We start from the raw sequence: 461,373 nt of genomic DNA on the forward strand, positions 1-461,373 counted from the left end.
GCGATATAAGCCATTTTTTGATGCATCGCTACAACTGGATTCGGCCTCATCAATTCAACGATGGGTTGGCACCAGCGCGGGCCGAGGAAAAACTTAACGTCGTGTCCGGGATTAGTTGACCACTACAGTGCTGGCGGTGGCCAGTTTTCTAGCTCTCGATTTATACAATTGATACCGAAGATGCGTCCGTTCCCTTGGCATTTGATCTCTTGCATTCCCTGTCCCCCTCAGTGGGCGATTTCCTTTCCCTCAGAGTAAGCAGCAGGTCTAAAGCTGTATCTACTGGCCCTTTGTCCAAGTCATTGCAATCCATGTCGAGCGCTGGTTATAGTCGGCGCTCGGTGATTTCCATTCACCGTCCATCCCATCAAAAAAGATCAGCCCATGCCTGCTTCCCTCATCAACGCGGTAGTCGATTCAGCGGTCCACGCTGGCGTCGTGCCGTGCGGGGATCAGCAGCCTGCGCAGATCAGTCATTACCCCCCACCTGTCCGTAGCACGCCGGTGTACGCAGTCGTATCACCGCCGGGCGTTGGCGTTTCGGGCTGATCAGCTTTCCCTGCTGTTCCCTTGCCCTTCTAAAAGCGTTCGCCTGAAAAACTACTGGATTTCAGCTTCGGCTGAGTTGGCTTTTTATGCCTGACTACAGGTGGTATTCATGTTTGTCCTTTCGAAAAAATCCGCGCTCGCGGCGGCGTCCACGAGCCTGTTCGTTTTGCTGTGGAGCAGCGGGGCGATCTTCTCCAAATGGGGCTTGGCCCACGCGTCCCCCTTTGCTTTTTTGCTGATTCGTTTCGCCATCGCGCTTTGTGGATTGGTGCTGCTGGTGCCATTGCTCAAGCTGAAACTGCCCAAGGGTGGCAAGCCGATGCTGTATGCGATGGCCACTGGTGTGGTGTTGCTGGGCGCTTATCAGATTTTCTATCTGCTGGCCCTGGACCTGAAGGTCACGCCGGGCGTGATGGCCACGATCATGGGTGTGCAGCCCATCCTCACGGTGGTGATCATGGAGCGCCAGCGCTCAGCGAACCGGGTGTTCGGTTTGATGCTGGGTTTGGCCGGATTGATCATGGTGGTGTATCAGGGCATTGGTCTGGCCGGCATGTCGCTGGCCGGGATGTTTTTCGGTTTGCTGGCGTTGGCGAGCATGACGTTCGGTTCGATCATGCAGAAACGCATCACCGATAATCCCCTCGGTACGCTGCCGGTGCAGTATCTGGCGGGGCTGTTGTTGTGCGGGATTTTCGTGCCGTTCCAGCCGTTTCACTTTGAACGCAGCAGCGGTTTTATCGTGCCGGTGTTGTGGATGGGGCTGGTGGTGTCGGTGTTGGCGACGTTGTTGCTGTATCGGCTGATCGCCCGGGGCAATCTGGTGAATGTCACCAGTCTGTTTTATCTGGTGCCGGCGGTGACGGCGGTGATGGATTATCTGTTTTTCGGCAACCAACTTGCGGTGTTGAGCATGGTGGGGATGGTGCTGATTATTGTTGGTCTGGGGGTTGTGTTTCGTCAGGCGCGGTAGAGCGGTTGGCGGGCATATCCGTTTTTTTTGTGATGGCGGCTATTGGTTTCGCCCTTACGGCGAGTTACTTGGAAAAGCGCCAAGTAACCAAGGGCTCTTGCCCCTTTCGTTCGGTGCCTCGCCTAGGCTCGGCATGCCCTCGCTCCGGTCCTGCTCCGTGGGCCCGCCGCCATCGGCCATCCCTGGCCGGGGGCGGCTAACCCGGCATCCATGCCGGGTTGCCCACTGCGCAGAACCTCCACTCGGCCTCTCGAGGGGGCGCTCAGATCAAAAGCGGAAGGCGAGCTAACGCTCGGCCTGATGAGTGGTGGAAATCAAAAGCAAACACAGACCCCTGTAGGAGCCGGCTTGCTGGCGATGGCGGTGGGTCGGTCAACCTATTTATTGGCTGGACGGACGCTATCGCCAGCAAGCTGGCTCCTACAAGGGAAATGCGTATGTGTTTGGATAAATACGATCAACTGTAGGAGCTGGCTTGCCGGCGATAGCGGTGGATCAGTCACGTATGTATTGGCTGGACAGACGCTATCGCTAGCAAGCCGGCTCCTACAGGGGAGCGGTGCCAATGTCCGGAATGAGTGAACGCATCAGAGAAGGACAACGCGGACATCAAAAGAGCCAGGCCGGCTTTCAGGCCGCCTCGGCGGCTGTGGCGGTAGTCGCCCCCTCGAGAGGCCGAGTGGAGGTTCTGCGCAGTGGGCAACCCGGCATGGATGCCGGGTTAGCCGCCCCCGGCCAGGGATGGCCGATGGCGGCGGGCCCACGGAGCAGGACCGGAGCGAGGGCATGGCGAGCATTAGCGAGCCACCGAACGAAAGGGGCAAGAGCCCTTGGTTACTTGGGGCTCTTCCAAGTGACTCGCCGTAAGGGCGAAACCAATAGCCGCCGTTACCGAAGCAACGGATATATACGCATACCCAAAGGCCTACTTACTCAAAGCATGCTCAGCCCGCACCGAATTCATAAACGCCTGCATCGCCGAAGACTGAATACGATGACGCCGGGTAATCAACCCATACGGCGGCAACCGCGCTTCAAACTTGATCGGCAACACCGCCAGCAAATCACGCCCCGGATAATCCTCGACCACCGACACCGGCGTGACGCCGAGCATGTCGGTCTGCTGGATCAACGACAGCAAGGTCATGATCGACGTGGTCTCGACGATGCTGCTGGGAATGTCGACCCGCGCATTGTGAAACACCTGATTGATGATCGCGCGCATCGGGCTCGGTTGCTGCTGCAACACCCAAGTCATGTTCTGCAATTCCGCCCAGCTCAGGTTCTTCTCCCGAGCCAATGGATTCTGCGCACCGGCAATCACGCACAGCTCCTCTTCACCCAAGCTATCGAACAGCAACTCTTCAGCCCGTGCACCCGCCGGAATCCGCCCCAGCACAATGTCGAGCTGATCCTGCAACAGTGCCTGCACCAGTACATCACTGGTGTCGACCTGAATGCTCATCGACAACCGAGGATGGCTTTTCTTCAAGGTGGCGATGGTGCGAGTCAGCAACCCCGAGGCCAACGCCGGAATCGCCCCGACGGCGACCCGCCCGAGGTTGCCGGATTCCAGGGCGACCAGTTCTTCACGCATGCCGCTGAGTTCGGCAAACACCATGCGCGCGTAGTAGATGACGGTCTCCCCGAACGGGGTAGAGCGCATGCCCCGAGGCAGACGTTCGAAGAGTTCGACGCCGAGCAAGTCCTCGGCCTCGTGCAACATCTTGGTCGCCGCCGGTTGGGTCATGCCGATGTGGTCGGCGGCGCGGCGCAGCGAGCCTAATTCCTGCAACGCCAGCATCAACCGCAATTGGCGCAGACGCAGTCGACTGTGGATCACATTGGCATCAGGAATTCGGGTCATGGGCCGCGCTCGCGAAAAAGACTGCGGCAAGCCTGACAACAAATGTCAGGCGTTGCCAGCATTGCTGTGTCACAGCACCGATTTGGTCTTGGCGACGTGGGGTTTGCGCAGGCCCATCAGGCTGCTCAACCCTTTGGAAATCAGCGGCCAGAACAGCATCAGCAGCGCCGCCGTGGTCAGGCTGCCCACCAGCGGGTTGGACCAGAAAATCCCCAAGTGGCCGTCAGAAAACAGCATCGATTGACGGAACGCATCCTCAGCCTTGTCCCCTAGAACAGCCGCCAACACCAGCGGCGCAATCGGGTAACCGAGTTTCTTGAACAGGTACCCCAGCGCGCCGAAGCCCAGCATCAGCACCACGTCGAAGAACGAGTTGTGCACCGAGTAGGCACCGATGGCGCAGACCATGATGATGATCGGCGCAATGATCGAGAACGGAATGCGCAGGATCGAAGCGAACAGCGGCACGGTAGCCAACACCACGATCAGGCTCACCACGTTGCCCAGGTACATGCTCGCGATAAGCCCCCAGACAAAATCGTGCTGCTCGACGAACAACGTCGGGCCAGGGTGCAAGCCCCAGATCATCAAGCCACCGAGCATCACCGCTGCCGTAGCGGAACCGGGAATGCCCAAGGTCAGCATCGGCAGCAGGGCGCTGGTGCCGGCGGCGTGGTCAGCGGTTTCCGGAGCGATCACGCCTTCGAGTTCACCCTTGCCGAAGTTCTCGCGATTCTTCGAGAAGCGCCGCGCCAGGCTGTAGCTCATGAACGAAGCCGCCGTAGGGCCGCCGGGCGTGATGCCCATCCAGCAACCAACCAGCGTGCTGCGCACAATCGTCCACCAGTAACGCGGCAACTTGGCCCAGGTACGCAGAATCACCATCGGTGTAATGCGCGCATGCTCGCCGCGAAACACCAGGCCTTCCTCGACCGTGCAAAGGATTTCGCCGATGCCGAACAGGCCGATCACCGCCACTTCGAAGCTGATGCCAGTCATCAGGATCGGCTGGTCGAAGGTCAGGCGCAGGTTGCCGGATACGGTGTCCATGCCGACCGCCGCCATGGCGAAACCGATCATCATCGCCACCACGGTTTTCAGCGGCGGGTTCTTGCTCATGCCGATGAAGGTGCAGAACGCCAACAGGTACACCGCGAAGAACTCCGGTGAACTGAACGACATGGCGAAGGCAGCAATCTTTGTCGATAGAAAGGTCAGCAACAACACCCCGGCCAATGCGCCGATAAGCGCCGAACTGAACGCGGCGGTGAGGGCTTCGGCGGCGCGGCCTTCACGGGCCATCGGGTAGCCGTCGAAGGTCGTCGCCACCGATGAGGGCTCGCCGGGGATGTTGAACAGGATCGAGGTGATCGAGCCGCCAAACAGCGCGCCCCAATACATGCACGACAGCAGAATGATCGCCGACACCGGCGACATGGTGAACGTCAGCGGCAGCAACAACGCCACGCCGTTGGGGGCACCGAGGCCGGGCAGTACGCCGACCAGAATGCCCAGCAGCACGCCGATCACCATCAGGCCGATGTGGCCCGGGGTCAGGATCAGGTTCATGCCTTGCAGCAGGGAATCGAACTCGCTCATTTGAAATTTCTCCCGGCCAGGGCAATCCAGTCGCCCATCGGGCCGGCATCCAGCGGGACCTTGAACCACAGCGCGAAAATCAGGTAGCTGGCCAGCACCGCGCCGAGGGACACGCTGCCGATCATCAGTTTGCCGTAAGGCTTGGCGCGGACCTTGTCACGCCACATGAACCAGGCGATGAAGCAGGCCGACGCCACGTAGATGCCGGTGAACGGCATGGCGCCAACGAACAGCGCAATCGGGATGAACACCGACAACACTTGCTTGAACGCACTGCGGCTGACGAATGCAATGCTCAGGGCGTGCCAGCGCACCAGGGTCAACACGCCGTTGGCCACGCTTGCGGCGCTGAGCATCAGGCCGATGTAGAAGGGGAAGTAACCCGGCTCGGGGCCGGAATCGCCCCAGCCGATACCTTGTTCGACACTGCCAAACATCACCACCACGCCAATCAGCGCAGTGAAGACGGTCAGGCCGAGTTCGACCCAGCGGGTACCGACCAGTGCCGGTGAATCCGAAGAATGGGACATGAAGACACCTCCAGAGGTGACGGCCGTGCGCAGGCGGACGGCCGTCGGCAACTCAGTTTTTCAGCCAGCCGGCTTCTTTGAACACCGGGGTGACGCGGGCGGTGTCTTTCTCAATGTAGGCGGTCAGCGGCTCGCCTTCGAGGAAGGTGGGCACCAGTGCGTTCTGTTTGACGTAGGCCTTGAACTCCGGGGTTTCGGTGACTTTGCGCATCAGCTCGACATAGAACGCCCGTTGCTCGGCGGTGACTTCGCCGGGCATGAATACGGTGCGCGGGAAGCGGTACTGATCGATGCCCAAGCCCTGCTCGTGGCAAGTCGGCACATCGGCCCAGGATTTGTCGCCGGCGACTTTCTCGGTGTAGCTCATGCGCTCTTTACTGAACACGCACAGTGGCTCGACCTGATCACCGCGCCATTGGCTGATGCTTTCGCTGGGGTTGTTGACGTTGGCGGCGATGTGTTTGCCGGCCAGTTGGGTCGCGGCTTCGCTGCCGCTCTTGAACGGGATGTACACCAGTTTGCTGTTAGTGGTCTGGTTCAACAGCAAGGTGAGGGTCTGGTCCACGTCCTTGGACTGGCTGCCGCCCATGCGCAGGTTCGACGGGTCAGCCTTGACCGCTTCGTAGAAGCCCTTGGCGTCCTTCCACGGTGCGTCTTTGTAGCTCCAGAGAATGAAGTCGTCCTCGGCCACGGCGGCGATGGGGGTCAGTTCCTGCCATTGGTAGCCGAGCTTGGACACCAGCGGCAACAAGTAGATGTTGTTGGTGCCGATCACCAGTTTTTCCGGATCGCCCTTGTTCATTTTCAGGTCGAGGAAAGCTTCGGCGCCATTGCCGCCGCCCTTGTTGAGGACGATGGTATTCACGTCGAGCAGCTTGTGGGTGGTGATGATCGACTGGATCAAACGGCCGAGCTGGTCAGTGCCGCCACCGGGACCGCCAGCGACGACGATTTCGACGTTCTTGTCTGGTTGCCAGGCTGCATGAGCGAGAGCGGGAAGGGCGCCGGTGGCGACCAGCGTGCAGCCAAGAAACAGACGGGATGTGCGACGGACGAATGCATTTCGCATGGAAGGGCCTCGTTTTTGTAGTTGTTATGAGTGACTTGTCTGAGCGGTAAAGCTGCAAGCCTGGCCCGAGTGTGGGAAGCCGCAGGCGTCGCGTCTAGTCAAAACAATACATACACCGATAGCCTGGGGTTATAGCTCGGGAGGGGAAAAATCGTGATGATCACCGCAGGCCTTGCGCCAGAGCAGTTTGAGTGGAAAGTGTGTGCAGGCCTTATTCATTGAAAGCCCCCTGAAAGCAGGGCATGACATAACCCGAGGCTATCGCCTTATTTCAAGTTTTGATTAGACGGTTATCAGTGAGCCTTCGATAGTGCTCACCAATGCCGTGAAAACGCGGCAAAACGCGAACCCTGTAGGAGCCGGCTTGCCGGCGATAGCGGAATGTCAGGCGCCATCAATATCGATTGATGCACCTCCATCACTGTAGGAGCCGGCTTGCTGGCGATAGCGGTGTATCAGTCAACATTGATAGCGCCTGACCCACCGCAATCGCCAGCAAGCCGGCTCCTACAAGGTCGGTGTTTGCAACTTCACAAAAATAATAAATTCGAGGTACGCACCATGGCTCGTCCCAGTGCTTCCCTGCAATTGCCCGGCGCAGTTGCCCAACCCGCCGCAGCGGCCGAACCGCAGACCGGCACCACCAAGGCCAGCAATGTGCGCTGGCGGATCTTCGCGATCATCTTCGCGCTGACCATGGTCAACCTCATCGACCGGGTGTCGCTGTCCATTGCGATGCCGACCATCGCCCATGAGTTTTCCCTGTCGCCGAGCATGCAAGGCCTGATCCTCAGCAGCTTCTTCTGGGCCTATGCGCTGTTGCAGATTCCCGGCGGCTGGATGATCGACCGCTTCGGCCCGCATCGGGTCATCAGTTGGTCCACCGGGTTGTGGGGGACGTTTCAAGTGTTGGCGGCATTTGCCACGGGCGGCTTGTCATTGTTGTTCGCCCGCGTTGCACTCGGTGCTGCCGAGGCTCCCTTGTTCCCGTCGGGTGGCAAGCTGATTTCGTTGTGGCTGGCGCCAAGCGAGCGCAGTCGCGGCGCGGTGCTGATGGACAGCGGCAGCCCGTTGGGCGTGGCGTTGGGCGGGCTAATCATTGCTTATCTGATCGCGTCGCTGGACTCATGGCGCCTGGCGTTCGTGATCGCCGGTATCGCGACGCTGGTACTGGCGTGGCTGGCGCGGCGGTATCTGCGCGATGACCCGGCCAGCCACCCGCAAGTGAATGCCGAAGAGCTCGAGAAGATCAACGCCGGACGCGCCACGCCAGCAGCCGAAGCGGCGCGGGTGCCAGTCAAAGGCCTGGGCATTGCGGCGCGTTCCCTGAGCGGTTTGCTGATCGGCCGCGCCAGTTGGGCGATGGTGTATTTCGGCTTGCTGACCTGGGGCCCGAGTTATCTGGCGCAGGCTCGCGGCTTCGATATCAAGGGCATTGGCGCGGCGACGTTCGTGATTTTTGTCTGCGGTGCGCTCGGCTCGTTGACCGGTGGTTTCCTCTGCGACGGGCTGATCCGCAAAGGCGTCAGTCGCGGTGTGGCGGTCAAGAGTCTGCTGGCGTTTTCCGGCCTGGTGGCCCTCGGCGCGTTCCTGTTATTGCCGACCCTGACTAACCCTTTTGCTGCCGTGGCGTTGTTGGCCATGACTGCGTTTTTCCTGATGTGGGGCAGCCTCTACTGGAGTTTCCCGGCATTGCTGGCGGCGCCGGCGCGGGTCGGCCTGATCGGCGGCGTGATGAACATGGCCGGCAGCACGGGCGGGATTGCGGTGCCGATCCTGGTCGGCGTGATCCTGCAAATGGCCGGTGGATTCGCGCCGGTGCTGGGGTTCTTTGCGGCGTGTTCGGCGGTCTTCGTTTTTGCCACGCTGTTCATCAGCCTCGACGAGGTGCGCCATGACTGAGTTGTATACGGGGCCGATCATCGACGCCCATCACCACTTCTGGGACCCGACGATCAATCACCATCCGTGGCTCGCGCCTGAAGCCAGGATCCCGTTTCGCTACGGCGACTACAGCGCGATCAAGCGGCGCTATTTTCCCGACGATTACTTCGCCGATGCCGGGCCGCATAACGTCGTGCAAACGGTGTACATCGAGACCGAATGGGACCCGCAAGATCCGATTGGCGAAACCCGATTCATTGAAGGTTTGGCGGCGCGTTACGGCGTACCGAATGCAATCGTCGCGCAGGCCTGGCTCGATCATCCGGACGCCATCGCGGTGCTCACCGAGCAGGCGAGTTTCAAGTGCGTACGCAGCGTGCGCCACAAACCCGGTGGCCCGACTTCGACGGCGCAGGTGGGCCATCTGCGCAGCCTGATGAGCGATGAACACTGGCGCCGTAGTTACGCCGCGCTGCAAGGGCTGGGGCTGCATTTCGATTTGCAGACACCCTGGTGGAACCTCTACGAAGCCGAACGGCTGGCCCGGGACTTTCCTGGCACCACGCTGATTCTCAACCACGCCGGGTTGCCCAATGACCGCAGCGCCGAAGGCCTGGCGGGATGGCGTCTGGCGATGGCACGACTGGCCGAGTGGCCGAACGTGCAGGTGAAGGTTTCCGGCCTGGGCCTGAAAGGGCAGGCGTGGCGCGCCAAAGACAATGCCTGGATCGTGCGCGAAGTGATCGCCATGTTCGGCACCGAGAGAGTGATGTTCGCCAGCAACTTTCCGGTAGACAGCCTGTGCGGCTCGTTCGACGACATCTACAGCGGTTTCAAATCCATCGTTGCTGACCTGCCATGGGCGGATCAGGAGCGCCTGTTCTACAGCAACGCGCAGCGGGTTTATCGCTGCGAGCCTAGCGCCATTGACCGTACATGGCCCGAACCCTTGAGGAGTGAAGCATGAGCAAGACAACCATCGCCATGGTCCTGGGCGACCCGGCGGGCATCGGCCCGGAACTGATCGCACGCCTGCTCGCGGAGCCTCAGGTTCGCAGCCAGGCCAACGTGATCCTGATTGCCGACGAGGCGGAAATGCGGCGCGGCATGCGCATCGCCGGGGTGGAATTTCCGTACCGTCGCGTCGAGTCGCTGGATCAGCTGTCATTTGTCGATGACACGCCGTTGTTCTATGACTTTCGCGGCGACACCATCGGCGAATTCCCGCGCAGTGAAGCCAGCGTCATTGGTGGCCGCTACAGCCTCGACACTCTGGAAAAAGCCCTGCGCCTCACCGAGGCCGGCACCACGGGTGCGGTGCTGTTCGGGCCGCTGAACAAGACCTCGCTGCACATGGCCGGCATGGCCCACAACGACGAGTTGCACTGGTTCGCCGAGCTGCTGGATTTCCACGGGCCGTTCTGCGAATTCAACGTGCTCGACAACCTCTGGACGTCGCGGGTGACCTCGCATGTGGCCTTGGCCGAGGTGCCGGGCATGCTGACGCAAGCGCGGGTGGTGGAAGCGATCCAGCTGATCGACACCGCGCTCAAGCGCAACGGCCTGGCGAAACCGCGCATCGGCGTGTGCGGTCTGAACCCGCACAACGGCGACAACGGCTCGTTCGGTCGCGAAGAACTGGACATCATCGGCCCGGCCGTACGTTCGGCGCAGGCGTTGGGGATTGCGGCGGAAGGGCCGTATCCGGGCGACACGATTTTCCTCAAGGTACAGGGCGATGCGAGCGCCTTTGACGCGGTGGTGACGATGTACCACGACCAGGGACAGATCGCGATCAAGTTGATGGGCTTCTCCCGTGGGGTGACGGTGCAGGGTGGCTTGCCTATCCCCATCACCACACCGGCCCATGGCACTGCGTTTGATATCGCCGGCCAGGGCAAAGCCAACCCCGGCGCGATCCGCCAGGCCTTCGAAATCGCCTGCCGCATGGGCACCAACCACTACTGACCCCCCACAAAATTCACTGACACACGCAATCCCACTGTAGGAGCCGGCTTGCTGGCGATGAGGGCCTGACAGACACAGATGAAGTGACTGTCAGACCGCTATCGTCGGAACGCCGCCCGCAGCAAGCCGGCTCCTACAGTAATGCGTAGTGCTGCCAGGTTGTTCAATCAACGCAAAACCCCATGTGGGAGCGAGCCTGCTCGCGATAGCGCTCTATCAGTCACTGCAATGTGCCTGTCAGATCGCCTTCGCGAGCAGGCTCGCTCCCACAGTTGTTTTAGGGGGCGCCTGATAACTCGATCTAGGCAATAACCGCACTTACCTATCACCCCAGGTTATCGATGGATGTGCATAAGTGATTATCCGTCGCCCTGTGCGCTGGCTAAAGTCGCTCCATCGAATGACCAGAGCCGGCCACCCGAGCTGCCTCGATCGCACGATTCAACAACTACAAAAAGCCCGCCTTGTCACTTCCGCAAGGCACATACCGGCAGCAAAGGAACCTTCACATGACTCGTCCAGATTTCGCCCTGGCTCTGTCCAGTGCCATCTCCAAAAGCCGGCTGCGTCTGCTGCCGTTTCTGATCCTGATGTACATCCTCGCCTTCATCGATCGCTCCAACGTCGGCTTCGCCAAAGCCGCGTTGCAGGCCGACACCGGTTTGGGCGATGCCGCGTTCGCGTTCGGCGCGAGCATCTTCTTCATCGGCTACGCGTTCTTCGAAGTGCCGAGCAACTACATGCTGCACCGCCTCGGCGCGAAGGTCTGGCTGTGCCGGATCATGGTCACCTGGGGCCTGGTGTCGGCGGCAATGATGTTCGCCCACAACGCCGAAACCTTTTACGTCCTGCGCTTCCTGCTGGGGGTCGCCGAAGCCGGCTTCTTCCCGGGGATCATCCTTTACCTCACCTACTGGTTCCCGGCGCAAAGCCGTGGCCAGGCGCTCGGTCTGTTCTACTTCGGCTTGCCCCTGGCGCTGGTGCTGGGCAGCCCGCTGTCGGGCTGGTTGCTGGACTTCCACGGCGTGTTCGGCCTGACCAACTGGCAATGGTTGTTCGTCGTCGAAGGGTTGATGGCGTCGGTGGTCGGCATCGCTGCGTACTTCTATCTGGTCAACCGCCCGGCCGATGCCACGTGGTTGAGCGTTGATGAAAAGCAGGCGCTGCAAACCGCGCTCAGCGAAGAAGACGCGAAGAAAAAAGACAGCAGCCCCCATGGTTTTCTCAGTGCGCTGCGCAACCCTCGGGTGCTGCAATTCTGCCTGGCGTATTTCACCATTCAGATGAGCGTGTACGGCGTGGTGTTTTACCTGCCGACGCGCATCGCCGGATTGCTTGACGGCCACGTCGGCCTCAACGTCGGCCTGATCACCGCGATTCCGTGGATCTGCGCCCTGGTCGTGACCCGTCTCGTCACTCGCTACGCCGACCGCACCGGGCAACATCGTCGCCTCGCCGTGTGCATGCTGACCATGGCCGCCCTCGGCATTGCCGCCTCGGCGCTGGGCACCAGCATGGTTCCGGTGGTCATCGCCTTCTGCTTCGCCGCTGCCGGTTTCGTCTCGGTGCAGCCACTGTTCTGGACCATTCCCACCAGCTACCTCAGCGGTGCCGCCGCAGCCGGCGGGATTGCCCTGATCAACTCCATCGGCAACCTCGGCGGCTTCGTCGCGCCGAACCTGAAAACCGTGATGGAAACCAGCTTCGCCGACCCCCGCGCCGGCATGTTCGCCCTGGCCCTGGTCGGCATTGTCGGCGCCGTCCTGTTGTCCCGACTTCGCAGCACCCACACCCCTAAATCCCCCTCGCAGCTCACACCGGCTCAGGTTGGCTGATCACTACCCAAGCGTTAGCAAGGAATTGAATTCATGAAAATCAAAGCAATCCGTACCCGCGTTTTCGAGTGGAAAGGCAAAGTCGTCCCACCACAAGCGCACTTCTGCACCAACGCCAGCGACATCCTGTTCGAACGTGGCGACGCCATGGGTTCGTTCCGTTTCCACGGCTGGCTGGTGGTGGAAGTCGAGACCGACACCGGTCTCGTCGGCATCGGTAACTGCGCCCTGGCGCCGCGTGTGGCCAAGGAAATCATCGACACCTACCTGGCGCCGATTGCGATTGGCGAAGACCCGTTCGACAACGAATACATCTGGCAGAAGATGTACCGCCAGAGCCACGCCTGGGGCCGTAAAGGCATCGGCATGGCGGCGATCTCGGCGATCGACATCGCGATCTGGGACATCATGGGCAAAGCGGTCAACAAACCGGTGTTCAAGTTGCTCGGTGGTCGCACCAAGGAAAAGATCTGGACCTACGCCTCCAAACTCTACGCCAACGACAACCTCGACCTGTTCCTCGAAGAAGCCCAGGGCTATCTGAACCAGGGTTTCACCGCGCTGAAAATGCGCTTCGGCTACGGCCCGAAAGATGGCCCGGCGGGCATGCGCAAAAATATCGAACAAGTGCGCGCACTGCGTGAACTCGCCGGCCCGGACATCGACATCATGCTCGAATGCTACATGGGCTGGACCCTGGAATACGCACGGCGCATGTTGCCGAAACTCGCCGAATTCGAACCGCGCTGGCTCGAAGAACCGGTGATCGCCGACGACATCGAAGGCTACATCGAGCTGAAAAAAATGGGGATCATGCCGATCTCCGGCGGCGAGCACGAATTCACCTCCTACGGCTTCAAAGACCTGCTGGAACGCCGCGCCGTCGACGTGATCCAGTACGACACCAACCGTGTGGGCGGCATCACCGCTGCGCGCAAGATCAACGCCATGGCCGAAGCCTGGTCGGTGCCGGTGATTCCGCACGCGGGGCAGATGCACAACTATCACCTGACCATGTCCACCACCGCTTCACCGATGGCCGAGTTCTTCCCGGTCTTCGACGTCGAGGTCGGCAACGAACTCTTCTACTACGTGTTCAAGGGCGAGCCGCAACCGGTCAACGGCTACATCCAGCTCGACGACAACAAGCCGGGCCTGGGCCTGGAAATCTCCGATGAATACCTGAGCGACTTCAACATCATCGAGTGACCTTGAGGCGCCGCTCGTGAGCGGCGCCATTCACGACTTTCTGGAGGGCCGACATGCGCCTGATTCAATTTGAAAACACTGCCGGCGAGCGCCAGGTCGGCGTCGTCGAGGGCTCGCAGGTCCAGGTGCTCAAAGGCACCCGCAGCACCCGTGAACTGGCTCTCGCGGCGATCCGCGCCCAACGCAGCCTGCAAGAAGAAGTGGCCCAACGCGGCACTGAGCCTGGCCCGGATTACGCGCAACTGTTGCAGCAGGGCAACGTCCTGCCGCCGCTGGATCACGAAGACCCGGCGCACTGCCTGATCAGCGGCACCGGCCTGACCCACCTCGGCAGCGCCTCGGCGCGGGACAAAATGCACCAGCAGGATGGCGCCGTTGAAGCCGGCATGACCGACACCATGCGCATTTTCAAGTGGGGCCTGGAGGGTGGCAAACCCGCAGCCGGACAGGTTGGCGCGCAGCCGGAATGGTTCTACAAAGGCGACGGCAGCATCGTTGTGCGCCCCGGCGCGGATTTCCCGGTGCCGCCGTTTGCCGAAGACGCCGGTGAAGAGCCGGAGCTGACCGGCCTCTATGTGATTGGCGATGACGGTCTGCCGTATCGTGTCGGTTATGCCTTGGGTAACGAGTTCTCCGACCATGTCATGGAGCGGCGCAATTACCTGTACCTCGCGCACTCGAAACTGCGTTTCTGCGCCTATGGTCCGGAGCTGCGTGTCGGTGAATTGCCCCGTCATCTGGCGGGCACCAGCCGCATCATCCGCAACGGCGAAACCCTCTGGGAAAAAGAGTTTCTCAGCGGCGAAGACAACATGTGCCACAGCCTCGCCAACCTCGAATTCCATCACTTCAAATACGCGCAGTTTTTGCGTCCGGGCGATGTCCACGTGCATTACTTCGGCACTGCGACGCTGTCGTTTGCCGATGGCGTGAAAACCCAGCCGGGTGATCGCTTCCAGATCAGCCTCGACGCGTTTGGCGCACCGTTGGAAAACGGCATCGGCGAAAGCGCCCAGCCGTTGGCCATTGGCCACGTGCGTTCGCTCTAAAACTGGCGGAACGCTTGATCCCTGTAGGAGCCGGCTTGCTGGCGATAGCGATTTGTCAGGCGAAATTTATGTTGGCTGACCCTACGCCATCGCCAGCAAGCCGGCTCCTACAGGTCCGTGCTAATTGATCAGGAATTACCTCATGACCACGTTACTTGGACACAACTACATCGGCGGACAGCGCAGCGCCAACGGCACGTTGCAACTGCAAAGCCTCGACGCCACAACCGGCGAGCCGCTGCCCGGCACCTTCTTCCAGGCGACTGAAGCCGAAGTGGATGCCGCCGCCAAAGCCGCCGCTGCGGCGTACCCGATCTACCGCAACCTGAGCGCGGAAAAACGCGCGGCGTTTCTTGACGCCATCGCCGATGAAATCGATGCGCTGGGCGATGATTTCGTCGCCACGGTCTGCCGGGAAACGGCACTGCCGGCCGGGCGTATCCAGGGCGAGCGCGGGCGCACCAGCGGCCAGATGCGCCTGTTCGCCAAGGTCCTGCGGCGCGGTGATTTCTACGGTGCGCGGATTGATCGGGCGTTGCCGGATCGCCAACCGTTGCCGCGTCCGGATCTGCGTCAGTACCGCATCGCCATCGGCCCGGTGGCGGTGTTCGGCGCCAGCAACTTTCCGCTCGCTTTTTCCACGGCGGGTGGCGATACCGCTTCGGCACTGGCCGCCGGTTGTCCGGTGGTATTCAAGGCGCACAGCGGACACATGGCAACCGCCGAACGGGTCGCGGACGCCATCATCCGCGCCGCTGAACGCACGGGCATGCCGGCCGGTGTGTTCAACATGATTTATGGCGGTGGCGTCGGTGAGTGGCTGGTCAAGCACCCGGCTATTCAGGCCGTGGGCTTCACCGGTTCGCTCAAGGGCGGCAATGCCCTGAGCCACATGGCCGCGACCCGGCCGCAACCGATCCCGGTGTTCGCCGAAATGTCGAGCATCAACCCGGTGTTCCTGTTGCCCGAAGCCCTCGCCGTGCGGGGCGAGCAGATCGCGGCGCAACTGGCCGGTTCGGTGACCTTGGGCTGCGGGCAGTTCTGCACCAATCCGGGTTTGGTCATCGGTTTGCGTTCGCAACAGTTCAGCGCATTCCTTCAACAGTTCTGCGCCAACATGAACGAGCAGCCGGCACAAACCATGCTCAATGCCGGCGCGCTGGTCAGCTACAGCCAAGGCCTTGGGGAATTGCACGAACATCCGGGGCTGACGCACCTGGCGGGCAAACCGCAGCAGGGCAATCAGGCGCAACCGCAGGTGTTCAAGGCCGATGTCAGCCTGCTGCTCAAGGGCGATGAGTTGCTTCAGGAAGAAGTGTTCGGGCCGACCACCATCGTCATCGAAGTCGAGGATCGGGCGCAGCTCGCGGCGGCGCTGCACGGCCTGCGCGGGCAATTGACGGCGACGCTGATCGGCGAGGCCGAAGAGCTGCTGGAATACCGCTGGCTGGCGCAATTGCTACAGGAAAAAGTCGGGCGGATCTTGCTCAACGGCTATCCGACCGGGGTCGAAGTCTGCGAGGCGATGGTGCATGGCGGGCCGTATCCGGCAACGTCGGATTCTCGCGGGACGTCGGTGGGGACGCTGGCGATTGATCGATTCCTACGGCCGGTGTGCTTCCAGAATTACCCGGATGCGTTGTTGCCCGAGGCGTTGCAGAACGCGAATCCGCTGGGGATTCGGCGGTTGGTGGATGGTGAAGTGAGTCAGTCAGCCTTGTAGTGCACTGGCGATCGCCTTCGCGGGCAAGCCTCGCTCCTACAGGTCCTGCACAAAACCCGTAGGAGCGAGCGGTGCGGCGATCCGACTTGCCCGCGAAGGCGTCATCAGCAGCACCACAACTCTATTTGGCGGTCACCTCGGCGACCTTCATCACCGAAGGCTTCAACACCAACCACAACGCCGCCGCAATCAACACCCCGCCATACACATGCGCCATCGACAACGGCTCATCCAGCAGCAACGCCCCCCACAACACCCCGAACGGCGGAATCAGGAACGTCGTTGTCATCGATTTCAAAGGCCCGATCGAGCTGAGCAGGCGGAAGTAAATAATGTACGCAAACGCCGTGCACCCTAGCCCCAATCCCAGCAACGACAGCCACACGCTCCAGCCGCCCCAGCTCGCCGGTGGCTGGCTGATCACGCTGTAGCCGAACAGCGGCAGCAGGAACAAGGTCGCCCCGAGCATGCTGCCCAGTGCCGAAAGACGACTGTCGAGCCCGCCGGCCTGATCGAGCCAGCGGCGGGCGAGGAACCCGGCAAAACCATAACAGGTGGTGGCGAGCAGGCAGGCGAGGGCGCCCATCAGCAGTTGCAGGTCGAAGGCCACCGGGCCAGCACGGGTCAGCACGCCAACACCGAACAAACCGAGAAACACCCCGCCGAGCTTGGCGGCAGTGAGCCGCTCACTGAAGAACAGGCCGCCGATCAACACGCCCATCAGTGGCGTGGTGGCGTTGAAGATTGCCGAGTAGCCGGCGGGCAGCACCTGGGCTGCCACTGAATAGAGGGTCGCCGGAATCCCGGAGTTGATCACCCCGAGCAGCATCACGGTTTTGAGCTTGCCCTTGAAATCCCAGCTGATGCGCATCAACCCGACAATCATCAGCAACCCGACCGCCGCAATCGACACGCGGAAAAACGCCGTGGGGATGCTGCCAATCACTGGGGCGATGATGCGCATGAACAGGAAACTCGCGCCCCAAATGGCCGCCAGCGACAGTAAACGAACGATATCGACAGGGCTCACGGTGCACTCCTTCCTTGATGGGGACGAGAGTGTTGCCGAGAGCCTTGCCTATGGCAACCGAAAAACCGGCATCAAATTATGAAACGTGTCACCAGACCGTTGAGGTCGATTGCCAGCCGCGACAATTCCTGACTGGCGGCCGAAGTCTGGGTGGCGCCGGCGGCGGTCTGGGTCGAGAGATCGCGAATGGTCACCAGGTTCTGATCGACTTCCCGGGCCACCAGCGCTTGCTGTTCGGCGGCGCTGGCGATGACCAGATTGCGTTCGTTGATCTGCGAGATCGATGCGGTGATTTTCTCCAGGGCGCTGCCGGCACTGTTGGCCCGACGCAAGGTCTGGCTGGCGTGTTCGGCACTGCTTTGCAGCGCGCTGACCGTGGCCCCGGTGCCGTGCTGGATGTTGTTGATCATCAGCTCGATTTCTTCGGTGGAGTTCTGGGTGCGTTGCGCCAGCGAGCGCACTTCATCGGCCACCACGGCAAACCCGCGCCCGGCTTCACCGGCGCGTGCGGCTTCGATGGCCGCATTGAGCGCCAACAGGTTGGTCTGCCCGGCGATGCCGCGAATCACTTCCAGCACTTTGCTGATGTCCTGCGCCTGAACCGCCAGGCCCTCGGCCCGTTCCGAGGCGCCGAGCACTTCGCTGACCAGCCCCTGAATCGCGGTGATGGTTTCAGTGACCTGCACGTGGCCGTGCTTGCTGTCCTCGTTCGACGCCTGGGAGGCCTCGGCGCTGGACACGGCATTCGCGGCGACTTCGTCCACTGCAGTGCTCATCTCGGTGACGGCGGTGGCGGCCATCTCGATCTGGTCGTTCTGCTGCTGCAGGCCGCGCGTGCTTTCCTCCATCACCGAACTCATCTCCTCGGCTGCCGACGCCAGTTGGCGCGCCGAGTCGCTGATGCCGCGAATGGTCGTGCGCAGGTTGCCTTGCATGTCGGCGAGGGCGTTGAGCAATTGCGCGGCTTCGTCCTTGCCGTGGCTGGCAATCTGTCCGCTGAGGTCGCCCGCGGCAATCCGGCGTGCGACCTGCAGCGCCTGATTGATCGGCGTGGTGATGCTGCGCGTCAGCAACCAGGCCAACAGCAGCGTGGCAAGCAACGCAATCACGATGATCGTGCCGACGATCCATTGCGCGCGCTGGTACATCAACGCGGCGGCGTCCGCAGCGGTATCGGCGCCTTGCTGATTGAAACTGATCATCGACTCCAGGGATTTATCCAGCACGATGCCCTGCGGGGCCAGTTCACTGTTGAGGCGGGCGTAGGCCTGCTCATCCTGGCCGGCATCGATCTGCGCGAGGATCTGGTCGAGGATGGCCAGGTACTTCGCGACGGCGGTATTCAGGCTGTCGAGCATGGCCCGTTCCTGGTCGCTGGACAGCAGCGTCTTGTGGTCGTTGAGGCGTTTTTGCAATTCCTGGCGTTGCACGTTGAGGATGCCTTTGCTCCTTTCCCGCACAGCGCTCTGGCTGTTGGCGATCAACCGCAACGATTCCAGGCGGATGGTGGCGATGTTGGACGCGCTGTCATGGATGCTCTCGATGCTCGGCATCCACGATTCCTCGATGACCGATGCACTTTCGCGCAGGGTCGCCATCTGACCCAGGCCGAACATCCCGACCAGCACCAGCAGGCTGGCCAGCACAGCAAAACTCAAGCTCGCGCGCAAACCTATGCGCATGTTCCTTATAGGCATCTTATGTGCTCCTTGGGCATTTTGAGAGGTAGTCCTCGTGGACCGAGGATCTTGTTTTTAGGCGGGTGAACGTGGGGTGTATATCAAAGTGCCATTATCTTGGTAAGACCAGTTCGAGAGCCCTTTTCAGGCGGGAAGGCTTTCAGGAAAAAGCAGAAAACCTGGCGGCTGACATTTGCCTGAGCGTGAATTGGATCCGAACGCCTGATGATCAGAGGGCTGTAGATGAATCGATTAATTGGATCGAGGGGGACTGGCGAGGTTGTTTACTGACCGAACGGTCGATTAAAAAAAGTCTGAAAAAACTGCGCCCATGAGCGATTCATTCGTTTTCGGACCGAAATTAGGCTTCTCCTGCACCCGGTTCACTGGCTAAGCTCAGGCCTTCCGAATTCCCGTAGAGGTCTCACCATGCCGCAGCAATGGCCAGCCGCCGACATCGCCCGAATGATCCTCGATGGCTTTGACGATTACCGCGAGCATTTCCGGCAGATCACCGACGGTGCCCGGGCGCGTTTCGAGCAAGCCCAATGGCAGGAAACGCAAATCGCCTCGGCGGCGCGGATCAACCTCTACGAAGAGAAAGTCAGCGAAACGGTGGACCGGCTGCGCATCGCGTTCGACGCCGACACGCTGGATGTCAGCTGCTGGCCACTGGTCAAAAGCGCCTACATCAGCCTGATCGACCTGCGCTTCGACGATGAACTGTCCGAGACCTGGTACAACTCGATCTTCTGCGGGCTGTTCAGCCACGACCTGATCAGCGACGGCTGCATGTTCATCCACACCACCCGGCCTAGCCTGCGCCGGGCGCGCGCCGCGCAAACCCGCACCTACAAACCTCAAGGCCAGTTGTCGGGCATGTTGGCGAGCATTTTTGCCGACTACCGTTTCAGCGAGGATTACGCCGACCTCGCGGGCGATCTGCGTCGCCTCGAAGCACAGCTGCGCGAGAACCTGCCGGACTGGGTGTGCAAGGATCCCGAGCTGAGCGTCGAGCTGTTTTCCTCGGTGTTGTACCGCAACAAGGGCGCTTATCTGGTCGGGCGCATCTACACCACCGATGAGCAATGGCCGCTGGCGATTCCGCTGCTGCACCTTGAGGGCCGCGGCATCCAGATCGATGCGTTGATTACCGACGAAGCCGACGTGTCGATCATCTTCTCGTTCACCCGTTCCTACTTCATGGTCGATGTGCCGGTGCCGGCGGAGTTCATCGGTTTCCTGCGGCGGATCTTGCCGGGCAAGCACATCGCCGAGCTGTACACCTCGATCGGGTTCTACAAGCACGGCAAGTCGGAGTTCTACCGGGCGCTGATCAACCACTTGGCCAGCACCGACGACCAGTTCATCATGGCCCCCGGCGTGCGCGGCATGGTGATGAGCGTGTTCACGCTGCCGGGTTTCAACACCGTGTTCAAAATCATCAAGGACCGTTTCTCGCCGTCGAAAAACGTCGACCGCGCGACGGTGATCGAGAAGTACCGGCTGGTGAAAAGCGTCGACCGCGTCGGGCGCATGGCCGATACCCAGGAATTCGCCGATTTCCGTTTTCCGTTGAGCAAGTTCGAGCCGGCGTGTCTGGAAGAATTGCTGGACGTGGCGGCGTCTACCGTATCGGTGGAAGGCGACACCGTATTGATCCGCCACTGCTGGACCGAGCGGCGGATGACGCCGTTGAACCTGTACCTGGAAAACGCCAACGAGGCGCAGGTTCACGATGCGCTGGAAGATTACGGCCTGGCGATCAAGCAACTGGCGGCGGCGAACATTTTTCCCGGCGACATGCTGCTGAAAAACTTCGGCGTCACCCGTCACGGTCGCGTGGTGTTTTATGACTACGACGAGATCTGCTTCCTGACCGAAGCCAACTTCCGCCACATCCCGCAACCGCGCACGCCGGAAGACGAAATGGCGTCCGAGCCGTGGTATTCGATCGGGCCGCTGGACGTATTCCCCGAGGAGTTCCCGCCGTTTCTGTTTGCCGATTCCGCGCAGCGGCGCTTGTTCGATCAGTTGCACGGCGAGTTGTACAACGCCGATTACTGGAAAAGTCTGCAAGAGGCGATTCGTGCCGGCAAGGTGATCGACGTGTTCCCGTATCGGCGCAAGGGCATGGATACCGAGTAGTTCTCTGCGATTGCTGCGCAATCGAATCGCGAGCAGGCTCGCTCCCACATTTGACCGCGGTGCCCCGATTTTGTGGTCGCTGCAGATCCAGTGTGGGAGCGAGCCTGCTCGCGATTCGGCCGCGCAGCGGTCGTAAAATCTGCGACAATCCGCCCCCTGCGCCACTAGACGACTTATTGCGTACCTGATGACTGACGAATCGCCTTCACTCGACAAACTGCTGAAAAACCTCGATCACGCCATGCTCGCCGACCGCCACCGGCTGCGTCGGCAGTTGCTTGAGCTGCGCAAGAAACCCGACGAAGCCAAGCTGGCCCAGTGGGTGGCGCGCATGCAGGCGTCCTGTGATCAGGTGTTGGCGCGACGCGCCAGCCTGCCGGTGATTCGTTACGACGACAGCCTGCCCATCGCCGCCAAGCGCGATGAAATCAAGGAAGCGCTGCTCAAGCATCAGGTGCTGATCATCGCCGGTGAAACCGGCTCGGGCAAAACCACCCAGTTGCCGAAGATCTGCCTGGAAATCGGTCGCGGCCAGCATGGCCTGATCGGCCACACCCAGCCGCGTCGAATCGCGGCGCGCAGCGTGGCGAGCCGGGTTGCCGAAGAACTGGCGACGCCATTGGGCGCGCTGGTCGGCTATCAGGTGCGGTTCGAGGATCAGAGCGATTCCAATACGCTGATCAAACTGATGACCGACGGCATCCTGCTGGCGGAAACCCAGAACGACCGCTACCTCGAACGCTACGACACGATCATCGTTGACGAAGCCCACGAACGCAGCCTCAACATCGACTTCCTGCTCGGTTACCTGAAAACCCTGCTGCCCCGTCGTCCGGACCTGAAGGTCATCATCACCTCGGCGACCATCGACCTGGAGCGTTTCTCCAAGCACTTTGACGATGCGCCCATCGTTGAGGTCTCCGGTCGTACCTTCCCGGTGGAAACCTGGTATCGCCCGCTGACCCTGGAACAGGATGAAGAGGGCAACCGCGTCGAGGATGACCTGACCGTGGATCAGGCGATCCTCGCCACCCTCGACGAAATCGCCGCGTTCGAACGCAGCGAGCGCAAGAGCCCCGGCGACGTGCTGGTGTTCTTGCCCGGCGAGCGCGAGATTCGCGACGCCGCGGACATGCTGCGCAAGGCGCAACTCAAACACACCGAAATCCTGCCGTTGTACGCACGCTTGTCGCCGGCCGAACAGCAGCGGATTTTCCAGTCGCACCCGGGGCGTCGCGTGGTGCTGGCGACCAACGTCGCCGAAACGTCGCTGACCGTGCCGGGCATTCGTTACGTGATCGACAGCGGCACCGCGCGCATCAGCCGCTACAGCTACCGCGCCAAGGTCCAGCGCCTGCCCATCGAAGCGATTTCCCAGGCCAGCGCCAACCAGCGTAAAGGTCGATGCGGTCGGGTTGAGCCAGGCATTTGCGTACGGCTGTTCAGCGAAGAAGACTTCATCGGTCGCCCGGAATTTACCGACCCGGAAATCCTGCGGACTAACCTCGCGGCGGTGATTTTGCAGATGCTGCATCTGCGCCTCGGCGAGATCACCGATTTCCCGTTTATCGAGCCACCCGATGGCAAGGCCATCAGCGACGGTTTCAACCTGCTGCAAGAGCTGTCGGCGGTGGACCGCAACAGCCAGCTGACCCCGCTGGGGCGTCAATTGGCGCGCCTGCCGGTGGACCCGCGCATGGGCCGCATGCTGCTCGAAGCGGCGAAACTCGGCAGCTTGCAGGAAGTGCTGATCGTCGCCAGTGCGATGTCGATTCAAGACCCGCGCGAGCGTCCGCCAGAGCGTCAGCAAGCGGCGGATCAGGCGCATGCGCAATGGAAGGACGTGGACTCGGACTTCGCCGGGCTGGTCAATCTGTGGCGTGGTTTTGAAGAACAGCGCCAGGCGCTGACGGCCAGTCCGCTGCGTAACTGGTGCCGCAAGAATTTCCTCAACTACCTGCGGCTGCGCGAGTGGCGCGACTCGCACCGTCAGTTGAGTTTGATCTGCCGCGACATGCAGTTGAGCCTGAACAAAGAGCCGGCGGATTACCCGAAGCTGCACAAAGCTGTGCTCTCGGGCCTGCTCAGCCAGATCGGGCAGAAAACCGATGAAGGCGATTACCTCGGTGCCCGGCAGCGGCGCTTCTGGATTCACCCGTCATCGGGCCTCGGCAAAAAGCGCCCGCAATGGCTGATGACCGCCGAACTGGTGGAAACCACCAAGCTCTACGCGCGCATGGTTGCCAAGATCGATGCCGACTGGATCGAGCCGCTCGCCGGGCACCTGATCAAGAAAAACCACTTCGAACCCCATTGGGAGAAGAAGCGCGGGCAGGTCGTGGCGTTCGAGCAGATCACCTTGTTCGGGCTGATCGTGGTCGGTCGTCGGCCGGTGCATTACGGGCCGATCGATCCGGTGGTGTCCCGTGAGTTTTTCATTCGCGAAGGCCTGGTACGCGGCGAGATTCAATCCAAAGCCAAGTGCCTGACCGCCAACCAGCAACTGCTGGAACAACTCGACGAGCTGGAAGCCAAGGCTCGCCGTCGCGACATTCTGGCCGACGAAGAAACCCTGTTCACCTTCTACGATGCGCGACTGCCGGCGGAGATTCACCAGACCGCGACCTTCGACAGCTGGTATCGGGTCAACAGCCAGAAAGACCCGCAACTGCTGATCATGCGCGAAGAAGACGTGTTGGCCCGCGAGGCCAGTGAAGTCACCGCGCTGCATTACCCGGACACCTTGCACATCGGCGATCTGGAACTGGCGCTCAGTTACCATTTCGAACCGAACCACCCGCGTGACGGCGTGACCCTGCGCGTGCCGGCGCCGCTGTTGCCGATGCTGCCGCCGGAACGTCTGGAGTGGCTGGTGCCCGGCGTGATCGAGGCCAAGTGCATTGCCTTGGTGCGCAACCTGCCCAAGGCGCTGCGCAAGAATTTCGTACCGGTGCCGGACTTCGTCAAAGCCGCGTTGCAGCGCATGACCTTTGCCGAGGGTTCGTTGCCTCAGGCATTGGGGCGCGAGTTGCTGCGCATGACCGGTGCGCGGGTCAGCGATGAAGCATGGGCCGAAGCGGCGCAGCAGGTCGAAAATCACCTGCGGATGAACCTGGAAATCGTCGATGGCCAGGGCAAGTTCCTCGGCGAAGGACGAAATCTGGCGGAACTCACCGCGCGATTCGCTGAAGCCAGCCAGGCGGCATTGGCCGTCCCGCAAACGGCAAAAAGCCAGCAACCGGTGGAGGCGAAAGTCTTCGCCGCCGTGGCGGAAAAGACCCAACAGAAGATTGCCGGGCTTTCGATGACGGTGTATCCGGCGCTGGTCGAAGAGGCCGGCACGGTCAAGGAAGGGCGGTTCTCGACACCGGCCGAAGCCGAGTTCCAACATCGCCGCGCGTTGCAGCGCCTGCTGATGCAACAACTGGCGGAACCGGCGAAGTTCCTGCGCGGCAAGTTGCCGGGCCTGACCGAGCTGGGCCTGATGTACCGCGACATGGGTCGCGTCGACAGTCTGGTGGAAGACATTCTGCTGGCCAGTCTCGACAGCTGCATCCTCGACGGCGAAGACCCGTTGCCGCGTGATGGCGCCGGATTGGCGGCGCTGGCCGAACGCAAACGCGGCGGCTGGACCGAGCATGCCGAGCGTCTGGCGAAGCTGACCCTGGAGATTCTCAAGCTCTGGCACGGCCTGCAAAAACGCTTCAAGGGCAAGATCGATCTGGCGCAGGCCGTGGCGTTGAATGACATCAAGCAGCAGCTCAGTCATCTGGTGTATCCGGGGTTCGTCCGCGAAACGCCGATGCAGTGGCTCAAGGAACTGCCGCGTTACCTGAAAGCCATCGAGCAGCGCTTCGAGAAGCTGGCTGCGCAGGTGCAGAAGGATCGGGTCTGGAGCGGTGAGTTGTCCGGCCTCTGGACTCAATACCAGACTCGCGCCAACAAACACGCCCAGGAAGGTAAACGCGATCCGCAGCTGGAGCTCTATCGCTGGTGGCTGGAGGAGTACCGGGTTTCGCTGTTCGCCCAACAGTTGGGGACCAAGGTGCCGATCTCCGACAAACGTCTGAACAAGCAATGGACCCAGGTCGAACCCTAAAACCTGTAGGAGCACGGCTTGCCGGCGAAGGCGTCTTTGAGTGCGATGCAAGGTTCAAGGCCGCCTTCGCCGGCAAGCCGTGCTCCTACAGGTTGGATATCTGCCGTTTGTCATTACTTGAACCGTAGTGCCGTTGCACTCGCAAAAGGGGCCAAAACCTAACGTTTATGGCAAACTTCGCGCCTATAAACGCCGGCCCCGCGGTTTTGAGCCTCCACAGGTTCGGGCGGTTCGGAATAAAGCGATGCCAGGTTTGCTTCCTGTGACGGGAACAGACCCTTTATGTATTGGTACGTCGGTGCCAATGCTTTCTGCCTGAACAGATTAGAGAAACGACCATGCATAACGTCGTCATCAGCGGCACCGGCCTGTACACCCCGGCCAACAGCATTTCCAACGAAGAGCTGGTGCAGTCTTTCAACGCTTACGTCGCGCAGTTCAACGCCGACAACGCCGACGCCATCGCCCGTGGCGAAGTCGAGGCATTGACCGAATCCAGCGCCGCGTTTATCGAAAAAGCCTCCGGTATCAAAAGCCGATTCGTCATGGACAAGGACGGCATTCTCGACCCGCAACGCATGACGCCACGTCTGCCGGAGCGCTCGAACGACGAGTGGTCGGTCCTCTGCCAGATGGCCATCGGCGCCGCCGAGCAAGCCTTGCAGCGTGCTGGCAAAACCGCGGCCGACATCGACGGCGTGATCGTTGCCTGCTCCAACCTGCAACGCGCCTACCCGGCCATCGCCATCGAAGTCCAGGAAGCCCTGGGCATCCAGGGTTTCGGTTTCGACATGAACGTGGCCTGCTCCTCGGCGACCTTCGGCATTCAAGCGGCGGCCAACAGCGTGCAACTGGGCCAGGCCCGGGCAGTGCTGATGGTCAACCCGGAAGTCTGCACCGGTCACCTGAACTTCCGTGACCGCGACAGCCACTTCATCTTCGGCGACGCGGCCACTGCAGTGATCATCGAACGAGCGGACCTGGCGACGTCCAAGTACCAGTTCGACGTGGTCAGCACCAAGCTGCTGACCAAGTTCTCCAACAACATCCGCAACAACTTCGGCTTCCTCAACCGCGCGGCGGAAGAGGGCATCGGTGCCAAGGACAAACTGTTCGTGCAGGAAGGCCGCAAGGTGTTCAAGGAAGTCTGCCCGATGGTGGCCGAGCTGATCGGTGCGCACCTGGAAGAGAACCAGCTCAACGTCGGCGACGTGAAGCGCTTCTGGCTGCACCAGGCCAACCTCAGCATGAACCACTTGATCGTGAGGAAACTGCTGGGCCGCGAAGCCACCGAAGCAGAAGCCCCGGTGATTCTCGACACCTACGCCAACACCAGCTCTGCGGGCTCGGTGATTGCGTTTCACAAGAACCAGGATGATCTGGCGGCGGGTTCGCTGGCGGTGCTCAGCTCGTTCGGCGCCGGTTATTCGATTGGTAGCGTGATTCTGCGCAAGCGTTGAGTTGTCGCGGTAAATGAAAAGATCGCAGCCTGCGAAGGCTGCGATCTTTTTTTTGCATAAAAAAACTCGCGCTGCGGTATCGGACGGATGATGGGGACCGATACAGCAGCGCGAGTTTGTAAAAGCAGTTTGGGCGTCCTTGCCCGAACCGTGTAGCAGGGATCAGAACTTGGCTTCGGCATCCAGTTGCAGGGTGTTGATTTTCGAGTCGCGCAGGGTGGCGTTGGTGTAGTCGGAATCAGCCATGAAGTACGTCGCGCCGAGGGCGAAGTTCTTGTCGATCTCGTAGCTCACTTTCAACTTGCTGCCGCGCGAACCGGTGAAACCGTTGGCGAAGTCAGAGTCGGTGAAGGCGCCGACCACGGCGTTACGCTGTACGTCACGATAGTTGTAGTCCACGCCGAAGCCGAAGACGTTGGTCTTGACACCGGCCAACCAGCCCATGTCCTGATCGTTGCTGGCATCGTCGTTGTTGACGACTTGACCGTAGATCGACAATGGCATTGGCAGGCCGCCGATGTCGAGCTGACCAAAGCCTTCGTACAGTTTGAACTGTTCGTTCGCCGTGTTGCCGTTAATGGCCAGTCGGCAGGTGTTCGCCGCACAGGTATTGTTGATGTCGTTGTCGTTGTCGTAAGCGTAGAGACTGCCACCCAAGGTCATTTTCAGGTTGTCAGTGATCGCGAAACGCGCGCCCAACTGGCCTGAGTACAGACGCAGGTCGTGGCGGAACTGCTTGCCTTCGCCGTCGACGTTGTCCTTGAGGGTGAAGTGGCCGGCGCTACCGAACAGCTCGGTGCTGCCGCCCAGCGGGTATTTGTAAGTCACTGCCAGACCTTCCGGGTTGATGTCGCTATCCCAGATGATGTCGCCCATGCTCACCCATGGTTGCGCCATCTTGCCGCCGATCAAGTGCAGATTCTTGATGGCGTCAGGGTGGTAGTCGACGTAACCCTGGTCCAGCCAGATATCCTTCTTGGTGAAGTTGCCATCCAGGCTCTGGTTGGTGGAACGAGAGTCGTTGTCGCTGCCAGTGGCAATACGGATGCCGGTGTCCACTTGCGGGTTGATTGCAGTGTAGGCACCCAGGCGGACGCGAATACGTTGACGATCCTGGTCGCCGGTGTTGGAAACACCGTCGTTCTTGACCGTTTCCTGGCGGAAACGCACGTCACCCTTGAACTGGGTCTTGGCAGCCCACGCCAGTTTCTGGTCGAAGGTGCTCAGTGCTTCGGTTTTCTTCGCGGTGGCCGCGATCTGCTCGTTAGTCTCTTGCTGAGCCTGACGGGCGATTTGCTGATCCTTCTGATCCCTGGCCAGCTCGGCTTGCAACTCGCTGTACTGCGCGTTGGTAATCGAACCGTTAGCCTTCAGCATGTCGAGCAGTTTGGCGTCGACTGCGGCGCTGGCCGGAACACTCATGGCCAGCAGCAGACCGCCACACAGGGCCGCCGCAGTTTTCGTGGAAGCAAGACGCATATCAATCTCCGAAGATGAGAGGGGATGACTTAGCCATCCAGGGCACAACCGACCGATGTCGGACGGAAAACAGTGATCGGGCTAAGAACCCGACGCTCTAAAAACTGGCGCCAGTATCGCGATGGTTTATGACAAGGCAGTGGCAAAGTGATGGCGGCTCGATGACGATACAAAGTGCGAAGGAACTTTCTATTCCGGGCCCTGTCGGCGGATCACGAGTGTGGATTGCGCCTCGATAGGCGATACTCGCGAGGCTTTTACGCCAAGAAGTGGAGAGGGAAGTGATGCCGCTGCAACGCCTGGAACGTCTGTCCGAAATAGCCCCGCACACCTGGGATGCCCTGGTGCCGCAAACCCAGCCGTTTCTGCGCCATGCCTTTCTCAGTGCACTGGAAGACAGTGGCAGCGTCGGCGCGCATTCCGGTTGGCAGCCCGAGCATCTGTTGCACATGGACGGGGACCGGTTGATCGCCGCGCTGCCCAGTTACCGCAAATGGCATTCCTATGGCGAGTACGTGTTCGATCACGCCTGGGCCGATGCCTGCGAGCGTGCCGGCATCGACTATTACCCCAAACTGTTGACCGCCGTGCCGTTCAGCCCGGTCAGCGGACCGCGCTTGCTGGCGGCCTCGGTCGAGGACGGTTTCGAACTGCTGAAGAGTTTGCCGGGCTACCTCGAGATCGAAGAACTCTCCAGTGCGCACATCAATTTCACCGATCCGTTCACCGACGCGGCGCTGGCCGAACAACCCGGCTGGCTGCAGCGCATCGGCTGTCAGTACCACTGGCAAAATCGCGGCTATCGGGATTTTCAGGACTTCCTCGACGTCCTCAGTTCGCGCAAGCGCAAGCAGATGCGCAAAGAGCGCGAGCAAGTGGCGGGGCAGGGGTTTGATTTCGAGTGGCTGGAAGGCAAGCAACTGGATCAGGCGCAGTGGGATTTCGTTTACGCCTGTTATGCCAACACCTACGCGGTGCGCCGGCAACGGCCCTATCTGACGCGGGAATTTTTCAGTCTGTTGGCCGAGCGCATGCCGGAATCGATTCGCGTGGTCCTGGCCAAACAGGGCTCACGGCCGGTGGCCATGGCCTTCAGCCTGGTGGGCGGCGACAGTTTTTACGGGCGATACTGGGGCTGTCTGGCGGAGTTCGATCGTCTGCATTTCGAGACGTGTTTCTATCAAGGGATGGACTACGCAATTGCCAACGGTTTTCAGCGTTTCGATGCCGGTGCTCAGGGTGAGCACAAACTGATTCGCGGGTTTGAACCAGTGATCACCCATTCCTGGCACTACTTGCGCCATCCCGGCTTGAAAGCCGCCGTCAAAGACTTCCTTCATCAGGAGCGTCTCGGCGTCCTGGCCTATGCCGAGGAAGCGAGGACCGCCTTGCCTTACCGACAGGACTGATCCTCTTCCATGGGGTCAAGTGCCTTCCTTGCCCAGCCACCGATACGTCACACCACCAACCACCGCACCCAGCAGCGGCGCGACCCAGAACATCCACAATTGCGCGATCGCCCAGCCGCCGACAATCAGGGCCGGGCCGGTACTGCGGGCCGGGTTGACCGAGGTGTTGGTGATGGGAATCGAGATCAGGTGGATCAGTGTCAGGGCCAGGCCGATGGCGATCGGTGCCAGCCCGGCCGGCGCACGTTTGTCGGTGGCGCCGAGGATGATCAGCACAAACATCGCCGTCATCACCAGCTCACAGACAAAGCCTGCAGCCATCGAGTATTTGCCGGGGGAGTGTTCGCCGTAGCCGTTGGAGGCCAGGCCGGCGGAGAGGTCGAAGCCTTCCTTGCCGCTGGCGATGTAGTAGATCAACGCGGCGGCGATGATCCCGCCGATGACCTGGGCGATGATGTAGGCGGGCAGTTCCTTGGCGGGGAATCGGCCACCGACTGACAAACCGACCGATACGGCGGGGTTGAGATGGCAACCGGAGATGTGGCCGATGGCGAAGGCCATGGTCAGTACGGTGAGACCAAACGCGATGGCCACACCGAGCACTCCGATTCCAAGCGGAGAAGACGCGGCCAGAACCGCACTGCCGCAACCCCCCAACACCAGCCAGAACGTACCTAACAACTCAGTGACTGAACGTTTGAACAGAGACATGAGAGTGTCCTTGATAGGTTTCCTATCGAGACTGTATCGAGTTATGCATCCTGCAGATTTACGACAGGCTCATCTCCAGAACCTTGGCTGAGTACAGCAGGGTTTTTCTGGAATTCCAGTGGGCTTAGAGCTGTTGGGGGCTGGGGTTGATGGGGGTTTGTGGGTTGGGGGCATATCCGTTACTGCGGTAATGGCGGCTATTGGTTTCGCTCTTACAGCGAGTCACTTTGGAAAAGCCCCAAAGTAACCAAAAGGCTCTTGCCCCTTTCGTTCGGTGCCTCGCTGTGGCTCGGCATGCCCTCGCTCCGGTCCTGCTCCGTGGGCCCGCCGCCATCGGCCATCCATGGCCGGGGGCGGCTAACCCGGCATCCATGCCGGGTTGCCCACTACGCAGAACCTGCGCTCGGCCTCTCGAGGGGGCGACTACCGCCACAGCCGCCGAGGCGGCCTGAAAGCCGACCTGGCTCTCAGCTGTCCGCGTTCTTCTTCTTCTTCTTCTTCTCTGCTGCGCTCACTCATTCTGGACATGAACACCGCTCCCCTGTAGGAGCCGGCTTGCTGGCGATGGCGTCCTTTCAGGCGATAGATGTGTCGACTGACCCACCGCTATCGCCAGCAAGCCGGCTCCTACAGGGGATCGTATTTCTCCAGACACCTATGCATTTCCCTTGTAGGAGCCAGCTTGCTGGCGATGGCGTCCTTTCAGGCGATAAATACGTCGACTGACCCACCGCTATCGCCGGCAAGCCGGCTCCTACAGGGGGCACGTACGCTTTTGATTTTCACCACTCATCAGGCCGAGCGTTAGCTCGCCTTCCGCTTTTGATCTTGAGGTACACGCCCCCTCGAGAGGCCGAGTGGAGGTTCTGCGCAGTGGGCAACCCGGCATGGATGCCGGGTTAGCCGCCCCCGGCCAGGGATGGCCGATGGCGGCGGGCCCACGGAGCAGGACCGGAGCGAGGGCATGCCGAGCCTTAGCGAGGCACCGAACGAAAGGGGCAAGAGCGCTTGGTTACTTGGCGCTTCTCCAAGTGACTCGCCGTAAGGGCGAAACCCATAGCGGCCGTTACCGCAGCAACGGATATGCCCCCAATCCCAACCCCAATCCCCAATCAATCGATCCCAACAAACCCCCCAGTCTGATGCTGCCACAACCGCGCATACAACCCGCCATGCGCCAGCAACTCAGCATGGGTCCCCGTCTCGGCAATCTTGCCTTTCTCAAGCACCACCAGCCGGTCCATCCGGGCGATGGTCGAGAGCCGGTGAGCAATGGCAATCACGGTTTTACCCTGCATCAGGGTTTCCAGGCTTTCCTGAATCGCCGCTTCGACCTCCGAATCCAGCGCCGAAGTCGCTTCGTCCATGATCAGAATCGGTGCGTCCTTGAGCAGCACGCGAGCGATGGCGATCCGCTGACGCTGACCACCGGAGAGCTTCACCCCACGCTCACCGACATGCGCATCGAAACCGGTGCGTCCCTCGGCGTCCGAGAGCAACGGGATAAACTCGTCGGCCCGGGCCTTGTGCACCGCTTCCCAGAGTTCGGCATCGGTGGCGTCCGGTTTGCCATAGAGCAAATTGTCGCGGATCGAACGGTGCAGCAGCGACGTGTCCTGGGTGATCATGCCGATGCGCTCGCGCAGGCTTTCCTGGCCGACTTCGGCGATGTTCTGGCCGTCGATCACGATCCGCCCGCCCTGCACGTCATAGAGGCGCAGCAGCAGGTTGACCAGAGTCGATTTACCGGCGCCGGACGGGCCGATCAATCCGATTTTTTCACCCGGTTTGATCGTCAGGTTGAGGTCGCCAATGATCCCGCTCTTCTTGCCATAGTGAAAATCCACGTGCTCGAAACGCACTTCGCCCCGGGCGACGGTCAGCGGTTTGGCCTCTGCGTGATCAGTGACGCTGACCGGTTGTGAAATGGTCTGCAAACCGTCCTGAACCATGCCGATGTTTTCGAAAATGCCGGTAACCACCCACATGATCCAGCCGGACATGTTGACGATCCGGATCACCAGGCCGGTGGCCAGCGCAATGGCGCCCACCGTGATCAGCGACTGCGTCCACAGCCACAGCGCCAGGCCCGTGGTGCTGACGATCAGCAAGCCGTTCATGCTGGTGATGACCACGTCCATGCTGGTGACCACGCGGCCAGCCAGTTGGGCTTTGACCGTCTGTTCTTCGATGGCTTCCTTGGCGTATTGCTGCTCGAAGTTGGTGTGGGCGAACAGCTTCAGCGTGGTGATGTTGGTGTAGCCGTCGACGATCCGGCCCATGAGCTTGGAACGCGCATCCGAAGACACCACGGAGCGCTCTTTCACCCGTGGCACGAAGTAGTAGAGGGCGCCGATGTAGGCGGCGATCCAGGTCAACAACGGGATCATCAGGCGCCAGTCGGCCTCGGCGAACAGCACCAGCGAACTGATCGCGTAGATCAGCACATGCCACAACGCATCCACCGCTTGCACGGCGGAATCGCGCAGCGAGTTGCCGGTCTGCATGATGCGTTGGGCGATGCGCCCGGCGAAGTCGTTCTGGAAAAAATTCAGGCTCTGTTTGAGCACGTAGCTGTGGTTTTGCCAGCGGATCATGCTGGTCATGCTCGGGCTCAGGGTCTGGTGCACCAGCAAGTCATGCAGGCCCACGAACACCGGGCGCAGGATCAGCGCCACGACGGCCATCCAGGCCAGTTCGATGCCGTGTTCCTTGAAGAAATTGACGTTCGGCGTGCCTTGGGCCAGGTCGATGATGCGGCTCAGGTAGCTGAACAGCGCCACTTCGATCAATGCACCGAACAGGCCGACGGTCAGCAGGGCGGCGAAACTCGGCCAGACCTGCTTCAGGTAATAGGTATAGAAGGGGAAAACACGGTCGGGCGGAGCCGCCGTCGGGGCGTCACGGAACACGTCAATCAATTGTTCAAAACGGCGATAAAGCATCAGTTCTCCGCCCGCGTGCGGGCTCTCCTTTAAACACTATGAGCGGCGCCGAATGCCGGCGGCCGCTCAACATCCCTGTGCCTGTGGATCTTAGTCGATGCGCTTGGCCGACTTGATCAGCACCGGGTCGATAGGCACGTTCTGCATGCCGCTTTTGGTGGTGGTCTGGGAGTTGACGATGATGTCCACCACGTCCATGCCCTTGACCACTTTGGCGAACACCGCGTAACCGGCGTCGCGACCCGGGTCGAGGAACGCATTGTCGGCGACGTTGATGAAGAACTGGCTGGTGGCCGAATCCGGGTTCGACGTACGTGCCATCGACAAGGTGCCGCGCACGTTATGCAGGCCGTTGCTGGCTTCGTTCTTGATCGGTGCCTTGGTGTCTTTTTGCGCCATCTGCGCAGTGAAACCGCCGCCCTGGGCCATGAAGCCCGGGATCACACGGTGGAAAATCGTGTTGTTGTAGAAGCCGCTGTCGACGTACTCAAGAAAGTTCTTGGTACTGATCGGCGCCTTGACCGGGTCCAGTTCGATTTCGATCTGGCCGTTGGTGGTCTCCAGCAAAACGTGCGGCGCCTTGGCGGGCGTAGCGGCCATCAGGTTGGCGGCAAACAGAACGGTGCCAGCGACGAGGGCGATTTTTTTCAGCATGGGTCAGTGATCCTGAGTGTGGTGGTGTCGACTGCGGTGAGAAACTCGAGCAGGGTTTGGTTGAAGCGTTCGGGTTGATCCAGCGGGGTGGCGTGACGCGAATCGGCGATCACCACCAGCCGCGCATCGGGCAGCAGTTTTACATAGTTCTCTTTCAGCGCGACCGGCGTGTAGTCGCGGTCGGCGCTGACAATGAGGGTTGGACAGGACACCCTGGAAAGTCGTTCCTGAACCCCCCAACCAACAATCGCGTCGAAGCTGGCGAGATAAGCATGTTTGTCGTTTTTTGCCCAGCGTTCGGCCATCTTTTGACGCAATTCAGCCTGTTCCGGCTTGGGGAACAGTTTGCCACCAAGGGCCTTGCCGATGGTGCCCAGGCTAAGCGCACGCATCAGGCTCCAGCGCTTGAACCATTGCCAGTAATCGTCGCGGCTGCGCAATTTGACCTCGGGCGCGCTGTTGACGATGCACAGGCTCTTGAGCAATTGCGGCTGATCCACCGCCAGTTGGAAGCCGATCATGCCGCCCATCGAAAGTCCCACGTAATGTGCGGGGCCGAGGTTCAGATGTTCGATCAGGGCAACCATGTCGGCGCTGAACCCGGCGATGCTGTAGCGCTCTCGGGGTTTGTCGGAGCGACCGTGGCCGCGCACATCCGGGACGATCACCCGGTAGCGGGTCGCCAATGCCGGGATCTGTTTTTCCCAGTCCAGGGTGCTGGAACCGAGCCCGTGAACCAGCAGCAACGGCGTGCCGTGACCATATTCCTCATAGTGCAGGTTGCAACCTTCGTGTTCGAAATAGGCCATGCGATCACTCCGTGTCAGGCTTGTTCTGGGGCAGCGAAGGGCGCATCCAGCGGCGCGGTGTCGAAGGTGCGCAGCAGTTCGATGAGGATTTGCGTGGCCGGGCCCAAGGGTTTTTCCTTGTTTGAATACAGGTAGAAACTCGGGTTCCGGCTACCGCCCTGATCCAACGGTAGCAGCTTGAGCGTACCTTCCTTCAGTTCGCGTTCGATCATGTGCCGCGGCAACCAGGCAAATCCCAGGCCGCTGCTGACAAACGTCGCGGCGGTGGCCAGGCTGCCGACGGTCCAGCGCTGTTCGGCGCCGAGCCAGCCGACGTCGCGTGGCTGTTGACGGCCGGAGTCGCGGATCACCACCTGCATCTGGCTTTCCAGGTCCTGGAAATTCAGTTCACGGTTCAATCGATGCAGGGCGTGCTCGGGGTGGGCGACGGCGACGAATTCAACGTCGCTCAACTCCGCGCCCAGATAGCCGGGAATACTAAAGCCGGTGATCGCCAGATCGGCCACGCCTTCGAGCAGGACTTCCTCCACGCCCGACAATACTTCTTCGCGCAGACGCACGCGGCAGCCACGGCTTTGTGGCATGAACGCGGTCAAGGCGCGGACAAGGCGGGCGCTGGGGTAGGCGGCGTCGACCACCAAACGCACTTCGGCTTCCCAGCCTTGTTCCATGTGATGCGCCAGGTCTTCCAGTTGGCTGGCCTGTTTCACCAGTTGCCGCGAGCGACGCAGCAAGACGCCGCCGGCCTCGGTCAGTACCGCCTTGCGGCCGTCGATGCGCAGCAATGGCACGCCGAGTTGATCCTGCATGCGCGCCACGGTGTAGCTGACCGACGATTGCGAGCGATGCAGCGCTTCGGCGGCCTGGGCGAAACCGCCGTGGTCGACCACGGCCTGTAACGTTCGCCATTGATCAAGGGTCACGCGGGGCGCTTTCATCTTGAGCTCCTCTTGTCCTAAGCTGGCGGTCCTTATTGGAGACTGCCGAATGAAAAAATTCTGTTGTGTGGTGCTGGCGATGTTGCCGTTGACTGCGTTTGCCTACCCGATCGACGTACAAAAACAGCTGAACGGCATGGACATCGACTACAACGCGTATGACACGGATACCGACATCGCCTCCATACAGGTCAACAACTTCGGCAGCACCGATGCAGTCTGTAAGGTGGTTTTCAATAACGGTCCGGAAGCGCCGCGCACCCGCAATATCGAAGTGGCTGCCGGCAAGCACAAAAATGCCACTGCCAAGTTCAACCGGACCATCATCAAGATGCGCATCAACCTGACCTGCACCCCCAAATAACACCGAGATCCTGTGGGAGCGGGCTTGCTCGCGAAAGCGGTGTATCAGTCGACATATTGGTTGAATGACACACCGCTTTCGCGAGCAAGCCCGCTCCCACAGGTCATGCTCAGCTTATAAACGAATTTATTGATGGGTTATAGCAGTTATTTGCGCTTTTTCATCGATATGACTCTGTTTAACCTTCACTCCATCGACTTACAGCATTCTCAGATGGAGGCTACATCCCATGTCCCGCGTTCTGATCATCGAAAGCAGCGCCCGTCAGCAAGACTCGGTTTCGCGTCAACTGACCCAGACCTTCATCAACCAGTGGAAAACCGCTCACCCGAACGACCAGATCACCGTACGTGACCTGGCTGTCAATCCGGTGCCGCACCTGGATATCAACCTGCTGGGCGGCTGGATGAAACCCGCCGAGCAGCGCAACGACATCGAACAGGCTTCCCTGGAGCGCTCCAACCAGTTGACTGATGAATTGCTGGCCGCCGACGTATTGGTCATGGCCGCACCGATGTACAACTTCGCGATCCCCAGCACGCTGAAAGCCTGGCTCGACCACGTGCTGCGAGCCGGTGTGACCTTCAAATACACCGACACCGGCCCGCAAGGCCTGCTCAGCGGCAAACGCGCTTACGTGCTGACCGCTCGCGGCGGGATCTACGCCGGCAGCACAGCGGATCATCAGGAACCGTACCTGCGTCAGGTCATGGGTTTCATCGGAATCCACGATGTGACCTTCATCCACGCAGAAGGCATGAACCTGGGCGGTGACTTCCATGAGAAGGGCCTGAACCAGGCCAACGCCAAGCTTTCCCAAGTGGCCTGAGGCTTTAATCGCCAGATAATCGCTGGATGGTCTAGTGACCTGGCGCAACCCTTCAAGCCTGTACGCGCATCGACCTCCCTTTGCACTTGTTGCTCCTGAGTGCTGTAGCCCGATTGAACGCTTTAGCGAGATCGGGCTTTTTTTTGCCTGCGATTTAGTGGTTTGCCACAAACCTGTAGGAGCGAAGCTTGCTCGCGAAGACGGTGTCACAGTCAACAGAGATAGCGGCTGACACACCGTCTTCGCGAGCAAGCTTCGCTCCTACAGGGATCTGTGTGTTCTCGCGATCGTCGGCAAAACCCGCTATCGTCGCCGCCATTCAAAACGAGGCGAGCATGGGCTATCTACTTTTTGTCACGCTGATCCAGGCGTTTTCCTTCAGTCTGATCGGCGAATACCTGGCCGGTCATGTCGACAGTTACTTCGCGGTGCTGGTGCGCGTGCTGCTGGCGGGGCTGGTGTTTATTCCGTTGACGCGCTGGCGCTCGGTGGAGCCTGCGTTCATGCGCGGCATGCTGCTGATCGGTGCGTTGCAGTTCGGCGTGACTTACGTCTGCCTGTACCTGAGCTTCCGGGTGCTGACGGTGCCAGAGGTGTTGCTGTTCACCATCCTTACGCCGCTGCATGTGACGCTGATCGAAGACGCGCTGAACCGGCGCTTCAACCCATGGGCCCTGGTCGCGGCGCTGGTGGCGGTGCTCGGCGCGGCGGTGATTCGCTACGACCGGATCAACCCGGATTTCTTCATGGGGTTCCTGCTGCTGCAACTGGCCAACTTCACCTACGCCGCCGGGCAGGTGCTTTATAAGCACCTGGTGGCGCGTCATCCAAGCGATCTGCCGCATTACCGGCGCTTCGGTTATTTCTATCTCGGCGCTCTGGCGGTGGCGTTGCCGGCGTTTCTGTTGTTTGGCAAACAGAACTTCCTGCCCGAAGCACCGCTGCAATGGGGCGTGCTGGTGTTCCTCGGCCTGGTCTCGACCGCGCTGGGGTTGTACTGGTGGAACAAGGGCGCGTGCCTGGTGAATGGCGGGACGCTGGCGGTGATGAACAATCTGCATGTGCCGGTGGGGTTGCTGATCAATCTGCTGATCTGGAATCAGCATGAAGAGCTGGGGCGGTTGTTCTTTGGCGGATCGGTGATTTTGATGGCGGTGTGGATCAGCCGGTTGGGTGTACGAAAGTCGTTGGCAATCACCTGACTCCTGTAGGAGCCGGCTTGCCGGCGATCGCGGTGTGACAGGCAACAGGTATGTTGACTGACACTCCGCCTTCGCGGGCAAGCCTCGCTCCTACAAGGGACGTGTTATTTCTCTGCCAGTTGCGCCACCAGAAATTCGATGAACGTCCGGGTCTTCTGCGGCACCCGGCGTGCCGATGGATAGACCGCGTTAATCGTGATCGCAGGCGCCTGCCATTCACACATCACCGGCACCAACCGGCCAGCCGCCAGCGCATCCTCGACGATGAAATTGGGCAACAGCGCGATGCCCATGCCGGCTTCGGCAGCCTGGGCGAGCAAGTCGCCATTGTTGGCGTGCAGCGGGCCCGTGACGTTGACCCGCTGGGTTTCCTTGCCATTGCACAGCTGCAAACTCACGCCGCTTTGCAAATACCCGTAGTTCAAACATTGATGGGCGCGCAGATCCTGCGGCGTCTGCGGAGTGCCTGCGCGTTCGAGATACGCAGGTGAGGCGACCATGATTCGCGGGGCCGGCGCCAGTTGCCGGGCAATCATTGTCGAGTCCGGCATGCTGGCGATGCGGATGGTCACGTCGAAACCACCGCGCACCGGGTCAACCTGCTGATCGCTGAGCACCAGTTGCAGCTCTATGTTCGGGTGTTGTTCATGAAACAGCGGAATCAGCGGCCCCAGCCGGCGCAACCCGAAGGACATCGGCGCATTGACCCGCAGCACCCCGCGTAACTCGCCGATGCCGTTACGGGCACGCTGTTCGGCCTCGTCCAGCGAGGCCAGTACTTCCCGCGCCGCGTCGAAATACTCCGCGCCTGCCTCGGTCAGGTGCAGGCTGCGCGTGGTGCGTTGCAACAGTTGCACGCCGATGGCTTCTTCCAGCGCCTGAATCTGTTTACTGACTTTTGATCGCGGCACATCCATTGCCCGTGCAGCGGCGGCAAAGCCGTTCTCGCCGACCGTGACGACGAACGCGCGCATGCATTCGATGCGATCCATGATTGTCCCTATTTTAGAATCAATGATTCTCTATTTTAGGTAATTGTCCCTTTCCTTGCTAGCCCCTAAAGTGACATCCAAGCCGACGACAAAGCCTCTGGAAGCCGCGTCGACTAACCCATTACTGATTTGAATTATCGACATCAAAAGGAACGCGCCATGTCTATTCGTGAACTGCTCAACCCAACCAACTCCGCTCTGATCCTGATTGACCACCAGCCGCAAATGGCTTTCGGCGTGCAGTCGATCGACCGTCAGACCCTGAAGAACAACACCGTCGGCCTGGCCAAGGCCGCCAAGATCTTCAACGTGCCGACGATCTACACCTCGGTGGAAACCGAAAGCTTCAGCGGTTTTATCTGGCCGGAGTTGCTGGCTGTTCACCCAGAGCAGAAGCCGATCGAGCGCACCTCGATGAACTCCTGGGAAGACAAGGCGCTGGTTGACGCGGTGAAAGCCACCGGCCGCAAGAAGCTGATCATTGCTGCGCTCTGGACTGAAGTCTGCCTGACCTTCCCGGCGCTGGAAGCCCTGGCTGAAGGCTACGAGGTGTACATCGTGACCGACGCGTCTGGCGGCACCACCAAAGAAGCTCACGACATGTCGGTGCAGCGGATGATTCAGGCAGGCGCGGTGCCGGTCACCTGGCAACAAGTGCTGCTGGAATACCAGCGTGACTGGGCACACAAAGACACTTACGAGGCGGTAATGGAACTGGTGCTGGAACACAGCGGCGCGTATGGCATGGGTGTGGATTACGCCTACACCATGGTGCACAAGGCGCCGCAGCGAAAAATCAACTGACACCACTACCCCTGTAGGAGCGAGCGATGCGGCGGTCCGACTTGCCCGCGAAGGCGGTGTGTCTGTCGACATTAATGTTGCCTGACACACCGCCTTCGCGGGCAAGCCTCGCTCCTACAAGGGTTTGGGGGTTACATGATGTGTTTTTCGGGTTCGGGGATGTGGCTTGCGCCTAGCATCGCCGGGAGCAACCCGGCCCGCAGATCCCCGCCACTCGGCTGCTGATAAAGGCTCAAGCCAAACTCCGGCAGCACCGCCAGCAGATAATCGAAAATATCCCCCTGAATCCGCTCGTAATCCGCCCACGCCGTGGTGCGGGTGAAGCAATAGATTTCCAGCGGAATCCCCTGCGCCGTGGTCTGCATCTGCCGCACCATGCAGGTCATGTTCGGCTGGACCTCCGGATGGCTTTTCAAATACGCCAGCGCGTAGGCGCGGAAGGTCCCGATGTTGGTCATCCGCCGACGGTTGGCCGACATTGCCGCGACGTTGCCCTGAGCCTCGTTCCAGGCCTTGAGTTCAGCCTGTTTGCGGCTGATGTAGTCAGTCAGCAGGTGCACCTGAGACAGTTTTTGCTCTTCGTCATCACGGATGAATCGCACGCCGCTGGCGTCGATGAACAGGCTGCGCTTGATCCGTCGTCCGCCGGACTGCTGCATGCCGCGCCAGTTCTTGAACGACTCGGACATCAGGCGCCAGGTCGGAATCGAAACGATGGTCTTGTCGAAGTTCTGCACCTTGACCGTGTGCAGCGTGATGTCCACCACATCGCCATCGGCGCCGACTTGCGGCATCTCGATCCAGTCGCCGACCCGCAGCATGTCGTTGCTGGTCAACTGCACGCTGGCGACAAACGACAACAATGTGTCCTTGTAGACCAACAGAATCACCGCCGACATGGCGCCCAGACCCGACAGCAGCAACAGTGGCGAACGGTCGATCAACGTGGCGACGATAATGATCGCGCCAAATACGTACAAAACCATTTTCGCCAGTTGCACGTAGCCTTTGATCGAGCGGGTGCGGGCGTGTTCGGTGCGGGCGTAGATGTCCAGCAACGCATTGAGCAGGGCGCTGATCGCCAGCACCAGGAACAGAATGGTGAAGGCCAGTGCGACGTTGCCGAGGAAAATCAGGCTGGTTTTGCCCAGCTCCGGCACCAGGTGCAAGCCGAACTGGATCACCAGCGACGGCGTCATCTGCGCCAGGCGATGAAACACCTTGTTCTGGCGAAAGTCGTTGACCCAGTGCAACGCCGGTTGGCGGCCGAGCATTTTGGTCGCGTGCAGGATCAGGTAACGCGCCACTCGTCCGAGGGTCAGCGCCACCACCAGCAACAGAAGCAGCCCGAGGCCGGAATGCAGGAGCGGATGCTGATCGAGAGCACCCCAGATGTCTTGGACGTTGAGCCAGAGCTGTTTGATATCCATGGGTAAAACCGTTTCTTCTATTGTCCGTGTCGGAGCGATTAGAGCATTTAAGACGCTTTGCATGACGTTTAAGGACAAAAGAGGCAACAAAAAAGCCACTGTTTACGGTCGATTGCATAAAGAAACTCGGCCTTCGCGCTCGAAACCGTTACCCTATGCAGCTGTTTTTTTGTATTTCTTCGAGGTAGCACCCGTGTTTTCCCAATTCGCCCTGCACGAACGCCTGCTCAAAGCCGTGGCCGAGCTTAAATTTGTCGAGCCAACGCCTGTGCAAGCAGCGGCTATTCCGCTGGCGCTCCAAGGGCGTGACCTGCGGGTGACAGCGCAAACCGGTAGCGGCAAAACCGCTGCTTTCGTTTTGCCGATCCTCAACCGTCTGATCGGCCCGGCGAAAATCCGCGTCAGCATCAAGACCCTGATCCTGCTGCCGACTCGCGAGCTGGCCCAGCAGACCATCAAGGAAGTCGAGCGCTTTGCGCAATTTACTTTCATCAAATCCGGCCTGATCACCGGCGGTGAAGACTTCAAGGTCCAGGCCGCCATGCTGCGCAAGGTGCCGGACATCCTGATCGGTACGCCGGGCCGGATGATCGAGCAACTGAACGCCGGCAACCTCGACCTGAAAGAAGTCGAAGTGCTGGTGCTCGACGAAGCCGACCGCATGCTCGACATGGGCTTTGCCGAAGACGTGCAGCGTCTGGTGGACGAGTGCACCAATCGCCAGCAGACCATGCTGTTCTCCGCCACCACTGGCGGTTCGGGCCTGCGCGAGATGGTTGCCAAGGTTCTGAACAACCCGGAACACCTGCAGCTGAACAACGTCAGCGACCTGAATGCGACCACTCGTCAGCAGATCATCACCGCTGACCACAACCAGCACAAAGAGCAGATCGTGAACTGGCTGCTGGCCAACGAGACCTATCAGAAGGCCATCGTGTTCACCAACACCCGGGCCATGGCCGACCGTATCTACGGCCGCCTGGTGGCGCAGGAATACAAAGCGTTCGTCCTGCACGGTGACAAGGACCAGAAAGACCGCAAGCTGGCGATCGATCGCCTGAAGCAAGGCGGCGTGAAAATCCTCGTGGCCACCGACGTTGCCGCTCGCGGCCTGGACGTTGACGGCCTGGACCTGGTGATCAACTTCGACATGCCGCGCAGCGGCGACGAATACGTTCACCGCATCGGTCGCACCGGTCGTGCCGGCAACGATGGCCTGGCCATCTCGCTGATCTGCCACGGCGACTGGAACCTGATGTCGAGCATCGAGCGCTACCTCAAGCAGAGCTTCGAGCGCCGCACCATCAAGGAAGTCAAAGGCACCTATGGCGGACCGAAGAAGGTCAAGGCCTCGGGCAAAGCGGTTGGCGTGAAGAAGAAAAAGGTCGACGCCAAGGGCGAGAAGAAGAAAACCGGCGCCAAGGCACCGACCAAGCGCAAAATCGCCAACCGCCCGAAGACCGACGCCTTGTCGCTGGTCAGCAAGGACGGCATGGCCCCGCTCAAGCGCCGCAAGCCGGAAGCCCCGGCTGCTGAATAAAGCGCCGTAGCGATCCCATAAAAAAACCGGACAAATGTCCGGTTTTTTTTCTCCCGCAAATTGGAATGCAATCCCTTGTAGGAGCCGGCTTGCTGGCGATTCTCCCTGACACACCGCGTTGAGGCGATCGCCAGCAAGCCGGCTCCTACAGGTCAGTTTTCGGCTTTTTTATCCGCTGTTTCCAGCTCCTTCATTCGCTGATCGATCAACTGGCACTTGTCCGGCAGATCGGCGCTGGCCGTGCCCAAATCCATTTTCTGCAATTCATCGTTGATCTCCTTGGCCTTCTTCGGATTCTGCTCGGTGAGCTTGGCCACTTCCTTGGCCAGTTGTTCGCGTTTGGCGGTGGCCTCCTCGGGTGTGCAAGCCCAGGCGGGGAGGGCGCAAGCGAGGGTGGCGGCGAGGGTGAGTTTCAGCAAGGTTTTCATGGAATGGGCCTCGGTTCCGTTTTGGGCGGTTAATCGGTTGAGGCCACTCGGGACCTTAAAGTTCCGCTTGCTGCACACGGTGGAAACAGCGCCTGGGAATCGTCCTGTTGCCCTTGGTTTTTCTTCCGGCATGCGCTCTGAGGTTTCCTGCCGTTTCCCGGATTGCTCTGCTTCAGGCGATAGCGCTCATCGGTTTGCGTTTCCTGGCAGGATGAATAATTGACGTCAGGATAGTGGCCATCTAACATCGCGCCACTATTTTGCTATTACGCCCTAATTCGAGGGATCGAACATGTCTCTGCCCGCCCTCGTGGCGAGGTTGTGCCTGGCTTTGCTGTGCCTTTCTCCACTGAATCTCGCTCATGCCGCGCCCACTCCCGGTGAAACCGACCTCATCCGTGAACGCCAGGATCGTCTGCTCGAAGAGCAGCGTCGGCGCCTCGAAGAGCTTAAAGAGTTGCCCGGCAAGGAAGTGAAACCGGTCCAGCCCTCGGCACCTGCCGACAGCCGTTGCTTCCCTATCCAGGACATCGAACTCAAAGGCACCGACAGCCTTTCTGCCGGTGAACGCGAACGCTTGCTCAAGCCCTACATCGGCCAATGCCTGGGCGTCTCTCAGCTCAACGAATTGCTCAAGGTCATCACCACTCGCTACATCGAAAAAGGCCTGGTGACCAGCCGCGCTTACTTGCCGCAGCAGGACTTGTCCGGTGGGCATTTAAAAGTCTTGGTCGTTGAAGGGCGGCTTGAAGGTCTGAAAGGTGCGCAGGGCAGCCAACTCTCGGACCGCGAACTGGCCATGGCTTTTCCGGGCCAGAGTGGCGGATTGGTCAATCTGCGTGAAATTGAACAGATGGTTGATCAGCTCAACCGCTTGCCGTCGAATCAGGCGCAGATGGAATTGACCCCGGGCCAGAACGTCGGCGGCAGCGAAATCCTGGTCAAGAACACACCGCAAAAGCCTTGGCGCGTCGGGTTGTCGCGCAGCAACGACGGTCAGCGCAGCACCGGCGAGCAGCAGTGGCGCACGACGCTGGACTGGGACAGTCCGCTGGGGCTGGCCGATCAGTTGATGCTGCGCGGCGGTGGCGATGTGATGACCGATCACCAGCACACATCCAACAACGCAACGCTGTATTACAGCCTGCCGTGGGGCTGGTGGGACTTCAGTTACACCTACACCCAGAACGAGTACCGCACGCAGCTTGTCGCCAACGATTACCCCTTCAAGCTGACCGGCGACACCGAAAACCATCAGCTGCGGGCCGAGCGGGTGATCCACCGCGATGCCATGAGCAAGACCTCACTCAGCGCCGGCCTCTCTTATTTGCGCACCAACAACTTCATTGAAGACAGCAAGCTCAAGTTCAGCAGCAACCGGATTACCGAGTCGCAGTTCGGCATCAATCACGGTCGGCGCGTCGGCAGCGCGTTCGTCAACCTCGACCTGGGTATGCAGGAAGGCATCGGCGCACTCGATGCTCAGGGCAATGACCATCCCGCCCCCGGCGAGCCGGATGCGCGTTACCGCAAATACATGGCCGTCGCGTCCTACCTGCAACCGTTCAAGGTGTGGGGCGAGTCGTTCAGTTTCACCAGCCTGATGACCGGCCAGCGCAGTGAAGACGTGTTGTTCAGTCCGCAACGCACCAGCCTCGGCGGGCAATCGTCGATTCGTGGCTACAAGGACCAATCCTTGTCGGGCGACAGTGGCGGTTACTGGCGCAACGATCTGCGCTGGACCCGTCCAGTGAGCGCCGAATGGCTGCGCCCGGTGTTCGCTGAATACGGCACTAGCCTCGGTTACGACCAGGGCGTGATCAGTTGTATCAGGTGGCCAAGCTCAATAGTGGTAAGGACCTGACGCTCGACAGTGGCGGCAGTATCACGTTTGAAGCGGTGAAGGACTTTCATGACGAAAGCCATATAAAGAGCAGCAACAACCTCGCATGGACGAGCGCCAAGGGTAAGGGCAATACCGACGAAACATTGCGCCAAAGCCAACTGGTAGCTCAGGGGCGGTTGGTGATCAAAGCGGTCGAAGGCCTGAAAATCGACATCAAACAGGTCGATCAACAATCGGTAAGTCAGACCATCGATGCGATGGTCAAGGCCGATCCGCAACTTGCGTGGCTTAAAGAGGCTGAGAAGCGTGGGGATGTGGATTGGCAACTGATCAAGGAGACACACGAGTCCTTTAAATACAGCAACTCCAGCCTGGGTCAGGGCGCGATGCTGGCGATCATTATCATTGTGACCGTACTGACGGCGGGGGCAGCCAGTGCTGCGGTGGCTTCTGCAAGTACAGCGATGGGAGCTACCGCCGGTGGGACCATGGCGGCAGCTTCGGCAGCCACCGCAGCCACCGCCACTGCTGCTGCCACCTCGGCTACAGCCGCAGGACTGGGTAACGTGATCGCGACGGGGATGTTGACCTCAATGGCTGGCACTGCGGCAGTCAGCACGATCAACAACAAAGGCAATTTGGGTGCTGCATTTAAAGAAACATTCAGCAGCGACAGTTTAAAGAATGCCGTCATCTCGGGTGCTACTGCGGGCTTTGCTAAAGGCGTTATCGATCCCATGCTCGGCGGCCATACGGTGCCGTTCAACAACCTCACAAAAGGTTTTGATCTAAGTACGCTTCAGGGAATTGGTGGCTTTGCCCTGCATGCCGGGGCTCAGGGTATTGCGGCGGGAGCGATCAAAACAGCCATTGATGGGGGAAGCCTCAGTCAGAACCTAAAAGAAGGACTGGTTTCTCAAGCCGGGAACGTCGCTGCTGCCACAGCGTTCAATTTTGTCGGCGGCTATGCTCAGGAACACTGGCAGACCGCGAAGAACGCGGGTGATACCGCAGGCATGGCCATGTGGGCCGAAGGCGGTATTGCTCGCACTGCCATGCACGCGTTAATGGGAGGCGCGGTTTCCAGCGCGACCGGTGGCGACTTCAAGAGCGGTGCCATCGCGGCAGGTGCCAGCCAGGCCTTGGCTGGAGTACTCAACACCACCTTCGATGCGCAACCTGAGCTACGGCAAGCGTTTTCTCAGATTGTCGGTTTGACGGCTGCCGGGCTGGCTGGTGGTGATGTCAACAAAGCCTCATGGGTGGCGTTGATGGCCGACGAATACAATCGTCAGCTACATCAAAAAGAAACCATTGCTCTTGAGAAGTTACAAAAAGAGTCGCCAGAGAAGGCCTATGAACTCAAAGCGGCTGCATGTGCTTTGGTTCATTGCGCTGCCTCGGTACCGGTGGATGACCCGAACTATCAGGCGATTAAAACGCTTGAAACCGATGGGAAAGGTTTCAAGGATGCTCAGAGTGCGTTGTTTGCTACCGGTGCCTTTGATGAATACTCAAAGTGGGATCAGGTCAATGACGACCTGCTGCTCAACGATAAGGATCTCAAACAGTCAGCACGGGCCAGCCGGGCGGTACTTGGAGCGATAGGAGCCGCTGCCGGGTTCGGTGGTGCGATACTCACCACGCCGGCTTGTGTGAGCGGAGTTGGGTGCGCTATACCTGCGTTTTCGGGGTTGGGTGGCGCGGCCTCCTTTGTTGATGGATGGCAGGCCACGGGGCAATTGTTTGCCCCCTACGATTACACCCAAGGAAGTAGGGTTCTCGCGTCTTTTGACAGTGCTACCTACCCTGGTGAGGTGAACCCGCTTCGCGACTATGGGACAGAGGCAGCTAAGGCCGCGCTGGAAATCGCGTTGCTCAAGGGGGCAGGGAAGTACCTGGAGGGGACCGGGGCTTCGGTTCTGGTTTCGGGGGTTAAGAAGGACGGTGCGGTTGTAGTTGATGGTGTAAAAGGCGCAAGCCAGACTTTACGAGAGGTCGAAGTAAGCTCTGGTGGCAAGGGAGCATGGTCCAAAGATCTCAATAAGCCTGAGCCAAATACGATTTATAAAGTGGATGGAAACAAGACCTATCAAACAGATGGTTTGGGACGTGTTGAGAAGGTCGAGTCAAGTCTTTCATTGACTAAAAATGATCGGAATACATATCAGCAATGTGTGGCAGGCAAGTGTGGCGTCAGTGGGGATGAAGGCGGACACTTAATTGCTAGTATATTCAATGGGCCAGGAGAGAGGTTGAACCTCCTTCCCATGAATGGTAATTTGAATAAAGGTACTTGGAAGTCTATGGAAAATACATGGGCGTCCGCACTTAAAGAAGGCAAACAAGTTAGTGTGAAAATTGAGCCCGTGTATTCTGGAATAAATGTTCGGCCAGATAGCTTTAATGTGGAGTATTCAATAGGTGGCGCTCGTCCAAAAGAGATTGTATTTAAAAACTCACCGGGTGGAAATTGATGCGTAGCGATGATGATATTTACAATGATATTGGGGTTATTTTGTTTGAGGTTGCTCCCGAAGGAGCCTGTAAAGTTATAATGCGTGCACAGTTATCCCAAGAGCTGGATAGCTGTGAGTATGAGTATGACTATGTTGATGAACAAGGTGATGTTGCCTGGTTTACGGCAGGTGGACGAGCAAATACAGATATTTTAGATCTTTTAACGGAGCTGCGCAGTTGGTATGTTGAGAATAAACTTACAGGGGGGCTGCCTGTTTGGAATGGCTGTGAGGTGGTCTTGGATTTGGTTAAGGTTAAAATAAGTATAGACTTTATTTATCCTTGAAAAATTTATAAGTAAGCTTGCAAAAGCATGCTTAATATGGCGCAGCTTTTGCGCTGGTGTTTTTGCACCCTCTAGGCGAGATAACTGGAAAACGTGGTCTGTCCCCATTTTTCCCATTACTGGGAGTCAGGTGTGAAGTCTATTAAGGAGAAAAAATAGATGATCATCGGAGGGTATACCCTTAGTCCTGAGCATGGCAGATCGCAAATCCCTCTCATTGATCAGCCGACCATGGAAGATGTAAGGTCCATTATATGTGAATATAGTAAAGTCGACGGCGTCGCTTCGTTGTCTATTTCCCCGGCACCTGAAGCCGGACCTTACGAAATCAATCTTTATGCTGATTCTGGAAATTATATTCTGATGCTGAACCAATACCTTGATGATGGTGAGCATGTTGTGCGTACTCTTAATAATACGTCGGCTGGAGCAAAATTGGTTGATGTTCTGGGCGATTACTATCCGGCGAGTTTCGTCACAAGAAATATAGATATCGTTATTTCTTGTTTTCAAGAATTTTTGAGGTCCGGTGATGTAAGCTTTGCAGTGTTGAATGCTTAAAGTAAAAAAGAATGTAGGGTGGGGGTAACAGGGACAGACCACATTTCCTGTATAGAAAACGTGGTTTTGCCAATGGAATGTCAAAAGACAATGCTGCTTTGAATACCTGGATAGGCCAAATATCCCAGATATACGGATGCACGAAGGTCGAAAAAATTGACACCATTGGTTAAATTACCTATGTCACTTTCGGAAAATAGATATGTGTTAGCGCAAATACTGGATGGGAAGTCGCCAAGCATCGTGTTGAATATGATGCTGGGATAACGGGGACAGACCACGTTTTTGTGATGCCATGGATAATTGGGATAGACCACATTTCTAAAGCATATTTTAATTGGCCGATATGGAATAAAATAGAAAGGAATTATATTTTTTCTTAGGTTGTCTACGCTTTCGGATTGCCTTGTATGAAAAGACTCACCAAATGCCTCGCAGAGCACGTATCTTTATGCTGGGAGACCGAGCAAACATTCAGTTTTTCAGGTGGAAAACGTGGTCTTTCCCCATTTTCCCCGTCCACATATATTAATCCCGTTAGAAAATAGAGGCTGATGATGGAACGTAAAATTTACGATCTGTTGAATAGCGTGCCGAATTATGCGGACTATGCGGTTGATGCCGGAGACCTTGATTTGGAAGATGTTCCCGAGGAAAGAATCAATGCTGTAAGGGACTTGTTGTCTCATACGGATGACGACACGGAACGCTTTTTGGCTGCCAAGTTGCTGACCAGTTGGGGAGTGCATGAAGGTCTGCTTGCACTGGAACAGTGCATGGATAATTACAAAAATATTGAAGACTCCTACCCTCACCGATTACGTGGGTATGATGATACTTATCATCAAGTACTGATGACCGTTATCAGGTATTTTTCGAACTCGGCTGACAGTGGTCGTGCGCAAGAGGCAAGAGCTCAAGTTTATGCTCTATTGTCCAAGATAATAATGTTGTCTGGTCACATGCCGTTTGAAATAGCCAATGTTTTTGACTTTGTTGAACGAGAACAGTTTTTTGAATACGTGCCTCTTATAAAACAGCATCTTGTTTCGATAATTGATAATCCTGCGATGCATAGCTGGAAAATTACTGATGCTATTGATTTTTTGCTGAAAGTGGATGAGCCGTTTGTGCTGTCACTCCTGAAGGAGAAAGGTAAAGCTGTCGATGACTTCAAAGGGAGGTTTGACTGATATATTAAGGGGTATTAAGGGGTAACGGGGACAGACCACATTTTTGTGATGCCATGGATAATTGGGATAGACGACATTTTCTAAAGCATATTTTGATTGGCCGAAATGATAGGAAATAGAAAGAAATTATGCTTTTTCTTAAGTTGACTAAGCTTTCAATTTGACTGGTATGAAAGGACTCACCATATGCCTCGCAGAGCACGTATCTTGATGCCGGGTGTACCCTTGCATCTAATTCAACGAGGAAATAATCGATCGGTTTGTTTCTTCTCTGAGGAGGACTATCTTTTTTATATAGAGCTGCTAGCTGAGCAAGCCAATAAAAATGGGTGTGAAGTTCATGCGTGGTGTTTGATGAGTAATCATGTCCATTTGTTGATTAGTCCTCAAGAGCAAAGTGGTGCCAGTTTGCTTATGAAGGGTGTAGGGCAACGATATGTGCAGTACGTGAATCGTACATATGGACGTAGTGGGACTTTATGGGAGGGGCGCTTTCGTTCAAGCCTTGTTCAAAGTGATAGCTATGTTTTGGCCTGCTATCGTTATATTGAAATGAATCCTGTTCGAGCAAAAATGGTAGCGCATCCTGGGGAATATCGTTGGTCGAGTTATCGCAATAACGCACAATCAGAGTTTTCGTATTTCATTACCCCGCATGCTCAGTACCTGTCGCTTGGTGGAGCGAATATATCGACCGCAAATGCCTATAGAGAGCTTTTTAGAAACGAGTTGGAGACAGGGTTGGTTAACCAGATTCGGGCTGCCACCAATGGTAACTATGCGCTTGGTGGCTCGCGATTTGCTGCTGAAATTGAAGCTATGATAGGACGGCGAGCCCAGCGAGGACGCCCGGGGAGACCGAGCAAACCTTCAATTTTTTAATGGAAAACGTGGTCTGTCCCCGTTTTTCCCAAAAGCATTCGGTGAAGAAGGACAAAGTATTTATTCACCAGCAGCTGTGTGGGGTAACGTGGTCTGTCCCCATTTCCCCTTTGCCAATGGAATGTTAAAAGACAATGCTGCTTTGAATACCTGGACAGGCCAAATATCCCAGAAATACGGATGCAGGAAGGTCGAAAAAATTGACACCATTGGTGAAATTACCTATGTCACTTTCGGAAAATAGAAATTTGTTAGCGAAAATACTGGATCGGAAGTCGCCAAGCATCGTGTTGAATATGATGCTGGAGGTCGGCCATGATTTAGATAAATACGCTTTAGCAGATATCTTTTTGGAAGAGTTTGATCGTCTGGATAGCAGAATTCTTCCTGTAATATGGAAGTGGAAGAGTGCCAAATCTATTAGAGGTATATCGGATCAAGAATTTGATGAGACGGTGCTGTTGCTGATGAGGTCTGCGGGTTACATGGTGTAAATAATAAGGGGGCTTAGGTTTTCCCTAAAATTCATTGTTGTAAAAGCAACAGGCGTAGTTGGCGAGACCGCAGGGTCGATAGTACGATGCTACAATCGGGGGGCTTTCAGGGTGTATTTAGATAAGGCTGCTGGGGCTGTGAGCAACCTCCACCCTAAATAAGGTAGTGTGTTTATATGAGAGAGTTGTTCGGTCAGCCATATAATGAGTCAGACCCTTATTGGGTTGTTAAAGGGTATTTCGACAGAATGTATGATGGTGGTTATTTCATTGAGGCGGTTGGCTATATTGTGAAAAGGTGGGGGTTCAGTACGGATGGTGCGTACTGTAACTTTCCTGATGAAAATAGCCCGTTCGATGAAGAACACTTCGAAGGGGTTGAGTTTGCTTATGGCTATCCCCCTAGGGATGAAGACACAGTTGTTGTGAACGAAACGGTTTGCTCTAAATGTATTCGGTTGGCTTGCGAAAAATATCTTCAATGTCATCCCGAAGATACCGCGAAAGTAAAAGAGCTTTTGAATAGCCTCGCTTTCTAATTCTGCATGAAAATATCCCCGGCACTGCCGGGGATTTTCATAAGTTTTACTCCGCCGCAATCACCAAACACTCTTTCATAGATAACGAGGACAGACCACTTTTTTTGTGATGCCATGGAAAATTGGGATAGACCATATTTTCTAAAGCATATTTTGATTGGCCGAAATGATAGGGGAAACGTGGTATGGCCCCTTTTTTCTATAATGGTTTAGGGATGTAGACGTATGAATGTTTCTGAGTCGTGCTCTGAGTCAAATCGGTTCATGTTTTTTGAGGGTTATGAGGAAGAGCGGTTTGAAGAGTTTGTTGATGTTGTACTTAGAGCTCTAAATTCTAAAGTGGAAAGTCGTGAGTCTGGCCCGTATTCAGTGTTGGTTATTGTTTGTTATGCGGGGCATAAGTTGGTTTTGACGAGCGGGTCATTTGAAGGATGTTTCATTTCCATGGAGAAAAATGTGGATGGGGGAGTGGTAAAGAAAATAACTGAGGCTTTTAAAGTCACAGGTTAGGTAAAAAGCCAACAGAAACAGCAACTGCAACTGCTTAGTATTGCTTATGAATCAAGGTTTATTATCTAAAGAGGTTTTAATGGGGGCTATGGTGGTGCGTGTTTAGGAGTATTTAGTCAGCGGTCGATCACGTTATATCTGGACGATGAACCCAGATAGGATGCCCGGGGAGATCGAGAAAACATTCAGTTTTTCAGGTGGTAAACGTGGTTTGTTCCCATTTTCTCCGATTAAACTAATTGAAGATGAAATTTCTGGGATTGGTATATGAAAAAGACATTTCGGTCAGTAGCGAAAGAAAATAATAGCTCGTGGCAACCCGAGGCTGAAATGTCATCCTTGACTCAATGGTATCTTTCCATTCGCGATATACCTCTTGAAGATCTTCCGATGGAGGACCTATGTCGTGCAGTGAGGCAAGAATTATTTATGTCTGACTTATTGCCAATAGTGGTTTCTACTCTAGAGCAAGATTTGCTGTCGGGCTTCATAGATGATGCTGAGTTGCTTGGGGCGGTATCGCGGCTATCGCCAAATTATTGGAGTGGGAATATTATTCTCGCCAAAAAAATGATGTCTCTATTGTTAGAGAGTGAAGATGATTTGGCGGTGGATCCTAATGCGGTTAAATCTGCAAGTGTCCTTAAGGGTAAGTTGCTGGATATTATTAATTAGTGGGGGTGACGGGGGCGGACTAGTTTGTCTGAGGTATATTTTGATTGGTCGAAATGATAGAAAATATAAAGGAGTTATATTTTTCTTGGGGTGACTAAGCATTCGGGTTGACTTGTATGAAAGGACTCGCTGTATGCCTCGCACAGCACGTATCTTGAGGCCGGGAGACCGAGTAAACTCTCAATTTTTAGGTAGAAAACGTGGTCTGGCCTCCTTTTCCTCCCATTTTTCCCTGCAAAATCTCCCCGCCGCGTTCAGTGGTTCAGCGTTTAGAACGTGCCACTTGGTGTAAGTCCTCTTATCAGTCAAAAGATACGCGTTTATAAGGAAATCTATACGTGAAGAAAATCACACTGCTACCACTGACCCTGGCTGTCGCATTGACCGGCTGCCATTCCAACGTCAGGGACTCTTCCCCCAGCCTGCTGAAAGACGGCATTCAACTGCGCCAGAACACGGTGGCAGTCGATGCACAGCACGCCAAGGTCATCATGAAAGCTACAGGCAGCACCCATCCTGTACAGTTTTCAGTCAAGCGTGCCGCCGATCCTGACCAGCGAATGGAGTTGCTTGGAACTGTAGTGGATTCGGGCCAGGGCAAGGTGTTCGGCTGGATCGCCAAACTCAACGAAGTAGCCAACAGTGCTACGGTCAAACGCTTCCCGCAGTTGGAAGCACAGGCCGATGCCGATAAGGCGTTTCAGGTGTCGGGATATTCGAATAGCAGGGTGGCAAGCGGCTTGTATAGCTGCGGTCCGCTGCAAAGTTCCTTCATCCCGGAAAGAGCCAAGGTTTACCTGGTTGAGTTCCAGTTTATTGGCACCGATTGCGAACAGCATGTTTACGATGTCACCCAGCCTGATCAACGTATTCCCGTGGCGAGCGTACCTGCGGTGTGAAGTGGATTCATCTATTGCTCACGCGATAAAAAAACGGGCGACCCAAAAGGTCGCCCGTTTTCATTGGCTGCGCAATTTTTGCTGAGAACAGTGCCGTTCTCGTGGGGCCTAAACGCGAGCTTCTTGCGATCTGCTCCGCGTCAAACGACGTAAATTGACCCCGAAATTCTGCTGATCTAGTATGCGGCATCATTGCGCCATCATTCTGGATTCAGGGACCGAATATGCTGTCCAGAGCCATCACGGCAAGCCTTCTACTGGTATTGGCCGGTTGTACCAACATCAAGGTCGAGCCGGTCGCACCTCAATATAAAATCTCCCAACTCTGCATCGAAGAGAACCCGAAAGTGGTGGTGGGCGATTTCGTCGATGGCCTGCAGACGCTGTTGCGCAAGCACAACATCGACAGTCGGCTTTACGCGACGCCCATTCCGGACAGTTGTGAGTATCGCCTGACTTACACCGCTATTCGTTCCTGGGACTTTTCCCCGTACTTGTCCGATGCCAATGTCCGGCTCTTCAAGGGCGATCAGCAGATCGGTTTCGGGCAATACCACCTGACGGGCGAGGGCGGTTTTGATCCGTCCAAAGTGGCGTCGGTCGAGGAAAAGATGGGGCCGGTGATCAACCAGTTACTGGGGCAAAACAAATGAGCGCAGTAATGAAAAGTATTCCGGCGTTGTTGCTCATGCTGTTGTTGGCCGGCTGCGGTCACACTAGCTCCAGCCAGCCTTATTTCGAGCCACCGGCGCCACCTCAGGGCAAGGCGTTGGTTTACATGATGCGGACCCAGGTCATTCAAGGCAGCTTTTATGACAGCGTGTTCAGCATCAATGACAGTGCGGTGGTGGGGCTTAATGACAAGACCTATTCCTGGGTGCTGGTAAGTCCGGGCCTGCACAAGGTATCGGCCGGGCCGCGTCCGCATCCCCGAAACGTATTTCTGACCCTCTCGGTCGAGCCGGGTAAAGAGTACTTCGTTGAATACACGCAGGAGTACGCGGCGGAGATGGTGCGGGTGCGGGATGCCAAGGACGGGAAAGCCATGGTGAAGGGGTATTCGTATATACCGGTGAAGTAGTCGCGCGCTGCAAATGGGTGATTCATTGCCACCCGAAACTCAATGTTTTTCTTATCCAGTAAGGGACTACTCAATGCGTTTTTTGGCTTTCTGGTTTCTCTTGGCTGCGTTTGTACTGCTCTCGGGGTGCAACACGACGCCCTATGACAAGGCGACGATCTATTACGATCGGGCTCAATTCCCTGCGCAGATTGTTCAGGATTTCCCTGCATTGACTGGTCCGATTCTTCAGCACGGGCGGTGCACGCTGATCGTCGCGACGCCTGGCTCAAATACTGGCAGTTACCATTTCTGTACCTATGCGCTGACTGCGAATGAGCTGTATGTGCAGGGTTGGGACGCCAAGACGCTGAAGTATGTGGAGATCGTGCACGTTGATTTGTCGACGCTTAAAACGATTTCGATTGCTTCATTCCTCCGCGCCAGTCAGGTCCAATTGACCGAGGCGCGTCGACAGTTGGCGCTGAGTGCTTCGATTGACGAAGGTGGTTATGGCGATAGTGCGGCGACCGAGCGATTGTTCGAATCGATCAAGAGCAAGGGTGTGCTTGTCGTGAAAAGCGAAGGGATGATGAACCCGCCGGCGGCGCCTTCGCCGATGATCATCCCCATTATCATTCCTAAGTAAGCGCTTTTTTTCAGCCGGGGCTTGCAGATACGCTATGTGTGACAAACAGATATACGACTTGACTGCACAGGATCTGCTTGCCCAAGGAGTTTGGTATTTCCCCATGGACGATACCGTGCAGAACGAACTGACGGTTCGCCCGGTGCCCTCAAGAGAAGTGATTGAGGCTGACTTTCAAATCATCGTCAGAACTGTTTTTGAAGGAAAAGATGGTTCGCGTTACGTGGGTTATGTGTATTGGCGCGCGAGTGACCATATCGGTGATCTGCAGCCGGTTGTGTTTGTCGGAACAGCTGGATGCGTGACGTTCTGGGGCGGGATGTTCCAACCGGCATGGTCTGCGTACCCTTCAGAGTTGCAGGCATTGCGCTTGGTGTTGCCTGTTTCATTCACCTCTGAAGTTCTTTTCGAATTGTCAGCTATTTCTGGTGTGCTGGAAGGGTTGTATTACTTCCAGAATGTTGAGGATGGAATTGTTGGCGTCGTCGCGTGATGTACGCAGTTTTTTGTACTCCATGAAAAGGGCGACCAATAGGTCGCCCTTTTCATTTGCTTCACAGCTTGCGCTTGTAAACGACTACCGATGACTTCCACTAGTCGCGGACGTTTCGACGCGAGGGGAAATCAGGCGTGCATCACGATGCGATTTATCCCCCGTGACAGCAGCTCGAAGAAGCTTTGTCTTCATACCTGTCGTGATGCCTTACCCATTCCATGATCTGCTCTTCGTTGCGCCCCTTGGGCGTCAGGTCGAGGTAGTTATAGGCGCCGACCAGCATGTCCAGGCCACGGGCATAAGTTGAATAGGTGTGAAAAATCTCGCCTGCTTCGTTGCGATAAAACACGCTGAGGCCTGGGAGTTCTTCTTCGGCGCCGTCAGTTTTTTCGTAGTTGTAGGTGGCTTTTCCGGCGGCAACATCTTCAGCTCGGGCCGAGACGCCAAAGTCGTAGTTAAAGTCGCAACCTTCTGACGACACCCAATCGAATGTCCATCCCATACGTCGCTTGAACGCCTGGAATTCGGCGAAGGGTGCGTGGGAGACCGCCACCACCGCCACGTCGTGATGCGCCAGGTGCTGGTTGGCGCCGTCGATGTGGTCGGACAGGAATGAGCAACCGGGGCAGCCTTCGTCCCAGCCGTCGGCAAACATGAAGTGGTAGATGACCAGTTGGCTGCGACCGCCGAACAGGTCGGCCAGCTTCAATTCACCATTGGGGCCCTGGAAGTGATAGTCCTTGTCGATTTTCACCCAGGGCAGGGCGCGGCGTTCGGCGCTGAGTTTGTCCCGTTCCCGGGTGAAGGCTTTTTCGTGGGCCAGGTGTTGTTTGCGGGCGGCGAGCCATTCTTCTCGCGACACGACCGGATGGTTCTGAACGTTCATCGGGTTTTCTCCTGCGCAATGCTGGGCGGTGACTGACACAACCTTGTCGTTTGACCTATGCCAAATTCGACATACCGCCGGTCAGCGCCGTTAAAGAACTGCGCTGAACGGCGGCGAGCACTGTCGGTCACAAGCTATGAAGGCCATCACACTCACGGGTTTTGGAGGTTGGACAGGATGACGACTTATAACTGGGATTTGATTGAACGCCTGCTGCACGAAGTGCAGAACGCAGCACCCAGCTTCACGCCACGGCCCTATGCCGAGCAGTACGCGGCGGAGAAAGCCATGGAGGGCGAAGAGACTGAGAACCTGGATCACCTGAAAGCGGTGGCCGGCGAGTATGAAAAGTTACTGTTGGCGCGTGGCTACATCGAGCCTCGACCTGAAGAGCAGGGTGGAACCGGTTCGAATTACAGGCTGACGATGCGGGGTTCGAGGTTGTTGAGCCTGATCGACAGCAGCATTCCGGGCAATGATCATCCGCGGCAGGTGCTGGATGAGCAGGACGATGCGCTGGATGAGGTGACGTTTGATGAGGTGGCGTCCCACGCGCAGATTGCCTGAAGAACTTCGATTACCAATGTGGGAGCGAGCCTGCTCGCGATGGCGGTGTGTCAGTCGACATCGATGTTGTCTGAAACACCGCCATCGCGAGCAGGCTCGCTCCCACATTGTTTTTGTGTTGTTCTTAGCTCTGTTGTGCTGCCTTAAGGCACTTCAAGTCGTTGAAGTCTTTGCGCACTCCTTCGATTTTTTTCAGCAGCCGCTGGCGTTGAGCCGGTGTGCTTTCGGCCATCAAATCCACAAACAGGCTTCGTGCCTGTGCTTCGGTGTTGGCGTAGGCCTTGCGGTAATCAGCTGTCCATAAGCTCTCGCGATTCACCAGAAGCGTCTCGATGCGCTGTGGGAATCCAGGACTCTGACGCTGCGCAACCGCCGCGCTGAACTGTTTCTGCCAATGCACGCGGTTGGCAATCCATTGCGTGTTCTGGTCGCCCAACGCATTTGACCAGGCAACGACCCGTTGTTGTTGGGGCGGGCTCAGCGGCCCGATCCAGCCGTCCAGACGTTTTTCCATGCGCTGACTACGTTCCTTGATCTGCTGAACGAGCGACGGTTTCACGTAGTCCTGCTGGCGTTTGCGCTGGTCCTTGGCGAAGGCTTCGTTCATTTCCGCGACTTGTTTGTCGTCCAGCCCCTGCAACAACTCGATGGCCGACGGGGTGATTTCCCGGGCAGTCTGGGCGATGGCTTGTTTGGCTTCCTGGGTGCGGGATTGCAGCGCGGCGTCGGTGACCTGATTGGTTTCGACCATCACCTGCAAACGGTCCAGCCAGTCGAGATAGCCTGGCAGTTGCGTGGTGCAGTGCCAGCTCAGGTGTTCCTTGAGGCGCTCGTTGAACCAGCCTTTCTGCTCGCCGTTCATGTCCAGGTAATCGCTGAGCGTCCACGGGATGATCACGTCGAGGTTGCGATAGGCCAGGCCCATGCGGCTGCAGGCACCGAGGGCAAGACTGAGGGTGATGACGACGGCGAGACACTTCAACCAGCGCGACATGGGCGAGTCCTTGCGAAAGCGTAGGTTCTCATGTGATCGCAGGATGAGCCTGCCAGTTCAGCCAATCAATAAAACGCGCGTTCAGCCTTGAGGGTGACCAGGCCATCGCACTGACGGTTGTGCCCGGAATAGGCGGAGCTACCGGCGAATGCTCGGCATCGAGGGCCGTTCGTCGATTTTTGAAATATTGATGGGGTTTGGCGGGGTGTTGCGGGGAGGGTTCCAGTCCAAGCGCTTCGAAGCTCAAAGCGCTTAGGGACCAGGTAACGCGGGTGTTATTTTTTGCCCAAGGTAATCTGCTTGGACGGGCCGAACGTCTGGCCGCTGACGCCTTTGGCAATTTGCTGGATCTCGCCGCCGGATTTGAGGAACGCAGCAATCTGATTGTTGATCGATTCGCTGGTTTCAACGGCTGGAGCTGGCTTTGCTTTGCTGGTGGATGCTTTTACGCGCATGGCGGCCATTAACCTGTAGAAAATTAACTTGGCCACGCATCGTACAGGAAATACTTGACAATTGCTTGGCAAATATCCCCCTGAAATACACATCACAAAAGCGCTATTAATCGCAAGTTATTATTCGAGTTATGTCCCTAAGCTGCTGTTTTAAATAAGAACATCGGTAGGGAAGAATGGATTTTTACCTGGCTGGAAGGGCGATGAATCGACAGGTCGGCCTGACGAGCGGCCAGACCCGCCTGTCAAACCCCAGGAAAATTAAGGCCCCCAGAGGATTTTCTCGCGCCACCGGGCCGGGCGCCGAACGCGGCCTGCAAAAACGGGTAGAATGCCGCCCACGCAATGAGGGTATTGGAAATGGCTTTAGTCGGGCGTTACAACAGTTTGCAAGTGGTTAAACACACTAACTTCGGTTTATATCTGGACGGTGGTGCGGACGGCGAAATCCTTCTGCCTAATCGTTATATTCCCAAAGATATTCCCAGCGAAGATGAAGACTGGCTCAACGTTTTTGTTTATCTGGACAGCGATGACAAACTCATCGCAACTACCGAAAAGCCGAAAGTTCAGGTCGGTGAATTCGCCAGTTTGAAAGTCGTTGAAGTCAACAGCATCGGCGTCTTCCTGGATTGGGGCTTGCCGAAGGATCTGTTGCTGCCGTTTTCCGAAGAAAAGCGTCAGATGACCGCGGGCGAGTACGTCGTGGTGCATGTCTACCTCGACAAGCACACCCGTCGTATCACCGCGACCGCGCGTCTGGACCGTTACCTGGACAAGACCCCGGCCAACTACACCCCTGGCCAGGAAGTTGATCTGCTGGTTGCCGAAGCCACCGATATGGGCTTCAAGGCAATCATCAACAACAAGCACTGGGGCTTGATCCACAAGAACGAAATCTTCAAGTTCATGCGCGCCGGTAAGGAAGAGAAGGGCTTCATCAAAGAAGTCCGTGCCGACGGCAAGATCAGCCTGAGTCTGCAACCAGTGGGCGAAGAAGCCGCCACCAGCCTGAACTCGAAGATCCTCGCCAAGTTGCGCGACAACAACGGCGCGCTGCCGGTGAGCGACAAGAGCGATCCGGCGGTGATCACCAGCATGTTCGGTGTCAGCAAGGGCAACTTCAAGAAGGCCATCGGCGCGTTGTACAAGAATGGCCAGATCGTCATTCATGCCGATCGCATTGAACTGAAGTGACGTCGCGCAAGATGGCGTCCGTGGTGACTTGAAGGTCTCCCACAGGCTACTTTTTCTGGCCATCTGGTTAATAATCGACAGCATAAATATTTGCCCCGACCTTGAGTCGGGGCTTTGCTTTCTACTGTGAGTCACTGCCATGGATTGTATTGTCGAGGTGTTCCGGTGAGCGCCACCCGGCGTAGCGCCGATGGGTTTGCCCTGCAAGTGATGGTCGGGTTGTGCCTGATCTGGGGCGTACAGCAAGTCATGATCAAGTGGGCGGCGCCGGACATCGCGCCAGTCATGCAGGCGGCCGGTCGGTCAGGCATTTCTGCGTTGCTTGTAGGATTGCTGATCTGCTGGAAGGGCGGTTGGGATCAGGTCAGCCATACGTGGCGCGGTGGACTACTGGCCGGCGCGCTGTTTGGACTGGAATTTTTCTTCATTTCCGAAGGCTTGCAGCTGACCACAGCCGCACACATGTCAGTGTTCCTTTACACGGCGCCGATCTTCACCGCGCTGGGCGTGCACTGGCTGTTGCCGAGTGAGCGTTTAAGGCCGGTGCAATGGTTGGGGATTTTTCTGGCGTTTGTCGGGATTGCCATCGCGTTTGCCGGCGGGGTGTCCTGGGACAACCTCGATCACCGCATGTTGATGGGCGATGCGCTGGGCGTATTGGCCGGTGCCTCCTGGGGGGCGACCACGGTCGTGGTGCGGGCCTCGCGCCTGTCGGAAGCGCCGGTGACGCTCACGTTGTTCTATCAGTTGATTGTCGGTTTCGTCGGCCTGCTGCTGATCGCGATGCTGAGTGGCCAGGTTACCCACGTCAGTCTGACCACCGTGGCCGTGGCCAGCGTGCTGTTCCAGGGGCTGGTGGTCTCGTTTTTCAGTTACCTGACGTGGTTTTGGCTGTTGCGCCGGTATCTGGCGGCGAACCTCGCAGTGTTTTCGTTCATGACGCCGTTGTTCGGCGTCACGTTCGGTGTGGTGTTGCTGGGTGAGGTGCTGAGTCTCAACTTTGTCATCGGTGCCGTGCTGGTGCTGCTCGGCATTACGTTTGTCAGCGCTGAGCAGTGGGTGCGCCGTCGTTTGCGCAAAGCCCTTGGCCAGCAGTGACCGGTCTACCCAGGGTGTCGATTCAGGCCCAGGCGATTGCCTGAGCTAATGGTCAGGTATTTTGATCAATTCAGTAACAGATCATTGCGGATTTTGCCGAGCATTTCGTAGGACTTCGGACTATTATCAGTGCGAAGGGGCTACAGAATTTCAGCCGCTCGGCACTACCCTGAAGGGGGCACCATGAAAGAGAAAATTCAAAACTGGCTGCATGACCTGGGTGTCGCACTCGGTTTGATCGAACCGCCTCTGCAACCTGTGCCTATTCGCACTGACGATGAACAGCGTCGACGCCAGCAGCGTCGTCGGTAACGTCAAGGTCTGGAACACCGCAGCCGTGTTGTAGCAGCTGTCGACGGCTGCATTCGGCTGCGTAGCAGGTGTAAATTCAAAAATCGGGCGAAATCAGTGTCGCCCGATCTCCATCAAAAACCGACTCAGATCATTCGCCGTCCTGGCGATTTTGAGCATCCGCTCTTCCTCTGCGCTAAATGCCTGTTGTTTTCCCTGGTGTCGAGTACAGCAGGCGTCAGCCATGCGAGCGCTGCCACTCATCAATCATCGTACGCAGATGTTCCCCGGAAAAACTGCCGAAATGCCCGCCATGCACGGTGCGGATCGGCAACTCACGCAAGCGCTGCAGACTGCGCGCGTAGTCGTCGAGGTTGGAATGGTAAGCGTCTTCGATCAGCGGCCCGTCGTAGATGATGTCGCCGCTGAACAGGGTTTCGGTCGCCGCTTCATACAGGCTGATGCCGCCCGGTGAATGTCCTGGCGTGTGCAGCACCTGCAATACGCGATTGCCCAGATCCAGCACGTCACCTTCCTCGATCATTCCCGTGGCCGGCGCGGCTTTGACCCGGTACTCGGCGTAACACAGCGGGCAATCAGGATGCGCCTCGAACATATCGTCGCCGACAAATGCCCGGCTCAAATCGTTTTCGCCGTCAGGTGCCGCCAGGATGTCGGCCTCGGCCGGATGCACCAGGCGTTCGGCAAATTCGTGATGGCCGGCGATGTGGTCGAAATGGCAATGACTGGCCACCGCCACCAATGGCCGTTCGGTGATCCACGGCAGTTGCTCGCGCAGGCTCACCAAACCGGAGCCGCTGTCCAGCAGCAGGTCCTTGTCGCGGCCCTGAATGTGCCAGAGGTTGCAGCGGTAGAAGGGACGGATGTAAGGCTCGTGAATCAGACGGATGCCGTCGCTGAGTTGCTTGACCTCGAACCACTGATCGCGAGAAACAATCTTCATCAAAGGTTTTCTCCAGGCGAAAAAAAACGGGTGTGGCAACCGACGCCACACCCGTCGAAGAAAGCATCAAGTCGTTATAGAAAGCTTAGATGGCGTTCGCCACCGCAGCCGGGCGGCGAGACATCAGGCTCACCACAATGAAGCTCACCAGACCTGCGAGCAGGCTGTAGTAGATCGGGGTGTTGGCATCCAGACCGTCCTTGACCATGAACAGCAGCGCAGTGGCGAAGCCCAGGCCCATGCTGGCGATGGCGCCGGCGGTAGTGGCGCGTTTCCAGAAAATCGCACCCATCAGCGGGATCAGCATGCCGCCGACCAACAGGTTGTAGGCCAGGGTCAGGGCGCTGATCACATCGTTCACCACCAGGGCGATACCCAGCACGACAATACCGGTCAGCAGCGTCACCAGGCGGTTCAGGCTCAGGCTCGACTGTTTACCGCCACGCAGTTTAGGTAGCAGGTCTTCGCTCAGAGTAGTGGCGGCAGCCAACAGGCCTGCGCTGGCGGTGGACATCATGGCGGCCAGTGCAGCGGCGATGACCAGGCCACGGATACCGTCCGGCAGCGACAGTTTGACGATGGCGGCGAAAGCGTTGTTGACGTTGTCCAGATCCGGGATCAGTACGTGAGCGGCCATGCCGATCAGGGCGCACGCCAGACCGTAGATGATGCAGTAGATGCCTGCGGCAGTACCGGCGTATTGCGCGACCTTGGCGGTCTTGACGGTGAACACCCGTTGCCAGATGTCCTGACCGATCAGGATGCCGAAGAAGTAGATCACGAAGTAGGTGATGATGGTGTCCCAGCCGATGGTGGTGAAGCTGAAGCTCGCCTCCGGCAGTTTGGCCACCAACTGATCCCAGCCGCCGACGCGGTACAGGCAGATCGGCAGCAGGATGAACATCAGGCCCACGGTCTTGATGACGAACTGGACGATGTCGGTCAGGGTCAGGGACCACATGCCGCCAATCGCCGAATAAATCACCACCACGCCACCGCCGACCAAAACCGACAGCCAGAACGGCAGGTCGAACAGCACTTGCAGCACGGTGCCGATGGCCAGGATCGAAACCACGCCAATCATCAGTGCATACGCCAGCATGATCACCGCGCTCGCGGAGCGGGCCATCGGGTTGTAGCGTTTTTCCAGCACCTGGGTAACGGTGTAGATTTTCAGTTTCAGCAGCGGTTTGGCGAGGAACAGGTTCAGCGCCACGATCCCGCAACCGAGAGCCGCGCAGAGCCAGAAACCGGAAATGCCATGGACGTAGCCCAGGCGTACGGTGCCGACGGTAGATGCGCCGCCCAGAACGGTAGCGGCCATGGTGCCCATGTACAGGCTCGGACCGAGGTTACGACCGGCGACCAAAAAGTCTTCGTTGGTCTTGGCCTTGCGCATGCCGTAGTAGCCGAGTATCAGCATCGCGGCGGCGTAGATGAGTACGACGAATAAATCCAATGCCATGATGGCGTGTCTCCGATTGTCTTTTTTATGGTGAGGCTGAAATCAATCCCTGTGGAAAAACCCATCCATGTAGGAGCGAGGCTTGCCCGCGAAGGCGGTGTGTCAGTCAACATTGATGTTGAATGTGCCGCCGCCTTCGCGGGCAAGCCTCGCTCCTACAGGTCATCCCTAACCACAGGTAATGCGTTTAATCAGGCGGCTTGTCGCAACGCCGGTTTACCGAGCGAATCCGTGCTCTTGCTGCGTGGATCATTCGGGCCGAACACCGCAGCCGATTCCGGGAACAGGCTCAGCAGCGCCAGGTACACCAGCGACGCCAGGCCGAGGGTTACCGGCAGGCTGATGTCGATGCCATCCGCCAGGTTCCCCAGTACACCCACGAATTGCCCCGGCAGGTTCACAAAGCACAAACCGACCAATGCACTCGGGATCCAGGCACCCAGCCCACGCCAGTTCCAGCCGTGGGTGAACCAGTAACGACCGCCTTTCTCGCCGCGGGTGAACACTTGCAGGTCATCCGGGCAATAGAAGCCGCGGCGCACCAGCAGGCCGATGATCATGATCACCATCCACGGAGTGGTGCAGGTGATGATCAGCACGGCGAAGGTCGACACGCTCTGCACCAGGTTCGCCGCAAAGCGTCCGATGAAGATGAAGGCAATCGACATCACACCGATCAACAGGGTGGCCTTGACCCGCGACAGCACACGCGGGAACACGCTGGACATGTCCAGCCCGGTGCCATACAGCGAGGTGGTGCCGGTGGACATGCCGCCGATCACCGCAATCAGGCACACCGGCAGGAAGAACCAGCTCGGCGAGACGGCCAGCAGGCCGCCGACGTAGTTGTTCGCGGCGATGTAGTCCGGCGCCTTGATCGCTACGATAGTGGCGGTGGCGAGGCCGAACAGGAACGGGATGAACGTTGCGATCTGCGAGATCACCACCGCGGCCATGATCCGGCGCTTGGAGGTTTCACGCGGGATGTAACGCGACCAGTCGCCGAGGAACGCGCCGAAGGAAATCGGGTTGCTCATCGCCACCAGCGCAGCGCCGATGAAGGCAGCCCAGAAACCCGGTTGGCCCATGCTCACGGTACCGGCGTAGTTCACATCGAAAGGACCGGCGAAAGCGAAGATGCCCAGCAGGAACAGCAGGCTGGCGCTCCACACCGCGATCTTGTTGACCCACAGCAGGAAACGGAAGCCGTAGATGCAAACTGTCAGCACCAGGATCGCGAACAGACCGTAGGCCAGGCCCAGGGTCAGGTCGGTTTCCGGCAGGCCGATCAGGCGTTTTGCGCCACCGATCAGCGCATCACCCGAACTCCACACCGAGAGCGAGAAGAAGGCGATGGCGGTCAACAGCGACAGGAACGAACCGACGATCCGCCCGTGCACGCCGAAGTGCGCACCGGAAGACACGGCGTTGTTGGTGCCATTGATCGGGCCGAACAGGCCCATCGGCGCGAGGATCAACGAACCCAGCAACACGCCCAGCACAATCGCCCAGACGCCCGCCTGGAATGACAGGCCGAACAGCACCGGGAAACTGCCGAGCACGGCGGTGGCAAAGGTATTGGAACCGCCGAAGATCATCCGGAACAAGTCCGTCGGGCCTGCGGTGCGTTCGTTGTCCGGGATCTGTTCGACCCCGTAGGTTTCAATGTGCGTAAGGCTTTGGTCGTTGTTGTTGTTATTCATGATCTGCTCCGATCATAAAGGCGCGCTCATCGTGTGTGAGCGTCACCTGTTTGGCTAAGGGGTTGGCAGCCCTTCCGGCATTGCGGACAAATGTTCGTGGCAGGCCAGCCATAGGCCTTGTTGTTCTTGGCCAGACGCTTGTTTCTTGAAAACAATCGTCTCGCGCTCCTGGCTGAAGTGTTGCTCCCCTTGCATGCGCAGCTCGGTGGCCACGTCATGGATGAAAATCGCGACGTCACCCTGCAGGCTGACGAAAGCGTTGCTCGAGGTGCACGACAGCACCTCGAAGCCATCCTCGGCACGCCAGGTGTCCCACAACGCCTGATAGGCATCGCGCGACAGCAGAGGCTGCTCGAGGGTGTAGAAGACGAAGCTGGCATCGGCGCTGAAGGCGCCGAAGTAGGCTTCGCGATCATTACGGGCAAAGGCTGCCACCAGATCGGCGGCAGCGTGCAGAACCTGATCACGTTCGTTCATGACCAATCCTCAGCGGTGGGCCACGCCAGGCAGTACGCAGAGCATTTCGTACAGCAGGTTGGCGCCCAGCAGCGAGGTGTTGCCGGTGGTGTCATAAGCGGGCGAGACTTCTACCAGGTCGCAACCGACCAGGTCGAGACCTTGGCAGCCACGAACGATCTCGATTGCCTGAATGGTGGTCAGGCCGCCGATTTCCGGAGTGCCGGTGCCAGGTGCCCAGGCCGGGTCGATACCGTCGATATCGAAGCTCAGGTACACCGGACCGCCGCCGACTTTCTCGCGAACTTCGGCCATCAGGGGGGCCAGGGATTTGTGCCAGCATTCTTCGGCCTGAACCACACGGAAGCCCTGATTGCGGCTCCAGTTGAAGTCATCGGCGGTGTAGCCCTGAGCGCGCAGGCCAATTTGCACTACACGGTCGCAATCCAGAAGACCTTCTTCGACGGCGCGACGGAAGGTGGTGCCGTGGGCGATTTTCTCGCCGAACATGTGATCGTTCACATCGGCGTGAGCGTCGATGTGCACCAGGCCGACCTTGCCGTGCTTTTTGTGGATGGCACGCAGGATCGGCAGGGTGATGGTGTGGTCGCCGCCGAGGGTCAGGGGGATCACATCGTGTTCAAGGATATTGTCGTAAGACTCTTCGATGATCCGCACGGCGTCGAGCAGGTTGAAGGTGTTGATCGCGATGTCGCCGATGTCGGCAACCGAGAGCGAGTCGAACGGTGCCGCACCGGTGGCCATGTTGTACGGGCGGATCATGACCGATTCGGCGCGGATTTCACGCGGCCCGAAACGGGTGCCAGGGCGCAGGGAAGTACCGATGTCCAGTGGGATGCCGATAAAGGCAGCGTCCAGGCCGGCAGCGGTAGGTACATGGGGGAGTCGGAGCATGGTGGCGATGCCGCCGAAGCGCGGCATTTCGTTGCCGCCCAGTGGTTGGTGAAGAATCTTGTCCACGGGTAAGGCCTCATCGTCGTTGTTTTATTTATGTCGGTTGCACCGCACCGGGGAGGCTCGGGCACCGTTAGGGGCCGATTCTGCGAAATGTAGTGGCCGGGAAGAATCGCTACGGACAAATACTTAGTTCAGATTTTTCTAAACTAATGGCGGGAGGGGGGATAGACTTCTCGTCTGTCCGGAGGTCCTCTTCGCGGACAAGCCTCGCTCCTACAGGATTTGTGTGTGTCTCGAAATCGGCGCCGACCTGTAGGAGCCGGCTTGCTGGCGATCGGTTGCGCAGCAACCGCCGTCAAACAACGCGGACTCACCGATACACGCTACGGAGCCCCCATGGCCAACGCTTTACCCGACCTGAAACTATTACGCATCTTCGTCAGCGTGGTCCGCCATCAGGGGTTTGCCAACGCCCAGCAAGAGCTCAACCTCTCGACCTCGGCGATCAGCACCTACATGAGCCAGCTCGAAGCGGCCCTCGGTCTGGTGCTGTGCCATCGCGGGCGCGGCGGTTTCAGCCTGACCAGCAAAGGCGAGCTGTTCCATCAGGAAACCCTGCGCCTGCTCGGCGAACTTGAAGGCTTCGAGCAATACGCGGCGGCGCTGAAGGGCGAATTGCGCGGTACGCTGAACCTCGGCGTCATCGACTCCACCGTCAGCGACAAGGCCTTGCCGTTCGCCGAAGCCATCGGCGCCTACAGCCAGGAACACCCGGCCGTGCATTTGCACCTGTCGGTGATGAGCCCGTACGAGCTGCAACTCGGCGTGCAGGACAACCGCCTCGACCTGGCCATCGGTGCGTTTTCCACGCGCATGAGCGGGCTGGTCTACATGCCGTTGTACCGCGAGCAACACTGGCTGTATTGCAGCAGCCGTCATCCGCTATTCACCGAGCGGCGCATTCCCGAACAGGTCATCACCCAGCAGCGCATGGTCGGTCGCGGCTATTGGAGCCAGGCCGAACTGGCGCGCCACGGCTTCAAGCACAGTGCCGCGACCGTGGAAAGTATGGAGGCGCAGTTGATTCTGGTGCTGTCCGGCGCCTACATCGGTTACCTGCCGGAGCATTACGCCCAGGCCTGGGCCGACAAGGGTGATTTGCGCGTGTTGCTGCCGGCGACCTTCGGTTACCAGGCGCCGTTTTCGATGATCATGCGCCGGGGCCGCAGCCGCGAACCGTTGATCCAGACCTTCCGCGACCTGCTCAAGGCGCAGCTCAATCAGGCTTGAAACCATGTCCAGAATCCAATGCCCGCGCTGCCTGCGCCCGCAAACCCACTGCCTGTGCCCATTGATCCCGAGCCTCGACAGCCGCACTCGGGTGTTGCTGTTGCAGCATCCGAGCGAAGTGAACCATGCACTGAACACCGCAAGGCTGGCGGCGTTGGGGTTGAAGAATGCCGAGTTGATTGTGGGTGAGGTGTTCGAGGATTTGCCGGCGCTATTGAATCAGCCGGGCTATCAGGCGCGATTATTGTTTCCGGCCGATGATGCGCAACCGATGCAGGCGTACGCCGCAAACGATGAGCCACTCTTGTTGGTCGTTCCGGATGGCACCTGGCGCAAGGCGCGCAAAATGCTGCACCTCAATCCGCTGCTGGCGGCATTGCCCCGAGTGACATTGGCGGATGGCGGTGTGTCGCGTTATCGGTTGCGCAAGGCGCCGGCACCGGGGGCGTTGTCGACGGTGGAGGCGATTGTGCAGGCGTTGCAGACGCTGGAAGCGCCTGTCAGTTTCGAGCCGTTGTTGAAACCGTTCGAGGCGTTGATCGAGGGGCAGATTGCGGCGATGGGGGAGGAGGTTTTTCAGCGCAACCACGGTCCGCAATAGTCGTCAGTGAGGGCCTCTTCGCGGGCAAGCCTCGCTCCTACAGGTATGCGTAATGTCGGAATCAACGCATAACCTGTAGGAGCGAGGCTTGCCCGCGAAGAGGCCGGGTCAAACACCAAATTTTTCGGAAAGTGATTACCGCTCCCGCATCGCCTCTGTCCGGGCCTTAAGCACCGGTTTCAGCAGATAATCCAGCACACTTTTCTCCCCGGTAATGATATCCACCGTCGCCACCATCCCCGGAATGATCAGCAGCGGTTTCACATCCCCGCCCAAATGGTTTTTATCGGTCCGCACCTGAATCAGATAGAAGCTGTTGCCCTTGTCGTCAGTAATCGTGTCCGCACCAATCAGTTCAAGCCTGGCACTCAACCCACCATAAATCGTGTAGTCGTACGCACTGAACTTGACCATCGCTTTCTGCCCCGGATGCAGGAACGCCACGTCTTGCGGGCGCACCTTGGCTTCGATCAGCAGGTTGTCTTCGATGGGCACGATTTCCACCATGTCGCTGCCCGGCTGGACCACGCCGCCGATGGTGTTGACCTTCAGCACTTTGATAATCCCGTGCACCGGCGATACCACCGTGGTGCGGCTCACGCGGTCGTCGATGGCGATGCTCGATGCGGTGATTTTCGACAGCTCGGTGCGTTTCTCATTCAGCTCTTTCGCCGCGTCCGAACGGAAGGTTTGTTCCGACTCGTCGATCTTGCTTTTGATCTCGTTGATCGCCGACTCGGCGCGAGGAATCGCCAAGGTCGTGGCATTCAGCGAACCACGGATTTCCACCGCGCTGCGTTTGAGCCGCAGGATTTCAACCGGCGACACCGCCCCGGTGCCCACCAGTGGCGCAGACATGTTCATTTCCTGTTGCAACAGCGCCAGGCTTGAACTGTATTGACCCTGTTTGGAGCGGAACTCCGCCAGTTCCTGGGTTTTCTGCCGCAGCTGTTCGGTCAGGGTGCGTTGCTCGCTGGCCAACCGGCGTTGCCGTTGTTCGTACAGCGAGCGCTCGTCCTCGGCCACTTGCGGGGCTTTGGCGATCACCTCCGGCGACAAACTGAACGGCCGTCCCTCGGCCTCGGCAGACAGGCGTTCGACCTGCGCGGTCAAGGCATAACGATCCGCTTCACTCTCGCCCTTGTTCGACAGAAACCGCGTGTCATCCAGGCGCAGCAGCGTGTCGCCCTTGTTCACCATTTGTCCTTCGCGCACGAAAATCTCGGTGACGATGCCGCCCTCCAGGTTCTGGATCACCTGAACCTTGCTCGACGGAATCGCCTTGCCTTCGCCCATGGTGACTTCCTGCAACACGGCGAATTTGGCCCAGACCACGGCGCTGATGATCAACGCAGCGGCGAGCCACACGGTGATCCGCGACCAGCGCGGTGAATCCTGCAACGAAGCGCCGGCCGTTTCCGGCATGAACTCGCTTTCGGCGCTTTTGCTGAAGCTGTCGAAGTAGCCGCGTGAGCTTTGTGACGATGACATGAGCGGACTCCTAGACGGCCGCAGAGCCGACACGGCCCTTGCGCAGTGCATCGATGACCGCTTCTTTCGGACCGTCGGCGACGATCCGCCCGTTGTCCAGCACCACCAGCCGATCCACCAGGCTGAGCATCGAGGTGCGGTGGGTCACCAGCAGCAAGGTTTTGCCCTGGACCCAACCGTGAAGTTTTTGCCGCAAAACATCTTCGCTGCTGTTGTCCATGGCGCTGGTGGGTTCGTCGAGCAGCATGATCGGCGGGTCGAGCAACAAGGCGCGGGCCAGCAATACCGCCTGGCGTTGCCCGCCCGACAGCAACTGCCCGCGTTCGCCGACGGGCCGGTCAAACCCTTGTGGGTGTTGACGCGCGAGCTCGGTGACGCCGGTCAGTTCGGCCACTTCCAGCATCCGCGCATCGCTGATGTAGCGTGCGCCGAGGGTCAGGTTGTCGCGCAGGCTGCCGGCCAGTAACGGCAGGTCATGGGCGACGTAACCGATCTGCTGGCGCAGGTCGGCGACGTCCAGTTGCCGCAGGTCCAGGCCATCGAGCAGCAACTGGCCTTCCTCCGGTTCGTAGAACCCCATGACCAGTCGCCCCAGGGTGCTTTTGCCCGAGCCGCTGCGACCGATGATGCCGACCCGCTCACCGGGTTTGAGGCTGAAACTGATGTTGGCCAGCGCTGGTGCATTCTGGCCGTTGTAGCGAAAGGTCACGCCGCTGACGTCGAGGGCGCCTTGCAGTTGTGTGCGCTCCAATGGCCGCTGTTTCGCATCGCGCTCCTGCGGCAGGCCCATCAGTGCGTCGGTGCTTTTCATGGTCAGTTGCGCTTGCTGATAGCGCGTGATCAACCCGGCGATCTGCCCCAGCGGCGCAAGTACGCGGCTGCCGAGCATGTAGGTCGCCACCAGCGCGCCGACGCTGAGGTTGCCGGCGATGATGCTGTAGACCCCGGCAATGATGGTCGCCATGCCGGAGAACTGCTGGATGAACAGCGTGCCGTTGGTGGCCAGCGCCGAGAGATTGCGCGCATGGCTGTCGAGGCGGGTGAGGGCGCCGTGGGTGCTTTCCCATTTGTGCTGGCGCTCGCTTTCGGCGCTGCAGGCCTTGAGGGTTTCCAGGCCGCCGAGGGTTTCGATCAGCAACGCCTGGCGTTCGGCGCCGAGGGTCAGGCTTTTTTGCACGGTGTCGCGCAGCCGCACCTGAATCACCATCGCGAACAGGATCGTGATCGGAAACGCCAGCAACGGAATGACTACCAGCCAGCCACCGAGCAGTCCGATCACCACCAGCATCAGTGCGGCGAAGGGCAGGTCGATCAGGCTGGTCAGCGTAACGGCGGTGAGGAATTCGCGCAGGCCCTGGAAGTCATGGATGCTCTGGGCGAAACCGCCGATGGTCGCTGGCCGCGCTTTCATCGACATGCCGGTGATGCGTTCGAACAAGGTCGCGGACAGGATCACGTCGGTCTTCTTGCCGGCGGTGTCCAGCAAATGCGCGCGGACCACCCGCAATGCCAGCTCGAAACCGGTGCCGATCAGCAAGCCGATGGACAGCACCCACAGGGTCGAAGTGGCCTGGTTCGGCACCACTCGGTCGTAGGTCTGCATCACGAACAGCGGCACCATCAACCCCAGCAGGTTGATCAGAAAACTCGCCAGGATCGCATCGCTGTACAGCCATTTCGACAGCTTCAAGGTGTCGCGAAACCACGCCTCCACACGCGGCACCAGAGGCGAACGCAGGTCTTCGAGTTCATGCCGTGGCCGGGCGAACAAGGCCTGGCCGCTGTAGCTTTCGGCCAGCTCTTCACGGCTGACCCATTGCTCGCCGCCGTCGGCTTCGCTCGGCAGAATCAGCAGGCGGCCATCATCGCCAAAGCGACGCAGCACGGCGGTGCGACCGTTGTCGAGGATCAGCAGCACCGGCAGGTTTAGCGCAGAAATGTCGTCCAGTTCACGGCGCAACAAACGCGCCTGCAAACTGGCCCGGGCCGCTGCGCGCGGCAGCAGGTCCAGGCTCAGGCGTTGGTGTGCCATTGGCAGCCCGGCACTCAGGCTGGCGCGACTGACCGTCGCGCCATGAAGTTTGCAGAGAATCAACAGACCGTCCAGGAGCGGGTCATCGAAGCTCAGCCGCGGATCGACACCAGTGTTGCCGGATTCCATGCTGGTCACATTGCTCGCTCCAGTACGCTACTTCAGTTCAGGCAAACGGGCTTCGTTTTTCACTTCGGTCCGGGCAATCGCGTCGGCGGGCAGTACCACGCGTTGTTTGCTCAGCAACTGGCCCATGTTTGCCAGCACGCGGTACATCGAGAATTCCTCGGTGTAGCGCACTTCGGTATAGCGACGGTTGGCGTTGTAGAGTTCGTTTTCGCTGTCGAGCACGTCAAGCAGGGTCCGTTGGCCGAGGCCGAACTGGTCCTGATACGCCGCCCGTACACGGGTGGTGGTTTCGGCGTATTCGCGGGCAGTCGGGGTTTGTTTTTTCGCGTTGACCATGGCGTTCCAGGCCAGGTGAATGTTCTCGTTGAGTTGGCGCAGGGCATTGTTGCGGATGTCCATGGCCTGGTTGATCTTGTGCGCGTCGGAGGCCAGTCGTGCCTTGTCGCTGCCGCCGCGGAACAGGTTGTAGTTCATCACGACGCCGACGCGCCATTCGTTGTCGTGGCCTTCTTCACCGGCGATGTTGTTATTCGCTCCCACCGCGGCTTCAGCGTCGAAGCGTGGGTAGAACGGCGACTTGGCGACTTCGTACTGGCTCTCGGCCGATTGCACATCCGCCTGGGCCGATTTCAGGTACGGGTTGTTGTCGACCATGCTCTGTTGGGCATCCCGGATCGTGGCCGGCAATTCGCCGCGAATCGATGGCAGCGTTTCCAGTTCATCGGGCATGCGCCCCGTGACGGCGTAGAAATTCGCTTCGGCATCGGCAAGATCGACTTCGGCGGTGTCGAGGTTGTTTTCCGCGAGGGCCCGACGCGCCACGGACTGGTCGGCGTCAGCGGTGCTGCCGATCCCGCGCTGGGTGCGCAGGCCGATCTGGTCGTTGACCCGCAGGTGGGCTTGCAGGTTGTTCTTGGCCAGCGTCACCAGTTCGCGGCGCTTGAGCACTTCGAGGTAAACCTCGATGGTACGCAGGGCCAGATCCTGAGCGGTGCCCTGTGCGTAATAGGCCCGTGAATTAACCACGCCTTTGGTGCGTTCGACTTCGTTGGACGTGTTGAAGCCATCGAACAGCATCTGCCGCAGACGCAGTTCCGATTGGGTGTAATTCAGGATTTCCGTGTGGTGATTGCCGAAGGCCCGGGTGTTGGTGTTATCGCTGTACCCGCGCCCGTACGAGGCATTCAGGTCCACGGAAGGATAAAAGCCCCCCTTGGCGACTTTCACGTCTTCATCGGCCGACAGACGGCTGTCCACCCGCGACGCCAGTTCCGGGTGGGTCGCAAGGGTGCTCTGGATCGCCTCGGTCAGTGACATGGCGTGAGCCTGAGAAGTACAGGCCATCGCCAATAGAATCGCACTGCAGATGGGGTTCAATCGGCGCATGGGTACATCTCCCTGAGTCCTAATGGTGCTTATTAGTCGCCAATTATTTGACGACATTTATAGGTGAAACCGTTTCATGCTCGTTACAACAGAGCTAAGAACATTCTGGGAAGAATCTAAGAAGGATTTCTCATAAGGTTTATGCCAAAAAAAACTTATGCGCTCTGCAAAATCCAGCACATTGTTCACGTCGAAAGCCCTTGATTTATGAGCGTTAGGGCGCTCGAAAGGGCAAAAGGAAAGTTCCACCCACATATCGACTAGGGCGTAGAAGTGCTGGAGGGGAGGGACGCGAAACGGTTTTCTTGGTGACGGTTTTTTGTCACTTGGTTGGTTCAGAACCGTTACGCATCGCTCACTGGACGAGGTGTTACCGAACAGGATCCCGATGCCTTTGATTGCAGAGGGTTTTATTCCGTAGCGGACACGTCGCCCGTGAGCGACACGCTTGGCGAGATAGTCGCCAGGGCAGTGGCTTGGTGTTGACGAGCTGCTCCCCGGAAGAGGCTCGCCGGCCACCGCTTGACCCATGAGCACGTTCTTCGCAAACAACAGGATGCCGACGGCAGTCGGCAGCGGAGGAAGTGCACATGGCTACGCTCATCGGTATCGTCAGTAAGGTCATTGGTCAGGTGTTCGCCCAGGGGAGCGACGGTACCCGGCGTGTGCTGATCGAGGGGGACCGGCTGTTTGCCGGCGATCAACTGATCACCGGGGCCGAAGGCGCGGTGGCGGTGCACCTGCAAAATGGCCAGGAACTGACGCTCGGGCGTGGCAGCAGCCTGCAAATGAACCCTCAGTTGCTGGTGGATCACGCCTCCCATGTGAACACACCTGAAGCGACCACGCCGACTCAGGCTCAACTGTCAGATGTCGAGCGAGTGCAAAAAGCCATCGCTGCGGGCGACGACCCGACCCAAACCGCTGAAGCGACCGCGGCGGGGCCGGGCACACCGGGTGCGCCCGGCGGTGCATTGGGTGGCGGCCATAGTTTTGTGCTGCTGGAGGAAGTGGCTGGGCGGGTCGATCCGACTGTCGGTTTTCCCACTGCGGGCTTCAATGGTGTTCCCGAATTTCCCCGGGAGCGTCTGGCCGGTGATCCGGACGCCGGTGATCCGGACAATGGCGGCAATGCGACCGCTGCACCGATTGTGGCGGATACCCCGGATCGTCCGGACATTCCGGATACTCCAGACAATCCCGTCACCCTGGATGGCCTCGACGTAGAGGGCGGCGAGCTGACCGTCTACGAAAAAAACCTCACCTACGGCACTGACCCGGACGCACCGGCGCTGACCCAATCCGGCACCTTCACCGTCACCGCGCTGGACGGTCTGCAAACCCTCACCGTGGGCGGCATCGCCGTGGTCACCGCAGGCGTGGCGGCAGGTTTCCCGCAATCGAGCGAGACCGACACCGGCGCGATCTTCACCATCACCGGTTACAACCCGGCGACCGGTGTGGTGAGTTACAGCTACACGCTGCGTTACGACAGCGACCACCCGAATCCCGGTGGTGCCGACAGCATCTCCGAGCACTTCGACGTGGTGGCCAAGGATGTCGACGGCAGCACCGCAACCGGGCAGATCAACGTCAACATCGTCGATGACACACCGAACGCCAACCCGGACGCGACCTCGGTGGTGGAGGGCGGCACCGTCAGCGGCAACGTGCTGTGGAACGACGTCGCCGGCGCCGACGGACCCTTGCTCGGCGGTGGGGTGGTCGGCGTGCGCGCCGGCTCGGACACCTCGACCCCGGTCAACGGCGGGCTCAACACTCACATCAACGGCACCTACGGTTACCTGACCCTGGACGCCCAGGGCAACGCGGAATATCACAGCTACCCGAACGGGGTGAACGGCCCCGGCGCGACCGACGTGTTCACCTACACCCTGCGCGATAACGACGGTGACGAAAGCACCACGACGATCACCATTGACGTCAGCAACGGCTGCATCACGGCAGCCACCGACAACGACGTCACCGTCTACGAAAAAGCCCTCGACCTGAGCAAGGATGGCCAGGACCTCGCGGCAGGCACCGTCACCGGTAGCGAGCCGGGCCATATCGGCGAAACTGCCAGCGGCACACTGGTCGGCTCGGTCAGCGGCGCGACGGGCGCGATCACCTACACCCTGGTCGGCAGCGCCACCGGAACCTATGGCCAGATCCTGCTCAACCCCAACGGCACTTACACCTACACCCTGACCTCACCGGCCAGCACCACGCCGCACGCGGACAACGGCGTCAACACCCTGAGCGAAAGCTTCACTTACCAGGCCACCGACTCCCTGGGCAACACCGTCACCAGCACGATCAAGGTCAACATCGTCGACGACGTGCCCAAAGCGATGGATGACAGCAACGACGGTGTCGCCACGCCAACGCACCTGCCCCTCGAAGGCAACGTCCTGAGCAACGACGTGCAAGGCGCGGACCGCGTGCCGACCGGGCCGGACAGCGGACCGATTACCGCGGGCACGTTCACCGGGACTTACGGCACCCTGGTACTGAATGCCAACGGCACCTACACCTACACGCTGAACATCAGCGATGCCGATTTCAAGGCGCTGCACAATGGCGGCGAGGGGAAGGAGAAATTCAACTACACCCTCACCGATGCCGACGGCGACATCAGCACTGCGACGCTGGAGCTGAACATCCATAACAGCCCGGTGACCCTCAACGGCCTCGACGTAGAGGGCGGCGAGCTGACCGTCTACGAGAAAAACCTCACCTACGGCACCGACCCGGACGCACCGGCCCTGACCCAGACCGGCACCTTCAACGTCAACGCGCCGGATGGCCTGCTAACCCTCACCGTCGGCGGCATCGCCGTGGTCACTGCGGGTGTGGCGGCAGGTTTCCCGCAATCGAGCGAGACCGACACCGGCGCCATCTTCACCATCACCGGTTACAACCCGGCGACCGGCGTGGTGAGCTACAGCTACACGTTGCGTTACGACAGCGACCACCCGAATGCCGGCGGTGCCGACAGCATTTCCGAACACTTCGACGTGGTGGCCAAGGATGTCGACGGCAGCACCGCAACCGGGCAGATCAACGTCAACATTGTCGATGACACGCCGAACGCCAGCCCTGACGCGACCTCGGTGGTGGAGGGCGGCACCGTCAGCGGCAACGTGTTGTGGAACGACGTCGCCGGTGCCGATGGCCCCTTGCTCGGCGGTGGCGTGGTCGGCGTGCGCGCCGGTTCGGACACCTCGACTCCGGTCAACGGCGGCCTCAATACCCATATCAACGGCACCTACGGTTACCTGACCCTGGACGCACAGGGCAACGCCGAATACCACAGCTACCCGAACGGGGTGAACGGCCCGGGCGCGACCGACGTGTTCACCTACACCCTGCGCGATAACGACGGTGACGAAAGCACCACGACGATCACCATTGACGTCAGCAACGGCTGCATCAGCCCGGTCACCCTCAGCGGCCTCGACGTGTGTGACGGTGAACTGACCGTCTACGAAAAAAACCTCACTTACGGCACCGACCCGGATGCCCCGGCGCTGACCCAGACCGGCACCTTCAACGTCAACGCGCCGGATGGCCTGCTGACCCTCACCGTGGGCGGTATCGCCGTGGTCACTGCCGGCGTGGCGGCAGGTTTCCCGCAATCGAGCGAGACCGATACCGGCGCGATCTTCACCATCACCGGTTACAACCCGGCCACCGGCGTGGTGAGCTACAGCTACACGTTGCGTTACGACAGCGACCACCCGAATCCCGGTGGTGCCGACAGCATCTCCGAGCACTTCGACGTGGCGGCCAAGGATGTGAATGGCAGCACCGCGACCGGGCAGATCAACGTCAACATCGTCGATGACACGCCGAATGCCAACCCTGAGGCAACGTCGGTGGTGGAGGGCGGCACCGTCAGTGGCAACGTGCTGTGGAATGACGTCGCCGGCGCCGACGGCCCCTTGCTCGGCGGTGGCGTGGTCGGCGTGCGCGCCGGCTCGGACACCTCGACGCCGGTCAACGGCGGCCTCAACACCCACATCAACGGAACCTACGGTTACCTGACCCTGGACGCCCAGGGCAACGCCGAATACCACAGCACCCCGAATGCCGTGAACGGCCCCGGTGCGACCGACGTGTTCACCTATACCCTGCGCGATGACGACGGTGACGAAAGCACCACGACCATCACCATCGACGTCAGCAACGGCTGCATCAGCCCGGTGACCCTCAGCGGCCTCGACGCGTATGGCGGTGAACTGACCGTCTACGAAAAAAACCTCACCTACGGCACCGACCCGGATGCCCCGGCGCTGACCCAGACCGGCACCTTCAACGTCAACGCGCCGGATGGCCTACTGACCCTCACCGTGGGCGGCATCGCCGTGGTTACGGCGGGCGTGGCGGCAGGTTTCCCGCAATCGAGCGAGACCGATACCGGTGCGATCTTCACCATCACCGGTTACAACCCGGCCACCGGTGTGGTGAGTTACAGCTACACGTTGCGTTACGACAGCGACCACCCGAATGCCGGTGGTGCCGACAGCATCTCCGAGCACTTCGACGTGGCGGCCAAAGATGTCAACGGCAGCACTGCGAACGGGCAGATCAACGTCAACATCGTCGATGACACGCCGAACGCCAACCCAGAGGCAACGTCGGTGGTGGAGGGCGGCACCGTCAGTGGCAACGTGCTGTGGAATGACGTCGCCGGCTCCGATGGACCCTTGCTCGGCGGTGGCGTGGTCGGCGTGCGCGCCGGCTCGGATACTTCGACCCCGGTCAACGGCGGGCTCAACACTCACATCAACGGCACCTACGGTTACCTGACCCTTGACGCCCAGGGCAACGTCGAATACCACAGCACCCCGAATGCCGTGAACGGCCCAGGTGCGACCGACGTGTTCACCTACACCCTGCGTGATAACGACGGCGACGAAAGCACCACGACCATCACCATCGACGTCAGCAACGGCTGCATCAACGCAGTCAGCGACAATGGCGTCGCCATCATCACCAACGTCCTGTCGGGCAACGTCACGGTGCCGGGCGACGTGCTGCTGGCCAACGACATCGATGCCAACTCCAACCCGCTGACCGTATCGCCAACCACCTTCAACACTGGCTGGATTGTCAAAGGTGCGGACTTTACCGGCAGCAACCAGAGCTACAGCTTCACCGGCAACAACGCTCAATCGGTGACCATCGCGCGCAGCGCATTCGTCGCCAACACCGCAGCCATGACCGCGGTGCTGGTGGTCAGCGGAGCGTTGGGCGAAGTCAAAAACAACAACAACAACAACAACAACAACAACAACGGCAACGGCAACGGCAACGGCAACACCAATGACGAGGACCACATCACCGTCACCCTCAAACAGGGTGAAACCCTGAACCTCGATCACAACCTGGCGGGCGGTCACGTCACCATGGAGTACTCGGTCAACGGCGGCTCGTTCATCGGCATCGGCGATGGCCAGACCATCACCGCCGCAGTAGACGGCACCTACCAGATCCATATCATCAACATCGATGACGGCGGGCATGGCAACGGCAAGGGCACGGAAAATTATCAACTGACCATGACCGTCGACTACTCCGGCGCCCACAACACCACCCCGGACTATCACGGCGCCTACGCCGTCGACGACAGCACAGCGGTGACCATCAGCTATCAGGACGGTCACACCCTCACCGGCACAACGGGTGACGACATGCTGGTGGCGGGCACCGGCAACAACGTGATCAACGCCGGCGACGGCAACGATGTGCTCACTGCCGGTGCAGGCAACAACGAGCTGCACGGTGGCGCCGGCAATGACTTGCTCTACAGCGGCGCGGGCAACGACCTGCTCGACGGCGGCACCGGTATCGACACCGCGAGCTACGCCCACGCCACCGCCGGGGTCAAAGTGGATCTGAGCCTGCTCGGCGCGCAAAACACCGTGGGTGCCGGCACCGATACCCTGACCGCCATCGAAAACCTCACCGGTTCCAGCTTCGATGACAAACTGACCGGCGACAGCCACAACAACATCATCACCGGCGGCCTCGGCAACGACGTGCTCAACGGTGGCGGCGGCGATGACGTGCTCATCGGCGGCCTCGGCAACAACACCCTCACCGGTGGTGCCGGTGCCGACTCCTTCCTGTGGCTCAAAGGCAACAGCGGCCACGACGTGGTCACCGACTTCACGCCAGGCACCGACAAACTCGACCTGTCGCAACTGTTGCAAGGGGAGAACGGCACGGCGGCGTCGCTGGATGACTACCTGCACTTCAAAGTCACCGGCAGCGGCGATTCACTGGTCACCAGCATCGACGTCAGCGGCATGGCGGGTGCTGCGCCAAACCAGACTATCGACTTGGCCGGTGTGGACCTGGCCAGCCATTACGGTGTGACACCGGGCGCGGGTGGGGTGATTGCCGGAGCGGATACGGCGACCATCATCAACGGCATGCTGAATGACCACTCGTTGAAGGTGGATACCGTGTGACCTGAAACCTTAAACAACAAAACCCGCCATCCCTGTGTAAGGGATGGCGGGTTTTTTGTTGTGCGTTGTTTAGGGAAATGTCCGACCGGCGGTAGCAAAACCTGTGATTTCTGACAGTAGCCAGCGCTAGCGGCCTGTCTTTAAATCCAACCATGAGGTTGCAGGTTTTTAGTTGTAGCGAATGTTTGCAAAGCAGGTTGTTTATCGGCGCCTTGCAGTCGTTGGTCAGGCGCTGGGTTGTTATACCTAAGGGCAGGTAAAGCCCAGGCACTGAAAGGAACGATAATATGTCGAACTACATCAAGCTGACTCGACTGACGAAGGAACAGGAAAACGCACTGGCTTACCGAAAGCTGCGATTTTCAGCAAACCCAGTACCGGCTGCTCCGCCAAGACTACACTCGGATAACGCCTTCATGAACCATGAAGTCGATGATGATGTGAATCAGCTTCATTTCCAGTTTCAGGGTTTGCCACTTAAGGTCCAGATAGACCAGTTTGAACAGTCGCAGCAAACTAATCCTCCCATCGACGGGATCATTCGGCTTATGTGGAACGGGACTGTGCTGAATGAGCCAAGTCAGCGTTATAGAACCCCCGTTAATCCTGCTGATTTCCCTTTTAATTTGACGTTGCCTGCCGGATTGACAGATAAAGCCGGTAAGCACGAGTTAAAGTACCGTATTAATCATGGGGGGAATACCGGAGCTGTAGTCACTCCATTGACTGTCAATGTCGACAGGGAAGCACCTCCGCCCATTAAGCCGACTGCCCCGGTTACTGAAATTACCAAGGAATACCTAGATCTTCACGGATATATAGAAGTGACAGCGCCGCTGACTCAAGCCAACAAAATTGGTGATGTCATCCGCTGTTGGTTTGGTTCACGCATAAACGATACCGTATTGGTCGGTTCAGAGACTCTCAAAAGCCCGATTACTGCGCCGGTGTTCCGTTTAACCAAAGAGATGGTAGGCACGGAGGAAATCCCTAAAGCGCTTTGGACTGATCATACTGACCGTAAAGGCAATCGATCGACGCAATCGGATCGTCTGCATCTTGACTTGGTTCTGACTGATCCTCCGGTGTTGGTACCAGCCTTTGTTCCACTGTTCGATGACGACGGGGTCATCAGCTTGATTGACGCGCAGACCGTTACCGGCGTGGGAGTTGGCATCAAAGAACAGTATGTGGGTTATGTGTCCGGTCGTGACTATATGCAAATTACCTGGGATGGCAAGGTACAACAGGAAAAGTTGATCACTGGTTTTCCAGTTTTTACTGACGTGCATTTTAGAGACGTCTATAACGGTGTTGCCTTTAAGGATGACGTCCCGGTAGGGCTGCGGGTTCGGCGTGGTAACAAGCTCTACCCTGATGCAGGCCCTCTCGTTACACTTGTCAACAAAGATTTGAGAAGGCCCGGCACCATAAACCCTGAAGAACCAGGGCCACCGGACGAAAGTTTGCCTAAGGTGACGGCGAAAGGCACCGTTACACCTGAGGACAATGTGATACGTAAAGTTGACTCGTCGGGGCCAGTGACAGTCACTGTACTTTTGTACGCTGGGTCTAAAGCAGGCGAAGAAGTGCAGCTTTACTGGAACGGCGTAGAAGTTCCGGTATCTGCCGCGCCGAATGAAGGCGGGCGTTACACCGTTCTTGGTACCGAAGCCACCGGTTTTGAAATTACTTTCACGGTCCCATGGGCGTTAGTTAATGAATCAGGCAATGATATCGATACGCTGGTTCACTACATCGCCTTTGATGCTGTTGCGGATGGCTATGCTGTTTCTCTGCCGACAGAAGTTGATGTTCAAATTCATGATGTTGATGTGTCTGATCCGGTATTCCAGCATCTTGATGAGGACTTTGGTTATCTTAACTGTAATTCCGTTCGCAGAGTTTCGGGCGGTGGATTGGCAATTATTGTCTTTATTCCACCGGATGCTCAACTGGCGGATCAAGATATCGAGCTTGTTTATCAGGCGTATTCAGATGCCGCTGGTATTACTCCAATCGTTGGTGTAACCGACAAGGTTAATTACAAAATCAGTGAGCGGGAGTCCATCGATGGCGCCTATATCAATTTCCCATTCGCTGTCTTCGATCAGACTGGCAGTGCCTACGGTGCAGTTGAATATACTGTGACGCTAGGGGGGGTTCCAACAAAATCCGATAGGCATTTGGTTCAGGTGCATATGAGGGAGGGTGAAGGCGGGTCATGTGTTGTCCCTCCGTTGGAGTAACTGAAGTGGAGGCGCTTTATGCGCCTCCTTTTTTTACGGCGTGTTTTTAGTTTTATTTTATTGAGCTCTCTGGTTTGACGCGGGGTGATTTCCTCATGCTCAGAGAGATTAATCCTACATTTTTCTGTAAGACGAGCCGGTATCGTGCGCACCTCTCGACGTCACCCGCAATTCGATGAGGTTGACGAACTGACGAACAGGACGCACGAACATGACTTTTAAAAATATCAGGCCGCGTACAGCCGCAGGCACAGGCTCATTCAAGAAACTGGCAATGCTGCCAGCATTTTTTTTCGTAAACTCGTCGCTATTTGCTGCTGATATTATCGATAACGGCAACATTAAGGATATCGATACGGGAACCCCCGTTACTGATTATCTGGTGCGCAACAACAGCACTTTGAATGTGGCAGGTAGTACCACCAAGAGTATCTTTGTCGAAACCGGATCTACGCTAAACATCGACGGCGGGACCATTAATGCCGACACTGGCATTGAAGGTATATCGATTACCAACAGCAGTGCGACCATCAAGTCCACCAAGGTTTTCAGCGATACAGACGGCCTGGTGGTCAATCGGGTCAACAACTCGCTACAAGGTTCGGTTGTTTCTGCCACAAACAGTGAGTTCCATGGCGGTGAACTCGGCGCCAGGGTGACAGGCTTCAGCACTCTTACCCTGTTCAATACGAGCTTGACGGGAACCGACGTCGGCAGTGTTGGCTTGAACGTGCGCGGCGGTGAAGTGCTCGCATCGGCCGGTTCTCGTATTAGCGGTGACAGGGCTGGCGTGATAATGGACAGGGACCCTGCCGGCGTCGGCGCTAACACATTGGTGCTGGATAACTCGACAGCTGAAGGGCGCAATGGAGCGGCCATTGTTGTGGAGCAGGGCATCAACGCCACCATCGAGGTGTTGAACAACTCCACGCTGATTGGCGGAAACGGCAATGTACTCGAAGTAGAAGGCGCCTCGACGGCGAACATGCGGGTTGCGAACAGCACCTTGCAAGACAATGTGTAAGTGACTGGCAATAGCACCGTCAATCTCACCTTCAATAGCGCTTCGATGGTAGGCGATATCCTGCGCGAGAACGGCTCGACGGCCAATGTCACCTTGAACAATCGCTCATCGTTCACCGGACGCCTGAACAACAGCAACCTCAGCCTTAACAGCGGTTCGAGCCTGACCATGGTTGGCGATGACCGCATCGGCACCCTGACGTTGAGCGACAGCACGGTTAATTTCGGTGCGCTTGGCGTGCCACGTGCGAATCGTCAACTTGAGGTGGGTACGCTCAATGGCAGCGGCATCATTGCCATGCAGGGCAACTTCCAGACCGGTGAAAGTGACTTGCTGAAAGCCGGTGCGGCCACTGGCAGCTATGAATTGGCCGTCAACGCTTCGGGCAAGGACGCGACGTCTCCTCGACAATTGACGCTGGTGCAGATCGGCAATAACCAGGCAGATTTCGCGCTGTTGGGTGGCCGGGTCGATGTGGGGACATGGCAATACGATTTAGCTGAAAGAACCAATGCCTCCGGCGAAGCGGAGTATTACCTGAACCCTACCACCCGGCTCAGTTCCGGTGCTCAATCGGTAGCGGCATTGTTTCAGACAGCCCTTACCGTGTCCTATGGCGAGTTGAAGTCGCTGGAAAACCGCATGGGCGAGTTGCAGGCGGATGACAAACGCCATGGCCTGTGGGTACGAGCTTATGGCAACAAGTGGAACGTTGACGACGGTTCGATGGGTGTGGGTTATCGTCAAGAGCAACAGGGTTTCACTCTGGGCGCCGATACCCGACTGGGCGACAGTCCCTGGACTGTCGGTATGCTGGCAGGTTACAGCCAGTCCGATCTGAATCTCAGCGGCGGCACTTCGGCCACGGTTGACAGCTACTACTTCGGTCCCTATTTCGGCTGGCTGAATCAGGACAATGGCTACTTCGTTGATGGCGCCCTGAAGTTCAACCATTTCCGTAACGAGTCCAAAGTCGGTATGAGCGATGGCAAACGTGCCGAAGGCGATTACAACAACTCGGCTGTGAGTGCGATGGTAGAAGGGGGGCGCCAAATTGATCTGGGGGATGGCTGGTTTGCCAAACCTTCTGTTCAGGTCTCCGCTGCAATCATCCAGGGAGAAAACTATTACTTGGACAATGGCATGAACGCTGAAGGTGACGACACGCATTCGTTGCGCACAAAGCTCGGCGTCATGGCGGGTCGAAGCATCAACCTGGGCGACACTCAGTTGCGTCCATACGGGCGAGTGGCGGTGGTCCATGAATTTGCATCGAACGATAACAACGTGCGGGTCAATGGAAACTCGATCAATACCAACCTTGCGGGTTCCGGTATTGAAGCCGGTATCGGGTTGACCGCTTCGTTTTCCGAGAAGTTGCGTTTTGATGTCGGCGTCGATTATGCCAAGGGTAAAAACATCGAACAGCCAATGGCCTTCACCGTTGGTGTGGACTATCGGTTTTAAAATGTGAGGGACAAAAAAACCGCTAATTAGCGGTTTTTTTTGCACTGCCGGCAACGGACTTTGCTAGCTGTCGGTAGAGCCGTTCGCCGAAACGCGCATGAACCTTACTTTATTCGATTCGGCGTTATGATCGTCGGAAGCAACGCCACTGACCACATAGGTTCTGCCTACTTCTAAACCGGTGAGAAGTGTCGCCCAATTTCCATCCTCGTTGGCCAACTCTGCTTTCGGGTCGACGGTCCCGTTGACCTTGAGGTTGACCGACGATAGCGGTTCGGTTTTGCCGCCGACTCTTACATAACTGGAGGTGGTGTGACCGTTATCGACGATTTCATCTTTGGCATCATGCACTTGGGTTTCGCGTGGTGCGATGGATTTTCTGACCTCAAACGAGTACGGGCCAGACTCACCGCCATCGGGGTATTTTGCCTTGGCAACAAGGCGATAATTATCGAGTGGCAGCGGGCCGATGGGGACTTCGTAGCCGTCAGCTCCGATTTGCCCCTCACCTAAAGAGTCGTCGCCGTTGAAGATCTCGACGTACTCGCCTGCTTCGCCTTCGCCTCTGACAATCAGGTTGCTCTCATAGGTGAAACCGCCGTCATCGACGGTTTTTCCATGGGGGTCAGTCACGGTGTCCAGCGTTACAAGATCCGCTCCTTTAACGGTAAAGGTTCTGGGCGTAGGGGTTACCTCCCCGTCACCGTATAGTTTTTGGACTTTCAGTTCGTAGTCGCCAGGGTCCAGTTTGATTTTGATTTCCCACTCTCCGTTACCCTTGGCGGTCGCCGGCGGAAATCCTTCTGGGTCGTCGTGGTCGAGGAGTTGAACATTCTTGCCTGGCCTGCACTTGCCCACGACGGTGAGGTTTTGGTCGGAGGTAGTGTCACCTTCGTTGACAGGATTGCCGTCCGAGTCACCGACAGCATCGAGAGACAAGCCGATGTCAGCTGCAACGGCGAAGCTTCGTGGTTCGGATGTTTTACCTTCGCCGTAGAGTGCCTTGACGGTGATGGTGTAGGAGGTGCCTACCAGCAGATTCTTGAGTTCAAGTGTGTAATCGCCACCTGGACTAACCGGCGCCTCTTCAAGTGGTGTGCTGCCATTGAACGCCTGAACTCTCTGATTCGGGAGGGCTTTACCTGTGACGTTCACCAATCGGTAGTAGGTCGTTGCGCCTTCATCAATCGTTCCCTCCTCATCTTTCAGGGACTCGATGATGGGGGCGTCGGCGACCACGGTGAAGTTTCGAGGGGGGGTAGAAACGGGCTTACTGCCGTAATCACCCAAGGCCGTCAGGCTGTAGCGTTTGACTTCCCTGACTTCGAACAACTCGGTCTTCCAAATGCCGTCCACGTCGCTTTGGGCGGGTGCCAATACACTGAAGCCGTCCCGTACCAGAATCGGCTTGTTCGGCTCAGCGGTTCCACCGACCTTGAAGAAGGTGTCGGAGGTCTCGCGGTTTTGACCTACAAGGACCCCTTCGGAGTCCCAGACGGCTGTGATACTCAATGTCAAATCTGTTTCCTCGGGCGCAGTGCCCGACGGGACGTTCGGTTGTCTGGCTGTCATGGTGATGGACTCCGGTCCTGGTGTGAGTGCCGGATTGATTTAATGCGTGAAGCATCAGCATTGACTACTGTCAGAAATAACAGTTGTGGGAGGGTTTCCGATAAGCGGTTGGAGTGACGGCCAGCATCACATCGCAATGGCCTGGATTTTCAGAGTGTTTTTTGCCGAAGAATATATACCGTCACCAGCACCGCACTGGTCAGCATGAACCCGCGTGCCCACGGCAGGGGCACCAGGTAGCAGGACAACAGAATACTCGCCCACATCAGGCCGATGGCGTAGACCTTGCCCTTGAGCGGAATGCCGTTGCCGTCGAGGTAGTCGCGAATCCACGGACCCAGCCGTGGATGCTCCACCAGCCAGTTGTAAAAACGCGGCGAACTGCGGGCGAAGCAGGCGGCCGCCAGCAGCAGGAAAGGCGTGGTGGGCAATACCGGAAGGAAAATCCCGATCACCCCCAGCGCTACGCTCAGCCAGCCGATGGCCAGCAGCCCGTAACGCAACATCAGGGAGCGGTTGCCTATGGGGTTGTCCATAGGCAAAACCTTAGTGGTGACGTGGCTTGAGGATCGCCGGTTTTTCGTCTGGCGCGTTGCACAGCAGGTACAGCGCGGTCAGTGCTTCCGGGATCTGCACGATCATATCGTCCATCAGGTTGGCGTCGGCTGCGATGTCGGAGAACTCGGGCTGCTCGTCGAACAGACCCGAACCGACCATGATCGGCAGCAGCATTTCGCTGACTTCGTCTTCGGCGGTTTCGAACCAGGCCGCTTCGCGCAGGAACACGCCTTCCATGAAACCGATGCACCAGCCGCGCAGATCGGAATCGTCCGGATCTTCGCCAAGGTCCAGTTCGCACGGCAGCTCGAACTCTTCATCGGACGCCAGTTGGCGGGCGATGTGAGCCTTGAGGGCCAGCAGGGTGGATTCGATGGCTTCACGCTCGGTGTCGTCGGCGTAATGCGGCTCTTCGGCGAAGAGGGCGTCGATCCATTCACGGTCGGGAACGCTTTCGGAACAGATCGACAGCGCGGTGAGGTAGCCGTGGGCGGCCACGTAGTCCAGCGCCTCGTCATGCAGTTCATCGGCGTCGAGGAAGACTTGCAGGCGGGTTAGTTGCTCAGCGAAGGACATTAAAGGGCTACCTTGGGAATTAACAGATGCGGGAATTCTAGGCCTTCTTGAGCACTCAGGCCAGCCGCGCGGCATATTTGCGCTCAGTGACCTCACGGAACACCGCAATCCTTGTGGGAGCGAGCCTGCTCGCGAATGCTGTGTGTCTGTCGGCGAGGATTTTGATGGTGTACATATCCGTTTCTGTGGTGATGGCTGCTATCGGTTTCGCCCTTACGGCGAGTCACTTGGAAGAGCCCCAAGTAACCAAGGGCTCTTGCCCCTTTCGTTCGGTGCCTCGCTAAGGCTCGGCATGCCCTCGCTCCGGTCCTGCTCCGTGGGCCCGCCGCCATCGGCCATCCCTGGCCGGGGGCGGCTAACCCGGCATCCATGCCGGGTTGCCCACTGCGCAGAACCTCCACTCGGCCTCTCGAGGGGGCGCTCAGATCAAAAGCGGAAGGCGAGCTAACGCTCGGCCTGATGAGTGGTGGAAATCAAAAGCACACGCGATTCCCTGTAGGAGCGAGGCTTGCCCGCGAAAAACGACCGGACAACGCGCTCATTCAGACAGCCCGCGTTATCGTTGACGTCCATCGCCAGCAAGCCGGCTCCTACAGGGAGGCGGTGTACAGATTCGGAATGAGTGAGCGCAGCCAAGAAGGACAACGCGGCCCACCAAAGAGCCAGGTCGGCTTTCAGGCCGCCTCGGCGGCTGTGGCGGTAGTCGCCCCCTCGAGAGGCCGAGTGGAGGTTCTGCGCAGTGGGCAACCCGGCATGGATGCCGGGTTAGCCGCCCCCGGCCAGGGATGGCCGATGGCGGCGGGCCCACGGAGCAGGACCGGAGCGAGGGCATGGCGAGCATTAGCGAGCCACCGAACGAAAGGGGCAAGAGCGCTTGGTTACTTGGCGCTTTTCCAAGTAACTCGCCGTAAGGGCGAAACCAATAGCAGCCGTTACCGCAGAAACGGATATGTACACAACATCCTCTTCTAAGCGGCGCCCTTTGCAAGGAAGCCCTCGGGTATACTCCCGCGCTTTGTGATGCCCTGCTGGCGTCGCGGCTGAAATGTGAAGCGTCATGCAATGCGCACTTACGATTTGTCAGTGCAGCCCGCGTGGTTCTGAACCAGCCTTGCAGGGATGTTTCGGTGATTTTTGGAGTTTTTATGCTCGAACAGGCTCAACGCGTCCTCAAGGACATCTTCGGCTACGACAGTTTCCGTGGCCGTCAGGGTGCAATCATTGAGCGCGTGGCCAGTGGCGGCGACGCCCTGGTGCTGATGCCTACCGGTGGCGGTAAATCCCTGTGCTTCCAGGTGCCGGCGCTGCTGCGCGAAGGACTGGCGGTGGTGGTGTCGCCGCTGATCGCGTTGATGGACGACCAGGTCGCGACCCTCGAAGAATTGGGCGTCGCTGCCGCTGCGTTGAACTCCACGCTGAGCGCCGAGCAGCAGCGCGATCTCGCTGCGCGGATCAAGCGCGGTGAAGTGAAGATGCTCTACCTCGCGCCGGAACGTCTGGTCCAGCCACGCATGCTGGCCTTCCTGCAAAGCCTTGAAATTGCCCTGTTCGCCATCGACGAAGCCCACTGCGTGTCCCAATGGGGCCACGACTTCCGCCGTGAGTATCTGCAACTGGGCCAGTTGGCGGAACTGTTTCCCAATGTTCCACGCATCGCCCTGACCGCGACGGCGGACAAGCGTACTCGCGAAGAAATCGTCGATCGTTTGCACCTGCAGGATGCCGAGCGCTTCCTTTCCAGTTTCGACCGCCCGAACATTTTTTACCGCATCGTGCCCAAGGAGCAGCCGCGCAAACAGTTGTTGGCGTTCCTCGCGGAGCGGCGCAGCGATGCTGGCATTGTCTATTGCCTGTCACGCAAGAAAGTCGACGAAGTGGCGGTGTTCCTCAGTGAACAGGGTTTCCCGGCGCTGCCGTACCACGCCGGCCTGCCTAACGAAACACGAGCGCTGCACCAGAAGCGCTTCCTCAACGAGGAAGGCCTGATCATGGTTGCCACCGTGGCGTTCGGCATGGGCATCGACAAACCCAACGTACGTTTTGTTGCTCACCTCGATTTGCCGAAATCCCTTGAGGCTTACTACCAGGAAACCGGTCGCGGCGGCCGTGACGGTCTGCCGGCGGATGCCTGGATGGCTTACGGCCTGCAAGACGTGGTGATGCTCAAGCAGATGTTGCAGAACTCCGAAGGTGACGAGCGCCACAAGCGTCTGGAGCATCACAAGCTTGATGCCATGCTCTCGCTCTGCGAAGAAACCCGCTGCCGTCGTCAAACCTTGCTGGCCTACTTCGACGAAGACATGCCCGAGCCCTGCGGTCACTGCGACAACTGCGTTGACGGCGTGCAGACCTGGGACGCTACCGAACCGGCCCGCCAGGCGCTCTCGGCGATTTATCGCACCGGCCAGCGTTACGGCGTTGGGCATCTGGTGGATGTGTTGCTGGGCAAGGACAACGAAAAGGTCCGCAGCTTTGGCCATCAGCACCTGTCGGTTTACGGTGTCGGCAAGGCGATGGGCGAGAGTGAGTGGCGCTCCCTGTTTCGCCAATTGGTGGCTCGCGGTCTGGCCGACATCGATCTCGAAGGCTATGGCGGCCTGCGCCTGAGTGACACCTGCCGACCGCTGCTCAAGGGTGAAGTGACCCTGGAACTGCGTCGCGACCTCAAGCCGCAAACCACGGCGAAAAGCAGCAAGAGCCAGGCGAGCCAACTGGTTCGCGGCGAAGAGCGCGAACAGTGGGAAGCCTTGCGCGCCTTGCGCCGCAAGCTCGCCGAGGAGCATGGGGTGCCGCCGTACGTCATCTTCCCCGACTCGACCTTGCTGGAAATGCTCCGCAGCCAGCCGACCTCGCTGTCGGAAATGGCCACGGTCAGCGGTGTCGGTGCGCGCAAACTGGAGCGTTACGGCGAGGCCTTCCTCGAAGTCCTCGGCGGTCAGGTCGAGGCACCAAAAGTGGTGGCCGACGTGCGCCACGAATTGATAACGCTCGCGCGGGCCGGCATGACGCCGCTGCAAATCGCCGGTCAGCTGCAATGTTCGGAAAAGAATGTCTACACCATGCTCGCCGAGGCCATTGGCAAGCAGCAGTTGTCGCTGGAACAGGCGCTTGATCTGCCCGAAGACTTGATGGGGGAAGTGCAGGACGCGTTCCTCGACGGCGAGGGTGAGTTGCCGCCGGTGGCGGAGATTGCTGCGCTGTTCGCCGGTCGTGTGCCGGAAGGTGTTTTGTACTGCGTACGTGCCGCACTGCAATCGGAATTCGAGATCTGACGCTCAAATCCTGAAACGGTTGTATTGATGTAACGATTCAGTACAGAGCAAACCTTGCCTCAAGCCAAGGGTCATGCTTAGCTGACTAATAATTAGTTTTTCTCTATTTCAGTCTAACCATGAGTGTTTTATGCCGTTAACCGATCAACACCGCTTTGGCATGCAACTGGCCCAGATGTCCCGCGGCTGGCGTGCCGAACTGGACCGCCGTCTGGCCGGCCTGGGTTTGTCTCAGGCGCGCTGGCTGGTGCTGCTGCACCTCGCGCGTTTTGACGACGCCCCGACCCAACGTGAATTGGCGCAAAGCGTCGGCGTCGAAGGGCCTACCCTGGCACGACTGCTCGACAGCCTGGAAAGCCAGGGCCTGGTTCAGCGCCAGGCAGTGCTCGAAGATCGCCGGGCAAAAAAAATCGTCCTCTGTGCACCGGCCCTTCCCCTGATCGAACAAATTGAAACCATTGCCACTCAACTGCGCCACGAGCTGTTCGACGGCGTCGATGAGGCGGATTTGAAGGTCTGTATGCGAGTCCACGGGCACATACTGGCCAACCTGGAAAAATCTTGAGGCATAAGCAAGCGCCGGCTTTTTGAGATACCCCGTTGGGCAGACTATAAAGAACTACCAGGCAATATCGTGTTCGTAACGGATGTGCGAACACGCACTGGTTGGTTCTGGTTATCTAAGGGATGCTCATGCTTGAGAGTTGGCACGTTGTATTGCGGTGTTGCGCCAGGCTGCTGCTGGCCGGTGGGTTTGTCAGCTACTCGGCATTGGCGCCTGCACTGGGCCTGGGTGAAATCACCCTGCATTCGGCGCTCAATCAACCGTTGCGTGCCGACATCGCCCTGGTGGATGCCGCCGGTCTGGAGGAGGGCGAGTTGTCGGTCAGCCTGGCGACGGCAGACGAGTTCAGCCGTGCCGGTGTCGAACGGCTTTTCTTTCTCAATGACCTGAAGTTCACACCGATCCTGCGGGGCAATCGCAGCCTGATCCGGGTGAGCTCCAACAAAGCGGTCAACGAACCCTTCCTGAATTTTCTTGTGCAACTGAACCAGCCGAACGGCCGTGTGCTGCGCGAGTACACCGTGCTGATCGATCCTCCGGGAACGCCGGGCATTACTCCGGTCACTGACGAACCCGCCGCCAGTTCACCGAACTCTCCATTCCCGAGCGTTACACCTGCCGTTGCGCCTCCACCCGTAGCGAAGAAAACCGCCCAGGCGAAGGTTGAGCCACCGGCCGCTGTACCGGTGATTGATCCTGTCGCAGAACAGCTGGCTGCCAGCGTGCAGCAAAATCAGCAACTGCAAAAAAACGTCGATGAGTTGAATGCGAAGCTGCAGGCTCAAGACGAACAGATCGCCGGCCAAAAAAAACAGATCACCGAATTGCAAACCCGCCTGGCGGAGGTCCAGCAAGCACCGCCGGTCACGCCGCAAGCAGTGGTGCCGGCCCCGGTCGTGGCACAAGAGCCCGAGGCGTTCAACTGGCCGCTGATTATCGGGTTGCTGGCGTTGCTGTTGCTGTTGATGGGGCTGATTGTTCGTCGGCAACGACAGCAGATTCAGGCATTGCCCGAAGATCTCCCGGTTTTACCGTCGCGGCATGAACCGGTGCTTGATCGAACCGTAGCGCCAACTGTGAGGGCCGTCCCTGTCCATCACGAAGAGACGCCGTCTGGCGATGTGCTGGAGGGTGTGGGCATTTACCTGACGTATGGGCGTTTTTCCGAAGCGGCGGCATTGTTGCGAGAAGCCCTGGTCAAGGAACCACAGCGCACGGATCTGGCGGTGCAACTGTTGGAAGTCCTCGGTAAACAAGGGGATGTGCCAGCCTATGATGTGCAGGAGAGCAGCTTGCGAGACACCGGGTTCGATTCCCGGCAACTTCAGGAAATCCGTGCCCGCTACCCGAAGGTGAACAGCGCGGTGCCCGAGGCGGTGACCAGCGTTATCACGACACCGGTAAAATCCGAAGCAGCGCCGGGCGATGAGTTCCAGTTGAACCTGGAGGACCTGTCGATGGATTCGAGTTGGGACCTGGTCAGTCCATTCGAAAACCCTAAACCCTCGGACGAATCGCCCAAACCCGAAGAACCGACCCTGGGCGAGCCCGAGCTGGAATGGATCGCCGAACCGGACTCACAGTCTCTGGACGACGATTTTCTCAACGAATTCGCCGATGCAAGTCAGTCGCTTGAGCTTGTACCGCTGGGACCGAAACCGGTGGAACCGACCAACGCAGGCAAACTGGAACAGGCTCAGACCTGCATCGATGACGGCGATCTGGACAGCGCCATCGAACTGCTGAACGAGTTGCTCAAGGACGGTGATGAGCCACTCAAACAGACTGCACGGACGTTGTTGGCCGGTATCCGCTGACGCTCTATCATGGCGGTGCCCCTTGGCTCAGGAGTTTCGCCCGTCATGACCGCGCATAAACCGGAAATCGTCATCACTTACTGCACGCAATGCCAATGGCTGTTGCGTGCGGCGTGGTTGGCGCAAGAACTGCTCAGTACCTTTGGCGACGATTTGGGCAAGGTGTCGCTGGTGCCGGGCACCGGTGGCGTGTTTCACATTTTCTGTAACGATGTGCAGATCTGGGAGCGCAAGGCTGACGGCGGTTTTCCGGAGGCCAAGGTGCTCAAGCAGCGGGTCCGCGATCAGATTGATCCGGACCGCGACCTGGGCCACAACGACCGCACTCAGTGAGACGCGGCTTCGGCAGCAACCGCTTTCTTGCTTGAACCGCCGGAGAGCCTGCTGGACACGACAATCGCGACGATGATCAACGCGCCGCCGATCAGCATGCGCAGCGTTGGGTTTTCATTGAACAGCAACCACGCCATGGTGATGCCGTACACCGGCTCCAGCGCAAACACCACGGCGGCGGTTCGTGCCTTGATCACCGCGAGGCTGGCGACGAACAGACTGTGAGCAACGCCGGTACAGAATATTCCCAGCAGGCCGATCCACAGCCAGTCAATGGTGCGTACTTCGCTCAGTTGCGGTGCCGCCACCGGCAGCAAACACAACGCGACCACTACGTTCTGACACAGCGCAGCCTGTACCGGCGGAATTCTCCCGGAACTGGCGCGGTTGGTCAGCGACAGCAACGCGAACAGCAGGCCAGAACCTACCGCCCACAACAGGCCGGTGGTGGCGCCGCTGGCCAGATCGAAGTCTGGCGTGACCAGCACCAGCCCGACACTCACCAGCACCACCAGCAGGATCTCGTTGGCGCGAATCCGCTCGCGGAAGATCAACCCTTCCAGGATCACGGTGAACGCCGGGAAACTGGCAAAACCGAGGGTCGCGATCGCCACGCCCGCCACCTTTACCGCAATGAAGAAACTCACCCAGTGTCCGGCCAGCAACAAACCGCTGAGCAGCAATCGGCGCCAGTCCACGGCGTCGAGTTTTTGCCAGCGGGTGTGGCTGGCGAACCGTGCGAAAAGGGCCAGGGCGAGCACGGCAAAGGCCGCACGACCGAAGACGATAACGGCGGGGGAGGCGGCGGCGAGTTTGCCGAACACGCCGGTCAGGCCAAACATCAATGCGCCGATATGCAGTGCGCCCAGGGCGGTACGGGGAGTCATTGCGATCCTTGATAAACATAACCAACAGAGGTGCAGTCTAGAGGGCTGTCGGTATGCCTGTCTGTCGTCAGGCTCGCATCATTTGTCGCCAGCCTCGCGCCGCAATTTGCCGGGTGAGACACCAAACTCCCGCAGCACCGCCGCTGAAAATGCACTTTGGGAGCTGTAGCCGACCCGACTCGCAATCTCGCCGATGGGCAATGCCGAATCGCGCAACATACTCACGGCCATGTGCAAGCGACGGCTGCGGATGTAGTCCATCGGCGTCTGCCCGCATTCAGCGACAAATCGCGCATGCAGCCGAGCACTGGACAGCCCGGCAATGCGCGCCAGATCGGCCACTTGCAACGGATAGGCCGCGTATTGATCGATGTGCGCATTCAATGCGGCGTACGGCAGACGCCGACCGCCCACCCCTTCGCTTTTGGCGTTGTTGAGGCTGGCCAGCAACAGTACCGCGCCTTGTTGCGCGATCAGCGGGTCGCTGACCTGACTGCCCGCCAACCAACTGACCAATTGGCTTTGCCCGGCATCCAGCGGCAGGCGCCCGGCGTTGTCGAGCAAGCGGCGGCTGGCATCGGCATGCTCGCCAAGGGACTGAACCACCCATTGATCGCTCGGCACGTCCAGCACCAGGCAGCGGCTGCCATTGGCGCTGCCGCACGCATGATGGAAGCCGGACGGGACGACCACGAAACTCTGCTGAACCACCTGGCTGCCATGCCCGTCGACCTCGAAATCCAGCGCACCCGACAACCCGAACACCAGTTGCGCGTGGTCGTGGCTGTGGACGATCAGGTCGTGAGTGTATTGGCGCAGCGTGAGGATCGGTCTCATCGCAGGTCTCCCGATTAAGGCTGCCAGTCTACACCGCGGGCACTCATGTGCGTTGTCACAGGACTGACTTGTCCCTGTCATGGGCAATTAACCCGACCGGCGCAAGCTTGCGCAAACAATCGCAGAGGGTTGCCCATGACCAGCGCCGAGCTCGCCAAACCCAGTCGTAAGCAACGTGTGCGGACCTTGTGGATTTCCGATGTGCATCTGGGCACCCGGGATTGCCAGGCCGAGCACTTGTCGCAGTTTCTCAAGGGCTACCACGCGGACAAGATCTACCTGGTCGGCGACATCATCGATGGCTGGAAGCTGCGCGGCGGCATGTACTGGCCCCAGGCGCACACCAATGTGATCCGCCGTCTGTTGACCATGAGCAAGCGCGGCACCGAGGTGATTTATGTCACCGGCAACCACGACGAATTCCTGCGCCGTTACTCGAAGCTGATTCTGGGCAACATCCAGTTGGTGGATGAAGCCGTGCACGTGACCGCCGACGGCCGTCATTTGCTGGTGATCCACGGCGACCAGTTTGACGTGATTACCCGCTATCACCGCTGGCTGGCGTTCCTCGGCGACTCGGCCTACGAGTTCACCCTGACCCTCAACCGCTGGCTCAACCATTGGCGCGCCCGGTATGGCTACGGCTACTGGTCGCTGTCGGCGTACCTCAAGCACAAAGTGAAAACCGCGGTCAGCTTCATCAGCGACTTCGAAGAAGCCATCGCCCACGAATGCGTCAAACGCGAATTGCACGGCGTGGTGTGCGGGCACATTCACCATGCCGAGATTCGCAAGGTGGGCGAGGTGGATTACCTCAATTGCGGGGATTGGGTGGAGTCGTGTACGGCGCTGATCGAGCATTGGGATGGCTCGATCGAGTTGTACCGGTTGGCGGATGCCCAGGCGCGGGAGGCGGAGTTGAAGGCCATCAAAGTCGCCGAACCGGCGTAGTCAGGTCAGACGCCTTCGCGGGCAAGCCTCGCTCCTACAGGGCCAGCGCAAGCCTGTAGGAGCGAGGCTTGCCCGCGATGAGGCCAGTCCTGACACCGCAAATCTGTCAGGCCGGCGCGTGTTCTTGCATCGCCGCCCTGTAAATCGAGTTCTTCGGATGAGCAAACAACCGCTCCATCATCGGCTCGAAGAAGCTCAGCGGTAACGTTTCATACTCGGGATCAAACGCCGCCGCATCATACTTCGCGCAAAACTCGATGGTCGCCTGATACTGCGGATGCCCGCTGAATTGCTCGCGTAAATGCCGGTCCATCCCCAAGTGATGGAAAAAGTAGTACCCCTGGAAAATCCCGTGTTTCTCCACCATCCACACATTCTCGGCGCTGACAAATGGCTTGAGGATCGCCGCCGCGATGTCCGGGTGGTTGTAGGAGCCCAACGTGTCACCGATGTCGTGAAGCAGGGCGCACACCACGTACTCTTCGTCGCGGCCATCGCGCCAGGCGCGGCTGGCGGTTTGCAGGGAGTGGGTCAGGCGATCCACCGGGAACCCGCCAAAATCACCCTCCAGCAGTTTCAGGTGCGCCATGATCCGTTGTGGTAATTGCCTCGCGTAGGCACTGAAGTCGGCGGCGATGATCGCCCAGTCTTCCTGCGTGCCGTCCTGCATGTGGGTGAAGCGGGCATTGGCATTCATCGGCTAGTCTCTCTTTGCTTTTCTATAGCGGCTGCGCCTAGAACGGTACGCGGCCCAGAATCATGTCGCGAAACATCACAAAATCGCCGAGCAAGCTGTAAAACGGATGTTGAAAGGTTGCAGGACGATTCTTTTCAAAGAAGAAATGCCCGACCCAGGCGAAGCTGTAGCCCGCCAGCGGAATGGCCAGCAGCATCGACCAGGCACCTTTGCCGATGGTCAGCGCCAGAATGCAAATAACCAGCGTCGTGCCAATAAAGTGCAATCGTCGGCAGGTACTGTTGCTGTGTTCGCTGAGGTAATACGGGTAAAACTCAGCGAAGCTGTTGAAACGTCTGATGTTTTCCACGACTGCGATCTCTGTGGTTATTGTTCTGACTGCAAGTTGTTCTGCGGGTAGCTTATTTGAGTCTAGAGTGATCATTGGCATCAGCCAGTGACAATGTGCGCCACTTTAGTATCCTTCGGAAATTGGCCGTAGCATGCGGCTCATCATGTAAGTAAACGCCATGAGCGAACGAACGACTTCTGCAAGCTGGGCGATGGGGATTGTCAAAGCACTGGAGATGGACGGCCTGGATTGCCGGGTTCTGTTCAAGCAGCTGGGGCTCGACTACGCGTCACTGGACGATCCGGATGCGCGCTTCCCGCAAGATTCCATGACACGTCTGTGGCAGCGCGCGGTCGAGCTGTCCGGTAACCCGGCGATTGGCCTGAACATGGGCAAGGTAGTACGACCGGCGTCATTCCACGTGGCTGGGTACGCCTTGATGTCCAGTCAGACCCTGGCCGAAGGCTTTCAGCGGCTGGTGCGTTATCAGCGGATCATCGCCGAAAGTGCCGACCTGAGTTTCCGTCTGCTAGATGAGGGGTATGCCCTGATTCTGACGGTCCACGGCGACCATCTGCCGCCGACCCGACAAAGTGCCGAAGCCTCGCTGGCCTGCGCGCTGGCGCTGTGCGGCTGGCTGACCGGGCGCACCCTGCAACCGCGCAAGGTGTTGGTGCAGGGCGAACAGCCCGTCGATCTCGAACCGTATAAACAAGCCTTCCATGCGCCGCTGGTGTTCAACGCGCCTTATGACGCGCTGATTTTCGAGCGCGCCGACATGGAAGCACCGCTGCCAACCGCCAATGAGGCCATGGCGCTGCTGCATGACCGCTTTGCCGGGGAATACCTGGCGCGCTTTTCCGAAAGCCGCGTGACCCACAAGGCGCGTCAGGTGTTGTGCCGTTTACTGCCCCAGGGCGAGCCCAAGCGCGATACCGTGGCGCAGACGCTGCACTTGTCGCAACGGACGTTGCAGCGACGCTTGCAGGAAGAGGGCACGAGTTTTCAGACGCTGCTCGATGACACCAGGCGCGAACTGGCCGAGCAGTATTTGGCGCAACCGAGCATGACCCTGCTGGAAATTGCCTACCTGTTGGGGTTCGCCGATCCGAGCAATTTCTTCCGCGCCTTCCGACGCTGGTTCGATGCCACCCCCGGCGAGTACCGGGTGCGGCTGATGGATGCGCCGAACCAGGTCAGTGACGCCAGAACGCCGGAATACACAGAACAAACACCGTAATGATCTCCAGTCGGCCGAGCAGCATGCCGAACGACAGAATCCACTTGGCGGCATCCGGAAGGGTGGCGAAGTTGCCCGCCGGGCCAATGGTTTCGCCCAGCCCCGGGCCGACCCCGGAAACGGTACTGGCGGCGCCGGTCAGCGCGGTCATCCAGTCGACGCCGAGCAGCGACAACAGCAGGGCGATCACACAGATGGTAATGGTGAAGAAGAACGAAAAGGTCAGGATCGAACGCACGATCTCTTCATCGAGGCGATGGCCGTTGTACTTCTGCTTGATCACCGCGCGCGGGTGAATCAACTGGTTAAGGTTGGCCTTGAGCAGAATGTAGGCGACCTGGAAACGGAAAATCTTGATCCCGCCTGCAGTCGATCCCGAGCAGCCGCCGACAAAGCCCAGATAAAAGAACAGCATCAGCGAGAAATTACCCCACAGGCTGTAGTCCCCGAGTGCGAAACCGGTGGTGGTCACCACCGACGTCACGTTCAGCGCCACATGCCGTAGCGCGTCCAGCCAATGCAACTGAGTGGTCCACCAGTACCAGGTGGTGAGCACCAGCCACGTCACCAGCAACATGCCGAGCAAACCTTGAACCTGTTCATCCTTGATCAGCGCCTTGCGGTTGCCGCGCAACGTTGCCACGTACAGGGTGAACGGCAAGCTGCCGAGAATCATGATGACGATCGCCACCCAGTGCACCGCCGGTTGCGTCCACTTGGCCAGTGACTGGTCGGACGTGGAGAAACCGCCAGTGGAAATGGCCGACATCGCGTGGTTGATCGCATCGAACGGACTCATCCCGGCCCACCAGAACGCCAGGCTGCCGAAAATGGTGATGCCGACGTAGGCCGCTACGATCAAACGCGCCACCATGTGCGAACGGGGCATGACTTTTTCGGAACGGTCCGACGACTCGGTCTGAAACAGCCGCATGCCACCGATACGCAGCAACGGCAGAATCGCGACGGCCATGCCGATAAAACCGATGCCACCGATCCAGTGCAGCAACGAGCGCCACATCAGGATGCCGGGGGACATGTCGTCGAGGTGATTGAGTACCGTTGAGCCGGTGGCCGTAATCCCGGACATGCTTTCGAAGAATGAGTCGGTGTAGCTGATGTGCTGGGTCAGCAGGAATGGCAGCGCCGCGAAGATGCACACCACCAGCCAACTGCTGACGGTCAGCAGGTACATGTCCCGCGGGCGCAAGTGCACGTGCTCGGGGCGGCCGGGGATCACCAGCGCCAGGCCGGCGACAAAGGTGATCATGCTGGCCCAGAGGAACGACGGCAGATCGCCGGTGCGATCGAAAATCAACAGGGTGGCCATGGGCACGACCATGGCGATTGCCAGCGTGATCAGGAAGAGGCCGATGATGAAACCAATGAGACGTAAGGTCGGCAACGCCATGAAGTCCGCTCGGGCTGAAAGTAGGAAGGGCGCCATTCTACCCGTGGGGCAGGGCATGTAAACCGGCATCCCCGTGGCACTTGCAGCTAGAATAGCCGGACATTTTTTTCAGGAGGTGGCCGATGCAGGCTCTCGACGCTTTGCTCAACCGTGTTTCCGTTCCACGACTGATCGACCCGGCCCCTACCGCCGAGCAGCGCGAAGTGCTGTTTAACGCCGCGATGCGTGCGCCGGATCACGGCCACTTGCAGCCTTGGCGCTTCCTGACAGTCGAAGGCACAGCGCGCGAGCAAATGGGCGAGTTGCTGGCCGAAACCGCGAAACTGCAGGACAGCGAAGCGTCCGAAGCGGTGCTGGACAAGGCCCGCAATGGTCCGCTGCGCGCACCGTTGGTGGTTGTGGTGATCGCGCGGTTGCAGGATCACGTCAAGTATCCGAAGTCCGAGCAGTTGCTGGCGGCCGGCTGTGCGGCCCACGGGATTCTGCTGGCAGCCTATGCGCAAGGTATTGGCGCGGTCTGGCGCACCGGTGAGCTGGCGTATTCGGCGCATGTGGCCAAAGGGTTGGGGTTGGCTGAAGGGGAAGAGGTGATTGCTTTCCTGTACCTGGGCACGCCGCTGAAAGAACCGCGCGTGGCGGAGAAAGTCGATCTGGCTGAATTCGTCAGCGCCTGGCCTTCCAAACCCTAAGATCAAATGCTTCGCGGGCAAGCCTCGCTCCTACAGTTTGCGTTGTGCCGCGATACCGTGAGCACCTATGACCTGTAGGAGCGAGGCTTGCCCGCGAAGCTTTTAGGGTTGGACGACAGCCCCGGGTACCAATGGCAATTCCAGGCTGGCAATGAACCCGCCATCCGGATGATTGGCCAACACCAGACTCCCGCCATGCCGCTCCGCCGCCCGGCGTGCAATGGCCAATCCCAAGCCATGTCCCGCTGCCGTCTGCCCCGGCGCCCGATAAAACGGCTCACCCAACTGGCTCAGATGCTCGGCGTCGACCCCTGGCCCATGGTCACGCACGCTCACCACAATCCGCTCACCCTGACGCACTGCCTGCATTTCAATCGATTGCCCCACCGGGTTGAAGCGCTGGGCGTTGCGCAGCAGATTGTCCACGGCGCGCTCGATCATCGTCGGCCAGCCTTTGAGATTCAGTTGCGGTTCCGCGTCGAGGCGAACGTTCTGCTCCGGCGAACCCAGTTGCGCATCCTTTTGCAGCGAGTTGAGCAGCGCATTCAGATCAACGTCTTCTGCGCTGGCGTTGTCGGCATCGACCCGTGCCAGTACCAGGATCTCGCTGATCAGCGCTTCGAGGCGGTCGCACTCGCGGGTCAGGCGTGGCCAGAGTTTTTCCCGTTCTTCTGGGTTGGCCCGTTCGGCCAGTGCCAGCGCTATGCGCAACCGGGCAAGCGGTGAGCGCAATTCGTGGGACACATCGCGCAGCAATTGGCGCTGACTGCCGATCAGGCTTTGCAGCCGTGAGCCCATGCGGTTGAAATCGTTGGCGAGCACGCCGAACTCATCGCGACGGTTGGCCAGTTTCACCAGGCTGTTCTGCTGATAGGTGGTTTGCCCCAGATCATGTACCGCGCCGCGCAAGCGGCTTAGCGGGCGGGTGATGGACAGGGTCACGAACAGGCTGAACAGGGTCAGCACCACGAGCGCGATGCCCAGCGCACTCAGTGGCCAGAGCAGGCTTTCGCGGTGCCATGAGTCCAGCTCCGGGTGCGGAATACGATAAATCAGCAGGTAGGTGTCGCCGGTTTTTTCACTGGTGTACTCGGCGGTCAGACGCCGCCACGGCAGGCGCCGGTCATCGTTGTTCTGCCGTGCTTCGAAGGCGGCGGCGCGGCGCGGAAAGGTGCCGCGAACGAGCGGGTCACCGCTTTCGTTGAGCACCTGAACGTCGATGTGATACTGGCGTTTGCGCTGTTCGAGAATGTCCTGGGCGGCTTCTTCGCCCTGGGCTTCGTAGGTTTGCGTCCATTCTTCGGGCAGGGTATTGAGGCCCGGGTGGCGACTGAGAATCCACGCGTCCTGGTTGAGCATGTGCCCGAGCAGAATGGACAACCCTGCCACCAGAGCGATGGCCAGCCAGAAGCTGGCCAGGATACGCCAGAACAATGAGCGCACAGAAAATCCTCAAGCTGACTGAATTCCATGTGGGAGCGAGACCGGCTTGCCGGCGATGGCGGCGTCACATTCAACAGTTGTGTTGACTGACACATCGCTATCGCCGGCAAGCCGGTCTCGCTCCCACATTGAACAGGGTGGTATCAGACCCAACGGGGTTAGCCGTTGGGTCCGGGGTCAGCGCATTATTGCGCTTTTTGCGGTTGTTGCGCTTTCCAGGCCTTGAACTCGGCCCATTCGGCACGGCGCTCAGCCTGTTTTTTCTGGATCTCGTCGAATTGCTTCTGTTGATCCGGTTTCAGCAGGGCGCGCACATCGGCCTCGGCTTTCTTGTGGTTGGCGGCCATTTCATCTTTCATGGCTTTCTGGTCGGCTGGCGAGAGTTTTTCCAGGTATTTGTCGACCACTTGCTTACGCTCGTGCATCTGCTCGCCCATGATCTTGCGGATCTGCTCGCGCTGTTCGCGGCTCAGGTCCAGTTGGCTGTACGGGCCTTTGCCGTGCATGCCGTGCATCTGACCGCCGTGGCGCGAGCCGTCCATCGAACCACCCATCGGGCCGGCGCCTTCAGGCATGGCCATGGCAACGGTTGGCAGGGCGGCAGCGAACATCAGAGCGATAAGAGTCTTGCGCATGGTGAATCTCCTTGTCTCGTTCCCGGTACGTTCCGGATGAGTAGAGATTACGCAGATCAAGGTCAGCGGCGGTCAACGGAGCGTAAAGCTTGGGTAAAGACGATTTGGCATCCACCTGACAAACCCCGGCGCCGTATTGACCTGACACCACACCGACCTTGTAGGAGCCGGCTTGCTGGCGATGGCGGTGGATCAGGCGGAGACTATGCTAACTGACACTCCGCTATCGTCGGAACGCCGCCCGCAGCAAGCCGGCTCCTACAGGGGGCTGTATTTACCTGACACAACACCGACCCTGTAGGAGCCGGCTTGCCGGCGATGCAGACGACGCGGTCATCGCTGGGGATCAGAGGCTGTAGTAATAGCCACGGCTGCGCAGGGCGACGATGCGCGGGCGGCCGTCGGGGTGGGGACCGATCTTTTTGCGCAGGTTGCTGACGTGCATGTCCAGGCTGCGGTCGTACAGGGTGAGCTTGCGACCGAGGGCGATCTGCGCCAGTTCCTGTTTGTCCAGCGGCTCGCCCGGCTGCTTGAGCAAGGCTTCGAGCAAGCGGCTTTCGGAGACGGTGAGAGTGAATTCCTGTTCATCGATGCTGACCACGCCGCGCACCGGGCTGAAACACAGATCGCCCAGTTCAAGCTGGCTGGACACCGCCGCAGGATGACTGCGGCGCAAGACGGCGCGCAGGCGGGCGGTCAGTTCCCGTGGGTCGCACGGTTTGGCCAGGTAATCGTCGGCGCCGAGTTCCAGGCCCAGGATGCGGTCCAGAGGTTCGCCGCGGGCCGAGAGCATCAGCACCGGCAATTCCGGATGGTCGCTGCGCAATTGCTTGAGCAGTTCCAGGCCGCTGCCGTCCGGCAGCATCACATCCAGCACCACCGCCGCCGGGGACGTTTCGGCCAGCGCGCGACGAGCACTCTGACCGTCGTGGCAAGCCCGGACATGAAAGCCTTCCTGGCTCAGCCAACTGACCAGAAGCTCACACAGCTCCTGATCGTCATCAATTAATAACAGCTCGCTCATGACTCACTCAATTTAGCCATTGTCGACGTTTTCGACTTGCACCACTGGCGAAGATACCGCAGAGCAGGGCCAATAGCGCAACTCCTGCGCCGATCACGAACCATTGCTGCTGGTCTGTCAAAAAGCGCGGCAGCGGACTGCTGGCCTGGGCTTCCTTGAGTTGCAGCTTCAGACGCTGATTCTCCTGGCGCAACCGGCTCAGCTGAGGGCTTTCGCGTTCGGCATCTGCACTTTGCAGTTGTTTGCTCAGTTCTTCTCGTTGCTGTTCGCTCACCTTCAAGCGTTGCTGCAACTCGCTGATCTGGCTCCCGGCGCTCAAGGACAGAGGCGTCGAACTACCACCGGCGGCACTTTCTTCACCGTGGGCGGGCGCCACGATCGACAACGTGACCAACATCAGACACAACGGACCTTTGCGCATCGGAGCTCCTGAATCCAATCGATTATTGGGCAGGTTGTCGGCAGGCAAACGAGAATAATGAGCGATTGAGAGCGCGATGAACCGGGAAGGTTCATCGCACGGGGGGATTTTACGGGAGGACTTGCTTGAACGGCTTGACCAAAACGTTGGCGTAGACGCCTGCAGCGATGTACGGGTCGGCGTCGGCCCAGGCCTGGGCGGCGCTCAGGGAATCGAATTCGGCGACGATCAGGCTGCCGGTGAAACCCGCAGCGCCCGGGTCATTGCTGTCGACCGCCGGGTTTGGGCCGGCCAGTACAATACGACCTTCGCCCTTGAGCACTTGCAGGCGCTCAAGGTGTGCAGGCCGTGCGGCCAGGCGGGCTTCCAGGGAGTTGGCGACGTCTGTGGCAATGATTGCGTAAAGCATGTCAGTCCTCGGTTTTTGGCGTAGTGGTATCGGCGTCGTGCAGGTGGCGGGACAGGTAAATACCCTGAGCGACCAGGAACAACAGCGTCATGCCCAGGCTGCCGAAGACTTTGAAGTCGACCCAGTATTCCTGAAACGTGAACGCGACAAACAGGTTGGCGGCACCGCAGAACAGGAAAAATGCGATCCAGGCGATGTTCAGGCGAGTCCAGACCTGGTCCGGCAGGGTCAGTGCGTGGCCCATGATGCGCTTGATCAGCAACTGGTCACCGATGAAGTGGCTGCCGATGAATGCCAGGGCAAACAGCCAGTTGACCACCGGGGCTTTCCATTTCAGGAAGGTCTCGCTGTGGAATGCCAGTGTCAGGCTACCGAAGACCAGGCACGCGATGAGCGTCAGCCATTGGCTTTTTTCCAGCTTGCGCTGCTTGATGAAGAGCGTGCCGTACACCACCAGGGAGCTGATGATCAGCATTGCCGTGGCGCTGTAAATACCGCCTACAGTCACTGGATGACCGGCGATGTCGACGACCCGTGGATCGATTTTGAATACGATGAAAAACAGCAGGAGCGGGATGAAATCGATGAATTGTTTCACAGTGGCAGCCAGAAGCAGGATGTGGCGGCATAATAACAAACATATGGGCGCGCGATAGCGCCGGCTGATTTGAGGTTACACATCCCTGTGAATGTTGATTTGCACTGCCATAGCACGGCCTCCGATGGCGCCCTGGCGCCTGCGGTTCTGGTTGCGCGTGCGTTCGAGAAAGGCGTGCGAGTCCTGGCCTTGACCGATCACGACACCCTTGAAGGCCTCGATGAGGCCCGTAGCGCCGCAACGGCGCTGGGGATGCAACTGGTCAACGGCGTCGAGTTGTCCTGCACCTGGGGCGGCGCAACCATTCATGTGCTGGGCTACGGATTTGATGTCAATGCCGCGCCGTTGGTCGATGCCATCGCCAAGTTGCACGATGGCCGTTGGCTACGTTCCGAAGAAATAAGCCGCAAACTGGCGTTGAAGGGCATGCCGGGCGCGCTGGAAGGCGCCCGGGCGATTCAACAGGAACTGGGCGACAGCGGCAACGCGCCGGCCCGCCCACACTTCGCTGACTGGATGGTGCGTGAAGGTTTCGTCAAGGATCGCGCCGAAGCGTTCCGCAAATGGCTGGGCGCCGGCAAGCTGGGGGACGTCAAGCAACACTGGCCGACCCTGGAAGAGACCGTCGAAACCCTGCGCGCCGCAAAAGCCTGGGTGAGCCTGGCGCATCCCTGGCATTACGATTTCACTCGCAGCAAGCGTCGCCGCCTGATTTCTGACTATATTCAAGCTGGGGGCCACGCTATCGAAGTGGTCAATGGCCATCAGCCCGCCGAGCAAGTGGGCAGCCTGGCTATTCTCGCCCGTGAGTTCGGTCTGCTGGTCAGCGCTGGCAGTGATTTTCATGGCCCTGGAGGCTGGTCCGAGATCGGTGAATACCGCCCGCTCCCGGAGGATCTGCCACCACTGTGGTGTCGATTCAAACATGACCCAATTATTGCCGCCGTCTGAACAGGTAGAGAATGTGAGTCAATTTTTCCAGATACATCCGGAAAACCCGCAAGCGCGCCTGATCAAACAGGCTGTCGAGATCATCCGCAACGGCGGGGTGGTGATTTATCCCACAGACTCTTCCTACGCCATTGGTTGCCAGATCGGCGACAAGAATGCCGTGGAGCGTGTGCGCCGGTTGCGTCAACTGGACGAGAAGCACAACTTCGCGCTGATTTGCTGCGACCTGTCGCAACTCGGGCTGTTCGCCAAGATCGACACCGGCACCTTCCGCGTGCTCAAGGCGCACCTGCCGGGGCCTTACACCTTCATTCTCAACGCCACCCGTGAAGTCCCGCGGCTGTTGTTGCACCCGAAAAAACGCACCATCGGCCTGCGTGTGCCAAGCCATCCGATTGCCCTGGCGCTGCTGGAAGAACTCGGCGAACCGCTGATGAGCGTGACGCTGATCATGCCGGGCGACACCGACCCGCTGAGCGATCCTTACGAAATGCGCCAATTGCTCGAGCATCAAGTGGACCTGATCATCGACGGCGGTTTCGGCGGCATCAAGGCATCCACGGTGATCAACCTCGCCGATGGCGAGCCGGAAGTGATCCGCGTCGGTTGCGGCGACCCGACGCCGTTCATGGCCGAGGCGTAAATGTCTGCAGTAGAACCCGTTATCGACAGTCAGGCCGGCGCCCAGCAAGAACTGCCGTTCGCCATGGTCTATGGCCAGGCGGTGCTGGAAATGCCGCTGGACCTGTACATTCCGCCGGATGCGCTCGAGGTTTTTCTCGAAGCCTTCGAAGGCCCCCTCGATCTGCTGCTGTACCTGATCCGCAAACAGAACATCAACATCCTCGACATCCCGGTGGCGGAAATCACCCGTCAGTACATGGGTTACGTCGAGTTGATGCAGTCGGTGCGCCTGGAGCTGGCCGCCGAGTACCTGGTGATGGCCGCGATGCTGGCCGAAATCAAATCGCGGATGCTGTTGCCGCGCGCCGAAACCATCGAAGACGAAGAAGACGACCCGCGCGCCGAACTGATCCGTCGCTTGCAGGAATACGAACGCTTCAAGGCAGCCGCCGAAGGCATCGATGGCCTGAGCCGCGTCGGTCGTGATGTGGTGGTGCCCAAGCTGGATGCCCCGGAAGCACGGGCGCGCAAGCTGTTGCCGGATGTGAGTCTGTCCGAGTTGTTGATGTCCATGGCCGAGGTGCTGCGCCGTGGCGACATGTTCGAAAGCCACCAGGTCAGCCGCGAGGCGCTGTCCACGCGCGAGCGCATGAGCGACGTGCTGGAGCGGCTCAAGGGTGGCGGTTTCGTGCCCTTTGTCGAGCTGTTCACCGCTGAAGAAGGGCGCCTGGGGGTGGTGGTGACCTTTATGGCGATCCTCGAACTGGTCAAGGAATCCTTGGTCGAGCTGGTGCAGAATGAGCCGTTCGCGGCGATCCACGTGCGAGCCCGAGCCGAATAACGAGTTGAATCATGAACCTGACTGAACCCCGCGAGCTGGCGCCATTGCTTGAAGCCTTTCTGTTGGCCTCGGGAAAACCGCAATCGCTTGAACGCCTGTTCGAACTCTTTGAGGAGGGCGAGCGGCCAGAGCCGCCGGTCTTCAAGAAAGCCTTGGCGATTCTGGCCAAGTCCTGTGACGGCCGTGCGTTCGAGCTGAAGGAAGTCGCCTCCGGCTATCGCCTGCAGATCCGCGAAAAATTCTCGCCATGGGTCGGGCGTTTGTGGGAAGAGCGCCCGCAGCGGTATTCCCGCGCCATGCTCGAAACCATGGCCCTGATTGCCTATCGCCAGCCGATCACCCGTGGCGAGATCGAAGACGTGCGGGGCGTGGCGGTCAACAGTCACATCGTCAAGACGTTGCTGGAACGGGAGTGGATTCGCATCGTCGGTTATCGCGACGTGCCCGGTAAGCCGGCGATGTTTGCGACGACGAAGGCGTTTCTCGATCATTTCAACCTGAAGAATCTTGACGATCTGCCGCCGCTCGCAGAACTGCGCGAGCTGGAGCCTGACCCGGTGCTCGACTTCGACGATGCGCCCGTGCCAGCCGGTTTGCAGGAACTGGCGGACGCCAGCGCCGAGCCGGAAGAGCCGAAGGAAGAAACCAGTTTCCATACGTTGTTGCTGGAGCTGGATACCATGGAGGAGGGGCTCAAGACCGACTTCGATGACATTTTGCGTGATGGCGAGATGAGCGTGACCGAAGAGGTTTTGGCGCAGCCGGAAGCGGTCATTGAGGCTGAACTTCAAGTCGAACCAGAAGCCACCGTCGAAGAAGAACGGGAAGATGATGTGCTCGGTGTGGCTGAGGCGCGCGAAAAGCTCCTGGCCGCCGTCGCCGCGCTCGAACAGCCGAAACCCGAGCCTGAACCCGAGTTGTCCGATGAAGAAGCCGAAGCCCGGGCCCTCGCCGAAGCCATCGAAGCCGAACGCCGCGAGTTCGAAGACTGACCCAAATCTCGTAGACGATGAGCCCCTTGTAGGAGCCGGCTTGCTGGCGATAGCGGTATATCAGCCGCTAAACATGTCGACTGACCCACCGCCATCGCCAGCAAGCCGGCTCCTACAAGGTTGCGTTGGAAAGCCCCCTGCATCAGCGTCTGCCCAGTCCTCACCGAAGCGGCGCTGCGTCTGATCAACCTCGGTACCACCGGTCGGCGGAAATCCGGGTAACTGGCCATTCATCAGCTAGTCTCTGATGCGCAAACGCCGACATGAGCGTATGATTCGCGACCCTTCGGCGATCCCTTCGCCCAAGTACAAGCTTTCAACTCTTCAGGCAAAGCCTGAACAGACCACACCGGGAGGTGCCCAGATGAGTATCAACGACCAGAAAGACGACCAGGAAATCGGCCCAGCAGGCGAGAAACTGCAGAAAGTCCTCGCCCGTATCGGCGTCGGCTCGCGCCGTGACGTAGAAGCCTGGATCAGCCACGGCCGCATCAAGGTCAACGGCAAAGACGCCACCCTCGGGCAGCGCGTCGACATGCACGACGCCATCACCATCGATGGCAAGGTGATCAAGCGCGAAGAAGCCGCCGAGTCGGTACGCCGCGTGATCATGTACAACAAGCCCGACGGTGAAATCTGCACCCGCCTTGACCCGGAAGGCCGTCCGACCGTGTTCGACAAGATGCCACGGCCCAAAGAAGGTCGCTGGATCAACATCGGTCGTCTGGACATCAACACCACCGGCCTGCTGATGTTCACCACCGACGGTGAACTGGCCAACCGCCTGATGCACCCTTCCTACGAAATGGACCGTGAATACGCGGTACGTGTTCGTGGCGAAGTCGATGACGAGATGATCGAGCGTCTGAAGGCAGGTGTCGTCCTTGAAGACGGCCCGGCCAAGTTCACCGACATCAAGCAAGCGCCAGGTGGCGAAGGTTTCAACCACTGGTACCACTGCGTGGTGATGGAAGGTCGCAACCGCGAAGTTCGTCGTCTGTGGGAATCCCAGGGCCTGGTGGTCAGCCGTCTGAAGCGCGTGCGTTTCGGTCCGGTGTTCCTCAACTCTGACCTGCCGATGGGTCGCTGGCGCGAAATGAGCCAGTACGAAGTCGACATTCTGAGTGCGGAAGTGGGTCTGACGCCTGTGGCCATGCCGCAGATGAACGCCAAGAGCAAAGACAAGCTCGACCGTATGCAGCGTAAATCGTCGCGTCCGATGGGTAAGACCGAGCGCGTGCGTTCGTTGCGTCCTGCCATCGGTAACCAGTCCGCTGCTACGCCGCGCGATACCCGTGAACCGCATATCGAAGGCGAGCGTCCAGCCCGCAAGCCAGCAGCGCCACGCGCCGACGGCGAGCGTGGTCCACGCACGCCGCGTCCGGCCAACGGTCGCACTGAGCGTGGCGAAGGCCGCGGTGCCCCTGCGGGTCGTGGTGAGTCAGGTCGCGGTACGCCAGTGGCGGATCGTCCATCGGACACCAAGCGCCCGGCCAAGCCAGCGCCAAAACGTCCGGGGATCAAGCTGGTCGAGGGTGACAAACCATCGGGCAAGCGCCGCGGCGCGCCAGCCGGTTCGGGCCAGCGTCCGGGCTTCGGTCGTCGCAAGCCTGAGTAAGGGCTGAGCGGCAGATGAAAAACGCCAACCTTCGGGTTGGCGTTTTTTTTGGCCCTGACTTAAGTGGTGAGTTGTCTGTGAATCCGTCTTCGCGGGCAAGCCTCGCTCCTACAGGTTCGGTGCCGTTTCCGCGAGCCGCGATACCTGTAGGAGCGAGGCTTGCCCGCGAAGGCGTCAGTGGGAGCACTGCCAAAGTCAGCGTGGAAAATAGGTGTTACGCCTCGTAAAGAAAACCTGACGATTTCTGCCGATTGGCCTCGCGAAACCACCCTCCGGCGATAACCGTAAGAAACTTCTTCCGCTCTATGAGCCTTTAGACCTTTTTCAGCTCTCTGGCCCGCTTGTTTCAGCGGCTCCAGAAGGGTGTCATGCGCCCCATGCCTGTCGTGCAGGTGCATAACAAAAAGGAGGCGCAATGTACGCCGTGACTCATCTCCATCTCTCCCCGTGGGGCGGTTTTCCTATCGCTCACGCCGACGACCCGCAAAGGTCTGACTCTCTTTTTGCAGCCGCCCGAAACCCTCGGGGCGGACACAGGCAATCCCGGCAACCGACGCGCTGATCCAGCGGTGTCTGGCAGCAGGGGGTTAGCGGTGTACAATGCGCCGCGTTTTACCTGTGACCTCCTGCGCACCTGCGCAAACCTCAAGGCTATCCGCCTTGTTCACTCCGCCGCGTCACGAGCGTGTCGGGTTCGATTTCGTCACAGATAAAAACAAACAGGTGACGCATGACCGTTGTAAATACGCTGAACTCCTGGTGCCTGCGCTGGGGTTTGATCGGCGCTGCTTAAAGTCGCAACCGAGCAGCAACGTCTAATGAACATCATCAAACCTTGCGTGAGACCCTTTTCATGAGTGGACAAAACTCGCATTCAGGCGAGCTGAAACGCGGCCTGAAGAATCGTCATATTCAACTGATCGCCCTCGGTGGCGCGATTGGTACCGGCCTGTTCCTCGGCTCGGCCGGTGTACTGAAATCCGCTGGCCCGTCGATGATCCTCGGCTACGCCATCTGCGGCTTCATTGCCTTCATGATCATGCGCCAGCTCGGCGAAATGATCGTCGAAGAGCCGGTGGCCGGTTCCTTCAGCCACTTCGCGCACAAATACTGGGGCGGTTTCGCCGGTTTCCTGTCGGGCTGGAACTGCTGGATCCTGTACATTCTGGTGGGCATGTCGGAGCTGACCGCCGTCGGCAAGTACATCCACTACTGGGCGCCGGACATCCCGACCTGGGTCTCGGCAGCCGGGTTCTTTGTGCTGATCAACCTCATTAACCTGGCCAACGTCAAAGTCTTTGGCGAGGCGGAGTTCTGGTTCGCGATCATCAAGGTCGTGGCGATCGTTGGCATGATTGCCCTGGGCAGCTATCTGCTGGTCAGCGGGCACGGTGGCCCGGAAGCGTCGGTGACCAACCTGTGGTCCCACGGTGGTTTCTTCCCGAATGGCGTCAGTGGTCTGGTGATGGCCATGGCGATCATCATGTTCAGCTTCGGCGGCCTGGAAATGCTCGGCTTCACCGCAGCAGAAGCGGACAAACCGAAAACCGTGATCCCGAAAGCGATCAACCAGGTGATCTACCGGATCCTGATTTTCTACATCGGCGCATTGGTCATCCTGCTGTCGCTGACGCCATGGGACAGCCTGCTGGCGACCCTGAACGCCTCCGGCGATTCCTACAGCGGCAGCCCGTTCGTGCAAGTGTTCTCGATGCTCGGCAGCAACACCGCCGCGCACATCCTCAACTTCGTGGTGCTGACCGCGGCGTTGTCGGTGTACAACAGCGGCACCTACTGCAACAGCCGCATGCTGCTGGGCATGGCCGAGCAGGGCGATGCGCCGAAAGCCCTGGCGAAGATCGACAAGCGCGGCGTGCCGGTGCGTTCGATCCTCGCTTCGGCGGCGGTGACGCTGATTGCGGTGCTGTTGAACTACCTGATCCCGCAAAACGCGCTGGAACTGTTGATGTCGCTGGTGGTGGCCACGTTGGTGATCAACTGGGCGATGATCAGCTATTCGCACTTCAAGTTCCGCCAGCACATGAACAAGACCAGGCAGACGCCGCTGTTCAAGGCCCTGTGGTATCCGTACGGAAACTACATCTGCCTGGCGTTCGTGGTGTTCATCCTTGGCGTGATGCTGTTGATCCCGGGCATTCAGGTTTCGGTGTACGCGATTCCGGTGTGGGTCGTGTTCATGTGGGTTTGCTACGGCATCAAGAACAAGCGCAGTGCTCAACAAACGTTGCAGGCTGCAGTGAAATAACGCAGCGCGCAGACACAACAAACCCGGCCATGTGCCGGGTTTTTTGTGAGCGACGCCAAACCCCGTAGGAGCGAGGCTTGCCCGCGAAGAACGATAACGCGGTTTATCAGATGAGTTGCGGCGTCTTCTTCGCGGGCAAGCCTCGCTCCCACAAGGTCCGCATTCCTTCAATCTATTCGCGGTATCCTGCGCACTCTGAATACGGACGTTTTTCCATGCTGGTGATTTCCAACAACGTGCATCTGCCGGATGCCGAGATCGAATTGACGGCCATCCGCGCCCAAGGCGCCGGTGGGCAGAACGTCAACAAGGTCTCCAGTGCCGTGCACCTGCGCTTCGACATTCCGGCCTCGTCCTTGCCCGAGTTCTACAAGGAGCGGCTGCTGGCGCTGCGTGACAGCCGCATCACTAGCGACGGCGTGTTGATCATCAAGGCCCAGCAATACCGCACGCAGGAGGCCAATCGCGCCGATGCGCTGGAGCGGCTGACCGAGTTGATCCTCAGCGCCACCAAGGTCGAAAAGAAACGCCGTCCGACCAAACCGACCCTCGGCTCGAAGAAGCGTCGGCTCGAATCCAAGACCAAGCGCGGCAGCATCAAGGCCGGGCGCGGCAAGGTCGATTTCTAGCGGGCGTCTCGCTCTTCACGATATTTGGGCGCTTGCCTGTACAGGTAAACGCTCAGTGCCAAACCGCTCAAAGCGGCGATTGCGGCGAACAGGAAGATCGAAGCAAAACCAAATCCGGCGGCAATCGCGCCCGCCAACGGTCCGGTAATCCCCAGCGACAAATCGATGAACAGCGAATACGCGCCAACCGCAGCGCCACGGCTGGACGCTGGCACCAGATTGACCGCTTCCACACCCAGCGCCGGGAACACCAGGGAAAAACCGAAACCGCTCAGCGCCGCGCCGGCCAAGGCCCAATGAGCATCCGGTGCCAGCCACAGCAGCAACAGCCCCAGGGTTTCCACCGACAGGCAGGCAATCGCCACACGAAAACCACCGAGTCGGTTGATCAAGTTGCCGAACAACAGCCGCGCGCCGATGAAGCTCGCGCCAAACAGGCTCAGGCACAACACCGCGTTGTCCCAGTGTTGCGTGGCGTAATACAAGGTGATGAAGGTGGCGATGGTGCCGAAGCCGATCGAACCCAGTGCCAGGCCGCAACCGTGCGGCAGCACTCGACCGAGCACATGCATGAACGGCAATCGTTCCCCGGCCACGATGGGCGCGGCGGTTTTCGGCCAGGCCAGCGCCAGGCCCAGCACGGCCAGCAACACGATGCTCACGCCCATGCTCCACAAGCCCAACTGACTGACCAGCAACACGCCAAGCGGTGCGCCGACGGCCAGTGCGCCATAACTGGCGATGCCGTTCCACGAGATCACTTTGGCGGTGTTCGCCGCGCCGACCCGGCCGATGCCCCAGCCGATCGAGCCCGAACCCACCAGACTTTCCGCGCTGCCGAGTACCAGGCGACCGATCAACAGGCTGATCAGGCTCAGCATCGGCAGGCTTTGGGTCCAGGCCGAAATCAGCATGAATACGCCGCTCAGACCGCAACCGGCGAGGCCATACATGACCGCCAGTTTGCTGCCCTTGTTATCAATGATTTTCCCGGCGTATGGACGGCTGAGCAGGGTGGCCAGGTATTGCACGCTGATCACCAGGCCGGCGACTACGGCACCGAAACCCAGATCGCTGTGGACGTAGCCGGGCAATACGGCCAGGGGAATGCCGATGTTGAGGTAGCCGATAAAAGTGAACAGGACGATGGAAACGACTTGCAGCGTGACCGCCAGGGGGCGCTGGTTTTCAGACATGGGTAAAGGTCCACGGGAAAGCAGGATAGATAGGCTGCTTATGATAGCGGCGCGAGAGGCCGCGGGGCGTGGAAAAGTAAAACTATTTGCCGGGTGGGGGGTGAATCAGGGTTTGGCGGGGGCGACCAGTTGCGTCGTGACCAGGGCGGCCAGGGCATTTTCTTCGCTGCCGAAACGGGCGAGCAATGCCGCTTGTTTCTCGGGGGAGAGGCGATTCCAGATCTCGATCATCTTCTCGGCGGTGCCGATCAGAACGCTGGCCTGGGTCTCGCTAAAGTCATCGGTCATGGTGTGCAGCTCAAGGGTTCAGGCGGTGTGGAAAGCGCATGTTAGCGCTTTCCACACGGTCTGGCATTGCGGGTGTTTCAGTCTTCGCTGTCGGCCTGGCGGCGTTCAGTGGCTTCTTTCGGCTCGGGCTGTTGGGCGCCGGCTTGCTGCGTGGGTGTCTGCTCAGTTTCGTGCAGGCTTGGGAAGGGGAGATTAGGGATCTCGTGCATGTTTCGCGCTCCTCGCAAAGTCTGTTGATAGATCTGGTAGATCCGCGCTTTTACAAAGCCTGGGCAGGATACAGCAGGAGAAATGACAATCAGACTTTTATATCCAATTGTTACGACGGATGGGCTTGTCTAGACAGGTGTGGAAGAGGGCACACCGCAAAACAAATGTGGGAGCGAGCCTGCTCGCGATAGCGGAGTGTCAGTCAACGTCTATGTCGACTGATACACCGCTATCGCGAGCAGGCTCGCTCCCACAAGGGAACTACAGAGTTCTTGAGATTACTTGCAGACTTTTGCGATGGCTTCGGCCAGCAGATCAAGACGCGTCGCATCAATCCCCGCCACGTTCGCCCGGCCGGTACCGACCATGTAAACGCTGTGATGATCACGCAACTGTTTAACCTGGTCAGGCGTCAATCCGGTGTAGGAAAACATGCCGCGTTGCACACCAATGTGCGCAAAGCGCTCGCGCAAACCATGAGGCTCCAGCGCCTCGACCAGGCCGCTGCGCAGTTGGGCGATACGCAAGCGCATGGCTTCCACTTCGTCGGCCCAGAGGCTTTTCAGCTCTGGATCGCCGAGGATCGTTGCCACGACGGCGGCGCCGTGATCCGGTGGCGTCGACCACAAGTTACGGGCGATATTGGCCAGTTGGCTGCGGATATCCACCAGTTTGTCAGCCGTCTTCGCGCAGACAATCAGCGCACCCGTACGGTCGCGGTACAGGCCGAAGTTCTTCGAGCAGGAGCTGGTGATCAACACTTCCGGCAGTTCAGCAGCGAACAACCGGGTCGACCACGCATCCTGCTCCAGTCCGTCGCCGAAACCCTGATAGGCGAAGTCGATCAGCGGCACCAGATTGCGACTGCGCACCACTTCCAGTACCCGGCGCCAGTCGTCATGGGACAGATCGAAACCGGTCGGGTTGTGGCAGCAAGCGTGCAGCAAAACCACATCGCCCTCAGGGGCTTCGTTGAGTGCTGCCAGCATCGCTTCAACATCGAGGCGGTTGTCGCTGCCGACATAAGGGTAGTGATTAACCTTGACCCCGGCCGTGGCGAAAATGGTTTCGTGAATCGGCCAGGTCGGGTTGCTCAACCACACGCCACGACCCGGCAGGCACTGGGCGATGAAGTCCGCGCTCAAGCGCAGCGCACCGGTGCCGCCCGGCGTCTGGGTGGCGCCGGCCCGTTGTTCGGCGATCAGCGCAGAATCGGCGCCGAGCACCAACTCGTTGATGGCTTTGCCGAACGCCGGTTCGCCGTGACCGCCGATGTAGGTCTTGGTGGTCTGGCGATCCACCAGGCGCTGCTCGGCAATCTTCACGGCCTGGGGAATCGGCGTCAGGCCAAAGGCGTCTTTATAGACGCCCACGCCAAGGTCGAATTTGCGCGGGTTGGGGTCCTGCGCATAGGCCTCCATCAGGCCGAGAATCGGGTCGCCGGGTACTCGACCTATGGCGTCGAAATGCATTATTTGCGGCCCTCGGCGTCCTTGGCCACTTCGTCAGTGCGCGCGGCCATGATGAAATCGTTGCGGTGCAGGCCTTTGATGGAGTGGCTCCACCAGGTCACGGTGACTTTGCCCCATTCGGTCAGCAGGCCCGGGTGGTGACCTTCAGCCTCGGAGATTTCACCGACGGCGTTGGTGAACGCCAGCGCGTGCTTGAAGTTCTTGAACAGGAAAACCTTCTCCAGCTGCATGACGCTGTCGCGGACTTCGATGTTCCAGTCCGGGATCTGCTTGATCAGTACCGGCAGCTCTTCGTCGCTGACCTGAGGGGCGTCGGCGCGGCAGGCTTCGCAATGGGCTTGGTTCAATGTGGACATGATGTGTTCCTGAATTCGAATGATTGGAAATCGGCCGTCAGTGCAACCACGCTAAACCAAAGCGTCGATTCCTGACAGGCTCACTTGATTCTAAAAGCTGCGGATCACGCGGCTTTCGGCGGAAATTTCGGTGCGTGCAAGCCCAGCTGCATGCCTTGCTTGACCATGCCCATGATGTCTTCGTGGGCGAGGTCGAACAGACGCTTGAGGTTCGGCAAGACGAAATACAGCGGTTGCAGGATGTCGATGCGGTAAGGCGTGCGCATGCATTCCAGCGGGTCGAAGGCTTGATGCTCAGGTTCGTTCGACAGGCTGTAAACGGTTTCTTTCGGTGAGGAAAGAATGCCGCCGCCGTAAATGCGCTGGCCTTCGGGGGTATCGACCAGGCCGAACTCGATGGTCATCCAGTACAGGCGCGCCAGGTACACGCGTTCTTCCTTGGAAGCCTTCAGGCCGAGTTTGCCGTAGGTGTGGGTGAATTCGGCGAACCAAGGGTTGGTCAGCAGCGGGCAGTGACCAAAGATCTCGTGGAAAATGTCCGGCTCTTGCAGGTAATCCAGCTCTTCGCGGGTACGAATAAACGTCGCCACCGGAAACTGCTTGTTGGCCAGTAATTCAAAGAAGGTCTGGAAAGGAATCAGTGCGGGTACTCGGGCAACCTGCCAGCCGGTGGTTTCACCGAGGACTTTGTTGATTTCACCGAGTTGCGGAATGCGGTCGTGGGGCAGGCCGAGTTTTTCGATACCGTCCAGGTATTCCTGGCACGCACGCCCTTCGATCACTTTCAGTTGGCGAGTGATCAGCGTGTTCCACACCGCGTGTTCTTCGGCGGGGTAGTCGATAAAACCTTGCGCATCGGGCTCGCGAGCCACGTACTGCGTCTGCTTCATGCTGCTCTCCTGCTAGGGGATTTCGTTCTTGTTATGTCCTGCTATGGACTTAGAAATACCTCAGGAATTGCGATGTTGCAGCACGTGTAAACCGTCGCATGTAGGAAATTTCGTTGGTTTTCGTAAACTTTTCGTTACGGATTGGCGACTGTGGCGCTGCGCATGAGTTTTTCGGGTTTGAAATGGCTTGCGGGTGTCACATAATCTTGACGACTATCTGAGCGCACCCAGAGAAATATTTCCCTTGTGGGCCTCGATTGATTGGTAAGCCGCTGTATGTAGGAGACGGCTTGCCGGCGATAGCGTTCTCAAGGACGCCATCGCCGGCAAGCCAGCTCCTACAGGGAGCGATCCATCGCCTTAATTTATCTTTGGGCCTTTTATGCGTATCAAAGTCCACTGCCAGAACCGCATCGGCATCCTGCGCGACATTCTCAATTTACTGGTCGAGTACGGGATCAACGTCGCTCGAGGTGAAGTGGGTGGCGAGCATGGCAACGCGATCTACCTGCATTGTCCGAACCTGATCAATATTCAGTTCCAGGCGTTGCGTCCGAAATTCGAGTCGATTGCCGGGGTCTTTGGCGTCAAGCGTGTAGGCCTCATGCCGAGCGAGCGTCGGCACATGGAGCTTAATGCTTTGCTCGGTGCCCTGGAATTTCCGGTGTTGTCGATCGACATGGGCGGCTCGATTGTTGCGGCTAACCGCGCGGCGGCGCAGTTGCTCGGCGTGCGTGTCGATGAGGTGCCGGGGATTCCCTTGTCGCGTTACGCCGAGGATTTCGATTTGCCGGAACTGGTGCGCGCCAACAAGTCGCGGATCAACGGGCTGCGGGTCAAGGTCAAGGGCGACGTGTTTCTGGCCGACATCGCGCCGCTGCAATCGGAGCATGACGACAGCGAGGCCATGGCCGGCGCGGTGCTGACGCTGCACCGTGCTGACCGGGTAGGGGAGCGCATTTACAACGTGCGCAAACAGGAACTGCGCGGGTTCGACAGCATCTTCCAAAGCTCGAAAGTGATGGCGGCGGTGGTGCGTGAAGCCCGGCGCATGGCACCGCTGGATGCGCCGCTATTGATAGAAGGCGAAACCGGCACCGGCAAGGAATTGCTGGCACGCGCCTGCCACCTGGCGAGCCCCCGGGGGCAGTCGCCGCTGATGGCGCTCAATTGCGCCGGCCTGCCGGAGTCCATGGCCGAGACTGAACTGTTCGGCTACGGCCCCGGTGCGTTTGAAGGCGCCCGTGCCGAAGGCAAGCTCGGGCTGTTGGAGCTGACGGCGGGCGGTACGCTGTTTCTCGATGGCGTGGGGGAAATGAGCCCACGCCTGCAGGTGAAATTACTCAGATTCCTGCAGGACGGATGCTTCCGTCGTGTAGGCAGTGATGAAGAGGTTTACCTCGATGTGCGAGTGATCTGTGCCACCCAGGTCGACCTGTCGGAATTGTGCGCTCGTGGCGAGTTTCGCCAGGATTTGTATCACCGTTTGAACGTGCTTTCGCTGCATATCCCGCCACTGCGCGAATGCCTGGATGGTTTGACGCCGTTGGTGGAGCACTTCCTTGATCAGGCCAGTCGGCAGATCGGTTGTGCGCTGCCGAAACTGGCGCCGGCGGCCATGGAGCGGCTCAGTCACTACCATTGGCCGGGCAACGTCCGGCAGTTGGAAAACGTGCTGTTCCAGGCGGTTTCGTTATGCGAGGGCGGGACGGTCAAGGCTGAACATATTCGCCTGCCGGATTATGGCGTGCGTCAGCCGCTTGGCGATTTTTCGCTTGAAGGCGGGCTGGATGAGATTGTCGGGCGTTTTGAAAAAGCGGTGCTGGAGCGTTTGTATTCGGAGCATCCGAGCAGTCGCCAACTGGGCAAGCGGTTGGGGGTTTCGCACACAACCATTGCCAACAAGTTGCGTGAGTATGAAGTCGGCAAGACTGAGTCCTAGCTGACGTTTGCTGTGTTTGTGCCGGCCTCTTCGCGAGCAAGCCCGCTCCCACACTCGTGCGAGTTTCTCCTGAAGAAACGCGGTCAAATGTGGGAGCGGGCTTGCTCGCGAAGGGGCCGGCACGGGCAACCTTTGGATCATGCGTTGCCACTTACCGGCATAACACCGCCGGTTTTTCGTCTTTGACACATTCCCCCATTTCCCCCTGAACGCCCCAAGTCCTTTGTTTGCCGGGCTCCGCGCCGCCAGAAAAAAGTTGGTCTGCAAATTGCTTATCGCTCAGCAGTACAGCGGTGGGCGGCAAACGTCCGGCATGCAGAGGAAAGAGTGTGGACAAGTACCTTTATGTGGCAATGACCGGCGCCAGCCAGAATGCACTGGCGCAGAAGGCTCATGCGAACAACCTGGCGAACATCTCCACCAACGGCTTCCAGAAAGACCTGGAGCAGGCGCGTTCGATGCCGGTGTTCGGTGACAGCTTTCCGGCGCGTGCGTTTGCGATGTCCGAACGTCCGGCCACCGACTTCTCCGCGGGCTCTCTGGTTCAAACCGGTCGCGACCTCGACGTCGCGGTGCAGGGCAACGGCTGGATCGCGGTTCAGAACCCCGACGGCGGTGAAAGCTACGTGCGCACCGGCAGCCTGAACGTTGACGCTCTGGGCGTGTTGCGGGCCGGCAACGGTATGCCGGTGATGGGCAACGGCGGGCCGATTTCCGTGCCGCCCGAGCAGCAAATCGAAGTGGGTGAAGACGGCACCGTCAGCATTCGTGCGATGGGCGAAGGCCCTCGCGTGATGGCTGAAGTCGACCGCATCAAGCTGGTCAATCCGGATTTCAAGAACATGACCAAAGGCCTGGACGGTTCGATCCACACCAAGGATGGCAAGCCGGCGCAAGCCGATGCCAGCGTCAAACTGGTGTCCGGGTTCCTGGAGTCGAGCAACGTCAATGCCGTGGAAGAGATGACTTCGGTACTGGCGCTGGCCAAGCAGTTCGAACTGCACATCAAGATGATGAACACCGCCAAAGACGATGACCAGGCCATGGCTCGGGTCTTGCAGATCAGCTAATTATCAGAACGTCGCGCCGTAAAACAGGCGCACGAGGAGAATCGAATGCTTCCGGCTCTATGGGTTGCCAAAACAGGTCTGTCCGCCCAGGACACTAACCTGACCACCATTTCCAACAACCTGGCGAACGTGTCGACCACGGGTTTCAAACGTGATCGCGCCGAGTTCCAGGACCTGCTGTACCAGATCAAACGCCAGCCAGGCGCCCAGTCGACCCAGGACAGCGAACTGCCGTCGGGTCTGCAATTGGGTACCGGTGTGCGCATTGTCGGCACCCAGAAAAACTTCAACGCCGGTAGCCTGCAAACTACCGAGCAGCCGTTGGACATGGCCATCGACGGTCGCGGTTTCTTCCAGATCCTGCAACCGGACGGCACCACGTCCTACACCCGTGACGGTACGTTCCACCTCGACTCCAACGGCCAGATCGTGAACGCCAACGGCTTCGCCCTCGAGCCGGCCATTGTCATTCCGAACGACGCGCAGACCTTCACGGTCGGTCGCGACGGCACCGTGTCCATCACCATTGCCGGCAACCCGGCATCCCAGGTGATCGGCAACCTGCAAACCGCCGACTTCATCAACCCGGCCGGCCTGCAAGCGGTGGGTAACAACCTGTTCCTGGAAACCGCCGCCAGCGGCGCGCCGCAAGTCGGCACGCCAGGCCTGGCCGGTTTCGGTACCACGCTGCAGAACACCCTGGAAACTTCCAACGTCAGCACCGTTGAAGAGATGGTCAACATGATCACCACTCAGCGCGCCTACGAGATGAACTCCAAGGTGATCTCCACCGCCGACCAGATGCTCTCGTTCGTAACGCAGAATCTGTAATCAAGTCTATGAGGCGGTCATGAGGCCGCCTGCAACACCGTGAGGTAGGGTCATGAATCGCTTTGTATCTGTCCTGGCACTGAGTGGCGTCGTCGCGCTGGCGGGTTGCGTCGGTCCGACGCCCAAGCCCAATGACCCTTACTACGCCCCGGTGTTGCCGCGTACGCCATTGCCGGCTGCCGCGAACAACGGCTCGATCTACCAGGCCGGTTTCGAACAGAACCTGTACAGCGACCGCAAGGCGTTCCGGGTCGGTGACATCATCACCATCACCCTGAACGAAAAAACCCAGGCCAGTAAAAACGCCAACTCGCAAGTGGCCAAGAACAGCAAGGCCGGCATTGGCCTGACGTCGTTGTTCGGTGTGGTGCCCAACACTAACAACCCATTCAATGAGAATGATCTGACACTGAATGCGAGTTACAGCGGCGACCGCGCGACCAAGGGCGACAGCAAGGCCGGGCAGGGCAACAGCCTGACCGGTTCGATCACCGTGACCGTCGCCGACGTCTTGCCCAACGGCATCATTGCCGTGCGCGGCGAGAAGTGGATGACCCTCAATACCGGTGATGAACTGGTACGGATCGCGGGCCTGGTCCGGGCCGATGACATCGCGACCGACAACACGGTTTCGTCAACGCGCATCGCCGATGCACGCATCACCTATTCGGGCACCGGTTCGTTTGCCGATGCGAGTCAGCCAGGCTGGTTCGACCGTTTCTTCCTCAGCCCGCTGTTCCCTTTCTAGGTGGTCACGTTGAATTTCAAACACCTGATGGTGGCTGCGTTCCTGATGTCCGCAGCCTTTGGTGCTCAGGCCGAGCGGCTGAAGGATATCGCCAGTATTTCCGGCGTACGTTCCAACCAATTGATCGGCTACGGCCTGGTGGTCGGGCTCAACGGTACCGGCGACCAGACGACGCAGACGCCGTTCACCCTGCAAACCTTCAACAACATGCTCTCGCAGTTCGGCATCAAGGTGCCGCCCGGTTCGGGCAACGTGCAGTTGAAAAACGTCGCGGCGGTATCGATCAGTGCCGACTTGCCGGCCTTCGCCAAACCGGGTCAGCAGGTGGACATTACCGTGTCCTCCATCGGTAACTCCAAGAGCCTGCGTGGCGGCACCTTGCTGCTGACGCCGCTCAAGGGTATCGACGGCAACGTTTACGCGGTCGCCCAGGGCAACCTGGTCGTCGGCGGTTTTGATGCTGAAGGTCGTGACGGTTCGAAGATCACCGTCAACGTTCCGTCGGCCGGTCGCATCCCCGGTGGTGCGTCGGTCGAGCGTTCGGTGCCGAGCGGTTTCAACCAGGGCAACAGTCTGACGTTGAACCTCAACCGTTCCGACTTCACCACCGCCAAGCGCATCGTCGACAAGATCAACGACATGCTCGGCCCTGGCGTTGCCCAGGCCATCGACGGCGGTTCGATTCGCGTCAGTGCGCCACTGGATCCGGGCCAGCGCGTCGACTATCTGTCGATCATCGAGAACCTTGAAGTCGATCCGGGTCAGGCGGTGGCGAAAGTCATCATCAACTCCCGCACCGGCACCATCGTGATCGGCCAGAACGTCAAGGTGTCCCCGGCCGCCGTGACTCACGGCAGCCTGACCGTGACCATCACCGAAGACCCGATCGTCAGCCAGCCCGGCCCTCTGTCCAATGGTCAGACCGCTGTTGTGCCGCGCTCGCGGGTCAACGCCCAGCAGGAAGCCAAGCCGATGTTCAAGTTCGGCCCGGGCACCACCCTCGACGAGATCGTGCGTGCGGTGAACCAGGTCGGCGCGGCGCCAGGTGACTTGATGGCAATCCTTGAAGCACTGAAACAGGCCGGCGCGTTGCAAGCCGACCTGATCGTGATCTGAGGCCGGCGACCATGGATATGCACAAGAGTGGTCTGGTCAGTAGCGCCGATTCGGGGTCCTATTCGGACCTCAATCGTCTGAATCAGCTCAAGGTCGGCGACAAGAACAGTGACGAAAACCTGCGCAAAGTGGCGCAGGAATTCGAGTCGCTGTTCCTCGGTGAAATGCTCAAGTCCATGCGCAAGGCGACCGACACGCTGGCCGAGGGCAACCCGCTCAACACGCCGGCGGCCAAGCAGTACCAGGAAATGTACGACCAGCAGTTGGCCGTTTCCATGTCCCGCGAGGGCGGTGGTATTGGTCTGGCGGACGTGCTGATGCGCCAGATGTCGAAGAACAAACCATTGGCGCCGGGCGAAGCTGCAACGCTGTCGGCGGCCAAGCAGGAAGCGGCAAAAGCGGCGGTGCAGACGCCGGTGGCGGCGGGCACGGTCGCGACCAATGGGCCGCTGTCGCGAGTCAATGGCCAGCGTCCGTTGTGGGCTTCGCGCTCGATCAGCGCTCCACAGGCGGCAGGCGAGGGCGCACATCGCAACGACATGGCGCTGATCAATCAGCGGCGCCTGGCGTTGCCACCGAAGCTGGCTGACCGCTTGCTGGCAGGCCTGGTGCCTTCGGCGACGACGGCCGCCGCGCCGCTCAATAACACTCGATTGGCAGAGCGCAACACGCCGACCGGTTCGGGGCCTTTGTTCAACGGTGACTGGCTGGCGACTGCGCAAGCATCAGCGAACGCCGGTTTGCAGATTCATGGTCGTGCCATCGCTCAGATACCGTTGGCACCGGCGAAAAAAGCCTTCAGTTCTGCCGATCAGTTCGTCAACACCATGTTGCCGATGGCCAAGGAAGCCGCCGAGCGCATCGGCGTCGATCCGCGTTACCTGGTGGCTCAAGCGGCGCTGGAAACCGGCTGGGGCAAATCGGTCATGCGCGCACAGGATGGCAGCAGCAGCCACAACCTGTTCGGCATCAAGGCCAGCAGCAGCTGGAAGGGCGATTCGGCGCGGGCGATCACCAGCGAATTCAGAAATGGCGCGATGGTCAAGGAGACGGCCGAGTTCCGTTCCTATGGCTCTTACAAGGACAGCTTCCATGACCTTGTGACTTTGTTGCAAACCAACAATCGCTATCAAGATGTCGTGAAGTCGGCCGATAACCCAGAACAGTTTGTACGCGAGTTGCAAAAGGCCGGTTACGCAACCGACCCGGACTACGCGAGCAAGATTTCGCAGATAGCCAAGCAGATGACGAGTTACCAGAACTACGCTGCGGCGGGCGTTTCCACCACGCCTTTATAGGCACAAGGATTAAGGTCGAACCATGAGTTTGCTCAATATCGGGATGTCGGGTCTGGCCGCTGGCCAATCCTCGTTGATGACCACCGGCAACAACATTGCCAACGTCGACACCGCCGGGTACTCGCGCCAGCAAACAGTGCAGGGCACCAAGGCCTCGCAGCAGTTCGGCAATGTCTACATCGGCACCGGCACGACCCTGGCCGATGTGCGTCGCGTGTACAACAGCTACCTCGATGCTCAGTTGCAGACCACCACCTCGCTCAACAGCGATTCGGCCGCCTACCTGAATCAGGTCACGCCGCTGGACAAATTGCTCTCCGACACCAGCACCGGCCTGAACGGCGCACTGACCAAGTTTTTTGCCTCGGTGCAGAACGTCAACGCCAAACCCGGTGACGACGCGTCCCGCCAGTTGCTGCTCAGCGATGCCCAGGCCTTGAGCAACCGTTTCAACTCGGTCTCCGCGCAGTTGACCCAGCAGAATGCCAATATCAACGGCAACCTGACGAACATGGCGGATCAGGTCAACAAGCTGGCCGCTACCGTGGCGCAGTTGAACCAGAAGATCTCCGAGGTTTCCAGTTCCGGCGGCATGCCGAACGAACTGCTCGACGCCCGTAACGAAACCGTGCGCCAGTTGGCGACCTTCACCGGTGCGCAGGTGGTGGAGCGTGAAGGCAATCTCGACATTTACCTGGGCAGCGGTCAGCCGCTGGTCATGGGTAACACGGTCAACAAACTTGAAGTGGTACCGGGCAAAGACGATCCGGGCCGCTTGTCGCTGCAACTCAATCGCGGTTCGAGCACCATTGATATCACCGCGATCATGACCGGCGGCGAAATCGGCGGGTTGTTGCGTTATCGCAGCACCGTGCTGGACCCGGCCATGAACGAATTGGGTCGTGTGGCCCTGGTCGTCGCCGACCAGATGAACAGCCTTCAGGCCCAGGGCATCGACAAGAACGGCGCCTTCGGTTCGAACCTGTTCAACAACATCAACTCGGCCAAGCTGGTCTCTGAACGCAGCGTCGCCAGCCTGAACAACGTGGGCACCGGTAACTTTGATGTGAGCATCAAGGACACCGGCAAGCTGACCATCAACGATTACAAGGTCACGTTCACCACCGCGACCGATTACACCGTTCAGCGCCTGCCGGACAACACGCCGATGGGCTCCTTCAGCACGGTAGCGCCGGTAACGGCACCGGTCATCGACGGCGTCGAGATGAAGTTCAACGCGGCTTCTGCCACGGCGGGCGACACCTTCAGGATCACCCCGACCCGCGATGCTGCGGCGAACATCAAGACCGAGATGACCGACTCCAAGCGTCTGGCCATCGCGGCACCGCTGGGCGCGGCGATTGCAGCGAGCGGCAGTGGCAGCGGCACCCTGACGATCCCGGCCAGCGGTCAACCGACCCTGACCACCAAGTTCGACATCTACGACGCGGCGACCACCACCGCGATGCAGAACGGCCTGAAAAACTCCACGCCGACCAAGGTGGTATTTGGTGCGGTGTCCGCCGATGGCACCAGCCAGACCTACCAGTTCCTGGATGCCAAGGGCGCGCTGATCAGCGGCGGTACCATCAAGCCAGGTGAGACCAATACCCTGAACCTGAGCATTCCGCTCACGGATGCCGCGGGTGCACCGATCCCGGCTCCGCCCGCGACTCAGTACGCCGCGGCCTTCAGCATGACCATCGCCGGTGCCCCAAGCAGCGGCGCGGCGATCAACGTCTCGCTCACTCAGCCGGGCAGCCTGGACAACCGTAACGGCACCGCACTGGCTGGCTTGCAGACCGCGAAGACCGTGGACACCGGTTCGGCCAGCAAAGGTATTTCCCTGAACGACGCTTACGGCAAACTGGTCGAGGGCGTGGGTTCCAAGGCTGCACAGGGCAAGCTCGACAGCGCGGCGACCGAAGCCATCCTGGCGAACGCCAAGGGTGCGCGCGACTCGCTCTCGGGTGTCGACCTCGATGAGGAAACCGGCAACCTGGTCAAGTATCAGCAGTACTACACCGCGTCTTCGCAGATCATCAAGGCTGCGCAGGAAATCTTCAGCACACTGATCAACAGTCTTTAAGGAGTCGTAGCCCATGCGCATTTCTACCGCCCAGTTTTACGAGTCCTCGGCTGCCAACTATTCGAAGAACTTCGCCAACGTGGTCAAGAGCAGCGAAGAGGCGAGCAGCCTGGTTCGCGTCAACACCGCCGCCGATGATCCGGTCGGCGCCTCGCGCCTGCTGCAACTAGGCCAGCAGGCTTCGATGCTCGATCAGTTCAACAACAACATGACGACGATCAAAGCCACGCTTGGCCAGACTGAAGCCGTCATGACCAGTATCGGCAACGTGCTGCAACGCGCCAAGGAACTGGCCCTGGGTGCCGGCAACGCCGGTTATACCGATTCCGATCGCCAGGCCAACGCTTCGGAGCTCAGCCAGATCGAAGAACAGCTGTTGAGCCTGATGAACACCAAGGACGAAAACGGCAAATACATTTTCTCCGGCTCCAAGGGCGATACCGTTCCGTTCTCGCGTAATACCGACGGCACCTACAGCTACAACGGTGATCAGGTCACGCTGGACCTGCCGATTGGCGATACCCAGTCGATGGCCACCAACAGCACCGGTTGGGCTGTGTTCCAGCAAGCCATCAACACCAGTCGCACACAGTCCACCATGACCACGCCGACGCCGGCCGTCGATGGCGGTCGTGTGGTGCTGTCCAATGGTCAGGTGAATTCGGACGTGACCTACAACGCCAAATTCCGTGGCGGCGAGCCCTACACCGTGAATTTCCTCAGCCCTACGCAGCTGGAAATCCGCGATTCGCTGGGTAATGACGTCACGGCCGAAGCTTCTGGCAATGGCGTGTTCAGCTCCTCCGGTGGTGCCGCCACACAGACAATCAACTTCCGTGGTGTTGATCTGAAGTTGAACATCAACATGAAGACTGGCGACGTTCCGGCGACCGTGTTCCCGGCGCCTCCGGCCCCCAATGCCTACAGCTTCACCCTGGCGGCCAAGCCAGACAGCTTCAATGCGACCCGTGCCCCAGGCAACCTGTCCAGCGATGTCGTCACCAATACGAGCATCTCCAACAGTGCCGCCTACCACGCCAGCTTTCCGGAAGGCGGGGCCGTTCTCAAGTTCACCAGCGCCACGGCTTTCGACTTGTATGCCGCGCCTCTGACCGCGAGCAGCAAGCCGGTTTCCAGCGGTGTTCTGGCGGGCAACGTCGCCACCGCGTCGGGTGTCGACTTTACGCTGAGCGGCGCACCTTCGATGCAGGCTGGTGACCAGTTCTCCGTTACGGTCAACACTCACCAGACGCAGAACGTTCTGGACACGGTCGCCCAGCTGAAAACCGCGCTGTCGACGCCGACCAACAACAATCCGCAGGCCATTCAAGCACTCAACGCGGCCATTGGTTCCGGTATCGGTAACCTGACCAGTGGCATTGATCAGTTGACCTCGGGTCTTAGCTCCGTGGGGGGTCGCGGTGCGTCGCTGACGACTCAGACCGATATCAACCAGAGCCTGGTGCTGGCCAACACGCAGACCCAGGGCGCGATCCGTGATTCGGACCCGGCCACGGTGATGACCCGCCTGACCTTGCAGCAAACCATGCTGCAAGCCTCGCAACTGGCGTTCAGCAAAATCGCTCAGTTGGGGTTGTTCAACAAAGTCTGAGTCAAGGCCTTCGCGCCATAGGCGCGAAGGTTCAATACACCCGAGTGCAAACCGTCATTTTTCAGCGGTTCAGGGCTGCTCCACTCGTTCCAGAGTGAGCGCCCACCGCTCGCGAGTTCCCCTGCCGTGAAACCAGCTCCTCTTGTCAGCATCGCCATTCCCGCCTACAACCCGCTGTACTTTAAGGCAGCGCTGCAAAGTGCGCTGAACCAGACCTACGCGTCGCTTGAAGTGATCGTGTGTGACGACAGCGACAGCGACGAAATCCATGAGCTGGTCCAGGCCTGCACAGTGCCGCCAACCGTGACATTGCGTTATGTGCGCAATGAACAACGCCTGGGGTTCAAGGGGAATCTGATGGCCTGCGCCGAGCAGGCAACCGGGGAGTACCTCAAGCTTCTCTGTGATGACGATCAACTGCTGCCTGAGAGCATTGCCCGCCAGGTGCAGGGTTTCATTGAGCATGACGACGTGAATCTGGTGATTGCCCTGCGTCAGTATTGCGACGGCGATTACCTTCTGCTTCCCGAGCGCCTGGAGAACTCCAGCTTTGTCTCGGGGGATACGCTGTTCAAGGGTGAAGATCTGCTGGATGTGCTGGAAAGCTCGGCCCTGAACTTTCTCAGCAATTTGAGTGGCGCGCTGATGCGCACTCATCAGGTGCTGGAGTATTTGCCCGCGTTGACCCAGGTCGGCGAAGGGTTTGTCGCCCGCCTCGATTTCGCCTTGTTTGTCTGCCTGTTGCGTCGTGGCAATCTGGCGGTTATCGCACAGGTGCTCAGCTTTGAACGCTTGCACCCGGCGCGCCTGAGCAATCAACTGGAGGTCGAGCAGGCCGTGGCGGTCGAGCTCGGTTGGCTGACCCAAATGCTGTCGGTGCGCAGCGGCGAGCCGGCACCTGCGCCGGGGCATGTTCGCTTTATCGATCTGGCCAGCGCCGCCCTCGGTGAGCCGTATGACTGGGAAGAAATGGCGCTGGGTCGTTCCCTGGGCTTTACCTCGACGTTGCTCCGTTCGCGGGTGGGTGAAAACTGTGACTGCTTTGCTGATGTGTACCAGCAATGGCTGGCGTGTCGCACCCTGAACCCGGCCCAGCAGCGCCTGTTACCTGCGCGCCTTGCCTCGTGGGCATGGCAGCCGCGAATTGTGCCGGTGCTGATGGATGCCGACGCTGACGATGCGGCACTGGGTGTCACACTGGAGAGCATCGAACGGCAGGTCTATGGCGCCGAAAGGGTGTTGGTGCTCTCGGGTGAAAATCGCACCAGTGCCCTTGCGGGCAACGTGATTCGTGTGGCCTTGCAAGGCGACGGGCTTGAGCAACTCAATGGCCTGATGCAGGCCGACAGTGCGGACTGGTTCTATCTGCTGCGGGCCGGTGATCGCCTGAATGAACTGGCCTTGCTGCTTTTGGCCGAACGGATGGTCGAGAGTGCCGACGCGCTGTGTATCTATACCGATGAAGGCGGCTTGCGCAATGACGTGTCGGTCGAGCCGATCCTCAAGCCCGATTTCAATCTGGACCTGCTTCGCAGTTATCCCTATGTCGGGCGGACACTGGCCATCCAGCGTCAAGGCTTTGTAGCCGCGGGTGGTTTCACCCCGGATTTCGCTGAGCTCAGCCCTCATGACCTGGTCTGGCGCCTCGTCGAAAACCACGGCCCGCATGTCGTGGAGCATGTCGCCCAAGTGCTGGTCGAATCCTCGTTCGGCCTGGCGCAATGGCTCGCTCTGCCGCAGGTTATCGAGCAGAACTCCCGCGTACTCTCTGCGCACCTTGATCGTATCGGTGCGGCACACGAGGTGCGGCCGGGCAACGTGCCGCTCATCAATCGAATTGACTACCGGCATGGCGTTCAGCCGCTGGTGTCCATTGTGGTAGTAGCCCAGGATCAGCTCGGTCGGCTTGAGCGTTGCATCGAAAGTGTGCTGGAGCGCACGGCTTATGCTCACTACGAATTGTTGATCGTCGACAACGCAAGCACCTCGATCGAGGCGCGTGACTGGCTGGCCGCCATGTCGCAAATGGGCGGCGAAAAACTGCGCGTGCTGCAGTGCGATTACCCTGATAACCCGGCAGCGGCGCAGAACTTCGCCGTTGCTCAGGCACGCGGCGAGTACGTGCTGTTGCTCAGCCCGGACAGCCTGATCGTCAATCGTGACTGGCTTGGGGAGCTGCTGAATCACGGCTTGCGTCCTGAGGTGGGCGTCGTCGGTGGCCGAATGGTCAGCCCTCAGGGGCGTATCGAAGGTTCGGCCCTGGTGCTGGGGATGCGCGGCCCTGTCGGCGTACCTTGGCGCGGGGAGGTGATGACCGCTCCAGGGTATATGCAGCGCCAGCAGGCGGTGCAGAATTTGAGTGCTGTGAGAACCGAGTGCCTGCTGGTCCGCAAGCAGGTGTTCGATGAGCTTCAGGGGTTTGACGAGCAGGCCTTTTCCCAAAGACTCGGCGGCCCTGATTTCTGTCTGCGTGTGAAGCAGAAGGGCTATCTGGTGGTCTGGACGCCGTATGCCGAATCGGTCCACGTGGCTGCCGAGGCGGAGAGCGGGCCGGTGGTGTCAGATCTGCTGGCTGAGCAGAAGCGGTTTTATCAGCGCTGGCTGCCGATCATCGCAAGAGATCCGGCGTACAACGTCAACCTGAGTCTGAGCACCAATAATTTCAGCCTTGAGCCGGGTTACAAGAGCGACTGGAATCCGTTCGCCCGTCACATGCTGCCACGGGTGCTGGCGATCCCGATCAACGAGACCGCCGTAGGCCATTACCGTGTCACCCAGCCGTTTCTGGAGCTGGAAGCCGCGGGTCAAGTGCTCGGTAATCTTTCTTACCATACGCCTTCGGACATTGAGCTGGAGCGCCAGTCGCCGGACGTCATCATCCTGCAAGGGCGCTACAGTGAGGGCGCGGTGAATGAAGTGGAGCGGGTCAAAAACAGCTCCAGGGCTTTCCGGATCTTCGAGCTCGATGACTATGTCATCGACGTTCCGAAGAAAAACGCTCACGTGCGCAAGGCCATGGTTGGCGTTGAGCAAATTGTGCGGCGTGCAGTAGGGTTGTGCGACCGGGTGGTGGTGTCGACCCAACCGCTGGCCGATACTCTCAAAGGCATGCATGACGATATTCGCGTGGTGCCGAACATGCTCGCTCCGTATCTGTGGACGGGTCTGAGCAGCCAGCGACGTACGTCGCGCAAGCCGAGGGTCGGTTGGGGCGGAGGCACCAGTCACGATGGGGATCTGGCGATCATTGCCGATGTCGTTCGACTGCTGGCGGATGAAGTGGAATGGGTGTTCTTCGGCATGTGCCCGCCGGCGCTCAAGCCTTTCGTGCATGAGTTCCATCCCGCCGTTGGCTTGCAGGCTTACCCTGCCAAACTGGCGAGCCTGAACCTTGATCTGGCTTTGGCGCCGTTGGAGTTTCATATCTTCAACGACTGCAAGAGCAACTTGCGACTGCTGGAATATGGCGCGTGCGGTTATCCGGTGATCTGCACGGACACTGAGGCTTATCGCGGTTATCTGCCGTGTACCAAGGTGGTGAGTAACAGTACCGAGGAATGGCTTGAGGCGATTCGTATGCACCTGGCTGACCCGGATGCGAGTTACCGCATGGGTGATGCGTTGCGCGAGGAAGTGCTGCGCGATTATATGCTGCAGGGTAGTAACCTGAATTATTGGGCTGAGGCTTGGTTGCCGGGCTGATCTCGGGGTTCTGTTGCGATTGGGGGGCATATCCGTTGCTGCGGTTATGGCGGCTATTGGTTTCGCCCTTACGGCGAGTCACTTGGAGAAGCGCCAAGTAACCAAGCGCTTTTGCCCCTTTCGTTCGGTGCCTCGCTAAGGCTCGCCATACCCTCGCTCCGGTCCTGCTCCGTGGGCCCGCCGCGATCGGCCATCCTTGGCCGTGCGCGGCTAACCCGGCATTCATGCCGGGTTGCGCACTGCGCAGAACCTCCACTCGGCCTCTCGAGGGGGCGACCACCGCCACAGCCGCCGAGGCGGCCTGAAAGCCGACCTGGCTCTTTGGTGCACGCGTTCCCTCATTCCGGATATGTACACCTATCCCCTGTAGGAGCCGGCTTGCTGGCGATGGCGTCCTTTCAGGCGATAGATGTGTCGACTGACCCACCGCTATCGTCGGAACGCCGCCCGCAGCAAGCCGGCTCCTACACGGTGATTGGGTTCGCACGATTCAAAATTGTAGGAGCCAGCTTGCTGGCGATGGACGCCAACGATAACGCGGGCTGTCTGAATGAACGTGTTGTCCAGACGATTTTCGCCGGCAAGCCGGCTCCTACAGGGAATCCCATACGCTTTTGATTTTCACCACTCATCAGGCCGAGCGTTAGCTCGCCTTGCTGCGTTCAGTCATTCCGGATATGTACACCGCTCCCCTGTAGGAGCCGGCTTGCTGGCGATAGCGTCCGTCCAGCCAATGCAAACGTCGACTGACCCACCGCCATCGTCGGAACGCCGCCCGCAGCAAGCCGGCTCCTACACGGTGATTGGGTTCGCACAATTCAAAATTGTAGGAGCCAGCTTGCTGGCGATGGACGCCAACGATAATGCGGGCTGTCTGAATGAACGCGGTGTCCAGACGATTTTCGCCGGCAAGCGGGCTCCTACAGGGGGGCACGTACGCTTTTGATTCCCACCACTCATCAGGCCGAGCGTTAGCTCGCCTTCCGCTTTTGATCTGAGCGCCCCCTCGAGAGGCCGAGCGCAGGTTCTGCGCAGTGGGCAACCCGGCATGGATGCCGGGTAAGCCGCCCCCGGCCATGGATGGCCGATGGCGGCGGGCCCACGGAGCAGGACCGGAGCGAGGGCATGCCGAGCCACAGCGAGGCACCGAACGAAAGGGGCAAGAGCCCTTTGGTTACTTTGGGGCTTTTCGAAAGTGACTCGCCGTAAGGGCGAAACCAATAGCCGCCACAACCGCAAAAACGGATATACACCCAAGGCCCAGAGCCCACCCACCCCAGCGAAAGAGCTGGCGCGTTTCCTGCAAGCCCCCCCGATATCGCCATAAAACGAGCACTTCCGGTGAATCCAGAAGCGCCCTGAGCGGCATTGAAGGTTTTATCCAGAAGGCCTGCAAAAGCTTGATACAGCTTGGCTGAGCCCTGTGACGAACAAGAGGGGAGACGATGAAGGCAGTTATTTTGGCGGGCGGCCTGGGCACGCGCATCAGTGAGGAGTCGCACCTCAAACCCAAGCCGATGATTGAAATCGGCGGCAAGCCAATTCTCTGGCACATCATGAAGCAGTACTCCGCTCACGGGATCCATGACTTCGTGATTTGCCTGGGCTACAAGGGCTACGCGATCAAGGACTTCTTCGCCAACTACTTCCTGCACACCTCTGACGTCACGTTCGACATGTGCAACAACCGCATGGACGTTCACCAGAACTACAGCGAGCCATGGCGCGTCACGCTCATCGATACCGGTGAAGACACCATGACTGGCGGGCGCTTGCGTCGGGCCAGCCGCTACCTGGAAAACGAAGACGCGTTCTGCTTCACCTACGGCGACGGCGTGTCCGATTTGAACATCGGTGCCCTGGTGGACTTCCACCTGTCCCACGGCAAGCTCGCCACGGTCACGGCGGTTCAGCCGCCCGGTCGTTACGGCGCACTGGAACGCGACGGTCACCTGGTCCGCGGTTTTACTGAAAAGCCGCGCGGTGACGGAGGCTGGATCAATGGTGGCTTCTTTGTGCTGTCGCCCAAGGTCCTGCCGCTGATTACCGCCGACGAGACGGTTTGGGAATCCGAGCCTTTGGTCGGCCTGGCCAGCAGCGGTCAACTGGCTGCCTACCAGCACGATGGTTTCTGGCACCCGATGGACACCCTGCGCGATAAAAACCATCTGGAGCATTTGTGGCAGAGCGGGGAGGCCCCATGGAAGCAATGGGACTGAGCCCGGAATTCTGGCGCGGCAAGCGGGTTCTGCTGACCGGCCACACCGGTTTCAAAGGCAGTTGGCTGACGTTGTGGCTGCAAAGCCTCGGCGCGAAAGTCAGCGGGTTTTCCCTCGATCCGTCCACCGAGCCGAGCCTGTTCGAACTGGCGCGTGTCCACGAAGGCATCAACGATCAGCGCGGCGACCTGCGTGATCTGGGAGCCCTGCTTGAACTGATCGCCGACACCCAACCGGAAATCGTCCTGCACCTGGCGGCCCAGCCGCTGGTGCGCGAGGGTTATCGCGATCCGCTGGGGACTTACTCCAGCAACGTCATGGGCACCCTGAACCTGCTTGAAGCGATCCGTCAGGTCGGCGGCGTGCGCGCCTGCGTGCTGGTGACCACCGACAAGGTCTACGCCAATCAGGAATGGTTGTGGCCATACCGTGAAAACGAAGCCCTCGGCGGCCACGATCCTTACAGCAGCAGCAAAGCTTGCTGCGAGTTGCTGGCGCAGTCGTATGCGGCATCGTTTTTCCCGGCCGAGAAGTATGCCGAACACGGTCTGGCCCTGGCCACGGCCCGAGCCGGCAACGTGTTGGGCGGCGGTGATTTTGCCCCTGAACGTTTGATTCCCGATGTCCTGAAAGCCTGGTCCGCCGACGAGCCGGTAACCCTGCGCTACCCGCAAGCCGTCCGCCCGTGGCAACACGCGCTGGAGCCGCTGGCCGGTTATCTGCAGCTGGCCGCCGCTCTTTACGAGCGAGGTCCCGAGTTCGCCGGTGCGTGGAACTTCGGCCCGAGCGAAGCGGACATGTGCAGCGTCGGCGAAGTGGTCGAGCTGCTCGCCAACCGCTGGCCACAAGCGCGCGGATTGCGTATCGAACCGAGTGAACTGCATGAAGCAGGCCTGTTGCGCCTGGACAGCAGCCGCGCCCGCCAACTGTTGGCCTGGCAGCCGCGCTGGTCGCTGCAACAATGCCTGACCCAGACCCTCGACTGGCATCTGGCCTGGCAAAACGGCGACGACATGCGTGGCATCACGTTGGGTCAGTTGAACCTGTACCGAGGCGCGCTGTGAGCGAGTTTTCGTTGAAGGCGCTGCCGCTGACGGGCTTGTTCAGCGTGCAGCACAAACGCTTCGAAGATGATCGCGGGCACTTCGCCCGGTTGTTCTGCGAGGGCAGCCTGAGCGCCTTCGGCCAAGCGTTTTCCATTCGCCAGATCAACCATTCCTGCACCCGCGCACGCGCGAGTGTGCGTGGCCTGCATTACCAGAATGCCAACGCGCCGGAAGCCAAGCTGATCACCTGCCTGCGCGGTGAAGTCTGGGATGTGGCGGTGGATTTGCGGCCCGACTCCGCAACGTTCCTGCACTGGCACGCCGAACACCTGCGGGCCGGTGACGGTCGCAGCCTGCTCATTCCTGCCGGTTTTGCCCATGGCTTCCAGACCCTGACCGACGACGCCGAATTGCTTTACCTGCACAGCGCCGACTACGCGCCGGAGCATGAAGGCGGCTTGTCGGTGAACGATCCACGGCTGGCGATTGCCTGGCCGTTGCCTGTCAATAATCTGTCAGCCAGGGACGCCAGCCATCCCTTGCTCGATGAACGTTTCGCTGGAGTGCGTCTATGAACTGCCGTGGTTGCGGTACTCCTTTGGCCCTGCCGCTGATCGACCTCGGCACCTCGCCGCCGTCGAACGCCTACGTTCGTGCCGATCAGCTGGAACAGGCTGAACAGTGGGTGCCACTCAAGGTTGCGGTGTGTCAGCAGTGCTGGTTGGTGCAAACCGAGGATTACACCAGCGCCGACAGTCTGTTCGACGCTGAGTATGCGTATTTCAGTTCGTTCTCCAGCACCTGGCTGGCGCATGCCGATCGCTACGTCGCCGAGATGGTCGAGCGCTTCGGCCTGACCGCTGACAGCCGTGTGGTGGAAATCGCTGCCAACGACGGTTACCTGTTGCAGTACGTCGCCGGTCGCGGCATTCCTTGCCTGGGCGTTGAGCCAACCCGCAGCACTGCGCAAGCGGCGCGGGAAAAAGGCCTGGAGATCCGCGAGTTGTTCTTCGGCCGTCACACCGCTGCGCAATTGGTCAGCGAAGGCTGGTCCGCGGACCTGATGGCTGCCAACAACGTGTTGGCCCACGTGCCGGACATCAATGACTTCCTCGGCGGCTTTGCGACCTTGCTCAAGCCGACCGGCGTGGCGACGTTCGAGTTTCCGCAACTGCTGACGCTGATGGCCGGGCAACAGTTCGACACGCTGTATCACGAGCACTATTCCTACCTGTCCCTGACCGCCGTGCAGACATTGTGCGAACGCAACGGCCTGGAAGTGTTCGACGTCAGTCAGCTGTCGACCCACGGCGGTTCGCTGCGGGTTTTCGTCCAGCGTGCCGATGGCGTTCGTCGTGACGTGCAGCCTGCGGTTGCTCAGCAACTGCAAGCCGAAATCACCGCCGGTGTGAAAACCCCCGAGTACTACGCGACCCTCGCGCCAGCCGCCGAGGGCATCAAGCACCAATTGCTGCGCTTCTTGTTGCAGGCGAAAGCCGATGGCAAACGTGTGGTCGGTTACGGCGCCGCCGCCAAGGGCAACACGTTGCTCAACTACGCCGGGGTCAAGCCTGATCTGTTGGCCTGGGTCGCCGACGCCAATCCGCACAAACAGGGCAAGTTCTTGCCTGGCAGCCGGATTCCGGTGGTGTCGCCCGAGCGTATCGCCCTCGAACAACCCGACTACATCCTGGTTCTGCCATGGAACCTGTTGCCTGAAATCACCCAGCAATTCGCCTCGGTCAAAGAGTGGGGCGCACAGTTTGTCGTTGCCGTTCCGGAGTTGAGTATTCAATGAGCAGAATTCACTACACCAAACCGAGTGTCGGCGAACTGGAAGCCCGGTATGCCCTGGATGCCGTGCAGAACGGTTGGGGCGCGCGTTGCTACGAATACCTGACGCGTTTCGAGCACGGGTTTGCCGAGCACCTTGGTGCGACCTATGCCATCGCGACGTCGAGCTGCACCGGCGCGCTGCACATGGGGATGGCTGCACTGGACATCGGCGCGGGTGATGAAGTGATCTTGGGCAACACCAACTGGATCGCTTCGGCGGCACCGATTACCTATCTGGGCGCTACGCCGGTGTTTGTCGATGTTCTGCCGGATAGCTGGTGCCTGGATCCGGAGCTCGTCAGGCAGGCAATTACCCCGAAGACCAAAGCTATTCTCGCGGTCCATCTTTACGGCAATCTGTGCGACATGGACGCATTGCTGGCGATCGGTCGCGAACACGGTATCCCGGTCATCGAAGACGCCGCCGAAGCCATCGGCTCGCAGTGGCGCGGCAAGGCTGCCGGCTCGATGGGGGCGTTCGGTGCGTTTTCATTCCATGGCACCAAAACCATGACCACCGGCGAGGGCGGCATTTTCGTCACCTTGGATAAAGCCCTGTATGAGCGCGTCCTGACGTTGTCCAACCATGGTCGTGTCGCGGGCAGCACCAAACAATTCTGGCCAGAGTTCATTGGCTTCAAATACAAGATGAGCAACTTGCAGGCGGCCGTCGGCTGCGCTCAGGTCGAGCGGATCGAAGAGCTGATCGAACGCAAGCGGACGATATTCGCCAATTACGCCCGCGCGCTGTCATCGCTGCCGGGGGTTTCGCTGAACCCAGAACCTGCCCATGCCCGCAACGGTTACTGGATGCCCACGGTGGTATTCGATGCCGGGACCGGGATCCATCGCGACGAGATGATCGCCGCGTTCCAGGCCGCCGATATCGACGCCCGCGTGTTCTTCTGGCCACTGTCTTCGTTGCCCATGTTCAGCGAACACGTGGTCGATACGCCGGTTTCGTTTGCCTTGCCGGAGCGTGCGTTCAACCTGCCGAGTTATCACGACATGACTGACGCCGATCAGGCACGGGTGGTGGATGTGGTGCGTACACTGCTGGCAAAAAGGCAATCACTGTGAAGATGTACTTGCTGGGCGCGGCCAACCCGGAAGCGGTGCGCATGCTGCACGCGGTGAAGCGCAGCACACCGAATGTCGAGTTTGCGTTTCTGGACAATGACCCGAACAAACACGGGACACCGTTTTTTGGTGTTCCGGTCATTGGCGGTTCGGCGTTGGTCAGTGAGCTCAAGGGGCCGGACGTACGTTTCGTCAACCTGATCACCGGCAGCACCCGACTGCGCTACGAGACCACTCGCCAACTGGTCGAGGCCGGTGCAACGCTGGGCCAGTTCATCCACCCCGGCATTGACCTGACCATGATTCGCATGGGGCAGGGCAGTTATCTGCAGGAAGGCGTAATCATGCAGGCCGAGGTGACGCTGGGCGACAACACCAGCATCAGCGCCGGCAGCGTGGTGGGGCATGAAGGGCAAATCGGCCACTCGGTGTTCATGGCGCCCGGCGTATGCATCGCTGGTTGCGTGGAGATCGGCGACGGCACGTTCATCGGCACCAACGCCACCATTCTTCCGCGCTTGCGTATCGGACGCTGGGTGACCATCGGCGCCGGCGCCGTCGTCACCAAAGATGTCCCGGATTATTCAGTCGTGGCGGGCAATCCCGCCAGGATCATCAAGACCAACGTGGTGCCTTACCCCGACGGTAAGGTCTTCAACTAACCCGTTTGCCTATTTTTTTTGGAGCGTTTCAATGAATCCCCATGAGCAGTTTCGCGAAGAAGTAAAAGACAACATCGAAGGCCTGAAGAAGGACAAGGCGCTGCAAGCCGAGTCGCTGGGCTGGGTCGGCACCACGGCCAAACACAAGTACACCTACAACTTCAGCTGGATGGGCCGGCCGATCATTCAGTTCCCGCAGGACATGGTCGCCATGCAGGAAATCATCTGGAACCTGCGTCCGGACGTGATCGTTGAAACCGGCATCGCCCACGGCGGTTCGCTGGTGTTTTACGCCTCGATCCTGGAACTGATGGGCCATGGCGAAGTGCTGGGTGTCGACATCGATATCCGCCAGCACAACCGCGAAGCGATCGAAGCTCACCCGATGAGCAAACGCATCCAGATGATCCAGGGTTCGAGCATCGACACGGCCATCGTCGACCAGGTGCGCGAGCGCATCCAGGGCAAGAAAGTGCTGGTGGTCCTGGACTCCAATCACACCCACGAACACGTGCTCGAAGAGCTGCGCCTGTATGCACCGATGGTCTCGGTGGGCAGCTATTGCGTGGTCATGGACACCGTGGTCGAAGACATGCCGGAAGATGCGTTCCCGGACCGTCCATGGGGCAAGGGTGACAACCCGAAAACTGCGGTCTGGGCCTACCTGGAAGAGAACCGCGATTTCGAGATCGACCAGGCCATTCACAGCAAGCTGCTGATCACTGTCGCGCCGGATGGCTACCTGCGCCGAGTACGTTAAGCGACACCTCTATTCAAGCGTTAATCAGGCAATCGGTCTGTGGTGGGGAAGGATATGCAAGGCATTTACGGTTCTGAAAACATGCAGCCCTTGAGTGAACTGTTCACTCTGGTGCTGATTACACACAATCGCCCGACGTTCCTGCGCAGGGCATTGCAGTACTACAGCACGTTGCCTTGCAAGATCCTGGTTCTCGATTCGTCGGCCATCGCGCTCGAGGGCGCGGCGACGGTTGCGGACACCATCGACTATCGGCATTTGCCGCAATTCGGCTACTGGGGAATCCAGGCCAAACTGGTGTACGGCGTCGAGCAGGTCACCACGCCTTACATGGTCTTCGCTTCCGACGATGATTTCCTGATGCATGGTGGCCTCACCGAGTCGGTGAACTTCCTCGAAGCCAACCCCGACTACGGTCTGTGCCATGGCTATTGCCTGATGTACCTGACCCACTCCAACTATGTGCAGTACTACCTTCGTGACAAGAAAGTAAACGAGGACTACAACGCCGAGCTCGGTCAGGATCGTGTACTCGATTACGTGAGCCAGTACATTCCGCCGTTCTATGCGGTCCATCGGACTTCGCTGCTGCGTGACTGGTATGCCGCGATGCCTGAAGGAACGATCTTCCAGTGGCAGGAGATCGGGCATGTCTACTACATGCTCGCCCGGGCCAAGGCGCGGATTCTTCCAATTCCTTACGTGGTGCGTGAGGTCAACTATGGCCGCTCGGATCACAACACCGAGATCATGACGACCCTGGCCCTCAAGGACGCCCGGTCTGTCGCCGACCGTGAGCGTTTTGCCGGCTTCCTGGCATCGCTGCCGACCGGCATCAAAGGTCTGGATGAACACCAGACCGCGCAGGTCGCGCTGCAAAGTTTTGCCGCCCTCGCCGAGAGCCTGACGAAACGCAACGCGCTGACCATCGAGCCGATTTTCGAGTCTTACTGGACGGATCCGACGATAGGGCCGAAGCGGGTCTTCGGCCCTCAGCAATACGTTGAAATGCCGTTCTATAACAGTGCCTTCTTCGACCAACTGACGCAGTGCGAATTCCTGCTTCATTCGATGCCGGCGGGGCGCTTGCAACTCGAAGAAATGGAAGGCGCGTTGCTCAAGCAGGAAGCGTTGCAGCGCACCTATTCCAATGACACTCCGGCGACCATCCAGACCCGTCTGATTGAAGCCGTTGGCCTGGGAGCGTTCAACCGTCGGGTGATGCAGAAACTGGCGCAGCAGCTGTTGGATATGGATGAAGCCGCTGATGCCCGGATACTGACCGACTGGGTTGAGCGTCTGGACAGCGTGCCAACCTTCGACAGCCGTCAGTTGCTCGACACAATGCCGTCGGGACGTTTGCAAAACTGGCTGCAGGCCCGGCAACCGAACGACACCGCGGTGCGCAAAATCAACCAGCACCTGGCGGCCAACGAAGGGGGCCCTCAGTTCGGCATTCTGTTGCTCGATCTGGACGCAGACATGGACAAGCTTCAGGTCACTCTGGACAGCCTCATGGAAAGTGCGTTCCGGGCGTTCAAGGTGGTGATCTTCACCACGGGCGACTTGCCGGCAGTCACCACGGCACAAAACACCCTGCATTTCGTCAAGGTCACGGCGGCCAATTACGTCGACAAGCTGAACCAGATCGCTCGTCAGTCGACTTCGGACTGGTTGCTGCTGGCCGAGGCGGGTGACGAGTTCACCACTGCCGGCTTCTTGCGTGCCAGCCTCGAGTTGCAAGACGCCGAGGGTTGCCGTGCGGTGGCGATGGACGAAATTCATCGCCAGGAGAATGGCACGCTGGTCGATGTGTTCCGGCCAGCCTTCAACCTCGACCTGTTGCAGAGCCTGCCGTCACTCATCGCACGGCACTGGCTGATTCGCCGCGAAGCGCTGGTGGAAGTCGGCGGTTTTGCCCGCGAGTTCGCCTCGGCGCTCGAGTTCGACCTGCTGCTGCGCCTGATCGAAACCGGTGGCCTGGCCGGCCTTGCCCATTTGGCCGAGCCGTTGCTGATCACCGCCGCTCCTGAGCCGACAGCCAACGAGCACGAGCGTCAGACGTTGGTCCGTCATCTGGTGACCCGCGGTTATCAAGCCCAGGTCAGTGCCGAAGCATCGGCTGGTTTGCGTATCGAATACCGCCATGCGGGGCGTCCGAAGGTATCGGTCATCATCCACAGCCAGGACAACCTGGAGCACTTGCAGCGCTGCCTGGTCAGTGTCTTGCAGCGCACGCGCTATCAAAACAACGAAGTTATCATTGCCGATAACCACAGCCAGTCCGCCGAGCTTCACACCTGGCTGGACAGCCTGGAACGAAACGGACGGGGCCGGATTCGTCTGGTCAAGGCTGAACAGCGTCTCAGCACGTCGGCCCTGATCAACCTCGCAGCCGGCGAGGCTCAAGGCGAATACCTGGTGCTGCTGGCGGCGGACGCCGAAGTGGTCAACGCCAACTGGATCGAGGCGCTACTCAATCAGGCCCAGCGTCCCGAAGTCGGCGTGGTCGGTGCCAAACTAGTGGACCGCGAAGGCAGCGTGACCGGTGCCGGGTTGATTCTGGGGCTCAACGGCGGGATTGCTTCGCCCTTCATCGGTGAGAAGAAGGACGCGTCGGGCTACATGCGCAGACTGCTCGTCGAGCAGAATTACGCGGCCGTCAGCGGTGCATGCCTGATGATTCGCAAGGAAGTATTCGACGCGCTCGGTGGTCTGGATCGGGAGCATTTCGATGACGTGTACGCCGATGTCGATCTGTGCCTGAAAGTCGCCGATGCCGGGTTGCTCACGGTGTGGACGCCGCAAGTGCAAGTTACCCAACCAGGCACCTTGCCGGACGCTCCCCAGGCAGTGGCGGCCCTGCGCGACAAGTGGCAGGCGCGTTTCGCGTACGACGAGGCTTACAACAACAACCTGGCCTTGACCGGCACGGGCTTTGCCCTGAGTGAACCGGCCCCGGTGAACTGGGCGCAGTTGCTCGCATAAGCCTGACTGACAGGTACAAGGACTCAAGGCATGTTCAACGGTAAATCGATTTTCATCTCTGGCGGCACCGGCTCGTTCGGGCGCAATTTCATCCGCCGGCTGCTGGAGCAATATCAGCCGAAGCGGGTGGTGGTGTTCTCGCGCGATGAGCTCAAACAGTACGAGATGCAGCAGACGTTCAACGCGCCGTGCATGCGTTACTTCCTCGGTGATGTGCGCGATGCTGATCGTCTGCGCCAGGCCATGCGTGGCATCGATTACGTGGTGCATGCCGCGGCACTCAAACAAGTGCCGGCGGCGGAGTACAACCCGACCGAATGCATCCGCACCAACGTCAACGGCGCGGAAAATATCATTGCCGCGGCCATCGACAACGGCGTGAAAAAAGTCGTCGCACTGTCCACCGACAAGGCTGCCAGCCCGATCAACCTGTACGGCGCGACCAAGCTGCTGTCGGACAAATTGTTCGTCGCCGCGAACAATATCGCCGGCGACCAGAACACCCGTTTTTCGGTGGTCCGTTACGGCAACGTTGCCGGTTCGCGTGGCTCGGTGGTGCCGTTTTTCAGCAAGCTGATCGCCGAGGGCGCCACGGAGCTGCCGATCACCGATGAGCGCATGACGCGTTTCTGGATCACCCTCGATCACGGTGTGCAGTTTGTGCTCGACAGCTTCGCCCGCATGCACGGTGGTGAAGTGTTTGTGCCCAAGATCCCGTCGATTCGTATCGTCGATCTGGCACTGGGCATGGCTGAACATTTACCGCACAAGAACGTCGGCATTCGTCCGGGAGAAAAACTCCATGAGTTGATGGTGCCGCTGGACGACGCGCGGATGACCCTGGAGTTTGCTGATCACTACACCATTCAACCCTCGATTCGTTTCACCAGCGTCGACGTGGATTTTGCCGTCGACAAACTGGGCGAGCAGGGCCGGCCTGTCAGAGAAGACTTCGAGTACCGGTCCGACACCAATCCGCACTACCTGTCGGTTGGCCAGATCGCTGAACTGCACGCGAAACTGCCGGCATGATTCCCTACGGTCGGCAGAGCCTCGATCAGGCAGATATCGATGCGGTGGTCGCCGTGCTGCAGTCGGACTGGCTCACTCAAGGGCCGACCATCGAACGCTTCGAACAGGCATTGGCGCAACGTTGCCAGGCTGATTTCGCCGTGGCGGTGTGCAATGCCACGGCGGCGTTGCACATTGCCTGCCTCGCGGCCGGACTCGGCCCGGGTGATCGGCTATGGACTACGCCGAATACGTTTCTGGCTTCGGCCAACTGTGGTCGCTATTGCGGCGCCGAGGTGGATTTTGTCGACATCGATCCACTGACGTGGAATCTCGACGCTTACGCACTGGCATCGAAGCTTGAGGCCGCCGAGCGCGCTGGCACGCTGCCGAAGGTGCTGGTGGCCGTAGCGTTTTCCGGGCAGAGCTGCGACATGCGCATGATCGCCGGGCTGGCCGAACGTTATGGTTTTACGGTGATCGAGGACGCGTCCCACGCGGTCGGTGCTTCCTATGCCGGACGCCCGGTGGGCTGCGGCGAATTTGCGGCGATGACGGTGTTCAGTTTTCACCCGGTGAAAATCATCACCAGCGCCGAAGGGGGCATGGTGTTGACCAACCGCCCTGAACTGGCCGAGCGCTTGCAGCGTCTGCGCAGCCACGGCATGACCCGCGATCCGCAACAGATGACCGAAGCCAGTCACGGCCCCTGGTACTACCAGCAGGTGGAGCTGGGCTTCAATTACCGGATCACCGATCTGCAGGCGGCACTCGGTCTGTCGCAGCTGGACAAGCTCGATGGCTTCATTGCGCGCCGCCGTGAACTGGCGGCGCGTTATGAGCGGTCGCTGGCGTACTTGCCGCTGACCTTGCCCGGCGCGCAGCCGGAGGCCGAATCGGCGTGGCATCTGTACGTGGTGCGGTTGCACACCGACCGGATCAACCTCAGTCATCGCCAGGTGTTCGAAGGCTTGCGAGCGGCCGGGGTCGGTGTGAACCTGCACTACATACCGGTGCATTTGCAGCCGTACTATCGCGACCTGGGGTTTGCCGAAGGTGACTTCCCGCAGGCCGAACGTTATTACGCCGAGGCCATCAGCCTGCCGATGTTTCCTTTGCTGAGCGATGAGCAGCAGGACTATGTGGTGGCGCAACTGCGGCGCCTGGTTCTTGAGGAGTAGTGTTGTGAGCAGCGTTGCGATCATTCCGGCCCGCGGCGGCAGCAAGCGAATCCCGCGCAAGAACCTCAAGCCGTTCGACGGCGTGCCGATGATCGTTCGTTCGATTCGCACGGCGCTGGAGTCGCAACTGTTCGACCAGGTGATCGTCAGCACCGACGATGAAGAAATCGCCGAGGTCGCGCGTGATCACGGGGCTCAGGTGCCGTTCTTGCGTCCTGCGTCGTTGGCCGACGACTTCACCGGCACCGCCGCGGTGATCGTTCATGCCTTGAATCAATTACCAGCGTTCGACTATGCCTGCTGCATCTACGCAACCGCACCGCTGTTGCAGGTAGGGTTTCTGCGTCAGGGACTTGAACTGCTGGAGCAGCATCCGGAAAAATCCTTCGCGTTTTCCGTGACCGATTTCGGCTTTCCCGTGCAGCGCGCCTTGACCCTCGACGAGCAGGGCGCGCTGACATCGTTGTACCCGGAATTCCGCAATACGCGGTCGCAGGATCTGCCCGCAGCCTTTCAGGACGCCGGCCAGTTCTACTGGGGGCGCAGCGAGGCCTGGTTGCGCGGCGACGTGTTGTTTTCCCCGGTAAGCCTGCCGGTGATCCTGCCGCGGCATCTGGTGCAGGACATCGACACCCTCGAAGACTGGACACGCGCCGAATACTTGTACGCTGCGCTGAAGGCTGGTGGTGAGTTGCAATGAGAGTGCTGATTCGCTCCGACGCGTCGCCCACCATTGGCAGCGGGCACATCGCTCGTTTGTTGCCGCTGGCCAGGGTTTTGCGCAAACAGGGCTCGCATGTTGCTTTTGCATGCCGCCAACTGCCGGGGCATCGGCTGGACATGCTGGCAGCCGAAGGTTTCGAAACCTTTGCGCTGCCCGATCGTTATCCCGACGAAGACCCGCAACAAGCCATCGAATCCATGCTGCCGTGGCAGGCGGACATCGACGCGCTGGCGTACGCCTTGGAAAACCATCCGGCATTCGACTGGATCATCGTCGACCACTATGGGCTCGACCATCACTGGCAGACGGCGGCCCGGCGCTGGGCGCCACGGATCGCCGCGGTGGACGACCTCGCCACTCGCCAGTACGCCGTCGACCTGCTGCTCAACCAGAACCTGTCGGGTACACCAGAGGCTTATGGTTCGCTGCTTGAGCCCGGTTGCCAGACGTTGTTCGGCCCGCGATTCGCGATGCTGCGCGATGAGTTCTGCTGCCCGGCAATTGCGATCAAGCCCCAGGTAAAACGGGTGCTGGTCAATTTCGGCGGTTTCGATGCAGCGATGCAGACTTATCACGCGATGTTGGCGATGGCCGATTTCCATGCGCTGGAAGTTGATTTCGTGGCCGGTGCCGATAACCCGGCATGGGACAAGATGATGGCCATGGCGGCGAGTCATCCCAACTGGCGCTTGCACAGTTTTGTCAGCGACTTCTTCCGCTTGATGATCGAGGCCGACCTGTTCGTCGGCGCCGGTGGGGGAACCAGTTGGGAGCGGGCGGCCCTGGGGTTGCCGACGATTTGCATTGCGGTCTCGAATAATCAGCAGGCCAACGGCGAGGTCATGGCGGCCTCGGGTGCCCATGTGTACCTGGGCGCCCGTGAGCAGGTGAGCGTCGAACAATTGCGGCAGGCCATCGGTTTTGTCGCGGGCAATCCTGGGATACGCCAGAGTCTGGCCGAGCATTCGCGACAGCTGGTGGATGGTCGGGGCGCACAGCGGGTGGCGGCCGCCCTGGCCGGCGCGGTGTTGCTGATCCGCCCGGCGACCACCGACGATGCGCAGCTTCTGTTCGACGGGCGTAATGCCGAAGCGGTACGTCGCTGGTCGCGGGAGACCGGGCTGATCGAATGGTCGTCGCATCAAAACTGGCTGGCCGCCAGTTTGAACAATACACAGCGTCTGCTGTTGATCGCCGAGGCGGATGACGGCCCGGTGGGCGTGTTGCGTTATGACTTGAGCGAATTTGAAGCTGAAGTCTCGATTTATCTGTTTGAAGATCGCATCGGCCTGGGCTGGGGCAGGGCGCTGCTGGCTCGGGGCGAGGCCTTCGTGACCACCCATTGGCCGCAACTGCGGACTATCACCGCTCAAGTGGTGCCAGAGAACCAGTCGTCGCTGAAGGTATTTCGCGAAGCCGGTTTCACTCAGAGTGCTTGCGTGTTCACGCGCGAATTGAAGGATCACTGCAATGACTAGCTTCAAAATTGGCGACCGCTTGATCGGGGCCGATGCGCCGCCGTTCATCATCGCCGAGATGAGTGGCAACCATAACCAGTCACTGGATATGGCCCTGCAAATCGTCGATGCCGCGGCCAAGGCGGGTGCGCATGCCTTGAAGCTGCAAACCTATACAGCCGACACCATGACCCTGGACCTGTCCGAGGGCGAGTTCTTCATCAAGGACCCGAACAGTCTGTGGGTCGGATCGTCCCTGTACGCGCTCTACGAAAAAGCGCATACGCCGTGGGAGTGGCACGCGCCGATTTTCGCCCGCGCCAAGGCGCTGGGGATGCTCGCGTTTTCCACGCCGTTTGATGACACCGCAGTGGACTTCCTCGAAAGTCTCGACGTGCCGGCCTACAAGATCGCCAGTTTCGAGAATACGGACCTGCCGTTGATTCGTCGGGTCGCTGCGACCGGCAAGCCATTGATTATTTCTACCGGCATGGCCAGCATCGCTGAACTCGACGAAACCGTACGTGCCGCCCGCGAAGCCGGTTGCAAGGATCTGGTGTTGCTCAAGTGCACCAGCACCTACCCGGCGACGCCCGCCAACAGCAACGTGCGGACGATTCCTCATTTGCGCGAATTGTTTGGCTGTGAAGTCGGGCTGTCTGACCACTCGATGGGCGTCGGTGTGTCTGTGGCCGCGGTGGCTCTCGGGGCGACGGTGGTGGAAAAGCACTTCACCCTCGACCGCAGTGCCGGTGGCGTGGACGCGAGTTTTTCGCTGGAGCCGGCGGAGCTCGCCAGCCTGGTGATAGAAACCGAACGCGCGTGGCAGGCCATGGGGCATGTGCATTACGGTGTGACGGACGCCGAGCGCAAGTCTCTGATGTACCGCCGCTCGCTCTACGTGACTCAGGACATGGCTGCCGGCGAGCCCTTTTCTGTCGCTAATCTGCGAGCCATTCGTCCGGGGCTGGGGTTGGCTCCAAAACACGCGGAAACCCTTCTGGGCCGCCGTGCCCGTAAGGCTATCCCGCGCGGAACGCCGCTGGACTGGTCGTTGGTCGAATAACCCCTTATGGTGCCGATTCGGCAAAATAGAGTGACCTGCGAGTCATAACGCGCATCTTCACTGTATTGTATTAATCGGGAAGGTGGCGCCTGGCCTGTTTTTGGCCCAGTGATAGCCTTTTATTCTTCCCGCTGTCGCCTCAATGAGGCGGCGTTTTTCTCCGTTTGTCGGCGCCCCTCGAATCATTACGAGCGGTGGTATTGGGCTGTTTATTATTGGGAAGCCGTAATGATTGGCATAAAAAGCATTGCGAGCTACGTTCCTGTAGCCGGCGTGGACAATTACGCACAAGGTGCAAAATTCGAAAAGGATGAAGAATTCATCCTGGGCAAGATCGGTTCGGCCTTCCTGCCGCGCAAAGACGCTGGTCAGGAAACCTCGGACCTGTGTGTCGAAGCAGCCAATGCGCTGTTCGCCAACAATCCGGACTTGAAACGTGAAGACATCGACGTACTGATCGTCGTCACGCAGAACGGCGACGAAGAAGGCCTGCCGCACACCGCCGCCATCGTTCAGGACAAACTGGGCCTGCCGACCACCGTCGCCGCGTTCGATATTTCCCTGGGCTGCTCGGGCTACGTCTACGGCATCTACGCCATCAAGGGCTTCATGGAAGCCGCAGGCTTGAAGAATGGCCTGCTGATCACCGCAGATCCGTACTCGAAGATCGTCGACCCGGAAGACCGCAACACCACCATGCTGTTTGGCGATGCCGCCACTGCAACCTGGATGGGCGAAAACGCACCATGGCAACTGGGCAAGGCCAAGTTCGGCACCGACGGTTCCGGTGCGCCGCACCTGAAGGTGACCGACGGGGTGTTCTTCATGAACGGCCGTCAGGTGTTCAACTTCGCGCTGCTGAAAGTCCCGGCGCACTTGCACGAACTGCTGACCGATTCGCAGCTGACCGCTGACGATATCGATGCGTTCTGCATTCACCAGGGCAGTGCCGCGATTGTCGACGCTGTGGCTCGACGCTTCGAAGGCGAGCCGGAGAAGTTCATCAAGGACATGGTCGAGACCGGCAACACCGTTTCGTCGAGCATCCCGCTGCTGCTGGAGAAACACGTACTGGACTCCACCTGGAAACGTGTGGCGTTGAGCGGTTTCGGCGTTGGTTTGTCATGGGGCTCGGCGATTATCTATCGCCCTTGATCCTTCAAAAGCCAGGCATAAAAATAGCGTTCAAGGTGTAACCTTGAGCGCTATTTTTTTTTTGCCCGAATGAAAAGCGAGGCTCCATGAGCGAGTTGTTTGAGCGCAACGGCGAGTTGATTCAGCGGCGTTGGCCCAAGGTCTGGCATCGACTGTCGGTGGAGAACAGCACCGAGTTGCGCGCTGATCTGGTGGACGGCCAGGGCTCGACATTGAGCATCAATGGCATTCAGTTGACCAGTCGCCATGACCGCACTCGCGAAGCGTTGATTCAGGCCGGCAGCCTGCCCGTCGACAGTCCGGTGGTGCATGTCTATGGCACCGGGCTGGGGGATTTGCAGCTGCAATTGCTGGAGCGAACCGGGCTTGAACGGTTGTACGTGCACATTCTGAACGGCGCGGTGTTTTCCCTGGTGCTGCAACTGCTCGATCAACAGTCGTGGCTCGCCGATTCACGAGTGGTGCTGCTGTACGCCGGCGATCTGGCGGAAATCCAGTTGCCGTACTTCGCGCTGCCTTCGGAGCTGGTGCTGGCGGACGACTACAACGCCAAGATCCGCGACCGGCTGATCAGCGAAACCCATTTGACCTTCAACAATCGCGAATTCAATGCCGACAATCCGGAGATTGCCGAGCGTTTGCAGGCGAGTGTCGAGCGTGTTCGCGCCGATGCCGATGCTGCGGAGCTGTTTGCCACCTGTTCCGGCAGGGAAGTGTTTGTCATTGCCACCGGACCCAGCCTGGAACAGCACTTCGACACGCTGCGCGCGGTACGCGAACAGGCGCAGCGGCCGTTGTTCATTTGCGTCGATACGGCCTACCGACCGCTTATCGAGCATGGGATCAAGCCGGATGTGGTGGTCACGATTGATCAGCGTATCTCGACGCGACATTTGCCGTGCGATGCCACGCGCGATATCACGCTGGTCTACATGCCCATGGTTGATCCAGAGGTCTTGGGAGGCTGGCAGGGCAAGCGTTACGTGGCCTATTCCGCCAGCCCTGTCTATAGGGACATACGCGAGCAGTTGCCCAAGGCCCAACTGTTTGTCGGTGGCAGTGTGATTCACCCGGCGGTGGACCTGGCGGTACACATGGGGGCCAGCCAGATCACGCTGTTCGGCGCCGATTTTGCTTTTCCGAACAATAAGACCCACGCCGGCTGGAATGACGGTGACCTTGGGCCGAACGTGGGCGCCGCCCGGCACTGGGTGCTCGATGGCCACGGTCAGCGAGTCAAGACGCAGCTCAATTTCCGCAGTTACTTGTGCGAGCTGGAACGGTACATCGCCGGGCATCCTCAGATGGCTTTCTATAACAGCAGTCGGGCAGGGGCGATGATCGTCGGCACGACGTTTCATCCGGAGCTCACGCGATGACTGAATCCTCCCTGATTGCCCAAGCGCTGCAGTGTTCTGTTTTGTTCCGTCTGGGGCGAGATGTCGAAGCGGCGCTGCTCATGGTCCAGATTTGCAGTGATGTGCAATCCGCAATGGGGCACGAGACTGTCGAGGTCCAATCCCGCTGGACGGCGTTGCTCACCGACATGCAGGCCTGTCAGGAGGCGCAGGACTGGTTGGCGCTGGCCGATTATCTTGATTATGAGTTGCCCCAATTGCTGGAAGCGACCACGGCCGGTCAAGGCTTTTGACAATGTGCCGGTACAGGCGAGTCCTCGCTGTCCCGTTACCGGCATTTCCCTGACGTCACTTTTTTGGATTGGCTTGCCGCCAAGCCCTTGTTTTATGGGGGGTGGCAGTGTGATGGCAAATTTTTTTCAAAATGGCCTAAAGCAACCTGCATTCGCGACGATAACTATTACGAAGGTTCTCTAGGCCATACCCGGCGGTTGCCAGGGCCGGAAGCCGCAGTACCCAACCAACGAGGAATTCGTCATGGCTTTGACAGTAAACACCAACACTACGTCGCTGAACGTTCAGAAGAACCTGAACCGTGCTTCCGACGCGCTTTCGACTTCGATGACTCGCCTGTCTTCCGGCCTGAAAATCAACAGCGCCAAAGACGACGCCGCCGGCCTGCAAATCGCTAACCGTATGACCTCGCAGATCCGTGGTCAGACCATGGCTATCAAAAACGCCAACGACGGTGTTTCGATCGCTCAGACCGCTGAAGGCGCTCTGCAAGAGTCGACCAACATTCTGCAACGTATGCGTGAAATTGCACTGCAATCGCGAAACGACTCCAACGGCACTGCTGACCGTACCGCTCTGGACAAAGAATACCAACAGTCGGTTGCAGAACTGACCCGTATTGCTCAGTCCACCAACCTGAACGGCAAAGCGCTGATCGACGGTACTGCTGGCGCAATGGAATTCCAGGTAGGTTCGAACACTACTTCCGACAACCAGATCACTCTGACCCTGTCGACCAGCTTCGACGCCAGCGCCCTGGGCATGACCGGTACTACCATCTCCGGTACTTCCAACTCGGGTAACCACAACTCTGTATTGTCCGCGATCTCGGCCATCAACATTGCCCTGGACAAAATCAACTCCACTCGTGCTGACCTCGGTGCTGCTCAGAACCGTTTCTCCACCACGATCTCCAACCTGCAGAACATCAACGAAAACGCCAGTGCTGCACTGAGCCGCGTACAAGATACCGACTTCGCTGCTGAAACTGCACAGCTGACCAAGCAAAACACCCTGCAACAAGCTTCCACTTCGGTTCTGGCCCAGGCCAACCAACTGCCATCCGCTGTACTGAAACTGCTTCAGTAATAGCTGGGTAAGTTTTGGCGGGGGAGTGCGCACGCGCGCTCTCTCGCTTTTTCAATTTAAGAGGTGATGGACATGGATATGAGCGTGAAGCTGAACTTGTCTTATCCTGCCGCGAAGCCGGCGACGACTGTTGCTGAACAATCGGTGGAAAAGCCTCGAGCCGATGCTGCCACCGTGGCAACGGTCAAGGATGAATCAAAAGACGCGCAAAGCGAGCAGGACAAACTGAAGATGGCCGTTCAGGAAATCGAAAAGTTCGTTCAATCGATCAAGCGCAATCTGGAGTTCTCGATCGATGAACCTTCAGGCAAGGTTATCGTTAAAGTGATCGCCAGTGAGTCGGGTGAAGTGGTTCGCCAGATCCCCAACGAAGAAGTGCTCAAACTGGCCAATAGTTTGAATGATGCAAGCAGCCTGTTGTTCAGCGCTAAAGTCTGACAGCTGGCACGAATTTTGTTGCTATGTTCTTTTGGGCGTTGTAATGGTCAAAAGGCCGGCGACACACTGAAGGGAGTCCTACATGGCAAGTCCAATTCTACCGGGTCTGGGGTTAGGCTCCGGCCTTGACACCACGGCTATCGTCAAAGCTTTGGTTGATGCTGATAAATCGGCCAAGCAAACCCAGATCAACCGGCAGACGAACACCAATACATCGCAGATTTCCGGTGTCGGGACCCTCAAGAGTGTGTTGGCGAATTTCCAGGCCGCGATCAAAAACCTTGGTGATACCAAGACCCCTCAGTTCCTGGGTTACAACGCCACGAGTTCCGATCCCAAAGTGCTGACCTCTGTCGCCAGCAACTCGGCGGTCAACGGCACGTATGTCATCAAGGTCAACAACCTTGCGACATCTTCGAAAGTGGCGACCGCTGCGTTTGCCCTTGGCCCTACCAGTGCCATTCAGGACGGTACGCTCAATATCACTCAAAATGGCATTGCCCGACCGGTCACCATTCCTCCTGGCGCTACGTTGCAGACGGTGCGGGATGCGATCAACACCCAGCAAGGCGCCAATGGCTTCAGTGCCAACATTGTCACTGACTCCTTCGGTTCGCGTCTGGTCCTGGGCTCTACCGCGACCGGTTTGAATTCCGATATCACGCTCAGTGGTATTCCGGGCCTGGAAATTACCGCGGGCCAGAAAATGGGTCCCACGCCTGATGGGACTTCGGCGGGTGCCATCGGCGAACTCGCTGCGAATGCCAGCTTTACGGTTGACGGGCTGGCTATCTCCAGCAAATCCAACACCGTGGATAGCGCCATTTCCGGTCTGACACTGAATCTGGTGACGACGGGTACTTCCACTGTGACGGTCGGGCCGAACAGTGACGGTTTGAAAAAATCGATCCAGGCCTTTGTCGACGCTTTCAACCAGGTGGTCAGCACCGTCAGTACGCTGAGCAAGCCTTCCCTGGATAAAGATGGCAAGCCAACCATTCCCGCGGCATTGACCGGTGACTCGCTGGGTCGCAGTGTTCTGGCGTCGATCCGTGAACCGTTGGCAAGTACCGGTGCTGGCGACAAACTGACCGTGCTTTCGCAGTTGGGTATTACCACTAACCAGAAAACCGGTGCGCTCGATTTTGACAGCACCAAGTTCTCTGCGGCGATGGATACGCAGAAACTGGGTGGTGAAATTCAGAAGCTGTTCCTGGGTGATCCTGCGGCGACCGGCGATGCGGCCAAGGGGCTGCTGGAGCGAATGAATTCGGCGATTACGCCTTATACCGTGACTGGCAACGAAGGCATCCTTGATGCGCGTTCGGCCAGCCTGGCGAAGGTTAAAACCAACCTGGCCAGCCAGCAGGAGGCATTGGATCGTCGAGTCGCGACTCTGACAACCGTGCTGACCAAGAAGTACAACGACATGGACACTCTTGTCGGCAAGCTCAAGGCAACGGCGAGCAACATTACCTCGATGTTTGAGGCGATGAACGCACAGAAAAAAGGCTGATAGCGCGTAGGCGCCAAAAGCCCGGCAGCGAATTCCGCTTGTCGGGCTTTTTTTGTTTCGATCTAAAGATTTTTGACGCGGTGTCGATACACTGGCTATACGAATCACAAAGTTTTGATGAGGTACAGCATGAACCCGATGTTAGCCCTTCGGCAGTACCAGAAGATTGGTGCTCAGGCCCAGACTTCCGAAGCCAGCCCCCATCGCCTGGTGCAAATGCTCATGGAAGGTGGGCTGGATCGCATCGCTCAGGCCAAGGGTGCCATGGAACGCAAGGATATTCCCAACAAAGGCATTTTCATCGGCAAGGCGATCGCGATCGTCGGTGGCTTGCGTGAAGGCCTGGACCTGGAAAATTCGATTGAGTCTGTGGGTGAGCTGGACAAGCTGTACACCTACATGATGAAGCGCCTGGCAGAAGCCAACGTCAAAACCGATCCAAAGATTCTCGACGAAGTCGCCGATTTGCTTCGCACAGTCAAAGAAGGCTGGGATGCTATCGCCGCGCCGGGTCCGCAGTTTTAAGGAGATCACCATGAGTCTTGTATTGCAGCGTATCGAACACACTCGTGATGCCCTCGTCGGTGCCTTGGCCGAGCGCAATTGGGAAGCCATCGGTGAGTTGGATCTGGCTTGTCGTTCCTGCATGGAAGACGTCTTGAGTGAAGCTTCGGTAGACGAGGCCGCCTTGCGCGACAATCTTGAGGAGTTGCTGGGGGTGTACAAGCAGCTTCTGGAGGCGGCGACAGGTGAGCGACAAGCAATAGTTGATGAGATGTCGCAGATCCATCAAGCACAGAACGCTGCAAAGGTTTACCATCTGTTTGGTTAATTAATCCTCAGTTAATCCAAACATAGTGCGCCATAAATTTGACTGTGCACGGTTTTTTGACTTAACTAGTGGCTGGTTCCAGATTTCAGGCGTCTACAGGCATAACGTGTCTGCAAGCGTCTAGCTTGCCCCATCATTTCGGGCATTGAGTTGACTAGGGAAGTTGCTATTGCATGTGGCGTGAAACCAAAATTCTGCTGATTGATGACGATAGCGTCCGCCGCCGCGACTTGGCGGTGATTTTAAATTTTCTTGGCGAAGAAAATTTACCCTGCGGTAGCCATGACTGGCAGCAGGCTGTCGGCTCTTTGTCATCAAGTCGTGAAGTGATCTGTGTCCTCATCGGGACGGTCAATGCTCCTGGTGCACTTCCGGGCTTGTTAAAGACACTCTCTACCTGGGATGAGTTCCTTCCGGTTTTGTTAATGGGCGATAATTCTTCCGTTGACTTGCCAGAAGACCAGCGTCGCCGAGTGCTTTCGACCCTCGAAATGCCACCCAGCTACAGCAAACTGCTCGATTCGCTGCACCGTGCCCAGGTCTATCGCGAGATGTACGACCAGGCCCGCGAGCGCGGTCGTCATCGCGAGCCCAACCTTTTCCGCAGTCTTGTCGGCACCAGCCGGGCGATTCAACACGTCCGTCAGATGATGCAGCAAGTTGCCGACACCGACGCCAGCGTGCTGATCCTTGGCGAGTCGGGGACTGGCAAGGAAGTGGTCGCGCGCAACCTGCACTACCATTCCAAGCGTCGTGACGCGCCGTTCGTTCCCGTCAACTGCGGGGCGATCCCGGCCGAGTTGCTGGAAAGCGAATTGTTCGGTCATGAGAAAGGCGCGTTCACCGGGGCGATCACCAGTCGCGCCGGGCGTTTTGAGCTGGCCAACGGCGGCACGCTGTTCCTCGACGAAATCGGCGACATGCCGCTGCCGATGCAGGTCAAGCTGCTGCGCGTGCTGCAGGAGCGTACTTTCGAACGCGTGGGCAGCAACAAGACCCAAAGCGTCGATGTGCGCATCATCGCGGCGACTCACAAGAATCTCGAAAGCATGATCGAGATCGGCACTTTCCGCGAAGACTTGTACTACCGCCTGAACGTGTTCCCGATCGAGATGGCACCGCTGCGCGAACGTGTCGAAGACATTCCGCTGCTGATGAACGAGTTGATCTCGCGCATGGAGCACGAGAAGCGCGGTTCGATCCGTTTCAACTCCGCAGCGATCATGTCGCTGTGCCGTCACGGCTGGCCGGGCAACGTTCGCGAACTGGCCAACCTGGTGGAGCGCATGGCGATCATGCACCCGTACGGGGTGATCGGTGTGGTCGAGTTGCCGAAGAAATTCCGCTACGTCGATGACGAAGACGAGCAACTGGTCGATAGCCTGCGCAGCGATCTTGAAGAGCGCGTGGCCATCAACGGTCACACTCCGGACTTCACCGCCAACGCCATGCTGCCGCCGGAAGGCCTGGACCTGAAAGACTACCTCGGTGGTCTGGAACAGGGCCTGATCCAGCAGGCGCTGGATGATGCCAATGGCATCGTGGCGCGCGCTGCCGAGCGGTTGCGGATCCGTCGTACCACGCTGGTAGAGAAAATGCGCAAGTACGGCATGAGCCGTCGCGATGGTGATGAACAGGCGGATGATTGACGCCTGTTTTTCAAGTCGTTCATTTGTAGGCGGTTTTTTTTAGGCACGGGTATTGCTACATCCCTCGCAACGTTCCGTTTAACTGACGGTCAGCCAAGCGAGAGAGCCCGATGCCCCAAGCCGCCCAGATGTCTCCTGTCCCTGATGCTTCGGGACAAACGTCGTCCGTAGAGCAGGCAAGCCGGCTTGGCCTTGAGCAGGCTTTCGCGTTGTTCAACCAGATGTCCAGCCAGTTGACCGACTCCTACAGCATGCTTGAAGCCCGGGTCACCGAGCTCAAGGGCGAGCTGGCGGTGGTCAGCGCTCAGCGCATGCAGGAACTGGCGGAAAAAGAACGCCTGGCCAACCGTCTGCAAAACCTCCTCGATCTATTGCCCGGCGGCGTTATCGTCATCGACGCTCAGGGCATCGTGCGTGAAGCCAACCCCGCTGCTTGTGAGTTGCTCGGCCTGCCTCTCGAAGGCGAGCTGTGGCGTCATGTCATTGCCCGATGCTTCGCGCCGCGCGAAGACGACGGCCACGAAATCTCGCTCAAGGACGGTCGGCGTCTGTCGATCGCCACCCGCTCGCTGGATGCCGAGCCCGGCCAGTTGGTGTTGCTCAACGACCTGACCGAAACCCGTCATCTGCAAGATCAACTGGCTCGCCACGAACGCCTGTCTTCCCTCGGTCGAATGGTCGCGTCGCTGGCTCACCAGATTCGTACGCCGTTGTCCGCCGCATTGCTTTACGCCAGTCATTTGACCGAGCAAGAACTGCCGGTTGCCACGCAGCAACGTTTTGCCGGGCGCCTTAAAGAGCGTTTGCATGAGCTGGAGCATCAAGTGCGCGACATGCTGGTGTTCGCTCGTGGCGAGCTGCCGCTGACCGATCGCGTTACGCCGAAAATGCTGATGCAATCCTTGCAGGCCGCGGCGCTGACCCATGTGCAGGATTTGCCGGTTCGCTGGCAGTGCGACAGTCATGCGGGTGAGTTGCTGTGCAATCGCGACACGTTGGTCGGGGCTATTCTCAATCTGATCGAGAACGCGATCCAGGCCAGTGCCGGCGACGTTCGCTTGAAAGTCCATCTCTACACCCGTGACAACAACCTGCGTGTCTGCGTCAGTGACAGCGGCAGCGGCATCGATACGAAAGTGTTGGCGCGTTTGGGTGAGCCATTTTTTACCACTAAAACCACCGGGACCGGCCTTGGCCTGACCGTGGTCAAGGCCGTGGCTCGTGCCCATCAGGGCGAATTGCAGCTGCACTCGCGGTTGGGTCGCGGCACCTGCGCGCAGGTGATTCTGCCGCTGTTTTCTGATGAAAAGCGCAGTGCTCAGGGAGTGGAGTGAACGACATGGGGATCAAGGTTTTACTGGTCGAGGATGACCGCGCATTACGCGAAGCACTGACCGATACGCTGTTGCTCGCAGGGCATGACTACACAGCCGTGGGGTCGGCCGAAGAAGCGCTGGACGCCGTCGGAGCCGAGGCGTTCAACCTGGTGCTCAGTGACGTCAACATGCCGGGCATGGACGGCCATCAACTGCTCGGATTGCTGCGCGCTCGCCAGCCGCAGTTGCCGGTGCTGCTGATGACGGCGCACGGCGCCGTAGAGCGCGCGGTCGATGCGATGCGTCAGGGCGCGGCGGATTATCTGGTCAAGCCGTTCGAGCCCAAGGCTTTGCTGGATCTGGTTGCGCGGCATGCGCTGGGCAGCCTCGGCGCTGCCGACAGCGAGGGGCCTGTAGCGTTCGAGCCGGCCAGTGCGCAGTTGCTGGAATTGGCCGCACGGGTGGCGCGCAGTGATTCGACGGTGTTGATCTCCGGTGAGTCCGGGACCGGTAAAGAAGTGCTGGCGCGTTACATCCATCAGCATTCTCATCGCGCCAGCCAGCCGTTCATTGCGATCAATTGCGCGGCGATTCCCGACAACATGCTCGAGGCAACGCTGTTCGGTCACGAAAAGGGTTCGTTCACTGGCGCCATCGCGGCGCAGGCCGGCAAGTTCGAGCAGGCCGACGGCGGAACCATTCTGCTCGACGAAATTTCCGAAATGCCCCTGGGTCTTCAAGCCAAGTTGCTGCGCGTGTTACAGGAGCGCGAAGTTGAGCGGGTCGGCGCGCGCAAACCGATCACGCTGGATATTCGGGTCGTCGCCACCACCAACCGCGACCTTGCCGGTGAAGTGGCGGCAGGGCGTTTCCGCGAAGACCTTTACTATCGCCTGTCCGTATTTCCGTTGGCCTGGCGTCCGTTGCGCGAACGCACCGCCGACATCCTGCCGCTGGCCGAGCGACTGCTGACCAAGCACGTCAATAAAATGAAGCATGCAGCGGCGCGACTGTCGCCCGAGGCGCAGGCGTGCCTGATCGGCTATCCGTGGCCGGGCAATGTGCGGGAGCTGGATAACGCGATTCAGCGTGCATTGATCCTGCAGCAGGGCGGTGTGATCCAGCCGCAGGATTTCTGCCTGGCCGGGCCGGTCGCCTGTGCGCCGTTGCCGGTATTGACCGCCGTGCCGGTGCGGGTTGCTGACGTGGAGTCCGAGTCTGCCGGTGCGTTGGGTGATGACCTGCGTCGCCGCGAATTCCAGATGATCATCGATACCTTGCGCTCTGAGCGGGGGCGTCGCAAGGAAGCGGCTGAGCGTCTGGGCATCAGCCCTCGCACCCTGCGCTACAAACTGGCGCAAATGCGTGATGCCGGAATGGATGTTGAAGCTTACCTGTTCGCCACCTGATTTTACTTTGTGGGAGCGAGCCTGCAGAAGATTGTGAGCTGATGAAGGGCTTTTGTTCTGGGCGGCCACGGAGATGGCACCCTTGTTGCTAACACCTCACTACCCGCCGAGTGAGTGTCAAAAAATTGCGGGTCGTCAATGAGAGTAGACCATGAGCCAAGGTATTGAATTCAATCGGTTGATGCTGGACATGCGTTCCATGCAAATGGATGCCATGTCTGCGCCGAAATCGACTGCCGCCGTCCCTGAATTGAGCGGCAGCAGCTTTTCCGACATGCTCGGTCAGGCCGTCAATAAAGTGAGCGACACCCAGCAGGCTTCCAGTCAGTTGGCCAGTGCCTTCGAGATCGGCAAGAGCGGTGTCGACCTGACGGACGTGATGATTTCCTCGCAGAAGGCCAGCGTGTCTTTTCAGGCGTTGACCCAAGTGCGTAACAAGCTGGTTCAGGCATACCAAGACATCATGCAGATGCCGGTTTAAGGACGAGATTGAGTCATGGCAGAAGCAGTCGCCGATAATGTTCCGGCCAAGGCCACACCGATAGACGGCAAACCGCCGCTGTTCGGCTTGTCCTTCCTGGAAAACCTCTCCGAGATGACCATGTTGCGTCAGGTGGGCCTGTTGGTCGGCCTGGCTGCGAGCGTGGCGATTGGCTTCGCCGTGGTGTTGTGGTCCCAGCAACCGGACTACCGGCCTCTGTACGGCAGCCTTGCCGGTATGGACGCCAAGCAAGTCATGGATACCCTGGCTGCCGCTGACATTCCCTATACCGTTGAACCGAACTCCGGTGCCTTGCTGGTCAAGGCCGATGACCTGTCCCGTGCGCGCCTGAAGCTCGCGGGCGCTGGTGTCACTCCCAGCGACGGCAACATCGGTTTCGAGATCCTCGACAAGGACCAGGGGCTCGGCACCAGCCAGTTCATGGAAGCGACCCGTTATCGTCGCGGCCTCGAAGGCGAACTGGCCCGGACCATCTCCAGCCTGAACAACGTCAAGGGTGCCCGCGTGCATCTGGCGATTCCGAAAAGCTCGGTGTTCGTGCGCGACGAGCGCAAGCCGAGTGCTTCGGTGCTGGTTGAGCTGTATTCCGGTCGTTCGCTGGAGCCGGGTCAGGTGGTGGCGATCATCAACCTGGTCGCGACCAGCGTTCCAGAACTCAGCAAATCGCAGATCACCGTCGTCGACCAGAAGGGCAATCTGCTCTCGGATCAGGCGGAGAACTCCGAGTTGACCATGGCCGGCAAGCAATTCGATTACAGCCGTCGCATGGAAAGCATGCTCACTCAGCGCGTGCACAACATCCTGCAACCGGTGCTGGGCAACGACCGCTATAAAGCCGAAGTCTCGGCGGACGTGGATTTCAGTGCTGTCGAGTCGACCTCCGAGCAATTCAACCCGGATCAGCCGGCGTTGCGCAGCGAGCAGTCGGTCAACGAGCAACGCACCGCCAGCAATGGCCCGCAAGGCGTACCGGGTGCTCTGAGCAACCAGCCGCCATCGCCTGCCTCGGCGCCGCAAACCACCGGTGGCGCTACCGCGTCGGCCGGCATGGTGCAGCCAGGCCAGCCACTGCTGGATGCCAACGGTCAGCAAATCATGGACCCGGCCACCGGCCAACCGATGCTGGCACCGTACCCGGCGGACAAGCGTCAACAATCCACCAAGAACTTCGAGCTCGACCGTTCCATCAGCCACACCAAACAACAGCAAGGGCGTTTGAACCGCCTGTCGGTGTCGGTAGTGGTGGACGATCAGGTCAAGATCAACGCAGCCAACGGCGAAACCACCCGTGCACCGTGGAGCGCCGACGAATTGGCGCGCTTCACCCGTCTGGTACAGGACGCCGTCGGTTTCGACGCCAGTCGTGGCGACAGCGTCAGCGTGATCAACATGCCGTTCTCCGCCGAGCGCGGTGAAGTGATTGCCGATATTCCGTTCTACTCCCAGCCGTGGTTCTGGGACATCGTCAAGCAAGTGCTGGGTGTCTTGTTCATCCTGATACTGGTGTTCGGTGTGCTGCGTCCGGTGCTCAACAACATCACCAATGGCGGCAAAGGCAAACAGCTGGCCGGTTTTGGCGGCGACGTGGAGCTCGGTGGCATGGGCGGCCTGGACGGCGAACTGGCCAACGATCGCGTCAGCCTCGGCGGCCCGACCAGCATCCTGCTGCCGAGCCCGAGCGAAGGCTATGACGCACAGTTGAATGCAATCAAGAGTCTGGTGGCAGAAGATCCGGGTCGCGTGGCCCAGGTCGTGAAAGAGTGGATTAACGCAGATGAGTGATAACCGAGCCGCCGTCGCCAAACTGTCCCGGGTCGATAAAGCCGCAATCCTGCTGCTGTCTCTCGGTTCTACCGATGCCGCCCAGGTGCTGCGCCACATGGGGCCCAAAGAGGTCCAGCGTGTGGGTGTGGCCATGGCGCAGATGGGTAACGTGCACCGCGAGCAGGTCGAGCAGGTGATGAGCGAGTTCGTCGACATTGTCGGCGATCAGACCAGCCTGGGCGTCGGCTCCGACGACTACGTGCGCAAAATGCTGACTCAGGCGCTGGGCGAGGACAAGGCCAACGGCCTGATCGACCGGATCCTGCTGGGCGGCAACACCAGTGGCCTCGACAGCCTGAAGTGGATGGAACCGCGCGCCGTCGCCGACGTGATCCGTTACGAGCACCCGCAGATCCAGGCGATCGTCGTGGCGTATCTCGACCCGGACCAGGCCGGCGAAGTGCTGGGCAACTTCGACCACAAGGTGCGACTGGACATCATTCTGCGGGTTTCCTCGCTGAATACCGTGCAGCCAGCCGCCCTGAAAGAACTCAACCAGATTCTCGAGAAGCAGTTCTCCGGCAACTCGAATGCCTCGCGCACCACCCTGGGTGGCATCAAGCGTGCGGCCGACATCATGAACTTCCTCGACAGCTCGATCGAAGGTCAGCTGATGGACTCGATCCGCGAAGTCGACGAAGACCTGTCCGGTCAGATCGAAGACCTCATGTTCGTGTTCAACAACCTGTCCGATGTCGACGACCGCGGGATTCAGGCGTTGCTGCGTGAAGTCTCCTCCGATGTACTGGTACTGGCCCTCAAGGGCTCGGACGAAGGCGTCAAGGAAAAGATCTTCAAGAACATGTCCAAACGGGCGGCCGAACTGTTGCGCGACGACCTCGAGGCCAAAGGCCCGGTGCGTGTCAGCGACGTGGAAACCGCACAGAAAGAAATCCTCACCATTGCTCGCCGTATGGCCGAAGCCGGAGAAATCGTTCTCGGCGGGAAGGGCGGCGAAGAGATGATCTAAGGTCACTATGTCGTCCAAACATGATGAGTCCCAGACCGACCTGATCCGCGCCAAGGACGTCGCGGGTTTCGACACCTGGTCACTGCCCAGTTTCGACCCGCCTGCACCGGAGCCCGAGCCGGAACCAGAGCCCGAGCCGCCGGAAATGGAGGAAGTGCCGCTGGAAGAAGTCCAGCCACTGACCCTCGAAGAACTCGAAAGCATTCGCCAGGAGGCCTACAACGAAGGCTTCGCCACGGGTGAAAAAGAAGGTTTTCACAGCACCACGCTCAAGGTCCGTCAGGAAGCAGAGGCGGTCCTGGCGCCGAAAGTCGCCGCGCTTGAGCAACTGATGGCCAACCTGTTCGAGCCTATCGCCGAGCAAGACACCCAGATCGAAAAGTCGCTGGTCGACCTCGTGCAGCACATCACTAAACAGGTGATTCAACGCGAACTGGCCATCGACTCGACGCAGATCGAACACGTCATGCGCGACGCCCTCAAGCTGTTGCCGCTGGGCGTGGGCAATGTGCGGCTGTACATCAATCCGCAGGATTTCGAACAGGTCAAAGCCCTGCGCGAGCGCCATGAAGAAACCTGGCGCATCGTCGAGGACGAAGCCTTGTTGCCTGGTGGTTGCCGGGTCGAGACGGAGCACAGTCGCATCGATGCCACCGTTGAAACGCGCATCGCCCGAGTCATGGACAAGCTGTTCGATCAGTTGCACGAGCAGGCCCTGCACCCGGCCGCGCCGGACCTGAGCCTGGAGCTGCCGATCGAGGCCAAACCTGCGGTCGAAGCCGAGCCGGACGTTCCCGATGCGCCTTGATCGCACCAGCTTCGCCAAGCGCCTGGGCAGTTACGCCGAGGCCACGGAACTGGCCGGCGCACCGATCCTCGAAGGCCGCTTGCTACGCATGGTCGGCCTGACCCTCGAAGCTGAAGGCCTGCGCGCCGCCATGGGCAGCCGCTGCATGGTCATCAACGACGACAGTTACCATCCGGTGCAGGTCGAAGCCGAAGTCATGGGCTTCTCCGGCAGCAAAGTCTTTCTGATGCCGGTTGGCAGTGTCGCCGGCATCGCGCCCGGCGCCCGTGTGGTGCCGTTGGCCGATACCGGTCGTCTGCCGATGGGCATGAGCATGCTCGGACGGGTGCTCGACGGCGCCGGTCGTGCGCTGGACGGCAAGGGCGGCATGAAGGCTGAAGACTGGGTGCCGATGGACGGCCCGACGATCAACCCGCTCAAGCGTCACCCGATCAGCGAGCCGCTGGACGTGGGCATTCGTTCCATCAACGGTTTGTTGACGGTCGGTCGCGGTCAGCGGCTCGGGCTGTTCGCCGGTACCGGCGTCGGCAAGAGTGTGCTGCTGGGCATGATGACCCGCTTCACCGAGGCCGACATTATCGTCGTCGGGCTGATCGGTGAACGGGGTCGAGAAGTTAAGGAATTCATCGAGCACATCCTCGGTGAAGAAGGGCTCAAGCGTTCGGTGGTCGTGGCGTCCCCGGCGGACGATGCGCCGCTGATGCGTCTGCGCGCCGCGATGTATTGCACGCGGATCGCCGAGTATTTCCGCGACAAGGGCAAGAATGTCCTGTTGCTGATGGACTCGCTGACTCGTTTCGCCCAGGCCCAGCGGGAAATCGCCCTGGCCATTGGCGAGCCGCCGGCGACCAAGGGTTATCCGCCATCGGTGTTCGCCAAGTTGCCGAAACTGGTGGAGCGGGCGGGTAACGCTGAAAAGGGCGGCGGTTCGATCACCGCGTTTTATACCGTGTTGTCCGAAGGCGATGACCAGCAGGATCCGATCGCCGACTCGGCGCGGGGTGTGCTTGACGGGCACATCGTCCTGTCTCGGCGCCTGGCTGAGGAAGGGCATTACCCGGCCATCGACATCGAAGCGTCGATCAGCCGGGTCATGCCGTCGGTGGTGTCGCCGGAACACATGGCCCGCGCCCAGTATTTCAAGCAGTTGTGGTCGCGCTATCAGCAGAGCCGCGATCTGATCAGTGTCGGCGCCTACGTCGCTGGCGGAGATCGCGAGACCGACCTGGCGATTTCCCTGCAGCCGCAGCTGGCCAAATACCTGCGCCAAGGGTTGAACGACAGCATCAGCCTGGGCGAAAGCGAATCCTATCTGGGCTCGATCTTCGCGCCTGCGGCTGGCGGTTAATCGATCATGGCCCAGAGTCGGGCAGGGCGTCTGGCGCCGGTGGTCGAAATGGCCGAAAAGGCCGAGAAAACCGCCGCTCAGCGGTTAGGCCATTTTCAGGGCCAGGTTCGAGTGGCAGAAAGCAAACTCGCCGACCTTGAAGCCTTTCGACTCGACTATCAGGAGCAATGGATCGTGCGCGGCAGCAGCGGCGTCTCGGGCCAGTGGCTGCTGGGTTATCAGGGCTTCCTCGCGCAACTGGGCACCGCCATCGATCAGCAGCGACAAAGCCTGGCGTGGCACCAGAACAATCTGAACAAGGCACGGGAAACCTGGCAGCAGGCATTTGCCCGGGTCGAAGGCTTGCGCAAACTGGTTCAGCGTTACGCAGACGAGGCGCGACAGCTGGAAGACAGGCGCGAGCAGAAGCTGATGGACGAGTTGTCCCAGCGGTTGCCGCGTGAGAGTCCGTACTGAATCAGTCAGGCCACGTTATCGTTTTTCGCGGGCAAGCCTCGCTCCTACAGGTTTCGCATCGTCCATGATTTCGTGAACGGCACAAATCCCGCAGGAGCGAGGCTTGCCCGCGAAGGCGTCCTCAAAAACTCCGCCCCTTTCCAGCCTTGCCCCCATCTCCGTCAAGTGCTAAACCTTGTACAAGTATGTTCACCAATGACAAGGATGCCGTTCAATGTCAGTCGTTACAGAAGTCTCTCCGGATGGGCAAAAACTGACGATATCGATCAGAGGACGATTCGACTTCGCCAAACATCAGGAATTTCGCGAGTCCTACGAGAACAAGGAACTCTCTGCAGTGGTCGTCGATTTGAAAGAAGCGACCTACCTCGACAGTTCCGCACTGGGCATGCTGCTTCTGCTGCGTGATCACGCCGGTGGCGACGATTCCGACATTCGCGTCGTCAACAGCAGTTCTGACGTGAAGAAGATTCTCGCCATCTCCAACTTCGACAAACTGTTCGACATCAGTTGACCAACGTGCAGCCGCTCGAGCCGCTGACGATCCTGATTGCCGAAGACAGCGCGGCCGACCGCATGCTGCTGTCGAGTATCGTCCGTCGCCAGGGCCATGAAGTGCTTACGGCCACCAATGGTGCCGAAGCGGTCGAAGCGTTTCGCTTACAACGACCGCAACTGGTCTTGATGGACGCCATGATGCCGGTGATGGACGGTTTCGAGGCGGCACGGCAGATCAAGACGCTGGCCGGGGAAACCCTGGTGCCGATCATCTTCCTGACGTCGCTGAGCGAAAGCGAAGCCTTGGCGCGATGTCTGGAGGCCGGCGGTGACGACTTTCTGGCAAAACCCTACAACCAGGTGATCCTCGCCGCCAAAATCAAGGCAATGGACCGCTTGCGCCGGTTGCAGGCCACCGTGCTGGAGCAGCGCGACCAAATTGCCAGGCACCACGATTACCTGCTCAACGAGCAGCGTGTGGCCAAGGCCGTGTTCGACAAGGTCGCCCATTCCGGCTGCCTGAACGCCCCCAACATCCGCTACCTGCAATCGCCTTATGCGCTGTTCAATGGTGATTTGCTGCTCGCGGCGTTCACTCCGGCCGGCGACATGCACGTGCTGCTCGGCGATTTTACCGGCCATGGCTTGCCGGCCGCCGTCGGGGCGATGCCGCTGGCCGAGGTCTTCTACGGCATGACCGCCAAGGGTTATGGCCTGTCGGAAACCCTGCGCGAGATGAACGCCAAGCTCAAGCGCATCCTGCCGGTGGACATGTTCTGTTGTGCGACGCTGTTGTGCCTGAGTTTTCAGCGGCGCTCGGTGGAGGTCTGGAACGGCGGGATGCCGGACGGTTACCTGCACAGTATTGCCAGCGGCGAGCGCACACAGCTGACCGCTCGGCATTTGCCGCTTGGCGTGCTGAGCCCGCAGACGTTCGATGACCGCACCGAAGTGTTTCCGATGGCGGTCGGGGACCGGGTGTTCCTGCTGTCTGACGGGGTGATCGATACGTGCGATGCCAATGAGCAGTTGTTCGGCGTCGAGCGATTGCAGCGGGTGTTTGCGGCCAATCGTCGGCCGGATCAGCTGTTCGAGGAGATCGAGCAGGCGCTGCGGGATTTTCGCGGTGAGGCCCGCGACGATGTCAGCATGGTCGAAGTCAGCCTGTTGGAGGCTGCGCAGCTGAGTCCGCCGGCCCTGGTGTATTCCGACAGCGGTCAGTCCTGCCCGCTGGACTGGTCGGTGAGTTTCGAGTTTCGTGCGGCCACCCTCAAGCGCTTCAATCCATTGCCGTATCTTTTGCAGTTGCTGCTGGAAGTGCATGGTTTGCGCGCCCAGAGCGGTGCGCTTTACAGTGTGCTCGCGGAGTTGTACTCCAATGCTCTGGAGCACGGCGTGCTGGGGCTGGACTCAAGCCTGAAACGCGATGCCTCGGGTTTTGCCCGCTATTATCAACAACGCAATGCACGTCTGGACGAGCTGCAGGACGGCTATGTGCGGCTGCATTTGCAGGTCGCGCCCAAAGGCGAGGGTGGTTGCCTGACGATTCGTGTCGAAGACAGTGGCAAGGGTTTTGATGTCGACAGGGTGATGGCGCGTCCCCTCGATGGTGCCCGTCTGTCGGGACGCGGGGTCAGTCTGATCCGCCAGTTGAGCCGTAACGCCAACTGGTCCGACGATGGTCGTAGTGCCCGCGTGGAATTTTTCTGGGAGGCTCTGGCATAATCCGCGCATTCTTGATCAAGGAGTGAGCAAGTGGCTGACACACATCTGGATCGCGACGTGCTGAGCGCGTTGCAAGAGGTCATGGAGGAAGACTATCCGACGTTGCTGGATACTTTCCTCGCCGATTCCGAAGAGCGCTTGAGTCTGTTGCACAAGGCTGGCGATGCGGAGACGCTCGGTGCCACGGCGCACAGTTTCAAGGGCAGTTGCAGCAACATGGGCGCCATGCGCCTCGCCGAGCTGTGCAATGAGCTCGAGCAACGCAGCAAGCAGAAGTCTCTGGAAGGCATCGAGAAACTGGTCGGAGAAATCGATGGCGAATTCGCCATTATCCGTCCCCTCTATGAAGCAGAACGCCAGCGCTCTCTCGCTGACAATGCGACCGTCCGGCGTTTTTAACGCCGCTTAAGCAAAACTGGCGCAACCCTTGCAGATATCACCGCAACTGTACCTACGATCCCAGTGCAGCGGAGACCGTTTCATGCCCGTTACCCCCAATATTCTTCTTCAGGCCGCCGCTCAGGCCAAGACTCAAGCCGCCTCCGCCAATCCACCGGCGCTGTCCGCTGAGCCCGGGGACAAAGCCTCCAGCTTCGCTCAGGTCTACGCCAATCAAGCCCAGAACAAGCCCTCGGCGACCACTGACGGATCGCCGAAGCCGGTGCGCGATAAAGCCCCGGACAGCCCCGATAAAAAGAGCGTCGGCAACGACAATGCTGCCGCCCCGGAACCGACGGTTGCCGATAGCGGCAAAACCTTGCCCGCCGATAAACCGGCGCCGGACGACGACAAGGCTGCCAGCGATGATGCCGCAGCTGCCGCGGATACCGCAGAAACCCCGGTAGTCGTCGACACGGCGCCGGTTGATCCGGCTCTCGATCCGTCATTGCTGCCAGCGTTGCAAGCCGTGGTGGCAGCTCCGGTTCCGCAAGCACCGCCAGTGGTGGTCACTGAGCAGCCGCAAGTGCAGGCGCCTCCTGTTGCTGCGCCAGTGGCGGCGGTACAGGTTGCCGCGCCGGCGGATGACGCGTTCGATCCTGAAGCCGATCCGCTGGATGCGCTGCCGGCCGTGCGTATGGCCATGGAACAGGGCGGTCATATTTCCGCTGCCAGTCAGGCGCAACCCAAGGCAGCGCCGACGGCTGCTCAGGCCCAGGCTGATGGCGAACCCACCTCGGCACAGAACTTTGCCGCCGGCATGGCGGGCATGCTCGATGTGCAGGCGGACAAGGACAGTACCAGCCAAGGCGGTGAGAAAACCTTCAGTGGGTTGATCGATGACGGCCTCAAGGATTTGAAGTCGGCGAGCAGCGATACCCGCGTCGACGACTTCGCCAACCGTCTGGCGGCACTGACTCAGGCAGCTACACCGAAAACCGCCAACGCGGTACCGGTGAATCAACCGATCACGATGAATCAAAGCGGCTGGACCGAAGAAATCGTGAACCGGGTCATGTACCTGTCCAGCGCCAATCTCAAGGCGGCCGATATCCAGTTGCAACCGGCCGAACTGGGGCGTCTTGATATTCGGGTGAACATGGTGCCGGACCAGCAGACCCAAGTGACCTTCATGAGCGCGCATCCAAGCGTTCGCGAAGCGCTCGATGGTCAGATGCACCGCTTGCGTGACATGTTCGCGCAGCAGGGCATGGGGCAGGTCGATGTCAACGTGTCAGACCAGTCGCGTGGCTGGCAGGGGCAGGGTCAGGAACAACAGGCTCAGCAGGGGCAGGGCGGGCGCAGCAACGCCAGCGGTGGTCGCCTCGATGGCGTGGATGAAGAGCTCGCGCCGACCGTTGCCGAAGTCGCGGCCAGCACCACCAGTGTCATCGGCTCCAGCGCCGTCGACTACTACGCCTGAATTAGTCAGGCACCAAACCCTGTGGGAGCGAGCCTGCTCGCGATGAGGCACTGACAGTCAATATCTTCATCGACTGTTGCACCGCAATCGCGAGCAGGCTCGCTCCCACATTTGTTTTGTGGTGAATCGTCATCCGCCGTCCCCTGTCTCCCGACACTTCTGGCATAACACTTGCTCTTGCCTTGCCGTGCGACTGTGAAAACCCGAATAGTGACGGATTATTGGCATGGCGAAGAGCGAAGCAGTAGTAAAAGACCCCGCAACCAAAGGCAAAATCAAGCTGATCATTGTGATCGTGGTGGCCCTGCTGCTGGCGATCGGCTTGTCCGTGGGAGCGACCTGGTTCTTCATGCACAGCGCTCAGAGCAAACCTGCCGCCGTGGTTGAAACTGCCCCGGCCGGCAAGCAACCAGCGGTTTTCGAGCAAATGGCGCCGGCCTTCGTGGCCAACTACAACCAGAACGGCCGCCAGCGCTTCATGCAGGTGAGCATCACCATGCAGGGCCGCAATCAGGCTGACCTGGAAGCCCTGAAAGTCCACATGCCGGTCATCCGCAACAACCTTGTCATGCTGTTCTCCGGGCAGGATTTCGCGACCCTGGCGTCGCCGGTCGGTCAGGAAATGCTGCGCCAGAAAGCCACGGCCAGCGTCCAGGAAGTGGCGCAGAAAGAGCTCGGCAAAGTGGTCATCGAACAGTTGCTTTTCACTAATTTCGTACTGCAGTAGGAACACGACATGGCCGTGCAGGACCTGCTGTCCCAGGATGAGATCGATGCGCTGTTGCATGGTGTCGACGATGGTCTGGTACAGACCGATACCGCTGCCGAACCCGGCAGTGTCAAAAGCTACGACCTGACCAGCCAGGATCGCATCGTCCGTGGACGCATGCCGACCCTGGAAATGATCAACGAGCGTTTCGCCCGCTACACCCGCATCAGCATGTTCAACATGCTGCGCCGCTCGGCGGACGTTGCCGTCGGTGGTGTGCAGGTGATGAAGTTTGGCGAATACGTGCACTCGCTGTACGTGCCGACCAGCCTCAACCTGGTCAAGATCAAGCCGTTGCGCGGCACGGCGCTGTTCATCCTCGACGCCAAACTGGTGTTCAAACTGGTGGACAACTTCTTCGGCGGCGACGGCCGTCACGCGAAGATCGAAGGGCGTGAATTCACCCCGACCGAACTGCGTGTGGTGCGCATGGTGCTGGAGCAGGCCTTCGTCGATCTGAAGGAAGCCTGGCAGGCGATCATGGAAGTGAACTTCGAGTACATCAACTCGGAAGTGAACCCGGCCATGGCCAACATCGTCGGCCCGAGCGAAGCCATTGTGGTGTCGACCTTCCACATCGAACTCGATGGCGGTGGCGGCGACCTGCACGTGACCATGCCGTACTCGATGATCGAGCCGGTGCGCGAAATGCTCGACGCCGGCTTCCAGTCGGACCTCGACGATCAGGACGAGCGTTGGGTCAATGCCCTGCGCCAGGACGTGCTCGACGTCGACGTGCCGATCGGTGCCACGGTTGCCCGTCGCCAGTTGCGCCTGCGCGACATTCTGCACATGCAGCCGGGGGACATTATCCCGGTCGAAATGCCGGAAGAAATGATCATGCGCGCCAACGGCGTGCCTGCGTTCAAGGTCAAGATGGGCTCGCACAAAGGCAACCTCGCGTTGCAAGTGATCGAGCCGATCGAGCGCCGTTGACCGGCGCCTCTACATATTCGCTTTTAACTGACGGCTGCCCTCTGATGGGTTGCCCGCCGAGGACACATGATGGCTGACGATATGAATACCCAGGACGACCAGGCGCTGGCTGACGAATGGGCTGCGGCCCTGGAAGAAACCGGCGATGCCGGGCAGGACGACATTGACGCCTTGCTGGCGGCTGACGCTGCTGGTTCGTCGTCGAACCGTCTGCCGATGGAAGAATTCGGCAGCGTGCCGAAAAACAACGATCCGGTAACCCTGGACGGTCCGAACCTGGACGTGATCCTCGACATCCCGGTGTCGATTTCCATGGAAGTCGGCAGCACCGACATCAACATCCGTAACCTGCTGCAGCTCAACCAGGGTTCGGTAATCGAGCTCGATCGCCTGGCCGGTGAGCCGCTGGACGTGCTGGTCAACGGTACGTTGATCGCTCACGGTGAAGTGGTGGTGGTCAACGAGAAGTTCGGCATCCGCCTGACCGACGTGATCAGCCCAAGCGAACGCATCAAGAAGCTGCGCTGAGTGAAAAAGCTTTTGGGGTTGTTACTGGCCTTGCCGTTCAGTGCGTTGGCGGCCGAACCGGTTGCTAATGCTGCCGTGGCTGCCGCACCTGCTGTCAGCAGCGGTGTGGCGGGCCAGTTGACGCAATTGGTGCTCGGTCTGCTGCTGGTGCTGGGGTTGATCTTCTTCCTCGCCTGGCTGCTGCGCCGGGTCCAGCAGGCCGGGCCTGCGGGCAAGGCGCAGGTGATCGAGTTGATCGGTTCCCGGGCGTTGGGTCCGCGTGACCGATTGATGCTGGTGCAGGTTGGCAACGAGCAGATTCTGCTCGGTTTGAGCCCCGGCACCATCACCGCGCTGCATGTGCTCAAGGAGCCGGTGCACGTACCGGTCACCGAGAAAGCGACCCCGGAATTTGCCCTGCGCCTGATGGAACTGATGGGCAAGGATCAGAAGGATAAGAAGTAATGGGTGCGCTACGCATCATCTTGACGCTGGCCCTGATGCTGGCCGCGCCGCTGGCCTTCGCCGCCGATCCGTTGTCGATCCCGGCGATCACCCTGGGCACCAACGCCCAGGGCGCTCAGGAATACTCGGTCAGCCTGCAAATCCTGCTGATCATGACCGCGCTGAGTTTCATTCCGGCGTTCGTCATGCTGATGACCAGCTTCACGCGGATCATCATCGTCTTCTCGATCCTGCGTCAGGCCCTGGGCCTGCAGCAGACGCCGTCGAACCAGATCCTCACGGGCATGGCGCTGTTTCTGACCCTGTTCATCATGGCGCCGGTGTTTGACCGGGTGAACCAGGATGCCTTGCAGCCGTATCTGGCGGAAAAACTCACCGCCCAGGATGCCGTGGCCAAGGCTCAGGTGCCGATCAAGGACTTCATGCTGGCGCAGACGCGCAGCAGCGATCTGGAGCTGTTCATGCGCCTGTCCAAACGCACGGACATTGCCACGCCGGATCAGGCGCCGCTGACCATTCTGGTACCGGCCTTCGTCACGTCCGAGCTGAAAACCGCGTTCCAGATCGGCTTCATGATCTTCATTCCGTTCCTGATCATCGACCTGGTCGTCGCCAGTGTGCTGATGGCCATGGGTATGATGATGCTCTCGCCGCTGATCATTTCCCTGCCGTTCAAGATCATGCTGTTCGTGCTGGTGGATGGCTGGGCGCTGATCATCGGGACATTGGCGAGTAGCTTCGGCGGTGTTTCGCCATGACGCCGGAAGTCGCGGTAGACATCTTTCGTGAAGCGCTCTGGCTGACCACCATGATGGTCGCCGTGCTGGTGATTCCGAGTCTGCTGGTGGGTCTGCTGGTCGCGATGTTCCAGGCGGCCACGCAGATCAACGAACAAACCCTGAGCTTCTTGCCGCGCCTGCTGGTCATGCTGGTGACGCTGATCGTTGCCGGTCCGTGGCTGGTGCAGACGTTCATGGAATACATCCTGCAGTTGTACGGCAATATTCCTCGGGTCATCGGCTAAGCCATGCAGTCACTGCTGCAACTGACCGATACCCAGATCAGCACCTGGGTGGCGACGTTCATGTTGCCCCTGTTTCGCATCGGTGGCTTGCTGATGGTCATGCCGGTTTTCGGTACGACCCTGGTGCCCCAGCGGGTGCGTCTGTATTTCGCCCTCGCGATCACGCTCGTGATTGCGCCCGGGTTGCCGCCGATGCCGCCGGTCAATGCGCTGGACTTGAGCGGGCTGCTGCTGATTGCCGAGCAGATTCTCATCGGCGCGGTGATGGGGTTCGCCCTGCAGCTGTTCTTCCAGGCCTTCGTGGTCGCCGGGCAGATCGTTTCGATTCAGATGGGCATGGGCTTCGCATCGATGGTCGACCCCACCAACGGCGTGTCGGTGGCGGTGATCGGGCAGTTCTTCACCATGCTGGTGACGCTGTTGTTCCTGGCCATGAATGGCCACTTGGTGGTCTTCGAAATTCTCACTGAAAGTTTCACCACCTTGCCGGTCGGTAGCGGCTTTATGGTTTCACAATTCTGGGACCTGGCCGGCAAGCTCGGTTGGGTGCTGGGTGCGGCATTGTTGCTGGTGCTGCCGGCGATCACCGCGCTACTGGTGGTCAACATCGCGTTTGGCGTGATGACCCGCGCCGCGCCGCAACTGAACATCTTTTCCATCGGCTTCCCGCTGACCCTGGTGCTCGGGCTGTTCATTGTCTGGGTCGGGCTGGCGGACATCATCAATCAGTACCAACCGCTGGCTACCGAGGCCTTGCAGTGGTTGCGCGAACTGGCACGGGCGCGCTGAGTCATGGCTGAGAGCGAAAGCGGTCAGGACAAAACAGAAGACCCCACGGAGAAACGTAAAAAGGACTCCAGGGACAAGGGCGAGATTGCGCGCTCCAAAGAGCTCAATACCTTGGCGATCATGCTTGCCGGTGCCGGTGCGCTGCTGATTTTCGGCGGGGCCTTGGCGCAGGACATGATGGAGCTGATGCGCATGAACTTCACGCTGTCGCGGGAAGTGATTCTGGATCAGCGCAGCATGGGCACCTTCCTCCTGCACTCGGGGCAGATTGCCCTGTTGGCGATTCAACCGGTGATGATCACCTTGCTGCTGGCGGCATTTCTCGGTCCGATTTCCCTCGGTGGCTGGTTGTTCGCAGCGGGCTCGATGGCGCCGAAATTCAGTCGCATGAACCCCGGCGCGGGGCTGAAGCGGATGTTCTCGGCCAAGGCGCTGGTGGAACTGCTCAAGGCCCTGGCGAAGTTTTTCATTGTGCTGTTCGTCGCGCTGGCGGTGTTGAACTCCGACATCGACGACCTGATGCGCATTGCGCACGAGCCGTTGGAAATGGCGATCATTCACAGCCTGCAAGTGGTCGGCTGGAGCACTCTGTGGATGGCGTGCGGCTTGATCATCATCGCCGCCGTCGACGTGCCGGTGCAGCTCTGGGAAAGCCACAAGAAGCTGCTGATGACCAAGCAGGAAGTGCGCGACGAGCACAAGGATCAGGAGGGGAGGCCGGAGGTCAAGCAGCGCATTCGCCAGTTGCAGCGCGAGATGTCCCAGCGCCGGATGATGGCGGCCATTCCCGAGGCCGATGTGGTCATTACCAACCCGACTCACTATGCCGTGGCGCTCAAATACGACCCGGACAAGGGCTCGGCGCCGATGCTGATTGCCAAGGGCAGTGATTTCCTGGCCCTGAAAATCCGTGAAATCGCCGTGGCCAACGAAGTGCTGCTGCTGGAGTCTCCGGCTCTGGCGCGTTCGATCTATTACTCCACGGAGCTGGAGCAGGAAATTCCTGGCGGGCTTTATCTGGCCGTCGCTCAGGTATTGGCCTACGTCTACCAGATCCGACAGCACCGCGCGGGCAAGGGCAAGCGGCCGGATCCGCTCAAGGATGATCTGCCGATTCCACCGGATCTGCGCCGCGATTCCTGAGGTTTGCGCTAGTCGTGCCGACGCCTTCGCGGGCAAGCCTCGCTCCTACAGGTTTTGCGTCGACCACAAAAACATCTGTGCCATCCGTCCTGTAGGAGCGTGGCTTGCCCGCGAAAGCGTCAGCCCGGACGACACAACTCCCCCCAGAAACCCCTCTGTTCCAAGCGCTCGGCAAAAGTTGGAAGGCTTCTTGCAGTAGCCGCCCTGCGTCTGCTTCAGGCGTCAAAAGTTTGCTTTAAAGGAACGGGGAAAACCGGTGGATCGCTCTCAGTTACTCAACAGTGCCCGCACAAACGTTGCCGACTTAAGTCGGGGCAATCTGGGCGTGCCGTTGTTGCTGCTGGTCATGCTGGCCATGATGATGCTGCCGGTGCCACCGTTCCTGCTGGACGTGTTCTTCACGTTCAACATCGCGCTGTCGATCGTCGTGCTGCTGGTCTGCGTCTACGCGTTGCGGCCGCTGGATTTCGCGGTGTTCCCGACCATTCTGCTGGTGGCAACGTTGTTGCGACTGGCGCTGAACGTGGCCTCCACGCGAGTGGTGATGCTTCACGGGCAGGACGGCCATGCCGCTGCCGGTAAGGTGATCCAGGCGTTCGGTGAGGTGGTGATCGGCGGTAACTACGTGGTCGGTATCGTGGTCTTCGCGATTTTGATGATCATCAACTTCGTCGTGGTAACCAAGGGTGCCGGGCGGATTTCCGAGGTGAGCGCACGTTTCACCCTCGATGCGATGCCCGGCAAACAAATGGCGATCGACGCCGATTTGAACGCCGGCCTGATCGATCAGAACCAGGCCAAGATGCGCCGGATGGAAGTGGCCCAGGAGGCCGAGTTCTATGGTTCCATGGACGGTGCCAGCAAGTTCGTGCGTGGCGATGCCATCGCCGGTTTGCTGATTCTGTTCATCAACCTGATCGGCGGCATGGCGGTCGGTATCTTCCAGCACGGCATGACCTTCGGTGATGCGGGCAGGGTTTACGCGTTGCTGACCATCGGTGACGGTTTGGTGGCGCAATTGCCATCACTGTTGTTATCTACAGCTGCAGCGATCATGGTGACCCGTGCTTCCGGTTCGGAAGACATGGGCAAACAGATCAATCGCCAGATGTTCGCCTCGCCCAAGGCGCTGGCCGTGGCGGCGGGCCTGATGGCAGTGATGGGCCTGGTGCCCGGCATGCCGCACTTTTCCTTTCTGAGCATGGCGGCCCTGGCGGCCGGTGGTGCGTACCTGTTCTGGAAGAAGCAGAACATCGTCAAGGTTCAGGCCCTGCAAGAGGTCAAGCGTCAGCAGGAATTGCTGCCATCGCCGGCTCGTGCTCAGGAAACCAAGGAGCTTGGCTGGGACGATGTGACGCCAATCGACATGATTGGCCTGGAAGTCGGCTATCGCCTGATTCCGCTGGTGGACCGCAATCAGGGTGGTCAGCTGCTGGCGCGGATCAAGGGTGTGCGTAAAAAACTGTCCCAGGATCTGGGCTTCCTGATGCCGACTGTGCATATCCGTGACAACCTCGACCTCGCACCGAGCGCCTATCGCCTCACTCTGATGGGGGTGATCCTGGCCGAAGCGGAGATTTATCCGGACCGCGAGCTGGCGATCAACCCTGGTCAGGTCTACGGTTCGCTCAACGGTATTACCGCCAAAGATCCGGCTTTCGGGCTGGAGGCGGTCTGGATCGAAGTGAGTCAGCGCGCACAGGCACAATCCCTCGGTTACACCGTGGTCGATGCCAGTACGGTAGTGGCAACCCATTTGAACCAGATTTTGTACAAGCACTCCAGTGAGCTGATTGGCCACGAAGAAGTGCAGCAACTCATGCAATTGCTGGCCAAAAGCTCGCCAAAACTGGCGGAAGAGCTGGTGCCCGGCGTGGTTTCGTTGTCGCAGTTGCTCAAGGTGCTCCAGGCGTTGCTGGCCGAACAGGTGCCCGTGCGGGACATTCGCAGCATCGCCGAAGCGATCGCGAACAATGCCGCCAAGAGTCAAGATACTGCCGCGCTGGTGGCCGCCGTCCGCGTCGGCGTATCTCGTGCAATCGTCCAAAGCATTGTGGGGACTGAGTCGGAGCTGCCAGTTATCACCTTGGAGCCAAGGTTGGAACAAATATTGCTCAATAGTCTTCAGAAGGCAGGACAAGGCTCGGAAGAGGGCGTTCTGCTGGAGCCAAGCATGGCTGAAAAACTGCAACGCTCGTTGATCGATGCGGCGCAGCGTCAGGAAATGCAAGGTCAGCCGGTGATTCTGCTGGTGGCCGGCCCGGTTCGCGCGATGCTGTCGCGATTCGGCCGACTGGCAGTCCCGGGTTTGCATGTGTTGGCTTACCAGGAAATCCCTGACAACAAGCAAGTGACCATCGTTGCGACAGTAGGGCCCAACGGCTGAGGTAGTGGTTTATGCAAGTTAAGCGTTTTTTCGCCGCCGATATGCGTCAGGCCATGAAGCTGGTTCGTGATGAGCTGGGCGCTGATGCCGCCATCATTGGCAACCGCCGGATCGCCGGTGGTGTCGAGCTGACGGCCGCTCTGGATTACAAACTGTCGGCGCTGGCCCCGCGTGTTCCGAACATGGAACTCGAGGATGAGCTGCGCAAGACCCAGTCGCGGATCGTCACCGCCCAGGCCGAACTGAGCCTGCGCAGCGATGGCGAGAGCGACAAGTCCACCAATCGCCAGTTGTTCGCCGGTCTGCCGTTGACTGCCGCCGAGCCACTGATCGAACCGACCTACGCCGAACCTCGTCGCCCGGCACCGGCCCCCGCGCCTGCCGCGACCGGTGTTGATCCGCGTGCCTTCGACTCGATGCGTTTCGAACTCAACAGCCTGCGCGAACTGATGGAAGTACAACTCGGTTCGCTGGCCTGGAATCAGTTGCAAGGCAGCCGCCCGGCCCAGGCCAACCTTTGGCGTCGCCTGCAACGCATCGGTTTGTCCGGTCCGTTGTCCCGCGATCTGCTGGAACTGATTACCGACATTGATGAACCTCGTCAGGCCTGGCGCATGTTGCTGGCGCACCTGGCGCGGATGATCGCCACACCGGAAGTCGAGCCACTGGAAGAGGGTGGCGTGATTGCCATGGTCGGCCCCGCCGGCATGGGCAAGACCACCACCCTGGCCAAGCTCGCGGCCCGTTACGTGCTCAAGTACGGCGCGCAGAACATCGCGCTGGTGAGCATGGACAGCTACCGCATCGGTGCCCAGGAACAACTCAAGACCCTCGGCCGGATCCTCAATGTGTCGGTGACGCACGTCGATCCGGGCCAGTCCCTGGTGCAGGCGCTGGATCCTTTGCTGCGCAAGCGCGTGGTGCTGATCGATACCGCAGGCCTTCAGGCCAGCGATCCGGCATTGCGCATGCAGCTCGAAAGCCTGGCCGGTCGTGGCATCAAATCAAAAAATTATCTGGTTCTGGCAACCACCAGCCAAAAACAGGTTCTAACCGCCGCTTATCACAGTTACAAGCGCTGCGGGCTGGCTGGCTGCATCCTGACTAAACTGGATGAGACGGCAAGCTTGGGCGAGGTGTTGAGCCTGGCGATCAGTCATGAATTGCCGGTGGCTTACCTGACTGATGGACCGCGTATTCCGGATGATCTGCATCTGCCGCGTCGTCATCAGTTGGTCAGTCGCGCCGTTAGCGTGCAAATGCAGGAAGAACCCAGCGAAGAAGCCATGGCTGACATGTTCGCTGATATTTATCACAGCCCGACCAAGCAGGTTGGCTGAGGTATTAATGAACAGTTTTTGTACCTACATCGATGGTCTGCCATGCATTGTTCAGTTGATGAACGCGCAGCCAGTAATGTGGCCTCCGTCTATGCAAGACAAGGTAAAGAAATAACATGGGCAGCATGCATCCCGTACAGGTGATCGCGGTGACCGGCGGCAAAGGTGGCGTCGGGAAGACTAATGTGTCAGTGAACTTGTCCCTGGCTCTAGCTGAGCTCGGCCGGCGCGTCATGCTGCTGGACGCCGATCTGGGGCTGGCGAATGTCGACGTCCTGTTGGGACTGACACCCAAACGTACCCTGGCCGACGTCATCGAAGGCCGCTGTGAGCTGCGCGACGTATTGTTGCAGGGGCCAGGCGGCATCCGCATCGTCCCGGCCGCGTCCGGCACACAAAGCATGGTTCATCTGAGTCCGGCCCAGCATGCCGGCCTGATCCAGGCGTTCAGCGATATCGGCGACAACCTCGACGTGCTCGTGATCGACACCGCTGCGGGTATTGGTGACTCGGTAGTCAGTTTTGTTCGCGCCGCGCAAGAAGTCTTGCTGGTGGTCTGCGATGAGCCGACTTCGATCACGGATGCCTACGCCCTGATCAAATTGCTCAACCGCGACTACGGCATGAACCGCTTCCGCGTCCTGGCCAACATGGCCCAGAGCCCGCAGGAAGGCCGCAACCTGTTCGCCAAGTTGACCAAGGTCACGGACCGCTTCCTCGACGTCGCCTTACAATACGTTGGTGCGGTGCCGTACGACGAAAGCGTGCGCAAGGCTGTGCAGAAGCAGCGCGCGGTCTATGAAGCCTTCCCTCGTTCCAAGTGCTCCCTGGCTTTCAAGGCCATCGCACAAAAGGTCGATACCTGGCCGCTGCCTGCCAACCCGCGCGGGCACCTGGAGTTTTTCGTCGAGCGCCTCGTGCAACAAACGGCAGGACCCGTGCTATGACAGCCAGCGGTTACAACCTCTACAAGAAGTCGGCGCGTGACGCGCAGTACGAGCTGATCGAGCGTTACGCGCCACTGGTCAAACGCATTGCTTACCACCTGCTGGCGCGACTGCCAGCCAGTGTCCAGGTCGAAGACCTGATCCAGGCCGGGATGATCGGCCTGCTTGAAGTATCCACCAAATATGACGCCAGCAAAGGCGCGAGTTTCGAGACGTACGCGGGCATCCGGATCCGCGGCGCCATGCTTGATGAAGTGCGCAAAGGGGACTGGGCGCCACGTTCGGTCCACCGCAATACCCGCATGGTCAGCGACGCAATTCGCTCGATTGAAGCTAAAACCGGCCGTGACGCTAAAGATCACGAAGTTGCGGCCGAACTCCAATTGAGTCTCGACGATTACTACGGGATTTTGAACGACACCCTGGGCAGCCGCTTGTTCAGTTTCGACGACCTGTTGCAGGACGGCGAACACGAAGGGCTGCATGAGGATGGCGCGAGTGCTCATCTCGAGCCGTCGCGCGATCTGGAAGATGAACGCTTCCAGGCAGCGCTGGCGGACGCGATTGCCAATTTGCCGGAGCGTGAGCGACTGGTGTTGGCGCTGTACTACGACGAAGAGTTGAATCTCAAGGAAATCGGTGAGGTCCTGGGGGTCAGCGAATCTCGGGTCAGCCAGTTACACAGCCAGTGCGCGGCCCGTTTGCGGGGGCGTTTGGGGGAGTGGCGAGCGCGCTGAAGGCAGTGTGGGGACACTGCGAACTTGGCTGGTGTGGTGTTGAACTGCGCCGGTCTCGATCTGTTGTGCTCCAGACAGTCATTGAGTGCTTTGCCGGATTGATTGAAATGGCGCGTCCAGGTGCTGGGCGCGTTTAAGACTGCTTGGAGGTCGAATTGGACAAGAACATGAAAATCCTCATCGTTGATGACTTCTCAACGATGCGGCGGATCATAAAAAACCTGTTGCGTGACCTTGGGTTCACCAACACGGTCGAGGCCGACGATGGCATTACTGCCATTCCGGTTCTCAACAGCGGAAGCATCGACTTTCTGGTAACGGACTGGAACATGCCTGGCATGACCGGTATCGATCTGCTGCGCCACGTGCGCGCCGATGAAAAGCTCAAGCACCTGCCAGTGCTGATGGTGACCGCTGAAGCCAAGCGCGAGCAGATCATCGAAGCGGCCCAGGCCGGCGTAAACGGCTATGTGGTCAAACCCTTCACGGCCCAGGCGTTGAAAGAAAAAATCGAGAAGATTTTCGAACGCATCGGTTGAGAAACTGCGCCACGGGGAAGCTATGGACCAAAACGAATCTTCACAGGGCGATTTTGAATCGACCCTGAAAAAACACGCGGTCGAACTGGTCGAAAGCCTTGAGAAAGGCAAGTTCGGCGACGCTGTGCAACTGATCCATGAGCTCAACCAGACCCGTGACCGCGGCCTGTATCAGGAAGTGGGCAAGCTCACCCGCGAGCTGCACAGTGCGATCGTCAATTTTCAGATTGACCCGCACATGCCGCAAGCCGAGGAAGTGTCCCAGATCACAGATGCCACCGAGCGTCTGGGTTACGTTGTCAAGCTGACAGAGGCCGCAGCCAACCGCACCATGGATCTGGTCGAAAACTCCACGCCGCTGGTCAACAGCCTGAGCGATGAAGCTCAGGCGCTGAGCACGGACTGGGGGCGGTTCATGCGTCGCGAAGTCGGGGCTGAGGAGTTTCGTGAGCTGGCACGGCGTGTCGATGGTTTCCTGGCACGCAGCAGCGCGGACAACCGCGCGGTGTCGAGCAACCTCAACGACATTCTGCTCGCTCAGGATTACCAGGACCTCACCGGTCAGGTGATCAAGCGTGTGACCCAATTGGTCACTGAAGTTGAAAGCAACCTGCTCAAGCTCGTGCTTATGGCCAGTCAGGTGGACCGCTTTGCGGGCATCGAACATGACCGTGAAGCGATGCTTGCAGAAAAAGATCCGCAAAAACATCTCTCTCAGGGTGAAGGTCCGCAGATTCATGCCGATAAAAGAGAAGACGTTGTGTCCGGTCAGGACGATGTGGACGATTTGTTATCCAGCCTAGGATTTTAGATTTTTAGCATTTTAGGTTTTTTAGGTTTTTAGACCTTTAGGAGCACCCCCTTAATGAGCTTCGGCGCCGATGAAGAGATCCTTCAGGATTTCCTGGTTGAGGCCGGCGAGATTCTAGAGCAACTGTCCGAACAGCTGGTCGAGCTTGAAAGCCGACCGGATGATGCGGACTTGCTCAATGCAATTTTTCGCGGTTTTCACACTGTAAAAGGGGGCGCCGGCTTCCTCCAGCTCAACGAGCTGGTGGAGTGCTGTCACATCGCCGAGAACGTGTTTGACATCCTGCGCAAGGGTGAACGTCGCGTCGATTCGGAATTGATGGACGTGGTTCTCGAAGCGCTGGACGCGGTGAACGGCATGTTCAGCGAAGTCCGCGAGCGTGGCCCGATAACGGCCGCCACGCCTGAATTGCTTGCAGCCCTGGCCCGTCTGGCCGAGCCGCAAACCGCCGATCAAGCCGCACCTGTGGCTGAAGTGGTGGAAGAGCCGGCTGCCGAAGCCGAATCAGGCGACATCACTGATAACGAATTCGAACAACTGCTGGACTCGCTGAACGCCGTCAAGGCTCAGGCTGAGGCCCCGGCCGCTGCTCCGCCGCCGGCCGGCGATGCCGCGACCAGCGATGAAATCACCGATGCCGAGTTCGAGTCGTTGCTCGATCAGTTGCACGGCAAAGGCCAGTTCGCCGTCGACGCGGTGGCAACACCCGCTGCGCCTGCCGCACCGGCTGCGCCGAAAGCGCCAGGTGACAGTTCCGACATTACCGACGACGAGTTCGAAGCACTGCTCGATCAGCTGCACGGCAAGGGCAACTTTGCGGTCGATGCGCTGGAATCGGCCATTGCCTCGGTACCGACCCCGGCTGCGCCAACCGCAGCAGCGGCTGGCGGCGATCTGATCTCGGATCACGAGTTCGAATCGCTGCTCGACGAATTGCATGGCAAAGGCAAGTTCACTGAAGTCGGCACCGGTTCCGCCGCCTCTTCGGTAGCTACGCCCGTCGCCAAGGCCCCGGCACCTGTCGCCAAGGCGCCCGAGCCAAAAGCCGAAGCAGCGAAGCCTGCTGCCGCCGCTGCACCGAAACCTGCCGCCGCTGCTGCTGCACCGGCGCCTGCCCGTGCAGCGGCCGCGCCGCCTGCGGAAAAACCGGCCAGCGAAGCCGAGACCACCGTGCGGGTCGATACCGCGCGTCTCGACGAAATCATGAACATGGTCGGCGAGTTGGTACTGGTGCGTAACCGCCTGGTTCGCCTGGGTGCCAACAGCGCCGATGAAGCCATGTCCAAAGCCGTGTCGAACCTCGACGTGGTCACGGCCGACTTGCAAACCGCGGTCATGAAGACCCGGATGCAACCGATCAAGAAAGTCTTCGGGCGCTTCCCGCGTCTGGTTCGCGACCTGGCTCGCCAGCTCAAGAAAGAGATCAACCTGGAGCTGGTCGGCGAAGAAACCGACCTCGACAAAAACCTTGTCGAGGCCCTGGCCGACCCGCTGGTCCACTTGGTGCGCAACTCGGTCGACCACGGTATCGAAGAGCCGGCCGATCGCGAAGCGATGGGCAAACCGCGCAGCGGCAAAGTGATTTTGTCCGCTGAACAGGAAGGCGACCACATCCTGCTGTCCATCTCCGATGACGGCAAGGGCATGGACGCCGACGTGTTGCGCGGCATCGCGGTGAAGAAAGGTTTGATGGACAAGGATGCGGCGGACCGCCTCAGCGAGTCCGACTGCTTCAACCTGATCTTCGCACCGGGTTTCTCGACCAAGACCGAGATCTCCGACGTGTCGGGTCGTGGCGTGGGCATGGACGTGGTGAAAACCAAGATCGCCCAGCTCAACGGCACCATCAATATCTACTCGACCAAGGGCAAGGGCTCGAAGATCGTCATCAAGGTCCCGTTGACCCTGGCGATCATGCCGACGCTGATGGTCATGCTCGGCAACCAGGCGTTCGCGTTCCCGCTGGTGAACGTCAACGAGATCTTCCACCTCGACCTGTCGACCACCAACGTGGTGGACGGCCAGGAAGTGGTGATCGTGCGGGACAAGGCGCTGCCACTGTTCTACCTCAAGCGCTGGCTGGTCAGCTCCGCCGCTCACGAAGAGCAGCGCGAAGGCCATGTGGTGATCCTTTCGGTGGGCACCCAGCGGATCGGCTTCGTTGTCGATCAACTGGTCGGCCAGGAAGAAGTGGTCATCAAGCCATTGGGCAAAATGCTCCAGGGAACCCCGGGCATGTCGGGCGCCACCATCACCGGTGACGGTCGCATTGCGCTGATTCTCGATGTTCCGAGCATGCTCAAGCGTTACGCCGCACGGCGTATTTGATTCTGGGGGAGCGGGGCGACGAAGCCTCGCCCCCGCCTAACGGAGTGTTTATGGTAGTCAAAGTCCTGGTGGTGGACGATTCGGGGTTTTTCCGCCGCCGCGTCTCGGAAATTCTTTCAGCGGATTCGAATATCCAGGTCGTCGGTACGGCGACCAACGGAAAAGAGGCGATCGATCAGGCCCTGGCCCTCAAGCCGGACGTGATCACCATGGACTACGAGATGCCGATGATGGATGGCATCACGGCAGTGCGGCACATCATGCAGCGCTGCCCGACCCCGGTGTTGATGTTCTCCTCGCTGACGCACGAAGGCGCCCGGGTCACCCTGGACGCGCTGGATGCCGGCGCAGTGGATTTCCTGCCGAAGAATTTCGAAGACATCTCGCGCAATCCCGAGAAGGTCAAGCAACTGCTGTGCGAGAAGATTCTCAGCATCTCGCGCAGTAACCGTCGTGTCAGCGCCTACAGCGCGCCGGCACCGGTCGCTGCACCCGCACCGACACCTGCGCCTTCCAGCATCGGCAGTTATGGCAGCAGCGCACCTGCTCGTCCGGCACCAGCACCGATCCCGGCTCGCACATTCGCGGCCAGCCCGTCGTCGCCAGCGCCGAAACGCAAAGCCTACAAACTGGTTGCCATCGGTACGTCCACGGGCGGCCCGGTTGCCCTGCAAAGGGTTCTGACCCAGTTGCCGGCCAATTTCCCGGCCCCGATCGTGTTGATCCAGCACATGCCGGCCGCCTTCACCAAGGCGTTCGCCGAGCGTCTGGACAAGCTCTGCCGCATCAGCGTCAAGGAAGCCGAGGATGGCGACATCCTGCGTCCGGGCCTGGCGCTGCTGGCGCCGGGTGGCAAGCAAATGATGATCGACGGCCGTGGCGCGGTGAAAATCCTGCCGGGCGACGAACGTCTGAACTACAAGCCGTGCGTGGACATCACGTTCGGTTCGGCTGCCAAGTCCTACGGTGACAAAGTTCTGGCGGTGGTACTGACCGGCATGGGCGCCGACGGTCGTGAAGGCGCGCGCCTGCTCAAGCAGGGCGGCAGCTCGATCTGGGCTCAGGATGAAGCCAGCTGCGTGATCTACGGCATGCCGATGGCCATCGTCAAAGCCGAACTCGCCGATGCGGTGTACGGTCTCGACGACATTGGCAAGCACCTGGTCGAGGCGTGCATCTGATGGACGTACTCAGCCTTATCGGGATCATCATGGCGTTCGTCGCCATCATCGGTGGCAACTTCCTTGAAGGCGGCCATCTCGGCGCGCTGGCCAACGGTCCGGCAGCGTTGATCGTGCTCGGCGGGACCGTCGGCGCGGCGCTGCTGCAATCGCCGATGAGCGCGTTCAAGCGCGCCATGCAGATTGTTGGCTGGATCCTGTTCCCGCCACGCGTGGACCTGGCCGGCGGCGTTGACCGCGTGGTGAACTGGAGCCTGACCGCCCGCAAGGAAGGTCTGCTCGGTCTGGAAGGTATCGCCGACGCCGAACCCGACGCCTACTCGCGCAAAGGCCTGCAACTGCTGGTGGACGGCGCCGAGCCGGAAGCGATTCGCAGCATTCTGGAAGTGGATTTCTACACCCAGGAAAGCCGCGACATCGAAGCCGCCAAAGTCTTCGAAAGCATGGGCGGCTACGCGCCGACCATCGGGATCATCGGTGCGGTGATGGGCCTGATCCACGTCATGGGCAACCTGGCCGATCCGTCGCAACTGGGTAGCGGCATCGCCGTGGCCTTCGTCGCCACCATCTACGGCGTCGCCAGTGCCAACCTGGTGCTGTTGCCGATTGCCGCCAAACTCAAATCCGTTGCAATGCGTCAGTCGCGTTATCGCGAAATGTTGCTGGAAGGCATCCTGTCGATCGCCGAAGGTGAAAACCCTCGCTCTATTGAGTTGAAGCTTCAGGGCTTCATGGATTGATGGGAGACATGGACTATGGCACGCCGTCGACAACCTGAAGAACATGTAAACCATGAACGCTGGCTCGTTTCCTATGCCGACTTCATTACGTTGCTGTTCGCCTTTTTCGTGGTGATGTACTCGATCTCTTCGATCAACGAAGGCAAGTACAAGATCATCTCGCAAGCGTTGATCGGCGTGTTCACCGATTCGGATCGTTCGCTCCAGCCGATCCCTATCGGTGAAGAGCGTCCGAAAACCGTGACCCCGGCCAAGCCGCTGGTCAAGGACAGCGAACAGGTCGACGCCGGCATCGCCGGTGCCAGCGATCCGCTGAAAAGCATTGCCGATGACATCAGCGCCGCATTCGGCGACTTGATCAGCTCCAACCAGATGACCGTTCGCGGCAACGAGCTGTGGGTCGAGATCGAACTCAATTCCAGCCTGTTGTTCGGCAGCGGCGATGCCATGCCCAGCGACATGGCGTTCAACATCATCGATAAGGTCGCAGTGATCCTGAGGCCGTTCGACAACCCGATTCACGTCGAAGGTTTCACCGACGATCAACCGATCCGCACCGCGCAATACCCGACCAACTGGGAGCTGTCCTCGGCCCGTTCGGCGAGCATCGTGCGGATGCTGGCGATGCAGGGGGTAAATCCTGGTCGTTTGGCGTCGGTGGGTTACGGCGAATTCCAGCCGGTGGCCAACAACGCGACCGCCGAAGGCCGTGCGCGCAACCGTCGTGTGGTGTTGGTGGTGTCACGAAATCTTGATGTCCGTCGCAGCCTCACAGGCACCGGAACCGCTCATGCGCAACCGGATGCCGCGTTGAAGCGTGCTGGCACACAAACTGCACCTGCACCAGTCAAGTCGCCGGGACGAGAGAGCGCCGTCAATTCTCCGTCACCCGCATTAACACGTTGAGCTATTTCCCGGTCGAATCGACCGGGAGGAACAATCCGAATGAGAGTCTGGGCCGTTGCCAATCAAAAGGGTGGTGTTGGTAAAACCACTTCCTCTATCGCTTTAGCCGGGTTGCTGGCTGAGGCGGGCAAGCGCGTGGTCGTGGTCGATCTCGATCCCCACGGCTCGATGACCAGCTACTTCGGTTACGACCCCGACAGCCTGGAACACAGCAGCTACGACCTGTTCCTGCACCGGGGCAGCGTGCCGCAAGGCTTGCCCGGTCAGTTGCTGTTGCCCACCAGTCACGCGAGTATTTCCCTGTTGCCGTCCAGCACCGCGCTGGCGACGCTTGAGCGCCAGTCGCCGGGGCAGAGTGGTTTGGGCCTGGTGATTGCCAAGAGCCTGGCGCAATTGTGGCAGGACTTCGATTACGCGGTGATCGACAGCCCGCCGTTGCTCGGCGTGCTGATGGTCAATGCCTTGGCGGCCAGTCAGCAATTGGTGATTCCGGTGCAGACCGAACACCTGGCGGTCAAAGGCCTGGAGCGCATGGTCAACACGCTGGCGATGATCAACCGTTCGCGTAAGCAGCCATTGGCATTCAACATCGTGCCGACCCTGTTCGACCGGCGCACGCAAGCGTCGCTCGGGACCTTGCGGGTGTTGCGCGACAAGTATCCGGAAGAAATCTGGCAAGGCTACATCCCGGTCGATACGCGTTTGCGCGACGCCAGCCGTGCCGGCGTGACGCCTTCGCAATTCGACGGCAAGAGCCGCGGCGTGCTGGCCTATCGCGCGCTGCTCAAGCACTTGCTGACGCAGCAATCCGTTGCGCAGGTGGCGTGAGATGAATCGCCCGGTAAAAATCACTTCCCGTCCGCAACTTGCGCTCCAGTCCTATCTGGACAGCTTGTTGATGGACGCGACCGAAGAGTTGCCGCCGGAAATCGAAGCGATTCCCGAGGTGGTCGAGGTTGAAGCGGCGCTGGACGAATTCCAGGCCGCGGTGCTTGAAGAGCAGGCGCGCGATGCGCAGAAGCCGGCCGAGAAACCGCCAGCCGTTGCCGCGCCGGTCACCGCACCTGTGGTGAAAGCCCCGGTGGCGCTGATGGAAGCGCCGGTCCCGGCCCTGGCGCCGGTATCGACCATCGCACCGCTGCTGCAAGCGCTGCTACCGCCGACAGCTCCGCTGCAGCAAGAGCTGGTACCTCCGACCGCACCGCAGTTGCAAGCGCTCGTGCCGCCGATCGTCGAAGTCCATCTGCCGCCGAGCAACACGCCGCCACCAGTGGAAACCAACGGCCGTCCTGCGTGGGCCGCCGAGCCGTTCGAATGCCTGTTGTTCGATGTCGCCGGGTTGACCCTGGCGGTGCCGCTGGTGTGCCTGGGCTCGATTTATTCCCTGGCCGGTCAGGAACTGACACCGCTGTTCGGTCAGCCGGAATGGTTCCTCGGAATCCTGCCGAGCCAGGCCGGCAACCTGAAAGTGCTCGATACCGCCCGTTGGGTCATGCCCGACCGCTATCGCGATGACTTCCGTCAGGGCCTGCAATACGTTATTTCGGTTCAGGGCTACGAGTGGGGGCTGGCAGTGCATCAGGTCAGCCGCTCGTTGCGCCTGGACCCGAACGAAATCAAATGGCGCACCCACCGGGGTCAACGGCCATGGCTGGCGGGCACGGTGATTGAACACATGTGTGCGTTGCTCGACGTTTCCGAACTGGCCGAGTTGATCGCCAGCGGTGGGGCGAAGCACATGGGCGGCGGCAAGCCGTCTCACAAACCGACATAAAAAACACGCGGGGCAAGTGACTTGCCATCGCACTGAACACACACCGCTAGGGCGGTTTTTCGAGGGGTCAGGGTATGAATGATAAGGCGTCGTCTGCAAAAGGTTCCGAAGATCCGATCCTGCAATGGGTAACCTTCAAACTGGACAATGAAACCTACGGCATCAACGTGATGCGCGTTCAGGAAGTCCTGCGTTACACCGAAATCGCCCCGGTCCCGGGTGCCCCGAGCTACGTGCTGGGCATCATCAACCTGCGCGGCAATGTGGTGACCGTGATCGACACCCGTCAGCGCTTCGGCCTGATGAATGCCGAGATCAGCGACAACACCCGGATTGTCATCATCGAAGCCGACAAGCAAGTGGTCGGGATCATGGTCGACAGCGTGGCTGAAGTGGTTTACCTGCGTCAGTCGGAAATCGAAACCGCGCCGAACGTGGGTAACGAAGAGTCCGCCAAGTTCATTCAGGGCGTGTGCAACAAGAACAACGAATTGCTGATCCTGGTCGAGCTGGACAAGATGATGAGCGAAGAAGAATGGTCGGAACTGGAGAGTATCTGATTGATTCTTGAGGTTGCGGTCATTGTCCTGTTCCTCTTCTGGGCAGGCACGCTGGCAATGTTTCTGGCGTACATTCGCGGTCAGCGGCGGATCGCTGCGCAACAGGCCGAGGGCGATGCGCTGCGCGATCAGCGCATCAAGGACCTGGGCAAGCGCGTTGACAACTACCAGAACGGCAGCGTGCGCATGGGTGAAGACCTGCACGAGCTGCGCGCGGTGGTCGGGCCGTTGCCGGACAAGCTGGCTCAGCTTGAACAGCGCGACCCGTCGAGCCTGTCGTTTGCCCAGGCAGCGCGCCTGGTCGGAATGGGCGCGAGCGTCGATGAACTGACTCAGTCCTGCGGCTTGACCCAGGCTGAGGCGGAGTTGATGAGCAAGCTGCACAAGAACTGACAGCGCTTTTGTAGGAGCCGGCTTGCTGGCGATGGCGTCCAAAAGGGCGCTGCAAGCCTCAGGGCCGCCTCGCCGGCAAGCCGGCTCCTACAGAGTTTGGTGTGTTCCCGGATTTTTCACACGACAGCGCACTTGTAGGCGCTTGCTTGCCAGCGATGGCGTCCGAAAGGGCGGTGCAAGCCTCAGGGCCACCTCGCCAGCAAGCCGGCTCCTACAGGTCAGTGGTGCTCACAGGTTCGTGCTACACCACAAAAAACTGTAGGAGCTGGCTTGCCAGCGATGGCGTCCGAAAGGGCGGTGCAAGCCTCAGGGCCACCTCGCCAGCAAGCCGGCTCCTACAGGTCAGTGGTGCTCACAGGTTCGTGCTACACCACAAAAAATTGTAGGAGCCGGCTTGCTGGCGATGGCGTCTTTGAAACCTCAGTAATCATCCCCGCGATCGGTGATGTCCTTCTCGATCATCGGCGCACTCGGGTCATGCCCCGCCGGAAACTTGCCTTTCAGATTCCAGGCAAACGCAATGATCTCGGCGATCGTGCGATACAACTCCTCCGGAATACTGTCCCCAAGCTCCATCCTCGCGAGCAGTTTCACCAGCTCGGCATTTTCGTAGATCGGTACTTCATAATCGCGGGCAATCTTGAGGATTTCTTCCGCCAGTTCTTCGTCGCCCTTGGCCGTGAGGGTAGGGGCGTGGGTGCCGTCGTATTTGAGGGCGATGGCCTGGCGTGGAGTATCGGGATTTCTCATGCGGTTTCGTCGACCCAGCGTTGTTCCAGACGGGTTTGAGGACCTTGCGGCGGTGTGCCAAGGTGGCAATCGAGATCGCCGACATTCAGGCCAGATGCCAGCAAGCGTTCGCGCAGCCCGACAAGGTTGCTCTCGATCAGACTCGCGGTGTACGGCCGCTCGGCCCACAGCTGGCTGGACAGACTGCCGTTGATCAACTGCGCCTGAATCTGCAGCGGCCCCAACGGCTCCATGTCGAATGCCAGTTCGACACGCCACAGTTGTTGCTTGGGCTCGCGTTCGTCACGGCGTTCATTGGGGTGTTCTTTCTCCGGTGCTTCCTCGCGCTGGAACTTGACCTGCAGCGGCACGATGTCCTGCATATTGCGCATCGGAATTTCCAGCTGCCAGGTGCTCATCAGCCGACCGTCGTCTGTGACGCCGGTTTGCTCCAGGCTCGACAGTTGATGGCTTTGCAGGCGTGAAACCGCCGCTGCCGCCAGGCGCAGCAAGTGCTCCAGATCACCTTCGCCGTCCGCGCTCTGCAGGAAGCGCTCAGGCAAAGGAAAACTGGTCGGCTGCGGTTTGGCACTAACCTGGCCGAGCATGCCCAGGGCACTACGCACAAAGCTAGGCATGGTCTGGGCCAGCGTGTTGGCAGCGATGATCGCATTGAGGTTTGTGTTGGCCGGCAACCCCGGTGTCAGTTGCGCGATCAACTTCAGCAAATCACCTTTCATGTCCGGTGCCAGCGTCGGATTCGTCCCGGCGAGCAGTTTCGCTTCAAGGAACAGCCCGCTATTGGCCAGAGCCTGGGCCAGGCCTTTTGGCGTACTGAGTTGTTGCACGTCCGGCAGGCCGGCGAGCAACTTGTCCACGGCGGCCCGCAGGTCGCTGGACGTCTGATTCGAGGCTGGCAGGTTTTGCAGCAGTTTCAGTAATCCGTCCAGCGAGCCCTGGCGACTCTGTTGGCTGACCAGTTGTTGGGTGACTGCCAGTTGTTCCTGGCGGCTGCTCAACGGGACGAATTTCAGGGTCTGGGTGTCTTGCACCAGCGCGCTCAGCAAGGTGTCGATGCGCAGCGGCGTGGGGCTGTCGATGTTCAGGGTGCTGCCGCTCAGCGCCGTGTTGAGCAGGCTCACCATCGAACGAAACACCGTCGGCTGGCCCGGCACTTGCGGCAGTACCTGGGAGGTCAGCACTTTGCCTTGCAGCAGGGTGCCCACCGGCAGTTGTGTGGTATCGATGCGGGTGAGGGTGGCGACGTTGGAGGCAATGGCTTGTTGCACCGTCACGGCGAGGTTGCCGGCCGATGGCTGGGTAATTGCCAGGTTCGTGCCCTGTGGCAACGGTTGGCTGCTGGTGGCCTGAACCGTGGTCTGACGGCCGCTTTCAAGGGTGACCTTGAGCAGCAGTTGAAAGGACTGATCCGCCTGCTTCAGCGACAGCACTTCGGCTTTGGCGGTCTGCCCGACGGTAATCAGGCCCTCCATCGGCGTCAGCAGCTTGAGCAGTTCGCCACTCACCACCTGCGGTCGCGATGTCGCGGGCGTGGTCGGTGGTAGCGGGAGGATGTTCATTTCGCCTGTCATACGCGGTCACAACCTGAGGAAATTGCCCTCTTTAGAGTGGGGCATGGCATGTATAATGCCGCCCGTCTTTCACAGAGTGGCGAAAACATTGCATTTGTTTGACGCAGCTCTCTAGAACAGGCCGCCAATGCATCTATGCTGCATCTCTTTAGCGGCCGTTCCGCCGCCGACTTGAACCGTAAAGGCCCGTGATCTCTTGACCAGTCCTGTCCTGCAAACCGTTGCCCTTGCTTGTGAGCGAGACCTTCGACTGCTCTTCGAAAATCTCGAATTGAGACTGGCCAGTGGCGAAATGTTGCAAATCAGCGGCCCCAACGGCAGTGGCAAAACCAGCCTTTTGCGTTTACTTTCGGGGCTGATGCAACCGACCGCCGGTCAAGTGCTGCTCAATGGCCAGCCGCTGAACGAACAACGCAGCGAACTGGCGCGCAATCTGCTGTGGATCGGTCATGCCGCGGGCATCAAGGATCTGCTGACCCCCGAAGAAAACCTCAGCTGGCTCTGCGCGCTGCATCAACCGGCCTCCCATGAAGCCATTTGGGCAGCGCTTGCTGCTGTCGGACTGCGCGGTTTCGAAGATGTTCCGTGCCACACCCTGTCCGCCGGTCAGCAACGCCGCGTGGCCTTGGCGCGGTTGTATCTGGACAGCCCGCCGCTGTGGATCCTCGACGAGCCGTTCACTGCGCTCGACAAGCAAGGCGTGGCGCAACTCGAAGAACACCTGGCCGCGCACTGTGAGCGCGGCGGCATGGTGGTACTGACCACGCACCACACGCTGAGTCGAATGCCGACCGGCTATCGCGACATTGATCTGGGGAATTGGGCCGTATGAGTGTTTTCGGCCTGTTGGTCGCCCGTGAGGCTCGCTTGTTGTTCCGCCGTCCGGCGGAGTTGGCCAATCCGTTGGTGTTCTTCGCGATCGTGGTTTCGCTGTTCCCGTTGGCGGTCGGTCCCGAGTCTCAATTGTTGCAAACCTTGTCTCCGGGACTGGTCTGGGTGGCAGCCCTTTTATCGGTTTTGCTCTCGCTGGACGGGCTTTTCCGCAGTGATTTCGAAGACGGTTCCCTTGAGCAGTGGGTCCTTTCGCCGCACCCCCTGCCTCTTCTGGTTTTGGCCAAGGTACTGGCACACTGGGCCTTCTCTGGTCTGGCACTGGTTTTGCTCGCTCCACTGCTGGCGTTGATGCTCGGTTTACCCACCGCCTGTCTGCCCGTGTTGCTGCTTTCCCTGTTGCTGGGTACACCGGTGCTGAGCCTGCTCGGTGCGGTGGGCGCGGCCCTGACGGTAGGCTTGAAGCGGGGCGGCTTGTTGCTGGCGCTGCTGATTCTGCCGTTGTACATCCCGGTGTTGATTCTCGGCAGTGGCGCCTTGCAGGCGGCATTGCAGGGCATGCCGGCGATCGGTTATCTCCTGTGGCTTGGTAGCCTGACCGCCCTGGCGATAACCCTGACACCTTTTGCAATAGCTGCTGGCCTGAAGATCAGCGTCGGCGAATAATGAGGTCTGGTTAAATTTTAACCAGTAAAGACCCTAGGCTGCTCGTGATGGCGAGCAGCAACCGTGATGGAAACAGTAATGAACTGGACCTGGTTTCATAAGCTCGGCTCACCCAAATGGTTTTATGGCATCAGCGGCAAACTGCTGCCGTGGCTGAGCATCGGAGCGTTGCTGCTGATCAGCATTGGTGTCGTTTGGGGCCTGGCCTTCGCGCCGCCGGACTACCAGCAAGGCAACAGCTTTCGCATCATCTATATCCACGTTCCCGCCGCCATGCTGGCGCAGTCGGTCTACGTGATGCTGGCGGTGTGCGGCATCGTCGGGCTGGTGTGGAAAATGAAACTGGCCGACGTCGCCCTGCAATGCGCGGCGCCCATCGGTGCCTGGATGACCGCCGTGGCGCTGGTCACCGGGGCGATCTGGGGCAAACCGACCTGGGGTTCGTGGTGGGTCTGGGATGCACGACTTACGTCCATGCTGATTCTGCTGTTTCTGTACTTCGGTCTCATTGCGCTGGGCAACGCCATCAGCAATCGTGACAGCGCGGCCAAGGCCTGCGCGGTGCTGGCGATTGTCGGCGTGATCAACATCCCGATCATCAAATACTCGGTGGAGTGGTGGAACACCCTGCACCAGGGCGCGACATTCACCCTCACAGAAAAACCGGCGATGCCGGTCGAAATGTGGCTGCCATTGCTGCTGACGGTGCTGGGTTTCTACTGTTTCTTCGGCGCGGTTTTACTGCTGCGCATGCGCCTTGAAGTGCTCAAACGCGAGGCCCGCGCCAGTTGGGTGAAAGCCGAAGTGCAGAACAGCCTGGAGGCCGCTCGATGACTTTTGCTTCATTCGGCGACTTCCTCGCCATGGGCCATCACGGCCTGTATGTCTGGTCAGCCTACGGCATCAGCCTGGCAGTGCTGGCCCTCAACGTGGCGGCGCCGATCCTGGCCCGCAAGCGGTATCTGCAACAAGAGGCGCGTCGTCTGCGCCGGGAGAACGGCAAGTGAATCCGCTGCGCAAAAAGCGTCTTATCATCATTCTCGCGATCCTGGTCGGTGTCGGCGCTGCCGTCGGTCTGGCCCTGAGCGCCCTGCAGCAGAACATCAATCTGTTTTACACCCCGACGCAAATCGCCAACGGCGAAGCGCCGCAAGACACGCGTATCCGTGCGGGCGGCATGGTCGAGAAGGGGTCGCTGCAACGCTCCGGCGATTCGCTGGACGTGAAATTCATCGTCACCGACTTCAACAAGTCCGTGACCATCAGTTACCGCGGCATCCTCCCGGACCTGTTCCGCGAAGGGCAGGGCATCGTCGCGCTGGGCAAACTGAACGCCGACGGCGTGGTGGTGGCTGACGAAGTGCTGGCCAAGCACGATGAGAAATACATGCCGCCGGAAGTGACCAAGGCTTTGAAAGACAGTGGTCAATCTGCTCCAACGCCCGCGAAGGAGGGTTGATCGATGACATCTGCACTTTATAGTTCAGGGCTGTTCATCCCCGAACTCGGCCATCTGGCCATGATTCTGGCGCTGTGTTTCGCGCTGGTTCAGGCCGTGGTGCCGTTGCTCGGTGCCTGGCGCGGTGATCGTTTGTGGATGAGCCTGGCCCAGCCGGCCGCCTGGGGGCAGTTCGCGTTTCTGCTGTTCGCTTTCGGTTGCCTGACCTACGCATTCATGGCCGACGACTTCTCCGTCGCCTACGTCGCCAGCAACTCCAACAGCGCCTTGCCGTGGTACTACAAGTTCAGTGCAGTGTGGGGCGCGCATGAGGGTTCGTTGCTGTTGTGGGCATTGATCCTCGGCGGCTGGACCTTCGCCGTGTCGGTGTTCTCCCGGCAGTTGCCGCAAGTCATGCTGGCGCGGGTGCTGGCGGTGATGGGCATGATCAGCACCGGTTTCCTGATGTTCCTGATCCTTACCTCCAACCCGTTCGCACGGATCCTGCCGCAGATTCCAGCGGACGGTCGTGACCTCAACCCGCTGCTGCAAGACATCGGCCTGATCGTTCACCCGCCGATGCTGTACATGGGCTACGTCGGTTTCTCCGTGGCCTTCGCGTTCGCCATCGCGGCATTGCTCGGCGGTCGACTCGATGCGGCGTGGGCACGTTGGTCGCGTCCATGGACCATCGTCGCCTGGGCCTTCCTCGGCATCGGCATCACCCTCGGTTCGTGGTGGGCTTACTACGAACTCGGCTGGGGCGGCTGGTGGTTCTGGGACCCGGTGGAAAACGCCTCCTTCATGCCTTGGCTGGTGGGCACTGCGTTGATCCACTCGTTGGCGGTCACGGAAAAACGTGGCGTGTTCAAGAGCTGGACCGTGTTGCTGGCCATCGCTGCGTTCTCGTTGAGCTTGCTGGGTACATTCCTGGTGCGTTCCGGCGTGCTGACCTCGGTTCACGCCTTTGCCTCCGATCCGGAACGCGGCGTGTTCATCCTGATTTTCCTGCTGTTCGTGGTGGGCGGCTCGCTGACGCTGTTTGCCCTGCGCGCGCCGGTGGTGAAGAGCCATGTCGGCTTCAACCTCTGGTCTCGCGAAACCTTGCTGCTGGGCAACAACCTGGTGCTGGTAGTTGCGGCTTCGATGATTTTGCTGGGGACTTTGTATCCTCTGATCCTCGATGCCATGACCGGCGCAAAACTGTCCGTAGGCCCGCCGTACTTCAACGCGCTGTTCATTCCGTTGATGGCGTTGCTGATGGTGGTGATGGCGGTTGGCATGCTGGTGCGCTGGAAAGACACGCCGGTCAAATGGCTGATGAGCATGTTGACCCCGGTGTTGCTCGGCAGCGCCGCGCTGGCCGTGGTGGCTGGCGTTGCTTATGGCGATTTCAACTGGGCCGTGATCGCGACGTTCATGCTGGCCGCCTGGGTGTTGCTGGCCGGTATCCGCGACATCTTCGACAAGACCCGCCACAAAGGCCTGATCAAAGGCCTCCCGACCCTGACTCGCAGCTATTGGGGCATGCAGCTTGCGCATTTGGGTATCGCCGTGTGCGCGCTCGGTGTTGTGCTGTCGAGCCAGAACAGCGCCGAACGTGACCTGCGCCTGGCACCGGGCGAGTCCATGGACCTGGGCGGTTATCAGTTCGTGTTCGAAGGCGCCAAGCACTTCGAAGGCCCGAACTTCACCTCCGACAAAGGCACCGTACGGGTGATCCGCGACGGCAAGGAAATCAGTGTGTTGCACCCGGAAAAACGCCTGTACACCGTGCAGAACTCGGTGATGACCGAAGCCGGGATCGACGCCGGGTTCACCCGCGACCTCTATGTCGCACTCGGCGAACCGCTGGGTGATGGCGCCTGGGCCGTGCGCGTGCACGTCAAACCGTTCGTGCGCTGGATCTGGTTCGGCGGTTTGCTGACCGGTTTGGGGGGGCTGCTGGCGGCGCTGGATCGTCGTTATCGGGTCAAGGTGAAAAGCCGCGTGCGTGAAGCATTGGGCATGACGGGAGCGACTGCATGAGACGTTGGTTGATGCTGTTGCCGCTGGCGGTTTTTCTGGTGGTGGCTGTTTTCCTTTATCGCGGGCTCTATCTGGACCCGGCCGAGCTGCCTTCGGCAATGATCGGCAAGCCGTTCCCGGAGTTTTCACTGCCCGCGGTGCAGGGCGACAAGACCCTGACCAAGGCAGATCTTCTCGGTAAACCGGCGCTGGTCAACGTGTGGGGCACCTGGTGCATTTCCTGCCGGGTCGAGCACCCGGTGTTGAACAAGCTGGCCGAGAAGGGCGTGGTGATCTACGGCATCAACTACAAGGACATCAATGCGGATGCCTTGAAGTGGCTGGTGGAGTTCCACAACCCGTATCAACTGGACATCCGTGACGACGAAGGCACGCTGGGCCTGAACCTCGGCGTATACGGCGCTCCGGAAACCTTCTTCATCGACGCCAAGGGCATCATCCGCGACAAATTCGTCGGCGTGATCGACGAGCAGGTCTGGCGCGAAAAACTGGCGGCCAAGTATCAGGCGCTGGTGGACGAGGCCAAGCCATGAAGCGCTGGATAGCTGCCGTTGTATTGGGCTTGAGCATGGCCGGCGTGGCGCACGCGGCCATCGACACCTATGAGTTCGCCAAAGAAGCTGATCGCGAGCGTTTTCGCGAGCTGACCAAAGAGCTGCGTTGCCCCAAGTGCCAGAATCAGGACATCGCCGATTCCAACGCACCGATCGCCGCCGACCTGCGCAAAGAGATTTTCCGCATGCTGGGCGAGGGCAAGGACAATCAGCAGATCATCGATTTCATGGTCGATCGCTACGGTGATTTCGTCCGCTACAAACCCGCACTCAACGCCAAGACTGCCCTGCTCTGGTTCGGCCCCGCCGGCCTGCTGCTGGGCGGTTTTGTGATCATCGCCGTGATCGTCCGCCGTCGTCGCGTCCAACGCGCTGATGCCAAGGATGAGCTTTCTGCCGAGGAGCGCGAGCGCCTCGATCAACTGTTGGATAAAACCAAGAATGATTGATTTCTGGCTCGCTGCAGGTCTGCTGCTTCTGGTTGCCCTGAGTTTTCTGCTGATCCCCGTTCTGCGTGGCCGTCGCGCCCAGCTGGAAGAGGATCGTACTGCCCTGAACGTCGCGCTGTATCAAGAGCGCGTGGCTGAGTTGCAAACCGAGCAGGAAGAGGGCGTGCTCAACGCTGCGCAACTGGAAACCGGTCGCGCCGAAGCTGCTCGTGAGTTGCTCGCCGACACCGAAGGCGCCGATGCACCGCGCGCGGCACGTCTGGGCAAACCGTTGCCATTGCTGGCGGCGATTCTGGTGCCGGTGTTGGGGCTTGGGCTCTACCTGCATTTCGGCGCCAGCGACAAGGTCGAACTGACCCGCGAATTCTCCCAGGCACCGCAGTCGATGGAAGAGATGACCCGCCGTCTGGAACGCGCCGTCGCCGCTCAACCGGATTCGGCCGAAGGCCTGTACTTCCTGGGTCGTACCTACATGGCGCAGGATCGTCCCGCCGACGCGGCGAAGATCTTCGAGCGCACGGTGAACCTGGCCGGTCGTCAGCCGGAACTGCTCGGCCAATGGGCGCAAGCCCAGTACTTCGCCGATGGCAAGAAGTGGTCGGACAAGGTTCAAGCCCTGACCGACGAAGCGCTGAAAGCCGATCCGAAGGAAGTCACCAGCCTTGGCCTGCTCGGTATCGCCGCGTTTGAAAGCGCGCATTATCAGGACGCCATCGATTACTGGAATCGCCTGTTGGTGCAACTGCCACCGGAAGACGGTTCCCGCGCCGCGCTGCAAGGCGGTATTGCCCGGGCTACCGAGAAACTCGAAGCCAGCGGCGGCAAGGTTGCCCAGGCGCCTGCGCCCAAGGTTGCAGCGCTGCTCAAGGTCAGCGTCGATCTGGCGCCAGAGCTAAAGGCCAAGGTTCAGCCGGGTGACAGCGTGTTCATTTTCGCTCGCGCCACCTCGGGGCCTCCTGCACCATTGGCCGCCAAACGCCTGACCGTGGCTGACTTGCCGGCGACCGTCGAACTGGGCGATGCCGACGCAATGATGCCGCAGTTGAAACTGTCGAACTTTCCTGAAGTCCAACTGGTTGCGCGCATCTCACGGGCCGGCCAGCCGACTGCCGGTGAATGGATCGGTCGCAGCCAGCCTCTGGCCAGCAGCACCACCGCGGCGCAAAAACTGATCATCGACAGCCCAGATAAATAACAGGAACCACCGCCATGACCGCCATTGCTCGTATTACCCTGCTCAGTCTGGTTTTGGGGTTAAGCGCGTGTGCGGTCCAGCGCCCCGAGCCGACGTCGCTGCCACCGATCCCGCCGTCGCAGCCCCGCCCGACGCCGTCAACGACACCGACGCCAGGCAAGCCAAGTATTCCGGCCAAGCCCGCCAAACCGATGCCACGCACCTCGGCCAGCTTCGCACCGCCACCGGGCGGTAACAGCCATTGGGATCAGAAGCTCGGCGTATATGTGCTCGATGACCAGACCAACACCTTCTACCGCCAGCGCACATACTACCGCTGGAACAACGGCTGGAGCCGCTCGATCAGCCCGAACGGGCCATGGGAAGACACGGACATCCATGGCGTACCCGGTGGGTTGGGACGGCAATTCGGGCAGTAAATGGAAACGGCGATCTACGGATCGCCGTTTTGCTGTCCGGAGTCTGTGAAGGACGTTCAGAGAATGACGCGGTACTCGGTCAATGCTTTGCTCGATTGAACCAGGCCCTGACGCAGCAGAAGTTCAAGGTAACTATCGACATCCATCGGCGGCAGCTTCAGTTGCTTGCGTTGCCGTTGTGCCGCCTCGATCACTGCCGCTGGATCGAGATCAAAAAGGTTATCGACGAACTCGTCAGGGTGTTGAGCCTCAATACCGAAGGGGCTCAGGGCGGTGCAGGGGAAATCTTTCTGGTTGAAGGTGACGATGACGCTGGCATTACAGTGAATGGCAACAGCCAGGACATGTCGATCATCGACGTCGGGTAGCGTCAGTCCTTCAATAAGCTCTTCGTAACCGGACACGCAAGCGTCGGGTAATGCCTGATCCATCAGTTCGGAGGTGCGGTTCAGTTGTCCTGTGGTCAGATCCGGACGGTTTTTGAGCAAATTGCGTTTCCATTCGTTGTGTATCTCCATTGTCCATTTCGCTCTAAAACGTCCGGAGAGTGCAAGCCACATCAAAAAATCTCTCAGGGGCGCGGGGTACAACACACATGCGTCATATACAGCGGTAAAAGAGGAGTGCCTCACTCGTATCCTGTCCTTAACGCTTGTGCCTGCTCGGCGAGCAGCATCATTGCTTGCTCGCTGGCGGTATCGCGCCGGTTTTTATAGTCCATCAAATCGGCAAAGCGCACACGTCGGTGCTTGCCGGTTTTGTGGTAGGACAAGTCGCCGGATTCGAGCAGTTTGATCAGGTGCGGGCGTGAGACGTTAAGCAGATCAGCCGCTTCCTGGGTCGTCAGTTCAGCGTGAACCGGGACTACTTTGACAGCATTGCCCGCAGCGAGCGCTTCCAGGATATCGACTAGCAAACGAAGAGCCGAAGTGGGTAATTCGACGCTGTGAGCCTCATTCTGTTCGTCGAAAATCTGGATGCGCTGTGTTTCGAATTGAGTGGCAAGGTAGGCCGCCAATGCGCGCTGCCCTTCAATTGCGGCCTGTATTTCGTGCTCCAGCGGGAGGTTTATCGTTGGAAGGAGGGTGGGTGACATGATGGTTCCAGTCTTCTGAACAAGCGAAGCTGGCAATGTATTCGAAACAATCGAAAATCGCAATAAACGAAACAGGTGCTCTCAGACCCCTTTTACCAACAACCCCTGCACATACTCCACAAACGCCCGAGCCTTGGCGCTGGCCATCCGCCCGGTTGGAAACACTGCCCACAGCTCCTGAATCGGCAGCGTCCACTTCGTCATCACCTCCCTGACCACTCCGCTGGCCAGCTCCGGTGCAAACATCCATGCCGACGCCATGGTCAGCCCTTGATGGGCCAGCGCCGCTTCACGCAGACCTTGCGCGGCGCTGACACGAATCCTGCCGCTGACGGTGACGGTTTGTTCTTCAAGCAGCCGGACCGCTCCTACAGGGACCTGTGTTGTGGGTCAGAACGCCGCTTTGCCTATTGAAGAACCACCGTCTACAAACAGCGTCTGGCCGGTGATGAATCCACTCTGTTCGGACAGCAAAAATGCAATCGCGGCGGCAATTTCTTGCGGTTGTCCCAGACGCCCCATCGGCACACCGGCCAGATAACGCGCCTCGCCCTCGCTTCCCGGCGGGTTGTTGGCGCGAAACAGTTCCGTTTCCGTCGGTCCGGGTGCCACGGCGTTTACCGTCACGCCGGTTTGCGCCAGTTCCAGCGCCCAGGAGCGGGTGAAGCTGATCAACGCCGCTTTTGCCGCGGCATACGCCGTGCGCTGGGTAATCCCGAGCACCGTCAGGCTGGAAATGTTCACCACCCGACCCCAACCCTTGGCGCGCATGTTCGGCAGCAGCGCCTGGGTAGCCTGCAACGCTGAATGCAGGTTGACCCGCATTACGTCATCGAACGTATCGAGGTCGATTTCTCCCAACACTTGCGGGCGTACCAGGCCGACGTTGTTGACCAGCCCATCGAACTCGTAAGTCCCGGCCAGGTCCGCCAGCACTTCCTGAGTGAGTGCCCTGTCGCTCAAATCCAGCGGAAACAGGATGCCGGGAAAACTCAGGTCAGGCGTGCGGGCAATGCCGACCACCCGGTGTCCGGCGCGGTCCAGGTGTTCGGCCACCGCGCGGCCAATGCCTTTGCTGGCGCCGGTGATGAGAAAAGTACGTCGGGTCATTGCACACTCCTTGAACAAAACATGCCGCAGGTCAGGCGGCATTTGAACCGGTCAACCGCGAACCACATCCCGCATCGCTTCAGGCTCCGGACGCTGAGTGTAAACCGGGAATACCTCGGGGGGACTGCTGACGCAGAGCGAAAGCATTCATTCTCGGGAAGGAAACGTGGGGCCGCAATCACAAATCGTAAAACAACCGAACGTCGTGATCGGGTTTTTTGTGCTTAAGTAAAGATAACTCTAGAGTTATTTTTGTCTGGGCCGGAGCAAACCGGGCTGTACTGCCCGCCAGCCAGTCACGCAGGAGATCCATAATGCAATATCCAATCTGTATCGAGTGGGGCGACGAGAACACCGCCATCGGTATTCAGATCCCCGATATTCCGGGCGCCGTAACAGCCGGGGATACGTTTGAAGACGCCTATAACGCCGCCATCGAGATTGCCCACATCATGCTTCAGGAACTGGCGGCTGACGGGGAGTCGATCCCGATGCCGACTTCGGCTGCCGCCCATCGTGGCAACCCGGACTTCGCCGACATGGGATGGGGAATGCTGGAGCTGGACATCTCGCCGTATATGGGCAAAACCGAGAAGGTCAATGTGACGTTGCCCGGCTATGTGATTCAGCGTATTGACCGGTATGTGCGCGAGCACAATGTCAAAAGCCGCTCTTCTTTCCTGGCCGATGCGGCGATGGAGAAGCTGGTTCGGCACTGAGTGATATCAGGTATACCGCTTTCGCGGGCAAGCCTCGCTCCTACTTGTCCAGCGCAAACCCTGTAGGAGCGAGGCTTGCCCGCGAAGCTTTTGGCGTCTTAAGCGGTAGCCAGCGAACGCTTCTCTGAAACACTCAAAAACCGCAACAATGCCAACAGTGGAAACGCGCTACCCACAATCACGATCCACAACCAGCCGCCATGCTCGTACACCGCACTGGCTACCGAGGAGCCAAACGCGCCGCCGATGAAGATGCTGGTCATGTACAACGCGTTCAGGCGACTGCGGCTTTTGGCGTCGAGGGCGTAGACCGCCCGTTGGCCGAGGACCATGTTCATCTGTACGCAGAAGTCGAGCACCACGCCGGTGACGGCGAGGCCGATGACGCTGTAGACCGGATGGATGAACGCTGGCAGGAAGCTCAGGCTGGCGAACAACAGCGCCAGCAGCGAAGCGATGCGGGTGTGGCCAGCATCGGCGAGTCGACCGGCGATGGGCGCAGCGATGGCACCGATGGCGCCGACCAGGGCGAAAATCGCGATCTGGGTTTGCGACAAGCCATGATTACGCGCCAATTCCAGCGGCACGGCGGTCCAGAACAGGCTGAACGTGGCGAACATGCAGCCCTGATAAAACGCGCGCTGGCGCAATACCGGTTGCTGGCGCAGCAGCGTCCACAGCGAACCGAGCAACTGGCCATAAGAGGCGCTGTGATCAGGCTGGCGCTTGGGAATGGTCATGGCCAGCACGATACTGATCGCCGCCATCAACACCGCCGCAATCACAAACATCGCCCGCCAGCCAAAGTGGTCAGCCACGACGCTGGACACCGGTCGCGCCAGCAGGATCCCCAGCAGCAAACCACCCATGATCCCGCCGACCACTCGACCGCGAGATTCCTCCGGTGCCAGGTGCGCGGCCAGTGGAATCAGGATCTGTACCGACACCGAGCTGAAACCCACCAGCAACGAGATCAGCAGAAACACATTCGGCTGATCGGTGAACGCGGCGCCCAACAGACTGGCAATCGCCACCACGGTGGTGATGATCATCAGTCGGCGGTTTTCCAGCAGGTCACCCAGCGGCACCAGGAAGAACAGGCCCAGCGCGTAGCCAATCTGGGTCAGCGAAACGATCAGGCTGGCCATGGTGCTGGTCAGGCCGATGTCGGGCGCGATCAGGCCGATGATCGGTTGCGCGTAGTAAATGTTGGCAACGATGGCGCCGCAGCAGAAGGCAAACAGCAGCACCATGCCTTTGGTCATTGTCGCGGCGCCGTGGGGCGCCTGAGTCGCTGAGTTCATAACGTGTCTCGCTGAACAGAAAGGAATGCGTGAAGGCTAAGTGGCAGGCCGAGTCGGCGGAAGAGGGATTGGAGTGATAGCAATCATTCCTTTGCGGAATGGGTGGCGCTGGAACCTGCGCCTGAATTTCAAGATCCGATGATACATTCACTTACATCTTGTTCGATAGCGTGCTTATGTTCTCTCTTACGACCCATCACCGGAAGGCACTTTCATGAACGCGATGTTCCGTTACCTGATTCGCGGCACTTTGATCGGATTGTTCATGGCAAGCCTCGCCCAGGCTGCGGACGCACCGGGCATGCGCATCGGCGTACGCGGCGAGATCACCGGGGTCAGCCCCGACGTGTTGAAAGTCCACGTCAACAGCGGCGAAAACGTGGTCATCAACCTGACCAAAGACACCAAAATCCGTGCCGTCACCCTGGCCAATATTGAAGACATCAAACCCGGCAGCTACATCGGCTCGGCGGCCATTGCGCAGGAAGATGGCTCGCTCAAAGCGCTGGAAGTCCACGTCTTTCCGCCAGAGCTGGCCGGCAGTGGCGACGGCCATCGACCCTTCGACCTGGTCAAGGGCAGCAGCATGACCAACGGCAGCGTCGGTGATCTGGTGGTCAGTAATGGTCGGGTGTTGACCGTCAACTACAAGGGCGGACAGCAGAAGATCCTGGTGCCGGAAGATGTGCCGATCGTGAACCTGGTGCCGGGGGATCGCAGCTTGCTGAAGGTGGGTGTGAAGGTCGTGACGTTTGTAACTCAGAGTGCGGATGGAACACTGACCGCTCAATCCATCTCGGCTGGCAAGGACGGCGTGACACCACCGATGTGATGACAGGTGAAGTTCCCTGTGGGAGTGAGCCTGCTCGCGATAGCGGTGTATCAGTCACCATCAATGTGATTGACCCACCGCCATCGCGAGCAGGCTCACTCCTACAAGGGACTTCAGCGAACACAAAAACAAAAAAGGCGACCTTCTCAGGTCGCCTTTTTCATTGGGCTATCAGCGTTTACTGAGCGTAAATCTGATCAAAGATCCCACCATCATTGAAGTGCGTCTTCTGCACGGTGCGCCAGTCACCGAAGGTCTTCTCCACCGACAGGAAATCCACTTTCGGGAAGCGGTCGGTGTACTTGGCCAGTACCGCCGGGTCACGCGGACGCAGGTAGTTTGCCGCAGCAATTTCCTGGCCTTCCGGCGACCACAGGTACTTCAGGTATTCCTCGGCCGCCGCGCGGGTGCCTTTCTTCTCGACCACTTTGTCGACCACGGCCACTGGCGGCTCGGCTTCAGCGGAGACGCTCGGGTAGATCACTTCGAACTGATCACGGCCAAATTCGCGGGCAATCATTTCCGCTTCGTTTTCGAAGGTCACCAGCACGTCGCCGAGCTGGTTGGTCATGAAGGTAGTGGTAGCCGCACGACCACCGGTATCCAGCACCGGTGCTTGCTTGAACAGCTTGCCGACGAAGGCCTTGGCCTTGTTCTCGTCACCGCCGTTTTTCAGCACATAACCCCAGGCCGAAAGGTAGGTGTAGCGGCCGTTGCCCGAGGTTTTCGGGTTTGGCACGATCACTTGCACACCGTCCTTGAGCAGATCCGGCCAGTCTTTCAGGGCTTTCGGGTTGCCTTTGCGGACGATGAACACCGTGGCCGAGGTGAACGGCGCGCTGTGGTTCGGCAGCAGGGTGACCCAGTTGTCCGGCACCAGTTTGCCGTTGTCTGCCAGAGCGTTGATGTCGGTGGCCATGTTCATGGTGATGACGTCAGCCGGCAGGCCGTCGATCACGGAGCGCGCCTGTTTGCTCGAACCGCCGAAAGACATCTGCAGGGTGATGTTTTCGTTGTGCTCGGCTTGCCAGTGTTTCTGGAAGGCAGCGTTGTAGTCCTTGTAGAAATCGCGCATCACGTCGTAGGAAACGTTGAGCAGGGTCGGTGCAGCCTGAGCCACGCTGGTCAATGCCAGGCCAGCGGCCAGAAGTGAGGCGCCAAAGAGTTTTTTCACTGCGCATTCCTTGTTCTAATTTAAATGTGAGGCAATTTGCCAGCGACTATAACCGGGCTCGTATAGTCCTTTAAAGATTAAAAAGAACTTTGCTTATTCCAGTTTTTTGAACAACACATTGCCGCACCGCGAGCAAAATGCAGCGCCGTGCTCGTGGCTGTTTTTCTTGCACACCGGGCAGTCGTGTTGCAACTGTTCGCCACGCATGGCGTTGGCCAGTTCGGCGGTGAAAATCCCGGTTGGCACGGCGATGATCGAGTAACCGGTGATCATCACCAGCGACGAAATCACCTGGCCCAGGGGCGTCTTCGGCACGATGTCGCCGAAGCCGACGGTGGTCAGCGTCACGATAGCCCAGTAGATGCCTTTTGGAATGCTGGTGAAGCCATGCTCCGGGCCTTCGATCACGTACATCAGCGTGCCGAACACCGTGACGAGCGTGCAGACGCTGACCAGAAACACCACGATCTTCTGCTTGCTGCCACGCAGCGCCGACATCAGGTAATTGGCTTGCTTGAGGTACGGACTGAGCTTGAGCACACGGAAAATTCGCAGCATCCGGATGATCCGGATGATCAGCAGGTACTGCGCATCGGCGTAATACAGGGCGAGGATGCCGGGCACGATCGCCAGCAGATCCACCAGCCCATAGAAGCTGAACGCATAACGCAGCGGCTTGGGCGAACAGTACAGGCGCAGGCCATATTCGATGGCGAAAATGACCGTGAAGCCCCACTCGATGTACGCCAGTACGTTGGCGTAGTTCTGATGAATCGTGTCGATGCTGTCGAGCATCACGATGACGATGCTGGCGAGGATGATCAACAGCAGAATGCCGTCGAAGCGCCGCCCGGCCTTGGTGTCGCTCTGGAAAACCATGACGTAAAGGTCTTCACGCCAGTTTTTGCTGCTGTCCATGGATAACGCCTGAATCGAGAATCAGCGCAGCCTAGGGTGATTCTCCTCCAGAGTGCAAGGCGTACCGGCGACGGTGGTCTTGCCGAACATTTGCACAACCGTGCGGATCAGCCAGCAGGCGAGGATGAACGGCGCGGTCAGCGTTGGCAGGCCGATGGCGGCAAACACCGGCGTCAGCAACAGCGCCGCTGCGATGCCGATGAGCGGCAGCCACGGTTGCTGGCGCAGCGAGCTGAGGGCGAGGGCGGCGAGTACGGCGTTATAGCCACCGAGGCCGATCAATGCGCTATAGAAGTCTTGATGCAGCAGGCTCCAGCCCATGCCCGCGACAGACGCCAACATCGCCCAGCAGAATGCGCGGCGATCAGCGATCAGCAAACCCACGGCAATCATCGCACCGGCCAGCGGATGACCGAGGAACATCACCTGGCCGAGGCCTTTCAGGGGGGCGAGGAGCATGTTCAACGCACTGACTTCGATCAAATGCGCTTCGGTCGAGGGGGTGGCAAAGCACAGCAGTAACCAGCCCAATCCCACGAAAGGCGCCGTATAGGCCGGCAGGTATTGGCTGACCCGGATGCGTTTGAGCCACTGCTGAGTGAGCATCGCGCTCAATCCACCCGCAGCAATGATCAGCGGCGGCAACAGCGCGGACCAGGGGAAATACAGGCTCAGCAGCAAACCGAGCAGGACACCGTTGTAACTGAACAGCCCGGCCTGACGATCAGCCTTGGCGTAGTGGCGACGTTGCGCGGTGAGCAAACCGGCGACACCGCCCAGCAACGCACCGCCGAGCAGGGCCGGTGCGGTGAATAGAATGGCGAGCAGGCACAACAGACCAAACAGCGGATGGCGCTGGAGGAAAATCTGGCTGAAGCCGTTGAGCAGGGCAGTCGCCCAATCGGGGCAGTGGGTGTTGAAGTGGTTGGCAGGCATGATGAAGTCTGTGGGTGTTTCAGTGAAACCGAGTCGCCAGCATCGCCAGCAGGCTGGCTCCCACACTGAATCTGCGTTCAGTCTTGATTTCGTTATCGACACAAAACCAATGTGGGAGCCAGCCTGCTGGCGATGAGGCCGGTATGGGCGCTCTAGATCAACGTCTCGATACGCAAAGAGTTAGTCGACCCAGGCTGCCCAAACGGCACACCCGCCGTGATCAATAAAGTGTCCCCGCGCTGCGCCATCCCTTGCGCCTGCGCAATCTCCAGCGCCGTCGAACACACCTCATCCACCTGGCGCAGACGATCATTGACCACAGAGTGCACGCCCCAAGCCACGGTCAAGCGGCGGGCCGTCTGCAGGTTCGGCGTCAGGTTCAGAATCGGCACCGTCGGCCGTTCCCGCGCCGCCCGCAGACTCGACGTGCCGGATTCGCTGTAGTTCACCAGCACCGCCACCGGCAACACGTTACTGATGCGACGAATCGCACAGCTGATCGCATCGGAAACGGTCGCCTCGGCTTTCGGCCGGCTGACGTCCAGTTGCGTCTGATAGTCCGGACCGTTTTCCACCTGGCGGATGATCTTGCTCATCATCTGCACAGCTTCTATCGGGTATTCGCCGGACGCGGTTTCCGCTGACAGCATCACCGCATCGGCGCCTTCGGCCACGGCGTTGGCCACATCGGTGACTTCGGCGCGGGTCGGGGCCGGGGAGAAACGCATCGACTCCAGCATCTGCGTCGCCACCACCACCGGTTTGCCGAGTTGGCGGCAGATGCTGATGATGTTCTTCTGAATCTGCGGCACGCTTTCGGCGGGCACTTCGACGCCGAGGTCGCCACGGGCAACCATGATCGCGTCGCTCAATTCGGCGATTTCCCGCAGTTGCGTGACCGCCGACGGCTTCTCGATCTTGGCCATCAAAAACGCTTTGTCACCGATCAGTTCACGCGCTTCGCGAATGTCTTCCGGGCGCTGCACGAACGACAGCGCGACCCAATCCACGCCCAACCCCAGACCGAAACTCAAATCGCGACGATCCTTGGCGGTCAGCGGGCTTAACTCCAGCACCGCTTGCGGCACGTTCACGCCTTTGCGGTCCGAGAGTTCGCCGCCATTGAGCACCGTGGTGTCGATTGCATCAGCGTATTTGGTGACCACGCGCAGTCGCAGTTTGCCGTCGTCGAGCAGCAAGTCCATGCCCGGTTCCAGCGCGGCGATGATTTCCGGGTGCGGCAGGTTGACCCGGCGTTGATCGCCCGGCGCCGGGTCCAGGTCCAGGCGCAGGGCCTGACCGCGATGCAACTGCACCTTGCCTTCGGCGAACTTGCCGACCCGCAGTTTCGGGCCTTGCAGGTCCATCAGGATCCCGAGCGGATAATTCAGTTGGCGCTCGACTTCACGAATCCATTGATAGCGTTGAGCGTGGTCGGCGTGATCGCCGTGGCTGAAGTTCAGGCGGAAGATGTTGACCCCGGCCTGCACCAACTCGCGGATGTCTTCGATCCCGTCGGTGGCCGGGCCGAGGGTGGCGAGGATTTTGACCTTTTTATCAGGCGTCATTTTTTGTGCTCTCGAGAATCAGGATGGCGCGGAAGTCGTTGACGTTGGTGCGGGTCGGCTCGGTGACGATCAATGCGTCGAGCGCCGCGAAATAGCCGTAGCCATTGTTGTTGTCGAGTTCATCGCTGGCGCTCAAACCGAGGGCGGCGGCGCGGGCGTAGCTGTCCGGGGTCATGATCGCCCCGGCATTGTCTTCGGAGCCGTCGATGCCATCGGTGTCGCCGGCCAGTGCGTAGACGCCGGGCAAGCCTTTGAGGCTGTCGGTCAGGCTCAGGAGGAACTCGGCGTTTCGCCCGCCGCGACCATTGCCGCGCACGGTGACCGTGGTTTCACCGCCCGAAAGGATCACGCACGGCGCCGCCAACGGCTGGCCATGCAAGACCACTTGCCGCGCGATGCCGGCGTGAACCTTGGCCACTTCGCGGGATTCGCCTTCCAGATCGCCGAGGATCAGCGGACTGAAACCGGCCTGACGGGCTTTCACTGCAGCGGCTTCAAGCGACTGTTGCGGGCGGGCGATCAATTGGAAATGACTGCGCGCCAGGCTCGGGTCGCCGGGTTTGACCGTCTCCGATTCCGGGCTTTGCAGCCAGTTGCGCACCGACGCCGGGACTTCAATGTCGTAGCGCTTGAGGATCGCCAGCGCTTCGGCGGAGGTGCTCGGGTCGGCGACGGTGGGGCCGGAAGCGATGACCGTGGCGAGGTCGCCCGGTACATCGGAAATCGCATAGGTGTAAACAGTGGCGGGCCAGCAGGCTTTGCCGAGACGGCCGCCCTTGATCGCCGAGAGGTGCTTGCGCACGCAGTTCATCTCGCCGATGGTCGCGCCGGATTTGAGCAGGGCTTTGTTGATCGATTGCTTGTCGGCGAGCGTAATCCCTTGGGCCGGAAGGGCGAGCAACGCAGATCCGCCACCGGAGAGCAGGAAGATGACGCGGTCGTCTTCGCTCAGGTTGCTGACCAGATCCAGCACGCGCTTGGCGACGGCCAGGCCGGCGGCGTCGGGCACCGGGTGAGCGGCTTCGACGACTTCGATTTTTTCGCACGGGGCGCCGTGACCGTAACGCGTCACCACCAGGCCGGACACTTCACCCTGCCAGCAGCGCTCGACCACTTGGGCCATGGCGGCGGCAGCTTTGCCAGCGCCGATGACGATCACGCGACCACTGCGGTCAGTGGGCAAATGAGCTTCGAGGACTTGCTGCGGATGGGCCGCGTCAATGGCTGTGGCAAACAGCTCACGCAGGAATTGTTGCGGATCGACCGACATAGCGGGCTCCCGGATTTTCTTGTTATTAGGGGAAAACTATTTGCCCCTGTAGGAGCGAGGCTTGCCCGCGAACCGGACACCACGGTGTTTTTGCTGCACCGAGGCGCTCCCTTCGCGGGCAAGCCTCGCTCCTACAGGGAGCAATGGCTTACTGCTTATCGCGAATCGAGAAATTCGCCATGTGCTCCAGGCCTTTGATCAGCGCCGAGTGGTCCCAGTTGCTGCCACCGATGGCCGCGCAGGTGCTGAACACTTGCTGGGTGTTGGCGGTGTTCGGCAGGTTGATGTTCAGCTCTTTGGCGCCTTGCAGGGCCAGGTTCAGGTCCTTCTGGTGCAGGCTGATGCGGAAGCCTGGGTCGAAGGTGCCCTTGATCATGCGCTCGCCATGCACTTCGAGGATTTTCGACGAAGCGAAACCGCCCATCAGCGCTTCACGCACCTTGGCTGGATCGGCACCGTTTTTCGAAGCGAACAGCAGGGCTTCGGCCACGGCCTGAATGTTCAGCGCGACGATGATCTGGTTCGCCACTTTCGCGGTTTGCCCGTCGCCGTTACCGCCCACCAGGGTGATGTTCTTGCCCATCGCCTGGAACAGCGGCAAGGCGCGTTCGAAGGCATCGGCATCGCCGCCGACCATGATGCTCAGGGTCGCAGCCTTGGCGCCGACTTCACCGCCGGACACCGGCGCGTCGAGGTACTGCGCGCCTTTTTCGTTGATCTTGGCCGCGAAGGCTTTGGTGGCGGTGGGTGAGATCGAGCTCATGTCGATGACGACTTTGCCCTTGCCGACACCGGCCGCAATGCCATCGGCACGGAACAGCACGTCATCGACCTGCGGGGTATCCGGCACCATGACGATGATGAATTCAGCTTCTTGCGCAACTTCTTTCGGGTTCGCCAGGGCGACAGCGCCACCGGCGATCAGGTCGGCAGGCGCGGCGTCGTGATGCGCCGACAGGAACAGGCTGTGACCGGCTTTCTGCAGGTTCAACGCCATTGGGTGGCCCATGATGCCGGTGCCGATAAATCCGATTTTAGCCATGAGAAAATCCTCTTGTTTTTATTGCTCTGTTCGCAAAATTCGTGGGTGTCAGCGAGGGCGCCTTCGCGGGCAAGCCTCGCTCCTACAGGGGCAGGGTTGTTCGTAGGAGCGAGGCTTGCCCGCGAAGAACGATGACGCGGTTTTCGATCAGATCGCGTTATGGGTTTTCAGCCAGCCCAGGCCCGCTTCGGTGGTGGTCAGTGGCTTGTATTCGCAACCGACCCAACCCTGATAACCAATCCGGTCCAGGTGTTCGAACAGGAAGCGGTAATTGATTTCACCGGTGCCCGGTTCGTTGCGCCCCGGGTTGTCCGCCAATTGCACGTGATTGATTTCACTGAGGTGCGATTGCAGGGTGCGGGCCAGGTCGCCTTCCATGATTTGCATGTGATAGATGTCGTATTGCAGGAACAGATTGGCGCTGCCGACCTGTTCGCGAATCGACAGGGCTTGCGCCGTGTTGTTCAGGTAGAACCCTGGGATGTCGCGGGTGTTGATCGCTTCCATCACCAGTTTGATGCCCGCCGCTTGCAGCTTGTCGGCCGCGTACTTGAGGTTGGCGACAAAGGTTTTTTCCACGGTGGCATCGTCGACGCCTTGTGGACGAATACCGGCCAGGCAGTTGACCTGGGTGTTGCCCAGCACTTGCGCGTAGGCAATGGCCAGATCGACCCCGGCGCGGAATTCTTCAACCCGGTCCGGCAGGCACGCGATACCGCGCTCGCCCTTGGCCCAGTCACCGGCCGGCAGGTTGAACAACACCTGGGTCAGACCATTGGCGTCGAGCTTGGCCTTGATCTCGGCGGAGCTGAAATCGTAAGGGAACAGGTATTCGACACCACTGAAGCCGGCCTTGGCGGCCGCTTCGAAACGGGCGAGAAAGTCCTGTTCGGTGAACAGCATGGACAGGTTGGCTGCGAAACGCGGCATGGTGGTCTCCCGTAAATATGTGAGCTCCCTCTGTAGGAGCGAGGCTTGCCCGCGAAGGCGTTGTGTCAGTCGGCATCAATGTTGAATGGCACGACGCCTTCGCGGGCAAGCCTCGCTCCTACAGGGGGGAGCGGTCAGCTGTTAATCAAGCAGCGAAATCGCGGTCGGCGCATCGTTGCCGACCAGCGCCAGGTCCTCGAATTCGTTGACGGCGTTGATCTCGGTGCCCATGGAAATGTTGGTCACGCGCTCCAGAATAATCTCGACGATCACCGGCACCTTGAACTCTTCGATCAGCTCCTGGGCCCTGCGCAGTGCAGGCTGGATCTGAGCCGGTTCGAACACACGCAGCGCCTTGCAACCGAGGCCTTCGGCAACCGCGACGTGGTCGACACCGTAACCGTTGAGTTCCGGAGCGTTCAGGTTATCGAAGGACAGCTGCACGCAGTAGTCCATGTCGAAACCGCGCTGGGCCTGACGAATCAGCCCCAGGTACGAATTGTTTACCACAACGTGGATGTACGGCAGCTTGAACTGCGCGCCCACCGCCAATTCTTCGATCATGAACTGGAAGTCATAGTCGCCCGACAGCGCCACAACCTTGCGGTTCGGATCGGCCTTGACCACGCCCAGTGCTGCCGGAATCGTCCAACCCAGCGGGCCGGCCTGACCGCAGTTGATCCAGTGACGCGGCTTGTAGACGTGCAGGAACTGCGCGCCGGCAATCTGCGACAGACCGATGGTGCTGACGTAGCAGGTGTCCTTGCCGAACACCTGGTTCATCTCTTCGTAGACGCGCTGCGGTTTGACCGGCACGTTGTCGAAGTGCGTCTTGCGTTGCAGGCTGGCTTTGCGCTGCTGGCAGTCTTGCAGCCAGGCGCTGCGGTTTTTCAGCTTGCCGGCGGCTTGCCATTCGCGAGCGACTTCGATGAACACGGTCAGCGCGGCAGCGGCGTCGGAGACGATGCCCAGGTCCGGGTTGAACACGCGGCCGATTTGCGTCGGCTCGATGTCAACGTGAATGAACTTGCGGCCTTCGGTGTACACGTCGATCGAGCCGGTGTGGCGGTTGGCCCAACGGTTACCGACGCCCAGTACCACGTCGGACTTCAGCAGGGTGGCGTTGCCGTAACGGTGCGAAGTCTGCAAACCCACCATGCCGACCATCAACGGGTGATCGTCCGGGATCGTGCCCCAGCCCATCAGGGTCGGGATCACCGGAATGCCGGTCAGCTCGGCGAATTCCACCAGCAACTCGCTGGCATCGGCATTGATGATGCCGCCACCGGCGACCAGCAATGGACGCTCGGCCTGATCGAGCATGGCCAGGGCCTTCTCGATTTGCACGCGGTTAGCGGTTGGCTTGGCCAGAGGCAGCGGTTCGTAGGCGTCGATGTCGAATTCGATTTCGGCCATCTGCACGTCGAACGGCAGGTCGATCAGCACTGGGCCTGGACGGCCGGAGCGCATTTCGTAGAAGGCTTTCTGGAACGCATACGGCACCTGGCCCGGTTCCATGACAGTGGTCGCCCACTTGGTCACTGGCTTGACGATGGTGGTGATGTCGACAGCCTGGAAGTCTTCCTTGTGCATACGGGCGCGGGGTGCTTGCCCGGTGATGCACAGAATCGGGATCGAGTCGGCCGAGGCGCTGTAGAGTCCGGTGACCATGTCAGTACCGGCCGGGCCGGAAGTGCCGATGCACACGCCGATGTTGCCGGCCTTGGTGCGGGTGTAGCCCTCGGCCATGTGCGACGCGCCTTCAACGTGTCGAGCGAGGACGTGATCGATGCCGCCGACCTTTTGCAGGGCGGAGTACAACGGGTTGATGGCGGCACCGGGGATGCCAAAAGCGGTATCAACCCCTTCGCGGCGCATCACCAGAACGGCGGCTTCGATTGCTCTCATTTTGCTCATGGTTTTGTGCCTCTTACGTTTTGTAATTGTATACAAGTGGCTTTGCGCAGAGTGTATTCACGGCGGACGGCGCAGGTCAATCCATTTTCTCAAGCGACTGTTTCATTCGTCGGAAGCCTGTTCTGCTGTGGCTTTTCGTCGCATGTGGCGCTTTTCGATAATTATTGTATACAAAAAAATAACTCATTGTGTTCTATTTGTTGCATCGGACTGCGATGCAAGCGCGCAGTCCTTCCGCTTTCCCTATAACAAAATGAGGACGGCACCATGAGCGCTTTAACCTTGAAAGTGGCAGTCAACCTGACCAGTCAGGCCATCTCCGCCGCGCGTGCAATCAACGCGGCCCCTTTGACCATCGCCGTGCTGGATGCCGGTGGACACCTGGTTTCCCTGCAACGCGAAGACGGCGCCAGCCTGCTGCGCCCGCAGATCGCCATCGGCAAAGCCTGGGGCGCCATTGCGCTGGGCAAAGGCTCACGCCTGCTGGCGCTGGACGCCCAGCAACGCCCGGCGTTTATCGCGGCGTTGAACAGCCTGGGGCAGGGCAGCGTGGTGCCGGCACCGGGCGGTGTGTTGATTCGGGATCAGGACGGGAATGTGCTGGGAGCTGTGGGCATCAGCGGGGATTTGTCGGATGTTGATGAACAGTGTGCGATCAATGCGATCGAGGCGTTGGGGTTGAAGGCGGATGCGGGGGTAGCAGCTTGAATCATGGGTGACTGATCCACCGCTATCGCCAGCAGGCTGGCTCCCACAGGGATCATCTGAGTGTCAGAGATCAACTGTGGGAGCCAGCCTGCTGCGATGACAAACCGTCAGACACATCCATCTAAATGTCTGCCCCACCCTTGGGTAACATCAGAACTAGCCTTCTTCATGAATTAATCATGCAAGGGGCAAAGGAATGCCTGATTTACCCGCTTCAAACCGTTTGCGCATCGGCCGCTATGCCGAGCCAAACCGCATCTATCTGTTGACCACCAATACACTCGCCAGAAAACCTGTTTTCAAGAATTTCATCTTGGGCAGATTGGTCGTCGCACAGTTTCGCGCCGCGCACGACCAAGGCTGCGTTAATTCATTGGCCTGGGTCATCATGCCCGATCATTTCCATTGGCTGGTCGAGTTACAGCAGGGATCGTTGGGTGACCTGATGCAAAAGACTAAATCACTGAGCACCAAGGCGGTGAATCAGTTCACTGGCCGCAAGATCACCCTCTGGCAGAAAGGCTTTCACGACCGGGCTCTGCGGCGGGAAGAGGATTTGGTAAAGGTGGCGCGGTATGTCGTGGCCAACCCGTTGCGGGCTGGACTGGTGGAAAAGCTTGGCGACTATTCTCTGTGGGATGCCATTTGGCTTTGAGCTGAAACCGAGTCGTCTTCATCGCTAGCAGGCTAGCTCCCACACTGGCGCTATGACGTTCACAAATCCCCTGTGGGAGCTAGCCTGCTAGCGATAAAGTCACCGCAATCTTAATGATCCGGCTCACACCCTTTAAGCACCAACCGGATAATCGTCTGTGCCGCCGCTTCATAATCCTCTTCATCCAGCTTGGCCTTGCCGGTGATGGCTGTAATCTGCCAGTCAAAGTCGGCATAGGTCTGGGTCGCGGCCCAGATGCTGAACATCAGGTGGTTGGGGTCGATGGGGGCGATCTGCCCGCGGTCGATCCAGGTCTGGATGCAGTCGATGTTGTGTTTCGCCTGGCTGTTCAGTTGTTCGACCAGGTCGGCGCTCAGGTGCGGGGCGCCGTGCATGATTTCGCTGGCGAACACCTTGGAGGCGAAGGGCAAGTCGCGGGAGATGCGGATTTTCGAGCGAATGTAGCCGCTCAGCACTTCACTGGGTACGCCGTCGGCGTTGAACGGCGTCGAGGCCTGCAGAATCGGCTCGATGATGCTTTCCAGAACCTCGCGGTAGAGGTTTTCCTTGGATTTGAAGTAGTAGTAGACGTTGGGCTTGGGCAATCCCGCCTTGGCTGCGATATCACTGGTTTTGGTCGCAGCGAAGCCCTTGTCGGCAAATTCTTCACTGGCGGCACGCAGGATCAGTTCTTTGTTGCGCTCGCGGATAGTGCTCATAAACCAGGTGGTTCCTTGCCTGTTCTGGCGGTTGCGCATGGTAGCACCGGCCTCGCGCGGCGCTCAAGAATGCCCCATGTGGCGCTCGGCCGCGCTATGCTGCGCAGCATTCATTCCAGAAGGACACCTGATTCATGGCAGGAAGCAGTTTACTGTTGCTGATCGACGACATTGCCGCGGTACTCGACGATGTGGCGTTGATGACCAAAATGGCCGCCAAGAAAACCGCCGGCGTGCTCGGTGATGATCTGGCGCTCAATGCCCAGCAGGTCAGCGGCGTACGTGCCGAACGGGAAATCCCGGTCGTTTGGGCAGTGGCGAAGGGCTCGTTTCTCAACAAACTGATTCTGGTGCCGTCAGCGCTGGCGATCAGTGCATTCATTCCGTGGCTGGTCACGCCGTTGCTGATGGTCGGCGGCGCCTACCTGTGTTTCGAAGGTTTCGAAAAACTCGCGCACAAATTCCTGCACAGCAAGGCTGAAGACCAGGCCGAGCATGCGGAGCTTGTCGAGGCTGTGGCCGACCCAGCGGTGGATCTGGTGGCGTTCGAAAAGGACAAGATCAAGGGCGCCATCCGTACCGACTTCATTCTTTCGGCGGAAATCATCGCCATCACCCTCGGCACCGTGGCCGATGCGTCGCTGACCCAGCAAGTCATCGTGCTGTCGGGCATTGCCATCGTCATGACCATCGGCGTCTACGGCCTGGTAGCCGGCATCGTCAAGCTCGATGACCTCGGTCTGTGGCTGACCCAGAAGCCCGGCCAGATGGCCAAATGCATTGGCCGCGGGATTCTGCGTGCGGCGCCGTACATGATGAAAAGCCTGTCGGTGATCGGGACGGCGGCAATGTTCCTGGTCGGCGGCGGGATTCTCACTCACGGCGTGCCGGTGGTTCATCACTGGATTGAAAGTGTCAGCGCAGGGGCGGGCGGTGCCGGGTTTATCGTGCCGACGTTGCTGAATGCGGTGGCGGGGATTGTGGCGGGGGCGGTGGTGTTGGCGGGTGTGATGGTTGTCAGCAAGCTTTGGCAGGTAATCAAACGCTGAACCTGTAGGAGCCGGCTTGCTGGCGATGGTCGTTAACGATAACGCGGGGGTACTGGTTAAGCGCGGCGCACTTGAGACCATCGCCAGCAAGCCGGCTCCTACACCGTGGGCCCTGCACCCCAGTGAAAGCTGCAAAAAAGGCCATTCGATTCACATCGAATGGCCTTTTTTATTGCCGATAAATTACTCGGCGATCTGCAACTTGCGCGACTCGGTGTACACGTAACGCACCTTTTCGTATTCGAACGGCGAGTTCAGCTGGCCGTAGCGGAAGCTGGTCTGGTGGCGCTTGTCGATGCTGCGCAGGGCCCACACTTCAGGGTGGTTGGAACTGACTTCGGAGACGTTCAGGAAGTTGATCGCTGATTCGGCGGTGAAGTCCACGGCCAGGCCGCCGGTGTCGCGGATGTTGGACGGGCCTAGGATCGGCAGCACGAAGTAGGCGCCGCCCGGTACGCCGTAGAAACCGAGCGTCTGGCCGAAGTCTTCGCTCTGGCGCGGCAGGCCCATGGCCGTGGCCGGGTCCCACAGGCCGGCGATGCCGATGGTGGTGTTGAGCAGCAGGCGCGCAGTGGTTTCCATCGAACGCTGGCCCTTGAACTGCAACAGGCTGTTGAGCAGGTTCGGTACGTCGCCGAGGTTGTTGAAGAAGTTGCTGACCCCGGTGCGCAGGAAGCTTGGCGTGATGTAGCGATACCCGTCGACCACCGGCAGGAACACCCATTGGTCGAAGCGGTAGTTGAAGTGATACACCCGGCGGTTCCACTCTTCCAGCGGGTCGTACACGTTCAGGGCGTTGAGGGAGGAGCGTTCGAATTCGCGCTGATCCAGGCCCGGGTTGAACTTGAGTTTGCTCAGTGGCTCCTTGAAGCCGTCACTGTCGACGACCACCGGGGCGTTGGCTTTGCTGTTGTCGGCATTGGCGACGCCTGCACAGAGTAACGCTGCGATAAGCAGGAGGTATTTAGCCACGGAAGAACTCCAGCATGGCGTCGCTGTTGACGCGATAGTTAAGGTTGCCGCAGTGGCCGCCCAGTGGATAAACCGTCAAGCGGTCGCCGAAGGTCTTGCGCAGGAAACCGAGGTCACCCGGGCCGAGGATCACGTCGTCGGCATTGTGCATGACCGCGATTTTCGGGCTGTCGTGCAGGTAATCCTTCAGGGCATACAGGCTGACCTGGTCGATCAGTTGCAGCAGGCTGCCGCCGTCAGTGCGCGCGCGCCACATCGGGATCACTTGTTCGGTGATGTAGCAGTCGAAGTCGCACTGCAGCGCACGCTTGAGGTATGGCGTGAGGCTGGTGCCTTCGGTGATGGGCGTTTTCGGCGGAGTGATCAGGCCGCGACGGTTGATCAGGTCCGAGGTGAAAGCGATGTCGGCCGCCGAGAATCGGAACGACGTGCCGATCAGCATGGCCATCTGTTCGTTGGTCAGGTGCTGCTTGGACTGCTGGAAGTCGTAGAGCAGGGCGTCGTTGAGGTCGATGTAGCCTTTTTGCTGGAAGTATCGGGTCAGTTTGTCCAGCACCAGTTCATAGAACGTGGTGGTGTTGTTGATGCCCTTGACCTCGGTCTGGACGAGTCTGTCCAGGTTGGTGATCGAGGTGTAGAGGTTGACCGGTGGGTTGAGCAGCAAGACTTTCTTGAAGTTGAAGCTGCGGCGGGTTTCATCCAGATGCGCGACAAATGCCGCATCCAGCGCCCCCAGGCTGTAGCCGGTCAGGTAGTAATCGGTGACGGCCACTTTCGGGTTTTGTGCCCGCACGGCCTGCATCACCCGGTACATGTCTTCGGCGTCATCCTTGGTGATGCCGGGTGTGGCAAAGCGTGAAGCGGCACTCATGAAGTCGAAGCTGGTGGGCGACGACAGTTGCACCACGTGGTAACCCGCCTTGTAGTAGAGCTTTTTCAGGTATTCGTTAAGGCTGCTGTCATAGCGCGCACCGGTGCCGGCGATCAGGAAGATCAACGGGGCGGCTTTATCCTGGGTGGCGATGCGGTAGGTCAGCTTCTTCACCGGCCAGAAGTTGTCCGGCAGTTCGAACTCACGCTCCGGGCGCAACGTGACGGTGCGGGTTTCCTGGTCGATGTCATCGTCAAGCGGCAACTCCGGACGCAGGTCCGGCGGCGTCGTGGCGATGGTCGCCTCGAACGGGTTGGTCAAGGGATAGCCATAACTGGCGGCGTCGATATCGACCGCCAGTGCGGACGCACTCAAGATAAGGCCGCTAAACAGGGCGGCGAAGCGCAAGGAACGGAGCATGACTGGATCCCTTATAGAAAGGTGCCGAATGAAGTTCGCAGGCTATGACCACGGGGGTTGCGCCAAAGTGCCATGTGTCGGCACCAATCAGGCCAAATTTCAGAGTAATAGTAGCTGGACGATACACTTTGCAGTGATTGACTGCCCAGTTAACTGTTGTTAAGGCTTGCGTCAGGCTGCCGGGGGATTAAGCTGGCCGCCGTTTTTCGCTGATTGGAGTGCTTCATGTCTCGCCGTTTACCGGTAATTCTGCTGCTTGTTTTGCTGCCTTTATGGCTGGCCGCCAGTTATGGCGCGCGGTATGGCTTCATGGAGGATGCGCAATGGGTCGGCCTCTGCGCGGACGAGGCGAGCCGCTGGGAATGCCTGGTCCGTTCGAACCTGGGCCTGATGATTCATTTCCAGGTGTTGGGTTGGGCGGCAGTGGCCGCCGCCGTGATCGGCTTCGTGTTGCCGGGGCGGGCAGGGTGGTGGTTGGCGGTGTTGGCGCTGGTGTTCGGCTTTCCGGCGTTGGCGTTGTACAACACGACGATGGCGGTGTTTGCGGTGGTGATTGCAGGGCTGCGTCTGGTCCGGGCGTCCCGCGGCGCCTGACAGTCAGTCTTCGCGGGCAAGTCGGATCGCCGCGCTGAAGATTACGCCTTGCGAACCCGCAAACAGCGCCACAACGCCGCCACCATCAACACACTCACCAGCGCCCAGCCCCAGGCCTGCTGATTCTGCAAACCTTCGCGATACAGCTGCGGCGCAATGCCGGCACCGATGATGAAGGTCAGAAGCGCGATTTCGCGACGTGGCACACTCACCGGCCGGCACAGATAGACCAGCGCGGGCAGGATGAAAGCTACGCTCGGAAAGCTGCGATAACGCGGATCGAACACCAGTTCGAGCATCATCACCGCCGCTGCAAAACCTGCTGTTGCCAGCAACCAGCCGGCCCGGCGCTCCAGCACATTGAAGGCCCGTTGACGCCAGCCGCTACGGTTACTCAGTGTCAGCGCTGCATGCACCAGTACCAACAAGTTCAAAGCCGTCAGCAACGCAACCCACAACCACTCACTGGTAAACCGGGTGGTGACGCGTGCCAGATCGCCCCAGGCGCCAATCGAACAGGCCGCCAAAGCGCCGAGCAGCGGTAGCACCAACGCAGAGCGGGTACTGCGTACACGACCTCCAAGGATCAGCGTGCCAAGGAAAATCATCCCGCCCACCGCCAGCCACTGCGACCAGTACGGTACGTTGGACACCGGACCGGCCAGCACGCCCTTGTCCTGACGGTCGGCGTCAAACAGGCCCCAGTAACCACCAACGGCCCCTTCGCTGGCGCGTTTCCAGGGTTGGTCGAAGGCTTCGATAAGGTTGTAGTGCCAGCCTTCCTGCTCGGCCATGATCACAAAGCTGCGAATGAACTTGGCCTCATTGACCCGGCTCGGCAGCGCGGTTTCGCGTTGACGACCCTCGCTCGGCCAGCCGGTTTCGCCAATCATCACGTCCTTGGGTGCGAATTTGTTGCCGAACACCTGACGCACTTCGCGAACATGTTGCAGCGCGGCGTCGATGTTCGACGGATCGTCTTCCCAATACGGCAGCAGGTGAATGGTCAGGAAGTCCACCGCCGGGGCAATTTCCGGGTGTTTGAGCCAGAACTCCCAGACGTCGGCATAAGTGACAGGCTGCTTGACCTGGCTTTTGACCTTGTTGATCAGCCTGGCCAATTGCGCACCGGTGACTTCCTTGCGCAACAGGGCTTCGTTGCCGACGATCACCGACGTGACCACATCCGGGTTGGCGTTGGCCGAGGCGATCAGCAGGTCGACTTCTTTCTCGGTGTCCACCGGGTTGCTGTTCACCCACGCACCGATCATCAACTTCAGACCATGTTTGCGCGCCAGGTCGGGCAAGGCTTCAAGGCCGGTCATGGAATAGGTGCGAATGCATTCGAAGCGGGTGGCCAGCAGCGCGAGGTCGGCGTCCATGCGCTCGGGGCGCAACTTGAACGGCTGATCGAACGGCGATTGGTCCTTGTCGAACGGGGTGTAGGAGGCGCATTGCAGTTTGTGCGTCGCGCTGGCCACGTCCGGCAGAATCACCGGTTTGCCGAGGCCGTACCAAAAACCGCCGAGAGCAAAGAGCCCCAGCAGGCAGGCGAAAAGGTAAGGGAAAAAAGGAAAGCGTGATGTCGCGGGCATGGTCAGGCCGTCTGGGAGCAAAGCCGCGCATGTTACCCGCATTTGTCCCGCGCTTGGTGGCTCGCATAATTTTGACATGCAAAGTTCGGGCGGATCGCCCGAGGCCTTTCAGGTGCTCGTAATTAATGGCGTTCTGATGTCGTTTCTCGATGCCTTGAGGTCGCTGACAGCACAGGTTCAGGTTGGCGTCAGGTTGATTATCGATGCGTCAGTGTTCTCATTAATAAAACGCGCTGATGATCGTACGAGTTTGCGGTGAGGCGTGATGGGCGCGCAGTGCACCATAACAATACGTTGACGCGACTCGGCATCCGTCGAGCGCAGCACTTTCGGGGAAGTAACGATGAAGATGCGACGACTTTTAGGCGCGGGTGCCGCACTGGTACTTGCGATTGGCTCCACGATGGCCAATGCCGAGAGCAAAACCCTGAGCATCGGTTACGTTGACGGCTGGTCCGACAGCGTCGCGACCACCCACGTGGCGGCCGAAGTGATCAAGCAGAAACTGGGTTATGACGTGAAGCTGCAAGCCGTCGCCACCGGGATCATGTGGCAGGGTGTGGCCACAGGCAAACTCGACGCCATGCTGTCCGCCTGGCTGCCGGTGACTCACGGCGAATACTGGACCAAGAACAAGGATCAGGTCGTCGACTACGGCCCGAACTTCAAGGACGCAAAAATCGGCTTGATCGTGCCGGAGTACGTGAAAGCTAAAACCCTCGATGACCTGAAAACCGACGACAGCTTCAAAAAACGTATTGTCGGCATCGACGCCGGTTCAGGTGTGATGCTCAAGACCGAGCAGGCAATCAAGGACTACGACCTGACCGGTTACCAACTCAAGGCCAGTTCCGGCGCCGGCATGATTGCCGAGCTGACCCGTGCCGAGAAGAAAAACGAATCCATTGCCGTCACCGGTTGGGTGCCGCACTGGATGTTCGCCAAGTGGAAACTGCGCTTCCTGGAAGACCCGAAAGGCGTTTATGGCGCGGCTGAAACCGTGAACAGCATCGGCAGCAAAGAACTGGCAACCAAAGCGCCGGAAGTGGCCAAGTTCCTGAAAAACTTCCAGTGGGCGTCGAAAGACGAAATCGGCGAAGTCATGCTGGCGATTCAGGACGGTGCCAAGCCTGAAGCCGCTGCGAAGGATTGGGTCGCCAAGCACCCGGAGCGCGTTGCAGACTGGACCAAATGATTTGAGCTGACGTTTCTGGTCAGCACTTCTCAAGGCCCCTTGGCATAACAGCCAAGGGGCTTTTTGTTTTTGTGTAGGAGCCAGGCTTGCCGGCGATGGCGTCCTCACAATCGCCATCGTCGGAACGCCGCCCGCAGCAAGCCGGCTCCTACAGAAGTTGCGCCGTGCTGGAAAATGGCGATTCTGTCATGTCGCTCTAATACTAAGGTCGTCTGGAACCTGCCCCGCAGCCGCATAGAGTGGATACCGTTCCAACAATAATCTGTGCTGCGAGGATAAAAACAATGAACGACAGCATTTACCTCTCGATTCAAAACAGCCCGCGCTTCAAGGAGCTGGTTAGTAAGCGAGAAAGGTTCGCCTGGATTCTTTCGGCGATCATGCTTGGTCTCTACTCCGGATTCATCCTGTTGATCGCTTACGGGCCGCATATTCTGGGCGCGAAAATCAGCCCTGAGTCATCGATTACCTGGGGCATACCGATCGGTGTCGGGCTGATTGTCTCGGCCTTCATCCTGACCGGGATCTACGTTCGACGCGCCAATGGCGAATTCGACGACCTGAACAATGCGATTCTCAAGGAGGCTCAGCAATGATCCGGCGTCTAATGGCTCTATTGAGCATCGCAGCTTTCGCACCTGGCGCCTGGGCGGCTGACGCCCTGACCGGCGCCGTACAGAAACAACCCCTGAACATGGCCGCGATCCTGATGTTCGTGGCGTTCGTCGGCGCAACGTTGTACATCACTTACTGGGCCTCCAAGAAAAACAACTCGGCGGCCGACTACTATGCGGCGGGCGGCAAGATCACCGGTTTCCAGAACGGTCTGGCGATTGCCGGCGACTACATGTCCGCGGCGTCCTTCCTGGGTATTTCCGCGCTGGTGTTCACCTCCGGCTACGACGGCCTGATCTACTCGATCGGCTTCCTGGTGGGCTGGCCGATCATTCTGTTCCTGATCGCCGAGCGTCTGCGTAACCTGGGTAAATACACCTTTGCCGACGTGGCGTCCTACCGCCTCGGGCAAACCCAGATCCGTTCGCTGTCCGCTTGCGGTTCGCTGGTGGTAGTGGCGTTCTACCTGATCGCGCAAATGGTTGGTGCCGGCAAGCTGATCCAGCTGCTGTTCGGCCTCGACTATCACGTTGCGGTGATCCTGGTCGGTATCCTGATGTGCATGTACGTGCTGTTCGGCGGCATGCTGGCGACCACTTGGGTGCAAATCATCAAGGCTGTGCTGTTGCTGTCCGGTGCCTCGTTCATGGCGCTGATGGTGATGAAGCACGTCAACTTCGACTTCAGCGCACTGTTCTCCGAGGCGATCAAGGTTCACCCTAAAGGTGAGGCGATCATGAGCCCGGGCGGTCTGGTGAAAGACCCGATCTCCGCGTTCTCCCTGGGTCTGGCTCTGATGTTCGGTACCGCTGGCCTGCCACACATCCTGATGCGCTTCTTCACCGTGAGTGACGCAAAAGAAGCCCGTAAGAGCGTGCTGTATGCAACCGGCTTCATTGGTTACTTCTACATCCTGACCTTCATCATCGGCTTCGGCGCGATCCTGCTGGTCAGCACCAACCCGGCCTTCAAAGATGCGGCTGGCGCGCTGTTGGGCGGCAACAACATGGCGGCGGTGCACCTGGCCAACGCGGTCGGTGGCAGTATCTTCCTGGGCTTCATCTCGGCGGTAGCGTTCGCGACCATTCTGGCAGTGGTTGCCGGTCTGACCCTGGCCGGTGCTTCGGCGGTGTCTCACGACCTGTATGCCAGCGTGATCAAGAAAGGCAAGGCCAACGAGAAAGACGAGATTCGTGTTTCGAAAATCACCACCATCGCCCTGGCGGTGCTGGCGATCGGTCTGGGTATTCTGTTCGAGAAGCAGAACATTGCGTTCATGGTGGGCCTGGCGTTCTCCATCGCGGCGAGCTGTAACTTCCCGGTGCTGCTGCTTTCGATGTACTGGAAGAAGCTGACGACTCGCGGTGCGATGATCGGCGGCTGGCTGGGTCTGGTCAGTGCTGTTGGTTTGATGGTGCTGGGGCCAACCATCTGGGTGCAGATCCTGGGTCACGAGAAGGCGGTCTTCCCGTATGAATACCCGGCGCTGTTCTCCATGGCCATTGCGTTTGTGGGGATCTGGTTCTTCTCGATCACTGACAAGTCGACTGCTGCGGATAATGAGCGGGCGCTGTTCTTCCCGCAGTTTGTTCGTTCGCAGACTGGGTTGGGGGCGAGTGGGGCGGTTTCGCACTAAGGCTTCAGGATTGTTGATTTAAGTTACGGTAAACAGAAATGCCCCGGTCGAGAGATCGGGGCATTTCTTTTGCTGCATTGCTTTTTGTAGGAGCGAGGCTTGCCCGCGAAGACGGCCTGACAGCCGACCATTTTCTTACAGATGTACATATCCATTTCTGCGGTAACGGCTGCTGACGGTTTCGCCCTTACGGCGACTCACTTTTTTTCAAACGCCAAAAAAAGTAAGCAAAAAAGGCTCGCCCCGAGCGTCCGGCCCCTCGCTAAGGCTCGGCGTTCCTTCGCTCCGGCATTCATCCGGGGGCATCGCCCTCCGGTTGGCTTCGCTGGCACCTACATGCGATGAGTTCGACTGCGTCGAACGGCGCTGCGCGCCAATCCCCGGATGAACACCTCCACTCAGCCTTCCGAAGGGGCGGGTGGATCAAGGTCAAAAGCCAAAGCAACAGCAAAATCAAAATCAACGACTGGAGTGAGTTTTCTCTGTAGGAGCGAGCTTGCTCGCGAAAAACGCCCGGACACCGCGCTCATCCAGACAATCCGCGCCATTGCTGGCAAGCCAGCTCCTACAATTTTGACCGTGTGAATCCCATCCCGTGTAGGAGCCGGCTTGCTGGCGATGGCGCCCTTCCAGTCAATAAATGCGTCGACTGATCCACCGCTATCGCCAGCAAGCCGGCTCCTACAGAGAATTGGTGTACAGGTCCGGAATGAGTGAACGCAGCCAAGAAGGACGGCGCGGGCATCCAAAGAGCCAGGTCGGCTACCAGGCCGCCTCGGCGGCTGTGGCGGTACACGCCCCCTCGAGAGGCTGAGTGGAGGTTCTGCGCAGTGGGCAACCCGGCATGGATGCCGGGTTAGCCGCCCCCGGCCAGGGATGGTCGATGGCGGCGGGCCCACGGAGCAGGACCGGAGCGAGGGCATGGCGAGCATTAGCGAGCCACCGAACGACAGGGGCAAGAGCCCTTGGTTACTTGGGGCTCTTCCAAGTGACTCGCCGTAAGGGCGAAACCATTAGTGGCCGTCACCGCAGAAACGGATACGCACACAACCCAAAGCGCACAAACAAAAACGGCCTCTATATAAATAGAGGCCGTTCCCGGTACAACTCAACACGCTATCGCAAGAAAGATCTTACTTGCGGTCTTCCAGCTTGGTGATGTCACGCGACTCGTAGCCGGTGTACAACTGGCGCGGACGGCCAATCTTGTACGGGCTGGAGAGCATTTCTTTCCAGTGGGAGATCCAGCCGACAGTCCGCGCCAGAGCGAAGATCACGGTGAACATGCTGGTTGGAATGCCGATCGCCTTGAGGATGATCCCCGAGTAGAAGTCGACGTTCGGGTACAGCGAGCGCTCGATGAAGTACGGGTCGGTCAGGGCGATCTCTTCCAGGCGCATGGCCAGTTCGAGTTGCGGATCGTTCTGGATGCCCAGTTCCTTCAGCACTTCGTCGCAGGTCTTCTTCATCACGGTGGCGCGTGGGTCGCGGTTTTTGTAAACCCGGTGACCGAAGCCCATCAACTTGAACGGATCGTTCTTGTCCTTGGCCTTGGCGATGAACTTGTCGATGTTCGACACATCGCCAATCTCGTCAAGCATGGTCAGAACAGCCTCGTTCGCGCCGCCGTGGGCAGGGCCCCACAGTGCAGCGATGCCGGCGGCGATACAGGCGAACGGGTTGGCACCCGAAGAGCCAGCCAGGCGTACGGTGGAGGTCGACGCGTTCTGCTCGTGGTCGGCATGGAGGATGAAAATCCGGTCCATGGCCTTGGCGAGTACCGGGCTGATCGGTTTGATCTCGCACGGGGTGTTGAACATCATGTGCAGGAAGTTTTCCGCGTACGTCAGGTCGTTGCGCGGGTACATCATGGGTTGGCCCATGGAGTACTTGTAAACCATCGCTGCCAGGGTCGGCATCTTGGCAACCAGGCGGATCGCGGAGATTTCGCGATGCTGCGGGTTATTGATGTCCAGGGAGTCGTGGTAGAAGGCCGAGAGGGCGCCAACTACGCCGCACATGACGGCCATCGGGTGGGCGTCGCGACGGAAGCCGTTGAAGAAGGTCTTCAACTGCTCGTGAACCATGGTGTGGTTCTTCACGGTGCTGACGAACTGGGCCTTCTGTTCTGCGGTCGGCAGTTCGCCGTTGAGCAGCAGATAGCAGGTTTCCAGGTAGTCCGACTTTTCAGCCAGCTGTTCGATCGGGTAGCCGCGGTGCAGCAGAATGCCGTTGTCGCCGTCGATATAGGTGATCTTCGACTCGCAGGAAGCGGTCGACATGAAACCAGGGTCAAAGGTGAAACGGCCCGTGGCCGTCAGGCCCCGAACATCGATAACATCGGGACCAACGGTGCCGGTTAAAATGGGCAGCTCGACGGGGGCTGCGCCCTCGATGATCAACTGCGCTTTTTTGTCAGCCATGTGGCCTCCTATTTATGCTTGAAATCATCAGACAGACCCCCCACGCAGGGCCCGCACCACTATAGTGAGATAAATTCGAATGTCAATTTGCCTAAAGTCTTGCTCCAGAAGGCTTTAACCGGACTTTTTCCTCGAAATTGACTGCCATTTACGCCTTTTATCCAACTTGTGCAATGCGCTATTAGGGGAAGGTGAACGCGTTGTCATTAGTAGCCTAACTGTCTATACTCGGCCACCGACCGCCAAGGGCTTTTGGGCTTGCTTTCATTGGGGGTCGCATCCCTGGGTGGTGGTTACCTGACCAGTGCACTCCCCAACAACTTTGCCCTGATTGTTAGGGGCTCTTCAGTGTGAAAAAAAAGCCGTGAAAAGCCAACGACCTGTAAACCTAGACCTAAGGACCATCAAACTCCCAGTCACTGCTTACACGTCCATTCTTCACCGTATCTCCGGTGTCATCCTCTTTGTCAGCCTGGCCATCATGCTTTACGCATTGGACAAGTCGCTGAGCTCCGAGGAAGGCTTCGGTCAGGTGAAAGCGTGTCTGACCAGTCCGCTAGCCAAGCTAGTGATTTGGGGCATCCTGTCCGCTCTGCTGTATCACTTGGTAGCCGGTGTGCGCCATTTGATCATGGACATGGGCATCGGTGAGACGCTGGAAGGCGGCAAGCTGGGCTCGAAAATCGTTATCGCCGTTTCCGTGGTGGTAATCGTTCTGGCAGGAGTTTGGATATGGTAACTAACGTCACGAACCTGTCGCGTTCGGGCCTCTATGACTGGATGGCGCAACGTGTGTCTGCGGTCGTTCTCGCGGCTTACTTCATCTTCCTGATCGGATACGTCGTTGCCAACCCAGGCATCGGCTACGCCCAATGGCATGAACTGTTCGCCAATAACTGGATGCGTATCTTCAGTCTCCTGGCCCTCGTTGCCCTCGGCGCTCACGCCTGGGTCGGCATGTGGACCATCGCGACCGACTACCTGACGCCAATGGCGTTCGGCAAGTCCGCGACCACTGTACGTTTCCTCTTCCAGGCAGTATGCGGCGTTGCGATGTTCGCTTACTTCGTCTGGGGTGTGCAGATTCTTTGGGGTATCTGATTCATGTCTACTACAGTTAATACGCTTTCGTTCGACGCCATCATCATTGGCGGCGGCGGTGCTGGCATGCGCGCTGCTCTGCAGCTGGCACAGGGCGGTCACAAGACTGCCGTTGTCACCAAGGTTTTCCCGACTCGTTCGCACACCGTATCCGCCCAGGGTGGCATCACCTGCGCCATCGCGTCTGCTGATCCGAACGATGACTGGCGCTGGCACATGTACGATACCGTCAAGGGTTCCGACTACATCGGTGACCAGGACGCTATCGAATACATGTGTTCCGTAGGCCCGGAAGCGGTCTTCGAGCTCGAGCACATGGGCTTGCCGTTCTCCCGCACCGAACAGGGCCGCATCTACCAGCGTCCGTTCGGCGGTCAGTCGAAAGACTTCGGTAAAGGTGGCCAGGCTGCACGTACGTGCGCCGCTGCCGACCGTACCGGTCACGCACTGCTGCACACCCTGTACCAGGCCAACCTGAAGGCCGGCACCGTATTCCTCAACGAATACTACGGCGTCGACCTGGTTAAGAACGAAGACGGTGCCTTTGTCGGCATGATCGTCATCTGCATCGAAACCGGTGAAACCTCCTACGTTCGCGCTAACGCGACCGTATTGGCGACTGGCGGTGCAGGCCGTATCTACTCGTCCACCACCAATGCCCTGATCAACACCGGTGACGGCGTCGGCATGGCTCTGCGTGCTGGCGTGCCGGTACAAGACATTGAAATGTGGCAGTTCCACCCGACCGGCATCGCCGGCGCCGGTGTACTGGTTACAGAAGGTTGCCGCGGTGAAGGCGGTTACCTGATCAACAAGCACGGCGAGCGTTTCATGGAGCGTTATGCTCCGAACGCCAAAGACCTTGCTGGTCGTGACGTTGTTGCTCGTTCGATGGTTAAAGAAATCATCGCCGGCAACGGTTGCGGTCCGGATGGCGACCACGTAATGCTGAAACTCGATCACCTCGGTGAAGAAGTTCTGCACAGCCGTCTGCCGGGCATCATGGAACTGTCCAAGACCTTCGCCCACGTCGATCCAGCCGTGGCGCCGATTCCGGTCGTTCCAACCTGCCACTATATGATGGGCGGCGTTGCCACCAACATTCATGGCCAGGCAATCACTCAGGACGCTGACGGCGTTGACCAGATCATTCCTGGTCTGTTCGCAGTAGGCGAAGTGGCGTGCGTATCGGTTCACGGTGCCAACCGTCTGGGCGGCAACTCGCTGCTCGACCTGGTGGTATTCGGCCGTGCGGCCGGTCTGTTCCTGGAGCAGACCCTGAAAGAAGGCGTTGATTACGCCCGTCCACGCCAGTCCGACATCGACGCTGCCCTGGCACGTCTCGATGGCCTGAACTCGCGTACCGAAGGCGAAGACGTCGCTACCCTGCGTAAAGAACTGCAAAGCTGCATGCAGAACTACTTCGGTGTATTCCGTACCGGCGAATACATGCAGAAAGGTATCGCTCAGCTGGCTGATCTGCGTGGCCGTATCGCCAACGTCAAGATCAACGACAAGAGCCAGGCGTTCAACACTGCTCGAATCGAAGCCCTGGAACTGCAGAACCTGCTGGAAGTGGCCGAAGCCACCGCCATCGCTGCAGAGATCCGCAAAGAGTCCCGCGGCGCTCACGCCCGTGAAGACTACGAAGATCGCGACGACGAAAACTGGCTGTGCCACACCCTGTACTTCCCGGGTGACAAGCGCGTGACCAAGCGTGCTGTGAACTTCTCGCCGAAGACTGTTCCGACTTTTGAACCTAAGATTCGGACTTATTAAGGGTGGCCGCCATGTTGCAAGTCAGTGTTTATCGCTACAACCCTGATCAGGACGCCGCGCCGTTCATGCAGGAATTCCAGGTCGATACCGGTGGTAAGGACCTGATGGTCCTGGACGTGCTGGCCCTGATCAAAGAGCAGGACGAAGGTTTCTCCTATCGTCGCTCTTGCCGTGAAGGCGTTTGCGGTTCCGACGGCATGAACATCAACGGCAAAAACGCTCTGGCATGCGTCACGCCGCTGTCTTCTGTCGTAAAAGGTAACAAGCTGATCGTTCGTCCGCTGCCAGGTTTGCCGGTTATCCGTGACCTGGTCGTCGATATGAGCATCTTCTACAAGCAATACGAAAAGGTTAAGCCATACCTGCAGAACGACACGCCGGCTCCGGCCATCGAGCGTCTGCAGTCCCCTGAAGAGCGTGAAAAGCTCGACGGTCTGTACGAGTGCATCCTGTGCGCTTGCTGCTCGACCTCTTGCCCGTCCTTCTGGTGGAACCCGGACAAGTTCCTGGGTCCAGCTGCCCTGCTGCAAGCGTATCGCTTCCTGGCAGACAGCCGCGACACCAAGACATCCGAGCGTCTGGCTGCGCTGGATGACCCGTTCAGCGTATTCCGCTGCCGCGGGATCATGAACTGTGTAAACGTTTGTCCGAAAGGCCTGAACCCGACTAAGGCCATCGGTCACGTACGTCACATGTTGCTGCAAAGCGGCGTGTGATTCAGCAGTACCCGTAGGACCGCTGTACCCGTAGATGCTACGGCGCAGGCTTCAACCGGCGCCGTAGTTTTAACCTGAGCAGCAGCTCACAAAGCTGCCGCTCTTATTTTGAAGAAATGAGACAAGCAGGGGCATCCGGGCTGGTACCCGGACTATCAGCGTGATCCTAAGTGGCTTGTTTTGGTCGCTGCATTCGGACTTCTGCAAGTTTGCTCGGTGTCGACGCCGATGGTGTTCCCCTAACCGAGGGTGACCAAGCATGCAAGAAAGCGTGATGCAGCGCATGTGGAACAGCGCCTACCTTTCCGGAGGTAACGCTGCCTATGTGGAAGAGCTTTATGAGCTCTACCTGCACGACCCTAACGCTGTGCCAGAAGAGTGGCGCACCTACTTTCAGAAGTTGCCGACCGAAGGCAACTCTGCCACCGATGTTTCGCACTCCACAATTCGCGATCATTTCGTCTTGCTGGCAAAGAACCAGCGCCGCGCCCAACCGGTTTCCGCCGGCAGCGTGAGCAGTGAGCACGAGAAGAAGCAAGTTGAAGTGCTGCGATTGATCCAGGCCTACCGTATGCGTGGCCACCAGGCAGCTCAGCTTGACCCGCTGGGACTGTGGCAGCGTCCTGCACCTGCAGACCTGTCAATCAATCATTACGGCTTGACCAATGCCGATCTTGATACGACCTTCCGTGCCGGCGACCTGTTCATCGGCAAAGAGGAGGCGAGCCTACGCGAAATTCACGAAGCGTTGCAGCAGACATATTGCCGCACCATCGGCGCTGAATTCACGCATATCACCGATTCCGAGCAGCGCCAGTGGTTCCAGCAGCGTCTGGAAAGCGTGCGTGGTCGTCCGACGTACTCCGCCGACATCAAGAGCCACCTGCTCGAGCGCGTCACTGCCGGTGAAGGCCTGGAAAAATACCTGGGCACCAAATACCCGGGCACCAAGCGTTTCGGTCTGGAAGGCGGCGAAAGCCTGATTCCGATGCTCGACGAGTTGATCCAGCGTTCCGGTTCCTACGGCACCAAGGAAATTGTGATCGGCATGGCCCACCGTGGTCGTCTGAACGTGCTGGTCAACACCTTCGGCAAGAACCCGCGTGAGCTGTTCGACGAGTTCGAAGGCAAGAAGAAGGTCGAGCTGGGTTCCGGTGACGTTAAATACCACCAGGGCTTCTCGTCCAACGTGATGACCGCCGGCGGTGAAGTTCACCTGGCCATGGCGTTCAACCCGTCCCACCTGGAAATCGTATCTCCAGTGGTCGAAGGTTCGGTTCGCGCCCGTCAGGATCGTCGTAACGACCCTACCGGTGAGAAGGTTCTGCCGATCTCCATCCACGGTGACGCGGCATTCGCCGGTCAAGGCGTGGTGATGGAAACCTTCCAGATGTCGCAGACCCGCGGTTTCAAGACCGGCGGCACCGTGCACATCGTGATCAACAACCAGGTCGGTTTCACCATCAGCAACCCGCTGGACTCGCGTTCCACCGAGTACGCGACCGACGTTGCGAAGATGATCCAGGCGCCGATCCTCCATGTGAATGGTGATGATCCGGAAGCCGTGTTGTTCGTGACCCAGCTGGCCATCGACTACCGCATGCAATTCAAGCGTGACGTGGTGATCGACCTGGTCTGCTACCGTCGTCGCGGCCACAACGAGGCCGACGAGCCTAGCGGCACCCAGCCTCTGATGTACCAGCAGATCACCAAACAGCGCACCACCCGTGAACTGTATGCCGATCGCCTGACTCAGAGCGGTGTGCTGGACGTTGAGCGTGTTCAGTCGAAAGTCGACGAATACCGCAACGCGCTGGACAACGGTCTGCATGTTGTAAAAAGCCTGGTCAAAGAGCCGAACAAAGAGTTGTTCGTGGACTGGCGTCCGTACCTGGGCCACGCCTGGACTGCACGTCACGACACGCGTTTCGATCTGAAGACCTTGCAGGAACTGTCCGCCAAGCTGCTGGAAATTCCAGAAGGCTTCGTGGTTCAGCGCCAGGTTTCGAAAATCTACGAAGACCGTCAGAAGATGCAAGCCGGCGGCCTGCCGATCAACTGGGGTTACGCCGAAACCATGGCGTACGCGACCCTGGCGTTCGAAGGTCACCCGATTCGCATGACGGGTCAGGACATCGGTCGCGGTACGTTCTCGCACCGTCACGCTGTCTTGCACAACCAGAAAGACGCGGGTACCTACATCCCGTTGCAGAACCTGTACAACGGCCAGCCACGTTTCGACCTGTACGATTCGTTCCTGTCCGAAGAAGCGGTTCTGGCGTTCGAGTACGGTTATTCGACCACCACGCCTGAAGCGCTGGTGATCTGGGAAGCCCAGTTCGGCGACTTCGCCAACGGTGCCCAGGTGGTAATCGACCAGTTCATCACCAGTGGCGAGCACAAGTGGGGCCGTCTCTGCGGTCTGACCATGCTGCTGCCGCACGGTTATGAAGGTCAGGGTCCGGAGCACTCGTCGGCTCGTCTGGAGCGTTACCTGCAACTGTGCGCCGAGCACAACATTCAGGTTGCCGTACCGACTACGCCGGCTCAGATCTACCACTTGCTGCGTCGTCAGGTGATTCGCCCGCTGCGCAAGCCATTGATCGTTCTGACTCCGAAGTCGCTGCTGCGTCACAAGTTGGCCATCTCGACTCTGGAAGATCTGGCCGAAGGTTCGTTCCAGACCGTTATCCCGGAAATCGATGCACTGGACCCGAAAAAGGTCGAGCGCGTTGTTCTGTGTAGCGGCAAGGTCTACTACGACCTGCTGGAAAAACGCCGTGCCGAAGGTCGTGATGACATCGCCATCGTGCGTATCGAGCAACTGTACCCATTCCCTGAGGACGACTTGAAAGAAGTCCTGGCTCCTTACACCAACGTCAAAAATGCCGTGTGGTGCCAGGAAGAGCCGATGAACCAGGGTGCGTGGTACTGCAGCCAACACCACATGCGTCGTAGCATCAGCAATCTCAACAAGTCTCTCGTACTTGAGTACGCGGGCCGTGAGGCTTCTGCTGCACCTGCATGCGGTTACGCATCGATGCACGCTGAGCAGCAGGAAAAACTGCTGCAAGACGCCTTTACTGTTTAACGCCTTCGCGCACCTGAAACCGAATTTAAGGACTCACAGATAATGGCTATCGAAATCAAAGCCCCCACTTTCCCGGAATCGGTTGCCGATGGCACCGTTGCCACCTGGCACAAGCAACCGGGCGACGCTGTAAAGCGTGACGACCTGATCGTCGATATCGAAACCGACAAGGTTGTGCTGGAAGTGTTGGCCACTGCCGACGGCGTGCTGGGCGCTATCGTCAAGAACGAAGGCGACACCGTTCTGTCCGACGAAGTCCTGGGCTCCATCGTTGAAGGCGGCGCTGCTGCCGCTGCTCCGGCTGCCGCTGCTGCTCCGGCCGCTGCACAGGCTGCTGCTCCAGCTGCCGAAGGCGAAGACGATCCTGTTGCTGCACCGGCTGCTCGCAAGCTGGCTGAAGAAAACGGCATCAACATCGCTTCCGTTGCCGGCACCGGCAAAGGCGGTCGTGTGACCAAGGAAGACGTGGTTGCAGCCGTTGCTGCCAAGAAAGCCGCTCCGGCTGCCGCGCCTGCCAAGGCTGCTGCTCCTGCTGGCGCTGCTCCTGTGTTCGCCGCTGGCGACCGCATCGAGAAGCGCGTACCGATGACCCGCGTTCGCGCTACCGTGGCCAAGCGCCTGGTAGAAGCTCAGTCGAACATGGCGATGCTGACCACCTTCAACGAAGTCGACATGACCGAAGTCATGGCCCTGCGTTCGAAGTACAAGGACCTGTTCGAGAAGTCCCACAACGGCGTACGCCTGGGCTTCATGTCGTTCTTCGTCAAGGCTGCCACCGAAGCGCTGAAACGCTTCCCGGCTGTCAACGCATCGATCGACGGTGGCGACATCGTTTACCACGGCTACGCTGACGTCGGCGTTGCTGTTTCCAGCGACCGCGGCCTGGTTGTACCGGTTCTGCGTAACGCTGAACTGATGAGCCTGGCTGAAATCGAAGGCGGCATCGCCACCTTCGGCAAGAAGGCTCGCGACGGCAAGCTGTCGATGGACGAAATGACCGGCGGTACGTTCACCATCACCAACGGTGGTACCTTCGGTTCGATGATGTCGACTCCGATCGTCAACCCGCCGCAAGCGGCCATCCTGGGCATGCACAACATTCTGCAGCGTCCTATGGCGATCAACGGTCAGGTCGTAATCCGTCCGATGATGTACCTGGCTCTGTCCTACGATCACCGTCTGATCGATGGCAAAGAAGCTGTGACCTTCCTGGTTACCATCAAGAACCTGCTGGAAGACCCGGCTCGTTTGCTGCTGGATATCTGATTTCGTTGCATGGGCCGTGCAGGATGGCGGCCCGTCTGTAATGACCAGCTTCGTCCCACGACGGTCCCCATAAGGGGCCGTCCGGTTTGATTCGAGAAGGAATGACACATGACTCAGAAATTCGACGTGGTAGTGATTGGCGCGGGCCCTGGCGGCTACGTGGCTGCCATTAAAGCAGCGCAACTGGGCCTCACCACTGCCTGCATCGAGAAATACACCGACAAGGAAGGCAAACTGGCCCTCGGCGGTACTTGCCTGAACGTCGGTTGCATTCCATCCAAGGCGCTGCTGGACAGCTCCTGGAAATACAAGGAAGCCAAAGAAGGCTTCGCGATCCACGGTATCAATCACGCTGGCGTGACCATGGACGTGTCGGCAATGGTTGGCCGTAAAGCCAACATCGTCAAAGGCCTGACCTCTGGCGTTGCTACCCTGTTCAAGGCGAACGGCGTCACTTCCCTGCAAGGCCACGGCAAACTGCTGGCCGGCAAGAAAGTCGAACTGACCAAGCCAGACGGCAGCGTTGAAATCATCGAAGCCGAGAACGTGATTCTGGCTTCGGGTTCGCGTCCGATCGACATTCCACCGGCTCCGGTTGACCAGAAAGTGATCGTCGATTCGACCGGCGCACTGGAATTCCAATCCGTACCCAAGCGTCTGGGCGTTATCGGCGCTGGCGTAATCGGTCTGGAACTGGGTTCGGTATGGTCGCGCCTGGGCGCTGAAGTGGTTGTTCTGGAAGCGCTGGAGAAGTTCCTGCCGGCTGCTGACGACGCCGTTTCCAAAGAAGCCTACAAAACCCTGACCAAACAAGGTCTGGACATCAAGCTGGGCGCTCGCGTCACCGGTTCCAAAGTGAACGGCGACGAAGTCGTTGTGAACTACACCGACGCCAACGGCGAACAGAGCATCACCTTTGACAAGCTGATCGTTGCCGTTGGTCGCCGTCCAGTGACCACCGAACTGTTGGCTGCCGACAGCGGTGTGACCATCGACGAGCGCGGTTTCGTATTCGTTGACGACCAGTGCGCCACCAGCGTACCGGGCGTTTACGCGATCGGTGACGTGGTTCGCGGCATGATGCTGGCGCACAAGGCGTCCGAAGAAGGCATCATGGTGGTTGAGCGCATCAAGGGTCACAAAGCGCAAATCAACTATGACCTGATCCCTTCGGTTATTTATACTCACCCGGAAATCGCATGGGTCGGCAAAACCGAGCAGACCTTGAAGGCTGAAGGCGTTGAAGTTAACGTTGGCACCTTCCCGTTCGCAGCCAGTGGCCGTGCCATGGCAGCCAACGACACCGGCGGTTTCGTGAAAGTCATTGCCGATGCCAAGACTGACCGCGTATTGGGCGTCCACGTGATTGGCCCGAGCGCTGCAGAACTGGTTCAGCAGGGCGCGATCGGCATGGAATTCGGTACCAGCGCTGAAGACCTGGGCATGATGGTTTTCTCCCATCCGACCCTGTCTGAAGCCTTGCACGAAGCAGCTCTGGCTGTGAATGGCGGCGCCATCCACATCGCCAACCGCAAGAAGCGTTAAGACAATAAGAAACCACGGCGGTATGGCCCGTCGTGAGCCTTGCATGCAAGACTCACCGCGGAATATCCGCTGGACGCAGTCTTGCGTGGCTGCACCGGGTATCCGGAAAGGCTACGCAAGCAGCAGTCACAGGTGGTGCGGCACTTGAACAAGTGCAGCACCGAATGCGCAGTACCTAACGAAGACGGTAATAAGCATGAATCTTCACGAGTATCAGGGTAAGCAGCTGTTCGCTGAATACGGCCTGCCAGTTTCCACCGGTTATGCGGTAGACACCCCGGAAGCAGCAGCAGAAGCTTGCGACAAAATCGGCGGCACCGAGTGGGTTGTCAAAGCCCAGGTCCACGCTGGTGGTCGCGGTAAAGCGGGCGGCGTTAAGCTGGTTCGCAGCAAAGAAGACGCCAAAGCCTTCGCACAGCAGTGGCTGGGCAAGCGTCTGGTGACTTACCAGACTGACGCCAATGGTCAGCCAGTCACCAAGATCCTGGTTGAATCGTGCACTGATATCGCTAAAGAGCTGTACCTGGGCGCTGTCGTTGACCGTTCGAGCCGTCGTATCGTGTTCATGGCTTCCACCGAAGGTGGCGTGGACATCGAGAAAATCGCTCACGACACTCCAGAAAAAATTCTGAAAGCCACTATCGATCCACTGGTTGGCGCTCAGCCATTCCAGGGTCGCGAGCTGGCATTCCAGCTGGGTCTGGAAGGCAAGCAGGTTGCTCAGTTCGCCAAGATCTTCGTAGGTCTGGCCAAGCTGTTCAAGGATCACGACCTGGCTCTGCTGGAAGTGAACCCGCTGGTAATCAAGGCTGACGGCGATCTGCACTGCCTCGACGCCAAGATCAACATCGACGCCAACGCCATGTACCGTCAGCCTAAGCTGAAGACTTTCCACGATCCGTCGCAAGACGATCCGCGCGAAGCGCACGCTGCCAAGTTCGAACTGAACTACGTAGCACTGGAAGGCAACATCGGTTGCATGGTCAACGGTGCTGGCCTGGCCATGGGTACCATGGACATCGTCAACCTGCATGGCGGCAAACCAGCCAACTTCCTCGACGTGGGCGGCGGTGCTACCAAAGAACGCGTTACCGAAGCGTTCAAGATCATCCTGTCCGACACTAACGTCGCTGCAGTACTGGTCAACATCTTCGGCGGCATCGTTCGTTGCGACATGATTGCCGAAGGCATCATCGGCGCTGTGAAAGAAGTCGGCGTGAAAATCCCGGTTGTTGTTCGCCTTGAAGGCAACAACGCTGAGCTGGGCGCTAAAGTACTGGCAGAAAGCGGTTTGAACATCATCGCTGCTACCAGCCTGACCGACGCTGCTCAACAAGTCGTTAAAGCTGCGGAGGGCAAATAATGAGCGTCCTGATCAATAAAGACACCAAAGTTATCTGCCAGGGTATTACCGGTTCGCAAGGTAGTTTCCACACCCAGCAAGCCATCGAGTACGGCACCAAGATGGTTGGTGGTGTAACTCCTGGTAAAGGCGGCACCGAGCACCTGGGTCTGCCAGTGTTCAACACCGTGAAAGACGCTGTAGCTGCCACTGGCGCCACCGCCAGCGTGATCTACGTTCCAGCTCCTTTCTGCAAGGACTCGATCCTGGAAGCAGCATTCGGCGGCATCAAGCTGATCGTTTGCATCACCGAAGGCATTCCTACCCTGGACATGCTGGACGCTAAAGTTAAGTGCGACGAGCTGGGTATCACCCTGATCGGCCCTAACTGCCCAGGCGTGATCACTCCAGGCGAATGCAAGATCGGCATCATGCCAGGTCACATTCACTTGCCAGGCAAGGTCGGTATCGTTTCCCGTTCCGGCACCCTGACCTACGAAGCTGTGAAGCAAACTACTGACGCCGGTTTCGGTCAGTCGACTTGCGTCGGCATCGGCGGTGACCCGATCCCGGGTTCGAACTTCATCGACATCCTGAAGCTGTTCCAGGAAGACCCGAAGACCGAAGCGATCGTGATGATCGGTGAGATCGGCGGTTCGGCTGAAGAAGAAGCGGCTGCCTACATCAAGGCACACGTGACCAAGCCGGTTGTTTCCTACATCGCTGGTGTGACTGCTCCTCCGGGCAAGCGCATGGGCCATGCTGGCGCAATCATCTCTGGCGGCAAAGGCACTGCAGACGAGAAATTCGCTGCACTGCAAGACGCAGGCGTTAAAACCGTGCGTTCGCTGGCAGACATCGGCAAGGCCCTGGCCGAGCTGACTGGTTGGGCTGTCAAGTAAGCCTCGCGCTTAACTGACGCTTCACCAAACAAAGGCCACCTTCGGGTGGCCTTTGTCGTTTCCGGGGTTTGTATCGTTGGTGCCGACCCCTTCGCGGGCAAGCCTCGCTCCTACAGGTTTTTCGTCGTTTGCCGTACTTGTGATCGACGAAGAACCTGTAGGAGCGAGGCTTGCCCGCGAAGGCGTACTTACAGGCATCTACCATTAACATGCAAAAACGCGACACGAAAATGTCGCAGATCGGATAGTTCGCCCTCTAACAGTGCGTTTGTCGCTCAAATTCGTTAGGCTAGCCGCCATTTTTGCGTCCGCATCCCACAAGGAAGCTTCGCGCTAAAGGGTCGGTCCTATACGGGTCGACAGCATTTCCCTCACCCATAAGGGAAATCCCTCTCTAAATTCCGATTCAGTAGTGTGGTATTTCCTTAATGAAAGTGTTGAAAGGCCAGGACATCCTGGCACTTGGTTTTATGACGTTTGCCCTGTTCGTCGGGGCTGGCAACATCATCTTCCCGCCTATCGTCGGTTTGCAGTCCGGGCCTCATGTCTGGATGGCGGCGCTGGGCTTTCTGATCACCGCGGTCGGTCTGCCGGTGATCACCGTTGTTGCCCTGGCCAAGGTCGGTGGCGCGATGGATGCCTTGAGCAGCCCGATCGGCAAAATCGCCGGTGGCTTGCTGGCCGCTGCGTGCTACCTCGCCGTTGGCCCGCTGTTCGCGACGCCGCGCACCGCGACTGTATCGTTCGAAGTGGGCCTGGCGCCGCTGACCGGCGAAAGCCCGCTGGCGCTGTTCCTCTATAGCTCGGTGTACTTCCTGCTGGTGTTCTTCATCTCGCTCTACCCGGGTCGTTTGCTGGACACCGTAGGACGTTTCCTCGCACCGCTGAAGATTATCGCCCTGGCCGCCCTCGGCATCGCCGCGTTCGCGTTGCCGGCCGGTGATATCGGCGTGGCGACGCCCGAGTATGTCGCGGCGCCATTCTCCCAGGGCTTCATCAATGGTTACCTGACCATGGATACCCTGGGCGCGCTGGTATTCGGCATCGTTATCGTCAACGCAATCCGCTCCCGTGGCGTGGATTCTCCGGCGCTGATCACCCGTTACGCGATCATTGCCGGGCTGATTGCCGGCGTCGGTCTGGCGCTGGTGTACGTCAGCCTGTTTCGCCTCGGTTCGGGCAGCCATGAAGTGGCCGCCGGTGCGACCAACGGCGCGGCGGTGTTGCACGCCTACGTTCAACACACCTTTGGCTCCTTGGGCAGTGGTTTCCTCGCCGTGCTGATTTCGTTGGCCTGCCTGGTCACAGCGGTCGGTCTGACGTGTGCCTGTGCCGAATACTTCAGCCGTGTGCTGCCACTGTCCTACAAGACCTTGGTCATCATCCTCGCTGCGTTCTCCCTGCTGGTGTCCAACCTGGGCCTCACCAAGCTGATCGCATTCTCGATCCCGGTCCTCACCGCGATCTACCCGCCGTGCATCGCGCTGGTCGCCCTGAGCTTCTGCAAGGACTTCTGGCATGAGCAGGGCCGCATCGTCGGTCCGGTGATGCTGGTGTCGTTCATCTTCGGCCTGATCGACGCGCTCAAGGGCGCAGGTCTGGCGGACTGGATGCCGACGCAATTGGCGCATTTGCCGCTGAGTGAGCAGGGCCTGGCGTGGCTGGTGCCGTCGGTCATGACCCTGGTGGTCGCGGTGGTTTGCGACCGCATGCTGGGCAAGCGCGAAGAAGCGCTGGCTTAAGGCGTATCACGGCCCGCCATAAGCGGGTCTTGAGCGAACATGGAAATGCCCCGTATCAATCGATACGGGGCATTTTTTATGCGCGTGAGGCAGTGTCTTTTTCCTTAAGCTAACGTCGAAGCATTGCAAAATCCAATGTGGGAGCGGGCTTGCTCGCGAAGACGGCTTATCATTCAACATTGATATCGACTGACCCTCCGTCTTCGCGGGCAAGCCTCGCTCCTACAGATTCAACCAACGTCTCACAAGGACCTGCATGTCGTTCATCCACGCCAACCTGATCCACATCCTCGCTGCCATCTGGTTTGTCATCTGCTGGGGCGGCTACACCCGTTATGCGACGTGGAAGGGCCGCGACACCGCGTGCCTGGCCAGTGTGTTGCACCTGTACCGCGAAGACTGGATGCGGCGCATGCTGATGCGGGACAACCGCATCGCCGATGCCAGTGTGATCGGCAATCTGGAGCGCAACGCTTCGTTCTTCGCCTCCAGCACACTGATTATCCTGGCCGGCATTCTCACCGTGCTCGGTGCGTCGGAACGGGCGGTGTCATTGCTGGCGGACATCCCGATGGTGCAACAGGCCTCCCAGGGCATGTCGGAGATCAAGTTGCTGTGCCTGGCGCTGGTGTTTGTGTATGCGTTCTTCACGTTCAGCTGGTGCATGCGCCAGTACAACTTCGCTGCGATTCTGGTGGGGTCGGCCCCCATGGTCGGCGAGCGGCATGTTTCCGAGCTGGAGCGTAAAGCCTTTGCCGCACGGGCGGCGCGTGTCATCTCCATGGCCGCCAACCAGTTCAACTTCGGCCTGCGTTCCTATTACTTCGGCATGACCATGTTGGCGTGGTTCGTCAGCCCCTGGTTGTTCATGCTGATGAGCGCTGGCGTGGTGCTGGTGCTGTATCGCCGGGAGTTTCATTCCGACGTTCTCGACGTGATGGTCTATACCCCTACAGAGGCGCCATTGCCCGAGGCGAACCGAGAGGCCGCTTGATGAGTATTCCGTTCTGGTGTGTGTTTATCAGTGCCTTGCTGATCTATGTGGCCCGCATGCCGGTGGCCAGGGCCATGAAAGAGCAGGGCGGTTACGACAATCATCTGCCGCGCCAGCAACAGGCACAACTCACGGGGTTTGGCGCCCGCGCTGTGGCAGCTCATCAGAACTGTTTTGAGGCGTTTATATTGTTTGCCGTGGGGGTGTTGATGGCGCACGCCACGCAAACGGCGGGGTGGCTGATTGATACGCTCGCAATCATCTTTGTGATTACGCGGGTCATTTACTTAGTGTGCTATTGGAGCGATCTGGCCTGGCAGCGGAGTCTGGTGTGGTTTGTCGGGTTAGTGTGTTCGCTGCTATTGATGATTAGTCCGACTTTTAGAACTATTTTGCTCTAACAAGGCAAATGACAGGCAAAAGAAAACCCGCACTTGGCGGGTTTTCTTTATCACGCTAAAAACTGTTTTAGTTTTTAGGTGCTTCTTTTGCTGCAGCGGCATCCGATTCAGCCTGAGCTTTGGCAGCTTCGGCGTTTTCTTTCGCAGCGTCGTTCACTTTATCCTGAGCTTTGCTCATGTCTTGCTGAGCTTGCTCAGCATGTTTCTCGGCTTCTTGAGCTTTGTCCTCGGATTTTTTATCGCAGGCAGCGAGACCGAGGGAAGCGGTCAACATCAAGGCAATAGCTAAAGTCTTACGCATGGGGTGTTTCTCCTTATGGAAAATATCTATCTGGCCTTTCGAGCGTGGACATCAGGGTTAAGTTCCTCAATTCGTTCAGATATATAAGATTATTCCTATGGGAACTTTTACGAATACACCTAATACAATCTCCGAGTACTAAGAAGAGTGTTTACCACATGGCCGAAAACCCCGTTTTTGAGCGCGCGACGCGATTCCTTTCGGCGCTCAGGCATTGCCAGGTACTTGGTTTGCGCGTTCATAGCGCCAGCAGCGATGGACTGACGGTCATCCTGCCGTACAGCCCGCAAATTGTCGGCAATCCGCAAACCGGCGTGATCCATGGCGGGGCATTGACCTCCCTGATGGACACCGCGTGCGGCATGGCCACACTCTGCGTGTTGCCCGAATTCGAAGTCTGCCCGACCCTCGACCTGCGCATCGACTACATGCATGCCGCCGAACCGCATAAGGACGTCTATGGTTTTGCCCAGTGCTACCGGGTCACTACCGACGTGATCTTCGCCCGTGGCTTTGCTTATCAGGACGATCCCGAGCAGCCCATCGCCCATGTCGTCGGTACGTTCATGCGCATGGGCAAGGGCGTCAAAGGCACCAAAGGGTTTGGTGGCGCCATCGCCGGAGGTGCGAAATGACCGACAACTTCAAGGAACAACTGCAACAGGCCCATGAGCAGGGCGACTATGCCTCGCTGCTGCATCTGATTCCCTACGCCAAACTGATCGGTGTCGAGTGTTCGCGGGTGGGGGATGACCTGCTGTTTCGTCTGCCGGCGAACAAGGACAACATTGGTAACCCTTTACTGCCAGCGATTCACGGCGGCGTCATTGCCGGGTTCATGGAGCTGTCCGCCGCCTTGCACCTGCTGATTTTTACCGGTTCACCGGGTGTGCCGAAGATCATCGATTTTTCCCTCGACTACCTGCGCGCCGGGCAGTTTCGCGATACGTGGGCGCGCTGCCAGGTGTGCCGTCAGGGGCGGCGTGTCGCAAACGTGGCAGTGACCGCCTGGCAAAGCACCGAATCCGAGCCCATCGCCACGGCCCGCGCCCACTTCAAAATCGATGAGCCCTTGAAATCCTGATCCGAGCCCCCAACTTTGATGACAACCCGCCGCCGACCCTCTAGGTCGCGGCCACTGCCATCTGATTGGAGTTTGATGACCATGAGTGTGGAAACTCAAAAGGAAACCCTGGGCTTCCAGACCGAGGTGAAGCAGCTGCTGCACCTCATGATCCATTCGCTGTATTCCAACAAGGAAATCTTCCTTCGCGAATTGATCTCGAACGCCTCTGACGCTGTCGACAAATTACGTTTCGAAGCCCTGTCCAAGCCTGAGTTGCTGGAAGGTGGCGCCGAACTGAAAATCCGTGTGAGCTTCGACAAGGACGCTAAAACCGTCACCCTCGAAGACAACGGCATCGGCATGAGCCGTGAAGATGCGATCACCCACCTGGGCACCATCGCCAAATCCGGCACCGCCGATTTCATGAAACACCTGACGGGCGATCAGAAAAAGGATTCGCACCTGATCGGTCAGTTCGGCGTGGGTTTCTACTCTGCCTTCATCGTCGCCGACAAAGTCGACGTGTTCAGCCGTCGTGCCGGTGCTGCTGCCAGCGAAGGCGTGCACTGGTCGTCGAAGGGCGAAGGTAATTTCGAAGTTGCCACCGTCGAGAAAGCTGATCGTGGTACTCGCATCGTCCTGCACCTGAAGTCCGGTGAAGACGAGTTCGCCGATGGCTGGCGTCTGCGCAACATCATCAAGAAGTACTCCGACCACATCGCTTTGCCGATCGAGTTGCCGAAAGAAGTGGCAGCCGCAGAAGGCGAAGAGAAGCCGGCTGTTGAGTGGGAAACCGTCAACCGCGCCAGCGCCCTGTGGACCCGTCCTCGTACCGAGATCAAGGACGAGGAATACCAGGAGTTCTACAAACACATTGCTCACGATTTCGAGAACCCGCTGAGCTGGAGCCACAACAAGGTCGAAGGCAAGCTCGAATACAGCTCGCTGCTCTACGTACCGACCCGCGCTCCGTTCGACCTGTACCAGCGTGAAGCGCCGAAAGGCCTGAAGCTGTACGTGCAGCGTGTGTTCGTCATGGACCAAGCCGAGTCGTTCCTGCCGCTGTACCTGCGCTTCATCAAGGGCGTGGTCGATTCCAATGACCTGTCGCTGAACGTGTCGCGGGAAATCCTGCAGAAAGACCCGATCATCGACTCCATGAAATCGGCGCTGACCAAGCGCGTGCTGGACATGCTGGAAAAACTGGCGAAGAACGAGCCTGAGCAATACAAAGGCTTCTGGAAAAACTTCGGTCAGGTCATGAAAGAAGGCCCGGCAGAAGACTTCGCCAACAAAGAGAAAATCGCCGGCCTGCTGCGTTTTGCGTCCACTCAGGGCGAAGAAGGCGAGCAGGTTGTGGGTCTGGCCGAATACCTGGCTCGCGCCAAGGAAGGTCAGGACAAGATTTACTACCTGACCGGCGAAACCTACGCGCAAGTCAAAAACAGCCCGCACCTGGAAGTCTTCCGCAAGAAAGGCATCGAAGTGCTGCTGCTGACCGACCGCATCGACGAGTGGCTGATGAGCTACCTCAACGACTTCGACGGCAAGAGCTTTGTCGACGTGGCGCGCGGTGACCTCGACCTGGGCAACCTGGATTCGGAAGAAGACAAGAAAGCCGCGGAAGAAGTCGCCAAGTCCAAAGAAGGTCTGGTTGAGCGCCTGAAAACTGCGCTGGGCGAATCCGTGGCTGAAGTGCGGGTTTCCCATCGTCTGACCGACTCCCCGGCGATTCTCGCCATCGGCGAGCAGGACCTGGGCATGCAGATGCGTCAGATCCTGGAAGCCAGCGGTCAGAAGGTTCCGGATTCGAAGCCGATCTTCGAATTCAACCCGGCGCACCCGCTGATCGAGAAACTCGACAACGAGCAGAGCGACGAGCGCTTCGGCGACCTGTCGCACATTCTCTTCGATCAGGCGGCCCTGGCGGCCGGCGACAGCTTGAAAGACCCGGCCGCGTATGTGCGCCGTCTCAACAAGCTGCTGGTTGAACTGTCGGTTTAACGACGTTGTAAAAAAACCCGCTTCGGCGGGTTTTTTTATGACCTGAAATTTTTTGGCTGTGAACCCGATCCTGTAGGAGCCGGCTTGCTGGCGATGGCGATTTCGACGCCGCCATCGCCAGCAAGCCGGCTCCTACAGTAGACCGCATTCCAATGTGGGAACAGTGATTGCGGCTCGGTCTACTGTAGGAGTGAGCCTGCTCGCGATGGCGGCGGCAATAACGCCACAAATCTCAAGGCAGCTCAATACGCTCGCTTTCCCCCGGCACCGTCGGCCAATCCCCGGCCGCCCAGCGTCGCCGCGCTTCGTCGATAGCCGCCGGATCGCTCGCCACAAAATTCCAGTTGATCCGTCGCGGTCCATCCAGCGGCGCGCCGCCGAACAACACCGCATGACAGTCGCTCTCGGCAAACAGCGTCATTTCTTCCCCGGCAGGCAGCACCACTAGCGAGTACGGCTCTATCGGCTCGCCATCGAGCTGCGCCTCACCGCTCAACACGTACAGCGCCCGTTCTTCATGCTCGGTGGGAATCAGCAGCGTGGTTGCTGTTTGCAGGTTCAGTTCCGCGTACAGCGTAGGAGAAAGCACCGGTACCGGCGATTCCAGGCAAAAGCCTGACCCGGCGATCATCCGGATCATCACGCCAAGGTTATCGCTGACCGGCAACGTGGCTGCCGGGTGATGGCTGTAGTGGCCCGGGCCTTGCTCATGATCCTTGGGCGATGCCAGCCAGATCTGCAAACCGTGCATCGTGAAACCGCTGGCCTTCAGGGCTTCGGGCGTGCGTTCGACATGGGCAATAGCACTGCCAGCGGTCATCCAGCTGACGTCGCCGGCCTCCACAACCTGATCGGAACCGAGGCTGTCCTTGTGCTGGATTTTTCCTTCGAACAAGTAGGTAAGGGTCGACAGGCCGATGTGCGGGTGCTGACGGATGTTCATGCCTTTGCCCGCTGGATAACGGGTTTCCAGCATGTGGTCGAAAAACACAAAAGGCCCGACGCTGCGGCATTTGGCTGACGGCAACGGGCGAAGAATCGGTTGGCCTTCGACATCTTCGGCGCGGGGGCGAATCACGAGCGGAGTGTTCATGGTGCATTCCAGGCTGAGCGGGTGACGCGTGGAGCATAACCCGCTTGCCCAAGCCTTGCCGCTATTGGCTGAACGCGCCTTCGGAGAGGTGGGTTTCGATGCTGACTTCGCTGGTGGTCATCAGCTTGTGCACTGGGCAGCGGTCGGCCACGCGATGCAGTTCGTCGCGCTGGGCGTCGGTGAGCACGCCCTTGAGGGTCAGTTTGACGTGCAGGGCGTATTTGCCTTTTTGCTCCTGGCTGTTGTCGCGCTTGACCTCTACGCCAACACCGGTCAGCGGGATGCCTTTCTTCTTCGCGTAGAGCTTCAGGGTCAGGGCCTTGCATGCGCCCAGCGCTGCATCGAAGTAGTCGTGTGGCTCAGGCGCCGAGCCTTCGCCACCGGACGATGCCGGCACATCGGCGAAGAGTTCGTGGTCATCGATTTGTACGCTGTGGCGGAAGCCTTCGGCGGAAACGGTATTGACGGTGACTGTCATGGGGAACCTCGGCAGTAGGAATAGTCATTCGATCAAAAAAGACCTTGAAGGTATAGAGCATTCCTCCTGAGATGCGTCCTACTTGCTTTCCAGGGGTGGGGGGTAGCTGTCATTTATGACAGTAGCCTGGCTACGTTCCGCGTGTTTGAATCGACTCGACTGAACGCAGTCCTTTCTGCATGGGGCGGAGCTCAATGGGTGTTATGCACGCTCTTGCCCAAGGCAAGATGTTCCCTTTTTCAAGTTCAAGGAGAGAAGCAATGGTGACGCATAACGATACACCCGGCGTGGCGGCGAGCGGTGAGCTCGACCCTTCTTTTGCCACAGGCGGAAAATTTCAGGCACCGGCGGGCACAGGCAAAGTGGTGTCACTCTTGGAAGAAGGCGAGTCGATGACGCTGGCGATGACAGCGCCAACGCCAACGCGCGGCGACTTCTTTCTATGCCGCGTGAGTAAAAACGGTGTGTTGGACCAAACCTTTGGCACCGGAGGAGTGCTGAAATGGCGTTTTGAAGATGCGGGTTCTTCTATCCTGGGAGCGGCATTGCTACAACCTGACAGGAAAATCCTGTTGATTGGTAACTCCGACCAAGGGGGTAAATCACGGCTGGCCCTGACTCGCGTTAATTCCAGTGGAAGTCCGGATCTTGTCTTCGGGCGAAAAATACACAGCTTGTATCCTGACTCGCACACTCTCTTGAATGGTTTCCATGGATGCTTGCAACCGGACGGCAAGATAATTGTGACCTGCCATTATTCGGTAGGCGGCAAGTATATTTCGGTGCTGGTCAGGCTATTGGCCGATGGAGAGCTGGATCTGACGTTTGGCGTCGCCGGTAAAGCTGAAATTCCCTCTTCTGCAGCTTTTATGTTCTCGCGAAGGGTCTTGGTCCAGAACAGTGGGCGAATCATTGTTGTGGGGTATATGACAGGCCAAAGCTTTGTGGCGGGGTTTAAAGCAGACGGCACCTTGGACACCACTTTTGGAGTCGAGGGGTTTTCGTTTTTTGCGGCAGAGGGGGTAGAGTTTGCCTTTTTTGACATGCTGCTCTTGCAGGATGATCGCATCCGTTGCGTGGGTGGCAATGCTCAAAATGCGGGTATCGGGGCATTGCTGGTGGGGTTGGATAAGAACGGCAAACTAGAGCAGGGTTTTAATGGTGGGCAGCCAGTAATAACTCAGCGGTTGCTTGGCAGATGGCACTCAATTAGCGAGCAAGATGATGGTAAATTGCTTGTCATTGGTGAGTCTGGAGGAGCTGAGCTCGTGTGCTCTCGATTCTTACCCAGCGGAGCAATCGACACCGATTTTGGATGGTCGGGCTTCATGTATCACCCCGGACATCCTGTTGATTGCGTTGTCCAGTCCAGCGGTCGTTGGGTAACGGCTGTGCATGATTCTGGTGGTAGATCGTCCTGGCTTTACGGGCTGACCACCTGAGGTGCCTGGTTAACCTTCCTTCTATGTTAAAAAAAGCCCCGCAATTGCGGGGCTTTTTCGTATCGCTATGGATCAGCTGCCTTTGACAGCCTTGCCGTTGACCTTGCCGTCCAGGAGCATGATGTTGTACTCCTTGCCGTCGGTTTCGACCTGTTGCAGGCGAACCAGCAGGTAATCCCAATCCTTGGCGAACCACAGCACGGTGATGCGCTTGCTTTGTGTCGGGTCGCGCACGCGCTCGACCTTGATCGCGTCGATCTGGCCAGCCTTGGTGTCGACTTTTTCCGAACCCAGCACGCGGAAGTCATAAGTATCGACTTCACCATCATCGACCACCTGATAGCTCATGCTTTTCTTGCCGGCGGCCACGTCATGCTGCAGGGCCAACTGGTAAGTGGATTTGTCGACCATGCCGCGGTTGAGCGGGATCTTGACCGCGTCGCCGCGATCAGTGCCGGTGACCATTTTGGTGGTCCAGTCGAAATCCAGGTCAGCCTTCTTGGCTTTGCCCAGGCCACCGCGCTCAAAGTGGTAGGACTGTGGCAGCAGGGTGTCCTTGTCCAGGGTCAGGGTGCTTTCTTCGGTCAGGCTGGCAATCATCATCGATGCCTTGAAGCTGAGCTTCCAGACGCCGTTGGCTTCCTTGGTCAGGCTGCGCTCGGCGGTGCCGCTCATGGGCAGCTGCTTCCAGTCGGCGGTGTAGCTGGCGGAGAAGGGTTGAAGTTCCGCAGCCTGCGCGAAAGGCAGGGCAAGCAGAGCGCAAGCGAAGAGCAGGGCGCGACGCATAAAATCTCCTAGGTTCGAATCAAGTGGCCACTGGCCGCGAGTAACTTGCCATCCAGTAAAGCACCTTGTTCACCGAGTGATAAGCGACCTTCCGCAAACCAGCGTACGGCCATCGGGTAGATCAGGTGTTCCTGGGTATGAACTCGCTGCGCCAGACTCTGCGGCGAATCGTGCAACTCTACCGGTATTACTGCCTGTACGACCAGTGGTCCGCCATCGAGTTCCTCGGTGACAAAGTGCACGGAACAGCCGTGTTCAGTATCGCCGGCCTCCAGCGCGCGCTGATGAGTGTGTAACCCTTTGTATTTGGGCAGCAGCGAGGGGTGGATGTTAAGCAGGCGACCCGCGTAGTGACGCACGAAGTCAGCGCTGAGGATGCGCATGAAACCGGCCAGGATCACGAGTTTGGGATTGAAAGCGTCGATCAGTTCGATCAGCGCGGCATCGAAGGCTTCGCGGCCTTCGAAAGCCTTGTGATCCAGGGAACGGGTGTCGATACCCGCGTCCCTGGCGCGTTGCAGGCCGTAGGCGTCGGCGCGGTTGGAAATCACCGCAGCGATGCGGACCGGGCTGTCGCCGGTCCGCGTGCTGTCGATCAAGGCCTGCAAGTTACTGCCGGTGCCGGACAACAGCACCACCACATCACAGGTGACGGACATCCGCTCTTGCATCAGTGTGCCTTGAGGTTCTTCAGTTCAACCTGGGCCGCGCCTTCGGCAGCGGTGGCGATCTGACCGATGACCCAAGGCTGCTCGCCAGCTTCACGCAGTACGTTCAGCGCGGTTTCAACGTGCTCTTGAGCCACGCAGATCACCATGCCGACGCCGCAGTTCAGTACGCGGTGCATTTCGTTTTCGTCGACGTTGCCTTTCTCTTGCAGCCAGTCGAACACGGCAGGGCGGTTCCAGCTCGCCACGTCAACCACCGCTTGAGCGCCTTTTGGCAGTACACGCGGGATGTTGTCCAGCAGGCCGCCACCGGTGATGTGGGCCATGGCTTTGACCGCGCCGGTTTCCTTGATCAGCTTCAACAGCGGCTTCACGTAGATGCGGGTCGGGGCCATCAGCAGGTCGGTCAGCGGTTTGCCGTCGAGCTGGATGTTTTCGATGTCGGCACCCGACACTTCGATGATCTTGCGGATCAGCGAGTAGCCGTTGGAGTGCGGGCCGGAAGAAGGCAGGGCGAGCAGGGCATCGCCGGCAGCAACTTTCGAACCGTCGATGATTTCGGACTTCTCCACGACGCCGACGCAGAAACCGGCCAGGTCGTAGTCTTCGCCTTCGTACATGCCAGGCATTTCAGCGGTTTCGCCGCCGACCAGGGAGCAGCCGGACAGTTCGCAGCCTGCGCCGATACCGGTCACGACCTGGGTCGCGGTTTCGACGTTGAGTTTGCCGGTGGCGTAGTAGTCGAGGAAGAACAGCGGCTCGGCGCCGCAGACCACCAGGTCGTTCACGCACATGGCCACCAGGTCGATGCCGATGCTGTCGTGTTTGTTCAGGTTCAGCGCCAGGCGCAGCTTGGTGCCGACGCCGTCAGTGCCGGAAACCAGCACAGGCTGCTTGTAGCCGGCCGGGATTTCGCAGAGGGCGCCGAAACCGCCCAGGCCGCCCATGACTTCCGGGCGCGCAGTGCGCTTGGCGACGCTCTTGATGCGTTCGACCAATGCTTCACCGGCGTCGATGTCTACACCGGCGTCCTTGTAGCTCAGGGAGGGTTGCTTGCTCATGATCCAGGCCTTTAGGGGGGATTCAGGGGTAACGACCGGGTCCAGTGGGACTGTCGGAACAGACGAAGGCGAGTGCCATGCGCGCTATTCCGACACTGCCCGGCTGTTGCCGGTCTGCGAAGGCGCGCGATTTTATCAGGCTTGAGGGGCAGCGGCCATCCTCAGGCCGACAGCAGGGGCATATCGATACAAAAAAACCGTAATTGCCCGTGTTGGTCGTCTCCCGCTTGGCTGTATAAGGTATCGCGATTAACCGTCTATCGTTATGGCAGTGCGAAAAACTTAACCGGGACGTGTGAATGTTTTGCGTCGGGCGATGGTCACAGCCTTGCTCGATTGTCTTCATGCGGTCAGTTCCAGCCGCTCTTGTCGTCAGGAATCCTCCATGCGTTTTTTCAGATCATTGTTTGTGGGTTGTTTGTCCCTGGTCAGCCTGGCGAGTCATGCTGAAACCGTAAAAGGCCTTTATCAGGTGCGCGAGCCAGTCACCAGTCAGGCGCCTGAAGAGCGCGATCAAGCCACCCAGCGTGCGCTCGACACGCTGGTATTGCGCCTGACCGGCGACCCCAAGGCGGCGCAAAGTCCGGGGTTGGCGGCCGTCCGCAAGGATCCGCAGCAGATCATCAGTCAGTACGGCTTCGACGCCGGCCCGCCGGAAGTGCTGAAAGTCGATTTCGACCCTGCCTCCACCGAGCAGGCGTTGCGCCGTGCCGGGCTGTCGCTGTGGGGGGCGAACCGGCCGTCGATCCTCGGTTGGTGGTTGAATGATTCCGCAGAAGGTTCGAGCCTGGTCGGTGATGGCCAGGCCGCTGCTGCGCCGCTGCGTCGTGCCGCACAACATCGTGGTCTGCCGCTGCGTCTGCCATTGGCGGACTTGAGTGAACAATTGGTCGCCACCGCACCGAATCTGGAGGGTACGGATGCAGCGCCACTGCGCGGTGCATCGGAGCGTTACAACGCCGATGCCTTGCTGGCGGTGCATGCCCGGGAAGAGGGCGGTCAGTGGCAGGCCAAATGGCATTTGTGGCTGGGCGATCAGAAGGAGGCGGGCAGCGTGCAGGGCGCGGATCAGGCCGCTGTGGCTGACGCGGTGCTGCTGGCGGTCAGTCAGCGTCTGGCGCCACGGTTTGTGGTCAAGCCAGGTACTTCGGGTGAGCAATTGCTGGAAGTGCAGGGCATGAATCTGGAGCACTACGCAACGCTGGGGCGTTTGCTTGAGCCGTTCGGCGCGCGTCTGCAAAGTGTTGACGGTAACCGTATTCTCTACCGGGTCAATGGCAGCGCCGAGCAGTTGCGCTCGCAGTTGTCGCTGGCGAAGTTGCAGGAGGTCCCGGCGGGTGAGGCACCGGCTCCGACGGCGCCTGTCCAGCCGGTGGTCCAGGGTTCGGCGCCCGCTGTTGCACCAACGCCTGCACCGGTGCCGCAACTGCGTTTCCGTTGGTAAGGTTTTCTTTCTTTATATAGATGCATATGGAGTGGTACATGGCCGATACGCGGCGTTGGTTCTGGTTGGGTGGAGTGGTTCTGCTCTGCGCGTTTATCTGGCTGTTGCATCCGATTCTGACGCCGTTCCTGGTGGCGCTGCTGTTGGCCTACTTGTTCGACCCGCTGGTGGACCGCCTGGAAAAGGCCGGGCTCTCGCGGACCTGGGGCGTGGTGGCGGTGTTCGCGTTGTTCTCTTTGATTTTCACCACGTTGCTGTTGGTGCTGGTGCCGATGCTCGCCAAGCAGTTGTTCCGCTTGTATGAGCTGGCACCACAGATGCTCGACTGGTTGCAGCACACTGCATTGCCGTGGGCGCAATCGAAGTTCGGGCTGTCGGATGGCTTCTGGAAATTCGACAAGCTCAAGGCGGCAATCAGCGAGCACATGGGCCAGACCACCGACATTGTCGGCATGGTGTTGAGTCAGGCGACCGCTTCCGGCCTTGCGTTGATCGGTTGGCTGGCCAATCTGGTGTTGATCCCGGTGGTGAGCTTTTACCTGCTGCGGGACTGGGACGTGATGATGGCCAAGATCCGCAGCCTGTTGCCCCGCGCTCGTGAAGAGCGCGTCGTGATTCTGGCCGGCGAATGCCATGAAGTGCTGGGGGCGTTCGTACGCGGGCAATTGCTGGTCATGGTGGCGCTGGGTGTGATCTATTCGGCGGGCCTGATGCTGGTAGGGCTCGAGCTGGGGTTGCTGATCGGGATGATCGCCGGTCTGGCGGCGATTGTGCCGTACATGGGGTTTGTCATCGGGATTGGCGCGGCGTTGATTGCCGGCCTGTTCCAGTTTGGTGGCGACCTGTACCCGATGATTGGCATCGTTGCGGTGTTCATGGTCGGCCAGGCGCTGGAAGGCATGGTGCTGACGCCGTTGCTGGTGGGCGACCGGATCGGCCTGCATCCGGTGGCGGTGATCTTCGCGATTCTGGCCGGCGGTGAACTGTTCGGTTTCACCGGCGTGCTGCTGGCGCTCCCGGTGGCGGCGGTGATCATGGTACTTGTGCGCCATGTGCATGATTTGTATAAAGATTCTGATATCTACAGTGGCGTCGATGAACCTGAGCTGTAAGGTTCGCTGATGGTCCGTCGCGGGCGGCCTGGTTCAGTGCCAGGCTGGCCCGTATCCCTTGCGTGGCTGTCACATGCGCCGCCAAAGAAACTGTCATAAAACCGGTGCGATAACGCAAACCTTTGATTTTGCTTATGGTCTGTCGCATTGTGCGGTCAGCGTCACGGGTATAAACTTCGCAAACTTTACACAGAGGCCACTAACGGTTCCTTTGGAACTGTTCAGTCAGCATGAAACCGATTCAGCTGCCCCTAGGTGTGCGTCTGCGTGATGACGCTACCTTTATCAATTACTACCCAGGCGCCAATGCCGCTGCACTCGGCTATGTCGAGCGGCTTTGCGAAGCCGACGCCGGCTGGACCGAAAGCCTGATTTATCTCTGGGGCAAGGACGGGGTAGGGCGTACGCATCTGCTGCAGGCGGCCTGTCTGCGCTTTGAGCAGTTGGGGGAGCCGGCGGTGTACTTGCCGTTGGCCGAGCTGCTGGATCGCGGTATCGAAATCCTCGACAACCTCGAACAATACGAACTGGTCTGCCTCGACGACTTGCAAGCGGTTGCCGGGCGCGCGGATTGGGAAGAGGCGTTGTTCCATCTGTTCAATCGCCTGCGTGATAGCGGTCGGCGTTTGCTGATTGCAGCATCGACCTCGCCGCGTGAATTGCCGGTGAAGCTGGCGGACCTGAAATCCCGCCTGACCCTGGCGCTGATCTTCCAGATGCGTCCGCTGTCCGACGAAGACAAATTGCGTGCCTTGCAACTGCGCGCATCCCGTCGCGGCCTGCACCTGACCGACGAAGTCGGGCATTTTATTTTGACTCGCGGTACTCGCAGCATGAGCGCGCTGTTCGAGCTGCTTGAGCGTCTCGATCAGGCCTCCCTTCAAGCTCAACGCAAGCTGACCATTCCGTTCCTGAAAGAAACGTTGGGCTGGTAAGGCCCAGGTTTTTCAGGGGTTGCGGCATATTTCAGGCGCCACAAAATCCGCTTTCCTGCACGGGGCAGGCTGCGCGAGCGTCTAAATGGGGCTTAAGCGCTTAGATGTAAACGCGAAACCAAGAAGTCACATAAAGTTCGATTGAATTTGCAAATGAGGTTGATAGCGGGCATAGTCTCGGCTTCTTTACAACTATCAGCCACGGTCGTGCCCATGCTAAATCGCTTCGCACCCCTCGTGCCTCTCGCACTCGTCACCCTGTTGTTCGGTTGCGCTGCTCACTCTCCAGTGTCCCAGCAAGAGCAACAACAGCAGGTTAAAAATTCAGTTACCGCGCAATCTTCTTCCGTTCTATTCCAGGAAGAACTGGCCACCGATAAAGAACTGGCAGACTTCGCCGACGGCAAGTCCTACCAGCTTCCGGTTCTGGCCGACAGCATCCTCGAGCGTGGCATGTCCCTGATCGGTACCCGTTACCGTTTCGGCGGCACCTCCGAGGCTGGCTTCGATTGCAGCGGCTTCATCGGTTACCTGTTTCGTGAAGAGGCCGGCATGAACCTGCCGCGTTCCACTCGCGAAATGATCAACGTTGACGCGCCACTGGTTTCCCGTAGCGCGCTCAAGCCGGGCGATCTGCTGTTCTTCGCCACCAATGGTCGCCGCGGTCGTGTCAGTCACGCCGGGATCTACCTGGGTGACAACCAGTTCATCCACTCCAGCAGCCGCAAAAGCGGTGGTGTCCGGGTCGATAGCCTGGGCGACAGCTACTGGAGCAAAACCTTCATCGAAGCCAAGCGCGCACTCGCGATGGCCCCGACCGTGGTCACGGCACGCAAGTAATTGTCCAGCCTGTCGCCACATCAGTGGCGGCAACGGCCTCTCTGCAACAGAGTAGGCAGACAGTTTGTAAGGCGAACTTAAAGTCTTACTTGAAGTTTGCCGCGTACCCGCTAGAATCCTGATCTATTATTGATGGCAAACCGCCTGCGTCCTGCGCAGGCGGTTTTCTTTTCTGCCTTTGCGGTGGAAAAAGCCGCAGCCAGATCAGGATGTTCTGCTTATGACGATGTCGGCCCGCCTCGCACTCATGTTCTTCGCAGCGCTGCTCAGTGCCTGCGCCAGCCGCACACCGCCACCTGCGCCGGTGGTTCGCGCACCCATTGTCTTCGGCTCCGCACAACCTTTTTCGCCTGAGGCGGAAGACGTGTTGTTTCGCGCCTTGGGCCTCGTGGGCACGCCTTATCGCTGGGGCGGCAATACGCCAGATTCCGGGTTCGATTGCAGTGGCCTGATCGGTTATGTCTACCGTGACGTGACGGGCATATCCCTGCCACGCACCACGCGCGAGATGATCAGCATGCAGGCAGCCAATGTCGGCAAGGAAGGCCTGCAAACCGGCGACCTGGTTTTCTTCGCCACCAATGGCGGCTCGCAGGTCAGCCATGCCGGGATCTACGTTGGCGAAGGCCGTTTCGTCCATGCACCAGCCACTGGCGGCACGGTGAAGCTCGACAGCTTGTCCAAAGCGTATTGGCAGAAAGCTTACCTGAGCGCCAAGCGTGTTCTGCAACCCGAGCATCTGGCGCGTAACCCCTAGTTCGCAGAGGTCGTCATGACCGCCCGCACACTCAATCTCGACGATTCCCTGTATCAATACCTGCTCGACGTTTCCCTGAGGGAAACGCCGCTGCTCAAGCGTTTGCGCGATGAAACCCAGGCGCTGCCGATGGCGCGCTGGCAGGTGGCGCCGGAGCAGGGGCAGTTCCTCGCATTGCTGGTGAAACTCACCGGCGCGAGGCGTTTGCTGGAAGTCGGCACCTTCACCGGTTACAGCGCCTTGTGCATGGCGGCGGCATTGCCGGATGACGGTTCGCTGATTTGCTGTGATATCCCCGGCGACTACAACGCCACGGCGCTCCGTTACTGGAAGGAAGCGGGCGTTGCCGAACGAATTGAGCTGCGCCTGGCGCCCGCGCTGGAAACCCTGGCCCGGCTGGATCAACCCGGTCAATTCGATTTGATTTTCATTGATGCCGACAAGGCCAACTATCCGGCCTACCTGGAGCACGCGTTGCGTCTGCTGCGCATCGGTGGTCTGGCGGTGTTCGATAACACCCTGTGGGGCGGGCGGGTGCTTGAGCCGAATCCCGAAAGCGCAGACACCCGTGCTATCCAGGCGCTCAATCGCGCCTTGAAGGATGACTCGCGTGTGGATCTGTCGTTGTTGCCGCTGGGCGATGGTTTAACCCTCTGCCGCAAACTGTAGGAGCGAGGCTTGCCCGCGAAAGCGGTGTGTCAGGCAAAAGGCCTTCGCGGGCAAGCCTCGCTCCTACAGATGGCGGGATTACTTCGCTATCGACACCCGCCACACCTTGTTCCCCACATCATCCGCCACCAGCAAATCACCCTGCTGATCAATCACCACACCCACCGGCCGGCCCATGGCTTTTTCCTCGTCATTGAGGAAGCCCGTGAGCACATCAACCGGGCTTCCGTTCGGTTTGCCGGCACTGAACGGCACGAAAATCACTTTGTAGCCACTGTGCGGCTTGCGGTTCCATGAACCATGCTGGCCAATGAACACGCCTTCCTTGAATTGCGCTGGCAGCCTGTTGCCTTCAGCGAACGTCAGGCCCAGTGAGGCGGTATGCGGGCCGACCGCGTAGTCCGGAGCAATGGCCTTGGCCACCAGGTCCGGGTTTTGCGGCTCGACGCGAATATCGACGTGCTGGCCGTAGTAGCTGTAAGGCCAGCCATAGAACCCGCCGTCCTTGACCGAGGTGATGTAGTCCGGCACCAGGTCGCTGCCGATTTCATCCCGCTCGTTGACCGCCGTCCACAACGCGCCGCTCCGCGGTTCCCAGGCCATGCCGTTGGGATTGCGCAGGCCCGAGGCGAAAATCCGATGCTTGCCGGTGGCGCGATCCACTTCCCATATCGCCGCGCGACCTTCTTCCTGATCCATGCCGTTTTCGGCGACGTTGCTGTTGGAACCCACCGTGACGTACAGCTTGCTGCCGTCCTTGCTGGCGATCACGTTTTTGGTCCAGTGGTGATTCAGCGTGCCGCCCGGCAGATCAACCACTTTGATCGGCGGCGACTTGATGGTCGTGGTGCCGTCCTGGTAGTGAAATCGCAGCAAGCGGTCCGTGTCGGCGACATACAGGTCATTGCCGACCAGGGTCATGCCGAAGGGCGAATTAAGGTTTTCCAGAAACACCGTGCGAGTTTCGGCGATGCCGTCGTGGTCTTTGTCGCGCAGCAACGTGATCCGGTTCGGGCTTGGGACGCCGGCACCGGCGCGGCCCATGACTTTCTTCATGACCCAGCCTCTAACGCCTTTGCCATCATCGGGTTTGGGCGGCGCATTGGTTTCGGCGACGAGCACGTCGCCGTTCGGCAGCACGTACAGCCAGCGCGGGTGATCGAGGTTTTCAGCAAATGCCGCCACTTGCGTACCCGCTGCCGCCGTGGGTTTCGCGCCGTCCGGCCAGCCGATTGCCGGGGCGATGTTCACTGTCGGGATCAGGGTCTTGTTCGGTTCTGGCAGTCGAGGGGACGGGCCGGTGCCGTCGGAGACTTGCAGGGTGGAGGTCTCGCTGCAGGCAGCGAGCCCTCCTGTGAGGGCGATGACGAGAACGAGCCGGGGCTTGTGCATGCTGATCTTCCCTATAAGTGCAGTGACCTGATCAATAGAGAAGTGCAAACCCGCGATGGTTCAACCGGTCAGCCGCGGGCTTCCTTGAACAGTACGGCGATGCCGGGATGATAGTTGCCCGCTTCGTTGCGCAACTTGCGGTAGGCGTAGGGGAAATACCAGGCGACCGCGCAGCTGTGTTCCTTTTGCAGGTCGTCGACCATGTCCTGAAGTTCTTCCGGCGTGGCGCCGTGCTGGGCCTTTTGCGGGGCGACGAACAGGCAGCCGAGTTTCAGGTCGCTGGCGTAGCTGATGCGCTTGGCGTCGCTGGTGATATCGGCGAGGGCCTGCGTCAGGTTCAAGCTGTTGACCCGTGGCCAGCGCTGGGTGGCCTGGAGGTAGGCGCGTTCTTCGCTGCTGGCGATGAACAGGTCGGCGCGGGCGTTGCGTTCGCCTTCCTCGTTTTGTTTGCGGGTGGATGTGTTCTGCAGCGTGACCATTTCCGCCATCCACGCGGCAGCCGAGAGCAAGCCGAGGTTGGCTTTTTCGTCGTACCAGTAAGGCGTGTCGTTATCGCCGCGCACCGCGTTGTAGCGGTCGATACAGTCAAACCAGCGCTCCAGCACCGGGCGCAGGAATTCCAGCTTCGGATTGCTGATGGTCATGCCTTGCATGTGGCTCACCCTTGTTATTGTGTTGTCAGGTTGTGGCGCTTTGATATCACTGCTTGGAGTGTGGCACAAGATTGGCGTCATTTTATTGATCGACGGCAGTTATTCGCCCGGCGGTCTCCCGGCTTTAATTGACGCTCCACCCCCAACCCTCTAACCTTCGCGGCTTGTTTCAGGTGCTCTGTGGCGTCGGTCGACAGAGTGAAACAGGGAAGCCGGTGAGTGCGCTCGTTCAACTCATGAACAGTCACGATCCCGGCGCTGCCCCCGCAACGGTAAATGAGTGAAGGCTGTGCCTTGAGCCACTGTGTCGAATGTCGATATGGGAAGGCGCGCAGTCAGGCGAAACGCCGCTCATGAGCCCGGAGACCGGCCTGATCCATTCAGCGGCATCACGGTGGGCGATGCCAGGCTTCTTGCCGTCTATTCTTGTGCCTGCCCGCCGTTATCCAGCCTCAACGGAGAGCTCCCCCATGACTGATACTCCCGATCGTGACGAACGCCATCTGGCGCGCATGCTGCGCAAAAAAGCCGTGATCGACGAACGCATCGCCAATTCCCCGAATGAATGCGGCCTGCTGCTGGTGCTGACCGGCAACGGCAAGGGCAAAAGCAGCTCGGCCTTCGGCATGCTCGCCCGCTCGATGGGCCACGGCATGCAGTGCGGCGTGGTGCAGTTCATCAAGGGGCGCAGCAGCACGGGCGAAGAGTTGTTCTTCCGACGCTTCCCGGAGCAGGTGCGTTTTCATGTGATGGGCGAGGGCTTTACCTGGGAAACCCAGGACCGCCAGCGTGACATCGCCGCCGCCGAAGCCGCGTGGGAAGTGTCCCGCGAGCTGTTGCGCGATCCGTCGATCGGCCTGGTGGTGCTGGATGAACTGAACATCGCCCTCAAGCACGGCTACCTCGACCTTGATCAGGTGCTCAGCGACTTGCAGGCGCGTCCGCCGATGCAACACGTGGTCGTTACGGGTCGCGGCGCCAAGCCGGAAATGATCGAGCTGGCCGACACCGTCACTGAAATGGGCGTCATCAAACACGCTTTCCAGGCCGGGATCAAAGCGCAAAAAGGCGTCGAGCTGTGAATCAACCACGTCATTGCCCGGCGGTCTTGATTGCCGCGCCGGCCTCCGGTCAGGGCAAGACCACCGTCACCGCCGCGCTGGCCCGTTTGCATCGCAATCAGGGACGCAAGGTGCGCGTGTTCAAATGCGGCCCGGACTTTCTCGACCCGATGATTCTCGAGCGCGCCAGCGGTGCGCCGGTGTATCAACTGGACATGTGGATGGTCGGCGAACAGGAAAGTCGTCGACTGTTGTGGGAAGCCGCCGGTGAAGCGGATCTGATCCTGATCGAAGGTGTCATGGGCCTGTTCGACGGCACGCCGTCCAGCGCCGATCTTGCGCGGCACTTCGGTGTGCCGGTGCTCGGGGTGATCGACGGCACGGCGATGGCGCAGACCTTTGGTGCGCTGGCGCTGGGGCTGGCGAAGTATCAGCCGGACTTGCCGTTCGCCGGCGTGCTGGCCAACCGCGTGGGCACCTTGCGCCATGCGCAATTGCTTGAAGGCAGCCTGACCGAAGGCTTGCGCTGGTACGGCGCGTTGTCCCGGGAAACCGGGATCGAGCTGCCGAGTCGGCATCTTGGTCTGGTGCAAGCCAGCGAGCTGAATGACCTCGACCTGCGCCTCGATGCGGCGGCCGAATCGCTGGCCAACAGCTGCGACGTTACGCTGCCGCCGCCTGTGGAATTCGCCGCTCCAGAAGTGATCGCCGCCGAGCCGTTGCTGGCCGGTGTCCGAATCGCCGTGGCCCGTGATGAGGCGTTCGCTTTCACCTACGGTGCGAGCCTGGATTTGCTCCGTGCCATGGGCGCCGAATTGTCATTCTTCTCGCCGATCCGCGACACGCAATTGCCGGAGGCTGACAGCCTCTATCTGCCGGGCGGCTACCCGGAATTGCACCATGTGGCGCTGTCTCGGAATACTCAAATGCTCAACGCCATCCGCGCTCATCACGCGGCGGGTAAACCCTTGCTGGCCGAGTGTGGCGGCATGTTGTATTTGCTCGATTCGCTGACCGATGTCGAAGGCACGCGGGCGGAGCTGGTTGGTTTGCTGACCGGTGATGCGGTGATGCAGAAACGATTGGCGGCACTGGCGTTGCAGGCGGTTGACTTGCCGGAAGGTTCGCTGCGCGGGCACACCTATCACCATTCGTTGACCAGTACCGAGCTTGAGCCGATTGCTCGCGGCCTGAGCCCGAATGGCGGGCGTGGGGCGGAGGCGGTTTATCGTGAGGGGCGGATGACGGCTTCTTACGTGCATTTTTATTTTCCGTCGAATCCGACCGCGATTGCCGCGTTGTTTGCGCCTGACCTTCAGGCCGCCTTCGCGAGCAAGCCCGCTCCCACATTTGAACATGTGTTGCCTAAAGAAACGCGGTCAACTGTGGGAGCGGGCTTGCTCGCGAAGAGGCCATGACTGACAACGCATTCAGTCAGGTCGAACGCGAAGCGGTCTACCGAGCAATCGCCGAACGCCGCGACATGCGCCACTTCAGCGGCGGCACTGTCGACCCCGAGTTGCTCCGGCGTCTGCTCGACGCCGCGCACCAGGCGCCAAGCGTCGGCTTGATGCAGCCCTGGCGGTTCATCCGCATCAGCGACCGGGCCCTGCGCAGCAAGATCCAGTTGCTGGTGGAAGAGGAGCGCATGCGCACCGCCGAAGCCCTCGGCGAGCGCACCGACGAATTCATGAAGTTGAAAGTCGAAGGCATCAACGACTGCGCCGAAGTGCTGGTCGCTGCACTGATGGACGATCGCGAGCGGCACATCTTTGGCCGTCGCACCTTGCCGGAAATGGACATGGCGTCGTTGTCCTGCGCAATCCAGAACCTGTGGCTGGCGTCCCGTGCCGAAGGACTCGGCATGGGCTGGGTCTCTTTGTTCGAGCCGCAAGCCCTGGCCGACCTGCTGGGTTTGCCCGCCGGGGCCAAGCCTTTGGCTGTTCTTTGCCTGGGCCCGGTCAAGGAATTCTATCCGGCGCCGATGTTGGTACTCGAAGGCTGGGCGCAAGCGCGCCCGCTCAGTGAAATGCTGTACGAAAACTATTGGGGAGTGAGTCAATGAGTGTGGCGTTGTTGAGTGTCGCCGCGGTTGCGCTGGATGCGCTGCTGGGTGAACCCAAACGCTGGCATCCGCTGGTGGCGTTCGGCCGTTTTGCCGACCGCATCGAGCAACGTTTCAATGGTGGCGGGCGCGGCTGGCGCAGCCACGGCGTCACGGCATGGGTGATTGCGGTGTTGCCGCTGACCTTGCTGGCCACGGCGTTTTCCTGGGCGCCTTACGTTGGCTGGGTCGTCGAGATTCTCGCGCTCTATTGCGCCCTCGGCCTGCGCAGTCTCGGTGAACACGTCGAGCCGGTCGCCAAGGCCCTGCGCAGTGATGATCTGGAGGAGGCGCGCACACGCGTTGGCTATCTGGTCAGTCGCCAGACCAGCGAACTGGATCAAACCGAAGTGGCCCGCGCCGCTACCGAATCGGTGTTGGAGAACGGCAGCGACGCGGTGTTTGCTGCGCTGTTCTGGTTTGCCGTGGCCGGTGCGCCCGGCGTGGTGCTCTACCGATTGAGCAATACGCTGGATGCGATGTGGGGCTATCGCAACGAACGCTTCGAACGGTTTGGCTGGGCGGCGGCGAAAATCGACGACGTACTCAACTACATTCCGGCGCGGCTGGTGGCGTTGACCTACGCGCTGCTGGGCAAAACCCGACTTGCACTGAAATGCTGGCGCACCCAGGGGCCGACCTGGGACAGCCCGAACGCCGGGCCGGTGATGGCTGCGGGAGCCGGTGCGCTGGGCGTCGAGTTGGGCGGGGCGGCGATTTATCACGGCGAATTGCATCAGCGTCCGCAGCTGGGCGAAGGCGTGCCGGCGGATGCCGACTCCATTGACCGTGGCTGGCAATTGGTCCAGCGCGGGGTATGGTTATGGCTGCTGATTCTCTGCGTGGGAGCTGAATTCTATGCTTGAACACGGTGGACGGTTGCGCAAGGCCGCGCTCGAATACGGCATCGCCGAAGCCGATTGGCTTGACCTGTCCAGCGGCCTCGCGCCCTGGCCGTTTCCTGTCCCGGACATTCCGTTGCGCGCCTGGGCGCGGTTACCGGAAAACGATGACGGTCTGGAGCAGGCCGCCTGTGATTATTACGGCACCGCGCAGGTGTTGCCGGTGGCCGGTTCGCAAATGGCGATCCAGTTGCTGCCGCGTTTGCGGCGGGACGGCAAGGTTGGCGTGCTGTCGCCGTGTTACGCCGAGCACGCCGAAGCCTGGCGTCGCAACGGTTACATCGTGCGTGAAGTGCTGGAGCAGGAAGTCGATTTCTTCCTCGACAGTCTCGATGTGCTGGTGGTGGTCAATCCGAACAATCCGACGGGTTTGAGCCTGACCCCGAGCCGTCTGCTCGACTGGCATTCCAGGCTGGCGCAGCGCGGCGGCTGGCTGGTGGTCGACGAAGCGTTCATGGACAACACGCCGCAACTGAGTCTGGCGCCATGTGCCCATATGGTGGGCTTGATCGTGCTGCGTTCCTTCGGCAAGTTTTTTGGTCTGGCCGGGGTGCGCTTGGGCTTCGTACTGGCGGAGCGCAAGTTGCTCAAGTTGCTCGCCGAACAAGTCGGCCCCTGGGCCGTCAGCGGGCCGACCCGCGTGTTGGGGCAAGCCTGCCTGAAGGATGCCGAAGGCCACGCCAGACAACGTCTGCGTACCGAAGAAGCCAGCAAACGGCTGGCGCTGTTGCTTGAAGAACACGGCTTCAAACCTCAGGGCGGTTGCGCGTTGTTTCAATGGCTGGTGACCGAGTGCGCCGAAGAGCTGCATGAGTTCATGGCCCGACGCGGCATTCTGCTGCGGTTGTTCACCCACAACAGCAGCCTGCGTTTCGGCCTGCCCGGCGAAGAAGCCGACTGGACCCGTCTCGCGCAAGCGTTTACAGATTACGCCAAGGAAAGCCGATGACTACGCTGATGGTGCAAGGCACTACATCGGACGCCGGTAAAAGCACGCTGGTGACGGCGTTGTGTCGCTGGGTCACGCGGCAGGGGGTGCGCGTGGTGCCGTTCAAACCGCAGAACATGGCGCTCAACAGCGCCGTGACTGCTGACGGTGGCGAGATCGGCCGCGCGCAAGCCGTGCAGGCTCAGGCCGCCAACCTCGAACCGCACACCGACATGAACCCGGTATTGCTCAAACCCAACAGCGACACCGGTGCCCAGGTGATCATCCATGGGCGCGCCGTCACGACCATGAACGCGGTCGCCTATCACGACTACAAAGCCATCGCCATGCAAGCGGTGCTGGCCTCCCATGCGCGGCTGAGCGCGGCGTATCCAGTGGTCATGGTCGAAGGCGCAGGCTCACCGGCCGAGATCAATCTGCGCGCCGGCGACATCGCCAACATGGGGTTCGCCGAGGCAGTGGATTGCCCAGTTGTATTGATCGCCGACATCAATCGCGGCGGGGTGTTCGCGCATCTGGTAGGCACCCTCGAACTGCTGTCGCCGAGCGAGCAGGCACGGATCAAAGGCTTCATCATCAACCGTTTTCGCGGCGACATTGCCTTGCTGCAACCGGGCCTCGACTGGCTGGAAGCACGCACCGGCAAACCGGTGATTGGCGTTCTGCCGTACGTGATGGACCTGCACCTGGAAGCCGAGGACGGCATCGATCAGCGCCAGACCGACAAGGCCGATCAAGTGCTCAAAGTGGTGGTGCCGGTGTTGCCGCGCATCAGCAACCACACCGACTTCGATCCGCTGCGCCTGCACCCGCAAGTCGACCTGCAATTTATCGGCCCCGGCCAGGCGATACCGCCCGCCGACCTGATCATTCTTCCTGGCTCGAAAAGCGTGCGCAGCGACCTTGCGTATCTGCGCGCCAACGGCTGGGAAACCGCCATCAGCCGACATTTGCGCTACGGCGGAAAAGTCCTGGGTATTTGCGGCGGCCTGCAAATGCTCGGCGAGCAGGTGCACGATCCGTTGGGCCTTGAAGGTGCGCCGGGCTCCAGCGCCGGTTTGGGGTTGCTGGCGTTCGAAACGCAACTGGAAGAAGAGAAGCAGTTGCGCAATGTGCGCGGGCGTCTGGCGCTGGAAGATGCGCCGGTCAGCGGCTACGAAATTCATGCCGGCGTCACCACCGGCCCGGCACTGGAAAATGCCGCCGTGCAGTTGGACGATGGCCGTTGCGATGGCGCGCAAAGTGGCGACGGGCAGATTTTCGGCACCTACCTGCATGGCCTGTTTGAATCGCCGGCGGCGTGCAGTGCGCTGTTGCGCTGGGCGGGTTTGCAGGATGTGCAGCAAGTGGATTATCACGGGTTGCGTGAGCGAGATATCGAGCGGCTGGCGGATTTGGTGGAGAAGCATCTGGATACCCGACTGTTGCGTGAGCTCTGCGGGATTTGAGGTGGCTGTTCTGGCCCCTTCGCGGGCAAGCCTCGCTCCTACAAGATCGAGAGTCGCGCAAACCCGTAGGAGCGAGGCTTGCCCGCGAAGAGGCCATTGACCGCACCGCCTATTTGAAGGAATGAACCATGCTGCAACTGATCCTCGGCGGCGCCCGTTCCGGCAAAAGTCGCCTGGCCGAAAAACTGGCAGCAGACAGCCAGCTCCCGGTGACCTACATCGCCACCAGCCAACCGCTGGACGGTGAAATGAGCGAGCGGGTCGCCCACCACCGCGCCCGTCGTCCAGCCGAATGGGCGCTGATCGAAGAACCGGTTGAGCTGGCCCGCGTCCTGCGTGAAACCGCCTGTGCCAAGCGTTGCCTGTTGGTGGATTGCCTGACCCTGTGGATGACCAATCTGCTGATGCTCGACGACGTCGAGCGCCTGACGGCCGAACGTGAAGCGCTGCTGGACTGCCTGGCCGAACTGCCGGGTGAAATCATTTTTGTCAGCAACGAGACCGGAATGGGTGTCGTGCCGCTGGGCGAATTGACTCGCCGCTACGTCGATGAAGCCGGTTGGCTGCATCAAGCTTTGGCCGAGCGCTGTCAGCGAGTCGTCCTGACCGTCGCCGGCCTGCCCCTGACTCTGAAAGGAACTGCGTTATGACTCAATCCTGGTGGCTGAACCCGTGCAAGCCGATCGATGCCCAAGCCGTCGAGCAGGCTGAAGCCCGGCAACAGCAACTGACCAAACCGGCCGGTTCCCTTGGGCGGCTGGAGTCGGTGGCGGTGCAGTTGGCGGGATTGCAGGGGCAGGTCAAGCCGAAGCTGGATCAGCTGTGGATCGCGATTTTTGCCGGCGACCATGGCGTGGTCGCCGAAGGTGTGTCGGCGTTTCCCCAGGAAGTCACCGGGCAGATGCTGCACAACTTCGTCAACGGTGGCGCGGCGATCAGTGTGTTGGCGCGCCAGCTCGGCGCGTCGCTCGAAGTGGTCGACCTCGGCACGGTCACGCCGTCGTTGAACCTGCCGGGTGTGCGCCATTTGAACATCGGTGCCGGCACCGCGAATTTTGTCGACGGCCCGGCCATGACTCAAGCCCAGGGTGAACTCGCCTTGCAGGCCGGTCGCGACAGCGTGCAGCGCGCCATTGCGGCGGGCGCGCAGTTGTTCATCGGCGGCGAGATGGGCATCGGCAACACCACGGCGGCCAGTGCGTTGGCCTGTGCCTTGCTGGATTGTCCGGTGGTGCACTTGACCGGGCCGGGCACCGGCCTCAACGCGGCGGGTGTCAGTCATAAGGCTCAGGTCATCGAACGTGCTTTGGCCTTGCACAGCGCTCAGCGTGGCGATGCACTGCAAACCCTGTTCAACCTCGGTGGTTTTGAAATCGCCGCACTGGTCGGCGCGTATCTGGCGTGTGCCCAGGAAGGTGTCGCGGTGCTGGTGGACGGGTTCATTTGCAGCGTCGCCGCATTGGTGGCGGTGCGCTTGAATCCGCATTGCCGCGAGTGGCTGTTGTTCGGGCATCGCGGTGCCGAGCCGGGTCATCGCCATGTGCTGGAAACCCTGAACGCCGAACCCTTGCTGGACCTCGGTCTGCGCTTGGGCGAGGGCAGCGGCGCGGCGTTGGCCGTGCCGTTGCTGCGCCTGGCGTGTGACCTCCACGGGCAAATGGCGACCTTCGCCGAAGCCGCCGTGGCGGACCGTCCGGCATGACCTTGCGCCTGGACCTGTTGCGTCACGGCGAAACCGAATTGGGCGGCGGTTTGCGCGGCAGCCTCGACGATGCACTGACCGCCACAGGCTGGGCGCAGATGCGCGCAGCGGTGGTCGCGCAGGGGCCATGGGATCGTCTGGTCAGTTCGCCATTGCAACGCTGTGCGCGGTTCGCCGAAGAACTTGGTGCGCAACTGGGGTTGCCAGTGCAGCTGGATAAAGATCTGCAAGAACTGCATTTCGGTGCCTGGGAAGGGCAGAGCGCAGCGGCGTTGATGGAAACGGATGCCGAGGCGTTGGGTTTGTTCTGGGCCGATCCCTATTCGTTTACGCCGCCGCAGGGTGAGCGGGTCGAGGATTTTTCAATGCGAGTGCTGGCCGCGGTCGGGCGTTTGCAGGCTGCCTGCGCGGGCGAGCGTGTGTTGCTGATCAGCCACGGCGGCGTCATGCGTTTGTTGCTGGCGCAGGCGCGGGGATTGCCGCGTGAGCAGTTGCTCAACGTTGAAGTGGGCCATGGTTCGCTGTTTTCATTGAGCGTCGAACCCGGCGTCATTCTCAAGGAAGCGATCTGATCATGTTGCCGTTCTGGATCGCCCTGCAATTTCTGAGCAGCCTGCCGATTCGTCTGCCGGGCATGCCGGCGCCACAGGAGTTGGGGCGCTCGCTGCTGTTTTATCCGCTGGTGGGGCTGCTGTTCGGCGGGATCTTGTGGGCGTTGAACTGGGCGTTGTCGGGCGCGCCGTTGTTGCTGCACGCGGCGTTGCTGTTGACGGTTTGGGTGTTGCTCAGCGGTGCGTTACACCTCGACGGCCTGGCTGATAGCGCTGATGCGTGGCTCGGCGGTTTTGGCGATCGCGAGCGAACGCTGACGATCATGAAGGACCCGCGCAGCGGTCCGATAGCGGTGGTCACGCTGGTATTGGTGTTGCTGCTGAAGTTCGCGGCGTTGCTGGCATTGATTGAGCAGCAGCACAGCGTTTTCCTGATCATCGTTCCGTTGATTGGCCGTGCTGCGTTGCTGGGGTTGTTCCTGACTACGCCGTATGTGCGGGCAGGAGGCTTGGGGCAGGCGCTGGCCGATCATCTGCCGCGTCTGGCCGGCAAGCAGGTGCTGGCGGTCAGCGCATTGGCTTGTGTGTTGATGGCAGGGCTCGGCGGTGTCGTGGCGTTGGTGTTGGCGGCGCTGGTGTTTGTCTGGTTGCGGCAGGTGATGCTGCGGCGATTGGGCGGGACCACGGGCGATACGGCGGGGGCGTTGCTGGAATTGCTGGAGGTGGTTTTACTGATTGGCCTTGCACTGTTCCTGTAGGAGTGAGCGGTGCGGCGATCCGACTTGCCCGCGAAGAGTGCCCTGCGGTCTAACAGAAAAACCGAGTTATCGTTCTTCGCGGGCAAGCCTCGCTCCTACAGGGTTTTGTATCAAAAATTTGCATTCATTCAACCGCGGGTATATACACGCACCATGCTCGATTCTCAATGTTTATGCATCAACCTGCGTCGCGCCGCCCGTGGCGTCAGCAGGCACTACGACGGCGCTCTCGACGGCTTCGGAATCAACGTTGCCCAGTATTCTTTGTTGTGCAATCTGCAGCGTCTGAATGAACCGAGTATTTCCACCCTGGCGGAAGCCATGGGCCTGGACCGCAGCACCCTCGGGCGCAATCTGCGGGTATTGGAAGGCGACGGCCTGGTCATGCTGGTCGAGGGCGAAGACATGCGTAATCGCATCGTCAGGTTGACCGAGGCCGGCGCTGAACGCCTGAAATCGGCCTTGCCGGCCTGGGAGGCGGCGCAGCAGCGACTGGTTGATCGTCTGGGCGCCGAAAAACGCGAAATTTTGCTGAAGCTGCTGGACGAACTGGCCTGACGCCAGTTTTTCCGATCTTAAGCGGGTATATACCCGCTACCGGAGAATAAGAATGACATCGATGTGGCGTACTTGCGGTTGGGTTTTAGTGGGGAGTGCGCTGATCCTTGCGTTGTCTCTGGGCGTGCGACACGGCTTCGGGCTGTTTCTGGCGCCGATGAGTGCCGAGTTCGGTTGGGGGCGTGAGACGTTTGCCTTTGCCATCGCCTTGCAGAACCTGATCTGGGGCCTGGCGCAGCCCTTTACCGGCGCGTTGGCCGACCGCTTCGGCGCGGCGAAAGTGGTGCTGATCGGCGGCGTGCTCTACGCGATGGGCCTGCTGTTCATGGGCTTGTCCGATTCGGCAGTAACCCTGTCGCTGAGCGCGGGCCTATTGATCGGTATCGGGCTGTCGGGCACCTCATTTTCGGTGATCCTGGGCGTGGTTGGCCGCGTGGTACCCCCGGAGAAACGTAGCATGGGCATGGGCATCGCCAGTGCTGCCGGCTCTTTTGGCCAGTTCGCGATGGTACCGGGCACGCTGGGTTTGATCGGTTGGCTCGGCTGGTCGGCGGCATTGCTGGCGCTGGGCCTGCTGGTGGCGCTGATCGTGCCGCTGGTGAGCATGCTCAAGGACAAGCCATTACCGGTTCTCGGTCACGAGCAGACCCTCTCCGAAGCCTTGCGCGAAGCCTGTTCCCATTCGGGATTCTGGCTGCTGTCGTTCGGCTTTTTTGTCTGCGGTTTCCAGGTGGTGTTCATCGGTGTGCACTTGCCGGCGTATCTGGTGGATCAGCATTTACCCGCCACGGTCGGCACGACGGTGCTGGCGCTGATCGGGTTGTTCAACATCTTCGGTACTTACACGGCGGGCTGGCTCGGCGGGCGGATGTCCAAGCCGCGTTTGCTCACCGGTCTGTACGTGCTGCGGGCCGTGGTGATTGTCCTGTTTCTGTGGGCGCCGGTGACGACAACCACGGCGTATCTGTTTGGCATGGCCATGGGCTTCCTGTGGCTGTCGACGGTGCCGTTGACCAACGGTACTGTGGCGACCTTGTTCGGCGTAAGAAATCTGTCCATGCTCGGTGGGATCGTTTTCCTGTTCCACCAGCTCGGATCGTTCCTGGGTGGCTGGTTGGGCGGGGTGGTGTATGACCGAACCGGGAGTTATGACTTGATCTGGCAAGTAGCGATTCTTTTGAGCCTGTTGGCGGCTGCCTTGAATTGGCCGGTGCGTGAGCGGCCGGTGGCGCGCCTGCAAACCCGGATGAGCGCGACATGAACAGCCTCTGGCCACGAATCGCCGTGGCAGCGGGCGGCCTGTTGCTGCTGGCCCTGGCGTGGTGGGGCTGGCATCAGGGCGGGCTGGCGTTGATGCAATTGGGCATGGGCGCTTGCTAGCACGATGTGAGGGCGAGTAAGTTCAATGCAGACGACTTTTCAAGGATGCATGGACATGCTGATGCGCTGGTTTGCCGTTCCCGCGTTACTCATGGCGTTTACCGGATTGGCTCAAGCGGCCGACGAGTGCCCTGAGCTTTTGCAAGGCTCGTTGCCCAAGCTGCGGGCCAAGGAAACGATCGACCTGTGCCAGCGCTTCGCCGGCAAACCGCTGGTGGTGGTCAACACCGCGAGCTTTTGCGGTTTCGCCCCGCAGTTCAAAAGCCTGGAGGCGCTGAATCAGCGTTACAAGGGGCAGGGGCTGGAGGTGATCGGTGTGCCTTCCAATGACTTCAAGCAGGAATCCAAGGATGGTGCGGAAACCGCCAAGGTTTGCTACGTGAATTACGGCGTGACCTTCACCATGACCGAGACGCAGAAGGTTCGCGGTGATGATGCGATTCATCTGTTCCAGGTGCTTGCCGCCCAAAGCGATGCGCCGAAGTGGAATTTCTACAAGTATGTGGTCGATCGCAAAGGCAAGGTGATCGCCAACTTCTCCAGCCTCACCACGCCTGACGATCCAGAGTTCATCGCCGCCGTGGAAAAAGCCCTGGCTTCACAACCCTGATCGACGCCCACTAAAAAGCCCCGCCTCTGTAAAGAGCGCGGGGCTTTTTTGATTCAGGCGGCGAGGGGTTCAGGCTCGCCGTGAATCACATCAGAAGCGGTAGGTCGCACCAATGCCGAAACCGTTCGCCCAGTTTTCATACTTGGCGTTGTAGGTCTGGTTGCGAGGAGCACCGTTGCTGTTGTTGACCTTGACCGACTCTTCGCGCAGGTACGAATACGCTACGTCGATGGTCAGGTCGTCGGTCGGGCTCCAGCCAGCGCCCAGGCTGAAGATCTTGCGATCGCCAGTCGGAATGCGCGGGGAACGGTTTTCGTTGTTGGTCGGCGCCTGGTCGACGGACAGACCGGTACGCAGCACCCATTGCTTGTTCAACTGATAGGAAGCACCGATGGCGTGAGCCCAGGTGTCGTGCCAGTTCTGCTCTTCAGTGATCGTGCGAAGGCCGCGCGCTGCCAGAGCGGCAGGAACGCCTTCGTTCTCGACGGTGATTTCTTTCAGGCGGCTCCAGCGAGTCCAGGTGCTGCCTGCGTAGAGGGTCCACTTATCGTCCAGCTGATGAGTGACCGAGAAGTCCACGGACTCAGGCGTGGTGATGTCCAGCGAAGCGTCGAACTTCTGGTTCGGGTTCTGGCCCAGCGCCGCGAGTACGCCGTAGTTGACCTTGGTGTCACCGTCCAGCTTGTACTTCACTTTCGAGTGATAGGTCAGGCCGAGGCGAGTGCTTTCGAGGGCTTGAACCATGATGCCGATGTTGTAGCCGATGGCGGTGTCGTCACCCTTGATCTTGACGGTACCGTCCGCTGCCTGCGGGTTCAGCGACAGGTTCGATTCCAGCTTGCCGTCGATGCGGTTGATGGTCGGACCGAAACCGATGGACACCTTGTCGTTGAAGGCGTAGCTGACAGTTGGCTGCAGGGTGACGATCGTGACTTCGCTCTTGCTGCCGAAGTATTTGCCGGCGAAGCCGTTCTCGTAGTCGGTCACCAGGCCGAATGGTGCGTAGACGCCGAAACCGACAGCCCACTGGTCATCGATTGGCTTTACGTAGTAGCCCATGGGTACGCCCATGAAAGGGACCATGTCACCTTTGTTGGTACCACTATTCGGGCGGGAGCTTGCATCGCTGATGTCAGCGTGCGCGTCGATAAATGCAACACCACCGGTCACTTGTTCGCGCTTGAGGCGAGACATACCGGCAGGGTTGCCAAAAACGGTGGATGCGTCGTCGGCAGCAGAAGATCGCCCGGCAAAACCAGTGCCCATCCCACTGATGCTTTGTTCGTTGAGGGCAAAACCACTTGCGAAGATTTGGGTGGATGCCAAGGCAACGGCGAGGCTAAGGGTGGTTTTGAGCATTACTTTTTTCATTATTAGAACTCCTGGTGATCACCGGGGCGAAAATTACCAACATTTTCGTCCCAGCGCTATAGGCTGTATTGCTTGATTTAGAGCGGTTTTGTAGGACAATCCGACCAAAATCGCGACCTGTTGGGCGATCTTGTTAAGCGAGGGGTTCAGCAGGCGACTTGATTCAACGGTGATACACAGGTTTGCCAGGCGTAGGTGAAATCTCTCAGGCGTCCTTGGGGCTGGAAGGTCTGGCGCCAGATTCGGGCCATTCCCAGCAAGTCGTCTGCTTCGGGGAGGGGGGTGTTCTGTTCTTCGACCAGCAGCCAGGCGATGGCTGTGGCGTAACGCAGGTTTACGGTCAATTCGAGGTGTGGGCCGCTGAGGAACGCATGCTGGCTGGCCAGTCCGCGCACCAGGCTCGCGCGTTCCGGATCAAGTGCCAGGTAATGGTCCCAGAGTGCCTGGTGGCGGGGTTCGGCGATTCGGTACAAGCCGTGTCCACGGCGGTCATGCAGGGCGGAACCAAGGGCTGACTGACTGGCGGCGATGCCCAGCAGCAGGGATTCGGCGGTCGCGCTATGGCGTCCCAGGTAGATCAGTGTCGGACGGATCACATAACGGCACAGTTCGCTGGCAGCGATACCCATAAAACCCTCGAACAAGAAGTGGTCGGCGAGTCCTGAACTTAGCGTTGGCAGCGGGTGGATCGACTCAGGCTCGCCGTAAGCGGTTCAAGCCGCTTGAGTTGAAGTGTAGTGTCATATTCGCGCTGTAAAGGTCTGTTTTTAAAATATTTCCGGCAGACAGTTATAACCGTTATATCGGTTAGTGCTTACGCGGCGGCTGTGAAAAGGGAAATATCGGGCAATAAAAAGACCCGTTTTTTAGGGGGGGCGGGTGGGCTTTCGTTTGGGTACATATCCATTCTTGGGGTAACGGCTGCTATTGGTTTCGCTTTTACAGCGAGTCACTTTGGAAAAGCCCCAAAGTAACCAAAGGGCTCTTGCCCCTTTCGTTCGGTGCCTCGCCTTGGCTCGCCATGCCCTCGCTCCGGTCCTGCTCCGTGGGCCCGCCGCGATCGGCCATCCTTGGCCGTGCGCGGCTAACCCGGCATCCATGCCGGGTTGCCCACTGCGCAGAACCTCCACTCGGCCTCTCGAGGGGGCGACTACCGCCACAGCCGCCGAGGCGGCCTGAAAGCCGACCTGGTTCTTTAGATGTCCGCGTTGTCCTTCTCTGATGCGTTCACTCATTCCGGATATGTATACCGCTCCCCTGTAGGAGCCGGCTTGCTGGCGATGGCGTCCTTTCAGGCGATAAATGCGTTGACTGACCCACCGCTATCGTCGGAACGCCGCCCGCAGCAAGCCGGCTCCTACAGTTGATCGTATTTATCCAAACACATCTGCATTTCCCTTGTAGGAGCCAGCTTGCTGGCGATGGACGTCAACGATAACGCGGGCTGTCTGAATGAACGCGTTGTCCAGACGATTTTCGCCGGCAAGCCGGCTCCTACAGGGAATCCCATACGCTTTTGATTTCCACCACTCATCAGGCCGAGCGTTAGCTCGCCTTCAGCTTTTGATCTTGAGGTGCGCGCCCCCTCGAGAGGCCGAGCGCAGGTTCTGCGCAGTGGGCAACCCGGCATGGATGCCGGGTTAGCCGCCCCCGGCCATGGATGGCCGATGGCGGCGGGCCCACGGAGCAGGACCGGAGCGAGGGCATGCCGAGCCATGGCGAGGCACCGAACGAAAGGGGCAAGAGCCCTTGGTTACTTGGGGCTCTTCCAAGTGACTCGCCGTAAGGGCGAAACCCATAGCGGCCGTGACCGAAGAAACGGATATGTACTCACCACCAAAACCCAACCAAAGCCCGCACACAAACAACAGGCAATAAAAAGCCCCGCTTTTCAAGGCGAGGCTTTTGAGGTTTTCAGCGTTTCTGGCGTCTCAGGCAACCAGTGCCTGACGGGTACGCTCGATCACGGCCTGCAGCGGCTCGGCGCTGGAGTATTGATCGGGGTACAGGCGTTCGCTGTGACGAGCGATGCCGTGTTCGTTGACCAGAGTGAAGCTGAAGCAGCCTTTGCGAGCGGCCATGATCAGGCAGTTCATTGGTGCAAAAGCGTTGGTTAGGGTGCGAATGGCATCCTGGGTGTGGATTTGAGTAGTCATTAATGGGTGTTCCTACAAGCGACACGGATAAGAACCGTGCAAAATTAAAACGTTCCAGTGACGACGACCACCATTGGTCGAACGAAGAACCCGACTGGAACAAAGCAGCCAGTTTGAAGCGCTGATTAAGTTGGCGCGCTTGGGCTGGCAGGTAGGTACTTAGGAGGGCAGGCAACACATCAAGGGCAAAGGTTCTGGGCCCGGGGTGAAGATCCTGATCAATTTGCAGGCTGGTTCGGTCAGAGTAAGTGAGCTTCGCAACACCCTTTGCTTTCGATTCAAAGGCTGTGTTGGCGCAAGGTTTACCTGGAAACCATCGAGGTGGTCGATCCCGCTTGTTCGGTTGAGGCTTCCTTTGGGAAGGCTGACCGGGAGGATTTGTTCGACCAGAATTGACTTTCAGCTTGGTACTAACGCCGCGGATACTAACGGATTGAATTGCAGAAAGGAAGTGTGTTAGTCAAAAACATCTCCCGAATGCCGCCATTCGTGTGCGGACTGGCGCTTACCCACAGCCAGAGAGCGCCGGTTTCGCCCCGTAATGGCACAGATTCCGACCATCGGTCGTCGACGTTCGTCGGTTCGAAACCGGTCTGGATCATGGGTTCGCCAGGGTTTATCCCCAAGTCAGGTGAGAAGATGCGCCGAAAAAGCGCATGGATATAACTGCCTCGAAGGTACTTGTGCACATAAGTTGCGCGGACTGTCACCCCACTGTCATCTGCCCTTCAAACGTAGTGGGTGCCTGTAACCAAAATTTAAGTCAATGAAAAACATCGGTTTTTTTTACTGGTGAAAAAATCGTCAGTTTGACTGCGAGCCCCATTCCACAGGGCTTTGCGAGAGTTCAAGGGCGGTTGTCCACTGAGTTATCCACAGCTTCTGTGGATTGTCCCGAGCGCTTGCTCTAGGACGGGCGTGCCGGGTTTTTTTAGGCTTTACCTGTAAGAAAAAAAGAGTAGAGTGGCGCGCCTTCCGATCTGCCCCACAGTGCTTTATGAAGTTTCGCTCAGTACCAGCTCCCGCAACCTCGACACCTACCAGCGTCACCCCACCCAAGCGCTTTTCGATGCGTGTGGCCGAATGGCTGCTGGACAGCCCGCGCCTGGGTGAAAACCACAACGTCAAACATTTCGCCGGGCGTTTGCTCAAGCAGCCGGCGCGTGAAGGCGTGGTGGCCGCGCAGAGCCGTCTCGGTCAGTTGATGTGCCGCGAATGTGGGAATGCCCGGGACCGCCGTATCGGCCAGGACCTCTTGCGTCAGGCCGCGCGAGCCGGGGATCGGCGCGCTCAACAGGAACTCGGTCTGATCGAAGACTGAGCTGTCCAAGACCTGACACCTTGGTTAACCTTCAAGCTTTATCGAACGGGCAGGATTGGCTATGGCGATGGACTTGACCAGCATATTGCTCGGTCTGGCAGGTGCTGCACTGCCGTTGCTGGTATTGGCCTGGCAACTTCAGCGCCGTGCGAGCACCACGCAGTCAGAGGTTGCACTGCTGGAAGAGCGTCTGGCCATGGCCAACCTGGCACAGGACGGGTTGAATGCCCAGCTCGAAGCTGCTCGCGACGAAATCGCGGACCTGGGGCAGGCCAACGCCGCCAAGCAGGCAGACCTCGCCGCCTTGCGCCGTGAAGTCGAACTGCTGCAGATCGAACGTGATGACGCCCGCGACGCCGCTCATGCCTGGAACATCGAGCGCGCCGGCAAAGACGTTGAGTTGCGTCGCCTGGACGCTCAAGCCGCCTCGCTGAATGCCGAGCTGCGTGAGCAACAGGAAAGCCATCAGCAGCGTCTCAGTGACCTGCAAGGCTCGCGGGACGAGCTGCGTGCCCAGTTCGCCGAGCTGGCCGGCAAGATCTTCGACGAGCGCGAGCAGCGCTTCGCCGAAACCAGTCAGCAGCGTTTGGGGCAGTTGCTCGATCCGTTGAAAGAGCGCATCCAGTCGTTTGAAAAACGCGTCGAGGAAAGCTATCAGGCCGAAGCGCGCGAACGCTTTTCGCTGGCCAAGGAGCTGGAGCGTCTGCAACAGCTGAACCTGCGCCTGAGTGACGAAGCGACCAACCTGACCCGCGCCTTGAAAGGGCAGAAGACCCAGGGTAACTGGGGTGAGCTGATTCTCGAGCGGGTGCTTGAGCACGCCGGTCTGGAGAAGGGGCGCGAGTACCAGACCCAGGTCAATCTCAAGGGCCCGGATGGCGAGCGGTTCCAGCCGGACGTGATCATTTATCTGCCTGGCGACAAGCAGGTGGTGGTCGACTCCAAGGTCAGCCTGACGGCCTATCAGCAATACGTGGCGGCCGAAGACGATGCCATCGGCCAGATCGCCATCAAGCAGCACGTGCTGTCGCTGCGCAACCACGTCAAAGGTCTGGCCGGCAAGGATTACAAACGGCTCGACGGCTTGCACAGCCTGGATTTCGTCTTGCTGTTCGTGCCCATCGAAGCGGCGTTTTCCGCGGCGTTGCAGGCGGAGCCAACACTGTTTCAGGAAGCGTTCGACCGCAACATCGTGATCGTCAGTCCGACCACGTTGCTGGCCACCCTGCGTGTCATCGACAGCCTGTGGAAGCAGGAGCGGCAGAGTCAGAACGCCCGTGAAATTGCCGAGCGGGCAGGGTGGCTGTACGACAAGTTCGTGTTGTTCATTCAGGACCTGGATGAAGTCGGCAATCGCTTGCAGCAACTGGACAAGGCCTACAGCTCAGCGCGCAACAAGCTGACGGAAGGCCGTGGCAACCTGGTCAGCCGCAGCGAGCAGCTCAAGTTGCTCGGCGCGCGGGCCAGCAAGAGTCTGCCGGCGGACCTGTTGGAGCGGGCGATGACGGATGTCGATGGTCTGGTCGAGTTGCCCGAGTAACCTCAAAAGCATCGCCGGCAAGCCGGCGTCGGTTCAAACACCGCAGGGCCAAATCCGTCGCATTACAACGGCAAATGCCGACTCAACAACGCCCGCAACGCCGCCGGTTTCACCGGTTTGGCCAGGTAATCCAGCCCCGCCGCATGCACCTGTGCCACTGTCTCGGGATGCCCGTCGGCGCTGATCACCACGCCGGGCACCGGCTCGCCCAAACGGGTGCGCAGCCACGCCATCAACTCGGTCCCGGTCTCGCCGTCGTCCAGGTGATAATCCACCAGTGCCAATTGCGGACGTACGCCATCGCTGAGCAACGCCGCGCATTCGTCGCGATTGCGCGCTGTCCAGACCTGACAACCCCAGCGGGTCAGCAAACTGTTCATGCCTATCAGGATGCTGTCCTCGTTGTCGATGCACAGCACCTGCGCGCCGCTCAGGAGTTTGCCGTTGAGTTCGGTGACGTTGGCCGGCGCCGCGATTTGCGCCTGAGCCAACGGCACGCTGACGCTGAACACGCTGCCGCGCCCCGGCCAGGAGCGCACTTGCAAGGTGTGGCCCAGAACGCGACACAGCCCGTCAGCAATAGCCAGGCCCAGGCCCAGGCCTTTCTCGGCACGGGTCTGGTGGCTGTCGAGGCGTTTGAATTCCTCGAAAATCACTTTCAGTTTGTCTTCCGGGATCCCCGGGCCACGGTCCCAGACCTCCAGGCACAGTTCACCCTTGTGCCGACGAACCCCTAAAAGCACTGGCCCCTTGGCGTAGCGAAAGGCGTTGGTCAGGAAGTTCTGCAAGATCCGTCGCAACAGTTTGATGTCACTGTCGACCCGCAGCGTACTGCCGCGAACGCGGAATTTGAGCCCCTGGTCCCGGGCCAGCGCCTTGAATTCTGCGCCAAGAATATCGAACAGCTCATTGAGCACGAACGGTTTCGGCTCCGGGTTGATCTTGCCGTTTTCCAGGCGGGAAATGTCCAGCAAATCGCTGATCAGGTCTTCGGCCGAGCGCAGTGATGAATCCAGGTGATGAACCAGTTTCTGCGCTTCGCTGGACAAGCCATCGTCCTGATGGGACAGGGCTGCAGAAAACAGTCGGGCGGCGTTCAGCGGTTGCATCAGGTCGTGGCTGACCGCCGCGAGAAAGCGGGTCTTCGATTGGTTGGCCGACTCGGCGGTGCCCTTGGCTTCGGTCAGGGCCACGTTGAGTTGCGACAGCTCGTGGGTGCGCTCGGTGACCCGTCGCTCCAGGCCTTCGTTGGCTTCGGTCAGCGCCTGCTCGGCCTCGCGGAACGCGGTGATGTCGGTGAAACTCATGACAAAACCGCCGCCCGGCATCGGGTTGCCGATTAGCTCAATCACACGGCCATTGGGGAAAAGTCTTTCAGACGTGTGGGCACGGCCCTGACGCATCCAGTGCAATCGGCGTGCGACGTGCACTTCAGCTTCACCCGGCCCGCACAGACCACGCTCGGCGTTGTAGCGAATGATGTCGGCAATCGGCCGACCGACGCTGATCAAGCCATCCGGGTAATTGAACAGTTCCAGATAACGCCGGTTCCACGCCACCAGTCGCAGCGACTGGTCGACCACGCTGATGCCCTGGGTGATGTTCTCGATCGCGCCTTGTAGCAAGGCGCGGTTGAATTGCAGCACTTCCGAGGCTTCGTCGGCGATGCGCACGACGTCCTCAAGTTGCATTTCCCGACCTTCGATGGCGGCTTTTACCACCGCCCGGGTCGAAGAAGCACCCAGTACACCGGCCAGCAAACGTTCGGTATGGGCGATCCACTCGCTGTCGGCGTTCTGGTTGGGGTTGAAGCCTTTGCCCTGGCGATAGGCGAAACGGATAAAACTCTGACGGGCGCGTTCTTCACCGACAAACCGTGCCGCGAGTTGCAGCAGATCTTCGATTTGCACTGCCAGCATTGAGCGCGCGCTGGGGCGGGCACTGATTTCCTGGCCGATGAAACGCCCGGCCTGCCAGTGCTCCGAAACCCTTGTGCGTGACAGCACCGACACCCAGGCGAACAGCGTGAAGTTGGCCGCCAGCGACAACACCACGCCTTGGGTCAGCGGGGTGAGCGGCAGGTTCAGCGGATTGCTGTGTAGCCACGCCAGCCCGGGGAACGTGCTCAACGACACGCCGAGGCTATGCGCGGCAATAGGCAGAATCAGCGTGTAAAACCACAGGAACGTACCGGCGGCGAGGCCGGCGAACACGCCACGGCGGTTGGCCTGTTTCCAGTACAGCGCGCCAAGCATGGCCGGGGCCAGTTGGGTCACGGCGGCAAAGGCGATCTGGCCGATGGTCGCCAGGCTCGCGGTCGAGCCCAGCAGTCGATAGCTGACGTACGCCAGCAGCAAAATCACCACGATGCTGACGCGGCGCACCGACAGCATCCACTGGCGGAACACTTCGAACGGCCGCTCGGCGTTGTTGCGACGTAGTAGCCACGGCAACAGCATGTCATTGGAGACCATGGTCGACAGCGCCACGCTGGCAACAATCACCATGCCGGTCGCCGCCGAAGCACCGCCGATAAAGGCCAGCATCGCCAGTGCGGGATGGGCCTGGGCCAGTGGCAGGCTGATCACAAAGGAATCCGGCAACACTGAACTTGGCAGCAGCATCTGGCCGGCCAGTGCGATCGGCACGACAAACAATGCCGCCAACGCGAGGTACGCCGGAAACACCCACTTGGCCAGGCGCAAATCCTGCGGGTCGATGTTTTCCACCACGGTCACGTGGAACTGCCGGGGCAGGCAGATGATCGCCATCATCGCCACGCCGGTCTGCACCACCATCGATGGCCAGTTGATGGTTTCCTTCCAGTAGGCTTCGAGGCGCGGGGCCAGCATGGCCTGGTCGAAGAGGTCGTCGAAACCGTCGTACAAGCCGTAGGTCACGAACGCACCCACCGCGAGAAACGCGAACAGCTTGACCAGGGACTCGAACGCAATCGCCAGCACCATGCCGCGGTGGTGTTCGGTGGCGTCGAGGTTGCGCGTACCGAAGACGATGGTAAACAGCGCCAGCACCAGCGACACAATCAGCGCCGTGTCCTGGGCGCGGGTGCCCATGGCGTCGGCACCGGCACCGATCAACAGGTTTACCCCGAGCACGATGCCTTTGAGTTGCAGCGCAATGTAGGGCAGCACGCCGACCAGGCAGATCAGCGCCACGACAATCGCCAGTGACTGGGATTTGCCGTATCGGGCGGCGATGAAGTCGGCAATGGAGGTGATGTTCTCCTGCTTGCTGATCATCACCATTTTTTGCAGGACCCACGGCGCGCAGACCAGCAGCAGGATAGGCCCAAGGTAGATCGGCAGGAACGACCAGAGTTGTTCGGCGGCCTGACCGACGGCACCGAAGAACGTCCAACTGGTGCAATAGACCGCCAGCGACAGGCTGTACACCCAGGCGCGCACTCGCGGCGGCAGCGGCGCGCTGCGACGGTCACCGTAGAAGGCGATGGCGAACATGATGGCCATATAGGCCAGGGCGACGGCGGCGATCAGCCCGCTGGACAGCGACATGGAAACTCCAGACAAAAGACACACGGGACGACAGCCCGGACAGACAGTCTCGCACGACCGTCCGCGTTAGTCAGTGTCGACCAAGGTCGTGGAGTGGCGGGGTGTCGCAGGGTGGAGCGTCAGTCAGATTTTAGGTGCTTGTGCTGGCCTTTTCGCGGGCAAGCCACGCTCCCACAGGTTCTGTGTCGTATCCAAATCATGCGGTCAGCACAAACCTGTGGGAGCGAGGCTTGCCCGCGAAGGCGTCATCACTGGCTGAAAGCAATCTCGATCAACCGATGCAACTCCTCAACCTCCAAAGGCGCCGGCGAAAACAGAATGCGAAACACCGTAGGCGCCGCCATCAGATTGATCAGCCGATCAACACCCGGTTTCGGCTCATCCGGATAACGATCCAGAATCATCTGCAACTGCCCGCCAATGATCGTCACACAAAGGCCCGGCGTCGGGCTCGATTGCACATCGCGCAGCATGTTGCGGCCAGGTTCGGAGCTCATCTCGTCCAGATACTGCTCGGCCCAGGCCTGCACATCCCCGCGCAGGCTGCCGGTGTTGGCAGGCTCGCTGTCGGGTTGCATGCGCGCCAGGGCGACATCCGCCAGCAACGCCGACAGATCGCCCCAGCGCCGATAGATGGTCGACGGCGTAACCCCCGCGCGAGCCGCGATTTGCGGGACGGTCACGGTGGAACGGTCCTGTTCTTCGAGGAGCGCACGGACTGCCGAATGAATCGACTCTTGCACCCGGGCACTGCGGCCGCCGGGGCGTAAACCTTCTTTAATAGCCATGGAACGGACCTTAACACAAAGAATTTGCTTTAAGCGCAGACGAGTAGCACACTCCGCAAAAGCAAAAAGTTAGCTTTTGCGGAGTGTGCGCATGTCGAGTTCTGTTTCAAACCGTTCAACCCTGTGGTTTCTGGCGATCACTTTACTGAGTTTTCTCGCCGCTTCCACGGCGCCGACACCGTTGTATCACTTGTATCAGGAGCAGCTGCATTTCTCGGCAGCAACCTTGACCGTGATTTTCGGCATCTACGCCATCAGTCTGTTGGTGGCGCTGCTGACGGTCGGTTCGCTCTCGGACTACCTGGGACGCAAGCCGGTCATTTTCAGCGCCGTCCTGCTGAACCTGCTGGCGATGCTGCTGTTTATCAATGCCGACAGCGTGGCGTGGTTGATCGGCGCGCGGGTGCTTCAGGGGTTCGCGACCGGGATGGCCACCGCCGTATTGAGCGCCGCGCTGCTGGACACCGATCGCCAGCAGGGGCCGCTGATCAACAGTGTCGCGCCGCTGCTCGGTATGGCGGTTGGCGCCGTGGGGTGCGGCTTGCTGGCCGAGTTTGCGCCGCTGCCGCTGCAGCTCACTTATTGGGTGTTGTTCGCGTTGTTTGTGATGCAGGCGCTGTATGTCTGGCGCCTGCCGGAAAGCGTCAGTTCGCAACCGGGGGCATGGGCCTCGTTGCGTCCGACCCTGCATGTGCCGACCCAGGCTCGCTCGACCTTGTGGCGAGTGTTGCCGCTGAATATCGCGACCTGGGCGCTCGGCGGTTTTTATGCCTCGCTCGGCCCTTCGTTGCTGCGCACGGCCACCGGTTCCACCTCGAACCTGATGGGGGGAGCGGCAGTCGCCGCATTGACGCTGACCGGCGCGCTGATGATCTTCACCCTGCGCAACCGGCCTGCCGCCAAAGGGCTGTTGCTGGGCGGCACGTTACTGCCCATCGGCCTCGTGTTGCTGTTGCTGGGCGTGCACAGCGCCAGCCTGCCATTGTTTTTCCTCGGCACGCTGGTGGCCGGTTGCGGATTCGGCGCCGGTTTCCTCGGCGCGGTGCGCAGTCTGGTTCCGCTGGCGCAGCCCCATGAGCGGGCCGGGTTGATGTCGGCGTATTACGTGCTCAGTTACCTGGCGTTCTGCTTGCCGTCGTTGCTGGCGGGGAATCTGACGCGCACGTTTGGCCTGGTGGCGACCACCGATGGTTATGGTGCCGTGCTGATCGTCCTGTCTGTCGGCGCGTTGCTGGCGCTGATGCGGCCGCGGTCTGCCGAAGTGTGCCGCGCGACCGGTCATCCATAAAAAAACGCGGCGCCGTTCAAGGCGCCGCGTTTTTGTGTGCAGCGATCAAATCTGTGCAAATCCGCCATCGACGAACAACTCGATCCCATTGATGAAGCTGCTGTCATCCGAGGCGAGGAACACCGCGGCTTTGCCCACCTCCGATGGCGTTCCAAGACGGCCAATCGGCACTTGGCTGGCGAGGTAATCCAGCAACCCCTGTTGCTGATCTGCTGGCGCAAGTTCAGTCAGGCCGGGCGTGTGAATCGGGCCGGGGCTGATGACATTGACGCGAATCCTGCGGGCTTTCAAATCCAGCAACCAGGAGCGGGCAAAGTTGCGCACCGCCGCTTTGCTGGCGCTGTAGACGCTGAAGTTTTCCGTACCTTTGGTGGCGGTCGTGGACGCGGTGAGAATCACCGAACCGCCGTCCTTGAGCAGCGGCAATGATTTCTGCACGGTGAACAGCAGGCCTTTGACGTTGACGCCGAAAATCCGGTCGAAGTGTTCCTCGGTAATCGCGCCGAGGGGCAACATGTCGCCACCGCCCGCATTGGCAAAGACGATGTCCAGAGTACCGGCCTTGGTCCTGATCACGTCGAAGATGCGGTCCAGGTCGGCAAGGTTCGCGACGTCGCCCTGAATCCCGGTGACGTTGTGACCGATGCTGCTGACCGCCGCATCCAGTTCGGCCTGGCGGCGGCCGGTGATGAACACCGTGGCGCCTTGGTCGACGAACGCTTGAGCCGATGCCAGGCCGATGCCGGTGGTGCCGCCAGTGATCAGTGCAACCTTGCCTGTGAGTGTGTTGCTCATGAGGTGAATCTCCGCTGAGTCGTTAAGGAAGTTCCTGGCACTGTCGTGCGCCGTTGAACAAACTCTATGCCGGAAGATTCATCGGAAAAATCGCCTGAATCGGGTTTGTTTGTACATGGTTGTGGACAATACTCAAGGCTCGTCCCTTGAGATGTCTGTCATGAATCAACTGTTGGCCATGCGTGTTTTCTCCCGCGTCGTGCAGGCCGGTTCGTTTACCAGGGCCGCCGACTCGCTGAACATGCCAAAAACCTCGGTCAGCAAACTGGTGGCCGAGCTTGAAGAACACCTCGGTGCGCGGCTGTTACAGCGCACCACGCGCCGGCTGACGGTGACGGCGGATGGCATGGCTTACTACGAGCGCGCCTTGCAGTTGATGGTGGAGCTGGACGATCTGGACAACAGTTTCGCCAGTGCCCAGGGCCACCCGCGCGGCAGGATTCGCGTCGATGTCGGCGGCTCGGTGGCGACGATCCTGATCATCCCCGCGTTGCCGGATTTCTATGCTCGGTACCCGGACATCCAGGTCGAGTTGGGTGTCAGCGATCGGCCCGTGGATCTGATCAGCGAAAACGTCGATTGCGTGATTCGCGGCGGGCCATTGACCGAACTCTCCATGGCTGCGCGGCCCCTGGGCCTGTCGTCATGGACCACCTGCGCCACCCCGGGCTATCTCGAACGTTTTGGCATTCCGACGGACCCGCGAGACCTTGAGAAAAATCATCGCATCGTCAGTTATCACTCGGCGCGTACCGGGCGGGTAATGCCGGCGCGATTCGAGCGCAACGGTGAAAAGTTCGAGATTCGGGGGCAGGGAGCATTCAGTGTCAACGAGAGCAATGCCCACCTGGCCTCGGGGCTGGCGGGTCTTGGGGTGATCCACACGTTCACTTACACCGTGCAACCGCACATCGAGCGTGGCGAGCTGGTGCCGATTCTTCAGGACTGGCGCCCGCCCCGGTATCCGTTTCACGTGTTGTATCCGCCGAACCGGCACCTGAGTAACCGGGTTCGGGTATTTATCGATTGGCTGGCGCAGCTGTTCGCCGGTTTGGGTTAGCCTTGGCACCGCCATTCCTTTCGACGGACCGACCCATGAAGATCATTCGCAGCCAATCCTTCACCGCTGACCGTGCCTGGGGAGCGCTGGACATCGCCAACATGAACGGCATCACCACGCGTCTGCACTGGACCGATCAACCATACAAGTGGCATGTGAATGATGGCGAGGAAGTGTTCGTTGTGCTCGATGGCCAGGTGCAAATGCGCTATCGCGAAGCAGGCCTGGAGAAAGCGGTGATGTTGGCGGTCGGCGATATCTTTTATGCCTCGGTGGGCACCGAGCATGTGGCGCATCCGCTGGGGGTGGCGAGGATATTGGTGATCGAATCGGAAGGCAGCGTTTGACGCTATATCTACAAAATAGATAACAGTTAGAGATATTACCCGTTATATAGATATTCGATTTGGACCTACCCTGAACTCCACCTCAACAGAGGACAGGAGTTCGCTATGACATGCCCCAACGCCACCCCCGTTTACAAACCTTTCAGCCACTTGCAGCACCCGCGCGAGGTCATCCGCCAGTTCACGCCTAACTGGTTCGCCGCGACCATGGGCACGGGCGTCCTGGCGCTGGCCTTGGCCCAGTTGCCTGGCGCGACCCCAGGTCTGCACGCGATCGCCGAAGCCCTTTGGCTGTTCAATATCGGTCTGTTCATCTTGTTCACGGCGCTGTACGCGGCGCGCTGGGTGCTGTTCTTCGATGAGGCCCGGCGGATTTTCGGGCACTCCACGGTCTCGATGTTTTTCGGCACGATTCCCATGGGGTTGGCGACCATCATCAATGGTTTCCTGCTGTTTGGCGTGCCGCGCTGGGGCGAAGGTGTCGTCCATGTGGCTGCGCTGCTGTGGTGGCTGGACGTGGCGATGTCGCTGGCCTGCGGTGTGCTGATTCCCTACATGATGTTCACCCGCCAGGAGCACAGCATCGATCAGATGACTGCCGTTTGGCTGCTGCCAGTGGTGGCGGCGGAAGTGGCGGCCGCCAGTGGCGGGTTGCTGGCGCCGCATTTGGCCGAGGCCCATGGGCAACTGGTGGTGTTGGTGACGAGCTATGTGCTCTGGGCATTTTCCCTGCCGGTGGCGTTCAGCATTCTGACCATTCTCATGCTGCGCATGGCGCTGCACAAACTGCCTCACGAAAACATGGCCGCGTCGAGCTGGCTGGCGCTCGGCCCGATTGGCACCGGGGCGCTGGGCATGTTGCTGCTGGGCGCCGACGCACCGTCCATCTTCGCCGCCAACGGGCTTGCCGGCCTGGGTGAAATCGCGGCGGGGCTGGGGCTGGTGGCGGGGATCACGCTGTGGGGCTTCGGTTTGTGGTGGATGCTGATTGCGCTGCTGATCACCGGGCGTTACCTGCGCGCCGGGATCCCATTCAACCTTGGCTGGTGGGGCTTCACCTTTCCGCTGGGCGTCTATTCTCTGGCAACGTTGAAACTGGGAAGCACGTTGAACCTGGCGTTTTTCAATGCCTTTGGCTGTGTGCTGGTGGCGTTGCTGGCGGTGATGTGGCTGATCGTTGCCAAACGCACGGTACAAGGCGCGTGGCGGGGTGAGTTGTTTGTCTCGCCGTGCATTGCAGGTTTAAACAAATAACCGGGTAATGTGTGGCCTGGATCGGCGTGCGGCATTCCAATCACAGTATCCACGCCACTCTCTAACAACATCAGGGCACACGGAAGATGAGTCACCCCTCACAGTTCACCTTGCTTCGCACCCGGCGCTTCCTGCCGTTTTTCGTGACCCAGTCCCTCGGGGCGTTCAACGACAACGTCTTCAAGCAATCGTTGATCCTCGCCATTCTGTACAAATTGACCATCGAGGGGGATCGCTCGATCTGGGTCAATTTGTGTGCGCTGCTGTTCATCCTGCCGTTCTTTCTGTTTTCGGCGTTGGCCGGGCAGTTTGGCGAGAAGTTCGCCAAGGACGCGCTGATCCGTCTGATCAAGCTCGGGGAAATCGCCATCATGGCGGTCGGCGCGGTGGGGTTTGTCTTCGATCACCTGTCGCTGATGCTGCTGGCGCTGTTCGCCATGGGCACGCACTCGGCGCTGTTCGGGCCGGTGAAATACTCGATCCTGCCCCAGGCCTTGCATGAAGAGGAGCTGGTGGGCGGCAACGGTCTGGTGGAAATGGGCACCTTCCTGGCCATCCTCGCCGGGACCATCGGTGCCGGGATCATGATGTCCTCTGCGCATTACGCGCCCATCGTGTCCACGGCGATCATCGGCATTGCCGTGCTCGGTTACCTGGCCAGTCGCAGCATTCCGCGGGCGGCGGCCTCATCGCCGGAAATGCGTCTGAACTGGAACATCTTCAGTCAATCCTGGGCTACCTTGAAACTGGGCCTGGGGCAAACGCCGGCGGTGTCGCGCTCGATTGTTGGCAACTCGTGGTTCTGGTTTGTCGGGGCGATTTACCTGACGCAAATCCCGGCGTACGCCAAGGAATGGATGCACGGCGACGAAACCGTGGTGACGCTGATTCTTACCGTGTTCTCGGTGGGTATCGCACTCGGCTCGCTGCTCTGCGAAAGACTGTCCGGACGCAAAGTCGAGATCGGTCTGGTGCCGTTCGGCTCGTTTGGCCTGACGGTATTCGGATTGCTGCTGTGGTGGCATTCCGGTGGAATTCCCGAGAGTGTCGACGGCCATGGCTGGATCGAAATCCTCGGCTTTGGCCACACCTGGCTGGTATTGATCGACATTCTCGGTCTTGGGGTTTTCGGTGGTTTCTACATCGTGCCGCTGTACGCGCTGATCCAGTCGCGCACCCCGGAGAACGAGCGTGCGCGGGTGATTGCCGCCAACAATATTCTCAACGCGCTGTTCATGGTGGTCTCGGCGATTGTCTCGATCGTGCTGCTGAGCCTGGCAAAGCTGTCGATCCCGCACCTGTTCCTGGTGGTGTCGCTGCTGAACATCGGCGTCAACGCCTACATCTTCAAGATCGTCCCCGAGTTCAGCATGCGTTTCATGATCTGGCTGCTCAGCCATTCCATGTACCGCGTGGAGCATCGCAATCTGGAGCTGATTCCGGATGAAGGCGCGGCGTTGCTGGTGTGCAACCACGTGTCTTTCGTCGATGCGCTGCTGATTGGCGGCGCGGTGCGTCGGCCGATTCGCTTTGTGATGTATTACAAGATCTACAACCTGCCGGTGCTGAACTTTATCTTCCGCACGGCCGGGACGATTCCGATCGCGGGGCGTCAGGAAGACATTCAGATTTACGAAAGGGCCTTCACGCGTATTGCTCAATATCTGAAGGACGGTGAGCTGGTGTGCATCTTCCCTGAAGGAAAATTGACCGCCGATGGCGAGATCAACGAGTTCAAGGGCGGGTTGACGCGGATTCTCGAAGAGACGCCGGTGCCGGTGATTCCGCTGGCATTGCAGGGGTTGTGGGGGAGTTTCTTCAGTCGCGATCCCGACAAGGGTCTGTTCCGTCGATTGTGGTCGCGGGTGACTCTGGTGGCGGGGCCGGCGGTGGCGGTAGAAGCGGCGGAGCCGGCGAAGCTGCAAGGGATGGTCGGAGAGTTGCGCGGCGCTGTCCGCTGACCCTTGTCGATGCGGGCCGCTACTTTCGCGAGCCCGTGCTGGCGGGAGTCAGCCCGCCATCGCCAAGCGGTTGCGTCCTTCGCGCTTGGCCACATAAAGCGCGCTGTCGGCCCGGCGCAACAGGCTCTCGGCCGATTCGCCGGGCAACAGGGTCGAACAGCCGAGACTGACGGTCAGCTCGATCAGGTTGCCATCAGCCGAAAAATCCTTGGCTTGCGCCGCGAGTCGCAGGCGCTCGCCGACCATGGCGGCGGCTTCCCGGCCGGTGTTGGACAGCAGAATCAAAAACTCCTCGCCACCAAAGCGGAACACCATGTCCACGTTGCGCAGCTGGCTTTTGATCGAGGCGGCGACCCCCTTGAGCACGTCATCGCCAGCGCTGTGGCCATGGGTGTCGTTGATTTGTTTGAAATGGTCGATGTCCAGCATCAACAGCGACAAGGGCTGCAGGTGCCGACGCGACATGTCGATTTCCCGTTGCAGCGTCTGGTCCATGGCAATGCGGTTGCCGGTGTCCGTGAGAGGGTCGCGCAAGGCGCTTTGAGTGGCGGCGCGGTAGAGCAGGGCGTTGCGCATCGGGTACAGCAATGCGGACAGCAGCGACTCAAGGTTGCCCAGTTCCTGCTCACTGAAACGCTGATTGCGACGGAACACCAGTTCACCCAGCTGCTCGCCTTCGTGGCTGAGGGTGTAACTGATCGAGTGGTGGCCGCGCTGGCCGTATTCCAGGCGCAAGTCGCTGGCCTTGTGCTGGTAGCTCAAGGCGTCGAGCGGTACGAGACGCTGAATTTCACGGTAGAAGAGCCCAAGAATGCGTTGCGGCTCAAGACTGGTTTGCAGCTGCAAACTCAGTTGCTGGCGCAATTGCGCAAGGCTGACCGGCCTCTCCAGAAGAGGGGGCTGCTGACCAAAGCCCAGGCGTTGCAATTTGGCGCTATCGAAGTCAATTGCGTTGGTCTGGGAAGGTGATTTCATATGGCGTGCGCCCCTAAGCAGTAAGGCTGTCTTACAGGCTGGGTGAGAGCGGCTTTGGGCTGCGCGTCATACTGGTCCATCAGTCCCGTAGGACATTTGGCGCAAGTCTAATCTGCTTTGCTGAAGATTAGTAACCTATCGACTCGAAGGCCTGCCCGACTGCTTTCACTCACTCGGCGTGTCTGAGCAGATATAGAGCGAAAGTCATGCCATTCGGTTCATTTGAATAAAAACTGTTTAAAATCAATGTCTTGAAAATGTTTTTGGCTTTGTCTGGCCCGTTTCATGACATTTATTTGACTAAAAACAGGTGCGGTTGCGAGGCTTTTTAAGTGCCGTGACGGTAATTCGCCACGGCACAAAAGCGACGCACGGTGTTACTGCGCGTTGAATGCCTGGCCGTTGATGCCGGTGCTGTCCGGGCCCATCAGGTAGAGGTAGACCGGCATGATCTCCTCGGGTGTCGGGTTGTTCAGCGGATTTTCACCGGGATAAGCCTGGGCGCGCATGCTGGTGCGGGTGGCGCCGGGGTTGATGCTGTTGGAGCGCACCGGTGCGACGGTGTCGACTTCGTCGGCCAGGGTTTGCATCAGACCTTCGGTGGCGAACTTGGAGACGCCATAAGCGCCCCAATACGCACGCCCCTTGCGGCCGACGCTGCTGGAGGTGAACACCACCGAAGCGTCCTGCGACAGTTTGAGCAGCGGCAACAGGGTGCTGGTGAGCATGAACATCGCGTTGACGTTGACTTGCATGACACGCATGAAGTTCTCGCCGGAGAGCTGTTCGATCGGCGTGCGCGGACCAATGATCGAGGCGTTGTGCAGCAAGCCGTCGAGGTGGCCGAATTCGGTCTCGATCATCGCCGCCAACTCATCGTATTGATGGGGCAGGGCGGTTTCCAGGTTGAACGGGATCACCGCCGGTTGTGGATGACCGGCGGCCTCGATTTCGTCGTAGACCTGAGTCAGGTTGGCTTCGGTCTTGCCCAGCAACAGCACGGTGGCACCGTGGGCGGCGTAGGTTTTCGCGGCAGCGGCGCCGATACCACGACCAGCGCCGGTGACCAGGATGACCCGGTCCTTGAGCAATTCAGGGCGGGCGGAATAATCAAACATAAAGAAACCTCAACAAAATTTTTTCCGGACAAGCGCTATCCCTGTGGGAGCGAGCCTGCTCGCGATGGCGGTATCGCAGGCAACATCGATGGCGACTGAGCCGCCGCTATCGCGAGCAGGCTCGCTCCCACATGAGTAATGCACAAACCTGTAGGAAGCCGTGCTCCTGCAAAAGCGGCTTAACAACTACACAGAGCGCTATCAAGTACCTTGCGCAACTCCAGCGGATGATCGACCACCACATCCGCACCCCAATGCCGCGGGTTATCGTCCGGGTGAATGTAGCCAAAGGTCACGGCGGCGGTCTTGGTGCCGGCGTCACGACCGGATTCGATATCGCGCAGGTCATCACCTACAAACAGCACGCTGGCCGGATCGAGGTCGAGCATCTTGCACGCGAGGATCAACGGCTCCGGGTCCGGTTTGCTGTTCTTCACGTGATCCGGGCAAATCAGCAGCGCCGAACGCTCGGCCAGCCCGAGCTGCTGCATGATCGGCTCGGCAAACCGCAGAGGCTTGTTGGTGACCACGCCCCAGATCAGGTTGGCTTTCTCGATGTCGGCCAGCAACTCGCCCATGCCGTCGAACAGCTTGCTGTGCACCGCGCAGCCCACGAGGTAACGCTCCAGGAACTCCAGGCGCAGCTCTTCAAAGCCTGGCGATTCCGGGTCCATGCTGAACGTCACCGCGACCATCGCCTTGGCGCCGCCGGAGATCTCGTCGCGGATGTGCTTGTCGTTCATCGGCGGCAAGCCGCGGTCGGCGCGCATTGCCTGACAGATCGCAATGAAGTCCGGCGCGGTGTCGAGCAGCGTGCCGTCCATGTCAAAAAGGACTGCTCTGATACGCATCGACTTATTCCTCGCGCAGGGTCTGGATCATGTAGTTGACGTCCACGTCGGCCGCCAGTTTGTAGTGCTTGGTCAGCGGGTTGTACGTCAGGCCGATGATGTCCTTGACGGTCAGGCCCGCCATGCGGCTCCAGGCACCCAGCTCGGAAGGGCGGATGAATTTCTTGAAGTCATGCGTGCCGCGCGGCAGCAGCTTCATGATGTATTCGGCGCCGACGATGGCGAACAGGTACGCCTTCGGGTTGCGGTTGATCGTGGAGAGGAACACCTGGCCACCCGGCTTGACCATTTTGAAGCAGGCGCGGATCACCGAGGACGGATCCGGTACGTGCTCAAGCATTTCCAGGCACGTGACCACGTCGAACTGTTCCGGCATTTCTTCAGCCAGGGCTTCGGCGGTGATCTGCCGGTATTCGACGTTCACGCCCGACTCAAGCTGGTGCAGTTGAGCGACGGCCAGCGGCGCTTCGCCCATGTCGATGCCCATCACGGTCGCACCGCGTTGCGCCATGGCTTCGCTGAGGATGCCGCCGCCGCAGCCGATGTCGAGAACCTTCTTGCCGGCCAGATTGACCCGTTCGTCAATCCAGTTGACCCGCAGCGGGTTGATGTCGTGCAGCGGTTTGAACTCGCTTTCGCGGTCCCACCAGCGATGGGCCAGGGCTTCGAATTTGGCGATTTCGGCGTAGTCGACGTTACTCATGGTTCATCCTCTAAAACTTGAAAAATCCTGTTGCCCCGGCGGTGAGTCCGGGGTGCTTACAATTCGGTGTGGCCGCTGATGCGCTGGCCCCAGGCCTTGGCGGTGGCGCACAGCTGTTCTTCATCCAGGCGGGTCAGGCGACGGTCATCGAGCAATTGCTTGCCACCCACCCACAGGTGTTTCACGCAGTCGCGACCGGTGGCATATATAAGCTGCGAAACCGGGTCGTAGACCGGTTGCTGCGCCAGGCCCGAGAGGTCGAACGCGACGATGTCCGCCGCTTTGCCGACTTCCAGCGAGCCGACGTCGGCCTCGATGCCCATGGCGCGTGCGCCGTTCAGCGTGGCCATGCGCAGCGCGCGATGAGCGTCCAGCGCGGTGGCCGAACCAGCGACGGCTTTGGCCAGCAACGCGGCGGTGCGGGTTTCGCCGAGCAGGTCGAGGTCGTTGTTGCTGGCCGCACCGTCGGTGCCGACAGCCACATTGACGCCAGCCTGCCACAAACGTTCTACCGGGCAGAAACCGCTGGCCAGCTTCAGGTTCGACTCCGGGCAATGAATCACATTGGTGTTGCTTTCTACCAGCATCACCAGGTCTTCATCGCTGATCTGCGTCATGTGAACGGCCTGGAAGCGCGGCCCCAGCAGGCCCAGGCGTGCCAGTCGGGCCAATGGCCGCTCGCCACGCTGCTCGACGGCTTGCTGTACTTCGAACGCAGTTTCGTGGACGTGCATGTGAATCGGCGCGTCCAGTTCTTCGGCGATCACCCGGATTTTCTCCAGGGTTTCGTCGCCCAAGGTGTAGGGCGCGTGGGGGCCGAAGGTGACTTTGATGCGCTCGTGGTGCTTGAGATCGTTGAACAGTTCGACGCCCTGACGAATGGCGTCATCCGCCGTGCCGGCGCCCGGGATCGGGAAATCGAGGATCGGAATCGCGATTTGTGCGCGTATGCCGCTGTTATGCACTCGTTCGCTGGCAACCTTCGGGAAGAAATACATGTCAGAGAAGCAGGTAATGCCACCTTTTATCTGTTCGGCGATGGCAATGTCGGTGCCATCGCGTACAAAAGCCTCATCGACCCATTTGGCTTCGGCGGGCCAGATGTGGTTTTCCAGCCAGGTCATCAGCGGCAGGTCATCGGCCAGGCCGCGGAACAGTGTCATCGCCGCGTGCCCGTGAGCATTGATCAGGCCGGGGCTGAGCAACATGCCCGGCAGTTCGCGGACTTCGGTTGCGTTAAGCTTCAGCGCGGCGGACCGCGGGCCGATAAACACGATGCGCCCGTCGCGGATGCCCAGGCCATGCTCTTTGAGGACAACGCCAGCGGGTTCGACGGGTACCAGCCAGGTCGGCAGCAATAACAGGTCGAGCGCAGCGGCAGTGTTCGGCATCGAGGGTCGGTTCCAGTGCTTTTGTAAAGGATGGCGAAGTATACCCGAGCGTCTTCGCGGGGGGATCGCTATAATCGGCGGCTTTTGTTCATGAGTGCGGGGTGAAGGATGCGCGATCGACTGTTGGCTGCGGAGAAGGTGAAGGCCATCGATTGGCGTGATGGCGCCCTGTACCTGCTGGATCAGCGTATTTTGCCGTTCGAGGAAACCTGGATTGCCTACACCAGCGCGGCTGGCGTGGCCGAGGCTATTCGTTCGATGGTGGTGCGCGGCGCGCCGGCGATTGGCATCAGTGCCGCCTATGCCATGGTGCTTTCAGCCCGTGCCCGAATTCTCGAGGGCGGTGACTGGCAGGCTGCATGGGAAGAGGATTACGCGTTACTGGCCGATTCCCGTCCAACGGCGGTGAACCTGTTCTGGGCCTTGAGTCGCATGCGTGACCGCCTTGATCGTATCAAGGGCGATGCCGACCCTCTCGCGGCGCTGGAGGCGGAAGCCATCGCCATTCATGAAAGTGATCGCGAAGCCAATCTGACCATGGCGCAACTGGGTGTGGACTTGATCCGCAAGCACCAGGGCAACGCCCAGGCGATCCTGACCCACTGCAACACTGGCGCACTGGCCACTGGCGGCTTTGGTACGGCTTTGGGTGTCATTCGCGGGGCGTTCATCGAAGGCATGGTCGAGCGCGTTTATGCCGACGAAACCCGTCCATGGCTGCAAGGTTCGCGACTGACGGCGTGGGAGCTGGCCAACGAAGGCATCCCCGTGACCCTCAATGCCGACTCCGCCGCGGCCCACATCATGAAGACCAAAGGCATCACCTGGGTCATCGTCGGTGCCGACCGGATCACCGCCAACGGCGACGTGGCCAACAAGATCGGCACTTATCAGCTGGCGGTCAACGCCATGCACCACGGCGTGCGTTTCATGGTGGTGGCGCCGAGTTCGACCATCGACATGAACCTGGCCAGCGGCGATGACATTCCGATTGAAGAGCGAGACGGGCGCGAGTTGCTGGAAGTCGGCGGCAAGCGGGTCGGGGCGGATGTGGATGCGTTCAATCCGGTATTCGACGTCACCCCGGCGGACTTGATTGACGCGATCGTCACGGAAAAAGGCATCGTCGAACGCCCGGATACCGCGAAAATGGCGCAGTTGATGTGCCGCAAGCGGTTGCATTGATTGGCCGTGGCGTTCGAAAGGACGCCATCGCCAGCAGGCTGGCTCCCACAGGGTTTGTGATCGACACGGATCAAATGTGGGAGCCAGCCTGCTGGCGATTAGGGTCTGAAAGTCAATAAACATCTGTAATTCAGCCCCGGATTCTGCATTCGCAGCAGCTCTAAGCCCCTCTCGTCTCCTTCAAGCCTGCCATCAGTCAACTAACTACACTCCATGCGCATCTGGGGGATAGGTGCGTGGCGGCTCTTGTGATAACATCCGGCGTTTTCCGAGGCAGTCCCACGGGGTTGTCTTTACTGCGCAAATCCATGGCATAACTCGTTGATTTGTCGTAAGTCGGTGCATGGCACTCAGCCTGCAGCGGCGAGCTTCGTTCGTCCCATATGGATGTGACGAGGTTTCACCAGAAAAAGGAATCGAGCTTCTCATGGGCGAACTGGCCAAAGAAATCCTCCCGGTCAATATCGAAGACGAGCTGAAGCAGTCCTACCTCGACTACGCAATGAGCGTAATTGTCGGGCGGGCACTGCCGGATGCGCGCGATGGCTTGAAGCCCGTGCACCGGCGCGTGCTGTTCGCGATGAGCGAGCTGGGCAACGACTTCAACAAGCCGTACAAGAAATCTGCCCGTGTTGTCGGTGACGTGATCGGTAAGTATCACCCGCACGGTGATACCGCGGTGTACGACACCATCGTTCGGATGGCGCAGCCATTCTCGCTGCGCTACCTGCTGGTAGACGGTCAGGGCAACTTCGGTTCGGTGGACGGCGACAACGCCGCGGCCATGCGATACACCGAAGTGCGCATGACCAAGCTGGCGCACGAGCTGCTGGCTGACCTGCATAAAGAAACCGTGGACTGGGTGCCGAACTACGACGGCACCGAAATGATCCCGGCGGTCATGCCGACCCGTATTCCCAACCTGCTGGTCAACGGCTCCAGCGGTATCGCCGTGGGCATGGCGACCAACATCCCGCCGCACAACCTCGGTGAAGTCATCGACGGTTGCCTGGCGCTCATCGACAACCCTGAGTTGACCATCGATGAGCTGATGCAATACATCCCCGGTCCGGACTTCCCGACCGCCGCGATCATCAACGGTCGCGCCGGCATCATCGAAGCCTACCGCACCGGTCGCGGCCGCATTTACATGCGCGCCCGCTCGATCATCGAAGACATCGACAAGGTCGGTGGCCGCCAGCAGATCGTCATCACCGAACTCCCTTACCAGCTGAACAAGGCCCGTCTGATCGAGAAGATCGCCGAGCTGGTTAAAGAGAAGAAGCTCGAAGGCATCACCGAACTGCGCGACGAGTCCGACAAGGACGGTATGCGCGTTGTGATCGAGCTGCGTCGCGGCGAAGTGCCTGAGGTGATCCTCAACAACCTCTACGCCCAGACCCAGCTGCAAGCGGTATTCGGTATCAACATCGTTGCGCTGATCGACGGCCGTCCGCGGATCCTGAACCTCAAGGACCTGCTGGAAGCCTTCGTTCGTCACCGTCGCGAAGTCGTTACCCGTCGCACCGTGTTCGAGCTGCGTAAAGCGCGCGAACGTGGCCACATTCTGGAAGGCCAGGCGGTTGCCCTGTCGAACATCGACCCGGTCATTGCGCTGATCAAGGCCTCGCCAACGCCGTCGGAAGCCAAGGAAGCGCTGATCAGCACGCCTTGGGAATCCTCTGCCGTGGTGGCGATGGTTGAACGTGCCGGTGCCGACTCTTGCCGTCCAGAGACCCTGGATCCGCAATACGGTCTGCGTGAAGGCAAGTACTTCCTTTCGCCGGAACAGGCGCAAGCCATTCTGGAACTGCGTCTGCATCGCCTGACCGGTCTGGAACACGAAAAACTGCTGGCCGAGTATCAAGAGATCCTCAACCAGATCGGCGAGCTGATCCGCATCCTCAACAGCGCCACGCGCCTGATGGAAGTGATCCGCGAAGAGCTGGAAGTAATCCGCGCCGAATACGGCGACGTGCGCCGCACCGAGATTCTCGATGCCCGTCTCGACCTGACCCTGGGTGACATGATCCCGGAAGAAGATCGCGTCGTGACCATTTCCCACGGTGGCTACGCCAAGACCCAGCCATTGGCTGCGTACCAGGCCCAGCGTCGTGGCGGTAAAGGCAAATCGGCGACCGGCGTCAAGGATGAGGACTACATCGCTCACCTGCTGGTCGCCAACAGCCACACCACGCTGCTGCTGTTCTCCAGCAAGGGCAAGGTGTACTGGCTGAAAACCTACGAAATCCCGGAAGCATCCCGCGCTGCCCGTGGTCGTCCGCTGGTCAACCTGCTGCCGCTGGACAGTGATGAATACATCACCACCATGCTGCCGGTCGAGGAATACACCGAAGGTCACTTTATCTTCATGGCCACCGCCAAAGGCACCGTGAAGAAGACCCCGCTGGAATCCTTCAGCCGTCAACGCAGCGTCGGCCTGATCGCGCTGGAGCTGGACGAAGGTGACGTACTGATCTCTGCCGCCATTACCGATGGCGAGCGCGAAGTCATGCTGTTCTCCGACGGCGGCAAGGTCACTCGCTTCAAGGAAACCGACGTTCGTGCCATGGGCCGTACCGCTCGCGGTGTTCGCGGTATGCGTCTGCCGGAAGGCCAGAAGCTGATTTCCATGCTGATCCCGGAAGAAGGCAGTCAGATCCTCACCGCTTCGGCGCGTGGTTTCGGCAAGCGTACGGCGATCACCGAGTTCCCTGAGTACAAGCGTGGCGGCCAGGGCGTTATCGCCATGGTCAGCAACGACCGCAACGGCCGTCTGGTCGGCGCGGTTCAGGTGCTCGATGGCGAGGAGATCATGCTGATTTCCGACCAGGGCACGTTGGTTCGTACCCGTGTCGACGAAGTCTCCAGCCTGGGTCGTAACACCCAGGGCGTGACCCTGATCAAACTGGCCAGCGATGAAACGCTGGTCGGTCTGGAGCGGGTGCAGGAGCCGTCGGAAGTCGAAGGCGAAGAGCTGGAAGGCGAAGAGGGTGCGGTGTTCGACGGCGAAGTCGTGATCGACGACGTTGTTGAAGACCAGCAACTCGATGCTGCCGCTGACGAAGAACCGCAAGAGTAAGCGGACAAACAGGGGGCGGATGAAAATTCGCCCCCTTGTTGTTTGTCCGAATGGAAAATTTCGATATCCAGGGACATCCCATGTGGGAGCGAGCCTGCTCGCGATGCAGGCGCCGCGGTACCTCTGAAGCACCGCGGTGATGCATTCGCGAGCAGGCTCGCTCCCACAGGTTTTCTGCTTCGGCAGGGACCCTGTGTCGATTGATGTTGTGATTTATTGCGTGATTACCACCAAATCAGAGCGAGATTGGATGTGAGCAAGAGAGCCTATAACTTCTGTGCCGGTCCTGCGGCACTTCCCGAAGCTGTCCTGCAGCGCGCCCAGGGTGAACTCCTTGATTGGCACGGCAAGGGTCTGTCGGTCATGGAAATGAGCCATCGCAGTGATGAGTTCGTGTCCATCGCTAACAAGGCCGAGCAGGATCTGCGTGATCTGCTGAATATCCCCTCGAACTATAAAGTGCTGTTCCTGCAAGGTGGCGCCAGCCAGCAGTTTGCTCAGATCCCTCTGAACCTGTTGCCGGAAAGCGGCACTGCCGACTATATCGACACCGGTATCTGGTCGCAGAAAGCCATCGAAGAAGCGTCGCGCTACGGTCACGTCAATGTTGCCGCCACCGCCAAGCCTTACGACTATTTCGCGATTCCCGGCCAGAACGAATGGAAACTGTCGAAAGACGCGGCCTACGTTCACTACGCGCCGAACGAAACCATTGGTGGCCTGGAATTCAACTGGGTCCCGGAAACCGGTGACGTTCCGCTGGTCGCCGACATGTCTTCGGACATCCTCTCGCGCCCGATTGATGTTTCGCGTTTCGGCATGATCTACGCTGGCGCCCAGAAAAACATCGGCCCGAGCGGCATCGTCGTCAACATCGTTCGCGAAGACCTGCTGGGTCACGCCCGTTCCCTGTGCCCGACCATGCTCAACTACAAGGTCGCGGCCGATAACGGCTCGATGTACAACACCCCGCCAACATTGGCCTGGTACCTGTCTGGCCTGGTGTTCGAGTGGCTGAAAGAGCAGGGCGGCGTCGAAGCCATCGGCAAGCTCAACGAAGTGAAACAGCGCACGCTGTACGACTTCATTGATGCCAGCGGCCTGTACAGCAACCCGATCAACAAGTCCGATCGTTCGTGGATGAACGTGCCGTTCCGCCTGGCTGACGATCGCCTGGACAAGCCATTCCTGGCCGGTGCCGACGAGCGTGGCCTGCTGAACCTCAAGGGTCACCGTTCCGTGGGCGGCATGCGCGCCTCCATCTATAACGCCGTCGATATCGTTGCGGTCAACGCACTGGTTTCGTACATGGCAGAGTTCGAGAAGGAACACGGCTAATGTCTGAGCAAGAACTCAAGGCACTGCGCCTGCGCATTGATGCCCTGGACGAAAAAGTCCTGGAGCTGATCAGTGAGCGCGCACGCTGCGCCCAGGAAGTTGCGCGAGTAAAGATGGCCTCGCTGGCCGAAGGCGAAGTGCCGGTGTTCTATCGTCCTGAGCGTGAAGCTCAGGTGCTCAAGCGCGTGATGGAGCGCAATCAGGGCCCGCTGGGCAACGAAGAAATGGCGCGGTTGTTCCGCGAGATCATGTCTTCGTGCCTGGCCCTCGAGCAGCCGCTGAAAGTGGCTTACCTCGGTCCTGAAGGCACCTTCACTCAAGCGGCGGCCATGAAGCACTTCGGCCACGCGGTGATCAGCAAGCCGATGGCGGCCATCGACGAAGTGTTCCGCGAAGTGGCGGCCGGTGCGGTGAACTTTGGCGTGGTCCCGGTGGAAAACTCCACCGAGGGCGCGGTCAACCACACGCTCGACAGCTTCCTCGAACACGACATGGTCATCTGTGGCGAAGTCGAGTTGCGGATTCACCACCATCTGTTGGTCGGTGAAAACACCAAGACCGACAGCATCAGCCGCATCTATTCCCACGCCCAGTCGCTGGCGCAGTGCCGCAAGTGGCTGGATGCACACTACCCGAACGTCGAGCGCGTCGCGGTTTCCAGCAACGCCGAAGCGGCGAAGCGGGTCAAGGGTGAGTGGAACTCGGCAGCGATTGCCGGCGACATGGCCGCAGGCTTGTACGGGCTGACCCGTCTGGCCGAGAAAATCGAGGATCGCCCGGACAACTCCACGCGATTCCTGATGATCGGCAGCCAGGAAGTGCCGCCAACCGGCGACGACAAGACGTCGATCATCGTCTCCATGAGCAACAAGCCGGGCGCGCTTCACGAGTTGCTGGTGCCGTTCCACGACAATGGCATCGACCTGACACGCATCGAGACACGTCCTTCGCGTAGCGGTAAATGGACCTATGTGTTCTTCATCGACTTCGTCGGCCATCACCGCGATCCGCTGGTAAAAGGTGTGCTGGAAAAGATCAGTCAGGAAGCAGTGGCACTTAAAGTGTTGGGTTCCTACCCGAAAGCCGTTCTCTAAGGGGTAGCAAATGAGTGGCAACTTCCTCGCTCTGGCACAGCCGGGCGTGCAACAACTGTCGCCTTACGTTCCGGGCAAACCCGTGGACGAACTGGCACGCGAGCTGGACATCGATCCGGCCAGCATCGTCAAACTGGCGAGCAACGAAAACCCGTTGGGCGCCAGTCCAAAGGCTTTGGCGGCCATTCGCGAAGAATTGGCCGAGCTGACCCGTTATCCGGATGGCAACGGTTTTGCGCTCAAGACCCTGCTGGCCGATCAGTGCCGCGTCGAACTGAATCAGGTGACGCTGGGCAACGGTTCCAACGACATCCTGGAACTGGTCGCGCGTGCCTATCTGGCGCCGGGCCTGAATGCGGTGTTCAGTGAGCATGCGTTCGCGGTCTATCCGATCGTCACCCAGGCCGTCGGTGCGACGGCCAAAGTGATCCCGGCCAAAGACTGGGGCCATGATCTGTCGGCCATGCTGGCCGCGATCGATGCCGATACCCGTGTGGTCTTCATCGCCAACCCGAACAACCCGACCGGGACCTGGTTTGGCGCCGAAGCGCTGGACGAGTTCCTGCAGGATGTGCCAGAGCACGTGCTGGTGGTGCTGGATGAGGCCTACATCGAATACGCCGAAGGCAGCGACTTGCCGGATGGTCTGGACTTCCTGGCGGCGTACCCGAACCTGCTGGTTTCGCGCACCTTCTCCAAGGCCTACGGCCTGGCGGCGTTGCGCGTTGGTTACGGCTTGTCTACGGCGGTGGTTGCTGACGTGCTGAACCGCGTGCGCCAGCCGTTCAACGTCAACAGCCTGGCCCTGGCCGCTGCGTGCGCTGCGCTGCAAGACGCCGAGTACCTGGCTGAAAGTCGCCGCCTGAACGAAGCCGGCATGCTGCAGCTGGAAGCGGGTTTCCGTGAGCTGGGGCTGAGCTGGATCCCGTCCAAGGGCAACTTCATCTGCGTCGATCTCGGCCGTGTTGCCTTGCCGGTCTTCCAGGGTTTGCTGCGCGAAGGCGTGATCGTGCGTCCGGTGGCCAACTACGGCATGCCGAACCACTTGCGCATCACCATCGGCCTGCCGGCGGAAAACAGCCGCTTCCTTGAGGCGCTGACCAAGGTTCTGGCTCGTGGTTGATGTCACTGCTCTGCAATCTGCTGAACCTATGATCGGTCGCCTGGTGGTGGTCGGTCTCGGGTTGATCGGCGGTTCGTTTGCCAAGGGACTGCGTGAAAGCGGCCTGTGCCGCGAAGTGGTGGGCGTCGATCTCGATCCGCAGTCGCGCAAGCTCGCGGTCGAGTTGGGCGTGGTGGATCGCTGCGAAGAAGACCTGGCCGTTGCCTGCCAGGGCGCCGACGTGATTCAACTCGCGGTGCCGATCCTGGCCATGGAAAAGATGCTCGGCCGGTTGGCCGGCATGGACCTTGGGCAAGCGATCCTGACGGATGTCGGCAGTGCCAAGGGCAACGTCGTGCGCGCCGCGACTGAAGCGTTTGGCGGCATGCCGGCGCGTTTCGTGCCGGGCCATCCGATTGCCGGTTCCGAGCAGAGCGGGGTGGAAGCCTCCAATGCCGAACTGTTCCGTCGTCATAAAGTGATTCTGACGCCGCTGGACCAAACCGATCCGGCGGCGCTGGCCGTGGTCGACCGGTTGTGGCGTGAGCTGGGCGCCGATGTCGAGCACATGCAGGTCGAGCGTCACGACGAAGTGTTGGCGGCGACCAGCCATTTGCCGCACTTGCTGGCGTTCGGTTTGGTCGATTCGTTGGCCAAGCGCAATGAAAACCTTGAGATCTTCCGTTACGCTGCCGGCGGTTTCCGCGATTTCACAAGAATCGCGGGAAGTGACCCGGTCATGTGGCACGACATCTTCCTCGCCAACCGCGAAGCTGTCCTGCGCACGCTTGATACATTTCGCAGCGACCTCGACGCCTTGCGCGACGCGGTCGATGCAGGGGATGGGCACCAATTGTTGGGCGTGTTCACGCGCGCCCGGGTTGCCCGCGAACATTTCAGTAAAATCCTGGCTCGCCGGGCTTATGTGGACGCTATGAACTCCAACGACCTGATTTTCCTGGGACAACCTGGTGGCCGCCTGACTGGGCGGATTCGTGTACCGGGCGATAAATCGATTTCCCACCGTTCGATCATGCTCGGCTCCCTGGCCGAAGGCGTCACCGAAGTCGAAGGCTTCCTCGAGGGCGAAGACGCTCTGGCGACCTTGCAGGCCTTCCGCGACATGGGTGTCGTGATCGAAGGTCCGCACCACGGTCGCGTGACCATCCACGGCGTCGGCCTGCATGGCCTGAAGCCTGCGCCGGGCCCGATCTATCTGGGCAACTCCGGCACTTCGATGCGTCTGCTGTCCGGCCTGCTGGCTGCGCAGAACTTCGACAGCACCTTGACCGGTGATGCCTCGCTGTCCAAGCGTCCGATGAATCGCGTGGCCAATCCGCTGCGTGAAATGGGCGCCGTGATCGAGACCGCCGCTGAAGGTCGTCCACCGATGATCATTCGTGGCGGTAACAAGCTCAAAGGCCTGACCTACACCATGCCGATGGCCAGTGCCCAGGTTAAATCCTGCCTGCTGTTGGCCGGCCTGTACGCTGATGGCAAAACCACCGTCACCGAGCCTGCACCGACGCGCGACCACACCGAGCGCATGCTGCGCGGCTTCGGCTACCCGGTCAGCGTCAACGGCGCTACGGCGTCGGTCGAATCCGGGCACAAGCTGACCGCGACCCACATTGAAGTGCCGGGCGATATTTCGTCGTCGGCGTTCTTCCTGGTGGCGGCGTCCATTGCCGAAGGTTCCGAACTGGTGCTCGAGCATGTCGGCATCAACCCGACCCGTACCGGCGTGATCGACATTCTGCGTCTGATGGGCGCTGACATCACCCTGGAAAACCAGCGTGAAGTCGGCGGCGAACCCGTAGCGGACCTGCGCGTGCGTGCAGCTAAACTCAAAGGTATCGAGATTCCCGAAGCGCTGGTTCCATTGGCCATCGACGAATTCCCGGTGCTGTTCGTGGCAGCGGCCTGTGCCGAAGGGCGCACCATCCTGCGTGGCGCCGAAGAATTGCGCGTCAAGGAATCGGACCGGATCCAGGTCATGGCCGATGGCTTGCTGGCACTGGGCGTCAAATGCGAACCGACCCCGGACGGCATCATCATCGACGGCGGCCTGATCGGCGGCGGCGAAGTGCATGGTCACGGCGATCACCGGATTGCCATGGCTTTCAGCGTGGCATCGCTGCGTGCCACTGCGCCAATTCGCATCCATGACTGTGCCAACGTCGCAACGTCGTTCCCGAACTTCCTGGCGCTGTGCGCGCAGGTCGGTATCCGTGTTGCACAAGAGGCTCAGTCGTGAAAAACATCGCACCGGTCATCACCATCGATGGGCCAAGCGGCTCCGGCAAGGGCACGGTAGCTGGCATTCTGGCCAAGCGTCTGGGCTGGAACCTGCTGGATTCCGGTGCGCTTTATCGGTTGCTGGCCTTCGCTGCGCATAATCACGGTGTCGACCTCACCAATGAAGAATTGCTGAAAAAACTTGCCGCTCATCTGGATGTGCAGTTCATCGCGGCGACCGACGGTCAGTTGCAGCGCATCATTCTCGAGGGCGATGAAGTCAGCGATGTGATTCGCACCGAAAGCATCGGCTCCGGCGCCTCGCAAGTCGCGGCGTTGCCCGCAGTGCGCGAGGCGCTGCTGCAGCGCCAGCGTGCATTCCAGGAAGCGCCGGGCCTGGTGGCCGACGGTCGCGACATGGGTACGGTGGTTTTTCCGGATGCCCCGTTGAAGATTTTCCTTACCGCCAGTGCCGAGGAGCGTGCGCGCCGTCGATACTTGCAGTTGAAGGGCAAAGTCGATGGTGTTAGTCTGTCGAGTCTGCTAGATGAGATACGTGCACGCGATGAGCGTGACACCCAGCGAGCGGTAGCCCCGCTCAAACCGGCGGCTGACGCCATACAGCTGGATTCCACGGAATTATCCATCGACCAGGTGCTGGAACGCATCATGAGCGAGATCGCCATTCGCGATATCGCCGGGTGACCAAGAAGGCCGCAGGGGACCAGTCATAGTCCTGTGGCGCTTCTTTTAAATGAAACTAACCCACACCGTCTGGGGTGTGGAGATGGGCGTATTCTTCGCCCTCATCAACAGGAATTAAAATGAGCGAAAGCTTTGCGGAACTCTTTGAAGAAAGCCTAAAAACCCTGAACCTTCAGGCAGGCTCCATCATCACCGGTGTTATCGTTGATATCGATTACCAAGCTCGCTGGGTAACCGTTCACGCTGGCCTGAAGTCTGAAGCACTCATCCCGCTTGAGCAGTTCTACAACGACGCTGGCGACCTGACTATCAACGTCGGTGACGAAGTTCACGTTGCGCTGGACTCGGTTGAAGACGGCTTTGGTGAAACCAAGCTGTCCCGTGAAAAAGCCAAGCGCGCTGAATGCTGGATTGTTCTGGAAGCTGCCTTCGCAGCCGAGGAAGTGGTCAAGGGCGTTATCAACGGTAAGGTTAAAGGCGGCTTCACTGTCGACGTTAACGGCATCCGTGCGTTCCTGCCAGGTTCCCTGGTTGACGTCCGTCCTGTGCGCGATACCACGCACCTGGAAGGCAAAGAGCTGGAATTCAAGGTCATCAAACTCGACCAGAAACGCAACAACGTTGTCGTTTCCCGTCGCAGCGTCCTCGAAGCCGAGAACTCCGCCGAGCGTGAAGCTCTGCTGGAATCCCTGCAGGAAGGTCAGCAAGTCAAAGGTATCGTCAAGAACCTCACCGATTACGGCGCATTCGTCGATCTGGGTGGCGTGGACGGCCTGCTGCACATCACCGACATGGCTTGGAAGCGCATCAAGCATCCTTCCGAGATCGTCAACGTTGGTGACGAAATCGACGTTAAGGTTCTGAAATACGATCGCGAACGCAACCGTGTTTCCCTGGGCCTGAAGCAACTGGGCGAAGATCCATGGGTTGCTATCAAAGCCCGTTACCCAGAAAGCACTCGCGTTACCGCTCGTGTAACCAACCTGACCGACTACGGCTGCTTCGCTGAGCTGGAAGAAGGCGTTGAAGGTCTGGTACACGTTTCCGAAATGGACTGGACCAACAAGAACATCCACCCTTCGAAAGTCGTACAAGTCGGCGACGAAGTGGAAGTTATGGTTCTGGACATCGACGAAGAGCGTCGTCGTATCTCCCTCGGCATCAAGCAGTGCAAATCTAACCCATGGGAAGATTTCTCTGGCCAGTTCAACAAGGGCGATAAAATCTCCGGCACCATCAAGTCGATCACCGATTTCGGTATCTTCATTGGTCTGGACGGCGGCATCGACGGTCTGGTTCACCTGTCCGACATCTCCTGGAACGAAGTGGGCGAAGAAGCCGTTCGCCGCTTCAAGAAGGGCGACGAGCTGGACACCGTTATCCTGTCGGTTGACCCAGAGCGCGAGCGTATCTCCCTGGGTATCAAGCAACTGGAAAGCGATCCGTTCTCCGAGTACGTTCAAGAGAACGACAAAGGCGCAATCGTTAAAGGCATCGTGAAAGAAGTTGACGCTAAAGGCGCCATCATCACTCTGGCCGACGATATCGAAGCGACTCTGAAAGCCTCCGAAATCAGCCGTGACCGCGTTGAAGACGCGCGCAACGTTCTGAAAGAAGGCCAGGAAGTAGAAGCCAAGATCATCAGCGTTGATCGTAAGAGCCGCGTAATTCAGCTGTCGATCAAATCGAAAGACGATGCTGAAGAGAAAGAAGCCATCCAGAGCCTGAAAACTGCTCCGGAAGGTGAAGCTGCTGCTGACACCACCATGGCGGCACTGCTGCGCCAGGCAATGGCCAAACAGAACTAAGTTCTGCTTGATCATTAAAAAGGGCGACTTCGGTCGCCCTTTTTTGTGCCTGCGATTTGGTGTGTGCGGTAACCACATCGCACGACATTGTTCGCCGGTGAAACCAACTGGCCCCAAAAGCTGTCTCTTTCTTTAATCGGATCAATCGTTTATTTGCAGCTAGTCTTTAGTCAGAAGCGAACGACAGTCGGGCAGGGCGCCCGGCATAAGGAAATGAATGAACAAGCTCGTTGTCGCACTAGCCGTTCTGACATTGGCGGGTTGTACCACTAATGCGAAGACTCACGCCTCACGTGGGGTTAGTGGTATCGAGATCGATTGTTCGGGGTTGGGGTCGGGGTGGGAGAAGTGTCACAAACGCGCTGCCAAGGAGTGCAAGGGCGCTGGCTACAAGGTGGTCACGAGATCTGATGACGCCAAAGACGAAGATGAGTATCCCTTTGGCTTCAACCCGGCAGGTTATGTGACACGCACCATGCTGGTTATCTGCAGATGAGCAGGTCGGGCTTGATCAGGCTTCTGTTCTGAAATCGGCATCCCATTGCTGGCGAAGATATGTCAAAGCTCGGGCTGTTCAAATTCCTTCGGGCATGCTAAAACCTTTGAAGCGCTTTTCCTAGCTGCTTGAAAAAGAAGGGAAAAATATGACGAAGTCGGAGTTGATCGAACGAATTGTCACCCATCAAGGGCTGCTCTCATCAAAGGATGTGGAGCTGGCTATCAAGACCATGCTTGAACAAATGTCCCAATGTCTGGCCACCGGTGATCGCATCGAGATCCGTGGATTTGGCAGCTTCTCCCTGCACTACCGCGCACCGCGCGTAGGCCGCAATCCGAAAACCGGTCAGTCCGTGAGCCTTGACGGCAAATTCGTTCCCCATTTCAAGCCGGGGAAAGAGTTACGGGATCGGGTAAATGAAGAAGAGGAAGAAGTTTGAAATCCAGACAGGGAGGGGCTCATGAGTAGCTTGAAGCGCGTGCTGGTTATGGTCGTTCTACTGTTGCTGGTGCTGGCGATACTGGCTTTTGTACTTGAGAACCAGCAGTCGGTTTCCTTGCTGTTCCTTGGATGGGCTGGGCCGCAGTTGCCAGTTTCCGTTGTAGTGGTGGTTTCGTTGCTGATAGGGATGGTCGCAGGGCCTGCGATTGGCTGGATCGTTGGTCGCACCGCAAGAGCGCGGCGCAAGCGTCTGGTTTGATCTACAACGATGGAAGCGTCACCGGTTAATTCCAGTGGTTGGCCGGAGGAGGGGGCTAGTGCCATCCCCCATCCCCCATCGCCATTTCCTGACTCGGCTGTTAAGCCTCTTTTTCCCCAGCCTTGAACTTGACGGCTAAAACTACCAACGGCAGATAAGCCAGGCACACTCCCGACAGGCCATCCAGTTTGCCGCTCCCGACCACCAGGGCGATCGGTAACAGCCAGCACAGATTGATCGCTGCGACCGTCAGGGTGACTGGCAAGTGCTTGCCAAACTGGCGGGAAGCAAATTGATAGGCATGGCTACGGTGGGCTTCATAGACCTTGTCACCCCTGAACAAGCGGCGAAGCAAAGTCCACGTAGCATCAACAATGAACACGCCGAGCAAAATCAACCAGCTCCAGAGAAGCTGTGGTGCCGTCCAGGCAGCCTGCAACGACAGTACCCCCAAGGTAATGCCCAGGAAACCGCTGCCGGCATCACCCATGAAAATCCGCGCTCTTGGGAAGTTCCAATACAGGAAGCCTGCTACCGCAAAAGCCAGTAACAGAGGCAACAGCGCCGCCAGTTCATTCCCCGCCAGCCAGTACAACAGCGCTCCGCTCAGGCATACACAGATAGCTTCGACACTGGCAATGCCGTCAATCCCGTCCATAAAGTTGTACAGGTTCAGCAACCACACCAGATAAACGGCTGCCAACGCATGACCGATCCATCCCAGGTCGAGCGCGAATCCAAATAGTGTCAGCGGCGGCAAGCCACCTATCCAGAACAGCGCCCAGGTGGCTGCAATGAAGTGGCCCAGCAAGCGCCAACGAGCGCTGATATGGCCGTGATCATCCAGAAACCCCAGTACCGCAATACCGACGCCTGCGCCCAGTAAGGCCCAGGTCAGAGGCCAGGCAACGAAGCCCAGACTGGCCGTCCACATCAATGCCAGCAGAAAGCTCACTACGATCGCTACACCACCACCTCTTGGTGTCGGCACGACGTGCGAGCTGCGCGCATTCGGTATGTCGATCAGGCTTCGAGCCAATGCGTACCGGCGCAGGGCGCCAGTCAGAAAAAGTGCGACAACGGCCGCAGCCGGTAACAGCCACCACATATTCATTGAGTGTGTAGTTCCAAAAAGTGTTTAGCCGTGTTGCGCAGCGCTTCGTCGACGCTGACCGGCGGTTTCCAATTCAATAGTTCACGAGTCTTGCTGATATCGACCTGAAGTGAGCCGCACAAACGCTGGGCCAGTGCTTGCTTGCCCAGGAGTGTCGCGCCGGTTTCAAGCATCCAGCTCGGCACCGGCAGCAAGCGTGCAGGTTTGCCCAGGGCCGTCGCCATTCGACGCAACAACATGGTAGTCGAAAGATCCTCACCATCACTCACGAGAAAGGTCTGGTTTGCTGCTGCGAAGTGCTCGGTGCACGTCACAATCAGGTCAACCAGATTATCCAGGGCAACGAGGCTGCGTTGGTTGTGAATGGCACCAAACGGCAGGGGTACGCCTTTGTCCAGCCAGCGCATCATGCTGAGGAAGTTGGCTCGCACGCCAGGCCCATAAACCAGCACCGGACGAATAATCACCACTTCCATGCCGGTTTCAGCCGCCAGCGCTCTCAGGGCATGTTCCGCTTCCATTTTGGAAATGCCGTAAGGGTCGCTTGGCGCCTCCTCTCCATCGGCAACGTAAGGCTTGCCGAGAGCCGTGCCTTCGCCATTGACCTTGATTGAGCTGAGGAAAATGAAGCGCTTGACCCCGGCGTCAGCGGCCTGCCGAGCCAGATTGAGCGTTCCTTCGACGTTCACCTTGCGATATTCGGCAAGGGGGTCGGAGGATTCGTCACTCATGACGTGTACGCGAGCAGCCAACTGGATGACCAGATCCTGGTCCTTCAACAATCCCTGCCAGTCCTGATCGGCCGACAGCCCATTGACCAGGCTCTGTGTCACACGCGAGTCGAGATCAACCTTCAACTTGCGTACGGCGGCGGTAATTTCGTGGCCACGCTCAAGCAACGGTGCGATCAGCCCGCTGCCGACAAAGCCGCTGGCCCCTGCCAGAAGAATGCGCATGATTAACGAGCCTCCTTCAGGGAAAGAATGTCTTGCGACATCTCGCGCATGATATTGCCGCGGGCAAAACGCTCGACGAAGGCATGCCGTGGGCTGGTCAGAATATTCAGGTTCTCGAAAGATCTGGTTGCAGCATCCACATCGCAAGGTTCGAAGACGGCTGTATTTTCGATATGTTCAGCGACAAAGCTTGCCGCGTAACCCGAAATGCCGGCCCAGATCGGTTTACCCAACGCGGCGTATTCAAACAGTTTGGACGGCAAGACCTTGCGGAACGCGTCGTAGTCATTGAGGTGCAGGAACAGCACATCTGCCGACTGATAGACCTGAATCAGTTCATTGCGCTTGACCGGGTTCAACAGCTCAACGTTAGTGCAGCCGGTTGAACTGATAGCCTCCTTCAGGTGAGCGAGTCTCCCTCCATCACCGATCACTCGAAATCGCAACTTCCCCTCAAGGCGTTTGGCTAGCGCAGGAATGATCGTGTGCAGCCCTTGGCCTTCACCGATGTTTCCGGCGTAGACCACGTCCAGGACCGGATTCAGACTCGCAGAGCTCTCGACAGGCTGGACATCCAGGAACTCGTCATCGATACCGTTTGTGAACAGCGAGTAGTGCTGGTCCGGATACCGGGATTTGAAGTAAGGGAGAAAACCGGCGGAAACCAGATTGACCTTCTTGGCCGACTTGATGGTAAAACTTTCAAGTAGCGAAAGCATGGGCTTGAGCAGCCAGATCAGCTTCTTCGGCAGAATATCCTTGATCGTGTCGACAAAAATATCGCGAATGTCCAGATAAAGCGGAGTCTTTTTCTGGCGGGCGATGAGGGCGCCCAGCGACGCCGTCATCAGGCGCGAAGAGGTCGCATAGATAAGGTCATATTGTTTGTTCTGAACAATCTTGCGCACGCCGTTCGCGTAAACCAGAAAAGCCTTGGCTTGATCTGCCATACCGCTTTTGTGGGCCGGCAATGCGATTCGGCGAATGGTCAGGCGAGGATGCTCTTCCAGTTCCGGCGCTTCGCTGCTGAACGAGCTGTAGCGGTTTGGCAAGGTTGTAATCAGCTCGATATGCGCGTGCGCCGGCAGTTTCTCGAGAAGCGCCTTTACCAATGCCGTAGTACGAAACGAACCGGCAGATAAGTCAGGCTGGTAGTAAAAGCTCAGGATTAAAAGTTTCAAATAAACCTCACCAAGTTATACGGGTGGTCAGCGTGTTCGACGACAGCTCAGCGACGATGCACTGGTTCGGAACAGACTTGCCAAATTCTGGATGCCACGTTGAAGTAACTACGTTGATCTTGGTTGCACCCTCCAGGAAAACGGAAGCAACCTGGCCGCCGGGAAGGGTGATCGTCAATTGCCCGCCATTTTGAACAACCAAGGCCTCGGGGTGTACAAAAAACCTGGCTTTCGCGCGGTTAAAACTTCCTGTGAGCGAATCCGTGATCTGCAACTCGTCAACTTTTGCGAGCCATTCACGGGTGTGCAGGTTTTTCCCTTTCAAACGCTTGTAACCATCATGACTACAGCGGACGCGGACGATGCCATCGGCCTGGTCAAACGTATCCAGCGCAACACGCGCACGCCGGGCAACCCTGAAGCCGGCCCAGACTTCGGAGGAACTCTCGCCGTCCACTTCGACGGTGTTGTGTGCTGCTGTACTGCGTTGGCGATGACGTTCGGAGTCTTCGCCGTACTGCGAGGTTCCGGAGTTGACGAAGACGCGCTGACCAAAGAGGCTGAGTTCGAAACTCAGGGTGTCGGCATGGGTATGCCCCGGTTGGTAGTCGGGGGCCACCTGCGCAAGGTTCAATAGCGCCTTGCATTGATTGCCAAAATCAATCGAGACGTAGCCGCTTTCGACGTGATGTTCGGCCGAGACAGCAGTGGCAGTGCTGTTTTTTTGCTCTGGCAGGCAATTGAGCAGGTGTGCGTATGTCTCGATATCGTGCAGCGCGGGAGCGATGCCGAACGCCGAATCGTTAAAGAAGGGGATGCCACCGTCGGGGTGCTGGAGGCTGCGTAGCCAGACGATGCCTCGTTCGACAACGTGCTTCCATTCGTCCAGTCGGTTTCTTAGTGGTGCAAGTTTGGTATGGGTGGCCAGGTTCACCAGGTCGCACATGTCCCACAGCAGGGAGGCGTGGTACATGGGGGACAATTCAAAGTGCGCGCCGTCCGCCAGAAACTGCTCCTTGACCTCGCTATCCAGAATCTCCAGTCCCAGCGACTGCCAGCGTTCAGCATGAGCGCCTTCCAGGAAGGTGCCGGCAAACACGAGCGCCTTGCCGTTCACGAACAGATGGTTTGCCAGGATGTGATATTCCACCTGTTCGGACAGGGCATGGGTTTGCATGGCCAGGCTGTCCAGCCAATGGCCTTCCAGGCTCGGCTGTCTCTGCAGCCACTTCACCAGGTTCACGATACGCAGAGAGAGCGTATAGGGTTCCCATCCGCAACCGCCGAAGGGAGGGTTATTCACAATCCAGCTGTTGACCAGGCGGGTGTCGAATGCAGTGGATGCCTGGTCGGATGCCGCCAAATGGTCGAGGTAATGCAGGTTGTATTGCCAGATTTTCGGGAGTGTCGTGTTGCTCCACTCGATGGGCGCTTTCATGCCCATGAAGTCGAACTGCTCGTCCGTCGTAAAGCGGGACGCACTCCAGCCTGGGGCTTTTGCCAGATCAAAGGCCGATCGCTTGCCGAATCCGGTTGCCGTAAATGGTTTTACTTTGGCGAAACGGTAATAGATCCGGTAGAAAATCTGCTTCAACCGTAACATTTTGGCTGTGTGGTAGAGCTTGAAAAGCCGAGATGTCAGCGCATTGCCCATAAAAATCACTTAAATAATGAAAGATGTCGTCGTTTACAAGCGGACCTGGAAGCTTTTACGCAAAGTTCAGTTTCAACCAACGTTCAAAGTACAGCACCTGCCACAGCTTGTACGTGTTGTTGATTGCGCCCGAAAAATGATTCGTCACCAGCTTTTCCACTTCTTCGCGCTCTAGATACTGATAAATCCGCTCGAACTCGCTGAGCAATCGCTCCGCTCCTATCCGACGGATAATGCCGTCGAGGGGAGGGTTGAAGCCGGTTTTCGGGCGATCCACAAGAGCGGCTGGAAGCAGGCTTTTCAATAGGCTCTTCAGAGGGGCCTTTGGCGCGCCATCCTTCAGCAGTTCTGCACTTGAGGTGGCGAAACCATTGGCAACGACTCGCTCATCGAGCAAAGGCACACGCAACTCGATACTGGCGAGCATGCTCGCTTTATCGGAAACACTGAGGTTGTGGCTTAGAAAGCCTGTCAGGTCAAAGTGTTGTGCACATTTTACTTTGTCTGCGGGATCGCCCTTGTAATTGACGAGCACGGACTCAAGGCGTTGCTTGTAATGCTGTTCCCGTTTCGAGTAATCGGGGAAAAAGCCTTTCAACTCCTGCCTGGAGAAATATCCCAGCATTCGTGAATACGCCAAAGGCCAGTAACTTTCCTGGGCATAGGACACCAGTCGTTCGAATTTTTTGTCGAGCTGCTTGGGAAACAGCTTGAATTTCAGCAGAGCATTCAGCACTGGGTAGAGCCGCCGAATCAGCCCGTGATGCTTCAGGACCTTGTAGCGTGGATAACCGGCGAATGCCTCGTCCCCACCCATCCCGCTGAGCATTACGGTGTATCCGCTCTTCCTGGCTTCTGTTGATAACCGATAGGTAGCCCAGAATGTGTAATCGGAAACCAGCTCTTCCGTATTCGCTGCGACGAAATCGATCGACTCGAACACGTTGGTGTTCGAATCGAGAATCTCTGTCACCACAAGTTTCTTGCCCAGGTGTTCAGCGATATCAGCCGAGAACTTCATATCGACAGCAGAATCTTCCGTCGCTTCGTACTTGGCGAAAAACAGATCTGCCTCACCCGTGTAACTGGCCAGAATACTGGAGTCAGCGCCGCCACTGAAAAATACGCCAACCGGAACATCCGCCTCCAATTGCCGTGTCACCGCGCTGCTCACATCTGCGGCGAGGTTTTGCTCGGTCTTGAAGTTCATCACGGTCTGGTAACGCTGGGTCTCGCAAGCGCCCGTGAGCAGATCGAACTCAAGGTAAGTCCCGGGCATCAATTTTTTGATGGCTTTGTAGCCGGTGTTCGGTTCGTAGAGGAAACCGTTATTGAAGAACTCGAAAACGTCATCGTGATCAATATCGGCGGTGACCTCCGAATAACTCTTGAGGCCGCGTATTTCCGAGCAGGCGTAGATGCCGTTCGCGCTGGAATAGCAGTACACAGGCTTGATCCCGATAACATCTCTTACCAGGAAGAATTTATTTCTGGCTTCATCCAGGATGACAAAAGTGAACATGCCTTCAAGCAGTTTGAAAGCGTGTTCCTTGTGCTCAACATAAAGCTGAAGAATGACCTCTGTATCCGAGGTGCCCTTGAATGAGTAGCCTTTTTCGATCAGCTGATTACGCAGTTCATGATGGTTGAATACCTCACCATTGAATACGATGCTGACGCCATTGCCGGCGAACATTGGCTGACTGCCGGTCGGCGAAAGGTCCAGGATGCTGAGCCTGTTATGTCCGAGGCCTACCTGGTAGTCCCCGACACTGGCGAAGTAAGTACCAGACGCATCCGGGCCGCGATGTTTGGTGACGGCCAGGCTTGATTCCAGCTGGCTCTGAACTCCGAGGACCTCGCGTTTAACAGCAAAAAAACTTAGGCCGCACATTATACAGATAGCTCCACATTTTTTTGATCGGCAGGCTCATGCCCAACAGGCTTTTCTTTGGTTTGAGTCGAGGCCGTGTGTGAATGTACGGCATGGGCGCTAGACGCACGGTTCTCTCGGGACCACTTATGCGCGAAGACCACTCCCCAGGCAGCAGCAAGCAACAGGTTGAACGAAATCAGACGGAATACCGCGAAAAACAAACCATAGACCGCCAGTGTCATGACGGCTGCACGAACAACTGTTAAATGTGCAGACTCAGATCTGAGGGACGTAAGACGATAGAGGACGGGGCCGGCGATGACCAACGAATAAACCAGAAAACCCAGAAGTCCGCCAACCATCAGCATGTAGAGCGGCCAGTTGTGTATGTACGCAACCATCTCGGTGAAGGAGACACCTTCAGAAGTTTCCCAGCGCATTCCATGCTTGATACCCATCCCGTTGCCCAGCACTGGATGGCTCAAGAACATTTCCCAGGCGATTTTGTATTCTTCAAGCCGGGACATTACGTTGAAGTCACCTTTTCGTTTCCAGGCGGCCCCCGATAACAAACTCAAGCGTCCGAGCCAAACCTGATCCATGCCAGTGGAAAAGATGAATGCAACGCCAAATACGCCCTGAGTGACCAAATTGGCCGACAACTTTACGCGCAAGTTTTTATGGGCGAAAAATGCATAGAGCGAAAAGAGCAGCATGACCAAAAGGGCGCTGATCAGCATGCTTCTTGTGAAGGTGATCAGTACGGCTGCCATGCAAAGCATGGCCACCAAAGCGCCGACAATAGTAATCCGCCGGTCTCGTGCCAACGTACTTACAACGAACCCCACAACCATGCCGACAGGCAGCAACGCATCTGTTGCCTGTGCCAGCAGCATGGTGATCCGGTCGCGCATCGGCCCCATGGCGTTGACGTTGTTCAAGGCCGCTTCTTGAGAGATTTTGACTTCCTCTCCGTTAGTCAGGATGAGCCAGTACGGTTGCCACATGTCGTGGTAGAAGTAGTAGAAAACGATGTAGCCGGCGGTCAGGAAAATCAGGGTTCCCACTGAAGCGCCGACCCAGCGGATCTTGCTTTCGTCACCGCTGACCAGTGCGCAGACAGGTATCAGTGCATATATAAACAGAAAGGGAATGACGCCCCTGATCCAGTCCAGCATCGGCACATGATTGTGCATGGCCACGGCCAGGTTGATGCTCAATATTCCCGCGCCTATAAGCAGCGGGATCCCGAAAAGGCGCAGTACGGACCTGATTCCGCAAGTGCGAAGCAACTTGATCAATGCAGCAATGAATATCACTGCCAGCAAAGCGGCGAACGATATTTCTTGAGCCCCTACTGACGGTGGGGCCGGGCGCAAGGCAAAGGCCAGCGGGAATAACGCCAACAGGCCCAGCCAAGGCGAAATAATGGCCGTCAGCACAAGCAGGGAAACACCAACAATGCCGGTGTAGAAAAGAACGCCAGGATCCTGCATAAGCAGAATGGAAATGCACGCGGCCGCTGCAATTGCCATGCTGTTTTTCATGCAGTCGTTACTACTCATTGCGATACTCCGTTCGCCATTTCAGGGGCGTATAGCTTTATAGTCTACAGAGGTCTGTCCAATCACTCGGGCTGGAATGCCGACAACGATTGAATTGTTGGGTATGTCTTTCAGTACTACGGCCGATGCTCCAATCTGGCAGTTATCCCCGATTTTAATATCGCCAATGATCTTTGCACCTGCACCGATGTAGCAGTTGTCTCCAATCACCGGGCACTTGTTGATCTCGCTGGTGACATAGCCTTCTGCAGCACCAATCGTAATTCCTTGGCCTAATACACAGCCCGTCCCGACTTTAGCGTTCGCGTGAAGTACGACACCAATGGCGCCGTAAGCGAAAATGGTGCCTTTTCCAATATTGGCGGACAACGGAATGTATGAATTGAACAAAAGAAAAATCAGGTTGCGAATCAGGCCAGGTACGACGGGTACACGACGCTGATAAAACCAGTTTCCTACGCGATACAACTTAACTGCGTTCATTGTCAAAACCTCAAGGTGCGAAAGTCAGCCGGACGAAGCCGAAGTATCCCAACCGCAATGATCAAAAGAGAAAGCATATAAAGAACGCCCCAGATCAAATTGACGTCTTTCAAGACGATTGCGAAAGGGGAGAGTACAGAGACCCAGAATATGACCGGTAGACGGATTCCTGGTCGGCACAGCAAGTGCAAAAACAATAAATAGGCAGAGAACCCAAGCGCATAAAACAGTTCTGCCTGTTTCAGGCCTTGAACGAACAGGATCATCCCGGCCACAGCCAGTGCGCCCAGGACGAGGTTGGCGATGATTACTTTACGATGAAGCCCGGAAGCAACGAGATACCTTTCTGTCACCACGGCCCAGTACAGGACTGGCAGGCAAGGAAGCATCGCCAGATAAGCGGAGTATTGCGGGAACAGCCATCCCATCGCATACCCGGACAAGCCAACCAGTGCGAAGTAGAAAAGGGCGACGGACATGATGATTCTGTATTGCTCTTGACGCTGTCCCCCGGAGACAAACGCAACAAATACAGCCCTGACATTTATAGGGAACAGGCTCGTCGCTGACTGAATGATCGACACGATCACCCGGAAGAGTCCAAGGTCCCGAACGGGCAGACTCTTCGAAAGAATGTAGGGCAGGATATTGGTAAACAGATTGAAGACCAGAGTGATGGATACCATTCTAGGCAACAAAAACAAGACGTTCTTGCAGGTGGACAATAACTGCCTGCCCACTGGCAGTTTTGCGCCATGGCTAAACAGCACCGCCACGGCAAACAGGCACGGTATCAGATTCGTCAGCAGCAGAATGTCCACGATACTCAGCGGCAGAATCTGTTGATAACTGATGAACAAGAGGACGAAAAAAACACACAGGAAGAGAACGAGGTATCCGACTATCCAGCGCTGCAAACGGAGCCCGAACAGGGAAAGCAGGGACGCTGAACTGAGCAGCATGACACTCAGCAATAAAGGATTACCGATGTCGTCTACCAGACTGACCACACTGAACAGTAAAAAAATCAACGTCGCCATAAATAATGAGGTGACGAGGATGTACTCGGCTTCGACGCTGGCAATAAGCTGCTCGTTAACGATGTCGAGAAGTTTTTGAAATAAAAATACCAGCACATTGGCCTTGATGAACGCGCCATACGCATCCAGTCCATACAGGCCAGGAATAACAAAGTTTACAACCAGGCCACTTATCAGCGTCAGCACCTGAATTAGTAGATTGACCATGCCGGAACCTCTTAAACCTCATCATGACAAATTCGAGCACACGATCATCTAGAGTAAAAATCGCTGTCGCTTTATAGCGCAAAAAAATCAGGTGAGCGTATGACCCACCTGATTCCTGTACGCAAACAAGTTACCCCTGATTTTTCAGGTCCAGACTCCGCGGGTATCGATAACTTTCAGCGATGACAAGCGGGTTTTCGGGATGGTTTTAAACGCACTGTGATCTACGAGCAGAACGATGACGTTGGCCGAAGACAGGGCCTGATCGACTGGGCTCAGGGTTGCGATGCCTTCCAGGCGAGCAGGGAGGCGCTCGATGTTCGGCTCAACGGCCAGAACGGTGCCCGGATGATTTTTTGCAATCTGCACAGTGATCTCAAGGGATGGGCTTTCGCGCAGATCATCGATGTCCGGCTTAAACGCCAGGCCCAGACAGGCGACAGTGACGTCCTTCGCTGTTTTAGCCGGGTTCTCTTGCAGATACTTGCCGATTGCGAGTGCGACCTGATCGAGCACCCATTGCGGCTTGCTGTCGTTGACCTCCCGCGCAGCGCGAATCAAGCGCGCTTGATCCGGGGTCTTGCTCACGATAAACCAAGGGTCGACAGCGATGCAGTGACCGCCTACACCAGGGCCAGGTTGCAGGATGTTGACTCGCGGGTGGTGATTAGCCAGGCGGATCAGTTCCCATACGCTGATGTCGAGCTTGTCGCAGATGATCGACAGTTCGTTGGCAAAAGCGATGTTGACGTCGCGGAAGCTGTTTTCGGTCAGCTTGCACATTTCTGCAGTGCGCGCGTCGGTGATGATGCATTCACCTTCCACGAACGTTTTATACAGACGCATTGCAGCATCCGAGCACTTGGCGGTCAGGCCGCCGATGATGCGGTCGTTCTCGATCAGCTCGCGCAGCACGTGACCCGGCAAGACGCGTTCAGGGCAGTGTGCAATACGAACGTCAGAGTCTTCGCCATGCGTTTGCGGGAAGCTCAAGTCCGGGCGCGCTTCAGCCAGCCATGCGGACATTTGCTCGGTTGCGCCGACCGGAGAAGTCGATTCAAGGATGACCAGATCGCCTTTCTTCAAGACTGGAGCGATGGCTTTGCTGGCTGACTCGATGTAAGACAGGTCCGGTTCGTGGTCGCCCTTGAAAGGGGTCGGTACCGCAATAAGGAACGCATCGGCCGGTTCGGCAATGGTGGTTGCGCGCAGATAACCTTCGGTTACCGCTGCCCGCACGACAATGTCCAGATCCGGTTCGATGATGTGAATTTCACCGCGATTGATCGTTGCAACGGCGTGAGGATTCACATCGACGCCTATGACTTTTTTCTTGCGTGCGGCAAAAACTGCGGCAGTGGGCAGTCCGATGTAGCCGAGGCCGACTACGGAAATGGTTTCAAAGCTCATAGGTTAGCCTCTTTTAAATTGGGAAAGAGTTTCAAGAATCCGCGCGCACGCCTTGCCATCACCGTAGGGGTTGTGAGCGAAGCTCATCTGGCTGTAAGCGTTGGAGTCCGTCAGCAGGCTGCGCAAGTTGCCCGTGATAACGTCGATGTCGGTGCCCACCAGTTTGACAGTGCCTGCCTCGACGGCTTCCGGGCGTTCAGTGGTGTCACGCATGACCAGAACGGGTTTGCCCAGCGAAGGTGCTTCTTCCTGGATGCCGCCCGAATCACTGAGGATCAGGTAGGAGCGGTCCATCAGGTACACAAAAGGCAAATAATCCAGTGGTTCAATCAAGTGAACGTTGTCGATGCCGGCCAGGAGTCGATTGACGGGCTCGCGAACATTCGGATTGAGGTGGACGGGATAAACGATTTCGACGTCGGGAAATTCTTTCGCCGTCGTGAGCAGTGCCTGGCAGATTTTTTCAAATCCGTCACCGAAGCTTTCGCGGCGATGGCCGGTGACCAGGATGATTCGCTTCCCTTCACCCAGGAAGGAGAATTGTTGGTGAAACTGTTGCTGCAGGGTGGCGCTGTTTTTAATTCTCGCCACGACGTCCAGCAGGGCATCGATCACTGTGTTGCCCGTGACGTGAATGCTTTGAGCAGCTACCCCTTCCCGGAGCAGATTCTGACTGGAGGTGTCTGTCGGGGCAAAGTGCAGGGCTGCCAGAGCGCCGGTCAACTTGCGGTTGGCTTCTTCTGGCCAGGGCGAATAGAGATTGCCCGTGCGCAGGCCGGCCTCGACATGAGCGACAGGGATTTGCTGGTAGTAGGCCGCCAGGGTGGTGGCGAAAGTGGTAGCAGTGTCGCCATGCACGAGGACGATGTCGGGCTTGAACTCGGCGAAGACCGATTTCATGCCTTGCAAAATAGTGGTGGTGACGTCCGTCAAGTCCTGGCCAGACTTCATGATGTTCAGATCGAAGTCAGGCGTGATCTCGAAAAGATTCAGTACCTGGTCCAGCATCTCGCGATGCTGGCCGGTTACACATACCTTGGCTTCGAAGCGTTCGTCCGCCGCGAGGCTTAACGCCAAAGGGGCCATTTTGATTGCTTCGGGGCGCGTGCCAAACACACACAAGGTTTTCAAAGTCATAGCTACACCGCTATTAAAAAATAAAAAAAATTATTGCGTGCACAGGCCTATCACGCGAATGAGAGAAGGGCGAATTCGATTGGTTTTTGCACTGTTTCCTTGTGCTGCACAGAACCGCTATTTACCACTAACGGAGTAGCGGCGCAGGCACGCAGGGTTTTGCCGGGAGTCTGATCCACAGGCAGCCCGGTGTGCGGGCGCAGGATCATTGTCTGGCGCAGATTGTCTCTGGTTGCCAAGCGGCCATCGCCGAACCCTTCCAGTATCAGAGGAGCAAAAAACATGGGCGTCGGCGAGTGTAGGAGATGGATATCATTGTCCTTTGGGGCGCGCTGTTCAATCGATCTAATCCACCCCTTCCTGGAGACAGCCTGATCCCTCTCGAGAAGGTGCTCGCAGCGGGTCTGTTTACTTCCGCTGGCATGATCTCGATCGCGGAGTGACATCTTTGTCATCGGGGGTCAACCGTTCAGTTCGTGTTAGCCGGGTCTTTCGTCGGAGACAGAAGTTTCTTACAGCGTGTCCCTGCTCGCTCTTCTTTATCGCTAAGAACTGGAAAGCTTTTTAGGCGCCGCGGATTATAGCCTTCTTTGTCCGATGCTTTCCAAGGTTGCAGCTTGATGCGTCTTCGATGCAGTGAATTTTCTTCCGGATTGGTTGTCAGGGTGCCGGCCGATTGCCAGATGTGCCTCGCCAATCGTGAAAGGCCTGATGGCGAGAGACTATTCCTTGTGGTCATCTTGATCAGTTTTGATACAACACCGGAGGGGTGTAGCTGCGATTCTTATAGGCTGCGTGCAGTTCGGGGCATTGTATCAGGTAGGAACCGCGATTCCGGCACGTTCGTCATTTTTTACCGGCACCTGCCGGGGTAACCGAGGCCGCCTGGGTTGCCCTTGCGTTTGATGGCAGTAATTTTGCCTGCAATCAGGGATTTCTGGCGCAACACAGGTATTATATCGGGATTGCCTTCGGTAGCCTGTCAGGCCCTGCCTCCCTCCAGCTGTTTTGGTACAAGGGTGCCTGATCGAAGTTTATTTTTTGATGCAGTCCTTACGCTGGTGCGGCATTTGCCCGCGCTGGTATTTCATCGTAAATCGGCCGGTTTTCTTTGCGGGTTCAAAGGCAATAGTTTATTTTTTGATTTCAGGAGCTTGGTGAGGTGTTCGATAGGGTTATGGATAAAATAAGAGCTTTTTTGTTGAGCCTTCCGCGCCGACACAAGCGGGTCCTGCAGGTAGTTGCCGATGTTGGTTTGGTTTGGGTCTCGTTATGGATGGCTTTTGTCGTTCGTCTAGGGATCGACGAAATGAACAGCCCTGTTCAACAGCACCTCTGGTTATTTCTTAGTGCTCCCGTCGTTGCCATCCCGTTGTTTATTCGATTTGGCATGTATCGCGCCGTGATGCGTTATTTCGGTAATGATGCACTTATCGCGATAATTAAAGCCGTCAGCCTTTCTTCGCTTATTCTTGGCGTCATCGTCTATTTATATAGCAATCATCAAACGGTCGTGCCCCGCTCGATTATGTTCAACTACTGGTGGTTGAGCCTGATCATGATTGGTGGCTTGCGTTTGGCAATGCGCCAGTACTTTTTGGGGGATTGGTTCGCGGCGGCGCAACATGTGCCTTTTGCCAATCGTGATAATGGTTTGCCGAAAGTGGCCATTTACGGCGCTGGCGCCGCAGGTAACCAGCTTGTTGCGGCGCTGCGCATGGGCAGGGTGATGCGCCCGGTTGCGTTCATCGATGATGACGGAAGTATTGCCGGTCGTGTCATTTCCGGGTTGCAAGTGTTCAAGCCCAAGCATATCCAGCAACTGATTGACACGACAGGTGCTCAGGAAATCCTGCTTGCAGTCCCTTCGGCCAACCGTGGGCGCCGCCGGGAAATTCTGGGCTACCTGGAGCGCTTCCCGCTTCATGTGCGCAGCGTGCCGGGATTCATGGATCTGGCCAGTGGCCGGGTCAAGGTCGACGATATCCAGGAAGTGGACATTGCCGACCTCCTTGGGCGTGATGCGGTACCGGCTCAAGAGGACCTGCTGGAGCATTGCATCACCGGCCAGTCAGTGATGGTTACCGGTGCGGGCGGATCAATCGGTTCGGAGCTGTGCCGGCAGATACTTGCATTAAGGCCTACGACCCTGTTGTTGTTCGAACACAGCGAGTTCAATCTTTACAGCATCCTGTCCGAGCTTGAGCAGCGAATTGCGCGTGAATCGTTGTCCGTCAAACTGCTGCCGATCCTGGGTTCTGTCCGTAACGAGAACAAGTTGCTGGACGTCATGAAGACCTGGCATGTCGATACGGTTTACCACGCCGCAGCGTACAAACATGTACCTATGGTCGAGCACAATATTGCAGAAGGCGTGTTGAACAATGTCATGGGCACGTTAAATACGGCCCAGGCTGCACTTCAGGCCGGAGTTGCAAACTTTGTACTGATTTCCACCGACAAGGCTGTTCGCCCCACCAACGTAATGGGGAGTACCAAGCGACTTGCAGAGTTGACATTGCAGGCGCTCAGCCGTGAAAAAGCGCCTGTGTTGTTTGGCGACAAGTCCAGTGTGTCTCGCGTCAACAAGACCCGTTTCACCATGGTCAGGTTCGGTAATGTGTTGGGCTCGTCAGGTTCCGTGATCCCGCTTTTCCACAAGCAGATCAAGGCTGGCGGACCGTTGACCGTCACACACCCGAAAATCACCCGGTATTTCATGACCATTCCCGAGGCCGCTCAGTTGGTGATCCAGGCCGGGTCGATGGGGCAGGGCGGGGACGTTTTCGTGCTGGACATGGGCGAGCCGGTAAAAATCATCGAGTTGGCAGAGAAAATGATTCATCTGTCAGGGTTGAGTGTCCGGTCGGACAAAAATATCCACGGTGACATTTCGATCGAATTTACCGGCCTGCGCCCGGGTGAAAAGCTCTACGAAGAGCTGCTGATCGGCGACAACGTTGCGGCGACCTCGCATCCGATGATCATGACGGCCAGCGAAGATTACCTGACCTGGGATGTGCTGAAGGCGCGGTTGGGCGAATTGCTGGCAGCGGTTGATCAGGATGATTATTCAAGAGTCCGCCAGCTTCTGCGCGAAACGGTCAGCGGCTATACCCCTGACGGCGAGATCGTCGACTGGATCTATCAGCAGCGTCGCCTCGAGCCCTGATTGTTTCACATCCTGTAACTGACACATTTTTGACAGGCTCCAGACATCACCTAAGTTTGGAAGGCAGCTTCGGAAAAGCTGCTTTCCCAATTGATGTCATGGAGCTTCATTTATGCGTACTGGCTACTTCTACTCTCTGATTTTTGCCCTCCTGAGCACTGCCTCTGTCGCCGCTATTGCTGCGCCCGCGGCCAAGACGGAGGCGGGCACTGCACCTCAGGTCATGGAGGTCGCTCCCAAGGTTCAGTCCGAAAAGGTTGATTTGAATCAGGCCGACGCGTCGACCCTGCAACGGGAGTTGTCCGGCATCGGAGAAGCCAAGGCCAAGGCGATTGTTACCTATCGTGAGAGTAATGGGCCGTTTGCATCGGTGGACGAGCTGCTCGAAGTGAAGGGAATCGGCAAAGCCATTCTGGATAAGAACCGCGAAAAGCTTGAGGTGAACTAAGCTTGTAATTCAGCGCCATGGGCCGGTCATTGACCGGCCTTTTTGCATTCTGGCGTACGTGGTGATTTAGCGCCTTCCGTCGGTAGATGAAAAATTACGGCTATCATATTGTGATTAAATTATGCCTATAATAAATTCGTCATCCAGCTTGGCGCTCTGAAGCGCAGGCGCTTTTCTTTTCCTTACGCATTCCAGGAGCACGTCATGAATTCTGTCCAGACCCAAGGTACGGCTCTTGTCACCGGTGCTTCATCCGGGATTGGTGCCATTTACGCTGAGCGCTTGGCAGCGCGCGGTTTTGATTTGTTGCTGGTTGCACGTGACGAACAGCGTCTTCAGGCCGCGGCGAGCAAGCTGCGCGCCGAGCATGGTGTTCAGGTCGAGGTGCTGAAAGCGGATCTCACGCAAAAGGATGATGTGCTGAAACTTGAGCAACGCCTTCGCAGCGATTCGAGTATCAGTCTGCTGCTGAATAACGCGGGTGTCGCGGCAGATGGCTTGCTGGCCAACGCCGATCTGGACCAACTGGAACGTTTGATTCAATTGAACGTAACGACGGTCACGCGCCTGGCTTCGGCGGCGGCCGCCAGTTTTGCTAAAGCCGGCCGGGGTACGATCATCAACATCGCCTCGGTGGTGGCGTTGTTCCCCGAGCGCTTCAACGCCACTTACAGCGCCAGCAAGGCTTATGTGTTGAGCCTGACCCAGTCGTTGAATGCCGAGCTGGATGGCACCGGGGTCAAAGTACAAGCGGTGTTGCCAGGCGTGACACGCACCGAAATCTGGGAGCGTTCCGGTATTGACGCAAGCCAGATCCCGGCGGACATGGTCATGGAAGCGGGCGAGATGGTCGATGCATCGTTGTCGGGGCTGGACCAGGGAGAACTGATCACTATTCCTTCGTTGCCGGATGCCTCTGACTGGGATGCGTTTGTCGCGGCGCGTCTGGTGATGGCGCCGAATCTTTCCAAAAGCAAGGCCGCTTCGCGTTACAAGTGAGGCACCCTCCATTGGCTTGAGGTAGTTGCGGTATGAGTGAACGTCGAGTGGTTGTAACGGGCATGGGTTTGGTGACTCCGCTGGGTAGCGGGGTCGAAGCCGTCTGGGAGCGTCTGTTGGCCGGACGTTCGGGATTGCGCAACCTGCCGGACGAAGTCGTGGCTGATCTGCCGGCCAAGGTTGGTGGCGCAGTGCCGACGCTGGCCGAAGATGCCGAGGCGGGTTTTGACCCGGATCGTGCGACGCCACCCAAAGAGCAGAAGAAGATGGACCGCTTCATTATGTTTGCCATGGAAGCGGCGCGTCAGGCGCTTGAGCAAGCGGGTTGGCAGGCTCAGGATGCCAATGCCCAGGAGCGTACGGCGACCATTATCGGTTCGGGGGTCGGTGGTTTCGGCGCGATTGCCGATGCGGTCCGCACCACCGACAGTCGTGGCCCGCGGCGTTTGTCGCCTTTCACCATTCCCTCCTTTCTGGTCAATCTGGCCGCGGGCCATGTGTCGATCCAGCACGGATTCAAAGGCCCCCTGGGTGCTCCGGTAACGGCGTGCGCGGCCGGGGTTCAGGCGATTGGCGATGCGGCGCGGCTGATCCGTTGCGGTGAGGCGGACATTGCGGTGTGTGGCGGTGCGGAGGCGTCGATCGATCGTGTCAGTCTCGCCGGGTTCGCTGCGGCTCGCGCATTGTCCAGTGGTTACAACGAAACGCCGGAGCGGGCTTCGCGTCCGTTCGACCGTGACCGCGATGGTTTTGTCATGGGTGAGGGCGCAGGCCTTCTGGTGATCGAATCCCTGGAGCATGCATTGGCCCGTGGCGCGCAACCGCTGGCGGAACTGGTCGGTTACGGCACCAGCGCCGACGCCTATCACCTGACCGCCGGCCCCGAAGATGGCAGTGGTGCGCGACGGGCGATGTCACTGGCGCTGGCTCAGGCGGGCATTGCTGCGGCACAGGTGCAGCACCTCAATGCTCACGCAACCTCGACGCCGGTTGGGGATCTGGGCGAGTTGGCAGCGATCAAATCGTTGTTCGGCACGGATAACAAAATTGCGGTCACGTCGACCAAGTCGGCCACCGGGCATTTGCTCGGCGCGGCGGGCGGGATCGAGGCGATCTTCACGCTGTTGGCGATCCGTGATCAGATCGTGCCGGCCACCCTCAACCTGGATAACCCGGATCCGGCGGCGCAAGGTGTGGACATCGTCCATGGTCAGGCGCGGCCGATGGCCATCGAGTATGCGCTGTCCAACGGTTTCGGCTTTGGTGGGGTCAATGCCAGCGTGCTCTTCAAGCGCTGGCAGGGTTAATCCCGGGGCTTTTTGAGAAAATCGCGCGTGACGTCGAGAATCCGCTGGGCCAGATCGGCGCTCTCGACACTGCGCGACAACAGCAGCGCCCCGACCATTGCGGACATGATGAAGATGCTCTGGTCGGCGGCATCATCACCTTCAAGGGTGCCTTGTATTTGTTCGAGCCGTGCGTTGAGCACCACATCGGAGGTCGGACTTGGTTGTCCGCGCAGGCCGAGTTCCGATGACATGGTCGGCAACGGGCACCCTTCATGGGGCGAAGTCTGGTGCCATTCGGACAAGTACGCGTCAATGAATGCCTCGAGTGGGCGTTCCTGAGCGAACAGTTCGGCGCAGATGACTTCTACCTCGGCGCCTGCAGCCTGCAGGGCCTTTTCTACCAGCTCATCCTTGGACTTGAAATGCGAATAGAAGCCGCCGTGAGTCAAGCCCAGCGCTTTCATCAGGGGCTGCAAGCCGGTCGCGCCAATACCGTCGCGGCGAAATCGCGCTGAAGCTTCCTTGATGATGCGTTTGTGGGTCTGAGCTTTATGGTCCTGCGAGTAACGCATCTGGTATCTCCGCAACAATGCGCCATCTTAACCAATGGAAATGGGATGGTGACTGTACTTCTATTTCTAAAAAGCATGCAGATGCGTCCAACTCCTTCATGACGTCTCGACCGAACTGGCACGGATAGTGATTACCCGTTAGCTGACGATTGTTGAACAATCATGAGGCGATAAGTATGAACAGCGGACTGTCCCTGGCCGACCACATCACCCTGGAGTTACGCGCCGACATCATTGGCGGTCGTTTGCTGCCCGGCATGGCGCTGGTGGAAAACGATCTGGTGTCAGCCTACAACGCTTCTCGCAACACCATCCGCGAAGCCTTGCATCGATTGGGGCAGGAAGGACTGACCCGTTATGTGCGCAACAAAGGCGTGATGGTGCGTCGCTTGGGCGTCGACGATGTGCGGGATCTGTTCAACGTCCGCCGCACGCTGGAGTTGCAGGCCATCAGTGCCAGTCAGCCGCTGCGCGATTATCAGTCCGACCGGATGCTCGAAGCCCTGGAAGCCACCGAACTGGCCCGGGAGCGCGAGGACTGGCGCGCCGTGGGCACGCACAGCCTGGCGTTTCATCAACACATCGTCGGGTTGCTGCGCAGCCCGTTGTTCGACGAGTTCTTCACCAATGTCGTCGCGCAACTGCGCCTGGTGTTTTGCGCCGCGCCCGATGAATCACGGTTTCAGGCGCCCTGGCTGGCGCGTGACCGGCAGATTCACGAGCTGCTGGCTGAAGGCGACAAACGCGCCGCCGAGGACGCCATGAGCCGTTATCTCGACGATTCCGAGCACCTTCTGTTGCAAATGCTTGCCCCTTCTTCCCATCACTGATCGAGGATTCGTGCCATGTACAAAGACTATCCAGCGGCCTACCAAGTCAGCAAAGGTTCGGCCTTGCAGGTGGACAAAGCCTTTTATGAAAAGATCCGGGATACGAAGGAGGGGCGCACGCTGATCGAGCAGTTCGAAGTGCCGATCCGCACCGGCCGCGCCTGGCATGTCCCGGCCGGGCACGTGTTTCGCGTGACCACGCCGGTCGGCCCGCAAGTCGGGGATTTCAACGTCTGGAATGCCAACGATCCGCGTGAACGCTTGTGGGCTTCACGCACGCGGCAGTTGCAGGGGGCGCATGTCAGCACTCACGACCGGCTCTGGTCGAACCTGCCATTCTTGCGGCCGCTGGTGACCATCACCGATGACAGCCTGGCCGACTACGGCATTGACGAACATGGTGGGCGCTTGCATGACTTGCTCGGCACCCGCTGCGATCCCTATGTGAACAAAATGCTCACCGGCGAAGACTTCCACCATCACTGCCACTCCAACCTGACCCGCGCAGTGTTGCCCCATGGCCTGACCGAGTTCGACGTGCATGACGTGCTGAACATTTTCCAGTGCACCGGCCTGAATCACGACGACATGTACTTCATGAAAGCCTGCCCGGCGCAGAAGGGCGATTACCTGGAATTCTTTGCCGAGATCGATCTGTTGTGCGCGCTGTCGACCTGCCCGGGAGGCGATCTGTCGCTGGCCATGTGGGGGCCGGACGCGCAGGACCCGCTGAGCGTGTGTCGCCCGCTTGGGGTGGAGATCTACAAACTGGAGGATTCACTGCTCGAAGGTTGGAGCCAGCCGGAGCGTGCGGCGTACAAAGGGCTGCATGGCTTGCACATCGCCAAGGCCGATTGGGAAAAATAACCGTCACCTGTAGGAGCGAGCCTGCTCGCGATGGACGTTAACGATAACGCGTTTATTCTGAATAAACGCGTTGTTCTCAGGTGCATCGCGAGCAGGCTCGCTCCTACAGGGATCAGGTTTTTTCAGCGGTCCTGCGCATCCTTGGCATCCGCTTGCGCGTTGCGTTCAGCGACGCGCTTGCGTTGCTCATCGGTCAGTTCGACCTTGTGGGCGGTGTCGCGCAACATCATCAAACCACCCACGATCGAGCCGATTGCAACGATCAGAATCAACCAGGCATACCAGGGCATAGGGCTCTCCTTGAGGGCAGGCCGATTGGCGGGTTTCGCCAATCGATCGTGCATACCACTTTGAGCGATTCAATTTCGCAGTGGTTCCATTCTATGCCTGATCGACTCGCAACACCTGCTGCGATTCAGAGTCCGGTCAACATCGCGTCCGCCGGTGCATCGGCGCGCAATTGCGCGGTCAGCATGAAGTACACGAAACCCACGGCCATGAAGCCGAGGAAAATCGCGCCGATCAGTGCGTTGAACCACGCCATCGCCACCAGGCACACCACCGCCAGCACCAGTGCAATGGCCGGCACCAACGGGTAGCACGGCGCGCGGAACGTGCGCTCCAGGTTCGGCTCGGTTTTACGCAGCTTGAACAGGCTCAGCATGCTCATGATGTACATCACGATCGCGCCGAACACTGCCATGGTGATCATCGCGGCGGTCAGCGTCATACCGCCGAGGTTGATCAAGCCGTCGCTGTAGATCGCCGCGATCCCGATGACACCACCGGCGATGATTGCCCGGTGCGGCGTCTGGAAGCGCGAGAGTTTGGCCAGCGACGCCGGCAGGTAACCGGCTCGCGCAAGGGCGAAGAACTGCCGCGAGTAACCGAGGATGATCCCGTGGAAACTCGCCACCAGACCGAACAGGCCGATCCACACCAGCATGTGCAACCAGCCGGAGCTTTCGCCGACCACGGTTTTCATCGCTTGCGGCAGCGGGTCGTTGATGTTCGACAAAGTGCGCCAGTCGCCGACGCCGCCGGCAAAGAACATCACGCCCATGGCCAACAACACCAAGGTCAAAATGCCGCTGATGTACGCCTTGGGAATCGTGCGTTTCGGGTCCTTGGCTTCTTCGGCGGCCATGGCGGCGCCTTCGATGGCGAGGAAAAACCAGATGGCAAACGGAATCGCTGCGAACATCCCGGCAATCGCCGGTGCGCCGAACACATCGGAGCCGGCCCAGCCGTTCAGCGCGAAGTTGCTGAAGCTGAACGCCGGCGCAACCACGCCCATGAACACCAGCAATTCAGCCACCGCGAGTACGCAGACCACCAGCTCGAAGGTGGCCGCCAGTTTCACCCCGAGGATGTTCAGGCCCATGAACACGATGTAGGCGCCGACCGCTGCGTGTTTCGGGTCGAGGGCGGGGAATTGCACGTTGAGGTAGGCGCCGATCGCCAGTGCGATGGCCGGTGGGGCGAAGACGAATTCGATCAGCGTCGCCAGCCCGGCGATCAATCCGCCTTTCTCGCCAAAGGCGCGGCGGCTATAGGCAAAGGGACCGCCGGCGTGGGGAATCGCGGTGGTCAGCTCGGTGAAGCTGAAGATGAAGCAGGTGTACATCGTGGCGACCATGAAGGACGTCACCAGAAAACCAAGTGTGCCCGCCACGCCCCAGCCGTAACTCCAGCCGAAATACTCACCGGAAATCACCAGCCCGACCGCGATGCCCCACAGGTGCAGCGTGCCCAGCGTGGGTTTGAGTTGTGTGTTCATGCGTTTGCTCCCTGAACGGTTTGGACAGCTCGGGGAGGGCGTGTGCAGTGGGCGTGCCAGTGTGGTGATGGCCGTCGTAAAGCGCAAAAAGGTGTCGTATCGGGGATGTTCGGCGCTGGATGGATGGGTTTTATGCATCAGTTGGGGGCGTTGGTGTCTGTTATGCCGTCTTCGCGGGCAAGCCTCGCTCCTACAGGGGATCGGCGCATTCAAAACTGTAGGAGCGAGGCTTGCCCGCGAAGGGGCCCGCAAAAACACCGCTGTAACGCCCGCATAAACCCACTCTTTACACTTTCTTTATGCCCAGCCAACCCCCTCGATCTCGCTCCTTTACAGCCTTCCTTCCGACAATGACTCCACACGCGGCAATACGCCGTAACACGGAGAACTTCCATGAGCGTTCTGGACGGGGTGTCACTGCTGTTGGCAGTGGGGCTGTTCATTTATCTGTTGGTTGCGCTGTTGCGCGCGGACCGGAACTAGGAGCGGCTATGCACAGTTATGACTATTGGCTGATCCTGGCCTTCTTCGCCGTGGTGCTGATCCCGGCACCGTTTCTCGGGCGGTTCTACTACAAGGTCATGGAAGGCCAGCGCACCTGGCTGACACCGATCCTGGGACCTGTGGAGCGTGGCTGTTATCGGGTGGCCGGCGTTGATCCGCAAGCCGAACAGAGCTGGCAGAAATACACCCTGGCCTTGCTCGCCTTCAACCTTGCGGGCTTTTTGCTGTTGTTCGCGATCCTGTTGTTCCAGGACCACTTGCCGCTCAACCCGCAAAACCTGCCGGGTCAGGAGTGGACGCTGGCGTTCAACACCGCCGTCAGTTTCATGACCAATACCAACTGGCAGGGCTACAGCGGCGAGGCCTCGCTGAGCTACCTGAGCCAGATGGTCGGCCTCACCGTGCAGAACTTCGTCAGCGCCGCCACCGGCCTCGCTGTGCTGGTTGCGCTGTGTCGCGGCATCGGTCGCAAATCGACCAAAACCCTGGGCAATTTCTGGGTCGACATGACCCGCGCCACCCTCTATGGCTTGCTGCCGCTGTGCCTGCTGCTGGCGCTGTACCTGGTCTGGCAGGGCGTGCCGCAAACTTTCGCGCAGTACGTGAATGCGGTGACGATGCAAGGCGTCGATCAGGTGATCCCGCTCGGCCCGGCCGCCAGTCAGATTGCGATCAAGCAACTGGGCACCAACGGTGGCGGCTTCTTCGGCGTCAACTCGGCGCACCCGTTCGAGAACCCGACGGCGTGGAGCAACCTGTTCGAGGTGGCCTCTATCATTCTGATCCCGGTCGCCCTGGTGTTCACCTTCGGTCATTACGTCAAAGACCTGCGTCAGAGCCGCGCGATCATCGCCTGCATGCTGGCGCTGTTCCTGATTGGCGGCGCGACCTCGCTGTGGGCTGAATACCAACCGAATCCGACCCTGAACAACGTCGCCGTCGAACAGACCGCGCCGCTGGAAGGCAAGGAAGCGCGCTTCGGCACCACCGCCACGGTGTTGTGGTCGGTGACCACGACCGCCGCGTCCAACGGCTCGGTCAACGGCATGCACGACAGCCTCAACCCGCTGAGCGGCATGGTCGCGATGGTCAACATGATGGTCGGCGAAGTGATCTTCGGCGGCGTCGGTGCCGGGCTCTACGGCATGTTGCTCAACGTGCTGATCGCGGTGTTCCTCGCCGGCCTGATGATCGGCCGCACCCCGGAATACCTCGGCAAGAAACTGCAGGCCAAGGAAGTGCAATTGCTGGTGGTGACTTTGCTGGTGATGCCGGTCGGCGTGCTGGTGCTCGGCGCGATTGCCGCGAGCCTGCCCGGTCCGGTGGCTTCGGTGAGTAACCCCGGCGCCCACGGTTTCAGCCAGTTGCTGTACGCCTACACCTCGGCCAGCGCCAACAACGGTTCGGCGTTCGGCGGCTTCGGTGCCAACACCGCGTTCCATAACCTGATGCTCGGCCTGGGCATGTTGATCGGTCGCTTCGGTTACATCCTCCCGGTACTGGCCCTGGCCGGCAGCCTGGCGATGAAGAAAACCGCACCGATCGGCCAGAACAGTTTCCCGACCCACGGCCCGCTGTTTGTGACGTTGCTGACCGTGACCATTTTGCTGGTGGGTGGTTTGACCTTCCTGCCGACATTGGCACTGGGTCCGATTGCAGAACATTTGAGCATGGGCTTCTGAGGAATCAATGATGAATATGCCCGTAAGTAAAGCCGCCACCGTCAAGGCGCCGGAACAACCGAAAACCGCAATCTCGGCCCTGTGGCGTCCGGCGTTGGTGCAAGCCTTCGTCAAGCTCGACCCACGGCAATTGCAGCGTGCGCCGGTGATGCTGGTGGTCGAACTGACCGCCGTCCTGACCACCGTGCTGTGCTTCATTCCCGACAGCGCCGTGCCGACCTTCGTCGCTGCGCAAATTGCATTGTGGCTGTGGTTCACCGTGCTGTTCGCCAACTTCGCCGAAGCCTTGGCCGAAGGTCGCGGCAAGGCTCGCGCCGACAGCCTCAAGGCTGGCAGCGAAGGCTTGAGCGCACGCCGCAAAACCGGCAACGGCGCCTTTCAAGTGGTGCCGGCCACCAGCCTGCGCAAGGGCGATGTGGTGCGCGTCGAAGCCGGGGAAATGATCCCCGGTGACGGCGAGGTCATCGAAGGCATCGCGGCGGTCAACGAAGCGGCGATTACCGGTGAATCCGCGCCGGTGATCCGTGAGTCCGGCGGCGACCGTTCGGCCGTCACCGGCAACACCCGACTGGTCTCCGACTGGCTGCTGGTGCGCATCACCGCCAACCCTGGCGAGTCGACACTGGACCGCATGATCGCTTTGGTCGAAGGCGCCAAACGCCAGAAAACCCCGAACGAAGTCGCGCTCGACATCCTGCTGATCGGCTTGACGCTGATCTTCCTGCTGGTGGTCGTGACCCTGCAACCGTTCGCCCACTTCGCCAACGGCAGCCTGCCGCTGGTGTTCCTGGTGGCGTTATTGGTCACGCTGATTCCGACCACCATCGGCGGTTTGCTCTCGGCCATCGGTATCGCCGGCATGGACCGTCTGGTACGCCTGAACGTGATCGCCAAATCCGGGCGCGCCGTGGAAGCGGCGGGGGACGTGCACGTGTTGCTGCTGGACAAGACCGGCACCATCACCTTTGGTAATCGTCGTTGCACCGCGGTGTATGCCGCACCGGGTGTGAGCGCCAAGGAACTGGCCGAGGGTGCGCTGTTCGCTTCGCTGGCCGATGACACCGCGGAAGGCAAGTCCATCGTCGAGTACCTGCGCGGTGTTCATCCACAACCCGAGCCTGCCACCGAAGTGCTGACGGCGGTGCCGTTCAGCGCCGAGACTCGCTTGTCCGGTGTCGACTATCAGGGCCGTGTGTATCGCAAGGGCGCGGTGGATTCGCTGCTGGCGTTCGTCGGTCTGAAACGCGCCGATCTCGCCCCGGCACTGTCCCGGGAAATCGACAAGATCGCCCAGAGCGGCGGCACGCCGTTGCTGGTGTGCGCCGACGGTAAATTGCTCGGCGCGATTCACCTCAAGGACGTGGTCAAGCCAGGCATCCGCGAGCGTTTCGCCGAGCTGCGCAAGCTAGGGATTCGCACCGTCATGGTGACCGGTGACAACCCGCTGACCGCCGCGGCGATTGCGGCCGAAGCTGGTGTGGACGACGTGCTGGCTGAAGCTACGCCAGAGAAAAAACTGGCGCGCATTCGTCATGAGCAGAACGACGGTCGTCTGGTCGCCATGTGCGGCGACGGCGCCAACGACGCCCCGGCACTGGCCCAGGCAGACGTCGGCATGGCGATGAACGACGGTACGCAAGCAGCGCGTGAAGCGGCCAACATGGTCGACCTCGACAGCGATCCGACCAAGTTGCTGGACGTGGTGCAGATCGGCAAGGAATTGCTGGTGACTCGCGGTGCGCTGACGACGTTTTCGATCGCCAACGACGTCGCCAAATACTTCGCGATTCTGCCGGCGCTGTTTGCCTCGATCTACCCGCAACTGGGTGTGCTCAACGTCATGCAACTGAGCAGTCCGCAGAGCGCGATTCTGTCGGCAATTGTGTTCAACGCCTTGATCATCGTCGTGCTGATTCCACTGGCCTTGCGTGGCGTGCGTGTGCAGGCGGCGAGTGCGGCGGCGTTGCTGCGCCGCAACCTGTTGATCTACGGGCTGGGCGGGATTCTGGTGCCGTTCGTGGGCATCAAGGCGATCGACATGCTGTTGACGGCGTTGCATCTGGTTTGACCCGATTTGGCGGTGTGTCAAACACACTGCCTTCGCGGGCAAGTCGAAACGTCGCACCGCTCGCTCCTACAGGTGTTCACACCGCCCTGTAGGAGCGAAGCTTGCTCGCGAAGAATGCACCACGGTTCATCTATATGAACACCGAATCTGTTCACCGAATTCGAGGATTTTGAAATGTCCACAATGATACGTCCGGCCCTGAGCCTGCTGGTCCTGATGACCCTGATCACCGGCGTCGCTTACCCGTTGGTGGTCACTGGCGTCGCGCAGGTCGCGTTCCCTGACCAGGCCAATGGCAGCCTCGTGCGCGACGCCGACGGCAAAGTCCGCGGCTCTTCGCTGATTGCCCAGGATTTCACCGGTGACGCCTGGTTCCATCCGCGCCCGTCGGCCGGTGCTTTCGCCACGGTATCGAGCAGCGCCAGCAACCTGTCACCAAGCAACCTGGCCCTGGCCACTCGGGTGATCGACGATGCCAATAAACTGCTGGTGCCAGGCCAGGGGCCGGTGCCGTTGGCGCTGCTGACCACTTCTGGCAGCGGGCTTGATCCGCACTTGCCACCAGCGGCGATTGCCTATCAACTGGCGCGTGTTGCGGCGACGCGGAATCTGCCGGTGTCTACGCTTCAGAATCTGCTGGCCGCGCACATCGAACAGCCGTTGGTGGGGCCGCCGGTGGTGAATGTGTTGGCGCTGAACATGGCGTTGGAAAAGTTGTAAATCGGTGGCGCCGCCAATCGCTAGCAGGCTAGCTCCCACATGGAATGCATACCCCCTGTGGGAGCTAGCCTGCTAGCGATGGCGATAGAACAATCACCACATCAACACCTGAAATAAGAGATCCCCAAACATGAGTGACTCCGGCCGCGCCGACGCGCTGTTAGCAGACCTGCCCCGCGATGGCCGTGGCCGGCTCAAGGTTTTCCTCGGTGCCGCGCCCGGTGTCGGCAAGACCTACGCCATGCTGCAAGCGGCCCACACCCAACTGCGCCAGGGCGTAAAAGTCATCGCCGGCGTGGTCGAAACCCACGGCCGTGCCGAAACCGAAGCGCTGCTCGGCGGCTTGCCGCAGCAACCGCTGGTGCGCTCGGAATACCGTGGCGTGATGCTCGAAGAAATGGACCTCGACGGCCTGCTCGCAGCCAAACCGAAACTGGTGCTGGTCGACGAACTGGCCCACAGCAACGCGCCCGGCAGTCGACACGCCAAGCGCTGGCAAGACATTCAGGAATTGCTCGCCGCCGGCATTGACGTGTTCACCACGGTCAACGTCCAGCACCTGGAAAGCCTCAACGACCAGGTGCGCGGCATCACCGGTGTGCAGGTCCGCGAAACCTTGCCGGACTGGGTGCTGCAAGAAGCCTATGAACTGCTGCTGATCGACTTGCCGCCACGCGAGCTGCTCGAACGACTGCGCGACGGCAAGGTCTACGTGCCGGAGCAGGCGCGGGCGGCCATCGATGCGTTTTTCACCCAGACCAACCTCACCGCCCTGCGCGAATTGGCGATGCAGACGGCAGCGGCTCAGGTCGATAACGATCTGGCGCAAGGGTATCGCCAGCTCGGCCAGGCGGCACCTGCAGTGCGCGGTCGGCTGCTGGTCGGTGTCGATGGCGATGCTCAGGCCGAACGCCTGGTGCGTCACGCCAGTCGTGTCGCCCAGCGCCGGCATTTGCCGTGGAGCCTGGTGCACGTGGACAACGGCAGCGTGCGCGACGAGCAATCGCGCCTGCGTCTGCAAAGTGCCCAGCAACTGGCCGAACGTCTCGGTGGCGAAGTGGTGTTGTTGCGTGCCGGCGAAGTTGCGAAAACCCTGATCCAGCACGCCGCCGAACGCCGCGCCAGCCTGGTGTTGGTCGGTCAGTCCCGGCAGCGTTTGCGTCGGCGCCTGTTCGGCGGTGGTCTGGCCTCACGCTTGTTGCGCGATGCACGCGGACTGGAAATCAACGTCCTCGACAGCGATCACGAACAGCATCAGCCGCGCCAGCGTTCGGCGCAGTCACTGGTGTGGTTCGACTATGCGCTGGCGCTGGTTGCAACCGTGCTCGCCAGCGCACTGGCCTGGGCCGTGGCGAGTGTCTTGCCGCTGCCGAACATCTCGCTGGTGTTCCTCGCCGCCGTGTTGCTGGTGGCGGTGCGCAGCAGCCTCGGCCCGGCGCTGGCCTGTGCGGCGCTGTCGTTTCTGACCTATGACTTTCTGTTCATTCCGCCGAATTTTTCCTTCAGCATCCAGCGCGAAGAAGACGTACTGACGCTGCTGTTTTTCCTGCTGATGGCTGCGCTCACCGGCAACCTCGCCGCGCGCCAGCGCCGGCAATTGCAGGCGTTGCGCGATACGCAGGAAGAGACCACCGAACTGCTCGACCTGTCGCGCAAACTCACCGCCGCCACCGACCGCCAGGCCGTGGTCAGCGCCGCCGCGCAGCACCTCAACGGCTGGAAAGACGTGCAGCTGTGCCTGCTCAATCGCGACGGTCAGGCGGGTTGGAAAGTCGAAACCGGTGGCCCCCTGGAATTCACCGAAGCCGAACGCGCCGCCGCCGATTGGGCCTGGCAACACGATCAACCGGCGGGCGCGGGCACCGGCACGTTGCCGTTCGGGCGTTGGTGGTGGTGGCCGCTTTCGGTGGAAGACGGGCCGCTGGCGTTGCTCGGCGTCTGTGCCAAAGAAGGGCAGACCTTGAGCGGTCAGCGTCGACGTTTGTTGACCGCGCTCAGTCAGCCGCTGGCCCAGGCGCTGGCACGCGCACAATTGGCCGAAGACCTGGAAGCGGCGCGGCTGCATGGTGAAACCGAGCAACTGCGCAGTGCCTTGCTGGCGTCGGTGTCTCACGATTTGCGCACGCCGCTGACCTCCATGCGCGGCAGCATCGACAGCCTGTTGGCGCTCGGCGAAGCCATCCCGCTGGAGGATCGTCGCGAACTGCTTGAAGGCACGCGTGATGAAGCCGAGCGCCTTGATCGCTACATTCAAAACCTGCTGGACATGACCCGCCTCGGTCACGGCGCGCTGAAGCTCGCGCGGGACTGGGTGTCACCGGCCGACATCGTTGGCAGTTCGCTCAATCGCCTGCGCGCGGTGCTGGCGCCGTTGCAGGTCAGCACCGATGTGCCCGCGCAACTGCCGCTGCTGTTCGTCCACGCCGCGCTGATCGAGCAGGCGCTGGTCAACGTGCTGGAAAACGCCGCACGGTTTTCACCGGTGCATGGGCGTTTGCAATTGCGCGCTGGCGTGGATCAAAACGAGCTGTTCTTCTCGGTCAGCGATGAAGGCCCGGGCATTCCGGAAGAAGAGCGGGCGAAAATTTTCGACATGTTCTACACCGCCGCACGCGGTGATCGTGGCGGGCAGGGGACCGGGCTGGGGCTGGCGATCTGTCAGGGCATGGTCGGCGCGCACGGCGGGCGCATCAGCGTCGGTGACGGCATCGACGGGCGCGGCACCTGCATCACCCTTCACTTGCCCTTGCAGGAACAACCTTCCTTTGAAATCGAGAGCGGACAGTGAGCACTGAAAGTGAAGCCTGATACCCTTTGGACATCTCCATGCCGCGACCGGAAACCATGAGCCAGACCGCGACCATTTTGGTCATCGACGACGAACCGCAGATCCGCAAGTTCCTGCGCATCAGCCTCGCCTCCCAAGGCTACAAAGTGCTGGAGGCCGGCACCGGCACCGAAGGCCTGGCGCAAGCCGCATTGAACAAACCCGATTTGCTGGTGCTCGACCTCGGCCTGCCGGACATGGACGGCCAGCAAGTGCTGCGCGAGTTTCGTGAATGGTCGACGGTGCCGGTGCTGGTGCTGTCGGTGCGCGCTGGTGAAGGGCAGAAGGTCGAAGCGCTGGATGGCGGCGCCAATGACTACGTGACCAAGCCGTTCGGCATCCAGGAATTTCTGGCGCGGGTGCGTGCCCTGTTGCGTCAGGCGCCGGTGGGCGAGGCGCAACAAGCGGCGTTGACGTTCGGCCCGTTGACCGTGGATCTGGCGTATCGCCGGGTGCTGCTCGAAGGTGTCGAAGTGGCGTTGACCCGCAAGGAATACGCAGTGCTGGCGCAACTGGCGCGGCATCCGGGAAGGGTCATCACCCAGCAGCAATTGCTCAAGGATATCTGGGGGCCGACCCATACCGAAGACAGTCACTATCTGCGGATTGTGGTGGGGCATTTGCGGCAGAAGCTGGCGGATGATCCGACGCAGCCACGGTTTATCGTGACCGAGGCGGGGGTTGGGTATCGGTTGTTGAGTGAGGGTGGGGTTTAGTTTTGTGTTGGATGGGATGACGCTTTCGCGGGCAAGTCGGATCGCCGCACCGCTCGCTCCTACAAGGCTGCACTCGACCCGTAGGAGCGAGGCTTGCCCGCGAAGAGGCCCTCACATTCACCCGAGACCCTCAGGAATCCCGCTCATTCTCATACCGATCCAAGGTGTCCCGCGCAATCTCGCGCCCCAGCGCGATCAACTCCGGCGCCTTGTAAAACTCGAAGAACCGGCACACCCGCTTCGGCACGTTGATCAGAATATCCGGCGGATAGCCGGCGATCTTGTACTGCGCCAACGACGTCTGCATCACCTCGAAACTCTGGTTGATCAAATCCAGCAAGGACGCCGGTCCCACGTTGTCGATGATGAATGAACCGGTGGCCGACTTCGGCGCACCGTCGCGTTCAGGGGCGGCTGCCGGTTGCTGGGCTTCGGGTTCGGCGGACTCGACCCAGGGATTGATCTCGGCCGCCTCGGCCATCAACGCTTCCTTTTCCAGCAACAGCAATTGTTCTGCCTGTTTGCGGCGGAACGGCATTTTCGAACCCAGTGAGTTGAGCAGGCTGTCGAACCGGGTCCTGAACGCGGCAGGGCGCTGGATCACCGGCAATTGATAGTGACGCTGGTTGGTGGAGTTGAGGTTGACCGCAATGATCAGGTCGCAATGGCTCGACACCACGGGCACGATCGGCAAAGGGTTGAGAATGCCGCCGTCCACCAGCATGCGATTGCCTTGCATCACCGGGGTAAACAGGCTCGGGATGGCCGCCGAGGCGCGCATTGCCTGGTGCAGGCAACCTTCCTGAAACCAGATTTCCTGCTGATTGGTCAGGTCGGTGGCCACCGCCGTGTAGGGGATGCGCAGGTCTTCGATATTGATCTCGCCGACGATCTTGCGGATCTGCCCGAAGACCTTCTCGCCGCGAATCGCCCCCAGCCGAAAACTGACGTCCACCAGGCGCAACACGTCGAGGTAATCCAGGCTTTCGATCCAGTTACGGTATTCGTCCAGTTTGCCGGCGGCATAAATCCCGCCGACCACCGCACCCATCGAGCAGCCGGCAATGCAGGAGATGTCGTAGCCACGCCGTTCGATCTCTTCAATGACCCCGATATGGGCATACCCTCGGGCCCCACCTGAGCCCAGCACCAGTGCGACGCGCTTTTTCATGAATCGCCCTCGTCTGACAAGGTTCAACAATGCACCCATCGAGGGGCGCGCTTCAATCGTCAAGGTCGCTTGGCAGGGTGAAGGCGTCGTTTTTTCGACACTCCATGGCGGCAGATGGTTATTCTCCCGAGCGCTATAGTTTCGGCGGCGGGAGCAAGGCACTTTTCACGCGCCGGACCGTCTTACCTGCAAGACTGTTTTCCTATTGTTGAGGTATGAGTGATGAAAGCCTGGATCTGTGTGCCCTTGATTGCGCTGGCACTCGCCGGTTGTGCCGGCAAAACCGCTTACCGTGACAGCTGCGGCAACGGGCTCGATGCGGCGTGGCGTGAGCTGGACCTGGCCAAGGCCGAAGGTTTCGCCGGCACCGTCAGCTACTCCAAGGCCCTGTCTTTGCTGACCGGCGCCAAGACCCAGCAGCAATTCGAAGCGTTCGAAGGCTGCGCCAGGAAAGCCGAGAAGGCGCGCTTTTATATTCGTGAGTCACGCGCTGGCCGTTAAACAAGGCGCTAATCTGTAGGAGCCGGCTTGCTGGTGAAGGCGTCATCACGGCCGCCATCGCCAGCAAGCCGGCTCCTACAATTGGAGTCAATCACATGATTAATCGGTTGGTGGCTCAAGTTCTGGGCCTGGAAGTCCGTTTGCTGGCCTGTCAGGCCCGATTGAATGCCCGCACCGACCCGGAAGCGTTGCACGATCTGCGCACCACGGTTCGCCGTTTGCGCAGCCTGCTGCGACCATTGCGTGGCTTGCCCGGTGTCGAGCAACTGGAAGCGGCAGCATCGGCCGTGGGGCAATTGACCACGCCGTTGCGCGATCGCGAAGTGCTGGCGGCGTATTTGCTCGAGCACGATCAACCCGAGGCGGCGCAACGGCGCATGGCGCAGATGGCCGAGGCTTATCCAGCGGTTGCGGCGAGTCCTGAGCTGTTGCAGTTGCTGATGATCCTTGACGCCTTTCCGCGCTTTATACGCGCCTCGCAACGTCAGGGGTTGCTCAAGGGCTTGCGTCAACGCATCGAGAAACGCCTGGCCAGACAATGGAAGAAACTCGACCAGGCGCTGCACGATCCCGCCCATGATCGCCATCGCCTGCGCTTGCTGATCAAGCGCGTGCGTTATGGCATCGAGGCGTATCCCGAGCTGGATCGCTTGCCGAAACCGGCGCTGCCCAGATTGAAGTCGGCCCAGGCCGCTTTGGGCGATTGGCACGACTGCTGGCAATGGTTGGCCCGGGCCGAACAGGAACCCGATTTGCAACCTTGCGTGGCGGTCTGGAAAACCACCATGGCCCAGGCCGAGGGACGCGCGGACCGTGTGCTCGACAAACTCAGTGCCAGCTGTTTCAAATCCTGAAACCACCATGGATGACTTGATCACTAATTGGCTGGACAACACAGAACCTTGTGGGAGCGAGCCTGCTCGCGATCGCGGTAAATCAGCAGCATCAATGTCGGATGTTGTACCGCTATCGCGAGCAGGCTCGCTCCCACATGGGTTCGGTGTGGAGCCGAGCCATGCGCGGCCCATCTGTCCGTACTTTTGGCCGGAATAAGCGCTGTGCCGTTTTAGCTGGCTGGTTAAGATCTCTTCATTCCTTTTCTGCCCTTGAGGTTTCCATGCGCTTTTCCGATCTGCTCGACGCCGTCCGCAGCCAGCCGCTGGAGCTGTCTATTCCGGCCGAATGGGCGCAGGGTCGCGCCAGTTTTGGTGGCCTGGTGGCCGCCTTGCAATACGAAGCCATGCGCGCGAAGGTGCCGGCGGATCGTCCTGTGCGTTCGCTGGCGATCACCTTTGTCGGGCCGGTCGAGCCTGAAGTGCCGGTCAGTTTTGAAGTCGACGTCCTGCGCGAAGGCAAGGCGGTCAGCCAGGTACTGGGCCGGGCGATGCAGAAGGGCCAGGTGGTGACACTCATCCAGGGCAGCTTCGGCGCCTCGCGACCGTCCGAAGTGGCGGTAACCGCCACGCCGGCCCCCGAAATGAAGCACTGGGACGATTGCCAGGAGCTGCCATTCATCAAAGGTGTACTGCCGGAATTCATGCGCCATCTGGCGATGCGCTGGAGTGTTGGCGGCCTGCCGTTCACCGGCAATAAATCCCGCGAGATGGGCGGTTGGGTGCGCTTGCGCGGGGATGTGAAGGAAGAGGCGGTCAGTGAGGCGCATATTCTGGCGCTGGTGGACGCCTGGCCCCCATCCTTGATGCCGCACCTGACGAAACCGGCGATGGGCAGCACGCTGACCTGGACCATCGAATTCGTCCAGCCGGTGCTGGAATTGAGCACGCTGGACTGGTGCAAATACCTCGTTGAAATCGAACATGCCGCTGACGGCTACGGTCACGCGGCGGCGCAGCTGTGGAACGCAGAAGATCAGTTGATTGCCATGAGCCGGCAGACGGTGACGGTTTTCGCCTGATCAGTGACGACGGTGGCGCTCACGCCAGGCGCGCCACCAGCCGCCGCTGAGGAAAAACCGTGGAAAGGTCAGGAACTGCTCGACCAACAAGCGCGACACCGCGTCTTTGCGATCACTGAACGGCTCGGAGGCTTGCGCCTCCAGGCTGTGACCGTGGCGTTGCAGGCCCAATGCCGCGAGCAGGCCGATGACGCCAATCGCGAAATTCGCAAAGCTCAGGCTGAACACCCCGCAAACCAGCAGCAGAAACGCCACGATGAACAGCGGCACGGCAATCAGGTGCAACACCAGATTGGCCGGGTGCTGGTGATTGTCCGGGTACGCGCGCCATTGCCAGGCGGGAAGGTTGGGGTGACGTTTGCCCATGATGCTGATCCTCGATCCATGTTGAACACATGATTGAAGAATAGGCGCGGCATGGGCGGGCGGCGAATCAAGGATGGCTATCGGAGTGATAGGTGTCATGGTCGAAATTGATATTGATTGATCTGACGCCTTCGCGGGCAAGTCGGATCGCCGCACCGCTCGCTCCTACGGGTCTGCGCCGACCTTGTAGGAGCGAGGCTTGCCCGCGAAGGGGGCCTCAAAGTTTCAACTGCCCAATGGCCTTGCTCAACTCCCCGGCCAGCGCCGCCAATTCATTACTGGTCGTCGCCGAGTCCACGGTCTGCTTAACGGTGTTCTCGGTCACATCGCGAATACTCACCACCGCCCGATTCATCTCTTCCGCCACTTGGCTCTGCTGTTCCGCCGCCACGGCGATCTGCGTATTGCTTTCGCGCATCTGCGCCACTGCGCTGGTGATTTCGGCCAGTGCGGCGCCAGCCTCTTGCGCCTGTTGCACGCAGTCGTCCGCCTTGAACGAGCTTTCCTGCATGAAATCCACCGCGTCCCGCGTACCGGCCTGCAACGCCGAAACCATGAGGGTGATCTCGTCGGTCGAGGTCTGCACGCTTTTGGCCAGGTTGCGCACTTCATCGGCGACCACGGCAAAACCACGACCCATTTCCCCGGCCCGGGCTGCTTCAATCGCCGCATTCAGCGCCAGTAGATTGGTTTGCTCGGCGATGCTGTGGATCACATTGACCACGCCGTTGATCTTCTGGCTGTCTTCGGCCAGACGCTGAATCATCTCGGCCGTCTGCTGGACGCCAGTGGACAACCCGGCAATCGATTTCTGCACGCGGCTGACCACTTCCTGGCCGCTGCCAGCCAGGGTGTCGGCGGTTTTCGAAAGGTCGCGGGTGGCACCGGCGTGCTGGGCGATGTGGTAGACGGTGGCGGTCATTTCGTTGATCGCCGTGGCGGCCTGATCGGTCTCGCTTTGCTGACCGAGCATGCCGTGGCGCACTTCGTTCATGCTCGATGCCAGCCGAGCGGCACCGTCATCCAGTTGTCGTGCGGTGCTGGCGACGGTGTTGACCACCCGTTGGTAACCGGCCTGCATCGCGTTGAACGCACCGGCCATCTGCCCGACTTCGTCCGTGCAGGCCAGTGGCACACGGGCGGAGAGGTCGCCGGTTTTTTCGACGTGGAGCATGACGTCTTTCAACGTATTGAGCTGGCTGAGCAGAAAGCGGATCAACAATTGCGACGCACCGAGCATCGCCAGCATCAGGATGAACACCGCCACGGCGTAGTTGGCGAAACGTTCTTCGAACACCTGGCTCAGGCTCGGGCCATAAGCAATCACGGCGACGTGTTGGCCGTCGGTACGCGTGAACACTTCGGCGCCCATCAACGGGTTGTCGCCGAACAACGGCATCGAGTTGATCTCGACCCAGCCGTTGCTGTCCGTCAGTTCCAGCACGGGTTGATCGTTGAGCAACGGCGCGTGCCCACGACTGAACGTCAGCAGGTTGACGGCCTTGGGCAGCGCTTGCCCGGCCGGCCAGGCGCCGAGCAGGCGTGCCTGTGCCTGGGCGGACACTTTGGATGCGTGACTGCGGGCCTGTTGTTCGAGCTGTACGGCATACAGCACCAACAACAGGGTCGTGACGAAGGCGACAGCATTGACCGCCCAGAATTTATATTTCAGCGAGATGTTGCTAAGCCAGGCACCCATGGAGGTCTTCTCTGATAGCGGAAACAGTATTGGCAAGGTGCCAGCATTGTGCCGCGGCCCCGTGCGCCGGATCTTGATATGGGTCAACATTCCCGGTCACGCTCGCGCACAGGAACTGCGGGACGTAATGCGCTATCCTTCGCGCCTTCAAAATTCCCTCGCTACAGGATTCCGCCCCCATGAAAGCCGCACTCGTCGAACTCATCAGCAAAATCAGCTCCGGGTGCATGAGCGAAGACGAAATCCTCAAAGTCGCCGACGAAGCGGCCCAGGCCTACGCCGATCCAGATGCTTTTCTGGCTGCCAATCCAGACATTAACTACGATGACACTTTCCCGATTCCGTTGGGCGAGTGGGTCGTCGTCGGCAGCCTGCCGGAAACCGTGCTGTTCCAGGCAGACACCTATGTGGACCTGTTCGCACAGATCGTCGCTTCGTTTGGTCCGGGCGTGGATTTCAACATCAAACCCAAGCAACTGGCCAAGACCGAAGCGCTGACCGCGCTCAATCGCATCCAGGTGCAAATGGGCAGCATGAACAAGGAAAACGGCGGTTATACGCTGATGAATTTCAGCCAGTTGCTCGACGACGAGCTGCAAGTGGTGCTGGTGTACGGCAACGACGTACCGCGTGTGCTCGAGCTGTGCGCCGAGGTCGGCATTGCTGCCGCGCCTTCCCTGGAAGCCCTGAAAGTCGCCATCCACGTTTGATGGCATGAAACGAAACCCCTGGGGCCGACTATCCTGAGAGGGCACACAACGCTTAGGGAGCGACACCATGGGTTCCACGTTCAACGGCCTGGTGGGCCTGATCATCCTTGTCCTGGACATCTGGGCAATCATCAACGTGCTGAAAAGTGGCGCCGACACCGGGATGAAAATCATCTGGGTCCTGCTGATCCTGCTGCTGCCGGTCCTGGGCCTGATCATCTGGGCCATCGCCGGGCCACGGGGCAATGTGCGTATCTGAATACGCACTCAAGGCCGACACATTTCTACTGTGGGAGCGAGCCTGCTCGCGATGAACGATAACGCGGTTTACTGTCAAATCGCGTCATCGTTCATCGCGAGCAGGCTCGCTCCCACAATGTTCTGCGTATACACGACAGACGAAGGTTCGACCTGTCATCTTCCGCGACGTAGAATGCGCGCCTTTCCCGGGCAATCGAGCTGATCGATTGGCCATCATGGGCGGGTAACCGTCCGTTGCCACCGCATTCATCGGAGCACTTCCCATGAGCAACACTCCAACCAGCGATTACCTGGAAACCCTCTACGAAGGCTACGGCCAGCGTTTTCGCATGGAAAAACTGCTGCACGAAGTGCGCACCGAACACCAGCACCTGGTGATTTTCGAGAACCCGCGCATGGGCCGCGTCATGGCGCTGGACGGCGTGATCCAGACCACCGAAGCCGACGAATTCATCTACCACGAGATGCTCACCCACGTGCCGATCCTGGCGCACGGCAGCGCCAAGCGCGTGCTGATCATCGGCGGTGGCGACGGCGGCATGCTGCGTGAAGTGGCCAAACACCGTAACGTCGAGCACATCACCATGGTCGAGATCGACGGCACCGTGGTCGACATGTGCAAGGAGTTCCTGCCGAACCACTCCAAGGGTGCATTCGATGATCCGCGCCTGAACCTGGTGATCGACGATGGCATGCGTTTCGTCGCCACCACCACTGAAAAGTTCGACGTGATCATTTCCGACTCCACCGACCCTATCGGTCCGGGCGAAGTGCTGTTCTCGGAAAACTTCTACCAGGCCTGCCGTCGTTGCCTCAACGAAGGCGGCATCCTGGTGACCCAGAACGGCACGCCGTTCATGCAGATCGAAGAAGTCAAAACCACCGCCGGCCGCCTGCGCAGCCTGTTCCCGGACTGGCACTTCTACCAGGCCGCCGTGCCGACTTACATCGGCGGTTCGATGACTTTTGCCTGGGGCGCGACCAACACCGCTTATCGCAAATTGTCCCGCGAAACCCTGCAACAGCGCTTTGCCGGTAGCGGCATCGTCACCCGCTACTACAATCCGGAAATCCACATCGGCGCGTTCGCCTTGCCGCAATACGTGTTGCAGGCCGTGAACAAGCCAAGCAACGACTAAAAGTACACAAAACCCCTGTAGGAGCGAAGCTTGCTCGCGAAGGCGGCATATCAGTCAATAAACATGTCGACTGAAACACCGCCTTCGCGAGCAAGCTTCGCTCCTACAGGGACCGTGTTTTTCATGCTTGCACGGCGTAATCTGTTTGAACGATCGGTCTGGGTAAAAGTCCAGATGGATGTAAGCCCATTTACGGGTTTGTTCGAGGAGGCAGTGATGCAAAAGTGGAAAATCACTTTCGTGGATGATCACGGTGAAACAGCCAACGAAGTTTTTGAGTGCGACGAATGCCCGGACAACGAGCACGCCGCCAAACTGATCAAGGAACGTCTCCTTCCTGTCGTCGCCGAACTGGATCTGAACGATCTGGAAGGGCGAACTGCTGATGCAAGCGTCAAGAATCTTAAAGCCCAGAACAGCATCCAGATCCTCGGCATTACTCCCGTCTGATACCCCCTCTGGAACACTCGTGAAATAACCAGGCCTTGGCAGCGGCTCCGACTTGGGGCTACTCTGCAAGCGAGATCAGCGAATGGATCGCTAAGGTCTGGTCTTGTCAGCTACATGCTTGTTTCCCATCGGCAATTTGCTTGCCGCAGCGCTCGCACCCTTCGGTTGCCGGCGTCGGGAGTACGGAAAGTCTATCCATCGGTATCAGGAGGACGTTTCATGAGCACAGCCTATCAAGAAGACATCAGCAGCTCGGTTCTGCGCCGCATGAAAGAAGGCGGTTTCGACTTTTCACGTTTCCATCCCATCGAGTTCTACGCCATTTTCCCGGACGAGGAGCGGGCACGCAGGGCGGCAGGGCATTACTGCGGTGAATCCATGAATGCACAAATCAGCGTGCGCGACGACGGCGCCTGGTCCCTGGAACTGAGCAAAGTGATGTACGCCACCTATGACGGCATCGGCGACTTTGAGCAGGATTTCGAGGCGGTGGTCGAGCCTTTGGGTGGCATCATCGAAGGATGGGGCGTCAAGCAGGAGGTACGAGGGCTACTCGCATAACACTATGAACAGCGACAACATCCACTAACGGCTGACCTTCGGGTTGGCCGTTTTCGTTTGTGCAGAATTCGAGGGCCGATCGCCAGCAAGCCGGCTCCTACAGAAATCCGGCGTGCCACAAATCACCGCCCCCTGTAGGAGCCAGCTTGCTGGCGATGACGTCCTCCCCATCACCGCCAAACCATCGCCCACAAATCCCGAAACAAAAAAAAGCCGCCTGAGCAAGGCGGCTAAAAGGGAAGTTCGGTGAGCATTTCCAGCGAATGCGCGAATTATCCGCATCCCCCTCCGGGCAGTGAAATCAACTCTGACTATGCTGGTGATAGGCGACAGCATTGCTTCGCAATGAAGCGGGGGCGATCAGGTTGGGGCATTTGCCGCACAGGATTGGTGCGGTGTTAATCATGTGAATATCCAACCGATTGATATCAAAGCGTTTCTGCCGATGGCACGGGCCTTGCGAAGGCCTGGATGTCCGGGTGACAAGGAGTACGGCATGATCCGCACCTATTTTGATGAGATGTACGATGCCGGCGGCCAGGTCCGCCCGCATTATCGGGAGTTTGCCCGTTGGCTGGCCGAAACGCCTGACGAGCTTTTGGCACAACGGCGACGCGAGGCCGATCTGCTGTTTCATCGCGCCGGGATTACTTTCACGCTCTACGGGGACGAGCAGGGGACAGAGCGCCTGATTCCCTTCGACACCATTCCGCGCAGCATCCCCGCCAGTGAATGGCGGATCGTCGAACGCGGCTGCATCCAGCGGGTCAAGGCGCTGAACATGTTCCTCGCCGACCTCTATCACGAGCAGCGCATCATCAAGGCCGGCATCATCCCGGCCGAACAAGTGCTGGCCAACGAGCAATACCAGTTGGCGATGCAGGGGCTGGATCTGCACCGGGATATCTATTCCCACATTTCCGGCGTCGACCTGGTGCGCGATGGCGACGGCACGTACTACGTGCTCGAAGACAACCTGCGTACACCGAGCGGCGTGAGCTACATGCTCGAAGACCGCAAGATGATGATGCGCCTGTTCCCCGAGTTGTTCTCGGCCCAGCGCATCGCCCCGATCGATCATTATCCGAACCTGTTGCTCGACACCCTGAAAAGCTCCAGCCACCTCGATAACCCGAGCGTGGTGGTACTGACGCCGGGTCGCTTCAACAGCGCGTTTTTCGAGCATGCGTTTCTCGCTCGGGAAATGGGCGTGGAGCTGGTGGAAGGCGCGGACCTGTTCGTGCGTGACGACAAGGTGTTCATGCGCACCACGGACGGGCCGAAAGCCGTCGATGTGATCTACCGCCGTCTCGACGATGCATTCCTTGATCCGCTGGCGTTCAATCCGGACTCGATGCTTGGCGTTCCGGGGCTGCTGTCGTCGTACCGCTCGGGCAATGTGGTGCTGGCGAATGCCATCGGCACCGGGGTGGCGGACGATAAGTCGGTGTATCCGTTTGTCACCGACATGATCCGTTTCTACCTCGACGAAGAGCCGATCCTGAAGAACGTTCCGACGTTCCAGTGTCGTAATCCTTCCGAACTGTCCCACGTGCTGGCCAATCTTCCAGAACTGGTGGTCAAGGAAACCCAGGGCTCCGGCGGCTACGGAATGTTGGTGGGACCGGCGGCGACGGCGGCGGAAATCGAATCCTTCCGCGAGCGAATCAAGGCCAAACCCCACGCGTATATCGCGCAACCGACGTTGTCCCTGTCGACCTGCCCGACCTTTGTCGAAAACGGCATCGCACCACGCCATATCGACCTGCGTCCGTTTGTATTGTCTGGCCGCGAAACCCGGGTTGTGCCCGGCGGTTTGACCCGTGTCGCCCTGCGTGAAGGCTCCCTGGTGGTGAATTCCTCCCAGGGCGGCGGAACCAAGGACACCTGGGTGGTCGAGGATTGAAGGAAGCCTGCCATGTTAAGTAGAACTGCCTCGGATTTGTATTGGATGTCGCGTTACCTGGAGCGGGCGGAAAACCTCGCACGGATGCTCGACATCAGTTATTCGCTGTCGCTGATGCCGCAGGATGGCCGCGGTGACGGTCTGCATGAACTCGCCATGCCGCTGCTGATAACCGGCACCCTGGACGATTACCTCGAACGTCACGGCGAGTTGCATGCCGAACGGCTGCTGCACTTTTTTGCCCTGGACGCGGCCAACCCGGCGAGCATCTACAGCTGCCTCGGTTCGGCACGGGCCAGTGCCCATGCCGTACGGGGGCGAATCACCGCGGACATGTGGGAGAACATCAACGCCACCTGGCTGGAAATTCGCGGCATCGCCGATCAGGGCTTGAGTCGCTACGGCATGAGCCGTTTCTGCGAGTGGATCAAGGAACGTTCCCACCTGTTTCGCGGCGCGTCCTACGGCACGATCATGCGTAACGATGCGTTCCGGTTTATTCGTCTGGGCACCTTTATCGAAAGGGCGGACAACACCTTGCGCCTGCTCGATGCTCGCTACGAAATGGCGGGCGATCAGGCCGAAGCGGTCAGCGACGGTACGGCTCACGCCTATTACCAGTGGAGTGCCTTGTTGCGGGCGTTGTCGTCGTTCGAGGCCTACACCGAGATCTACCGCGACGCGCCCGGCGCCCGGCATGTGGCCGAGCTGCTGTTGCTGCGCGCCGATGTCCCGCGATCCTTGCGCGCGTGCACCGAAGAAATCGACCAGATCCTCGCTCAACTGCCGGGGGCCAATGGTCGTCCTGCGCAACGTCTGGCCGCCGAGATGGACGCACGCCTGCGCTACACCGGCATCAACGAAATTCTCGACGAAGGCCTGCACGCCTGGCTGACCGAGTTCATCCCGCTGGTGCGCCAGTTGGGTAACGCCATACACAGTTCCTACCTGGAGGCTGCATGAGACTTTCCATTAGCCACGAGACCACCTATCACTATGAAGATCAGGTGCGGGCGAGCATCCAGTACCTGCGACTGACCCCTCACGACAGCGAGCGCCAGCACGTGCTCAGTTGGCAGCTCGACCTGCCGCGACCGGTGCGCGCGCAACTCGATCCGTTCGGCAATATCCTGCACGTGCTGACCATGGACGAGCCGCATGAAGCGATCATCATCGGCGCCCGTGGCCAGGTCGACATCGACGAACTGCGTGAAGCCGAGCACGAGAGCCAGTCGGCGCTGCCGTTCCTGCGCTTCACGCGCCTGACCGAGGCCGACGAAGCCTTGCGTGAGTTCGCCGAGAAGGCGTGCAAAAAGCGCCGGGACCGCGCGGCATTGATCGACTTGATGCATGGCCTGAATTCGCACATGACCTACACGCCGGGCTCCACCGAAGTGGACACCAGCGCCGCGCAAGCCTTCGCCGGGCGTTCGGGTGTCTGTCAGGACCACACCCACGCGTTTCTCGCCTGCGCCCGCAGCCTGGGAGTTCCGTCGCGTTATGTGTCGGGCTATTTGTACAGCGAGAACAGCGAGCATCTGGCCAGCCACGCGTGGGCGGAAGCCTGGCTGGATGACGCGTGGTACAGCTTTGACGTGACCAATGAACTGGCGCGACCGGAGCGGCATTTGAAACTGGCGGTGGGCCTGGATTACCTGGATGCCTGCCCGGTACGCGGGATGCGTCGGGGCGGCGGGTGCGAGCAGATGCACGCAAAGGTGTTTGTGTCGCCGACACCGATGCCGGTGATTTCAGTCCAGCAGCAATAGGTCTGTTCGCCGCAAAAACCTGTGGGAGCGAGCCTGCTCGCGATAGCGGTCTGTCTGTCACATTCATGTTGAATGTGCCACCGTCATCGCGAGCAGGCTCGCTCCCACATGGAAATAGTGTCAGGGCTTGGTTTTGCGCCCGGCCATGTGCTTCAAATACCCCACCAACATCTCCAGATCCCCATCCGGCAAAACCGCCGCCGAAAACCCCGGCATCTTCGCCTGCGGCCACTGCCGCAAACTCTGCGGATCACGGATGTAGCGCTTCAAAAAGTCCGCCCCGAAATACTCGGTCGGGTTAAACGGAATGTTCAGATCCGGCCCGAATTGCGCATCCCCGGCACCGTTCAATCGATGACACGCCAGACAGTTCTTCTGGAACAGCGCAAACCCCACATTCACCGGGTCGTCCGCCTTCAGCGCCGGATCCGGCAGCAGGGCAGGGAAGCGCTCGGCCACCGGCGCCATGCGTTTGATGTCAGCCACTTGAAAGGGCCATTGCTCGGGGCTGATATTGCCCGCCTGCGGATCCGTCCACACCAGATAAAACGGCCCGGCACTCGGCTTGTCTGCCGACAGCGCCGGCCACGGTTTTGTCGGGTCTTCAATCGCCAGCCACGCTCGCGCACCTTGGCTGTTGAGTAACGGCGCGGCAGCCAGTTCGGCAGCAAAACCATCCAGTGCCACAGCTTGCAGGTGATCGTCAGGCTTGATGCCGCTCAACAACGCCGCCAGGGGCACGGCGCGATAGCTCATGTCCCGTTTGTAGGAAACGTCGTTGGTAATGGTGATGGTCTGAACCTGAGGATGCTTGAGCAATTCCTCGGTCTGCCAGGTGCGGCTGTGTGCGCCCAGCTCCAGGTTCAGCTGTGCGGCATAAAGGGGCGAGCCGAACAGCAAGGCCCCGAGCAGAATGAGCGTTTTCAACAGATCGCCGTCCATGTCGTGGAAGTGCCGCAAAGGTTGGCACACCCACGCCGGCCCGGGTAGCGAGCCAGTCACATTTTTAAGAGGCGATGGAAACTGTGCGCCGATTTTTTAATAAAGACTCAGCCGATCACCTTCGTCAGGTTCGGCAAAATCAACAGCAACGTAGTAGCGAAAAGAATGAGCCCGGCTTGACGTACTTTCGAATGTTTGAACATGGCTTGACCGCCTTTTTTGTTATTTCCTGATGCCTGCCTGCATATCTCCATGACGGCAGAGCGTTGCACTTCCTGTAAGGCGAGCGCCTCGGCAAAACCCGACGACAACTTCGCATATGTTCACCTTAGGGCCCGCGTCACTCGTGACTTAGATCCCTTTCGTATGGAGCGCGCACTTATTGCTTTAAAAAAGGCATGAGGCCTATTGCCAGCTTCTTTGCCGCCCTTTTGCTAGACATCTCGGTGTCCTGAAACGATCAATCCGGTAGCACACTACCGTCCGTCTGAGCGTGTCCGTCAACGTCAGTGAGCATTGCGGTCATTGAATCGGCGGTGGCTCGGCATAAGGTGAGGGCTCAGTATTTTCACCGCCAGGTTCGAGGACGTCATGACCCAAGCTTTGATTTTCGACGCTTTACGCACGCCCCGTGGCAAGGGCAAGTCCGATGGTGCCTTGCACAGTGTCAAACCGGTGAACCTGGTGGCGGGGTTGCTCAAGGCGCTGCAACAGCGCACGGCGCTGGACACCAGTCAGGTCGACGACGTGGTGTTGGGCTGTGTGACGCCGGTCGGCGATCAAGGTGCGGACATCGCCAAAACGGCCGCACAGGTGGCCGATTGGGATGTCAGCGTCGCGGGCGTGCAGATCAACCGCTTCTGCGCGTCAGGGCTGGAGGCCGTCAACCTCGGGGCGATGAAAGTGCGTTCCGGCTTCGAAGACCTGGTGGTGGTCGGTGGCGTCGAGTCGATGTCCCGGGTGCCGATGGGCAGCGATGGCGGCGCCTGGGCGCTGGACCCGGAAACCAATTTGCACAGCCATTTCACCCCGCAAGGCGTCGGCGCCGATCTGATCGCCACCCTCGAAGGCTTCAGCCGCCAGGACGTCGATGCCTACGCGCTGCACTCCCAGCAAAAAGCGGCGCGTGCCCGGGCCGACGGTTCGTTCAGCAAATCGCTGGTGCCGGTGCAGGATCAGAACGGCATCATTTTGCTCGATCACGATGAGTTCATTCGCGCCGACTCCACCCTGGAAGGCCTGGGCAAACTCAAGCCGAGCTTCGAGATGATGGGACAAATGGGTTTCGACGCCACGGCGTTGCGGGTCTACAGCCACGTGGAGCGGATCAACCACGTGCACACGCCGGGCAACAGTTCGGGGATCGTCGATGGCGCGGCGTTGATGCTGATCGGCTCCGAAGCCAAGGGACGTGCACTGGGCTTGCAGCCACGGGCGCGAATCGTCGCCACGGCGGTCACCAGCACCGATCCGACGATCATGCTCACCGGCCCGGCGCCGGCCACCCGCAAAGCGTTGGCCAAGGCCGGGCTGCGGGTCGAAGACATCGACCTGTTCGAGGTCAACGAGGCGTTTGCCTCCGTCGTGTTGAAATTCATCAAGGACATGGCCATCGACCCGGACAAGGTCAACGTCAATGGCGGCTCCATCGCCATGGGGCATCCACTGGGCGCTACAGGTTGCGCAATCCTCGGCACGCTGCTCGATGAACTGGAAACCCGGCGCCTGCGCTTTGGCCTCGCGACCCTGTGCGTCGGCGGCGGCATGGGCATTGCCACCATCATCGAACGCCTCTGAGCCACGATTTCAAGGAATCCTCTTCATGACTGAAGCCATTCGTTACGAAAAAGGGCAGGACCAGATCGTCGTCCTGACCATCGACATGCCGGGCCAGAGCGCCAACACCATGAACGCGGTCTACCGCGAGGCCATGGCCGCTTGCGTCGCCCGACTGGTTGCCGAGAAAGACAGCATCGCCGGCGTCATCATTACCTCGGCGAAGAAGACCTTCTTCGCCGGCGGTGACCTCAATGAACTGATCAAAGTCGGCAAACCCGAAGCCAAAGCGTTCTACGACATGGTGCTGACGCTGAAGGGCCAACTGCGCACCCTGGAAACCCTGGGTAAACCGGTGGTCGCCGCAATCAACGGCGCGGCGCTGGGGGGGGGCTGGGAAATCTGCCTGGCCTGCCATCACCGCGTGGCGCTGGACAATTCATCGGTGCAGCTCGGCCTGCCGGAAGTCACCCTCGGCCTGTTGCCGGGCGGTGGCGGGGTAGTGCGCATGGTGCGCATGCTCGGTCTGGAGAAGGCCTTGCCGTATCTGCTTGAAGGCAAGAAAGTCCGTGCGCAACAAGCCTTGCAGGCAGGTTTGATCGATGAGTTGGCGGTGGATCACGATGAGCTGCTGAGCAAGGCGCGCGCCTGGATTCTGGCCAATCCGACGGCAGTTCAGCGTTGGGATGTGAAGGGCTATCAGATTCCGGGCGGTACGCCGTCGAACCCGAAAGTCGCGCAGATGTTGGCGATTGCACCGTCGATCCTGCGCACTAAAACCCAGGGCTGCATGCCCGCACCAGAGAAGATTCTTTGCGCCGCAGTGGAAGGCGCTCAGGTGGATTTCGACACGGCGCACCTGATCGAAACCCGCTACTTCACCGAACTGACCACCGGCCAGATCTCGAAGAACCTGATCGGCACGTTCTGGTTCCAGCTCAACGAAATCAATGCCGGCGGTTCGCGACCTCAAGGGTTTGCACCTTACGTGACGCGTCGCGTGGGGGTTCTGGGCGCGGGGATGATGGGAGCCGGCATTGCCTTTGTCAGCGCCTCGGCCGGTATCGAAGTGGTGCTCAAAGACATCAACCTCGCTGCGGCGGAAAAGGGTAAGGCTCATTCGGCGGCGTTGCTGGACAAGAAGGTTGCCCGGGGACAGTTGAGCGCCGAGCAGCGGGATGCAGTGCTGGCGCGGATTAAAACCACTGAAAATGATGCCGATCTGGCCGGTTGCGACCTGATCATTGAAGCCGTGTTTGAAGACCGTGAGTTGAAAGCCAGGGTCTCTTCAGCCGCACAACAAGTCGTCGGCCCGGACGCGGTGATCGCTTCCAACACCTCGACTCTGCCGATCAGCGGGCTCGCTACCGCCGTACCGGACCAAAGCAAATTCATCGGCCTGCATTTCTTCAGCCCCGTGGAAAAAATGCCGTTGGTGGAAATCATCAAGGGCGCCCACACCAGCGACGAAACCCTGGCCCGCGGTTTCGATTTCGTCCTGCAAATCAAGAAGACCCCGATTGTGGTCAACGACAGCCGCGGCTTCTTCACGTCACGGGTGTTCGGCACCTTCACCAACGAAGGCATTGCCATGCTCGGCGAAGGAGTGAGCGCAGCGATGATCGAAACCGAAGCGCGCAAGGCGGGCATGCCCATCGGGCCTCTGGCGATCTCCGACGAAGTTTCCCTCAGCCTCATGAGCCATATCCGTCAACAAACGGCCAAAGACCTGCAAGTGGAAGGGAAACCACTGATTGAGCACCCGGCGTTTGCTGTGATTGACTTGCTGCTCAACGAATACAAGCGTCCGGGCAAAGCGGCAGGCGGTGGTTTCTACGAATACCCGGCCGGCGGCCAGAAGCACTTGTGGCCAGGGCTGAAAAGTCGTTTCGAGAAGGCGGACGGGCAGATTTCGCCGAAGGACGTGCGTGATCGCCTGCTGTTCGTGCAAGCCATCGAAACCGTGCGTTGCGTGGAGGAGGGCGTGCTGACCTCGACTGCGGATGCCAACGTCGGCTCGATCTTCGGCATTGGTTTCGCGGCCTGGACCGGCGGCGCGCTGCAGTTCATCAACCAGTACGGCGTGAAGGACTTCGTCGCGCGTGCGCAATACCTGGCTGAGCAGTACGGCGAACGGTTCGCGCCACCCGCGCTGCTGCTGGAGAAAGCGGCCAAAGGTGAGGTGTTTTAAGGGACCGATGACGACTCGTGGGGCTTGCCTTGGAACGGTGTTTCGAGGCAGGCTCTGGGGTGTGCATTATTCCCATCACGTGTCAGGTATTTTTTATGTCGTTACGCATCTGCATTCTGGAAACCGACATCCTGCGTCCGGAACTGGTCGATCAATATCAGGGTTACGGGCAGATGTTCCAGCGTCTGTTTTCGCAACAACCCATCGCGGCCGAGTTCACTGTCTACAACGTGATGCAGGGCGAATACCCCAGCGATGATGAGGCCTTCGACGCCTATCTCGTCACCGGCAGCAAGGCCGATTCCTTCGGCACCGACCCGTGGATTCAAACCCTCAAGGCTTACCTGCTGACCCGCTACGAACGCGGTGACAAACTGCTGGGCGTGTGCTTCGGCCATCAGTTGCTGGCGCTGCTGCTGGGCGGCAAGAGCGAGCGTGCGACCCAGGGCTGGGGCGTCGGCACCCACAGTTACAAACTCGCCGCCAAGGCACCGTGGATGAGCCCGGTGCGCGAAGAGTTGACGTTGTTAATCAGCCACCAGGACCAAGTGACGTCGCTGCCGGAAAACGCCACGGTCATCGCTTCCAGCGATTTCTGCCCGTTTGCCGCGTACCACATCAACGATCAGGTGTTGTGCTTCCAGGGGCACCCGGAATTCATTCACGATTACTCGCGAGCCTTGCTGGATATTCGTCAGGAAGCGTTGGGCGAGCAGGTGTATACCAAGGGCATGGCGAGCCTTGAGCATGAGCATCATGGCGCGACCGTTGCGGAGTGGATGATGCGGTTTGTGGCGCATAAACCAGAAACTGTTTAACGCTAAAAGCTTCGCGGGCAAGCCTCGCTCCTACAGGTACTCTTGTAGGAGCGAGCGGTGCGGCGATCCGACTTGCCCGCGAATGTCACTGACGACTCGGTTGTGGCTACAACCACCCCGATTTCTTGAAACTCGCCCACAAACTCACACACCCCACCGCAATAAACCCCAGCACCGCGAAATACCCGTAATGCCAGGTCAGCTCCGGCATGTTCTGGAAGTTCATCCCATAGATCCCGGCCACTGCCGTCGGGAACGCCAGAATCGCCGCCCACGCCGCAAACTTGCGCTGCACCACGCTCTGCCGTGACGCCTCCAGCAACACCCCGACTTCAATGGTCTGGCTGGCAATGTCCGCCAGGGTCGTCAGGTCTTCCATCTGCCGGGTCACATGGATCTGCACATCGCGGAAGTACGGGCGCATGTTCTTGTCGATGAACGGAAAACTCAGCTTTTGCAGCTCCTCACCGATTTCCACCATCGGCGCCGCATACCGCCGCAAACGCAATACATCGCGGCGCAGACTGTGGAGTTTTTGAATGTCGCGCTCGTTCAGGGAACTGCACATGACGTTACGTTCCAGCTCATCGATCTCTGCATGGATCGCTTCGCCCATCGGCTGATAGTTTTCAATCACAAAGTCGAGGATGGCATAGAGTACGAAATCTTCCCCGTGCTCCAGCAACAGTGGACGCGCCTCACAACGCTGGCGGACATAAGCGTAGGACGCCGAATGACCGTTACGCGCAGTAATGATGTAACCGTTGCCGGCAAAGATATGAGTCTCGATGAACTCAAGCTTTCCTTCATGGCGGATCGGCGAATACGTGACGATAAACAGCGCATCGCCAAAGGTTTCCAACTTCGGTCGACTGTGTTTTTCCAGGGCGTCTTCAATGGCCAGTTCGTGCAGGTTGAACTGGCGTTGCAGATTGAACAGCTCCTGGGCATTCGGCTCTTCGAGGCCGATCCAGACAAAGTGACCAGGCTTGGCGGCCCAGGCAGCACCTTCGTCAAGGGTGATATTGGTGACCTTCTTACCAGCGCTGTAAACCGCAGCAGCAACAACTCTACCCATGATTCAGCTTCACTTCTTATTAGTAGCAGGCAGTGTTCAGCTTATCCTTCTATACCGCTTGAGAGTCAGTGAAATCTGCAGAGTTCGCAGGCAAAAGTTCGCAGGCAAAAGAAAACCCGCACAGGGCGGGTTTTGTTTCATGCGGCTTGCAGTTGCCGATCCATCGAGGCGATGCACTCGCGCATCTGCTCGCGGCACTGGGCGATCAGCAGCGGCATGTCGTCCAGGCTCAGTCCGGCAGTTGGAATGGCCGGCAAAGAACGGATCAGAATTTTCCCACTGCGCCAGCGGTTCAATCGCATGTGTTTGACGTAACTGCTGACACACACCGGGACGATCGGCACGCCCGCCGCGATCGCCATCTGGAACGCGCCTTTCTTGAAGGGCAGCAGGTCTTCGCCCAGATTGCGCGTGCCTTCCGGGAACACCCAGATCGAGGTGTCTTCATGTTGCAAGGTGTGCGTGGTGGTCAGCATCGACTGGCGCGCCTTGTGCGCATTGCCACGGTCGATCAACACATTACCGGCCAACCAGAACAACTGACCGAACAACGGCACCCACTTCAGGCTCTTCTTGCCGATGCACACGGTGCGGCGGGGCACCACGTTGCCGAAAACAAACAAGTCATAGTTGGACTGGTGGTTGGCGATGATCACGCAGCTCTCGGGTTTGTCCATCAATGGCCCGACGTCGGCCTTCACTCGCAAACGCAAAATGCACATTGCCGGCCACGCATAGAGGCGCGCGCACAAACGGCTGTTGTCCGGGTTGAACGGGCGAAACAGCCCCAGAATCACCCCCAGCACACCAGCGAGAATAAAGTGCAGGCCCATCAATAACATACGAAACACGAACAGCATTTACAGGCCCCACCGGGACAAAAGGTGGCGCAGTGTACGGATGTGCACTGTTTTCGGCAATTGCCTCTATAGAGGTAGGAGATAGCCGATGTTTGAGCGCATGTTTCCGACTAGTTGGTCAGATCTGTTCTAGAGGGGTTGTAGACTTTTCCACAGAGCGTGTATGAAAAAGCCCGACACGATGGTCGGGCTTTCGGTGCAGCATCTTTGGGTTAACCCAAATGCTCCTGATCCTGGATGATTGCGTTGTCCAGGGTGTCCAGCAGTGCCTTGCGCACTTTCAGCTTGGTGTTCTTGTGCGCGGTCATGTTGATCTTCTTCAACTGACGAGCCGCTGCCAGCGCCGCGCCTTGCAGCTCTTCGGGCGACACCACCAAGTCGAGGAAACCTGCATCCACGGCACTCTTCGGGTTGAACATCTCACCGTTGATCACCGAACGATGCAGCGCTGCCTTGCTCAGGCGATCACGGGCGATCTCAATGCCGGCGTGGTGCATGGTCATGCCGATCTGCACTTCGTTCAGGCCAATGCTGAACGGGCCGTCGACACCAATCCGGTAATCCGCCGACAACAACAGGAACGCACCCTTGGCCACTGCATGCCCAGGGCACGCGACAATCACTGGAAACGGGTGCGACAACAGACGACGGGACAATGTCGAGCCAGCCGTCACCAGCGATACGGCTTCTTTAGGGCCTGCTGTCATCACCTTCAGGTCATAACCACCCGACAGAATCCCCGGCGTGCCAGTGATGATCACCACTGCGCGATCAGTCACTGCCTGATCCAGCGCAGCATTAAACGCAGTAATCACGTCCGGTGAGATGGCATTGACCTTGCCGTTGCTCAAGGTCAGGGTCGCGATACCGTCTTCGAGGTGGTAGGAAATCAACTCACTCATGACGCTATTCCTTGTATGAAAGTTGGGGCAGACGTTACCCACCGCCGCAGGCCAGGTAAAGCGCCGTGACTGACCCGCCAGTCACCCTTTCCCCGCCGGGCAAGCGTAGCCCGCCGCTCCCGCCGTGCATTCCCTTCTCTATATAGGAGAGCGCGAAGCCAGAGATTGGCAGGTTTGCCATGGCCCGGAATGCTCCCGGAACCTCCAAACCGCTAAGCACATGAAAATTCTGCAAAAAAAGTTTGCCATCAGAAAAGCTTTCGACTACATTAGCGCGCCTCGACAGACAGAACATGTTTGACGAGATACGGTGAAGTGTCCGAGTGGCTTAAGGAGCACGCCTGGAAAGTGTGTATACAAGAAATTGTATCGAGAGTTCGAATCTCTCCTTCACCGCCAAATTCGATGTAACCAGAACCCCTGATTTCGAAAGAAGTCAGGGGTTTTGTGGTTTCTGGGTGTCTGGATTTCGAGGCGGCACGTTGGCCGCGCCAAGGGTAAAAAATGCTCGCCTGGTGGGGTGTCAATTTGCCAGCGTATGATATATTGGCGCGGTTTATGTGATCAGGATCAAAGCTTTACTATTGATTTTCAATGAAAATTAATACGACTTTAGTCTGATTCGCTTAACAACAAGGATGTACACGTGCGAAAGGGATATGCACTTAGGCAGGATCAAATGCTTTTCCCTTTTTTGCGCGTTTACTTGGCCTAAGCCTGGCTTGCCTGGGACAGCTTTGAAGGTGCGCGTTTTATATGCAAAGCGTTTATTTGATCAGTAACGTCAATAATGGCGGAAAAACCTATCTTGAGTACTTGCTGCCAGCGCTAAATGCTCTTCGCAATCACTACAACTGCATTGTGCTTCAGACAAACATTGTCGGTATCAGCAAGTTTGAAGCGGAACAGTTTCTAGGCTGTCCAGTTGAAGAGGTGGGGCTGGATGATATTGGAAAACTGAAATCACAAGTAATTATCTCGAACGATGCTTCTATCGGGAAATTACTTGATGAATCAAACTTCACCATTTTTATTGCGCACGGCAATGTAGGGATGCCCCTCGCGGATGTTTACTACTGTTCCGGCTGGACATCCTATTGGGATGCAATTGTTTCCTCCTCCAGATCGCTTTTTGATTTGATTAAAACAGGCATGTACTACTTCAGGCGGGACAGAGTCGCCTTGCGTCTGGAGCTTGAACCGGACCGATCACGTACGGACCTTCGAAACACTAGTGCAGTATCCGTACTGCCAATCAAAATTCCCGACATGTTCAGTGCGCCCCCTGAGTTTCGGTGCATGTCCGAGGAGTATGTTGTTGGCCTTCTGCCTACCCAGATAGGTATTTGCCCGAGTGGCGCTTCTCTGTTTGAAAACATGGAGGTGGTCATTAACTCGGTGAAATCCCAGATTCCTCATGCGAAGATTATTTTTCGGCCGTATATGACGGATTTTGACCGTCCCTATGTAAAAGAGTTGTGTGAGCAACTTTCCCGGTATCCATGGGTTTCAATTGACGATACTAAAGGCAGCAGTAAAGACTTCTATCGGATATGTGACACGATCATCACTGATGCCTCCAGTGGTGGTGTGTCCTTTATGCTGAATACGTGCAAGCTGCCGATTTATTATGTTCCAGTGGGTCACGATAGCAGTCCAATCGTCGAAGCCTGGTTGGAACAGATGGAGGGCTTGCTGCCGATCGCTAAAAATGGCGATGAGCTTAAGGATATGGTGCTTGGATTTAAACTGCTTACTTCAGAGCAAAAGTACTTCATTTATAAGAAGTTCTACGACTCAGAGTACAGCGGGCTTCATCATCCGGATGAGGTGTTTCTTGAGTTGGTTGAAAACCGACATGAGTCCCGTTTTCGTTACTGTGTGATCGACTCTTTTGGGGGCGCTCACGACAATTTCATTAGCGACCCTGAAAGAGCGCTGCAATGATCGTGAGTAACTTCCAGGCTCCCAGTGTTGATATGAATACCTCTATTGGCGAGGTCGTGTGGATTACCGGTTTGTCGGGTGCCGGTAAATCAACGCTGGCCCATGAGCTTGTTGCCAGGCTTAGAAGCGATGGTCATCCGGTTGTCATGCTGGATGGCGATGAACTGCGTGATGTGTTTGGCGCAAGTGCGGCCAATGCGCAAAACCATGGGCGTGAAGGGCGGTTGGCGCTGGCCATGCAATACGCTCATTTATGCCGGGTCATAGCGGCGCAAGGGTTCACGGTGGTGATCGCCACGATTTCGCTGTTCCGCGAAGTTCATGCGTGGAACCGTGCCCACCTGCCTGGTTATTTCGAAATCTATTTGAAGGTGCCGATGGAGGAGCTGCGCCGTCGGGATCCCAAGGGCATCTATCGCCGGTTCGATGCGGGCGAGTTGCACAACGTCGCGGGGCTCGATTTGTCGATTGATGAACCGGGCTCGGCGGACTGGGTGGTGGAGTTCGACCCCCATCGCCCTCTATCTATGTTGACTGATGACTTACTGCACCATTTTTATATAAGGAAGTTGGTATGAAAACGGAATGGGATTACACCACACTGGCTGACGCTTACTTGAAGCGTCCTGACTACGCCGATGCTGCGATCGATGCAATGCTTTCGATTGCAGGCGCCGAGAAAGGCGACAAGTTCTGCGACGTTGGAGCCGGGGTTGCGCACCTGACCTTAATGTTGGCTGCGCGAGGCCTGGACGTTGTTGCGGTGGAACCTAATGATGCGATGCGAGCGAATGGCATCAAGCGTACCGCGGACCTGACTCATGTCAGTTGGCATGAAGGCACAGGCGAAGTAACAGGGCAGCAGTCGCAAGTTTTCGACATGGTCACTTTCGGCAGTTCCTTCAATGTCTGTGACCGTGAACAGGCTCTCAAGGAAACCGCGCGCATTCTCAAGCCGCGAGGCTGGTTCGCCTGTATGTGGAATCATCGTCATCTTGAAGATCCTGTCCAGGCCCGAATTGAAGCGATCATTAAAGAACGGGTTCAGGGTTACGGCTACGGTACTCGTCGTGAAGATCAAACGGCAGTGATTGATGCCAGTGCGCTGTTCGGTCCTGTTGTTCATCTTGATGCGCGTGTCATTCACGAACAAACCATTGAGGAATGTCTGGAGGCGTGGCGTTCTCACGCAACGCTTGAGCGTCAGGCAGGTGCGAATTTCCATGAGGTGATTAGCGCCATCGATGACTATTTGAAGGGGCTGGGGACTGCCTCGATCCAGATTCCGTACTCAACCAATATCTGGGTTGCTCAGCTGAGATAATCCTGATGGCTCTGCGATTTTCCACCAAGGCCGGTACGCTTGCCGGCCTGCAAGAGCGGCTGACTTCGGCGCGCATTGCTCCGTTGCTGTCTTTCACCGTAAGGGACTGGCAAATGGGGCGGCAAGCCTGTTTTCGCGACATTCAGGGACGCTTGGACGCCGGCCCCTGGATCGTGCGCTCCAGTTGTCTGCGCGAAGACGGCGTACAAGCATCCGGTGCGGGGGCGTTTCTCTCTGTACTTGATGTCAATGAAGCAGGGTTGGAATCGGCGGTTGAACAGGTCATCGCCAGTTATGGCGATGCCAACCAGGCAGACGAAGTTCTGATTCAACCGATGTTGAATAATGTCGTTCGGTCCGGCGTTGCCTTTTCCCACGACCCGAATACCTGTGCGCCCTATCGGGTGGTGAACTGGACGGAGGGCCGTGACACCGCCTCTGTCACCGGCGGTCTGGGTGGTCGGCTTTGGCAGCAGGCGGCCCACAGCAAAGTGCCGCCACCGCCAGATATGCTGCCCGTCGTGACCTTGCTCGAAGAGTTGTTGGAGTTGTTCGAGGGGGTGCCGGTCGACTGTGAGTTCGCTGTCACGCAGGAGGCTGAAGGCGAGGTGTTGTGGTTATTGCAGGCCCGACCACTGATTTTGCCAGCACACCCGGAATCCGAAGCAACTCAAGCCGATCGGCTGGAAAATATTCAACGCAAGGTGGCGCGGGGCATGCGACCGCACCCGTTCCTGATCGGCCAGCGTACCGTTTATGGTGTGATGCCGGACTGGAACCCGGCCGAAATTATCGGTATCCGTCCCAAACCACTGGCGCTTTCGCTTTACCGGGATTTGGTGACTGACTCGATCTGGGCCTATCAACGCCATAATTACGGCTACCGCAACTTGCGCAGCTTTCCGCTGATGCCGCATTTTTTCGGGCTGCCGTACATCGATGTTCGATTGTCTTTCAACTCGTTCATCCCGGCAGACCTGGATGAGGGGTTGGCGGGGCGTCTGGTCGACCACTATATCGATCGGCTGCTGTCCGAGCCGACGCTGCACGACAAAGTGGAGTTCGAGATTGTGTTCTCGTGCTACACACTGGATTTGTCGCAGCGGCTGGAGCGCCTGGCCAGTGCCGGTTTCCTGGAGCATGAGCTGGAAGCCATCAGCAGCAGTTTGCGCAAGTTGACCAACCGCATCGTCCATCCCAAGGATGGCTTGTGGCGCGCTGATGCCAACAAACTCGATACGCTGAATGCGCGACGCGAGGCATTGCTGGCCTCCAACGCCGACCCTCTGGAACGGATTTACTGGCTGTTGGAGGATGCCAAACGCTACGGGACCCTGCCATTCGCCGGCCTGGCCCGCGCCGGCTTCGTCGCGGTGCAGATGCTCAAATCCCTGATGACGGTGGGCGTACTCTCGCAGGCTGACTACGATTGTTTCATGGGTGGGGTGTCGACTGTCAGCGGCCAGTTGGCGCGTGACCGCGCGACATTGGACAAGGCGACGTTCCTCGCGCGCTACGGCCACTTGCGCCCGGGCACCTATGACATCCTTTCGCCTCGCTACGATGAAGCGCCGGAACTTTACTTTGACTGGACTCAGCGCCCGTCCGTCCCGGAGCCCGTACAACCGTTTTCGCTGACCCTTCCACAAATGCGCGAAATCGTGAAGCAACTGGAGTCACACGGCTTGCAGCCCGACCCTGTCGGCTTGCTGGACTTCATGCAAGCAGGAATCGAACTGCGCGAGCTGGCCAAGTTCCACTTCACCCGCAATCTTTCGGATGCCCTGGCATTGATCGCGCAAGTGGGCGCCCAGCACGGCATAAGCCGTGAAGACATGGCCTATTGCGACATCAGTGTCTTCAAGGAACTGCACGTTGCGGCAGCCAACACGAGCGATGTGCTGTTGCGCAGCATTGAGCAGGGCAAGGCCCGCCACGCAGAGACTCTAAAGGTATCGTTACCGCCGGTGATCACCCGGCCTGAGGATGTCTGGTCTTTCGAATGGCCGGAAACAGCCCCCAACTTCATCACCCAGAAGCAGGTGACTGCCCCCGTGGTGGGCAGTGACGACCGAGAAATACTCGCCGGCGCGATTGTCTGCATTCCCAACGCGGACCCCGGGTTCGACTGGTTGTTTGCCTACCCGATTGCCGGGCTGATTACGGCTTGGGGCGGCGCGAACTCGCACATGGCGATTCGTGCAGGAGAACTTGGCTTGCCGGCAGTGATCGGTGCCGGCGAAGTCCTCTATCGGCGCTGGTCGGCGGCTCAACGCTTGCACCTGGATTGTCCGGGGCGCTGCGTGGAGATGCTGGCATGAAAGTCGTTGCCCTCAGCCAGCGTGTGGACGTATTTCCCGAGCGTGGTGAAAGCCGCGATGCAATTGACCAGCGTCTGATCAGCTTTCTACTGGATGCCGGCTTTTTGCCGGTGCCGGTACCCAACGGGTTGTGTCTGCAAACCGCTGACGGACGGCTGACTCAGGACGCCCTGCATGACTGGCTGCACACGGTATCGCCACAAGCCATTGTGCTTTCGGGGGGAAATGACATCGGCCAGTGTCCGGCGCGCGACCTGACTGAAGGCAGATTGCTTGCCCATGCACGATCCCTCTGCCTGCCCGTGCTTGGAATTTGCCGGGGCATGCAGATGATTGCGCACTGGTCGGGCGGCGAGCTGAAAGCGGTGAACGGTCATGTGCGAACCCGGCATGAACTGTCAGGAAAAATCGTTGCCGAGGTGAACAGTTATCACGGTTTTTCGCTTGCCGCTTGCCCGGAAGGTTTTGAGGTCCTGGCGTGCAGTGGGGATGGGGAAATCGAAGCCATCCGGCACCGCAACCTCCCTTGGGAAGGCTGGATGTGGCACCCGGAGCGAGAGGACGTCTGGGCTGCGCACGACGTTCATCGACTGAAGCAATTGTTCGGTTAATAAAGACATTTCATGAGGTAGGACTGTTGTGAAAGCCATTATTCTGGCTGCCGGACGTGGCAGCCGCATGAAAAGTCTCACGGATGAACGTCCGAAATGCATGGTCGAATTGCGTGGCAAGACACTGCTGGAGTGGCAACTTTTGGCGCTGCGCGGTGCAGGCATTAGCGAGATAGCCATCGTGACCGGCTACAAGCGCGAGGTGTTGGCAGACCAAGGGCTGATCGAGTTCCATAATCCTCGCTGGGCGCACACCAACATGGTCTCCTCATTGGCGTGTGCTGAAGCCTGGTTGCAGGATGCTCCGTGCATCGTGAGTTACTCCGACATCTTTTACAGTCCCGCAGCAGTCCAGTCGTTAATGACATGCAAGGCTTCCCTGGCCGTCACCTATGATCCGAACTGGCTGGCGCTCTGGACACAGCGCTTTGGTGATCCGTTACTGGATGCCGAAACGTTCCGCCTTGCCTCCACCGGCACCTTGACCGAAATCGGTAACAAACCGACTTCAGTCGATGATGTTCAGGGCCAATACATGGGGCTTCTACGCTTCACGCCTGAGGGGTGGGCAGAGGTCGTCCGGCTTCGCCAGGCCTTGACCCCGGAACAAAGAGACAAGGTGCATATGACGAACACGCTTCAACACGTCATTGACGCGGGGCGGGTCCCGATACACGCCGTTGCATACACTGGCGAGTGGGGAGAGGTGGACTCTTCAGAGGATCTCTTTGTGTATCAATAATTGAGGTTTCAGGCCTTGAGTGACTATTTATGAAGAAGGAATGCCCATGATCACCACCACCACCCACGCCATCGAAGGCCGCCAAATCACCGCTTACCTCGACATCGTCAGCGCCGAGTCGGTGCAGGGGGTCAACGTTATCCGTGACATGTTCGCCGGGATGCGGGATTTTTTCGGCGGGCGCTCTCAAACATTGGAGCGTGCATTGAAGGAGGCGCGGATTCAGGCCACCGACGAGATCAAGGAACGGGCGCGGGCACTGCAGGCCGACGCGGTGGTGGGGCTCGATTTCGAGATCAGCATGCCGGCCGGCAAGGGCGGCATGGTGGTGGTATTTGTGACCGGGACGGCCGTCAAACTGAGGTGATTCAGGTAGCGGTTTATGTGTTTGTTTTGTAGGAAGCCGTGCGGGCCATTCGTCGGGTGTTGGGGAATCTGAATTACAAGTCCGGTAATGACCGGCTAGTCTCAAAAGCTTGGTGGTCGATATGTTTCAGGCAAAAGGGCTTGCCGGTATCGATCCCGCTTTTGAAAGGGGCGAAAAGATGGCTGATCCGTATATCGAAGACGACGGTGCTGAATTTCCAATCAACAATAGCGTGCGGTGTGGCCAGACAGACTATGTGGTGGCTTACGGTGACGATCAGGTCAAGCTTGGCAAAATGAAATCCCAGGTGCCCCAAGGGCCGAAGGCGAAATTTTTACCCAAGGTTGCGGCACCCGTCAGGAAGTAATCCATCCTCTCCAGACCCCGTCATTGAGCGGGGTTTTTTATGCCTGCAACCTTTTTTGCGGCGTGTGTTTTTCGGTCTGGGTTTTCACAAAGTTTTCACAAGGCCTTACGTAATCTCAACTCATCCGTTAGAAAGCAACACCTGGCCCGTCTCCCCAGCGGGCTTTTTTTTGTCTGTCATAAAACCTTTTCCATAAAAGCTGTCCAACCGTCGCCGATGGTGAGGTTGGGGCTGTGTGTCTGGACTTTCTCGCCGCTAAAGCATTCAATCTCGACCCTTTTTGATTTCCCCCTATTTTTTGAGGTTCTTGTCATGCGTTTAACACTGCCCGCTCTGGTTCTGGGCCTTTTGGTTGCTCAAGGTGCAATGGCTGCTGGCGACGGCACTGCCGCACTGGGTGGCGGTCTGGGTGGCGCGCTGGGTAATGTGGTCGGCCAAAGCATGGGCGGCAGCACTGGCGCTGCGATTGGTGCTGGTGTCGCGGGCGCCGCCGGCAGTGCTGTTGGAGCACGCAAAGGCAGCCGCACCAAAGCGGCCATCGGCGGCGGCGTGGGTGCTGCGGGCGGCTCGATAATCGGCAACAGCCTGGGCGGCAAGACCGGTTCGACCATCGGCGCAGGCCTGGGCGGTGCTTTGGGCGGCGGCGTGGGCAGCAATCTGGGCAAGGGCCACAAGGGCCACTGATCCTGATCGATCCGCTCAAAAAGCCCGGCTTGATGCCGGGCTTTTTGTATCTGGCTGTTTCTCTTTCGCAGCTTTTGCATCTTTAGCTGTCCAACGGTCATCGCTGGCCGGATTCAGTGGGGGCAGGTGCTAGACTCCGCCCATCCGCAGCGAATTCTTTTCTCCCGATGCGGAATTAGAGGTTCATATCATGCGTTTGACATTGTCCACATTGTTTCTGGGACTTTTGGTTGCTCAAGGTGCGATGGCTGCCGGTGATGGCACCGCTGCTGTTGGCGGTGGTATCGGCGGTGCATTGGGTAACGTGGTAGGTCAGCAAATGGGCGGCAGCACCGGTGCCGCGATTGGCGCAGGTGTAGGCGGCGCGGCGGGTAGCGCTGTTGGTGCACCTAAAGGCAGTCGCACTGAAGCAGCGATCGGTGGTGGTTTGGGCTCGGCGGGCGGCTCGGTGATTGGTAACAGCATTGGCGGCAAGACCGGTTCGACCATTGGCGCAGGTCTCGGCGGCGCAGCGGGTGGTGCGCTGGGCAACAACCTGGGTACTGACAGCGGCGATTCTCATTCCGGCAACGGGCACAAACACAAGCATAAGCACAAGAACAAACACCACTGATTCGACGATCAGTGACAGCAAAACCCGGCCTGGTGCCGGGTTTTTCATTTTTGCGAGCGTGACACCGGAACGTTGCCGCTCAACCGATTGTCCCTTCGATCGAACGGTTTCCGTGGCGGTGTCATCAAAACTTCAGGTGTTGTTTTCAATGCCCCTGAGAGGTGCTTTATGAACACTGACCCGAAAGATACTGATGTCGATGACACCCCTGAGTATCCGTTGCCTTCACCTACAGATTCTCTGAGTCGTGACCAGCGTCCACCGGATGATGATGAGGTGGGTGTGGAGCAGGTGCCGGATGATGACGTGCGGCGCACTGATGTTGAGGCTGACGCTGACGATCCGGATATTGCAGGGGAATGATTGCTCGGGCGAGCCGAGTTGATAAGTGTATTGCCGAATAGCCGCTTGTCGTTTGAGCGGCTATTCATTAGTCAGGTATGCCAAGTACGGCAAACTCAAATATCGCGACCTTTAAATATGTATAAATAATCTGTAGGTCCTGACATTTTTTCGAGAAATCCTGCTGCTATATAGTATTGAAAGTCAGCCTTCAAAACATTTTTGTCTGTGTACTTTTTATATTGTTGAGGCAGCTCGCAAGCAAACAAGTAAAGACGCCAGACATCGAAGCCATCTATTCTCCCATCTGTCCCGTAATCAAAATCTACGCATGCCTCAGGCAGACAAATCGCACAGCCAACTCCGTGCAGCTCGTATGTGATGTCTCCAACAATTGTTCCGCATCGCTCGATTTTACTGGTTCGCCATAACCCAAGAATGCAGCGCGTGCCAAATTTTTCTTCCAGCAAAGCAGTAGCTTTTTCTACTTTGGCAAGAAAATCAAAAATCAATTGTTCTAAATCCAGGTTTCTTTCACTCATCGTCTACGAGGCTCCAGTCTGTCGTGTCCTACGTTGTTGGCTGACTCTAAGACTTCATCAATGTTGTTGAGGTAGCCCCTGTGACCCTTGATGTCTTTCACTAGCTTTATTATTACGTCAGTTGATGTCTGCCTTGCGGCAGAGACGCGATGATGCCCGTCAAGTATATAAAGTTTCCCGTCATGTTCAGCTACATCGATAGGGTATGTAGCGTCAAAACCACTGTCGCGCATATCTTTTGCCAGATTTTCTACTTTTTTAGTCGAGCCTTTACCTGAAATGGCGTGCGTTCTGTTCAAGTTTTTTGGGGCGACCCCATAGGCCACAGTGGGTAGATCGGGTTCACTAATAATAGCCGCGACCTTATCCGCCGGATCCTCAACCCCCTCAGCCGACCCGCACCCACCCATCCCCGGACAATCACTCAACCCCAACGGATCAACCCACCCCGTGGGGCTCAACACGTACCGATACCCGTTCAGGCCACCGGCCAATCCGACCGGGTCCGGCGTCAGATACCGTCCCACATCCGGCTGGTAATACCGATGCCGGTTGTAGTGCAAGCCTGTTTCCGGGTCGAAGTACTGGCCCTGAAACCGCAACGGCTGGTCGAGGATCTGGTGGGTGTCGCGGTTGAGGCGGGTGAGGCGGCCGTAGGCGGTGTATTGGGCGGACCAGACGATTTCGCCGCTGTAATCGGTGAGTTCTTGCGGTGTGCCGAGGTGGTCGAGTTGGTAGTAAAACGGGCAGGCGTTGCGCGGGCCTTTGCCGTCGAGCATGGCCAGCGGGCGAAAGCTGCCGGGTTCGTAGATGTAGCTGCGGTAGTGCTCGCGACTGCTTTCGGCGACGAGGTTGTCGCCCTGCCAAAAAAACTCGGTGGTGTTGCCATCGACGTTTTTGCTGATGCGGCGGCCGAAGGCATCGTAGCGGTAGGTTGCCTGGCTGCCGTTGGGCAGGGTGATGCCGATCAGGCGATGCTGGCAGTCGTAACGGTACTCGGTGATCAGTTTTTGTGCAGTGCCGCGGCATTCGCGGATCAGGTTGCCGAAGGCGTCGTAATCGTAGTGGCGGTCGCCTTGCATCAGCAGGCGATTGCCTTTGAGCATGGCCGGACCGGGGCGGTCCTGCATCAGCAGGTTGCCGGTCGGGTCGTGGGCGAAGTTTTCCGGTTGGTGATCTCGGGAGTGGCGGACGCGGATCAGGCGATCGAGCGAATCGTAGAGGTAGCTGCGCTGACCGTGCCGCGTGTCGGCAATGTGGTCGAGGTTGCCGTTGGCGCTGTAGGCATAGTCGCGGCGATACAGCGGTTGCAGGTTTTGGCGGACAGCGTGGGCGTTCAGTCGACCTTGATTGTCATACTGATAATCGCTGAGCAGCAGGCCTTGTTGACGGTTCTGTTCGCGGCCGGCGAAAAAGGTGTGAGCGGTCAGTCGGGCGCCATTGAGGTCAATGGCCGTCAGCGCGCCACCCTTGGCATGGTGGTAATCGAGTTTGCTGTTGTCGGGCAGGCGCAAGTGGTTGAGCTGGCCACAGGCATCGTAGCCATATCGCAGCGTGCCCCAGCCTTGGTGTTCGGTGACTAGCCGACCCTGCTTGTCGTATTCGAACTCCAGCGGGTGATCGTGACCGTCATCGACGCTGACCAGTCGGCCAAGGCTGTCGTATCGGTATTCGACATTGACACCGTCGGGCAGCGTCTTGACCAGTAGCCGTCCCGTCGAATCCCGTTGATAAGCCGTGACCCATTGCGAGCCGTCGTCGCCGAATTCGGTTTTTTTCAGCAACTGTCCATTGAGGTCGTAGGCATACGCGATGCGTTGGCCATCGAATCCGGTTTCCTGTCGGATCAATCCATTGAGCGTGTAATCCAGCAGATATTTCCCGCCGGACTCATTCTCGATTTCGGTCAGTAACAACCGTGCGTTGTCGTACCGATAAAGCAGTTGTGTGCCATCGGGATTGATCCGACGGCTGACCAGATGCAGATCATCGGCATATTCAAAGCGCGTGGTGCGCCCCAGTTCATCCCGTTCGGCGGTGACCTTGCCGTAGGCGTTGTAGCTGAAGGCGCGACTGGCACCTGTAGGAAGCGTCGTCTGAATCAGTCGTCCAACGGCATCCCATGAGTAGCGAGTGACGGCACCGTGTTCGTCCTGTCGGGTAACCTGCCGGCCCAACGCATCGTAGGAAAAGCGCCGCTGACCGCCACCCGGCAAGGTCTCTTCGATCAGTTGACCCAAGGCATTCCGGACGAAGACATGCCGACTGTTGTCCGGAAAGCGGATCGACAGCAGCTGGCCTTTTTCGTCGTGGTGGTAGTGGGTGACATGCCCCTCGGGGTCGGTCGCCTCGATGACCTCACCCTGAGCATTGCGCTGATACTTCCACACGGCGTTGCCGCGATACCGCGCATGCAGGAAACCATTGCGGTATTCGTAGGACGTTGGCTCACCTTCGGGTGGAATCAGGGCAATCAGCCGTCCGACATCGTCATAGCGGTAGCGGGTAATTGCCCCGAGCGGATTCTTTTCGGCAATCAGCCGCCCCTGGCTGTCATAGACATTGAGGTGTTCCGCCCCGTCGGGTTCGACTCTCCGCACCAGGCGTGCCCGGTCGTCGTGCTGGTAAAACGCTTCGCTGCCATCAACGTTTTTAACCTGCACGCCGCCGTTGTCATCCCAGGCATAGCGCGTGTCCATCTGCGAAAACGACGCTCAATGTCGGACGCATCGCGCAGACTTGCCGGACCTTTCCCACTCCCAGAAGAAGCTCGCGCCACCAGCCAATTGCCGCTGCAGGATGACGTGCTGGTCGTCATAGTCGTAACGTTCGCTTTCGCCGGCGGCGTTGGTCGCTTCGATCAAGCGATGACAGGCGTCGTAGCGGTAGGTCACCAATGTCTGTTCAGTGCGCCAGGCATCTTCCAGGGTGTCGGCGGGATGAAAGCGCTGATACTCGACGGCGGCGAGGTGTCGGCGGTCGTAGCGCAATCGCAGCGAGCGTCCGGCACCGTTGTCGAGGCGCATGATTCTGTCGGCGTTGTCCCGTTGCACTGTCAGACGGTTGCCATAGGCATCGCTGATGGCTGTCAGTCGACCTGTACGGAAGTGGTAAAAACGCGTCGCTTCGCCTGCCATTGCGAGGATCAGTTCCTCCGGCTCATCCCCCAGGAAAATCGCCGCCCGCGACAGGCTGTTATGAATGCTCGGGCGTTCAACCTTGGGTAAAGGGAAGGTCGTGCGACGGTTTTCGTGGTCGATCCAGCTAACCTGTTCGCCGTCGATTTCCAGCCGATGTGCAAGGGCATGACTCCAGCCAAATCCGAGCCCGCAGTCGATCCCGACAGCACTGGTGCGATACACGCGGATGAACTCGAACGGCAACCGACCATCCAGCGAACCATCGATCAGGGTCAGCAGTTCTTCGCCGGTGACCATCGATACCGGGCAGCCGTTGGTTGTGGTTCTATCCGCTGAATCGATGTTGTCGCCGTTTGGGTTTTGCGCGGGAGCAGGGGCGTCGTCGCGGTGTTCCTGGCGGCTCAGGCGGGTCTTGGCTTCGGACTTGTCGCGGGCAAGGGCGACCGGGTTGTTCACCCGCACAATCGGTGATTCACCGGTGGTGATGTGCAACGGAGTCGCCGGCACGGGTTTGAGCGGCACGTTCCGCGCATTGATCATCAGTGGTTTGAGGGCGCCGGCGTGGCTGGTCAGATCAGATCTGTTCGCAAGCTCAGCCAAGCGCAAGCTTGCGGCGGCCAGCCATTGTCGGGCTCGCTCGGACTTGATCTTGCCCAGCACCTTGGCGCTGATGCCGAGTTTCAGGCCTGTAGGACCTGTGAGGCGCACCAGCAGGAAAGCGATGAGTATTTCTGTACGAATTTCCGCGACCACTTCGGCGATGTACTGCGGCGGCAACATCCGCAGCCAACTGGTGAAAGCCGCGAGATGAATGAACATCAGCGGCTCATCACTCAACACCAGCATCACATTGGCGATGGCTTCGGCCGAAGCGTTCAGCAGTGTCTCGAGTTCAACCTCGGTCAGGTATTCAAGAAGCTTTTCACTGTTGGCCTGCAGGTCCGCGATCAGGGCGTAGATCTGCTTTACGTCATCCCACAAACCGTGCAGCGACTTCTCGAATCCGCGCCAGTCGGCCCGTTGCAGCATGCCGTAGCGTTCAGGGAAACCGGCCTCGGAAAACCCCGCCCATAAAGGCTGGAATTCACTCGTCCACTCGTTGCGCAACCAGCCTTCAAGCTCATCGATCACGCTTTGATAGGAGGCATGAAGCGCCTGGACATGAGCGGTGGAAACATTGGGAAAGAATGTGATGCGGTAACGATGACCGCGCCAACACTCAGGGATTTCGAGGATGCCGCTTGGGCCGATGGTGTGATGCACCGGTTCGCCAAAAGTCATCTCGCCGTTGCTCTCTTCAATGATCGGTTCGAGCATCACCGGCGTATCACCAATGGGCACAAAGCGAGCCGCGTCGAACATATGCACGAGGGTCAACGGACCGCTGGCCGGGCATGTGGCGATCGTCGAGCTGACGGGGGCGGAGGAATTCCTCGGTGTGCTCAAACGAACGTCGTTGCCGACCTTGAACACTTGCTCGACCTCCAGCGCCCATCCTGTCCAGAAGCTTTCCGCCCAGGCCTCGTAGTCGTTGAGGCACAGGCGAAAATCGCCGAGCAGAGCTTCAACGTCCGGGTGCTCGGGGTTCATGGCTGCCACCACCAACAGGCCGATGGCGTTGTTCAAGGCCAGGACCTTGTCAGGGTTGAACATTCGCAGTCCCTCGCGCGGATAAATTGGGGTCGCGAGACTTTGCGGGGGATCAACGAGGAAAGAAGTCGGGAAAGGAGGTGTTTGGTGTAGGGCGAATCGCTAAATCATGCTCAGCGATTCGGCGAAGGTTTTGTCACCGTCGGGAGATTGCCCGTTGCTCTCTGCCGGCCGCGCTCGCTATGCTGCTGAACCCTTTAATCAAATCCCGGAATCAGCCGTGCCTGAGCCGACCGGGGTGTCATTAAAAACGGATCAGATGCGATGAATGCACCGCTGAAAGAGTTCGGCCCGATCAAAGCCGTGATTTTCGACATGGACGGCTTGCTGCTGGACACCGAGGGCATTTACACCGAAGTCACGTCGATGATCGCCGAGCGATATGGCCGGACTTTCGACTGGAGCGTCAAACAGAACATCATCGGCCGTGGTGCGGGTGATCTGGCGCGTTATGTGGTTGAAGCGCTGGACCTGCCGATTACCGCCGAGGAGTTCCTGGTGATCCGCGAGCCGCTGATGCGCGAGCGTTTTCCCACCGCGCTGGCGATGCCCGGTGCCGAGGAGCTGGTGCGGCACTTGAAGGCCAACAACATTCCGATCGCGGTGGGCACCAGTTCGTCGCGTCTGTCGTTCGGCCAGAAAACCACTTTGCACCGTGACTGGTTTGCGCTGTTCGACTTCGTCGTGACAGCCGATGACCCGGAAGTCGGTGCGGCCAAACCGGCGCCGGACATCTTCCTCACCGCAGCACGCCGCCTGGGCGTGGCGCCCGGGGATTGCCTGGTGTTCGAAGATTCGCCGTTCGGCGTGACTGCGGCGAAAGCGGCGGGGATGACGGCGATTGCGATTCCCGATGCTGCAATGGCCGATGAAAAATACGCACATGCCGATGGCATTCTTCGTACGTTGAAAGCGTTCAAGCCGAGTGCGTGCGGTTTGCCGGCGCTTGAGTGGTCTTAACACGATTGGTGCAATGACACAGACCCATGTGGGAGCGAGCCTGCTCGCGATAGCGGTTTTTCAGTCGACATCAATGTAGGCTGACAAACCGCTATCGCGAGCAGGCTCGCTCCCACAGTTTATTTTGCGTTTAACCTTCCCGAATCAGGCGCCGAAACCACCGTCGATGGTCAGGCTGGCACCGGTGATGTACCCGGCTTCCGGGCCTGCAAGATAAGCGACGAAGCTGGCGATTTCTTCAGCTTTACCATAACGACCCACAGCCATCAGCGGGATCAGGCTTTCGGCGAAGTCGCCGCTGGCCGGGTTCATGTCGGTGTCGACCGGGCCCGGTTGCACGTTATTGATGGTGATGCCCCGTGGCCCAAGGTCGCGTGCCAGGCCTTTGGTCAGGCCGACCAGTGCCGCTTTGCTCATCGCGTACGGGCCACCGCCGGCGAAGGGCATGCGGTCGGCGTTGGTGCTGCCGATGTTGATGATGCGACCGCCTTCGGTCATGTGTTTCGCGGCGGCCTGGGTGGCGATGAAGACGCTGCGTACGTTGATCGCCAACGTCTGGTCGAAGTCTTCGAGTTTGAAATCTTCCAGTGGGGCAACGGCCAGCACGCCAGCGTTGTTGACCAGGATGTCCAGGCGACCGAAGGCTTTGACGGTGGCGCTCACCGCATCGCGAATCGCCTCGGCGTCGGCACTGTCAGCCTTGATGGCCAGTGCTTTGCCGCCGTTGGCGGTGAGGCTGTTCTGCAGTTCTTCGGCCTTGGCCGTGGAGCTTACGTAGGTGAAGGCAACCGTCGCGCCTTCAGCGGCCAGGCGTTTGACGATGGCAGCGCCGATGCCGCGGGACCCGCCTTGAATCAAAGCCACTTTGCCGCTGAGGTTCTGAGTAGTCATGTCGATCTCCAAAGTCGCCGTGGCGAGATGCCGCGGTTGATGGAGCCTAGTATTGATTCAGGATTACAGGCTGTGTAGACGGTAATTACGATAGTCTGTGTAAACCAAAAGTTTATAGTGGCGCTTATGGAAACCTTCAGCAGTATCGAATGCTTCGTGCGCAGCGCCGAAGTCGGCAGCTTTGCCGAGGCCGCGCGACGCCTGAGCCTGACCCCGGCGGCGGTGGGCAAGAGTGTGGCAAAACTTGAGGCCCGGCTCGGTGTGCGGCTGTTTCAGCGCAGCACCCGTAGCCTGACGCTGACCGAGGCCGGTCATCTGTTTCTCGGCGAAGTCAGTTCCAGCCTGCACACGATCCAGAATGCCGTGGCCAATCTCGCGAGCGCCGAAGGAGGTCCGGCGGGAACGCTGAAAGTCAGCATGGGCACGGTGTTCGGGCGGTTGTATGTGGTGCCGTTGCTGGGCGAGTTTCTGAGGCGGTTTCCGGCAATCAATCCGGACTGGCATTTTGATAACCGCCAGGTCGATCTGATTGCACAAGGGTTCGATGCCGCGATTGGCGGTGGATTCGAGCTGCCGCAGGGCGTGGTCGCGCGCAAGCTGACACCGGCGCATCGGGTGTTGGTGGCGTCAGCCGAATATCTGGCGGGGCGCGAAGTGGTCGTTGAACCGGATGATCTCAAGCATCACGACGGGATTCTGATTCGGTCGCCGCAGACGGGGCGAGTGCGGTCCTGGCAATTGACCAGCCGCACCCAGCAACACAGCCCTTTGACGCTAAAGGCGCGGATGACCATGAGCGATTCCGAAGCGGCGTGTGCGACGGCGGCTCAGGGGTTGGGGATCGCGTTGGTGAGCATGCCGTTTGCTTCGGGTTATCTGGAAGCCGGGACGTTGCAGCGGGTATTGCCGGACTGGTTTGTCGACGATGGCAACATTTCCATTTACTACGCTGAGCACAAATTGTTGCCGGGCAAGACGCGGGCGTTTGTGGATTTCATTATTGAGCAGTTTGCGGAGCAGGGGTTGGCATCGCGGTTTAGTGCGGTTTGAGCCAGGATTGAGACCGAGTCGGCCCTTTCGCGGGCAAGCCTCGCTCCTACAGGGATCACACGTATTCTGTAGGAGCGAGGCTTGCCCGCGATGAACGATAACGCGGTCTACCGCCCAAACCGCCCAGGCCAGCCAATAATGTGTTTCGGCCGAGGCGTCGCATACGTCCTTACCTTCGACGTCGACAACCCCAATCGCACCAGCGACTCGGCAATCGTCACCGCCGCCGTCACGCCATCTACGACCGGCACCCCGGTGCGCTGACGAATCTGCTCGTCCAGCCCGGCCATCCCGCCGCAACCGAGGCAAATCACCTCGGCCTTGTCTTCCAGTACTGCCAATTCCGCCTGACGAACAATCGCCTCAAGCGCCCGTTGCGGATCGGATTCCAGTTCCAGCACCGCCAGGCCACTGGCCCGCACGGATGCGCAACGGTCCCACAACCCTGAAAGTTTCAGCCGATCCTCGATCAACGGCACGGTACGGTCCAGCGTAGTGACCACCGAATAGGCATGACCGAGGAACATCGCCGTGCTGGCGGCAGCGTCGGTGATGTCCACCACCGGTACGTTGAGCAGTTCCTGCAACCCTTCGCGACCGTGCTCGCCGTAACCGGCCTGAATCACCGCATCGAAGGGTTGATCGTAGGACATCACTCGATCCATCACGGCGATGGCAGCCAGGTAGCTTTCGAAATTGCCTTCGATGGAGTCGGCGCCGAAGTGCGGTGTCAGGCCGATGATTTCGGTGCCAGGCGCGGCCACGGCTTGAGCCGAACGGGCGATGGCCTGGGTTATGGATTCGGTGGTGTTGACGTTGACCACAAGAATTCGCATGGAAAGTCCTTATAGCGGGGTGGTTCTGCGGCCCGACGGTGCCGGGCCGTCATGGGGTTAATGGCTGACGTTATCGACCGCGATGGCTTCGCCGCTGACATCTGCGTAGTGCGGCTGCCGCTTGGCGATGATCAGGTAGAGCATCCCGGCGATCCCGGCACCGATCAGCCAGGAGAACGGCGATACGAGGTGGAAACCCGGCACCAGCGCCAGGACGATGGCGATCAGTGCTGCAGGAATGAACGCCGCGACCGCACGTAAATTGACGCCTCGGCTGTAGTAATAAGCGCCGTCGGGGTCTTCGCTGTACAACTGCGGCACGTTGATCTGACCTTTTCGTACAAGCCAGTAGTCGACCATGATCACCCCGTACAACGGGCCGAGCAGGGCGCCGAGGCCGGACAGGAAATACACGATCACCAACGGGCTGTTGTAGAGGTTCCACGGCAGGATCAGCACGGCGATGGTCGCGCTGATCAGCCCGGCACGGCGGAAGGTCAGGTATTTCGGTGCCAGGTTGCTCAGCACGAAGGCCGGGGCGACGAAGTTGGCCATGATGTTCACCGCCACGGTGACGATCAGGAAGGCCAGGCAACCGAGGACCAGGAAGAAGGTATTGGGAATCGACGCGATGATTTCCGTCGGGCTTTCGATGATCCGGCCATTGATCTGAAATTGCGCACCGCAGAGCAGGACGGTGATGCCGGCGAACACCAGAATGTTCACTGGCAGACCCCAGAAATTTCCGACCTTGATCGTCTTGCGGCACGGCGAAGAGCGGGCGAAGTCGCAGAAGTTGAGGATCAGCGTGCCGTAGATCGCCAGCCACAACGCGCCACCGGCAAAAATGTTGCGCCACATCTCGCCGCCAGTGAGCGGCTCACGGATCGACCACGCGATGGTCGCGTTGGCCTGGGTGTACATCCAGGCGGCCAGGGCGGCGACGGTCAGCAGAATCACCGGGCCGGCGAACGCTTCATAGCGCCGCACCATCTCCATCCCGTAGGCAAGAATCGCCAGTTGTACCTGCCAGATCGCGACGAAACACACCCAGCCCAGGCTCGACAGACCGAGGATCGAGTTGTGGTCGTAGTCGGCGAATCCCGGATGCACCGCCGTCAGCAGCACGCGAAACACCACCGAGGCGAGGTACGTCTGAATGCCGAACCAGGCGATGGCGATTACGGCGCGGATCAATGCAGGAATTTGCGCCCCATGGATACCGAAACTGATCCGGCTGATGACCGGAAACGGCACACCGGTTTTCTGGCCCATGTAGCCGGAGAGGTTCATGAAGCAATACACCAGCGCCGCGCCGATCCCGAGCGACAGCAGAATCTGCCAGCCGCCCAGACCTAACGCATACAGTCCGATGGCGAAGGAGTAGTTGGCGATGTTGTGAACGTCGTTGGTCCACAGGGCAAAAATGCTGTAACGGCCCCAGCGCCGGCCTTCGGCCTTGGTCGGTGCCAGGTCTTTGTTGTGCAGGCGCGGGCTGAGCACCACGGGGTCTTGAAACGTTTGAACGGGGGAAGAGGAGGGCAGATCCAGCGCGATGTTGTTATTGGAGAGGCTAGTACGCATTCCGGCAGGCTCCGAGCTTGGCGTCGCGATGACTGTGCATGAGCGTGGGCTCGACAAATCTTCGTCGCGGACAACAAGCATCATTGGTTACGGGGCATCTGCAGCCTGTACGGGATAGGGCGCTTCAGGCTTGCGGATCTAAAGTGTGTGTATGTTTTGAATTGATTGTATACAAAACATGTATGCACTTAAGCCAGATCCATGCCAGTCAGCGATCTATAAAATTCACCGGTAATTTCGTTTTGTTATCTGTAATTGGTAAGTGACTGAAATAAAGACGATATAAATTGACCGGTTGAACAGGTATTTATTTTTCGGCGGGATTCGCGGAGGTGTGAACGAGGGGGTGTCAGGCGGGATGAATGTAACTTTTCAGGGCGCAGAAACGAAAAGTGCACACATAAATGGCACCTATGGTGACATTCGTGTGTACACATTTGCTGGGCCGGTCACGAAACCTGTAGGAGCCAGCTTGCTGGCGATTGCGATCTTTCAGTCAATGCAGCTGTGACTGACACACCGCTATCGCCAGCAAGCTGGCTCCTACAGGGGGGGGGCTTGCTGTATGGGATCAGGCTTTTGACTTGCTGATGATATTCCCCGCATGCAACCCGCATTCTTTCTGCGTCGCCTCTTCCCACCACCAGCGACCTTCACGCTCGTGCTGGTTCGGCAGCACCGGGCGGGTGCACGGTTCGCAGCCGATGCTGATGAAGCCGCGTTCATGCAGGCTGTTGTACGGCAACTCGAGCATGCGGATGTAGCCCCAGATCTCTTCGCTGGTCATTTGCGCCAGCGGATTGAATTTGTACAGGTTGCGTTCCGGGGTGGAGAAGGCGGTGTCGATTTCCAGCACCGCGACGGCGCTGCGGGTGCCGGGGCTCTGGTCCCGACGCTGGCCGGTGGCCCAGGCGGTCACGCCCGAGAGCTTGCGGCGCAGCGGCTCGATCTTGCGGATACCGCAGCACTCGCCATGGCCGTCCTTGTAGAAACTGAACAGGCCTTTTTCCTTCACGAACGGTTCGAGTTTCGTGTAGTCCGGCGACACCAGTTCGATGTCGATCTTGTAGTGCTCGCGCACTTGATCGATGAAGCGGTAGGTCTCGGGGTGCAGGCGGCCGGTGTCGAGGCTGAACACTTTGACGTTCTTGTTCAGCTTCCAGGCCATGTCTACCAGCACCACGTCTTCGGCGCCGCTGAAAGATATCCACAGGTCATCGCCGAACTCGGCAAACGCGAGTTTCAGGATGTCCTGGGCGGATTTGTTGGCATAGGTCGTGGCGAGTTCCACGACATCGAACGATGGGCTCATCAGGGCGGCTTCCTACAGGTCGGTGGCGCTGGGCGCTCTATATGGCCTTGATGGTAACAAAATCCTGCAACCACTGGCGCGCCCTCTGCGTTGCGCAGGTCAGTCCGAGTCGCTAGAGTTCGGCAGTCCTTTTGCTCGCTCGACTCAATAATCAATACAAATGGGAGTGTCTTGTGGAAATTGCCTGTCTGGATCTTGAAGGTGTGCTGGTCCCGGAAATCTGGATCGCCTTCGCCGAAAAAACCGGAATCGAATCCCTCAGGGCCACCACTCGGGATATTCCCGACTACGACGTGCTGATGAAGCAGCGCCTGCGGATTCTCGATGAGCATGGCCTGAAACTCACCGACATCCAGGAAGTGATCGCCACGTTGAAGCCGCTGGACGGCGCCATCGAGTTCGTCAACTGGCTGCGTGAGCGCTTTCAAGTGGTGATTCTGTCGGACACGTTCTACGAGTTCTCCCAACCGCTGATGCGTCAACTGGGTTTCCCGACCTTGCTCTGCCATCGTCTGATTACCGACGATGCCGGGCGGGTGACGAGCTATCAGTTGCGTCAGAAAGATCCGAAGCGTCAGTCGGTTCTGGCGTTCAAGAGTCTTTACTATCGGGTGATTGCGGCGGGGGATTCCTACAACGACACCACGATGCTGGGCGAGGCGGATGCGGGGATTCTGTTCCATGCGCCGGATAACGTGATTCGCGAGTTCCCGCAATTCCCGGCGGTGCATACGTTTGAGGATTTGAAGCAGGAGTTCATCAAGGCTTCGAATCGGGCGTTGAGTTTGTAGGCGTTTTCTAGGACGCCTTCGCGGGCAAGCCTCGCTCCTACAGAGGGCGGTGATCACCTGTAGGAGCGAGGCTTGCCCGCGAAGCTTTCAAAGGTTTTGCAGGGTATCGAGCAACACCTTCACCTTGGTGATCGACTCCTGATACTCGGCCTGCCACTGCGAATCCGCAACGATCCCGCCACCGCCCCAGCAACACACCTGTCCATCCTTGACCAGCAAGCTGCGAATCGCGATTGAACTGTCCATCTCGCCGCGTACATCCAGATACAGCAACGAGCCGCAGTACAAACCGCGTCGGGTCGGCTCCAGTTCATCAATGATCTGCATCGCGCGAATCTTCGGCGCCCCGGTAATCGAACCGCCGGGGAAGCTGCCAGCGATCAGGTCCAGCGCATCCCGGTCATCCGCCAGTTCGCCGGTCACGCTGCTCACCAAGTGATGCACATTCGGATAGCTTTCGAGACTGAACAACTCCGGCACCCGCACCGAGCCAATGCGGCACGTACGGCCAAGGTCATTGCGCAGCAGGTCGACGATCATCAGGTTTTCTGCGCGATCCTTGGGGCTGGCCAGGAGTTCGGCGGCGTTCGCCGCATCTTCGGCTGCGTTCTGACCACGAGGGCGAGTGCCCTTGATCGGACGGGTCTCCACGTGGCGGTCGCTGACTTTGACGAAGCGCTCCGGCGACAGGCTCAGTACTGCGCCACCGTCGGGCAGGCGCTGGAAACCGGAGAATGGCGTCGGGCACGCCGCGCGCAACGCGCAGTACGCGGCCCACGGATCACCTTGGCACTCGGCGCGGAAGCGCTGGGCAAAGTTGACCTGGTAGCAGTCACCGGCCTGAATGTATTGCTGAATACGTTCTATCGCCTGGCGATAGTCATCAGCGCTCAGGTCGGCGCTCATCGGTGCCTTGAGCTTGAACGATTCGATCGTTTCAGCCACGGGATGACTGAACAGCGTGATCAGGCGTTGACGTTCGCTGTCGATCAGCGACGGGTGGAACACCAGCTGACTGGTCATCCGTTGGTGATCGCTGATCAGAGCCCAGTCGTAGAGCCCGAAACGCGCATCCGGCAATTGCAGATCGTCCTGTGCCTGGCTCGGCAGGTTTTCCAGGTGGCGGCCGAAATCGTAGCTCAGGTAGCCGATCAGGCCACCGGCGAAGGGCAGGTCAGGCGCCAGCGTCGCCTTACCGAGTCGTGTCAGATTGTCGCGAAGGCGTTGCAGGAAATCGCCACCGCTTTCGTCAGGCATTACCGCCAGTTGTTCCAGTGGCCAGGCACTGAGGAGGTCATAACGCCCGCGATCAGCCGTTGGCCGGCCACTGTCGAGCAGCACGGCGCCGGGGGCATGACGGATCGCCGCGAAGTACTCGGCGGGGTTGGCGCGATAGGGCAGCGGATGTACGGAACAGGTCAGCATGGGCGGGGCAGATCAGCCATCGAGGCGGGGGTGGCGATTGTAGTCCCCTCGGGGAATTGCTCCTAGAGGGGATGTCGGGGATTGGCAGATTGGGGGGGGCGGGGTTGAATGATTTGGTGACTGTGAGTAAGTCTTCGCGGGCAAGCCTCGCTCCTACAGGGGTAGCGCAAAACCTGTAGGAGCGAGCGGTGCGGCGATCCGACTTGCCCGCGAAAGGGCGCGACTCGGTCCCGGATCAACCCTCAACCGCAGGAATATGCCCGAACATTTCCTGCACAAACGCCATGCGTTCCTCGACGGTCTCGGTAATCCCGCGTGCTTTCAACTCTTCCAGCCGCGCCTCGACAGCATGGGTGCGCAACGTCAGGCCGCAATCGTTGGCGATCTGGATGTTCAACCCCGGCCGGGCATTCAGCTCAAGAATCAGCGGGCCTTTCTCCTGGTCCAGCACCATGTCGACCCCGATGTAACCCAGTCCGCACAGCTCGTAACAGCCGGCCGCGAGTTTCATGAAGCCGTCCCAGTAGGGCAGTTGCACACCGTCCACCGCGTTGGTGGTATCCGGGTGCTTGGCGATGATGTTGTTCAGCCAGGTGCCGCGCAGGGTCAGGCCGGTGGCGAGGTCGACGCCGACGCCGATGGCGCCCTGGTGAAGGTTGGCCTTGCCGCCGGACTGGCGCGTCGGCAAGCGCAACATCGCCATGACCGGATAGCCCATCAACACGATGATGCGAATGTCCGGCACGCCTTCGTAGCTGATGCTTTTGAAGATCTGGTCGGGGATCACGCGGTATTCGATCAGTGCACGGTCACGGTGGCCGCCCAGCGAATACAGGCCGGTGAGGATGCTGGAGACGTGGTGCTCGATTTCCTCATGGCTGATGATCTTGCCGGACACCGTGCGATAACGCCCCTCGAAGCGGTCGGCAATGACAATGATGCCGTCGCCACCGGCGCCCTGGGCCGGTTTGATCACGAAATCGCTGCGCCCGCCGATGATTTCGTCGAGGTTGTCGATTTCCTTCTCGGTGGAAATCACGCCATACAGTTCCGGCACATGAATGCCGGCGGCGATGGCGCGCTCCTTGGTGATGATCTTGTCATCGACAATCGGGTACAGGCTGCGCTTGTTGTACTTGAGCACGTAGTCCGCGTTGCGCCGATTGATCCCCATGATGCCCCGGGCTTCCAGGGCTTTCCAGGTCTTCCAGAAGCCGAACATCAGGCGTCAGCCTTCTTCAGGAAAGCCTTGAAACGCACCAGTTCGGTCAGGCGATAGCCGCGATAACGGCCCATAGCCAGCATGAAGCCCACCAGGATCAGCAGGATCGCCGGGAAGGTGAACACGAAGTAAACCAGCTCCGGCACGCTCATGATCAGGTGCGCCAGGGACGCGGCGAACAACGTGCCGATGGCCACTTTCATCGCATGCCCGGAGCCGCGTTCTTCCCAGGTGATCGACAGGCGTTCGATGGTCATGGTCAGAATCACCATCGGGAACAGCGCCACGGACAACCCGCGTTCCAGGCCCAGCTTGTGACTGAACAGGCTGATCGCCGCGATCAGCACCACCACAAACGTCAGCACCACCGACAACCTCGGCAGCATTTGCAGCTTCAGGTGTTCAAGGTAGGAGCGCAGCGACAGCCCCAGCGCCGTGATGATGGTGAACAGGACGATGCCGAATCCGAGCTGGGTTTCGCGGAAGGCGAGGGCGATCAGCACCGGGGTAAAGGTACCGAGGGTCTGCAGGCCGATCAGGTTGCGCAGGATCAGGATCACCAGCACGCCGATCGGGATCATCACCATGATCATGAAAGTCTGCTGGGTTTGCAGCGGCAGGCCGTACAGCGAGTATTCGAGGAAATTGGCGTCGGTGTTTTCGTCGGTCAGCTTGGCCAGGCGAATGGCGTTCATTTCGCTGTTGTTCATGCTGAAGGTGACGGTGGCCTTCTTGCCGCCATCGACGGTGATCAGGTTTTCGTCACCGGTCCACCACAACAGGCGGTCGGTCGGCAGGCCTTGCTCGCCGGTTTCCGGGTTGAAGTACAGCCAGTCGGTGCCGTTGAAGCTGCGCAGCCAGAGTTCCGGGGTTTGCGGCTGGTCGGCCACGAGGCGGATGGTGTGGACCTTTTCCACCGGCACGTGGGCGATGGACAGGACCAGTTCAACGATTTTGGCCTTGTGCCCGCTGGACGGATCGCCGCCCAGCAACAGTTTCACGTTGTCGTCGTTGACATTGTTGACCCGCTTGATCGCTTCGCCGATGAAGGTTTCGACGTCAGCCGAGTGCTGGCGGATCGGCGCGAGCAAGGCTTCAGCGGCAACTTTTTCCGCGCCTTCGACGGCGATGCTGTCGCGGAAAGTCGGGCCTTTGACCTTGGATTTTTCCCCGGTGTAGCGCTTGGTCAGCACCAGGCGGTAATAAAGGGTCTGGTTGCCTTTGGCCCGGCGTGCCGACCAGGTCACCTTGCGGTTGCCGTCGATACGGTTCACGGCCACGCCATAATTATTGGAGATGAAACTTTCGTTGAGGCTGACGAAATCACGGCTCAGCGGTGGCACGAACATCTGGATTTTGACCGGGTCTTTGGCACTGGCGACGAACTCGACCTTGGCGTCGATGTTCCACAAGTCGTCGGTGGCGTCTTCGGTCACGGGAATGCCGAGCACGAAGATCTGATAGGCCGTAACTGAAATGCCCAGCACCACCAGGATGGCGATCAGCATTTTCAGATGGAGGGTAAGAGAGCGCATTGGAATTACTCTGCGGTATGAGCGTCGGTGGCGCAGGCGGGTTTGCCAGCAGCGTATTTAAGACTGGGGTCGACCAGCGCATCAAAGCGCTTGAGCGCTTCGGAGCCGATCAGGAGCGGGTATTGGAAAGCGCTGCGGTCGGTAAGGTTCACTTCGATACTGCGTAACGCCGAGCCCATGCAGATATCCAGCTCGATCACCGGACGGGCGGTGTACTTCTTGCCTTCTTCCGGATCGTAGTCGCCGGCACGGCGCTTGATCTTGCTGACGCGGGCCAGTGGTCGTTCGATCGGGTGCGAGTGCGCTGCGTCGATCGCCAGATAGAAGCGCACCCAGGACTCGCCATTGCGTTTGAAGCGTTTGATGTCGCGGGCACTCAGGGAGGCGGTTTTCGCCCCGGTGTCGAGTTTGGCCGCGACTTCCAGATTGATGCCGTCCAGCGAGGCGTACTCGTTGAGGCCGTACACGGTTTTTTCCCCCGCCGCGGCGACACCGGGCAGGCAAAGCAGATAAAGGAAGGTGGGGAAGGGCTTGAGTCTCATAAATCCTGGTGCGCAGCGGTCCGTGTTTCGATTCAAGGCCCTGGCATCGCTGCGCAAGCTCCCTCGTATGCCTATCAACTATTTGTGACAGTTCGTGCAGATGTCACAAACAAATGCGGGCGGCATTCTAGCACGGTGGTTTTATGGCGCCAGCGCTGGGCTCTTGGGTTTGGTGTTTGGGTGATGGGGGGGATATCCGTTATTTGGGTGATGACGGGGATTGGTTTCGCCCTTACGGCGAGTCACTTGGAAGAGCGCCAAGTAACCAAGCGCTTTTGCCCCTTTCGTTCGGCCCTTCGCTTAGGCTCAGGGTCCCCTCGCTCCGGTCCTGCTCCGTGGGCCCGCCGCCATCGGCCATCCATGGCCGGGGGCGGCTAACCCGGCATCCATGCCGGGTTGCCCACTGCGCAGAACCTACGCTCGGCCTCTCGAGGGGGCGACTACCGCCACAGCCGCCGAGGCGGCCTGAAAGCCGACCTGGCTCTTTGGTGTACGCGTTCCCTCATTCCGGATATGTACACCGAACCCCTGTAGGAGCCGGCTTGCTGGCGATGGCGTCCGCCCGGTCAATAAATGTGTCGAATGACCCACCGCATCGCCAGCAAGCCGGCTCCTACAGGGATCTGCGTGCGCTTTTGATTTTCACCACTCATCAGGTCGAGCGTTAGCTCGCCTTCAGCTTTTGATCTAAGCGCCCCCTCGAGAGGCCGAGTGGAGGTTCTGCGTAGTGGGCAACCCGGCATGGATGCCGGGTTAGCCGCCCCCGGCCATGGATGGCCGATGGCGGCGGGCCCACGGAGCAGGACCGGAGCGAGGGTATGGCGAGCATTAGCGAGGCACCGAACGAAAGGGGCAAGAGCGCTTGGTTACTTGGCGCTTTTCCAAGTAACCCGCTGTAAGAGCGGAACCAATAGCTGCCGTTACCACAACAACGGATATGTACACCCTCAAAAAACCGACCGCCTGACACAAGGCCTTCGCGAGCAAGCTTCGCTCCTACAAAAAGCAGATAGGTTATTAGACGATTGTCGACAATACCTATTTATCCTTTGACTATTATCCCACTATTCGCTAGTTTTTGCCGCATCAGCTTTCAAGGTGTCGACAATATGCTGGATCAACTCGATCCCCCAGTCATAGCCCAAGACGATTCGGAAACACTTTCCGAGAACGTTTTCCGGCGCATTCAGGCGGCCATCGTCAAAGGCGAGATCGCCCCGGGCAGCAAGATCTCCGAACCGGAACTGGCGCGCACCTACGGCATCAGCCGCGGCCCGCTGCGCGAAGCGATCCACCGCCTGGAAGGCCAGCGCTTGCTGGTTCGCGTGCCGCACGTCGGCGCACGAGTGGTCTCCCTGAGCCACGCCGAGCTGCTGGAACTCTACGAAATCCGCGAATCCCTCGAAGGCATGGCCTGTCGCCTGGCCGCCGAACGCATGACGGTCGAAGAAATCGACGAACTGCGCCGGGTCCTCGAAACCCACGAGCGCGACGCCGCGTTTCAGGCCGGTGTCGGCTACTACCAGCAGGAAGGCGATTTCGACTTCCACTACCGAATCATCCAGGGCAGCGGCAACCGCACCCTGACGCAGATGCTCTGCGGCGAGCTTTATCAACTGGTGCGCATGTACCGCATCCAGTTTTCCACCACGCCCAATCGCCCGCGCCAGGCCTTTGCCGAGCACCACCGGATTCTCGATGCCATCGCCGACCGTGACGGTGAACTGGCCGAGTTGTTGATGCGCCGTCACATCGGCGCCTCCAAACGCAATATCGCCCGTCACTACCAGGACGGCGCTAACCCGACAGCCACTGAACGAGGTGAGTCATGAGTTCCAACAAGAGCACTCCAGGCCAGCGTTTCCGCGATGCGGTCGCCAGCGAACATCCGCTGCAAGTGGTCGGCGCGATCAACGCCAACCACGCGTTGCTGGCCAAGCGCGCCGGTTTCAAGGCTATTTACCTGTCGGGCGGCGGCGTCGCTGCCGGCTCCCTCGGCGTGCCGGACCTGGGCATCACCGGCCTGGACGACGTGCTGACCGACGTGCGCCGCATCACCGATGTCTGCGACCTGCCGCTGCTGGTGGACGTGGACACCGGTTTCGGTTCCTCGGCGTTCAACGTCGCCCGTACCGTGAAGTCGATGATCAAGTTCGGCGCGGCGGCGATTCACATCGAAGACCAGGTTGGCGCCAAGCGCTGCGGTCACCGCCCTAATAAAGAAATCGTCTCGCAGCAGGAAATGGTCGACCGCATCAAGGCCGCTGTTGATGCGCGCACCGATGACAGCTTCGTGATCATGGCTCGCACCGACGCCCTGGCTGTTGAAGGCCTGGAATCCGCACTGGATCGCGCTGCGGCGTGCATCGAGGCCGGCGCCGACATGATCTTCCCGGAAGCCATCACCGAACTGGAGATGTACAAGCTGTTCGCCAGCCGTGTGAAAGCGCCGATCCTGGCCAACATCACCGAGTTCGGCGCGACGCCGCTGTACACCACCGAGCAGTTGGCCGGTGCCGATGTGTCGCTGGTGCTATACCCATTGTCCGCGTTCCGCGCCATGAACAAGGCCGCAGAAAACGTCTACACCGCGATCCGCCGCGACGGTACGCAACAGAACGTGATCGACACCATGCAGACGCGCATGGAGCTTTACGATCGCATCGACTACCACACGTTCGAGCAGAAGCTCGATGCGTTGTTCGCTGCTAAAAAGTAATGAAAGCCCTGTAGGAGCGAAGCTTGCTCGCGAAGACGGACTGACATTCAAAATCAATGTCGTCTGAGACACCGCTTTCGCGAGCAAGCTTCGCTCCCACAAGTTTCCCTAATAAGTTCAAAAACTGGAGACAGCAATGGCCGAAGCAAAAGTACTCAGTGGCGCCGGGCTCCGTGGCCAGGTTGCCGGGCAAACCGCACTGTCCACCGTGGGCCAGTCGGGCGCAGGCCTGACCTATCGCGGCTACGACGTTCGCGAACTGGCGGCTGACGCCCAATTCGAAGAAGTGGCCTACCTGCTGCTGTACGGCGAACTGCCGACCCAGGCGCAACTCGCCGCTTACGTAAGCAAACTCGGCAAGCTGCGCGACCTGCCGCAAGCGCTGAAAGAAGTGCTGGAACGCATCCCCGCCGACGCCCACCCGATGGACGTGATGCGCACCGGTTGCTCGTTCCTGGGCAACATCGAGCCAGAGAAAGACTTCTCCGAGCAGCATGACAAAACCGACCGCCTGCTGGCCGCGTTCCCAGCGATCATGTGCTACTGGTATCGCTTCAGCCACGACGGCAAACGCATCAGTTGCGTGAGCGACGAGCCCTCCATCGGCGGCCACTTCCTGCACCTGCTGCACGACAAGAAACCGAGCGAGCTGCACGTCAAAGTGATGAACGTTTCGCTGATCCTCTACGCGGAACACGAATTCAACGCCTCGACCTTCACCGCACGGGTGTGTGCATCGACTTTGTCCGACCTGTTCTCATGCATCACCGCCGCCATCGGCTCCCTGCGCGGTCCGCTGCACGGCGGCGCCAACGAAGCGGCGATGGAAATGATCGAGCGCTTCAAATCGCCGGAAGAGGCGATCAAAGGCACCCTCGGCATGCTTGAGCGCAAGGACAAGATCATGGGCTTCGGCCACGCGATCTATAAGGACAACGATCCGCGCAACGAGGTGATCAAGGGTTGGTCGAAGAAGCTCGCTGAAGAGGTGGGTGACACCGTCTTGTTCCCGGTTTCCGAAGCCATCGACAAGACCATGTGGGAGCAGAAAAAACTGTTCCCCAATGCCGACTTCTACCATGCGTCGACGTACCACTTCATGGGCATCCCGACCAAGTTGTTCACGCCGATTTTCGTCTGCTCGCGCCTGACCGGCTGGGCGGCGCATGTGTTCGAACAGCGTGCCAACAACCGCATCATCCGCCCGAGCGCCGAATACACCGGCGTCGAACAGCGCAAGTTCGTGCCAATCGAACAACGCTGAATGGTGGGGGCGGGCACCGAGCCGTGAACCTTGTAGGAGCGAAGCTTGCTCGCGAAGGCGGTCTGACATTCCAAATCAATGTCGACTGATACACCGCTTTCGCGAGCAAGCTTCGCTCCTACAGGGGGGGCGGTTTTCCAATCAAATTCTGGTGCCGCCCCGCCTTTTGTTATTACCGTGACCGAGTCCTGACGATGAACACTGAATTCCGTAAACCGCTGCCCGGCAGCCATCTGGATTATTTCGACGTCCGTGCGGCAGTCGAAGCCATCCAGCCCGGCGCCTACGACACTCTGCCGTACACCTCCCGCGTGCTGGCGGAAAACCTGGTGCGTCGCTGCGACCCGGCCACGCTCACCGAATCCCTGAAGCAATTCATCGAGCGCAAACGCGACCTCGATTTCCCATGGTTCCCGGCCCGTGTGGTGTGCCACGACATCCTTGGCCAGACCGCATTGGTCGACCTCGCCGGCCTGCGTGACGCCATCGCTTTGCAAGGTGGCGACCCGGCGCAAGTGAACCCGGTGGTGCCGACGCAACTGATCGTCGATCACTCGCTGGCCGTCGAGCGCGGTGGCTTCGATCCACAGGCGTTCGAGAAAAACCGCGCCATCGAAGACCGTCGCAACGAAGACCGTTTCCACTTCATCAACTGGACCAAAAAGGCCTTCAAGAACGTTGATGTGATCCCGCCGGGCAACGGGATCATGCACCAGATCAACCTGGAGAAAATGTCGCCGGTGATTCAGGTGCGTGACGGCGTGGCGTTCCCTGACACCTGCGTCGGCACCGACAGCCACACCCCGCACGTCGATGCGCTGGGCGTGATCGCCATCGGCGTCGGTGGCCTCGAAGCGGAAAGCGTCATGCTCGGCCGCGCATCGTGGATGCGCCTGCCGGAAAGCGTCGGCGTCGAACTGACCGGCAAGCTGCAACCAGGCATCACCGCCACCGACATGGTGCTGGCGCTGACCGAGTTCCTGCGCAAGCAAAAAGTCGTCGGCGCATGGCTGGAATTCTTCGGCGAAGGCGCTTCCGCGCTGACCCTCGGCGACCGTGCAACCATCTCCAACATGGCCCCTGAATACGGCGCCACGGCGGCGATGTTCTACATCGACCAGCAGACCATCGACTACCTGAAACTCACCGGCCGCGAAGACGAGCAGGTGCAGTTGGTCGAGAACTACGCCAAGACCACGGGCCTGTGGGCCGACAGCCTGAAGGGCGCGCAATATGAGCGCGGCTTGACCTTCAACCTGTCCTCGGTGGTGCGCAACATGGCCGGCCCGAGCAACCCGCACGCCCGCGTCGCCACCTCCGATCTGGCCGCGCAAGGCATCTCCGGCCAGTGGGACGATGTGCCCGGCCAGATGCCGGACGGCGCGGTGATCATCGCCGCCATCACCAGCTGCACCAACACCAGCAACCCGCGCAACGTGATCGCTGCCGGCCTGCTGGCGCGCAACGCCAACAAGCTCGGGTTGACCCGTAAGCCATGGGTCAAATCGTCCCTGGCACCGGGCTCGAAAACCGTGGCGTTGTACCTCGATGAGGCGGGCCTGACTGACGAACTGGAACAACTCGGTTTCGGCGTCGTGGCTTTCGCTTGCACCACTTGCAACGGCATGTCCGGCGCGCTCGATCCGGTGATCCAGCAAGAGATCATCGACCGCGACCTGTACGCCACGGCCGTGCTCTCCGGCAACCGCAACTTCGATGGCCGGATTCACCCGTACGCCAAGCAAGCGTTCCTCGCTTCGCCGCCGTTGGTGGTCGCGTACGCTATCGCCGGTACCATCCGTTTCGACATCGAAAAAGATGTGCTGGGCCTGGATGCGAACGGCAAGGAAATCCGCCTGAAAGACATCTGGCCGAGCGATGAAGAAATCGATGCGGTGGTGAAAGCGTCGGTCAAGCCGGAGCAGTTCCGTCAGGTCTACATTCCGATGTTCGCCATCCACGAAGACACCGGCCCGAAAGTCGCGCCGCTGTACGACTGGCGCGAGATGAGCACCTACATCCGCCGTCCGCCGTACTGGGAAGGTGCGCTGGCCGGTGCGCGTCCGCTCAAGGGCATGCGCCCGCTGGCGGTGCTGCCGGACAACATCACCACCGATCACCTGTCGCCGTCGAACGCGATCATGCTCGACAGCGCCGCCGGCGAATACCTGGCGAAAATGGGCTTGCCGGAAGAGGACTTCAACTCCTATGCCACGCACCGCGGTGACCACCTGACCGCGCAACGCGCCACCTTTGCCAACCCGAAACTGTTCAATGAAATGGTCCAGGAAAACGGCAAGGTCAAGCAGGGTTCGCTGGCCCGCGTCGAGCCGGAAGGCAAGGTCATGCGCATGTGGGAAGCCATCGAAACCTACATGGAGCGCAAGCAGCCGCTGATCATCATTGCCGGCGCCGACTACGGTCAGGGTTCGTCCCGCGACTGGGCGGCCAAAGGCGTGCGTCTGGCCGGTGTGGAAGCGATTGCCGCCGAAGGTTTCGAGCGCATCCACCGCACCAACCTGGTGGGCATGGGCGTGTTGCCGCTGGAGTTCAAACCGGGCACCAACCGTCACACCCTGGCCATCGACGGCAGCGAAACCTACGACGTGATCGGTGAGCGTACGCCGCGCGCCGAGCTGACGCTGGTGATCCATCGCAAGAACGGTGAGCGCGTCGAGGTGCCGGTCACCTGTCGTCTCGACACCGCCGAAGAGGTGTCGATCTACGAGGCTGGTGGCGTGCTGCAACGCTTCGCTCAGGACTTCCTCGAAGAATCGGCCGTCGCCGTCTAAAACATGCTGTGCGGGCACGGAGTTTCAAATTCCGTGTCCGCTTTGAAGGAGCACCAATGGCTCACGCACCTCAAATCAAAATCCCCGCCACCTACATGCGTGGCGGCACCAGCAAAGGCGTGTTTTTCAGCCTGAAAGACTTGCCCGAAGCCGCACAGGTTCCAGGCCCGGCGCGCGATGCCTTGTTGTTGCGGGTGATCGGCAGCCCCGACCCGTACGACAAGCAAATCGACGGCATGGGCGGTGCGACCTCCAGCACCAGCAAAACCGTGATCCTGTCGAAAAGCATCAAGGCTGATCACGATGTCGATTACCTGTTCGGCCAAGTCTCCATCGACAAACCTTTCGTCGACTGGAGCGGCAACTGCGGCAACCTGTCCGCAGCGGTCGGTTCGTTCGCCATCAGCAACGGGCTGGTCGATGCCAGCCGCATTCCGCACAACGGTGTGGCGGTGGTGCGCGTGTGGCAGGCCAACATCGGCAAGACCATCATCGCCCACGTGCCGATCACCAACGGTGAAGTACAGGAAACCGGTGATTTCGAACTCGACGGCGTGACCTTTCCGGCGGCCGAAGTGCAGGTCGAATTCATGGACCCGGCGGCAGAAGAGGAGGGCGGCGGTGGTTCGATGTTTCCGACCGGCAACCTGGTGGATGACCTCGAAGTGCCCGGCGTCGGGACCTTCAAGGCGACCATGATCAATGCGGGTATTCCGACCATCTTCGTCAATGCCGAAGACATCGGTTACACCGGCACCGAGTTGCAGGGCGCCATCAACGGTGATCCGAAAGCGCTGGCGATGTTCGAAACCATTCGTGCGTATGGCGCGTTGCGCATGGGGCTGATTTCGAATCTGGATGAAGCGGCCAAACGTCAACACACGCCCAAGGTTGCCTTCGTGGCCAAACCGGCGGATTACGTTGCCTCCAGCGGTAAAGCGATTGCTGCGGGTGACGTCGACTTGCTGGTGCGTGCGTTGTCGATGGGCAAGTTGCACCACGCGATGATGGGCACTGCTGCGGTGGCTATCGGCACTGCTGCCGCCATTTCCGGCACGCTGGTAAACCTTGCAGCGGGTGGTGTCGAACGCAACGCTGTGCGCTTCGGCCATCCGTCCGGCACGTTGCGCGTAGGCGCTGAAGCCAGCCAGGTGAACGGCGAGTGGACCGTCAACAAAGCCATCATGAGCCGCAGTGCGCGGGTGCTGATGGAAGGCTTCGTGCGCATACCTGGCGACGCCTTCTAACCCGACACCGAACCCTGTAGGAGCCGGCTTGCTGGCGATCCCGTCAACGCGGTCTGCCTGACATACCGAGTCGTCTGAATCGCCAGCAAGCCGGCTCCTACAGGGGACCGCATTTCAATTATAAGAATGTGATTTACCTGAACCGAGGTCCCATCAACGAACCACTTTACGAGTGAATCGAACATGAGCACCAACGTCGACCTGAACAACCGCCCCGACTACGACACGGTCCTGCAGGACATTGCCGACTACGTCCTCAACTTCAAAATCGAATCCAGAGAAGCCCTCGACACCGCCCGCAACTGCCTGATGGACACTTTGGGCTGCGGCCTCCTGGCCCTGCGCTTTCCCGAATGCACCAAGCACCTTGGCCCGATTGTCGAAGGCACCGTCGTGCCGTTCGGCGCTCGCGTGCCGGGCACCAACTACCGTCTCGACCCGGTCAAGGCCGCCTGGGACATCGGCTGCATCGTGCGCTGGCTCGACTACAACGACACCTGGCTCGCCGCCGAATGGGGACATCCCTCCGATAACCTCGGGGGCATTCTTGCGGTGGCCGATCACCTGTCGCAGAAGCGCCTGGCCAATGGCGATGCGCCGCTGACCGTTCGCGCCGTACTCGAAGCGATGATCATGGCCCATGAGATTCAAGGCGTGATTGCGCTGGAAAACTCCTTCAACCGTGTAGGCCTCGATCACGTCATCCTGGTGAAAGTTGCCTCGACCGCCGTCACCGCCAAACTCATGGGCGCCAATCGCGAGCAGTTGCTGTCGGCGTTGTCCCATGCTTTCGCTGATGGTCAGGCGTTGCGCACGTATCGGCATGCACCGAATGCCGGGTCGCGCAAATCCTGGGCGGCGGGCGATGCCTCCAGCCGGGGCGTGCGTCTGGCCGATATCGCGATGCGTGGCGAGATGGGCATCCCCGGCGTATTGACCGCCAAACAGTGGGGCTTCTACGACGTATTGTTCAGTCACAGCAACAACGACCTGGCGCTCAAACCTGAAGGCAAACGTGTGTTCAGTTTCTCCCGTCCGTACGGCAGTTACGTGATGGAAAACGTGCTGTTCAAGATCAGCTTCCCGGCCGAATTCCACGCACAAACCGCCTGCGAAGCCGCTGTCACCTTGCATCCGCAAGTCAGGAATCGCCTGCACGAAATCGACAAAATCGTCATCACCACCCACGAGTCGGCGATCCGCATCATCTCCAAGGTCGGCCCGCTGGCCAATGCGGCGGACCGCGATCATTGCCTCCAATACATGGCCGCCGTGCCGCTGGCGTTTGGCAATCTGGTGGCCGAGCATTACGAAGACGAGTTCCACGCGGCGCACCCGATCATCGATGTGCTGCGCGAGAAAATGGTCATCGTCGAAGACCCGCGCTTCACCCGCGAATACCTGGAGGCTGACAAACGCTCGATCGCCAATGCGATTCAGGTGTTTTTCAAGGACGGCTCCAGCACCGAGAACGTGGTGGTGGAATACCCGATCGGCCATCGCCGTCGCCGCACCGATGGCATTCCGTTGCTGGAAGACAAGTTCAAAGCCAACCTGGCGACACGCTTCACCGGCCAGCGCAGTGCCGAGATTTTTGCCTTGTGCAAGGATCAGGCAGCGCTTGAAGCCACACCGGTGAACCGCTTCATGGACCTGTTCGTAATCTGACGGAACCCCTTGTAGGAGCCAGCGGTGCGGCGATCCGACTTGCCGGCGAAGGCGCACTCAAGGACGCCTTCGCCGGCAAGCCTGGCTCCTACAAGGTCCGTGTCAGCCATTTTTCCAGCGGCAATTTGGTGATCGCAAACCCGGTCAACAGAATCGCCGAATAGATCATCAACTCTCGCGAAAGGCTTTGCCCCTCATACCAAGCGCCGATCACCACCGCGAACACCGGAAAAATGATGAACACAAACGACAAAATGATCGGGCTCAACCGCTTGAGCAGCAAAAAATAAACGATAAACCCGCCCACCGACGCCACCAGCCCCAGGTAGAGCAGGGCGCCCCAGGAACGCAGGCTGATCCCATCGAACACCGGCGCTTCGACATTCAGCCCCGCGACAAACAGCATCAAGCCAGCAATGCCGATCGGCAGCGTGTTGTAGGTAATCACGCTGATCGCCGAGCCGTGTTTCTTGGTCACCACGTAACACAACGCATGCATCACCGCCGCACAGAGAATCGCCAGCACGCCGAACAGTTCGGCGTGGTCCAGATGCAATCCCTGGCTGCGAATAATCATGAACAGACTGCCGAAGCCGATGGCAATGCCGAGCACTTGTGACGGGTAGATTTTTTCCCGCAGAAACAGCGCAGAAAACACCAGGATGAACACCGGCATGCAACTGAACAGCAGGGCTGTCAGGCCTGATGAAACGTGCATCTCGCCGTAATTGAGCAAGTAATACGGCAGGCTGAAATACGACAGCGTCACGAACAGGAAAAACCAGCGGCTTTCCTTGGGGAACATCAACGGCTCACGACGGATGAGGGCGAAAACAAGGAACAACGGAAAGGCGATCAGGAACCGCAGCCCGGCGGCCGTCAGCGGTGGCACCGTTTCAACCGCAATCTTGATCCCGAGCCATGTCGTTCCCCAGCTCAGGCACACGATCAGAAACAGGACGCTGGTGATCAGCGCGGCTAACCAGGGTTTTCCAGTGCTTGAATTCGCGCTGAGAGCGATGGACATGATCGAGTTCCTTTTTTGTTGTCGGAATTGACCTGCATCTGCAAAAGGTCTATCCCTGATTGAACCTGTTTTAAGCACGCTATTCGGGACTTAAATGAGTGTCAAAGTAAGTATTGCCATGGTGTCAATCCTGCGCGACGGGCTCGTCAACGGACTGGGCGTGAAGTACAAGCGCCTGGCGGACGCCGTGGAAAAAGCGATCGTGGAAGGCGTGATCGAGCCCGGCTGCAAACTGCCGCCGCATCGGCTGTTGGCCGACAGCCTCGGCGTGACCATTGGCACCGTCAGCCGTGCTTACGGCGAACTCGAACGCGTAGGGCGGGTGGTCGCTCGCGTAGGAGATGGCACTTACGTGCGTCAGCGCGGGATGGAACGTCAGCGCGATGCTGGCTTTCGCAATGTCAGCGAAGAGCCGCAGGCATGTTTCGACATGAGCCGTAATCAACCGATTCCGGGGCAGGAAGCACTGCTTTTAAGCCAGAGCTTGCAGGCGTTGGCGCTCGATCCCGATGCCTTGCAGAGCATCAGCGGCTACACCGCCGATGCCGGATCGTTACGCCATCGTGCGGCGGGCGCGCACTGGTTGCGGCACCTGCAATTTGTGCCGGATGCCGAGCAGGTCGTATGCGTGAACGGCGGCCAGCACGGTCTGTTATGTGCCTTGATGGGGTTGCTCAAGGCGGGCGATACCGTGGTCACGGAACACCTGACTTACCCGGGGTTGATCAGCGTTGCACGCATGCTTGGGATCAAACTGATCGGCGTCGCGATGGATGACGAAGGGTTGATGCCGGATGCGCTGGAAGACGTTTGCCGCAACCATCGTGTGTCGGCGCTGTACTGCACGCCGACGATCCAGAATCCTACGGCGGCGGTGATGTCCGTCCCACGGCGTGAGGCGATTGCCGAGGTCTGTCGGCAGCACAATCTGCTGATCTTTGAGGATGAAGCCCACGCGGTGTTGGCTCGACAGCGACCGTTACCCTTGAGTTATTTCGCCCCGGAGCGCTCGGTGTTGATCGGCAGCCTGAGCAAAGCGGTTTCGGCGGGGTTGCGCGTCGGTTATCTGCATGCGCCGCAACCGTTGATCGGGCGCTTGAGCGCAGCGGTACGCGGAACGTGCTGGATGGCCAGTCCGTTGGCGCTGGAGGTGGCGAGCCTTTGGATCGAAAACGGCAGTGCGGCGCAGTTGCTGGCTCAGCAGATTGTCGAGATCGGTCGGCGCAAGGCGTTGGTCTGTGGGGTGTTGGAGGGCGTGGCGTACAAAACCCATCCCGACAGCCCGCACTTCTGGATCGAAGTGCCCGAGCCGTGGCGGGCGTCGCAGATTGCGGCGGAGCTCAAGGAGAACAATTACCTGGTCGCCACCGCCGAGGCGTTTGCGGTCGGGCACGGGGCGGTGCCGCAGTTCATTCGGGCGAGTGTGTGTAATTCGGCGGGGGATGATGGATTGTTGATTCGAGGGTTTGAAGCGTTGAACGGAGCAATAACAGAGACCGTGTAATCGTTCTTCGCGGGCAAGCCTCGCTCCTACAGGGGCGGACATCCTGTAGGAGCGAGCGGTGCGGCGATCCGACTTGCCCGCGAAGGCGGCCTGAAGGGCGCTAAAGAGCTACTTGAACCGCCGCTCCACACCTTTCTCCACCAGAATCTTCGCCGAAATCTCTTCCACCGAAAAATGCGTGGAGTTGATGTGCGCAATATTCTCGCGGCGGAACAGATTCTCCACCTCGCGCACTTCAAACTCGCACTGCGCGTAGCTCGAATAGCGGCTGTTGGGCTTGCGCTCGTTGCGGATCGCGGTCAGGCGGTCCGGGTCGATGGTCAGTCCGAACAACTTGTGCTGGTGGGCGCGCAGGGCGTTTGGCAGCGTCAGGCGCTCCATGTCGTCTTCGGTCAACGGATAGTTGGCCGCGCGGATGCCGAATTGCATCGCCATGTACAGGCACGTCGGTGTCTTACCACAACGCGACACCCCCACTAGGATCAGGTCGGCCTTGTCGTAATAATGCGTGCGCGCACCGTCGTCGTTGTCGAGGGCAAAGTTCACCGCCTCGATGCGTTCCATGTAATTGGAGTTGCCACCGATAGAGTGAGACTTGCCGACAGTGTAGGAAGAATGCTCGGTCAGTTCCTGTTCAAGCGGTGCCAGGAAAGTCGAGAAAATGTCGATCATGAAACCATTGGACGTCGCGAGGATCTCACGAATGTCCTGATTGACGATGGTGTCGAATATGATCGGCCGGAAGCCGTCGGTTTCGGCGGCCTTGTTGATTTGTTGTACCATGGCCCGCGCTTTATCCACGTTGTCGATGTACGGGCGCGTGAATTTGCTGAAGGTAATGTTTTCGAACTGCGCCAGGAGGCTTTGACCCAGGGTTTCGGCGGTAATGCCGGTGCCATCGGAGATAAAGAAAGCAGATCGTTTCATTTGCACCTTGGGCCTTAAGCTAGTGACGAATCTTGGATATGATAGGCGCGGTTTGCCGGCCTCGAGTGGCCCGCATTCTCACTTATTTTCCAGGTCCAGGCCATACAGCCGGCAAATGCTCCTTTCGAGCGCCGGCTTCTGAGCTTTTCCAACACAGTTAGTGGAGAGATCACCTTGGTAGAGTACGTAGTTTCCCTCGATAAGCTCGGCAAACACGATGTTGAGCATGTGGGGGGCAAGAACGCATCCCTGGGCGAGATGATCAGTAACCTTGCAGGTGCCGGTGTATCGGTGCCCGGTGGCTTCGCCACGACAGCTCAGGCTTATCGTGATTTTCTGGAACTGAGCGGCCTGAACGATCAGATCCACGCCGCCCTCGACGCCCTGGACGTCGATGATGTCAACGCCCTGGCCAAGACCGGCGCCCAGATCCGTCAATGGATCATGGAAGCCGAGTTCCCCGAGAAGCTCAACACCGAGATCCGCACCGCGTTCGCCACGCTGTCGGCCGGTAACCCTGACATGGCCGTGGCCGTGCGTTCTTCCGCTACCGCCGAAGACCTGCCGGACGCTTCCTTCGCCGGTCAGCAGGAAACCTTCCTGAACATCCGTGGTGTCGAAAACGTCATTCGCGCCGCCAAAGAGGTGTTCGCTTCGCTGTTCAACGACCGTGCGATCTCCTACCGCGTGCACCAGGGCTTCGACCACAAGCTGGTCGCCCTGTCGGCTGGCGTGCAGCGCATGGTCCGCTCCGAAACCGGCACTGCCGGCGTGATGTTCACCCTCGATACCGAATCGGGCTTCCGTGACGTAGTGTTCATCACCGGCGCCTACGGCCTGGGTGAAACCGTCGTACAAGGCGCGGTGAACCCGGATGAGTTCTACGTCCACAAAGGCACGCTGGCCGCCGGTCGTCCGGCCATCCTGCGTCGCAACCTGGGCAGCAAAGCCATCAAGATGATCTACGGCGAAGTCGCCACGGCCGGCAAGTCGGTCAAGACCATCGACGTCGACAAGGCCGATCGCGCACGTTTCTGCCTGAGCGACGCCGAAGTCAGCGAACTGGCCAAACAAGCGATGATCATCGAGAAGCACTACCAGTGCCCGATGGACATCGAATGGGCCAAAGACGGCGACGACGGCAAGCTCTACATCGTTCAGGCCCGTCCTGAAACCGTGAAGAGCCGCACCCAGGCCAACGTCATGGAACGCTACCTGTTGAAAGAAACCGGCACCGTGCTGGTTGAAGGTCGCGCCATCGGCCAGCGCATCGGCGCCGGCAAGGTCCGCATCATCAAGGACGTGTCCGAGATGGACAAAGTCCAGCCAGGCGACGTGCTGGTTTCCGACATGACCGACCCGGACTGGGAACCGGTCATGAAGCGCGCCAGCGCCATCGTCACGAACCGTGGCGGTCGTACCTGCCACGCGGCGATCATCGCTCGCGAACTGGGCATTCCGGCCGTGGTCGGTTGCGGCAACGCCACCCAACTGCTGAAAGACGGCCAGGGCGTGACCGTTTCCTGCGCGGAAGGCGACACCGGTTACATCTTCGAAGGTGAGCTGGGCTTCGACATCAAGAAAAACTCCGTGGATGCCATGCCGGATCTGCCGTTCAAGATCATGATGAACGTCGGCAACCCGGACCGCGCCTTCGATTTCGCGCAACTGCCGAACGCCGGTGTGGGCCTGGCCCGTCTGGAATTCATCATCAACCGCATGATCGGTGTGCACCCTAAAGCGCTGTTGAACTACGACGGCCTGCCGCAGGAAATCAAGGACAGCGTCGACAAGCGCATCGCCGGTTACAACGATCCGGTCGGCTTCTACGTCGAGAAACTGGTCGAAGGCATCAGCACGCTGGCGGCTGCGTTTTATCCGAAAAAGGTCATCGTGCGTCTGTCGGACTTCAAGTCCAACGAATACGCGAACCTGATCGGCGGCAAGCTTTACGAGCCGGAAGAAGAAAACCCGATGCTGGGCTTCCGTGGCGCCTCGCGTTACATCAGCGAATCGTTCCGTGACTGCTTCGAACTCGAGTGCCGCGCCCTCAAGCGTGTGCGCAACGAGATGGGCCTGACCAACGTTGAAATCATGGTGCCGTTCGTCCGTACCCTGGGCGAAGCGAGCCAGGTCGTCGACCTGCTGGCCGAAAACGGTCTGGCCCGTGGCGACAACGGTCTGCGCGTGATCATGATGTGCGAACTGCCGTCCAACGCGATTCTGGCGGAAGAATTCCTTGAGTTCTTCGACGGTTTCTCCATCGGCTCCAACGACCTGACTCAGCTGACGCTGGGCCTGGACCGTGACTCCGGGATCATCGCTCACCTGTTCGACGAGCGTAACCCTGCGGTCAAGAAGCTGCTGGCGAACGCCATTGCCGCGTGCAACAAGGCGGGCAAGTACATCGGTATCTGCGGTCAGGGTCCTTCGGACCACCCTGATCTGGCCAAGTGGCTGATGGAGCAGGGCATCGAAAGCGTTTCGTTGAACCCCGATTCCGTACTGGAAACCTGGTTCTTCCTGGCTGAAGGTCAAGCTTCGGCTTGATGGTGTGGGAACGGCTCGCTCACTGTAGGAGCAAGCGGTGCGGCGATCCGACTTGCCCGCGATGGCGTCTTCAAAATCGCCATCGCCAGCAAGCTGTGCTCCTACAGGGGGTGGCCGTTTTAAGAGATTGAAGTAGGGCGGGCTCCTCTGGATGCCGCCCTTTTTTGTGCAAGAGACTATGCAAAGCAGCAGCAACCTATTTCCTGTCGCCCTGATCAGCGCCGAGCGGCGCGGCGATCTGAGCGAAGACGTCTATCGTTTGAAACCCGGCAACAGCCCTGACGGCACCGTGGAACTGGCCGTGACCCGTCTGGGCATGGCGGACGCGCCCACGCACGGTGGTGTGCCGGTGATTCTGTTGCACGGCAGCTTTTCCAATCGGCGCTTCTGGTTCTCCCCAAAAGGCCTGGGGTTGGGCGCTTATCTGGCGCGTCTGGGATTTGATGTGTGGATCGCGGAAATGCGCGGTCATGGCCTGTCCCAGCGCAACCAGAATTATCGCAAGAACCGCGTCGCCGACTACGCTCGTTACGATCTGCCGGCCATTGGCGCGTTCGTGCGCGAGCAGAGCGGCCAGGTTCCGCACTGGATCGGTCACTCGCTGGGTGGCATTACCCTGGCGGCAGCCCTGGGTGGCGGGTACATCGGTGAACCGGTCGTCGCGTCTGCGGCATTCTTCGGTACGCAAGTCAGCCGCACCTATTGGCCGTTGAAAATTCCGCCGGTGGAGTGGAGCGGGCGCTTCATTCTCAAGCGTTTCGCCCAACTGTCCGGTTCACGGCTCAAGCGCGGCCCAGAGGACGAGCCGATTGGCCTGGCCCTGGAAAGCATGCGTTGGTATGGCCTGTTCGGGCGTTTTGGTGATGCCGACAAGGATTGGTGGGCCGGATTGGCTGACGTTCAGAGCCCTGTGTTGGCCGTGAGTGCCGTCAGCGATCATCAGGATCCAGCGTGGGCGTGCCGCAAGTTGTTTGATCAGATCGGTTCAGAGCACAAGCAATTCATCAACCTTGGCCGTGAGCAGGGCTTTGGCGACAATTTCGGTCACGTGGAAATGTTGGTCAGCAAAGCCGCTCAAGCCGAAGTCTGGCCGTTGGTGGCGCGTTGGCTGTCGGACCAGCACACGCCTTTGCTCGGTGAAAAAGCGGATTTGGCCTCGGCAGTCTGAGCCCGATGCTCTATCAAGGGCATTCCGCTCTGATCGGCTTGCGGCTAAGATATGACGCATTGAGCTTTTCTGGTCACTTTGCGACATCCTCGATTGTCTTCCTCTTTACAGGAGTTTCTCGATGAACCATTACCTCACGCCTGACCTGTGCGACGCCTATCCGGAACTGGTACAGGTGCTGGAACCGATGTTCAGCAATTTCGGCGGCCGTGATTCCTTCGGCGGCGAAATCGTGACCATCAAGTGCTTCGAAGACAACTCGCTGGTCAAGGAGCAAGCCGAACTCAAGGGTAATGGCAAGGTGTTGGTGGTCGATGGTGGCGGTTCCCTGCGTCGCGCGCTGCTGGGCGACATGATCGCCGAGAAAGCCGCTAAAAACGGTTGGGAAGGGATGGTGATCTACGGGTGCATCCGCGACGTCGATGTCATCGCGCAGACTGATCTGGGCGTTCAGGCCCTGGCCAGTCACCCGATGAAAACCGACAAACGTGGCATTGGCGACCTCAACGTTGTGGTGACGTTTGCCGGTGTGACGTTCCGTCCAGGCGAATACATTTATGCGGACAATAATGGCGTGATCATCTCGCCAAGCCCGCTGAAGATGCCTGAATAAGCGTTGCACCAACCGAAGGGGTGAGGATGTTCGAGGAAGAAAACGCGCAGTGGGGGCTGGTGCATGCCCTGGTGCTGGATGGTAAAGGCGGCGCGCGTTCGATAGCCCGGACTGAACTCGATGACTTGCAGCTTCAGGCCCATGAAAGCCTGTGGCTGCACTGGGATCGCAGTCACCCGCAAACCCAGACCTGGCTGCGCAAATCCAGCGGTCTGAGCGAATTCAGCTGTGATCTGCTGCTGGAAGAGAACACCCGTCCGCGTCTTCTACAGCTTTCCGACAGCGAACTGCTGCTATTTTTGCGTGGGGTCAACCTCAACCCCGGGGCCGAGCCGGAAGACATGGTCTCGGTGCGGATCTTCGCCTCGGCACAGCGGGTTATTTCCCTGCGCCTGCGTCCATTGCGCGCCACCGACGAGTTGCTGGTGCAGCTCGCGGAAGGCAAGGGGCCGAAGACCGCCTCCGAACTGATCCTTTATATGGCCCAGTACCTCACCAACAAAGTGCAGGATCTGGTCAGTTGCCTCTCGGAAGTGGTCGATGAGGAAGAAGAAAAACTGGATGCCGACGAACGGTATTCACCCGAGCATGACTCCATTTTGCAGATCCGTCGCAGGGCTGCTGCGCTGAAACGTTTCCTGGCACCGCAGCGGGATATTTTCGGGCAACTGACCCGGATAAAACTGCCCTGGTTTGTCGAAGATGACGGCGACTACTGGAACGAATTGAACAACAGCCTGACCCGCTATCTCGAGGAGCTGGAATTGACCCGGGAGCGGGTGGGGCTGGTCCTCGAGGCCGAGGACAGGCGTTTGAGCGTGCGCATGAATCGCACGATGTACCGCTTCGGGATCATCACCGGAATCTTTTTGCCGATGAGTTTTCTGACCGGTCTTTTGGGTATCAACGTCGGCGGTATTCCGTTCTCTGCCAGCCCGTATGGCTTCCTGATTGCCTGCCTGATGATGATCTCGGTGGCACTGGGGCAGTGGTGGTTATTCCGACGTTTGCGCTGGGTATGACGATGCGCCATGTGACCCGGGTAAATTTGACCGCGTCTTTCACAGACATCACGAGAGGTGCGTATGCACGATCCGTTTGAACAGTCTTTGCGTGACATGCTGAACGCTTCGCCGTCTACCCGCGACGACGATGCGTGTCTTGGGCGCGTCCTGAAAACCGCCAACCGCCAGGTCGGCGCGGGCGATCTGTTCAGCCTGCTGGGCCGCTGGTTGCCCGCGCTGATGATTGCCTTGAACAACGGATCGGCTCACGTCTCGCCGGTTTCCCGTCACCGTAAACCTACCGTTCGCACTGCTGATAAGGCTGATTGAATATGGAACTTGATCTCTGGACTCAGAGCCTCGTCACTGCAATGACTGCGTTATGGACCAAGGTTGCGAATTTCATTCCGAACCTGTTCGGCGCACTGGTCGTGCTGCTGTTGGGTTTCGTCGTGGCGAAACTTTTGGATACTTTGCTGTCCAAGTTGCTCGCCAAGCTCGGTCTCGACCGCTTGATGGGCGGCACCGGTCTGACGAAATTGCTGTCCCGGGCTGGCCTTCAAGTGCCGATTTCGACGCTGATAGGCAAAATTGTCTATTGGTTCGTTTTGCTGATTTTTCTGGTTTCTGCAGCAGAATCGCTTGGACTTGAGCGAGTTTCGGCTACGCTGGACATGCTTGCGCTGTATTTGCCGAAAGTGTTTGGCGCCGCGCTGGTGCTGCTGGTAGGTGTTTTGCTGGCACAACTGGCCAATGGGCTGGTGCGGGGTGCGGCAGAGGGCGTAGGGCTGGATTACGCCGCCGGGCTGGGGAGAATTGCCCAGGGCCTGGTGATTATCATCAGTATTTCGGTCGCAATCAGCCAGTTGGAGGTCAAGACTGACCTGCTCAACCATGTGATTGTGATTGTTTTGATTACCGTTGGTCTGGCGGTAGCGCTGGCCATGGGGTTGGGAAGCCGGGAAATTGCCGGTCAGATTCTTGCGGGAATCTATGTGCGTGAGTTGTATCAGGTTGGGCAACAAGTGCGTGTTGGCGAGGTCGAAGGTCAGATCGAAGAGATCGGCACGGTTAAGACCACATTGCTGACCGATGAGGGTGAGCTAGTCTCTCTCTCTAATCGGATTCTCCTGGAGCAGCATGTGAGTAGCCGCTAACCCGGCAAACCCTGCTAATGTATGCCGCCGCAAAATGCCCTGAAGGGCTGCGGCGGACATTGACCTGACTGTCGGCCAGACTTGTTTTGAATAAAGCTCAATCGCTCTCCACGCGCTACGACCCCCGCGAGCTCTCTGATGAGGAGTTGGTCGCGCGCTCGCATACCGAGCTGTTTCACGTAACGCGCGCCTATGAAGAATTGATGCGCCGTTACCAACGAACATTATTTAACGTTTGTGCACGATATCTTGGGAACGATCGCGATGCAGACGATGTCTGTCAGGAAGTGATGTTGAAGGTGTTGTATGGCTTGAAGAACTTCGAAGGTAAATCGAAGTTCAAGACATGGCTATATAGCATCACGTACAACGAGTGCATCACACAGTATCGGAAAGAACGGCGAAAGCGTCGCTTGATGGACGCATTGAGTCTGGACCCCCTCGAGGAAGCGTCTGAAGAAAAGGCGCCGAAACCCGAGGAGAAGGGCGGGCTTGATCGCTGGCTAGTGTATGTGAACCCGATTGACCGTGAAATTCTGGTGCTACGATTTGTCGCAGAGCTAGAGTTTCAGGAGATCGCAGACATCATGCACATGGGTTTGAGTGCGACAAAAATGCGTTACAAACGCGCTCTAGACAAATTGCGTGAGAAATTTGCAGGCATTGCTGAAACTTAGTTCGGCGCAAATATCTCTTACGTGTAGGCAAGTTCTGATAGACTTGCCGCCGAGTTGTCCCCCGGTTTGCGGGACTGCTTCACAATCACCAGATGGGGATTTAACGGATGAAACTGAAAAACACCTTGGGCTTGGCCATTGGTTCTCTTATTGCGGCCACTTCGTTCGGCGCATTGGCACAAGGCCAAGGCGCAGTTGAAATCGAAGGCTTTGCAAAGAAAGAGTATTACGATAGCCAGCGCGATTTCAAAAACGACGGCAACCTGTTCGGTGGTTCGGTTGGTTACTTCCTGACCGACGACGTTGAACTGCGTCTGGGCTACGACGAAGTGCACAACGTTCGTAGCGAGTCGGGCAAGAACATCAAGGGCTCCAACACTGCCCTGGACGCTCTGTACCACTTCAACAACCCAGGCGACATGCTGCGTCCGTACGTTTCGGCCGGCTTCTCCGATCAGAGCATCGGTCAGAACGATCGCGGTGGTCGTAACGGTTCCACCTTCGCCAACGTTGGCGGCGGTGCCAAGCTGTACTTCACTGACAATTTCTACGCCCGTGCCGGCGTTGAAGCTCAGTACAACATCGACCAAGGTGACACCGAGTGGGCTCCAAGCGTCGGTATCGGTGTGAACTTCGGTGGCGGCTCCAAGCCTGCAGCTGCTCCAGTTCCAGCACCAGCTGAAGTCTGCTCCGACAGCGACAACGATGGCGTTTGCGACAACGTTGACAAGTGCCCGGACACCCCAGCCAACGTAACTGTTGACGCTGATGGCTGCCCAGCAGTTGCCGAAGTCGTTCGTGTTGAGCTGGACGTTAAGTTCGATTTCGACAAATCTGTTGTTAAAACCAACAGCTACGGCGACATCAAGAACCTGGCTGACTTCATGAAGCAGTACCCATCCACCACCACTACTGTTGAAGGTCACACTGACAACGTCGGTCCTGACGCTTACAACCAGAAACTGTCCGAGCGTCGTGCAAACGCCGTTAAGCAAGTTCTGACCAACCAGTACGGTGTTGAATCGTCCCGCGTTCAGTCTGTTGGCTACGGCGAATCCCGCCCAGTTGCTGACAACAAAACTGACGCTGGCCGCGCTGTAAACCGTCGCGTAGAAGCGCAGGTTGAAGCTCAAGCTAAGTAATTAGCCCGCAGCTCTGAGAAAAGCCCGGCTTAGGCCGGGCTTTTCTTTGCCTGCGATTTGGGTTTTCGAATCATCTGGATCACTGGAATCCCGCGAATCACTGAAACCTGTAGGAGCCGGCTTGCTGGCGATGGTCGTCAACGATGACGCTTTATGCCTGACACCCCGCGGTGATCACAGAATCATCGTCGGAACGCCGCCCGCAGACAAGCCGGCTCCTACAGGTTTCAGAGCGTGCCGCCACCGTACCGATCACCAGAATCGCCGGGCTTTTCAGCTCAAAGGCGCAGGCATCTTCCTCCATCGCTGTCAGATCGCTCCGACATTCCCGTTGATGCGGCAGGGAAGCGTTTTCAATCATCGCTACCGGCGTATCCGCCGCCATCCCTCCGGCCAACAGTTGCTCGCGAATTTCACTGAGCTTCGCCACGCCCATGTACACCACCAGCGTTGTGCCACTTTGCGCCAGGGCTTGCCAATTCAGGCTGCTGCCATCCTGAGTGTGGGCGGTGACCAGCGTCACGCCGCGCGCCACGCCCCGCAGGGTCAATGGAATATCGCATTGCGTCGCACCGGCCAGCCCGGCGGTGATGCCATTGACCAGCTCCACGTCGACCCCTCGTTCGCGCAGCCACTGCGCTTCTTCACCGCCCCGCCCAAAAATGCACGGATCGCCACCCTTGAGCCGCACCACGCATTTGCCGTGGCGGGCATAACGCAGCATCAATCGATGAATGAACGCCTGAGGCGTCGAGCGACAACCACCGCGCTTGCCCACCGGAATGACCCGCGCCTGCGGGCAATGTTCCAGCACGGCGCCATTCACCAGGTCGTCGATCAGCACCACGTCCGCTTCGCTCAGCGCCCTGACGGCTTTGAGGGTCAGCAATTCCGGATCACCAGGACCCGCACCCACCAGCCAGACTTTTGCGTTCATAGTGTTTTCCTCACGAGATGACGGCGATCGGCTGCGCCGTGGCGGCCAGCAAACGCTTGATTTCCGGGACGCACGAGCCGCATTGCGTGCCGCAGCCCAATTCCTGTTTCAACCCCTGCAAATCCAGGCCCCGACGGATACCGGCACAGACCGCGCCTTGGCTGACGTTTTTGCAGTTGCAAAGGGTTTTAGTGCCGGCAACCGATGTGGTGGCGTTGCCTGGTGGTGCGCTCAGCGGTGCAAGCAGCCAGCGCCGCAGTTGTTCATCGGCGCGACCTTCTTGCCAAAGGTCCTGCAGCCAGTGCTGTGCGAGGGTTTCACCGGCCAGGCGAATCGCGGTGATCCGGCCATGCTCGATCCGCACCCGTTTGCCGATGGCGCGCCGTGGGTCGTCGTACGCCAGGACCGGCCCTTCATTGAGCCCAAGGCAGCGGTCGATTTCGCATAACAATTGCGGATCTGGCGCTGTGGCGCTGGCAGCGCGTATGAGCAGCGCAGGGCGCTCACGACCAGTGAGGCTGAGGCTGACGTAGGAAAACGCCTCACAGAGCGGTCGTAGCGTCTCAAAATGCTGTTGAACATCGCCCTCAATCAGTACGAAAAGGTTCCAGGGCAAATGCACGGGGTCGATTCGTACGCCGCTGTGTTTGAGTTCCGGTTGTTTCGACAACGGATCGAACGCCGGTTGGGTGAGCGCATTGACCCCGCCCTTCAGGAACCGGTCGCCCCAGTGCATCGGCAGAAACGCCTGGCCCGGACGCACGCTGTCATCGCTGCCGACGGCGACAATCACCGCGCCGCGACGGCTTTTCAAACTGACCAGTTCTCCCGGTTGCAGTCCATGGCGATGCAATTCATCCGGGTGCAGGCTCAGCACGGCCTCGCTGACATGACCGAACAACTGCGCGGCAGTGCCGGTGCGGCTCATGCCGTGCCATTGATCGCGCAGGCGGCCGGTGATCAGGGTCAGCGGGAATTGCCCATCGCGTTGTTCCTTGGCGGCAAGGTACGGATCGGCCACGAACCGGGCACGCCCGTTGGCGGTCGGGAAAATTCCGTCCCGATACAGTCGGGCCGTCCCTTCACGGGCGCCGGCGGGAAACGGCCATTGCTGTGGACCGAGACGATCAATCAGCTCATGACTGATACCGGACAAATCCAGATCCCGGTCGCGCGTCAGGAGTTTGTACTCATCGAAGACCTGCGCCGGGGTGTCGAACGCAAACAGACTGGGTTGTCCGGGACGCAGGTATTTTTCCAGGCGCTGTGCGAAATCCACTGTAATTGCCCAGTCGGAACGCGTTTCTCCGGGGGCGACAATCGCCCGGCGAACGCGGGAAATCCGCCGTTCGGAGTTGGTCACCGTGCCGTCTTTTTCACCCCAACTGGCAGCAGGCAACAGCAAGTCGGCGAACGCGGCGGTTTCAGTGGTGCGAAAGGCTTCCTGCAACACCACGAACGGGCAGGCTTGCAGCGCCTCGCGCACGGCGCTCTGGTCCGGCATCGATTGCGCGGGGTTGGTGCAGGCGATCCACAGGGCTTTGATGGTTCCGTTACGAACCTGCTCAAACAATTCGATCGCGGTGAGCCCGGTGTTTTCCGGCAGTTGATCCACGCCCCAGTAGGCTGCGACTTCTGCGCGATGCTCGGCATTGGCCGCTTCGCGATGGCCTGGCAGCAGGTTCGACAGGCTGCCGGTTTCGCGGCCACCCATGGCATTCGGCTGACCGGTCAGGGAGAAAGGTCCTGCGCCGGGACGGCCGATCTGCCCGGTGGCCAGGTGCAGGTTGATCAGCGCACTGTTTTTCGCACTGCCGGCGGTGGACTGGTTCAGTCCCATGCACCACAGCGACAGAAAGCTCGGCGAGGTCCCGACCCACTCGGCGCATTGCTGCAGTTGCTCAACGCTGATCCCGCACAGCTGCGAGACCATTGGCGGCGTGTAATCGCGCACCAGGTTTTTCAGTTCGGCCAGGCCTTCGGTGTGAGCCTCGATGAAGTCGCGGTCGATCCAGTCTTCCCACAGCAGCAGGTACAAAATCCCATGGAACAAGGCGACATCGGTGCCGGGAAGAATCGCCAGATGCAGGTCAGCCAAGTCGCAGGTATCCGTACGACGTGGGTCGATGACAATGACTTTCATCTGTGGTCGGCGGGATTTGGCCTCTTCCAGGCGGCGAAACAAGACCGGGTGGGCGTAGGCCATGTTACTGCCGACGATCATCACGCAGTCGCTTGTCTCAAGGTCTTCGTAACTGCATGGCGGTGCATCGGCACCGAGGCTGCGCTTGTAGCCGACCACTGCCGATGACATGCACAGGCGCGAATTGCTGTCGATGTTGTTGGTGCCGACCAACGCTCGCGCCAGTTTGTTGAAGCTGTAGTAATCCTCGGTCAGCAACTGCCCGGAGATGTAAAACGCCACGCTGTCCGGGCCATGTTCGGCGATGGTTTCGGCGAACACGCTGGCGGCGTGATCGAGGGCGGTGTCCCAGTCGGTGCGGCTGCGGGCCAGGCCTTTGCCCAGGCGCAGTTCCGGGTACAGCGCTCGGGCCGCGAGGTCGCCGGTCAAGTGCAGGGTCGAGCCCTTGCTGCACAGCTTGCCGAAATTGGCCGGGTGGGCCGGATCGCCGCTGACGCCGAGGATGCGCTCGCCGTCATGCTCGATCAGCACGCCGCAGCCGACCCCGCAGTAGCAACAGGTGGAGGCGGTGATCTGGCGGTTCATCAGCTGGCTTCCCGCATGGCTTCACCAAACATCAGGTGATTGCGGATTTCGTCGATATTCCGGTTCTCGCGAATCTGCCGGAAATACCAACCGCCATCGGCCGTGTCGCCGTACAGGCAGGCCCCGACCAGCACGTCGTCTTTGATCACCAGTTTTTTGTAGATCCCGCCGATCGGGTCGGAAAGGGTGATGGTTTCGGTGCCTTCGCCGCCCATGAAATCGCCGGCGGAGAACAGGTCAATGCCGGTGACTTTCAATTTGGTCGAGGTCACCGAGCCTTTGTAGCTGGCGAAGCCAAGCTGTGCGAGATGATTGGCGCAGACCTTGGCCTGTTCGAACAGCGGCGCCACCAGGCCGTAGGCGATGCCGCGATGGCTGGCGCATTCGCCGATGGCGTAAACCCGTGGGTCGTAGGTTTGCAGGGTGTCGTTGACCAGAATCCCACGGTTGCACGGGAGGCCGGAGCGCTCCGCGAGCTCGGTCGCGGGGCGGATGCCGGCGGCCATCACCACCAGGTCGGCGGGGATGCGGTCGCCGTTCTTGAACTCGACCGAGCCGACCCGGCCATTGCCGGCATCGTGCAGGGCCTGGGTTTGCTCGCGCAGGCGAAAGTGCAGGCCACGGTCCTCAAGCGCGGTTTGCAGCAAGCGGCCGCTGACGCTGTCGAGTTGCCGTTCCAGCAACCATTCGCCGTTGTGCACCACGGTGACGTGCATGCCGCGCAGCATCAGGCCATTGGCCGCTTCCAGGCCGAGCAGGCCGCCACCGATGACCACCGCGTGCTTGTGGGTTTTTGCGGTGTTGATCATGGCTTGGGTGTCGGCGATGTCGCGGTAGCCGATCACGCCGTGCAACGTGTTGCCCGGGATCGGCAGGATGAACGGGGTCGAGCCGGTGGCAATCAGCAGGCGGTCGTATTCGGCCTCGGTGCCGTCGTCGGCGATGACCCGACGTTTGATCCGGTCGATCTCTACGACTCTGCGGTTGAGCAGCAACTTGATGTTGTTGTCCAGGTACCAGTCCAGGTCGTTGAGCGCGATCTCTTCGAAGGTTTGCTCGCCGGCCAGTACCGGCGACAGGAGGATGCGGTTGTAGTTGGTATGGGGTTCGGCACCGAAGACCGTGATGTCGTACAGCTCGTTGCTCAGCTTGAGCAGCTCTTCCAGGGTGCGAACCCCGGCCATGCCGTTGCCGATCATCACCAGTTTTAGTTTTTTCATCAGGTTCTCCGGGGAGCTCGGACCCGCCTCGACAGGGCGTTCAGGTCGTGCTCGACAAATTTTGCGCAAACAAAAAAAGGCGTCCCGCTAGTTGCCTAGCGAGGACGCCTTTGTCCTGGTCCCGTTCTCTCGGGAAGCGCATCCTTCATCGTTGAAGGCTGGGCTTTATGTCTGTTGAGAGAGGTAATGCAGTGGTTGTGCCAAGTTGACCTACACCCGGTTTTGTTGGCTCGGAGTGCTTAATCAAAGGGGGCTTCTGCACCGAATCGAAGCGTGGTGCCCGCTAATGGAGCGGGTTGCTGATGGATTTGTGTTGGTTGTCAGTCCGCCTTCGCGAGCAAGCTCGGCTCCTACAGGTCGATCAACCCGCAACCTGTAGGAGCCGAACTTGCTCGCGAAGGGCGCGACTCGGTCTAGCCGCGAAACAGCAAAACCAGCAGCACCACATTTACCAGCAGCGCCACCAACGCCAACGTCCGCCAGACCTTCACTGGCTCGCGCTCCAGCAGCGGCCGGGGCCGTACGCTCAAACTGCGTCGTTCACCCTGTTCCAGCACCAATAACCATTCTTCCGCAGTTTCGAATCGCTCCGCCGGGTCCGCCGCCACCGCGCGCTCCAGGCTTTGTGCGATCCACTCGGGCAGGTCCGGGCGGTAGCGACTGGCGCTGACCGGTACACCAAACCGTGGACGCTGGAACGCTTCGATTTCGCCGTAGGGATAATGCCCGGTGAGCAGGAAATACAAGGTCACGCCGGCCGCATACAGATCCTGTTGCGGGCTCGGCGCGTCACCGCGAAAAGCTTCCGGCGCAATGTAACTGGGTGTTCCGGGCAGGGTTGATGCCTGATCTTCAGACAGACCAGGGCAGTAGGCCAGGCCGAAATCCAGCAGCCGCAGTTCGCCGTCATCCCCCAGCAGCAGATTCTCCGGTTTGATGTCGCGATGCAGAATCTGCCGTCGATGCAACATCCCGACCGCCCGCAGCAAACGTTCCGCCAGATCCTGCCATTGGGCCAGCGGCAGCGTTGTGGTTCGCTCAGCCAGTTGCGCCAAAGTCGAGCCGGAATATTCACGCATCACGTAGTACAAATGCTGACGCTGGCTGGCGGCATGGACTTCAGGGAAATGCCGGCCGGCCACGCGCTTGAGAAACCATTCCTCCGACAGCAAGGCTTGCCCGGCCAGGTGATCGTCGCGCAACGCGCCGGGCAGGGTTTTCAGCAGCCAGGGTTGTTGCTGTGCGTCGCGCACCCGATAGAGCAGCGACTGCTGGCTCTGGCCGAGTATTCCTTCGACGTGCCAGCCCTCAAACGCCTGGCCCGGTTTCAGCGCTGGCGGCAATGGCCATTGCTGCACATGAATCAACGCATCGCCGATGCTCGTTTCACCGAGGGCATCGACCCGCACCAATAACGCGCTGGCGTTGTCCTGACTGCCCGCCAGATGCGCCGCATTCACCAGGGTTTGCGCGGCGCTGTGCAGATCCGGTTGATCGCGCAGAATCGCCGCAATCGCGGTGTCGCCCAGCACAGCCCAGATGCCGTCGCTGAGCAGCACGAAATGCTCATTCAGCCGCAGTTCGCCATCGAGAAAATCCAGCACCAGATGCTGATCGAGGCCGAGCGCCCGTTTGAGCACATGCTGCATGCCCGGTTGATCCCAGACGTGGTCCTCCGTGACCCGCTGCAATTGATCGGCGTGCCAGCGATAAACCCTGCAGTCACCGACATGCGCCAAGGTAAAACGCCTGCCGCGCACGACCAGGGCGCTGACGGTTGTCAACAGCGGTTGCCCACCGCCATTGGCCTGCAACCAGCGATTTTGCGCCAGCAGCAAACGATCCAGTGCCTGGGCGACACCCCAGGTTTCCGGGGTGGCGTAATAGTCCAGTGCCAGCGCCTGCAAGGTCGAACGTGCCGCGAGGCCGCCATCGGCGCACTGGCTGACGCCGTCGGCGATGGCGAACAGGTAGCCCTTGCTCGCCGCCAGTGCCGGGGCCGGCGTCACCAGGCGCAGGGCGTCCTGGTTCTCCTCGCGCGGACCGATGGCGCTGGCTTCGGCAAAACTCAGTTGCAGGCTCATTCAGCCCTCACACCCGCGCAGCAGTGACGGCCGCCGAACCCCAAGTGGTTCTCCAGCGACGCTTCACACCGTGCAGACCGAACCAGGCGAGGACGCCGAGGCTGGCGAACAACCACAGCGCCAGTTGATAACTGCCGGTGCTTTGCTTGATCGCGCCCATGCCCGCCGCGAGGGCGAAGCCGCCGATGCCACCGGCCATGCCGATCAAACCGGTCATCACACCGATTTCGCGACGAAAACGTTGCGGGACCAATTGGAAAACCGCGCCGTTACCGGCACCCAGGCCGAGCATCGTGCAGACGAAAAGTGCCAGCGCCGCGTAGGAACTCGGCAAGTTGAAACCCACCGCCGCAATGCAGATCGCCGCCACCGTGTACATCGCCAGCAATGTGCGGATCCCGCCGAAGCGGTCGGCCAGTGCGCCGCCCAGAGGACGCATCAAACTGCCGCCAAACACGCAGGCCGCCGTGTAGTAACCGGCAGTCACCGGGCTCAGGCCGTATTGGTCGTTGAAGTAGCCGGGCAGGGCGCTGGCCAGGCCGATGAAGCCGCCAAAGGTCACGCTGTAGAAAAACATGAACCACCAGCTGTCGCGGTCGCCCAAGGCTTTGAAGTAGTCGGACACCGACTTGGCTTTCGGCCGCTCAGGGGCGTTTTTGGCCAGCCAGGCGAAGACGATGATGGTCAGGATCAGCGGGATCAGCGCGAAGCCGAACACGTTGCTCCAGCCGAACGCGGCGGCCAGCACCGGAGCGATCAGCGCGGCCAGCACGGTGCCCGAGTTACCGGCCCCGGCGATGCCCATGGCCTTGCCTTGATGCTGCGGCGGATACCACTGCGATGCCAGCGGCAGGGCCACGGCGAACGACGCGCCCGCCATGCCGAGGAACAAGCCCAGCAGCAGTGCTTGTTCGTAACTTTGGATGCCGTGCTTCCACGCGACGAACAGGGCGCAGATGACGATCACCTGGCCGATCAGCCCGGCGGTTTTTGGCGACAGGCGATCGGCCAGCATGCCCATGATAAAGCGCAGTACGGCCCCGGCCAGAATCGGCGTGGCCACCACCAGCCCGCGTTGTTGGGTGGTCAGGTGCAGGTCGGCGGCAATCTGCACCGCCAGAGGGCCGAGCAGGTACCAGACCATGAAACTCAGGTCGAAATAGAGGAAGGCCGCGAACAGGGTCGGGGTATGGCCGGATTTCCAGAAGCTTGAATTCATCGCGCACCTCAGCTGTGAGTCGTCTCGAGAAGGAGTCATGAGCTTGCAGGTGGGGGGCCGCTACGGCCGCACCACCGGCCCCGGTCTGTGGGGCCAAAACAAAAAAAACGCCGCCACCCGATTCGCCATGGGCAAATGAGGTGAGCGACGTCTTTGTCGTAGGTGGGGCAACCGCCGTTGGTTACCTGTAGTGATTGCTTAGCGAGATTTGTGCCAACAGTCCGAGACCGGGTCGACCCTTTCGCGGGCAAGCCTCGCTCCTACAGTTCGAACGCAATTCCTATGTAGGAGCGAGGCTTGCCCGCGAAGGCGTCCTTCAGCCGAGCAACTCACTCATCGCAATGATCTGCTCCGCCACCTGAATCAGCTTCTGCTGCCGGCTCATGGCCTGGCGGCGCATCAGCGTGTAGGCCTCTTCCTCGTTGCAGTCCTTCATCTTCATCAGCAGCCCCTTGGCCAGCTCGATGCGCTTGCGCTCGGCCAGTTGCTGGTCGCGGGCGTGCAGTTGCGCGCGCAGGGCCTGGTCGCTTTCGAAGCGTGCCATGGCCACGTCGAGAATCGGCTGCAAGCGTTGTGCGTGGATGCCTTCGACGATGTAGGCGCTGACCCCGGACTTGATCGCCTGACGCATCACGTCGGGGTCATGTTCGTCGGTAAACATCACAATCGGCCGTGGCTGGTCTCGACTCACCAGCACCACTTGCTCCATCACATCGCGGCTCGGTGACTCGGTATCGATCAAAATCACATCCGGACGCACCGTTTCGACGCGCGCGGGCAGGTCGATGGTCAGGCCGGACTCGTCGATGACCTCGAATCCGGCTTCGGTCAGGGCAGCCTTCAAGCGGCCGACTTTCTTCGCGGTGTCGTTGATCAGCAGGATACGCAGCATGTTCGTAGTCTCCTGTCAGCGGCTGGCGAGTAGGGGCGAGCTGTCGCTCATGGCGTGCAGTTTGAAGCTGCGGGCATACCCGGCCGGGTCCGAGCCGTCCCAGATTTTGCCGTCGATCAACTGGCTGCTGCGCATTTCCCTGGCCGAAGAATCGACATCGACCGCGCTGGCGGCCTCTCGATACAAGTCTAGTTGCTGGACCTGACGGGCCACGGCGAGGTAGTCCGGGTCGTCGCGCAGCAAACCCCAGCGACGGAACTGGGTCATGAACCACATGCCGTCGGACAGGTAAGGCTGATTGACCTCGCCAGCGCCATGGAAGCGCAGCGCGTGCAGGTCTTGCCAGCGGTTGCCGAGGCCGTCGGCGTAGTCGCCGAGCAGGCGCGGTTCGATGCAGTCGAGCGGCGCGTCCAGGTATTGGGGGGCGCTCAGCAACTGCGCGGTGCTGCGGCGATTCTCGACGCTTTCTTCAATGAAGCGGCTGGCCTCCAGAATCGCCTTCACCAGCGCCCGTGCGGTGTTGGGGTATTGCTCTACGAAGGCGCGGGTGCAGCCGAGGACTTTTTCCGGATGATCGGGCCAGATGGTCTGGGTCGTTGCCATGGTGAAGCCGAGATTGTGTTTCACGGCGCTGGCGGACCACGGTTCACCGACGCAGAAACCGTCGATTCGCCCGGCTTGCAGGTGCGCGACCATTTGCGGCGGCGGCACCACCACACTGTCGACGTCATGCAGCGGATGAATGCCCTGGCTCGCCAGCCAGTAATACAGCCACATGGCGTGGGTGCCGGTCGGAAAAGTCTGGGCGAAGGTGAGTTTTGGGCGAGTTTGGTGCACGTGGCGGTCCAGTGCTTCAGGACCGGTCACGCCCAACGCCTGCAAACCGTGGGAAAGGTTGATGCTCTGGCCGTTCTGGTTCAGGCCCATGAGCACCGCCATCTCGGTCGGCGCTACGCCGCCGATGCCCAGGTGCACGGCGTAGATCAAACCGTACAGGCTGTGGGCGGCATCGAGTTCGCCGCTGACCAGTTTGTCCCGCAGGTTGGCCCAGGAAGACTGGCGCTTGAGATTCAAGGTCAGGCCGTAGGGCTGGGCGAAGCCCTGAGTGGCGGCGACCACCACCGAGGCGCAATCGCTCAAGGCCATGAAACCGAGGTTGATGTCGGTCTTTTCCGGGGCATCGCTGCCGTTGACCCAGGCCAGAGGGCCCGCTGTGGTTTCATTCATGGCAAAACACCTTCCAAAAAAAACGTCGTCCCAGGCCTTCGCGCAAGCAAAGCCGGGTGACGACGCCATTGTCCTTCCACTCATCCCGTCGTTGGCATGAGTGCTGATGCCTGTGTTGGTGCAAGGCATATGCCATCGCTTGCTGATTTTGTCGCGCGCCTCGCTTGCGACCCCGATGCCCGGCTATAATCGCCGCCTCATTTCGCCGCCATTCGAGTCAACGTCGCCCATGTACACCCTGGCCCGTCAGCTGTTGTTCAAACTTTCCCCGGAAACCTCCCACGATCTGTCCCTGGACCTGATCGGCGCGGGCGGGCGTTTGGGCCTCAACGGCTTGCTGTGCAAGGCGCCGGCAAAAATGCCGGTGAGCGTCATGGGCCTGGACTTCCCGAACCCCGTGGGTCTGGCGGCCGGTCTGGACAAGAACGGCGCGGCCATCGACGGTTTTGCCCAGTTGGGTTTTGGTTTTGTCGAAATCGGCACCATCACGCCGCGTCCACAGCCGGGCAATCCGAAACCACGGATTTTCCGTTTGCCGGAAGCTGAGGCGATCATCAACCGCATGGGCTTCAACAACCTCGGCGTCGATCACCTGCTGGCCCGCGTGGCTGCGGCCAAGTACAAGGGCGTGCTGGGCATCAACATCGGCAAGAACTTCGATACCCCGGTCGAGCGTGCGGTCGACGATTACCTGATCTGCCTGGACAAGGTCTACGCCCACGCCAGCTATGTGACGGTCAACGTCAGCTCGCCGAACACCCCAGGCCTGCGCAGCCTGCAGTTCGGTGATTCGCTCAAGCAATTGCTGGCTGACCTGGCGACTCGTCGTGCCGAGCTGGCGTTGCGTCACGGTAAACATGTTCCGTTGGCGATCAAGATCGCACCGGACATGACCGACGAAGAAACCGCGCAAGTCGCTCAAGCGCTGATCGAAACCGGGATGGACGCGGTGATCGCCACCAACACCACTCTGAGCCGCGTTGGCGTCGAAGGCATGGAATACGGTGACGAGGCGGGCGGTCTGTCCGGGGCGCCGGTTCGTGACAAGAGCACCCACACCGTGAAGGTGCTGGCGGCCGAGTTGGCGGGTCGTTTGCCGATCATCGCCGTGGGCGGCATCACCGAAGGCAAGCATGCCGCCGAGAAAATCGCGGCGGGTGCGAGCCTGGTGCAGCTCTATTCCGGCTTCATCTACAAAGGCCCGGCGCTGATTCGCGAGTCCGTGGACGCCATCGCCGCCCTGCGCTAAACCCTGTAGGGCTGGCTCGCCGCCTTGCGTAAATCCTGTAGGAGCATGGCTTGCCAGCGAAGGCGTCCTCAAAATCGCCTTCGCCGGCAAGCCGTGCTCCTACAGGGGGCGTGTTTGGCCAAACTGCAGGCATAAAAAAGGGCCCCTTGAAGGAGCCCCTGGGCCGAAGCCCGCCGCCCGGATGGGGCGTGCGTGGTAAGTCGTTACGTAATCAGGTTGTCGTGTCGGAGTGTGTGCCCTGTGTTAGCCGACGGCGTGAAGTTCGTTGAGTCTATGGATTCCCGCAGTGCCGGTCATACCGTCCCAGTTGTCGCCGCGTCCTTCTCGCCAGCCGTTAATCCAGGCTTGGCGTACTGACGGTAGAGTAAATGGGCAAAGCTCACGGGATTTGCCACCAACGCCATATTGATATCCGCGCAAAAATGCTCTTTCCAACGGATCACGCTTAAGTCTTCTCATAGGGTGTTGCCCTCACTTGTTGACTGTATGTATCGCGTTGACCTCAATCGAGGTCTGGCAGAAATGTCTGCCGTTGGGGGGCTCGCTGCCGGCGTGGCGAGCCAAGGTGTTGACGTCCGTTGTGGCGCCAACCTGTATTGAGTTCTAACCAATGCGTCACATCGAGGGAATGATCGTTTTGTCATAAGGACGTAACCATAAAGATGCTATGGCCATAAGTAACACGATGTTTGTCCCGTGTTTATTAGCCAAAGCCCTGTATGATCGGCCCCCCGCAGGATGATGGGGTTAATCCTTTAGTGAGAATGCCTCGCGTTGGTCTCGGGCATTATTCGACGAAGGGTCGAGTTATGACATTTTGTTGCATCAACTTTTTTATCTGCCCGTGCATCTAAGCTCTTCTAACCTGAGCAGCACGGGTGGGACGGCACACCTTCGTGCCACGCGGGCGCTCTTTTAGAAAAGCGCCTGATTGAAAACCGGGCCGGCAATGCGTTGTCGGTTCACTTAGCCAAAGGCTCTGAAATTCCAATGTCCGATCAATTCGAAATCTTCCTCACTTGCCCCAAAGGCCTCGAAGGCCTGCTCATCGAGGAAGCCGTCGGGCTTGGCCTTGAAGAAGCGCGTGAGCACACCTCTGCCGTGCGCGGCATGGCGACCATGGAAACCGCTTATCGCCTGTGCCTGTGGTCGCGTCTGGCGAACCGGGTGCTGCTGGTGCTCAAGCGTTTCCCGATGAAGGACGCCGAAGACCTGTATCACGGCGTGCTCGATATCGAGTGGCAAGACCACATGCTCAACGACGGCACCCTGGCCGTCGAGTTCAGCGGTCACGGTTCGGGCATCGATAACACGCACTTCGGCGCCCTGAAAGTCAAAGACGCCATCGTCGACAAACTGCGTACCCCGCAGGGCGACCGTCCGTCCATCGACAAACTCAACCCTGACCTGCGCATTCACCTGCGCCTGGACCGTGGCGAAGCGATCCTGTCCCTCGACCTCTCCGGCCACAGCCTGCACCAGCGCGGTTACCGCCTGCAGCAAGGCGCGGCGCCGCTGAAGGAAAACCTCGCGGCCGCCATCCTGATCCGTTCCGGCTGGCCGCGCATTGCTGCCGACGGCGGCGCGCTGGCTGACCCGATGTGCGGCGTCGGTACGTTCCTCGTCGAAGCGGCGATGATCGCCGCCGATATGGCACCGAACCTGCGTCGCGAACAGTGGGGTTTCACCGCGTGGCTTGGCCACGTGCCGGCGCTGTGGAAAAAGCTTCACGAAGAAGCCACCGAGCGCGCTGCGGCCGGTCTGGCCAAGCCACCGCTGTGGATTCGTGGCTACGAAGCCGACCCGCGCCTGATTCAACCGGGTCGCAACAACGTCGAGCGTGCCGGCCTGAGCGAGTGGATCAAGATCTACCAGGGCGAAGTCGGCACCTTCGAGCCGCGTCCGGACCAGAACCAGAAAGGCCTGGTGATCTGCAACCCACCGTACGGCGAGCGTCTGGGCGACGAGGCGAGCTTGCTCTATCTCTACCAGAACCTCGGCGAGCGTCTGCGTCAGGCCTGCCTGAACTGGGAAGCGGCGGTGTTCACCGGCGCGCCGGACCTGGGCAAGCGCATGGGCATCCGCAGCCACAAACAGTATTCGTTCTGGAACGGCGCGTTACCGTGCAAGCTGCTGCTGATCAAGGTCACGCCGGATCAGTTCGTCACCGGCGAGCGTCGCACCCCGGAACAGCGTCAGGTCGAGCGCGAACAGGCGGAATACGATCAGGCACCGAACGAGCCGCAGGAACGCCAGTACAACAAAAACGGTAACCCGATCAAACCGGCCGCGGCACCCGCTCCGGTGATCGAGCAACCGCGTTTGAGCGAAGGCGGGCAGATGTTTGCCAACCGTCTGCAAAAGAACCTCAAGGCGCTGGGCAAGTGGGTCAAGCGTGAAGGCATCGACTGCTACCGCGTCTACGATGCCGACATGCCGGAATACTCGATGGCCATCGACCTGTATCAGGATTGGGTCCACGTCCAGGAATACGCCGCGCCGAAATCCATCGACCCGGAAAAAGCCTCGGCGCGCATGTTCGATGCACTGGCAGCCATTCCACAGGCGTTGAACATCGACAAGAACCGCGTAGTGGTCAAGCGTCGCGAGCGTCAGAGCGGCACCAAGCAGTACGAACGCCAGGCGGCGCAAGGCAAGTTCGTCGAGGTCAACGAAGGCGGCGTGAAGCTGCTGGTGAACCTCACCGACTACCTCGACACCGGGCTGTTCCTCGACCACCGGCCAATGCGCATGCGCATTCAGAAAGAGGCGGCCGGCAAGCGCTTCCTCAATCTGTATTGCTACACCGCGACGGCCAGCGTCCACGCAGCCAAGGGCGGCGCGCGCAGCACCACCAGCGTCGACTTGTCGAAAACCTACCTCGACTGGGCGCGTCGCAACCTGTCGCTGAACGGTTTCTCCGACAAGAACCGTCTGGAGCAGAGCGACGTGATGGTCTGGCTGGATGCCTGCCGTGACGAGTTCGACCTGATCTTCATCGACCCGCCGACCTTCTCCAACTCCAAGCGCATGGAAGGGATCTTCGACGTGCAGCGCGATCAGGTGCAGTTGATCGACCTGGCCATGGCACGACTGGCGCCGGGTGGCGTGTTGTACTTCTCCAACAACTTCCGCAAGTTCGCGCTCGAGGAAAACCTCACCGAGCGTTACGCGGTCGAGGAGATCACGACCCAGACCATCGATCCGGACTTCGCCCGCAACGGCAAGATCCACCGGGCCTGGAAAATCACTGCGCGTTGACAGTTTTTTGCATTGGATCCACAGAGCCTTGATTTTTAAAGGCTCTTGGCTTCTTTCAGTGCTGGTCAAATTGATGGCTAATAGCTATAACTCATCGCATGGCCAATGGGCTTTTCCGGCACCTGGCGTTTTGAGTTGCCTCTATGTCGTTGCACGCCGTGCGCCCAAAGATCCTGGGTTTTATCAGTGAAGACGTCTCGGCCTGGCTGGTCGCGCTGTTTGTATTGGTCGTCGGCGGGGTTCTCACCGGGTTGCTCGCCTGGTCGACCCTGAATCTGTTTCACCAACAATTACGGCAACGTTTCCAACTGCTGGCCAGTGAACGTTACAGCCGTATCGAAGAACGCTTCGAAGATCAGGAGCAGCGCCTCGATGGCCTGCGCCGGTTCTTTGTCAATTCCGATTCGGTTGCCCGCGAGGAATTCGACGGTTACACCCAACCTTTGCTGCACCGGACTCAGGCCTATTCGTTCGCCCTGCGGGTCAGCCGTGCCGAGCGGGCGGAGTTTGAGCGTCGGGTGCGGAAAGAGGGGGTACCCGATTTCAACATTCGTGAGCTCAATGCCGACGGTCAGCTGCAATTGGCGGCGGAGCGCGATGAGTATGTCGCGGTGCTGTACAGCCAGACCCAGAGCAAGCTCGGCTCACCGTTGGGTTACGACCTTGCCGCGCAGCCCCTGCGCCGTGCCACCCTGGACCGGGCGGACCAGCATGGCCAGATGGCGGTGTCGCAGCCGATGCATCTTGTCGCTATCGAGCCGGCTTATGCACGGGGCGTGTTGCTGGTGGCGCCGGTCATGCCACGCAGCAGTCCAGACACGAAACCTTACGGTTATGTGATGGCGGTGATCAGCATGCGGCAGTTGCTGGCCGATGGCTTGCCGGAAGCGGGCCGTGATTATCTGTCAGTGCGAATCCTCGACCTGTCCATCGAAGAACAGCACGAAGTGCTTTACGAATCGCCCAACGGCCCTGCCGTCAGTGAGTTGTCCGCGACCCGGCTGCTGCGGCTGGCCGACCATGACTATCAGGTCGACATCCAGCCCAGCGAGGCCTTCCTGCAAGCCAACCACTCTTCGGTCACCAGCCTGGTGGTGCTGGGTGGTTTGCTCAGTCTGCTGCTCAGCTCGCTGCTTTATGTGTTGGTCAGTCAGCGGCAACGCGCGCTGAAAATGGTCGAGCAGCGGACCCAGGAGTTGCGCGCCCGTGAGCAGGAGCTGCGCGGTACCCATGGTCAACTGCGTGGCGTGTTGAATGCCGCGACCCAGGTCGCGATCATCGCCACCGACCTGCGCGGCGTCATCAGCACGTTCAACGCCGGGGCGGAGCAGATGCTCGGCTACTCAAGCGTGGAAGTGGTGGGGCACATGACCCTGGAAAACCTGCACCTGCCCCGGGAACTTGCCGCGCGTTCGGCCGAGTTGAGTGCTCGTTATGGCAAACCGATTCCGACCTGCCAGGCGATGTTGGTCGAGGGCGGCGAGGAGGGCGGTCACGAGGCGCGGGAGTGGACGCTGGTGCGTGGCGATGGCAGCCAGTTGACGGTGAACATGCTGGCGACCCCAGTGCTCGACGAGCAAGGTTTGTGGGTCGGGCACCTGGCGATCTGCATCGACGTCACCGAGCGCAAGCGCGTGTATGAAGCGCTCGCCGCACGGGATTTGCTCTTGAAGAAACTCAGCGCCCATGTGCCCGGCGGGATTTACCAGTTCAAGATGGAATTCGACGGGCGCTTCAGTGTGATCTACGCCAGCGACGGCATCCGCGATATCTACGAACTCGAGCCGGATGTCTTGCTGCTCAATGCCGAAGCGATTTTCACCCGGATTCACCCCCAGGACACCACCCGGGTCCGCGCTTCGATCCGGGCGTCGGCGGACACGCTCAGCCCGTGGCGCGAAGAGTACCGCGTGCAGTTGCCGACGCGGGGGGTGCGCTGGGTCCGTGGCGAAGCGACCCCGGAGGAACTGCCCGGCGGCGGCGTGCTCTGGCATGGCTATATCTCGGACATCTCCGACCTCAAGCGCGTCGAAGAAGAGCTGCGGGCGCTGTCGATCACCGACTCGCTGACCGGGATCCACAACCGTCGCTACTTCCAGGAGCGCCTGACCACCGAGATGGTTCGTGTGGAGCGCGGTGGCGGCGAGTTGTCGGTGATCATGCTCGACATCGACCATTTCAAACGCATCAATGACCAGCATGGCCACGCCGTGGGCGATCGGGTGTTGCAGGCGGTGTGCGAGCGCATCGGCAATCGCCTGCGTCGCACCGATGTGTTCTGTCGCCTGGGCGGTGAAGAGTTCATGGTGCTCTGCCCGGACATCGATGGCGAACAAGCCTATGGGCTGGCGCTGGAGTTGTGGCAGGGCTTGCGCAGTTCACCGATCGACGATGTCGGGGTCGTCACAGCGAGTTTCGGCATTGCCAGTTGGCGTGTCGACGAGGGCGCGGATGCGTTGCTGCTGCGGGCGGACTCGGGGGTGTATGCGGCGAAACAGGCGGGACGGGATCGGGTTCAGGGCGAGTTGGGTTAAGTCGGGGCTACACACAACCCCCTGTGGGAGCTAGCCTGCTAGCGATAGCGGTGTGTCAGTCAATAGATGTGCCGACTGACACACCGCTATCGCTAGCAGGCTAGCTCCCACATTGGATTTGAGGTGTGCTTACAACACTGAAGCGGTATCAGGCAGTTTCGGTTGGCGATACAGGTCCAGCAGCACCTGATCCAGAACCGACGATGCGCCAAACGGGGCCTTGTCGTTGAGGATCGCCACCACCGCCCAGGTGTTGCCATTGACGTCGCGGCTGAAGCCGGAGATCGCGCGCACGGTATTCAGGGTGCCGGTCTTGACGTGGGCTTCGCCGCGCATCGCGGTGGTCTTCAGGCGTTTGCGCATGGTGCCGTCGGTGCCGGCAATCGGCATCGAACTGATGAACTCGGCAGCGTACGGGCTATGCCATGCGGCTTGCAGCATCGCCGCCATTTCACGGGCGCTCACGCGTTCTGCGCGGGACAGGCCGGAACCGTTTTCCATCACCAGGTGCGGCGCGGTAATGCCTTTCTTCGCCAGCCACTGACGCACCACGCGCTGGGCCGCTTTGGCGTCATCGGCGTCGGCGTCGGTGCGGAATTTCTGGCCCAGGCTCAGGAACAGTTGCTGCGCCATGGTGTTGTTACTGTATTTATTGATGTCGCGGATGACTTCCGCCAGGTCCGGCGAGAAGGCGCGAGCCAGGACCTTGGCGTCTTTCGGCGTGGCCGCCAGAACGTCCTTGCCCTGAATGCTGCCGCCCAGTTCCTTCCAGATCGCCCGGACGGCACCGGCGGTGTACGTCGCGTGGTCGAGCAGCGACAGGTAAGTCTGCGAGCTGCAGCCTTCGCCCAACTGCCCGCCGACGGTCACGGTGACGCTGCCGTCGGCCTGGGTTACCGGGTTGTAACGCACGCCACCGGTGCATTGCTTGCCGTTGACGGCCTTGACCTGGTTTTCGATGCGGATGCTGGCAATCGGCGGCTCTACCGAGATCAGCACACGGCCATTGTCGTTGCGCGCGACGAAGCGCAGGGCCTTGAGGTTGACCAGCAGCGAATCGGGTTTGACCAGGAACGGTTTGTTCTCGTCATTGCCGTCATCGTTGAACTCCGGCAGTTGCGGTTGCACGAAGAAGCCACGATCCAGCACCAGGTCGCCGGTGACTTGTGTCACGCCGTTGGCCCGCAGATCGCGCATCAGCAGCCAGAGTTTTTCCATGTTCAGCTTCGGATCGCCGCCACCCTTGAGGTAGAGGTTGCCGTTGAGAATGCCGCCGCTGAGGGTGCCGTCGGTGTAGAACTCGGTTTTCCACTGGTGGTTCGGGCCGAGCATTTCCAGCGCCGCATAGGTGGTCACCAGTTTCATGGTGGACGCCGGGTTGACCGAGACGTCAGCGTTGAAAATGGTCGGGGTGCCAGGGCCGTTGAGCGGGATCATCACCAGCGACAGGGCGTTGTCCTGCAGCTTGCTGGCCTTGAGGGCTTTTTCGACATTGGGCGACAGCGCGGTGTTGATGGTGGCGGCGGAAACGGGGAGGGCCAGCGGGAGAAGAAGACTGGCCAGCAGCAGTGGACGCAAAGATTTGATCATCTGAAATAAAACCCTACAGCCGAGGGGAAAAAAGACGAGGGCATGAAGATAATTTCCCTCAGTGGTCATGAAAGTGTCGGCATTATGCCCCAAGGTGTAGCGGCTTGTGCCGTGCCCGCGCCTTCTAATCCGCTATTTTTTTACCGGCGGTAACGCGTTGCGCCCAGAGAGTCGGGCAATTGGCGGCTTAAACTGCTAAAGTGCCGCCCGTTATTACTTATGAGGATTGTTCCAATGGCGACTAACCGTTCCCAGCGTCTGCGCAAAAAACTGTGCGTCGATGAATTTCAAGAGCTGGGTTTCGAGCTGAACCTGGATTTCAAAGAAGATTTGGCTGATGAAGCCATTGATGCTTTCCTCGACGCGTTCCTGAAAGAAGCCATGGAAGCCAACGGTCTGGGCTATGTTGGCGGCGACGACTTCGGTCTGGTTTGCCTGCAGAAACGTGGCTCGGTGTCCGAAGAGCAGCGTGCAGCTGTTGAAGCCTGGCTCAAAGGCCGCAGCGAACTGACTGAAGTTACCGTCAGCCCGCTGATCGACGTCTGGTACCCGGAAAAGCCGATCAATCCGGTAGCTTGATGTCATAAAAGAAGCGGCGACCCAAGGGTCGCCGTTTTTTTATGCCTGCTTTTTGATGGTGCATGGCTTGGCAGCCATGGCGATCTCGGGAATGCCTTCGCGGGCAAGCCTCGCTCCTACAAGGGCTTTGCGCTGTACCTGTAGGAGCGAGGCTTGCCCGCGAAGGGGCCCTCAGGCCTTGCGCCAATTCAGAATCACCAGCGTCAACACCCCCGCCACAATCCCCCAGAACGCCGAACCCACGGAAAACAGCGTCAACCCCGACGCCGTGACCATAAAGGTGATCAGCGCCGCTTCGCGCTCCTTCACTTCGGCCATGGCAATGCTCAAGCCATTGATGATCGAGCCGAACAACGCCAGTGCCGCAATCGACAGCACCAGTTCTTTGGGCAGCGCGGCAAACAGCGCCGCCAGCGTCGCGCCGAATACCCCGGCGATCCCGTAGAAAACCCCGCACCACACGGCGGCCGTGTAACGCTTGTTGCGGTCTTCGTGGGCATGCGGCCCGGTGCAGATCGCCGCGCTGATGGCGGCCAGGTTGATCCCGTGGGAACCGAACGGCGCCAGCAGCAGCGAGGCGATGCCCGTCGTAGTAATCAGCGGCGAGGCCGGCACGGTGTAGCCGTCGGCGCGCAGCACCGCAATGCCTGGCATGTTCTGCGAGGTCATCGCCACCACGAACAGCGGAATGCCGATGCTGATGGTCGCGGCCAGGGAGAAGTGCGGCGTGGTCCAGACCGGCGTCGCCACTTCCAGGTGAAACGCGCTGAAATCCAGCAGACCCATGAACCCTGACAGCGCTGTACCGATCAGCAGCGCAGCGAGTACCGCGTAGCGCGGCGACAGGCGCTTGACCACCAGGTAGGTGAAAAACATCCCCAGCACCAGCGCGGTGCGATGTTGGGCGGCGACGAAGATTTCGCTGCCGATCTTGAACAGAATCCCGGCCAGCAACGCGGCGGCCAATGAGGCTGGAATCTTCTTCACCAGGCGTTCGAAGCTGCCGGTCAAGCCACAGATGGTGACCAGCACCGCGCAGGTCATGTAGGCGCCAATGGCTTCGCCGTAACTCACACCGCCCAGGCTGGTGATCAGCAACGCCGCGCCGGGTGTCGACCACGCGATGGTGATCGGCGTGCGATAACGCAGGGACAGGCCAATCGAACACACCGCCATGCCAATGGAAATCGCCCAGATCCACGACGAAATCTGCCCGCTGCTCAGGCCTGCCGCTTGCCCGGCCTGGAACATCAGCACCAGGGAGCTGGTGTAGCCGGTCATCATCGCGATGAACCCGGCGACGATGGCGGAAGGGGACGTGTCCGCGAATGGGCGGAGCTGCGTGTGCGTGGCGTCGTTCATGACAACGGTGTTCCTTAATACGTACGAAAATACCCAAAGCAACACAATCCCCTTGTAGGAGCGAGGCTTGCCCGCGAAGGCTTCGTGTCATTCAACATTGATGTCAACTGACACGAAGCCTTCGCGGGCAAGCCTCGCTCCTACAGGGGGTCGTATTCGCTGCGGATTCTGCGGATAAGCCTAAACTCAAACGTAAGCAATCGTTGCGATACAGCAAAGGCGACAAACAGCCGTACAGTCGTGTTGCCACCATCCATTGTGTACAATCGCGGTGTTTTTTACGCGATACTTGCCAGCGACCCACTGTGCCGTATTACAGTCACGGTCAATTCGCCGCAGTTCTCCCGACTCGAGTGCCCATGAACGAACAGTTGCAACCCCTCAAGAAACAACCGCGAGCAGGCAAAGCCGGCCGCAGCGGTACCCAGGACGATATTGTCTACGCGCATATCTTCGAGGCCATCCTCGAACAGCGCCTGGCGCCCGGCACCAAGTTGAGCGAAGAAGCGCTGGGGGAAATTTTCGGGGTCAGTCGCACCATCATTCGCCGCGCGCTGTCGCGCCTGGCCCATGAAGGCGTCGTGCTGTTGCGGCCGAATCGCGGCGCCGTGGTTGCCAGCCCGAGTGTCGAGGAAGCGCGCCAGGTGTTCCTCGCCCGGCGTCTGGTCGAGCGCGCGATCACTGAACTGGCCGTGCAGCACGCCACCGCCGAGCAGATCGCCGAGTTGCGGCAGATGGTCAACGACGAGCGCGACAGCTTCTCCCGTGGCGATCGCGGTGCCGGCATTCGTCTGTCGGGCGAATTCCACCTGAAACTGGCCGAAGCGGCGAAGAATGCACCGCTGATCAGCTTCCAGCGCAGCCTGGTGTCCCAGACTTCGTTGATCATTGCGCAGTACGAAAGCGGTAACCGTTCGCACTGTTCCTATGACGAACACACCCAACTGATCGACGCGATCGAAGCGCGCAACGGTGAGCTGGCGGTGAACCTGATGATGCATCACATGGACCACATCGACAGCAAACTCAACCTCGACGAAGAAAGCGCGTCGGATGATTTGCACGCGGTGTTCTCGCATTTGTTGCAGACCAAGAAGCCAGGGCGTTCGCCAGCGAAAATCTGATAGACCGAGTCGCTGCCTTCGCGGGCAAGCCTCGCTCCTACGGGGTTTACGCTGTACCTGTAGGAGCGAGGCTTGCCCGCGAAGGCGACCTCAAGGCCAATAAAAATCCCCCGCAACCATCGATTGCGGGGGATTTTTTATGCCCGAAAAACCTTAGCGCTGATGCACCTGATTCCCCGCCGCATACGTCTGCAACACCGTCCGGTCATCCCCCAGCGTCATCAACACAAACAACGTCTCGGCAATGTTGTTCGCCTGCTTCAAGCGGTAGCTCAGCAACGGCGTGGCGTTGTAATCCAGCACCAGGAAGTCCGCGTCGGTGCCCGGTTGCAGTGTGCCGATCTTGTCTTCCAACCGCAGTGCCCGTGCGCCGCCCAGCGTCGCCAGGTACAACGATTTGAACGGGCTCAGTCGCGCCCCTTGCAGTTGCATGACCTTGTACGCCTCGTTCAACGTTTGCAGCAGCGAGAAACTGGTGCCGCCACCCACATCGGTGCCGATGCCGACATTGAGTTTGTGCTTCTCGGCCATCGGCAGGTTGAACAGGCCGCTGCCGAGGAAGAAGTTCGAAGTCGGGCAGAACGAGATGGCCGAGCCGGTTTCTGCCAATCGCGCGCATTCGTCATCGCACAGGTGCACACCGTGGGCGAAGACCGAGCGCTCGCCGAGCAACTGGTAGTGATCGTAGACGTCCAGGTAGCCTTTGCGCTCCGGGAACAGTTCCTTGACCCACTCGATTTCCTTGAGGTTTTCGCTGATGTGGGTCTGCATGTACAGGTCCGGATATTCACTCAGCAACTGACCGGCGAGGGTCAGTTGTTCCGGGGTGCTGGTCGGGGCGAAACGCGGCGTGACGGCGTAGTGCAAGCGACCCTTGCCGTGCCAGCGCTCGATCAGCGCCTTGCTTTCGACGTAGCTGGATTCGGCGGTGTCGGTCAGGTAGTCCGGCGCGTTGCGGTCCATCATCACCTTGCCGGCGATCATCCGCAGGTCCAGCTGTTCAGCCGCTTCGAAGAACGAATTCACCGATTGCGGGTGCACGCTGCCGAACACCAGCGCGGTGGTGGTGCCGTTGCGCAGCAGTTCCTTGATGAAAATGTCCGCGACTTCGTCGGCGTGAGCCTTGTCGGCGAACTGGCTTTCACACGGGAAGGTGTAAGTGTTGAGCCAGTCCAGCAACTGCTCGCCGTAGGCGCCGACCATGCCGGTTTGCGGCAAATGGATGTGGGTGTCGATGAAACCGGGAGTGATCAGCGCGTCCTGATAATGAGTGATCTCGATATCGGCGGGCAGGGTTGGCAGCAATTCGCTGGCGTGACCGAGGGCGCTGATCTGGCCGTTATCGACCACCAGCAAACCGTCTTCGAAATACTCGTACGAGGCTTCGATACCCACTTCGGCGGGGTCGGCGATGCTGTGCAGGATGGCGGCGCGGTAGGCTTTGCGAGTCAGAGGCATGGGCGTTCTCAATTAGAGGCTTGGCTGCGGCGTGAAGCAGGCAGCAGTTTGGCAATCGACGATCCGGCGCTGGCGGTGTGCTGGCCGAAATTCGCGTTATAGGTGGCGATGATTTCGCCGGCGATGGAGATGGCGATTTCCACAGGCAATTTGCCTTTGACTTCGCCGATGCCCATCGGGCAGCGCATGCGTTGCAGCACGCTGCTGTCAAAACCACGGTCGCGCAGGCGGTGTTCGAACTTCACCCGTTTGGTTTTCGAACCGATCAGGCCGAAGTAGGCGAAGTCGTTGCGCTTGAGGATCGCAGCGGTGAGTTCAAGGTCGAGCTGATGATTGTGGGTCATGACGATGCAGTAGCTGCCGGCGGGCAGGTCGTCGATTTCATCCACCGGCTCTTCGGCGACGATTTTGCGTACGCCGTGGGGGATCTGTTCAGGGAATTCATCTTCCCGCGAGTCGATCCAGCGCACCCGGCAGGGCAGGCTGGCGAGCAGCGGCACCAGTGCGCGACCGACATGGCCGGCGCCGAACACGGCGATCTGCGCCTGGACCTGGCCCATCGGTTCGAACAGCAGCACGGTCACTCCGCCGCAGCACTGGCCGAGGCTGGCGCCGAGGCTGAAGCGCTCCAGGTGCGTGTCCTGTTTGCCGCTGGCGAGCATTTCGCGGCCGATCTGCATGGCCTTGTATTCCAGATGCCCGCCACCGATGGTGTCGAAGGTCTGGCTGGCGCTGATGACCATTTTCGAACCGGCATTGCGCGGCGTCGAGCCGAGCTCTTCGATGATGGTCACCAACACGCAGGGTTCACCGCGGTTTTGCAGGTCGGCGAGGGCGTCGATCCAGTTGTACATATTCACCTCAACATTTCTGTTGTCTATCCGGGCCTAATCGCTAGCAGGCTAGCTCCCACAGTTGATCGCATTCCCCTGTGGGAGCTAGCCTGCTAGCGATTGGCCGCGCCTCGGTCTTAGAGCGAAGCCAACTCGGTTTCGGTTTCAACGGCCTTCGCCGCCTTCAACTGCCGCATCTGCTCACAGCCCCACAACACCCGCTCCGGCGTCGCCGGCGCATCGATTTTCGGTTGATGTTTGTAATCGCCCAGACTCGCCACGGCGTCCTTGATCGCACACCACGACGCGATGCCGAGCATGAACGGCGGCTCGCCCACAGCCTTGGAATGGAACACCGTGTCTTCCGGGTTCTTGCGGTTTTCCACCAGCTTCACCCGCAGGTCCAGCGGCATGTCGGCCACCGCCGGAATCTTGTAGCTCGCCGGGCCGTTGGTCATCAGTTTGCCCTTGGCATTCCAGACCAGTTCTTCCATGGTCAGCCAGCCCATGCCCTGGATGAAACCGCCCTCGACCTGACCGATGTCGATGGCCGGGTTCAGCGAGGCGCCGACGTCGTGGAGAATGTCGGTGCGCAGCATTTTGTACTCGCCGGTCAGCGTATCGACGATCACTTCGCAGCACGCCGCGCCGAACGCGTAGTAGTAGAACGGCCGACCACGTGCCTGGCTGCGGTCGTAGAAGATTTTCGGGGTCTTGTAGAAGCCGGTGCTCGACAGCGACACCTGAGCGAAATACGCCTGCTGAATCAGCGCTTCGAACGTCAGGATGTGATCGCGAACCCGTACGTGACCGTTGTGGAATTCCACGTCTTCTTCGCTGACCTTGTACTGGCGCGCAGCAAATTCCACCAGGCGTTTCTTGATGATTTCCGCCGCGTTTTGCGCGGCTTTACCGTTCAGGTCGGCACCGCTGGAGGCGGCGGTCGGCGAGGTGTTCGGCACCTTGTCGGTGTTGGTCGCGGTGATCTGCACGCGGTCCATTTCCACCTGGAACACTTCGGCCACGACCTGCGCGACTTTGGTGTTCAAGCCCTGGCCCATTTCCGTGCCACCGTGGTTCAGGTGGATGCTGCCGTCGGTGTAGACGTGCACCAGCGCACCGGCCTGGTTGAGGAAACTGGCGGTGAAGGAAATACCGAATTTCACCGGGGTCAGCGCCAGGCCTTTTTTCAGGATCGGGCTGTTGGCGTTGTAGCGGCGAATCGCTTCGCGGCGCTCGGCGTACTGGCTGCTTTCTTCCAGTTCGGCGGTCATTTCCTCGAGCATGTTGTGCTCGACGGTCTGGTAGTAATGGGTGACGTTGCGCTCGGTCTTGCCGTAGTAGTTGGCCTTGCGCACCGCCAGCGGGTCGAGGGCCAGATGCCGGGCAATCGCGTCCATCACCTCTTCGATCGCGACCATGCCTTGCGGGCCGCCGAAGCCACGGTAAGCGGTGTTCGACGCGGTGTTGGTCTTGCAGCGATGACCGTTGATCGTCGCATCGCCGAGGTAGTACGAGTTGTCGGCGTGGAACATCGCACGGTCGACAATCGAGTTCGACAGGTCCGGCGAGCAGCCGCAGTTACCCGCCAGTTCCAGCTGGATGCCGTGCAGGCGCCCGCTGTCGTCAAAGCCCACGTCGTACTCGACATAGAACGGGTGACGCTTGCCGGTCATCAGCATGTCTTCGACACGCGGCAAGCGCATTTTGGTCGGTTGGCCGGTCAGGTGCGCAATCACCGCGCACAGGCAGGCCGGGCTCGCTGCCTGGGTTTCCTTACCACCAAAACCACCACCCATGCGGCGCATGTCGACGACGATTTTGTTCATCGACACGTCCAGCACTTCCGCCACCAGTTTCTGTACTTCGGTGGGGTTTTGCGTGGAGCAGTAGACGATCATCCCGCCGTCTTCAGTGGGCATCACCGACGAGATCTGCGTTTCGAGGTAGAAGTGCTCCTGGCCGCCAATGTGCAGCGTGCCCTGGATACGATTTTTCGCTGTCGTCAACGCGCCCGCTGAATCACCGCGTTCATGGGTGTGACTGTCCAGCACGAAATGCTTTTTGCGAAAGGCCTCGACCACGTCCAGCACCGGTTCCAGGTCTTCGTATTCGATCACCGCGGCCATGGCAGCTTTGCGTGCGGTCTCCAGGTCGCGGGCGGCCACGGCCATGACGACCTGACCGACGAACTGCACCGTGTCTATGGCCAGCAACGGATCACCGGGCATCAGCGGGCCGATGTCTTTCAGCCCCGGAACGTCTTCGTGGGTGATGGCGATGCGCACGCCTTCAAAGGCGTAGCAAGGCTTGGTGTCGATGCTGATGATTTTCGCGTGGGCGCGGTCCGACAGCCGTGCGTAAACGTGCAGCTGGTTCGGAAATTCCAGACGGTCGTCGATGTACTGCGCCTCACCGGACACATGCTTGGCGGCGCTGTCGTGCTTGACGCTGCGGCCGACGCCGGTGGTCAGGTCCTTGGCGAACAGTTCAGCCAGTTCGGCTTGGGTCTTCTCTACAGCGTGATGATTAGACATAAGCGGTCACCCGAGTCTCGATGTGCGGCGTTTGCAGTTCAATGAAGTATTTGCGCAGCAGGTTTTGCGCGCTGAGCAGGCGGTATTCCTTGCTGGCGCGGAAGTCCGAGAGCGGCGTGAAATCTTCGGCCAGTGCGGCGCAGGCGCGTTCGACGGTGGCGTTGTTGAACGGTGAACGGAGTAACACGGCTTCGCAGTTGGCGGCGCGTTTCGGGATGGCAGCCATGCCACCGAAGGCAACGCGTGCATCGGCGATCACACCGTTTTCCAGGCGGATGTTGAAGGCGGCGCAAACGGCGGAAATGTCATCGTCCAGACGCTTGGAAACCTTGTACGCACGGAACAGTTGTTCGGCGCTGGCACGCGGCACGATGATCTTCTCGATGAACTCGCTTTCCTGACGCGCCGTGACGCGGTAATCGATGAAGTAATCTTCCAGGGCCAGGGTGCGGCGGGTTTCGCCCTTGCACAGCACAATCTGCGCGCCCAAGGCGATCAGCAGCGGTGGCGAGTCACCGATCGGCGAGGCGTTGCCAATGTTGCCGCCGAGGGTGCCCTGGTTGCGGATCTGCAACGAAGCGAAACGATGCAGCAATTCGCCGAAGTCCGGGTACTCGGCGTTCAAGGCTTCATAGCAATCGGAGAGGGCGGTGGCGGCGCCGATTTCCAGGCGATCGTCAAAGCGTTCGATACGCTTCATCTCGGCGACGTTGCCGACGTAAATCATCACCGGCAGCGTGCGGTGGAACTGCGTGACTTCCAGCGCCAGGTCCGTGCCGCCGGCCAGCAGCCGGGCCTGTGGATAAGCGTCGTAGAGGTCGGCCAGATCGGCGACGGTCAGCGGCACCAGGCAGCGCTTGTCGCCGCTGTTGAGTTCGCCGATATCGGTCGGCGCGATGGCTTTCAGGCGCGCAATGGTCTCGGCTTCGCGAGCGTCGAATTGATCGGGTTGCTTGCCGCAGCAGGATTGCTCGGCGGCTTGCAGAATCGGCCGATAGCCGGTGCAACGGCAGAGGTTGCCGGCCAGTGCTTCGTGCGCTTTATGCGAATCCGGTTGTTCGCTGTTCTTTTGCAGCGCGAACAGCGACATCACGAAACCGGGGGTGCAGAAGCCGCATTGCGAGCCGTGGCATTCGACCATGGCTTTCTGCACGCTGTGCAGTTCGCCTTGGTGCTTGAGGTCTTCGACGCTGATCAGTTGTTTGCCATGCAGCGACGAAACGAACGTCAGGCACGAGTTGAGGCTGCGATAGCGAATGTGTTCGCGGCCATCGTCATCCGATTGCAACTCGCCGACCACCACGGTGCACGCGCCGCAGTCACCGCTGGCGCAGCCTTCTTTGGTGCCGGGTTTGCCCACATGGTCGCGCAGATAATTGAGCACGGTCAGGTTTGGGTCCAGGGCGTGCTCGCTACGGAGTTCCTGGTTAAGTAAAAACTGGATCACGGAAGGCCTCGCAGACTCATTATTGTTGTTAACCGACTTGGACCGAATTTATCAGGTCTGACTTTGCGGTCAATGATTTTCTGACTTAAAGGTCAGGAAATAGCATTTTGTCGATCAACGACTCGTTCCTTCATTATTGACCCTTGCGGGTTAGCCTGCTTTTTGCGGGATTCGTGCCAAAAACCGCCGAGTGGGCACTCCGCCATGGCCCCTCATGTGCGCTACACTGCGCCGCTTGTACAGATCGAAGAATTTGAAGGACACCCATGACGTTCAAGGCGCCGGACAGCCTCGCCGAGCAAATTGCTCACCACCTCGCCGAACGCATCATTCGTGGCGAAATGAAGCCCGGGGAGCGCATCCAGGAACAGAAGGTCACGCTGGCCCTCAATGTCAGCCGCGGCTCGGTCCGCGAAGCCTTGCTGATCCTCGAGCGTCGCCACCTGATCGCGATCCTGCCGCGACGCGGCGCCCATGTGACCGAACTCACCGTGCACAAGGTGCAGAGCCTGTGCACGCTGATGGGCGAGATGTACATCCTGCTCGCCAATGCCGTGGCCACTGGCTGGCAAGTCCAGGCCGACCTGGCGCCGTTCGTGCAGATCCAGCAACGCCTGACCGCGAGCTACGAGCGCCAGGACATCCACGCCTTCGTCGACGACAGTTTCAATGTGATGCGCGCCACGTACGGGTTTGCCAACAACCCGTACTTGCAGGAAACCGTCGAGAATCTGCAACCGGCCATGAGCCGTGCGTATTTCCTTGCTCTGGAGCAGCGCAAGGCCTCGATGAGCGAGTATCTGGAGCTGTTCGAACGCTTGCTCGCGGCCGTGATCGCCCGTGACCATGCGCTGATTCGCACCGTGCTGACCGCGTATTGCCAGCGCAGTTGCGATCTGGTGATTTCTGCCCTGACGGACGCTTAAGCGTGCGGCTCAAGTGCATCAAGCTGGCGGGGTTCAAATCCTTCGTCGATCCGACCACGGTGAACTTCCCCAGTAACATGGCGGCGGTGGTCGGGCCCAATGGCTGTGGCAAATCGAACATCATCGACGCCGTGCGCTGGGTGATGGGCGAGAGCTCAGCCAAGAACTTGCGCGGCGAGTCGATGACCGATGTCATCTTCAACGGTTCGACCAGCCGTAAACCGGTGAGCCAGGCCAGCATCGAGCTGGTGTTCGACAACACCGACGGCACGCTGCTTGGCGAATACGCCGCCTATGCGGAAATTTCCATTCGCCGCAAAGTGACCCGCGACAGCCAGACCACCTATTACCTCAACGGCACCAAGTGCCGTCGCCGTGATATCACCGACATCTTCCTCGGTACCGGCCTGGGCCCGCGCAGCTACTCGATCATCGAGCAGGGGATGATCTCCAAGCTGATCGAGTCCAAGCCCGAAGACTTGCGCAACTTCATTGAAGAAGCGGCGGGCATCTCCAAGTACAAGGAGCGCCGGCGCGAGACCGAAAACCGTATTCGTCGCACCCACGAAAACCTGGAGCGCCTGACGGACCTGCGCGAAGAGCTGACGCGTCAGCTTGAGCGCCTGCACCGCCAGGCGGAAGCGGCCAAGAAGTATCAGGAATACAAGGGCGAGGAGCGTCAACTCAAGGCGCAACTGTCGGCCCTGCGCTGGCAAGCCTTGAACGAACAGGTCGGCCAGCGCGAAGCGATCATTGGCACCCAGGAAGTCACGTTCGAAGCGTTGGTGGCCGAGCAGCGCAACGCCGACGCGAGCATCGAACGCTTTCGCGACGGGCACCATGACCTGTCGGAGCGCTTCAATCTGGTGCAGGGGCGTTTCTATTCGGTCGGTGGCGACATCGCCCGGGTCGAGCAGAGCATCCAGCACGGTCAGCAACGCCTGCGTCAGCTGCAAGACGATCTGAAAGAAGCCGAGCGCGCACGCCTGGAAACCGAGTCGCATCTGGGCCACGACCGCACGTTGCTGCTGACCCTCGGCGAAGAGCTGGACATGCTCACGCCGGAGCAGGAAGTCACCAGCGCCGCCGCCGAAGAAGCCGCCGCCGCGCTGGAAGAATCCGAAACCACCATGCACGGCTGGCAGGAGCAGTGGGACACGTTCAACCTGACCGCCGCCGAACCGCGTCGCCAGTCCGAAGTCCAGCAATCACGCATCCAGCAGCTGGAAACCAGCATGGAGCGATTGGCTGATCGTCAGAAGCGCCTCGGCGAAGAACGCGCCTTGCTTTCGGCGGACCCGGAAGACGCGGCGATCATGGAGCTCAGCGAGCAGTTGGCCGCTTCCGAGGCCACGCTTGAGGACTTGCAGGCCAGCGAAGAAGCGCAGGTCGAGCGACTCGAGCAACTGCGTCAGGAATTGCAGCAAGCGTTGTCGGCGCAGCAACAGGCGCAGGGCGATTTGCAGCGTCTCAACGGGCGTCTCGCTTCGCTTGAAGCCTTGCAGCAAGCCGCGCTCGATCCGGGCACCGGCACCGCTGAATGGTTGCGCGAACAACACCTGGCGGACCGTCCACGCCTGGCCGAAGGTCTCAAGGTTGAAGCCGGTTGGGAGCTGGCGGTGGAAACCGTGCTCGGTGCCGATCTGCAAGCGGTGCTGGTGGACGATTTCGGCGGTTTCGACCTGGCCGGTTTTGCCCAAGGCGATTTGCGATTGCTCAGCCCCGCCAGCGATGGCGTGCGCGTGCCCGGCAGCTTGCTCGACAAGGTCGAGGCGCAGATCGATCTGTCGCCGTGGCTGGGGCAGGTCAAGCCGGTTGAAAACCTCGAACAGGCCTTGGCATTGCGCAGTCAGTTGAGCGCCGGTCAGAGCCTGATCAGCCGCGATGGATACTGGGTCGGCCGGCACTTTTTACGGGTGCGCCGCGCCAGCGAAGCGGAAAGTGGCGTGCTGGCTCGCGGTCAGGAAATCCAGCGTCTGAGCAGCGAACGCGAAGAGCGCGAGGCCACGGTCGAAACCCTCGAAACCCAACTTCAGAATCTGCGGGCGCAGCAGCGTCAACAGGAAAACGGTCGCGAACATTTGCGCCGTTTGCTGCAGGACGAAGCGCGTCAGCAAGGCGAATTGAAAGCCCAGTTGTCCGCCGGCAAAGCCAAGGTCGAGCAACTGACCTTGCGCCGCACGCGGCTCGATGAAGAGCTCACCGAACTGGCCGAGCAACGTGCGCTGGAACACGAAAACATCGGCGAAGCGCGCCTGCAATTGCAGGAAGCCCTCGACGCCATGGCGCTGGATACCGAGCAGCGTGAGCTGCTGCTGGCCCAGCGCGACAGCCTGCGCGAGCGCCTTGACCGCGTGCGTCAGGAAGCCCGGCAGCACAAGGATCACGCGCATCAATTGGCGGTGCGCCTGGGTTCGCTCAAGGCGCAACATGACTCGACGCGTCAGGCGCTGGAACGGCTGGAAATGCAGTCCGAGCGCCTCACCGAAAAACGCGAACAGCTCAGCCTCAATCTGGAGGAGGGCGAGGCGCCGCTGGAAGAGCTGCGCCTGAAGCTTGAAGAGTTGCTCGACAAGCGCATGACCGTCGACGAAGAACTCAAGACCGCACAGATTGCCCTCGAAGACGCCGACCGCGAATTGCGTGACGCCGAAAAACGCCGCCACCAGGCCGAGCAGCAATCGCAGTTGATTCGTGGCCAGATGGAAACCCAGCGCATGGAGTGGCAAGCCCTGACCGTGCGCCGCAAGACCCTGGAAGATCAGTTGCTGGAAGACGGTTACGACCTGCACGGCGTACTCGCCACGCTGACGACCGAAGCCAGCGAGAAGGACGCCGAAGAAGAACTCGAACGCATTGCCGCACGCATTCAGCGCCTCGGCGCGATCAACCTCGCGGCCATCGACGAATATCAGCAACAATCCGAGCGTAAACGTTATCTGGATGCGCAGAACGACGATTTGGTCGAAGCGCTGGACACCCTCGAGAACGTGATCCGCAAGATCGACAAGGAAACCCGCAACCGCTTCAAGGATACCTTTGATCAGATCAATGGCGGTTTACAGGCGCTTTTCCCAAAAGTTTTCGGTGGAGGGCGCGCGTATTTGGAACTGACGGGCGAAGATCTACTCGATACAGGGGTGACGATCATGGCGCAGCCGCCCGGAAAGAAGAACAGCACCATCCATTTGCTCTCCGGTGGCGAAAAAGCCCTGACCGCATTGGCCCTGGTTTTTGCGATCTTCAAGTTGAACCCGGCGCCGTTCTGCATGCTCGATGAAGTTGACGCGCCGCTGGATGACGCTAACGTTGGACGCTACGCCCGGCTGGTGAAAGAGATGTCGCAGACGGTGCAGTTCATCTATATCACCCACAACAAGATCGCCATGGAAATGGCCGATCAATTGATGGGGGTGACGATGCACGAGCCGGGTTGCTCGCGTCTGGTGGCAGTGGATGTCGAGGAGGCGATGGCGATGGTGGATGCCTGAGTCGGCGTCTGTAGGTTGAGTATTTTTTGTCCGTAGGACTTATTTACCTTCCTTGACTTGCTGGCCAATCGACATATTCGCGCAAGCCATTGTGACAGACGGTGTAAAGTTGCCTTTGGTCGTGCTAGTTTAATGTCAATTTTTCGTATACGTGGGCAAAACGCCTGTCAGAACATAGAGTTGGCGCCACGTTTTAAAGCGGTTTACGAGTTGTAAACCCCTTATTTTTCAGCATTTTTTATAGAGGCACGGGATTACATGGAAATCGGTCTGCGCGAGTGGCTGATCGTCATCGGCATTATTGTCATTGCCGGTATTCTTTTCGATGGCTGGCGCCGTATGCGCGGCGGCAAGGGAAAATTGAAGTTCCGTCTTGATCGAAGTCTGTCCAATTTGCCGGACGAGGACACCAGCGCCGAGCTGTTGGGCCCGCCGCGCGTTCTGGATACCCACAAAGAACCGCAACTGGACGAGCACGATCTGCCGTCGGTGAGCATGCCTGCCCGTGAGCCCCGTGAGTCGGGTTCCAAGCGCGGCAAGCGTGGCCATGGCGAGCCGTCGCAAGGCGACATGAACCTCAGCCTGGACCTGGACGGCGGCCCGAGCTTCAGCAGTCGTGACGACGATTTCCCGGTTGATGCCAAGTCTTCGCCTTCGGTCAGCGACAAAGAACAACCGCAAGCCGAAGAGGTGCTGGTGATCAGCGTGATCTGCCGCGACGCCGCTGGCTTCAAAGGCCCGGCGCTGTTGCAGAACATTCTGGAAAGCGGCTTGCGCTTCGGCGAGATGGACATTTTCCACCGCCACGAAAGCATGGCTGGCAACGGTGAAGTCCTGTTCTCGATGGCCAATGCGGTCAAGCCGGGCGTCTTCGATCTGGACGACATCGACCACTTCAGCACACCGGCCGTGAGCTTCTTCCTTGGCCTGCCAGGCCCGCGTCATCCGAAGCAGGCCTTCGACGTGATGGTGGCTGCGGCGCGCAAACTGTCCCAGGAGCTTAACGGCGAACTGAAAGACGACCAGCGCAGCGTACTGACCGCGCAGACGATCGAGCATTACCGTCAGCGCATCGTCGAATTCGAACGCCGCGCCCTGACCCAGAAGCGCTGATATTGGCAATGTGCGGGCGTTCATGACGCGACTCCCGCACCTTGTAGGAGCCAGGCTTGCCGGCGAAGGCGATTTCAAATACGCCTTCGCCGGCAAGCCTGGCTCCTACAATGAATCTACGCCGCACCACAGATTGAGCAGCCTCGGCTGCTCTTTTGCTTTATGAGAGAACACCCATGACCGCCGCCAAAACCCGCATTCTAGAGCTGCGCGCTGAGCTGGATCAGCACAACTATCGCTACCACGTGATGGACGAGCCGAGCATTCCGGACGCCGAGTACGACCGGTTGTTCCATGAGCTCAAGGCCCTCGAAGCAGCCAACCCTGACCTCATCACCAGTGACTCGCCAACCCAGCGCGTCGGCAGCGCGGCGCTGTCGGCGTTCACCCAGGTGCGTCACGAAGTGCCGATGCTCAGCCTCGGCAACGCCTTCGAAGAAACCGACATGCGCGAGTTCGATCGTCGGGTGACTGAAGGCCTCGACCTGCCAGCCGGCGACTTGTTTGGCGGCGGGGCGGCGGTGGAGTACAGCTGCGAACCGAAGCTCGATGGCCTGGCGGTCAGCCTGCTTTATCAGGACGGTGTGTTGGTGCGCGGCGCAACGCGCGGTGACGGCACCACCGGTGAAGACATCAGTGTCAACGTACGCACCGTGCGTAATATTCCGCTCAAGCTGCAAGGCACCGGCTGGCCGGCGACCCTGGAAGTGCGCGGCGAAGTGTTCATGTCCAAGGCCGGTTTCGAGCGGCTCAACGCCACGCAACTGGAAGTCGGCGGCAAGACCTTCGCCAACCCGCGCAACGCGGCGGCGGGCAGCTTGCGGCAGCTGGATTCGAAGATCACTGCCAACCGTCCGCTGGAATTCTGCTGCTACGGCATCGGCCAGGTTTCGGCGGAGATTGCCGACACCCACATCGGCAATCTGAAGCAGCTTCAGGCATGGGGCATGCCGATCAGTCGCGAGCTGAAACTGGCACACGGCATCGATGAATGCCTGGATTACTACCGCGACATCGGTGAGCGCCGCAACAGCCTGGCCTATGAAATCGACGGCGTGGTGTTCAAGGTCAACAGCATTGCCTCCCAGCGTGAATTGGGCTTCCGCGCCCGCGAACCGCGCTGGGCGATTGCCCATAAATTCCCGGCGATGGAAGAACTCACCGAATTGCTCGACGTGGAATTCCAGGTCGGGCGAACCGGTGCCGTAACGCCGGTGGCGCGCTTGAAGCCGGTCAAGGTGGCGGGCGTCACCGTGGCCAATGCGACGCTGCACAACATGGACGAAGTGGCGCGTCTGGGGTTGATGATCGGCGACACTGTGATCATCCGCCGCGCGGGCGACGTGATTCCGCAGGTGGTGCAAGTGGTCATGGAGCGCCGCCCGGAAAACGCACGGCCAGTGCAGATTCCTGAACAGTGCCCGGTCTGCGGTTCGCATGTCGAACGCACGCAATTGGTCAAGCGCAGCAAGGGGCGCGAGACCATCAGCGAGGGCGCGGTGTATCGCTGCGTCGGTCGCCTGGCCTGCGGCGCGCAACTCAAGCAGGCGATCATTCACTTCGTTTCCCGTCGAGCGATGGACATCGAAGGTTTGGGCGAGAAGAGCGTCGAGCAGTTGGTGGACGAAGGCCTGGTGAGTTCGCCGGCCGATCTGTACGCCCTGACGTTCGAGCAAATCGTCGATCTCGAAGGCTTTGCCGAGCTGTCGAGCAAGAACCTGCTCAGCGCCATCGAAGACAGCAAAAAGCCGGGCCTGGCGCGCTTCATCTACGCCCTCGGCATTCCCGATGTCGGCGAAGAGACCGCCAAGGTGCTGGCACGCTCCCTCGGCTCGCTGGAGCGGGTTCAGCAGGCGTTGCCGCAAGTGCTCACGTACTTGCCGGATGTCGGCCTGGAAGTGGCTCACGAGATTCACAGCTTCTTCGAAGATGCGCATAACCAGCAGGTGATCGCCGATCTGCTCAAGCATGGCCTGCAGATTCAGGATCAGGGCGAGTTGGGCGCCGAGTTTGCGGCGAGCACCACGCTGGGCGGTTTCCTCGACAAGCTGCACATTCCTTCGGTCGGGCCGGGCGGGGCGCAGAAGCTGGCGGAAAAATTCGGTTCGCTGGAAGGTGTGTTTTCTGCTGACTGGCTGGACATGCGCCAGGCCTTGCCAGAGAAACAGGCCAATTCGGTTCGCGAGTTCTTTGCCGTCGCCGAAAATCGTCAGATCGCTGAAGCCGCTGAAAAGCAGCTGCGCGATTTCGGCATGCATTGGCAGAGCGAGAAGAAGGTCGTCGAAGGCTTGCCGCTGGCTGGGCAGACCTGGGTGTTGACCGGTTCGCTGGAATTGATGAGCCGCGATGTTGCCAAGGACAAACTGGAAAGCCTCGGCGCCAAAGTGGCCGGTTCGGTGTCGGCCAAGACCCATTGCGTGGTGGCCGGGCCGGGTGCCGGTTCGAAGTTGGCCAAGGCCAATGAGCTGGGGTTGAAGGTGCTGGATGAAGAGGCGTTTGTCGGGTTTTTGAGCAAGCACGGTATTTCTGTGTGATGCCCTTCGCGAGCAAGCCCGCTCCCACAGTTGGTCGCGCTCTTCCTGTGAGAATGCGGTCAACTGTGGGAGCGGGCTTGCTCGCGAAGGCGATATTCGCCATCACGCAAAATCCGGGAACGATCGACAACCAATCATGATCTAGTCTTGGCAAGCCCAGGGAGAGATCGCCATGCACCGCTTCTTTGAACAGCTCAGTTCACGCATCGCCGCACCTTTCATTGGCGAAAGCTCGCGCAACAGCAAGGTCTGGCATTGTCGCTGCGGGCAGTCGCTGTTCTTTCGCAACAGCCAGTGCCTGGCCTGTTCGGCGGCCTTGGGCTATCAGCCTGAACAGAGTCGCTTATCGTCGTTACAGCCCGCTTCGCAAGCCGACACCTGGATTCTCGATGCCGACCTCGGCGCGGGTATCTTCCGGCGCTGCGCCAATCTCGACACCCCGGCCGCCTGCAACTGGCTATTGCCGGCCAACGATCACGAAACCTTGTGCATCGCCTGTAGCCTGAATCACACCATTCCTGATTTATCGCTTCCCGAGAATCATGAACGCTGGCGCAAGGTCGAAATCGCCAAGCGTCGGCTGGTTGCGCAACTGGTCAGCCTGGGTTTGCAGGTCATCCCCAAAACCGTGGACGAAGAGAGCGGGCTGGCCTTCGATTTCATCGGCGTCGACCTCGAAGGCAAGCCACCGACCACGGGCCATGCCAACGGTCTGATCACCCTCGATATCAAAGAAGCCGACGACGCGCACCGCGAGCAGGTGCGGGTGCAGATGCACGAACCGTATCGCACGTTGCTCGGGCACTTCCGTCATGAGGTCGGGCATTATTATTGGGACCGGCTGATCGCCAGCAGCCAGTGGCTGGAACCGTTTCGCGACGTGTTCGGCGACGAGCGCGCGAGTTACGCCGAGGCGCTCGACCGGCATTACCAGCAAGGCGCGCCGCTCGACTGGCAGCAACATTTCGTCAGCGCCTACGCCACCATGCATCCCTGGGAAGACTGGGCCGAAACCTGGGCGCATTACCTGCACATGATGGACGCGGTGGACACCGCCCTCGGCTTCGGCATGAGTGCGCGGGAAATGGATTTCGACTACCAGCCATTCCCGTCCAGCACCCTCTATGATCCGCAGCATCCCGGCGGCGCGGCGTTCCTGTCATTCGTCAATGCGTGGATCGAACTCGCCGGCATGCTCAACGAACTGTCGCGCAGCATGGGCCAGCCGGATTTCTACCCGTTCGTATTGCCGCCGGTGGTGATTGCCAAGTTGCACTTCATTCATCTGGTGATCCAGCAGGAGGGCGGCAGGGCGGATGAAGTGGTGCAGGACCTGTAGGCGCCTGCGCTCTTTTCAGGACTGCGCATGTCCTTGAAGCCGCTCATATTTTTTAATCCGCCCGAACGGTTGTAACTTCGCCTCAGATAGGTACAATGGCGCGGCTCGCCGTCAGGTGAGCGTCGTTATGGTGACCCCATCGGTCCCCCCGCAACGATTACCCGTGAACCTGGTCAGATCCGGAAGGAAGCAGCCACAGCGGGAACATTGTGTGCCGGGGTGTGGCTGGTGGGGTTGCCTCCATAACGCACCGCGAGCCTTCTCTCGCGTTCTTCATCAAAAAATACCGTCTTTTTGCTCTGCCATGGATTTCGTCCAGGGCGGATTTTTCGTCGTTTCCGTTTTGAAAACAGGCGCAAAAAAGGAGGCCGACCTGTCGAATCACGACAAGTCGGCCTCCTTTTTCATTTCTGCCACTAAGGCTTGGACATGGCCTGGTCAACCGCTGCAATCAGCTTTCCCAGATCCTTCGGGGTGGCTTTGTGGATGACTCCGAACAGGTACGCCCGCTGTTCATCCTCATCGCCCAAATCTGCGAAGAAGGCTTTCAGTTTCACCCCCAGCACGCCGGCAAGCAGGAACAGGGCTTCCACGCTGGGGGTGTAGGTGCCGGTTTCAAAACGGCTGATGGTTTTCGGGTCAAAACCGGTTTTTTCGCCGAGTTCAGCCTGAGTAAGCCCCGCGACCTTGCGGTAACGCCGAATGGCTGAACCCAAACTTGAAATTTGCATCGCTCAATTCCCATTTAGAATCAAGAACTTAACGATAGATTTTTGCATTAGACAACTGCATGATCCATCACCTTGCTTTGCAAAATGTGATGCATTTCGTAGAATTGCCTCCTCCAAAGGGTATTTGGTGACCTGTTTGCGTAAGTTTGGCTGATGCGAAAGAGCCAGTACGGTGCTCCCTTGAACAATATGTGGAGTGCTGAAGCCGCCCTGAAGCCTTGCAAAATGTTATCGAATTCGTTGTTGCTGCCCTTTGTCCGGGTCTTTGAGCCTAGTTGATCTTCGGCGGCCAAAGGGCCATCAATCGCTGTTCCTGGAGTGATCACGTGGCTCTGCGCAGTACGAATCAAAACATCTCTTCCGGGCATTTTGCGCTGGTCGAGCGGTACCACCGCTAGCGACAGTGAGCCTGACTCATGGATGAGAAATACCGCAGGGCCGTGGACGCCGCCGCGATCTTTTCCGAGACCGATCTGACCGGCCGGATTACCTACGTCAACGATCAGTTCTGCGCCGTCTCCGGTTACAGCCGCGACGAACTGCTCGGGCAGAACCATCGCCTGCTCAATTCCGGCCTGCACTCCGCTGATTTCTTCGCCGGCATGTGGCGCACCATTGCGCTGGGCAATGTCTGGAAGGGCGAGATCTGCAATCGCGCCAAGAATGGCAGTCTGTATTGGGTCGAAAGTACGTTGGTGCCGCTGCTGGATGACGCCACCGGGCGGATTCATCGTTACCTGGCGATCCGTTTCGACATCAGCGAAAAACGCCAACTGCTGCATTCCCTGCAATGGCGGGTCGGCCATGACGTGCTGACCGGGCTGCCCAATCGCGCGTTTCTCTCGGACCTGCTGGATCAGGCGCTGGCGTTCTCGCGTGAGGAAAACATCCCGCTGGCGGTATGCATGCTCGACCTCGACGGCTTCAAGGCAGTCAACGACGGCTACGGGCATGCCAGTGGCGATCTGTTGCTGGTGGAGGTGGCCAAGCGTTTGCGCGACATTGTTCGCGGCGAGGATGTGGTGGCGCGGCTGGCCGGTGACGAGTTCGTGCTGGTGTTGCGTTATGTGCGTGATGTGCCGGAGCTGCGCGCGGCGCTGAACCGTGTGCTGGGTGCGATTTCGGCGCCGTATCAGTTGCGGGGCAAGACCCTGAATGTATTTGCCAGCATCGGCGTCACCCTGTTCCCCGATGACAATCAAGATGCCGAAACCTTGCTGCGTCACGCCGATCAGGCGATGTACGTGGCCAAGCAGAGCGGGCGCAATCGCTTTCATTTATTCGACGTGTTCCGGGATCGAGAGGTCAAGGCCACTCACCAGACCGTCGAACGGGTTCGGCAGGCGTTGGCCGCCGGCGAGCTGCGTGTGCATTTCCAGCCGAAAGTGAACATGCGTCGGGGTGTCGTCGTCGGCTTCGAGGCGCTCTTGCGCTGGGAGCATCCGCAAAATGGCATGGTGCCGGCCCGAGAGTTTTTACCGATGGTGGAGGAGACGGACCTGATCATCGATATCGGTGAATGGGTGATGGATCAGGTGTTGATGCAGTTGGACCGTTGGCAGCAAGCGGGGCAGGGCTGGCCGATCAGCGTCAACATCGCCGCCCGGCATTTCCAGCGAGCGGATTTCGTCGACCGGCTCAGGCAGGTGCTCGCCCGGCATGCCCGGGTCGCGCCGCAGATGCTGGATCTGGAAATCGTCGAGTCGGTGGCGATAGAAAACATCCAGCATGTCAGCGCCTGTCTGCAGGCCTGTCAGGCGCTCGGCGTGCAGTTTTCACTGGGCGACTTCGGCACCGGTTATTCGTCCTTGAACTACCTCAAGCGCTTGCGCACCCAGACCATCAAGATCGACAAGTCGTTTATCCGCGACATTCTGCATGATCGCGACGACTTGGCCCTCACCACCGCAGTGATTGGCCTGGCCCGCGCGTTTGGCCGACAAGTGATCGCCGAAGGGCTGGAGAGTATCGAGCACGGCGAACTGTTGATGCAGTTGGGGTGCGACGTTGCCCAGGGTTATTTCATCGCTCGGCCGATGCCGGCGGTTGATGTGCCGGGCTGGGTCGAAGGTTTTGTCGCGCCGGCGCAATGGCGAGCGCTCGATCAAACAGCCTGAGGCTATCAGATCTATGAAGATCAAATGTGGGAGCGAGCCTGCTCGCGATGACGGTGTGTCTATCACGCAAGTGCTGGCTGAAAGTACGCAATCGCGAGCAGGCTCACTCCCACAGGTTCAGGGTTTGCCGACATAAAGCCGGATAATGTCATCGATCTCCCCGGACATTTTCATCCTCAGCAACGTGCGCAGAATGCGTTGCACGGGCACTTTCGGGTCATTACGCACGTAACAACCGACACTCTGCACTTGCAGCACCGCCACGCCTTGCAGTTGCTGCTCAGGCAGCAGACGCTGATTGAACCAGTCCAGTGTCCATTGATTGCTCACGGCGTAGCGATAGCGTCCGGCCATGAGTTTTTCCAGGACCTGTTCCTGATTGCGCGCGTCCTCGCGAAGCAGGCGCCCGGCGTCGAACAGCGGTTGCAGGGTGGGGTAACTGTAGCCGAGCACCGTGCCGATGGATTGTTGTGGCAAATTCGCCGGATCGATTGAGGTCTGCAACTCGTGCCGGCTGATCAGCACGTCCGGCTGGGTCCAGAGCGGAATGCTCCAGATGTAGTCTCCGGACTGATTTGGCGACCACGTTTGCGCGGCGTAGCAGCGGACATCGATCTCGCCGTGCTCCATGGCATTTTGCACCCGGGCCCGTGGCAGTACGTGAAACTCGGCCGGAACGCCAACCTGGGTCGCGAGGCTGACCATCACGTCATGCAGGATGCCCTGGGTCGGCTGGCCTTGATAAAGCTGCACCATCGGCATCGCCCAACTGTCGGGCACCACGAAGCGCAGCGGCGCGCTGGCAGCCATGACGTTCAGACTCATCAACAGCAGTGCCCCCAAGGCCAGCCGCATAAACGCTCCGCTATCGATGAAAATCGAGCCGATAAAAATCACCGCAAGTGCAGCTTAGCCAGATTAGACGAGCGCGCCGGATGCAATTTTGGCCTTGCTCCGCTAGCATTAGCCGCTTCTGCTTCCCAGTGGCGATGGTTTTCGATGAGTTATCAGGTTCTTGCACGTAAATGGCGTCCGCGCTCGTTCCGCGAAATGGTCGGCCAGACCCATGTGCTCAAGGCTCTGATCAATGCCTTGGACAGCCAGCGGCTGCACCACGCTTACCTCTTTACGGGCACGCGCGGGGTCGGCAAGACCACCATCGCGCGGATCATCGCCAAATGCCTGAACTGTGAAACGGGTATCACTTCGACGCCATGTGGCGAATGTTCGGTGTGCCGCGAGATCGATGAAGGCCGTTTCGTCGACCTGATCGAGATCGACGCCGCGAGCCGGACCAAGGTCGAGGACACCCGCGAGCTGCTCGACAACGTGCAGTACGCCCCGAGCCGCGGGCGCTTCAAGGTCTACCTGATCGACGAAGTGCACATGCTCTCCAGCCATTCCTTTAATGCGCTGTTGAAAACCCTCGAAGAGCCGCCGCCCTACGTCAAGTTCATCCTGGCGACCACCGACCCGCAGAAACTTCCTGCAACGATTCTTTCGCGGTGCCTGCAGTTCTCGCTGAAGAACATGACCCCTGAACGGGTGGTCGAGCATTTGACCCACGTGCTGGGCGTCGAAAACGTACCGTTCGAAGACGACGCGCTGTGGCTGTTGGGCCGCGCCGCCGATGGTTCGATGCGCGATGCCATGAGCCTGACCGATCAGGCGATTGCCTTCGGTGAAGGTCGGGTCATGGCCGCCGATGTGCGGGCGATGCTCGGCACGCTCGATCACGGTCAGGTTTACGACGTTCTGCACTCGCTGATCGAAGGCGACGCCAAGGCGTTGCTCGAGGCTGTCCGCCATCTGGCGGAGCAAGGCCCGGACTGGAACGGTGTGCTCTCGGAAATTCTCAACGTGCTGCACCGTGTCGCCATCGCCCAGGCCTTGCCTGAAGGCGTCGACAACGGTCACGGCGACCGTGATCGGGTGCTGGCGCTGGCCCAGGCCTTGCCCGCCGAAGACGTGCAGTTTTATTACCAGATGGGCCTGATCGGCCGCCGCGATTTACCGCTGGCGCCGGACCCGCGCGGCGGCTTCGAAATGGTCTTGCTGCGGATGCTCGCGTTCCGCCCGGCGGACACCGCGGATGCGCCGAGGCAACCGCTAAAGCCAGTGGGGATCAGCCAGGCCACAGTTGATTCCGCAAACTCAGTGGCTGCCGCGCCGATTGTTGCGCCGGTAGTCGCTGCGGCAGTTGCACCGGTTGTTGCCGCGCCGATCGCGCCGGTGGTTGCTCCCGAGCCTGAGCCGGTTGCAGCCGTTGTCGTGCCGGAACCGGTCATCGTGCCGGAGCCCGTTGTGGCGCCGGTAGCGGTCGAAGCCGTCGTCGATCTGCCGTGGAATGATCCGGTCGAGCCCGAAGTCGTCCAGCAGCCAGCCGTCGAGCCGGTGCTGGAAACCGCCGCTGAACAACCCGAATTGCCCCCGATGCCGTTGCCGACGCCTGACAGCGTTGTGCCAGACGCGCCGGAATGGGCCGCTGCGCCGATCCCGGAACCTTCCGTGGCCGACGTCGACGCCGCGACACGGGGCATCGACTCCGACGACGAGCCGCCGCTGGACGAGGACTACATCGAACCGGACATGGATTCGGCGTACAGCTATCTCGACGAGCTGGCGAGTGAGCACGCCGCCGAACCCGCGCCGGAACCCGAACCTGAGCCGGCCGCGATGCCCGCCACCGGTCTGGCCCTGCAATGGCTGGAACTGTTCCCGAAACTGCCGATTTCCGGCATGACCGGCAGCATCGCCGCCAACTGCACGCTGATCTCCGTGGACGGTGACCACTGGCTGATGCACCTGGACCCGGCCCATAGCGCCTTGTTCAACGCGACCCAGCAACGTCGTCTCAACGATGCGCTGAACCAGTTTCACGGGCGCACGCTGACCCTGAGCATGGAGCTGATCAAGCCCGAGCAGGAGACCCCGGCCCAGGCCGCGTCCCGGCGCCGTGCCAACCGTCAGCGCGAGGCGGAAGAGTCGATCCACGGTGATCCGTTCATCCAGCAAATGATGCAGCAGTTCGGTGCGGTGGTCCGTAACGATACTATTGAACCTGTCGAAGCCCTGGTCAGTCAGGGCTAATAACTGAAGGCGTTCGGCCGAAAGGGCCGGGCGCTGTTTTTATCCAAGTACTTTGAGGTGATTCCCATGATGAAAGGTGGCATGGCCGGCCTGATGAAGCAGGCGCAGCAGATGCAGGAAAAAATGGCCAAGATGCAGGAAGAGCTGGCCAACGCCGAAGTCACCGGCAAGGCGGGTGGCGATATGGTCACCGTGGTGATGACCGGTCGTCACGACGTCAAGCGCGTGACCATCGATCCGAGCCTGGTCGAAGGCCTGAGTGAAGACGACAAAGAGATGCTGGAGGCCGTATTCGCCGCCGCCGTCAACGACGCCGTGCGCAAGATCGAAGCCAACAGCCAGGACAAAATGTCCGGCATGACCGCTGGCATGCAACTGCCACCGGGGATGAAGCTGCCGTTCTGATTCGCCAAAGCGCGTCGGATGAGCTACAAAAAAATGCCAGGCATTGCGCCTGGCATTTTTGTTTCTGCCTGTTGGTCATGCGGCGCCTGATACGCTGCCTTCGCGGGCAAGCCTCGCTCCTACAAGTGCTATGCAATACCTGTAGGAGCGAGGCTTGCCCGCGAAGAGGTCGACTCGGTCTCAAGGTAGAAACATCGAACACCCGACCGCCACAAAGGTCTGCTTCCCTATACCGCCAAATTCATCGATCAAAGGAGACGCTCACATGCCACAAGCATTGACCCTCAACCAACGTATCGTCCTGGCGTCCCGCCCGGTGGGCGCACCGACGCCGGAGAATTTTCGCCTGGAACGGGAAGCACTGCCGGACCTGGCGGATGGCCAGATATTGCTCAAAACCCTGTACCTGTCGCTGGATCCCTACATGCGCGGCCGCATGAGTGACGCGCCGTCCTACGCGGCGCCAGTGGCAATCGACGAAGTGATGACCGGTGGCGCCGTCAGCCGTGTCGAGCGCTCGCTGAATCCGAAATTTCAGCAAGGTGACCTGGTCGTCGGCGCTACCGGGTGGCAGAGCCACAGCATCAGCGACGGCCGCAATATCATTCCGGTGCCGTCCGGGCTGCCGAGCCCGTCGATGGCGCTGGGTGTGCTCGGCATGCCGGGCATGACCGCCTACATGGGCTTGATGGACATCGGCCAGCCAGCCTCTGGAGAAACCCTTGTGGTCGCGGCGGCGTCAGGTGCGGTGGGTTCAGTGGTCGGGCAAGTGGCGAAGATCAAAGGCCTGCGTGTGGTCGGCGTGGCCGGTGGCGCGGACAAGTGCCGCTATGTGGTGGATGAGTTGGGTTTCGATGCCTGCATCGACCACAAGAGTCCCGACTTCGCCGCTGAGCTGGCTCAGGCGTGTCCCCAGGGCATCGACATTTATTACGAGAACGTCGGCGGCAAGGTATTCGACGCGGTGGTGCCGTTGCTCAACCCCAAGGCGCGGATTCCGCTGTGCGGCCTGATCGCTTCCTACAACGCCAGCGAGGCGCCGACCGGCCCGGATCGCCTGCCGCAGTTGCAGCGCACCTTGCTGACCAAGCGTGTGCGGATCCAGGGCTTCATCGTGTTCGACGACTACGGTGATCGTCAGCCGGAATTCGTCAGCGCCATGGCGCCGTGGGTGCGCGACGGCAAGGTGAAATTCCGCGAAGATGTGGTCGAGGGTCTTGAGAATGCACCCGAGGCGTTCATCGGCCTGCTGGAGGGACGCAACTTCGGCAAACTGGTGGTGCGCGTCGCGCAGGACTGAGTATTTGACGCTAAAGAGAGGCGCGGGTATAAACCGCGTCTCGTTGTTTTGTCGGACGTTTCCCCATGAGCTTCAGCCCTTTGATTCGCCAACTGATCGATGCCCTGCGAATTTTGCCAGGTGTGGGTCAGAAAACTGCCCAACGCATGGCGTTGCAGCTGCTCGAGCGTGATCGCAGCGGTGGCTCGCGACTGGCCCTGGCACTCAGCCAGGCGATGGAAGGGGTGGGGCATTGCCGGTTGTGCCGCACGCTGACCGAAGACGACCTGTGCCCGCAATGCGCCGATAACCGCCGCGACGACACCTTGCTGTGCGTGGTGGAAGGGCCGATGGACGTCTACGCGGTGGAGCAGACCGGTTTCCGCGGTCGTTACTTTGTGCTCAAGGGCCACCTGTCGCCGCTCGACGGGCTGGGGCCGGAAGCCATCGGGATTCCGCAATTGATGGCGCGGATCGAAGAAGCGGGCACTTTTACCGAAGTCATCCTGGCGACCAACCCGACGGTCGAGGGTGAAGCCACGGCGCACTACATCGCCCAGTTGCTCAGCAACAAAGGCCTGATCGCCTCGCGCATTGCCCACGGCGTGCCGTTGGGTGGCGAGCTGGAGCTGGTGGATGGCGGGACGTTGGCGCATTCGTTTGCGGGGCGTAAGCCGATCGCTTTGTAGTTTTCGGTGTTTGGGTTGACGCCTTCGCGGGCAAGCCTCGCTCCTACAAGGGCTATGTAAAACCTGTAGGAGCGAGGCTTGCCCGCGAAGGGAGCGACTCGGTCCATCTGATTCACACAATCCTGTTGAAAACCAAGCAAGCGCTCGGTTAACGTCGCTGAACCCTTCCATGGAGTTCGCCGATGCCTGCCTTCCAGGAATACTTCGACCCCAGCCACCAATTGGTCCGCGACAGCGTCAGACGTTTCGTCGAGCGCGAGATTCTTCCGGACATCGACCAGTGGGAAGAAGCCGAAAGCTTTCCCCGCGAACTCTACCTCAAGGCCGGTGCAGCGGGGATCCTGGGCATCGGTTACCCCGAAACCCTGGGTGGCAGCCATGAAGGTGATCTGTTCGCCAAGATCGCCGCCAGCGAAGAGTTGATGCGCTGCGGCTCTGGCGGTCTGGTCGCCGGGTTGGGTTCGCTGGACATCGGTCTGCCGCCCATTCTCAAATGGGCCAGGCCGGACGTTCGCGATCGCGTCGTGCCGGCCGTACTGGCTGGCGAGAAGATCAGCGCCTTGGCCGTCACCGAGCCCAGCGGTGGTTCCGACGTGGCCAACCTGCAAACCCGCGCCGTGCGTGACGGCGACGTCTACCGGGTCAGTGGCAGCAAAACCTTTATCACCAGTGGCGTGCGTGCGGATTACTACACCGTTGCGGTGCGCACCGGTGCGCCCGGTTTCGGTGGCATCAGCCTGCTGCTGATCGAGAAGGGCACACCAGGGTTCACCGTAGGCCGTCAGTTGAAGAAAATGGGCTGGTGGGCGTCGGACACCGCCGAGTTGTTCTTCGATGATTGCCGCGTACCTGTAGGCCATCTGATCGGCGCGGAGAACATGGGCTTCGCTTGCATCATGGGCAACTTCCAGAGCGAACGGCTGGCGTTGGCGCTGATGGCCAACATGACCGCGCAACTGGCGCTGGAGGAAAGCCTGAAATGGGCCCGTCAGCGCGAAGCGTTCGGCAAGCCCATCGGCAAGTTTCAGGTGCTCAAGCATCGCCTCGCCGAAATGGCCACGGCGCTGGAAGTGTCACGGGAGTTCACTTACCGCCAGGCGGCGAAAATGGCGGCGGGGCAGAGTGTGATCAAGGAGATTTCCATGGCGAAGAATTTCGCGACGGACACGGCGGATCGGATTACCACGGATGCGGTGCAGATCCTTGGCGGTCTCGGCTACATGCGCGAAAGTCTGGTGGAGCGGCTGTACCGGGATAACCGGATTCTGTCGATTGGTGGCGGGACGCGGGAAGTGATGAACGAGATCATCAGTAAGCAGATGGGGCTTTGAGTGTTGTGGTGTTGCTTCTGACGCCTTCGCGGGCAAGCCTCGCTCCTACAAGGGGTCGCATTATCCTGTAGGAGCGAGGCTTGCCCGCGAAGAGGCCGGTACAGACGCCGCTTATTTATCGCTCAGGGCAAACTGCGTCAGGCAAAACGTCGGAATCCCCATGTCTTCCAGGCGTTGTGACCCACCCAACTCCGGCAGATCAATAATCGCCGCCGCTTCATGCACCCGCGCGCCCATGCGTCGAATCAGGTTCGCCGCCGCAATCAGCGTGCCGCCGGTGGCGATCAAATCATCGAACATCACCACCGAGTCGCCTTCACACAAGCTGTCGGCGTGGACTTCGAGAAAGGCTTCGCCGTACTCGGTCGCATAACCTTCGGCCAGCACATCCGCCGGCAGTTTGCCTTGCTTGCGGAACAGCACCAGCGGCTTGTTCAACTGATAGGCCAGCACCGAACCGATCAGGAAACCACGGGCATCCATGGCGCCGATGTGGGTGAAATCGGCCTCGACATAACGGTGGGCAAAGCTGTCCATCACCAGGCGCAGGGCGGTAGGCGACTGGAACAGTGGGGTGATGTCGCGAAAAATGACGCCCGGTTTCGGGAAGTCGATCACCGGGCGGATCAGGGATTTGATGTCGAAGGAGTCGAAGACCATTGTCTAGGTGTCCTGGCAGGCTGCAAACGTCGCAGTATAACGGCGGCTGAACCGTTTCGCTCAGCCGCCGTGGTCGTAATCAGCCTTCGATCGAACCGCCGGCGAGGGCGCAGAGCTGGATCGGGTCGAGGATGTGGATTTCCTTGCCTTCGGCGGCGATCAGCTCGTTCTGCTGGAAGCGCGTGAACACCCGCGACACGGTTTCCACCGCCAGGCCCAGGTAGTTGCCGATTTCATTGCGCGACATGCTCAGGCGAAACTGATTGGCCGAGAAGCCGCGAGCGCGGAAGCGTGCCGACAGGTTGACCAGGAAGGTGGCGATGCGCTCGTCAGCGGTTTTTTTCGACAGCAGCAACATCATCTGTTGATCGTCGCGGATTTCACGGCTCATCACGCGCATCAACTGACGGCGCAGTTGTGGCAGTTGCAGCGCCAGTTCGTCGAGGCGTTCGAACGGAATTTCGCAGACCGAGGTGGTTTCCAGTGCTTGCGCCGAGACCGGATGCTTTTCGGTGTCCATGCCCGACAGGCCAACCAGCTCGCTCGGCAGATGGAAACCGGTGAGTTGTTCTTCACCGCCATCGCTGAGACTGAAGGTTTTCAGGGCGCCAGAACGTACTGCATAAACGGAGTCGAAAACGTCGCCCTGACGGAACAGGAACTCGCCCTTCTTCAGTGGGCGGCCACGTTTAACGATTTCGTCCAGCGCATCCATGTCTTCCAGATTCAGAGAAAGTGGCAAGCAGAGGGGAGCCAGGCTGCAGTCCTTGCAATGGGCCTGGTTATGAGCGCGCAGTTTTACTGGCTCGGACATTTCTTAAATCCTTGTGGGAAAGCACACATAAGACGTAAGGGTACCTCACCGGAAGACGTTCAGGCCAGCGCTGTGCCGATTTGTCACGCCATGGTAAAGCGCCGCTGTCGGTGGCCGATAACCTGGCATCAACCTATGCGCAGGTACTCGTTTCATGGCCACCATCGGCGTGCTCAACCCCGGCAACAGTGGTGTGCAAACACTGCATGAGCCCGCAAACGGCCTGGCCGGCGAAGACTCGGCAATCGCCATTGGCCCGGCCACTTCGCCCGTGGCTGAAGGCATCAAAGTCTCGTTGTCTGGCGCCGGTTTGACCAAGGCTGCCAGTTCCCACGATGACAACAAGGACATTGAAGAAAGCGGGTTGCCGGAAAACATTCAACAGATCCTGAAAATGATTCGCCGAATACAGAAGCAGATCGCCGAGAAAGTCGCGAGCATGCAAGCGGTAATGGCAGACAAGCGACTTTCGGCCGAAGAGCGCAGGGCCAAGCTCGGCGCGCTGCAAGCGACCATCACCACCCTCAATGGCGGGATGATCACGGCCAATATGGTGCTGTCCAAAGCCATCTCGCAGGCGAGCCTGACCCCTGAGCAAGTGCTGAAGACGACTTCCCTGCTGTTGGAACGTTAGATGACCCGCGAAAACCGCTGGCGATTCTGTTGCTCCAGGTACGCGTCGAACACCATGCACACCGAACGCACCAGCAACCGTCCGGCCGGCAATACGGTGATCCGTTCATTGTTCAGTTCGATCAGTCCGTCTTCGGCCATGCGTTGCAGTTGCGGCCACAATTCGCCGAAGTAACCGCGAAAATCGATGTTGAAAGCTTTCTCGATCTCAGCGAACTCCAGGTTGAAACTGCAAATCAATTGTTGAATCACCGCTCGCCGCAGGCGGTCATCGGCATTGCACAGCAGGCCGCGATTGGTGGCCAGTTGTGCTGAGGCCAAGGCGTTCTGGTACTGATTCAGGTCGCTGCTGTTCTGGCAGTACAAGTCGCCAATCTGGCTGATGGCCGAGACGCCGAGGCCGATCAGGTCGCAATGGCCGTGAGTGGTGTAGCCCTGGAAGTTGCGTTGCAGGGTTGATTCTTCCTGAGCAATTGCCAGCTCATCGTCGGGCAGGGCGAAGTGATCCATACCGATGTAACGGTAGCCGGCGGCGGTCAGTTGTTCGATGGTGCGCTGGAGCATTTCCAGCTTCTGTGCCGGTGTCGGCAATTCGTCGCTGTTGATTCGCCGTTGCGGCATGAAGCGTTCCGGCAAGTGCGCGTAGTTGAACACCGACAGGCGGTCCGGTTGCAGGTTGATCACTTCGTCGACCGTGCGGGCGAAGTTCTCCGGTGTCTGCCTTGGCAAACCGTAGATCAGGTCGATGTTGATCGAGCGAAATTGCAGCGTCCGTGCGGCGTCGATCACCGCCCGGGTTTCCTCCAGGCTTTGCAGGCGATTCACCGCCCGTTGCACGGCCGGGTCGAGGTCTTGCAGGCCGATGCTGACCCGGTTGAAACCCAGTTCGCGCAGCAGGCCCATGGTCGACCAATCGGCTTCGCGCGGGTCGATCTCGATGCCGTAGTCGCCGGAATCGTCCTCCAGCAAATTGAAGCTTTTACGCAATTGGGCCATCAGCTGACGCAGTTCGTCATGGCTGAGAAAGGTCGGTGTGCCGCCACCGAAATGCAATTGCTCGACCTTCTGCGCCGGGTCGAGATGGCAGGCGATCAGCTGGATTTCCTGCTCCAGGCGCTGCAAGTAGGGCAGGGCGCGGCCGCGATCCTTGGTGATGACTTTGTTGCAGGCGCAGTAGTAGCAAATGTTCGCGCAGAACGGCACGTGCACATACAGCGACAAAGGCCGCAGGGCCTTGCGGCTTTCGCGCAGCGCATGGAACAGGTCGAAGGTGCCGACATGACCATCGAACTGCACGGCGGTCGGGTAGGAGGTGTAACGCGGTCCCGCCAGGTCATAACGGCGGATCAGATCAGTATCCCAACGAATGGCGTCGAGCATCATGCGGGCATTCCCCCGGATAGGCTGGCAGTGTCGGCAAGTCTATGGGGTGCGGCGTTGGGGCATCTTGATTTGCATCAACGGTCAGGATTTGTGTTGTTGGTGCGGGCCTCTTCGCGGGCAAGCCTCGCTCCTACAGTGGATCGCGCACAACTGTAGGAGCGAGGCTTGCCCGCGAAGGCCGCGCCGCCGATCAATGCCCCATAAGCCAATGCTGATGCGGCCCCGGCAAGGTCCAGATGCCAAACAGCATCACCAGCAAGCCGCCCGTCATGCGTACGTACCGTTTGCGCAACAGCGCCGTGACCCGCTCGGCCGCCAGCCCCGTTGCGAGCAACACCGGCCAGGTGCCCAGCCCGAACGCGAGCATCAGCAATGCACTGTCCAGCGCATTGCCCTGGCTCGCCGACCACAGCAACGTGCTGTAAACCAGCCCGCACGGCAGCCAGCCCCAGAGCGCGCCGAGTAACAAGGCTCGCGGCAGGCTCGACACTGGCAACAGCTTGTTCGCGACGGGCTGGATATGCCGCCACAGACCGCGACCGAGGCTTTCGATGCGGGTCAGGCCGCTCCACCAGCCGGCGAGATAAAGCCCCATGGCGATCAGCAGCAATCCGGCGAGGATACGCATGAACATCGCCGCCGGGCTGTTCGCCACCGCCCAACCCGCCAGGCCAATCAGCAGGCCGGCCGCTGCGTAACTGAGAATTCGCCCAAGGTTGTAGGCCAGCAGCAATCGAAACCGGCGGCTGCGCTGTTCCTTGGGAATTGCCAGGGTCAACGCGCCCATCAAGCCGCCGCACATGCCCAGGCAATGCCCGCCGCCGAGCAGGCCCAGGATGACCGCCGACACCAGCAGGGGCGCCAGCTCAAACATGCGGGGGCGCCTTGTCGTCCGGTTTGGCCGGATGGCCGCTGGCCTCGTCGACCGCGGCGGTGTGGTTCGGGTCCTGGTCGTCGAACAGGATGCTGTGGGCCGGGCCGTCGAGGTCGTCGTACTGACCGCTGTCGACCGCCCAGAAGAAGATGTAGACCGCGATGGCGACGATCAGCAGTGCGGCCGGGATCATCACGTAGAGAGCTGGCATGGTGAGGCTCCATGCCCGCGCGGCTCAGGCCGGCAGCGGGCGGGTTTCTGGCGTGGCGCTGGCGGCCGGCGTGCTCGGCAGGCGAGTCAGGCGCAGGGCGTTCAGCACCACGGTCAACGAACTGATGGACATGCCGACCGCCGCCCACACTGGCGTAATCCAGCCGAGGGCGGCGAACGGCAACATGAGGCCATTGTACAGCCCGGCCCACAACAGGTTCTCGATGATGACCCGACGGGTGCGCCGAGCGAGGCTGAAGGCTTGCACCAACGCGTCCAGGCGGTTGGACAACAACACCGCATCCGCACTGGTTTTCGCCAGATCGGTGGCCGACCCCATGGCGACGCTGATGTCGGCGGCGGCCAGTACCGGCACGTCATTCACGCCGTCACCGAGCATCAACACCTTGCGACCTTCCTTGTGCAACTGTTGCAGGACCTGCAATTTGTCGTCCGGACGCAAACCGCCACGGGCCTCGTCGATGCCCAGCTCGGCGGCGACGCTGGCGACCATCGGCGAGCTGTCACCCGACAGCAGCAACGTGCGCCAGCCGCGCGCCCGGCAGGCTTCCAGTAACGCGGGCGCATCGGCGCGCAAACGGTCGTCGAGGACGAACCATGCCAGCGGTCCGGCATTGTCGCCGAGCAGCAGCCATTGGCCGGCTTCATCCGGCATCAGCGGGATGGCAGCGCCACTGAGTTCGCAGACAAAAACCGGTTGGCCAATGCGCAGGCGTTGCTCACCGACCACGCCCTCCAGGCCCAGCCCCGGCGTGCTGTGGACTTCTTCAGCGGCCAGTGGTGCGCGGCCAAACGCACGGGCGATCGGGTGTTCGGAACGGTTTTCGAGGGCGGCGGCGAGGCCCAGGCATTGATCGCTGTCGAGCGCGCCGAGCGGGCGGATCGAGCGCAGCGCCAGGCGCCCTTCGGTGAGGGTGCCGGTCTTGTCGAAAATAACCGTGTCGATCTGGTTCAGGCCTTCCAGCACATGTCCGCGGGTCAACAACAAACCCAACTTGTGCAGCGTACCGGTGGCGGCGGTGAGGGCGGTCGGTGTGGCGAGGGACAGGGCGCACGGACAGGTCGCGACGAGCATCGCCAGGACAATCCAGAAGGCGCGCGATGAGTCCAGCTCCCACCACAGCAGACCAATGCAAGCGGATGCGATCAGCGTCAGCAGCAGGAACCATTGCGCGGCGCGGTCGGCGATCTCCGCCAGTCGTGGCTTCTCGGCCTGGGCGCGGTCGAGCAGGCGGACGATGGCAGACAGTCGGGTATCCTGGCCGAGGGCGAGGACTTCCACGGTCAGCGCGCCCTCGACGTTCAGGGTGCCGGCGGTGACGGCGTCACCAAGCGTGCGCGGCTGTGGCAGGTATTCGCCAGTCAGCAGGGATTCGTCGATGCTCGACTGACCGTCGAGGATCTTGCCGTCGGCCGGCAGGATCGCGCCGGGATGCACCAGAACCTGATCGCCGATGCGCAGTTCGCTGAGCAGGATCCGCTCACTCTGACCGTCGGCGCTCAGGCGCAAACACGAGGCGGGCAGCAGATTGACCAGCTGTGCGGTGGCGGCGGCGGTGCGTTCGCGGGCGCGACGCTCCAGATAGCGCCCGGCCAGCAGGAACAGCGCAAACATGCCGACGGCATCAAAATACAATTCGCCGACCCCGGTGATCGAGGTCCAGATCCCGGCGATGTAGGCACTGCCAATCGCCAACGACACCGAGACGTCCATGGTCAGGTGGCGGGTACGCAAATCGCGCATCGCCCCTTTGAAGAACGGCGCGCAGCTGTAGAACACGATCGGCG

The 461,373-nt window shown here is 59.5% G+C and carries 398 protein-coding genes, 1 tRNA gene, 1 other RNA gene, 8 pseudogenes and 1 riboswitch (1 of these 409 only partly in view); of the genes and pseudogenes, 268 read left to right on the forward strand and 140 right to left on the reverse strand.

The annotated features are described in order from the left end of the window. The first annotated feature begins 658 nt into the window (after nucleotides 1–658). Entirely contained in the window at nucleotides 659–1,522 is an 864-nt protein-coding gene (locus IB245_RS00010; RefSeq protein ID WP_008044889.1) for a DMT family transporter, read from the forward strand. Nucleotides 1,523–2,447: 925 nt separating this feature from the next. Here the strand turns inward: IB245_RS00010 and IB245_RS00015 are convergent. The 4 genes from IB245_RS00015 to IB245_RS00030 form a co-directional block, all read right to left on the reverse strand. Next, a complete protein-coding gene (locus tag IB245_RS00015; RefSeq protein ID WP_008029067.1) occupies nucleotides 2,448–3,389 on the reverse strand; it encodes a LysR family transcriptional regulator in 942 nt (313 codons plus the stop codon). 69 nt (nucleotides 3,390–3,458) lie between these two features. Beyond that, on the reverse strand, nucleotides 3,459–4,988 hold the full coding sequence (locus IB245_RS00020; protein WP_192225918.1) for a tripartite tricarboxylate transporter permease: 1,530 nt from the start codon (nucleotides 4,986–4,988) through the stop codon (nucleotides 3,459–3,461). Continuing rightward, nucleotides 4,985–5,518, reverse strand: coding sequence for a tripartite tricarboxylate transporter TctB family protein (locus tag IB245_RS00025; RefSeq protein ID WP_008029063.1), 534 nt, complete (start codon nucleotides 5,516–5,518; stop codon nucleotides 4,985–4,987). The genes IB245_RS00020 and IB245_RS00025 overlap by 4 nt, the downstream gene beginning before the upstream one ends. Nucleotides 5,519–5,570: 52 nt before the next feature. Then, nucleotides 5,571–6,587, reverse strand: coding sequence for a Bug family tripartite tricarboxylate transporter substrate binding protein (locus IB245_RS00030; RefSeq protein WP_192225920.1), 1,017 nt, complete (start codon nucleotides 6,585–6,587; stop codon nucleotides 5,571–5,573). Nucleotides 6,588–7,148: 561 nt separating this feature from the next. Between IB245_RS00030 and IB245_RS00035 the strand changes: the two genes are divergently transcribed. The 7 genes from IB245_RS00035 (at nucleotide 7,149) to IB245_RS00065 (ending at nucleotide 16,255) form a co-directional block, all read left to right on the forward strand. Beyond that, nucleotides 7,149–8,489: an MFS transporter gene (locus IB245_RS00035; protein WP_192225922.1), complete on the forward strand. Its 1,341-nt coding sequence runs from the start codon at nucleotides 7,149–7,151 to the stop codon at nucleotides 8,487–8,489. After that, nucleotides 8,482–9,438, forward strand: a complete 957-nt coding sequence (locus tag IB245_RS00040) for an amidohydrolase family protein (RefSeq protein ID WP_008029057.1) — start codon at nucleotides 8,482–8,484, stop codon at nucleotides 9,436–9,438. The genes IB245_RS00035 and IB245_RS00040 overlap by 8 nt, the downstream gene beginning before the upstream one ends. Beyond that, nucleotides 9,435–10,439 (forward strand): 4-hydroxythreonine-4-phosphate dehydrogenase PdxA, encoded by a 1,005-nt coding sequence (locus IB245_RS00045; protein ID WP_008029054.1) that lies wholly within the window; start codon nucleotides 9,435–9,437, stop codon nucleotides 10,437–10,439. The genes IB245_RS00040 and IB245_RS00045 overlap by 4 nt, the downstream gene beginning before the upstream one ends. 509 nt (nucleotides 10,440–10,948) lie before the next feature. Continuing rightward, nucleotides 10,949–12,274, forward strand: a complete 1,326-nt coding sequence (locus IB245_RS00050; protein ID WP_008043481.1) for an MFS transporter — start codon at nucleotides 10,949–10,951, stop codon at nucleotides 12,272–12,274. A gap of 33 nt (nucleotides 12,275–12,307) precedes the next feature. Then, complete coding sequence (locus IB245_RS00055) at nucleotides 12,308–13,483, forward strand: L-rhamnonate dehydratase (RefSeq protein WP_008043480.1); 1,176 nt, start codon at nucleotides 12,308–12,310, stop codon at nucleotides 13,481–13,483. A gap of 53 nt (nucleotides 13,484–13,536) precedes the next feature. Next, nucleotides 13,537–14,532, forward strand: coding sequence for an AraD1 family protein (araD1, locus tag IB245_RS00060; protein ID WP_192225924.1), 996 nt, complete (start codon nucleotides 13,537–13,539; stop codon nucleotides 14,530–14,532). 142 nt (nucleotides 14,533–14,674) lie between these two features. Next, entirely contained in the window at nucleotides 14,675–16,255 is a 1,581-nt protein-coding gene (locus tag IB245_RS00065) for an aldehyde dehydrogenase (NADP(+)) (RefSeq protein WP_192225926.1), read from the forward strand. A gap of 121 nt (nucleotides 16,256–16,376) precedes the next feature. Here the strand turns inward: IB245_RS00065 and IB245_RS00070 are convergent, their stop codons facing one another. Both IB245_RS00070 and IB245_RS00075 read right to left on the reverse strand, forming a co-directional pair. Continuing rightward, nucleotides 16,377–17,285 carry a DMT family transporter gene (locus tag IB245_RS00070; protein WP_192225928.1) on the reverse strand — a complete coding sequence of 303 codons (909 nt, stop codon included), beginning with the start codon at nucleotides 17,283–17,285 and terminating at the stop codon, nucleotides 16,377–16,379. Between the two features lie 71 nt (nucleotides 17,286–17,356). Next, nucleotides 17,357–18,982, reverse strand: a complete 1,626-nt coding sequence (locus tag IB245_RS00075) for a methyl-accepting chemotaxis protein (RefSeq protein WP_192225930.1) — start codon at nucleotides 18,980–18,982, stop codon at nucleotides 17,357–17,359. A 411-nt stretch (nucleotides 18,983–19,393) separates the two neighbouring features. On the opposite strand from IB245_RS00075, the gene aceK reads away from it, so the two are divergent. The 3 genes from aceK (at nucleotide 19,394) to IB245_RS00090 (ending at nucleotide 26,671) form a co-directional block, all read left to right on the forward strand. Continuing rightward, complete coding sequence (aceK, locus tag IB245_RS00080) at nucleotides 19,394–21,112, forward strand: bifunctional isocitrate dehydrogenase kinase/phosphatase (RefSeq protein ID WP_192225932.1); 1,719 nt, start codon at nucleotides 19,394–19,396, stop codon at nucleotides 21,110–21,112. A gap of 187 nt (nucleotides 21,113–21,299) precedes the next feature. Further along, nucleotides 21,300–25,211, forward strand: coding sequence for an ATP-dependent RNA helicase HrpA (gene hrpA, locus IB245_RS00085; protein ID WP_192225934.1), 3,912 nt, complete (start codon nucleotides 21,300–21,302; stop codon nucleotides 25,209–25,211). A gap of 338 nt (nucleotides 25,212–25,549) precedes the next feature. Next, complete coding sequence (locus IB245_RS00090) at nucleotides 25,550–26,671, forward strand: beta-ketoacyl-ACP synthase III (RefSeq protein ID WP_008043468.1); 1,122 nt, start codon at nucleotides 25,550–25,552, stop codon at nucleotides 26,669–26,671. A 162-nt stretch (nucleotides 26,672–26,833) separates the two neighbouring features. Here IB245_RS00090 and IB245_RS00095 read toward each other — a convergent pair whose 3' ends face one another. Continuing rightward, entirely contained in the window at nucleotides 26,834–28,150 is a 1,317-nt protein-coding gene (locus IB245_RS00095; RefSeq protein WP_008029035.1) for a putative porin, read from the reverse strand. 284 nt (nucleotides 28,151–28,434) lie between these two features. Between IB245_RS00095 and IB245_RS00100 the strand changes: the two genes are divergently transcribed. After that, nucleotides 28,435–29,559, forward strand: coding sequence for a GNAT family N-acetyltransferase (locus tag IB245_RS00100; RefSeq protein ID WP_192225936.1), 1,125 nt, complete (start codon nucleotides 28,435–28,437; stop codon nucleotides 29,557–29,559). A gap of 15 nt (nucleotides 29,560–29,574) precedes the next feature. Here the strand turns inward: IB245_RS00100 and aqpZ are convergent, their stop codons facing one another. From aqpZ to IB245_RS00125, 5 genes and pseudogenes are all read right to left on the reverse strand, one after another. Beyond that, nucleotides 29,575–30,270: an aquaporin Z gene (gene aqpZ / locus IB245_RS00105; RefSeq protein ID WP_008029032.1), complete on the reverse strand. Its 696-nt coding sequence runs from the start codon at nucleotides 30,268–30,270 to the stop codon at nucleotides 29,575–29,577. 1,112 nt (nucleotides 30,271–31,382) lie between these two features. After that, complete coding sequence (locus tag IB245_RS00110) at nucleotides 31,383–33,215, reverse strand: ABC transporter ATP-binding protein (protein ID WP_192225938.1); 1,833 nt, start codon at nucleotides 33,213–33,215, stop codon at nucleotides 31,383–31,385. Nucleotides 33,216–33,305: 90 nt separating this feature from the next. Beyond that, nucleotides 33,306–33,869, reverse strand: coding sequence for a peptidylprolyl isomerase A (locus IB245_RS00115; protein ID WP_008034295.1), 564 nt, complete (start codon nucleotides 33,867–33,869; stop codon nucleotides 33,306–33,308). Nucleotides 33,870–33,872: 3 nt separating this feature from the next. After that, a pseudogene (locus tag IB245_RS00120) lies at nucleotides 33,873–34,678 on the reverse strand (alpha/beta fold hydrolase). A 14-nt stretch (nucleotides 34,679–34,692) separates the two neighbouring features. Beyond that, a complete protein-coding gene (locus tag IB245_RS00125; RefSeq protein WP_008034291.1) occupies nucleotides 34,693–35,616 on the reverse strand; it encodes a LysR family transcriptional regulator in 924 nt (307 codons plus the stop codon). A gap of 49 nt (nucleotides 35,617–35,665) precedes the next feature. Here IB245_RS00125 and IB245_RS00130 point away from each other — a divergent pair, with 49 nt between their 5' ends. The 3 genes from IB245_RS00130 (at nucleotide 35,666) to IB245_RS00140 (ending at nucleotide 38,011) form a co-directional block, all read left to right on the forward strand. Continuing rightward, on the forward strand, nucleotides 35,666–35,980 hold the full coding sequence (locus IB245_RS00130) for a hypothetical protein (protein ID WP_008034289.1): 315 nt from the start codon (nucleotides 35,666–35,668) through the stop codon (nucleotides 35,978–35,980). 229 nt (nucleotides 35,981–36,209) lie between these two features. Further along, nucleotides 36,210–36,809, forward strand: a complete 600-nt coding sequence (locus IB245_RS00135; RefSeq protein WP_192225941.1) for an FMN-dependent NADH-azoreductase — start codon at nucleotides 36,210–36,212, stop codon at nucleotides 36,807–36,809. A gap of 335 nt (nucleotides 36,810–37,144) precedes the next feature. Beyond that, nucleotides 37,145–38,011 carry a carboxylate/amino acid/amine transporter gene (locus tag IB245_RS00140; protein ID WP_008040940.1) on the forward strand — a complete coding sequence of 289 codons (867 nt, stop codon included), beginning with the start codon at nucleotides 37,145–37,147 and terminating at the stop codon, nucleotides 38,009–38,011. A gap of 104 nt (nucleotides 38,012–38,115) precedes the next feature. On the opposite strand, the gene IB245_RS00145 is transcribed toward IB245_RS00140, so the two are convergent. Then, nucleotides 38,116–39,003, reverse strand: coding sequence for a LysR family transcriptional regulator (locus tag IB245_RS00145; protein WP_008034284.1), 888 nt, complete (start codon nucleotides 39,001–39,003; stop codon nucleotides 38,116–38,118). Nucleotides 39,004–39,162: 159 nt separating this feature from the next. Between IB245_RS00145 and IB245_RS00150 the strand changes: the two genes are divergently transcribed. Next, nucleotides 39,163–39,807 carry a hydrolase gene (locus IB245_RS00150; RefSeq protein ID WP_192225943.1) on the forward strand — a complete coding sequence of 215 codons (645 nt, stop codon included), beginning with the start codon at nucleotides 39,163–39,165 and terminating at the stop codon, nucleotides 39,805–39,807. Between the two features lie 131 nt (nucleotides 39,808–39,938). Here IB245_RS00150 and IB245_RS00155 read toward each other — a convergent pair whose 3' ends face one another. Continuing rightward, nucleotides 39,939–41,237, reverse strand: coding sequence for a mechanosensitive ion channel family protein (locus IB245_RS00155; RefSeq protein WP_008034280.1), 1,299 nt, complete (start codon nucleotides 41,235–41,237; stop codon nucleotides 39,939–39,941). Between the two features lie 193 nt (nucleotides 41,238–41,430). On the opposite strand from IB245_RS00155, the gene IB245_RS00160 reads away from it, so the two are divergent. Continuing rightward, nucleotides 41,431–42,777 carry a DEAD/DEAH box helicase gene (locus IB245_RS00160; protein WP_008034278.1) on the forward strand — a complete coding sequence of 449 codons (1,347 nt, stop codon included), beginning with the start codon at nucleotides 41,431–41,433 and terminating at the stop codon, nucleotides 42,775–42,777. Between the two features lie 152 nt (nucleotides 42,778–42,929). On the opposite strand, the gene IB245_RS00165 is transcribed toward IB245_RS00160, so the two are convergent. Then, nucleotides 42,930–43,205 carry a hypothetical protein gene (locus tag IB245_RS00165; protein WP_192225945.1) on the reverse strand — a complete coding sequence of 92 codons (276 nt, stop codon included), beginning with the start codon at nucleotides 43,203–43,205 and terminating at the stop codon, nucleotides 42,930–42,932. Between the two features lie 292 nt (nucleotides 43,206–43,497). Here IB245_RS00165 and IB245_RS00170 point away from each other — a divergent pair. From IB245_RS00170 to IB245_RS00240, 15 genes and pseudogenes are all read left to right on the forward strand, one after another. Then, a pseudogene (locus tag IB245_RS00170) lies at nucleotides 43,498–45,027 on the forward strand (ShlB/FhaC/HecB family hemolysin secretion/activation protein); the annotation flags it as partial. Then, nucleotides 45,009–47,528, forward strand: a pseudogene (locus IB245_RS00175) (DNA/RNA non-specific endonuclease); the annotation flags it as partial. The pseudogenes IB245_RS00170 and IB245_RS00175, both read left to right, overlap by 19 nt. Beyond that, the gene (locus IB245_RS00180) at nucleotides 47,528–47,857 is read left to right on the forward strand and encodes a hypothetical protein (protein WP_192225951.1); all 330 of its coding nucleotides are present in this window, start codon (nucleotides 47,528–47,530) and stop codon (nucleotides 47,855–47,857) included. The pseudogene IB245_RS00175 and the gene IB245_RS00180, both read left to right, overlap by 1 nt. Before the next feature lie 159 nt (nucleotides 47,858–48,016). Continuing rightward, nucleotides 48,017–48,418, forward strand: a complete 402-nt coding sequence (locus IB245_RS00185) for a DUF6911 family protein (protein ID WP_192225953.1) — start codon at nucleotides 48,017–48,019, stop codon at nucleotides 48,416–48,418. Between the two features lie 557 nt (nucleotides 48,419–48,975). Next, a complete protein-coding gene (locus IB245_RS00190) occupies nucleotides 48,976–49,611 on the forward strand; it encodes a hypothetical protein (protein ID WP_192225955.1) in 636 nt (211 codons plus the stop codon). A 186-nt stretch (nucleotides 49,612–49,797) separates the two neighbouring features. Continuing rightward, nucleotides 49,798–50,493 (forward strand): transposase, encoded by a 696-nt coding sequence (locus IB245_RS00195; protein WP_192225957.1) that lies wholly within the window; start codon nucleotides 49,798–49,800, stop codon nucleotides 50,491–50,493. Between the two features lie 200 nt (nucleotides 50,494–50,693). Then, nucleotides 50,694–50,987 carry a hypothetical protein gene (locus IB245_RS00200; RefSeq protein ID WP_225609758.1) on the forward strand — a complete coding sequence of 98 codons (294 nt, stop codon included), beginning with the start codon at nucleotides 50,694–50,696 and terminating at the stop codon, nucleotides 50,985–50,987. A 176-nt stretch (nucleotides 50,988–51,163) separates the two neighbouring features. Beyond that, a complete protein-coding gene (cdiI, locus tag IB245_RS00205) occupies nucleotides 51,164–51,526 on the forward strand; it encodes a ribonuclease toxin immunity protein CdiI (protein ID WP_192225959.1) in 363 nt (120 codons plus the stop codon). 225 nt (nucleotides 51,527–51,751) lie between these two features. Next, nucleotides 51,752–52,036 carry a hypothetical protein gene (locus IB245_RS00210; RefSeq protein WP_192225961.1) on the forward strand — a complete coding sequence of 95 codons (285 nt, stop codon included), beginning with the start codon at nucleotides 51,752–51,754 and terminating at the stop codon, nucleotides 52,034–52,036. Nucleotides 52,037–52,303: 267 nt separating this feature from the next. After that, nucleotides 52,304–52,711, forward strand: coding sequence for a contact-dependent growth inhibition system immunity protein (locus IB245_RS00215; RefSeq protein WP_192225963.1), 408 nt, complete (start codon nucleotides 52,304–52,306; stop codon nucleotides 52,709–52,711). A 338-nt stretch (nucleotides 52,712–53,049) separates the two neighbouring features. Next, a complete protein-coding gene (locus IB245_RS00220) occupies nucleotides 53,050–53,610 on the forward strand; it encodes a hypothetical protein (RefSeq protein ID WP_192225965.1) in 561 nt (186 codons plus the stop codon). 224 nt (nucleotides 53,611–53,834) lie between these two features. Then, a complete protein-coding gene (locus tag IB245_RS00225; RefSeq protein WP_192225967.1) occupies nucleotides 53,835–54,263 on the forward strand; it encodes an Sbal_3080 family lipoprotein in 429 nt (142 codons plus the stop codon). 8 nt (nucleotides 54,264–54,271) lie between these two features. Next, nucleotides 54,272–54,691, forward strand: a complete 420-nt coding sequence (locus IB245_RS00230) for a DUF2846 domain-containing protein (protein WP_008040975.1) — start codon at nucleotides 54,272–54,274, stop codon at nucleotides 54,689–54,691. 73 nt (nucleotides 54,692–54,764) lie between these two features. Continuing rightward, the gene (locus tag IB245_RS00235; protein ID WP_192225969.1) at nucleotides 54,765–55,319 is read left to right on the forward strand and encodes a hypothetical protein; all 555 of its coding nucleotides are present in this window, start codon (nucleotides 54,765–54,767) and stop codon (nucleotides 55,317–55,319) included. A 103-nt stretch (nucleotides 55,320–55,422) separates the two neighbouring features. Next, nucleotides 55,423–55,812, forward strand: coding sequence for a hypothetical protein (locus IB245_RS00240; RefSeq protein ID WP_225609759.1), 390 nt, complete (start codon nucleotides 55,423–55,425; stop codon nucleotides 55,810–55,812). Nucleotides 55,813–55,966: 154 nt separating this feature from the next. Here the strand turns inward: IB245_RS00240 and IB245_RS00245 are convergent, their stop codons facing one another. After that, nucleotides 55,967–56,701, reverse strand: a complete 735-nt coding sequence (locus IB245_RS00245; protein WP_192225973.1) for a DUF899 domain-containing protein — start codon at nucleotides 56,699–56,701, stop codon at nucleotides 55,967–55,969. A 177-nt stretch (nucleotides 56,702–56,878) separates the two neighbouring features. Here IB245_RS00245 and IB245_RS00250 point away from each other — a divergent pair, with 177 nt between their 5' ends. After that, complete coding sequence (locus IB245_RS00250; RefSeq protein WP_192225974.1) at nucleotides 56,879–57,268, forward strand: transcriptional regulator; 390 nt, start codon at nucleotides 56,879–56,881, stop codon at nucleotides 57,266–57,268. A gap of 124 nt (nucleotides 57,269–57,392) precedes the next feature. On the opposite strand, the gene IB245_RS00255 is transcribed toward IB245_RS00250, so the two are convergent. Both IB245_RS00255 and IB245_RS00260 read right to left on the reverse strand, forming a co-directional pair. Beyond that, nucleotides 57,393–58,262 carry a DUF6279 family lipoprotein gene (locus IB245_RS00255; RefSeq protein ID WP_192225976.1) on the reverse strand — a complete coding sequence of 290 codons (870 nt, stop codon included), beginning with the start codon at nucleotides 58,260–58,262 and terminating at the stop codon, nucleotides 57,393–57,395. Between the two features lie 275 nt (nucleotides 58,263–58,537). Continuing rightward, nucleotides 58,538–58,726: a hypothetical protein gene (locus IB245_RS00260; RefSeq protein WP_028621608.1), complete on the reverse strand. Its 189-nt coding sequence runs from the start codon at nucleotides 58,724–58,726 to the stop codon at nucleotides 58,538–58,540. A 351-nt stretch (nucleotides 58,727–59,077) separates the two neighbouring features. Here IB245_RS00260 and IB245_RS00265 point away from each other — a divergent pair, with 351 nt between their 5' ends. The 3 genes from IB245_RS00265 (at nucleotide 59,078) to IB245_RS29175 (ending at nucleotide 61,324) form a co-directional block, all read left to right on the forward strand. Continuing rightward, nucleotides 59,078–59,914 (forward strand): S1 RNA-binding domain-containing protein, encoded by an 837-nt coding sequence (locus IB245_RS00265; RefSeq protein ID WP_192225978.1) that lies wholly within the window; start codon nucleotides 59,078–59,080, stop codon nucleotides 59,912–59,914. Nucleotides 59,915–60,079: 165 nt separating this feature from the next. After that, nucleotides 60,080–61,012, forward strand: coding sequence for a DMT family transporter (locus tag IB245_RS00270; RefSeq protein WP_008034264.1), 933 nt, complete (start codon nucleotides 60,080–60,082; stop codon nucleotides 61,010–61,012). Nucleotides 61,013–61,195: 183 nt separating this feature from the next. Next, nucleotides 61,196–61,324 (forward strand): PA1414 family protein, encoded by a 129-nt coding sequence (locus tag IB245_RS29175; RefSeq protein WP_007914492.1) that lies wholly within the window; start codon nucleotides 61,196–61,198, stop codon nucleotides 61,322–61,324. A 93-nt stretch (nucleotides 61,325–61,417) separates the two neighbouring features. Here IB245_RS29175 and IB245_RS28985 read toward each other — a convergent pair. The 6 genes and pseudogenes from IB245_RS28985 to speB form a co-directional block, all read right to left on the reverse strand. Beyond that, a pseudogene (locus IB245_RS28985) lies at nucleotides 61,418–61,507 on the reverse strand (acyl carrier protein); the annotation flags it as partial. Between the two features lie 34 nt (nucleotides 61,508–61,541). Further along, the gene (locus tag IB245_RS00275; RefSeq protein ID WP_008040969.1) at nucleotides 61,542–62,267 is read right to left on the reverse strand and encodes an MBL fold metallo-hydrolase; all 726 of its coding nucleotides are present in this window, start codon (nucleotides 62,265–62,267) and stop codon (nucleotides 61,542–61,544) included. 85 nt (nucleotides 62,268–62,352) lie between these two features. Beyond that, nucleotides 62,353–63,732: a sodium:solute symporter gene (locus IB245_RS00280; protein ID WP_192225980.1), complete on the reverse strand. Its 1,380-nt coding sequence runs from the start codon at nucleotides 63,730–63,732 to the stop codon at nucleotides 62,353–62,355. A gap of 191 nt (nucleotides 63,733–63,923) precedes the next feature. Further along, on the reverse strand, nucleotides 63,924–65,435 hold the full coding sequence (locus tag IB245_RS00285; protein WP_008034259.1) for a purine-cytosine permease family protein: 1,512 nt from the start codon (nucleotides 65,433–65,435) through the stop codon (nucleotides 63,924–63,926). Between the two features lie 54 nt (nucleotides 65,436–65,489). Next, nucleotides 65,490–65,912 (reverse strand): YybH family protein, encoded by a 423-nt coding sequence (locus IB245_RS00290; protein WP_008040968.1) that lies wholly within the window; start codon nucleotides 65,910–65,912, stop codon nucleotides 65,490–65,492. A gap of 9 nt (nucleotides 65,913–65,921) precedes the next feature. Further along, nucleotides 65,922–66,872 carry an agmatinase gene (gene speB / locus IB245_RS00295; protein ID WP_008034256.1) on the reverse strand — a complete coding sequence of 317 codons (951 nt, stop codon included), beginning with the start codon at nucleotides 66,870–66,872 and terminating at the stop codon, nucleotides 65,922–65,924. A 333-nt stretch (nucleotides 66,873–67,205) separates the two neighbouring features. Here speB and IB245_RS00300 point away from each other — a divergent pair, with 333 nt between their 5' ends. Together IB245_RS00300 and IB245_RS00305 are read left to right on the forward strand one after the other, a co-directional pair. After that, nucleotides 67,206–68,099 carry a LysR family transcriptional regulator gene (locus tag IB245_RS00300; protein WP_008034255.1) on the forward strand — a complete coding sequence of 298 codons (894 nt, stop codon included), beginning with the start codon at nucleotides 67,206–67,208 and terminating at the stop codon, nucleotides 68,097–68,099. A 4-nt stretch (nucleotides 68,100–68,103) separates the two neighbouring features. Continuing rightward, nucleotides 68,104–68,700 carry a tRNA-uridine aminocarboxypropyltransferase gene (locus tag IB245_RS00305; RefSeq protein ID WP_192225982.1) on the forward strand — a complete coding sequence of 199 codons (597 nt, stop codon included), beginning with the start codon at nucleotides 68,104–68,106 and terminating at the stop codon, nucleotides 68,698–68,700. A gap of 135 nt (nucleotides 68,701–68,835) precedes the next feature. Here the strand turns inward: IB245_RS00305 and IB245_RS00310 are convergent, their stop codons facing one another. The 3 genes from IB245_RS00310 to IB245_RS00320 are packed head-to-tail and all read right to left on the reverse strand — an operon-like array spanning nucleotide 68,836 to nucleotide 73,738. Continuing rightward, a complete protein-coding gene (locus tag IB245_RS00310; protein ID WP_008034253.1) occupies nucleotides 68,836–70,191 on the reverse strand; it encodes an HlyD family type I secretion periplasmic adaptor subunit in 1,356 nt (451 codons plus the stop codon). A 10-nt stretch (nucleotides 70,192–70,201) separates the two neighbouring features. Continuing rightward, complete coding sequence (locus tag IB245_RS00315) at nucleotides 70,202–72,361, reverse strand: type I secretion system permease/ATPase (RefSeq protein ID WP_192225984.1); 2,160 nt, start codon at nucleotides 72,359–72,361, stop codon at nucleotides 70,202–70,204. 18 nt (nucleotides 72,362–72,379) lie between these two features. After that, the gene (locus IB245_RS00320; RefSeq protein WP_008034251.1) at nucleotides 72,380–73,738 is read right to left on the reverse strand and encodes a TolC family outer membrane protein; all 1,359 of its coding nucleotides are present in this window, start codon (nucleotides 73,736–73,738) and stop codon (nucleotides 72,380–72,382) included. Nucleotides 73,739–74,328: 590 nt separating this feature from the next. Between IB245_RS00320 and IB245_RS00325 the strand changes: the two genes are divergently transcribed. The 4 genes from IB245_RS00325 to IB245_RS28995 all read left to right on the forward strand — a co-directional run bounded on the left by IB245_RS00325 (nucleotide 74,329) and on the right by IB245_RS28995 (nucleotide 84,960). Continuing rightward, nucleotides 74,329–80,220, forward strand: coding sequence for a retention module-containing protein (locus tag IB245_RS00325; protein ID WP_192225986.1), 5,892 nt, complete (start codon nucleotides 74,329–74,331; stop codon nucleotides 80,218–80,220). Nucleotides 80,221–80,507: 287 nt separating this feature from the next. After that, nucleotides 80,508–82,469 (forward strand): hypothetical protein, encoded by a 1,962-nt coding sequence (locus IB245_RS00330; RefSeq protein WP_192225988.1) that lies wholly within the window; start codon nucleotides 80,508–80,510, stop codon nucleotides 82,467–82,469. 211 nt (nucleotides 82,470–82,680) lie between these two features. Beyond that, the gene (locus IB245_RS28990; protein ID WP_225609760.1) at nucleotides 82,681–83,493 is read left to right on the forward strand and encodes a hypothetical protein; all 813 of its coding nucleotides are present in this window, start codon (nucleotides 82,681–82,683) and stop codon (nucleotides 83,491–83,493) included. After that, the gene (locus IB245_RS28995) at nucleotides 83,494–84,960 is read left to right on the forward strand and encodes an autotransporter outer membrane beta-barrel domain-containing protein (protein WP_318652952.1); all 1,467 of its coding nucleotides are present in this window, start codon (nucleotides 83,494–83,496) and stop codon (nucleotides 84,958–84,960) included. Between the two features lie 63 nt (nucleotides 84,961–85,023). On the opposite strand, the gene IB245_RS00340 is transcribed toward IB245_RS28995, so the two are convergent. From IB245_RS00340 to IB245_RS00350, 3 genes are all read right to left on the reverse strand, one after another. Further along, nucleotides 85,024–86,532, reverse strand: a complete 1,509-nt coding sequence (locus tag IB245_RS00340; RefSeq protein WP_192225990.1) for a hypothetical protein — start codon at nucleotides 86,530–86,532, stop codon at nucleotides 85,024–85,026. Between the two features lie 149 nt (nucleotides 86,533–86,681). Beyond that, complete coding sequence (locus IB245_RS00345) at nucleotides 86,682–87,068, reverse strand: YbaN family protein (RefSeq protein WP_008040608.1); 387 nt, start codon at nucleotides 87,066–87,068, stop codon at nucleotides 86,682–86,684. Nucleotides 87,069–87,078: 10 nt separating this feature from the next. Continuing rightward, nucleotides 87,079–87,666: a YecA family protein gene (locus tag IB245_RS00350; RefSeq protein WP_008040607.1), complete on the reverse strand. Its 588-nt coding sequence runs from the start codon at nucleotides 87,664–87,666 to the stop codon at nucleotides 87,079–87,081. Nucleotides 87,667–88,811: 1,145 nt separating this feature from the next. On the opposite strand from IB245_RS00350, the gene recQ reads away from it, so the two are divergent. The 4 genes from recQ (at nucleotide 88,812) to IB245_RS00370 (ending at nucleotide 93,653) form a co-directional block, all read left to right on the forward strand. Then, the gene (gene recQ, locus IB245_RS00355; protein ID WP_008043638.1) at nucleotides 88,812–90,938 is read left to right on the forward strand and encodes a DNA helicase RecQ; all 2,127 of its coding nucleotides are present in this window, start codon (nucleotides 88,812–88,814) and stop codon (nucleotides 90,936–90,938) included. A 130-nt stretch (nucleotides 90,939–91,068) separates the two neighbouring features. Further along, nucleotides 91,069–91,503, forward strand: coding sequence for a MarR family transcriptional regulator (locus tag IB245_RS00360; RefSeq protein WP_008030423.1), 435 nt, complete (start codon nucleotides 91,069–91,071; stop codon nucleotides 91,501–91,503). Between the two features lie 128 nt (nucleotides 91,504–91,631). After that, a complete protein-coding gene (locus IB245_RS00365; RefSeq protein WP_192225992.1) occupies nucleotides 91,632–93,320 on the forward strand; it encodes a FimV/HubP family polar landmark protein in 1,689 nt (562 codons plus the stop codon). Between the two features lie 45 nt (nucleotides 93,321–93,365). Further along, nucleotides 93,366–93,653, forward strand: coding sequence for a SelT/SelW/SelH family protein (locus IB245_RS00370; protein ID WP_008030428.1), 288 nt, complete (start codon nucleotides 93,366–93,368; stop codon nucleotides 93,651–93,653). Here IB245_RS00370 and IB245_RS00375 read toward each other — a convergent pair. Both IB245_RS00375 and IB245_RS00380 read right to left on the reverse strand, forming a co-directional pair. After that, on the reverse strand, nucleotides 93,647–94,540 hold the full coding sequence (locus IB245_RS00375; RefSeq protein ID WP_008043640.1) for a DMT family transporter: 894 nt from the start codon (nucleotides 94,538–94,540) through the stop codon (nucleotides 93,647–93,649). The two genes, IB245_RS00370 and IB245_RS00375, sit on opposite strands and share 7 nt — an antisense overlap. A gap of 78 nt (nucleotides 94,541–94,618) precedes the next feature. After that, nucleotides 94,619–95,377, reverse strand: a complete 759-nt coding sequence (locus IB245_RS00380) for a helix-turn-helix transcriptional regulator (protein WP_192225994.1) — start codon at nucleotides 95,375–95,377, stop codon at nucleotides 94,619–94,621. Between the two features lie 135 nt (nucleotides 95,378–95,512). Between IB245_RS00380 and IB245_RS00385 the strand changes: the two genes are divergently transcribed. Next, nucleotides 95,513–96,328: a UDP-2,3-diacylglucosamine diphosphatase gene (locus IB245_RS00385; RefSeq protein WP_008030433.1), complete on the forward strand. Its 816-nt coding sequence runs from the start codon at nucleotides 95,513–95,515 to the stop codon at nucleotides 96,326–96,328. Between the two features lie 106 nt (nucleotides 96,329–96,434). Here IB245_RS00385 and IB245_RS00390 read toward each other — a convergent pair whose 3' ends face one another. Next, complete coding sequence (locus IB245_RS00390; protein WP_008030435.1) at nucleotides 96,435–97,025, reverse strand: HD domain-containing protein; 591 nt, start codon at nucleotides 97,023–97,025, stop codon at nucleotides 96,435–96,437. 37 nt (nucleotides 97,026–97,062) lie between these two features. Further along, nucleotides 97,063–97,374: a DUF962 domain-containing protein gene (locus tag IB245_RS00395; RefSeq protein WP_008030437.1), complete on the reverse strand. Its 312-nt coding sequence runs from the start codon at nucleotides 97,372–97,374 to the stop codon at nucleotides 97,063–97,065. 160 nt (nucleotides 97,375–97,534) lie between these two features. On the opposite strand from IB245_RS00395, the gene IB245_RS00400 reads away from it, so the two are divergent. Further along, nucleotides 97,535–98,596, forward strand: a complete 1,062-nt coding sequence (locus IB245_RS00400) for an AraC family transcriptional regulator (protein ID WP_202949139.1) — start codon at nucleotides 97,535–97,537, stop codon at nucleotides 98,594–98,596. On the opposite strand, the gene IB245_RS00405 is transcribed toward IB245_RS00400, so the two are convergent. Beyond that, nucleotides 98,553–100,007: a TrkH family potassium uptake protein gene (locus tag IB245_RS00405; protein ID WP_008030441.1), complete on the reverse strand. Its 1,455-nt coding sequence runs from the start codon at nucleotides 100,005–100,007 to the stop codon at nucleotides 98,553–98,555. The two genes, IB245_RS00400 and IB245_RS00405, sit on opposite strands and share 44 nt — an antisense overlap. A 122-nt stretch (nucleotides 100,008–100,129) precedes the next feature. Here IB245_RS00405 and IB245_RS00410 point away from each other — a divergent pair, with 122 nt between their 5' ends. Further along, on the forward strand, nucleotides 100,130–100,696 hold the full coding sequence (locus tag IB245_RS00410) for an NAD(P)H nitroreductase (RefSeq protein WP_192225996.1): 567 nt from the start codon (nucleotides 100,130–100,132) through the stop codon (nucleotides 100,694–100,696). A gap of 102 nt (nucleotides 100,697–100,798) precedes the next feature. Here the strand turns inward: IB245_RS00410 and IB245_RS00415 are convergent, their stop codons facing one another. The 6 genes from IB245_RS00415 to IB245_RS00440 form a co-directional block, all read right to left on the reverse strand. Beyond that, a complete protein-coding gene (locus IB245_RS00415; RefSeq protein ID WP_008030447.1) occupies nucleotides 100,799–102,139 on the reverse strand; it encodes a sensor histidine kinase in 1,341 nt (446 codons plus the stop codon). A gap of 185 nt (nucleotides 102,140–102,324) precedes the next feature. After that, complete coding sequence (locus IB245_RS00420; protein WP_008030449.1) at nucleotides 102,325–102,774, reverse strand: hypothetical protein; 450 nt, start codon at nucleotides 102,772–102,774, stop codon at nucleotides 102,325–102,327. A gap of 346 nt (nucleotides 102,775–103,120) precedes the next feature. Beyond that, nucleotides 103,121–103,798, reverse strand: a complete 678-nt coding sequence (locus IB245_RS00425) for a response regulator transcription factor (RefSeq protein WP_008030451.1) — start codon at nucleotides 103,796–103,798, stop codon at nucleotides 103,121–103,123. A gap of 7 nt (nucleotides 103,799–103,805) precedes the next feature. After that, the gene (locus tag IB245_RS00430; protein WP_008042694.1) at nucleotides 103,806–104,219 is read right to left on the reverse strand and encodes a hypothetical protein; all 414 of its coding nucleotides are present in this window, start codon (nucleotides 104,217–104,219) and stop codon (nucleotides 103,806–103,808) included. 109 nt (nucleotides 104,220–104,328) lie between these two features. Beyond that, a complete protein-coding gene (locus tag IB245_RS00435) occupies nucleotides 104,329–104,628 on the reverse strand; it encodes a YciI family protein (protein ID WP_108218598.1) in 300 nt (99 codons plus the stop codon). Nucleotide 104,629: 1 nt separating this feature from the next. Further along, nucleotides 104,630–105,226, reverse strand: coding sequence for a septation protein A (locus tag IB245_RS00440; RefSeq protein ID WP_008042693.1), 597 nt, complete (start codon nucleotides 105,224–105,226; stop codon nucleotides 104,630–104,632). 87 nt (nucleotides 105,227–105,313) lie between these two features. On the opposite strand from IB245_RS00440, the gene IB245_RS00445 reads away from it, so the two are divergent. The 7 genes from IB245_RS00445 to arfB all read left to right on the forward strand — a co-directional run bounded on the left by IB245_RS00445 (nucleotide 105,314) and on the right by arfB (nucleotide 113,147). Beyond that, the gene (locus tag IB245_RS00445; protein WP_008030458.1) at nucleotides 105,314–106,177 is read left to right on the forward strand and encodes a PHP domain-containing protein; all 864 of its coding nucleotides are present in this window, start codon (nucleotides 105,314–105,316) and stop codon (nucleotides 106,175–106,177) included. Between the two features lie 13 nt (nucleotides 106,178–106,190). Beyond that, nucleotides 106,191–106,820, forward strand: coding sequence for an L-threonylcarbamoyladenylate synthase (locus IB245_RS00450; protein ID WP_032832737.1), 630 nt, complete (start codon nucleotides 106,191–106,193; stop codon nucleotides 106,818–106,820). A gap of 63 nt (nucleotides 106,821–106,883) precedes the next feature. Continuing rightward, nucleotides 106,884–107,642 carry a segregation and condensation protein A gene (locus IB245_RS00455; RefSeq protein ID WP_404943248.1) on the forward strand — a complete coding sequence of 253 codons (759 nt, stop codon included), beginning with the start codon at nucleotides 106,884–106,886 and terminating at the stop codon, nucleotides 107,640–107,642. Between the two features lie 11 nt (nucleotides 107,643–107,653). Further along, complete coding sequence (gene scpB / locus IB245_RS00460) at nucleotides 107,654–108,634, forward strand: SMC-Scp complex subunit ScpB (protein ID WP_008030463.1); 981 nt, start codon at nucleotides 107,654–107,656, stop codon at nucleotides 108,632–108,634. Between the two features lie 364 nt (nucleotides 108,635–108,998). Next, complete coding sequence (rluB, locus tag IB245_RS00465) at nucleotides 108,999–110,252, forward strand: 23S rRNA pseudouridine(2605) synthase RluB (RefSeq protein WP_008030465.1); 1,254 nt, start codon at nucleotides 108,999–109,001, stop codon at nucleotides 110,250–110,252. Between the two features lie 853 nt (nucleotides 110,253–111,105). After that, nucleotides 111,106–112,518 carry an amino acid permease gene (locus tag IB245_RS00470; RefSeq protein ID WP_192225998.1) on the forward strand — a complete coding sequence of 471 codons (1,413 nt, stop codon included), beginning with the start codon at nucleotides 111,106–111,108 and terminating at the stop codon, nucleotides 112,516–112,518. 215 nt (nucleotides 112,519–112,733) lie between these two features. After that, on the forward strand, nucleotides 112,734–113,147 hold the full coding sequence (gene arfB, locus IB245_RS00475; protein WP_003222786.1) for an alternative ribosome rescue aminoacyl-tRNA hydrolase ArfB: 414 nt from the start codon (nucleotides 112,734–112,736) through the stop codon (nucleotides 113,145–113,147). Here the strand turns inward: arfB and IB245_RS00480 are convergent. From IB245_RS00480 to phhA, 6 genes are all read right to left on the reverse strand, one after another. Beyond that, nucleotides 113,144–114,343, reverse strand: a complete 1,200-nt coding sequence (locus IB245_RS00480) for an MFS transporter (RefSeq protein WP_192226000.1) — start codon at nucleotides 114,341–114,343, stop codon at nucleotides 113,144–113,146. The two genes, arfB and IB245_RS00480, sit on opposite strands and share 4 nt — an antisense overlap. 105 nt (nucleotides 114,344–114,448) lie before the next feature. Next, the gene (locus tag IB245_RS00485; RefSeq protein WP_008030471.1) at nucleotides 114,449–114,631 is read right to left on the reverse strand and encodes a hypothetical protein; all 183 of its coding nucleotides are present in this window, start codon (nucleotides 114,629–114,631) and stop codon (nucleotides 114,449–114,451) included. A gap of 77 nt (nucleotides 114,632–114,708) precedes the next feature. Next, on the reverse strand, nucleotides 114,709–114,840 hold the full coding sequence (locus IB245_RS29180; RefSeq protein ID WP_008030474.1) for a hypothetical protein: 132 nt from the start codon (nucleotides 114,838–114,840) through the stop codon (nucleotides 114,709–114,711). A 279-nt stretch (nucleotides 114,841–115,119) separates the two neighbouring features. Next, nucleotides 115,120–116,313, reverse strand: coding sequence for an amino acid aminotransferase (locus IB245_RS00490; protein WP_225609762.1), 1,194 nt, complete (start codon nucleotides 116,311–116,313; stop codon nucleotides 115,120–115,122). After that, entirely contained in the window at nucleotides 116,313–116,669 is a 357-nt protein-coding gene (locus tag IB245_RS00495) for a 4a-hydroxytetrahydrobiopterin dehydratase (protein ID WP_008030478.1), read from the reverse strand. Before IB245_RS00495 ends, IB245_RS00490 begins: the two co-directional genes overlap by 1 nt. 104 nt (nucleotides 116,670–116,773) lie before the next feature. Further along, a complete protein-coding gene (gene phhA, locus IB245_RS00500) occupies nucleotides 116,774–117,559 on the reverse strand; it encodes a phenylalanine 4-monooxygenase (protein ID WP_192226002.1) in 786 nt (261 codons plus the stop codon). A 382-nt stretch (nucleotides 117,560–117,941) separates the two neighbouring features. On the opposite strand from phhA, the gene IB245_RS00505 reads away from it, so the two are divergent. The 65 genes from IB245_RS00505 to IB245_RS00825 all read left to right on the forward strand — a co-directional run bounded on the left by IB245_RS00505 (nucleotide 117,942) and on the right by IB245_RS00825 (nucleotide 189,320). Then, on the forward strand, nucleotides 117,942–119,501 hold the full coding sequence (locus IB245_RS00505) for a sigma-54-dependent phenylalanine hydroxylase transcriptional regulator PhhR (protein WP_008030481.1): 1,560 nt from the start codon (nucleotides 117,942–117,944) through the stop codon (nucleotides 119,499–119,501). 329 nt (nucleotides 119,502–119,830) lie between these two features. Beyond that, nucleotides 119,831–120,571, forward strand: a complete 741-nt coding sequence (locus IB245_RS00510; protein WP_192226004.1) for a flagellar basal body rod protein FlgF — start codon at nucleotides 119,831–119,833, stop codon at nucleotides 120,569–120,571. 45 nt (nucleotides 120,572–120,616) lie between these two features. Beyond that, on the forward strand, nucleotides 120,617–121,402 hold the full coding sequence (gene flgG / locus IB245_RS00515) for a flagellar basal-body rod protein FlgG (RefSeq protein WP_008042682.1): 786 nt from the start codon (nucleotides 120,617–120,619) through the stop codon (nucleotides 121,400–121,402). Nucleotides 121,403–121,454: 52 nt separating this feature from the next. Beyond that, the gene (gene flgH, locus IB245_RS00520) at nucleotides 121,455–122,150 is read left to right on the forward strand and encodes a flagellar basal body L-ring protein FlgH (protein ID WP_008042681.1); all 696 of its coding nucleotides are present in this window, start codon (nucleotides 121,455–121,457) and stop codon (nucleotides 122,148–122,150) included. Between the two features lie 27 nt (nucleotides 122,151–122,177). Continuing rightward, a complete protein-coding gene (locus IB245_RS00525) occupies nucleotides 122,178–123,266 on the forward strand; it encodes a flagellar basal body P-ring protein FlgI (RefSeq protein WP_032832736.1) in 1,089 nt (362 codons plus the stop codon). A gap of 11 nt (nucleotides 123,267–123,277) precedes the next feature. Further along, the gene (gene flgJ / locus IB245_RS00530; RefSeq protein ID WP_192226006.1) at nucleotides 123,278–124,564 is read left to right on the forward strand and encodes a flagellar assembly peptidoglycan hydrolase FlgJ; all 1,287 of its coding nucleotides are present in this window, start codon (nucleotides 123,278–123,280) and stop codon (nucleotides 124,562–124,564) included. Between the two features lie 22 nt (nucleotides 124,565–124,586). Then, nucleotides 124,587–126,653, forward strand: a complete 2,067-nt coding sequence (gene flgK, locus IB245_RS00535; RefSeq protein WP_192226008.1) for a flagellar hook-associated protein FlgK — start codon at nucleotides 124,587–124,589, stop codon at nucleotides 126,651–126,653. A 13-nt stretch (nucleotides 126,654–126,666) separates the two neighbouring features. Then, nucleotides 126,667–128,265, forward strand: coding sequence for a flagellar hook-associated protein 3 (locus IB245_RS00540; protein WP_008042676.1), 1,599 nt, complete (start codon nucleotides 126,667–126,669; stop codon nucleotides 128,263–128,265). A gap of 126 nt (nucleotides 128,266–128,391) precedes the next feature. Further along, nucleotides 128,392–131,967 carry a glycosyltransferase gene (locus tag IB245_RS00545; protein WP_192226010.1) on the forward strand — a complete coding sequence of 1,192 codons (3,576 nt, stop codon included), beginning with the start codon at nucleotides 128,392–128,394 and terminating at the stop codon, nucleotides 131,965–131,967. A gap of 1,445 nt (nucleotides 131,968–133,412) precedes the next feature. Continuing rightward, a complete protein-coding gene (gene rfbF / locus IB245_RS00550; RefSeq protein WP_008044636.1) occupies nucleotides 133,413–134,186 on the forward strand; it encodes a glucose-1-phosphate cytidylyltransferase in 774 nt (257 codons plus the stop codon). After that, complete coding sequence (gene rfbG / locus IB245_RS00555) at nucleotides 134,168–135,250, forward strand: CDP-glucose 4,6-dehydratase (RefSeq protein WP_008044634.1); 1,083 nt, start codon at nucleotides 134,168–134,170, stop codon at nucleotides 135,248–135,250. Before rfbF ends, rfbG begins: the two co-directional genes overlap by 19 nt. Next, nucleotides 135,247–135,807, forward strand: a complete 561-nt coding sequence (locus IB245_RS00560) for a dTDP-4-dehydrorhamnose 3,5-epimerase family protein (protein WP_192226012.1) — start codon at nucleotides 135,247–135,249, stop codon at nucleotides 135,805–135,807. Before rfbG ends, IB245_RS00560 begins: the two co-directional genes overlap by 4 nt. Beyond that, entirely contained in the window at nucleotides 135,804–137,030 is a 1,227-nt protein-coding gene (locus IB245_RS00565) for a class I SAM-dependent methyltransferase (RefSeq protein WP_192226014.1), read from the forward strand. The genes IB245_RS00560 and IB245_RS00565 overlap by 4 nt, the downstream gene beginning before the upstream one ends. Beyond that, nucleotides 137,027–138,148, forward strand: a complete 1,122-nt coding sequence (locus IB245_RS00570) for a DegT/DnrJ/EryC1/StrS family aminotransferase (RefSeq protein ID WP_192226016.1) — start codon at nucleotides 137,027–137,029, stop codon at nucleotides 138,146–138,148. Before IB245_RS00565 ends, IB245_RS00570 begins: the two co-directional genes overlap by 4 nt. Next, a complete protein-coding gene (locus IB245_RS00575) occupies nucleotides 138,145–138,810 on the forward strand; it encodes an acetyltransferase (protein ID WP_192226018.1) in 666 nt (221 codons plus the stop codon). Before IB245_RS00570 ends, IB245_RS00575 begins: the two co-directional genes overlap by 4 nt. Before the next feature lie 31 nt (nucleotides 138,811–138,841). Beyond that, a complete protein-coding gene (locus IB245_RS00580) occupies nucleotides 138,842–139,570 on the forward strand; it encodes a cephalosporin hydroxylase family protein (protein ID WP_192226020.1) in 729 nt (242 codons plus the stop codon). Nucleotides 139,571–139,624: 54 nt separating this feature from the next. Then, entirely contained in the window at nucleotides 139,625–142,558 is a 2,934-nt protein-coding gene (locus tag IB245_RS00585) for a glycosyltransferase family 2 protein (protein ID WP_192226022.1), read from the forward strand. Nucleotides 142,559–142,588: 30 nt separating this feature from the next. Further along, nucleotides 142,589–143,590, forward strand: a complete 1,002-nt coding sequence (gene pseB / locus IB245_RS00590; RefSeq protein WP_192226024.1) for a UDP-N-acetylglucosamine 4,6-dehydratase (inverting) — start codon at nucleotides 142,589–142,591, stop codon at nucleotides 143,588–143,590. After that, nucleotides 143,587–144,750 (forward strand): UDP-4-amino-4,6-dideoxy-N-acetyl-beta-L-altrosamine transaminase, encoded by a 1,164-nt coding sequence (pseC, locus tag IB245_RS00595; RefSeq protein WP_008044617.1) that lies wholly within the window; start codon nucleotides 143,587–143,589, stop codon nucleotides 144,748–144,750. The genes pseB and pseC overlap by 4 nt, the downstream gene beginning before the upstream one ends. A 4-nt stretch (nucleotides 144,751–144,754) precedes the next feature. Then, entirely contained in the window at nucleotides 144,755–145,450 is a 696-nt protein-coding gene (gene pseF, locus IB245_RS00600) for a pseudaminic acid cytidylyltransferase (RefSeq protein WP_192226026.1), read from the forward strand. Then, nucleotides 145,447–146,952, forward strand: a complete 1,506-nt coding sequence (pseG, locus tag IB245_RS00605; RefSeq protein WP_192226028.1) for a UDP-2,4-diacetamido-2,4,6-trideoxy-beta-L-altropyranose hydrolase — start codon at nucleotides 145,447–145,449, stop codon at nucleotides 146,950–146,952. The genes pseF and pseG overlap by 4 nt, the downstream gene beginning before the upstream one ends. Next, nucleotides 146,945–147,997, forward strand: a complete 1,053-nt coding sequence (gene pseI / locus IB245_RS00610) for a pseudaminic acid synthase (RefSeq protein ID WP_192226030.1) — start codon at nucleotides 146,945–146,947, stop codon at nucleotides 147,995–147,997. Before pseG ends, pseI begins: the two co-directional genes overlap by 8 nt. A 228-nt stretch (nucleotides 147,998–148,225) precedes the next feature. After that, nucleotides 148,226–149,152 carry a ketoacyl-ACP synthase III gene (locus tag IB245_RS00615; protein ID WP_008035244.1) on the forward strand — a complete coding sequence of 309 codons (927 nt, stop codon included), beginning with the start codon at nucleotides 148,226–148,228 and terminating at the stop codon, nucleotides 149,150–149,152. Nucleotides 149,153–149,238: 86 nt separating this feature from the next. Further along, a complete protein-coding gene (locus tag IB245_RS00620; RefSeq protein WP_192226032.1) occupies nucleotides 149,239–150,531 on the forward strand; it encodes a motility associated factor glycosyltransferase family protein in 1,293 nt (430 codons plus the stop codon). Next, nucleotides 150,528–150,803 carry a hypothetical protein gene (locus IB245_RS00625; protein ID WP_192226034.1) on the forward strand — a complete coding sequence of 92 codons (276 nt, stop codon included), beginning with the start codon at nucleotides 150,528–150,530 and terminating at the stop codon, nucleotides 150,801–150,803. The genes IB245_RS00620 and IB245_RS00625 overlap by 4 nt, the downstream gene beginning before the upstream one ends. A 244-nt stretch (nucleotides 150,804–151,047) precedes the next feature. After that, nucleotides 151,048–151,893: a flagellin domain-containing protein gene (locus IB245_RS00630; protein WP_008044606.1), complete on the forward strand. Its 846-nt coding sequence runs from the start codon at nucleotides 151,048–151,050 to the stop codon at nucleotides 151,891–151,893. A gap of 72 nt (nucleotides 151,894–151,965) precedes the next feature. After that, complete coding sequence (locus tag IB245_RS00635) at nucleotides 151,966–152,331, forward strand: flagellar protein FlaG (protein ID WP_008044605.1); 366 nt, start codon at nucleotides 151,966–151,968, stop codon at nucleotides 152,329–152,331. A gap of 82 nt (nucleotides 152,332–152,413) precedes the next feature. After that, nucleotides 152,414–153,847 (forward strand): flagellar filament capping protein FliD, encoded by a 1,434-nt coding sequence (fliD, locus tag IB245_RS00640; RefSeq protein ID WP_192226036.1) that lies wholly within the window; start codon nucleotides 152,414–152,416, stop codon nucleotides 153,845–153,847. Between the two features lie 129 nt (nucleotides 153,848–153,976). Continuing rightward, nucleotides 153,977–154,372 (forward strand): flagellar export chaperone FliS, encoded by a 396-nt coding sequence (fliS, locus tag IB245_RS00645; RefSeq protein ID WP_008044602.1) that lies wholly within the window; start codon nucleotides 153,977–153,979, stop codon nucleotides 154,370–154,372. A gap of 10 nt (nucleotides 154,373–154,382) precedes the next feature. Beyond that, nucleotides 154,383–154,679 (forward strand): hypothetical protein, encoded by a 297-nt coding sequence (locus IB245_RS00650; RefSeq protein ID WP_008044601.1) that lies wholly within the window; start codon nucleotides 154,383–154,385, stop codon nucleotides 154,677–154,679. A 173-nt stretch (nucleotides 154,680–154,852) separates the two neighbouring features. Beyond that, nucleotides 154,853–156,328, forward strand: a complete 1,476-nt coding sequence (locus tag IB245_RS00655; protein WP_008044600.1) for a sigma-54 dependent transcriptional regulator — start codon at nucleotides 154,853–154,855, stop codon at nucleotides 156,326–156,328. Between the two features lie 110 nt (nucleotides 156,329–156,438). Then, nucleotides 156,439–157,662: a sensor histidine kinase gene (locus IB245_RS00660; protein WP_404943246.1), complete on the forward strand. Its 1,224-nt coding sequence runs from the start codon at nucleotides 156,439–156,441 to the stop codon at nucleotides 157,660–157,662. Between the two features lie 5 nt (nucleotides 157,663–157,667). Continuing rightward, a complete protein-coding gene (locus tag IB245_RS00665; protein ID WP_192226038.1) occupies nucleotides 157,668–159,053 on the forward strand; it encodes a sigma-54-dependent transcriptional regulator in 1,386 nt (461 codons plus the stop codon). Nucleotides 159,054–159,204: 151 nt separating this feature from the next. After that, complete coding sequence (gene fliE / locus IB245_RS00670) at nucleotides 159,205–159,534, forward strand: flagellar hook-basal body complex protein FliE (protein WP_008044594.1); 330 nt, start codon at nucleotides 159,205–159,207, stop codon at nucleotides 159,532–159,534. A 15-nt stretch (nucleotides 159,535–159,549) separates the two neighbouring features. Next, complete coding sequence (fliF, locus tag IB245_RS00675; protein WP_008044586.1) at nucleotides 159,550–161,337, forward strand: flagellar basal-body MS-ring/collar protein FliF; 1,788 nt, start codon at nucleotides 159,550–159,552, stop codon at nucleotides 161,335–161,337. Then, nucleotides 161,330–162,349: a flagellar motor switch protein FliG gene (gene fliG, locus IB245_RS00680; protein ID WP_003184041.1), complete on the forward strand. Its 1,020-nt coding sequence runs from the start codon at nucleotides 161,330–161,332 to the stop codon at nucleotides 162,347–162,349. Before fliF ends, fliG begins: the two co-directional genes overlap by 8 nt. A gap of 7 nt (nucleotides 162,350–162,356) precedes the next feature. Beyond that, the gene (gene fliH, locus IB245_RS00685) at nucleotides 162,357–163,157 is read left to right on the forward strand and encodes a flagellar assembly protein FliH (RefSeq protein WP_192226040.1); all 801 of its coding nucleotides are present in this window, start codon (nucleotides 162,357–162,359) and stop codon (nucleotides 163,155–163,157) included. After that, on the forward strand, nucleotides 163,147–164,505 hold the full coding sequence (gene fliI / locus IB245_RS00690; protein WP_192226042.1) for a flagellar protein export ATPase FliI: 1,359 nt from the start codon (nucleotides 163,147–163,149) through the stop codon (nucleotides 164,503–164,505). The genes fliH and fliI overlap by 11 nt, the downstream gene beginning before the upstream one ends. 6 nt (nucleotides 164,506–164,511) lie before the next feature. Further along, nucleotides 164,512–164,961 (forward strand): flagellar export protein FliJ, encoded by a 450-nt coding sequence (fliJ, locus tag IB245_RS00695; protein ID WP_008024572.1) that lies wholly within the window; start codon nucleotides 164,512–164,514, stop codon nucleotides 164,959–164,961. Between the two features lie 214 nt (nucleotides 164,962–165,175). Further along, nucleotides 165,176–165,475 (forward strand): STAS domain-containing protein, encoded by a 300-nt coding sequence (locus IB245_RS00700; RefSeq protein WP_008024574.1) that lies wholly within the window; start codon nucleotides 165,176–165,178, stop codon nucleotides 165,473–165,475. Nucleotides 165,476–165,480: 5 nt separating this feature from the next. After that, nucleotides 165,481–167,184, forward strand: a complete 1,704-nt coding sequence (locus IB245_RS00705; RefSeq protein ID WP_192226044.1) for a SpoIIE family protein phosphatase — start codon at nucleotides 165,481–165,483, stop codon at nucleotides 167,182–167,184. A 30-nt stretch (nucleotides 167,185–167,214) separates the two neighbouring features. Beyond that, on the forward strand, nucleotides 167,215–167,583 hold the full coding sequence (locus IB245_RS00710) for an Hpt domain-containing protein (RefSeq protein WP_192226046.1): 369 nt from the start codon (nucleotides 167,215–167,217) through the stop codon (nucleotides 167,581–167,583). Nucleotides 167,584–167,665: 82 nt separating this feature from the next. Continuing rightward, the gene (locus IB245_RS00715; RefSeq protein WP_192226048.1) at nucleotides 167,666–169,045 is read left to right on the forward strand and encodes a flagellar hook-length control protein FliK; all 1,380 of its coding nucleotides are present in this window, start codon (nucleotides 167,666–167,668) and stop codon (nucleotides 169,043–169,045) included. Between the two features lie 226 nt (nucleotides 169,046–169,271). After that, entirely contained in the window at nucleotides 169,272–169,772 is a 501-nt protein-coding gene (gene fliL, locus IB245_RS00720) for a flagellar basal body-associated protein FliL (protein WP_008039807.1), read from the forward strand. A gap of 9 nt (nucleotides 169,773–169,781) precedes the next feature. Continuing rightward, entirely contained in the window at nucleotides 169,782–170,750 is a 969-nt protein-coding gene (fliM, locus tag IB245_RS00725; RefSeq protein WP_008024584.1) for a flagellar motor switch protein FliM, read from the forward strand. A gap of 69 nt (nucleotides 170,751–170,819) precedes the next feature. Then, nucleotides 170,820–171,278: a flagellar motor switch protein FliN gene (gene fliN / locus IB245_RS00730; protein ID WP_008039811.1), complete on the forward strand. Its 459-nt coding sequence runs from the start codon at nucleotides 170,820–170,822 to the stop codon at nucleotides 171,276–171,278. Further along, the gene (gene fliO, locus IB245_RS00735; protein ID WP_008039812.1) at nucleotides 171,279–171,722 is read left to right on the forward strand and encodes a flagellar biosynthetic protein FliO; all 444 of its coding nucleotides are present in this window, start codon (nucleotides 171,279–171,281) and stop codon (nucleotides 171,720–171,722) included. Next, nucleotides 171,722–172,480, forward strand: a complete 759-nt coding sequence (gene fliP, locus IB245_RS00740; RefSeq protein WP_008039813.1) for a flagellar type III secretion system pore protein FliP — start codon at nucleotides 171,722–171,724, stop codon at nucleotides 172,478–172,480. The genes fliO and fliP overlap by 1 nt, the downstream gene beginning before the upstream one ends. Further along, entirely contained in the window at nucleotides 172,477–172,746 is a 270-nt protein-coding gene (gene fliQ / locus IB245_RS00745) for a flagellar biosynthesis protein FliQ (RefSeq protein WP_008024593.1), read from the forward strand. The genes fliP and fliQ overlap by 4 nt, the downstream gene beginning before the upstream one ends. 3 nt (nucleotides 172,747–172,749) lie before the next feature. Further along, complete coding sequence (gene fliR / locus IB245_RS00750) at nucleotides 172,750–173,535, forward strand: flagellar biosynthetic protein FliR (RefSeq protein ID WP_008039814.1); 786 nt, start codon at nucleotides 172,750–172,752, stop codon at nucleotides 173,533–173,535. Between the two features lie 3 nt (nucleotides 173,536–173,538). Beyond that, on the forward strand, nucleotides 173,539–174,678 hold the full coding sequence (gene flhB, locus IB245_RS00755) for a flagellar biosynthesis protein FlhB (protein WP_008039815.1): 1,140 nt from the start codon (nucleotides 173,539–173,541) through the stop codon (nucleotides 174,676–174,678). 256 nt (nucleotides 174,679–174,934) lie between these two features. After that, nucleotides 174,935–177,064, forward strand: a complete 2,130-nt coding sequence (gene flhA, locus IB245_RS00760; protein ID WP_192226050.1) for a flagellar biosynthesis protein FlhA — start codon at nucleotides 174,935–174,937, stop codon at nucleotides 177,062–177,064. A gap of 11 nt (nucleotides 177,065–177,075) precedes the next feature. After that, a complete protein-coding gene (gene flhF, locus IB245_RS00765) occupies nucleotides 177,076–178,404 on the forward strand; it encodes a flagellar biosynthesis protein FlhF (protein ID WP_008024604.1) in 1,329 nt (442 codons plus the stop codon). Between the two features lie 116 nt (nucleotides 178,405–178,520). Next, a complete protein-coding gene (gene fleN / locus IB245_RS00770) occupies nucleotides 178,521–179,351 on the forward strand; it encodes a flagellar synthesis regulator FleN (RefSeq protein ID WP_008001746.1) in 831 nt (276 codons plus the stop codon). Then, on the forward strand, nucleotides 179,348–180,088 hold the full coding sequence (gene fliA, locus IB245_RS00775) for an RNA polymerase sigma factor FliA (RefSeq protein ID WP_007894214.1): 741 nt from the start codon (nucleotides 179,348–179,350) through the stop codon (nucleotides 180,086–180,088). Before fleN ends, fliA begins: the two co-directional genes overlap by 4 nt. A 167-nt stretch (nucleotides 180,089–180,255) precedes the next feature. Continuing rightward, entirely contained in the window at nucleotides 180,256–180,627 is a 372-nt protein-coding gene (locus IB245_RS00780; protein WP_008006721.1) for a chemotaxis response regulator CheY, read from the forward strand. 22 nt (nucleotides 180,628–180,649) lie between these two features. Then, nucleotides 180,650–181,438, forward strand: a complete 789-nt coding sequence (locus tag IB245_RS00785; protein ID WP_008039817.1) for a protein phosphatase CheZ — start codon at nucleotides 180,650–180,652, stop codon at nucleotides 181,436–181,438. A 54-nt stretch (nucleotides 181,439–181,492) separates the two neighbouring features. Beyond that, nucleotides 181,493–183,766, forward strand: a complete 2,274-nt coding sequence (locus tag IB245_RS00790; RefSeq protein ID WP_192226052.1) for a chemotaxis protein CheA — start codon at nucleotides 181,493–181,495, stop codon at nucleotides 183,764–183,766. Nucleotides 183,767–183,816: 50 nt separating this feature from the next. Beyond that, nucleotides 183,817–184,947 (forward strand): protein-glutamate methylesterase/protein-glutamine glutaminase, encoded by a 1,131-nt coding sequence (locus IB245_RS00795; RefSeq protein WP_008024614.1) that lies wholly within the window; start codon nucleotides 183,817–183,819, stop codon nucleotides 184,945–184,947. Further along, complete coding sequence (locus tag IB245_RS00800) at nucleotides 184,947–185,687, forward strand: flagellar motor protein (RefSeq protein ID WP_008039834.1); 741 nt, start codon at nucleotides 184,947–184,949, stop codon at nucleotides 185,685–185,687. The genes IB245_RS00795 and IB245_RS00800 overlap by 1 nt, the downstream gene beginning before the upstream one ends. A 15-nt stretch (nucleotides 185,688–185,702) precedes the next feature. Further along, nucleotides 185,703–186,593, forward strand: a complete 891-nt coding sequence (motD, locus tag IB245_RS00805) for a flagellar motor protein MotD (protein WP_008024618.1) — start codon at nucleotides 185,703–185,705, stop codon at nucleotides 186,591–186,593. A 39-nt stretch (nucleotides 186,594–186,632) separates the two neighbouring features. Further along, nucleotides 186,633–187,421, forward strand: coding sequence for a ParA family protein (locus IB245_RS00810; RefSeq protein ID WP_008039835.1), 789 nt, complete (start codon nucleotides 186,633–186,635; stop codon nucleotides 187,419–187,421). 1 nt (nucleotide 187,422) lies between these two features. Further along, the gene (locus tag IB245_RS00815) at nucleotides 187,423–188,367 is read left to right on the forward strand and encodes a CheW domain-containing protein (RefSeq protein WP_192226054.1); all 945 of its coding nucleotides are present in this window, start codon (nucleotides 187,423–187,425) and stop codon (nucleotides 188,365–188,367) included. A 74-nt stretch (nucleotides 188,368–188,441) separates the two neighbouring features. Further along, on the forward strand, nucleotides 188,442–188,927 hold the full coding sequence (locus IB245_RS00820; protein WP_008024622.1) for a chemotaxis protein CheW: 486 nt from the start codon (nucleotides 188,442–188,444) through the stop codon (nucleotides 188,925–188,927). Beyond that, entirely contained in the window at nucleotides 188,928–189,320 is a 393-nt protein-coding gene (locus IB245_RS00825; RefSeq protein WP_008039837.1) for a DUF2802 domain-containing protein, read from the forward strand. Nucleotides 189,321–189,740: 420 nt separating this feature from the next. Here the strand turns inward: IB245_RS00825 and IB245_RS00830 are convergent, their stop codons facing one another. Continuing rightward, a complete protein-coding gene (locus IB245_RS00830; RefSeq protein WP_008026830.1) occupies nucleotides 189,741–190,070 on the reverse strand; it encodes an EscU/YscU/HrcU family type III secretion system export apparatus switch protein in 330 nt (109 codons plus the stop codon). Then, on the reverse strand, nucleotides 190,067–191,641 hold the full coding sequence (locus tag IB245_RS00835) for a flagellar hook-length control protein FliK (protein WP_192226056.1): 1,575 nt from the start codon (nucleotides 191,639–191,641) through the stop codon (nucleotides 190,067–190,069). The genes IB245_RS00830 and IB245_RS00835 overlap by 4 nt, the downstream gene beginning before the upstream one ends. A 196-nt stretch (nucleotides 191,642–191,837) precedes the next feature. Here IB245_RS00835 and ccmA point away from each other — a divergent pair, with 196 nt between their 5' ends. The 10 genes from ccmA (at nucleotide 191,838) to IB245_RS00885 (ending at nucleotide 199,221) form a co-directional block, all read left to right on the forward strand. Beyond that, a complete protein-coding gene (ccmA, locus tag IB245_RS00840) occupies nucleotides 191,838–192,473 on the forward strand; it encodes a cytochrome c biogenesis heme-transporting ATPase CcmA (protein WP_008026825.1) in 636 nt (211 codons plus the stop codon). Next, complete coding sequence (gene ccmB, locus IB245_RS00845) at nucleotides 192,470–193,138, forward strand: heme exporter protein CcmB (RefSeq protein ID WP_008026823.1); 669 nt, start codon at nucleotides 192,470–192,472, stop codon at nucleotides 193,136–193,138. Before ccmA ends, ccmB begins: the two co-directional genes overlap by 4 nt. Nucleotides 193,139–193,216: 78 nt before the next feature. Then, nucleotides 193,217–193,972: a heme ABC transporter permease gene (locus IB245_RS00850; RefSeq protein ID WP_008026821.1), complete on the forward strand. Its 756-nt coding sequence runs from the start codon at nucleotides 193,217–193,219 to the stop codon at nucleotides 193,970–193,972. Then, the gene (ccmD, locus tag IB245_RS00855; protein WP_008026820.1) at nucleotides 193,969–194,145 is read left to right on the forward strand and encodes a heme exporter protein CcmD; all 177 of its coding nucleotides are present in this window, start codon (nucleotides 193,969–193,971) and stop codon (nucleotides 194,143–194,145) included. The genes IB245_RS00850 and ccmD overlap by 4 nt, the downstream gene beginning before the upstream one ends. Next, the gene (ccmE, locus tag IB245_RS00860; protein WP_008026817.1) at nucleotides 194,142–194,597 is read left to right on the forward strand and encodes a cytochrome c maturation protein CcmE; all 456 of its coding nucleotides are present in this window, start codon (nucleotides 194,142–194,144) and stop codon (nucleotides 194,595–194,597) included. Before ccmD ends, ccmE begins: the two co-directional genes overlap by 4 nt. Nucleotides 194,598–194,600: 3 nt before the next feature. Continuing rightward, nucleotides 194,601–196,604, forward strand: coding sequence for a heme lyase CcmF/NrfE family subunit (locus IB245_RS00865; protein WP_192226058.1), 2,004 nt, complete (start codon nucleotides 194,601–194,603; stop codon nucleotides 196,602–196,604). After that, nucleotides 196,601–197,137, forward strand: a complete 537-nt coding sequence (locus tag IB245_RS00870) for a DsbE family thiol:disulfide interchange protein (protein WP_192226060.1) — start codon at nucleotides 196,601–196,603, stop codon at nucleotides 197,135–197,137. Before IB245_RS00865 ends, IB245_RS00870 begins: the two co-directional genes overlap by 4 nt. Next, complete coding sequence (locus IB245_RS00875; RefSeq protein ID WP_192226062.1) at nucleotides 197,134–197,607, forward strand: cytochrome c-type biogenesis protein; 474 nt, start codon at nucleotides 197,134–197,136, stop codon at nucleotides 197,605–197,607. Before IB245_RS00870 ends, IB245_RS00875 begins: the two co-directional genes overlap by 4 nt. Beyond that, entirely contained in the window at nucleotides 197,600–198,802 is a 1,203-nt protein-coding gene (gene ccmI, locus IB245_RS00880; protein ID WP_192226065.1) for a c-type cytochrome biogenesis protein CcmI, read from the forward strand. The genes IB245_RS00875 and ccmI overlap by 8 nt, the downstream gene beginning before the upstream one ends. 14 nt (nucleotides 198,803–198,816) lie before the next feature. After that, nucleotides 198,817–199,221 (forward strand): hypothetical protein, encoded by a 405-nt coding sequence (locus tag IB245_RS00885; protein ID WP_008039842.1) that lies wholly within the window; start codon nucleotides 198,817–198,819, stop codon nucleotides 199,219–199,221. 56 nt (nucleotides 199,222–199,277) lie between these two features. Here the strand turns inward: IB245_RS00885 and IB245_RS00890 are convergent, their stop codons facing one another. The 4 genes and pseudogenes from IB245_RS00890 to IB245_RS00905 form a co-directional block, all read right to left on the reverse strand. Beyond that, on the reverse strand, nucleotides 199,278–199,853 hold the full coding sequence (locus IB245_RS00890) for a PIN domain-containing protein (protein WP_192226067.1): 576 nt from the start codon (nucleotides 199,851–199,853) through the stop codon (nucleotides 199,278–199,280). Beyond that, on the reverse strand, nucleotides 199,850–200,317 hold the full coding sequence (locus IB245_RS00895) for a helix-turn-helix domain-containing protein (protein WP_192226069.1): 468 nt from the start codon (nucleotides 200,315–200,317) through the stop codon (nucleotides 199,850–199,852). Before IB245_RS00895 ends, IB245_RS00890 begins: the two co-directional genes overlap by 4 nt. An 81-nt stretch (nucleotides 200,318–200,398) precedes the next feature. Continuing rightward, nucleotides 200,399–200,668 (reverse strand): annotated as a pseudogene (locus tag IB245_RS00900) (LysR substrate-binding domain-containing protein); the annotation flags it as partial. Between the two features lie 39 nt (nucleotides 200,669–200,707). Further along, nucleotides 200,708–201,427: an SDR family oxidoreductase gene (locus IB245_RS00905; protein WP_008026798.1), complete on the reverse strand. Its 720-nt coding sequence runs from the start codon at nucleotides 201,425–201,427 to the stop codon at nucleotides 200,708–200,710. Nucleotides 201,428–201,741: 314 nt separating this feature from the next. On the opposite strand from IB245_RS00905, the gene IB245_RS00910 reads away from it, so the two are divergent. Continuing rightward, a complete protein-coding gene (locus IB245_RS00910; protein WP_192226071.1) occupies nucleotides 201,742–202,146 on the forward strand; it encodes a type II toxin-antitoxin system HicB family antitoxin in 405 nt (134 codons plus the stop codon). A gap of 98 nt (nucleotides 202,147–202,244) precedes the next feature. Here IB245_RS00910 and IB245_RS00915 read toward each other — a convergent pair whose 3' ends face one another. Continuing rightward, the gene (locus IB245_RS00915) at nucleotides 202,245–203,450 is read right to left on the reverse strand and encodes an MFS transporter (protein WP_192226073.1); all 1,206 of its coding nucleotides are present in this window, start codon (nucleotides 203,448–203,450) and stop codon (nucleotides 202,245–202,247) included. A 214-nt stretch (nucleotides 203,451–203,664) separates the two neighbouring features. Here IB245_RS00915 and IB245_RS00920 point away from each other — a divergent pair, with 214 nt between their 5' ends. Beyond that, nucleotides 203,665–204,282 carry a hypothetical protein gene (locus IB245_RS00920; protein ID WP_192226075.1) on the forward strand — a complete coding sequence of 206 codons (618 nt, stop codon included), beginning with the start codon at nucleotides 203,665–203,667 and terminating at the stop codon, nucleotides 204,280–204,282. A 178-nt stretch (nucleotides 204,283–204,460) separates the two neighbouring features. Here the strand turns inward: IB245_RS00920 and IB245_RS00925 are convergent, their stop codons facing one another. The 8 genes from IB245_RS00925 to gcl all read right to left on the reverse strand — a co-directional run bounded on the left by IB245_RS00925 (nucleotide 204,461) and on the right by gcl (nucleotide 214,037). Beyond that, entirely contained in the window at nucleotides 204,461–205,456 is a 996-nt protein-coding gene (locus tag IB245_RS00925) for a sulfate ABC transporter substrate-binding protein (protein WP_008039863.1), read from the reverse strand. A gap of 93 nt (nucleotides 205,457–205,549) precedes the next feature. Next, nucleotides 205,550–206,374, reverse strand: coding sequence for an ion transporter (locus IB245_RS00930; protein ID WP_192226077.1), 825 nt, complete (start codon nucleotides 206,372–206,374; stop codon nucleotides 205,550–205,552). Between the two features lie 21 nt (nucleotides 206,375–206,395). Next, a complete protein-coding gene (locus IB245_RS00935) occupies nucleotides 206,396–207,310 on the reverse strand; it encodes an urea transporter (protein ID WP_192226079.1) in 915 nt (304 codons plus the stop codon). Between the two features lie 152 nt (nucleotides 207,311–207,462). Next, nucleotides 207,463–208,878, reverse strand: a complete 1,416-nt coding sequence (pyk, locus tag IB245_RS00940; RefSeq protein WP_192226081.1) for a pyruvate kinase — start codon at nucleotides 208,876–208,878, stop codon at nucleotides 207,463–207,465. Beyond that, nucleotides 208,868–210,148, reverse strand: a complete 1,281-nt coding sequence (locus tag IB245_RS00945; protein WP_008026780.1) for a glycerate kinase — start codon at nucleotides 210,146–210,148, stop codon at nucleotides 208,868–208,870. The genes pyk and IB245_RS00945 overlap by 11 nt, the downstream gene beginning before the upstream one ends. 148 nt (nucleotides 210,149–210,296) lie before the next feature. After that, on the reverse strand, nucleotides 210,297–211,190 hold the full coding sequence (locus tag IB245_RS00950) for a 2-hydroxy-3-oxopropionate reductase (RefSeq protein ID WP_192226083.1): 894 nt from the start codon (nucleotides 211,188–211,190) through the stop codon (nucleotides 210,297–210,299). 147 nt (nucleotides 211,191–211,337) lie between these two features. Then, nucleotides 211,338–212,120, reverse strand: coding sequence for a hydroxypyruvate isomerase (hyi, locus tag IB245_RS00955; protein WP_192226085.1), 783 nt, complete (start codon nucleotides 212,118–212,120; stop codon nucleotides 211,338–211,340). A 141-nt stretch (nucleotides 212,121–212,261) separates the two neighbouring features. Further along, complete coding sequence (gcl, locus tag IB245_RS00960; RefSeq protein WP_008026775.1) at nucleotides 212,262–214,037, reverse strand: glyoxylate carboligase; 1,776 nt, start codon at nucleotides 214,035–214,037, stop codon at nucleotides 212,262–212,264. Between the two features lie 267 nt (nucleotides 214,038–214,304). Between gcl and IB245_RS00965 the strand changes: the two genes are divergently transcribed. Both IB245_RS00965 and IB245_RS00970 read left to right on the forward strand, forming a co-directional pair. Further along, nucleotides 214,305–214,745 (forward strand): GlcG/HbpS family heme-binding protein, encoded by a 441-nt coding sequence (locus tag IB245_RS00965; protein ID WP_008039877.1) that lies wholly within the window; start codon nucleotides 214,305–214,307, stop codon nucleotides 214,743–214,745. A 196-nt stretch (nucleotides 214,746–214,941) separates the two neighbouring features. After that, nucleotides 214,942–215,400: an REP-associated tyrosine transposase gene (locus IB245_RS00970; RefSeq protein ID WP_192226087.1), complete on the forward strand. Its 459-nt coding sequence runs from the start codon at nucleotides 214,942–214,944 to the stop codon at nucleotides 215,398–215,400. A gap of 110 nt (nucleotides 215,401–215,510) precedes the next feature. Here the strand turns inward: IB245_RS00970 and IB245_RS00975 are convergent, their stop codons facing one another. Beyond that, complete coding sequence (locus IB245_RS00975; protein ID WP_192226089.1) at nucleotides 215,511–216,119, reverse strand: TetR/AcrR family transcriptional regulator; 609 nt, start codon at nucleotides 216,117–216,119, stop codon at nucleotides 215,511–215,513. A 134-nt stretch (nucleotides 216,120–216,253) separates the two neighbouring features. Here IB245_RS00975 and IB245_RS00980 point away from each other — a divergent pair, with 134 nt between their 5' ends. Further along, the gene (locus IB245_RS00980; protein WP_192226091.1) at nucleotides 216,254–217,168 is read left to right on the forward strand and encodes a DUF808 domain-containing protein; all 915 of its coding nucleotides are present in this window, start codon (nucleotides 216,254–216,256) and stop codon (nucleotides 217,166–217,168) included. A 183-nt stretch (nucleotides 217,169–217,351) separates the two neighbouring features. Here IB245_RS00980 and IB245_RS00985 read toward each other — a convergent pair whose 3' ends face one another. Together IB245_RS00985 and IB245_RS00990 are read right to left on the reverse strand one after the other, a co-directional pair. After that, nucleotides 217,352–218,140 carry a VacJ family lipoprotein gene (locus tag IB245_RS00985; protein ID WP_008026766.1) on the reverse strand — a complete coding sequence of 263 codons (789 nt, stop codon included), beginning with the start codon at nucleotides 218,138–218,140 and terminating at the stop codon, nucleotides 217,352–217,354. After that, on the reverse strand, nucleotides 218,133–219,431 hold the full coding sequence (locus IB245_RS00990) for a serine/threonine protein kinase (protein WP_192226093.1): 1,299 nt from the start codon (nucleotides 219,429–219,431) through the stop codon (nucleotides 218,133–218,135). Before IB245_RS00990 ends, IB245_RS00985 begins: the two co-directional genes overlap by 8 nt. 225 nt (nucleotides 219,432–219,656) lie before the next feature. Here IB245_RS00990 and IB245_RS00995 point away from each other — a divergent pair, with 225 nt between their 5' ends. After that, nucleotides 219,657–220,025, forward strand: a complete 369-nt coding sequence (locus tag IB245_RS00995; RefSeq protein WP_192226095.1) for a hypothetical protein — start codon at nucleotides 219,657–219,659, stop codon at nucleotides 220,023–220,025. A gap of 41 nt (nucleotides 220,026–220,066) precedes the next feature. On the opposite strand, the gene IB245_RS01000 is transcribed toward IB245_RS00995, so the two are convergent. After that, on the reverse strand, nucleotides 220,067–221,662 hold the full coding sequence (locus tag IB245_RS01000) for a beta (1-6) glucans synthase (RefSeq protein ID WP_192226097.1): 1,596 nt from the start codon (nucleotides 221,660–221,662) through the stop codon (nucleotides 220,067–220,069). Nucleotides 221,663–221,963: 301 nt separating this feature from the next. Here IB245_RS01000 and IB245_RS01005 point away from each other — a divergent pair, with 301 nt between their 5' ends. The 3 genes from IB245_RS01005 to IB245_RS01015 all read left to right on the forward strand — a co-directional run bounded on the left by IB245_RS01005 (nucleotide 221,964) and on the right by IB245_RS01015 (nucleotide 225,066). After that, a complete protein-coding gene (locus tag IB245_RS01005; RefSeq protein ID WP_008039894.1) occupies nucleotides 221,964–222,815 on the forward strand; it encodes a glycine betaine ABC transporter substrate-binding protein in 852 nt (283 codons plus the stop codon). A gap of 284 nt (nucleotides 222,816–223,099) precedes the next feature. Continuing rightward, a complete protein-coding gene (locus IB245_RS01010) occupies nucleotides 223,100–223,411 on the forward strand; it encodes a DUF485 domain-containing protein (protein WP_008026759.1) in 312 nt (103 codons plus the stop codon). Continuing rightward, nucleotides 223,408–225,066, forward strand: coding sequence for a cation acetate symporter (locus IB245_RS01015; protein ID WP_008026758.1), 1,659 nt, complete (start codon nucleotides 223,408–223,410; stop codon nucleotides 225,064–225,066). The genes IB245_RS01010 and IB245_RS01015 overlap by 4 nt, the downstream gene beginning before the upstream one ends. Nucleotides 225,067–226,199: 1,133 nt before the next feature. Here the strand turns inward: IB245_RS01015 and gltA are convergent. Then, nucleotides 226,200–227,489 carry a citrate synthase gene (gene gltA / locus IB245_RS01020; protein WP_008032658.1) on the reverse strand — a complete coding sequence of 430 codons (1,290 nt, stop codon included), beginning with the start codon at nucleotides 227,487–227,489 and terminating at the stop codon, nucleotides 226,200–226,202. Between the two features lie 364 nt (nucleotides 227,490–227,853). Here gltA and sdhC point away from each other — a divergent pair, with 364 nt between their 5' ends. The 12 genes from sdhC (at nucleotide 227,854) to IB245_RS01080 (ending at nucleotide 242,368) form a co-directional block, all read left to right on the forward strand. After that, nucleotides 227,854–228,228: a succinate dehydrogenase, cytochrome b556 subunit gene (gene sdhC / locus IB245_RS01025; RefSeq protein WP_017127965.1), complete on the forward strand. Its 375-nt coding sequence runs from the start codon at nucleotides 227,854–227,856 to the stop codon at nucleotides 228,226–228,228. Continuing rightward, a complete protein-coding gene (gene sdhD / locus IB245_RS01030) occupies nucleotides 228,222–228,590 on the forward strand; it encodes a succinate dehydrogenase, hydrophobic membrane anchor protein (protein ID WP_008032661.1) in 369 nt (122 codons plus the stop codon). Before sdhC ends, sdhD begins: the two co-directional genes overlap by 7 nt. Nucleotides 228,591–228,593: 3 nt before the next feature. Then, nucleotides 228,594–230,369, forward strand: coding sequence for a succinate dehydrogenase flavoprotein subunit (gene sdhA, locus IB245_RS01035; protein WP_008032662.1), 1,776 nt, complete (start codon nucleotides 228,594–228,596; stop codon nucleotides 230,367–230,369). Nucleotides 230,370–230,380: 11 nt separating this feature from the next. Then, on the forward strand, nucleotides 230,381–231,085 hold the full coding sequence (locus IB245_RS01040; RefSeq protein ID WP_008032664.1) for a succinate dehydrogenase iron-sulfur subunit: 705 nt from the start codon (nucleotides 230,381–230,383) through the stop codon (nucleotides 231,083–231,085). A gap of 259 nt (nucleotides 231,086–231,344) precedes the next feature. Next, the gene (locus IB245_RS01045; protein ID WP_008032666.1) at nucleotides 231,345–234,176 is read left to right on the forward strand and encodes a 2-oxoglutarate dehydrogenase E1 component; all 2,832 of its coding nucleotides are present in this window, start codon (nucleotides 231,345–231,347) and stop codon (nucleotides 234,174–234,176) included. A 42-nt stretch (nucleotides 234,177–234,218) separates the two neighbouring features. Then, complete coding sequence (gene odhB, locus IB245_RS01050) at nucleotides 234,219–235,442, forward strand: 2-oxoglutarate dehydrogenase complex dihydrolipoyllysine-residue succinyltransferase (RefSeq protein WP_192226099.1); 1,224 nt, start codon at nucleotides 234,219–234,221, stop codon at nucleotides 235,440–235,442. Nucleotides 235,443–235,550: 108 nt separating this feature from the next. After that, the gene (gene lpdA, locus IB245_RS01055; RefSeq protein WP_008032670.1) at nucleotides 235,551–236,987 is read left to right on the forward strand and encodes a dihydrolipoyl dehydrogenase; all 1,437 of its coding nucleotides are present in this window, start codon (nucleotides 235,551–235,553) and stop codon (nucleotides 236,985–236,987) included. A gap of 196 nt (nucleotides 236,988–237,183) precedes the next feature. Beyond that, complete coding sequence (gene sucC / locus IB245_RS01060; protein WP_007898980.1) at nucleotides 237,184–238,350, forward strand: ADP-forming succinate--CoA ligase subunit beta; 1,167 nt, start codon at nucleotides 237,184–237,186, stop codon at nucleotides 238,348–238,350. Then, nucleotides 238,350–239,231, forward strand: a complete 882-nt coding sequence (sucD, locus tag IB245_RS01065; RefSeq protein ID WP_008032672.1) for a succinate--CoA ligase subunit alpha — start codon at nucleotides 238,350–238,352, stop codon at nucleotides 239,229–239,231. Before sucC ends, sucD begins: the two co-directional genes overlap by 1 nt. Before the next feature lie 428 nt (nucleotides 239,232–239,659). Then, complete coding sequence (brnQ, locus tag IB245_RS01070) at nucleotides 239,660–240,973, forward strand: branched-chain amino acid transport system II carrier protein (protein ID WP_008032674.1); 1,314 nt, start codon at nucleotides 239,660–239,662, stop codon at nucleotides 240,971–240,973. 256 nt (nucleotides 240,974–241,229) lie between these two features. Continuing rightward, on the forward strand, nucleotides 241,230–241,967 hold the full coding sequence (locus tag IB245_RS01075) for a DUF599 domain-containing protein (RefSeq protein WP_008032675.1): 738 nt from the start codon (nucleotides 241,230–241,232) through the stop codon (nucleotides 241,965–241,967). After that, nucleotides 241,967–242,368, forward strand: a complete 402-nt coding sequence (locus IB245_RS01080) for an MAPEG family protein (RefSeq protein ID WP_192226101.1) — start codon at nucleotides 241,967–241,969, stop codon at nucleotides 242,366–242,368. The genes IB245_RS01075 and IB245_RS01080 overlap by 1 nt, the downstream gene beginning before the upstream one ends. Nucleotides 242,369–242,435: 67 nt before the next feature. Here IB245_RS01080 and IB245_RS01085 read toward each other — a convergent pair whose 3' ends face one another. After that, nucleotides 242,436–242,669, reverse strand: a complete 234-nt coding sequence (locus IB245_RS01085; RefSeq protein ID WP_008032682.1) for a hypothetical protein — start codon at nucleotides 242,667–242,669, stop codon at nucleotides 242,436–242,438. A gap of 158 nt (nucleotides 242,670–242,827) precedes the next feature. Here IB245_RS01085 and IB245_RS01090 point away from each other — a divergent pair, with 158 nt between their 5' ends. From IB245_RS01090 to htpG, 3 genes are all read left to right on the forward strand, one after another. Next, nucleotides 242,828–243,304: a PaaI family thioesterase gene (locus IB245_RS01090; RefSeq protein ID WP_008032683.1), complete on the forward strand. Its 477-nt coding sequence runs from the start codon at nucleotides 242,828–242,830 to the stop codon at nucleotides 243,302–243,304. Beyond that, nucleotides 243,301–243,753, forward strand: coding sequence for a PaaI family thioesterase (locus IB245_RS01095; RefSeq protein ID WP_008039225.1), 453 nt, complete (start codon nucleotides 243,301–243,303; stop codon nucleotides 243,751–243,753). The genes IB245_RS01090 and IB245_RS01095 overlap by 4 nt, the downstream gene beginning before the upstream one ends. A gap of 81 nt (nucleotides 243,754–243,834) precedes the next feature. Next, nucleotides 243,835–245,739, forward strand: coding sequence for a molecular chaperone HtpG (gene htpG / locus IB245_RS01100; RefSeq protein ID WP_008039224.1), 1,905 nt, complete (start codon nucleotides 243,835–243,837; stop codon nucleotides 245,737–245,739). A 232-nt stretch (nucleotides 245,740–245,971) separates the two neighbouring features. Here htpG and IB245_RS01105 read toward each other — a convergent pair whose 3' ends face one another. Then, a complete protein-coding gene (locus IB245_RS01105) occupies nucleotides 245,972–246,832 on the reverse strand; it encodes a pirin family protein (protein WP_192226103.1) in 861 nt (286 codons plus the stop codon). 61 nt (nucleotides 246,833–246,893) lie between these two features. After that, nucleotides 246,894–247,310 carry an OsmC family protein gene (locus tag IB245_RS01110; RefSeq protein ID WP_192226105.1) on the reverse strand — a complete coding sequence of 139 codons (417 nt, stop codon included), beginning with the start codon at nucleotides 247,308–247,310 and terminating at the stop codon, nucleotides 246,894–246,896. 260 nt (nucleotides 247,311–247,570) lie between these two features. Here IB245_RS01110 and IB245_RS01115 point away from each other — a divergent pair, with 260 nt between their 5' ends. Then, nucleotides 247,571–248,752, forward strand: a complete 1,182-nt coding sequence (locus tag IB245_RS01115) for a hypothetical protein (protein ID WP_192226107.1) — start codon at nucleotides 247,571–247,573, stop codon at nucleotides 248,750–248,752. A 72-nt stretch (nucleotides 248,753–248,824) separates the two neighbouring features. On the opposite strand, the gene IB245_RS01120 is transcribed toward IB245_RS01115, so the two are convergent. From IB245_RS01120 to purM, 3 genes are read right to left on the reverse strand one after another with little or no spacing between them, the layout of a single operon-like run. After that, the gene (locus IB245_RS01120; protein WP_008039220.1) at nucleotides 248,825–249,538 is read right to left on the reverse strand and encodes a DUF3108 domain-containing protein; all 714 of its coding nucleotides are present in this window, start codon (nucleotides 249,536–249,538) and stop codon (nucleotides 248,825–248,827) included. 8 nt (nucleotides 249,539–249,546) lie between these two features. Then, nucleotides 249,547–250,197 carry a phosphoribosylglycinamide formyltransferase gene (gene purN / locus IB245_RS01125; RefSeq protein ID WP_192226109.1) on the reverse strand — a complete coding sequence of 217 codons (651 nt, stop codon included), beginning with the start codon at nucleotides 250,195–250,197 and terminating at the stop codon, nucleotides 249,547–249,549. An 11-nt stretch (nucleotides 250,198–250,208) separates the two neighbouring features. Then, complete coding sequence (gene purM / locus IB245_RS01130; protein ID WP_008033526.1) at nucleotides 250,209–251,267, reverse strand: phosphoribosylformylglycinamidine cyclo-ligase; 1,059 nt, start codon at nucleotides 251,265–251,267, stop codon at nucleotides 250,209–250,211. A 385-nt stretch (nucleotides 251,268–251,652) separates the two neighbouring features. Here purM and IB245_RS01135 point away from each other — a divergent pair, with 385 nt between their 5' ends. From IB245_RS01135 to IB245_RS01160, 6 genes are all read left to right on the forward strand, one after another. Continuing rightward, a complete protein-coding gene (locus tag IB245_RS01135; protein ID WP_008039217.1) occupies nucleotides 251,653–252,711 on the forward strand; it encodes a DUF2066 domain-containing protein in 1,059 nt (352 codons plus the stop codon). 38 nt (nucleotides 252,712–252,749) lie between these two features. Next, nucleotides 252,750–253,823 carry an AI-2E family transporter gene (locus IB245_RS01140; RefSeq protein WP_008033540.1) on the forward strand — a complete coding sequence of 358 codons (1,074 nt, stop codon included), beginning with the start codon at nucleotides 252,750–252,752 and terminating at the stop codon, nucleotides 253,821–253,823. Between the two features lie 230 nt (nucleotides 253,824–254,053). Beyond that, on the forward strand, nucleotides 254,054–254,758 hold the full coding sequence (gene hda, locus IB245_RS01145; RefSeq protein WP_008033543.1) for a DnaA regulatory inactivator Hda: 705 nt from the start codon (nucleotides 254,054–254,056) through the stop codon (nucleotides 254,756–254,758). 213 nt (nucleotides 254,759–254,971) lie between these two features. Beyond that, entirely contained in the window at nucleotides 254,972–255,598 is a 627-nt protein-coding gene (locus tag IB245_RS01150; protein ID WP_008033546.1) for a C40 family peptidase, read from the forward strand. 220 nt (nucleotides 255,599–255,818) lie between these two features. After that, nucleotides 255,819–256,355 (forward strand): C40 family peptidase, encoded by a 537-nt coding sequence (locus IB245_RS01155; RefSeq protein ID WP_008033547.1) that lies wholly within the window; start codon nucleotides 255,819–255,821, stop codon nucleotides 256,353–256,355. Nucleotides 256,356–256,370: 15 nt separating this feature from the next. Further along, a complete protein-coding gene (locus IB245_RS01160) occupies nucleotides 256,371–257,024 on the forward strand; it encodes a class I SAM-dependent methyltransferase (protein WP_192226111.1) in 654 nt (217 codons plus the stop codon). A gap of 78 nt (nucleotides 257,025–257,102) precedes the next feature. Here the strand turns inward: IB245_RS01160 and IB245_RS01165 are convergent, their stop codons facing one another. Both IB245_RS01165 and IB245_RS01170 read right to left on the reverse strand, forming a co-directional pair. Then, nucleotides 257,103–258,416, reverse strand: coding sequence for a PQQ-dependent sugar dehydrogenase (locus tag IB245_RS01165; RefSeq protein WP_192226112.1), 1,314 nt, complete (start codon nucleotides 258,414–258,416; stop codon nucleotides 257,103–257,105). Nucleotides 258,417–258,484: 68 nt separating this feature from the next. Then, complete coding sequence (locus IB245_RS01170; RefSeq protein WP_192226114.1) at nucleotides 258,485–259,069, reverse strand: hypothetical protein; 585 nt, start codon at nucleotides 259,067–259,069, stop codon at nucleotides 258,485–258,487. Nucleotides 259,070–259,223: 154 nt separating this feature from the next. Further along, a riboswitch (cobalamin riboswitch) is annotated at nucleotides 259,224–259,459 on the forward strand. A gap of 80 nt (nucleotides 259,460–259,539) precedes the next feature. Between IB245_RS01170 and cobO the strand changes: the two genes are divergently transcribed. The 14 genes from cobO to IB245_RS01235 all read left to right on the forward strand — a co-directional run bounded on the left by cobO (nucleotide 259,540) and on the right by IB245_RS01235 (nucleotide 271,092). Then, entirely contained in the window at nucleotides 259,540–260,151 is a 612-nt protein-coding gene (cobO, locus tag IB245_RS01175) for a cob(I)yrinic acid a,c-diamide adenosyltransferase (protein ID WP_008033559.1), read from the forward strand. Continuing rightward, the gene (locus IB245_RS01180; protein WP_192226116.1) at nucleotides 260,148–261,548 is read left to right on the forward strand and encodes a cobyrinate a,c-diamide synthase; all 1,401 of its coding nucleotides are present in this window, start codon (nucleotides 260,148–260,150) and stop codon (nucleotides 261,546–261,548) included. Before cobO ends, IB245_RS01180 begins: the two co-directional genes overlap by 4 nt. Then, complete coding sequence (gene bluB / locus IB245_RS01185; RefSeq protein WP_192226118.1) at nucleotides 261,545–262,195, forward strand: 5,6-dimethylbenzimidazole synthase; 651 nt, start codon at nucleotides 261,545–261,547, stop codon at nucleotides 262,193–262,195. Before IB245_RS01180 ends, bluB begins: the two co-directional genes overlap by 4 nt. Beyond that, nucleotides 262,192–263,100, forward strand: coding sequence for an adenosylcobinamide-phosphate synthase CbiB (gene cbiB, locus IB245_RS01190; RefSeq protein WP_192226120.1), 909 nt, complete (start codon nucleotides 262,192–262,194; stop codon nucleotides 263,098–263,100). The genes bluB and cbiB overlap by 4 nt, the downstream gene beginning before the upstream one ends. Beyond that, nucleotides 263,093–264,085 (forward strand): threonine-phosphate decarboxylase CobD, encoded by a 993-nt coding sequence (gene cobD, locus IB245_RS01195; protein WP_008039193.1) that lies wholly within the window; start codon nucleotides 263,093–263,095, stop codon nucleotides 264,083–264,085. Before cbiB ends, cobD begins: the two co-directional genes overlap by 8 nt. Further along, a complete protein-coding gene (locus tag IB245_RS01200) occupies nucleotides 264,082–265,533 on the forward strand; it encodes a cobyric acid synthase (protein ID WP_192226122.1) in 1,452 nt (483 codons plus the stop codon). The genes cobD and IB245_RS01200 overlap by 4 nt, the downstream gene beginning before the upstream one ends. Before the next feature lie 128 nt (nucleotides 265,534–265,661). Then, nucleotides 265,662–266,183 carry a bifunctional adenosylcobinamide kinase/adenosylcobinamide-phosphate guanylyltransferase gene (gene cobU / locus IB245_RS01205; RefSeq protein ID WP_192226124.1) on the forward strand — a complete coding sequence of 174 codons (522 nt, stop codon included), beginning with the start codon at nucleotides 265,662–265,664 and terminating at the stop codon, nucleotides 266,181–266,183. Continuing rightward, nucleotides 266,180–267,235 carry a nicotinate-nucleotide--dimethylbenzimidazole phosphoribosyltransferase gene (cobT, locus tag IB245_RS01210; RefSeq protein WP_192226126.1) on the forward strand — a complete coding sequence of 352 codons (1,056 nt, stop codon included), beginning with the start codon at nucleotides 266,180–266,182 and terminating at the stop codon, nucleotides 267,233–267,235. Before cobU ends, cobT begins: the two co-directional genes overlap by 4 nt. Further along, a complete protein-coding gene (gene cobC / locus IB245_RS01215) occupies nucleotides 267,232–267,807 on the forward strand; it encodes an alpha-ribazole phosphatase family protein (protein WP_192226128.1) in 576 nt (191 codons plus the stop codon). The genes cobT and cobC overlap by 4 nt, the downstream gene beginning before the upstream one ends. Nucleotides 267,808–267,809: 2 nt before the next feature. Beyond that, a complete protein-coding gene (locus tag IB245_RS01220; protein ID WP_192226130.1) occupies nucleotides 267,810–268,544 on the forward strand; it encodes an adenosylcobinamide-GDP ribazoletransferase in 735 nt (244 codons plus the stop codon). Nucleotides 268,545–268,697: 153 nt separating this feature from the next. Continuing rightward, nucleotides 268,698–269,102: a MarR family winged helix-turn-helix transcriptional regulator gene (locus IB245_RS01225; protein ID WP_192226132.1), complete on the forward strand. Its 405-nt coding sequence runs from the start codon at nucleotides 268,698–268,700 to the stop codon at nucleotides 269,100–269,102. 52 nt (nucleotides 269,103–269,154) lie between these two features. Next, entirely contained in the window at nucleotides 269,155–270,363 is a 1,209-nt protein-coding gene (locus IB245_RS01230) for an MFS transporter (protein WP_008033572.1), read from the forward strand. Continuing rightward, a complete protein-coding gene (locus IB245_RS29185; protein WP_008033574.1) occupies nucleotides 270,360–270,482 on the forward strand; it encodes a hypothetical protein in 123 nt (40 codons plus the stop codon). The genes IB245_RS01230 and IB245_RS29185 overlap by 4 nt, the downstream gene beginning before the upstream one ends. 61 nt (nucleotides 270,483–270,543) lie before the next feature. Next, complete coding sequence (locus IB245_RS01235; RefSeq protein WP_404943247.1) at nucleotides 270,544–271,092, forward strand: glutathione peroxidase; 549 nt, start codon at nucleotides 270,544–270,546, stop codon at nucleotides 271,090–271,092. A gap of 90 nt (nucleotides 271,093–271,182) precedes the next feature. On the opposite strand, the gene IB245_RS01240 is transcribed toward IB245_RS01235, so the two are convergent. From IB245_RS01240 to IB245_RS01250, 3 genes are all read right to left on the reverse strand, one after another. After that, the gene (locus IB245_RS01240; RefSeq protein ID WP_008039174.1) at nucleotides 271,183–272,463 is read right to left on the reverse strand and encodes an OmpP1/FadL family transporter; all 1,281 of its coding nucleotides are present in this window, start codon (nucleotides 272,461–272,463) and stop codon (nucleotides 271,183–271,185) included. 146 nt (nucleotides 272,464–272,609) lie between these two features. Continuing rightward, on the reverse strand, nucleotides 272,610–273,092 hold the full coding sequence (locus tag IB245_RS01245) for a hypothetical protein (RefSeq protein WP_008033583.1): 483 nt from the start codon (nucleotides 273,090–273,092) through the stop codon (nucleotides 272,610–272,612). Between the two features lie 1,302 nt (nucleotides 273,093–274,394). Further along, on the reverse strand, nucleotides 274,395–274,619 hold the full coding sequence (locus tag IB245_RS01250) for a hypothetical protein (RefSeq protein ID WP_008031832.1): 225 nt from the start codon (nucleotides 274,617–274,619) through the stop codon (nucleotides 274,395–274,397). A 997-nt stretch (nucleotides 274,620–275,616) separates the two neighbouring features. Here IB245_RS01250 and IB245_RS01255 point away from each other — a divergent pair. Together IB245_RS01255 and rmuC are read left to right on the forward strand one after the other, a co-directional pair. Next, entirely contained in the window at nucleotides 275,617–275,940 is a 324-nt protein-coding gene (locus IB245_RS01255; protein ID WP_032832831.1) for a sel1 repeat family protein, read from the forward strand. A 175-nt stretch (nucleotides 275,941–276,115) separates the two neighbouring features. Beyond that, the gene (rmuC, locus tag IB245_RS01260; protein ID WP_177318191.1) at nucleotides 276,116–277,480 is read left to right on the forward strand and encodes a DNA recombination protein RmuC; all 1,365 of its coding nucleotides are present in this window, start codon (nucleotides 276,116–276,118) and stop codon (nucleotides 277,478–277,480) included. Nucleotides 277,481–277,542: 62 nt separating this feature from the next. Here rmuC and IB245_RS01265 read toward each other — a convergent pair whose 3' ends face one another. Both IB245_RS01265 and IB245_RS01270 read right to left on the reverse strand, forming a co-directional pair. Continuing rightward, nucleotides 277,543–281,013, reverse strand: coding sequence for a hybrid sensor histidine kinase/response regulator (locus IB245_RS01265; protein ID WP_008031826.1), 3,471 nt, complete (start codon nucleotides 281,011–281,013; stop codon nucleotides 277,543–277,545). Nucleotides 281,014–281,261: 248 nt separating this feature from the next. Further along, nucleotides 281,262–281,801 carry a TetR/AcrR family transcriptional regulator gene (locus tag IB245_RS01270; RefSeq protein ID WP_192226134.1) on the reverse strand — a complete coding sequence of 180 codons (540 nt, stop codon included), beginning with the start codon at nucleotides 281,799–281,801 and terminating at the stop codon, nucleotides 281,262–281,264. Nucleotides 281,802–281,892: 91 nt separating this feature from the next. Here IB245_RS01270 and IB245_RS01275 point away from each other — a divergent pair, with 91 nt between their 5' ends. Then, the gene (locus tag IB245_RS01275) at nucleotides 281,893–283,089 is read left to right on the forward strand and encodes an MFS transporter (protein WP_192226136.1); all 1,197 of its coding nucleotides are present in this window, start codon (nucleotides 281,893–281,895) and stop codon (nucleotides 283,087–283,089) included. A gap of 45 nt (nucleotides 283,090–283,134) precedes the next feature. Here the strand turns inward: IB245_RS01275 and IB245_RS01280 are convergent, their stop codons facing one another. Further along, entirely contained in the window at nucleotides 283,135–283,884 is a 750-nt protein-coding gene (locus IB245_RS01280; protein WP_008043718.1) for an SDR family NAD(P)-dependent oxidoreductase, read from the reverse strand. Between the two features lie 160 nt (nucleotides 283,885–284,044). Here IB245_RS01280 and IB245_RS01285 point away from each other — a divergent pair, with 160 nt between their 5' ends. The 4 genes from IB245_RS01285 (at nucleotide 284,045) to IB245_RS01300 (ending at nucleotide 288,506) form a co-directional block, all read left to right on the forward strand. Then, nucleotides 284,045–284,944: a LysR family transcriptional regulator gene (locus tag IB245_RS01285; RefSeq protein WP_192226138.1), complete on the forward strand. Its 900-nt coding sequence runs from the start codon at nucleotides 284,045–284,047 to the stop codon at nucleotides 284,942–284,944. Between the two features lie 35 nt (nucleotides 284,945–284,979). After that, a complete protein-coding gene (locus IB245_RS01290) occupies nucleotides 284,980–285,291 on the forward strand; it encodes a cupin (RefSeq protein ID WP_192226140.1) in 312 nt (103 codons plus the stop codon). A gap of 105 nt (nucleotides 285,292–285,396) precedes the next feature. After that, nucleotides 285,397–286,545, forward strand: coding sequence for a TDT family transporter (locus tag IB245_RS01295; RefSeq protein WP_192226142.1), 1,149 nt, complete (start codon nucleotides 285,397–285,399; stop codon nucleotides 286,543–286,545). 86 nt (nucleotides 286,546–286,631) lie between these two features. Then, nucleotides 286,632–288,506 (forward strand): MFS transporter, encoded by a 1,875-nt coding sequence (locus IB245_RS01300; protein ID WP_008031813.1) that lies wholly within the window; start codon nucleotides 286,632–286,634, stop codon nucleotides 288,504–288,506. 48 nt (nucleotides 288,507–288,554) lie between these two features. On the opposite strand, the gene IB245_RS01305 is transcribed toward IB245_RS01300, so the two are convergent. The 5 genes from IB245_RS01305 to IB245_RS01325 all read right to left on the reverse strand — a co-directional run bounded on the left by IB245_RS01305 (nucleotide 288,555) and on the right by IB245_RS01325 (nucleotide 293,544). Then, nucleotides 288,555–289,481, reverse strand: a complete 927-nt coding sequence (locus IB245_RS01305; protein ID WP_008031811.1) for a GGDEF domain-containing protein — start codon at nucleotides 289,479–289,481, stop codon at nucleotides 288,555–288,557. Between the two features lie 377 nt (nucleotides 289,482–289,858). After that, nucleotides 289,859–290,599: a YciK family oxidoreductase gene (locus IB245_RS01310; RefSeq protein WP_008031809.1), complete on the reverse strand. Its 741-nt coding sequence runs from the start codon at nucleotides 290,597–290,599 to the stop codon at nucleotides 289,859–289,861. Nucleotides 290,600–290,778: 179 nt separating this feature from the next. Beyond that, the gene (mupP, locus tag IB245_RS01315; RefSeq protein ID WP_008031808.1) at nucleotides 290,779–291,450 is read right to left on the reverse strand and encodes an N-acetylmuramic acid 6-phosphate phosphatase MupP; all 672 of its coding nucleotides are present in this window, start codon (nucleotides 291,448–291,450) and stop codon (nucleotides 290,779–290,781) included. 4 nt (nucleotides 291,451–291,454) lie between these two features. Continuing rightward, on the reverse strand, nucleotides 291,455–292,153 hold the full coding sequence (ubiG, locus tag IB245_RS01320; protein ID WP_008031806.1) for a bifunctional 2-polyprenyl-6-hydroxyphenol methylase/3-demethylubiquinol 3-O-methyltransferase UbiG: 699 nt from the start codon (nucleotides 292,151–292,153) through the stop codon (nucleotides 291,455–291,457). 56 nt (nucleotides 292,154–292,209) lie between these two features. Then, nucleotides 292,210–293,544 carry a TRZ/ATZ family hydrolase gene (locus IB245_RS01325; protein WP_192226144.1) on the reverse strand — a complete coding sequence of 445 codons (1,335 nt, stop codon included), beginning with the start codon at nucleotides 293,542–293,544 and terminating at the stop codon, nucleotides 292,210–292,212. 108 nt (nucleotides 293,545–293,652) lie between these two features. Between IB245_RS01325 and mtnA the strand changes: the two genes are divergently transcribed. The 11 genes from mtnA to IB245_RS01380 all read left to right on the forward strand — a co-directional run bounded on the left by mtnA (nucleotide 293,653) and on the right by IB245_RS01380 (nucleotide 307,295). Further along, nucleotides 293,653–294,729 (forward strand): S-methyl-5-thioribose-1-phosphate isomerase, encoded by a 1,077-nt coding sequence (mtnA, locus tag IB245_RS01330; RefSeq protein ID WP_008031801.1) that lies wholly within the window; start codon nucleotides 293,653–293,655, stop codon nucleotides 294,727–294,729. Between the two features lie 427 nt (nucleotides 294,730–295,156). Next, nucleotides 295,157–297,811, forward strand: coding sequence for a DNA gyrase subunit A (gene gyrA / locus IB245_RS01335; RefSeq protein ID WP_192226146.1), 2,655 nt, complete (start codon nucleotides 295,157–295,159; stop codon nucleotides 297,809–297,811). 252 nt (nucleotides 297,812–298,063) lie between these two features. Continuing rightward, nucleotides 298,064–299,149, forward strand: coding sequence for a 3-phosphoserine/phosphohydroxythreonine transaminase (gene serC / locus IB245_RS01340; RefSeq protein WP_008042110.1), 1,086 nt, complete (start codon nucleotides 298,064–298,066; stop codon nucleotides 299,147–299,149). Beyond that, the gene (pheA, locus tag IB245_RS01345) at nucleotides 299,149–300,243 is read left to right on the forward strand and encodes a prephenate dehydratase (RefSeq protein WP_007899727.1); all 1,095 of its coding nucleotides are present in this window, start codon (nucleotides 299,149–299,151) and stop codon (nucleotides 300,241–300,243) included. The genes serC and pheA overlap by 1 nt, the downstream gene beginning before the upstream one ends. A 10-nt stretch (nucleotides 300,244–300,253) precedes the next feature. Then, nucleotides 300,254–301,366 carry a histidinol-phosphate transaminase gene (gene hisC / locus IB245_RS01350; RefSeq protein ID WP_008031795.1) on the forward strand — a complete coding sequence of 371 codons (1,113 nt, stop codon included), beginning with the start codon at nucleotides 300,254–300,256 and terminating at the stop codon, nucleotides 301,364–301,366. Between the two features lie 28 nt (nucleotides 301,367–301,394). Further along, a complete protein-coding gene (locus IB245_RS01355) occupies nucleotides 301,395–303,602 on the forward strand; it encodes a bifunctional prephenate dehydrogenase/3-phosphoshikimate 1-carboxyvinyltransferase (protein ID WP_230427588.1) in 2,208 nt (735 codons plus the stop codon). Further along, the gene (cmk, locus tag IB245_RS01360) at nucleotides 303,599–304,288 is read left to right on the forward strand and encodes a (d)CMP kinase (RefSeq protein WP_008031791.1); all 690 of its coding nucleotides are present in this window, start codon (nucleotides 303,599–303,601) and stop codon (nucleotides 304,286–304,288) included. Before IB245_RS01355 ends, cmk begins: the two co-directional genes overlap by 4 nt. 119 nt (nucleotides 304,289–304,407) lie before the next feature. Next, nucleotides 304,408–306,096 carry a 30S ribosomal protein S1 gene (gene rpsA / locus IB245_RS01365; RefSeq protein WP_008031789.1) on the forward strand — a complete coding sequence of 563 codons (1,689 nt, stop codon included), beginning with the start codon at nucleotides 304,408–304,410 and terminating at the stop codon, nucleotides 306,094–306,096. Between the two features lie 217 nt (nucleotides 306,097–306,313). Further along, nucleotides 306,314–306,592, forward strand: a complete 279-nt coding sequence (locus IB245_RS01370; RefSeq protein WP_008042112.1) for a hypothetical protein — start codon at nucleotides 306,314–306,316, stop codon at nucleotides 306,590–306,592. Between the two features lie 148 nt (nucleotides 306,593–306,740). After that, nucleotides 306,741–307,034: an integration host factor subunit beta gene (gene ihfB / locus IB245_RS01375; RefSeq protein ID WP_008042113.1), complete on the forward strand. Its 294-nt coding sequence runs from the start codon at nucleotides 306,741–306,743 to the stop codon at nucleotides 307,032–307,034. 21 nt (nucleotides 307,035–307,055) lie between these two features. Then, a complete protein-coding gene (locus IB245_RS01380; RefSeq protein WP_192226150.1) occupies nucleotides 307,056–307,295 on the forward strand; it encodes a lipopolysaccharide assembly protein LapA domain-containing protein in 240 nt (79 codons plus the stop codon). 100 nt (nucleotides 307,296–307,395) lie between these two features. Here the strand turns inward: IB245_RS01380 and IB245_RS01385 are convergent, their stop codons facing one another. The 10 genes from IB245_RS01385 to wecB all read right to left on the reverse strand — a co-directional run bounded on the left by IB245_RS01385 (nucleotide 307,396) and on the right by wecB (nucleotide 319,918). Then, nucleotides 307,396–308,409 (reverse strand): MraY family glycosyltransferase, encoded by a 1,014-nt coding sequence (locus tag IB245_RS01385; RefSeq protein WP_008042115.1) that lies wholly within the window; start codon nucleotides 308,407–308,409, stop codon nucleotides 307,396–307,398. Beyond that, entirely contained in the window at nucleotides 308,406–309,365 is a 960-nt protein-coding gene (locus IB245_RS01390; RefSeq protein ID WP_192226152.1) for a UDP-glucose 4-epimerase family protein, read from the reverse strand. The genes IB245_RS01385 and IB245_RS01390 overlap by 4 nt, the downstream gene beginning before the upstream one ends. 2 nt (nucleotides 309,366–309,367) lie before the next feature. Next, entirely contained in the window at nucleotides 309,368–310,546 is a 1,179-nt protein-coding gene (locus tag IB245_RS01395; RefSeq protein WP_192226154.1) for a glycosyltransferase family 4 protein, read from the reverse strand. A 7-nt stretch (nucleotides 310,547–310,553) separates the two neighbouring features. After that, nucleotides 310,554–312,200 carry a heparinase II/III family protein gene (locus IB245_RS01400; RefSeq protein WP_192226156.1) on the reverse strand — a complete coding sequence of 549 codons (1,647 nt, stop codon included), beginning with the start codon at nucleotides 312,198–312,200 and terminating at the stop codon, nucleotides 310,554–310,556. Nucleotides 312,201–312,255: 55 nt separating this feature from the next. Continuing rightward, on the reverse strand, nucleotides 312,256–314,094 hold the full coding sequence (asnB, locus tag IB245_RS01405; protein WP_192226158.1) for an asparagine synthase (glutamine-hydrolyzing): 1,839 nt from the start codon (nucleotides 314,092–314,094) through the stop codon (nucleotides 312,256–312,258). Beyond that, nucleotides 314,094–315,641 (reverse strand): O-antigen ligase family protein, encoded by a 1,548-nt coding sequence (locus IB245_RS01410; protein WP_192226160.1) that lies wholly within the window; start codon nucleotides 315,639–315,641, stop codon nucleotides 314,094–314,096. The genes asnB and IB245_RS01410 overlap by 1 nt, the downstream gene beginning before the upstream one ends. Nucleotides 315,642–315,662: 21 nt before the next feature. Continuing rightward, nucleotides 315,663–316,124, reverse strand: a complete 462-nt coding sequence (locus IB245_RS01415) for a serine O-acetyltransferase (RefSeq protein ID WP_192226162.1) — start codon at nucleotides 316,122–316,124, stop codon at nucleotides 315,663–315,665. Between the two features lie 2 nt (nucleotides 316,125–316,126). Further along, a complete protein-coding gene (locus IB245_RS01420) occupies nucleotides 316,127–317,371 on the reverse strand; it encodes a hypothetical protein (protein WP_192226164.1) in 1,245 nt (414 codons plus the stop codon). Nucleotides 317,372–317,515: 144 nt separating this feature from the next. Next, nucleotides 317,516–318,781: a UDP-N-acetyl-D-mannosamine dehydrogenase gene (gene wecC / locus IB245_RS01425; protein WP_192226166.1), complete on the reverse strand. Its 1,266-nt coding sequence runs from the start codon at nucleotides 318,779–318,781 to the stop codon at nucleotides 317,516–317,518. A gap of 3 nt (nucleotides 318,782–318,784) precedes the next feature. Beyond that, complete coding sequence (wecB, locus tag IB245_RS01430; RefSeq protein WP_008042169.1) at nucleotides 318,785–319,918, reverse strand: non-hydrolyzing UDP-N-acetylglucosamine 2-epimerase; 1,134 nt, start codon at nucleotides 319,916–319,918, stop codon at nucleotides 318,785–318,787. 1,177 nt (nucleotides 319,919–321,095) lie between these two features. On the opposite strand from wecB, the gene IB245_RS01435 reads away from it, so the two are divergent. The 4 genes from IB245_RS01435 to fabF all read left to right on the forward strand — a co-directional run bounded on the left by IB245_RS01435 (nucleotide 321,096) and on the right by fabF (nucleotide 325,844). Next, a complete protein-coding gene (locus IB245_RS01435) occupies nucleotides 321,096–323,090 on the forward strand; it encodes a polysaccharide biosynthesis protein (protein ID WP_032832695.1) in 1,995 nt (664 codons plus the stop codon). Nucleotides 323,091–323,202: 112 nt separating this feature from the next. After that, nucleotides 323,203–323,538 (forward strand): ComEA family DNA-binding protein, encoded by a 336-nt coding sequence (locus tag IB245_RS01440; protein ID WP_192226168.1) that lies wholly within the window; start codon nucleotides 323,203–323,205, stop codon nucleotides 323,536–323,538. 204 nt (nucleotides 323,539–323,742) lie between these two features. Then, the gene (locus IB245_RS01445) at nucleotides 323,743–324,537 is read left to right on the forward strand and encodes an SDR family NAD(P)-dependent oxidoreductase (protein WP_008031779.1); all 795 of its coding nucleotides are present in this window, start codon (nucleotides 323,743–323,745) and stop codon (nucleotides 324,535–324,537) included. A gap of 32 nt (nucleotides 324,538–324,569) precedes the next feature. After that, on the forward strand, nucleotides 324,570–325,844 hold the full coding sequence (gene fabF, locus IB245_RS01450; protein ID WP_192226170.1) for a beta-ketoacyl-ACP synthase II: 1,275 nt from the start codon (nucleotides 324,570–324,572) through the stop codon (nucleotides 325,842–325,844). Here the strand turns inward: fabF and IB245_RS01455 are convergent. Next, nucleotides 325,841–326,398: a TetR/AcrR family transcriptional regulator gene (locus IB245_RS01455; protein WP_008042176.1), complete on the reverse strand. Its 558-nt coding sequence runs from the start codon at nucleotides 326,396–326,398 to the stop codon at nucleotides 325,841–325,843. The two genes, fabF and IB245_RS01455, sit on opposite strands and share 4 nt — an antisense overlap. A gap of 176 nt (nucleotides 326,399–326,574) precedes the next feature. Here IB245_RS01455 and IB245_RS01460 point away from each other — a divergent pair, with 176 nt between their 5' ends. Further along, nucleotides 326,575–327,228, forward strand: a complete 654-nt coding sequence (locus IB245_RS01460) for a GntR family transcriptional regulator (RefSeq protein WP_008042177.1) — start codon at nucleotides 326,575–326,577, stop codon at nucleotides 327,226–327,228. Between the two features lie 15 nt (nucleotides 327,229–327,243). Beyond that, nucleotides 327,244–328,095, forward strand: a complete 852-nt coding sequence (locus IB245_RS01465) for an urea carboxylase-associated family protein (RefSeq protein WP_008031773.1) — start codon at nucleotides 327,244–327,246, stop codon at nucleotides 328,093–328,095. Between the two features lie 122 nt (nucleotides 328,096–328,217). On the opposite strand, the gene IB245_RS01470 is transcribed toward IB245_RS01465, so the two are convergent. Both IB245_RS01470 and eat read right to left on the reverse strand, forming a co-directional pair. Next, entirely contained in the window at nucleotides 328,218–328,385 is a 168-nt protein-coding gene (locus IB245_RS01470) for a DUF2897 family protein (RefSeq protein WP_192226172.1), read from the reverse strand. A gap of 125 nt (nucleotides 328,386–328,510) precedes the next feature. Next, nucleotides 328,511–329,875 carry an ethanolamine permease gene (eat, locus tag IB245_RS01475; RefSeq protein WP_192226174.1) on the reverse strand — a complete coding sequence of 455 codons (1,365 nt, stop codon included), beginning with the start codon at nucleotides 329,873–329,875 and terminating at the stop codon, nucleotides 328,511–328,513. 393 nt (nucleotides 329,876–330,268) lie between these two features. On the opposite strand from eat, the gene kdpF reads away from it, so the two are divergent. The 6 genes from kdpF to IB245_RS01505 all read left to right on the forward strand — a co-directional run bounded on the left by kdpF (nucleotide 330,269) and on the right by IB245_RS01505 (nucleotide 338,392). Next, the gene (gene kdpF, locus IB245_RS01480) at nucleotides 330,269–330,358 is read left to right on the forward strand and encodes a K(+)-transporting ATPase subunit F (RefSeq protein ID WP_007899818.1); all 90 of its coding nucleotides are present in this window, start codon (nucleotides 330,269–330,271) and stop codon (nucleotides 330,356–330,358) included. A gap of 8 nt (nucleotides 330,359–330,366) precedes the next feature. Next, nucleotides 330,367–332,061 (forward strand): potassium-transporting ATPase subunit KdpA, encoded by a 1,695-nt coding sequence (gene kdpA, locus IB245_RS01485; RefSeq protein WP_008031770.1) that lies wholly within the window; start codon nucleotides 330,367–330,369, stop codon nucleotides 332,059–332,061. A 10-nt stretch (nucleotides 332,062–332,071) separates the two neighbouring features. Further along, complete coding sequence (kdpB, locus tag IB245_RS01490; RefSeq protein ID WP_192226176.1) at nucleotides 332,072–334,129, forward strand: potassium-transporting ATPase subunit KdpB; 2,058 nt, start codon at nucleotides 332,072–332,074, stop codon at nucleotides 334,127–334,129. A 174-nt stretch (nucleotides 334,130–334,303) separates the two neighbouring features. Continuing rightward, nucleotides 334,304–334,849 carry a potassium-transporting ATPase subunit KdpC gene (gene kdpC, locus IB245_RS01495; protein WP_192226178.1) on the forward strand — a complete coding sequence of 182 codons (546 nt, stop codon included), beginning with the start codon at nucleotides 334,304–334,306 and terminating at the stop codon, nucleotides 334,847–334,849. 130 nt (nucleotides 334,850–334,979) lie between these two features. Continuing rightward, nucleotides 334,980–337,637: a sensor histidine kinase gene (locus IB245_RS01500; RefSeq protein ID WP_192226180.1), complete on the forward strand. Its 2,658-nt coding sequence runs from the start codon at nucleotides 334,980–334,982 to the stop codon at nucleotides 337,635–337,637. Nucleotides 337,638–337,693: 56 nt separating this feature from the next. Then, entirely contained in the window at nucleotides 337,694–338,392 is a 699-nt protein-coding gene (locus tag IB245_RS01505) for a response regulator (protein WP_192226570.1), read from the forward strand. A 130-nt stretch (nucleotides 338,393–338,522) separates the two neighbouring features. Here the strand turns inward: IB245_RS01505 and IB245_RS01510 are convergent, their stop codons facing one another. Beyond that, nucleotides 338,523–339,563, reverse strand: coding sequence for a patatin-like phospholipase family protein (locus IB245_RS01510; RefSeq protein WP_192226182.1), 1,041 nt, complete (start codon nucleotides 339,561–339,563; stop codon nucleotides 338,523–338,525). A 222-nt stretch (nucleotides 339,564–339,785) separates the two neighbouring features. Here IB245_RS01510 and IB245_RS01515 point away from each other — a divergent pair, with 222 nt between their 5' ends. From IB245_RS01515 to IB245_RS01525, 3 genes are all read left to right on the forward strand, one after another. Further along, nucleotides 339,786–340,064, forward strand: a complete 279-nt coding sequence (locus IB245_RS01515; RefSeq protein ID WP_008027298.1) for a hypothetical protein — start codon at nucleotides 339,786–339,788, stop codon at nucleotides 340,062–340,064. 95 nt (nucleotides 340,065–340,159) lie between these two features. Next, nucleotides 340,160–340,918 (forward strand): CHAD domain-containing protein, encoded by a 759-nt coding sequence (locus IB245_RS01520; RefSeq protein WP_192226184.1) that lies wholly within the window; start codon nucleotides 340,160–340,162, stop codon nucleotides 340,916–340,918. 263 nt (nucleotides 340,919–341,181) lie between these two features. Continuing rightward, a complete protein-coding gene (locus tag IB245_RS01525) occupies nucleotides 341,182–341,979 on the forward strand; it encodes an acyl-CoA thioesterase (RefSeq protein WP_192226186.1) in 798 nt (265 codons plus the stop codon). On the opposite strand, the gene IB245_RS01530 is transcribed toward IB245_RS01525, so the two are convergent. Together IB245_RS01530 and IB245_RS01535 are read right to left on the reverse strand one after the other, a co-directional pair. Continuing rightward, entirely contained in the window at nucleotides 341,980–342,345 is a 366-nt protein-coding gene (locus IB245_RS01530) for an Mpo1-like protein (RefSeq protein WP_008027303.1), read from the reverse strand. Nucleotides 342,346–342,562: 217 nt separating this feature from the next. After that, nucleotides 342,563–344,044 carry a methyl-accepting chemotaxis protein gene (locus tag IB245_RS01535; protein ID WP_192226188.1) on the reverse strand — a complete coding sequence of 494 codons (1,482 nt, stop codon included), beginning with the start codon at nucleotides 344,042–344,044 and terminating at the stop codon, nucleotides 342,563–342,565. A gap of 179 nt (nucleotides 344,045–344,223) precedes the next feature. Between IB245_RS01535 and IB245_RS01540 the strand changes: the two genes are divergently transcribed. The 8 genes from IB245_RS01540 to IB245_RS01575 all read left to right on the forward strand — a co-directional run bounded on the left by IB245_RS01540 (nucleotide 344,224) and on the right by IB245_RS01575 (nucleotide 350,840). After that, complete coding sequence (locus tag IB245_RS01540) at nucleotides 344,224–344,754, forward strand: hypothetical protein (protein ID WP_192226189.1); 531 nt, start codon at nucleotides 344,224–344,226, stop codon at nucleotides 344,752–344,754. Between the two features lie 67 nt (nucleotides 344,755–344,821). After that, nucleotides 344,822–345,013 (forward strand): PLDc N-terminal domain-containing protein, encoded by a 192-nt coding sequence (locus IB245_RS01545; protein ID WP_008042187.1) that lies wholly within the window; start codon nucleotides 344,822–344,824, stop codon nucleotides 345,011–345,013. Nucleotides 345,014–345,278: 265 nt separating this feature from the next. Continuing rightward, nucleotides 345,279–346,154: a polyamine aminopropyltransferase gene (speE, locus tag IB245_RS01550; RefSeq protein ID WP_008027310.1), complete on the forward strand. Its 876-nt coding sequence runs from the start codon at nucleotides 345,279–345,281 to the stop codon at nucleotides 346,152–346,154. Between the two features lie 216 nt (nucleotides 346,155–346,370). Continuing rightward, nucleotides 346,371–346,604, forward strand: coding sequence for a hypothetical protein (locus IB245_RS01555; protein ID WP_008042188.1), 234 nt, complete (start codon nucleotides 346,371–346,373; stop codon nucleotides 346,602–346,604). Nucleotides 346,605–346,823: 219 nt separating this feature from the next. After that, nucleotides 346,824–347,165 carry a ribonuclease E inhibitor RraB gene (locus tag IB245_RS01560; RefSeq protein WP_008027314.1) on the forward strand — a complete coding sequence of 114 codons (342 nt, stop codon included), beginning with the start codon at nucleotides 346,824–346,826 and terminating at the stop codon, nucleotides 347,163–347,165. Between the two features lie 496 nt (nucleotides 347,166–347,661). Then, a complete protein-coding gene (locus IB245_RS01565) occupies nucleotides 347,662–349,071 on the forward strand; it encodes a circularly permuted type 2 ATP-grasp protein (protein ID WP_008027316.1) in 1,410 nt (469 codons plus the stop codon). Nucleotides 349,072–349,083: 12 nt separating this feature from the next. Continuing rightward, the gene (locus IB245_RS01570; RefSeq protein WP_008042189.1) at nucleotides 349,084–350,034 is read left to right on the forward strand and encodes an alpha-E domain-containing protein; all 951 of its coding nucleotides are present in this window, start codon (nucleotides 349,084–349,086) and stop codon (nucleotides 350,032–350,034) included. Beyond that, nucleotides 350,031–350,840, forward strand: a complete 810-nt coding sequence (locus IB245_RS01575; RefSeq protein ID WP_008042190.1) for a transglutaminase family protein — start codon at nucleotides 350,031–350,033, stop codon at nucleotides 350,838–350,840. The genes IB245_RS01570 and IB245_RS01575 overlap by 4 nt, the downstream gene beginning before the upstream one ends. A gap of 120 nt (nucleotides 350,841–350,960) precedes the next feature. Here IB245_RS01575 and IB245_RS01580 read toward each other — a convergent pair whose 3' ends face one another. Continuing rightward, a complete protein-coding gene (locus IB245_RS01580; RefSeq protein WP_192226572.1) occupies nucleotides 350,961–351,782 on the reverse strand; it encodes a c-type cytochrome in 822 nt (273 codons plus the stop codon). A 591-nt stretch (nucleotides 351,783–352,373) separates the two neighbouring features. Here IB245_RS01580 and IB245_RS01585 point away from each other — a divergent pair. The 3 genes from IB245_RS01585 (at nucleotide 352,374) to IB245_RS01595 (ending at nucleotide 356,567) form a co-directional block, all read left to right on the forward strand. Then, a complete protein-coding gene (locus IB245_RS01585) occupies nucleotides 352,374–353,579 on the forward strand; it encodes an acetyl-CoA C-acetyltransferase (protein ID WP_008042192.1) in 1,206 nt (401 codons plus the stop codon). A gap of 25 nt (nucleotides 353,580–353,604) precedes the next feature. Beyond that, the gene (locus IB245_RS01590; protein WP_192226190.1) at nucleotides 353,605–355,749 is read left to right on the forward strand and encodes a 3-hydroxyacyl-CoA dehydrogenase NAD-binding domain-containing protein; all 2,145 of its coding nucleotides are present in this window, start codon (nucleotides 353,605–353,607) and stop codon (nucleotides 355,747–355,749) included. Nucleotides 355,750–355,844: 95 nt separating this feature from the next. Continuing rightward, nucleotides 355,845–356,567 (forward strand): amidotransferase, encoded by a 723-nt coding sequence (locus IB245_RS01595; protein WP_008027324.1) that lies wholly within the window; start codon nucleotides 355,845–355,847, stop codon nucleotides 356,565–356,567. Nucleotides 356,568–356,673: 106 nt separating this feature from the next. Here IB245_RS01595 and IB245_RS01600 read toward each other — a convergent pair whose 3' ends face one another. The 3 genes from IB245_RS01600 to IB245_RS01610 all read right to left on the reverse strand — a co-directional run bounded on the left by IB245_RS01600 (nucleotide 356,674) and on the right by IB245_RS01610 (nucleotide 359,407). Continuing rightward, nucleotides 356,674–357,645, reverse strand: coding sequence for a magnesium and cobalt transport protein CorA (locus IB245_RS01600; RefSeq protein ID WP_008027325.1), 972 nt, complete (start codon nucleotides 357,643–357,645; stop codon nucleotides 356,674–356,676). Nucleotides 357,646–357,782: 137 nt separating this feature from the next. Next, a complete protein-coding gene (locus IB245_RS01605; RefSeq protein WP_008027326.1) occupies nucleotides 357,783–358,505 on the reverse strand; it encodes a 1-acylglycerol-3-phosphate O-acyltransferase in 723 nt (240 codons plus the stop codon). Nucleotides 358,506–358,717: 212 nt separating this feature from the next. Continuing rightward, nucleotides 358,718–359,407, reverse strand: coding sequence for a crotonase/enoyl-CoA hydratase family protein (locus IB245_RS01610; RefSeq protein ID WP_192226191.1), 690 nt, complete (start codon nucleotides 359,405–359,407; stop codon nucleotides 358,718–358,720). Between the two features lie 309 nt (nucleotides 359,408–359,716). On the opposite strand from IB245_RS01610, the gene IB245_RS01615 reads away from it, so the two are divergent. The 12 genes and pseudogenes from IB245_RS01615 to IB245_RS01670 all read left to right on the forward strand — a co-directional run bounded on the left by IB245_RS01615 (nucleotide 359,717) and on the right by IB245_RS01670 (nucleotide 368,768). Then, nucleotides 359,717–359,806, forward strand: a tRNA-Ser gene (locus IB245_RS01615). A gap of 357 nt (nucleotides 359,807–360,163) precedes the next feature. Next, the gene (locus tag IB245_RS01620; protein WP_192226192.1) at nucleotides 360,164–361,354 is read left to right on the forward strand and encodes a hypothetical protein; all 1,191 of its coding nucleotides are present in this window, start codon (nucleotides 360,164–360,166) and stop codon (nucleotides 361,352–361,354) included. Beyond that, the gene (locus IB245_RS01625; protein WP_192226193.1) at nucleotides 361,351–361,932 is read left to right on the forward strand and encodes an adenylyl-sulfate kinase; all 582 of its coding nucleotides are present in this window, start codon (nucleotides 361,351–361,353) and stop codon (nucleotides 361,930–361,932) included. Before IB245_RS01620 ends, IB245_RS01625 begins: the two co-directional genes overlap by 4 nt. Continuing rightward, a complete protein-coding gene (locus IB245_RS01630) occupies nucleotides 361,929–362,678 on the forward strand; it encodes a class I SAM-dependent methyltransferase (protein ID WP_008042287.1) in 750 nt (249 codons plus the stop codon). The genes IB245_RS01625 and IB245_RS01630 overlap by 4 nt, the downstream gene beginning before the upstream one ends. A 5-nt stretch (nucleotides 362,679–362,683) precedes the next feature. Then, on the forward strand, nucleotides 362,684–364,999 hold the full coding sequence (locus IB245_RS01635; protein WP_192226194.1) for a PEP-utilizing enzyme: 2,316 nt from the start codon (nucleotides 362,684–362,686) through the stop codon (nucleotides 364,997–364,999). Then, nucleotides 364,996–365,610: a gamma-glutamyl-gamma-aminobutyrate hydrolase family protein gene (locus IB245_RS01640; RefSeq protein WP_192226196.1), complete on the forward strand. Its 615-nt coding sequence runs from the start codon at nucleotides 364,996–364,998 to the stop codon at nucleotides 365,608–365,610. Before IB245_RS01635 ends, IB245_RS01640 begins: the two co-directional genes overlap by 4 nt. A gap of 28 nt (nucleotides 365,611–365,638) precedes the next feature. Continuing rightward, nucleotides 365,639–366,352 carry a phosphocholine cytidylyltransferase family protein gene (locus tag IB245_RS01645; RefSeq protein WP_192226198.1) on the forward strand — a complete coding sequence of 238 codons (714 nt, stop codon included), beginning with the start codon at nucleotides 365,639–365,641 and terminating at the stop codon, nucleotides 366,350–366,352. Nucleotides 366,353–366,398: 46 nt separating this feature from the next. Beyond that, entirely contained in the window at nucleotides 366,399–366,719 is a 321-nt protein-coding gene (locus IB245_RS01650) for a YbjQ family protein (RefSeq protein WP_192226200.1), read from the forward strand. Nucleotides 366,720–366,897: 178 nt separating this feature from the next. Continuing rightward, on the forward strand, nucleotides 366,898–367,086 hold the full coding sequence (locus tag IB245_RS01655) for a hypothetical protein (RefSeq protein ID WP_032828671.1): 189 nt from the start codon (nucleotides 366,898–366,900) through the stop codon (nucleotides 367,084–367,086). Nucleotides 367,087–367,398: 312 nt separating this feature from the next. Then, nucleotides 367,399–367,770, forward strand: coding sequence for a hypothetical protein (locus IB245_RS01660; protein WP_008027331.1), 372 nt, complete (start codon nucleotides 367,399–367,401; stop codon nucleotides 367,768–367,770). A gap of 190 nt (nucleotides 367,771–367,960) precedes the next feature. Then, nucleotides 367,961–368,383 (forward strand): glycine zipper domain-containing protein, encoded by a 423-nt coding sequence (locus IB245_RS01665; protein ID WP_008027332.1) that lies wholly within the window; start codon nucleotides 367,961–367,963, stop codon nucleotides 368,381–368,383. Between the two features lie 168 nt (nucleotides 368,384–368,551). Continuing rightward, nucleotides 368,552–368,768: pseudogene (locus tag IB245_RS01670) on the forward strand (hypothetical protein). Between the two features lie 73 nt (nucleotides 368,769–368,841). Here the strand turns inward: IB245_RS01670 and IB245_RS01675 are convergent. Further along, complete coding sequence (locus IB245_RS01675) at nucleotides 368,842–369,267, reverse strand: DUF6896 domain-containing protein (RefSeq protein WP_192226204.1); 426 nt, start codon at nucleotides 369,265–369,267, stop codon at nucleotides 368,842–368,844. After that, nucleotides 369,264–374,060 (reverse strand): annotated as a pseudogene (locus IB245_RS01680) (RHS repeat-associated core domain-containing protein). Before IB245_RS01680 ends, IB245_RS01675 begins: the two are co-directional and overlap by 4 nt. Before the next feature lie 261 nt (nucleotides 374,061–374,321). Between IB245_RS01680 and IB245_RS01685 the strand changes: the two are divergent. Then, nucleotides 374,322–375,017, forward strand: coding sequence for an HAD-IA family hydrolase (locus IB245_RS01685; protein WP_008042293.1), 696 nt, complete (start codon nucleotides 374,322–374,324; stop codon nucleotides 375,015–375,017). Between the two features lie 144 nt (nucleotides 375,018–375,161). Here IB245_RS01685 and IB245_RS01690 read toward each other — a convergent pair whose 3' ends face one another. Further along, complete coding sequence (locus IB245_RS01690) at nucleotides 375,162–375,908, reverse strand: 3-oxoacyl-ACP reductase family protein (RefSeq protein ID WP_008042294.1); 747 nt, start codon at nucleotides 375,906–375,908, stop codon at nucleotides 375,162–375,164. Nucleotides 375,909–376,034: 126 nt separating this feature from the next. Between IB245_RS01690 and IB245_RS01695 the strand changes: the two genes are divergently transcribed. Continuing rightward, a complete protein-coding gene (locus IB245_RS01695; RefSeq protein ID WP_192226206.1) occupies nucleotides 376,035–376,958 on the forward strand; it encodes a LysR family transcriptional regulator in 924 nt (307 codons plus the stop codon). Between the two features lie 107 nt (nucleotides 376,959–377,065). On the opposite strand, the gene IB245_RS01700 is transcribed toward IB245_RS01695, so the two are convergent. The 3 genes from IB245_RS01700 to IB245_RS01710 all read right to left on the reverse strand — a co-directional run bounded on the left by IB245_RS01700 (nucleotide 377,066) and on the right by IB245_RS01710 (nucleotide 380,690). Continuing rightward, nucleotides 377,066–377,794 (reverse strand): aspartate/glutamate racemase family protein, encoded by a 729-nt coding sequence (locus tag IB245_RS01700; RefSeq protein ID WP_008027338.1) that lies wholly within the window; start codon nucleotides 377,792–377,794, stop codon nucleotides 377,066–377,068. Nucleotides 377,795–377,851: 57 nt separating this feature from the next. Continuing rightward, nucleotides 377,852–379,378 carry an NCS1 family nucleobase:cation symporter-1 gene (locus IB245_RS01705; protein WP_192226208.1) on the reverse strand — a complete coding sequence of 509 codons (1,527 nt, stop codon included), beginning with the start codon at nucleotides 379,376–379,378 and terminating at the stop codon, nucleotides 377,852–377,854. Nucleotides 379,379–379,949: 571 nt separating this feature from the next. Further along, on the reverse strand, nucleotides 379,950–380,690 hold the full coding sequence (locus IB245_RS01710) for a phosphoadenylyl-sulfate reductase (protein ID WP_192226210.1): 741 nt from the start codon (nucleotides 380,688–380,690) through the stop codon (nucleotides 379,950–379,952). 173 nt (nucleotides 380,691–380,863) lie between these two features. Between IB245_RS01710 and thrH the strand changes: the two genes are divergently transcribed. Beyond that, entirely contained in the window at nucleotides 380,864–381,481 is a 618-nt protein-coding gene (thrH, locus tag IB245_RS01715; protein WP_008027341.1) for a bifunctional phosphoserine phosphatase/homoserine phosphotransferase ThrH, read from the forward strand. A gap of 87 nt (nucleotides 381,482–381,568) precedes the next feature. Here the strand turns inward: thrH and pabB are convergent, their stop codons facing one another. The 4 genes from pabB to IB245_RS01735 all read right to left on the reverse strand — a co-directional run bounded on the left by pabB (nucleotide 381,569) and on the right by IB245_RS01735 (nucleotide 386,205). Beyond that, nucleotides 381,569–382,906 (reverse strand): aminodeoxychorismate synthase component I, encoded by a 1,338-nt coding sequence (gene pabB, locus IB245_RS01720; RefSeq protein ID WP_192226212.1) that lies wholly within the window; start codon nucleotides 382,904–382,906, stop codon nucleotides 381,569–381,571. A gap of 235 nt (nucleotides 382,907–383,141) precedes the next feature. Continuing rightward, nucleotides 383,142–384,128: an alpha-L-glutamate ligase-like protein gene (locus IB245_RS01725; protein WP_008027343.1), complete on the reverse strand. Its 987-nt coding sequence runs from the start codon at nucleotides 384,126–384,128 to the stop codon at nucleotides 383,142–383,144. Further along, the gene (locus IB245_RS01730; RefSeq protein ID WP_008042311.1) at nucleotides 384,128–385,663 is read right to left on the reverse strand and encodes an inactive transglutaminase family protein; all 1,536 of its coding nucleotides are present in this window, start codon (nucleotides 385,661–385,663) and stop codon (nucleotides 384,128–384,130) included. The genes IB245_RS01725 and IB245_RS01730 overlap by 1 nt, the downstream gene beginning before the upstream one ends. A gap of 5 nt (nucleotides 385,664–385,668) precedes the next feature. Next, complete coding sequence (locus IB245_RS01735; protein ID WP_008042313.1) at nucleotides 385,669–386,205, reverse strand: ATP-dependent zinc protease; 537 nt, start codon at nucleotides 386,203–386,205, stop codon at nucleotides 385,669–385,671. Between the two features lie 1,112 nt (nucleotides 386,206–387,317). On the opposite strand from IB245_RS01735, the gene IB245_RS01740 reads away from it, so the two are divergent. From IB245_RS01740 to prpD, 6 genes are all read left to right on the forward strand, one after another. Next, nucleotides 387,318–388,037 carry a GntR family transcriptional regulator gene (locus IB245_RS01740; RefSeq protein WP_177318157.1) on the forward strand — a complete coding sequence of 240 codons (720 nt, stop codon included), beginning with the start codon at nucleotides 387,318–387,320 and terminating at the stop codon, nucleotides 388,035–388,037. Beyond that, nucleotides 388,034–388,924, forward strand: a complete 891-nt coding sequence (prpB, locus tag IB245_RS01745; RefSeq protein ID WP_008027432.1) for a methylisocitrate lyase — start codon at nucleotides 388,034–388,036, stop codon at nucleotides 388,922–388,924. The genes IB245_RS01740 and prpB overlap by 4 nt, the downstream gene beginning before the upstream one ends. A 136-nt stretch (nucleotides 388,925–389,060) precedes the next feature. Next, complete coding sequence (gene prpC / locus IB245_RS01750) at nucleotides 389,061–390,188, forward strand: 2-methylcitrate synthase (RefSeq protein WP_008027431.1); 1,128 nt, start codon at nucleotides 389,061–389,063, stop codon at nucleotides 390,186–390,188. A gap of 194 nt (nucleotides 390,189–390,382) precedes the next feature. After that, nucleotides 390,383–392,980, forward strand: coding sequence for a Fe/S-dependent 2-methylisocitrate dehydratase AcnD (gene acnD / locus IB245_RS01755; protein ID WP_192226214.1), 2,598 nt, complete (start codon nucleotides 390,383–390,385; stop codon nucleotides 392,978–392,980). Nucleotides 392,981–393,036: 56 nt separating this feature from the next. Next, the gene (gene prpF, locus IB245_RS01760; protein ID WP_192226216.1) at nucleotides 393,037–394,227 is read left to right on the forward strand and encodes a 2-methylaconitate cis-trans isomerase PrpF; all 1,191 of its coding nucleotides are present in this window, start codon (nucleotides 393,037–393,039) and stop codon (nucleotides 394,225–394,227) included. Nucleotides 394,228–394,410: 183 nt separating this feature from the next. Continuing rightward, nucleotides 394,411–395,895, forward strand: coding sequence for a 2-methylcitrate dehydratase (gene prpD / locus IB245_RS01765; protein WP_192226218.1), 1,485 nt, complete (start codon nucleotides 394,411–394,413; stop codon nucleotides 395,893–395,895). An 88-nt stretch (nucleotides 395,896–395,983) separates the two neighbouring features. On the opposite strand, the gene IB245_RS01770 is transcribed toward prpD, so the two are convergent. After that, the gene (locus tag IB245_RS01770; RefSeq protein WP_192226220.1) at nucleotides 395,984–396,922 is read right to left on the reverse strand and encodes a DMT family transporter; all 939 of its coding nucleotides are present in this window, start codon (nucleotides 396,920–396,922) and stop codon (nucleotides 395,984–395,986) included. Nucleotides 396,923–397,016: 94 nt separating this feature from the next. Here IB245_RS01770 and IB245_RS01775 point away from each other — a divergent pair, with 94 nt between their 5' ends. Then, nucleotides 397,017–398,426: a PLP-dependent aminotransferase family protein gene (locus IB245_RS01775; protein WP_192226222.1), complete on the forward strand. Its 1,410-nt coding sequence runs from the start codon at nucleotides 397,017–397,019 to the stop codon at nucleotides 398,424–398,426. A gap of 108 nt (nucleotides 398,427–398,534) precedes the next feature. On the opposite strand, the gene IB245_RS01780 is transcribed toward IB245_RS01775, so the two are convergent. Next, nucleotides 398,535–399,353: a pyruvate, water dikinase regulatory protein gene (locus tag IB245_RS01780; protein WP_008027418.1), complete on the reverse strand. Its 819-nt coding sequence runs from the start codon at nucleotides 399,351–399,353 to the stop codon at nucleotides 398,535–398,537. A gap of 174 nt (nucleotides 399,354–399,527) precedes the next feature. Between IB245_RS01780 and ppsA the strand changes: the two genes are divergently transcribed. The 8 genes from ppsA (at nucleotide 399,528) to IB245_RS01820 (ending at nucleotide 407,664) form a co-directional block, all read left to right on the forward strand. Next, a complete protein-coding gene (gene ppsA / locus IB245_RS01785) occupies nucleotides 399,528–401,903 on the forward strand; it encodes a phosphoenolpyruvate synthase (protein WP_008027416.1) in 2,376 nt (791 codons plus the stop codon). Between the two features lie 178 nt (nucleotides 401,904–402,081). Further along, the gene (locus IB245_RS01790; protein ID WP_192226224.1) at nucleotides 402,082–403,071 is read left to right on the forward strand and encodes an alpha/beta fold hydrolase; all 990 of its coding nucleotides are present in this window, start codon (nucleotides 402,082–402,084) and stop codon (nucleotides 403,069–403,071) included. Nucleotides 403,072–403,192: 121 nt separating this feature from the next. Then, nucleotides 403,193–403,684: a ribonuclease E activity regulator RraA gene (gene rraA, locus IB245_RS01795; protein WP_008037775.1), complete on the forward strand. Its 492-nt coding sequence runs from the start codon at nucleotides 403,193–403,195 to the stop codon at nucleotides 403,682–403,684. Between the two features lie 26 nt (nucleotides 403,685–403,710). After that, nucleotides 403,711–404,706, forward strand: a complete 996-nt coding sequence (locus tag IB245_RS01800) for a zinc transporter ZntB (RefSeq protein WP_008027409.1) — start codon at nucleotides 403,711–403,713, stop codon at nucleotides 404,704–404,706. Between the two features lie 63 nt (nucleotides 404,707–404,769). After that, a complete protein-coding gene (locus IB245_RS01805) occupies nucleotides 404,770–405,018 on the forward strand; it encodes a hypothetical protein (RefSeq protein WP_007944521.1) in 249 nt (82 codons plus the stop codon). A gap of 2 nt (nucleotides 405,019–405,020) precedes the next feature. Then, on the forward strand, nucleotides 405,021–405,845 hold the full coding sequence (locus IB245_RS01810; RefSeq protein ID WP_008027407.1) for a mechanosensitive ion channel family protein: 825 nt from the start codon (nucleotides 405,021–405,023) through the stop codon (nucleotides 405,843–405,845). Nucleotides 405,846–405,931: 86 nt separating this feature from the next. Beyond that, nucleotides 405,932–406,522, forward strand: coding sequence for an RNA polymerase sigma factor SigX (sigX, locus tag IB245_RS01815; protein ID WP_017337463.1), 591 nt, complete (start codon nucleotides 405,932–405,934; stop codon nucleotides 406,520–406,522). A 107-nt stretch (nucleotides 406,523–406,629) separates the two neighbouring features. After that, nucleotides 406,630–407,664, forward strand: coding sequence for an OmpA family protein (locus tag IB245_RS01820; RefSeq protein WP_008027405.1), 1,035 nt, complete (start codon nucleotides 406,630–406,632; stop codon nucleotides 407,662–407,664). 151 nt (nucleotides 407,665–407,815) lie between these two features. On the opposite strand, the gene cobA is transcribed toward IB245_RS01820, so the two are convergent. From cobA to IB245_RS01855, 7 genes and pseudogenes are all read right to left on the reverse strand, one after another. Further along, nucleotides 407,816–408,601 carry a uroporphyrinogen-III C-methyltransferase gene (cobA, locus tag IB245_RS01825; protein ID WP_192226226.1) on the reverse strand — a complete coding sequence of 262 codons (786 nt, stop codon included), beginning with the start codon at nucleotides 408,599–408,601 and terminating at the stop codon, nucleotides 407,816–407,818. 10 nt (nucleotides 408,602–408,611) lie between these two features. Beyond that, complete coding sequence (locus IB245_RS01830) at nucleotides 408,612–411,329, reverse strand: nitrate reductase (protein WP_192226228.1); 2,718 nt, start codon at nucleotides 411,327–411,329, stop codon at nucleotides 408,612–408,614. Between the two features lie 20 nt (nucleotides 411,330–411,349). Continuing rightward, nucleotides 411,350–412,549: pseudogene (locus IB245_RS01835) on the reverse strand (NAD(P)/FAD-dependent oxidoreductase); the annotation flags it as partial. 413 nt (nucleotides 412,550–412,962) lie between these two features. Beyond that, nucleotides 412,963–414,633, reverse strand: a complete 1,671-nt coding sequence (locus tag IB245_RS01840) for a bifunctional protein-serine/threonine kinase/phosphatase (RefSeq protein WP_192226232.1) — start codon at nucleotides 414,631–414,633, stop codon at nucleotides 412,963–412,965. A gap of 7 nt (nucleotides 414,634–414,640) precedes the next feature. Next, nucleotides 414,641–415,852 carry a nitrate/nitrite transporter gene (locus tag IB245_RS01845; RefSeq protein ID WP_008027395.1) on the reverse strand — a complete coding sequence of 404 codons (1,212 nt, stop codon included), beginning with the start codon at nucleotides 415,850–415,852 and terminating at the stop codon, nucleotides 414,641–414,643. Between the two features lie 316 nt (nucleotides 415,853–416,168). Further along, nucleotides 416,169–416,744, reverse strand: coding sequence for an ANTAR domain-containing response regulator (locus tag IB245_RS01850; RefSeq protein ID WP_008027390.1), 576 nt, complete (start codon nucleotides 416,742–416,744; stop codon nucleotides 416,169–416,171). Between the two features lie 15 nt (nucleotides 416,745–416,759). Next, the gene (locus IB245_RS01855) at nucleotides 416,760–417,971 is read right to left on the reverse strand and encodes a CmpA/NrtA family ABC transporter substrate-binding protein (protein WP_008027389.1); all 1,212 of its coding nucleotides are present in this window, start codon (nucleotides 417,969–417,971) and stop codon (nucleotides 416,760–416,762) included. Nucleotides 417,972–418,200: 229 nt separating this feature from the next. Between IB245_RS01855 and IB245_RS01860 the strand changes: the two genes are divergently transcribed. After that, nucleotides 418,201–419,220: a quinone-dependent dihydroorotate dehydrogenase gene (locus IB245_RS01860; RefSeq protein WP_032832392.1), complete on the forward strand. Its 1,020-nt coding sequence runs from the start codon at nucleotides 418,201–418,203 to the stop codon at nucleotides 419,218–419,220. 243 nt (nucleotides 419,221–419,463) lie between these two features. On the opposite strand, the gene rmf is transcribed toward IB245_RS01860, so the two are convergent. Then, nucleotides 419,464–419,679 carry a ribosome modulation factor gene (gene rmf / locus IB245_RS01865; protein ID WP_003223300.1) on the reverse strand — a complete coding sequence of 72 codons (216 nt, stop codon included), beginning with the start codon at nucleotides 419,677–419,679 and terminating at the stop codon, nucleotides 419,464–419,466. Nucleotides 419,680–420,210: 531 nt separating this feature from the next. On the opposite strand from rmf, the gene rlmKL reads away from it, so the two are divergent. Together rlmKL and IB245_RS01875 are read left to right on the forward strand one after the other, a co-directional pair. Beyond that, nucleotides 420,211–422,481: a bifunctional 23S rRNA (guanine(2069)-N(7))-methyltransferase RlmK/23S rRNA (guanine(2445)-N(2))-methyltransferase RlmL gene (gene rlmKL, locus IB245_RS01870; RefSeq protein WP_008027386.1), complete on the forward strand. Its 2,271-nt coding sequence runs from the start codon at nucleotides 420,211–420,213 to the stop codon at nucleotides 422,479–422,481. Nucleotides 422,482–422,624: 143 nt separating this feature from the next. Beyond that, a complete protein-coding gene (locus tag IB245_RS01875; protein ID WP_192226234.1) occupies nucleotides 422,625–425,015 on the forward strand; it encodes a GGDEF domain-containing protein in 2,391 nt (796 codons plus the stop codon). A gap of 129 nt (nucleotides 425,016–425,144) precedes the next feature. Here the strand turns inward: IB245_RS01875 and dacB are convergent, their stop codons facing one another. Next, nucleotides 425,145–426,605 carry a D-alanyl-D-alanine carboxypeptidase/D-alanyl-D-alanine-endopeptidase gene (gene dacB / locus IB245_RS01880; protein WP_192226236.1) on the reverse strand — a complete coding sequence of 487 codons (1,461 nt, stop codon included), beginning with the start codon at nucleotides 426,603–426,605 and terminating at the stop codon, nucleotides 425,145–425,147. A gap of 234 nt (nucleotides 426,606–426,839) precedes the next feature. Here dacB and IB245_RS01885 point away from each other — a divergent pair, with 234 nt between their 5' ends. Continuing rightward, a complete protein-coding gene (locus tag IB245_RS01885) occupies nucleotides 426,840–427,184 on the forward strand; it encodes a YggL family protein (protein WP_008027379.1) in 345 nt (114 codons plus the stop codon). Between the two features lie 171 nt (nucleotides 427,185–427,355). On the opposite strand, the gene IB245_RS01890 is transcribed toward IB245_RS01885, so the two are convergent. Further along, nucleotides 427,356–428,546: a benzoate/H(+) symporter BenE family transporter gene (locus tag IB245_RS01890; RefSeq protein ID WP_192226238.1), complete on the reverse strand. Its 1,191-nt coding sequence runs from the start codon at nucleotides 428,544–428,546 to the stop codon at nucleotides 427,356–427,358. A 359-nt stretch (nucleotides 428,547–428,905) separates the two neighbouring features. Between IB245_RS01890 and IB245_RS01895 the strand changes: the two genes are divergently transcribed. Then, nucleotides 428,906–429,670, forward strand: a complete 765-nt coding sequence (locus tag IB245_RS01895; protein WP_008027375.1) for a GntR family transcriptional regulator — start codon at nucleotides 428,906–428,908, stop codon at nucleotides 429,668–429,670. Nucleotides 429,671–429,823: 153 nt separating this feature from the next. Here IB245_RS01895 and guaD read toward each other — a convergent pair whose 3' ends face one another. The 4 genes from guaD to xdhA all read right to left on the reverse strand — a co-directional run bounded on the left by guaD (nucleotide 429,824) and on the right by xdhA (nucleotide 435,945). Continuing rightward, a complete protein-coding gene (gene guaD, locus IB245_RS01900; RefSeq protein ID WP_192226240.1) occupies nucleotides 429,824–431,128 on the reverse strand; it encodes a guanine deaminase in 1,305 nt (434 codons plus the stop codon). An 8-nt stretch (nucleotides 431,129–431,136) separates the two neighbouring features. Continuing rightward, complete coding sequence (gene xdhC / locus IB245_RS01905) at nucleotides 431,137–431,982, reverse strand: xanthine dehydrogenase accessory protein XdhC (RefSeq protein ID WP_008027370.1); 846 nt, start codon at nucleotides 431,980–431,982, stop codon at nucleotides 431,137–431,139. A 116-nt stretch (nucleotides 431,983–432,098) separates the two neighbouring features. Continuing rightward, nucleotides 432,099–434,498, reverse strand: a complete 2,400-nt coding sequence (gene xdhB, locus IB245_RS01910; RefSeq protein ID WP_008037762.1) for a xanthine dehydrogenase molybdopterin binding subunit — start codon at nucleotides 434,496–434,498, stop codon at nucleotides 432,099–432,101. Continuing rightward, nucleotides 434,491–435,945 (reverse strand): xanthine dehydrogenase small subunit, encoded by a 1,455-nt coding sequence (gene xdhA, locus IB245_RS01915; protein WP_192226242.1) that lies wholly within the window; start codon nucleotides 435,943–435,945, stop codon nucleotides 434,491–434,493. Before xdhA ends, xdhB begins: the two co-directional genes overlap by 8 nt. Before the next feature lie 266 nt (nucleotides 435,946–436,211). Here xdhA and IB245_RS01920 point away from each other — a divergent pair, with 266 nt between their 5' ends. From IB245_RS01920 to ffs, 6 genes are all read left to right on the forward strand, one after another. Continuing rightward, nucleotides 436,212–436,871: a GntR family transcriptional regulator gene (locus tag IB245_RS01920; RefSeq protein WP_192226244.1), complete on the forward strand. Its 660-nt coding sequence runs from the start codon at nucleotides 436,212–436,214 to the stop codon at nucleotides 436,869–436,871. 2 nt (nucleotides 436,872–436,873) lie between these two features. Then, entirely contained in the window at nucleotides 436,874–440,362 is a 3,489-nt protein-coding gene (gene smc, locus IB245_RS01925) for a chromosome segregation protein SMC (protein ID WP_192226246.1), read from the forward strand. A gap of 258 nt (nucleotides 440,363–440,620) precedes the next feature. Further along, nucleotides 440,621–441,475, forward strand: a complete 855-nt coding sequence (gene zipA, locus IB245_RS01930) for a cell division protein ZipA (RefSeq protein ID WP_008027358.1) — start codon at nucleotides 440,621–440,623, stop codon at nucleotides 441,473–441,475. A 176-nt stretch (nucleotides 441,476–441,651) separates the two neighbouring features. Further along, on the forward strand, nucleotides 441,652–444,009 hold the full coding sequence (gene ligA, locus IB245_RS01935) for an NAD-dependent DNA ligase LigA (protein WP_192226248.1): 2,358 nt from the start codon (nucleotides 441,652–441,654) through the stop codon (nucleotides 444,007–444,009). A gap of 172 nt (nucleotides 444,010–444,181) precedes the next feature. After that, nucleotides 444,182–445,348 carry a putative zinc-binding metallopeptidase gene (locus IB245_RS01940; RefSeq protein WP_192226249.1) on the forward strand — a complete coding sequence of 389 codons (1,167 nt, stop codon included), beginning with the start codon at nucleotides 444,182–444,184 and terminating at the stop codon, nucleotides 445,346–445,348. Between the two features lie 137 nt (nucleotides 445,349–445,485). Continuing rightward, nucleotides 445,486–445,582: signal recognition particle sRNA small type (gene ffs, locus IB245_RS01945), an RNA gene on the forward strand. A gap of 182 nt (nucleotides 445,583–445,764) precedes the next feature. Here the strand turns inward: ffs and IB245_RS01950 are convergent. Next, complete coding sequence (locus IB245_RS01950; protein WP_008028568.1) at nucleotides 445,765–446,079, reverse strand: helix-turn-helix domain-containing protein; 315 nt, start codon at nucleotides 446,077–446,079, stop codon at nucleotides 445,765–445,767. A gap of 416 nt (nucleotides 446,080–446,495) precedes the next feature. Between IB245_RS01950 and IB245_RS01955 the strand changes: the two genes are divergently transcribed. Further along, nucleotides 446,496–448,196: a putative bifunctional diguanylate cyclase/phosphodiesterase gene (locus tag IB245_RS01955; protein WP_192226251.1), complete on the forward strand. Its 1,701-nt coding sequence runs from the start codon at nucleotides 446,496–446,498 to the stop codon at nucleotides 448,194–448,196. Nucleotides 448,197–448,313: 117 nt separating this feature from the next. Here the strand turns inward: IB245_RS01955 and IB245_RS01960 are convergent, their stop codons facing one another. After that, nucleotides 448,314–449,051 carry a substrate-binding periplasmic protein gene (locus tag IB245_RS01960; RefSeq protein ID WP_192226253.1) on the reverse strand — a complete coding sequence of 246 codons (738 nt, stop codon included), beginning with the start codon at nucleotides 449,049–449,051 and terminating at the stop codon, nucleotides 448,314–448,316. A gap of 144 nt (nucleotides 449,052–449,195) precedes the next feature. Here IB245_RS01960 and dnaX point away from each other — a divergent pair, with 144 nt between their 5' ends. The 5 genes from dnaX to IB245_RS01985 all read left to right on the forward strand — a co-directional run bounded on the left by dnaX (nucleotide 449,196) and on the right by IB245_RS01985 (nucleotide 454,990). Continuing rightward, nucleotides 449,196–451,286 (forward strand): DNA polymerase III subunit gamma/tau, encoded by a 2,091-nt coding sequence (dnaX, locus tag IB245_RS01965; RefSeq protein WP_192226255.1) that lies wholly within the window; start codon nucleotides 449,196–449,198, stop codon nucleotides 451,284–451,286. Nucleotides 451,287–451,352: 66 nt separating this feature from the next. Beyond that, nucleotides 451,353–451,691 (forward strand): YbaB/EbfC family nucleoid-associated protein, encoded by a 339-nt coding sequence (locus IB245_RS01970; protein WP_008028561.1) that lies wholly within the window; start codon nucleotides 451,353–451,355, stop codon nucleotides 451,689–451,691. Between the two features lie 265 nt (nucleotides 451,692–451,956). Continuing rightward, nucleotides 451,957–452,991, forward strand: a complete 1,035-nt coding sequence (locus IB245_RS01975) for an NADP-dependent oxidoreductase (protein ID WP_192226257.1) — start codon at nucleotides 451,957–451,959, stop codon at nucleotides 452,989–452,991. 65 nt (nucleotides 452,992–453,056) lie between these two features. Further along, nucleotides 453,057–453,659 (forward strand): recombination mediator RecR, encoded by a 603-nt coding sequence (gene recR / locus IB245_RS01980; protein WP_008028557.1) that lies wholly within the window; start codon nucleotides 453,057–453,059, stop codon nucleotides 453,657–453,659. Between the two features lie 182 nt (nucleotides 453,660–453,841). Continuing rightward, a complete protein-coding gene (locus tag IB245_RS01985; RefSeq protein WP_192226259.1) occupies nucleotides 453,842–454,990 on the forward strand; it encodes an acyl-CoA dehydrogenase family protein in 1,149 nt (382 codons plus the stop codon). Nucleotides 454,991–455,101: 111 nt separating this feature from the next. On the opposite strand, the gene IB245_RS01990 is transcribed toward IB245_RS01985, so the two are convergent. Continuing rightward, entirely contained in the window at nucleotides 455,102–455,650 is a 549-nt protein-coding gene (locus IB245_RS01990; RefSeq protein ID WP_008057870.1) for an adenine phosphoribosyltransferase, read from the reverse strand. Nucleotides 455,651–455,729: 79 nt separating this feature from the next. Next, complete coding sequence (fnr, locus tag IB245_RS01995) at nucleotides 455,730–456,464, reverse strand: fumarate/nitrate reduction transcriptional regulator Fnr (RefSeq protein ID WP_008028550.1); 735 nt, start codon at nucleotides 456,462–456,464, stop codon at nucleotides 455,730–455,732. Nucleotides 456,465–456,618: 154 nt separating this feature from the next. On the opposite strand from fnr, the gene IB245_RS02000 reads away from it, so the two are divergent. Continuing rightward, on the forward strand, nucleotides 456,619–457,098 hold the full coding sequence (locus tag IB245_RS02000) for a hypothetical protein (protein WP_192226261.1): 480 nt from the start codon (nucleotides 456,619–456,621) through the stop codon (nucleotides 457,096–457,098). Here the strand turns inward: IB245_RS02000 and hemN are convergent. From hemN to IB245_RS02020, 4 genes are all read right to left on the reverse strand, one after another. Further along, nucleotides 457,095–458,477 (reverse strand): oxygen-independent coproporphyrinogen III oxidase, encoded by a 1,383-nt coding sequence (gene hemN / locus IB245_RS02005; RefSeq protein WP_192226574.1) that lies wholly within the window; start codon nucleotides 458,475–458,477, stop codon nucleotides 457,095–457,097. The genes IB245_RS02000 and hemN overlap by 4 nt on opposite strands. Before the next feature lie 193 nt (nucleotides 458,478–458,670). Then, nucleotides 458,671–459,354 carry a sulfite exporter TauE/SafE family protein gene (locus IB245_RS02010; protein ID WP_008028545.1) on the reverse strand — a complete coding sequence of 228 codons (684 nt, stop codon included), beginning with the start codon at nucleotides 459,352–459,354 and terminating at the stop codon, nucleotides 458,671–458,673. Further along, nucleotides 459,347–459,565: a cbb3-type cytochrome oxidase assembly protein CcoS gene (ccoS, locus tag IB245_RS02015; RefSeq protein ID WP_008028543.1), complete on the reverse strand. Its 219-nt coding sequence runs from the start codon at nucleotides 459,563–459,565 to the stop codon at nucleotides 459,347–459,349. The genes IB245_RS02010 and ccoS overlap by 8 nt, the downstream gene beginning before the upstream one ends. 24 nt (nucleotides 459,566–459,589) lie before the next feature. Beyond that, nucleotides 459,590–461,373: the 3' portion of a heavy metal translocating P-type ATPase gene (locus IB245_RS02020; protein ID WP_192226263.1), read on the reverse strand. Its footprint extends 667 nt past the window's final position; 1,784 of the gene's 2,451 nt are visible here — the last part of the coding sequence; the start codon falls outside the window, past its right edge — the gene reads right to left on this strand; it ends in the stop codon at nucleotides 459,590–459,592.

Origin of the sequence: Pseudomonas sp. PDM02 (genome assembly GCF_014852285.1) — a bacterium.
GTDB lineage: Bacteria > Pseudomonadota > Gammaproteobacteria > Pseudomonadales > Pseudomonadaceae > Aquipseudomonas > Aquipseudomonas migulae.

Excerpts from the sequence above, each read along its gene's own strand:
- IB245_RS00010 (WP_008044889.1), top strand. The coding sequence starts at position 659 with ATGTTTGTCCTTTCGAAAAAATCCGCGCTCGCGGCGGCGTCCACGAGC.
- IB245_RS00015 (WP_008029067.1), bottom strand. The coding sequence starts at position 3,389 with ATGACCCGAATTCCTGATGCCAATGTGATCCACAGTCGACTGCGTCTG.
- IB245_RS00020 (WP_192225918.1), bottom strand. The coding sequence starts at position 4,988 with ATGAGCGAGTTCGATTCCCTGCTGCAAGGCATGAACCTGATCCTGACC.
- IB245_RS00025 (WP_008029063.1), bottom strand. The coding sequence starts at position 5,518 with ATGTCCCATTCTTCGGATTCACCGGCACTGGTCGGTACCCGCTGGGTC.
- IB245_RS00030 (WP_192225920.1), bottom strand. The coding sequence starts at position 6,587 with ATGCGAAATGCATTCGTCCGTCGCACATCCCGTCTGTTTCTTGGCTGC.
- IB245_RS00035 (WP_192225922.1), top strand. The coding sequence starts at position 7,149 with ATGGCTCGTCCCAGTGCTTCCCTGCAATTGCCCGGCGCAGTTGCCCAA.
- IB245_RS00040 (WP_008029057.1), top strand. The coding sequence starts at position 8,482 with ATGACTGAGTTGTATACGGGGCCGATCATCGACGCCCATCACCACTTC.
- IB245_RS00045 (WP_008029054.1), top strand. The coding sequence starts at position 9,435 with ATGAGCAAGACAACCATCGCCATGGTCCTGGGCGACCCGGCGGGCATC.
- IB245_RS00050 (WP_008043481.1), top strand. The coding sequence starts at position 10,949 with ATGACTCGTCCAGATTTCGCCCTGGCTCTGTCCAGTGCCATCTCCAAA.
- IB245_RS00055 (WP_008043480.1), top strand. The coding sequence starts at position 12,308 with ATGAAAATCAAAGCAATCCGTACCCGCGTTTTCGAGTGGAAAGGCAAA.
- araD1 (WP_192225924.1), top strand. The coding sequence starts at position 13,537 with ATGCGCCTGATTCAATTTGAAAACACTGCCGGCGAGCGCCAGGTCGGC.
- IB245_RS00065 (WP_192225926.1), top strand. The coding sequence starts at position 14,675 with ATGACCACGTTACTTGGACACAACTACATCGGCGGACAGCGCAGCGCC.
- IB245_RS00075 (WP_192225930.1), bottom strand. The coding sequence starts at position 18,982 with ATGCCTATAAGGAACATGCGCATAGGTTTGCGCGCGAGCTTGAGTTTT.
- aceK (WP_192225932.1), top strand. The coding sequence starts at position 19,394 with ATGCCGCAGCAATGGCCAGCCGCCGACATCGCCCGAATGATCCTCGAT.
- hrpA (WP_192225934.1), top strand. The coding sequence starts at position 21,300 with ATGACTGACGAATCGCCTTCACTCGACAAACTGCTGAAAAACCTCGAT.
- IB245_RS00090 (WP_008043468.1), top strand. The coding sequence starts at position 25,550 with ATGCATAACGTCGTCATCAGCGGCACCGGCCTGTACACCCCGGCCAAC.
- IB245_RS00095 (WP_008029035.1), bottom strand. The coding sequence starts at position 28,150 with ATGCGTCTTGCTTCCACGAAAACTGCGGCGGCCCTGTGTGGCGGTCTG.
- IB245_RS00100 (WP_192225936.1), top strand. The coding sequence starts at position 28,435 with ATGCCGCTGCAACGCCTGGAACGTCTGTCCGAAATAGCCCCGCACACC.
- aqpZ (WP_008029032.1), bottom strand. The coding sequence starts at position 30,270 with ATGTCTCTGTTCAAACGTTCAGTCACTGAGTTGTTAGGTACGTTCTGG.
- IB245_RS00110 (WP_192225938.1), bottom strand. The coding sequence starts at position 33,215 with ATGCTTTATCGCCGTTTTGAACAATTGATTGACGTGTTCCGTGACGCC.
- IB245_RS00115 (WP_008034295.1), bottom strand. The coding sequence starts at position 33,869 with ATGCTGAAAAAAATCGCCCTCGTCGCTGGCACCGTTCTGTTTGCCGCC.
- IB245_RS00125 (WP_008034291.1), bottom strand. The coding sequence starts at position 35,616 with ATGAAAGCGCCCCGCGTGACCCTTGATCAATGGCGAACGTTACAGGCC.
- IB245_RS00130 (WP_008034289.1), top strand. The coding sequence starts at position 35,666 with ATGAAAAAATTCTGTTGTGTGGTGCTGGCGATGTTGCCGTTGACTGCG.
- IB245_RS00135 (WP_192225941.1), top strand. The coding sequence starts at position 36,210 with ATGTCCCGCGTTCTGATCATCGAAAGCAGCGCCCGTCAGCAAGACTCG.
- IB245_RS00140 (WP_008040940.1), top strand. The coding sequence starts at position 37,145 with ATGGGCTATCTACTTTTTGTCACGCTGATCCAGGCGTTTTCCTTCAGT.
- IB245_RS00145 (WP_008034284.1), bottom strand. The coding sequence starts at position 39,003 with ATGGATCGCATCGAATGCATGCGCGCGTTCGTCGTCACGGTCGGCGAG.
- IB245_RS00150 (WP_192225943.1), top strand. The coding sequence starts at position 39,163 with ATGTCTATTCGTGAACTGCTCAACCCAACCAACTCCGCTCTGATCCTG.
- IB245_RS00155 (WP_008034280.1), bottom strand. The coding sequence starts at position 41,237 with ATGGATATCAAACAGCTCTGGCTCAACGTCCAAGACATCTGGGGTGCT.
- IB245_RS00165 (WP_192225945.1), bottom strand. The coding sequence starts at position 43,205 with ATGAAAACCTTGCTGAAACTCACCCTCGCCGCCACCCTCGCTTGCGCC.
- IB245_RS00180 (WP_192225951.1), top strand. The coding sequence starts at position 47,528 with ATGCGTAGCGATGATGATATTTACAATGATATTGGGGTTATTTTGTTT.
- IB245_RS00185 (WP_192225953.1), top strand. The coding sequence starts at position 48,017 with ATGATCATCGGAGGGTATACCCTTAGTCCTGAGCATGGCAGATCGCAA.
- IB245_RS00190 (WP_192225955.1), top strand. The coding sequence starts at position 48,976 with ATGGAACGTAAAATTTACGATCTGTTGAATAGCGTGCCGAATTATGCG.
- IB245_RS00195 (WP_192225957.1), top strand. The coding sequence starts at position 49,798 with ATGCCTCGCAGAGCACGTATCTTGATGCCGGGTGTACCCTTGCATCTA.
- cdiI (WP_192225959.1), top strand. The coding sequence starts at position 51,164 with ATGAGAGAGTTGTTCGGTCAGCCATATAATGAGTCAGACCCTTATTGG.
- IB245_RS00210 (WP_192225961.1), top strand. The coding sequence starts at position 51,752 with ATGAATGTTTCTGAGTCGTGCTCTGAGTCAAATCGGTTCATGTTTTTT.
- IB245_RS00215 (WP_192225963.1), top strand. The coding sequence starts at position 52,304 with ATGAAAAAGACATTTCGGTCAGTAGCGAAAGAAAATAATAGCTCGTGG.
- IB245_RS00225 (WP_192225967.1), top strand. The coding sequence starts at position 53,835 with ATGCTGTCCAGAGCCATCACGGCAAGCCTTCTACTGGTATTGGCCGGT.
- IB245_RS00230 (WP_008040975.1), top strand. The coding sequence starts at position 54,272 with ATGAAAAGTATTCCGGCGTTGTTGCTCATGCTGTTGTTGGCCGGCTGC.
- IB245_RS00235 (WP_192225969.1), top strand. The coding sequence starts at position 54,765 with ATGCGTTTTTTGGCTTTCTGGTTTCTCTTGGCTGCGTTTGTACTGCTC.
- IB245_RS00240 (WP_225609759.1), top strand. The coding sequence starts at position 55,423 with ATGGACGATACCGTGCAGAACGAACTGACGGTTCGCCCGGTGCCCTCA.
- IB245_RS00245 (WP_192225973.1), bottom strand. The coding sequence starts at position 56,701 with ATGAACGTTCAGAACCATCCGGTCGTGTCGCGAGAAGAATGGCTCGCC.
- IB245_RS00250 (WP_192225974.1), top strand. The coding sequence starts at position 56,879 with ATGACGACTTATAACTGGGATTTGATTGAACGCCTGCTGCACGAAGTG.
- IB245_RS00255 (WP_192225976.1), bottom strand. The coding sequence starts at position 58,262 with ATGTCGCGCTGGTTGAAGTGTCTCGCCGTCGTCATCACCCTCAGTCTT.
- IB245_RS00260 (WP_028621608.1), bottom strand. The coding sequence starts at position 58,726 with ATGGCCGCCATGCGCGTAAAAGCATCCACCAGCAAAGCAAAGCCAGCT.
- IB245_RS00265 (WP_192225978.1), top strand. The coding sequence starts at position 59,078 with ATGGCTTTAGTCGGGCGTTACAACAGTTTGCAAGTGGTTAAACACACT.
- IB245_RS29175 (WP_007914492.1), top strand. The coding sequence starts at position 61,196 with ATGAAAGAGAAAATTCAAAACTGGCTGCATGACCTGGGTGTCGCACTC.
- IB245_RS00275 (WP_008040969.1), bottom strand. The coding sequence starts at position 62,267 with ATGAAGATTGTTTCTCGCGATCAGTGGTTCGAGGTCAAGCAACTCAGC.
- IB245_RS00280 (WP_192225980.1), bottom strand. The coding sequence starts at position 63,732 with ATGGCATTGGATTTATTCGTCGTACTCATCTACGCCGCCGCGATGCTG.
- IB245_RS00285 (WP_008034259.1), bottom strand. The coding sequence starts at position 65,435 with ATGAATAACAACAACAACGACCAAAGCCTTACGCACATTGAAACCTAC.
- IB245_RS00290 (WP_008040968.1), bottom strand. The coding sequence starts at position 65,912 with ATGAACGAACGTGATCAGGTTCTGCACGCTGCCGCCGATCTGGTGGCA.
- IB245_RS00300 (WP_008034255.1), top strand. The coding sequence starts at position 67,206 with ATGGCCAACGCTTTACCCGACCTGAAACTATTACGCATCTTCGTCAGC.
- IB245_RS00305 (WP_192225982.1), top strand. The coding sequence starts at position 68,104 with ATGTCCAGAATCCAATGCCCGCGCTGCCTGCGCCCGCAAACCCACTGC.
- IB245_RS00310 (WP_008034253.1), bottom strand. The coding sequence starts at position 70,191 with ATGTCATCGTCACAAAGCTCACGCGGCTACTTCGACAGCTTCAGCAAA.
- IB245_RS00320 (WP_008034251.1), bottom strand. The coding sequence starts at position 73,738 with ATGCGCCGATTGAACCCCATCTGCAGTGCGATTCTATTGGCGATGGCC.
- IB245_RS00325 (WP_192225986.1), top strand. The coding sequence starts at position 74,329 with ATGGCTACGCTCATCGGTATCGTCAGTAAGGTCATTGGTCAGGTGTTC.
- IB245_RS00330 (WP_192225988.1), top strand. The coding sequence starts at position 80,508 with ATGTCGAACTACATCAAGCTGACTCGACTGACGAAGGAACAGGAAAAC.
- IB245_RS28990 (WP_225609760.1), top strand. The coding sequence starts at position 82,681 with ATGACTTTTAAAAATATCAGGCCGCGTACAGCCGCAGGCACAGGCTCA.
- IB245_RS00340 (WP_192225990.1), bottom strand. The coding sequence starts at position 86,532 with ATGACAGCCAGACAACCGAACGTCCCGTCGGGCACTGCGCCCGAGGAA.
- IB245_RS00345 (WP_008040608.1), bottom strand. The coding sequence starts at position 87,068 with ATGGACAACCCCATAGGCAACCGCTCCCTGATGTTGCGTTACGGGCTG.
- IB245_RS00350 (WP_008040607.1), bottom strand. The coding sequence starts at position 87,666 with ATGTCCTTCGCTGAGCAACTAACCCGCCTGCAAGTCTTCCTCGACGCC.
- recQ (WP_008043638.1), top strand. The coding sequence starts at position 88,812 with ATGCTCGAACAGGCTCAACGCGTCCTCAAGGACATCTTCGGCTACGAC.
- IB245_RS00360 (WP_008030423.1), top strand. The coding sequence starts at position 91,069 with ATGCCGTTAACCGATCAACACCGCTTTGGCATGCAACTGGCCCAGATG.
- IB245_RS00365 (WP_192225992.1), top strand. The coding sequence starts at position 91,632 with ATGCTTGAGAGTTGGCACGTTGTATTGCGGTGTTGCGCCAGGCTGCTG.
- IB245_RS00370 (WP_008030428.1), top strand. The coding sequence starts at position 93,366 with ATGACCGCGCATAAACCGGAAATCGTCATCACTTACTGCACGCAATGC.
- IB245_RS00375 (WP_008043640.1), bottom strand. The coding sequence starts at position 94,540 with ATGACTCCCCGTACCGCCCTGGGCGCACTGCATATCGGCGCATTGATG.
- IB245_RS00380 (WP_192225994.1), bottom strand. The coding sequence starts at position 95,377 with ATGAGACCGATCCTCACGCTGCGCCAATACACTCACGACCTGATCGTC.
- IB245_RS00385 (WP_008030433.1), top strand. The coding sequence starts at position 95,513 with ATGACCAGCGCCGAGCTCGCCAAACCCAGTCGTAAGCAACGTGTGCGG.
- IB245_RS00390 (WP_008030435.1), bottom strand. The coding sequence starts at position 97,025 with ATGAATGCCAATGCCCGCTTCACCCACATGCAGGACGGCACGCAGGAA.
- IB245_RS00400 (WP_202949139.1), top strand. The coding sequence starts at position 97,535 with ATGAGCGAACGAACGACTTCTGCAAGCTGGGCGATGGGGATTGTCAAA.
- IB245_RS00405 (WP_008030441.1), bottom strand. The coding sequence starts at position 100,007 with ATGGCGTTGCCGACCTTACGTCTCATTGGTTTCATCATCGGCCTCTTC.
- IB245_RS00410 (WP_192225996.1), top strand. The coding sequence starts at position 100,130 with ATGCAGGCTCTCGACGCTTTGCTCAACCGTGTTTCCGTTCCACGACTG.
- IB245_RS00420 (WP_008030449.1), bottom strand. The coding sequence starts at position 102,774 with ATGCGCAAGACTCTTATCGCTCTGATGTTCGCTGCCGCCCTGCCAACC.
- IB245_RS00425 (WP_008030451.1), bottom strand. The coding sequence starts at position 103,798 with ATGAGCGAGCTGTTATTAATTGATGACGATCAGGAGCTGTGTGAGCTT.
- IB245_RS00430 (WP_008042694.1), bottom strand. The coding sequence starts at position 104,219 with ATGCGCAAAGGTCCGTTGTGTCTGATGTTGGTCACGTTGTCGATCGTG.
- IB245_RS00435 (WP_108218598.1), bottom strand. The coding sequence starts at position 104,628 with ATGCTTTACGCAATCATTGCCACAGACGTCGCCAACTCCCTGGAAGCC.
- IB245_RS00455 (WP_404943248.1), top strand. The coding sequence starts at position 106,884 with ATGGTCTATGGCCAGGCGGTGCTGGAAATGCCGCTGGACCTGTACATT.
- scpB (WP_008030463.1), top strand. The coding sequence starts at position 107,654 with ATGAACCTGACTGAACCCCGCGAGCTGGCGCCATTGCTTGAAGCCTTT.
- rluB (WP_008030465.1), top strand. The coding sequence starts at position 108,999 with ATGAGTATCAACGACCAGAAAGACGACCAGGAAATCGGCCCAGCAGGC.
- IB245_RS00470 (WP_192225998.1), top strand. The coding sequence starts at position 111,106 with ATGAGTGGACAAAACTCGCATTCAGGCGAGCTGAAACGCGGCCTGAAG.
- arfB (WP_003222786.1), top strand. The coding sequence starts at position 112,734 with ATGCTGGTGATTTCCAACAACGTGCATCTGCCGGATGCCGAGATCGAA.
- IB245_RS00480 (WP_192226000.1), bottom strand. The coding sequence starts at position 114,343 with ATGTCTGAAAACCAGCGCCCCCTGGCGGTCACGCTGCAAGTCGTTTCC.
- IB245_RS00485 (WP_008030471.1), bottom strand. The coding sequence starts at position 114,631 with ATGACCGATGACTTTAGCGAGACCCAGGCCAGCGTTCTGATCGGCACC.
- IB245_RS29180 (WP_008030474.1), bottom strand. The coding sequence starts at position 114,840 with ATGCACGAGATCCCTAATCTCCCCTTCCCAAGCCTGCACGAAACTGAG.
- IB245_RS00490 (WP_225609762.1), bottom strand. The coding sequence starts at position 116,313 with ATGCATTTCGACGCCATAGGTCGAGTACCCGGCGACCCGATTCTCGGC.
- IB245_RS00495 (WP_008030478.1), bottom strand. The coding sequence starts at position 116,669 with ATGTCCACATTGAACCAAGCCCATTGCGAAGCCTGCCGCGCCGACGCC.
- phhA (WP_192226002.1), bottom strand. The coding sequence starts at position 117,559 with ATGAAGCAGACGCAGTACGTGGCTCGCGAGCCCGATGCGCAAGGTTTT.
- IB245_RS00505 (WP_008030481.1), top strand. The coding sequence starts at position 117,942 with ATGCGTATCAAAGTCCACTGCCAGAACCGCATCGGCATCCTGCGCGAC.
- flgG (WP_008042682.1), top strand. The coding sequence starts at position 120,617 with ATGCTTCCGGCTCTATGGGTTGCCAAAACAGGTCTGTCCGCCCAGGAC.
- flgH (WP_008042681.1), top strand. The coding sequence starts at position 121,455 with ATGAATCGCTTTGTATCTGTCCTGGCACTGAGTGGCGTCGTCGCGCTG.
- IB245_RS00525 (WP_032832736.1), top strand. The coding sequence starts at position 122,178 with ATGGTGGCTGCGTTCCTGATGTCCGCAGCCTTTGGTGCTCAGGCCGAG.
- flgJ (WP_192226006.1), top strand. The coding sequence starts at position 123,278 with ATGGATATGCACAAGAGTGGTCTGGTCAGTAGCGCCGATTCGGGGTCC.
- flgK (WP_192226008.1), top strand. The coding sequence starts at position 124,587 with ATGAGTTTGCTCAATATCGGGATGTCGGGTCTGGCCGCTGGCCAATCC.
- IB245_RS00540 (WP_008042676.1), top strand. The coding sequence starts at position 126,667 with ATGCGCATTTCTACCGCCCAGTTTTACGAGTCCTCGGCTGCCAACTAT.
- rfbF (WP_008044636.1), top strand. The coding sequence starts at position 133,413 with ATGAAGGCAGTTATTTTGGCGGGCGGCCTGGGCACGCGCATCAGTGAG.
- rfbG (WP_008044634.1), top strand. The coding sequence starts at position 134,168 with ATGGAAGCAATGGGACTGAGCCCGGAATTCTGGCGCGGCAAGCGGGTT.
- IB245_RS00565 (WP_192226014.1), top strand. The coding sequence starts at position 135,804 with ATGAACTGCCGTGGTTGCGGTACTCCTTTGGCCCTGCCGCTGATCGAC.
- IB245_RS00570 (WP_192226016.1), top strand. The coding sequence starts at position 137,027 with ATGAGCAGAATTCACTACACCAAACCGAGTGTCGGCGAACTGGAAGCC.
- IB245_RS00580 (WP_192226020.1), top strand. The coding sequence starts at position 138,842 with ATGAATCCCCATGAGCAGTTTCGCGAAGAAGTAAAAGACAACATCGAA.
- IB245_RS00585 (WP_192226022.1), top strand. The coding sequence starts at position 139,625 with ATGCAAGGCATTTACGGTTCTGAAAACATGCAGCCCTTGAGTGAACTG.
- pseB (WP_192226024.1), top strand. The coding sequence starts at position 142,589 with ATGTTCAACGGTAAATCGATTTTCATCTCTGGCGGCACCGGCTCGTTC.
- pseC (WP_008044617.1), top strand. The coding sequence starts at position 143,587 with ATGATTCCCTACGGTCGGCAGAGCCTCGATCAGGCAGATATCGATGCG.
- pseG (WP_192226028.1), top strand. The coding sequence starts at position 145,447 with ATGAGAGTGCTGATTCGCTCCGACGCGTCGCCCACCATTGGCAGCGGG.
- pseI (WP_192226030.1), top strand. The coding sequence starts at position 146,945 with ATGACTAGCTTCAAAATTGGCGACCGCTTGATCGGGGCCGATGCGCCG.
- IB245_RS00615 (WP_008035244.1), top strand. The coding sequence starts at position 148,226 with ATGATTGGCATAAAAAGCATTGCGAGCTACGTTCCTGTAGCCGGCGTG.
- IB245_RS00620 (WP_192226032.1), top strand. The coding sequence starts at position 149,239 with ATGAGCGAGTTGTTTGAGCGCAACGGCGAGTTGATTCAGCGGCGTTGG.
- IB245_RS00625 (WP_192226034.1), top strand. The coding sequence starts at position 150,528 with ATGACTGAATCCTCCCTGATTGCCCAAGCGCTGCAGTGTTCTGTTTTG.
- IB245_RS00630 (WP_008044606.1), top strand. The coding sequence starts at position 151,048 with ATGGCTTTGACAGTAAACACCAACACTACGTCGCTGAACGTTCAGAAG.
- IB245_RS00635 (WP_008044605.1), top strand. The coding sequence starts at position 151,966 with ATGGATATGAGCGTGAAGCTGAACTTGTCTTATCCTGCCGCGAAGCCG.
- fliD (WP_192226036.1), top strand. The coding sequence starts at position 152,414 with ATGGCAAGTCCAATTCTACCGGGTCTGGGGTTAGGCTCCGGCCTTGAC.
- fliS (WP_008044602.1), top strand. The coding sequence starts at position 153,977 with ATGAACCCGATGTTAGCCCTTCGGCAGTACCAGAAGATTGGTGCTCAG.
- IB245_RS00650 (WP_008044601.1), top strand. The coding sequence starts at position 154,383 with ATGAGTCTTGTATTGCAGCGTATCGAACACACTCGTGATGCCCTCGTC.
- IB245_RS00655 (WP_008044600.1), top strand. The coding sequence starts at position 154,853 with ATGTGGCGTGAAACCAAAATTCTGCTGATTGATGACGATAGCGTCCGC.
- IB245_RS00660 (WP_404943246.1), top strand. The coding sequence starts at position 156,439 with ATGCCCCAAGCCGCCCAGATGTCTCCTGTCCCTGATGCTTCGGGACAA.
- IB245_RS00665 (WP_192226038.1), top strand. The coding sequence starts at position 157,668 with ATGGGGATCAAGGTTTTACTGGTCGAGGATGACCGCGCATTACGCGAA.
- fliE (WP_008044594.1), top strand. The coding sequence starts at position 159,205 with ATGAGCCAAGGTATTGAATTCAATCGGTTGATGCTGGACATGCGTTCC.
- fliF (WP_008044586.1), top strand. The coding sequence starts at position 159,550 with ATGGCAGAAGCAGTCGCCGATAATGTTCCGGCCAAGGCCACACCGATA.
- fliG (WP_003184041.1), top strand. The coding sequence starts at position 161,330 with ATGAGTGATAACCGAGCCGCCGTCGCCAAACTGTCCCGGGTCGATAAA.
- fliH (WP_192226040.1), top strand. The coding sequence starts at position 162,357 with ATGTCGTCCAAACATGATGAGTCCCAGACCGACCTGATCCGCGCCAAG.
- fliI (WP_192226042.1), top strand. The coding sequence starts at position 163,147 with ATGCGCCTTGATCGCACCAGCTTCGCCAAGCGCCTGGGCAGTTACGCC.
- fliJ (WP_008024572.1), top strand. The coding sequence starts at position 164,512 with ATGGCCCAGAGTCGGGCAGGGCGTCTGGCGCCGGTGGTCGAAATGGCC.
- IB245_RS00700 (WP_008024574.1), top strand. The coding sequence starts at position 165,176 with ATGTCAGTCGTTACAGAAGTCTCTCCGGATGGGCAAAAACTGACGATA.
- IB245_RS00715 (WP_192226048.1), top strand. The coding sequence starts at position 167,666 with ATGCCCGTTACCCCCAATATTCTTCTTCAGGCCGCCGCTCAGGCCAAG.
- fliL (WP_008039807.1), top strand. The coding sequence starts at position 169,272 with ATGGCGAAGAGCGAAGCAGTAGTAAAAGACCCCGCAACCAAAGGCAAA.
- fliM (WP_008024584.1), top strand. The coding sequence starts at position 169,782 with ATGGCCGTGCAGGACCTGCTGTCCCAGGATGAGATCGATGCGCTGTTG.
- fliN (WP_008039811.1), top strand. The coding sequence starts at position 170,820 with ATGGCTGACGATATGAATACCCAGGACGACCAGGCGCTGGCTGACGAA.
- fliP (WP_008039813.1), top strand. The coding sequence starts at position 171,722 with ATGGGTGCGCTACGCATCATCTTGACGCTGGCCCTGATGCTGGCCGCG.
- fliQ (WP_008024593.1), top strand. The coding sequence starts at position 172,477 with ATGACGCCGGAAGTCGCGGTAGACATCTTTCGTGAAGCGCTCTGGCTG.
- fliR (WP_008039814.1), top strand. The coding sequence starts at position 172,750 with ATGCAGTCACTGCTGCAACTGACCGATACCCAGATCAGCACCTGGGTG.
- flhB (WP_008039815.1), top strand. The coding sequence starts at position 173,539 with ATGGCTGAGAGCGAAAGCGGTCAGGACAAAACAGAAGACCCCACGGAG.
- flhF (WP_008024604.1), top strand. The coding sequence starts at position 177,076 with ATGCAAGTTAAGCGTTTTTTCGCCGCCGATATGCGTCAGGCCATGAAG.
- fleN (WP_008001746.1), top strand. The coding sequence starts at position 178,521 with ATGGGCAGCATGCATCCCGTACAGGTGATCGCGGTGACCGGCGGCAAA.
- fliA (WP_007894214.1), top strand. The coding sequence starts at position 179,348 with ATGACAGCCAGCGGTTACAACCTCTACAAGAAGTCGGCGCGTGACGCG.
- IB245_RS00780 (WP_008006721.1), top strand. The coding sequence starts at position 180,256 with ATGAAAATCCTCATCGTTGATGACTTCTCAACGATGCGGCGGATCATA.
- IB245_RS00785 (WP_008039817.1), top strand. The coding sequence starts at position 180,650 with ATGGACCAAAACGAATCTTCACAGGGCGATTTTGAATCGACCCTGAAA.
- IB245_RS00790 (WP_192226052.1), top strand. The coding sequence starts at position 181,493 with ATGAGCTTCGGCGCCGATGAAGAGATCCTTCAGGATTTCCTGGTTGAG.
- IB245_RS00795 (WP_008024614.1), top strand. The coding sequence starts at position 183,817 with ATGGTAGTCAAAGTCCTGGTGGTGGACGATTCGGGGTTTTTCCGCCGC.
- IB245_RS00800 (WP_008039834.1), top strand. The coding sequence starts at position 184,947 with ATGGACGTACTCAGCCTTATCGGGATCATCATGGCGTTCGTCGCCATC.
- motD (WP_008024618.1), top strand. The coding sequence starts at position 185,703 with ATGGCACGCCGTCGACAACCTGAAGAACATGTAAACCATGAACGCTGG.
- IB245_RS00810 (WP_008039835.1), top strand. The coding sequence starts at position 186,633 with ATGAGAGTCTGGGCCGTTGCCAATCAAAAGGGTGGTGTTGGTAAAACC.
- IB245_RS00815 (WP_192226054.1), top strand. The coding sequence starts at position 187,423 with ATGAATCGCCCGGTAAAAATCACTTCCCGTCCGCAACTTGCGCTCCAG.
- IB245_RS00820 (WP_008024622.1), top strand. The coding sequence starts at position 188,442 with ATGAATGATAAGGCGTCGTCTGCAAAAGGTTCCGAAGATCCGATCCTG.
- IB245_RS00830 (WP_008026830.1), bottom strand. The coding sequence starts at position 190,070 with ATGAGAAATCCCGATACTCCACGCCAGGCCATCGCCCTCAAATACGAC.
- IB245_RS00835 (WP_192226056.1), bottom strand. The coding sequence starts at position 191,641 with ATGACAGGCGAAATGAACATCCTCCCGCTACCACCGACCACGCCCGCG.
- ccmB (WP_008026823.1), top strand. The coding sequence starts at position 192,470 with ATGAGTGTTTTCGGCCTGTTGGTCGCCCGTGAGGCTCGCTTGTTGTTC.
- IB245_RS00850 (WP_008026821.1), top strand. The coding sequence starts at position 193,217 with ATGAACTGGACCTGGTTTCATAAGCTCGGCTCACCCAAATGGTTTTAT.
- ccmD (WP_008026820.1), top strand. The coding sequence starts at position 193,969 with ATGACTTTTGCTTCATTCGGCGACTTCCTCGCCATGGGCCATCACGGC.
- IB245_RS00865 (WP_192226058.1), top strand. The coding sequence starts at position 194,601 with ATGACATCTGCACTTTATAGTTCAGGGCTGTTCATCCCCGAACTCGGC.
- IB245_RS00870 (WP_192226060.1), top strand. The coding sequence starts at position 196,601 with ATGAGACGTTGGTTGATGCTGTTGCCGCTGGCGGTTTTTCTGGTGGTG.
- IB245_RS00875 (WP_192226062.1), top strand. The coding sequence starts at position 197,134 with ATGAAGCGCTGGATAGCTGCCGTTGTATTGGGCTTGAGCATGGCCGGC.
- ccmI (WP_192226065.1), top strand. The coding sequence starts at position 197,600 with ATGATTGATTTCTGGCTCGCTGCAGGTCTGCTGCTTCTGGTTGCCCTG.
- IB245_RS00885 (WP_008039842.1), top strand. The coding sequence starts at position 198,817 with ATGACCGCCATTGCTCGTATTACCCTGCTCAGTCTGGTTTTGGGGTTA.
- IB245_RS00895 (WP_192226069.1), bottom strand. The coding sequence starts at position 200,317 with ATGTCACCCACCCTCCTTCCAACGATAAACCTCCCGCTGGAGCACGAA.
- IB245_RS00905 (WP_008026798.1), bottom strand. The coding sequence starts at position 201,427 with ATGACCCGACGTACTTTTCTCATCACCGGCGCCAGCAAAGGCATTGGC.
- IB245_RS00910 (WP_192226071.1), top strand. The coding sequence starts at position 201,742 with ATGCAATATCCAATCTGTATCGAGTGGGGCGACGAGAACACCGCCATC.
- IB245_RS00915 (WP_192226073.1), bottom strand. The coding sequence starts at position 203,450 with ATGAACTCAGCGACTCAGGCGCCCCACGGCGCCGCGACAATGACCAAA.
- IB245_RS00920 (WP_192226075.1), top strand. The coding sequence starts at position 203,665 with ATGAACGCGATGTTCCGTTACCTGATTCGCGGCACTTTGATCGGATTG.
- IB245_RS00930 (WP_192226077.1), bottom strand. The coding sequence starts at position 206,374 with ATGGACAGCAGCAAAAACTGGCGTGAAGACCTTTACGTCATGGTTTTC.
- IB245_RS00935 (WP_192226079.1), bottom strand. The coding sequence starts at position 207,310 with ATGCCTGCCAACCACTTCAACACCCACTGCCCCGATTGGGCGACTGCC.
- pyk (WP_192226081.1), bottom strand. The coding sequence starts at position 208,878 with ATGACGCCTGATAAAAAGGTCAAAATCCTCGCCACCCTCGGCCCGGCC.
- IB245_RS00945 (WP_008026780.1), bottom strand. The coding sequence starts at position 210,148 with ATGTCGGTCGATCCGCAACAATTCCTGCGTGAGCTGTTTGCCACAGCC.
- IB245_RS00950 (WP_192226083.1), bottom strand. The coding sequence starts at position 211,190 with ATGGCTAAAATCGGATTTATCGGCACCGGCATCATGGGCCACCCAATG.
- hyi (WP_192226085.1), bottom strand. The coding sequence starts at position 212,120 with ATGCCGCGTTTCGCAGCCAACCTGTCCATGCTGTTCACCGAACAGGAC.
- gcl (WP_008026775.1), bottom strand. The coding sequence starts at position 214,037 with ATGAGCAAAATGAGAGCAATCGAAGCCGCCGTTCTGGTGATGCGCCGC.
- IB245_RS00965 (WP_008039877.1), top strand. The coding sequence starts at position 214,305 with ATGAGCGCTTTAACCTTGAAAGTGGCAGTCAACCTGACCAGTCAGGCC.
- IB245_RS00970 (WP_192226087.1), top strand. The coding sequence starts at position 214,942 with ATGCCTGATTTACCCGCTTCAAACCGTTTGCGCATCGGCCGCTATGCC.
- IB245_RS00975 (WP_192226089.1), bottom strand. The coding sequence starts at position 216,119 with ATGAGCACTATCCGCGAGCGCAACAAAGAACTGATCCTGCGTGCCGCC.
- IB245_RS00980 (WP_192226091.1), top strand. The coding sequence starts at position 216,254 with ATGGCAGGAAGCAGTTTACTGTTGCTGATCGACGACATTGCCGCGGTA.
- IB245_RS00990 (WP_192226093.1), bottom strand. The coding sequence starts at position 219,431 with ATGCTCCGTTCCTTGCGCTTCGCCGCCCTGTTTAGCGGCCTTATCTTG.
- IB245_RS00995 (WP_192226095.1), top strand. The coding sequence starts at position 219,657 with ATGTCTCGCCGTTTACCGGTAATTCTGCTGCTTGTTTTGCTGCCTTTA.
- IB245_RS01000 (WP_192226097.1), bottom strand. The coding sequence starts at position 221,662 with ATGCGGGTAACATGCGCGGCTTTGCTCCCAGACGGCCTGACCATGCCC.
- IB245_RS01005 (WP_008039894.1), top strand. The coding sequence starts at position 221,964 with ATGAAGATGCGACGACTTTTAGGCGCGGGTGCCGCACTGGTACTTGCG.
- IB245_RS01010 (WP_008026759.1), top strand. The coding sequence starts at position 223,100 with ATGAACGACAGCATTTACCTCTCGATTCAAAACAGCCCGCGCTTCAAG.
- IB245_RS01015 (WP_008026758.1), top strand. The coding sequence starts at position 223,408 with ATGATCCGGCGTCTAATGGCTCTATTGAGCATCGCAGCTTTCGCACCT.
- gltA (WP_008032658.1), bottom strand. The coding sequence starts at position 227,489 with ATGGCTGACAAAAAAGCGCAGTTGATCATCGAGGGCGCAGCCCCCGTC.
- sdhD (WP_008032661.1), top strand. The coding sequence starts at position 228,222 with ATGGTAACTAACGTCACGAACCTGTCGCGTTCGGGCCTCTATGACTGG.
- sdhA (WP_008032662.1), top strand. The coding sequence starts at position 228,594 with ATGTCTACTACAGTTAATACGCTTTCGTTCGACGCCATCATCATTGGC.
- IB245_RS01040 (WP_008032664.1), top strand. The coding sequence starts at position 230,381 with ATGTTGCAAGTCAGTGTTTATCGCTACAACCCTGATCAGGACGCCGCG.
- IB245_RS01045 (WP_008032666.1), top strand. The coding sequence starts at position 231,345 with ATGCAAGAAAGCGTGATGCAGCGCATGTGGAACAGCGCCTACCTTTCC.
- odhB (WP_192226099.1), top strand. The coding sequence starts at position 234,219 with ATGGCTATCGAAATCAAAGCCCCCACTTTCCCGGAATCGGTTGCCGAT.
- lpdA (WP_008032670.1), top strand. The coding sequence starts at position 235,551 with ATGACTCAGAAATTCGACGTGGTAGTGATTGGCGCGGGCCCTGGCGGC.
- sucC (WP_007898980.1), top strand. The coding sequence starts at position 237,184 with ATGAATCTTCACGAGTATCAGGGTAAGCAGCTGTTCGCTGAATACGGC.
- sucD (WP_008032672.1), top strand. The coding sequence starts at position 238,350 with ATGAGCGTCCTGATCAATAAAGACACCAAAGTTATCTGCCAGGGTATT.
- brnQ (WP_008032674.1), top strand. The coding sequence starts at position 239,660 with ATGAAAGTGTTGAAAGGCCAGGACATCCTGGCACTTGGTTTTATGACG.
- IB245_RS01075 (WP_008032675.1), top strand. The coding sequence starts at position 241,230 with ATGTCGTTCATCCACGCCAACCTGATCCACATCCTCGCTGCCATCTGG.
- IB245_RS01080 (WP_192226101.1), top strand. The coding sequence starts at position 241,967 with ATGAGTATTCCGTTCTGGTGTGTGTTTATCAGTGCCTTGCTGATCTAT.
- IB245_RS01085 (WP_008032682.1), bottom strand. The coding sequence starts at position 242,669 with ATGCGTAAGACTTTAGCTATTGCCTTGATGTTGACCGCTTCCCTCGGT.
- IB245_RS01090 (WP_008032683.1), top strand. The coding sequence starts at position 242,828 with ATGGCCGAAAACCCCGTTTTTGAGCGCGCGACGCGATTCCTTTCGGCG.
- IB245_RS01095 (WP_008039225.1), top strand. The coding sequence starts at position 243,301 with ATGACCGACAACTTCAAGGAACAACTGCAACAGGCCCATGAGCAGGGC.
- htpG (WP_008039224.1), top strand. The coding sequence starts at position 243,835 with ATGAGTGTGGAAACTCAAAAGGAAACCCTGGGCTTCCAGACCGAGGTG.
- IB245_RS01105 (WP_192226103.1), bottom strand. The coding sequence starts at position 246,832 with ATGAACACTCCGCTCGTGATTCGCCCCCGCGCCGAAGATGTCGAAGGC.
- IB245_RS01110 (WP_192226105.1), bottom strand. The coding sequence starts at position 247,310 with ATGACAGTCACCGTCAATACCGTTTCCGCCGAAGGCTTCCGCCACAGC.
- IB245_RS01115 (WP_192226107.1), top strand. The coding sequence starts at position 247,571 with ATGGTGACGCATAACGATACACCCGGCGTGGCGGCGAGCGGTGAGCTC.
- IB245_RS01120 (WP_008039220.1), bottom strand. The coding sequence starts at position 249,538 with ATGCGTCGCGCCCTGCTCTTCGCTTGCGCTCTGCTTGCCCTGCCTTTC.
- purN (WP_192226109.1), bottom strand. The coding sequence starts at position 250,197 with ATGTCCGTCACCTGTGATGTGGTGGTGCTGTTGTCCGGCACCGGCAGT.
- purM (WP_008033526.1), bottom strand. The coding sequence starts at position 251,267 with ATGAGCAAGCAACCCTCCCTGAGCTACAAGGACGCCGGTGTAGACATC.
- IB245_RS01135 (WP_008039217.1), top strand. The coding sequence starts at position 251,653 with ATGCGTTTTTTCAGATCATTGTTTGTGGGTTGTTTGTCCCTGGTCAGC.
- IB245_RS01140 (WP_008033540.1), top strand. The coding sequence starts at position 252,750 with ATGGCCGATACGCGGCGTTGGTTCTGGTTGGGTGGAGTGGTTCTGCTC.
- hda (WP_008033543.1), top strand. The coding sequence starts at position 254,054 with ATGAAACCGATTCAGCTGCCCCTAGGTGTGCGTCTGCGTGATGACGCT.
- IB245_RS01150 (WP_008033546.1), top strand. The coding sequence starts at position 254,972 with ATGCTAAATCGCTTCGCACCCCTCGTGCCTCTCGCACTCGTCACCCTG.
- IB245_RS01155 (WP_008033547.1), top strand. The coding sequence starts at position 255,819 with ATGACGATGTCGGCCCGCCTCGCACTCATGTTCTTCGCAGCGCTGCTC.
- IB245_RS01160 (WP_192226111.1), top strand. The coding sequence starts at position 256,371 with ATGACCGCCCGCACACTCAATCTCGACGATTCCCTGTATCAATACCTG.
- IB245_RS01165 (WP_192226112.1), bottom strand. The coding sequence starts at position 258,416 with ATGCACAAGCCCCGGCTCGTTCTCGTCATCGCCCTCACAGGAGGGCTC.
- IB245_RS01170 (WP_192226114.1), bottom strand. The coding sequence starts at position 259,069 with ATGCAAGGCATGACCATCAGCAATCCGAAGCTGGAATTCCTGCGCCCG.
- cobO (WP_008033559.1), top strand. The coding sequence starts at position 259,540 with ATGACTGATACTCCCGATCGTGACGAACGCCATCTGGCGCGCATGCTG.
- bluB (WP_192226118.1), top strand. The coding sequence starts at position 261,545 with ATGACTGACAACGCATTCAGTCAGGTCGAACGCGAAGCGGTCTACCGA.
- cbiB (WP_192226120.1), top strand. The coding sequence starts at position 262,192 with ATGAGTGTGGCGTTGTTGAGTGTCGCCGCGGTTGCGCTGGATGCGCTG.
- cobD (WP_008039193.1), top strand. The coding sequence starts at position 263,093 with ATGCTTGAACACGGTGGACGGTTGCGCAAGGCCGCGCTCGAATACGGC.
- IB245_RS01200 (WP_192226122.1), top strand. The coding sequence starts at position 264,082 with ATGACTACGCTGATGGTGCAAGGCACTACATCGGACGCCGGTAAAAGC.
- cobU (WP_192226124.1), top strand. The coding sequence starts at position 265,662 with ATGCTGCAACTGATCCTCGGCGGCGCCCGTTCCGGCAAAAGTCGCCTG.
- cobT (WP_192226126.1), top strand. The coding sequence starts at position 266,180 with ATGACTCAATCCTGGTGGCTGAACCCGTGCAAGCCGATCGATGCCCAA.
- cobC (WP_192226128.1), top strand. The coding sequence starts at position 267,232 with ATGACCTTGCGCCTGGACCTGTTGCGTCACGGCGAAACCGAATTGGGC.
- IB245_RS01220 (WP_192226130.1), top strand. The coding sequence starts at position 267,810 with ATGTTGCCGTTCTGGATCGCCCTGCAATTTCTGAGCAGCCTGCCGATT.
- IB245_RS01225 (WP_192226132.1), top strand. The coding sequence starts at position 268,698 with ATGCTCGATTCTCAATGTTTATGCATCAACCTGCGTCGCGCCGCCCGT.
- IB245_RS01230 (WP_008033572.1), top strand. The coding sequence starts at position 269,155 with ATGACATCGATGTGGCGTACTTGCGGTTGGGTTTTAGTGGGGAGTGCG.
- IB245_RS29185 (WP_008033574.1), top strand. The coding sequence starts at position 270,360 with ATGAACAGCCTCTGGCCACGAATCGCCGTGGCAGCGGGCGGCCTGTTG.
- IB245_RS01235 (WP_404943247.1), top strand. The coding sequence starts at position 270,544 with ATGCGCTGGTTTGCCGTTCCCGCGTTACTCATGGCGTTTACCGGATTG.
- IB245_RS01240 (WP_008039174.1), bottom strand. The coding sequence starts at position 272,463 with ATGAAAAAAGTAATGCTCAAAACCACCCTTAGCCTCGCCGTTGCCTTG.
- IB245_RS01245 (WP_008033583.1), bottom strand. The coding sequence starts at position 273,092 with ATGGGTATCGCTGCCAGCGAACTGTGCCGTTATGTGATCCGTCCGACA.
- IB245_RS01250 (WP_008031832.1), bottom strand. The coding sequence starts at position 274,619 with ATGACTACTCAAATCCACACCCAGGATGCCATTCGCACCCTAACCAAC.
- IB245_RS01255 (WP_032832831.1), top strand. The coding sequence starts at position 275,617 with ATGAAGTTTCGCTCAGTACCAGCTCCCGCAACCTCGACACCTACCAGC.
- IB245_RS01265 (WP_008031826.1), bottom strand. The coding sequence starts at position 281,013 with ATGTCGCTGTCCAGCGGGCTGATCGCCGCCGTCGCCCTGGCCTATATG.
- IB245_RS01270 (WP_192226134.1), bottom strand. The coding sequence starts at position 281,801 with ATGGCTATTAAAGAAGGTTTACGCCCCGGCGGCCGCAGTGCCCGGGTG.
- IB245_RS01275 (WP_192226136.1), top strand. The coding sequence starts at position 281,893 with ATGTCGAGTTCTGTTTCAAACCGTTCAACCCTGTGGTTTCTGGCGATC.
- IB245_RS01280 (WP_008043718.1), bottom strand. The coding sequence starts at position 283,884 with ATGAGCAACACACTCACAGGCAAGGTTGCACTGATCACTGGCGGCACC.
- IB245_RS01285 (WP_192226138.1), top strand. The coding sequence starts at position 284,045 with ATGAATCAACTGTTGGCCATGCGTGTTTTCTCCCGCGTCGTGCAGGCC.
- IB245_RS01290 (WP_192226140.1), top strand. The coding sequence starts at position 284,980 with ATGAAGATCATTCGCAGCCAATCCTTCACCGCTGACCGTGCCTGGGGA.
- IB245_RS01295 (WP_192226142.1), top strand. The coding sequence starts at position 285,397 with ATGACATGCCCCAACGCCACCCCCGTTTACAAACCTTTCAGCCACTTG.
- IB245_RS01300 (WP_008031813.1), top strand. The coding sequence starts at position 286,632 with ATGAGTCACCCCTCACAGTTCACCTTGCTTCGCACCCGGCGCTTCCTG.
- IB245_RS01305 (WP_008031811.1), bottom strand. The coding sequence starts at position 289,481 with ATGAAATCACCTTCCCAGACCAACGCAATTGACTTCGATAGCGCCAAA.
- IB245_RS01310 (WP_008031809.1), bottom strand. The coding sequence starts at position 290,599 with ATGTTTGATTATTCCGCCCGCCCTGAATTGCTCAAGGACCGGGTCATC.
- mupP (WP_008031808.1), bottom strand. The coding sequence starts at position 291,450 with ATGCGTATCAGAGCAGTCCTTTTTGACATGGACGGCACGCTGCTCGAC.
- ubiG (WP_008031806.1), bottom strand. The coding sequence starts at position 292,153 with ATGAGTAACGTCGACTACGCCGAAATCGCCAAATTCGAAGCCCTGGCC.
- IB245_RS01325 (WP_192226144.1), bottom strand. The coding sequence starts at position 293,544 with ATGCCGAACACTGCCGCTGCGCTCGACCTGTTATTGCTGCCGACCTGG.
- mtnA (WP_008031801.1), top strand. The coding sequence starts at position 293,653 with ATGCGCGATCGACTGTTGGCTGCGGAGAAGGTGAAGGCCATCGATTGG.
- gyrA (WP_192226146.1), top strand. The coding sequence starts at position 295,157 with ATGGGCGAACTGGCCAAAGAAATCCTCCCGGTCAATATCGAAGACGAG.
- pheA (WP_007899727.1), top strand. The coding sequence starts at position 299,149 with ATGTCTGAGCAAGAACTCAAGGCACTGCGCCTGCGCATTGATGCCCTG.
- hisC (WP_008031795.1), top strand. The coding sequence starts at position 300,254 with ATGAGTGGCAACTTCCTCGCTCTGGCACAGCCGGGCGTGCAACAACTG.
- IB245_RS01355 (WP_230427588.1), top strand. The coding sequence starts at position 301,395 with ATGATCGGTCGCCTGGTGGTGGTCGGTCTCGGGTTGATCGGCGGTTCG.
- rpsA (WP_008031789.1), top strand. The coding sequence starts at position 304,408 with ATGAGCGAAAGCTTTGCGGAACTCTTTGAAGAAAGCCTAAAAACCCTG.
- IB245_RS01370 (WP_008042112.1), top strand. The coding sequence starts at position 306,314 with ATGAACAAGCTCGTTGTCGCACTAGCCGTTCTGACATTGGCGGGTTGT.
- ihfB (WP_008042113.1), top strand. The coding sequence starts at position 306,741 with ATGACGAAGTCGGAGTTGATCGAACGAATTGTCACCCATCAAGGGCTG.
- IB245_RS01380 (WP_192226150.1), top strand. The coding sequence starts at position 307,056 with ATGAGTAGCTTGAAGCGCGTGCTGGTTATGGTCGTTCTACTGTTGCTG.
- IB245_RS01385 (WP_008042115.1), bottom strand. The coding sequence starts at position 308,409 with ATGAATATGTGGTGGCTGTTACCGGCTGCGGCCGTTGTCGCACTTTTT.
- IB245_RS01390 (WP_192226152.1), bottom strand. The coding sequence starts at position 309,365 with ATGCGCATTCTTCTGGCAGGGGCCAGCGGCTTTGTCGGCAGCGGGCTG.
- IB245_RS01400 (WP_192226156.1), bottom strand. The coding sequence starts at position 312,200 with ATGGGCAATGCGCTGACATCTCGGCTTTTCAAGCTCTACCACACAGCC.
- asnB (WP_192226158.1), bottom strand. The coding sequence starts at position 314,094 with ATGTGCGGCCTAAGTTTTTTTGCTGTTAAACGCGAGGTCCTCGGAGTT.
- IB245_RS01410 (WP_192226160.1), bottom strand. The coding sequence starts at position 315,641 with ATGAGTAGTAACGACTGCATGAAAAACAGCATGGCAATTGCAGCGGCC.
- IB245_RS01415 (WP_192226162.1), bottom strand. The coding sequence starts at position 316,124 with ATGAACGCAGTTAAGTTGTATCGCGTAGGAAACTGGTTTTATCAGCGT.
- IB245_RS01420 (WP_192226164.1), bottom strand. The coding sequence starts at position 317,371 with ATGGTCAATCTACTAATTCAGGTGCTGACGCTGATAAGTGGCCTGGTT.
- wecC (WP_192226166.1), bottom strand. The coding sequence starts at position 318,781 with ATGAGCTTTGAAACCATTTCCGTAGTCGGCCTCGGCTACATCGGACTG.
- wecB (WP_008042169.1), bottom strand. The coding sequence starts at position 319,918 with ATGACTTTGAAAACCTTGTGTGTGTTTGGCACGCGCCCCGAAGCAATC.
- IB245_RS01435 (WP_032832695.1), top strand. The coding sequence starts at position 321,096 with ATGGATAAAATAAGAGCTTTTTTGTTGAGCCTTCCGCGCCGACACAAG.
- IB245_RS01440 (WP_192226168.1), top strand. The coding sequence starts at position 323,203 with ATGCGTACTGGCTACTTCTACTCTCTGATTTTTGCCCTCCTGAGCACT.
- IB245_RS01445 (WP_008031779.1), top strand. The coding sequence starts at position 323,743 with ATGAATTCTGTCCAGACCCAAGGTACGGCTCTTGTCACCGGTGCTTCA.
- fabF (WP_192226170.1), top strand. The coding sequence starts at position 324,570 with ATGAGTGAACGTCGAGTGGTTGTAACGGGCATGGGTTTGGTGACTCCG.
- IB245_RS01455 (WP_008042176.1), bottom strand. The coding sequence starts at position 326,398 with ATGCGTTACTCGCAGGACCATAAAGCTCAGACCCACAAACGCATCATC.
- IB245_RS01460 (WP_008042177.1), top strand. The coding sequence starts at position 326,575 with ATGAACAGCGGACTGTCCCTGGCCGACCACATCACCCTGGAGTTACGC.
- IB245_RS01465 (WP_008031773.1), top strand. The coding sequence starts at position 327,244 with ATGTACAAAGACTATCCAGCGGCCTACCAAGTCAGCAAAGGTTCGGCC.
- IB245_RS01470 (WP_192226172.1), bottom strand. The coding sequence starts at position 328,385 with ATGCCCTGGTATGCCTGGTTGATTCTGATCGTTGCAATCGGCTCGATC.
- eat (WP_192226174.1), bottom strand. The coding sequence starts at position 329,875 with ATGAACACACAACTCAAACCCACGCTGGGCACGCTGCACCTGTGGGGC.
- kdpF (WP_007899818.1), top strand. The coding sequence starts at position 330,269 with ATGAGCGTTCTGGACGGGGTGTCACTGCTGTTGGCAGTGGGGCTGTTC.
- kdpA (WP_008031770.1), top strand. The coding sequence starts at position 330,367 with ATGCACAGTTATGACTATTGGCTGATCCTGGCCTTCTTCGCCGTGGTG.
- kdpB (WP_192226176.1), top strand. The coding sequence starts at position 332,072 with ATGAATATGCCCGTAAGTAAAGCCGCCACCGTCAAGGCGCCGGAACAA.
- kdpC (WP_192226178.1), top strand. The coding sequence starts at position 334,304 with ATGTCCACAATGATACGTCCGGCCCTGAGCCTGCTGGTCCTGATGACC.
- IB245_RS01500 (WP_192226180.1), top strand. The coding sequence starts at position 334,980 with ATGAGTGACTCCGGCCGCGCCGACGCGCTGTTAGCAGACCTGCCCCGC.
- IB245_RS01505 (WP_192226570.1), top strand. The coding sequence starts at position 337,694 with ATGAGCCAGACCGCGACCATTTTGGTCATCGACGACGAACCGCAGATC.
- IB245_RS01510 (WP_192226182.1), bottom strand. The coding sequence starts at position 339,563 with ATGAAAAAGCGCGTCGCACTGGTGCTGGGCTCAGGTGGGGCCCGAGGG.
- IB245_RS01515 (WP_008027298.1), top strand. The coding sequence starts at position 339,786 with ATGAAAGCCTGGATCTGTGTGCCCTTGATTGCGCTGGCACTCGCCGGT.
- IB245_RS01520 (WP_192226184.1), top strand. The coding sequence starts at position 340,160 with ATGATTAATCGGTTGGTGGCTCAAGTTCTGGGCCTGGAAGTCCGTTTG.
- IB245_RS01525 (WP_192226186.1), top strand. The coding sequence starts at position 341,182 with ATGCGCTTTTCCGATCTGCTCGACGCCGTCCGCAGCCAGCCGCTGGAG.
- IB245_RS01530 (WP_008027303.1), bottom strand. The coding sequence starts at position 342,345 with ATGGGCAAACGTCACCCCAACCTTCCCGCCTGGCAATGGCGCGCGTAC.
- IB245_RS01535 (WP_192226188.1), bottom strand. The coding sequence starts at position 344,044 with ATGGGTGCCTGGCTTAGCAACATCTCGCTGAAATATAAATTCTGGGCG.
- IB245_RS01540 (WP_192226189.1), top strand. The coding sequence starts at position 344,224 with ATGAAAGCCGCACTCGTCGAACTCATCAGCAAAATCAGCTCCGGGTGC.
- IB245_RS01545 (WP_008042187.1), top strand. The coding sequence starts at position 344,822 with ATGGGTTCCACGTTCAACGGCCTGGTGGGCCTGATCATCCTTGTCCTG.
- speE (WP_008027310.1), top strand. The coding sequence starts at position 345,279 with ATGAGCAACACTCCAACCAGCGATTACCTGGAAACCCTCTACGAAGGC.
- IB245_RS01555 (WP_008042188.1), top strand. The coding sequence starts at position 346,371 with ATGCAAAAGTGGAAAATCACTTTCGTGGATGATCACGGTGAAACAGCC.
- IB245_RS01560 (WP_008027314.1), top strand. The coding sequence starts at position 346,824 with ATGAGCACAGCCTATCAAGAAGACATCAGCAGCTCGGTTCTGCGCCGC.
- IB245_RS01565 (WP_008027316.1), top strand. The coding sequence starts at position 347,662 with ATGATCCGCACCTATTTTGATGAGATGTACGATGCCGGCGGCCAGGTC.
- IB245_RS01570 (WP_008042189.1), top strand. The coding sequence starts at position 349,084 with ATGTTAAGTAGAACTGCCTCGGATTTGTATTGGATGTCGCGTTACCTG.
- IB245_RS01575 (WP_008042190.1), top strand. The coding sequence starts at position 350,031 with ATGAGACTTTCCATTAGCCACGAGACCACCTATCACTATGAAGATCAG.
- IB245_RS01580 (WP_192226572.1), bottom strand. The coding sequence starts at position 351,782 with ATGGACGGCGATCTGTTGAAAACGCTCATTCTGCTCGGGGCCTTGCTG.
- IB245_RS01585 (WP_008042192.1), top strand. The coding sequence starts at position 352,374 with ATGACCCAAGCTTTGATTTTCGACGCTTTACGCACGCCCCGTGGCAAG.
- IB245_RS01590 (WP_192226190.1), top strand. The coding sequence starts at position 353,605 with ATGACTGAAGCCATTCGTTACGAAAAAGGGCAGGACCAGATCGTCGTC.
- IB245_RS01595 (WP_008027324.1), top strand. The coding sequence starts at position 355,845 with ATGTCGTTACGCATCTGCATTCTGGAAACCGACATCCTGCGTCCGGAA.
- IB245_RS01600 (WP_008027325.1), bottom strand. The coding sequence starts at position 357,645 with ATGGGTAGAGTTGTTGCTGCTGCGGTTTACAGCGCTGGTAAGAAGGTC.
- IB245_RS01605 (WP_008027326.1), bottom strand. The coding sequence starts at position 358,505 with ATGCTGTTCGTGTTTCGTATGTTATTGATGGGCCTGCACTTTATTCTC.
- IB245_RS01610 (WP_192226191.1), bottom strand. The coding sequence starts at position 359,407 with ATGAGTGAGTTGATTTCCTACCACCTCGAAGACGGTATCGCGACCCTG.
- IB245_RS01620 (WP_192226192.1), top strand. The coding sequence starts at position 360,164 with ATGCAAAGCGTTTATTTGATCAGTAACGTCAATAATGGCGGAAAAACC.
- IB245_RS01625 (WP_192226193.1), top strand. The coding sequence starts at position 361,351 with ATGATCGTGAGTAACTTCCAGGCTCCCAGTGTTGATATGAATACCTCT.
- IB245_RS01630 (WP_008042287.1), top strand. The coding sequence starts at position 361,929 with ATGAAAACGGAATGGGATTACACCACACTGGCTGACGCTTACTTGAAG.
- IB245_RS01635 (WP_192226194.1), top strand. The coding sequence starts at position 362,684 with ATGGCTCTGCGATTTTCCACCAAGGCCGGTACGCTTGCCGGCCTGCAA.
- IB245_RS01640 (WP_192226196.1), top strand. The coding sequence starts at position 364,996 with ATGAAAGTCGTTGCCCTCAGCCAGCGTGTGGACGTATTTCCCGAGCGT.
- IB245_RS01650 (WP_192226200.1), top strand. The coding sequence starts at position 366,399 with ATGATCACCACCACCACCCACGCCATCGAAGGCCGCCAAATCACCGCT.
- IB245_RS01655 (WP_032828671.1), top strand. The coding sequence starts at position 366,898 with ATGGCTGATCCGTATATCGAAGACGACGGTGCTGAATTTCCAATCAAC.
- IB245_RS01660 (WP_008027331.1), top strand. The coding sequence starts at position 367,399 with ATGCGTTTAACACTGCCCGCTCTGGTTCTGGGCCTTTTGGTTGCTCAA.
- IB245_RS01665 (WP_008027332.1), top strand. The coding sequence starts at position 367,961 with ATGCGTTTGACATTGTCCACATTGTTTCTGGGACTTTTGGTTGCTCAA.
- IB245_RS01675 (WP_192226204.1), bottom strand. The coding sequence starts at position 369,267 with ATGAGTGAAAGAAACCTGGATTTAGAACAATTGATTTTTGATTTTCTT.
- IB245_RS01685 (WP_008042293.1), top strand. The coding sequence starts at position 374,322 with ATGAATGCACCGCTGAAAGAGTTCGGCCCGATCAAAGCCGTGATTTTC.
- IB245_RS01690 (WP_008042294.1), bottom strand. The coding sequence starts at position 375,908 with ATGACTACTCAGAACCTCAGCGGCAAAGTGGCTTTGATTCAAGGCGGG.
- IB245_RS01695 (WP_192226206.1), top strand. The coding sequence starts at position 376,035 with ATGGAAACCTTCAGCAGTATCGAATGCTTCGTGCGCAGCGCCGAAGTC.
- IB245_RS01700 (WP_008027338.1), bottom strand. The coding sequence starts at position 377,794 with ATGCGAATTCTTGTGGTCAACGTCAACACCACCGAATCCATAACCCAG.
- IB245_RS01705 (WP_192226208.1), bottom strand. The coding sequence starts at position 379,378 with ATGCGTACTAGCCTCTCCAATAACAACATCGCGCTGGATCTGCCCTCC.
- IB245_RS01710 (WP_192226210.1), bottom strand. The coding sequence starts at position 380,690 with ATGAGCCCATCGTTCGATGTCGTGGAACTCGCCACGACCTATGCCAAC.
- pabB (WP_192226212.1), bottom strand. The coding sequence starts at position 382,906 with ATGCTGACCTGTTCCGTACATCCGCTGCCCTATCGCGCCAACCCCGCC.
- IB245_RS01725 (WP_008027343.1), bottom strand. The coding sequence starts at position 384,128 with ATGTTCGGCTTCTGGAAGACCTGGAAAGCCCTGGAAGCCCGGGGCATC.
- IB245_RS01730 (WP_008042311.1), bottom strand. The coding sequence starts at position 385,663 with ATGCGCTCTCTTACCCTCCATCTGAAAATGCTGATCGCCATCCTGGTG.
- IB245_RS01735 (WP_008042313.1), bottom strand. The coding sequence starts at position 386,205 with ATGAGACTCAAGCCCTTCCCCACCTTCCTTTATCTGCTTTGCCTGCCC.
- prpB (WP_008027432.1), top strand. The coding sequence starts at position 388,034 with ATGAGTTCCAACAAGAGCACTCCAGGCCAGCGTTTCCGCGATGCGGTC.
- prpC (WP_008027431.1), top strand. The coding sequence starts at position 389,061 with ATGGCCGAAGCAAAAGTACTCAGTGGCGCCGGGCTCCGTGGCCAGGTT.
- acnD (WP_192226214.1), top strand. The coding sequence starts at position 390,383 with ATGAACACTGAATTCCGTAAACCGCTGCCCGGCAGCCATCTGGATTAT.
- prpF (WP_192226216.1), top strand. The coding sequence starts at position 393,037 with ATGGCTCACGCACCTCAAATCAAAATCCCCGCCACCTACATGCGTGGC.
- prpD (WP_192226218.1), top strand. The coding sequence starts at position 394,411 with ATGAGCACCAACGTCGACCTGAACAACCGCCCCGACTACGACACGGTC.
- IB245_RS01770 (WP_192226220.1), bottom strand. The coding sequence starts at position 396,922 with ATGTCCATCGCTCTCAGCGCGAATTCAAGCACTGGAAAACCCTGGTTA.
- IB245_RS01775 (WP_192226222.1), top strand. The coding sequence starts at position 397,017 with ATGAGTGTCAAAGTAAGTATTGCCATGGTGTCAATCCTGCGCGACGGG.
- IB245_RS01780 (WP_008027418.1), bottom strand. The coding sequence starts at position 399,353 with ATGAAACGATCTGCTTTCTTTATCTCCGATGGCACCGGCATTACCGCC.
- IB245_RS01790 (WP_192226224.1), top strand. The coding sequence starts at position 402,082 with ATGCAAAGCAGCAGCAACCTATTTCCTGTCGCCCTGATCAGCGCCGAG.
- rraA (WP_008037775.1), top strand. The coding sequence starts at position 403,193 with ATGAACCATTACCTCACGCCTGACCTGTGCGACGCCTATCCGGAACTG.
- IB245_RS01800 (WP_008027409.1), top strand. The coding sequence starts at position 403,711 with ATGTTCGAGGAAGAAAACGCGCAGTGGGGGCTGGTGCATGCCCTGGTG.
- IB245_RS01805 (WP_007944521.1), top strand. The coding sequence starts at position 404,770 with ATGCACGATCCGTTTGAACAGTCTTTGCGTGACATGCTGAACGCTTCG.
- IB245_RS01810 (WP_008027407.1), top strand. The coding sequence starts at position 405,021 with ATGGAACTTGATCTCTGGACTCAGAGCCTCGTCACTGCAATGACTGCG.
- IB245_RS01820 (WP_008027405.1), top strand. The coding sequence starts at position 406,630 with ATGAAACTGAAAAACACCTTGGGCTTGGCCATTGGTTCTCTTATTGCG.
- cobA (WP_192226226.1), bottom strand. The coding sequence starts at position 408,601 with ATGAACGCAAAAGTCTGGCTGGTGGGTGCGGGTCCTGGTGATCCGGAA.
- IB245_RS01830 (WP_192226228.1), bottom strand. The coding sequence starts at position 411,329 with ATGAACCGCCAGATCACCGCCTCCACCTGTTGCTACTGCGGGGTCGGC.
- IB245_RS01840 (WP_192226232.1), bottom strand. The coding sequence starts at position 414,633 with ATGAGCCTGCAACTGAGTTTTGCCGAAGCCAGCGCCATCGGTCCGCGC.
- IB245_RS01845 (WP_008027395.1), bottom strand. The coding sequence starts at position 415,852 with ATGAATTCAAGCTTCTGGAAATCCGGCCATACCCCGACCCTGTTCGCG.
- IB245_RS01850 (WP_008027390.1), bottom strand. The coding sequence starts at position 416,744 with ATGCTGCGTATCCTGCTGATCAACGACACCGCGAAGAAAGTCGGCCGC.
- IB245_RS01855 (WP_008027389.1), bottom strand. The coding sequence starts at position 417,971 with ATGAATGAAACCACAGCGGGCCCTCTGGCCTGGGTCAACGGCAGCGAT.
- IB245_RS01860 (WP_032832392.1), top strand. The coding sequence starts at position 418,201 with ATGTACACCCTGGCCCGTCAGCTGTTGTTCAAACTTTCCCCGGAAACC.
- rmf (WP_003223300.1), bottom strand. The coding sequence starts at position 419,679 with ATGAGAAGACTTAAGCGTGATCCGTTGGAAAGAGCATTTTTGCGCGGA.
- rlmKL (WP_008027386.1), top strand. The coding sequence starts at position 420,211 with ATGTCCGATCAATTCGAAATCTTCCTCACTTGCCCCAAAGGCCTCGAA.
- IB245_RS01875 (WP_192226234.1), top strand. The coding sequence starts at position 422,625 with ATGTCGTTGCACGCCGTGCGCCCAAAGATCCTGGGTTTTATCAGTGAA.
- dacB (WP_192226236.1), bottom strand. The coding sequence starts at position 426,605 with ATGATCAAATCTTTGCGTCCACTGCTGCTGGCCAGTCTTCTTCTCCCG.
- IB245_RS01885 (WP_008027379.1), top strand. The coding sequence starts at position 426,840 with ATGGCGACTAACCGTTCCCAGCGTCTGCGCAAAAAACTGTGCGTCGAT.
- IB245_RS01890 (WP_192226238.1), bottom strand. The coding sequence starts at position 428,546 with ATGAACGACGCCACGCACACGCAGCTCCGCCCATTCGCGGACACGTCC.
- IB245_RS01895 (WP_008027375.1), top strand. The coding sequence starts at position 428,906 with ATGAACGAACAGTTGCAACCCCTCAAGAAACAACCGCGAGCAGGCAAA.
- guaD (WP_192226240.1), bottom strand. The coding sequence starts at position 431,128 with ATGCCTCTGACTCGCAAAGCCTACCGCGCCGCCATCCTGCACAGCATC.
- xdhC (WP_008027370.1), bottom strand. The coding sequence starts at position 431,982 with ATGTACAACTGGATCGACGCCCTCGCCGACCTGCAAAACCGCGGTGAA.
- xdhB (WP_008037762.1), bottom strand. The coding sequence starts at position 434,498 with ATGTCTAATCATCACGCTGTAGAGAAGACCCAAGCCGAACTGGCTGAA.
- IB245_RS01920 (WP_192226244.1), top strand. The coding sequence starts at position 436,212 with ATGACGTTCAAGGCGCCGGACAGCCTCGCCGAGCAAATTGCTCACCAC.
- zipA (WP_008027358.1), top strand. The coding sequence starts at position 440,621 with ATGGAAATCGGTCTGCGCGAGTGGCTGATCGTCATCGGCATTATTGTC.
- ligA (WP_192226248.1), top strand. The coding sequence starts at position 441,652 with ATGACCGCCGCCAAAACCCGCATTCTAGAGCTGCGCGCTGAGCTGGAT.
- IB245_RS01940 (WP_192226249.1), top strand. The coding sequence starts at position 444,182 with ATGCACCGCTTCTTTGAACAGCTCAGTTCACGCATCGCCGCACCTTTC.
- IB245_RS01950 (WP_008028568.1), bottom strand. The coding sequence starts at position 446,079 with ATGCAAATTTCAAGTTTGGGTTCAGCCATTCGGCGTTACCGCAAGGTC.
- IB245_RS01955 (WP_192226251.1), top strand. The coding sequence starts at position 446,496 with ATGGATGAGAAATACCGCAGGGCCGTGGACGCCGCCGCGATCTTTTCC.
- IB245_RS01960 (WP_192226253.1), bottom strand. The coding sequence starts at position 449,051 with ATGCGGCTGGCCTTGGGGGCACTGCTGTTGATGAGTCTGAACGTCATG.
- dnaX (WP_192226255.1), top strand. The coding sequence starts at position 449,196 with ATGAGTTATCAGGTTCTTGCACGTAAATGGCGTCCGCGCTCGTTCCGC.
- IB245_RS01970 (WP_008028561.1), top strand. The coding sequence starts at position 451,353 with ATGATGAAAGGTGGCATGGCCGGCCTGATGAAGCAGGCGCAGCAGATG.
- IB245_RS01975 (WP_192226257.1), top strand. The coding sequence starts at position 451,957 with ATGCCACAAGCATTGACCCTCAACCAACGTATCGTCCTGGCGTCCCGC.
- recR (WP_008028557.1), top strand. The coding sequence starts at position 453,057 with ATGAGCTTCAGCCCTTTGATTCGCCAACTGATCGATGCCCTGCGAATT.
- IB245_RS01985 (WP_192226259.1), top strand. The coding sequence starts at position 453,842 with ATGCCTGCCTTCCAGGAATACTTCGACCCCAGCCACCAATTGGTCCGC.
- IB245_RS01990 (WP_008057870.1), bottom strand. The coding sequence starts at position 455,650 with ATGGTCTTCGACTCCTTCGACATCAAATCCCTGATCCGCCCGGTGATC.
- fnr (WP_008028550.1), bottom strand. The coding sequence starts at position 456,464 with ATGTCCGAGCCAGTAAAACTGCGCGCTCATAACCAGGCCCATTGCAAG.
- IB245_RS02000 (WP_192226261.1), top strand. The coding sequence starts at position 456,619 with ATGGCCACCATCGGCGTGCTCAACCCCGGCAACAGTGGTGTGCAAACA.
- hemN (WP_192226574.1), bottom strand. The coding sequence starts at position 458,477 with ATGCTCGACGCCATTCGTTGGGATACTGATCTGATCCGCCGTTATGAC.
- IB245_RS02010 (WP_008028545.1), bottom strand. The coding sequence starts at position 459,354 with ATGTTTGAGCTGGCGCCCCTGCTGGTGTCGGCGGTCATCCTGGGCCTG.
- ccoS (WP_008028543.1), bottom strand. The coding sequence starts at position 459,565 with ATGCCAGCTCTCTACGTGATGATCCCGGCCGCACTGCTGATCGTCGCC.